This window comes from Mycobacterium sp. 4858, assembly GCF_900240975.1.
GTDB lineage: Bacteria > Actinomycetota > Actinomycetes > Mycobacteriales > Mycobacteriaceae > Mycobacterium.
Genome location: NZ_LT968776.1, coordinates 2,761,204 through 3,216,443, shown reverse-complemented (window position 1 = coordinate 3,216,443; position 455,240 = coordinate 2,761,204). Strand labels below are relative to the sequence as shown.

456 protein-coding genes, 6 tRNA genes, 14 pseudogenes and 1 riboswitch (2 of these 477 only partly in view) are annotated in these 455,240 nt (G+C 68.0%); of the genes and pseudogenes, 217 read left to right on the top strand and 259 right to left on the bottom strand.

Annotated elements, in window-relative coordinates:
• Positions 1–1,307: the 3' portion of a carboxyl transferase domain-containing protein gene (locus C1737_RS23905; protein WP_102419633.1), read on the top strand. The gene continues 166 nt to the left of window position 1, outside the view; only the last 1,307 of its 1,473 coding nucleotides appear in the window; its start codon lies beyond the left edge, outside the window; its stop codon occupies positions 1,305–1,307.
• Between the two features lie 76 nt (positions 1,308–1,383).
• Here C1737_RS23905 and C1737_RS23900 read toward each other — a convergent pair whose 3' ends face one another.
• Positions 1,384–1,935, bottom strand: coding sequence for a TetR family transcriptional regulator (locus C1737_RS23900; RefSeq protein ID WP_102419632.1), 552 nt, complete (start codon positions 1,933–1,935; stop codon positions 1,384–1,386).
• A 104-nt stretch (positions 1,936–2,039) separates the two neighbouring features.
• Between C1737_RS23900 and C1737_RS23895 the strand changes: the two genes are divergently transcribed.
• From C1737_RS23895 to C1737_RS23870, 6 genes and pseudogenes are all read left to right on the top strand, one after another.
• Positions 2,040–3,179, top strand: a complete 1,140-nt coding sequence (locus C1737_RS23895; protein WP_102419631.1) for an FAD-dependent oxidoreductase — start codon at positions 2,040–2,042, stop codon at positions 3,177–3,179.
• Between the two features lie 175 nt (positions 3,180–3,354).
• Positions 3,355–4,065 carry a two-component system response regulator PrrA gene (prrA, locus tag C1737_RS23890; RefSeq protein ID WP_102419630.1) on the top strand — a complete coding sequence of 237 codons (711 nt, stop codon included), beginning with the start codon at positions 3,355–3,357 and terminating at the stop codon, positions 4,063–4,065.
• Between the two features lie 15 nt (positions 4,066–4,080).
• Positions 4,081–5,421: a HAMP domain-containing sensor histidine kinase gene (locus C1737_RS23885; RefSeq protein ID WP_068095544.1), complete on the top strand. Its 1,341-nt coding sequence runs from the start codon at positions 4,081–4,083 to the stop codon at positions 5,419–5,421.
• A 51-nt stretch (positions 5,422–5,472) separates the two neighbouring features.
• Positions 5,473–5,736 (top strand): DUF2630 family protein, encoded by a 264-nt coding sequence (locus C1737_RS23880; RefSeq protein WP_067926083.1) that lies wholly within the window; start codon positions 5,473–5,475, stop codon positions 5,734–5,736.
• Positions 5,733–6,161 (top strand): annotated as a pseudogene (locus C1737_RS23875) (NAD(P)-binding protein); the annotation flags it as partial. The gene C1737_RS23880 and the pseudogene C1737_RS23875, both read left to right, overlap by 4 nt.
• 117 nt (positions 6,162–6,278) lie before the next feature.
• Positions 6,279–7,418 (top strand): annotated as a pseudogene (locus C1737_RS23870) (phytoene desaturase family protein); the annotation flags it as partial.
• A gap of 16 nt (positions 7,419–7,434) precedes the next feature.
• On the opposite strand, the gene C1737_RS23865 reads toward C1737_RS23870, so the two are convergent.
• Together C1737_RS23865 and pdxH are read right to left on the bottom strand one after the other, a co-directional pair.
• Positions 7,435–8,727, bottom strand: coding sequence for a citrate synthase (locus C1737_RS23865; protein WP_067926087.1), 1,293 nt, complete (start codon positions 8,725–8,727; stop codon positions 7,435–7,437).
• A gap of 162 nt (positions 8,728–8,889) precedes the next feature.
• Positions 8,890–9,549, bottom strand: coding sequence for a pyridoxamine 5'-phosphate oxidase (gene pdxH, locus C1737_RS23860; protein WP_067926090.1), 660 nt, complete (start codon positions 9,547–9,549; stop codon positions 8,890–8,892).
• 72 nt (positions 9,550–9,621) lie between these two features.
• Between pdxH and C1737_RS23855 the strand changes: the two genes are divergently transcribed.
• Together C1737_RS23855 and C1737_RS23850 are read left to right on the top strand one after the other, a co-directional pair.
• Positions 9,622–10,743, top strand: a complete 1,122-nt coding sequence (locus tag C1737_RS23855) for a citrate synthase 2 (RefSeq protein ID WP_102419629.1) — start codon at positions 9,622–9,624, stop codon at positions 10,741–10,743.
• 132 nt (positions 10,744–10,875) lie between these two features.
• Positions 10,876–11,334, top strand: a complete 459-nt coding sequence (locus C1737_RS23850; RefSeq protein WP_068095548.1) for a VOC family protein — start codon at positions 10,876–10,878, stop codon at positions 11,332–11,334.
• Here C1737_RS23850 and C1737_RS23845 read toward each other — a convergent pair.
• Together C1737_RS23845 and C1737_RS23840 are read right to left on the bottom strand one after the other, a co-directional pair.
• A complete protein-coding gene (locus tag C1737_RS23845) occupies positions 11,331–13,028 on the bottom strand; it encodes an FAD-dependent oxidoreductase (RefSeq protein WP_102419628.1) in 1,698 nt (565 codons plus the stop codon). The two genes, C1737_RS23850 and C1737_RS23845, sit on opposite strands and share 4 nt — an antisense overlap.
• Before the next feature lie 20 nt (positions 13,029–13,048).
• Positions 13,049–14,074, bottom strand: coding sequence for a diiron oxygenase (locus tag C1737_RS23840; RefSeq protein WP_067926100.1), 1,026 nt, complete (start codon positions 14,072–14,074; stop codon positions 13,049–13,051).
• A 243-nt stretch (positions 14,075–14,317) separates the two neighbouring features.
• Between C1737_RS23840 and serC the strand changes: the two genes are divergently transcribed.
• Together serC and sepH are read left to right on the top strand one after the other, a co-directional pair.
• Positions 14,318–15,436, top strand: coding sequence for a phosphoserine transaminase (serC, locus tag C1737_RS23835; RefSeq protein ID WP_067926153.1), 1,119 nt, complete (start codon positions 14,318–14,320; stop codon positions 15,434–15,436).
• Between the two features lie 118 nt (positions 15,437–15,554).
• The gene (sepH, locus tag C1737_RS23830; RefSeq protein WP_102419627.1) at positions 15,555–16,325 is read left to right on the top strand and encodes a septation protein SepH; all 771 of its coding nucleotides are present in this window, start codon (positions 15,555–15,557) and stop codon (positions 16,323–16,325) included.
• Positions 16,326–16,348: 23 nt separating this feature from the next.
• Here the strand turns inward: sepH and C1737_RS23825 are convergent, their stop codons facing one another.
• The 3 genes from C1737_RS23825 to C1737_RS23815 are packed head-to-tail and all read right to left on the bottom strand — an operon-like array spanning position 16,349 to position 17,879.
• Positions 16,349–16,621, bottom strand: a complete 273-nt coding sequence (locus tag C1737_RS23825) for a DUF2537 domain-containing protein (protein ID WP_102419626.1) — start codon at positions 16,619–16,621, stop codon at positions 16,349–16,351.
• Positions 16,618–17,451: an RNA methyltransferase gene (locus tag C1737_RS23820; protein WP_102419625.1), complete on the bottom strand. Its 834-nt coding sequence runs from the start codon at positions 17,449–17,451 to the stop codon at positions 16,618–16,620. The genes C1737_RS23825 and C1737_RS23820 overlap by 4 nt, the downstream gene beginning before the upstream one ends.
• Complete coding sequence (locus C1737_RS23815; RefSeq protein ID WP_102419624.1) at positions 17,448–17,879, bottom strand: MarR family transcriptional regulator; 432 nt, start codon at positions 17,877–17,879, stop codon at positions 17,448–17,450. Before C1737_RS23815 ends, C1737_RS23820 begins: the two co-directional genes overlap by 4 nt.
• A 199-nt stretch (positions 17,880–18,078) precedes the next feature.
• On the opposite strand from C1737_RS23815, the gene C1737_RS23810 reads away from it, so the two are divergent.
• Positions 18,079–18,354, top strand: coding sequence for a DUF2530 domain-containing protein (locus tag C1737_RS23810; RefSeq protein ID WP_067926114.1), 276 nt, complete (start codon positions 18,079–18,081; stop codon positions 18,352–18,354).
• A gap of 28 nt (positions 18,355–18,382) precedes the next feature.
• Positions 18,383–18,838, top strand: coding sequence for an SRPBCC family protein (locus tag C1737_RS23805; protein ID WP_067926116.1), 456 nt, complete (start codon positions 18,383–18,385; stop codon positions 18,836–18,838).
• 203 nt (positions 18,839–19,041) lie between these two features.
• Here the strand turns inward: C1737_RS23805 and C1737_RS23800 are convergent.
• Positions 19,042–19,827, bottom strand: a pseudogene (locus tag C1737_RS23800) (DUF3027 domain-containing protein); the annotation flags it as partial.
• A gap of 130 nt (positions 19,828–19,957) precedes the next feature.
• On the opposite strand from C1737_RS23800, the gene C1737_RS23795 reads away from it, so the two are divergent.
• Together C1737_RS23795 and C1737_RS23790 are read left to right on the top strand one after the other, a co-directional pair.
• Positions 19,958–21,610, top strand: a complete 1,653-nt coding sequence (locus tag C1737_RS23795; RefSeq protein ID WP_102420094.1) for an MFS transporter — start codon at positions 19,958–19,960, stop codon at positions 21,608–21,610.
• On the top strand, positions 21,607–22,098 hold the full coding sequence (locus tag C1737_RS23790) for a DUF2771 domain-containing protein (RefSeq protein WP_102419622.1): 492 nt from the start codon (positions 21,607–21,609) through the stop codon (positions 22,096–22,098). Before C1737_RS23795 ends, C1737_RS23790 begins: the two co-directional genes overlap by 4 nt.
• A gap of 35 nt (positions 22,099–22,133) precedes the next feature.
• Here the strand turns inward: C1737_RS23790 and C1737_RS23785 are convergent, their stop codons facing one another.
• The gene (locus C1737_RS23785) at positions 22,134–23,138 is read right to left on the bottom strand and encodes a glutathione S-transferase family protein (RefSeq protein ID WP_102419621.1); all 1,005 of its coding nucleotides are present in this window, start codon (positions 23,136–23,138) and stop codon (positions 22,134–22,136) included.
• A gap of 71 nt (positions 23,139–23,209) precedes the next feature.
• A complete protein-coding gene (locus tag C1737_RS23780) occupies positions 23,210–23,623 on the bottom strand; it encodes a cold-shock protein (protein WP_068094576.1) in 414 nt (137 codons plus the stop codon).
• A 163-nt stretch (positions 23,624–23,786) separates the two neighbouring features.
• Here C1737_RS23780 and C1737_RS23775 point away from each other — a divergent pair, with 163 nt between their 5' ends.
• The 5 genes and pseudogenes from C1737_RS23775 (at position 23,787) to C1737_RS27565 (ending at position 26,622) form a co-directional block, all read left to right on the top strand.
• On the top strand, positions 23,787–24,191 hold the full coding sequence (locus tag C1737_RS23775) for a YccF domain-containing protein (protein WP_102419620.1): 405 nt from the start codon (positions 23,787–23,789) through the stop codon (positions 24,189–24,191).
• Positions 24,188–25,264 carry a GTP 3',8-cyclase MoaA gene (moaA, locus tag C1737_RS23770; RefSeq protein WP_067925109.1) on the top strand — a complete coding sequence of 359 codons (1,077 nt, stop codon included), beginning with the start codon at positions 24,188–24,190 and terminating at the stop codon, positions 25,262–25,264. Before C1737_RS23775 ends, moaA begins: the two co-directional genes overlap by 4 nt.
• Before the next feature lie 4 nt (positions 25,265–25,268).
• On the top strand, positions 25,269–25,547 hold the full coding sequence (locus C1737_RS23765; protein ID WP_102419619.1) for a MoaD/ThiS family protein: 279 nt from the start codon (positions 25,269–25,271) through the stop codon (positions 25,545–25,547).
• A 208-nt stretch (positions 25,548–25,755) separates the two neighbouring features.
• Positions 25,756–25,982: riboswitch (cyclic di-AMP (ydaO/yuaA leader) on the top strand.
• Between the two features lie 12 nt (positions 25,983–25,994).
• Positions 25,995–26,441 (top strand): annotated as a pseudogene (locus C1737_RS23760) (transglycosylase family protein); the annotation flags it as partial.
• On the top strand, positions 26,365–26,622 hold the full coding sequence (locus C1737_RS27565) for a hypothetical protein (RefSeq protein ID WP_369807573.1): 258 nt from the start codon (positions 26,365–26,367) through the stop codon (positions 26,620–26,622). The pseudogene C1737_RS23760 and the gene C1737_RS27565, both read left to right, overlap by 77 nt.
• A gap of 77 nt (positions 26,623–26,699) precedes the next feature.
• Here the strand turns inward: C1737_RS27565 and C1737_RS23755 are convergent, their stop codons facing one another.
• The 4 genes from C1737_RS23755 to C1737_RS23740 are packed head-to-tail and all read right to left on the bottom strand — an operon-like array spanning position 26,700 to position 28,340.
• Positions 26,700–27,125: a molybdenum cofactor biosynthesis protein MoaE gene (locus tag C1737_RS23755; protein ID WP_067927424.1), complete on the bottom strand. Its 426-nt coding sequence runs from the start codon at positions 27,123–27,125 to the stop codon at positions 26,700–26,702.
• Positions 27,122–27,604 carry a molybdenum cofactor biosynthesis protein B gene (locus C1737_RS23750; RefSeq protein WP_067927427.1) on the bottom strand — a complete coding sequence of 161 codons (483 nt, stop codon included), beginning with the start codon at positions 27,602–27,604 and terminating at the stop codon, positions 27,122–27,124. The genes C1737_RS23755 and C1737_RS23750 overlap by 4 nt, the downstream gene beginning before the upstream one ends.
• Complete coding sequence (moaC, locus tag C1737_RS23745) at positions 27,604–28,131, bottom strand: cyclic pyranopterin monophosphate synthase MoaC (RefSeq protein WP_082975267.1); 528 nt, start codon at positions 28,129–28,131, stop codon at positions 27,604–27,606. The genes C1737_RS23750 and moaC overlap by 1 nt, the downstream gene beginning before the upstream one ends.
• A gap of 8 nt (positions 28,132–28,139) precedes the next feature.
• On the bottom strand, positions 28,140–28,340 hold the full coding sequence (locus C1737_RS23740) for a hypothetical protein (RefSeq protein WP_090421285.1): 201 nt from the start codon (positions 28,338–28,340) through the stop codon (positions 28,140–28,142).
• Positions 28,341–28,458: 118 nt separating this feature from the next.
• Here C1737_RS23740 and C1737_RS23735 point away from each other — a divergent pair, with 118 nt between their 5' ends.
• Together C1737_RS23735 and C1737_RS23730 are read left to right on the top strand one after the other, a co-directional pair.
• Positions 28,459–30,711 (top strand): helicase-associated domain-containing protein, encoded by a 2,253-nt coding sequence (locus C1737_RS23735; protein WP_102419618.1) that lies wholly within the window; start codon positions 28,459–28,461, stop codon positions 30,709–30,711.
• A 49-nt stretch (positions 30,712–30,760) separates the two neighbouring features.
• Positions 30,761–32,410, top strand: a complete 1,650-nt coding sequence (locus C1737_RS23730) for a DNA repair helicase XPB (RefSeq protein ID WP_102419617.1) — start codon at positions 30,761–30,763, stop codon at positions 32,408–32,410.
• Positions 32,411–32,523: 113 nt separating this feature from the next.
• Here C1737_RS23730 and C1737_RS23725 read toward each other — a convergent pair whose 3' ends face one another.
• Both C1737_RS23725 and C1737_RS23720 read right to left on the bottom strand, forming a co-directional pair.
• Positions 32,524–33,669 carry a thiolase family protein gene (locus C1737_RS23725; RefSeq protein WP_102419616.1) on the bottom strand — a complete coding sequence of 382 codons (1,146 nt, stop codon included), beginning with the start codon at positions 33,667–33,669 and terminating at the stop codon, positions 32,524–32,526.
• A 1-nt stretch (position 33,670) separates the two neighbouring features.
• On the bottom strand, positions 33,671–34,105 hold the full coding sequence (locus C1737_RS23720) for a Zn-ribbon domain-containing OB-fold protein (RefSeq protein WP_102420093.1): 435 nt from the start codon (positions 34,103–34,105) through the stop codon (positions 33,671–33,673).
• 145 nt (positions 34,106–34,250) lie between these two features.
• Here C1737_RS23720 and C1737_RS23715 point away from each other — a divergent pair, with 145 nt between their 5' ends.
• On the top strand, positions 34,251–34,544 hold the full coding sequence (locus C1737_RS23715; RefSeq protein WP_067927448.1) for a putative quinol monooxygenase: 294 nt from the start codon (positions 34,251–34,253) through the stop codon (positions 34,542–34,544).
• A gap of 54 nt (positions 34,545–34,598) precedes the next feature.
• On the opposite strand, the gene C1737_RS23710 is transcribed toward C1737_RS23715, so the two are convergent.
• Entirely contained in the window at positions 34,599–35,588 is a 990-nt protein-coding gene (locus C1737_RS23710; RefSeq protein WP_102419615.1) for an LLM class F420-dependent oxidoreductase, read from the bottom strand.
• A 111-nt stretch (positions 35,589–35,699) separates the two neighbouring features.
• Between C1737_RS23710 and C1737_RS23705 the strand changes: the two genes are divergently transcribed.
• From C1737_RS23705 to C1737_RS23695, 3 genes are read left to right on the top strand one after another with little or no spacing between them, the layout of a single operon-like run.
• On the top strand, positions 35,700–36,932 hold the full coding sequence (locus C1737_RS23705) for an FAD-dependent monooxygenase (protein ID WP_102419614.1): 1,233 nt from the start codon (positions 35,700–35,702) through the stop codon (positions 36,930–36,932).
• Positions 36,923–37,780, top strand: a complete 858-nt coding sequence (locus tag C1737_RS23700; RefSeq protein WP_102419613.1) for an LLM class F420-dependent oxidoreductase — start codon at positions 36,923–36,925, stop codon at positions 37,778–37,780. Before C1737_RS23705 ends, C1737_RS23700 begins: the two co-directional genes overlap by 10 nt.
• A 24-nt stretch (positions 37,781–37,804) precedes the next feature.
• A complete protein-coding gene (locus C1737_RS23695) occupies positions 37,805–38,431 on the top strand; it encodes a bifunctional 2-polyprenyl-6-hydroxyphenol methylase/3-demethylubiquinol 3-O-methyltransferase UbiG (protein WP_102419612.1) in 627 nt (208 codons plus the stop codon).
• A gap of 18 nt (positions 38,432–38,449) precedes the next feature.
• Here C1737_RS23695 and C1737_RS23690 read toward each other — a convergent pair whose 3' ends face one another.
• The gene (locus C1737_RS23690) at positions 38,450–39,757 is read right to left on the bottom strand and encodes an MFS transporter (RefSeq protein ID WP_233214853.1); all 1,308 of its coding nucleotides are present in this window, start codon (positions 39,755–39,757) and stop codon (positions 38,450–38,452) included.
• On the opposite strand from C1737_RS23690, the gene C1737_RS23685 reads away from it, so the two are divergent.
• Positions 39,747–41,861, top strand: coding sequence for a thiamine pyrophosphate-binding protein (locus tag C1737_RS23685; RefSeq protein WP_102419610.1), 2,115 nt, complete (start codon positions 39,747–39,749; stop codon positions 41,859–41,861). The two genes, C1737_RS23690 and C1737_RS23685, sit on opposite strands and share 11 nt — an antisense overlap.
• An 80-nt stretch (positions 41,862–41,941) precedes the next feature.
• Here the strand turns inward: C1737_RS23685 and C1737_RS23680 are convergent, their stop codons facing one another.
• On the bottom strand, positions 41,942–44,098 hold the full coding sequence (locus tag C1737_RS23680) for a 3-hydroxyacyl-CoA dehydrogenase NAD-binding domain-containing protein (protein WP_102419609.1): 2,157 nt from the start codon (positions 44,096–44,098) through the stop codon (positions 41,942–41,944).
• Between the two features lie 4 nt (positions 44,099–44,102).
• Positions 44,103–45,314, bottom strand: coding sequence for an acetyl-CoA C-acetyltransferase (locus tag C1737_RS23675; protein ID WP_067927469.1), 1,212 nt, complete (start codon positions 45,312–45,314; stop codon positions 44,103–44,105).
• Between the two features lie 191 nt (positions 45,315–45,505).
• On the opposite strand from C1737_RS23675, the gene C1737_RS23670 reads away from it, so the two are divergent.
• Entirely contained in the window at positions 45,506–46,684 is a 1,179-nt protein-coding gene (locus tag C1737_RS23670) for a pyridoxal phosphate-dependent aminotransferase (protein ID WP_102419608.1), read from the top strand.
• Between the two features lie 8 nt (positions 46,685–46,692).
• Here the strand turns inward: C1737_RS23670 and C1737_RS23665 are convergent, their stop codons facing one another.
• From C1737_RS23665 to C1737_RS23650, 4 genes are read right to left on the bottom strand one after another with little or no spacing between them, the layout of a single operon-like run.
• A complete protein-coding gene (locus C1737_RS23665; protein ID WP_199182921.1) occupies positions 46,693–47,142 on the bottom strand; it encodes an SRPBCC family protein in 450 nt (149 codons plus the stop codon).
• Positions 47,143–47,192: 50 nt separating this feature from the next.
• Positions 47,193–47,648 carry an SRPBCC family protein gene (locus C1737_RS23660; protein ID WP_082972771.1) on the bottom strand — a complete coding sequence of 152 codons (456 nt, stop codon included), beginning with the start codon at positions 47,646–47,648 and terminating at the stop codon, positions 47,193–47,195.
• A 58-nt stretch (positions 47,649–47,706) separates the two neighbouring features.
• A complete protein-coding gene (locus C1737_RS23655) occupies positions 47,707–48,786 on the bottom strand; it encodes a CaiB/BaiF CoA-transferase family protein (protein WP_102419607.1) in 1,080 nt (359 codons plus the stop codon).
• 5 nt (positions 48,787–48,791) lie between these two features.
• Positions 48,792–49,235, bottom strand: coding sequence for an SRPBCC family protein (locus C1737_RS23650; RefSeq protein ID WP_068092746.1), 444 nt, complete (start codon positions 49,233–49,235; stop codon positions 48,792–48,794).
• A 64-nt stretch (positions 49,236–49,299) separates the two neighbouring features.
• Here C1737_RS23650 and C1737_RS23645 point away from each other — a divergent pair, with 64 nt between their 5' ends.
• Positions 49,300–50,985: an alpha-keto acid decarboxylase family protein gene (locus tag C1737_RS23645; RefSeq protein WP_068092744.1), complete on the top strand. Its 1,686-nt coding sequence runs from the start codon at positions 49,300–49,302 to the stop codon at positions 50,983–50,985.
• A gap of 10 nt (positions 50,986–50,995) precedes the next feature.
• Here C1737_RS23645 and C1737_RS23640 read toward each other — a convergent pair whose 3' ends face one another.
• Genes C1737_RS23640 through C1737_RS23615 form a run of 6 tightly spaced genes read right to left on the bottom strand, consistent with a single transcriptional unit; the run spans position 50,996 to position 54,411 of the window.
• Positions 50,996–51,181, bottom strand: a complete 186-nt coding sequence (locus C1737_RS23640) for a bacterioferritin-associated ferredoxin (protein WP_067927488.1) — start codon at positions 51,179–51,181, stop codon at positions 50,996–50,998.
• A gap of 13 nt (positions 51,182–51,194) precedes the next feature.
• On the bottom strand, positions 51,195–51,821 hold the full coding sequence (locus C1737_RS23635) for a fatty-acid--CoA ligase (protein ID WP_199182919.1): 627 nt from the start codon (positions 51,819–51,821) through the stop codon (positions 51,195–51,197).
• An 18-nt stretch (positions 51,822–51,839) separates the two neighbouring features.
• Positions 51,840–52,592, bottom strand: a complete 753-nt coding sequence (locus tag C1737_RS23630) for an alpha/beta fold hydrolase (RefSeq protein WP_158243991.1) — start codon at positions 52,590–52,592, stop codon at positions 51,840–51,842.
• 11 nt (positions 52,593–52,603) lie between these two features.
• A complete protein-coding gene (locus C1737_RS23625) occupies positions 52,604–53,611 on the bottom strand; it encodes a hypothetical protein (RefSeq protein ID WP_068098066.1) in 1,008 nt (335 codons plus the stop codon).
• A gap of 15 nt (positions 53,612–53,626) precedes the next feature.
• Entirely contained in the window at positions 53,627–53,845 is a 219-nt protein-coding gene (locus tag C1737_RS23620; protein WP_068098067.1) for a hypothetical protein, read from the bottom strand.
• A complete protein-coding gene (locus C1737_RS23615) occupies positions 53,842–54,411 on the bottom strand; it encodes a carboxymuconolactone decarboxylase family protein (RefSeq protein WP_067927496.1) in 570 nt (189 codons plus the stop codon). The genes C1737_RS23620 and C1737_RS23615 overlap by 4 nt, the downstream gene beginning before the upstream one ends.
• A gap of 124 nt (positions 54,412–54,535) precedes the next feature.
• Between C1737_RS23615 and C1737_RS23610 the strand changes: the two genes are divergently transcribed.
• A complete protein-coding gene (locus C1737_RS23610) occupies positions 54,536–55,129 on the top strand; it encodes a TetR/AcrR family transcriptional regulator (protein WP_068098068.1) in 594 nt (197 codons plus the stop codon).
• A gap of 496 nt (positions 55,130–55,625) precedes the next feature.
• Complete coding sequence (locus C1737_RS23605) at positions 55,626–56,642, top strand: NAD(P)-dependent alcohol dehydrogenase (protein WP_102419604.1); 1,017 nt, start codon at positions 55,626–55,628, stop codon at positions 56,640–56,642.
• 20 nt (positions 56,643–56,662) lie between these two features.
• Here C1737_RS23605 and C1737_RS23600 read toward each other — a convergent pair whose 3' ends face one another.
• The 3 genes from C1737_RS23600 to C1737_RS23590 all read right to left on the bottom strand — a co-directional run bounded on the left by C1737_RS23600 (position 56,663) and on the right by C1737_RS23590 (position 59,787).
• Positions 56,663–58,093, bottom strand: a complete 1,431-nt coding sequence (locus C1737_RS23600; RefSeq protein ID WP_102419603.1) for a FadD3 family acyl-CoA ligase — start codon at positions 58,091–58,093, stop codon at positions 56,663–56,665.
• On the bottom strand, positions 58,090–59,280 hold the full coding sequence (locus C1737_RS23595; RefSeq protein ID WP_068096617.1) for an amidohydrolase family protein: 1,191 nt from the start codon (positions 59,278–59,280) through the stop codon (positions 58,090–58,092). Before C1737_RS23595 ends, C1737_RS23600 begins: the two co-directional genes overlap by 4 nt.
• An 84-nt stretch (positions 59,281–59,364) precedes the next feature.
• Positions 59,365–59,787, bottom strand: coding sequence for a lipoprotein LpqH (locus tag C1737_RS23590; RefSeq protein WP_068096618.1), 423 nt, complete (start codon positions 59,785–59,787; stop codon positions 59,365–59,367).
• 114 nt (positions 59,788–59,901) lie between these two features.
• Here C1737_RS23590 and C1737_RS23585 point away from each other — a divergent pair, with 114 nt between their 5' ends.
• Both C1737_RS23585 and C1737_RS23580 read left to right on the top strand, forming a co-directional pair.
• Positions 59,902–60,648: an enoyl-CoA hydratase/isomerase family protein gene (locus tag C1737_RS23585; RefSeq protein WP_068096619.1), complete on the top strand. Its 747-nt coding sequence runs from the start codon at positions 59,902–59,904 to the stop codon at positions 60,646–60,648.
• Between the two features lie 98 nt (positions 60,649–60,746).
• Positions 60,747–61,070: a hypothetical protein gene (locus tag C1737_RS23580; RefSeq protein ID WP_082975063.1), complete on the top strand. Its 324-nt coding sequence runs from the start codon at positions 60,747–60,749 to the stop codon at positions 61,068–61,070.
• On the opposite strand, the gene C1737_RS23575 is transcribed toward C1737_RS23580, so the two are convergent.
• Positions 60,986–61,687, bottom strand: a complete 702-nt coding sequence (locus tag C1737_RS23575; protein ID WP_102419602.1) for a TetR/AcrR family transcriptional regulator — start codon at positions 61,685–61,687, stop codon at positions 60,986–60,988. The genes C1737_RS23580 and C1737_RS23575 overlap by 85 nt on opposite strands.
• A gap of 184 nt (positions 61,688–61,871) precedes the next feature.
• Between C1737_RS23575 and C1737_RS23570 the strand changes: the two genes are divergently transcribed.
• Entirely contained in the window at positions 61,872–63,167 is a 1,296-nt protein-coding gene (locus tag C1737_RS23570; RefSeq protein ID WP_102419601.1) for a cytochrome P450, read from the top strand.
• Between the two features lies 1 nt (position 63,168).
• Here the strand turns inward: C1737_RS23570 and C1737_RS23565 are convergent, their stop codons facing one another.
• From C1737_RS23565 to C1737_RS23550, 4 genes are read right to left on the bottom strand one after another with little or no spacing between them, the layout of a single operon-like run.
• A complete protein-coding gene (locus C1737_RS23565) occupies positions 63,169–63,447 on the bottom strand; it encodes a cytochrome C oxidase subunit IV family protein (RefSeq protein ID WP_068096627.1) in 279 nt (92 codons plus the stop codon).
• Between the two features lie 3 nt (positions 63,448–63,450).
• Complete coding sequence (locus C1737_RS23560; protein WP_102419600.1) at positions 63,451–64,029, bottom strand: cytochrome c oxidase subunit 3 family protein; 579 nt, start codon at positions 64,027–64,029, stop codon at positions 63,451–63,453.
• Positions 64,029–64,841 carry a hypothetical protein gene (locus tag C1737_RS23555; protein WP_102419599.1) on the bottom strand — a complete coding sequence of 271 codons (813 nt, stop codon included), beginning with the start codon at positions 64,839–64,841 and terminating at the stop codon, positions 64,029–64,031. Before C1737_RS23555 ends, C1737_RS23560 begins: the two co-directional genes overlap by 1 nt.
• Positions 64,838–65,623 (bottom strand): hypothetical protein, encoded by a 786-nt coding sequence (locus tag C1737_RS23550; protein ID WP_068096631.1) that lies wholly within the window; start codon positions 65,621–65,623, stop codon positions 64,838–64,840. The genes C1737_RS23555 and C1737_RS23550 overlap by 4 nt, the downstream gene beginning before the upstream one ends.
• A gap of 99 nt (positions 65,624–65,722) precedes the next feature.
• Here C1737_RS23550 and C1737_RS23545 point away from each other — a divergent pair, with 99 nt between their 5' ends.
• Positions 65,723–66,325: a TetR/AcrR family transcriptional regulator gene (locus C1737_RS23545; RefSeq protein WP_067922817.1), complete on the top strand. Its 603-nt coding sequence runs from the start codon at positions 65,723–65,725 to the stop codon at positions 66,323–66,325.
• A gap of 9 nt (positions 66,326–66,334) precedes the next feature.
• Here C1737_RS23545 and C1737_RS23540 read toward each other — a convergent pair whose 3' ends face one another.
• The gene (locus tag C1737_RS23540) at positions 66,335–66,718 is read right to left on the bottom strand and encodes a hypothetical protein (protein WP_197509201.1); all 384 of its coding nucleotides are present in this window, start codon (positions 66,716–66,718) and stop codon (positions 66,335–66,337) included.
• 320 nt (positions 66,719–67,038) lie between these two features.
• Here C1737_RS23540 and C1737_RS23535 point away from each other — a divergent pair, with 320 nt between their 5' ends.
• The 3 genes from C1737_RS23535 (at position 67,039) to C1737_RS23525 (ending at position 69,007) form a co-directional block, all read left to right on the top strand.
• Complete coding sequence (locus tag C1737_RS23535; RefSeq protein WP_369804522.1) at positions 67,039–67,737, top strand: hypothetical protein; 699 nt, start codon at positions 67,039–67,041, stop codon at positions 67,735–67,737.
• Positions 67,734–68,351 (top strand): hypothetical protein, encoded by a 618-nt coding sequence (locus tag C1737_RS23530; RefSeq protein WP_102419598.1) that lies wholly within the window; start codon positions 67,734–67,736, stop codon positions 68,349–68,351. Before C1737_RS23535 ends, C1737_RS23530 begins: the two co-directional genes overlap by 4 nt.
• Before the next feature lie 134 nt (positions 68,352–68,485).
• Entirely contained in the window at positions 68,486–69,007 is a 522-nt protein-coding gene (locus C1737_RS23525; RefSeq protein WP_067922838.1) for a hypothetical protein, read from the top strand.
• Between the two features lie 45 nt (positions 69,008–69,052).
• On the opposite strand, the gene C1737_RS23520 is transcribed toward C1737_RS23525, so the two are convergent.
• Positions 69,053–70,798 (bottom strand): MCE family protein, encoded by a 1,746-nt coding sequence (locus C1737_RS23520; protein ID WP_102419597.1) that lies wholly within the window; start codon positions 70,796–70,798, stop codon positions 69,053–69,055.
• A 365-nt stretch (positions 70,799–71,163) separates the two neighbouring features.
• Here C1737_RS23520 and C1737_RS27560 point away from each other — a divergent pair.
• Positions 71,164–71,325 (top strand): annotated as a pseudogene (locus tag C1737_RS27560) (virulence factor Mce); the annotation flags it as partial.
• Positions 71,326–71,331: 6 nt separating this feature from the next.
• Here C1737_RS27560 and C1737_RS23500 read toward each other — a convergent pair.
• From C1737_RS23500 to C1737_RS23455, 9 genes and pseudogenes are all read right to left on the bottom strand, one after another.
• Positions 71,332–72,423, bottom strand: a pseudogene (locus C1737_RS23500) (MCE family protein); the annotation flags it as partial.
• The gene (locus C1737_RS23495) at positions 72,420–73,850 is read right to left on the bottom strand and encodes an MCE family protein (RefSeq protein WP_102419596.1); all 1,431 of its coding nucleotides are present in this window, start codon (positions 73,848–73,850) and stop codon (positions 72,420–72,422) included. The gene C1737_RS23495 and the pseudogene C1737_RS23500, both read right to left, overlap by 4 nt.
• Positions 73,847–74,965 carry an MCE family protein gene (locus tag C1737_RS23490; protein ID WP_102420091.1) on the bottom strand — a complete coding sequence of 373 codons (1,119 nt, stop codon included), beginning with the start codon at positions 74,963–74,965 and terminating at the stop codon, positions 73,847–73,849. Before C1737_RS23490 ends, C1737_RS23495 begins: the two co-directional genes overlap by 4 nt.
• On the bottom strand, positions 74,965–75,987 hold the full coding sequence (locus C1737_RS23485) for an MCE family protein (protein ID WP_068097684.1): 1,023 nt from the start codon (positions 75,985–75,987) through the stop codon (positions 74,965–74,967). The genes C1737_RS23490 and C1737_RS23485 overlap by 1 nt, the downstream gene beginning before the upstream one ends.
• Positions 75,984–77,240, bottom strand: a complete 1,257-nt coding sequence (locus C1737_RS23480) for an MCE family protein (protein WP_068097682.1) — start codon at positions 77,238–77,240, stop codon at positions 75,984–75,986. Before C1737_RS23480 ends, C1737_RS23485 begins: the two co-directional genes overlap by 4 nt.
• 19 nt (positions 77,241–77,259) lie before the next feature.
• A complete protein-coding gene (locus tag C1737_RS23475) occupies positions 77,260–78,105 on the bottom strand; it encodes an ABC transporter permease (RefSeq protein WP_067922237.1) in 846 nt (281 codons plus the stop codon).
• Positions 78,106–78,114: 9 nt separating this feature from the next.
• A complete protein-coding gene (locus tag C1737_RS23470; protein ID WP_068097679.1) occupies positions 78,115–78,933 on the bottom strand; it encodes an ABC transporter permease in 819 nt (272 codons plus the stop codon).
• Positions 78,934–79,317: 384 nt separating this feature from the next.
• Positions 79,318–80,523: a CaiB/BaiF CoA-transferase family protein gene (locus tag C1737_RS23460; RefSeq protein WP_102419594.1), complete on the bottom strand. Its 1,206-nt coding sequence runs from the start codon at positions 80,521–80,523 to the stop codon at positions 79,318–79,320.
• The gene (locus C1737_RS23455) at positions 80,520–82,025 is read right to left on the bottom strand and encodes an aldehyde dehydrogenase family protein (protein ID WP_102419593.1); all 1,506 of its coding nucleotides are present in this window, start codon (positions 82,023–82,025) and stop codon (positions 80,520–80,522) included. Before C1737_RS23455 ends, C1737_RS23460 begins: the two co-directional genes overlap by 4 nt.
• Positions 82,026–82,301: 276 nt before the next feature.
• On the opposite strand from C1737_RS23455, the gene C1737_RS23450 reads away from it, so the two are divergent.
• The 7 genes from C1737_RS23450 (at position 82,302) to C1737_RS23420 (ending at position 87,610) form a co-directional block, all read left to right on the top strand.
• The gene (locus C1737_RS23450; protein ID WP_102419592.1) at positions 82,302–83,003 is read left to right on the top strand and encodes an SDR family NAD(P)-dependent oxidoreductase; all 702 of its coding nucleotides are present in this window, start codon (positions 82,302–82,304) and stop codon (positions 83,001–83,003) included.
• A 37-nt stretch (positions 83,004–83,040) separates the two neighbouring features.
• Positions 83,041–83,916, top strand: a complete 876-nt coding sequence (locus C1737_RS23445; protein ID WP_068097671.1) for a mycofactocin-coupled SDR family oxidoreductase — start codon at positions 83,041–83,043, stop codon at positions 83,914–83,916.
• A gap of 52 nt (positions 83,917–83,968) precedes the next feature.
• Positions 83,969–84,169 (top strand): ferredoxin, encoded by a 201-nt coding sequence (locus C1737_RS23440; RefSeq protein ID WP_067922210.1) that lies wholly within the window; start codon positions 83,969–83,971, stop codon positions 84,167–84,169.
• 44 nt (positions 84,170–84,213) lie between these two features.
• Positions 84,214–85,578 (top strand): cytochrome P450, encoded by a 1,365-nt coding sequence (locus tag C1737_RS23435; RefSeq protein WP_102419591.1) that lies wholly within the window; start codon positions 84,214–84,216, stop codon positions 85,576–85,578.
• 126 nt (positions 85,579–85,704) lie between these two features.
• Positions 85,705–86,136 carry a hypothetical protein gene (locus C1737_RS23430; RefSeq protein ID WP_102419590.1) on the top strand — a complete coding sequence of 144 codons (432 nt, stop codon included), beginning with the start codon at positions 85,705–85,707 and terminating at the stop codon, positions 86,134–86,136.
• A gap of 47 nt (positions 86,137–86,183) precedes the next feature.
• Positions 86,184–87,041 (top strand): hypothetical protein, encoded by an 858-nt coding sequence (locus tag C1737_RS23425; RefSeq protein ID WP_102419589.1) that lies wholly within the window; start codon positions 86,184–86,186, stop codon positions 87,039–87,041.
• Entirely contained in the window at positions 87,038–87,610 is a 573-nt protein-coding gene (locus C1737_RS23420; protein WP_102419588.1) for a hypothetical protein, read from the top strand. Before C1737_RS23425 ends, C1737_RS23420 begins: the two co-directional genes overlap by 4 nt.
• 25 nt (positions 87,611–87,635) lie before the next feature.
• Here the strand turns inward: C1737_RS23420 and C1737_RS23415 are convergent, their stop codons facing one another.
• Entirely contained in the window at positions 87,636–88,811 is a 1,176-nt protein-coding gene (locus tag C1737_RS23415; RefSeq protein ID WP_102419587.1) for an acyl-CoA dehydrogenase family protein, read from the bottom strand.
• On the bottom strand, positions 88,795–89,793 hold the full coding sequence (locus C1737_RS23410) for an acyl-CoA dehydrogenase family protein (RefSeq protein WP_102419586.1): 999 nt from the start codon (positions 89,791–89,793) through the stop codon (positions 88,795–88,797). The genes C1737_RS23415 and C1737_RS23410 overlap by 17 nt, the downstream gene beginning before the upstream one ends.
• Positions 89,794–89,985: 192 nt before the next feature.
• Here C1737_RS23410 and C1737_RS23405 point away from each other — a divergent pair, with 192 nt between their 5' ends.
• The 5 genes from C1737_RS23405 to C1737_RS23385 all read left to right on the top strand — a co-directional run bounded on the left by C1737_RS23405 (position 89,986) and on the right by C1737_RS23385 (position 94,284).
• On the top strand, positions 89,986–90,366 hold the full coding sequence (locus tag C1737_RS23405; RefSeq protein WP_067922249.1) for a carboxymuconolactone decarboxylase family protein: 381 nt from the start codon (positions 89,986–89,988) through the stop codon (positions 90,364–90,366).
• 345 nt (positions 90,367–90,711) lie between these two features.
• Positions 90,712–91,803 carry an amidohydrolase family protein gene (locus C1737_RS23400; RefSeq protein WP_068097655.1) on the top strand — a complete coding sequence of 364 codons (1,092 nt, stop codon included), beginning with the start codon at positions 90,712–90,714 and terminating at the stop codon, positions 91,801–91,803.
• A 39-nt stretch (positions 91,804–91,842) separates the two neighbouring features.
• Positions 91,843–92,988 (top strand): amidohydrolase family protein, encoded by a 1,146-nt coding sequence (locus C1737_RS23395; RefSeq protein ID WP_068097653.1) that lies wholly within the window; start codon positions 91,843–91,845, stop codon positions 92,986–92,988.
• A gap of 1 nt (position 92,989) precedes the next feature.
• Complete coding sequence (locus tag C1737_RS23390) at positions 92,990–93,403, top strand: Rieske 2Fe-2S domain-containing protein (RefSeq protein ID WP_068097650.1); 414 nt, start codon at positions 92,990–92,992, stop codon at positions 93,401–93,403.
• Between the two features lie 14 nt (positions 93,404–93,417).
• Positions 93,418–94,284: an alpha/beta fold hydrolase gene (locus C1737_RS23385; RefSeq protein WP_102419585.1), complete on the top strand. Its 867-nt coding sequence runs from the start codon at positions 93,418–93,420 to the stop codon at positions 94,282–94,284.
• A gap of 5 nt (positions 94,285–94,289) precedes the next feature.
• On the opposite strand, the gene C1737_RS23380 is transcribed toward C1737_RS23385, so the two are convergent.
• On the bottom strand, positions 94,290–94,763 hold the full coding sequence (locus tag C1737_RS23380) for a hypothetical protein (RefSeq protein ID WP_102419584.1): 474 nt from the start codon (positions 94,761–94,763) through the stop codon (positions 94,290–94,292).
• Between the two features lie 37 nt (positions 94,764–94,800).
• Here C1737_RS23380 and C1737_RS23375 point away from each other — a divergent pair, with 37 nt between their 5' ends.
• The 9 genes from C1737_RS23375 to C1737_RS23335 all read left to right on the top strand — a co-directional run bounded on the left by C1737_RS23375 (position 94,801) and on the right by C1737_RS23335 (position 102,587).
• Positions 94,801–96,081 carry an NADH-ubiquinone oxidoreductase-F iron-sulfur binding region domain-containing protein gene (locus tag C1737_RS23375; RefSeq protein WP_102419583.1) on the top strand — a complete coding sequence of 427 codons (1,281 nt, stop codon included), beginning with the start codon at positions 94,801–94,803 and terminating at the stop codon, positions 96,079–96,081.
• An 8-nt stretch (positions 96,082–96,089) separates the two neighbouring features.
• The gene (locus C1737_RS23370) at positions 96,090–96,386 is read left to right on the top strand and encodes a ferredoxin (RefSeq protein ID WP_082973018.1); all 297 of its coding nucleotides are present in this window, start codon (positions 96,090–96,092) and stop codon (positions 96,384–96,386) included.
• Positions 96,387–96,466: 80 nt separating this feature from the next.
• Positions 96,467–96,784 carry a hypothetical protein gene (locus tag C1737_RS23365; RefSeq protein WP_082973016.1) on the top strand — a complete coding sequence of 106 codons (318 nt, stop codon included), beginning with the start codon at positions 96,467–96,469 and terminating at the stop codon, positions 96,782–96,784.
• Positions 96,785–96,885: 101 nt separating this feature from the next.
• The gene (locus C1737_RS23360; RefSeq protein ID WP_102419582.1) at positions 96,886–98,541 is read left to right on the top strand and encodes an OB-fold domain-containing protein; all 1,656 of its coding nucleotides are present in this window, start codon (positions 96,886–96,888) and stop codon (positions 98,539–98,541) included.
• Positions 98,538–99,437, top strand: coding sequence for an alpha/beta hydrolase (locus C1737_RS23355; RefSeq protein ID WP_102419581.1), 900 nt, complete (start codon positions 98,538–98,540; stop codon positions 99,435–99,437). The genes C1737_RS23360 and C1737_RS23355 overlap by 4 nt, the downstream gene beginning before the upstream one ends.
• Positions 99,434–100,249, top strand: coding sequence for an NAD(P)-dependent oxidoreductase (locus tag C1737_RS23350; protein ID WP_102419580.1), 816 nt, complete (start codon positions 99,434–99,436; stop codon positions 100,247–100,249). The genes C1737_RS23355 and C1737_RS23350 overlap by 4 nt, the downstream gene beginning before the upstream one ends.
• Positions 100,250–100,256: 7 nt before the next feature.
• Positions 100,257–101,057: an NAD(P)-dependent oxidoreductase gene (locus C1737_RS23345; RefSeq protein WP_102419579.1), complete on the top strand. Its 801-nt coding sequence runs from the start codon at positions 100,257–100,259 to the stop codon at positions 101,055–101,057.
• Between the two features lie 112 nt (positions 101,058–101,169).
• Entirely contained in the window at positions 101,170–102,375 is a 1,206-nt protein-coding gene (locus C1737_RS23340; protein ID WP_068096846.1) for a cytochrome P450, read from the top strand.
• 11 nt (positions 102,376–102,386) lie between these two features.
• Complete coding sequence (locus C1737_RS23335) at positions 102,387–102,587, top strand: ferredoxin (RefSeq protein WP_066957765.1); 201 nt, start codon at positions 102,387–102,389, stop codon at positions 102,585–102,587.
• 6 nt (positions 102,588–102,593) lie between these two features.
• On the opposite strand, the gene C1737_RS23330 is transcribed toward C1737_RS23335, so the two are convergent.
• The 8 genes from C1737_RS23330 to C1737_RS23295 form a co-directional block, all read right to left on the bottom strand.
• Positions 102,594–102,827 (bottom strand): DUF1330 domain-containing protein, encoded by a 234-nt coding sequence (locus tag C1737_RS23330; protein WP_233214850.1) that lies wholly within the window; start codon positions 102,825–102,827, stop codon positions 102,594–102,596.
• A gap of 60 nt (positions 102,828–102,887) precedes the next feature.
• A complete protein-coding gene (locus C1737_RS23325) occupies positions 102,888–103,085 on the bottom strand; it encodes a ferredoxin (RefSeq protein ID WP_102419577.1) in 198 nt (65 codons plus the stop codon).
• Positions 103,082–104,353 carry a cytochrome P450 gene (locus C1737_RS23320; protein ID WP_102419576.1) on the bottom strand — a complete coding sequence of 424 codons (1,272 nt, stop codon included), beginning with the start codon at positions 104,351–104,353 and terminating at the stop codon, positions 103,082–103,084. Before C1737_RS23320 ends, C1737_RS23325 begins: the two co-directional genes overlap by 4 nt.
• 110 nt (positions 104,354–104,463) lie before the next feature.
• Entirely contained in the window at positions 104,464–104,970 is a 507-nt protein-coding gene (locus C1737_RS23315) for a hypothetical protein (protein WP_068096858.1), read from the bottom strand.
• 17 nt (positions 104,971–104,987) lie between these two features.
• Entirely contained in the window at positions 104,988–105,581 is a 594-nt protein-coding gene (locus C1737_RS23310; protein WP_102419575.1) for a TetR/AcrR family transcriptional regulator, read from the bottom strand.
• A gap of 116 nt (positions 105,582–105,697) precedes the next feature.
• Positions 105,698–106,846, bottom strand: coding sequence for a thiolase family protein (locus C1737_RS23305; RefSeq protein WP_068096864.1), 1,149 nt, complete (start codon positions 106,844–106,846; stop codon positions 105,698–105,700).
• 146 nt (positions 106,847–106,992) lie between these two features.
• A complete protein-coding gene (locus C1737_RS23300; protein ID WP_068096867.1) occupies positions 106,993–108,159 on the bottom strand; it encodes an acyl-CoA dehydrogenase family protein in 1,167 nt (388 codons plus the stop codon).
• Positions 108,160–108,292: 133 nt separating this feature from the next.
• Positions 108,293–109,591 (bottom strand): amidohydrolase family protein, encoded by a 1,299-nt coding sequence (locus C1737_RS23295; protein ID WP_102419574.1) that lies wholly within the window; start codon positions 109,589–109,591, stop codon positions 108,293–108,295.
• Positions 109,592–110,025: 434 nt separating this feature from the next.
• Here C1737_RS23295 and C1737_RS23290 point away from each other — a divergent pair, with 434 nt between their 5' ends.
• The 8 genes from C1737_RS23290 to C1737_RS23255 all read left to right on the top strand — a co-directional run bounded on the left by C1737_RS23290 (position 110,026) and on the right by C1737_RS23255 (position 116,047).
• Positions 110,026–110,565, top strand: coding sequence for a carboxymuconolactone decarboxylase family protein (locus C1737_RS23290; RefSeq protein ID WP_102419573.1), 540 nt, complete (start codon positions 110,026–110,028; stop codon positions 110,563–110,565).
• Between the two features lie 4 nt (positions 110,566–110,569).
• Entirely contained in the window at positions 110,570–111,847 is a 1,278-nt protein-coding gene (locus C1737_RS23285; protein WP_068092192.1) for an aromatic ring-hydroxylating dioxygenase subunit alpha, read from the top strand.
• A complete protein-coding gene (locus C1737_RS23280; RefSeq protein WP_067921280.1) occupies positions 111,831–112,154 on the top strand; it encodes a hypothetical protein in 324 nt (107 codons plus the stop codon). Before C1737_RS23285 ends, C1737_RS23280 begins: the two co-directional genes overlap by 17 nt.
• 4 nt (positions 112,155–112,158) lie before the next feature.
• The gene (locus C1737_RS23275) at positions 112,159–113,391 is read left to right on the top strand and encodes an amidohydrolase family protein (RefSeq protein ID WP_102419572.1); all 1,233 of its coding nucleotides are present in this window, start codon (positions 112,159–112,161) and stop codon (positions 113,389–113,391) included.
• On the top strand, positions 113,363–113,794 hold the full coding sequence (locus C1737_RS23270) for a nuclear transport factor 2 family protein (protein ID WP_067921276.1): 432 nt from the start codon (positions 113,363–113,365) through the stop codon (positions 113,792–113,794). Before C1737_RS23275 ends, C1737_RS23270 begins: the two co-directional genes overlap by 29 nt.
• The gene (locus C1737_RS23265; protein ID WP_102419571.1) at positions 113,791–114,888 is read left to right on the top strand and encodes an acyl-CoA dehydrogenase family protein; all 1,098 of its coding nucleotides are present in this window, start codon (positions 113,791–113,793) and stop codon (positions 114,886–114,888) included. The genes C1737_RS23270 and C1737_RS23265 overlap by 4 nt, the downstream gene beginning before the upstream one ends.
• A gap of 60 nt (positions 114,889–114,948) precedes the next feature.
• Positions 114,949–115,707, top strand: a complete 759-nt coding sequence (locus C1737_RS23260) for an acyl-CoA dehydrogenase family protein (RefSeq protein WP_102420090.1) — start codon at positions 114,949–114,951, stop codon at positions 115,705–115,707.
• A 73-nt stretch (positions 115,708–115,780) separates the two neighbouring features.
• Positions 115,781–116,047, top strand: coding sequence for a DUF4190 domain-containing protein (locus C1737_RS23255; protein WP_068092203.1), 267 nt, complete (start codon positions 115,781–115,783; stop codon positions 116,045–116,047).
• Here C1737_RS23255 and C1737_RS23250 read toward each other — a convergent pair.
• Complete coding sequence (locus tag C1737_RS23250) at positions 116,044–117,219, bottom strand: acyl-CoA dehydrogenase family protein (protein WP_068092205.1); 1,176 nt, start codon at positions 117,217–117,219, stop codon at positions 116,044–116,046. The two genes, C1737_RS23255 and C1737_RS23250, sit on opposite strands and share 4 nt — an antisense overlap.
• 242 nt (positions 117,220–117,461) lie before the next feature.
• Here C1737_RS23250 and C1737_RS23245 point away from each other — a divergent pair, with 242 nt between their 5' ends.
• The 3 genes from C1737_RS23245 to C1737_RS23235 all read left to right on the top strand — a co-directional run bounded on the left by C1737_RS23245 (position 117,462) and on the right by C1737_RS23235 (position 120,032).
• Entirely contained in the window at positions 117,462–118,112 is a 651-nt protein-coding gene (locus C1737_RS23245) for a TetR/AcrR family transcriptional regulator (protein ID WP_068092209.1), read from the top strand.
• A 229-nt stretch (positions 118,113–118,341) separates the two neighbouring features.
• A complete protein-coding gene (locus C1737_RS23240) occupies positions 118,342–119,190 on the top strand; it encodes a mycofactocin-coupled SDR family oxidoreductase (RefSeq protein WP_102419570.1) in 849 nt (282 codons plus the stop codon).
• An 11-nt stretch (positions 119,191–119,201) separates the two neighbouring features.
• Positions 119,202–120,032: an SDR family NAD(P)-dependent oxidoreductase gene (locus C1737_RS23235; RefSeq protein ID WP_102419569.1), complete on the top strand. Its 831-nt coding sequence runs from the start codon at positions 119,202–119,204 to the stop codon at positions 120,030–120,032.
• Here the strand turns inward: C1737_RS23235 and C1737_RS23230 are convergent.
• The 9 genes from C1737_RS23230 to C1737_RS23190 are packed head-to-tail and all read right to left on the bottom strand — an operon-like array spanning position 120,029 to position 129,956.
• On the bottom strand, positions 120,029–120,838 hold the full coding sequence (locus C1737_RS23230) for an SDR family NAD(P)-dependent oxidoreductase (RefSeq protein ID WP_102419568.1): 810 nt from the start codon (positions 120,836–120,838) through the stop codon (positions 120,029–120,031). The two genes, C1737_RS23235 and C1737_RS23230, sit on opposite strands and share 4 nt — an antisense overlap.
• A 6-nt stretch (positions 120,839–120,844) precedes the next feature.
• Complete coding sequence (locus C1737_RS23225) at positions 120,845–123,247, bottom strand: CaiB/BaiF CoA-transferase family protein (protein WP_102420089.1); 2,403 nt, start codon at positions 123,245–123,247, stop codon at positions 120,845–120,847.
• A gap of 14 nt (positions 123,248–123,261) precedes the next feature.
• Complete coding sequence (locus tag C1737_RS23220) at positions 123,262–124,254, bottom strand: enoyl-CoA hydratase/isomerase family protein (protein ID WP_102419567.1); 993 nt, start codon at positions 124,252–124,254, stop codon at positions 123,262–123,264.
• Positions 124,255–124,256: 2 nt separating this feature from the next.
• Positions 124,257–125,375, bottom strand: a complete 1,119-nt coding sequence (locus C1737_RS23215; protein WP_068091654.1) for a Xaa-Pro peptidase family protein — start codon at positions 125,373–125,375, stop codon at positions 124,257–124,259.
• Positions 125,365–126,612, bottom strand: coding sequence for a Xaa-Pro peptidase family protein (locus C1737_RS23210; protein WP_102419566.1), 1,248 nt, complete (start codon positions 126,610–126,612; stop codon positions 125,365–125,367). Before C1737_RS23210 ends, C1737_RS23215 begins: the two co-directional genes overlap by 11 nt.
• On the bottom strand, positions 126,609–127,784 hold the full coding sequence (locus C1737_RS23205) for an amidohydrolase family protein (protein WP_068091851.1): 1,176 nt from the start codon (positions 127,782–127,784) through the stop codon (positions 126,609–126,611). Before C1737_RS23205 ends, C1737_RS23210 begins: the two co-directional genes overlap by 4 nt.
• 51 nt (positions 127,785–127,835) lie before the next feature.
• Positions 127,836–129,083, bottom strand: a complete 1,248-nt coding sequence (locus C1737_RS23200) for a cytochrome P450 (protein ID WP_068091660.1) — start codon at positions 129,081–129,083, stop codon at positions 127,836–127,838.
• A 1-nt stretch (position 129,084) separates the two neighbouring features.
• Positions 129,085–129,279 (bottom strand): ferredoxin, encoded by a 195-nt coding sequence (locus tag C1737_RS23195; RefSeq protein ID WP_068091857.1) that lies wholly within the window; start codon positions 129,277–129,279, stop codon positions 129,085–129,087.
• Between the two features lie 11 nt (positions 129,280–129,290).
• Positions 129,291–129,956: a TetR family transcriptional regulator gene (locus C1737_RS23190; protein ID WP_102419565.1), complete on the bottom strand. Its 666-nt coding sequence runs from the start codon at positions 129,954–129,956 to the stop codon at positions 129,291–129,293.
• 213 nt (positions 129,957–130,169) lie between these two features.
• Here C1737_RS23190 and C1737_RS23185 point away from each other — a divergent pair, with 213 nt between their 5' ends.
• Positions 130,170–130,814: a PAS domain-containing protein gene (locus C1737_RS23185; RefSeq protein WP_102419564.1), complete on the top strand. Its 645-nt coding sequence runs from the start codon at positions 130,170–130,172 to the stop codon at positions 130,812–130,814.
• A 9-nt stretch (positions 130,815–130,823) separates the two neighbouring features.
• Here the strand turns inward: C1737_RS23185 and C1737_RS23180 are convergent, their stop codons facing one another.
• Entirely contained in the window at positions 130,824–131,630 is an 807-nt protein-coding gene (locus tag C1737_RS23180; RefSeq protein ID WP_102419563.1) for an SDR family NAD(P)-dependent oxidoreductase, read from the bottom strand.
• 148 nt (positions 131,631–131,778) lie between these two features.
• Here C1737_RS23180 and C1737_RS23175 point away from each other — a divergent pair, with 148 nt between their 5' ends.
• Entirely contained in the window at positions 131,779–132,543 is a 765-nt protein-coding gene (locus tag C1737_RS23175) for an SDR family oxidoreductase (protein ID WP_102420088.1), read from the top strand.
• 159 nt (positions 132,544–132,702) lie between these two features.
• Positions 132,703–134,343: a multicopper oxidase family protein gene (locus tag C1737_RS23170; protein WP_102419562.1), complete on the top strand. Its 1,641-nt coding sequence runs from the start codon at positions 132,703–132,705 to the stop codon at positions 134,341–134,343.
• On the opposite strand, the gene C1737_RS23165 is transcribed toward C1737_RS23170, so the two are convergent.
• The 8 genes and pseudogenes from C1737_RS23165 to C1737_RS23130 form a co-directional block, all read right to left on the bottom strand.
• Positions 134,340–135,164 carry an alpha/beta fold hydrolase gene (locus C1737_RS23165; protein ID WP_102419561.1) on the bottom strand — a complete coding sequence of 275 codons (825 nt, stop codon included), beginning with the start codon at positions 135,162–135,164 and terminating at the stop codon, positions 134,340–134,342. The two genes, C1737_RS23170 and C1737_RS23165, sit on opposite strands and share 4 nt — an antisense overlap.
• The gene (locus tag C1737_RS23160) at positions 135,164–136,156 is read right to left on the bottom strand and encodes a cyclase family protein (protein ID WP_102419560.1); all 993 of its coding nucleotides are present in this window, start codon (positions 136,154–136,156) and stop codon (positions 135,164–135,166) included. Before C1737_RS23160 ends, C1737_RS23165 begins: the two co-directional genes overlap by 1 nt.
• Entirely contained in the window at positions 136,153–136,974 is an 822-nt protein-coding gene (locus tag C1737_RS23155; protein ID WP_102420087.1) for a coniferyl-alcohol dehydrogenase, read from the bottom strand. The genes C1737_RS23160 and C1737_RS23155 overlap by 4 nt, the downstream gene beginning before the upstream one ends.
• A 30-nt stretch (positions 136,975–137,004) precedes the next feature.
• Positions 137,005–138,303 (bottom strand): LLM class flavin-dependent oxidoreductase, encoded by a 1,299-nt coding sequence (locus C1737_RS23150; RefSeq protein ID WP_068091686.1) that lies wholly within the window; start codon positions 138,301–138,303, stop codon positions 137,005–137,007.
• 2 nt (positions 138,304–138,305) lie between these two features.
• Positions 138,306–140,055 (bottom strand): annotated as a pseudogene (locus C1737_RS23145) (FAD-binding protein).
• Entirely contained in the window at positions 140,052–140,969 is a 918-nt protein-coding gene (locus tag C1737_RS23140; protein ID WP_102419558.1) for a 3-carboxyethylcatechol 2,3-dioxygenase, read from the bottom strand. The pseudogene C1737_RS23145 and the gene C1737_RS23140 overlap by 4 nt, the downstream one beginning before the upstream one ends.
• Entirely contained in the window at positions 140,917–142,641 is a 1,725-nt protein-coding gene (locus C1737_RS23135) for a bifunctional 3-(3-hydroxy-phenyl)propionate/3-hydroxycinnamic acid hydroxylase (protein ID WP_102419557.1), read from the bottom strand. Before C1737_RS23135 ends, C1737_RS23140 begins: the two co-directional genes overlap by 53 nt.
• Positions 142,641–143,504, bottom strand: coding sequence for an alpha/beta fold hydrolase (locus C1737_RS23130; RefSeq protein ID WP_102419556.1), 864 nt, complete (start codon positions 143,502–143,504; stop codon positions 142,641–142,643). The genes C1737_RS23135 and C1737_RS23130 overlap by 1 nt, the downstream gene beginning before the upstream one ends.
• A 134-nt stretch (positions 143,505–143,638) precedes the next feature.
• On the opposite strand from C1737_RS23130, the gene C1737_RS23125 reads away from it, so the two are divergent.
• Both C1737_RS23125 and C1737_RS23120 read left to right on the top strand, forming a co-directional pair.
• Entirely contained in the window at positions 143,639–144,316 is a 678-nt protein-coding gene (locus C1737_RS23125) for an IclR family transcriptional regulator (RefSeq protein WP_102419555.1), read from the top strand.
• A gap of 26 nt (positions 144,317–144,342) precedes the next feature.
• Positions 144,343–145,974 carry an FAD-dependent oxidoreductase gene (locus tag C1737_RS23120; protein WP_102419554.1) on the top strand — a complete coding sequence of 544 codons (1,632 nt, stop codon included), beginning with the start codon at positions 144,343–144,345 and terminating at the stop codon, positions 145,972–145,974.
• Positions 145,975–146,005: 31 nt separating this feature from the next.
• Here C1737_RS23120 and C1737_RS23115 read toward each other — a convergent pair whose 3' ends face one another.
• Positions 146,006–147,226, bottom strand: coding sequence for a sensor histidine kinase (locus tag C1737_RS23115; protein WP_102420086.1), 1,221 nt, complete (start codon positions 147,224–147,226; stop codon positions 146,006–146,008).
• Positions 147,227–147,333: 107 nt separating this feature from the next.
• Between C1737_RS23115 and C1737_RS23110 the strand changes: the two genes are divergently transcribed.
• Positions 147,334–147,987 (top strand): response regulator transcription factor, encoded by a 654-nt coding sequence (locus tag C1737_RS23110; protein ID WP_102419553.1) that lies wholly within the window; start codon positions 147,334–147,336, stop codon positions 147,985–147,987.
• Here C1737_RS23110 and C1737_RS23105 read toward each other — a convergent pair.
• The 3 genes from C1737_RS23105 to C1737_RS23095 form a co-directional block, all read right to left on the bottom strand.
• Positions 147,980–148,894 (bottom strand): thiamine pyrophosphate-dependent enzyme, encoded by a 915-nt coding sequence (locus C1737_RS23105; RefSeq protein WP_199182917.1) that lies wholly within the window; start codon positions 148,892–148,894, stop codon positions 147,980–147,982. The two genes, C1737_RS23110 and C1737_RS23105, sit on opposite strands and share 8 nt — an antisense overlap.
• A gap of 140 nt (positions 148,895–149,034) precedes the next feature.
• Entirely contained in the window at positions 149,035–149,913 is an 879-nt protein-coding gene (meaB, locus tag C1737_RS23100) for a methylmalonyl Co-A mutase-associated GTPase MeaB (protein WP_102419552.1), read from the bottom strand.
• Positions 149,914–151,053 carry a thiolase family protein gene (locus tag C1737_RS23095; RefSeq protein WP_067921309.1) on the bottom strand — a complete coding sequence of 380 codons (1,140 nt, stop codon included), beginning with the start codon at positions 151,051–151,053 and terminating at the stop codon, positions 149,914–149,916.
• A gap of 199 nt (positions 151,054–151,252) precedes the next feature.
• Between C1737_RS23095 and C1737_RS23090 the strand changes: the two genes are divergently transcribed.
• On the top strand, positions 151,253–152,104 hold the full coding sequence (locus tag C1737_RS23090) for a proline iminopeptidase-family hydrolase (protein ID WP_102419551.1): 852 nt from the start codon (positions 151,253–151,255) through the stop codon (positions 152,102–152,104).
• Between the two features lie 141 nt (positions 152,105–152,245).
• Here C1737_RS23090 and C1737_RS23085 read toward each other — a convergent pair whose 3' ends face one another.
• The 4 genes from C1737_RS23085 to C1737_RS23070 form a co-directional block, all read right to left on the bottom strand.
• Positions 152,246–153,013 carry an enoyl-CoA hydratase/isomerase family protein gene (locus C1737_RS23085; protein WP_067921218.1) on the bottom strand — a complete coding sequence of 256 codons (768 nt, stop codon included), beginning with the start codon at positions 153,011–153,013 and terminating at the stop codon, positions 152,246–152,248.
• 165 nt (positions 153,014–153,178) lie between these two features.
• Complete coding sequence (locus tag C1737_RS23080) at positions 153,179–154,276, bottom strand: acyl-CoA dehydrogenase family protein (RefSeq protein ID WP_102419550.1); 1,098 nt, start codon at positions 154,274–154,276, stop codon at positions 153,179–153,181.
• Positions 154,263–155,168: an acyl-CoA dehydrogenase family protein gene (locus C1737_RS23075; RefSeq protein ID WP_102420084.1), complete on the bottom strand. Its 906-nt coding sequence runs from the start codon at positions 155,166–155,168 to the stop codon at positions 154,263–154,265. Before C1737_RS23075 ends, C1737_RS23080 begins: the two co-directional genes overlap by 14 nt.
• The gene (locus tag C1737_RS23070) at positions 155,146–156,549 is read right to left on the bottom strand and encodes a class I adenylate-forming enzyme family protein (RefSeq protein ID WP_102419549.1); all 1,404 of its coding nucleotides are present in this window, start codon (positions 156,547–156,549) and stop codon (positions 155,146–155,148) included. The genes C1737_RS23075 and C1737_RS23070 overlap by 23 nt, the downstream gene beginning before the upstream one ends.
• A 123-nt stretch (positions 156,550–156,672) precedes the next feature.
• On the opposite strand from C1737_RS23070, the gene C1737_RS23065 reads away from it, so the two are divergent.
• Genes C1737_RS23065 through C1737_RS23055 form a run of 3 tightly spaced genes read left to right on the top strand, consistent with a single transcriptional unit; the run spans position 156,673 to position 158,615 of the window.
• Positions 156,673–157,008, top strand: coding sequence for a 2Fe-2S iron-sulfur cluster-binding protein (locus tag C1737_RS23065; protein ID WP_068055534.1), 336 nt, complete (start codon positions 156,673–156,675; stop codon positions 157,006–157,008).
• Between the two features lie 23 nt (positions 157,009–157,031).
• A complete protein-coding gene (locus C1737_RS23060; RefSeq protein ID WP_068091873.1) occupies positions 157,032–157,346 on the top strand; it encodes a DUF4286 family protein in 315 nt (104 codons plus the stop codon).
• Positions 157,347–157,349: 3 nt separating this feature from the next.
• The gene (locus C1737_RS23055) at positions 157,350–158,615 is read left to right on the top strand and encodes an amidohydrolase family protein (RefSeq protein WP_102419548.1); all 1,266 of its coding nucleotides are present in this window, start codon (positions 157,350–157,352) and stop codon (positions 158,613–158,615) included.
• Between the two features lie 6 nt (positions 158,616–158,621).
• Here C1737_RS23055 and C1737_RS23050 read toward each other — a convergent pair whose 3' ends face one another.
• Both C1737_RS23050 and C1737_RS23045 read right to left on the bottom strand, forming a co-directional pair.
• Complete coding sequence (locus tag C1737_RS23050; RefSeq protein ID WP_233214812.1) at positions 158,622–159,512, bottom strand: LLM class flavin-dependent oxidoreductase; 891 nt, start codon at positions 159,510–159,512, stop codon at positions 158,622–158,624.
• 8 nt (positions 159,513–159,520) lie between these two features.
• On the bottom strand, positions 159,521–160,414 hold the full coding sequence (locus tag C1737_RS23045; RefSeq protein ID WP_068091741.1) for an SDR family oxidoreductase: 894 nt from the start codon (positions 160,412–160,414) through the stop codon (positions 159,521–159,523).
• A 163-nt stretch (positions 160,415–160,577) separates the two neighbouring features.
• Here C1737_RS23045 and C1737_RS23040 point away from each other — a divergent pair, with 163 nt between their 5' ends.
• Complete coding sequence (locus C1737_RS23040; RefSeq protein ID WP_068091744.1) at positions 160,578–161,480, top strand: LysR family transcriptional regulator; 903 nt, start codon at positions 160,578–160,580, stop codon at positions 161,478–161,480.
• Between the two features lie 72 nt (positions 161,481–161,552).
• Here C1737_RS23040 and C1737_RS23035 read toward each other — a convergent pair whose 3' ends face one another.
• From C1737_RS23035 to C1737_RS23005, 7 genes are all read right to left on the bottom strand, one after another.
• Complete coding sequence (locus C1737_RS23035; RefSeq protein ID WP_369804348.1) at positions 161,553–162,536, bottom strand: CaiB/BaiF CoA transferase family protein; 984 nt, start codon at positions 162,534–162,536, stop codon at positions 161,553–161,555.
• Between the two features lie 47 nt (positions 162,537–162,583).
• Positions 162,584–163,540 carry an LLM class F420-dependent oxidoreductase gene (locus C1737_RS23030; RefSeq protein WP_068091749.1) on the bottom strand — a complete coding sequence of 319 codons (957 nt, stop codon included), beginning with the start codon at positions 163,538–163,540 and terminating at the stop codon, positions 162,584–162,586.
• Complete coding sequence (locus tag C1737_RS23025) at positions 163,525–163,956, bottom strand: cobalamin-dependent protein (RefSeq protein ID WP_102419546.1); 432 nt, start codon at positions 163,954–163,956, stop codon at positions 163,525–163,527. The genes C1737_RS23030 and C1737_RS23025 overlap by 16 nt, the downstream gene beginning before the upstream one ends.
• On the bottom strand, positions 163,956–165,533 hold the full coding sequence (locus tag C1737_RS23020) for a methylmalonyl-CoA mutase family protein (protein ID WP_102419545.1): 1,578 nt from the start codon (positions 165,531–165,533) through the stop codon (positions 163,956–163,958). The genes C1737_RS23025 and C1737_RS23020 overlap by 1 nt, the downstream gene beginning before the upstream one ends.
• 95 nt (positions 165,534–165,628) lie before the next feature.
• Positions 165,629–166,441 (bottom strand): methyltransferase domain-containing protein, encoded by an 813-nt coding sequence (locus C1737_RS23015; RefSeq protein ID WP_102419544.1) that lies wholly within the window; start codon positions 166,439–166,441, stop codon positions 165,629–165,631.
• A gap of 55 nt (positions 166,442–166,496) precedes the next feature.
• The gene (locus C1737_RS23010; protein ID WP_102419543.1) at positions 166,497–167,198 is read right to left on the bottom strand and encodes a M15 family metallopeptidase; all 702 of its coding nucleotides are present in this window, start codon (positions 167,196–167,198) and stop codon (positions 166,497–166,499) included.
• A gap of 42 nt (positions 167,199–167,240) precedes the next feature.
• Complete coding sequence (locus tag C1737_RS23005) at positions 167,241–167,840, bottom strand: TetR family transcriptional regulator (RefSeq protein ID WP_102419542.1); 600 nt, start codon at positions 167,838–167,840, stop codon at positions 167,241–167,243.
• A 61-nt stretch (positions 167,841–167,901) separates the two neighbouring features.
• Here C1737_RS23005 and C1737_RS23000 point away from each other — a divergent pair, with 61 nt between their 5' ends.
• The 5 genes from C1737_RS23000 to C1737_RS22980 all read left to right on the top strand — a co-directional run bounded on the left by C1737_RS23000 (position 167,902) and on the right by C1737_RS22980 (position 175,276).
• The gene (locus tag C1737_RS23000) at positions 167,902–169,611 is read left to right on the top strand and encodes a CocE/NonD family hydrolase (RefSeq protein ID WP_102419541.1); all 1,710 of its coding nucleotides are present in this window, start codon (positions 167,902–167,904) and stop codon (positions 169,609–169,611) included.
• A 503-nt stretch (positions 169,612–170,114) separates the two neighbouring features.
• On the top strand, positions 170,115–170,768 hold the full coding sequence (locus tag C1737_RS22995) for a TetR/AcrR family transcriptional regulator (protein ID WP_369807550.1): 654 nt from the start codon (positions 170,115–170,117) through the stop codon (positions 170,766–170,768).
• A gap of 490 nt (positions 170,769–171,258) precedes the next feature.
• Positions 171,259–171,693, top strand: coding sequence for an MmpS family transport accessory protein (locus C1737_RS22990; protein ID WP_369807549.1), 435 nt, complete (start codon positions 171,259–171,261; stop codon positions 171,691–171,693).
• Positions 171,690–174,587 carry an RND family transporter gene (locus C1737_RS22985; protein ID WP_369807548.1) on the top strand — a complete coding sequence of 966 codons (2,898 nt, stop codon included), beginning with the start codon at positions 171,690–171,692 and terminating at the stop codon, positions 174,585–174,587. Before C1737_RS22990 ends, C1737_RS22985 begins: the two co-directional genes overlap by 4 nt.
• Before the next feature lie 140 nt (positions 174,588–174,727).
• A complete protein-coding gene (locus tag C1737_RS22980) occupies positions 174,728–175,276 on the top strand; it encodes a TetR/AcrR family transcriptional regulator (protein WP_158243990.1) in 549 nt (182 codons plus the stop codon).
• Between the two features lie 205 nt (positions 175,277–175,481).
• On the opposite strand, the gene C1737_RS22975 is transcribed toward C1737_RS22980, so the two are convergent.
• The 3 genes from C1737_RS22975 to C1737_RS22965 form a co-directional block, all read right to left on the bottom strand.
• A tRNA-Phe gene (locus C1737_RS22975) sits at positions 175,482–175,555 on the bottom strand.
• 29 nt (positions 175,556–175,584) lie between these two features.
• Positions 175,585–175,658 (bottom strand) — tRNA-Asp (locus C1737_RS22970).
• 29 nt (positions 175,659–175,687) lie between these two features.
• Positions 175,688–175,760 (bottom strand) — tRNA-Glu (locus C1737_RS22965).
• A gap of 124 nt (positions 175,761–175,884) precedes the next feature.
• On the opposite strand from C1737_RS22965, the gene C1737_RS22960 reads away from it, so the two are divergent.
• Positions 175,885–175,957 (top strand) — tRNA-Lys (locus C1737_RS22960).
• Positions 175,958–175,991: 34 nt separating this feature from the next.
• On the opposite strand, the gene C1737_RS22955 is transcribed toward C1737_RS22960, so the two are convergent.
• A complete protein-coding gene (locus C1737_RS22955; protein WP_102419538.1) occupies positions 175,992–176,888 on the bottom strand; it encodes a class I SAM-dependent methyltransferase in 897 nt (298 codons plus the stop codon).
• 92 nt (positions 176,889–176,980) lie between these two features.
• Here C1737_RS22955 and C1737_RS22950 point away from each other — a divergent pair, with 92 nt between their 5' ends.
• From C1737_RS22950 to C1737_RS22940, 3 genes are read left to right on the top strand one after another with little or no spacing between them, the layout of a single operon-like run.
• Positions 176,981–177,481: a nucleoside deaminase gene (locus C1737_RS22950; RefSeq protein ID WP_102419537.1), complete on the top strand. Its 501-nt coding sequence runs from the start codon at positions 176,981–176,983 to the stop codon at positions 177,479–177,481.
• Between the two features lie 44 nt (positions 177,482–177,525).
• Positions 177,526–177,915, top strand: a complete 390-nt coding sequence (locus C1737_RS22945) for a metalloregulator ArsR/SmtB family transcription factor (RefSeq protein WP_082972709.1) — start codon at positions 177,526–177,528, stop codon at positions 177,913–177,915.
• A 13-nt stretch (positions 177,916–177,928) separates the two neighbouring features.
• Positions 177,929–178,132 (top strand): zinc transporter Slc39a7, encoded by a 204-nt coding sequence (locus C1737_RS22940; RefSeq protein ID WP_102419536.1) that lies wholly within the window; start codon positions 177,929–177,931, stop codon positions 178,130–178,132.
• A gap of 57 nt (positions 178,133–178,189) precedes the next feature.
• Here C1737_RS22940 and C1737_RS22935 read toward each other — a convergent pair whose 3' ends face one another.
• Positions 178,190–179,242 (bottom strand): oxygenase MpaB family protein, encoded by a 1,053-nt coding sequence (locus tag C1737_RS22935; protein WP_233214811.1) that lies wholly within the window; start codon positions 179,240–179,242, stop codon positions 178,190–178,192.
• A gap of 67 nt (positions 179,243–179,309) precedes the next feature.
• Between C1737_RS22935 and C1737_RS22930 the strand changes: the two genes are divergently transcribed.
• The 5 genes from C1737_RS22930 to phoU all read left to right on the top strand — a co-directional run bounded on the left by C1737_RS22930 (position 179,310) and on the right by phoU (position 185,216).
• Complete coding sequence (locus C1737_RS22930; RefSeq protein ID WP_067921156.1) at positions 179,310–179,915, top strand: TetR/AcrR family transcriptional regulator; 606 nt, start codon at positions 179,310–179,312, stop codon at positions 179,913–179,915.
• A gap of 152 nt (positions 179,916–180,067) precedes the next feature.
• The gene (locus C1737_RS22925; protein WP_067921154.1) at positions 180,068–181,090 is read left to right on the top strand and encodes an acyl-ACP desaturase; all 1,023 of its coding nucleotides are present in this window, start codon (positions 180,068–180,070) and stop codon (positions 181,088–181,090) included.
• Positions 181,091–181,095: 5 nt separating this feature from the next.
• The gene (gene dusB / locus C1737_RS22920) at positions 181,096–182,229 is read left to right on the top strand and encodes a tRNA dihydrouridine synthase DusB (protein WP_102419534.1); all 1,134 of its coding nucleotides are present in this window, start codon (positions 181,096–181,098) and stop codon (positions 182,227–182,229) included.
• A gap of 223 nt (positions 182,230–182,452) precedes the next feature.
• Entirely contained in the window at positions 182,453–184,489 is a 2,037-nt protein-coding gene (locus tag C1737_RS22915; protein ID WP_102419533.1) for an LCP family protein, read from the top strand.
• 58 nt (positions 184,490–184,547) lie between these two features.
• Positions 184,548–185,216, top strand: coding sequence for a phosphate signaling complex protein PhoU (gene phoU, locus C1737_RS22910; protein ID WP_067921148.1), 669 nt, complete (start codon positions 184,548–184,550; stop codon positions 185,214–185,216).
• Positions 185,217–185,232: 16 nt separating this feature from the next.
• On the opposite strand, the gene pstB is transcribed toward phoU, so the two are convergent.
• From pstB to C1737_RS22880, 6 genes are all read right to left on the bottom strand, one after another.
• Positions 185,233–186,009, bottom strand: a complete 777-nt coding sequence (pstB, locus tag C1737_RS22905) for a phosphate ABC transporter ATP-binding protein PstB (RefSeq protein ID WP_067921146.1) — start codon at positions 186,007–186,009, stop codon at positions 185,233–185,235.
• Between the two features lie 13 nt (positions 186,010–186,022).
• Positions 186,023–186,937: a phosphate ABC transporter permease PstA gene (gene pstA / locus C1737_RS22900; protein ID WP_068091886.1), complete on the bottom strand. Its 915-nt coding sequence runs from the start codon at positions 186,935–186,937 to the stop codon at positions 186,023–186,025.
• Positions 186,934–187,965 carry a phosphate ABC transporter permease subunit PstC gene (pstC, locus tag C1737_RS22895; protein ID WP_369807547.1) on the bottom strand — a complete coding sequence of 344 codons (1,032 nt, stop codon included), beginning with the start codon at positions 187,963–187,965 and terminating at the stop codon, positions 186,934–186,936. Before pstC ends, pstA begins: the two co-directional genes overlap by 4 nt.
• A 48-nt stretch (positions 187,966–188,013) precedes the next feature.
• On the bottom strand, positions 188,014–189,138 hold the full coding sequence (gene pstS / locus C1737_RS22890; RefSeq protein ID WP_233214809.1) for a phosphate ABC transporter substrate-binding protein PstS: 1,125 nt from the start codon (positions 189,136–189,138) through the stop codon (positions 188,014–188,016).
• A gap of 166 nt (positions 189,139–189,304) precedes the next feature.
• A complete protein-coding gene (gene mshD / locus C1737_RS22885) occupies positions 189,305–190,216 on the bottom strand; it encodes a mycothiol synthase (RefSeq protein ID WP_102419530.1) in 912 nt (303 codons plus the stop codon).
• Positions 190,213–190,998, bottom strand: coding sequence for a response regulator transcription factor (locus tag C1737_RS22880; protein WP_067921138.1), 786 nt, complete (start codon positions 190,996–190,998; stop codon positions 190,213–190,215). Before C1737_RS22880 ends, mshD begins: the two co-directional genes overlap by 4 nt.
• Positions 190,999–191,175: 177 nt before the next feature.
• On the opposite strand from C1737_RS22880, the gene lmeA reads away from it, so the two are divergent.
• From lmeA to C1737_RS22845, 8 genes are all read left to right on the top strand, one after another.
• On the top strand, positions 191,176–191,988 hold the full coding sequence (gene lmeA / locus C1737_RS22875) for a mannan chain length control protein LmeA (RefSeq protein ID WP_102420082.1): 813 nt from the start codon (positions 191,176–191,178) through the stop codon (positions 191,986–191,988).
• 80 nt (positions 191,989–192,068) lie between these two features.
• A complete protein-coding gene (locus C1737_RS27555; RefSeq protein ID WP_368730642.1) occupies positions 192,069–192,158 on the top strand; it encodes an Ms5788A family Cys-rich leader peptide in 90 nt (29 codons plus the stop codon).
• 111 nt (positions 192,159–192,269) lie between these two features.
• Positions 192,270–192,746, top strand: coding sequence for a DUF4395 domain-containing protein (locus tag C1737_RS22870; protein ID WP_068091806.1), 477 nt, complete (start codon positions 192,270–192,272; stop codon positions 192,744–192,746).
• A gap of 35 nt (positions 192,747–192,781) precedes the next feature.
• Positions 192,782–193,624, top strand: coding sequence for a sulfurtransferase (locus tag C1737_RS22865; RefSeq protein WP_068091809.1), 843 nt, complete (start codon positions 192,782–192,784; stop codon positions 193,622–193,624).
• Position 193,625: 1 nt separating this feature from the next.
• A complete protein-coding gene (locus C1737_RS22860; protein WP_068091811.1) occupies positions 193,626–193,928 on the top strand; it encodes a DUF1416 domain-containing protein in 303 nt (100 codons plus the stop codon).
• Positions 193,929–194,072: 144 nt separating this feature from the next.
• A complete protein-coding gene (locus tag C1737_RS22855; RefSeq protein WP_067921130.1) occupies positions 194,073–194,729 on the top strand; it encodes an FABP family protein in 657 nt (218 codons plus the stop codon).
• A 75-nt stretch (positions 194,730–194,804) separates the two neighbouring features.
• Positions 194,805–197,174 (top strand): hypothetical protein, encoded by a 2,370-nt coding sequence (locus C1737_RS22850; RefSeq protein WP_102419529.1) that lies wholly within the window; start codon positions 194,805–194,807, stop codon positions 197,172–197,174.
• Positions 197,175–197,317: 143 nt separating this feature from the next.
• Entirely contained in the window at positions 197,318–198,856 is a 1,539-nt protein-coding gene (locus C1737_RS22845; protein WP_102419528.1) for a sensor domain-containing protein, read from the top strand.
• Positions 198,857–199,098: 242 nt separating this feature from the next.
• Here the strand turns inward: C1737_RS22845 and C1737_RS22840 are convergent, their stop codons facing one another.
• Positions 199,099–199,971, bottom strand: a complete 873-nt coding sequence (locus tag C1737_RS22840; RefSeq protein WP_102420081.1) for an aminodeoxychorismate lyase — start codon at positions 199,969–199,971, stop codon at positions 199,099–199,101.
• Between the two features lie 98 nt (positions 199,972–200,069).
• Between C1737_RS22840 and C1737_RS22835 the strand changes: the two genes are divergently transcribed.
• Positions 200,070–201,152 (top strand): folate-binding protein YgfZ, encoded by a 1,083-nt coding sequence (locus C1737_RS22835; RefSeq protein ID WP_102419527.1) that lies wholly within the window; start codon positions 200,070–200,072, stop codon positions 201,150–201,152.
• A gap of 144 nt (positions 201,153–201,296) precedes the next feature.
• On the top strand, positions 201,297–201,482 hold the full coding sequence (locus C1737_RS22830) for a DUF3073 domain-containing protein (RefSeq protein ID WP_067921121.1): 186 nt from the start codon (positions 201,297–201,299) through the stop codon (positions 201,480–201,482).
• 61 nt (positions 201,483–201,543) lie between these two features.
• On the opposite strand, the gene purM is transcribed toward C1737_RS22830, so the two are convergent.
• From purM to C1737_RS22815, 3 genes are all read right to left on the bottom strand, one after another.
• Positions 201,544–202,638, bottom strand: coding sequence for a phosphoribosylformylglycinamidine cyclo-ligase (gene purM, locus C1737_RS22825; RefSeq protein ID WP_102419526.1), 1,095 nt, complete (start codon positions 202,636–202,638; stop codon positions 201,544–201,546).
• 71 nt (positions 202,639–202,709) lie between these two features.
• Positions 202,710–204,236 carry an amidophosphoribosyltransferase gene (purF, locus tag C1737_RS22820; RefSeq protein ID WP_067921117.1) on the bottom strand — a complete coding sequence of 509 codons (1,527 nt, stop codon included), beginning with the start codon at positions 204,234–204,236 and terminating at the stop codon, positions 202,710–202,712.
• A gap of 139 nt (positions 204,237–204,375) precedes the next feature.
• On the bottom strand, positions 204,376–204,765 hold the full coding sequence (locus C1737_RS22815) for a sterol carrier family protein (RefSeq protein WP_067921115.1): 390 nt from the start codon (positions 204,763–204,765) through the stop codon (positions 204,376–204,378).
• A 19-nt stretch (positions 204,766–204,784) separates the two neighbouring features.
• On the opposite strand from C1737_RS22815, the gene C1737_RS22810 reads away from it, so the two are divergent.
• Positions 204,785–205,999: an MCE family protein gene (locus C1737_RS22810; RefSeq protein WP_102419524.1), complete on the top strand. Its 1,215-nt coding sequence runs from the start codon at positions 204,785–204,787 to the stop codon at positions 205,997–205,999.
• Here C1737_RS22810 and C1737_RS22805 read toward each other — a convergent pair.
• Genes C1737_RS22805 through C1737_RS22795 form a run of 3 tightly spaced genes read right to left on the bottom strand, consistent with a single transcriptional unit; the run spans position 205,981 to position 209,746 of the window.
• Positions 205,981–206,619 (bottom strand): CPBP family intramembrane glutamic endopeptidase, encoded by a 639-nt coding sequence (locus C1737_RS22805; RefSeq protein WP_067921111.1) that lies wholly within the window; start codon positions 206,617–206,619, stop codon positions 205,981–205,983. The genes C1737_RS22810 and C1737_RS22805 overlap by 19 nt on opposite strands.
• 19 nt (positions 206,620–206,638) lie before the next feature.
• Complete coding sequence (gene purL / locus C1737_RS22800; protein WP_067921109.1) at positions 206,639–208,936, bottom strand: phosphoribosylformylglycinamidine synthase subunit PurL; 2,298 nt, start codon at positions 208,934–208,936, stop codon at positions 206,639–206,641.
• A gap of 18 nt (positions 208,937–208,954) precedes the next feature.
• A complete protein-coding gene (locus C1737_RS22795) occupies positions 208,955–209,746 on the bottom strand; it encodes a helix-turn-helix domain-containing protein (RefSeq protein ID WP_102420080.1) in 792 nt (263 codons plus the stop codon).
• 125 nt (positions 209,747–209,871) lie between these two features.
• Here C1737_RS22795 and C1737_RS22790 point away from each other — a divergent pair, with 125 nt between their 5' ends.
• Positions 209,872–210,267 (top strand): nuclear transport factor 2 family protein, encoded by a 396-nt coding sequence (locus C1737_RS22790; RefSeq protein ID WP_102419523.1) that lies wholly within the window; start codon positions 209,872–209,874, stop codon positions 210,265–210,267.
• Positions 210,268–210,385: 118 nt separating this feature from the next.
• Here the strand turns inward: C1737_RS22790 and C1737_RS22785 are convergent, their stop codons facing one another.
• Together C1737_RS22785 and C1737_RS22780 are read right to left on the bottom strand one after the other, a co-directional pair.
• Positions 210,386–210,733: a VOC family protein gene (locus C1737_RS22785; protein ID WP_102419522.1), complete on the bottom strand. Its 348-nt coding sequence runs from the start codon at positions 210,731–210,733 to the stop codon at positions 210,386–210,388.
• 18 nt (positions 210,734–210,751) lie between these two features.
• Positions 210,752–212,026: a M18 family aminopeptidase gene (locus C1737_RS22780; protein WP_199183004.1), complete on the bottom strand. Its 1,275-nt coding sequence runs from the start codon at positions 212,024–212,026 to the stop codon at positions 210,752–210,754.
• 109 nt (positions 212,027–212,135) lie between these two features.
• Here C1737_RS22780 and C1737_RS22775 point away from each other — a divergent pair, with 109 nt between their 5' ends.
• From C1737_RS22775 to C1737_RS22765, 3 genes are all read left to right on the top strand, one after another.
• Complete coding sequence (locus tag C1737_RS22775) at positions 212,136–213,146, top strand: Dyp-type peroxidase (protein WP_102419520.1); 1,011 nt, start codon at positions 212,136–212,138, stop codon at positions 213,144–213,146.
• Entirely contained in the window at positions 213,143–213,940 is a 798-nt protein-coding gene (locus tag C1737_RS22770; RefSeq protein ID WP_067921096.1) for a family 1 encapsulin nanocompartment shell protein, read from the top strand. The genes C1737_RS22775 and C1737_RS22770 overlap by 4 nt, the downstream gene beginning before the upstream one ends.
• Positions 213,941–214,007: 67 nt before the next feature.
• A complete protein-coding gene (locus C1737_RS22765) occupies positions 214,008–214,748 on the top strand; it encodes an SDR family NAD(P)-dependent oxidoreductase (protein ID WP_102419519.1) in 741 nt (246 codons plus the stop codon).
• A gap of 14 nt (positions 214,749–214,762) precedes the next feature.
• Here C1737_RS22765 and C1737_RS22760 read toward each other — a convergent pair.
• Positions 214,763–216,398: pseudogene (locus C1737_RS22760) on the bottom strand (MOSC domain-containing protein).
• Positions 216,399–216,600: 202 nt separating this feature from the next.
• On the opposite strand from C1737_RS22760, the gene C1737_RS22755 reads away from it, so the two are divergent.
• The 6 genes from C1737_RS22755 (at position 216,601) to C1737_RS22725 (ending at position 222,927) form a co-directional block, all read left to right on the top strand.
• Positions 216,601–217,473 (top strand): alpha/beta fold hydrolase, encoded by an 873-nt coding sequence (locus C1737_RS22755; RefSeq protein WP_102419518.1) that lies wholly within the window; start codon positions 216,601–216,603, stop codon positions 217,471–217,473.
• 147 nt (positions 217,474–217,620) lie between these two features.
• Entirely contained in the window at positions 217,621–218,913 is a 1,293-nt protein-coding gene (locus C1737_RS22750) for a TetR/AcrR family transcriptional regulator (RefSeq protein WP_233214808.1), read from the top strand.
• A gap of 141 nt (positions 218,914–219,054) precedes the next feature.
• Positions 219,055–220,101 (top strand): zinc-binding dehydrogenase, encoded by a 1,047-nt coding sequence (locus C1737_RS22745; RefSeq protein ID WP_199182915.1) that lies wholly within the window; start codon positions 219,055–219,057, stop codon positions 220,099–220,101.
• Between the two features lie 205 nt (positions 220,102–220,306).
• On the top strand, positions 220,307–220,987 hold the full coding sequence (locus tag C1737_RS22735; protein WP_102419516.1) for a haloacid dehalogenase type II: 681 nt from the start codon (positions 220,307–220,309) through the stop codon (positions 220,985–220,987).
• Between the two features lie 26 nt (positions 220,988–221,013).
• Positions 221,014–222,468, top strand: a complete 1,455-nt coding sequence (locus tag C1737_RS22730) for an NAD(P)/FAD-dependent oxidoreductase (protein WP_102419515.1) — start codon at positions 221,014–221,016, stop codon at positions 222,466–222,468.
• A gap of 3 nt (positions 222,469–222,471) precedes the next feature.
• Positions 222,472–222,927: a cupin domain-containing protein gene (locus tag C1737_RS22725; RefSeq protein ID WP_067921081.1), complete on the top strand. Its 456-nt coding sequence runs from the start codon at positions 222,472–222,474 to the stop codon at positions 222,925–222,927.
• Between the two features lie 3 nt (positions 222,928–222,930).
• Here C1737_RS22725 and C1737_RS22720 read toward each other — a convergent pair whose 3' ends face one another.
• Positions 222,931–223,338: a VOC family protein gene (locus C1737_RS22720; RefSeq protein WP_067921079.1), complete on the bottom strand. Its 408-nt coding sequence runs from the start codon at positions 223,336–223,338 to the stop codon at positions 222,931–222,933.
• Between the two features lie 119 nt (positions 223,339–223,457).
• Between C1737_RS22720 and C1737_RS22715 the strand changes: the two genes are divergently transcribed.
• Positions 223,458–224,291 (top strand): GntR family transcriptional regulator, encoded by an 834-nt coding sequence (locus tag C1737_RS22715; RefSeq protein ID WP_067921077.1) that lies wholly within the window; start codon positions 223,458–223,460, stop codon positions 224,289–224,291.
• 108 nt (positions 224,292–224,399) lie between these two features.
• Entirely contained in the window at positions 224,400–224,876 is a 477-nt protein-coding gene (locus tag C1737_RS22710) for a hypothetical protein (protein WP_067921075.1), read from the top strand.
• 41 nt (positions 224,877–224,917) lie between these two features.
• Here C1737_RS22710 and purQ read toward each other — a convergent pair whose 3' ends face one another.
• The 3 genes from purQ to C1737_RS22695 all read right to left on the bottom strand — a co-directional run bounded on the left by purQ (position 224,918) and on the right by C1737_RS22695 (position 226,624).
• Positions 224,918–225,592, bottom strand: coding sequence for a phosphoribosylformylglycinamidine synthase subunit PurQ (gene purQ / locus C1737_RS22705; RefSeq protein ID WP_102419514.1), 675 nt, complete (start codon positions 225,590–225,592; stop codon positions 224,918–224,920).
• Positions 225,589–225,828: a phosphoribosylformylglycinamidine synthase subunit PurS gene (gene purS / locus C1737_RS22700; RefSeq protein ID WP_102419513.1), complete on the bottom strand. Its 240-nt coding sequence runs from the start codon at positions 225,826–225,828 to the stop codon at positions 225,589–225,591. The genes purQ and purS overlap by 4 nt, the downstream gene beginning before the upstream one ends.
• Positions 225,829–225,889: 61 nt before the next feature.
• On the bottom strand, positions 225,890–226,624 hold the full coding sequence (locus tag C1737_RS22695) for an ATPase (RefSeq protein ID WP_102419512.1): 735 nt from the start codon (positions 226,622–226,624) through the stop codon (positions 225,890–225,892).
• Between C1737_RS22695 and C1737_RS22690 the strand changes: the two genes are divergently transcribed.
• Positions 226,601–227,239: an MBL fold metallo-hydrolase gene (locus C1737_RS22690; RefSeq protein ID WP_067918824.1), complete on the top strand. Its 639-nt coding sequence runs from the start codon at positions 226,601–226,603 to the stop codon at positions 227,237–227,239. The genes C1737_RS22695 and C1737_RS22690 overlap by 24 nt on opposite strands.
• A gap of 14 nt (positions 227,240–227,253) precedes the next feature.
• Here C1737_RS22690 and C1737_RS22685 read toward each other — a convergent pair whose 3' ends face one another.
• Both C1737_RS22685 and C1737_RS22680 read right to left on the bottom strand, forming a co-directional pair.
• Positions 227,254–228,921, bottom strand: coding sequence for an FAD-binding dehydrogenase (locus C1737_RS22685; protein WP_068091502.1), 1,668 nt, complete (start codon positions 228,919–228,921; stop codon positions 227,254–227,256).
• Positions 228,922–228,969: 48 nt separating this feature from the next.
• A complete protein-coding gene (locus C1737_RS22680; RefSeq protein WP_067918828.1) occupies positions 228,970–229,674 on the bottom strand; it encodes a DUF2334 domain-containing protein in 705 nt (234 codons plus the stop codon).
• Between the two features lie 146 nt (positions 229,675–229,820).
• On the opposite strand from C1737_RS22680, the gene C1737_RS22675 reads away from it, so the two are divergent.
• Both C1737_RS22675 and C1737_RS22670 read left to right on the top strand, forming a co-directional pair.
• Complete coding sequence (locus C1737_RS22675) at positions 229,821–231,440, top strand: DHA2 family efflux MFS transporter permease subunit (protein ID WP_067918830.1); 1,620 nt, start codon at positions 229,821–229,823, stop codon at positions 231,438–231,440.
• 155 nt (positions 231,441–231,595) lie between these two features.
• Positions 231,596–233,215 (top strand): DHA2 family efflux MFS transporter permease subunit, encoded by a 1,620-nt coding sequence (locus tag C1737_RS22670; RefSeq protein WP_067918849.1) that lies wholly within the window; start codon positions 231,596–231,598, stop codon positions 233,213–233,215.
• Positions 233,216–233,232: 17 nt separating this feature from the next.
• On the opposite strand, the gene C1737_RS22665 is transcribed toward C1737_RS22670, so the two are convergent.
• Together C1737_RS22665 and C1737_RS22660 are read right to left on the bottom strand one after the other, a co-directional pair.
• Positions 233,233–235,383 (bottom strand): S9 family peptidase, encoded by a 2,151-nt coding sequence (locus tag C1737_RS22665; RefSeq protein ID WP_102419511.1) that lies wholly within the window; start codon positions 235,381–235,383, stop codon positions 233,233–233,235.
• The gene (locus C1737_RS22660) at positions 235,380–236,267 is read right to left on the bottom strand and encodes a phosphoribosylaminoimidazolesuccinocarboxamide synthase (RefSeq protein ID WP_067918834.1); all 888 of its coding nucleotides are present in this window, start codon (positions 236,265–236,267) and stop codon (positions 235,380–235,382) included. Before C1737_RS22660 ends, C1737_RS22665 begins: the two co-directional genes overlap by 4 nt.
• 64 nt (positions 236,268–236,331) lie before the next feature.
• On the opposite strand from C1737_RS22660, the gene C1737_RS22655 reads away from it, so the two are divergent.
• Complete coding sequence (locus tag C1737_RS22655; protein WP_067918836.1) at positions 236,332–236,952, top strand: hypothetical protein; 621 nt, start codon at positions 236,332–236,334, stop codon at positions 236,950–236,952.
• Here C1737_RS22655 and C1737_RS22650 read toward each other — a convergent pair.
• The 3 genes from C1737_RS22650 to purB are packed head-to-tail and all read right to left on the bottom strand — an operon-like array spanning position 236,917 to position 240,595.
• Positions 236,917–237,936, bottom strand: coding sequence for a tellurite resistance/C4-dicarboxylate transporter family protein (locus tag C1737_RS22650; protein WP_102419510.1), 1,020 nt, complete (start codon positions 237,934–237,936; stop codon positions 236,917–236,919). The two genes, C1737_RS22655 and C1737_RS22650, sit on opposite strands and share 36 nt — an antisense overlap.
• The gene (locus C1737_RS22645; RefSeq protein WP_102419509.1) at positions 237,933–239,180 is read right to left on the bottom strand and encodes a cytochrome P450; all 1,248 of its coding nucleotides are present in this window, start codon (positions 239,178–239,180) and stop codon (positions 237,933–237,935) included. Before C1737_RS22645 ends, C1737_RS22650 begins: the two co-directional genes overlap by 4 nt.
• Positions 239,177–240,595, bottom strand: a complete 1,419-nt coding sequence (gene purB / locus C1737_RS22640; protein ID WP_102419508.1) for an adenylosuccinate lyase — start codon at positions 240,593–240,595, stop codon at positions 239,177–239,179. The genes C1737_RS22645 and purB overlap by 4 nt, the downstream gene beginning before the upstream one ends.
• Before the next feature lie 40 nt (positions 240,596–240,635).
• Between purB and C1737_RS22635 the strand changes: the two genes are divergently transcribed.
• On the top strand, positions 240,636–241,382 hold the full coding sequence (locus C1737_RS22635; RefSeq protein ID WP_067918841.1) for a DUF429 domain-containing protein: 747 nt from the start codon (positions 240,636–240,638) through the stop codon (positions 241,380–241,382).
• Here C1737_RS22635 and C1737_RS22630 read toward each other — a convergent pair.
• Positions 241,316–241,978 carry a TetR/AcrR family transcriptional regulator gene (locus C1737_RS22630; RefSeq protein WP_067918842.1) on the bottom strand — a complete coding sequence of 221 codons (663 nt, stop codon included), beginning with the start codon at positions 241,976–241,978 and terminating at the stop codon, positions 241,316–241,318. The two genes, C1737_RS22635 and C1737_RS22630, sit on opposite strands and share 67 nt — an antisense overlap.
• Before the next feature lie 73 nt (positions 241,979–242,051).
• Between C1737_RS22630 and C1737_RS22625 the strand changes: the two genes are divergently transcribed.
• Both C1737_RS22625 and C1737_RS22620 read left to right on the top strand, forming a co-directional pair.
• Positions 242,052–242,969 (top strand): alpha/beta hydrolase-fold protein, encoded by a 918-nt coding sequence (locus C1737_RS22625; protein ID WP_102419507.1) that lies wholly within the window; start codon positions 242,052–242,054, stop codon positions 242,967–242,969.
• 175 nt (positions 242,970–243,144) lie between these two features.
• The gene (locus C1737_RS22620; protein ID WP_102419506.1) at positions 243,145–244,728 is read left to right on the top strand and encodes a gamma-glutamyltransferase family protein; all 1,584 of its coding nucleotides are present in this window, start codon (positions 243,145–243,147) and stop codon (positions 244,726–244,728) included.
• Here the strand turns inward: C1737_RS22620 and purD are convergent.
• The 5 genes from purD to C1737_RS22595 are packed head-to-tail and all read right to left on the bottom strand — an operon-like array spanning position 244,725 to position 249,569.
• Positions 244,725–245,993: a phosphoribosylamine--glycine ligase gene (gene purD, locus C1737_RS22615; RefSeq protein WP_102419505.1), complete on the bottom strand. Its 1,269-nt coding sequence runs from the start codon at positions 245,991–245,993 to the stop codon at positions 244,725–244,727. The two genes, C1737_RS22620 and purD, sit on opposite strands and share 4 nt — an antisense overlap.
• 55 nt (positions 245,994–246,048) lie before the next feature.
• A complete protein-coding gene (locus C1737_RS22610; protein ID WP_067761468.1) occupies positions 246,049–246,483 on the bottom strand; it encodes a carboxymuconolactone decarboxylase family protein in 435 nt (144 codons plus the stop codon).
• Positions 246,483–247,340: an NAD(P)-dependent oxidoreductase gene (locus tag C1737_RS22605; RefSeq protein WP_102419504.1), complete on the bottom strand. Its 858-nt coding sequence runs from the start codon at positions 247,338–247,340 to the stop codon at positions 246,483–246,485. Before C1737_RS22605 ends, C1737_RS22610 begins: the two co-directional genes overlap by 1 nt.
• Positions 247,337–248,086 carry an SDR family oxidoreductase gene (locus C1737_RS22600; RefSeq protein ID WP_102419503.1) on the bottom strand — a complete coding sequence of 250 codons (750 nt, stop codon included), beginning with the start codon at positions 248,084–248,086 and terminating at the stop codon, positions 247,337–247,339. The genes C1737_RS22605 and C1737_RS22600 overlap by 4 nt, the downstream gene beginning before the upstream one ends.
• 13 nt (positions 248,087–248,099) lie before the next feature.
• The gene (locus tag C1737_RS22595; protein WP_102419502.1) at positions 248,100–249,569 is read right to left on the bottom strand and encodes an aldehyde dehydrogenase; all 1,470 of its coding nucleotides are present in this window, start codon (positions 249,567–249,569) and stop codon (positions 248,100–248,102) included.
• 223 nt (positions 249,570–249,792) lie between these two features.
• On the opposite strand from C1737_RS22595, the gene C1737_RS22590 reads away from it, so the two are divergent.
• From C1737_RS22590 to C1737_RS22545, 10 genes and pseudogenes are all read left to right on the top strand, one after another.
• On the top strand, positions 249,793–250,431 hold the full coding sequence (locus C1737_RS22590) for a TetR family transcriptional regulator (protein WP_068091468.1): 639 nt from the start codon (positions 249,793–249,795) through the stop codon (positions 250,429–250,431).
• Positions 250,428–251,645, top strand: coding sequence for a cytochrome P450 (locus C1737_RS22585; protein ID WP_102419501.1), 1,218 nt, complete (start codon positions 250,428–250,430; stop codon positions 251,643–251,645). The genes C1737_RS22590 and C1737_RS22585 overlap by 4 nt, the downstream gene beginning before the upstream one ends.
• A complete protein-coding gene (locus C1737_RS22580) occupies positions 251,646–252,470 on the top strand; it encodes an SDR family oxidoreductase (RefSeq protein WP_068091464.1) in 825 nt (274 codons plus the stop codon). It abuts the gene before it with no gap.
• Entirely contained in the window at positions 252,467–253,825 is a 1,359-nt protein-coding gene (locus tag C1737_RS22575) for a cytochrome P450 (RefSeq protein WP_102419500.1), read from the top strand. The genes C1737_RS22580 and C1737_RS22575 overlap by 4 nt, the downstream gene beginning before the upstream one ends.
• Before the next feature lie 3 nt (positions 253,826–253,828).
• A complete protein-coding gene (locus tag C1737_RS22570; RefSeq protein ID WP_068056310.1) occupies positions 253,829–254,038 on the top strand; it encodes a ferredoxin in 210 nt (69 codons plus the stop codon).
• A complete protein-coding gene (locus C1737_RS22565; protein ID WP_068091456.1) occupies positions 254,038–254,577 on the top strand; it encodes a hypothetical protein in 540 nt (179 codons plus the stop codon). Before C1737_RS22570 ends, C1737_RS22565 begins: the two co-directional genes overlap by 1 nt.
• A gap of 154 nt (positions 254,578–254,731) precedes the next feature.
• Positions 254,732–255,859 carry an NDMA-dependent alcohol dehydrogenase gene (locus C1737_RS22560; RefSeq protein ID WP_068091451.1) on the top strand — a complete coding sequence of 376 codons (1,128 nt, stop codon included), beginning with the start codon at positions 254,732–254,734 and terminating at the stop codon, positions 255,857–255,859.
• A 26-nt stretch (positions 255,860–255,885) separates the two neighbouring features.
• Positions 255,886–257,937, top strand: coding sequence for an FAD-dependent oxidoreductase (locus tag C1737_RS22555; protein WP_102419499.1), 2,052 nt, complete (start codon positions 255,886–255,888; stop codon positions 257,935–257,937).
• Positions 257,938–257,954: 17 nt separating this feature from the next.
• The gene (locus tag C1737_RS22550; RefSeq protein WP_102419498.1) at positions 257,955–258,374 is read left to right on the top strand and encodes a ketosteroid isomerase family protein; all 420 of its coding nucleotides are present in this window, start codon (positions 257,955–257,957) and stop codon (positions 258,372–258,374) included.
• 37 nt (positions 258,375–258,411) lie between these two features.
• A pseudogene (locus C1737_RS22545) lies at positions 258,412–258,702 on the top strand (HIT family protein); the annotation flags it as partial.
• 85 nt (positions 258,703–258,787) lie between these two features.
• Here the strand turns inward: C1737_RS22545 and C1737_RS22540 are convergent.
• A pseudogene (locus tag C1737_RS22540) lies at positions 258,788–260,246 on the bottom strand (sensor histidine kinase).
• Positions 260,247–260,287: 41 nt separating this feature from the next.
• Positions 260,288–261,007, bottom strand: coding sequence for a two-component system response regulator PhoP (gene phoP, locus C1737_RS22535; protein ID WP_067201572.1), 720 nt, complete (start codon positions 261,005–261,007; stop codon positions 260,288–260,290).
• 157 nt (positions 261,008–261,164) lie between these two features.
• Between phoP and C1737_RS22530 the strand changes: the two genes are divergently transcribed.
• Together C1737_RS22530 and C1737_RS22525 are read left to right on the top strand one after the other, a co-directional pair.
• Positions 261,165–261,881 carry a hypothetical protein gene (locus C1737_RS22530; RefSeq protein ID WP_067922013.1) on the top strand — a complete coding sequence of 239 codons (717 nt, stop codon included), beginning with the start codon at positions 261,165–261,167 and terminating at the stop codon, positions 261,879–261,881.
• Between the two features lie 28 nt (positions 261,882–261,909).
• Positions 261,910–261,984 (top strand) — tRNA-Thr (locus C1737_RS22525).
• A gap of 524 nt (positions 261,985–262,508) precedes the next feature.
• Here the strand turns inward: C1737_RS22525 and C1737_RS22515 are convergent.
• The gene (locus C1737_RS22515; protein WP_102419497.1) at positions 262,509–263,297 is read right to left on the bottom strand and encodes a DUF732 domain-containing protein; all 789 of its coding nucleotides are present in this window, start codon (positions 263,295–263,297) and stop codon (positions 262,509–262,511) included.
• Positions 263,298–263,648: 351 nt separating this feature from the next.
• On the opposite strand from C1737_RS22515, the gene C1737_RS22510 reads away from it, so the two are divergent.
• Both C1737_RS22510 and C1737_RS26950 read left to right on the top strand, forming a co-directional pair.
• Entirely contained in the window at positions 263,649–263,852 is a 204-nt protein-coding gene (locus C1737_RS22510) for a cold-shock protein (protein WP_067922008.1), read from the top strand.
• Between the two features lie 199 nt (positions 263,853–264,051).
• A complete protein-coding gene (locus C1737_RS26950; protein ID WP_197509181.1) occupies positions 264,052–264,189 on the top strand; it encodes a hypothetical protein in 138 nt (45 codons plus the stop codon).
• Between the two features lie 332 nt (positions 264,190–264,521).
• Here the strand turns inward: C1737_RS26950 and C1737_RS27305 are convergent, their stop codons facing one another.
• Entirely contained in the window at positions 264,522–264,857 is a 336-nt protein-coding gene (locus C1737_RS27305) for a hypothetical protein (RefSeq protein WP_233214872.1), read from the bottom strand.
• Between C1737_RS27305 and C1737_RS22505 the strand changes: the two genes are divergently transcribed.
• Positions 264,751–265,677 (top strand): lytic transglycosylase domain-containing protein, encoded by a 927-nt coding sequence (locus C1737_RS22505; protein ID WP_102420078.1) that lies wholly within the window; start codon positions 264,751–264,753, stop codon positions 265,675–265,677. The genes C1737_RS27305 and C1737_RS22505 overlap by 107 nt on opposite strands.
• A gap of 72 nt (positions 265,678–265,749) precedes the next feature.
• Here the strand turns inward: C1737_RS22505 and C1737_RS22500 are convergent, their stop codons facing one another.
• The 6 genes from C1737_RS22500 to C1737_RS22475 form a co-directional block, all read right to left on the bottom strand.
• Positions 265,750–266,520: an enoyl-CoA hydratase gene (locus tag C1737_RS22500; protein WP_233214848.1), complete on the bottom strand. Its 771-nt coding sequence runs from the start codon at positions 266,518–266,520 to the stop codon at positions 265,750–265,752.
• Positions 266,521–266,536: 16 nt separating this feature from the next.
• Entirely contained in the window at positions 266,537–266,776 is a 240-nt protein-coding gene (locus tag C1737_RS22495; RefSeq protein ID WP_067922891.1) for a hypothetical protein, read from the bottom strand.
• A gap of 110 nt (positions 266,777–266,886) precedes the next feature.
• Positions 266,887–267,810 (bottom strand): MAP_0585 family protein, encoded by a 924-nt coding sequence (locus tag C1737_RS22490; RefSeq protein ID WP_102419495.1) that lies wholly within the window; start codon positions 267,808–267,810, stop codon positions 266,887–266,889.
• A gap of 40 nt (positions 267,811–267,850) precedes the next feature.
• A complete protein-coding gene (locus C1737_RS22485) occupies positions 267,851–268,318 on the bottom strand; it encodes a lipoprotein LpqH (protein WP_067922989.1) in 468 nt (155 codons plus the stop codon).
• Positions 268,319–268,475: 157 nt separating this feature from the next.
• Entirely contained in the window at positions 268,476–269,123 is a 648-nt protein-coding gene (locus tag C1737_RS22480) for a trypsin (RefSeq protein WP_067922899.1), read from the bottom strand.
• A 172-nt stretch (positions 269,124–269,295) separates the two neighbouring features.
• Positions 269,296–270,162, bottom strand: a complete 867-nt coding sequence (locus tag C1737_RS22475; protein ID WP_197509202.1) for an alpha/beta fold hydrolase — start codon at positions 270,160–270,162, stop codon at positions 269,296–269,298.
• Positions 270,163–270,253: 91 nt separating this feature from the next.
• Between C1737_RS22475 and C1737_RS22470 the strand changes: the two genes are divergently transcribed.
• Entirely contained in the window at positions 270,254–271,738 is a 1,485-nt protein-coding gene (locus C1737_RS22470) for an amidase (RefSeq protein WP_102419494.1), read from the top strand.
• Between the two features lie 440 nt (positions 271,739–272,178).
• On the opposite strand, the gene C1737_RS22465 is transcribed toward C1737_RS22470, so the two are convergent.
• A complete protein-coding gene (locus tag C1737_RS22465; protein ID WP_102419493.1) occupies positions 272,179–273,327 on the bottom strand; it encodes a TDT family transporter in 1,149 nt (382 codons plus the stop codon).
• A 62-nt stretch (positions 273,328–273,389) separates the two neighbouring features.
• Here C1737_RS22465 and C1737_RS22460 point away from each other — a divergent pair, with 62 nt between their 5' ends.
• Positions 273,390–273,662 carry a hypothetical protein gene (locus C1737_RS22460; RefSeq protein WP_067922904.1) on the top strand — a complete coding sequence of 91 codons (273 nt, stop codon included), beginning with the start codon at positions 273,390–273,392 and terminating at the stop codon, positions 273,660–273,662.
• Between the two features lie 278 nt (positions 273,663–273,940).
• Positions 273,941–275,494: an LCP family protein gene (locus tag C1737_RS22455; RefSeq protein WP_102419492.1), complete on the top strand. Its 1,554-nt coding sequence runs from the start codon at positions 273,941–273,943 to the stop codon at positions 275,492–275,494.
• A gap of 44 nt (positions 275,495–275,538) precedes the next feature.
• Here C1737_RS22455 and C1737_RS22450 read toward each other — a convergent pair whose 3' ends face one another.
• The gene (locus tag C1737_RS22450) at positions 275,539–276,330 is read right to left on the bottom strand and encodes an SDR family NAD(P)-dependent oxidoreductase (protein WP_102419491.1); all 792 of its coding nucleotides are present in this window, start codon (positions 276,328–276,330) and stop codon (positions 275,539–275,541) included.
• A 76-nt stretch (positions 276,331–276,406) separates the two neighbouring features.
• On the opposite strand from C1737_RS22450, the gene C1737_RS22445 reads away from it, so the two are divergent.
• Positions 276,407–277,300, top strand: coding sequence for an NAD(P)-dependent oxidoreductase (locus C1737_RS22445; protein ID WP_102419490.1), 894 nt, complete (start codon positions 276,407–276,409; stop codon positions 277,298–277,300).
• Here the strand turns inward: C1737_RS22445 and C1737_RS22440 are convergent.
• The 3 genes from C1737_RS22440 to C1737_RS26945 form a co-directional block, all read right to left on the bottom strand.
• Positions 277,283–278,113 (bottom strand): SDR family oxidoreductase, encoded by an 831-nt coding sequence (locus C1737_RS22440; RefSeq protein WP_068094720.1) that lies wholly within the window; start codon positions 278,111–278,113, stop codon positions 277,283–277,285. The genes C1737_RS22445 and C1737_RS22440 overlap by 18 nt on opposite strands.
• Before the next feature lie 94 nt (positions 278,114–278,207).
• Positions 278,208–279,131, bottom strand: coding sequence for an enoyl-CoA hydratase (locus tag C1737_RS22435; protein ID WP_067922919.1), 924 nt, complete (start codon positions 279,129–279,131; stop codon positions 278,208–278,210).
• Positions 279,132–279,214: 83 nt separating this feature from the next.
• Positions 279,215–280,105 carry a DivIVA domain-containing protein gene (locus C1737_RS26945; protein WP_068094724.1) on the bottom strand — a complete coding sequence of 297 codons (891 nt, stop codon included), beginning with the start codon at positions 280,103–280,105 and terminating at the stop codon, positions 279,215–279,217.
• A 137-nt stretch (positions 280,106–280,242) separates the two neighbouring features.
• On the opposite strand from C1737_RS26945, the gene C1737_RS22425 reads away from it, so the two are divergent.
• From C1737_RS22425 to C1737_RS22415, 3 genes are all read left to right on the top strand, one after another.
• The gene (locus C1737_RS22425; protein WP_102419489.1) at positions 280,243–280,407 is read left to right on the top strand and encodes a hypothetical protein; all 165 of its coding nucleotides are present in this window, start codon (positions 280,243–280,245) and stop codon (positions 280,405–280,407) included.
• Positions 280,408–281,889: a trehalose-6-phosphate synthase gene (locus tag C1737_RS22420; protein WP_102419488.1), complete on the top strand. Its 1,482-nt coding sequence runs from the start codon at positions 280,408–280,410 to the stop codon at positions 281,887–281,889.
• Positions 281,890–281,958: 69 nt separating this feature from the next.
• A complete protein-coding gene (locus C1737_RS22415; protein ID WP_067922928.1) occupies positions 281,959–282,537 on the top strand; it encodes a hypothetical protein in 579 nt (192 codons plus the stop codon).
• On the opposite strand, the gene C1737_RS22410 is transcribed toward C1737_RS22415, so the two are convergent.
• The 12 genes and pseudogenes from C1737_RS22410 to C1737_RS22355 form a co-directional block, all read right to left on the bottom strand.
• Positions 282,534–283,025: a mammalian cell entry protein gene (locus C1737_RS22410; RefSeq protein WP_067922931.1), complete on the bottom strand. Its 492-nt coding sequence runs from the start codon at positions 283,023–283,025 to the stop codon at positions 282,534–282,536. The two genes, C1737_RS22415 and C1737_RS22410, sit on opposite strands and share 4 nt — an antisense overlap.
• Entirely contained in the window at positions 283,025–283,732 is a 708-nt protein-coding gene (locus C1737_RS22405) for a mammalian cell entry protein (RefSeq protein ID WP_067922933.1), read from the bottom strand. The genes C1737_RS22410 and C1737_RS22405 overlap by 1 nt, the downstream gene beginning before the upstream one ends.
• A complete protein-coding gene (locus tag C1737_RS22400; protein ID WP_068094733.1) occupies positions 283,732–285,456 on the bottom strand; it encodes a virulence factor Mce family protein in 1,725 nt (574 codons plus the stop codon). Before C1737_RS22400 ends, C1737_RS22405 begins: the two co-directional genes overlap by 1 nt.
• Before the next feature lie 13 nt (positions 285,457–285,469).
• The gene (locus C1737_RS22395; protein WP_067922939.1) at positions 285,470–286,624 is read right to left on the bottom strand and encodes a virulence factor Mce family protein; all 1,155 of its coding nucleotides are present in this window, start codon (positions 286,622–286,624) and stop codon (positions 285,470–285,472) included.
• Positions 286,624–288,057 (bottom strand): virulence factor Mce family protein, encoded by a 1,434-nt coding sequence (locus C1737_RS22390; protein WP_068094735.1) that lies wholly within the window; start codon positions 288,055–288,057, stop codon positions 286,624–286,626. Before C1737_RS22390 ends, C1737_RS22395 begins: the two co-directional genes overlap by 1 nt.
• Positions 288,054–289,118 carry a virulence factor Mce family protein gene (locus C1737_RS22385; RefSeq protein ID WP_067922942.1) on the bottom strand — a complete coding sequence of 355 codons (1,065 nt, stop codon included), beginning with the start codon at positions 289,116–289,118 and terminating at the stop codon, positions 288,054–288,056. The genes C1737_RS22390 and C1737_RS22385 overlap by 4 nt, the downstream gene beginning before the upstream one ends.
• Positions 289,108–290,161: pseudogene (locus C1737_RS22380) on the bottom strand (MCE family protein). Before C1737_RS22380 ends, C1737_RS22385 begins: the two are co-directional and overlap by 11 nt.
• Positions 290,161–291,363, bottom strand: coding sequence for an MCE family protein (locus C1737_RS22375; RefSeq protein ID WP_067922946.1), 1,203 nt, complete (start codon positions 291,361–291,363; stop codon positions 290,161–290,163). The pseudogene C1737_RS22380 and the gene C1737_RS22375 overlap by 1 nt, the downstream one beginning before the upstream one ends.
• A gap of 19 nt (positions 291,364–291,382) precedes the next feature.
• Complete coding sequence (locus C1737_RS22370; protein WP_065442814.1) at positions 291,383–292,225, bottom strand: ABC transporter permease; 843 nt, start codon at positions 292,223–292,225, stop codon at positions 291,383–291,385.
• A 7-nt stretch (positions 292,226–292,232) separates the two neighbouring features.
• Positions 292,233–292,997: an ABC transporter permease gene (locus C1737_RS22365; RefSeq protein ID WP_067922949.1), complete on the bottom strand. Its 765-nt coding sequence runs from the start codon at positions 292,995–292,997 to the stop codon at positions 292,233–292,235.
• A gap of 236 nt (positions 292,998–293,233) precedes the next feature.
• The gene (locus tag C1737_RS22360) at positions 293,234–294,148 is read right to left on the bottom strand and encodes a 3-oxoacyl-ACP reductase (protein ID WP_067922952.1); all 915 of its coding nucleotides are present in this window, start codon (positions 294,146–294,148) and stop codon (positions 293,234–293,236) included.
• 43 nt (positions 294,149–294,191) lie between these two features.
• Complete coding sequence (locus C1737_RS22355) at positions 294,192–294,383, bottom strand: ferredoxin (protein ID WP_067922954.1); 192 nt, start codon at positions 294,381–294,383, stop codon at positions 294,192–294,194.
• Positions 294,384–294,584: 201 nt separating this feature from the next.
• On the opposite strand from C1737_RS22355, the gene C1737_RS22350 reads away from it, so the two are divergent.
• The 4 genes from C1737_RS22350 (at position 294,585) to C1737_RS22330 (ending at position 299,572) form a co-directional block, all read left to right on the top strand.
• Positions 294,585–295,766 carry an acyl-CoA dehydrogenase gene (locus C1737_RS22350; RefSeq protein ID WP_067760390.1) on the top strand — a complete coding sequence of 394 codons (1,182 nt, stop codon included), beginning with the start codon at positions 294,585–294,587 and terminating at the stop codon, positions 295,764–295,766.
• A gap of 28 nt (positions 295,767–295,794) precedes the next feature.
• Positions 295,795–296,892: an acyl-CoA dehydrogenase family protein gene (locus C1737_RS22345; RefSeq protein ID WP_067922956.1), complete on the top strand. Its 1,098-nt coding sequence runs from the start codon at positions 295,795–295,797 to the stop codon at positions 296,890–296,892.
• Positions 296,893–296,906: 14 nt separating this feature from the next.
• Positions 296,907–298,442: a long-chain-fatty-acid--CoA ligase FadD17 gene (gene fadD17, locus C1737_RS22340; RefSeq protein ID WP_102420077.1), complete on the top strand. Its 1,536-nt coding sequence runs from the start codon at positions 296,907–296,909 to the stop codon at positions 298,440–298,442.
• A 416-nt stretch (positions 298,443–298,858) separates the two neighbouring features.
• The gene (locus C1737_RS22330) at positions 298,859–299,572 is read left to right on the top strand and encodes a serine hydrolase (RefSeq protein WP_067922963.1); all 714 of its coding nucleotides are present in this window, start codon (positions 298,859–298,861) and stop codon (positions 299,570–299,572) included.
• On the opposite strand, the gene C1737_RS22325 is transcribed toward C1737_RS22330, so the two are convergent.
• From C1737_RS22325 to C1737_RS22310, 4 genes are read right to left on the bottom strand one after another with little or no spacing between them, the layout of a single operon-like run.
• Positions 299,558–301,108 carry an acetolactate synthase large subunit gene (locus C1737_RS22325; RefSeq protein ID WP_102419486.1) on the bottom strand — a complete coding sequence of 517 codons (1,551 nt, stop codon included), beginning with the start codon at positions 301,106–301,108 and terminating at the stop codon, positions 299,558–299,560. The genes C1737_RS22330 and C1737_RS22325 overlap by 15 nt on opposite strands.
• Complete coding sequence (locus C1737_RS22320; protein ID WP_067922995.1) at positions 301,105–301,929, bottom strand: amidohydrolase family protein; 825 nt, start codon at positions 301,927–301,929, stop codon at positions 301,105–301,107. Before C1737_RS22320 ends, C1737_RS22325 begins: the two co-directional genes overlap by 4 nt.
• A 23-nt stretch (positions 301,930–301,952) precedes the next feature.
• Entirely contained in the window at positions 301,953–302,720 is a 768-nt protein-coding gene (locus tag C1737_RS22315; protein ID WP_102419485.1) for a fructosamine kinase family protein, read from the bottom strand.
• Positions 302,717–304,357: an acyl-CoA synthetase gene (locus C1737_RS22310; RefSeq protein WP_102419484.1), complete on the bottom strand. Its 1,641-nt coding sequence runs from the start codon at positions 304,355–304,357 to the stop codon at positions 302,717–302,719. The genes C1737_RS22315 and C1737_RS22310 overlap by 4 nt, the downstream gene beginning before the upstream one ends.
• Positions 304,358–304,391: 34 nt before the next feature.
• On the opposite strand from C1737_RS22310, the gene C1737_RS22305 reads away from it, so the two are divergent.
• Both C1737_RS22305 and C1737_RS22300 read left to right on the top strand, forming a co-directional pair.
• Positions 304,392–305,243 carry a crotonase/enoyl-CoA hydratase family protein gene (locus tag C1737_RS22305; protein WP_067922974.1) on the top strand — a complete coding sequence of 284 codons (852 nt, stop codon included), beginning with the start codon at positions 304,392–304,394 and terminating at the stop codon, positions 305,241–305,243.
• Between the two features lie 104 nt (positions 305,244–305,347).
• The gene (locus tag C1737_RS22300) at positions 305,348–306,187 is read left to right on the top strand and encodes a DUF559 domain-containing protein (RefSeq protein WP_102419483.1); all 840 of its coding nucleotides are present in this window, start codon (positions 305,348–305,350) and stop codon (positions 306,185–306,187) included.
• Positions 306,188–306,269: 82 nt separating this feature from the next.
• On the opposite strand, the gene C1737_RS22295 is transcribed toward C1737_RS22300, so the two are convergent.
• The 3 genes from C1737_RS22295 to C1737_RS22285 are packed head-to-tail and all read right to left on the bottom strand — an operon-like array spanning position 306,270 to position 309,263.
• Positions 306,270–307,475, bottom strand: a complete 1,206-nt coding sequence (locus C1737_RS22295) for a cytochrome P450 (protein ID WP_102419482.1) — start codon at positions 307,473–307,475, stop codon at positions 306,270–306,272.
• On the bottom strand, positions 307,472–308,188 hold the full coding sequence (locus C1737_RS22290; RefSeq protein WP_102419481.1) for an acetoacetate decarboxylase family protein: 717 nt from the start codon (positions 308,186–308,188) through the stop codon (positions 307,472–307,474). The genes C1737_RS22295 and C1737_RS22290 overlap by 4 nt, the downstream gene beginning before the upstream one ends.
• 43 nt (positions 308,189–308,231) lie before the next feature.
• Positions 308,232–309,263, bottom strand: a complete 1,032-nt coding sequence (locus tag C1737_RS22285; protein WP_067922984.1) for an LLM class F420-dependent oxidoreductase — start codon at positions 309,261–309,263, stop codon at positions 308,232–308,234.
• Positions 309,264–309,328: 65 nt separating this feature from the next.
• Between C1737_RS22285 and C1737_RS22280 the strand changes: the two genes are divergently transcribed.
• The 5 genes and pseudogenes from C1737_RS22280 (at position 309,329) to C1737_RS22265 (ending at position 313,116) form a co-directional block, all read left to right on the top strand.
• Entirely contained in the window at positions 309,329–310,324 is a 996-nt protein-coding gene (locus tag C1737_RS22280) for a Zn-ribbon domain-containing OB-fold protein (protein ID WP_068099089.1), read from the top strand.
• 16 nt (positions 310,325–310,340) lie between these two features.
• On the top strand, positions 310,341–311,405 hold the full coding sequence (locus tag C1737_RS22275) for a thiolase domain-containing protein (RefSeq protein ID WP_068099088.1): 1,065 nt from the start codon (positions 310,341–310,343) through the stop codon (positions 311,403–311,405).
• Positions 311,405–312,604 carry a thiolase domain-containing protein gene (locus tag C1737_RS22270; protein WP_102419480.1) on the top strand — a complete coding sequence of 400 codons (1,200 nt, stop codon included), beginning with the start codon at positions 311,405–311,407 and terminating at the stop codon, positions 312,602–312,604. Before C1737_RS22275 ends, C1737_RS22270 begins: the two co-directional genes overlap by 1 nt.
• A gap of 4 nt (positions 312,605–312,608) precedes the next feature.
• Positions 312,609–312,704 (top strand): annotated as a pseudogene (locus C1737_RS27550) (hypothetical protein); the annotation flags it as partial.
• Positions 312,705–312,708: 4 nt separating this feature from the next.
• Positions 312,709–313,116 carry a nuclear transport factor 2 family protein gene (locus C1737_RS22265; protein ID WP_102419479.1) on the top strand — a complete coding sequence of 136 codons (408 nt, stop codon included), beginning with the start codon at positions 312,709–312,711 and terminating at the stop codon, positions 313,114–313,116.
• On the opposite strand, the gene C1737_RS22260 is transcribed toward C1737_RS22265, so the two are convergent.
• Positions 313,113–313,637 carry a gamma carbonic anhydrase family protein gene (locus C1737_RS22260; RefSeq protein WP_066955234.1) on the bottom strand — a complete coding sequence of 175 codons (525 nt, stop codon included), beginning with the start codon at positions 313,635–313,637 and terminating at the stop codon, positions 313,113–313,115. The genes C1737_RS22265 and C1737_RS22260 overlap by 4 nt on opposite strands.
• 126 nt (positions 313,638–313,763) lie before the next feature.
• Here C1737_RS22260 and C1737_RS22255 point away from each other — a divergent pair, with 126 nt between their 5' ends.
• A complete protein-coding gene (locus C1737_RS22255) occupies positions 313,764–314,921 on the top strand; it encodes a Rieske 2Fe-2S domain-containing protein (protein WP_068099085.1) in 1,158 nt (385 codons plus the stop codon).
• 5 nt (positions 314,922–314,926) lie between these two features.
• Positions 314,927–315,379 carry a hypothetical protein gene (locus C1737_RS22250; RefSeq protein WP_068099084.1) on the top strand — a complete coding sequence of 151 codons (453 nt, stop codon included), beginning with the start codon at positions 314,927–314,929 and terminating at the stop codon, positions 315,377–315,379.
• A gap of 3 nt (positions 315,380–315,382) precedes the next feature.
• Here C1737_RS22250 and C1737_RS22245 read toward each other — a convergent pair whose 3' ends face one another.
• The 7 genes from C1737_RS22245 to C1737_RS22215 all read right to left on the bottom strand — a co-directional run bounded on the left by C1737_RS22245 (position 315,383) and on the right by C1737_RS22215 (position 321,704).
• The gene (locus tag C1737_RS22245) at positions 315,383–316,528 is read right to left on the bottom strand and encodes a sulfotransferase (RefSeq protein WP_067921755.1); all 1,146 of its coding nucleotides are present in this window, start codon (positions 316,526–316,528) and stop codon (positions 315,383–315,385) included.
• Positions 316,528–317,310 carry an SDR family oxidoreductase gene (locus C1737_RS22240; protein WP_102419478.1) on the bottom strand — a complete coding sequence of 261 codons (783 nt, stop codon included), beginning with the start codon at positions 317,308–317,310 and terminating at the stop codon, positions 316,528–316,530. The genes C1737_RS22245 and C1737_RS22240 overlap by 1 nt, the downstream gene beginning before the upstream one ends.
• On the bottom strand, positions 317,307–318,434 hold the full coding sequence (locus C1737_RS22235) for a hypothetical protein (RefSeq protein WP_102419477.1): 1,128 nt from the start codon (positions 318,432–318,434) through the stop codon (positions 317,307–317,309). The genes C1737_RS22240 and C1737_RS22235 overlap by 4 nt, the downstream gene beginning before the upstream one ends.
• An 88-nt stretch (positions 318,435–318,522) precedes the next feature.
• The gene (locus C1737_RS22230; RefSeq protein ID WP_102419476.1) at positions 318,523–318,834 is read right to left on the bottom strand and encodes a hypothetical protein; all 312 of its coding nucleotides are present in this window, start codon (positions 318,832–318,834) and stop codon (positions 318,523–318,525) included.
• Between the two features lie 53 nt (positions 318,835–318,887).
• Positions 318,888–319,949, bottom strand: coding sequence for a 4-hydroxy-2-oxovalerate aldolase (dmpG, locus tag C1737_RS22225; RefSeq protein ID WP_102419475.1), 1,062 nt, complete (start codon positions 319,947–319,949; stop codon positions 318,888–318,890).
• On the bottom strand, positions 319,946–320,866 hold the full coding sequence (locus tag C1737_RS22220; RefSeq protein ID WP_102419474.1) for an acetaldehyde dehydrogenase (acetylating): 921 nt from the start codon (positions 320,864–320,866) through the stop codon (positions 319,946–319,948). Before C1737_RS22220 ends, dmpG begins: the two co-directional genes overlap by 4 nt.
• Positions 320,867–320,918: 52 nt before the next feature.
• A complete protein-coding gene (locus tag C1737_RS22215; protein ID WP_068094814.1) occupies positions 320,919–321,704 on the bottom strand; it encodes a 2-keto-4-pentenoate hydratase in 786 nt (261 codons plus the stop codon).
• 72 nt (positions 321,705–321,776) lie between these two features.
• Between C1737_RS22215 and kstD the strand changes: the two genes are divergently transcribed.
• Both kstD and C1737_RS22205 read left to right on the top strand, forming a co-directional pair.
• On the top strand, positions 321,777–323,459 hold the full coding sequence (gene kstD / locus C1737_RS22210; protein ID WP_102420076.1) for a 3-oxosteroid 1-dehydrogenase: 1,683 nt from the start codon (positions 321,777–321,779) through the stop codon (positions 323,457–323,459).
• Between the two features lies 1 nt (position 323,460).
• A complete protein-coding gene (locus C1737_RS22205) occupies positions 323,461–324,321 on the top strand; it encodes a MaoC/PaaZ C-terminal domain-containing protein (RefSeq protein ID WP_068094809.1) in 861 nt (286 codons plus the stop codon).
• 76 nt (positions 324,322–324,397) lie between these two features.
• Here the strand turns inward: C1737_RS22205 and C1737_RS22200 are convergent, their stop codons facing one another.
• The 7 genes from C1737_RS22200 to C1737_RS22170 all read right to left on the bottom strand — a co-directional run bounded on the left by C1737_RS22200 (position 324,398) and on the right by C1737_RS22170 (position 331,313).
• Positions 324,398–325,237 (bottom strand): DUF559 domain-containing protein, encoded by an 840-nt coding sequence (locus tag C1737_RS22200; protein WP_102419473.1) that lies wholly within the window; start codon positions 325,235–325,237, stop codon positions 324,398–324,400.
• A gap of 129 nt (positions 325,238–325,366) precedes the next feature.
• The gene (locus C1737_RS22195; RefSeq protein WP_102419472.1) at positions 325,367–326,548 is read right to left on the bottom strand and encodes a lipid-transfer protein; all 1,182 of its coding nucleotides are present in this window, start codon (positions 326,546–326,548) and stop codon (positions 325,367–325,369) included.
• Positions 326,549–326,950 carry a MaoC family dehydratase gene (locus C1737_RS22190; RefSeq protein WP_067925429.1) on the bottom strand — a complete coding sequence of 134 codons (402 nt, stop codon included), beginning with the start codon at positions 326,948–326,950 and terminating at the stop codon, positions 326,549–326,551.
• Positions 326,947–327,900, bottom strand: coding sequence for a bifunctional MaoC family dehydratase N-terminal/OB-fold nucleic acid binding domain-containing protein (locus C1737_RS22185; RefSeq protein ID WP_067925426.1), 954 nt, complete (start codon positions 327,898–327,900; stop codon positions 326,947–326,949). The genes C1737_RS22190 and C1737_RS22185 overlap by 4 nt, the downstream gene beginning before the upstream one ends.
• Entirely contained in the window at positions 327,897–329,060 is a 1,164-nt protein-coding gene (fadE29, locus tag C1737_RS22180; RefSeq protein ID WP_067925423.1) for an acyl-CoA dehydrogenase FadE29, read from the bottom strand. Before fadE29 ends, C1737_RS22185 begins: the two co-directional genes overlap by 4 nt.
• On the bottom strand, positions 329,051–330,064 hold the full coding sequence (locus C1737_RS22175; RefSeq protein WP_102419471.1) for an acyl-CoA dehydrogenase family protein: 1,014 nt from the start codon (positions 330,062–330,064) through the stop codon (positions 329,051–329,053). The genes fadE29 and C1737_RS22175 overlap by 10 nt, the downstream gene beginning before the upstream one ends.
• A 7-nt stretch (positions 330,065–330,071) precedes the next feature.
• Positions 330,072–331,313, bottom strand: a complete 1,242-nt coding sequence (locus tag C1737_RS22170) for a cytochrome P450 (RefSeq protein ID WP_102419470.1) — start codon at positions 331,311–331,313, stop codon at positions 330,072–330,074.
• A gap of 122 nt (positions 331,314–331,435) precedes the next feature.
• Here C1737_RS22170 and C1737_RS22165 point away from each other — a divergent pair, with 122 nt between their 5' ends.
• The 3 genes from C1737_RS22165 to C1737_RS22155 are packed head-to-tail and all read left to right on the top strand — an operon-like array spanning position 331,436 to position 333,459.
• Positions 331,436–332,599, top strand: coding sequence for a steroid 3-ketoacyl-CoA thiolase (locus C1737_RS22165; protein ID WP_067925415.1), 1,164 nt, complete (start codon positions 331,436–331,438; stop codon positions 332,597–332,599).
• Positions 332,600–332,605: 6 nt separating this feature from the next.
• The gene (locus C1737_RS22160; protein ID WP_102419469.1) at positions 332,606–332,992 is read left to right on the top strand and encodes a hypothetical protein; all 387 of its coding nucleotides are present in this window, start codon (positions 332,606–332,608) and stop codon (positions 332,990–332,992) included.
• An 8-nt stretch (positions 332,993–333,000) separates the two neighbouring features.
• The gene (locus tag C1737_RS22155) at positions 333,001–333,459 is read left to right on the top strand and encodes a nitroreductase family deazaflavin-dependent oxidoreductase (protein WP_068094789.1); all 459 of its coding nucleotides are present in this window, start codon (positions 333,001–333,003) and stop codon (positions 333,457–333,459) included.
• An 85-nt stretch (positions 333,460–333,544) separates the two neighbouring features.
• Here C1737_RS22155 and C1737_RS22150 read toward each other — a convergent pair whose 3' ends face one another.
• Positions 333,545–334,450, bottom strand: a complete 906-nt coding sequence (locus C1737_RS22150) for an SDR family oxidoreductase (protein ID WP_068094787.1) — start codon at positions 334,448–334,450, stop codon at positions 333,545–333,547.
• A 14-nt stretch (positions 334,451–334,464) separates the two neighbouring features.
• On the bottom strand, positions 334,465–335,250 hold the full coding sequence (locus C1737_RS22145; RefSeq protein ID WP_199182914.1) for an SDR family oxidoreductase: 786 nt from the start codon (positions 335,248–335,250) through the stop codon (positions 334,465–334,467).
• A 59-nt stretch (positions 335,251–335,309) separates the two neighbouring features.
• Between C1737_RS22145 and echA20 the strand changes: the two genes are divergently transcribed.
• The 7 genes from echA20 to C1737_RS22110 all read left to right on the top strand — a co-directional run bounded on the left by echA20 (position 335,310) and on the right by C1737_RS22110 (position 340,745).
• The gene (gene echA20 / locus C1737_RS22140) at positions 335,310–336,068 is read left to right on the top strand and encodes a (7aS)-7a-methyl-1,5-dioxo-2,3,5,6,7,7a-hexahydro-1H-indene-carboxyl-CoA hydrolase (RefSeq protein ID WP_067925402.1); all 759 of its coding nucleotides are present in this window, start codon (positions 335,310–335,312) and stop codon (positions 336,066–336,068) included.
• On the top strand, positions 336,065–336,949 hold the full coding sequence (ipdA, locus tag C1737_RS22135) for a cholesterol ring-cleaving hydrolase subunit IpdA (protein WP_102419468.1): 885 nt from the start codon (positions 336,065–336,067) through the stop codon (positions 336,947–336,949). Before echA20 ends, ipdA begins: the two co-directional genes overlap by 4 nt.
• Complete coding sequence (ipdB, locus tag C1737_RS22130; RefSeq protein WP_067925396.1) at positions 336,946–337,689, top strand: cholesterol ring-cleaving hydrolase subunit IpdB; 744 nt, start codon at positions 336,946–336,948, stop codon at positions 337,687–337,689. Before ipdA ends, ipdB begins: the two co-directional genes overlap by 4 nt.
• A 52-nt stretch (positions 337,690–337,741) precedes the next feature.
• A complete protein-coding gene (ipdC, locus tag C1737_RS22125) occupies positions 337,742–338,815 on the top strand; it encodes a (3aS,4S,5R,7aS)-5-hydroxy-7a-methyl-1-oxo-octahydro-1H-indene-4-carboxyl-CoA dehydrogenase (RefSeq protein WP_102419467.1) in 1,074 nt (357 codons plus the stop codon).
• Between the two features lie 54 nt (positions 338,816–338,869).
• Positions 338,870–339,292 (top strand): nitroreductase family deazaflavin-dependent oxidoreductase, encoded by a 423-nt coding sequence (locus tag C1737_RS22120; RefSeq protein WP_067922846.1) that lies wholly within the window; start codon positions 338,870–338,872, stop codon positions 339,290–339,292.
• A 68-nt stretch (positions 339,293–339,360) separates the two neighbouring features.
• Positions 339,361–340,008 carry a SatD family protein gene (locus C1737_RS22115; RefSeq protein WP_067922849.1) on the top strand — a complete coding sequence of 216 codons (648 nt, stop codon included), beginning with the start codon at positions 339,361–339,363 and terminating at the stop codon, positions 340,006–340,008.
• Positions 340,005–340,745, top strand: a complete 741-nt coding sequence (locus C1737_RS22110; RefSeq protein ID WP_102419466.1) for a hypothetical protein — start codon at positions 340,005–340,007, stop codon at positions 340,743–340,745. Before C1737_RS22115 ends, C1737_RS22110 begins: the two co-directional genes overlap by 4 nt.
• Positions 340,746–340,844: 99 nt before the next feature.
• Here the strand turns inward: C1737_RS22110 and fadA6 are convergent, their stop codons facing one another.
• The 4 genes from fadA6 to ipdE1 are packed head-to-tail and all read right to left on the bottom strand — an operon-like array spanning position 340,845 to position 344,633.
• Complete coding sequence (fadA6, locus tag C1737_RS22105; protein WP_068091574.1) at positions 340,845–342,005, bottom strand: steroid 3-ketoacyl-CoA thiolase FadA6; 1,161 nt, start codon at positions 342,003–342,005, stop codon at positions 340,845–340,847.
• Between the two features lie 2 nt (positions 342,006–342,007).
• Positions 342,008–342,610: a TetR family transcriptional regulator KstR2 gene (gene kstR2 / locus C1737_RS22100; RefSeq protein WP_102419465.1), complete on the bottom strand. Its 603-nt coding sequence runs from the start codon at positions 342,608–342,610 to the stop codon at positions 342,008–342,010.
• 45 nt (positions 342,611–342,655) lie between these two features.
• Positions 342,656–343,444, bottom strand: a complete 789-nt coding sequence (ipdF, locus tag C1737_RS22095; protein WP_102419464.1) for a (5R,7aS)-5-hydroxy-7a-methyl-1-oxo-2,3,5,6,7,7a-hexahydro-1H-indene-carboxyl-CoA reductase — start codon at positions 343,442–343,444, stop codon at positions 342,656–342,658.
• A 28-nt stretch (positions 343,445–343,472) separates the two neighbouring features.
• Positions 343,473–344,633: an acyl-CoA dehydrogenase IpdE1 gene (gene ipdE1 / locus C1737_RS22090; RefSeq protein WP_102419463.1), complete on the bottom strand. Its 1,161-nt coding sequence runs from the start codon at positions 344,631–344,633 to the stop codon at positions 343,473–343,475.
• 84 nt (positions 344,634–344,717) lie between these two features.
• On the opposite strand from ipdE1, the gene fadD3 reads away from it, so the two are divergent.
• From fadD3 to C1737_RS22065, 5 genes are read left to right on the top strand one after another with little or no spacing between them, the layout of a single operon-like run.
• Complete coding sequence (fadD3, locus tag C1737_RS22085; RefSeq protein ID WP_102419462.1) at positions 344,718–346,277, top strand: 3-((3aS,4S,7aS)-7a-methyl-1,5-dioxo-octahydro-1H-inden-4-yl)propanoate--CoA ligase FadD3; 1,560 nt, start codon at positions 344,718–344,720, stop codon at positions 346,275–346,277.
• 1 nt (position 346,278) lies between these two features.
• A complete protein-coding gene (locus C1737_RS22080; RefSeq protein WP_102419461.1) occupies positions 346,279–347,412 on the top strand; it encodes an acyl-CoA dehydrogenase family protein in 1,134 nt (377 codons plus the stop codon).
• A complete protein-coding gene (locus tag C1737_RS22075; RefSeq protein ID WP_199182912.1) occupies positions 347,409–348,371 on the top strand; it encodes an acyl-CoA dehydrogenase family protein in 963 nt (320 codons plus the stop codon). The genes C1737_RS22080 and C1737_RS22075 overlap by 4 nt, the downstream gene beginning before the upstream one ends.
• Before the next feature lie 48 nt (positions 348,372–348,419).
• Complete coding sequence (locus tag C1737_RS22070) at positions 348,420–349,370, top strand: acyl-CoA dehydrogenase family protein (RefSeq protein WP_102419460.1); 951 nt, start codon at positions 348,420–348,422, stop codon at positions 349,368–349,370.
• Positions 349,367–350,524 (top strand): pyridoxal phosphate-dependent aminotransferase, encoded by a 1,158-nt coding sequence (locus C1737_RS22065; RefSeq protein ID WP_102419459.1) that lies wholly within the window; start codon positions 349,367–349,369, stop codon positions 350,522–350,524. Before C1737_RS22070 ends, C1737_RS22065 begins: the two co-directional genes overlap by 4 nt.
• On the opposite strand, the gene C1737_RS22060 is transcribed toward C1737_RS22065, so the two are convergent.
• A complete protein-coding gene (locus C1737_RS22060; RefSeq protein ID WP_102419458.1) occupies positions 350,521–351,351 on the bottom strand; it encodes an arylamine N-acetyltransferase in 831 nt (276 codons plus the stop codon). The two genes, C1737_RS22065 and C1737_RS22060, sit on opposite strands and share 4 nt — an antisense overlap.
• Before the next feature lie 98 nt (positions 351,352–351,449).
• Between C1737_RS22060 and C1737_RS22055 the strand changes: the two genes are divergently transcribed.
• The 3 genes from C1737_RS22055 (at position 351,450) to C1737_RS22045 (ending at position 355,902) form a co-directional block, all read left to right on the top strand.
• A complete protein-coding gene (locus C1737_RS22055) occupies positions 351,450–352,055 on the top strand; it encodes a DsbA family protein (RefSeq protein ID WP_102419457.1) in 606 nt (201 codons plus the stop codon).
• Positions 352,056–352,205: 150 nt separating this feature from the next.
• Entirely contained in the window at positions 352,206–355,352 is a 3,147-nt protein-coding gene (locus C1737_RS22050; RefSeq protein WP_102419456.1) for a serine/threonine-protein kinase, read from the top strand.
• A gap of 25 nt (positions 355,353–355,377) precedes the next feature.
• The gene (locus C1737_RS22045) at positions 355,378–355,902 is read left to right on the top strand and encodes a nitroreductase/quinone reductase family protein (RefSeq protein ID WP_233214807.1); all 525 of its coding nucleotides are present in this window, start codon (positions 355,378–355,380) and stop codon (positions 355,900–355,902) included.
• On the opposite strand, the gene C1737_RS22040 is transcribed toward C1737_RS22045, so the two are convergent.
• Entirely contained in the window at positions 355,847–356,269 is a 423-nt protein-coding gene (locus tag C1737_RS22040; protein WP_142393481.1) for a hypothetical protein, read from the bottom strand. The two genes, C1737_RS22045 and C1737_RS22040, sit on opposite strands and share 56 nt — an antisense overlap.
• Before the next feature lie 192 nt (positions 356,270–356,461).
• On the opposite strand from C1737_RS22040, the gene C1737_RS22035 reads away from it, so the two are divergent.
• Positions 356,462–356,908, top strand: coding sequence for a hypothetical protein (locus C1737_RS22035; protein WP_233214806.1), 447 nt, complete (start codon positions 356,462–356,464; stop codon positions 356,906–356,908).
• 5 nt (positions 356,909–356,913) lie between these two features.
• Here the strand turns inward: C1737_RS22035 and hsaB are convergent, their stop codons facing one another.
• From hsaB to hsaA, 4 genes are all read right to left on the bottom strand, one after another.
• Entirely contained in the window at positions 356,914–357,477 is a 564-nt protein-coding gene (gene hsaB / locus C1737_RS22030) for a 3-hydroxy-9,10-secoandrosta-1,3,5(10)-triene-9,17-dione monooxygenase reductase subunit (RefSeq protein ID WP_067925559.1), read from the bottom strand.
• A 2-nt stretch (positions 357,478–357,479) separates the two neighbouring features.
• Positions 357,480–358,382 (bottom strand): iron-dependent extradiol dioxygenase HsaC, encoded by a 903-nt coding sequence (gene hsaC, locus C1737_RS22025; RefSeq protein ID WP_067925557.1) that lies wholly within the window; start codon positions 358,380–358,382, stop codon positions 357,480–357,482.
• Entirely contained in the window at positions 358,382–359,257 is an 876-nt protein-coding gene (gene hsaD / locus C1737_RS22020) for a 4,5:9,10-diseco-3-hydroxy-5,9,17-trioxoandrosta-1(10),2-diene-4-oate hydrolase (RefSeq protein ID WP_068098055.1), read from the bottom strand. Before hsaD ends, hsaC begins: the two co-directional genes overlap by 1 nt.
• 81 nt (positions 359,258–359,338) lie before the next feature.
• On the bottom strand, positions 359,339–360,523 hold the full coding sequence (hsaA, locus tag C1737_RS22015) for a 3-hydroxy-9,10-secoandrosta-1,3,5(10)-triene-9,17-dione monooxygenase oxygenase subunit (protein ID WP_068098054.1): 1,185 nt from the start codon (positions 360,521–360,523) through the stop codon (positions 359,339–359,341).
• Between the two features lie 147 nt (positions 360,524–360,670).
• Here hsaA and C1737_RS22010 point away from each other — a divergent pair, with 147 nt between their 5' ends.
• The 4 genes from C1737_RS22010 to C1737_RS21995 all read left to right on the top strand — a co-directional run bounded on the left by C1737_RS22010 (position 360,671) and on the right by C1737_RS21995 (position 363,964).
• Entirely contained in the window at positions 360,671–361,753 is a 1,083-nt protein-coding gene (locus tag C1737_RS22010; protein WP_067925547.1) for a ferredoxin--NADP reductase, read from the top strand.
• Between the two features lie 50 nt (positions 361,754–361,803).
• Positions 361,804–362,337 carry a hypothetical protein gene (locus C1737_RS22005; RefSeq protein ID WP_102419455.1) on the top strand — a complete coding sequence of 178 codons (534 nt, stop codon included), beginning with the start codon at positions 361,804–361,806 and terminating at the stop codon, positions 362,335–362,337.
• Between the two features lie 205 nt (positions 362,338–362,542).
• Positions 362,543–363,112 carry a VOC family protein gene (locus tag C1737_RS22000; RefSeq protein WP_102419454.1) on the top strand — a complete coding sequence of 190 codons (570 nt, stop codon included), beginning with the start codon at positions 362,543–362,545 and terminating at the stop codon, positions 363,110–363,112.
• 24 nt (positions 363,113–363,136) lie between these two features.
• Positions 363,137–363,964: a class I SAM-dependent methyltransferase gene (locus C1737_RS21995; protein WP_068098052.1), complete on the top strand. Its 828-nt coding sequence runs from the start codon at positions 363,137–363,139 to the stop codon at positions 363,962–363,964.
• Between the two features lie 89 nt (positions 363,965–364,053).
• Here C1737_RS21995 and C1737_RS21990 read toward each other — a convergent pair whose 3' ends face one another.
• A complete protein-coding gene (locus C1737_RS21990) occupies positions 364,054–366,174 on the bottom strand; it encodes an acyl-CoA dehydrogenase (protein WP_102419453.1) in 2,121 nt (706 codons plus the stop codon).
• A 337-nt stretch (positions 366,175–366,511) separates the two neighbouring features.
• Between C1737_RS21990 and kstR the strand changes: the two genes are divergently transcribed.
• Positions 366,512–367,111 carry a cholesterol catabolism transcriptional regulator KstR gene (gene kstR, locus C1737_RS21985; RefSeq protein WP_040621610.1) on the top strand — a complete coding sequence of 200 codons (600 nt, stop codon included), beginning with the start codon at positions 366,512–366,514 and terminating at the stop codon, positions 367,109–367,111.
• Positions 367,112–367,222: 111 nt separating this feature from the next.
• Here kstR and C1737_RS21980 read toward each other — a convergent pair whose 3' ends face one another.
• On the bottom strand, positions 367,223–368,302 hold the full coding sequence (locus C1737_RS21980; protein ID WP_067920723.1) for a LacI family DNA-binding transcriptional regulator: 1,080 nt from the start codon (positions 368,300–368,302) through the stop codon (positions 367,223–367,225).
• Positions 368,303–368,433: 131 nt separating this feature from the next.
• Here C1737_RS21980 and C1737_RS21975 point away from each other — a divergent pair, with 131 nt between their 5' ends.
• From C1737_RS21975 to C1737_RS21945, 7 genes are all read left to right on the top strand, one after another.
• The gene (locus C1737_RS21975; RefSeq protein ID WP_067920725.1) at positions 368,434–369,372 is read left to right on the top strand and encodes a metal ABC transporter solute-binding protein, Zn/Mn family; all 939 of its coding nucleotides are present in this window, start codon (positions 368,434–368,436) and stop codon (positions 369,370–369,372) included.
• A complete protein-coding gene (locus C1737_RS21970; RefSeq protein ID WP_102419452.1) occupies positions 369,369–370,193 on the top strand; it encodes a metal ABC transporter ATP-binding protein in 825 nt (274 codons plus the stop codon). The genes C1737_RS21975 and C1737_RS21970 overlap by 4 nt, the downstream gene beginning before the upstream one ends.
• Positions 370,190–371,050, top strand: coding sequence for a metal ABC transporter permease (locus C1737_RS21965; protein ID WP_067920729.1), 861 nt, complete (start codon positions 370,190–370,192; stop codon positions 371,048–371,050). Before C1737_RS21970 ends, C1737_RS21965 begins: the two co-directional genes overlap by 4 nt.
• Before the next feature lie 37 nt (positions 371,051–371,087).
• Positions 371,088–371,801 carry a sensor domain-containing protein gene (locus tag C1737_RS21960; RefSeq protein ID WP_102419451.1) on the top strand — a complete coding sequence of 238 codons (714 nt, stop codon included), beginning with the start codon at positions 371,088–371,090 and terminating at the stop codon, positions 371,799–371,801.
• Between the two features lie 61 nt (positions 371,802–371,862).
• Positions 371,863–372,621 (top strand): LamB/YcsF family protein, encoded by a 759-nt coding sequence (locus tag C1737_RS21955; RefSeq protein ID WP_068098047.1) that lies wholly within the window; start codon positions 371,863–371,865, stop codon positions 372,619–372,621.
• A complete protein-coding gene (locus tag C1737_RS21950; RefSeq protein ID WP_199182910.1) occupies positions 372,621–373,538 on the top strand; it encodes an MBL fold metallo-hydrolase in 918 nt (305 codons plus the stop codon). The genes C1737_RS21955 and C1737_RS21950 overlap by 1 nt, the downstream gene beginning before the upstream one ends.
• Positions 373,539–373,553: 15 nt before the next feature.
• Positions 373,554–374,795: an SLC13 family permease gene (locus C1737_RS21945; protein ID WP_067920737.1), complete on the top strand. Its 1,242-nt coding sequence runs from the start codon at positions 373,554–373,556 to the stop codon at positions 374,793–374,795.
• Here C1737_RS21945 and C1737_RS21940 read toward each other — a convergent pair.
• From C1737_RS21940 to carD, 6 genes are read right to left on the bottom strand one after another with little or no spacing between them, the layout of a single operon-like run.
• Positions 374,792–375,781, bottom strand: coding sequence for a glycerophosphodiester phosphodiesterase (locus C1737_RS21940; protein ID WP_199182908.1), 990 nt, complete (start codon positions 375,779–375,781; stop codon positions 374,792–374,794). The genes C1737_RS21945 and C1737_RS21940 overlap by 4 nt on opposite strands.
• Positions 375,778–376,710, bottom strand: a complete 933-nt coding sequence (gene rlmB / locus C1737_RS21935; RefSeq protein ID WP_067920741.1) for a 23S rRNA (guanosine(2251)-2'-O)-methyltransferase RlmB — start codon at positions 376,708–376,710, stop codon at positions 375,778–375,780. The genes C1737_RS21940 and rlmB overlap by 4 nt, the downstream gene beginning before the upstream one ends.
• A complete protein-coding gene (gene cysS / locus C1737_RS21930) occupies positions 376,711–378,129 on the bottom strand; it encodes a cysteine--tRNA ligase (protein WP_068098044.1) in 1,419 nt (472 codons plus the stop codon). It lies immediately after the preceding gene.
• 50 nt (positions 378,130–378,179) lie between these two features.
• A complete protein-coding gene (gene ispF / locus C1737_RS21925; protein ID WP_369804504.1) occupies positions 378,180–378,650 on the bottom strand; it encodes a 2-C-methyl-D-erythritol 2,4-cyclodiphosphate synthase in 471 nt (156 codons plus the stop codon).
• A gap of 8 nt (positions 378,651–378,658) precedes the next feature.
• A complete protein-coding gene (gene ispD / locus C1737_RS21920; RefSeq protein ID WP_102419449.1) occupies positions 378,659–379,345 on the bottom strand; it encodes a 2-C-methyl-D-erythritol 4-phosphate cytidylyltransferase in 687 nt (228 codons plus the stop codon).
• A gap of 16 nt (positions 379,346–379,361) precedes the next feature.
• Positions 379,362–379,850: an RNA polymerase-binding transcription factor CarD gene (carD, locus tag C1737_RS21915; RefSeq protein WP_007166539.1), complete on the bottom strand. Its 489-nt coding sequence runs from the start codon at positions 379,848–379,850 to the stop codon at positions 379,362–379,364.
• Between the two features lie 297 nt (positions 379,851–380,147).
• On the opposite strand from carD, the gene C1737_RS21910 reads away from it, so the two are divergent.
• The 3 genes from C1737_RS21910 to disA are packed head-to-tail and all read left to right on the top strand — an operon-like array spanning position 380,148 to position 383,274.
• Complete coding sequence (locus C1737_RS21910) at positions 380,148–380,714, top strand: hypothetical protein (RefSeq protein WP_067920749.1); 567 nt, start codon at positions 380,148–380,150, stop codon at positions 380,712–380,714.
• Between the two features lie 59 nt (positions 380,715–380,773).
• Positions 380,774–382,204 carry a DNA repair protein RadA gene (gene radA / locus C1737_RS21905; protein WP_068098043.1) on the top strand — a complete coding sequence of 477 codons (1,431 nt, stop codon included), beginning with the start codon at positions 380,774–380,776 and terminating at the stop codon, positions 382,202–382,204.
• On the top strand, positions 382,201–383,274 hold the full coding sequence (disA, locus tag C1737_RS21900; protein WP_007166542.1) for a DNA integrity scanning diadenylate cyclase DisA: 1,074 nt from the start codon (positions 382,201–382,203) through the stop codon (positions 383,272–383,274). Before radA ends, disA begins: the two co-directional genes overlap by 4 nt.
• Here the strand turns inward: disA and C1737_RS21895 are convergent.
• Together C1737_RS21895 and C1737_RS21890 are read right to left on the bottom strand one after the other, a co-directional pair.
• Entirely contained in the window at positions 383,271–384,077 is an 807-nt protein-coding gene (locus C1737_RS21895; RefSeq protein ID WP_102420071.1) for a hypothetical protein, read from the bottom strand. The genes disA and C1737_RS21895 overlap by 4 nt on opposite strands.
• A 114-nt stretch (positions 384,078–384,191) precedes the next feature.
• Positions 384,192–384,809: a carbonic anhydrase gene (locus C1737_RS21890; RefSeq protein ID WP_067923066.1), complete on the bottom strand. Its 618-nt coding sequence runs from the start codon at positions 384,807–384,809 to the stop codon at positions 384,192–384,194.
• On the opposite strand from C1737_RS21890, the gene C1737_RS21885 reads away from it, so the two are divergent.
• Positions 384,808–385,719, top strand: a complete 912-nt coding sequence (locus C1737_RS21885; protein ID WP_102419448.1) for an A/G-specific adenine glycosylase — start codon at positions 384,808–384,810, stop codon at positions 385,717–385,719. The genes C1737_RS21890 and C1737_RS21885 overlap by 2 nt on opposite strands.
• Before the next feature lie 17 nt (positions 385,720–385,736).
• On the opposite strand, the gene C1737_RS21880 is transcribed toward C1737_RS21885, so the two are convergent.
• The 8 genes from C1737_RS21880 to C1737_RS21845 form a co-directional block, all read right to left on the bottom strand.
• Positions 385,737–387,215: an NADH-quinone oxidoreductase subunit C gene (locus C1737_RS21880; protein WP_102419447.1), complete on the bottom strand. Its 1,479-nt coding sequence runs from the start codon at positions 387,213–387,215 to the stop codon at positions 385,737–385,739.
• On the bottom strand, positions 387,212–388,678 hold the full coding sequence (locus tag C1737_RS21875; RefSeq protein ID WP_102419446.1) for a proton-conducting transporter membrane subunit: 1,467 nt from the start codon (positions 388,676–388,678) through the stop codon (positions 387,212–387,214). The genes C1737_RS21880 and C1737_RS21875 overlap by 4 nt, the downstream gene beginning before the upstream one ends.
• The gene (locus C1737_RS21870; RefSeq protein ID WP_067923044.1) at positions 388,678–389,340 is read right to left on the bottom strand and encodes a hypothetical protein; all 663 of its coding nucleotides are present in this window, start codon (positions 389,338–389,340) and stop codon (positions 388,678–388,680) included. The genes C1737_RS21875 and C1737_RS21870 overlap by 1 nt, the downstream gene beginning before the upstream one ends.
• Positions 389,337–390,287, bottom strand: coding sequence for a respiratory chain complex I subunit 1 family protein (locus C1737_RS21865; RefSeq protein WP_102420070.1), 951 nt, complete (start codon positions 390,285–390,287; stop codon positions 389,337–389,339). Before C1737_RS21865 ends, C1737_RS21870 begins: the two co-directional genes overlap by 4 nt.
• 5 nt (positions 390,288–390,292) lie before the next feature.
• Positions 390,293–392,269 (bottom strand): proton-conducting transporter membrane subunit, encoded by a 1,977-nt coding sequence (locus C1737_RS21860; RefSeq protein WP_102419445.1) that lies wholly within the window; start codon positions 392,267–392,269, stop codon positions 390,293–390,295.
• Complete coding sequence (locus C1737_RS21855; RefSeq protein ID WP_102419444.1) at positions 392,266–392,745, bottom strand: NADH-quinone oxidoreductase subunit B family protein; 480 nt, start codon at positions 392,743–392,745, stop codon at positions 392,266–392,268. The genes C1737_RS21860 and C1737_RS21855 overlap by 4 nt, the downstream gene beginning before the upstream one ends.
• Before the next feature lie 5 nt (positions 392,746–392,750).
• On the bottom strand, positions 392,751–393,089 hold the full coding sequence (locus C1737_RS21850; RefSeq protein WP_102419443.1) for a helix-turn-helix transcriptional regulator: 339 nt from the start codon (positions 393,087–393,089) through the stop codon (positions 392,751–392,753).
• A gap of 99 nt (positions 393,090–393,188) precedes the next feature.
• On the bottom strand, positions 393,189–393,959 hold the full coding sequence (locus tag C1737_RS21845; protein ID WP_068096110.1) for an alpha/beta fold hydrolase: 771 nt from the start codon (positions 393,957–393,959) through the stop codon (positions 393,189–393,191).
• A 63-nt stretch (positions 393,960–394,022) separates the two neighbouring features.
• Between C1737_RS21845 and mhuD the strand changes: the two genes are divergently transcribed.
• The 3 genes from mhuD to C1737_RS21830 all read left to right on the top strand — a co-directional run bounded on the left by mhuD (position 394,023) and on the right by C1737_RS21830 (position 396,378).
• The gene (gene mhuD / locus C1737_RS21840; protein ID WP_067923032.1) at positions 394,023–394,343 is read left to right on the top strand and encodes a mycobilin-forming heme oxygenase MhuD; all 321 of its coding nucleotides are present in this window, start codon (positions 394,023–394,025) and stop codon (positions 394,341–394,343) included.
• Positions 394,318–395,682, top strand: coding sequence for a serine hydrolase (locus C1737_RS21835; protein WP_102419442.1), 1,365 nt, complete (start codon positions 394,318–394,320; stop codon positions 395,680–395,682). Before mhuD ends, C1737_RS21835 begins: the two co-directional genes overlap by 26 nt.
• Before the next feature lie 246 nt (positions 395,683–395,928).
• Positions 395,929–396,378 (top strand): pyridoxamine 5'-phosphate oxidase family protein, encoded by a 450-nt coding sequence (locus C1737_RS21830; RefSeq protein ID WP_369807546.1) that lies wholly within the window; start codon positions 395,929–395,931, stop codon positions 396,376–396,378.
• Between the two features lie 26 nt (positions 396,379–396,404).
• On the opposite strand, the gene C1737_RS21825 is transcribed toward C1737_RS21830, so the two are convergent.
• The 18 genes and pseudogenes from C1737_RS21825 to C1737_RS21740 all read right to left on the bottom strand — a co-directional run bounded on the left by C1737_RS21825 (position 396,405) and on the right by C1737_RS21740 (position 413,295).
• Entirely contained in the window at positions 396,405–396,953 is a 549-nt protein-coding gene (locus tag C1737_RS21825) for a histidine phosphatase family protein (protein ID WP_102419441.1), read from the bottom strand.
• Positions 396,950–397,741 carry a CbtA family protein gene (locus tag C1737_RS21820; RefSeq protein ID WP_102419440.1) on the bottom strand — a complete coding sequence of 264 codons (792 nt, stop codon included), beginning with the start codon at positions 397,739–397,741 and terminating at the stop codon, positions 396,950–396,952. Before C1737_RS21820 ends, C1737_RS21825 begins: the two co-directional genes overlap by 4 nt.
• A gap of 4 nt (positions 397,742–397,745) precedes the next feature.
• A complete protein-coding gene (locus C1737_RS21815) occupies positions 397,746–397,958 on the bottom strand; it encodes a CbtB-domain containing protein (protein ID WP_068096103.1) in 213 nt (70 codons plus the stop codon).
• Between the two features lie 252 nt (positions 397,959–398,210).
• Positions 398,211–400,745, bottom strand: coding sequence for an ATP-dependent protease ATP-binding subunit ClpC (clpC1, locus tag C1737_RS21810; protein ID WP_102419439.1), 2,535 nt, complete (start codon positions 400,743–400,745; stop codon positions 398,211–398,213).
• A gap of 316 nt (positions 400,746–401,061) precedes the next feature.
• Positions 401,062–401,400, bottom strand: a complete 339-nt coding sequence (lsr2, locus tag C1737_RS21805; RefSeq protein ID WP_003875617.1) for a histone-like nucleoid-structuring protein Lsr2 — start codon at positions 401,398–401,400, stop codon at positions 401,062–401,064.
• Between the two features lie 124 nt (positions 401,401–401,524).
• Positions 401,525–403,036 carry a lysine--tRNA ligase gene (gene lysS, locus C1737_RS21800; protein ID WP_102419438.1) on the bottom strand — a complete coding sequence of 504 codons (1,512 nt, stop codon included), beginning with the start codon at positions 403,034–403,036 and terminating at the stop codon, positions 401,525–401,527.
• Between the two features lie 120 nt (positions 403,037–403,156).
• Entirely contained in the window at positions 403,157–403,972 is an 816-nt protein-coding gene (locus C1737_RS21795) for a type III pantothenate kinase (RefSeq protein ID WP_068096099.1), read from the bottom strand.
• Between the two features lie 2 nt (positions 403,973–403,974).
• Positions 403,975–404,394, bottom strand: a complete 420-nt coding sequence (panD, locus tag C1737_RS21790) for an aspartate 1-decarboxylase (protein WP_067925023.1) — start codon at positions 404,392–404,394, stop codon at positions 403,975–403,977.
• Entirely contained in the window at positions 404,394–405,341 is a 948-nt protein-coding gene (gene panC / locus C1737_RS21785) for a pantoate--beta-alanine ligase (RefSeq protein ID WP_102419437.1), read from the bottom strand. Before panC ends, panD begins: the two co-directional genes overlap by 1 nt.
• On the bottom strand, positions 405,338–406,249 hold the full coding sequence (locus C1737_RS21780; protein WP_102419436.1) for a Rossmann-like and DUF2520 domain-containing protein: 912 nt from the start codon (positions 406,247–406,249) through the stop codon (positions 405,338–405,340). The genes panC and C1737_RS21780 overlap by 4 nt, the downstream gene beginning before the upstream one ends.
• Positions 406,250–406,364: 115 nt before the next feature.
• Positions 406,365–407,338, bottom strand: a pseudogene (locus C1737_RS21775) (DUF6779 domain-containing protein).
• A gap of 86 nt (positions 407,339–407,424) precedes the next feature.
• Positions 407,425–407,901 carry a DUF3180 domain-containing protein gene (locus C1737_RS21770; RefSeq protein WP_102419435.1) on the bottom strand — a complete coding sequence of 159 codons (477 nt, stop codon included), beginning with the start codon at positions 407,899–407,901 and terminating at the stop codon, positions 407,425–407,427.
• Positions 407,901–408,449 (bottom strand): 2-amino-4-hydroxy-6-hydroxymethyldihydropteridine diphosphokinase, encoded by a 549-nt coding sequence (gene folK / locus C1737_RS21765; RefSeq protein ID WP_102419434.1) that lies wholly within the window; start codon positions 408,447–408,449, stop codon positions 407,901–407,903. Before folK ends, C1737_RS21770 begins: the two co-directional genes overlap by 1 nt.
• A complete protein-coding gene (folB, locus tag C1737_RS21760; RefSeq protein WP_102419433.1) occupies positions 408,446–408,847 on the bottom strand; it encodes a dihydroneopterin aldolase in 402 nt (133 codons plus the stop codon). The genes folK and folB overlap by 4 nt, the downstream gene beginning before the upstream one ends.
• Positions 408,840–409,673 carry a dihydropteroate synthase gene (gene folP / locus C1737_RS21755; RefSeq protein WP_102419432.1) on the bottom strand — a complete coding sequence of 278 codons (834 nt, stop codon included), beginning with the start codon at positions 409,671–409,673 and terminating at the stop codon, positions 408,840–408,842. Before folP ends, folB begins: the two co-directional genes overlap by 8 nt.
• Positions 409,674–409,691: 18 nt before the next feature.
• The gene (folE, locus tag C1737_RS21750; RefSeq protein ID WP_068097792.1) at positions 409,692–410,306 is read right to left on the bottom strand and encodes a GTP cyclohydrolase I FolE; all 615 of its coding nucleotides are present in this window, start codon (positions 410,304–410,306) and stop codon (positions 409,692–409,694) included.
• A 15-nt stretch (positions 410,307–410,321) separates the two neighbouring features.
• Complete coding sequence (gene ftsH, locus C1737_RS21745; protein WP_102419431.1) at positions 410,322–412,691, bottom strand: ATP-dependent zinc metalloprotease FtsH; 2,370 nt, start codon at positions 412,689–412,691, stop codon at positions 410,322–410,324.
• Between the two features lie 187 nt (positions 412,692–412,878).
• On the bottom strand, positions 412,879–413,295 hold the full coding sequence (locus C1737_RS21740) for a VOC family protein (protein WP_067916815.1): 417 nt from the start codon (positions 413,293–413,295) through the stop codon (positions 412,879–412,881).
• Between the two features lie 134 nt (positions 413,296–413,429).
• On the opposite strand from C1737_RS21740, the gene C1737_RS21735 reads away from it, so the two are divergent.
• The 3 genes from C1737_RS21735 to C1737_RS21725 are packed head-to-tail and all read left to right on the top strand — an operon-like array spanning position 413,430 to position 416,595.
• A complete protein-coding gene (locus tag C1737_RS21735; protein WP_102419430.1) occupies positions 413,430–414,398 on the top strand; it encodes an alpha/beta fold hydrolase in 969 nt (322 codons plus the stop codon).
• Positions 414,395–415,582: an LLM class flavin-dependent oxidoreductase gene (locus tag C1737_RS21730; RefSeq protein WP_067916812.1), complete on the top strand. Its 1,188-nt coding sequence runs from the start codon at positions 414,395–414,397 to the stop codon at positions 415,580–415,582. The genes C1737_RS21735 and C1737_RS21730 overlap by 4 nt, the downstream gene beginning before the upstream one ends.
• On the top strand, positions 415,582–416,595 hold the full coding sequence (locus C1737_RS21725) for a zinc-binding dehydrogenase (protein ID WP_102419429.1): 1,014 nt from the start codon (positions 415,582–415,584) through the stop codon (positions 416,593–416,595). The genes C1737_RS21730 and C1737_RS21725 overlap by 1 nt, the downstream gene beginning before the upstream one ends.
• A 30-nt stretch (positions 416,596–416,625) precedes the next feature.
• Here the strand turns inward: C1737_RS21725 and C1737_RS21720 are convergent, their stop codons facing one another.
• From C1737_RS21720 to C1737_RS27295, 5 genes and pseudogenes are all read right to left on the bottom strand, one after another.
• Positions 416,626–416,910: a WXG100 family type VII secretion target gene (locus C1737_RS21720; protein ID WP_067916808.1), complete on the bottom strand. Its 285-nt coding sequence runs from the start codon at positions 416,908–416,910 to the stop codon at positions 416,626–416,628.
• 40 nt (positions 416,911–416,950) lie between these two features.
• Positions 416,951–417,247: a WXG100 family type VII secretion target gene (locus C1737_RS21715; protein WP_102419428.1), complete on the bottom strand. Its 297-nt coding sequence runs from the start codon at positions 417,245–417,247 to the stop codon at positions 416,951–416,953.
• Positions 417,248–417,324: 77 nt separating this feature from the next.
• Entirely contained in the window at positions 417,325–418,407 is a 1,083-nt protein-coding gene (locus C1737_RS21710) for a PPE family protein (RefSeq protein ID WP_102419427.1), read from the bottom strand.
• A gap of 28 nt (positions 418,408–418,435) precedes the next feature.
• On the bottom strand, positions 418,436–418,870 hold the full coding sequence (locus tag C1737_RS27300; protein WP_233214871.1) for a hypothetical protein: 435 nt from the start codon (positions 418,868–418,870) through the stop codon (positions 418,436–418,438).
• 133 nt (positions 418,871–419,003) lie between these two features.
• A pseudogene (locus C1737_RS27295) lies at positions 419,004–419,297 on the bottom strand (PE family protein); the annotation flags it as partial.
• A gap of 172 nt (positions 419,298–419,469) precedes the next feature.
• Between C1737_RS27295 and C1737_RS21700 the strand changes: the two are divergent.
• From C1737_RS21700 to C1737_RS21690, 3 genes are all read left to right on the top strand, one after another.
• Entirely contained in the window at positions 419,470–419,814 is a 345-nt protein-coding gene (locus C1737_RS21700) for a hypothetical protein (protein WP_067925297.1), read from the top strand.
• A gap of 51 nt (positions 419,815–419,865) precedes the next feature.
• Positions 419,866–421,452 (top strand): HNH endonuclease signature motif containing protein, encoded by a 1,587-nt coding sequence (locus C1737_RS21695; protein WP_102419425.1) that lies wholly within the window; start codon positions 419,866–419,868, stop codon positions 421,450–421,452.
• A 360-nt stretch (positions 421,453–421,812) separates the two neighbouring features.
• A complete protein-coding gene (locus C1737_RS21690; RefSeq protein ID WP_068097810.1) occupies positions 421,813–422,559 on the top strand; it encodes an SIMPL domain-containing protein in 747 nt (248 codons plus the stop codon).
• A 62-nt stretch (positions 422,560–422,621) separates the two neighbouring features.
• Here the strand turns inward: C1737_RS21690 and hpt are convergent, their stop codons facing one another.
• Genes hpt through dacB form a run of 4 tightly spaced genes read right to left on the bottom strand, consistent with a single transcriptional unit; the run spans position 422,622 to position 426,677 of the window.
• Positions 422,622–423,233, bottom strand: coding sequence for a hypoxanthine phosphoribosyltransferase (hpt, locus tag C1737_RS21685; RefSeq protein WP_067925288.1), 612 nt, complete (start codon positions 423,231–423,233; stop codon positions 422,622–422,624).
• Positions 423,234–423,283: 50 nt separating this feature from the next.
• Positions 423,284–424,258 carry a tRNA lysidine(34) synthetase TilS gene (gene tilS, locus C1737_RS21680; protein WP_067925285.1) on the bottom strand — a complete coding sequence of 325 codons (975 nt, stop codon included), beginning with the start codon at positions 424,256–424,258 and terminating at the stop codon, positions 423,284–423,286.
• The gene (locus C1737_RS21675; RefSeq protein WP_067925282.1) at positions 424,237–425,295 is read right to left on the bottom strand and encodes a zinc-dependent metalloprotease; all 1,059 of its coding nucleotides are present in this window, start codon (positions 425,293–425,295) and stop codon (positions 424,237–424,239) included. The genes tilS and C1737_RS21675 overlap by 22 nt, the downstream gene beginning before the upstream one ends.
• Positions 425,292–426,677: a D-alanyl-D-alanine carboxypeptidase/D-alanyl-D-alanine-endopeptidase gene (dacB, locus tag C1737_RS21670; RefSeq protein WP_068097813.1), complete on the bottom strand. Its 1,386-nt coding sequence runs from the start codon at positions 426,675–426,677 to the stop codon at positions 425,292–425,294. Before dacB ends, C1737_RS21675 begins: the two co-directional genes overlap by 4 nt.
• A 115-nt stretch (positions 426,678–426,792) precedes the next feature.
• On the opposite strand from dacB, the gene C1737_RS21665 reads away from it, so the two are divergent.
• The gene (locus C1737_RS21665) at positions 426,793–427,281 is read left to right on the top strand and encodes an inorganic diphosphatase (RefSeq protein ID WP_067925276.1); all 489 of its coding nucleotides are present in this window, start codon (positions 426,793–426,795) and stop codon (positions 427,279–427,281) included.
• Positions 427,282–427,328: 47 nt separating this feature from the next.
• The gene (locus C1737_RS21660) at positions 427,329–428,021 is read left to right on the top strand and encodes a hypothetical protein (protein ID WP_067925273.1); all 693 of its coding nucleotides are present in this window, start codon (positions 427,329–427,331) and stop codon (positions 428,019–428,021) included.
• Here the strand turns inward: C1737_RS21660 and C1737_RS21655 are convergent.
• Positions 428,018–429,094 carry a DUF475 domain-containing protein gene (locus C1737_RS21655; protein ID WP_102419423.1) on the bottom strand — a complete coding sequence of 359 codons (1,077 nt, stop codon included), beginning with the start codon at positions 429,092–429,094 and terminating at the stop codon, positions 428,018–428,020. The genes C1737_RS21660 and C1737_RS21655 overlap by 4 nt on opposite strands.
• Positions 429,095–429,184: 90 nt before the next feature.
• Here C1737_RS21655 and C1737_RS21650 point away from each other — a divergent pair, with 90 nt between their 5' ends.
• Genes C1737_RS21650 through C1737_RS21640 form a run of 3 tightly spaced genes read left to right on the top strand, consistent with a single transcriptional unit; the run spans position 429,185 to position 431,533 of the window.
• Complete coding sequence (locus tag C1737_RS21650) at positions 429,185–430,462, top strand: hypothetical protein (RefSeq protein ID WP_102420068.1); 1,278 nt, start codon at positions 429,185–429,187, stop codon at positions 430,460–430,462.
• Between the two features lie 22 nt (positions 430,463–430,484).
• Positions 430,485–431,189: a glycosyltransferase family 2 protein gene (locus C1737_RS21645; RefSeq protein ID WP_067925267.1), complete on the top strand. Its 705-nt coding sequence runs from the start codon at positions 430,485–430,487 to the stop codon at positions 431,187–431,189.
• Positions 431,186–431,533, top strand: coding sequence for a DUF2304 domain-containing protein (locus C1737_RS21640; RefSeq protein ID WP_067925264.1), 348 nt, complete (start codon positions 431,186–431,188; stop codon positions 431,531–431,533). The genes C1737_RS21645 and C1737_RS21640 overlap by 4 nt, the downstream gene beginning before the upstream one ends.
• On the opposite strand, the gene C1737_RS21635 is transcribed toward C1737_RS21640, so the two are convergent.
• Positions 431,530–432,474, bottom strand: coding sequence for a GDP-mannose 4,6-dehydratase (locus tag C1737_RS21635; protein WP_102420067.1), 945 nt, complete (start codon positions 432,472–432,474; stop codon positions 431,530–431,532). The genes C1737_RS21640 and C1737_RS21635 overlap by 4 nt on opposite strands.
• On the opposite strand from C1737_RS21635, the gene C1737_RS21630 reads away from it, so the two are divergent.
• Positions 432,440–434,248 carry a hypothetical protein gene (locus C1737_RS21630; RefSeq protein WP_199182904.1) on the top strand — a complete coding sequence of 603 codons (1,809 nt, stop codon included), beginning with the start codon at positions 432,440–432,442 and terminating at the stop codon, positions 434,246–434,248. The two genes, C1737_RS21635 and C1737_RS21630, sit on opposite strands and share 35 nt — an antisense overlap.
• A gap of 24 nt (positions 434,249–434,272) precedes the next feature.
• Here C1737_RS21630 and C1737_RS21625 read toward each other — a convergent pair.
• Both C1737_RS21625 and C1737_RS21620 read right to left on the bottom strand, forming a co-directional pair.
• Positions 434,273–434,348: transfer RNA gene (locus C1737_RS21625), tRNA-Thr, on the bottom strand.
• Positions 434,349–434,492: 144 nt separating this feature from the next.
• Positions 434,493–435,710, bottom strand: a complete 1,218-nt coding sequence (locus C1737_RS21620) for a DNA polymerase III subunit delta' (RefSeq protein ID WP_102419421.1) — start codon at positions 435,708–435,710, stop codon at positions 434,493–434,495.
• A 106-nt stretch (positions 435,711–435,816) separates the two neighbouring features.
• Between C1737_RS21620 and C1737_RS21615 the strand changes: the two genes are divergently transcribed.
• Positions 435,817–437,493: an adenylate/guanylate cyclase domain-containing protein gene (locus tag C1737_RS21615; protein ID WP_233214847.1), complete on the top strand. Its 1,677-nt coding sequence runs from the start codon at positions 435,817–435,819 to the stop codon at positions 437,491–437,493.
• Between the two features lie 3 nt (positions 437,494–437,496).
• On the opposite strand, the gene topA is transcribed toward C1737_RS21615, so the two are convergent.
• The 3 genes from topA to cspA form a co-directional block, all read right to left on the bottom strand.
• Positions 437,497–440,307: a type I DNA topoisomerase gene (gene topA, locus C1737_RS21610; RefSeq protein ID WP_102419420.1), complete on the bottom strand. Its 2,811-nt coding sequence runs from the start codon at positions 440,305–440,307 to the stop codon at positions 437,497–437,499.
• Between the two features lie 193 nt (positions 440,308–440,500).
• The gene (locus C1737_RS21605) at positions 440,501–441,091 is read right to left on the bottom strand and encodes a hypothetical protein (RefSeq protein ID WP_067925246.1); all 591 of its coding nucleotides are present in this window, start codon (positions 441,089–441,091) and stop codon (positions 440,501–440,503) included.
• A 143-nt stretch (positions 441,092–441,234) separates the two neighbouring features.
• Positions 441,235–441,438 (bottom strand): cold shock protein CspA, encoded by a 204-nt coding sequence (gene cspA, locus C1737_RS21600; RefSeq protein ID WP_007166602.1) that lies wholly within the window; start codon positions 441,436–441,438, stop codon positions 441,235–441,237.
• Between the two features lie 260 nt (positions 441,439–441,698).
• On the opposite strand from cspA, the gene C1737_RS21595 reads away from it, so the two are divergent.
• The gene (locus tag C1737_RS21595) at positions 441,699–444,041 is read left to right on the top strand and encodes a DEAD/DEAH box helicase (protein ID WP_068097988.1); all 2,343 of its coding nucleotides are present in this window, start codon (positions 441,699–441,701) and stop codon (positions 444,039–444,041) included.
• Positions 444,042–444,087: 46 nt separating this feature from the next.
• Positions 444,088–445,125 (top strand): PAS domain-containing protein, encoded by a 1,038-nt coding sequence (locus C1737_RS21590; RefSeq protein ID WP_067925240.1) that lies wholly within the window; start codon positions 444,088–444,090, stop codon positions 445,123–445,125.
• On the opposite strand, the gene C1737_RS21585 is transcribed toward C1737_RS21590, so the two are convergent.
• The 7 genes from C1737_RS21585 to ssd are packed head-to-tail and all read right to left on the bottom strand — an operon-like array spanning position 445,122 to position 449,585.
• Entirely contained in the window at positions 445,122–445,409 is a 288-nt protein-coding gene (locus C1737_RS21585) for an Rv3654c family TadE-like protein (RefSeq protein WP_369807545.1), read from the bottom strand. The two genes, C1737_RS21590 and C1737_RS21585, sit on opposite strands and share 4 nt — an antisense overlap.
• 31 nt (positions 445,410–445,440) lie before the next feature.
• Positions 445,441–445,743, bottom strand: coding sequence for a TadE family type IV pilus minor pilin (locus C1737_RS21580; RefSeq protein WP_102419419.1), 303 nt, complete (start codon positions 445,741–445,743; stop codon positions 445,441–445,443).
• Positions 445,744–445,766: 23 nt separating this feature from the next.
• Positions 445,767–445,973 carry a DUF4244 domain-containing protein gene (locus tag C1737_RS21575; RefSeq protein WP_102419418.1) on the bottom strand — a complete coding sequence of 69 codons (207 nt, stop codon included), beginning with the start codon at positions 445,971–445,973 and terminating at the stop codon, positions 445,767–445,769.
• 12 nt (positions 445,974–445,985) lie between these two features.
• Positions 445,986–446,582 carry a type II secretion system F family protein gene (locus C1737_RS21570; protein ID WP_199182902.1) on the bottom strand — a complete coding sequence of 199 codons (597 nt, stop codon included), beginning with the start codon at positions 446,580–446,582 and terminating at the stop codon, positions 445,986–445,988.
• Positions 446,579–447,379, bottom strand: a complete 801-nt coding sequence (locus C1737_RS21565) for a type II secretion system F family protein (protein WP_067925237.1) — start codon at positions 447,377–447,379, stop codon at positions 446,579–446,581. The genes C1737_RS21570 and C1737_RS21565 overlap by 4 nt, the downstream gene beginning before the upstream one ends.
• Positions 447,376–448,536, bottom strand: a complete 1,161-nt coding sequence (locus C1737_RS21560) for a TadA family conjugal transfer-associated ATPase (RefSeq protein WP_068097986.1) — start codon at positions 448,534–448,536, stop codon at positions 447,376–447,378. The genes C1737_RS21565 and C1737_RS21560 overlap by 4 nt, the downstream gene beginning before the upstream one ends.
• Positions 448,533–449,585, bottom strand: a complete 1,053-nt coding sequence (ssd, locus tag C1737_RS21555; protein ID WP_102420063.1) for a septum site-determining protein Ssd — start codon at positions 449,583–449,585, stop codon at positions 448,533–448,535. Before ssd ends, C1737_RS21560 begins: the two co-directional genes overlap by 4 nt.
• 479 nt (positions 449,586–450,064) lie before the next feature.
• On the opposite strand from ssd, the gene C1737_RS21550 reads away from it, so the two are divergent.
• Positions 450,065–450,898 carry an HAD-IB family hydrolase gene (locus tag C1737_RS21550; RefSeq protein WP_067925231.1) on the top strand — a complete coding sequence of 278 codons (834 nt, stop codon included), beginning with the start codon at positions 450,065–450,067 and terminating at the stop codon, positions 450,896–450,898.
• Between the two features lie 447 nt (positions 450,899–451,345).
• On the opposite strand, the gene C1737_RS21540 is transcribed toward C1737_RS21550, so the two are convergent.
• The 4 genes in view from C1737_RS21540 to C1737_RS21525 are tightly spaced (at most 11 nt apart) and all read right to left on the bottom strand, a layout consistent with a single transcriptional unit that may run on beyond the window.
• Positions 451,346–452,101, bottom strand: coding sequence for an oxidoreductase (locus C1737_RS21540; protein WP_068097985.1), 756 nt, complete (start codon positions 452,099–452,101; stop codon positions 451,346–451,348).
• Between the two features lie 11 nt (positions 452,102–452,112).
• Positions 452,113–453,726 (bottom strand): ABC transporter ATP-binding protein, encoded by a 1,614-nt coding sequence (locus C1737_RS21535; protein WP_102420062.1) that lies wholly within the window; start codon positions 453,724–453,726, stop codon positions 452,113–452,115.
• Positions 453,723–454,598: an ABC transporter permease gene (locus C1737_RS21530; RefSeq protein WP_102419417.1), complete on the bottom strand. Its 876-nt coding sequence runs from the start codon at positions 454,596–454,598 to the stop codon at positions 453,723–453,725. Before C1737_RS21530 ends, C1737_RS21535 begins: the two co-directional genes overlap by 4 nt.
• On the bottom strand, positions 454,591–455,240 hold the 3' portion of the coding sequence (locus C1737_RS21525) for an ABC transporter permease (RefSeq protein ID WP_068097984.1). The gene runs 277 nt beyond the window's last position; 650 of the gene's 927 nt are visible here — the last part of the coding sequence; its start codon lies beyond the right edge, outside the window; the stop codon is at positions 454,591–454,593. The genes C1737_RS21530 and C1737_RS21525 overlap by 8 nt, the downstream gene beginning before the upstream one ends.

Sequence of the window (455,240 nt, the reverse complement as noted above, 5' to 3'; positions counted from 1 at the left end):
AGGGCCGCATCTTCGGGCGCCGGGTCGCGGTGGTGGTCTGCGAGTTCGGCTTCCTCGGCGGCTCCATCGGGGTGGCGGCGGCCGAACGGATCACCGCCGCGATGCAGCGGGCGACCGCCGAGCGGCTGCCGCTGCTGGCCTCGCCCAGCTCCGGCGGCACCCGCATGCAGGAGGGCACTGTCGCCTTCCTGCAGATGGTGAAGATCGCCGCCGCCGTCCGGCTGCACAAACAGGCGCACCTGCCCTACCTCGTCTATTTGCGCCACCCCACGACCGGCGGGGTGTTCGCGTCCTGGGGGTCGCTGGGCCACGTCACGGCCGCCGAGCCGGGCGCCCTGATCGGCTTCCTCGGGCCGCGCGTGTACCAGCTGCTCTATGGCGAACCCTTCCCCGAAGGCGTCCAGACGGCGGAGAACCTGCAGCGCCACGGCGTGATCGACGACGTCGTACCGCTGGAGCAGCTGCGCCGGATGCTGGACCGCGCGTTGACGGTCATCGCCGACCCGCCCGGGGCCCTGCCGGCACCGCGGCCGCCCGAACCGATACCCGACGTGCCGGCGTGGGACTCCGTGGTGGCGTCACGGCGCCCCGATCGGCCCGGTGTCGGGCTGCTGCTGCGCCATGGCGCCACCGATCGGGTGCTGTTGTCGGGCACCGGCCAGGGCGATGCGGCGACCACCCTGCTGGCACTGGCCCGCTTCTCCGGACAGCCCGCGGTGGTGCTCGGGCAGCAGCGGGTGGCGGGCGGGATGGTGGGCCCCGCGTCCCTGCGCGAGGCCCGGCGGGGCATGGCGCTGGCCGCCGAACTGCACCTGCCGCTGGTGCTGGTGATCGACACCGCCGGCCCGGCCCTGTCGGCGGAGGCCGAACAGGGTGGGCTCGCCGGCCAGATCGCCCAGTGCCTGGCCGAGCTGGTGACCCTGGACACCCCGACGGTCTCGGTGCTGCTCGGCCAGGGCAGCGGCGGGCCGGCGCTGGCGATGGTTCCCGCCGATCGGGTGCTGTGCGCGCTGCACGGGTGGCTGGCGCCGCTGCCGCCGGAGGGCGCCAGCGCGATCGTCTTCCGTGACACCGCGCACGCCCCCGAACTCGCTGCCGCGCAAGGTATCCGCTCGGCGGACCTGCTGCGGTCCGGAATTGCCGACGTCGTCGTCCCGGAACATCCCGACGCGGCCGACGAGCCCGTCGAGTTCTGCCGGCGACTCGCGCATGCCATCGCCGCCGAGCTGCACGGCCTGCGCGAGCTGCCCGCCGACGAACGGTTGGCCACCCGATTGCGGCGCTACCGCCGCATCGGAGTGCCCTGAGCGCGGCACAACGCGCGACACGTAAACCACGCCCACGACACGCCGCAAAACGTCACCGTGGTTTAAGTTTCGCGAGTCAGCCCTCCGGCAGGCCGAGATAGCGCTGAATGGTCGGACCGAGCCAGTCGACGATCTCGTCGCGGGTCATCTCCGCGACCGGGGGGAGCCGTAACACGAAGCGGCACAACGCCATCCCCAATATCTGCGTGGCGATGAGCCCCGCCCTCACCCCCACCTCCTCCGCCGGCGCGAGTGAGGCCACCAGCGGCTGGATCTGGTTTCCGAAGATCTCCTGCATCCGTTGCGCCGCTTCGCCGTTGGTCGCGCTCGACCGCAGCAGGATCACCAGCGCCTCGTCGCCCTCCCAGCGTTCGAGAAAGTGCCGCACCAGCGACCGCCCGACCTGCGTCGGCTCGGTCGCCGCGAAGTCGGGAAACCGCAGGTCGAACTCCGCCGCCGCGGCGAACAGCTTGTCTTTGCTGCCGTAATACCGCATCACCATCGCGGGATCGATCCCAGCGTCGGCGGCGATGGCCCGAATCGTCGCACCCTGGAACCCCGCCGCGCCGAACCGCTCGCGCGCCGCCGCCAGGATCGCCGCCTTCGTCGCGTCCGACGACCGTCTCATGTCAACGATTGTAGGCCAACAACTGTTGACATAGCACTAGCGACGCGCGACCATGGAGTTATGCCAACAAGCGTTGACTAACGCATCAGGGAGAGGAGCCAGCCATGAACGACACCGACGTCCTGGTGGTCGGCGCAGGTCCTACCGGCCTCACGCTCGCCGCCGCGCTGCAAGTCCGCGGGATTCGGGTGACACTGGTCGACAAGGTGGCGGAGGGCGCCAACACGTCGCGCGCTGCCGCCGTCAACGCCCGAACCCTCGAGGTGCTCGACGAGCTCGACGTGTCCCGGCGAATGGTCAAGGCGGGCGTGATCGCGCCGCGGTTCACCATGCGGCAGGGCCGGCGCATCTTGATTCCCGTCGACTTCAGCACGCTTCCGACGGAACACCCGTACACGCTGATGCTCTCCCAGGCCGACACCGAGCGGCTGCTGCTCGAGCGCCTGCGGGAGCTGGGCGGTGACGTCGTCCGGCCCAAGGCGCTGAGTCGCATCGCCCAGGACGGCGACGGCGTGACGGCGACGTTCGACGACGGGGACACCATCCGCGCCGCCTACGCCGTCGGGGCGGACGGGATGCACAGCACGGTGCGCACGGAAGCCGGAATCGGCTTCGCCGGTGGCGAATTCGCCGAGTCATTCACGCTCGCCGACGTGCGAGTGACCGGCGAAGCGCCCCGTGACGAGGTGATCCTGTTCTACGCCAAAGACGGCCTGACGGTGCTGGCGCCGCTGCCCGGGGACATCTTCCGCGTCGTCGCGCCGACGGCCGACGCGCCGCTGCAGCCGTCGGCGCGGTTCGTGCAGGCACTGCTGGACACCCGCGGCTTCGGGCCGGGGCGAACGGTCGTGACCGAATTGGTGTGGGGGTCGCGGTTCCACATCCATCACCGCGTCGCCGACAGCTACCGGGCCGGCCGGCTGTTGCTGGCCGGCGACGCCGCCCACGTGCACAGCCCGGCCGGGGGCCAGGGCATGAACCTCGGGATCACCGACGCGATGGCCCTGGCCGGCGCGCTGACCGCGGTTCTGCAAGGCGGCCCGGACGCCGCGCTGGACGCCTACAGCGCCGCGCAGCGCCGACGCGCCGAGCGGGTGCTGAAGCTGACCGGACGGCTGACCCGCATCGCGACGCTGCCGCGCCCGTTGCGCCCCCTGCGCAACACCGGGATGCGTCTGGCCGCCGAGGTTCCCGCGGTCCGTCGGCAGCTGGCGGTGCAGTTGAGCGGGCTGGCCCGACAGTGATCGAACCCCTCCCGGTGACGACCGACGGCGGGGGAAGCGAAACAGGCTGCACCGCAACTGGTTTCGGCGCATGCGTGCCGATGTCAACGGCCAGTTGCGGCGCAGCGTCGAAAACGTAACCTTTTGGGCGTCGGCGGCCCGGCCAGGGCACCGCCGTGATCAGCAATCAGGCAAAATGGGCGGCATGGACACTGGTGGGACCTCGCCCCGCGTGTTGGTCGTCGACGACGACTCCGACGTGCTCGCCTCGCTGGAACGCGGCCTGCGACTGTCCGGATTCGAGGTGTCGACCGCGGTCGACGGCGCGGAAGCCTTGCGCAGCGCCACCGAGACCCGACCGGACGCGATCGTGCTGGACATCAACATGCCCGTGCTGGACGGCGTCAGCGTCGTCACGGCGCTGCGGGCGATGGACAACGACGTCCCGGTCTGCGTGCTGTCGGCGCGCAGCTCGGTCGACGACCGGGTGGCGGGGCTCGAGGCCGGCGCGGACGACTACCTGGTCAAGCCGTTCGTCTTGGCCGAGCTGGTCGCGCGGGTGAAGGCGCTGCTGCGTCGCCGCGGCGCCGTCGCGTCAACCTCCTCGGAGACCATCACGGTGGGCCCGCTGGAGGTCGACATCCCCGGCCGTCGGGCCCGCGTCAACGGCGTCGACGTCGACCTGACCAAGCGGGAGTTCGACCTGCTGGCGGTGCTGGCCGAGCACAAGACCGCGGTGCTGTCGCGCGCGCAGCTGCTGGAGCTGGTCTGGGGCTATGACTTCGCAGCCGACACCAACGTCGTCGACGTGTTCATCGGGTACCTGCGCCGCAAGCTGGAGGCCAATGGCGGTCCCCGGCTGCTGCACACCGTCCGCGGAGTCGGGTTCGTGCTGCGCATGCAGTAGCCAGGTCGAGCGGCGATGAATTTTCTGTCCCGGATCCTCACCCGTACGCCCTCGCTGCGCGCCCGGGTGGTGGTCGCGACGGTCATCGGCGCGGCGATTCCCGTCCTCATCGTCGGCGTCGTCGTCTGGGTGGGCATCACCAACGACCGCAAGGAGCGGCTGGACCGCCGGCTCGACGAGGCCGCCGGTTTCGCGATCCCCTTCCTGCCGCGCGGCCTCGACGAAATCCCCCGCTCCCCCAACGACAACGACGCCATCATGACGGTCCGCCGCGGCGACCAGGTCAGGTCGAATTCCGACGTGACGCTGCCCAGGCTGAGCGTCGACTACGCCGACGCCTACGTCAAAGGTGTGCGCTACCGGGTCCGGACGGTGGAGATTCCCGCGCCGGAGCCCACGTCGCTCGCCGTCGGCGCGACGTATGACGCGACGCTGGCCGAGACCAACAACCTGCACCGGCGGGTCCTGCTGATCTGTGGCTTCGCCATCGGCGCGGCGGCGGTGTTCGCCTGGTTGCTGGCCGCGTTCGCGGTGCGGCCCTTCAAACAGCTTGCGCAGCAGACCCGTTCGATCGACGCCGGAGACGAGGCGCCGCGCGTCGAGGTGCACGGCGCCAGCGAAGCCGTGGAGATCGCCGAGGCAATGCGGGGGATGCTGCAGCGCATTTGGGACGAGCAGAACCGGACCAAGGAGGCGCTCGAGTCGGCCCGCGACTTCGCCGCCGTCTCGTCGCACGAGCTGCGCACCCCCCTGACCGCGATGCGCACCAACCTCGAGGTGCTGTCCACCCTGGACATGACCGACGACCAACGCAAAGAGGTGCTGAGCGACGTCATCCGCACCCAGTCACGGATCGAGGCCACCCTGAGCGCCCTCGAGCGGCTGGCCCAGGGCGAACTGTCGACGTCCGACGATCACGTGCCGGTCGACATCACCGAGCTGCTCGACCGCGCCGCCCACGACGCGATGCGCATCTACCCCGACCTGGACGTGTCACTGGTCCCCTCGCCGACGTGCATCATCGTCGGGTTGCCCGCCGGCCTGCGCCTGGCGGTGGACAACGCGATCGCCAACGCCGTCAAGCACGGCGGCGCCACCCGCGTCCAGCTCTCGGCGGTCAGCTCGCGCGCCGGGGTGGAGATCGCCATCGACGACAACGGCACCGGAGTGCCCGAGGACGAACGCAATGTGGTGTTCGAGCGGTTCTCTCGCGGGTCGACCGCCTCGCATTCGGGCTCGGGGCTGGGGCTGGCGCTGGTGGCCCAACAGGCCCACCTGCACCGCGGGACCGCCGCACTGGAAAGCAGCCCGCTGGGCGGCGCGCGGCTGGTGCTGCGGCTCCCGGGACCCAGCTAGCGCTTCCTCGCCTACCGAGTCGGCCCCCGAGCGGTCGGGCACACTGGAGCGATGGCCGACGGCAAGAAACCGACCGACAACCAAACCCTGGCACACATCCGCGAGCTGGTCGCCGAGGAGAAAGCCCTGCGGGCGCAGCTGCAACAGCGCGACATCTCCCAATCGGAGGAGCATGATCGCCTGCGGCGGCTCGAGGTCGAGCTCGACCAGTGTTGGGACCTGCTGCGGCAACGGCGGGCGCTGCGTGAAACCGGCGGCGACCCGCGCGCGGCCGAGGTGCGTCCGGCCGACGAGGTCGAGGGCTACCTGAGCTGAGCCCGCACCCGGGACACGTCGACGTCGTCGTCGTCGGTGGCGGTCACAACGGCCTGGTCGCGGCGGCCTATCTGGCTCGGGCCGGCCTGCGGGTGCGGTTGCTCGAGCGGCTGGGACACCTTGGCGGAGCCGCCGTCTCGGTGCAAGCCTTCGACGGCGTCGGGGTTCGGCTGTCGCGGTACTCCTACCTGGTCAGCTTGTTGCCGCCAAGCATCGTCGACGACCTGGGCGCCTCGGTGCGGCTGGCCCGGCGGCGGTATTCGTCGTACACGCCCGACCCCGGCACCGACGGCAACCGGGGGCTGCTGATCGGTGCGGGCGCTGACACGTTCGCCGCGATCGGCGCCGGCCCCGACGCGCAGGGGTTCGCCGCCTTCTACCGACGCTGCCGACTGGTGACCCAACCACTGTGGCCCACGCTGCTGGAACCGCTGCGCACCCGCCTACAACACTTTCTGATCGTACTACTACGATCACCACAGAGATTAACACCTCTCTTTTCGTGGGCAGCGTCAGATGTGTAAAAGAGACGGCTGCTGGAACCGCTGCGCACCCGCGGGCAGGCCCGCCGGCATGTCGTGGAAAGCGGCGGGCGGCAAGCGGCGGCCGCGTGGCAGGCCCTGATCGACGAGCCGATCGGGGACGCCATCACCGCCGCCGTCAGCGACGACGTGGTCCGCGGCGTGATGGCGACCGACGCGCTGATCGGGACGTTCGCTCGCCTCGGCGACCCGTCGCTGATCCAGAATGTCTGCTTCCTCTATCACGTACTCGGGGGCGGGACCGGGGACTGGGACGTTCCCGTTGGCGGAATGGGCGCGCTGACGGAGGGCCTGGCGGCGGCCGCCATCCGCCATGGTGCCGAAATCACCACCAGTGCAGACGTTTACGCGGTCGAACCGGATGGCGTGGTGCGTTACCGCACCGGCGACCAGGAGCGTCTGATCCGGGCCCGGTTCGTCCTGGCGGGTGTCACGCCGGCGGTGCTGGCCGGACTGCTCGGTGAACGGCCCGCACCGCCTGTCCAGGGCGCACAGGTCAAGGTGAACATGGTGCTGCGGCGGCTACCGCGGTTGCGCGACAACGGCGTCACGCCCGAACAGGCCTTCGCCGGGACGTTCCACGTCAACGAGGCGTGGACGCAACTGGATACGGCGTATGCGCGGGCGGCCGCGGGCGAGGTGCCGAATCCCCTGCCATGCGAGGCGTACTGCCATTCGTTGACCGATCCCAGCATTCTGCCGGCCGGGCTGCGCGACTCGGGTGCGCACACGATGACCGTGTTCGGCCTGCACACCCCGCACTCGCTGTTCGACGGCACCTACTCCGGCGCCCTGCGCGATCGGCTGGCCGACTCGGTACTGGCATCGCTGGATTCCGTTCTGGCCGAACCGATTCAGGGCGTCTTGCTGAGTGACGCCCACGGCCGGCCGTGCATCGAGACGACCACCACCCTGGACCTGCACCGCACGTTGGGGATGACGGCCGGCAACATCTTCCACGGCGGCTTGTCATGGCCCTTCGCCGACGACGACGACCCGCTGGACACCCCGGCGCGGCGATGGGGCGTCGCGACGGCGCACGAGCGGATCATGCTGTGCGGCTCGGGCGCCCGGCGCGGCGGCGCGGTGTCGGGGATCGGCGGGCACAACGCCGCCATGGCGGTGCTGGCCTCGCTGTGACTCGACTCCGCCGTAGCTAGCGCGCGTCGATCGTCGTGTAGTCGCGTTCGGTGTAGCCGGTGTAGATCTGGCGCGGACGGCCGATCTTGCTGTCACCCTCGTCGTGCATCTCGCGCCAGTGCGCGATCCAGCCGGGCAGCCGGCCCAGCGCGAACAGCACGGTGAACATCCGGACCGGGAAGCCGAGGGCCCGGTAGATCAGCCCGGTGTAGAAGTCGACGTTCGGGTACAACTTGCGCTCGATGAAGTAGTCGTCGGTCAGCGCCGCCTCTTCCAGTTCCTTGGCGATGTCGAGCAGCGGATCGCCGCCGAGCTTGGCCAGGATCTTGTCGGCCTGTTCCTTGACGATGCGGGCGCGGGGGTCGTAGTTCTTGTAGACGCGGTGGCCGAAGCCCATCAGCTTGACGCCCTCTTCGCGGTTCTTCACCTTGCGGACGAACTCGCTGACGTCGTCTCCACTTTCACGGATCTGGTCGAGCATCTCGAGCACCGCCTGGTTGGCGCCCCCGTGCAGCGGTCCCCACAACGCGTTGATGCCACCGGAGATCGAGGTGAACAGGTTGGCCCGCGACGACCCGACCAGCCGGACCGTCGACGTCGAACAGTTCTGCTCGTGATCGGCGTGCAGGATGAGCAGCATGTCCAGCGCCCGCACCACCTCGGGGTCGGCCTGATAGGGCTCCGCGGGCAGCCCGAACGTCATGCGGAGGAAGTTCTCCACCAACGACATCGAGTTGTCCGGGTAGAGGAACGGCTGGCCGACCGACTTCTTATACGCGTACGCGGCGATGGTGGGCAGCTTCGCGAGCAGCCGGATGGTCGACAGCTCGACCTGGTTGTTGTCCATCGGGTCGAGCGCGTCGGGGTAGTAGGCGCTCAGCGCGTTCACCACGCTGGACAGCACCGGCATGGGGTGTGCGTTGCGCGGGAAGCCGTCGAAGAAGCGCTTCAGGTCCTCGTGCAGCATGGTGTGCAGCTGGATCCGCTTGGTGAACTCCGCGAGCTGGTCGGAGTCCGGCAGCTCGCCGTAGATCAGCAGGTAGCTCACCTCGATGAAGGTCGACTTCTCGGCGAGCTGCTCGATCGGGTAGCCGCGGTAACGCAGAATCCCGGCGTCGCCGTCGATGTAGGTGATCGCGCTCTTGCAGGCGGCGGTGTTGACGAAGCCGTTGTCGAAGGTGGTGTGCCCCGTTTTGGACAACAGGGAACCGAGGGCGATCCCGTCAGCACCCTCAGTGGCGCGGACGATCTCGAGGTCGATCTCGCCCCCCGGGTACTTCAGAGTTGCGGTGTCGTCGGTGTCGGCCACGAGAACCCCTTTGCGCTCTGGCTGGTATGGCTGCCCTGACTAGGTGCTTATAGGTGAAGGTAGTCGTTGTCGCGTTCGCGCGCCTGCCCGGGGTCGGCTCTGCGGGACGGCCTGGGTAATCGATCGGGTGCGGCTCCCGCGTCGCGGCGATCCTCGGCCGGGCTAGGGCTGCAGCCGCTCGATCCGAGCGCCGGTGACCCGGATCCGGTTATGCAATCGGTTCTCCCGCCCCTGCCAGAATTCGACCGACTCCGGGGCGAGCAGGTAGCCGCCCCAGCCCGGCGGCACGGGCACCTGCTCGCGGTCGGCGAAGCGTGCGGTCACCTCCGCCAGCTGGTCGAGCAACGCCGCGCGTGACGCGATCGCACGCGACTGGTGCGACGCCCACGCGCCCAGCTGAGAGCCGCGCGGTCGCTTGGACCAGTAGTCCTGGGTGGCATCCGGGGTGACCTTGCTCACCGGGCCGCGGAGGTGGACCTGCCTGCCCAGCTGATACCAGGGAAAGGTCACCGACGCGTACGGCGTCGCCGCCAGGTCGGCCCCCTTGGCGGAGTCATAGTGGGTGAAAAATGTGATCCCGGACTCGTCCACGCTCTTGCACAGGACCGTCCGGCTTGTCGGCCGGCCGTCGGCGACGGTAGCCAGCACCATGGCGTTGGGCTCGGCGACGCCGGACCGTTCCGCGTCGCCGATCCAGTTGCGCAACAAGGCAACCCAACCGTCGTCGAGCCAATCGGTGTCGAGGTCGGGGCTGCCGTCCTTCTCCACCGATCCGTATTCCACGCGCATGCGCTGCAGGCGTTCGGGGTCTGGTCCTGCCATCGCGCCAACGCTACCGGGGCTTGCTACCGGCCGGTAGCGTCCGCCCGAAGGTGGGGTGCGAGAATTTTCGGTATGACTGTGGTCCCCGAGAACTTTGTCCCCGGCCTCGAAGGCGTCGTCGCCTTCACCACCGAGATCGCCGAACCGGATAAAGACGGCGGCGCGCTGCGTTACCGCGGCGTCGACATACAGGATCTGGTGAACCAGCAGGTCACCTTCGGCGACGTGTGGGGCCTGCTGGTCGACGGCAAGTTCGGCCACGGCCTGCCGCCCGCCGAGCCGTTCCCGCTGCCCATCCACACCGGCGACGTGCGCGTCGACGTGCAGGCGGGCCTGGCGATGCTGGCCCCGATCTGGGGGTACAAGCCCCTGCTCGACACCGATGACGCCACCGCACGCGACCAGCTGGCCCGGGCCTCGGTGATGGCGCTGTCCTACGTGGCGCAGTCCGCCCGCGGCATCTACCAGCCCGCCGTCCCGCAGCGCGTGATCGACGAATGCGCAACCGTCACAGCACGTTTCATGACCCGGTGGCAGGGCGAACCGGACCCGCGGCACGTCGAAGCCATCGACGCCTACTGGGTCTCGGCCGCCGAGCACGGCATGAACGCGTCGACGTTCACCGCGCGGGTGATCGCCTCGACCGGTGCCGACGTCGCCGCGGCGCTGTCCGGGGCGATCGGGGCGATGAGCGGGCCGCTGCACGGCGGGGCGCCGGCGCGGGTCCTGCCGATGATCGAAGAGGTCGAGCGCACCGGCGACGCCCGTGGCCTGGTCAAGAAGATCCTGGACAGCGGCGACAAGCTGATGGGCTTCGGGCACCGGGTCTACCGCGCCGAGGACCCGCGGGCGCGAGTGCTCCGCGCGACCGCAGAGCGGCTGGGCGCGCCGCGCCACGAGGTCGCCGTCGCGCTGGAGCAGGCCGCGCTGGCCGAACTGCGCGAGCGTCGCCCGGACCGGGCCATCGAGACCAACGTCGAGTTCTGGGCGGCGGTGATCCTGGACTTCGCGCAGGTGCCGGCCAACATGATGCCGGCGATGTTCACCTGCGGGCGCACCGCGGGCTGGTGTGCGCACATCCTCGAGCAGAAGCGGCTGGGCAAGCTGGTGCGCCCGTCGGCCATCTACGTGGGACCGGCCCCGCGCACCCCGGAGTCCGTCGAAGGTTGGGACCGCAGCCTCACCCACGCCTGAGGCGGGCCCCGTTGTCGGTGCCCCGCGATTGAATGAGATCGCCGCGATGAGTTTGTGTCGCGGGCGAGGTCATAACTCGCGAGCCCGCCCGTCCCGGGCGGGTCTGGGAGACCGACAGCAAGGAGAACCACGATGGCGATCAACTTCGAACCGGCCCTGTCCCCGCACCTGGTGGTGGATGACGCGGCCGCTGCGATCGACTTCTACGTCAAGGCATTCGGCGCCGAGGAGATCGGGCGGGTGCCTCGCCCCGACGGAAAGCTGGTCCACGCCGCGCTGCGCATCAACGGCTTTATGGTCATGCTCAACGACGATTTCCCGGAGATGTGCGGCGGCAAGTCGATGACGCCCACGTCACTGGGCGGCACCCCGGTGACGATCCACCTGACCGTGACCGACGTCGACGCGAAGTTCCAGCGCGCGCTGGACGCGGGCGCCACCGTGGTGGCGCCGTTGGACGATCAGTTCTGGGGCGACCGCTACGGCGTGGTGGCCGACCCGTTCGGCCACCACTGGTCGATGGGACAGCCGGTCCGCGAGGTCGGTTATGACGAGCTCCAGGCCGCGATGGCGGGGCAGGGCGCGAGTTAGCCGAGCAGCCGGTCCAGCAGCCCGCGTCGCGGCGCCGGCGCCGGCCCGGCGGCGGCAGCGGCGGCGAGCATGCCGGCGACGTCGGTGAACTTGCTGCGCGGGCGACCGTCGGCGCCGCCGCGGGCGACCTCGGCGGCGTCGATGGCCCGCCACCCGTGGGCATCGACGGCGTCGGGCTGCCGGACCCGCACCAGCTCGGCCAGCGCCTCGGGTTTCGCCACCGGGTCGCTCAGCCTGCCCGCGTTGAAATCCGCCACCAGGGCGTGCACGGTCTGCAGCGAACAGGATTTGTTGGTGCCGATGAACCCGCTCGGTCCCCGCTTGATCCAGCCCGCGACGTAGGCCCCCGGCACCGGCGCCCCCGAGCCGGGATCGACGACACGGCCGCCGTCGTTGGGGACGACGGCCACCGACTCGTCGAACGGCAGGTCGCGGATGGGCTTGCCGCGGTACCCAATTGACGTCAGGACCAGTCCCGCGCTGAGGTCACACAGGTCGTCGGTGCCGGTGACGGCGAACTGAACGCCCGTGGCGCGTTGTTCGCCCAGCACGCGATTCGGGGTGAGCTGATAGGCCAGCCGGATTCGCGGCCGCCCACCGTTGTGGGTTGGTGCCGAATCGTCACCGAGCGAGCTCAGGATCTCCAGCTTGCGCTTGCTCAAGCCGTCCGTGACGGCGGCGAGGTCGGCCGCCACCAGCTCGTGGTCGGCCGCGCTGAGCACGACGTCGGATGAGGTCGTGAGACCGATCAGCTCGGGCAGGGTGAACGCCGACTGGGCGGGGCCCCGGCGGGCGGCCACCACCACCTCGCGGACCGCGGATGCGCGAAGCGCCGCCAACGCGCGGTCGGAGATGTCGGTGCGGGCCAGGTCGTCCGGATCCGCGGTGAGCACGCGCGCCACGTCCAATGCGACGTTTCCGTTGCCGATGATCACCACCCGGTCATGGCCGAGATCGACTGGCAGCTCGGCAAAGTCGGGATGGCCGTTGATCCACGCGACGAGTTCGGTGGCGGTCCCGGTGCCCGGCAGGCCCATGCCCTCGATCTGCAGGCGGCGGTCGTCGGGAGCGCCGACGGCATACACCACGGCGTGGTGGTGGGCCAGCAGATCGGCGTGACTCAAGTGCCTGCCGACCTCGACGTTGAGGTAGAAGCGGAAGCGGCGATGACCGACGACCCGGTCGAACAGCCGGGTGACCCGCTTGGTGTTCTGGTGATCGGGCGCCACCCCGGCGCGCACCAGCCCGTACGGGGTGGGCAGCTTCTCAAAGACGTTGACCCGCACCCCATCCTGGGTGAGCAGCTCGTCGGCGGCATACATCGCCGCAGGCCCGGATCCCACGATGGCCACGGTCAGCGGCTGGCGTCGGGCGCGCACCTGGGCGGCCGGAATCACCGGCGCCAACTTCGACGTCGGCGGCAACTTCTCACCCGGCGGCCGCTCGGGATAGAACGACGCGTTGATCTCGACGAACGGCAACTGCTTGGTGTCCAGCCGGGTGTCCGGAGCGATCGCGCCCACGGGGCAGGCGCTCACACACGCGCCGCAGTCCACGCAGGCCACCGGATCGATGTAGAGCATCTCCGAGGTGGCGAAGCCGGGCTCGTCGGGCGTGGGGTGAATGCAGTTCACCGGGCACGCGAAAACGCAGGACCCGTCGTTACAGCACGACTGGGTAATAACGTGCGGCATAGGCTATTACCCGCGCGGTCCTAGGCGGCCGGCGCCGCGGCCAGGTGCCGGCGCTGCGGCTCGCTGCGGTAGCGCGACGGCTTGCCGTCGATCTTGCAGAGCCGCCACATGAGCCGGGCAGACCGCGTCTCCATCAAGCCGGTGTCGTGTGCCAGCATCCGGACGTCGGCGAACATGTCACTCAACCACTTTCGTGATTCCGGCGACCGGAAGAAGAGCTCCTTCTTGACCTCGCGCGGGATGTCGAACTCCTGCCAGAACGCCTTGGGCGGCACCACGATGGCCCGGCACAGGACCTTCATCGTCAACGGCAGGTACAGGGCCGTCCAGAACTTCTGCCGCTTGGTCAGCTGCGGCACCCGCCTGCGCAGGAACTCGTGGGCAAACGAAATGTGTCGCGCTTCCTCGGCCACGTGAATGGCCATCACCCGTTCCATGATCGGGTGCAGCGATTTCCCTTCGCGCAGAATGTTTTTCTGCGTGTGGTCGATCGGCTCCTCGCCGGCGAGCACCCCGATGAAGAACGCCACCGGCAGCGGGCCGGCCACCAGCGGAACCAGCGGCGAGAGCCACTTGAGCGTCCGCGGCATACCCGGCACGTCCGCGCCGACGCGGTTCACCATCTCCTGGAACATCATGGTGTGGTTGCACTCTTCGACCGATTCGTGCAGGCAGTACCGGTATTCCGGGGAGCCGTTCGGCACCCAGAACGTGTAGTTCATCAGGCCGCGGATCAGAATCGACTCGAAGTGCAGCCCGACCTTGGCGACGTTGGCCTGGCGCCACATCCCAATCTTGATCTTGCGCTCTTCGGGCTGCGATAAATACCAGGGATGGCGCCCCAACGGGTCGGTGGCCGGCAGTACCCACCGCGGGTCGTTCTCCGTGACGGCGAATTCCGGTGCGTCCCAGTCGATGTCGGTGTAGGGGTTGAAGTTTCTCCGCACCGACCCCTCGGACAGTGTGGCAAGCGTGTTGACGTACTCAGTGTCGTCGCGCACCTCCATATTGCGGCGCCAACGCCGAACCATGCGTGTCCTGGCCATATCCAAGCCTCCCCAACGAGGTTTACATTTGGACGTGCTGTGTCCAGACAGTACCGCAGGTACCGGATATCTTCTAGACCCCGATCCGCCGCTGTGGGCTGACCAGTGGTCAGGCGCATGGTGTGCCCTGCCTCACAGCGCGCGAAGCACCACGGGGCGCGGCCAGGTGTTTTGCGCGGGTCACGGGCGTGCGCCGCCGGACCGCTGCGTCGCCGGTCACATCGGCTCACTACCCTGATGAGCATGGCTGACCAGCTCGAGGTTCCCGCTGACATCAAACCCCGCGACGGCCGCTTCGGATGCGGCCCTTCCAAGGTCCGGCCCGAACAGTTGCAGGCGCTGACGACCAGCGCGGCCCCGCTGTTCGGCACTTCGCACCGGCAAGCCCCGGTGAAGAATCTGGTGGGCCGGGTGCGGACGGGGCTGACCGAGCTGTTCTCCGTGCCGGACGGCTATGAGGTCATCCTGGGCAACGGCGGCGCGACGGCGTTCTGGGATGCCGCGGCGTTCGGGCTGATCGACAAGCGCTCACTGCACCTGTCCTTCGGCGAGTTCAGCGCCAAGTTCGCCTCGGCGGTCGCCAACAACCCGTTCGTCGGCGACCCGATCATCGTCAAGGCGGACGCCGGCAGCGCACCCGAACCGCAGAGCGATCCCTCGGTCGATGTGATCGCCTGGGCGCACAACGAGACGTCGACCGGGGTGGCGGTGCCCATTCGGCGTCCGGCCGACTCCGGCGACGCCCTGGTCGTCATCGACGCCACCTCCGGTGCGGGCGGCCTGCCGGTCGACATCGCCCAGACCGACGCCTATTACTTCTCGCCGCAGAAGAATTTCGCCAGTGACGGCGGCCTGTGGTTGGCCATCATGAGCCCCGCCGCACTCGCGCGGGTGGAGTCCATTGCCGCGTCGGGCCGCTGGGTTCCCGACTTCCTGTCGCTGCCCATCGCGGTGGACAACAGCCTGAAGAACCAGACGTACAACACCCCGGCGGTCGGCACCCTGGCTCTGATGGCCGAGCAGATCGACTGGATGCTCGGCAACGGCGGGCTGGACTGGGCCGTCAAGCGCACGGCCGACTCGTCGCAGCGGTTGTACTCCTGGGCGCAGGAGCGGCCGTACACCACTCCGTTCGTCACCGACCCCGCCTTGCGGTCCCAGGTGGTCGGCACCGTCGACTTCGTCGACGACGTAGACGCCGCTGCCGTCGCCAAGATCCTGCGGGCGAACGGCATCGTCGACGTCGAGCCGTACCGCAAACTCGGCCGCAACCAGCTGCGGGTCGGGATGTTCCCGGCGGTCGACCCCGATGACGTCAGCGCCCTGACGCAATGCGTCGACTGGGTCGTCGAGCGGCTGTAACCCCCACGCAATCCACGCGCAACCGCCCAGCGTGTCAGCACAGGTTGCGGGCGTCAGCTGCACTAGAGTGCGCAAAAGACGGGTCCGTCGACCTGCACGGAGCCTGCGAGGAGAAACCATGCGGGAACTCAAAATGGTTGGGGTCGATGCCGGCGGCAAACACATCATCTGCGAGGCCGGCGATCCCGCCGAGCCCTTCAAGCTCGCGGTCGACGATCAACTGAAGGCAGCCGTGCGCGGCGACATCGCGCCGCCGGAGCAACCGCAGCTCGACATTCAGGTCACCAACATGCTGAGCCCCAGAGAGATTCAGGCCAAGATCCGCGCCGGCGCGTCCGTCGAACAAGTCGCCGCGGCGTCGGGCTCCGACGTTTCGCGGGTCCGCCGATTCGCGCACCCGGTGCTGCTGGAACGCGCTCGGGCCGCTGAGTTGGCAACCGCCGCGCACCCGGTGCTCGCCGACGGCCCCGCGGTGCTCACCCTGCTGGAGACCGTGAGCGCCGCCCTGGTGACGCGCGGCCTGGAACCGGACCGGCTCAGCTGGGACGCCTGGCGCAACGAAGACAGCCGCTGGACCGTGCAGCTGGCCTGGAAGGCCGGCCGGTCGGACAACATCGCGCACTTCTGCTTCGCCCCCGGCGCCCACGGCGGCACAGTCACCGCCATCGACGACGCGGCCAAGGAGTTGGTCGACCCGAACTTCGACCGTCCGCTGCGCCCGCTCGCGCGGGTCGCCCACGTCGACTTCGAGGAGCCGGCGAAGCCCGCCGCCGCTCCGCAAGAGGAGCCCGCGCCCCAGGAGCCCCCGGTACATACTCGACGCGGTAAGCCCGTCATTCCGGCTTGGGAGGATGTGCTGCTCGGGGTTCGCTCTGGCGGGCAGCGCTAGGCGACCCGCCGCCCCCGTACCGGCTAACCCGCCACCGTCAGGGCGAGCAACGTCAGCCACGCTCCCGTGACACCGATCCCCGCGCCCAGCAGGAACCAGCGCAGCACCGGCTTGTGCCGCCAACCCCACAGCGTCGGCGCCAGCCCGCCGGCCGCGACGACGTTGAGCCCGACCGCAAGCAGCGGATGCACCCGGATGAGGCCCAGACTCAGCACCACGATGGCGGCGCCGGTCACGGCGGCGACGAAGCCGGCGACCGTCAAACCCGTTGCCCAGGGCGCGGAATCGTTGGTCACCCGCCGAGCCTAACCCGTTCGTAGAACGCCAAGGCGGCCGCGGTGGCCACGTTGAGGGAGTCCGTCCCGCGCGACATCGGGATGCGCACGCGCACATCGCTTCTCCGCAGGGTCGCCGGCGTCAGGCCCGGCCCCTCGGCACCCACGATCACCGCGACGCGTTCGTCGCGCGCGGCCGCCATGGCCTCCGCCAGGGTGCGGGCGTCGCTGTGCGGTGTCATCGCCAGCAACCGAAATCCGTTCTCTTTCAACATCGTCAGTTCGGCGGGCCAGTCCATCGCTCGCGCGTACGGGACGAGCAAGGCGTGCCCCATGGACACCCGGACCGCGCGGCGGTAGAGCGGGTCGGCGCAGCCGCTGCCGAACACCACCGCGTCGACGCCCAGCCCGGCGGCGTTGCGGAAGATCGCGCCCAGGTTCTCGTGGTCGTTGACGCCCTCGAGCACCGCGACGGTCCGGGCGCGCGCGACCAGTTCGGCCACGCCGGGTTCCGGCACCCGGCGGGCGGCCGCCAGCACCCCACGATTGAGGTGGAAGCCCACCACCTGCGCCATGACGTCGGCGGAGGTGCAGTAGAACGGCACGGCATTGCCCGCCAGGTCGTCGGCGAGCTCGGCGAGCCGGCGCTCGGTCCCCAGCAGCGCGTGCGGGGTGAACCTGGAGGCGAGCATGCGCTGGACGACCAGCACCCCCTCGGCAATCACCAGGCCTTTGCCGGACGGCAGATCGGGACGGCGATCGACGCTGTTCAGGTCGCGGAAGTCGTCGAGCCGCGGGTCGTCGGGGTCGTCGAGATCCTGGACGTTGAGGCCATCGATTCCATCGCTCACGGGCTTTCGTCGACCAGGGCCAACATCAGGTCAGCCGCGTGGCGCAGGGTGTCACGCTGCTCGTCGTCCAGCGACGCCAGCCGTTTGGCCAGCCACTCCTGACGGGCCCGTCGGGTCGCCTTGACCAGCTCGGCGCCGGACTGGGAAACCGAGACCAGCACCTGGCGGCCGTCGACGGGATGGGGGGCGCGGTCCACCAGGCCCATGTCGGCCAGCGACGCGATCACCCGGGTCATCGATGGCGGACGGACCCGCTCGCGGATAGCCAGCGCGCCGGGCGTCATCGGGCCCTCGTTGGCCAGCATCGCCAGCGCCGACAGCTGCGACAACGACACCGGCGACGACGGGTTTCGGAACCGGAGTTGGCGGGCCAGCCGCATGACCGCCAGCGACAGGTCGCTCGCCAGCCGCGCATCGCTGTCAGGCATGGCGCGAGGTTACACGGAACCTCAGGAAATCGGGATACGAACCGGTGAACGACGGGCTTTGGTCCTCAAGACCACGTGGGCCGACGTTCGCCGAACCGCTTGCGTGGCCGGGTAACCCGCGCTGCCCAGGCATTTCGGCGACCTTGTGCCCGGGCGGGTGGAAGGACGGCCCGCACCGGCGGGGGCTATGTTAATCGCGATGTCCGAGGAATCCGGCGAGAACCGCGAGGCGCCGCCCCTGCCACCCGCACTGCTCAACGCGTGGCCCTTCATCGGCCTCGGCGCGCTCGGCTGGCTGGTCGCGACGGCCGCCGCATTTCTTGTCCCGGCGCTGCAGAGTTGGCGTCCGCTGACGCTGGCCGGGCTCGGGGTGGGCGTGCTGGGCACGAGCATCTTCGTGTTACAGCTCGCGGGGGCGCGCCGCGGCGATCGCGGCGCGCAGACCGGACTCGACAACTATCTCGACCACGGCTAGTTCTCGCACCTATAACCCGGGAGGATCGATGGTAGCTCCGCTACTGCAAGCGCAAATCGATATTGACGCACCGGTTTCCACCGTTTGGGGGTTGGTCTCGGATCTTCGGCGGATGCCGCAGTGGAGCCCCCAGTGCCGTTGGATGAAGACCTTCGGCCCGCTGCGCCAGGGCATGCGCAGCCTCAACATCAATCGCCGCAACCGGATGTTCTGGCCCACCACGTGCACGGTCGTCGAGGTCATTCCCGAGACCAAGCTGGCGTTTCGCGTCGACACCAACCACACGATCTGGAGCTACGAGCTGCAACCCATCGACGGGGGCACCCGGGTGATCGAGAGCCGTCACGCGGAGAACGGCGTGACCGCGTTCTCGAACCTGTCGGTCAATGGACTGTTCGGTGGGACCACCAACTTCGAGCGCGAGTTGCTCGAGGGCATGAACGCCTCGTTGGCCAGGATCAAGGCCGCGGCCGAAAAGAGCTAATCCACCTCGGGCTGCACCGGCCCGCCCTCGGGGGCATCGGACTCCGTCGTGTCGGCGTGGGCCACCGAGGTCTCGGGCGCGGATGCCGACAACTCCGGTTCGACCTCCGGACCGCTGTCCGGTTCGGTCTCGGGCATCTGCGATTCGGCTGACTCGGGAATCTCGGGCGTCTCGGAGGAATCGAGCGTCTCGGCCGGCTCGGCCGCCTCGGGCGGCGCCTCCACGACGTCGAGCACACCGTCGTCGTACGGCTCGTACATGGGCGAACCCGTCCCCGCCGGAGCCGGGGTGTCCGAATGCGCGCCGCAACCGTACTGCTTGTCGACCACCTGCCCGTCAGCCGACAGTTCGTTGCCGCAGACCCCGAACATCGCGCCGAGCGAGCCCGCCAGCGGCAGGAAGAATCCACAGTCGCGGCACACCCGCTTCGTGGAGCGGGCCATCGGCGAGTCGGGCCCGTGGTCGCCCGTGTGCCACCGCTCGGCCGCCTCGGCACGGCCCCAGCCGCTCATCACCCAGCGCCGTCCCAGCCCGATCTCGGCGGCGGTCTCGTCGACCTGGGGGTCGCCGCTGGCGGTGTAGCCGGGGACCAACCGCGGGTCGTCGGCCACCGGGGCCAGCAGGTCCCCGGGGCTCAGGTCTCCCGGGCGCACCCGCTGGTCCCAGGGCACCCACTGCGGGGCCAGCAACGCGGTCGGTCCGGGAATCAGCACCACTTCGCTCACGGTGGCGTGGTCGGCACCGGGGTGGGCGGCGACGACGACGGCCCACTGCCAGCCCTGATAGCCGTGCAGATGCGCAAGAAACCGGTGGGTGGCCGCGGCGGGGTCCTCGTAGCTGACGCCCAGGTAGTCGCCGACGGCGTCGGCCCCGCTGAACTCCACGGCCGCAGCCCTGGCCTGGTCCACCGCGCCCGTAAGCACGGCCGCCAACCCCTCGGGCCACTCGGCCACGGTCGCCACGGCGGATTCCTCGATGGGCCCCGTCACGCTGTCCCCTTCCTGCATTGCGTTTCCAATACTAGGTTGGCGAGCCACGCCCCGTTACCTGCAGACGCATGTCGTCGGCATGAGGGAGAATCAGGACGTGTCTGGACGGCGGCGTGACGATCAGGGCCGCGTGGCCTCGAATCCGGGTCGTCGGCCTCGCAACGGGGCCGCCCACCAGCATCCGGGCACGGCCAACTACCCCGCCGATGAGGGCGATCACCGCCGACCACGCCGGCCACCGCCGATGCCGAGCGCCAATCGCTACCTGCCGCCCATCGGCGAGCAGCCTGAGCCGGAGCGCCGCGACAGCACACCGCCGCGCGGTACGCCGACCGGTGAGCGGATCACCGTCACGCGCGCCGCCGCGCTGCGCAGCCGTGAGATGGGTTCGCGGATGTACTGGATGGTGCAACGCGCCGCCACCGCCGACGGCGCCGACAAGTCCGGTCTGACCGCGTTGACGTGGCCGGTGGTGGCCAACTTCGCGGTGGACGCCGCGATGGCGGTGGCGCTGGCAAACACGCTGTTCTTCGCGGCGGCCACCGGGGAGAGCAAGGGCCGGGTCGCGTTGTATCTGCTGATCACCATCGCGCCGTTCGCGGTCATCGCGCCGCTCATCGGCCCGGCGCTGGACCGGCTGCAGCACGGCCGGCGCGTCGCACTCGCCGCGTCGTTCGCCCTGCGCACCGCGTTGGCGCTGGTGCTGATCATGAACTACGACGGTGCCACCGGCAGCTACCCGTCGTGGGTGCTCTACCCTTGCGCGCTGGCCATGATGGTGTTCTCCAAATCGTTCAGCGTGCTGCGCAGCGCGGTGACCCCGCGGGTCATGCCGCCGACGATCGACCTGGTGCGGGTGAACTCCCGGCTGACCGTCTTCGGCCTCCTCGGCGGCACCATCGCCGGCGGTGCCGTCGCGGCCGGCGTCGAGTTCGCCTGCACTCACCTGTTCAAGTTGCCCGGCGCGCTGTTCGTCGTCATCGCGGTCACCGTCACGGGCGCCTTGCTGTCCATGCGGATCCCGCGCTGGGTCGAGGTGACGGCGGGCGAGGTGCCAGCCACCCTGAGCTACCGCCAGGACAGCGAGCCGCAACGGCGACGCTGGCCCGACGAGGTCAAAAAGGTCGGCGGGACGCTGCGACAACCGCTGGGCCGCAACATCATTACGTCATTGTGGGGCAACTGCACCATCAAGGTCATGGTCGGCTTCCTGTTCTTGTACCCGGCGTTTGTCGCCAAGGCGCACCAGGCCAACGGCTGGGTCCAGCTGGGCATGCTCGGGATGATCGGCGCGGCGGCCGGCATCGGTAATTTCGCCGGTAACTTCGCGGCCGCGCGCCTGCAACTGGGCCGGCCGGCCGTGTTGGTGGTGCGCTGCACGCTCGCGGTCTCGGCGGTCGCGCTGGCTGCCTCGGGGGCGGGCACCCTGGCGGCGGCCGTACTCGCCACCCTGGTCACGTCGGGCTCCAGCGCGATCGCAAAGGCCTCGCTGGACGCCTCGTTGCAGAACGACTTGCCCGAGGAATCGCGGGCCTCGGGATTCGGGCGTTCGGAGTCGACCCTGCAGCTGGCCTGGGTGCTGGGTGGCGCGGTGGGCGTCTTGGTCTACACCGAGCTGTGGATCGGCTTCACCGTCGTCACGGCGCTGCTCATCCTCGGGTTGGCGCAGACACTCGTCAGCTTTCAAGGGAATTCGCTGATCCCCGGGCTCGGCGGCAACCGGCCCGTCATGGTCGAGCAGGAGGGCGCGCGGCGCGGCAGCCCGGCGGTGGTGCCCGAGTGAAACGCGGTGTGGCCGTGCTGCTCGCCGGCGTGATGACTGTGTTGTGTGCGGCCGTCGGCGTCGGCACCTGGCTGCTGGTGCGCCCATCGGGTCCGCAGCGCCCGGAGATCAGCGCCTATTCGCACGGTCACCTCGCCAGGGTGGGGCCCTATCTGTACTGCAACGTGCTCAACCTCGACGACTGTGACACACCGCAAACCCAGGGCGAACTGAAGGTCAGCGAGCGCTATCCCGTACAGCTCTCGGTGCCCGACGCGATCTACCGGGCGCCGTGGCGGCTCTTGCAGGTGTACGAGGACCCGACCAACACCACCAGCACCATCTTTCGCCCGAACACCCGGTTCGCGGTCACCGTCCCCCCTGTCGACCCACACCGTGGGCGCGTAGTCGGGATCGTCGTGCAGTTGCTGACGCTGGTGATGGACCCAGCCGGCGAACTGCGCGATGTCCCGCACGCGGAATGGTCAGTGCGACTGACGTATTCGTGACCCTGACCGGCCCTGGTCGCCGAGCGTCGAGTTGATCAGGCCCCGTGCCCGGCGGGCACCCGCTCCCCTTCGACCGGCGGCCCGGGCGGGGTCCCATCGCCGAATGGCCTGCCGCCCAAGGAATCCCGGCCATGCGGAGACAGCCAGCCCGTCAGGTCCGGCCCCTTGGGCACAATGCCGGTGGGGTTGATGTCGGCGTGCACGATGTAATAGTGCTGCTTGATCTGGACGAAGTCGACGGTGTCACCGAACCCCGGCGTCTGGAACAGGTCGCGCGCATACGCCCACAACACCGGCAGCTCGCTCAGCTTGCTGCGGTTGCACTTGAAATGTCCGTGATAGACCGGATCAAACCGGGCCAGCGTGGTGAACAACCGCACGTCGGCCTCGGTTATGGTGTCGCCCACCAGATATCGCTGGCCGGTCAGGCGGTCGCTCACCCAATCCAGCGCGGCGAACAGCCGGTCGTAGGCCGCGTCGTAGGCCTCTTGCGATCCGGCGAAGCCGCATCGGTACACGCCGTTGTTGATCTCGGTGTAGACGCGCTTGTTCACCTCGTCGATCTCGTCGCGCAGCCGCTCGGGGTAGAGCTCCGGTGCGCCGTCGCGGTGGTAGGCGGTCCATTCCGTCGAGAAATCCAGCGTGATCTGTGCGAAGTCGTTGGTGACCACCGCGCCGGACGGGATGTCGACGATCGCCGGAACGGTGATGCCCTTCGGATAGTCGGGGAAGCGCTTGAAGTACGCGTCCTGTAGCCGCGGGATTTGCAGCACGGGGTCGACGCCGCCGAGATCGAGGTCGAACGTCCAGCTGCGTTCGTCGTGGGTGGGTCCGCAAAACCCAATGGAGAGAGCGCTTTCCAAGCCGAGCAAGCGGCGGACGATGATGGCGCGGTTCGCCCACGGGCAAGCGCGGGCGACGATGAGCCGGTACCGGCCGGGCTCCACCGGATACCCGTCGCGTCCGTCGGCGGTGACCCGGGTGGTGATGTAGTTGGTGTCGCGGTTGAAGTCACCTTTTCCGGCGACGTAGGCGGCCATGGGGACAATTCTGCCCCAGGCCGGCGACGGCCGGTCGTCCCCGACGGTCGCCGCCGGGCGTGCGCGAGAAGCTAGGCGTCGAGCTCGCGGGCGACGGCCCGAACGACCTCGGACACCCGTCGGGCCGTCTTACGGTCCGGATAGCGACCCTTGCGCAACTCGGGCTGTACGGCGCCCTCCAGCAGCGTGATCATGTCCTCGACCATGCCGTGCAGTTCGTCGGGGCTGTGCTTGTGCTCGGCGGGCACCTCGCGGCGGCCCTGAGCCTTGGTGAGGCTGGGCGGCGGCTCAATCAGCTTGAGGCTCAGCGCCTGGGGGCCGCGCCGCCCGGAGGCGATGCCGAACTCCACACGCTGGCCCGCTTTGAGCGCCTCGACCCCAGCGGGCAACGCCGACGAGCGGACGTACACGTCTTCGCCGTCCTCCTGCGACAGGAAGCCAAACCCCTTGTCGGCGTCGTACCACTTAACCTTGCCGGTCGGCACTGGTCTCACCTGCTTGTCTAACGGATCAATAGAATGGCCAACAGAATAAGCGTCCCGCCTGCGCAGGACGCCGTTTGGTCTGTAGATCCTACTCGGACGCTTCCCTGGCGAGCACCCCCGTTCTCCCCCACTCGGTAGGCTGGGCGTCAACGGTGGAGGAGATATGCGCCTGATCCTGAACATCATCTGGCTCGTGTTCGGCGGCCTGTGGATGGCCGTCGGGTATCTGGCCGCGGCGCTCCTCAGCTTCGTGCTCATCACCACCATCCCGTTCGGTTTTGCGTCTCTGCGCATCGCCTCCTACGCGTTGTGGCCGTTCGGCCGGACCATCGTCGACAAGCCGACCGCCGGGACGGGTGCCCTCATCGGGAACGTCATCTGGGTGCTGTTGTTCGGGATCTGGCTGGCGATCGGCCACCTGCTCAGTGCGCTGGCGATGGCGATCACCATCGTCGGCATTCCACTGGCGCTGGCCAACCTCAAGCTGATCCCGGTGTCGTTGATGCCCCTGGGCAAGGAGATCGTTCCGGTCAGTTCACCGTTTCACTACCCGGCGGTGGCCGCATGACGCTCACCGCGCTGGGTCTACCGAGGGTGCCGGGCCGTGCCGACGGCACCGCCGCGGACGCGCCGACCACGGGTCCGTTGGTGGACACCTACGGCCGAGTCGCCACCGATCTGCGCGTCTCGCTGACCGACCGCTGCAACCTGCGGTGCAACTACTGCATGCCGGCCGAGGGGCTGGATTGGCTGCCCGGCGAGCAGCTGTTGCGGCCCGACGAGCTGGCGCGGCTGATGCACATCGCCGTCACCCGGCTGGGCGTCACCAGCGTGCGGTTCACCGGCGGCGAGCCCCTGTTGGCGCGGCACCTCGAAGAGGTGGTCGCCGCGGCGGCCGGCCTGCGGCCGCGCCCGGAGATCTCGCTGACCACCAATGGCGTCGGGCTGGCGCGACGGGCCGCGGGCCTCGCACGGGCGGGCCTGAACCGGGTCAATGTGTCGATGGACAGCGTCGATCGCGAGCACTTCGCGGCGATCACCCGCCGGGACCGACTCGAGGACGTGCTCGCCGGCCTGGCGGCCGCCCATGACGCCGGCCTGACGCCGGTGAAGGTGAACGCCGTCCTCGACCCCGTCACCGGGCGGGAGGACGTCGTCGAATTGCTGCGGTTCTGCCTCGAGCGCGGCCACCAGTTGCGGGTCATCGAGCAGATGCCACTGGACGCCGGGCACCAATGGCGCCGTGGCGCCGCATTGAGCGCCGACGACGTGCTTGACACGCTGCGGCCCCACTTCCGGCTACGTCCCGACCCGGCGCCGCGCGGGTCGGCGCCCGCCGAGCTCTGGCTGGTCGACACCGGCCCGGGGACGCCGAGCGGCAAGTTCGGTGTCATCGCGTCGGTCTCCCACGCTTTCTGTTCGGCCTGTGATCGCACCCGCCTGACGGCCGATGGCCAAGTCCGCAGCTGCCTGTTTTCCGCCGAGGAGACCGATCTTCGGACCCTGCTGCGCACCGGCGCCTCCGACGACGCGATCGAAACGGCGTGGCGGATCGCGATGTGGGGCAAGCCCGCGGGTCACGGCATCAACGATCCGAGCTTCATCCAGCCCGACCGTCCGATGAGCGCGATCGGTGGCTAGCCCCATGGGTCAAGCGTCCGTCCAGCAAGACGGGATTCAGGTGACGGTGCGCTACTTCGCGGCCGCGCGGGCGGCGGCGGGGGCCGAGTCGGAGACGGTGGTGGTGCGCCCCGGCACCACGGTGGCCGAGCTGGTCGAGCGCCTCGCCGTGCGGGGCTCCCGCCTCGCCACGGTGTTGGACAGGTGTTCCTACCTGTGCGACGGGGTCGCCGTCCGCGACGAGACCGCACCGTTAAGCACCGGAAACACGATCGACGTTCTACCCCCCTTCGCCGGCGGCTGAAACTGTGAAATATCTCACGTAACGGAACGATAACGGGGTAATCACGCTCCGATATCGGGTGCTATGACCTGCGCGAATGCCACATGGTGCGGACGTTTTCGCAGATGGCCGAGAGGGAAACGCCCGGTTGCGCAGAACGTGACGGGACCAACAGAAACCGCTACCTTTCTCCGAAGGCTCGCCAAGACAATCGAATTGGTGAACCTCCCCTCCTATCGCGCCGAGCTCCATCCAATAGGCAGGGGCCCACCGACCAACATGGATGGAGACGGGGGACCCACCGGTTCACCGTGATCGGATCGGGGCCGCATGCGGCCCCTTGGGGTGAAGCCGACGTCGTTTCACAGCGGATGCTCGCTGAATTCGATGACGGCCGGGTGGCCTCTCCAACCCGAACCCGACAGCTGACCTCGCAGGCGCGTGACGAGAGAGGAATTTTTACGGCCTATGAGTGGACGTCACCGTAAGCCCAGCACGTCAAACATCAGCGTCGCCAAGATCGCCGTCACCGGCGCGGTCCTCGGTGGCGGCAGCATCGCCCTCGCCGGCCAGGCGGCCGCGGCCACCGACGGCGAATGGGACCAGGTAGCCCGCTGCGAATCCGGCGGCAACTGGGCGATCAACACCGGCAACGGTTACCACGGTGGCGTGCAGTTCAGCTCCAGCACGTGGGCGGCGCACGGCGGCGGACAGTACGCCCCGTCGGCGGAATTGGCCACCAAGGAACAGCAGATCGCCGTCGCGGAGCGCGTATTGGCCACCCAGGGCCGCGGTGCGTGGCCGGTATGCGGTGGCCCGCTGTCGGGCCCGACGCAGCGTGACGTTCCCGCACCGGCCGCCCTGGACGCCCCGGACCTCAACGGCCAGCCGGCACCGCTGGCTCCCCCCGACGCCTCCCGCCGACGTGCCGCCGGCGCCCCCCGCCGACGACTTCCGCGGCTTCGTGCCGGCCAACATGCCGCAGGAGGTTTCCACGGTCGGCTACACGAAGCAGCTGTGGGACGCCATCCGGGCGCAGGACATTCAGGGCAACGACGCGCTGGACGCGATCGCGCAGCCGTCCCCGGCCACCTGAGTTCCGCAAGTCAGACTGCCCGGCACGCCTCGAACGTCGACGCTTCGGGGCGTGCCGGCATTCCAATCGTCACGGCGTTACGCCGAGCCCACCCATTCTTCTGTTCCGTCGTCGAAGAACTGGTGTTTCCACACCGGTAGCCGCGCCTTGATCTCGTCGACCAGCAGGGCACAGGTCGCGAACGCCTCCTCGCGGTGGTCGGCGGCCACCGCCGCCACCAGCGCCGCCTCGCCGATGCGCAGCACCCCGATCCGGTGGCTCGCCGCGACGGCGCGCACCCCGCTCGACTGTTCCGCGACGTCGGAGACCACCTTGGCCAAGACTTGCTCAGCCGACGGATGCGAGGAGTACTCCAGCCGCACCACCCGACGCCCGCCGTCGTGGTCCCGGATCATGCCGACGAAGCCGACGATGGCGCCGGCCGACTGATGGCCCACCAATTCTTCGTGCTCGGCCAAGAAGATCGGGTGATCGGTCATGGCCGCGCGGACCACGAGCGTCATTGCTGGTGATCTCCTCCGGCGAGCTGATCGAGCGCGTGATCGAGCACGTCGGCGAGCACACCCAGGCCGTCGCGCACCCCGCCGGGTGAACCCGGCAGGTTGACGATCAGCGTCCGGCCCGCCACGCCGCAAACGCCGCGTGACAACACCGACGTCGGCACCTTGGGCAGCCCCGACCGGCGAATGGCGTCGGCCAGCCCCGGGACCATGTAGTCCAGCACCGCCACGGTCTGGTCGGGGGTGCTGTCGCTCGGCGAGATGCCGGTGCCGCCGGAGGTGATGATGACGTCCACGCCGTCGCGGACCGCCTTGCGCAGGGCGTCGCCCACCGGATCACCGTCGGCGACCACCTCCGGCTCGGGGAACGAAAACCCCCGCTCACCGAGCCATTCGGCGATGATCGGCCCGCACCGGTCGTCGTACACTCCCGCCGACGCGCGAGTCGAGGCGATGATGATGCGGGCGGATCGGGTGCCCATCACCTCTCCCACGTTCCGGTCTTGCCGCCTTCCTTGCGCAGCACCCGAATGCCATCGAGGCGTGCGGCAGGGTCGACCGCTTTGATCATGTCGTAGAGCGTCAGTCCGGCCACGCTGACGGCGGTCAGCGCCTCCATTTCCACGCCCGTGCGGTCGGTGCTTCGGACCGTCGCGGTGATCTCGATGTCGGACTCCCCCACGGTGAATTCCACGTCGACTCCGGTGAGCGCCAACTGGTGGCAGAGCGGTATCAGGTCGCTGGTGCGCTTGGCCGCCAGGATGCCCGCCACCCGGGCGGTGGCCAGTGCGTCGCCCTTGGGCAGGCCCCCGGCCGAGATCAGCTCCACGACGCGCGGCGACGTGTGTAAGGCACCCGCGGCGACGGCGGTGCGCTTGGTCGCGCCCTTGTCGCTGACGTCGACCATGTGCGCCGCACCACGGTCATCCAGGTGTGACAGCGCGCCCGGAGGGGATTCACCCGACGTCCAGCTCGCCGGGGGCTTGGCGGCCTCGGAGGCCCTAGCCATCCTGGCGCCTACCGGTTAACGACGGTGACCGGGTGCAGGTAGGGCAGGTCCGTGGAGGGCAGCGGGAACACCATCTCGCCGAAGGGCGACAACGCCCCCGTCCGGTCGGTCACGAGTTCGCTCACCGCGTGGTCGTCGGGGTCCGTCGTCGGCCACCCGTTGTCGACATACCTGGTTTTGCGGGCTTTGCCCTCAGCAGTGTCAGCCACGCCGTCCATTCTGACAGGTCGCTCTTGCGCGCGTCGTGCAAGATCGCCAGTTCGGCCGACGAGCTGCCGGCGTTCGTTGCCTGCTCAGCACCCGCCGACTGTTTTACGCTGGTCAGCAATGACCGACAACACCCCGGATATCCCGCTGGGGTCGTGGCTGGCCGACTTGCCCGACGAGCGGCTGATCCGCCTGCTAGAGCTGCGGCCGGACCTCGCCCAGCCGCCGCCCGGCAGCATCGCTGCGCTGGCCGCCCGCGCGCAGGCCCGCCAGTCGGTCAAGGCCGCCACCGACGAGCTCGACTTCCTGCGGCTGGCGGTGCTCGACGCGTTGTTGGTGCTGCAGGCCGATGCCACGCCGGTGCCCACGGCAAAACTGTTCGCCCTGATCGGTGAACGCGCTCCCGAGTCCGACGTGATGGGGGCGTTGGACGATCTCCGGGAGCGCGCGCTGGTCTGGGGCGATGCGGCGTTGCGCGTCGCACCCGACGCCGGCGCCGCCCTGCCGTGGCACCCGGGCCAGGTCACCCTCGAGGCCGCGTCTCGCACCGGCGACGAGATCGCCGGTCTCATCGACGGGTTGACTCGGGCGCAGCGCGACGTGCTGGAGAAGCTCCTCGAGGGTTCCCCGTTGGGCCGCACCCGTGACGCCGCGCCCGGCGCCCCCGCGGACCGGCCGGTGCCCCAGCTGCTGGCGATGGGCCTGTTGCGACGCATCGACGCCGAGACGGTGATCCTGCCCCGCCACGTCGGGCAGGTGCTGCGCGGCGAACGGCCCGGGCCCATGCGACTGACGGCGCCTGACCCGGTGGTGTCGACCACCACCACCGACGACGTCGACGCGGCGGCGGCCGGGGCCACCATCGACCTGTTGCGCGAACTCGACGTTCTCATCGAAACTCTGGCCGCCGCACCGGTTTCCGAGCTACGCAGCGGCGGGTTGGGAATTCGTGACGTCAAACGGCTCAGCAAGACCACCGGCATCGACGAGTCACGGCTGGGGCTCATTCTCGAGGTGGCGGCCGCGGCCGGCCTGATCGCGAGCGGGATGCCCGACCCGGAACCGGCCACCGGCGAGGGGCCGTACTGGGGGCCGACCGTGGCCATCGACCGGTTCACGGCCATGCCCACCGCCGAACGCTGGCAGCTGCTGGCCAGTAGCTGGCTCGACCTGCCGAGCCGGCCGGCCTTGATCGGAACCCGCGGTCCCGACGCCAAACCCTATGGCGCCCTTACCGATGCGCTGTACTCGACCGCCGCGCCGCTGGATCGCCGGCTGTTGCTGGGCACGCTGGCGCAATTGCCCGCGGGCGCCGGCGTCAACGCCGCCGAGGCGTCGGCTGCCCTCGTGTGGCGGCGACCGCGCTGGGCCACGCGGTTGCAGCCGGGGCCCGTGGGCGACCTGCTGGCCGAGAGCCAGGCGTTGGGGCTGGTGGGACGGGGGGCGCTCAGCACCCCTGCTCGGGCACTACTGGACGAAGGCGCCGACGCCGCGGTCGACGCCATGGCGCGGGCCCTACCCAAACCGATCGATTACTTCCTGATCCAGGCCGACCTGACCGTCGTCGTGCCGGGTCCACTGCAGCGCGACCTCGCCGAGCAGCTGGCCGCGGTGGCCACCGTCGAATCGGCCGGCACCGCGATGGTGTACCGCGTCAGCGAGCAGACGATCCGGCATGCGCTCGACGTCGGTAAGACCCGCGACTGGATGCACGCCCTGTTCGCCAAGCACTCTAAAACTCCTGTCCCCCAAGGACTTACCTATCTCATCGACGATGTCGCACGCCGGCACGGCCAGCTGCGGATCGGGATGGCGGCCTCGTTCGTACGCTGCGAGGACCCCGCGCTGCTGGCCCAGGCCGTCGCCGCCCCCGCGACCGAGGGCGTGCAACTGCGCGCCCTGGCGCCGACGGTCGCGGTGTCTCCGGCGCCGATCGCCGAGGTGCTGCTCGCATTGCGGGCCGCGGGCTTCGCCCCCGCCGCCGAGGACTCCACCGGCGCCATCGTCGACGTCCGGCCGCGGGGCGCCCGGGTGCCCACGCCCCAGCAGCGGCGACCCTACCGCCCGATGCCGCGTCCCAACACCGAGAGCCTCAACGCCGTGGTCGCGGTGCTGCGAAAGGTGACCGCCGCGCCGTTCGGCAACATTCGCGTCGATCCGGCGGTCACCATGTCGCTGTTGCAGCGTGCGGCCAGGGAACAAGACACGCTGGTGATCGGTTATCTAGACGCGGCCGGCGTCGCCACCCAGCGCGTCGTGTCGCCGATCACCGTCCGGGGCGGTCAGCTGACCGCCTTCGACTCGGCGTCCGGGCGGCTGCGCGACTTCGCCATCCACCGCATCACGTCGGTGGTGTCGGCCAACGGTCGATAATGGATTGCGGCGAGGCGCGCCCGCGAGACGATGAGAAGGAGTTGGGCCATTGACTGACGGCCCGTTGATTGTGCAGTCCGACAAGACGGTGCTGCTCGAGGTCGACCACGAGTCGGCCGGCGCGGCGCGTGCCGCCATCGCGCCCTTCGCCGAGCTCGAGCGCGCGCCCGAGCACGTGCACACCTACCGCATCACGCCGTTGGCGCTGTGGAATGCCCGCGCCGCCGGTCACGACGCCGAACAGGTGGTCGACGCGCTGGTCAGCTTCTCGCGCTACGCGGTGCCCCAGCCGCTGCTCGTCGACATCGTCGACACCATGGCCCGCTACGGCCGCCTGCAGCTGGTGAAGCACCCGGCGCATGGCCTGACCCTGGTGAGCCTGGACCGCGCGGTGCTCGAGGAGGTGCTGCGCAACAAGAAGATCGCCCCCATGCTCGGCGCCCGGATCGACGACGACACCGTCGTCGTGCACCCCAGCGAGCGCGGCCGCGTCAAGCAGATGCTGCTCAAGATCGGCTGGCCCGCCGAGGATCTCGCGGGCTACGTCGACGGCGAGGCGCACCCGATCAGCCTGGCGCAGGACGGCTGGCACCTGCGCGACTACCAGCAGATGGCCACCGACTCGTTCTGGGCCGGCGGGTCCGGGGTGGTGGTGCTTCCGTGCGGGGCCGGCAAGACACTGGTGGGCGCGGCCGCGATGGCGAAGGCCAGCGCGACGACGCTGATCCTGGTCACCAACGTCGTCGCGGCGCGGCAATGGAAGCGCGAGTTGGTCGCGCGCACCTCGCTGACCGAGGACGAAGTCGGCGAGTATTCGGGTGAGCGCAAGGAGATTCGGCCCGTCACGATCTCGACGTACCAGATGATCACCCGCCGCACCAAGGGCGAGTACCGGCACCTGGAGCTCTTCGACAGCCGCGACTGGGGGCTGATCATCTACGACGAGGTCCACCTGCTGCCGGCGCCGGTGTTCCGGATGACCGCCGACCTGCAATCCAAGCGGCGCCTGGGCCTGACCGCCACGCTTGTCCGCGAAGACGGACGCGAGGGCGACGTGTTCTCCCTGATCGGCCCCAAGCGCTACGACGCCCCGTGGAAGGACATCGAGGCGCAGGGCTGGATCGCGCCGGCCGAGTGTGTCGAGGTGCGGGTCACCATGACCGACAACGAGCGGATGATGTACGCCACCGCGGAACCCGAAGAGCGCTACAAACTCTGCTCGACGGCGCACTCCAAGATCGCCGTGGTCAGGTCGATTCTGGACAAGCACCCCGGCGAGCAGACGCTGGTGATCGGCGCCTACCTCGACCAGCTCGACGAGCTGGGTGCCGAGCTGAACGCGCCGGTGATCCAGGGATCGACCCGGACCAAGGAACGCGAGGAGCTCTTCGACGCCTTCCGCCGCGGCGAGGTGTCCACGCTGGTGGTGTCCAAGGTCGCCAACTTCTCCATCGACTTGCCGGAAGCGTCCGTGGCCGTACAGGTTTCGGGGACCTTCGGCTCGCGCCAGGAGGAGGCTCAGCGGCTGGGGCGGTTGCTGCGGCCGAAGGCCGACGGTGGCGGGGCCATCTTCTACTCGGTGGTGGCGCGCGACAGCCTGGACGCCGAGTACGCCGCGCACCGGCAGCGCTTCCTCGCCGAGCAGGGCTACGGCTACATCATCCGCGACGCGGACGACCTTCTGGGACCGGCGATTTAGCGGGCAACCACGGCCGCTCTGCCGGACCATGCGACGCTCGCGGATTTTGATATCACCCGCGATATCGAATTCGGGCGCGCACGCATGGTTCCCGCCGGGCTCCGCGCCACCGGCTACAGCGACAGGATGGTCGCCGAGGCGGTGCCCGGGGCGCCGTACACCTGGGCCAGGCCGACGCGCGGATTTCCCGGCACCTGACGCTCGCCCGCCTCACCGCGCAACTGGCGCACCAGTTCGTGCATCTGCCGCAATCCGGATGCGCCGATCGGCTCGCCGTTGGCGATCAACCCGCCGTCGGTGTTCACCGGCATCGAGCCGTGAATCTCGGTGGCGCCGTCGGCCACCAGTTTCTCCTGCTCGCCGTCGGCGCACAGGCCCGTCTCGGCCATGTGGATCACCTCGGCGCCGGCGTCGGTGTCCTGCAGTTGCGCGACGTCGACGTCCTCGGGCCCGACGCCCGCCGCCTCGTAGGCCGCCTTGGCCGCGTACACCGTCGGTGACGCGTCCTCGTCCAGCGGGGCCGACGTGGCGTGCACCTCGTAGGCCCCGTACCGCCGGGTCCGGATCTCGCAGGCACGCACGTACACCGGCTTGTCGGTGAACTTGTGCGCCAGGTCGGCGCGGCACATGATCACCGCGGCGGCGCCCTCGTCGGGCGCGCAGAACATGTACTGCGTCAGCGGGTAATTGAGCACCGCCGAGTTGAGGATCTCGTCCTCGGGAATCGGCTTGCGGCGGAACGCATTCGGATTCAGCGCACCGTTACGGAAGTTCTTGGCCGCCACCTTGGCCAGCGTGGCCTGGGAGATGTTGTGGTCATGGATGTACTTGTTGGCCTTGATGCCGAAGAACTTGGTGGTGACGAACTGTCCGTTCTGGGCGTACCACTGCGGCAGCGCCAGCTTGGCGGGGTCGTCGGTGAAGGCGCCGCGCGGGTGTTTGTCCAGGCCGATGGCGATACCGATGTCGTACTTGCCAAGCCGGATCGTGTCGGCGGTCTGCTGAATCGCGCTCGCGGCGGTGGCGCACGCGTTGAACACGTTGGTGAACGTGATGCCGGTCAGCCCGACGAGGCGGGTCACGGCGTCGGGGTTGGACACCTCGTGGCTGCCGCCGAAGCCGAACTGAATGTCCTTCCACGCCACGCCCGCGTCCTTCAGTGCGGACTGGACGGCCTCGGCACCCATCTGCATTGCGGTCTTGTCGAACCGACCGAAGGGGTGCAGGCCCACGCCGATGATGGCGACGTCGTTGGTCATCTCAGGCTCCTTCCGGAGAAGTTGAGACCGGCTGGAATGCGAACGTCATGATTTCGGCGCCCTCTGCGTCGGTGGTCAAAGGCACCATGGTGAGCTCGACCTCCTGCCCGAACTGCAGCTTGGCCGGGTCGTTCTCGGTCAACCGCCCCTCGACCCGGATCACGTCGCCGAGCTGGACCAGCCCCACCCCGAACGGGACGAAGTCCTTGCCGGTGGGGCCGGCGTAGGGAGCCCCGGGCGGGAAGCCCTGGGTGGTCCACGCGACCAGCGTTCCGCGCCGCGGCAGGAACACGTCGGTCATCGCGCCGGCGCTGCAACGCGGGCACCACTGCTGCACCGGGAAGGTGGTGGCCCCGCAGCTGCCGCACCGACTGCCGATCAGCTGTGGGCTCTCGTCGGGCCAGGTCGAGATCTCGGGCGCGAGTGCTTTTTGCATCGGTGGATCCTCCAGAGGCGCCGCCAACAGAATGTTGCTCACCGAACCGTATAACAGCTTTCCGAAAAGTGGAAACCGCATTCTCATTAGCGTGCGCGAGCGTGGGGCTGGGCTATCTTGGCGAGGCGACGTAAGGAGACGACCAATGCCAGTCACGGTGATACTCGAACTGAAGTTCAAGCCCGACGCGGTGCCGCAGGCGCGCGAGGTCATGGGCCGGGCGCTGAAAGACACCCGGGCGTTCGCCGGGAACCTGGGCACCGATGTGCTCGTCGACGAGGACGACGAAGCCCACTGGCTCATCTACGAGATATGGGACACGGTCGGGCACGACGAGGCCTACCGCGCGTTTCGCGCCGGCGAAGGCCGGCTCACCGAGTTGCCGCCGCTACTGGCCGAGCCGCCCGTCAAGAAGAGGTACACCACCTCCGACATCTAGCTGATGGTCGCGACCCGCTGCGCCCGGCTTCGCCGCGCTTGCGATCGCTCCCAGCTAGCTCAGGGCGGGAATGACCTCGCGCTCGAACAACTCGATGCCCGAGCGGTCGTACGCGGCCTCCGGGAAGTAGCAGATGGCGTATTCGCAGCCGAGGTCGCGCAGCTTGGCGATCCGCTCGATCACCTGCTCCGGCGTGCCCGTCGCCGAATCGGGGCCACTGCCCGCGGCGAGCATCGCATCGGCGGCCGCCTCGGGCACGTAGCGGACTAGACGGTCGCGGACACGCGCCAGCCGGTCCTTGACATCGGCGTCCGAGGTTCCGACGACGGCGTTGAAGTTGGCCGACCGCGCGATGGCGTCGAAGTCGGTGCCCAGCTGTTCGCAGTGTCGCGCAAGCACTTCCGACTTGTGGGCGAACGCCTCGGGCTCCGACGTGAAGTTGGTGTACTGCGCATATTTCGCGGCGATGCGCAGGGTCACCTTTTCACCGCCGCCGGCGATCCACAGCGGGATCCCGTTGTTCTGCAAGGGCTTGGGGGCGACGATGGCGCCGTCCACCTGGTAATGCCTGCCGTCGAAGCTGACCTTGCCGTCGCGCCAGGCGTCCCGCATGATCTGTACGCCCTCTTCCAGGCGGCCCAGCCGCACGCCCGCCGGGGGGAAGCCGTAACCGTAAGCGCGCCATTCGTGTTCGTACCACCCACCGCCGATGCCCATCTGGATCCGCCCGCCGGAGATGATGTCGGCGGTCGCCGCGACCTTGGCCAGGTACACCGGATTGCGGTAGCTCATCGCGGTGCACATCTGGCCGAGTTTGATCCGCGACGTGACGGCCCCGTAGGCGGCCATCAGCGACCACGCCTCGTGGGTGGCTTCGCCGGTTGGCAGCGGAACGGTGTGGAAATGGTCGTACACCCACAGCGAGTCCCACGCGCCGTTGTCGGCATAGGTGGCCAGGTCTCGCATCGCCGCCCAATGCTTCGCCGGTTCGATGTCGACCAGATCCATTCGCCAGCCTTGCGGGATGAAGAGACCGAAGCGCATGACAACGGACTCTAGCCCCAAGACCAAAGCACTGCGGCGACCTAAGCGGGCCGCGCCGCCGCCGGTCCTCGTGATTAGGCTTACCGAGTCCGGTAGCAACGGGAGGTCGGCATGCGGGTCCTGGTCTCCGGCGCGAGCATCGCCGGACCGGTGCTGGCGTACTGGCTGACCCGTCATGGCTTCGACGTCACCGTGGTCGAGCGCGCGCCCACCCTGCGCAAGACCGGCGGCCACGCCGTCGACCTGTTCCGTCCCGCGATGGAGATATCGGCGAGCATGGGCGTCCTGCCTCAGATCGAAGCGCTCGCCACCGGAACGAACAGCATGACCATGCATCGGGAGGGCCGGGCCCGGCCCTTCGAGATCGACCTCACCAAGATCTACGCCGCCACCTCGGACCGGCACGTGGAGATCATGCGCGACGACCTCAGCGAGATCTACTACACCGCCGGCCGCGACCGCGTCGAATACTTGTTCGGCGACTCGATCACAGCGATCGATCACGCCGGCGAGGTGACCTTCGAGCATGCCCCCGCCCGCCGGTTCGACGTTGTCGTCGGCGCCGACGGGCTGCACTCCAACGTCCGGCAGCTGACCTTCGGTGACGAAGCCAACCTCACCCGATTCCTGGGCGGATACCTGGCGGTGGTGTCGGCGCCCAAGGAGCTGGCCACCGCCGGCGAGATAACCTGCCACGTCGGCGTCGGACGCGTCGCGGCCATCTACACCGCCGAGCACCTGGACGACGCGCGCGCCGTCTTCCTGTTCCGCTCCGGCCGGGAACTGGACTACCACCACCGGGATGCGTTGCGGCAGAAGGAGCTTCTGCGTGACGCGTTCGTGAACATGCACGAGCAGGTCGACCGTTGGCTGGGCGAAATCGACCGCACACCAGCGTTCTACTTCGATTCGATCAGCCAACTCCGGCTGGACCGATGGTCGCGCCGGCGGGTCACCCTCGTCGGCGACGCGGGATACTGCCCCGGCCCCGCGGTGGGCGGCAGCACCAGCCTTGCGGTGCTGGGCGCCTACGTGCTGGCCGGCGAGCTCGCCCGGGCGGACGGCGACCACCTGCGCGCGTTCGCCGGCTACGAATTGCAGATGCGCGAACCGGTGCACCGCAGCCGGGCCTTCGCGCGCGGCGCCGCCAAGGGCATCATCCCCGGCTCACGACTCGGGGTGTGGGCGTTGACGCGTGGCGCCCAGCTAGTGTCACTGATGCCGGGCTCGCTTTCGCGGGCACTGGCGAAACTCAACACGAAGGGCGTGCGCATGCACGACTCGATGCCGGTGCCCGACTACGGCGCGGTGCGCGACGAAAGGAACGATCGCCCATGGAACTGACCGGCGTCGGAATCTGGAGCAGTCAACTTCGGTACGGTGACCCGGCCGAATCCGCCGACGCGGCAGCGGAATTGGACGAACTGGGCTTCCCGGCGCTGTGGATACCCGACGTCGGCGGGCCGGTGCTCGAAGCGGTGGGCAACCTGCTCGCCGCGACCAAGCGGACCGTGATCGCCACGGGGATCCTCAACCTGTGGATGCATGCGCCCGGCGACGTCGCCGCGTCTTTTGCGACGCTGACCGCCCGGCACGGCGACCGCTTCCTGCTGGGCATCGGCGTCAGCCACGCGCCGCTGATCGACGCCGGCCAACCCGGGCGCTACCGCAGACCGCTGGCGGCGACGGCGGAATTCTTGGACGGGCTGGACGCCGCCCCAGAGCCCGTACCCGCCGACAGCCGGGTGCTCGCCGCGCTCGGCCCGAAGATGCTGCACCTGGCCGCGACCCGCGCCCGCGGGGCGCACCCGTACCTGGTCACCCCCGACCACACCGCCTTCGCCCGTGCGACGCTGGGCGAAGGCCCATTGCTGCTGCCGGAGCAGACCGTGATCCTGACCGACGACGCCGACGGGGCGCGCCGCATCGGAACCGACTGGCTGCGTGCGTATCTGGCATTGCCGAACTACGCCAACAACCTGCTGCGCAGCGGGTTCTCCGGCGACGACCTGGCCCAGGTGAGCGACCCGCTGTTCGACGCCATCATCGCGTGGGGCGACGAGGAGGCCATCATGCGCAGGGTCGCCGAGCATCGCGCGGCGGGCGCCGACCACGTGTGCGTCCAAGTGCTGCTGGACGACCCGAAGGCCTTCCCGCGCGATCAATGGCGCCGCATCGCCGCCGCGATGTAGCGGGTTGAGGCATACCGTTGGGGCATGGCCTCCAAGCACACCCTCTTTCGGATCTTTTACCGAGTCGGATTCACCCCATGGGATGGTCATCCGATCGCACAAAATTTGCGCGACCTGGTCGAGGGCACCAATGACACGCCCCCACTGCCCGCAGGATCGGCCCTCGATCTCGGATGCGGCACCGGGGACTCGTCGGTCTACCTCGCACAGCACGGATGGAATGTCACCGGCGTCGACTTTGTCCCCCGGGCACTCGAGAAGGCCCGGGCCAAGGCCGCCGATCTGCCGGTCAACTTCGCCCAGGCCGACGTCACGCGGCTGAGTCAGACCGGGATCGGCACGGGCTTCGAGCTGATCGTCGACAACGGCTGCCTACACAACATGAGCGACGTCGATCGCGAGGCGTATGTCCGGGAGGTCAGCGCGGTGGCCGCGCCCGACGCGCGCCTGTTCATCGTCGCGTTCCGCCCCGGCGGGAGGTTCGGCGTGCGGGGCGTCGAGCCCGCCGAGATGGAGACACGCTTCGCATCCGCCTGGACTCTGCTGTCGGCCGGCGACGAGGTCGACCTCGATGAAGCGCGGCGCAGACGGGGAGGCGCGGGAGAGGAGACTGCGGCGCGGTACTACCTCTTCCAGCGCCGCGACACCTAAAACGCAAAAGCCGGTGCCCTAGTTGGCCCATCGAGTCGACTCGGCAGGCTCCCGAACTCGGTCTCGCTCCTGCGCGGTGAGACAAAGCGCGGCCGCGATCCCATACGCCACCGCGCTGATTGCCAGCAACTCGGTCGCGCTCCTCGTAAACGTCGGAATGTCGGGAGATCCTGCGACCGCGCTGAAGATGGCAACCCCCAACGCTCCACCGGCGTGCCTGGCAGTGTTGCTGGCGCCGGAGGCGGCGCCCGGTGCCGCCGGCAGCACTCTCAGCGCCGCGATGACGATCGCCGGAGTCAGAACGCCAAGGCCGGTACCCCACAACACGAGTGAGCACACCAACAACGGGTAGTTGGGCCCGTCGACTGCGCCCGCGATGCCGCCGAACCCCAGCGCGGACGCGATCAATCCCAGCGCACTTGTTCGCCATGGGCCCAATTTATGCGTGAGTGCTGCAGCGGCTCCGCCGAGCGCCGGCATCGGCAACATGCCCGGCAAGAGGATTAGGCCAGTCAACATCGGGCTCAAGTGGTGAACCACTTGGAAGATCTGAGTCAGGGTGAACAGTGACCCAAGGACGCAGAGACTCATCAAAGCGGTTACCGCGCATGCGACTGCGAAGGGATACCGCGCTCCGGCCGGTACCCGCACTAGTGGGTGCGCCGTGCGGCGCTCGGCATACCAGAAGCCGCCGGTGGCACAAACCGCCATCGCCGCCATCACGGCCCCCAGAACCCGATTTTCCCGGCCTTGAAGAATGAAAGTTACTGCGGACGCGAGGATTAGGACAACGAAGACGGCTCCAATCCAGTCGACCGGCGCACGTTTGTCAGCGGCGGGGTTGTGGCGCGGGATCCGGATAATCGGCACGAGTGCGGCAATAATGACCGGGACGCCGAGCCAAAACACTGAGCGCCATCCCGCCAACTGCACCAGCAGCCCCCCTAAAGGCGGGCCGGCCGGCAAAGCGGCACCACCGATGGCGGCCCAAACACCTATTGCTCGTGTACGTGCGCGCTCCGTGCTCGCGGACTGAGCTATGAGGGCCAGGGTTCCTGGGAGCATCAATGCGGCGCACACTCCCTGCGCCGTCCGACCAAGAAGCAGAACCGACATCACTGGCGCCACGGCGCATACGGTTGAAGCGACGCCAAACCCGACGAATCCAATAACGACGACCGCCCGGTGCCCAAGCCGGTCGCCCACAGCTCCCGAAGCCAACAGAAGCGCCGCCATGGGTACCGTGTAGGCGTCTACCGTCCAGGCGAGTTGAGAACCGCTCGCCCGCAGGGCCGAGCCGAGTTGCGGTAATGCGATGTTGACCACTGTGACGTCCAAGAGAACCAGAAAGTATCCGGTGCACAATGCGGTCGTCACCGGCCACCTGCTTTGTGTGTTTCGCACGCGAGCTATTGTCAGCCCAAAGTCGCTGATTCGCAGTGTAAGTGAGTCCATCCGACGACGCGGTTTGCGCATCGATTGCCTCGCGCTCGCCACGCGGCGTGACAGAACGGCGCTCCGCTCGGCTGACATCTACCTGACATTGCGCAACTACTTCGTGACGATCGTAACGAGCCCGCCCGACGGTGTTTACCACCGTGTCAACACCTTAGGCAAAGCTGTAGACGATTCGCAGTCAACAACGACGTCCTGCATGGCCCAACTCCGACAGGAGCCGCATATGTTGACTGCTCAATCGACGCGGACGCAGCGGCAGTATGACGTCATCCCTCCCGCACCGGCCACGCGCGGCACCGTTGCGGAAGCTCTGGTAACCATGTTGGCCGACCTGGGCGTGACAGCGGCATTCGGGATCTGCGGAGGTGCCATCGCTCCGCTCTGGGATGCATTGGAGCACAGCCGCATTCGTCTCATACACTTCCGTCACGAGGCGGGTGCGGCGTTTGCCGCGACTGAGGCATATCTCACCTCTGGCTCGCCAGTCGCCGTTTGTGTCACCAGCGGTCCCGGCATCACAAATGCGCTAACGGGATTGCTGGCAGCCCGCAGCGACGGCGCGAAGGTGATTTTGGTGTCCGGTTGTACGACTATCTCGCAAGTTAATCGGACACCTATGCAGGAGACGACCCCCCAAACATTGGGCGTAGACATGTTTGCTGCAGGTCCCCTATTCCATTACGGGGTCATCGTGGAAGCAAGCTCCGATCTGGTCGAGATCCGCCGGAAGCTGGCAGAGGGGCTACAACGAAAAGGAAGCTTCGTCGCCCACGTCAGCTTTTCGGTTGCGATACAAAAATCGCCTGCCTCCGTGTCGGTCAACGCCCCGCCGGTACAGACCGTTCATCCGCGGGCCGCGCCTGAAGACGTGCGCTCCTGCGCCGACATCCTGCGCAAGGAACGGGCGGCGATTTGGCTCGGCTTCGGGGCACGGCATGCGGCCAAGGAAGTGTACGAACTCGTCGAACGTATTGATGCACCGGTGTTTTGTTCACCACGCGCGAAGGGAATATTCCCGGAGAGCCATCCCCTCTTCGTCGGCGTGACCGGGTTCGGCGGCGACCGAGCCGTGCTCGAATTCATGCGCGAGCACCGCCCGGAGCGCGTTTTGGTGCTCGGTTCGCGCCTCGGCGAGATGACCTCGTTCTGGAACCCCGAGATGATCCCCCCGAGGGGATTGATCCACGTGGACATCGACCCGACTGTGCCAGGTGCTTCATACCCTGACATTCCAACGATCGCCGTTCACAGCGAGATTGGCACATTCCTTGCCGAGCTGCTGACGGCTTTGGGACGGACGACGTTGGAGGCCGAGACTAACAGGTCCCGTTCGTGGCACCTCGGAATCTCGACTCCTGTAGCACCGCCGCCAGACCACCTCTGCGCGGGTCCCGTACGACCTCAACTGCTGATGCAGGCGGTGCAACGTGTCGTTGTTGAAGAGAGTTCCGCCATCGTTCTGGCAGAGGCAGGCAACGCATTCGCGTGGGCGACTCAACGACTGCGTTTCAATTCTCCCGGGCGGTACCGGATCAGCACGTCGTTTGCCTCGATGGGACACGCGGGCACAGGTGTGCTTGGCAGCGCGTACGCATCCGGTCGCAAGGCCGTTGCGCTTGTCGGTGACGGCACCATGCTGATGAACAACGAGATCAGCACCGCCGTGCAGTACCGGATTCCAGCGGTGTGGGTCGTCCTCAACGATTCTGGCTACGGCATGATTGACCAAGGTATGACGCAGTGTGGCTACAGAGCCAACGAAATATCGTTGCCCCCTACCAACTTCGCTGCGATTGCTCGTGCTATGGGGGCATACGGACGGCGGGTCGAAGAAGAATCGGAAGTGCAAGAAGCGTTGTCGGCCGCGATGACCGTTGCTGGTCCGGCTGTTGTCGATGTACACACAGACCCGCGATGCAAAGCACCGATCGGCGGCCGAGTCACAAGCATTGTGGACCAGTCAAGTACGTAGAACCTCCATCCAATAACCACCTGCCGCAATGCAAAAGCCCCCGAAGACAAGCGCTTCGGGGGCTTTCGCGACTGCTGGAACTACGTCAGCGAATCCGGCGGCAGGAAGCGGTCGCCGTACTTGGCGGCAAGCTCGCGGGCCCGCGCCACGAAGGCTTCCTTGCCCGTACCGCCCGCACCGGAGTAGCCGACGATGAACTGCGCGCTACCACCGGTGTACGGCGGGAAGCCGATGCCCATGATCGAACCGATGTTGGCGTCGGCGGTCGACGTCAGCACGCCCTCGTCGAGGCACTTCTGGGTTTCCAGCGCCTCGGCGAACAGCATCCGGTCGATCATGTCCTGCAACGGGATCTCCGCGCTGCCGGACTTGAACGTCTCCCGCAGGCCCGGCCAGAGCTGGGTGCGCTTGCCGTCGACGTACTCGTAGAAGCCCGCGCCCTTGAGCCGCGACGGGCGTCCGATCTCGATCATCTTCTCCACGACCGCCTCGGCCGGGTGCGGCTCGTAGGTGCCGCCCGCGTCCTCGACGCCCTTACGGGTCGCGGCCGCGATCTTGTGCATCAGCTCGAGGTTGAGCTCGTCGGACAGCTGCAGCGGCGGCGCCGGGTAGCCGGCCTGCGAGCCGGCGTGCTCGATGCTGGCCGGTTCGACACCCTCGCCCAGCATCGCCAGCGCCTCGTTGACGAAGGTGCCGATGACACGGGAGGTGAAGAAGCCGCGGCTGTCGTTAACGACGATCGGGGTCTTGCCGATGGCCAGCGTGTAGTCGAACACCCGGGCCAGCGCCTCGTCAGAAGTCTTCTCGCCCTTGATGATTTCGACCAACGGCATCTTGTCCACCGGTGAGAAGAAGTGGATCCCGATGAAGTCCTCCTGGCGCTTCACGCCGGTCGCCAGACCGGTGATCGGCAGCGTCGAGGTGTTGGATCCCAGCAGCGCGTTCGGCTCGACGATGTCCTCGATCTCGCCGAACACCTTGTGCTTGAGGTCCTGGTTCTCGAACACCGCCTCGATCACGAAGTCGACGCCCTTGAAGTCGGCGGGGTCGGCGGACGGCGTGATGCGGTCCAGCAGCGCCTTGCTCTTCTCCTCGGTGGTCTTGCCGCGCTGAAGCGCCTTGGCCTCAAGCTTTTCCGAGTAGCCCTTGCCCTTCTGGGCGGCTTCGATGCTGACGTCCTTGAGCACCACGTCGAAGCCGGCCTTGGCCGATACGTAGGCGATGCCGGCGCCCATCATGCCCGCGCCCAGCACACCGATCTTGTTGATCTTGACCGGCTCGATGCCGTCGGGGCGCGAGCCGCCGCCGTTGATGTGCTGCAGGTCGAAGAAGAACGCCTGGATCATGTTCTTGGCGACCTGACCGGTGACCAGCGAGGTGAAGTAACGGCTCTCGATGCGGCTCGCGGTGTCGAAGTCCACCTGCGCACCCTCGACGGCCGCGTCCAGGATGGCCCGCGGCGCCGGCATCGGCGCGCCCTTGAGCTGCTTGCGCAGCAGCGCGGGGAACGACGGCAGGATGCCGGCCAGCGCCGGGCTGGACGGGGTGCCGCCGGGCATCTTGTAGCCCTTGGCATCCCACGGCTGGGTGTGCGCGTCGGGGTTCGCCTTGATCCATGCCTTGGCGGCCGGCACCAGTTCCTCGACCGAGCCGACGAGCTCGTCGACCAGTCCCATCTCCTTGGCCTTGTCCGGCCTGAACCGGGTGCCCTGCGACAGAACGTTCATGAAGGCGTTCTGGATGCCGAACATCCGCACGGTACGGGTCACCCCGCCACCGCCGGGCAGCAGGCCCAGCGTCACTTCGGGCAAACCCACCACGAGGCCCTTGACGTCGGCGGCGATGCGGTGGTGACAGGCCAGCGCGATCTCCAGGCCGCCGCCGAGCGCGGCGCCGTTGATGGCGGCCACCACCGGCTTGCCCAGGGTCTCCAGGACACGCAGGTCGCGCTTGATCTCCTCGACCTCGGTGAAGACGTCCCCGGCGTTCTCGGGGCCGGCGGTGATCATGCTCTTGAGGTCCCCGCCGGCGAAGAACGTCTTCTTCGCACTGGTGATTACCACGCCGGTGACCGAATCTGGCTCTTCTGCGACAAGGCGTGCCAACTCTTTCACGGCCTTGTGCATCGATTCCTTGTAGTGTTCGTTCATCACGTTCGCCGACCCGGTGGGGTCGTCGAGCGTCAGCGTGACGATGCCGTCGGCATCCTTGTCCCACGCAATGGTGTTCTCTGCCATGGTCTTAAACCCTCTCGATGATGGTGGCGACACCCATGCCGCCGCCGATGCACAGCGTGATCAGCGCGCGTCGCGCGTTGCGGCGCTCAAGCTCGTCGACCATGGTGCCGGTGATCATGGCGCCGGTGGCGCCCAGCGGGTGGCCCATCGCGATGGCGCCACCGTTGACGTTCAGCTTTTCGTCGGGGATGTTGAGATCCTTCTGGAACTTCAGCACCACCGACGCGAACGCCTCGTTCAGCTCGAACAGGTCGATGTCGTCGACCGTCAGCCCCGCGCGGTCGAGGACCTTGCGGGTGGCCGGGGTCGGGCCGGTCAGCATGATGACCGGGTCTGAACCGCTGGTCGCCGTGGCCACGACGCGGGCGCGCGGGGTCAGGCCCTGCGACGTGCCGGCCTTCTCGGACCCGACGAGCACCAGCGCGGCCCCGTCCACGATGCCCGAGCTGTTACCGCCGGTGTGCACGTGGTTGATCTTCTCGACCCAGTGGTACTTCTGCAGCGCCACGTCGTCGAAGCCACCCATCTCACCGATGCCGTCGAACGCCGTCTTCAGCTTCGCCAGGCCCTCCATGGTGGTGTCGGGCCGCATGTGCTCATCGTGGTCGAGGATGACCAGACCGTTCTGGTCGCGCACCGGCACCACCGACTTGGCGAAGTAGCCGCCCGACCAGGCCTCGGCGGCCTTCTGCTGCGACCGCAGCGCGTAGGCGTCGACGTCCTCGCGGGAGAAGCCCTCGAGGGTCGCGATCAGGTCGGCGCCGATGCCCTGCGGCACGAAGCCGATCTGGTAGTTGGTCTCGGGGTCCAGCGCCCAGGCGCCGCCGTCGGAGCCCATCGGGACCCGGCTCATCGACTCCACACCGCCCGCCAGCACCAGGTCGTCCCAGCCGGAGCGGACCTTCTGGGCGGCGGTGTTGACGGCCTCGAGGCCCGAGGCGCAGAACCGGTTGAGCTGCACGCCGCCCGTGGTCTCGGGCAGCCCCGCGGCCAGCACCGCGGTGCGGGCGATGTCGCCGCCCTGGTCGCCGACCGGCGAGACGCATCCCAGGATCATGTCGCTGATCAGGTTCACGTCCAGATCGGGGTTGCGCCTGCGCAGCTCGTCGACCAGCCCGACGACCAGGTTGAGCGGCTTCACCTCGTTCAGCGAGCCATTTCGTTGCTTGCCCCGCGGTGTGCGGATGGCCTCGTAAATGAAGGCTTCTTCGGACATGTCGAGTTCCTCTTCGCGAGTGGGTTTCGGATCCGTATTAAAGGTTAGGTCCAGATACCGCACCCTAACAAAGTGCCCGGCCAACCTGTTGGTTGGGCCGATCGCCGCTGGTCAGCCCCGACGCGGCGGGTGGCCGCCGAGTATGTGGCCGGCCGCACACGCGAGCCGCGCGCCCCCTAAGCTCGACCGGCATGACGGTGTCGCGACTGCGTCCCTACGCGACCACGGTGTTCGCCGAGATGTCGGCGCTGGCGGCGCGGGTCGGCGCGGTCAACCTCGGTCAGGGGTTCCCTGACGAGGACGGGCCCGCCGCCATGTTGAAGGCCGCCCAGGACGCCATCGCCGAGGGGAACAATCAATACCCGCCCGGCATCGGCGTGGCCTCGCTGCGGCACGCCATCGCCGCCCAGCGACAGCGACACTTCGGCATCGAGTACGACCCCGACACCGAGGTGCTGGTAACGGTCGGGGCGACCGAGGCCATCGCGTCCGCGGTGCTGGGCCTGGTCGAGCCCGGCTCGGAGGTGCTGCTCATCGAGCCGTTCTACGACTCCTACTCGCCGGTGGTGGCGATGGCCGGCGCGCACCGGGTGGCCGTCCCCCTGGTCCCGCACGGGCGCGGCTTCGCCCTGGATGCCGACGCATTGCGCCGGGCCGTCACGCCACGCACCCGCGCGCTGATCGTCAACTCGCCGCACAACCCGACCGGCACGGTGCTCAGCGCGGCCGAACTGACCGCCATCGCCGACGTCGCGGTCGCCGCCGATCTCCTGGTGATCACCGACGAGGTTTACGAGCACCTGGTGTATGACGGCCACCGGCACCTGCCGCTGGCCGGCTTCGACGGCATGGCCGAGCGGACGGTCACCATCTCCAGCGCGGCCAAGATGTTCAACTGCACCGGTTGGAAGATCGGATGGGCCTGCGGCCCAGCCCAACTCATCGCCGGGGTGCGGGCGGCAAAGCAGTATTTGAGCTACGTCGGCGGCGCGCCGTTCCAGCCGGCCGTGGCCCTGGCGCTCGACACCGAGGACGCGTGGGTGGCCGGGCTGCGGCGCTCGTTGCGGGACCGTCGCGACCGGCTGGCCGCCGGGTTGTCGGAGGTCGGCTTCGAGGTGCACGACAGCGCCGGCACCTATTTCTTGTGCGCGGACCCGCGCCCGCTCGGCTACGACGACAGCACCGCATTCTGCGCGGCCCTGCCGGAAAAGGCCGGGGTGGCGGCCATTCCGCTGTCACCCTTCTGCGACCCGGCCGCCGCGCACGCCTCGGCGCAAGCCGACGTGTGGAATCACTTGGTGCGCTTCACCTTTTGCAAACGCGAGGACACCCTCGACGAGGCGATCAGGCGGCTGGCCGTCCTGCGGTGACCGGCGCGCTACGTCGCGGGCCCGAAACCCTCCATCACGCGCTGGCGCAGTCCCTCGAGCGCGGCGTGCAGGATCTTCTTGCGGGCCCGGCTGACCCAGAACTCGGGCAGCGGAGCAAATGGTTCGACCGTGATGGCGAACCGCACCCTGGTCTTGTCGTAGCCCTCCCGGGTGAGGCTGTACTCCCCGTGCTGGCCGCGTTGCTGGGCGGTCTTCTGGGCGTCCCACACCATCCAGTCCGGTCCCCAGTGGTATTCGAGCAATTCGGTGTCGTGGATGCCGGTCACCGCGATCGTGACCCTCACGTGGTGGGGCCGGCCGTCGGGGTGCTTGTCGACGACCTCGACCCGCTTGTGCACCGACGACCATGACGGCACCGCGTCCATGTCGGCCAGCGCCTCCATGATCACTTCCGGAGGCGCGTCGATGACGATTTCCGACGACGCTTGAACGGCCACTGCTAATAAGTTAGCAATCGCTTCGCCACCGCCGAAGGAGAAAACGCGGGCTATTCGGCGTCGGATGAACCGCGGATCTGCTTTACCAATTCGCACAGTCCCCGCACCGACGAGTCGAGAACGCTTTCGCTGGCCCGCCGGACGATGAACGCGGGCATGGGCCGGCCGGGTTCGACCGTGACATCGAAGCGCACCCGGGTCTTGTCGAGGCCCTCGGGTTTGAGGTTGTACTCGACGTGCTGACCATGCTGCTGGGAGGTGCCTTTGGCGTCATAGACGACCCAATCGGGGCCCCAGTGATATTCCAGGATCTCTTTGTCGACCAGCCCCAGAATCTTGATCGTGGTGGCGACGTGGTGGGGCCGGCCGTCCGGATAACGGTCGATCACCTCGATGTGTTTGTGCAGCGGTGACCACGACGACAGGACGCCGACATCTGTCAGCGCCTCCATAACCACTTCCGGCGGCGCGTCGACGACAAATTCCCGTGATGCTTTTACGGCCACTGAGGTTCAACCTAGCAATGCCGCCCACCCTGTGGATCCGTTCGACGTAATACGCTGGCTACCAGTCGATTTCAGCAAGGGGTGTGGTGGCGCCCGGCGGCCGCCCGACCGGCGCGGCCGGGGTGCGCGAGAAGCGCGGGCCGGGTGCGGCCTGGTCGACCCCGTGCGCGGTGACGATCGTCGACCGCGCCCTCAGGTGCTCGTCGGCGGCCGCTTCGTTCCATGTCAGCACCGGGGTGACGCACGCGTCGGTGCCGGCGAAAACGGCGACCCATTCGTCGCGGGTCCGGCTGGCGAACCGTTGCGTGAAGACGTCGTGCATCTGCCGGTAGGACTCGGTGTCGAGCTGGCCGGGGACCTCGTCGGTGGACAGGCCCAGCCCGGTCAGCAACGCCGCGAAGAATTGCGGCTCGATGGCGCCGACGGCCACGTATTTGCCGTCCGCGGTTTCATAGCAGCGGTAGAACGGGGCGCCACCGTCGAGCAGGAATGATTCCCGCCGGTCGCGCAGCGACCCGGTCGACTTCATGGTCCACATCATCTGGGCGAGCAGGCTGACGCCGTCCACCATTGCCGCGTCGACGACCTGTCCCCTGCCCGAATGTTCCCGCTCGTACAGCGCGGTCACGATGCCGAGCAGCACCAGCATCGACCCGCCGCCGAAGTCGGCGACCAGGTTCAGCGGCGGCATCGGGGGCCGGTCGGCGTAGCCCAGCGCGGACAGCGCGCCGGTCCGCGACAGGTAATTGATGTCGTGGCCCGCCGTCTGGGCCAGCGGCCCGTCCTGACCCCAACCGGTGATCCGCGCGAAGATGAGCCGCGGATTGACCGCCGCGCACTCGTCGGGCCCGATGCCGAGTCGCTCGCAGGTGCCCGGCCGGAAACAGTCCAGCAGCACGTCGGCTTTGGCGGCCAGATCCAGCAGCGCCTGCGGCTGCGTCTTGACGTCGAGGTCGACGATCCGCTTCCCCCGGTGCAGCAGATCGCGGTCCTCCGCCGGCATCACCAAGCCACCGGGCCGGCGCACCCGCACCACGTCGGCCCCGAGGTCAGCGAGCATCATCCCCGCGTGCGGCCCCGGTCCGATCCCGCCGAGCTCGATGACCCTGACCCCGGACAGGGGCCCGCCGGCGCCCACCGCGACTAGTTCCCCTTCTTGACCTTGAGCACCCGCTCGCGCAGCGCCTTGGTCGCCGAGTCGATGGTGCCCTTGACGGCGCGTTTCAGGACGAAACCGGGTAGGGGCACGTTCGGGTCGGCCAGCAGCTCGAACTTGACCAGCGTCGCCTCACCCTGCGGTATCAGGGTGTACTTCCCGTCCTGCGCCTTCTGCTGCGAGGAGCTCACCAGCTTCCAGCTCACCGCGTCCGCCGCCCAGGTGTAGGCCACCACCTGCTCATCGGTGATCCCGGCGACCTTCACCTTCATCTTCACCTGTTCGGGCCGCCCGTCGGCCCCTCTCGAGAGGACTTCAGCACTCTGATGGGGTTCGGACCATTCAGGCATCGCTTCGAAATCGGCGATGACGGCCAGGATCTCCTCCGGACTGGCTTCGATGACGATGTCGCGGGATTCCTTGAGTGCCATGGCCCGCACGATACTGAAGCCGCGTCCGGCCCGGTAGGGATTCGACCGAGGTACCGTCGTGCTTGTGACTGACCCCGCCAGCCAGCCCGTCTACACCGTCGGTGACTATTTGTTGGACCGCCTCGCCGAACTCGGCGTCACCGAGATCTTCGGCGTCCCGGGGGACTACAACCTGGAATTCCTGGACCACATCGTCGCCCACCCCGGCATCCGGTGGGTGGGCAACGCCAACGAGCTGAACGCCGGGTATGCCGCCGACGGCTACGGTCGGCTGCGCGGAATGTCGGCCGTGGTAACCACTTTCGGCGTCGGCGAGCTGTCGGCGGCCAACGCCGTCGCGGGCAGCTACGCCGAGCAGGTCCCCGTCGTGCACATCGTCGGCGGACCCTCGAAAGACGCGCAGGGCACCCGCCGCGCGCTGCACCACTCCCTCGGCGACGGAGACTTCGAACATTTCTTCCGGATCAGCCGCGAGATCACCTGCGCGCAGGCCAACCTCATGCCCGCGACCGCCCGCCGCGAGATCGACCGGGTGCTGTCGGAGGTGCGCGAGCAGAAGCGGCCCGGCTACATCCTGCTGTCCACCGACGTGGCCCGCTTCCCCACCGAACCGCCCGGTGACCCGCTGCCCCGCTACACCGGCGGCACCAGCCCGCGCGCGCTGTCGCTGTTCGTCGAGGCCGCCTCGGAGCTCATCGGCGACCACCAGCTGACCGTGCTGGCCGACTTGCTGGTGCACCGGCTGCAGGTGGTCAAGGAACTCGAGACGCTGCTGACGGCCGACGTCGTCCCCTACGCGACGCTGATGTGGGGGAAGAGCCTGCTCGACGAAAGCTCGCCGCACTACCTCGGGATCTACGCGGGCTCGGCCAGCGCCCCGGCGGTGCGCGCCGCCATCGAACAGGCGCCGGTCCTGGTGACCGCGGGCGTGGTGTTCACCGACATGGTGAGCGGTTTCTTCAGCCAGCGGATCGACCCGGCCCGGACCATCGACGTCGGGCAGTACCAGAGCAGCGTGGCCGGCGAGGTCTTCGCCCCGCTGGAGATGGGTGCCGCGCTGGAGGCGCTGGCCACCATCCTGACCCGGCGCGCGGTCACGTCGCCGCCGGTGGCCTCACCGCCCGCCGAAGCGCTGCCCCCGCCCCCGCCGCGGGACCAACCGCTGACGCAGGAGATGTTGTGGGACCGCCTGTGCACGGCCCTCACCCCGGGCAACGTCGTCCTCGCCGACCAGGGCACCTCCTTCTACGGGATGGCCGACCACCGCCTGCCGCAGGGCGTGACCTTCATCGGTCAACCACTATGGGGCTCAATCGGTTACACGCTGCCCGCGGCGCTGGGGGCCGGGGTGGCGCATCCGGACCGCCGGACCGTGCTGCTGATCGGTGACGGCGCCGCGCAACTGACCATCCAAGAGCTGGGCAACTTCTCGCGGGAAGGCCTGTCCCCGGTCATCGTCGTGGTGAACAACGACGGCTACACCGTCGAGCGGGCGATCCACGGGGAGGCGGCGCCCTACAACGACATCGTGAATTGGAAGTGGACGGATGTCCCCGGCGCGCTGGGGGTCGCCGACCACCTGGCGTTCCGGGTGCAGACCTACGGTGAGCTCGACGACGCCTTGACGGCCGCCGCGCGGCACCGGGACCGCATGGTGCTCGTCGAGGTGGTTTTGCCGCGGCTCGAAATCCCGCCGCTGCTGGTCGAACTCGTCCAGCCGATGTCGCCGGACGGCAGCGTTCGCCGCTAGGGCCATCGCATCAGGATCGAGCGGGTGCGCCGTTCGGGCCCGCCGATCGCAGTATCGCCTGGACCGTCCGCCGGCAGCGGCCGCAGTCGGCGCCCGCCCCGCAGGCCCGGGCGACGTCGTTGGTCGTGCACGCCCCGGCCTCGATCGCCTCGGTCACCATTTGGCTGGTGACCCCGTTGCACAGGCACACGAACATCCCGGGTGGCCGCTCAGTCCGCCTCGATGCGCATCATGTTGGTGAATCGGCCGACGAACACCGGCGGGTAGGGCCCCACCCCGGCGCCCGACATCCACTCGGCCGCGGCGTCGGGATGCTCGATCCACCGCCGCGCGCTCTCCTCGTCGGGCAACTCCGACATGATCAGCACCTCGTGCTCATCGTCGAAGGCCTGGAAGATCCACGTCTTGCGGATGCCGGCCGCGACGAATCTCTCGGTGGCCGAGGCGACTTCGGCGGCCAGCCCCGGCACGTCGTGGACCGAGGCGATGGTGGCGACGACGACGCCCGGAGCCTCCGGGGTCGCGGTGGGCGCCGGAATGAACCTGTCGACGATCTCGCCGGCGAAGACCGCCGGAATGTCGTCGACGCCGGCCGCGTCGAACCAGTCGAAGAAGACGCGCGAGCGCAGCAGTTCCACGATCGGCTCGCGGCTGTGGACTCCGATCATCACCAGCACTCGGCCGTAGTCGTGCGTCGAGGTGTAGACCAGGACGTGGTGGGCGCCGATGTCGGCCAGGGCCGTCTTCCTGCGCTCGAGCAGCGGCCACACCCGGCTGGGATCCGGAACGCGGTAGTCCGACGCGATCACCATCGAATGAATGTCGTTCGTCATCACCGCCGCCTCACACCGGATTCAACGACGAAGGTACTCGATGATCGCGGCGGCCACGGCGTCGGGCTGTTCGGGGAAAAGGGCGTGGCTGGCGTCATCGATGACGACGGTGCTGACGCGTTCGCCGTAGCGGGCGCGCAGGTCGCCCCATTCGGCGCGGTGGTGAAACGGGTCGAGGGCGGCGATGATCTCGAACACCGGCGCTTCCCCGGCGCCCCAGTAGCGCGCGACGTCGGTGTGCTGCGCGCAGTCCACCTGCATTGCAAGGGTTTCCGGATACCAGCCGGTCAGCCAGATGGAGGCATCGTGGCCGGGCGCGAAGAAGGCCATCCGCAGCGCGTCCAGTCGGGCCGCGTCGGGCAGAGTGAGGTCACCGGCGCGTATCGGTGCTGAATTGATCTGTGGGTCAACGGTTTTCCCGGCTGCGGCGGCCAGGATCACTGCCGCCACGGTGTCGGGATGGTGCACGGCGGTTGCGCGCGCGACGAAGTTGCCGAAGGCGTGCCCGAGGATCACGGCGGGCCCGTCGGCCAGGTCCTCAATCACCCGCGCGATATCGCCGGCCATGTCGGCGAAGGTGACACCGTTCATGGGTCCACGGGAACCCGCGATGCCGCGCGGCTGTGGGCGTAACACCCGGTGGCCCGCGGCGACGAGCGCCGTGGTCAAGGCGTCGAAGTCGCCGCCGGCGTCGCGGCCGTAAGACGGGATGATCACGACGGCGGGCCCGTCTCCGTCGACGCGGGTGTCGATCGATGCCTGTGCTGTCTTCACGACATACCCGGTCATGTCTTCGTCCCGCCCATCGAGGCCGTTGCGGCATAACCTAATTCGACGCGCAGCACGGCGGCGCGTCGAACGATTCCGTCGGGAGGGGCAGTGGTGCCGCCGTCGGTGGTGACGTAAGCGACCCGCCCGCGTTCGCCGTCCGCCCTCCCCCAGGCGGCACTCGACGGCCCGACCAGGGCCGCGTCGAACGGGTCACCGGCGATGTGACGGACCTCGCTGCCGTGCCGGGGCTGCAGCGGCACCCGGTCGATCGTATTGGCGCGGTGCCGGGTGACGTAGGCGAACCCGGCGTCTTCGTCGAGGCAGAAGTCGTCGGCGTTGTCGATGGCGGCGACGAATTCGGCTGACCCGGCCGGGTCCAGCGTCGACGGGTCGACCGCGACGCGCATGAACACCTTCTGCGCGGTCGAGGTGTAGTACAGGTAGCCGGTGTGCGGGCTGTAGCGCACGCCGTTGACCCCCGGCTGCGGCGGTGGCGGCACACCGCTGTCGGGGTCGAAGGCCATCGTGTCGTGGGCCAGCCAGACCCGCGCGGACCCACGCCGCGCCTCCTGGTCGAGGTCGACTCGCCAGATCAGGCCCGCGAAGCAGTCGGCGACCGCCAGGACCCCCGGCGCGAGCAGGCAGCTGCCGTTGAGTCCGCGGGCTCGCCCGTCGAAGGTGTAGATCAGCTCCGGTGTCACGGGCCGTCCGGGCGCCCAGTCGGTGAGATCGACTCTGGCAAGGTGTGATTCACCGGTGGTGTAGGCCAGCGTCAGGTTGACGACGAAGACGTCGGGCGTGACCTCGACGATCCCGGTGACGGGGTGATCGAAGGTGTGCAGCAGGACCGGGTCGACGAGCGCGCCCGGCTGGGGCGGCGGCACCCACCACAGTTCGCGCTGCAGGACGGCGGTGATCAGCAGCGAGCCGTCGGCGCGCACGGCGAGGTTCTCCGGAAAGTATTGCTTCGGGAAGTACGCCACGGGAGTGAGCGTCACGGTGGGCAAAGGCTGAACAGACATGGTGGTCCTCGCTGGTTAGCTTTGGTCGGGCGCGGGAATCGCGAGGGCGGTGAGAATCGCGCAGCCGGCGTGAAAGGTGCCGGTGGTCAGCACCGTGATGCCCAAAACCCCTGCGGCGCCGGACCGTTGCGCCGCTTCTTGACGTAGCGCGTCGTCGACGCGAGGCCCGGTGCACCGTAGCCGGGCCGGGTCGAGGTCGAGGCGGCCGCCCAGGGCCTGCGCGACGCACCTCACTGGTCCAGCCCCTCAGCATTGGCGGGCACGTCGAAGGCGCCCAGGGTCAGGCACACCATGGTGAACCACCCCAGCAGCACCGCCACGTCGACGATGCCGGCGTCGCCCAACAGGTCCCGGGCGCGCCGGTAGAGCCCCGTCGGCACCACCCGCGTCGTGACCAACGCCGACGCCAACTCGTAGACCACTTGCTCGCGCGGGTCGTCGAACGACGCCGGCAGTCCCGCGATGAGGGCTTCGACCGCCCGCGGGTCGAGGTGGCCGTCGCGCTCGGCGATGATCTCGTGCTCGTAGGCGGCGTACGCGCTGCGCCATTGAGCGGTGACGAGAACGGTGGCGATTTCGATCTCGGCCTTGCTCAACGTGGAGTATCGCTGAAAGTAGGCGCCGGTCGGCACGATGGTCGTCGACAGGGTCGGGTTGGCCAGCCAGATCTTGTGCGGGCCCGGCACCAGCCCGCGCAACCCCCGGGTGAAGTCATATGCCTGTTTCATCGCAGGCTCCATCTGGTCGACCGGCGTCTCCACAAACCGGCCGAATGTGCCGAAGTCAGTTGCCTGAGTCATGTGCCGTCATCTCCTCCTGGATCGAGGCGGAAATCCGCGAACGTGCGTTCACGTTTATGGTCTGCCCCGGCTTGCCGCCTGTCAAACGCGAACGCTCGTGCTTTTTTATGCTACGTTGACGAGCATGCCGAAAGTCACGCCGGAGTACCGCGCGGAACGGCGCGCACACATCCTGGCGGCCGCGCGGCGTTGCTTCATCCGTAACGGGTTCCACGCCGCGTCGATGCACGACCTGGTCGAGGAGGCGGGAATGTCCTCCGGCGCGGTGTACCGCTACTTCCCCAGCAAAGACGCGGTCATCGAGGCGATCGCCGCCGAAAACCTCGAGCAAGTCGTCGCCGTCATCGGACAATCCATCGACGATGGCGCCACCCCGCAGGCGGCCATTGCGACCGTGCTCGACTTCGTCACCCATCGCCACGGCGAGGACGGCTTCGCCGCCATCGCGGTGCTGGTGTGGTCCGAAGCCCTGCGCAACGCGACGCTGGCCACGCACCTGCGCGAGGCGATCGGCACCGCGCTCGCCAAGTTGAGCACCGATGCGCCCACTCGATCCGATGTCCGACTCGACCCGACGGCCGTCGCCGACCTGCTGCTGTGCGTGCTGCCGGGCTATCTCATGCGGTTGGCCCTAGGCGGACCCGAGGCGGTCGAGAATATTCCCACCGCCATCGAGACGGTGCTCAACGTTTCCGAGCGGTCACCGGAACCTGCGTAAGCATCTCCGCTGCAACAGCTTTCCTTAGGTGCCTATCGCCATATCCGATGAGCCGAGCAATCGATGCACCAATCATCCTCTCCCCCAGACGAATTAGAGGGAGATGAATCACATGGAATCTGTCGCGAAGAAATCGGAAATGCCGGAATATCGGCCACGCGCGGGCAGTTGCGGGTAGTGATGAACGCAATCGGTTACACCTCGGTGGCCCAGCAGTACAGCGAGCCGCGGTGTTACCGGAGCTCCATGCGGGACCCGGGACTCCCCGAACGCAGCGGCATAGACGGCGGATTGAGCCTGTCGCGATGGACCAAGAAGGTCACCGAACGGCCCACCATACCCGTGGGCTCGATCGGCGTTACCAAAGCCATTCAAGGATCAAGGTAACAACAAGATCCCCGCCGGACACACAACGACGAGCTGATCACCTTCGACGAGCACCGACGCAAACTCACACTTTGTTGACACCGAAACCGACAGAGAGAGGAATCAGGCGATGCGCGTATACCGGTTCGATGGCGCCGCCGGAGGACTCGACGGGTTGCGGCTATGCGACGAACCCGTCCCTTCACCACAGCGGGGAGAGCTGCTGCTGAGAATCAAGGCCGTCGCACTGAACTACCGGGACATCGCGATCCCCCTCGGCCGCTACGTGCGGGACGCCAGGCATGGTCTGGTGCCGTGCAGCGACGCCGCCGCCGAGGTCGTCGAGGCGGGCGAGGGCGTCGACGACTACCGCCCCGGTGACCGGGTTGTCAGCGCTTTCCACCCCAGGTGGTTCGGCGGCCCGATGCCGCCGACCGCCAACTCCGACAGCTACGGCAGCGGGCAGGACGGGTGGCTCACCGCATACAAGGTGGTGTCGCGGGAAGCGGTCGTCGGCATCCCCGCGGCGATCTCTGACGAACGGGCGGCGACGCTGCCCTGCGCCGGGGTCACGGCGTGGAACGCGCTCGGCGGACCCAACCCGGTTCGGGCGGGCCAGACGGTGCTGACCCTTGGATCGGGCGGCGTGTCGGTCTTCGCGTTGCAGTTGGCCAAGGTGTTGGGCGCCCGGGTCATCGCGACCACCTCGAGTCCGCGAAAGGCCGAGACTCTGCGGGAGCTCGGCGCCGAGGAGGTCATCAACTACCGCAGCAACCCGAGCTGGGGCGAACAGGTGCGTGACGTGACCGAAGGACGCGGTGTCGACCGCGTCGTCGAAGTCGGCGGGCCGGCCACCATCGAGCAGTCGTTGCGGGCGGTCGCCGTCGGCGGAGAGGTCACGCTGATCGGCTTCCTCAGCGACGACAACCCCGGCGTTGACTATTTTCTGTTGAGGGGTCGCGGTGCGACAACACGCAGCATCACTGTCGGCGACCGCGCCGATTTACAGGATCTCGTCCGCGCCGTGGCCGCGACGGGCCTCACGCCGGTCATCGACGAGGTTTTCGAGTTCGAGCAGGCCAAATCGGCGTTCGAGCGACTGCGCGATGCCAAGCACGTCGGCAAACTGGTCATCCGGGTGAGCTGAAGGCGCGTGGCGGACCCGTGTCAACGCAAGAGGTCTTTGACCACCTTGCCGGTGGCGTTGAGAGGCAGGGCGTCCAGAAACCGTACCGACCGCGGCACCTTGAACCCCGCCATGCGTTCGCGACACCAATCGATCAATTCCTCAGCGCTGACAGCGTCTTTCGCGACGACGAAAGCCTTGCCCACCTGTCCGAGCCGTGCGTCGGGAACGCCGACGACCGCCGCCTGCGCCACGGCCGGGTGGTGCATGAGAAAGCCCTCGATCTCCGCGGGGTACGCGTTGAATCCTCCGACGATGAACATGTCCTTCTTGCGGCCATTGATCCGGAGCCGACCCGAAGAATCCAGACTGCCCAAATCCCCGGTATGCAGCCAGCGCTCATCGTCGATCGCCTCGGCGGTGGCCTCCGGATCGTCGAGGTACCCCTGCATGACGCCGTAGCCGCGGACCAGCACCTCGCCATCGTCGGCGATGCGCACCTCGACCCCGTCGCACGGCAGGCCCGCAGTGGTGGCCACGTCCTCGAACGAATCGCCGGGCCGGGACAGGGTGACGTTGCCGGCCTCGGTGAGCCCGTATCCGGTCATCAAAGTCTGGAACGGCAGCTCACTGTGGATGCGGCGGACCAGTTCGACGGGGATGTCGGCGGCGCCGGTCACGCCCGCCCGCAACGTCGCCAGCTTGGCTTTGTCGCCGACCGTCAGCAGCGAGTGATACAGCGTCGGCGGACCCGGCAGCATCGTGACGCGTTCGCGTTCAATGAGATTCACCACCGTGTCGACGTCGAAAACCGCGACCGGCAGCATCGTCGCGCCGCGGAGAAACGACGTGACGAGCCCCGCTTTCAGCCCGAACGTGTGGAAGTACGGGTTGATCTGCAGGTAGCGGTCGCCTTCGCGCAGGTCGGCGAGCGTCGCCCATTCCTCATACATCCGCAGCGTCTGGCGATGATTCATCATCGCGCCCTTCGGGCGGCCGGTTGTGCCCGAGGTGAAGATGATGTCCGAGACGTCGCTTCCGCTCACCGTCCGCTCGAACGGTGAACCGCTGGAAAGGAAGTCGGACTTCAGATCGATGACGGGCGTGCCCGCCGGCGCGGTGTAGTCCTGGCCCAGGAAGCCCTTCTGAACCAGGACGGCCTTCACCCCGCTGCGGGCGATGATGTCGCCGGCTTCTTCCGTTTTGAACCGGGTGTTGACCGGCACCAGCACCCCGCCCGCGGTGAGCAACCCAAACGCAGCGATGATCCACTCCGCGGAATTCGGCGCCCAGACGGCGACGCGATCACCACTGTCGACGCCCAGTTCGGCAAAAGCGCCCGCCGCGCAACGGATCCGCTCGACCACCTCCGAGAAGGTGAGGCGCAGCGGACCGTCCACGACCGCTTCCGCGTCGCCGAAGCGGTCCGCCGCGCTCAAGACCATCTCGGGGATGGTCTGCCAGTTCGTCACACCGTGACGAGCCGGCCGAGGTTTCCGCCCATGATCTTCGCCTGGTCTTCGACAGGCAGGTGCGACAGCGCATTGATGTAGTACGTCGGCTCCGCGAGCCCCTCCGGGTGCGGCCAGTCCGAGCCGTACAGCACCTGGTCCACGCCGACTAGGTTGATCAGGTCGTCGATGCCCTCCTCGAAGAACGGGCTGACGTAGATCCGGTTCTTCACGGTTTCGACGGGGTCGCTCGGGAAGGCCTCCGGGGCCTTCCGGAAGACCTCGGCCAGGCCGTCGAGCAACGGGGTCATCCACTTCGATCCGGCCTCGACGATCGCGACCTTCAGCTTGGGGTGGCGATAGAGCGCGCCGTGAATCACCCACGAGCCAACCGCGTCCTGAATCGGCCGCCACTCGTTGAGGATGCCCATCGCGTTGGTCTGGAACGGCAGCATCTCCTGGTCGGCGCCGTCCCACTCGGACGTGTACCGGGAATAGCCGCTGTCGGACGAGTGCATGCCGACCAGCAGGTCGTACTCGACGACCCGCTCCCAGAACGGGTCGAACTCGGGCAGCGCGAACGACCGGGGGCCGCGGAAGCCGGGGACCGGAGCCGGGCGGATCAGGATGCACCGCGCGCCGCGCTTGACCACCCACTCCAGCTCCTCGATCGCCTTCTCGACGATGGGCAGGGTGATCACCGGGGTGGTGAAGATGCGGTTCTGGTAGTTGAAGCCCCAGACCTCGTCGAGCCACTGGTTCAGCGCGTGGATCAGGACGTGGATGGCGACCGGGTCGTCACGCAACCGCTCCTCGATCAGGCTGGCCAGCGTCGGGAACATCAGCGTGCGGTCCAGGCCGAGCTCGTTCATCTTCTCCAGCCGCGGGCCGGGCTCGAAGAACGCCGGGATCGCGCGCATCGGCTCGCCGAACAGCTCGCGCTTGCTCTTGCCCTCGGGGTTGCCGTACTTGAAGTACTCCTCCCAGGCGCCCGGTCGGGCGACGACCTCGAAGGTCGGGTTGGGGATGTAGTTGCTGATCACGCCGCGCAGCGCGATCTTGGTGCGCCCGTTGATCTGCACGTATTGGACGTAGTCCTTGTACTCCTTGGGCAAGAACTTGGTCAGCGCCTCCGGCGGCTCGTAGAGATGGTTATCCGCGTCGAAGAGCGGAAACGGGACGTCCTCCCGATGCGACAACTGGCCCATGAAATCCTCCTTCGCAATTTATGAGAATACTATTCTCTCATGGCATCGAACCGCAACGGGCCCCCGCCATTGCGCGGGAACCCGTCAGCAGGTGGCGATGATTTTGAAGGTCGCGGTGGCCGGCTCGTTGGGCTTGTCGGACCTGTAGCCGTGCGCGGTGCCGGTGATGGTGAACCTGTCTCCGCTCAGCCTGGTATCCGCGTCACCCTCTCCGCCCCGCGAGTACATGCCGGTGAAGCCGTTGACGTTGCGGATGTGGACCGACTCCGCGCTGACGGCGTCCGCTTGCTCGTCGACGACGACTCTGGCTCCGGCGAAATCGCCGCCGATGTCGATCGTCCGGGTCCATTGCAGTTGACCGCACTTGACGACGTTGAACGTCGTTTCGTTTCCGTTGACCGTCACCGAGGCGGTGCTGGACAGCCGGGTGGGCGGCCGCGGAGTGCATGCGCCGGCGGCCGTGACTGCGAGCACCGCCACGACCGCGGCCGCGATTCGATCCCGCAAGGGGTACCCCTGTCTTCACTGACGGATAGCGCTTCGGCCTGCAGCGACGATGTTATTCTCTGCACCTCAGACAAATGCCGATATCGTCTGTTCTCGTCCAAGGAGCGATGCCGCATGGTGGACCTGGAGATCGACGACGGGTTGGCTGTGCTGACCATCGATCGGCCTCACGCGCGCAACGCCATCGCCCTGGACACCATGCAGCAGCTCGAAAAGGCGCTCGACGCGGCGGCGGGCGCCAGGACGCTGGTGATCAAGGGCGCGGGTGATCGGGCTTTCGTGTCCGGTGGCGACCTCAAGGAGCTGCGCGCGCTGCGCACCGAAGAGGATGCGGCGGCGATGGCCAAGCGGATGCGCGCGATCTGCGATCAGCTCGCCGGCTTCCCCGCTCCGGTGATCGCCGCGCTGAACGGTCACGCCTTCGGTGGCGGCGCCGAGGTCGCCGTTGCGGCCGACATCCGGCTGGCGGCCGACGACGTCAAGATCGCCTTCAATCAGGTCGAGCTGGAGATCATGCCGGCCTGGGGTGGCGCCGAGCGGCTGGCCGAACTCGTCGGAAAGAGCCGGGCGCTGTTGCTGGCCGGCACCGGAACCGCCCTCACCGCGGAGGAGGCCGAGCGAATCGGCTTGGTGGACCGGGTGTTGCCGCGCGCCAAGTTCGACGAGGGATGGCAATCCATCGCGAGGTCGCTGGCTCGCCACCCGGCAACCGAGATCAAGCGCGTAATCAGCGGAGTTTCGGCGGACGAAGCGATAGCATCCTTTGCGCGGCTGTGGGTTGCCGACGCGCACTGGCGGGCCGCGGAGCGGGTCATGAACCGCACCATGAGTGCGCGGCGGGCGGCCGGAGGAGCGAGATGAGGGGCAGACTGGCGGGCGCGACGACGCTATCGGTGCTGCTGGTGGGTGCGACCAGTTCCCTCGTGAGCGCCGGCCACGCCCGGGCCGACGACCCGGTCATGCATCACGTCAAATACACCGTGACCGCGAAGAATCCGATCTACACCGACATCTATTACCTGGACCACCAGCCGGAGAAATTCTCCGATTACAGCCACAACCCTTACTCGTTCACGCCGCACGTCGATGTCGACCTCGGCCCCGGCACGCCGTGGAGCTTCGACCTGGACATGTCGAACCCCGACGATTACGCGATGGTCGTGGCGAGCACGGGTACGGAGCCCGGCACGCCGGGGCTTCACTGCGATCTGGCGGTCGACGGGGCCGTGGTCGTATCCAAGGACGGCCCCAAGGGCGTGCTCTGTTCGCTGCGCAACTGGTGAACGACCCAGGTCTGCGGCACACCATCGATCGGCTGCGGTTCGCCTTCCAGGCGCCGCAGGTGCTCTTCGACTAGTTGCACCGTTTCGGCGTGACCACCGGACATGCCGATCGCCCGCTCAAGAACCAGGAATCTCGACAAGCTGGACATGAGCACGGTAATCACGACCGGCGGCATCGCGTCTTTAGCCACCCCATACCGCTGCAGAGCGGCCGTCACCGCTTGCCGTTCCTCTTCACGCAAACGTTCTGCATAGTAAGCGATTTCGGCTCGCAATTCCTTGCGGTGGTTGGCCAACGCCATGAATTCCATGGAAATCCGGGTGAATGCGGGATCGGTGCCGAATCGCCACAACGCCCACAGCGGCTGCGGCGACTTCATCAGCTGCGCGTGCACCGCGAGCGCTTCTTCGCCGCGGCGGCGGAACACCTCGAGGAAGAGCTCCTCCATGGTGCGGAAGTAATAGTGCACCAGTTGCGGCTTAAGCCCCGCCTTGTTCGCGAGGCGGCGGGACGTGACTGCGGCGTAGCCCTCGTCGAGCATCAGCTGCTCGGCCGCGTCGAGCAGCAGACCGCGATTCTTCGCGTCCGGCGCCCCGATCCTGCGGACCGATGTCATCCCGCTACTCCGTCCCTCCCGATCGCGTGGCGACCACGGAAATCGTAGCGCGGCACGGCGTTGTGACCTTGACCACGACATTCCCGCCATGCTAAGCAGGTGCTCAGCAGATTCTCGAAACGGGGGCGGTTTCGCATGCCGACGAACCCCACCGGTAAACCCAGCCCAGGGAGACGCACATCCGATGAGTAACTACGAGTCGATCGACTTCTTCACCGATCCGTCTCTGGTCCCCGATCCCCACCCCTACTTCGACTACCTGCGCAGTCAGAATCCGGTGCTGCGGCTGCCCCATTACGGCGTCGTCGCCGTCACCGGGTACGACGAAGCCTGCGAGGTCTATAAGGACCCCGAGACGTTTTCCAACATCGTCGCCCTGGGCGGGCCGTTCCCCCCGTTGCCCTTCCAACCCGAAGGCGACGACATCAGTGCCCAGATCGACCAGCACCGCAGCTTTTTCCCGATGAACGAGCACATGGTCACCATGGATCCGCCGGACCACACCAAGGCGCGATCGGTGCTGGCGAAGCTGCTGACCCCCAGCCGCCTGAAGCAGAACGAGGAATTCATGTGGCGCCTCGCCGACCGTCAGCTCGACGAGTTCCTGCGCAACGGCGAGTGCGAGTTCATCGCCGAGTACTCAAAGCCGTTCGCCACCTTGGTGATCGCCGACCTGCTGGGCGTGCCGGAATCCGACCACAAGGAGTTCCGCAAGGTCTTGGGCGCCGACCGCCCCGATGCGCGGGTGGGTGCGCTGGACCACGAGTCGGTCGGCATCAACCCGCTGGAGTGGCTCGACGAAAAGTTCTGCACCTACATCGAGGATCGGCGACGCGAGCCACGCAACGACGTCCTGACCTCATTGGCTTCGGCGAAGTACCCCGACGGCTCGACGCCGCCCGTCATCGAGGTCGTCCGCTCGGCGACGTTCCTCTTCGCCGCCGGCCAGGAAACCACCGCCAAGCTGCTCAGCGCGGCGCTGCAGGTGCTCGGGGACCGGCCGGACATCCAGCAAGAGCTGCGCGACGACCGCGGCCTGATTCCCGGGTTCATCGAGGAATCGCTGCGGATGGACAGCCCCGTCAAGAGCGATTCACGACTGGCCGTCAAGAAGACCGCCATCGGTGGGGTCGACATCCCCGCCGGCACCGTGGTGATGGTGCTCCCGGGTGCGGCCAATCGCGACCCGCGCCGGTTCGACAACCCACACGAATTCAACCTGCACCGACGAAACGTGCGCGAACACATGGCGTTCGCCCGCGGCGTCCACTCGTGCCCCGGCGGACCGCTCGCCCGGGTCGAGGGCCGCGTCTCGATCGAGCGCCTGCTGGACCGGATGTCGCACATCGAGATCGACGAAGCCCACCACGGTCCGAGCGCCGACCGCCGCTACACCTACGAGCCGACGTACATCCTGCGCGGCCTGACCGAACTGCACCTGAGGTTCACGACCGCCGACGCGGTCGCGGTCGCGGGTTGAATCACAGGCTCATGCCGACGAAGTAGCAGCCGAGCAGGGCGGTGGCCATGGCGACCACCCACGCGTCGGTCAGCCGACCCAGCAGTGCCGGGGCGTTGCGGACCTCCATGAACTCGCGAAAAATGATGCGCACCTTGACAAGTGCGATCACGATGACGCTCGACGTGACCACCGCACTGGATTTCGGCGCCGTACCGACCGAATGGTCGATCCATAGGTAGGCCAGCGTCAGCGACGCCAGGATCAGCCATACCCCCAGCAACCGCTTGTTGAACTTCACTTCTCACCTCACCACGTACAGCAGCGCGAAGATGAGCACCCAGAGGAAGTCGACGGTGTGCCAATAGGTGGCACACGTTTCGACATTCTGCTGGGATCGCCGCGCCGGACTTCGGAGTTGGTAGACGACGACACCGAGGGCGACGAAGCCGATCAGCAGGTGCACGAAGTGAATGCCGGTGAGGAAGAAGTAATAGGTGAAGAAGTCGTTGCTCCCCAGGCCATTTCCCGCGTGCACCAGCCGAGCCCACTCGAACACCTTGAAGAACGAGAACGCCGCAGCGAATGCGGCCGTGACGAACACGTCTCGCAGCGCCGCACGATAGGCGCCGGCGCGGGCGGACTGGACACAGCGGGCGACCGACCACGAGCTCAGCAGCAGGACAAGGGTGTTGAAAACCCCGATGCGCAGGTCGAGCTGCGCCTGTGAGTGCAGGAAGAGCTCGGGGTTGCGAGCGCGGGAGAACAGGTAGAAGCCGAAATATGCGGTGAAAACCAGGGTCTCGAACAACACGAAGGCCCACATGTCCGGTTGGCCCGGGACGAATCTGGCCCGTGGGTCCCCGTCGGTCATGTCGGTCATCAAGCAGCCGCCTCTCTTCGCGGCAGGTCGGGCAGGCGCCCGGTACCGAAGTCTTCGCGGCGGATCATGTGAAACAGCATGACGATGAAAGTGACTTGGTAAACGCCGAATACGACCATGTCCAGCCACCAGGCGATCTCGCCATCCCACGCGAACACGCCACGCCGAAAGATCCAGCACGGCGCCACCACCACCTCGGTCAGCGCGTTGCACAGGTTCAGATAGCCGAACCACTTGGGGAACACGCGGTTCCTGTCGAGCAGGATCGCGACCATCCAGATCAGCGAGCCGATCAGGAACACCCCCATCGTGCCGTCGAAGGACAGGAAGGCGAAGTCGTAAAGCCAACCGATCGCTTCGGGGTCGCGCTCGGGTCGCAGCGTGCCGACGATCAGCGCGATGTTGAGCAGCAGCATGCCGGGAACCGCACTGAGCGAATAGATGAGCAGATACGAATACCCAAAGGCTCGGCTGACCGACATGCGCCGCATCGAGTATGCGATCAGGGCGTTGTTGACCGCGATCATGCCGCTGATGGCGAAGATGATGCCGAAGCCAACCGGTATCCCGAGACGGCGTTCGGAGAACCAGTGGAGCTGTGTGGCGAGGTCCCAGGTGGGCTCCGGTGGGGGCTGGACTTGCGCCACGATGAAGAACATCGGGAAGAAGATGTTGTAGAACAGCATGAGCGTCCCCCACGCGAACCACAGTTCCCGTTTGGGGTTGTGCCTCACGTGCCAACGGATTCGGCGAGGCAGGGCTCCAGCGGGGGGCGGCGGTGGGGACGTCGGCGGTGTGATCACCGCGCTCATGCGTTGACCAGTTGGTCTGGCCGCCCGTGGGTCTCGGCGCGCTCGCGATAAACGGTGCGCCCCAAGACGACGCCCATCACGACGATCCAGACGGCAATCGCGACGTTCTTCACCCAGAACGACAAGAAGCCGTCCCATGCCAGCGGTCCGGTCAGCGAGACGCCGACGAACGCCGCGGGCACCAGCGCGGCGGCCAACAGAAGGTTGAAGTGAGCCACCCAGCGGCCGAACACCGGGCTCGGCTGATCGTCGAAATAGATTGCCACGGCGAGTATCACGCTCTGCCCGATCAGGAAGGGCACGAGGATCGTGAAGGTGATCCAGCCGAAATCGTTGAGCAGCTGAGTGAGCCCCGGGCTCCGCTCCGGCCGGAAGGCGGCCAGCAGCCAGCAGACGTTGGCGACGAGGAACAGGGTCGGACCGCCGGCCGCGCAACCCAGCATCGCGTAGGAGAAGATCGGCGTTCGGTGCGCCATCCTGCGGAGCTGCAGCACGATCAAAGCCAGAATCGGGACTAGGCACACCCCGAACCAGTTGAACAGGATCATGCTGTATCGAATCTCCGGGAGATGCGCCGGATCGCGGTAGAACGCGGCGACCTGTTCCGCCGGCATCGTCGGTGACATCGGCGGGTTGAAACCCGGGAAGAGAAAGAACGCGGCGATCCAAATGATCAGGGCGGCGGGCAGACTCCACAGCAGGATCAGCTCACCGTCGGTCCGCCGCAGCGGCGCCCGCGTCGTGCCCCGACCCTGAGTAACTCCACCGTCGGCGTCGGACATCAGCACCCCTCCCCTACGAGATCGGCCACCCACACGCCCAGTCAGCGAAGCTAGCCGATCGGCTAGCTTCGAGTCAATAGCATCGTCTAGTCTCTGTGCGTGGGCACAGCGCGGGAGCAGGTCAACGGTGGGCAATTCCGGCTGATCGAGCACAGCGCGGCCCGGACGCGGGTGTTGGATGCCGCGTTGGAGCTTTTCGCCGCGCACGGTGTCAGCGGTACGTCGCTGCAGATGATCGCCGACGCCGTCGGGATAACGAAAGCCGCTGTCTACCACCAGTTTCGGACCAAAGAGCAGATCGTCATCGCCGTGACCGAGCGCGAACTCGGCCGGCTCGAGCCGGCCCTCGAGGAGGCCGAAGCATACGACGACGGGCCTCAGGCGCGAGATGCCCTATTGGTGCGGGTGATCGAGATGGCCGTTCGCGACCGCCGGTTGGTGCGCACGCTGCAATTCGATCCCGTCGTCGTCCGATTGCTGGCCGAGCACAAGCCGTTTCAACTTTTCATGGACCGTCTGTACCGGGTATTGCTGAGCGACGCGGGTCTGGACGGGCGGATCGAGGCGGCCATGTTCTCCGGCGCGCTCGCCACCGCTGTCATGCATCCGCTCGTCGCCGACATCGACGACGACACATTGCTCACCAGGGTCACCGATTTGAGCCGGCGCCTGCTCGGCCTGCCTCGGGACGCCCCCGACTGACGAGTGCGGCTATGTGTCGGCGCGCACCCAGGTCATGACACCGTCGTGGGCGAAGCAGACCAGGAACAGTCCGTCCGGCGCCTGCGCGACGTAGTTCTGGTAGTTCTGGCAGGTGGCGCCTTCCTCCTTGACGCCCGCCATCGGTGGTGACCGGAACCATCGCGGCTGGTATCTCCTGGGCGAGCCGCAGAACATCAGCCGTCCGGGCTCGGAGGCGAACGAGACGTATCCGTCGGCGACACCGAAGGCGTAGTAGGTGGTGTTCTCACAAGGCGCGCCCAGAACCTGATGCGGCATGATGCCCGGCGTGCAGGCGGGGTAGTCACAGACAGTCGGCCCGGCCGACGATGGCGGCGCGGCCAGCACACCGGCGCCGAGCAACGCGGCGGCCATCGCCACGATGAATCGCACGCGATTACTTTGCCACACCTGAAAAGAAAATTCTCCTGGTTGGAGAAGATCAGCCGGGCCGCAGGGCCGCCGGCGCCGGGCCGCCCCGACGGGGCTACGGGTCGCCACCCGGGAGGCGCACATTTGCGCATGTGGGAGCCACGATTGCGGCTGATCGATGACGCCGTTGACACCGGTCCCAAGTGATAAGCTCCTTCTCCGTGCACGAACCGGAGGGGCCTGACGCCGACCATTGCGGCGGCCCGGCGGGCGTGACCGATCCCGCGGAACCACGGTCGGGCTCAGGGGCCGATCCCGGCGCCATCGCACCCGACACGGACACGGAAGACGAAGTCGCCGAGGCGGAAGCGCGGGCGGCGGAGGCTCGGGCGCGCCTCGCAAGGCTGCGCGCGGCAGCCGAAACCGGCGAGGCGCACGACGACACCGCTGCCCCCGATGTCGAGCAGCGCTCGGCAAAGTCGATCCGGGCACGACTGCGGATGCCACGGCGCCCGAGGCGACCGCGGTGGCTCCGACCCCCGTCCCGGAAAGCAATCGCCGCGTCGGTCGGCGTCGTGCTGGCGTCCGGCTCCCTCGCGGCGAGCGGTTACATGGTGTGGCAGCACCGGGCGACCGTGCACAGACAACAGCTCGCGGCGGAAGTCACTGCCGCAGCGCGGCAACGGATCACGGCGCTGATGTCGATCGACGCCAACCATGCCAGGGACGACTACCAGCGCATCATCGACGAGTCGACGGGTGACTTCAAAGCCCAGATGTCTGCGATGTCAGCCATCATGGCCAAGCAGACGGAGGAATCGAAGGTGAGCAGCAAGGCCACCGTCGAAGCCGTAGCTGTCGAGTCGATGAGCGACAATTCAGCGGTCGTACTTGTGGCGGCGAAATCCGATGTCACCAATGCGGACAACACGCATCGGCCACCCGTCGTGTGGCGGATCAGCGTCGCCCTCGCGCGGGACGGCGGTCAGCTCAAAATGTCGAAAGTCGATTTCTTGCAATGACTGTCGAGCATGGTTCGTCGCCGGACGGCACGGAGACGTCGCCGCCCGACGAGGCGGGGTCGGCACCCTCTTCGCCGGGGCCGGCTCGCACCGGCGGACTGGCCGCAATCAAACGCTGGATCGGGCGGTGTGTCGCGAGGTGGCGTTCGATAGTCGCGACGGTGTTGGTCGTTGCGGCGATCGGCGTCGCCGCCGGTCTGTACTTCGTCCTGTATCGGCCGGATCAGCAGGTCTCCGAGGCGGCGGCGCAGCGGGCAGTCCGGGCGGCGTCAGAGGGGTCCGTGGCCGTGCTGTCGTACGCTCCCGACAACCTCGACCGCGATTTCGCCAAGGCGAAGTCATATCTCACCGGTAATTTTCTCGCCTACTACACCAAATTCACAGAACAGATAGCCGCGCTGGCACAGCAGAAGCACGTCACGGAGACGGCCCAGGTGATTCGGGCCGCCGTTTCGGAGCTGCACCCGGATTCCGCGGTCGTGCTGGTATTCATCAACCAGACCGCCACCAGCACGGAGAAGCCCCAACCACAAACGACCGCGAACAGCGCCCGGGTGACGCTGACGAAGGTCAACGGTTCCTGGCTGATCTCGAAGTTGGATCCGCTGTCGTGACCGCTTGCCATTTCGGTTCAATCGCCATTTTGTCGCAGCCGAACCGGTGTTAATCTCATTGCACGAAAAGCAGCACGCAATGTCGATACCGCATTAATAGTGTCGGTTAATTGAAGCGGGTCGAGGAGTACCTGATGCGTTCAGTTCGCCCACTCACCGCCGTTACGCTGGTCGCTGCCACCATATTCGGCGGCGTGAGCACGGCGTCCACAGCGCGGGCAACGACCAAGGAAGAAGTGGCCGTCAACGGAACGTTCCGCGCCACGTCCATCGGCGACTGGGCCCAGCGGAACGATCAGTACTTCGGCGAGCCGACGGTCGTGCAGACCTGGACCATCAGCTCGACCTGCGTCACATTCCAGGAATGCCACGGCACGGTGACCAGCGACCAGGGATGGAGCGCTCCCCTGTACATGAACGACGGGGAGATGTGGAAGGTCAAACGCGAAGTGCGGGACTGGGAGCGGTGTGAGGACGGCACCGCGTTCACCGGGCAGCAGACCTTCTACTTCTACCCGGTGAACGAATACGGCGGATATCAGCTCGGGTCGTCGACCTACGCCGGGAAAGACAAGACGGTCGGCCCGTCCGGCGCCTGCGGGCAAAACCAGTGGCTTGATATCGCGATGCCGTTGCGCCTGGACAAAATAGGCTGACCGGGCGCTCTACTCACTTACTTACTTCCCCGCCCCGAGGCGGCTTCAGGTGGGAAGCATGTCCTGCCACGTCTTGGGCGCCTTCGGGGCAACCAGATCCGACTGCTGGTACAGCTTTCCGTCCGGACCGACATAACGACCCGTGCGCGGGTCGTACCGGGCGATGGTGACGGATGGCCGTTGCTTGCCGGCCGCACCGTTGAATGAGCTTGGCGCCGCCTGCGGCCCGCCGCCCGCGGCCGCGTCGGGGGGCGCGGCATCGGGAGGAGTGGGCACCGCGGGCGCCGCCGGCGGCGGGGGAAGTTCCCCGGCGGCAGGCACGTCCAGTGGCGCTATCGGCGGAAGGTCGGCCGACATTCTCGACATCGGCGCCAGCGGAGGCGGTCCCGACGACGGCACAGGCGGTACGGCCGCCCCAACCGTGCCCGGTGGCGGATTCTCGCCCCGCGGCCCCGCCGGCGAACCTCGCGGCACCGCCCCCGGCGGAAGTGGGGTTCCCTCCACCGGGCCGAAGATCCTGTCGTTGACGGTCACCCGGTCGTCGGGCGGGACGCCCTGGGCGAGCAGGTTGGGGTCAAGCGGGTAGGGACCGAGGACGTGCTGTTTCATCGCCAACGGCATGTACGGCTTGTCGCTGTTGCAGATTTCGACCGTCGGGGCGCGCTTGCCCGGGTGACCCATACATGGGTAGTTGCGGGCACCACGAACCCCGATCGGCGAATCCTGCGGGAGCTTGCAATACAACCCGTCGGGTGTGTCGATGTCGGTGAGGTCGTCCGGGGATCGCCACGTGTTGGGCGGCATGAAGCCGACCGTGCAGATCGGCGGATCATCGATCGTGAGCGCGAAGTCGCCCTGGGCGGTGCCCTCGGGATGGTTCGGCGCCGCGGCGGCCTGCTCGATGGCGACCGCCGACGGCAGCAACACCAGCAGCTGCTCCAGCGAGGGGTGGTAGGTGACGCCGATCTGACCGATGGTGGTCAGGTTGGCGAGCAACACCGGCAGCGTCGGTTTGACTTGTGCGAGAAGGCGGGACGCTTCGTTCGCCGCCTCGGGACCGTTTTGCAGGATGGTGCGGAAGTGGGAATCGTTGTTCACCAACACATCCGAGATGCCGGCGAAACTCCGCGCCCACGTCCTGATCGAATCGGCGGTGCGCGCCTGGGTATCCAGGAGCGGCCCGGTGTCTTCGGTGAGGGCCCGGGTGCGATCGACGACGCCGTTGGCGTCGCGGGACAACGTCTGCGACGAATCGATCAGTGACCCCAGGTCGTAACCGGAACCGTTGAAGCCCTGGAACGACTCGTCGAGCAATTGGCCGAGTTTGGTCTTCGGGATGCTTTGGACCAAGGCATTGAGCTGGTCAAGCATCGGCCCGACCGGCTGCGGAATCGTGGTGTCCCGCGCGGCGATCACCGAACCGTCGTGCAGGTAGGGCGGCGAGTCGGTCTTGGGCCGCAGATCCACGTACTGTTCACCCACCGCGGAGACGCTGAGCACCTCCGCGGTCAGGTCCGCGGGAACCTTCGGTGAAGTGCTCAGCGACAGCGTCGCTTTCGCGCCCGTCGGGGTCAGGCCCACCGACGTCACCTTTCCGAGCTGAACCCCGCGGTAGGTCACGTTGGAGAACCGGTACAGCCCGCCGGTGGCCGGCAGCTCCAGTGTCACCGTCATCCGGCCGATCCCCAGCAGGGTCGGCGCCTGGATGTAGAAGAGGACCATCGCGATCACGCCGACGGTCCCGGCGATCGCGAACACCGCCAACTGGATCCGGACGAAGCGCGTCAGCATCTACCCGCCACCTTCCGTCGGTGCCGTTGCCGGCGGCGGTGTTTGCCCCACAGCCGCGTCGGGCTGCGGCGCCGCGGCGGGCGGCGGCCCGGGCAGCGGGGCCGCGCTCGGCGGCGGTCCGGGCAGCGGGCCCGCACCCGGCTCTTATACAAATCTGACGCTGCCGACGCACCACCTAGTCTCCCCCTCCCTTATTCGTCGGCAGCGTCAGATTTGTATAAGAGCCAGGTGCGGCCCCGCTGCCCGGCCCCCCGCCGAGCGCGGCCCCGCTGCCCGGGCCGCCGCCCGCCGCGGCGCCGCAGCCCGACGCGGCTGTGGGGCAAACACCGCCGCCGGCAACGGCACCGACGGAAGGTGGCGGGTAGATGCTGACGCGCTTCGTCCGGATCCAGTTGGCGGTGTTCGCGATCGCCGGGACCGTCGGCGTGATCGCGATGGTCCTCTTCTACATCCAGGCGCCGACCCTGCTGGGGATCGGCCGGATGACGGTGACACTGGAGCTGCCGGCCACCGGCGGGCTGCACCGGGTCATGCATCGGATCATGGGTGTACTGCAGGTAATACGGGTCCCCGGGGGCCGGTACCAACGGCTGGTCCAGCTGCCCCCAGTGCGTCCCCAACATCAGGCCTCGCTTGAGCCGTGGAATCGACAAGTCCAGATCGACGTGCAGGTTGAAGTAGTCGCCCCGCACCGCACGGTCGACGAAGTTCTGGGTGAACGGGAACACGAACCCGGCCGCGACGGCCGTGCCGAGTTCCGGTCCGACGTCGGCGAGCGCGCGGATGGTCGGCTCCAAGTTCTTGAGGTTCTTGACCAGGTCGGCCTGGGTGTCGTTGACCAACCTGGTGGCGGTGTTGCTGAAGACGCGTAGTTTGTCCAGGGCGGCCGTGAGCCGTGGGCGCTCCTTGATCAGCACATCGAGCGCGGGCGGTATCTTCTGCAGCGCCTGGGTGAGGACGTCGCGCTGGTCGGCGAACGTGGCGGCGAGCCGGTTCAGCGCCTGGATGGAATCGACGAGGTTGTCCCGCTGATCGTCCAGCGTTCCCACGAACGTGTCGAGGCGGGTGATCAGATCACGCACCGCGCCCTCGCGCCCGGACAGGGCGGCGGAGAAGTTATGGATGATCTCGCCGATCTGTCCCAGCCCGCCGCCGTTGACGACAGCCCCCAGCGACGACAGCGTCTGCTCGGTCGACGGGTAGGCCGATGAGCGACTCAGCGGGATGGTGGCGCCCGGCTGCAGCCGCCCGCTGCCCTGCTGGCCGAGCGGCGTATTGAGCTCCACATGCATCGACCCCAGCAGGCTGGTCTGACCGACGGTGGCCACGACGTTGGCCGGGACGACGACATCGCGCTTCACCGAGATCTCGACGTCGGCGTGCCAGCCTTTCACCCTCATCGCGCCGACACTGCCGACGACGACATCGTCGATCATCACCGGCGAATTCGACTCCATGGTGCCGACATTCGGCAGCTCTACGTGGTAGATGTTGGCCCCCGGCCCGCGTCCGACCGCGCCCGGCAGGGGCAGTGAATTCAGGCCGTGGAAGGCGCATCCCGTCGCCGTCAGCACCACGCAACAGCCCACGGAGAACACCCGGCGCGCCGTGACCCCCGCGATCATTGTTGTGGCCGATCGGCCGGCAGCAGCATGTCTGACGCGCTCTGCGCTGGTGGCGGCGGTGGTGGCGCCTCCGGTGTGCTCGGCGGGGGCGGCAGCGGCATCGCCGCGCCCGGTATCCGCGCGGGCGGCACCGCCCCCGGCGGTCCGACCGGGTCACCGGGCAGGCCGGTATAGGCCGACACTGCGGGCGGGATCTCGGGCGGTCCGGGTTTCGGGCCCTCGCCGCCGGGGGCCAGACGCTGCTCGCTGTAGAGGATGTTGGACGGGTCCACCGACTTCTGCAGGAAGATGTTGATGGGGATCGGCAGGTTGTTGAAGTTGAGCACGCGCAACCCGGGACCGAGGAACAGCGAGCACAGCTTGCCCGATTCAACGGCGGTGACGTTCTCGATGGCGCCGATCGCGGTGCAGCCGGGCACGGGCACCGGAAGCATCAAACCCGAGAACGTGGAGTTCGCGAAGTTCATGATCCCGAAGCCGCCCACGATGGTTCCGGTGTCGGCGTTGTAGTCGTTGAAGAAGTTGCCGAGCGCGTTCGGCGCTGCGTGCAAGATGTTCTCCAGATCCATGTGCTGATCGGCCAGGACCTGCGTGACGTCGGCAAGCCGGGCGATCTGCTCGCTGGTCTGGTTGCGCGTCCCGGCGATGAAGCGCTGCACCTCGCCGACCGCCGTCGACAGATCGGTCAGCGCCGCGTCCAGGTCGGACTTGCTGTCGTTGACCACGCTGGTGAGCGTGGCCAGGCGGTCGTTGAACTGCACGATCTGGACGTTGCTTTCGCGCAGCGCGCCGACGAAGGTCTGCAGGTTCTTGATGATGTCGACGATATTGCCGCTACCGTTGGCGAGGATTCGGCCAACCCCCGACAGTTGACTCAGTGTCTGCCGTAGCTTGTCCCCGTTGCCGTCGAGCGCGTTGGCGGCGCTGTCGATGAACCGGCCCACCGACGTGCCCGAGACCCCACTCTTGGGCCCCAAATCCGTTGCCAGCCGCATCAACTGGGCTTTGACCTCGTCCCATTCGACCGGGACCGCGGTCCGTTCGACCGGGATCACGGCCCCGTCGCGCATGACCGGTCCACTGTCGCGATAGGCCGGCGAGAGCTGGACGTAGCGGGAGGCGACCAGATTTGTGGCGACGATCACCGCCTTCGCGTCGGCCGGAATCGGTACGCCGCGGTCGACCTCGAGGGTCATCTTGGCCTGGGTGCCCTGCGGCTCAATGGATTTGATGTTGCCGACTTTGACACCCGACACCCGCACCTCGTCATGGGGATAGATCGCGGTGGCGGTGGTGAAGTAGGCGGTGATCGTCTTCTTGCCGAAGACCGTGTTGCGGACGAGCACGGCGGCGCCGGCGACGATGAGCCCGACCAGGACAACCGCCGCCACGGCCGTCACCCTGTTACGAGGTACCCGGGAGGTCATTGTGACCCTCCGATCCTGCCGCCCAACGTGCAGCCGGGGCAGACCGGAATGCCGTTGTACGGCCAGGGAGTCAGCGAGCGGGGCAACGGCGAAGGGTAGCCCGGACCCTTCGAGGTGTCGAAGGTGCGGAATCCCCAGAGGTAGTCGATGATCGGCTGGAAGAGTTGCGGGGCAAGGAAGTTCGGGACGAAGGCCTGATAGGCGTACATACTCGAGATGCCCTCGCCGACCGTGATCTGGAATTTCTTCAGGCCCGGCAGCGCCTTGCTGATGTTATCGCGGTTCTTTTGCAGCATGGCGGTCACCGAATTCAGCCTCTCCAGCGTGGGCGCCAGCTTGCTTTCGTTGTCGTGCACCAGTGCCGTCAGCTGTTTGGCCACCGCCGACGTGTTGGCCAGCAGGTCCACGATCTCTTGCCGGCGCGCCACCAGCACCTGCAGTAGAGAGTCGGAGTTGAGGATGAGTTTGTTGACCTGCTGGCTGCGTTCGGAGAGGACGCCGGTGACGTCGCCGGCGCTCTTGAACAGCTCGCCGAGATTCTTGTTGCGGCTGTTGAGGGTGCGCGACAACCGGGTGAGCGCGTCGAAGGCCGGCCCCATTTGGGGCGCGATCTGGTCGAGCGTCGCCGCGAGCGTGTCCAACGACTGATTCAGCGCCGTGGTGTCCGTTCCGGCGGTGTCGGTTGTCAGGTCGCTGACCGCTTCCGTCAGCGAGTACGGCGAAGACGTGCGCGAGACGGGAATGAGCGCCATCGGGTGCAACGTGCCGCTGCCGGCGGACTCCAACGTCAGCATCCGCTCGCCCAGCAACGTGCCGGTGCGGATGTGCGCGGACGTCTCCGAACCGAGCAGGACGTTGCCCTTCATGGCGAACGTCACCAGAGCGTCGCCGCGCTGCAGCTTGATATCCGACACCGTGCCGACCTTCACGCCGGACACGATCACGGGGTTGCCCGTCGTAAGGCCGCCGGCTTCGGTGAACAGCGCCTGGTATCTGACCATCGTCGCCCACGCGATGAACCGGTCGGGCGACAGGCCGACGAGGATGACCATCACCGCCAGGACGACGCCGATGAGTCCCGCCTTGACGAGGCCAGTTCCGCGATACTTGAGCATCAGGGTTCCGTGCACCTTCCAGCGTCTGACCTGAATATCGGGGCTTTCACCGTCCGGCCCTGAAGATCCGTGCCGCGTAGTTCCAACTGGCAGAGGTAGTACGGGATGGTGGCGCCGTTCGCGCCGAGCCGGACCAGCTTGCGGTAGTTCTTGGGCGCCTTGCCGATTGCGGCGTCCAGGCGGTCCTTGTCGTTGTCGAGAATCGGTGCCAGCCGATTCAACTGATCGATGGTGCCCGACAGCGGCGGCCGCGCGCTTGTCAGCAGATCCGCCAGCGAGGCGGTTCCCCTGTCCAGGGCGTCGATGGCGGAGCCGATGGTGTTGCGGTCGTCCGACAACCCGCTGACGAGCCGCTCGAGGCGGTCGATCGCCCCGGAGAACTTGCTGCCGTCCTTGGAGATCGTGCCGATCACGATGTTGAGGTTGTCGATCAGTTGCTGCACGGTCTGATCGTTGTCCGCCAAGGCATTTGAGAACGACGTCGTCTTGGCGAACAGCGACTCGAGGGTCCCACCCTGCCCCTGGAAGACCTGCAGCAACGCCGAGGTGAGCGCGTTGACGTCGCGCGCATTCAGGCCCTGCGTCACGGGTTTGAGTCCGCCGAGCAGCAGATCGAGGTCAAACGCCGGCGCCGTGCGGTTGACCGGAATCTGGCCACCGGCCGGCAGGCGCTTGGTCGGACCCGGACCATCGACGAGTTCGAGGTAGCGATCGCCCACCAGGTTCAGATAGCGGACCGCCGCCTTGGTGCCCTCGGTGAGGACGATGCTGCGGTCGGCGTCGAACTGCACCACGACTTTCTTGTCCGGCTGCAGCGAAACGCTGTTGACCGTGCCGACCCGGATGCCGGCTACTCGCACCGACTGCCCCGCCTTGAGACGCGACACGTCGGTGAACACCGCCGAATAACCGTTGGTCGCACCCGTCCGGTACTGGCCGAAGATGAAGAACAGGAAGGCGGTCAGCATCGCCATCACGACCGCGAAGATCGCGAACTTTATCAGCGTGGCGCGGGTTCTCATCCGGGCATCCCGACCTGGGCGGAGTTGCGTGGCGGCCCGGCGATCGGTCCGTACAACAGCTGTTTGAGGAGGTCGGAGTTGATCAGCACTTGTGGGTTTCCGTACCCCACCGGGTCGGCGCCGATGTCGGTGATGAACTGCTTCGGATGCGTGTTGAACGGCAGGTTCGGCAGACCCATGCACTGGGGACCACCGGTCGCCGCAACCTTGGGCAGGTTCGTCGGATAGCGATAGCGTTCGCCACCCCAGGTGAGGCTCGCCGAGATGTTGATGCTCGGTTCCGACAGCGGCGGACCGTGCGCGATGTTGATCAGCCCACCGAACCCGCAGGTGAATACCTCGTGGTATTCGTTGGTCAGATCGGTGGTCGGCACCAGCAGGTGCAGCGCATCCGTCAGCCGTTGGCGGTTCGTCGACAGGACGTCGTTGCCGATGTCGGCCAAGCCGATCGCGCTGATCAGCAGTGCATCCAGGTTGTGTTGCTCGTCGACCAGCGTCTTGCTGATCCGGGTCGCGTTGGACGCGGTCTTCACCAGGTTCGGTGCCGCGTCGGCGTAGGCGTTGGCCACCGCCGGTAATACCGAGAGGTCATGCCTGAAGGCGGGAAGGCTCGGCTCCAGCCTGGCCAGAAACGAATCCAGGTCGCTCAGCGACTGGCCAAGCTGTGGGCCCCGCCCGCTGAACGCTTGCGCGAGGGCACCCAGTGACTCGTTGAGCTTCGGCGGGTCGATGTGCGCCAGGACCGACACCAATTGTTGGAATACCGTGTTGATTTCGACCATGACGTGCTGACCCTGCAGCGTCTGGCCGGCGTGCAGCCGCTGGGCCGCGGGTTGGTCAGGTTCGACCAGCTGGACGGACTTCGCGCCGAACACCGTCGATGACGCGATGTCGACGAGCACGTTGGCGGGAATGAAGCGCATTTGCGACGGGTCCATCGCCAGGTGGATGGCCGCTTGGCCGTTGGGCAGCGATTCGACAGAGGCGACCTTACCCACCTGTACGCCGCGCATCTTGACCTTGGCATCCGGGTTCATCACCAGGCCGGCGCGTTGCGAGATCACGGTCACCGGCACGCTTTCGGTGAAGGAGCCCTGAAAGAGACCCACCGCCAAGGCGAAAATCAGGCCAATGATGACGACGGTCGCCAACCCGAGCAACGGCGCCAGATAGCTTCGCCCGGCGGGCCGGGCATGACCGGCGCGCGCAGGTCGACCGGCCGCCGCGCGACCCGCTGGCACACTCTGCGTCACTGCCGTTCCACCTCCTTCGCTAACCGGACAGGTTGAAGTTGCCGTTCGTACCGTAGATAGACAGCGAGACCAACAGCGTTACCGAGACCACGACGATGAGCGAGGTGCGCACCGCGTTGCCGGTCGCATTGCCGACGCCGGCCGGCCCCCCCGACGCGAAATAGCCGTAGTAGGTGTGGATCAGCAGGATGGTGAGCGCCATCAGGATGGCCTGCAGGAACGACCACAACAAGTCGATCGGGTTCAGGAACGTGTTGAAGTAGTGCTGATACAAGCCCTGCGACTGCCCGAGCAGGAACGTCGTGGTGAACTGACTGGCTACGAACGACAGGATCACGGCGATGGCGTACAACGGCGTGATGGCCATCATTCCCGCCAGGATCCTGGTGCTCACCAGGTAGGAAACCGGCCGGATGGCCATGCTCTCCAAAGCATCGACTTCTTCGTTGATCCGCATCGCACCCAGCTGAGCGGTCACGCCCGCGCCGAAGGTGGCCGCCAGACCGATCCCGGCGACCACCGGCGCCGCGATGCGCACATTGATGAATGCGGACAAAAAACCCGTCAGCGCTTCGATGCCGATGTTGCCCAGCGAGGTGTAGCCCTGAATCGCCAGGGTGCCGCCCGCCGCCAGGGTCAGGAAGCCGACGATCACCACGGTTCCGCCGATCATCGCCAAAGTACCCGCGCCCATGCTGATCTCGGCGACGAGTCGAACGACTTCGCGCGTGTAATGGGTGGCCGCGAAGGGCACCCCGGCGAGCGCCTTGCCGTAGAACAGGGTGTGGTCGCCGATCCGGCCCAGCGAGGCGACCGGCCTCTCCAGCTGGCGGAAAAATCGCGGATATGCGGCCCTCAGCGCCATTGGCCGTCCCTACTTCGCCGTCATCTTGATGCCGATCGCGGTGACGACCACGTTGACGACGAACAGGGACATGAAGGCATAGACCACGGTTTCATTCACCGCGTTGCCAACGGCCTTGGCGCCGCCGCCGGTGATCGACAGGCCCCGATAGCAGGCAACCAAGCCGGCGATGAGGCCGAAAAGCGCTGCCTTGACGCAGGAAATGATCACCTCGGGCACGCCGGTGAGCAGAGTGATACCCGCGGCGAACGCGCCGGGATTGACGTCCTGCACAAACACCGAAAAGACGTAACCGCCAAGGACGCCGATGATGACGACGAGGCTGTTGAGCAGGAAGGCGACCAAACCGGAAGCCAGCATGCGCGGGGTTACCAACCGTTGCACCGGGTTGATGCCCAGCACCTCCATCGCGTCGATTTCCTCGCGAATGGTTCGCGCGCCCAGGTCCGCACACATTGCCGTAGCGCCCGCCCCCGCCACGATCAAAACCGTGACCAGCGGTCCGAGCTGGGTGACCGCGCCGAACGCGGCGCCCGCACCGGACAGATCCGCCGCGCCCAGTTCGCGCAGCAGGATGTTGAGCGTGAAGCTGACGAGGACGGTGAACGGGATCGCCACCAACAACGTTGGGGCCAGCGACACCCGCGCGACAAACCAGGATTGCTCCAGGAACTCCCGCCACTGAAACGGCCGGCGGAACAAGAACTTGACCGCATCGGCCGACATCGCGCACAGTGCTCCGACGGCCTGCATGGGCCCCGAGATGTCCCATTTCAGTTTCAGCTGCGGCAATCCCGCTGACCAACGGTCTGCGCCCGTGGTTGCCATCGGCCTCAAACCCTTTCCTGAGTTACGAGACCGACAGTCTTGTTCTCGCGTACTGACTGCTGTAGATTTAGCTGAACCGATGGCCATGAAGGCGTGCAGGCGACGACGAAACGCCTTGCGGGCGGCCGGAATCCGGCACCTGACCCGGGCATGACAGCGCTGTCCATCCTCACGCCAGGACCTCCGTTCTGTTGCGTGAGTTGACGCTCCAAAACGTGGGGCCCCATGTCTTGAAGCGTCCGGCGATTATGACTCATGCCGGGTCCGGACGGAACGGAAAACGCATAACCGTTATCCGACAAGCAATCAGCAGTCCGCTTAGCCGGGGCGAATGTGTCAGCACAGCCGCGACGGTCGGCTCGAACATCGACGACACCTCCGGTCCTAGGTGACGGCGCCGGCCGTCTTGAGTTCGATGATGCGGTCCCAGTCGAATCCGAGTTCCATCAAGATCTCGTCCGTCTGCTCGGCGAATCCGGGCGCCGGCCCGGTCTGTGGGGCCGCGACGTCGAATTGGACCGGGTTCGCGACCAACTCGAGTTCGCCCGCCTGCACGATGTACTCGTTGGCACGGACCTGCGCGTCGTTGGCGGCCTGCAAGGTGTCCTGGACGGGCGCCCAGGGACCGGCCAGCGTGGTGAAGCGTTCGCTCCACTCGGCCAGCGTGCGGGTTGCGATGGCCTTGGTCAGGAGCTCCACCGCCTCCGCCGTGTTGGCGGCGATCTTCTCCACCGTTGCAAAGCGCGGGTCGTCGGCCAACTCCGGTAGGTCGACGTGCCGGCACACGTCGGCCCAGAACTTGGTGGGCTGCATCATCACGAAGGAGATGTAGCGTCCGTCGGACGTCGTGTAGAGCCCGACCAACGGGTTGTTGGGAGCGCCGTGTACACCGGGTGGCGGTGCTTCAAGCCGCTGGCCCAGATGGTTCGTCAACGCGACCGTGTGTCCCATCGACCAAAGGCCGCTGCCCAACAGCGACACGTCGACGACGGACGGCTCACCGGAGCGTTCCCGCTTGAGCAGGGCCGCCGCGATGCCGCCCGCGAGATTCGTGCCCGAGATGGTGTCGCCGTAGGCGGGCCCCGGCGGCGCGATCATCCCCGGCATCCCCGCCGGCGTGATGGTCGCGGCGGTTCCGGCCCGGCACCAGAACGCGGTCATGTCGTAGCCACCCTTGACCGACTCTTCGCCGCGCGGACCGAGCGCGCTGCCACGCGCGTAGATGATCTGCGGGTTCACCGCCCGAATGTCGTCGACGTCGATCCCGAACTTCTGGCGCGCGCCCGGCAGGAAGCTGGTCAGGAACACGTCCGACCGTCGCGCCAGCTCATAGAGCACTTCCTTGCCCTCGGGCACCGACATGTCCAGCCCGATGCTGCGCTTGCCGCGGTTCGCGTGTTCGATGTTGGGGTTGGGGTCGCCTTCGACGCGCAGCATGCCGGTCTGTCGCAGGCCCCGCTGCGGATCGCCGGTCACCGCGTGCTCGACCTTGACGACGTCGGCGCCCCACTCGGCGAGCACGGCGCCCGCCGACGGGACGAACCCGTACATGGCGACCTCCAGGACGCGGATGCCCTCCAGCGGCCTCACGCCGGAGCTCCCGGCGCCGGCACCGCAAACGTCTTGCTCTCCAAGAACTCCTCCAAACCGGCCACGCCCATCTCTCGGCCCACCCCCGATTGCTTGAAGCCCCCGAACGGGCTGTCCGCGCCGAAGTAGTTGCCGCCGTTGATCGAGAAGGAGCCGGCCCGGATCCGGCGCGCCACCGCGAGCGCACGGCCCTCATCGCGGCTGAAGACGGCACCCGCCAGGCCGTAGATCGAGTTGTTGGCGATGCGCACCGCGTCGTCGTCATCGTCGAACGCGATCACGACCAGCACCGGCCCGAAGATCTCCTCCTGCGCGATCTCGCTGTCGGGATCGACATTGGTGAGCAGCGTCGGCGCATAGAAGTAGCCCGGGTCCAGCCGCTTGCCGCCGGTGACCAACGTCGCGCCCGCGGCGACGGCGCGCTGGACCATGCCGTCCACCTTGTCGCGCTGGCGCTCGTTGATCAGTGGGCCCATGTAGGTTTTCGGATCCGCGGGGTCGCCGTGTCGGACGTGGGCGAAGTTCTGCGCGATCAGCTCGACGATCTCGTCGTGGTGCGACCTGGGCACCAGCAGCCGCGACGTCAGGGCACACCCCTGCCCCGCGTGGGTCACCATGCTGAACGACGCGAACGTCGCAGCGCCGGCGAAGTCCGCGTCGTCGAGCATGATGGCCGCCGACTTGCCACCCAGCTCCAGAAACACGCGCTTGACCGTCCCACTGGCGGCGGCCATGATCTTGCGCCCCACCGCCGTCGATCCGGTGAAGGTGACGACGTCGACGTCGGGGCTGGTGGTCAGCGCCTCGCCCGCCTCGGGGCCCGAGGAGCTGATCACGTTCACCACACCGTCGGGCATGTCGGTGTGTTCGGCGATCAGCTCACCGAGCGCCAACGTGACCAACGGTGTGTCCGGCGCACCCTTGAGGACCACGGTGCACCCCGCGGCCAGGGCGGGGGCGAGCTTCGCCAATGCCAGCTGGTTCGGGTAGTTGTAGGCGATGATCGCCGCGACCACGCCGGCGGCTTCCTTTTCCACCCAGCGGTGATGGAGCATGCCGCGCGACTCCTTCTCCCCGAGGTCCTCGGAGAACCGGTAGGTGCGCAGCAGATCCGCGTAGAACCGCACGATGCCGATCGGCTCGTCGAGCTGGGCGCCGTGCGTGAGCGCTCGGGTGGCGCCGACCTCGGCGATGGTCAGCTCACGCAACTCGTCGGCGTGGTCGATCAGCGCCCGATGCAGCTGGTCGAGGCAGCGGATGCGCAACTCGACATCGGTCGGCCAGCTGGTCGTGTCGAACGCGTCCCGGGCCGCCGCGATCGCGGCTTCGGCCTGCCCGGCACCGGCGTCCGGCGCATGCCCGACGACCGCGCCGGTGGCGGGATTGATCGACGGGAAGGTTTCGTCGGCGGCGACCAACCGGCCACCGATCAAGAGCCGGCGGTCGACGTGTGACTCAGGCGCGGCATCCGCGGCGGGTTCTGCCGTGTCCTGGGCAGGCATTCCGTACCCCCTGGTGACGGTTACGATAATTTGATTCTCTTCCGCGGCGAATCTTACATTCGACTCTCGATAATTCAAGAAACTCTCAGGAATGGGAGCGGGCCGCTGACCAGCGACCCGAGCGGCAGCGGTTGCCGGGGACACGCAGTTTGACGCAGGCCAAACACGGTTTCCCGGGTATCTTGCAACCCGATCCGGCGTGAGAGTAGGGTTCTCATAATTGCAAGCGTGATTCTTTGTGACTGAGACGGTCACCTGTGGAGTAGAGGCCTCAACGTGAAGACTGCGGTGGTCACCGGTGGCGGGTCCGGCATCGGTCTCGCCGTCGCACAACGGCTGCGAGCCGACGGCCTCGACGTCGCCACGATCGATCTCCGCCCGTCGGACGGCGACCACTGCTTCACCGCCGACGTCACCAACCGGTCGCAGCTGGATGCCGCCTTCGCTGCGATCCGCGCCCAGCTGGGGCCCGTCACGGTCCTCGTCAACGCAGCGGGGCTGGACGGCTTCAAGCGCTTCACAAACATCACGTTCGAGGACTGGCAGCGGGTGATCGACGTCAACCTCAACGGGGTCTTCCACACCATTCAGGCGGTGTTGCCCGACATGATCCAGGCGAAGTGGGGGCGGATCGTCAACATCTCCTCGTCGAGCACCCATTCCGGCGCGCCCTATATGAGCCATTACGTCGCGGCCAAGTCCGCGGTCAACGGGCTCACCAAGTCCCTGGCACTCGAGTACGGCCCCGCCGGAATCACGGTCAACGCGGTGCCGCCGGGTTTCATCGACACCCCGATGCTGCGCGCCGCGGCGAAGAACGGCTTCCTGGGCGATATCGACGAGACCATCGCGCGGACCCCGGTGCGCCGGATGGGTAAGCCGGAGGACATCGCGGCGGCATGCGCCTTCCTGGTGTCCGACGAGGCGGGCTACATCACCGGTCAGCTGTTGGGCGTCAACGGCGGTCGCAACACCTGAGACACCGGTCTTCGGTGACCAATCGGAAGGAGAAGCGGTGGGAGAGGGCGCACACGGGCGCGTGCGGGGGAAGGTCGCCTTCGTGACCGGCGCGGCACGCGGCCAGGGCCGCAGTCACGCGGTGCGATTGGCCGAGGAGGGCGCCGACGTCATCGCCGTCGACCTGTGCTGTGATATCGACACCATCGGCTACTCGATGGCCGCGCCCGAGGATCTCGACGAGACCGCGCGGCTCGTGGAGAAGACCGGCCAAGCCGTCGTGACCGCCCGCGCCGACGTGCGCGACGCCGCACAACTGCGCGACGCGCTGGACGCCGGGCTCGCCGAGTTCGGTCACCTCGACATCGTGGTGGCGCAGGCCGGAGTGGCCGGCATGAAGGGCGAGCCGCCGCTGCAGGCGTGGTGCGACGTGATCAACACCAACCTGATCGGCACCATCAACGCCATCCAGGTCGCGTTGCCGCACCTGGGGACCGGCGCGTCGATCATCGCCACCGGATCCACCGCCGCGCTGATGGACACCGCCAAAAAGGACAACCCCGGCGCCGACCCCGGCGGAATGGCCTACATCCACTCCAAGCGCGCGATCGCGCACTACGTGCACGACCTGGCAACCGAGCTGGCCCCGTTGGGGATTCGCGCCAACGCCGTGCACCCCACGAACACCAACACCCCCATGCTGCAGAGCGAGCCGATGTACCGCTCGTTCCGGCCGGACCTCGAACACCCGACCCGGGCGGACGCCGAGCCCGTGTTCGGCGTGCAACAGGCGATGAGGATTCCCTACGTGGAACCGGAAGACATCAGCAACGCCGTGCTGTGGTTGGCCTCCGACGAGGCCAGGTACGTCACCGGCATGCAGCTGCGCGTCGACGCCGGCGGCTATCTGAAGTGGTACGACTACCACAACTAAAGAAGCGCCCCAACTCGATCGAACCCCGCAACGAACCACGCAAGGAGACACCGTGAAGGTCTGGGTTGATCCAGAGCGCTGCCAGGGCCACACCCTGTGCGCGATGATCGCGCCGGAGTCGTTTCGGCTCAGCGACATCGACGGCAGTTCGTCCGCGGTCGACGAAGTGGTGCCCGCCGATCGGCAGGACCAGGTTCGTGAAGCCGCCCAATCATGCCCCGAGCAGGCCATCATCATCACCGAAGACGCCTGAACCGCGCCCGGATTGACCGACGAAATACGCAGGGAGACAGAGCTTTGAGTGTCGACGACGTCGTCAGCGACAGCGACCGCAAGAAGAACCAATACCACTTCGATCGGCATTCCGCGGAGTACCGGTCGCAGTTCTCGGCGATCACCAAGGAGATGCACGCCAAGTGCCCGATGGCGTGGAGTGATACCTATGGCGGCCATTGGGTGGCGGCCGGCAGCCACGAGGTGTTCGAACTGGCCCGCTGCCCCGCCGTGTCCAACGACCACGACATCCACGGCGAACGCCGTGGCTACAAAGGCATTTCGATCCCGACCGCCAGCCGCGTCAGCGCCGTGCGCGGCGGCATCCTGGAGATGGACGACCCCGAGCACCGCATCTACCGCACCGTGCTCAACCCCTACCTGTCGCCGGCCGCGGTCAAGCGCTGGGAGCCGTTCATCGACGACGTGACGCGCGCCTGCCTCGACGAAAAGATCGAGGGTGGCAGCATCGACTTCGTCGACGACCTGGCCAACGTCGTTCCGGCCGTCCTGACGTTGGCGATGATGGGCATCCCGCTCAAGAAGTGGAACATGTACAGCGAGCCGGTCCATGCCGCGGTGTACACGCCCGAACACTCCCCCGATATCGAGCGCGTCACCGAAATGCACAAGCAGATGGGTCTCGACATGGTGAACAACATGCTCGAAATCCGTGAGAACCCGCGGCCGGGAATCGTGAATGCCCTGCTGCAGATGCGCATCGACGGGGAGCCGGCGCCGGACTTGGAAATCCTGGGCAACCTCGGCCTGGTCATCGGCGGCGGGTTCGACACCACGACCGCCCTGACCGCGCATTCGTTGGAGTGGCTTTCCGAGCACCCCGAGCAACGCGACCTGCTCAGCAGGGAACGCAGAACGCTGCTCGACCCCGCGACCGAGGAGTTCTTGCGCTACTTCACTCCGGCCCCCGGCGACGGCCGGACGTTCTCCGACGACGTGGAACTCGACGGCACCCGGTTCAAGGAGGGCGAGCGGCTATGGATCTCGTGGGCGATGGCCAACCGCGACGCCGCGGTGTTCCACGACCCCGACGAGATCGTCCTCGACCGTAAAGGCAACCGGCACTTCAGCTTCGGACTCGGCGTGCATCGGTGTGCCGGGTCGAACGTGGCTCGCACCGTGTTCAAGTCCATGCTCACCGCGGTGCTCGACCGGATGCCGGACTATCGCTGCGACCCCGAGGGCACCATCCACTACGAGACGATCGGCGTCATCCAGGGCATGCGCAAGCTCCCGGCCACCTTCACCCCCGGCCGCAGGGTAGGGGCCGGCCTGGACGAGACACTGGACAAGCTGCAGCGCATTGTCGACGAGCAGGAACTCGCCAGGCCGATCACCGAACGTAAGGAAGCCGCCGTCATCGACTGACATCCGGCGTCGCTACGCGGGAGGAGGGCCGTCGTTGACCGCGCCAATTTCTCCGAGTACGCCTGTTCAGCGTGGCCGCACTCTATATTCAGGCCAGGCGCGTGCGCAGAGACGGGAGACGCATCGGTGAAGACTTTCGCAGCAAGCCTTGCGCTTGCCACCGCCGCACTGACCGTCGCACCGGCCGCACACGCGGACATCCAGGTCGGCAACTACAGGGTGGACACCAACCGGGATCCCGGCCACATCTGGATCTGGGCGATCCGGCCGTGCAGATACGATCAAGGACCGGAATGCCTGACGATCCAAGCGATTCCGCAACCCAACGGACAAGCGGCGCCCTGGAAGTCAGACGCACATCTGTCCAACGGTCGCTACACCATGGCCGTTGACGTGCCCGACGGTGTGCGCTGCGTGGTCCAGTTCTTTCCCTCGCATGACGTTTACTCGTGGGATGCGGCGACGATGGCGGGTCAGGTCGACTCGACGTTCGACACCGGCTGCGGTGGCGGACCGGGGGGCACCGCCACCTATCCGTTTTCGCTCGTGCGATGGTAGCCGCGACCGGAGTCAGTCGATCAGGAAAGTGACGGGCAGTAAGCGCAATGGCTGAGGCGAAGGAACCGCAAGATTCGGCCACCTCGAAAGCCGACGTGAAGGCGTTGCTCGAGGAAGCCGAGGCCGAAGCGGCCGAGGCCGAAGCACTGGCGGCCGCGGCGCGTGCTCGCGCCCGCGCCGCCCGGCTGCGGCGGGAAGCGCAGGCCCAGGCGGAGAAAGAGGCCGAGGCCAAGACCGTCGAGGCGGCCCCGGACGCCGACGAGGACGCGACCGACACCGCCGAAGCAGAGGCCGAAGGCGATGTCGCCGACGCTGCCGAAGCCGCCGGCGAAGCGGGGACCGATGAAGACGTCACCGACGAAACCACGAAAGAAGCGGAGTCGGATTCCGAGCCGGCCCGCTCGCGGCGACGCGTCCGTCTGCCGGCGTGGTCCGTGACGTGGAAAGCGGCCGTCATCGTTCTCATCTGCGCCTTCGTCGCGGCCAGCGGATACATGATGTGGGAACGGCATGAGACGACCGAGCGCGAGCAGCGCACCGCGAACTTCATCGCGGGGGCCAAGCAGGGTGTGGTCAACATGTTTTCGATGGACTTCAACCGGGCCAAGGAGGACGTCCAGCGGGTGATCGACAGCTCGACCGGCCAGTTCAGGGACGACTTCCAGCAGCGCGCGAAAGATTTCACGACGGTTGTCGAGCAGTCCAAAGTGGTGACCCAGGGAAGCGTGAATGCGGCGGCCGTGCAATCCATCGAGGGGAATTCCGCATTGGTGCTCGTCGCGGCGTCATCGCGAATCAGCAACGCCGCGGGCGCCAAAGACGAGCCGCGCAATTGGCGGCTCAAGGTGACCGTCACAGACGACGGCGGGCAATACAAGATGTCCAAACTGGAGTTCGTTCCGTGAGCGAGGACAACCGCGACATCGACGTCGCCGACGACTCTCCCGACCAGACCGAAGACAGCGGACGTCGCAAACCCCGGGTGCGCCCCAGGGTGAAAGTCGTTCCAATTCTTCTGCTTTCGCTCCTGCTAATCTCCGGTGGCGTGGCGACGTGGCTGTACTTCACCCAGTACCGGCCCGATAAGCAAACCGACGCCGGCGTCGCGAACGCCGTCGTCACTGCCGCGTCCGACGGAACGGTCGCCTTGCTGTCGTACTCGCCCGACACGCTCGACAAAGACTTCGCCGCCGCAAAGTCGCACCTGTCCGGGGATTTCCTGTCGTACTACAACCAGTTCACCGAGCAGATCGTCGCTCCGGCGGCCAAACAGAAGTCGCTGAAAACCAGCGCCCGGGTGATCGGGGCCGCGGTCTCGGAGCTACATCCGAATTCGGCGATCGTGCTGGTACTGGTCGACCAGAGCACCACCAGCAAGGACAACCCGGACCCGGCGATGGCGTCCAGCAGCGTGCTGGTGAGTTTGAGCCGCGTCAACGGCGCCTGGCTGATCACCAAATTCGACCCGGTCTAGCGACCCGGTTCCCTTGGCCAGGGAGCTAACCCCGCGGCAGCCCGAGCACCCGCTGGGCGATGATGTTGCGCTGGATCTCCGAGGTGCCCCCGGCGATCGTCCCGGAAAAGCTGCGGGCATAACGCTCGAACCAGCTCGCGAAATAATGGTCGAGGTTCATGTGCGCGTAGGGCCCGGTCAGGCCCGGGTGAACGAGCCCGTCGGCTCCCGCCGACGTCAGTGCGAGCTCCATCGCGCGCAGCTCGGCCTCGGACCCGAGCAGCTTGAGCACCGAGATCGCCGCCACGTCGTCTTCGCCACGCGCGGCGCGGGCCAGGGCAACCGAGCCCAGCAGGCGCAGCGCCTGTTTGTCCATGATGGTGCTGGCGTACTGGTCGCGCTCGACCTCGGTGCCGGGATGGAAGTCGTCGATCATGTTGTCGAGTCGATCGGCGAAACCCAGCCACATCATCGTGCGTTCGTGCCCCAGCGACCCGTTGGCGACCCGCCAGCCCTGGTCGAGCTCGCCGACCAGATTCTCCGCCGGTACCCGGGCGTCGGTGAAGAACACCTCGTTGAAATCCAGGTCATCGGCGCCGCAGATCGACGGGAACGGCCGGCGCACGACTCCCGGGGTGTCGGTGGGGATGATCAGCGCGCTGATCCCCTTGTGCTTGGGCGCATCCGGGTTGGTGCGCACAAACGTCAGCAGGACGTCGGCGTCGTGGGCGCCCGAAGTCCACACCTTCTGCCCGTTGACCACGAAGTGATCGCCGTCCAAGACGGCGCGGGTGCGCAACGACGCCAGGTCGGAGCCCGCGCTGGGTTCACTCATCCCCAGCGATGCGGTGATCTCGGCCCGCAGTATCGGTACCGCCCAGCGCCGCTTCTGTTCCTCGCTACCGAACGACAACAGCGACGCCGCAACGATGTTCACGCCCTGCGGGTTGAAACTGTGGTAGATCCGGCGGCGGCTGAGCTCCTCCAGATAGACGAACTGCTGAATGACCGTCGCGTTGCGGCCCCCGAAAGCCGGCGGCTGGCTCGGCAGCAGCCAGCCGTTGTCGAACAACAGCCGCTGCCAGTCGCGTGCCCACTGCGGCATATGCGACACCGAACGAGGCCGCTCGCGCGTTTCGCTTGCGGGAGGCAGGTTTTCGTCGAGGAAGGCCGCGAACTCCGCCCGAAACGCCTCGACGTCGGAATCAAAAGTCAGCTGCACGGTACTCCTCCGCGATGCGCGCACGGTGCTCGGCGGCGCCGCCGAGCATCAACTCACCGGCCTTGGCGCGCTTCAGCGCGAACTGCAGATCGTTCTCCCACGTGAATCCCATTGCGCCATGGAGCTGTAAACCATGCCGGAATACCAGCGACTGGCACTCACCTGCCGACGCCTTGGCCATGGCCGCGGCGAGCCGGCGGCGGGGATCGTCGGCGGCGATCGTCAGCGCCGCGAAGTAGGCCAGGGCCCGAGCCCGTTCGACGGCGACGTGCATGTCCGCGGCCTTGTGCTGGACGGCCTGGAACGACCCGATCGGCACACCGAATTGTTGACGGCTGCGGACGTGCTCGAGCGCCAGGTCGAGGATGCGCTGACACGCGCCGACCATGGTGATCGCCATGCCCGTCAGCGCCATGTGGTGGGCGCGCTCGGAGTCGACGGCGAGCCGAGCGTGGTCGGCCACCCGGACTTCGCAGAACGACAGGTCGGCGACGTGCAAGACGGGGTCGAAGACCGCGACCCGACGCGCGGACACCCGGTTGGACGCGGTGAGGAAAACCCCGGCATCGGTCACCACGGCCAGGCGGTCGACGCGGTCGCCGTCGAGGACATGCCGTGCCGTACCGTCCAACACCCAACCGTCGGCGTCCCGGTGTGCCACCACCCCGCCGTAGACGGCGGTGCCCGACTCGTGCGGATCGAACTGGTCACCCACCAATGGGGCGAACTGGCTCATCGTCGCCAGGAAGGGAGTGGGGTCGGTCGCGTGCCCCAACTCTTCGAGCACGATGGCCAATTCGACGGCGCTGGCGGGATCGTGCAGCTCGGTCCAGCCCTGGTCCACATACGACTTCCACAAGGGACTGGGGTCGACGCCGTCCTCGGCCACACCGCGCACCAGTGCGGGTGGGCACTGCTTGCCGACGGCGTCGCGAACAGTTTTCTGCCACAGCCGTTGATCGGCATCGAACTCCAACAGCATGAAGGCCGCCTCCCTGTCATCACCGCCAGCGCGAGAATACCATTCTCGCATCCGGAAGTAATAATCTCGGAATCGGGTTATGGGCTCACAACGGCGGCCCGGCGGCTATCGACGTCGACCGCGTTGACCGGTTGCGATGCGAGACTGCGCTCGGGGCATTGCGACACCGGCGCCCGGACGAAGGAGAAGACATTGGATCGCGAAACCTACCAGCGCGGGCTGCACGTCCGGTCCGAGGTGCTAGGCGAGGAGTACGTCAACCGGGCCCTGGCCGACGCGGACGATTTCACCAAGCCACTGCAGGACCTCGTCACCGAATACTGTTGGGGCGCGGTGTGGGGCCGCGACGAGTTGTCCCGGAAAACACGCAGCATGCTCAACCTGGCGATGATCTCGGTGCTGAATCGGCCGAACGAATTGCGCACGCACGTCAAGGCGGCGCTGACCAACGGCGTCACCCGCGAGGAGATTCGCGAGATCTTCCTGCAGGTTGCCATCTACGCGGGGGTGCCGGCCGCGGTCGACAGCTTCCGCATCGCCGGTGAGGCGTTCGCCGAACTAGAACGGGACTAGGGAATCGTCGTGCCGCTCGCCTTCGTCGGGCTGGGCAACATGTGTTGGGGGCCCGTCGCGCGTCGTCGCCGAACGACGTCGCCGACCGCACGGCCGCCCGGCCTAGCCGGTCCGCTCCGTGTGCATAGAGGCGGATGGCCCTTATCCGTGAGACCGAGAATGGTATTATCCGGATTAAAGAACGATACTTGCAGAGCCGACGGGAAACCGCCCGCCACCAGGGGCGACTACTAAACGAAATGCTTACCGAAAACCCATTGATTGACGATCGAGAAAAATGTTAGCTTATCTATCATATGGTCCGGCCCTGTCCGCTTTGGCTGCCGGAGCCGAAGGATGGCTTAGATGATCGAACAGGCTGACGGGACACGCACACCGCTGATCGACGCGAGCGTGCACATCTTCTTTCCGTCCAACGAGGACCTGCGCTCCGTCTTGCGCGAGCCGTTCAAGAGCCGCGGCTTCCCCGATTACGAGATGGACTGGTACGGCGCACCAGGGGGCGAATACGCTCCGAACACGAAGGGACCGGACCGTCAGTACCCCGGTTCGGATCCGGAATTCGTTGCCGACGAACTTTTTTCGAAACGCGGCGTGGACCTGGCGATCCTGCATCCGATGGGACGCGGCATCATGCCCGACCGACACCTGGGCAGCGCTCTGCACGCCGCCCACAACGAGATGATGGTCTCGCGCTGGCTGGACTCCGAACGGTTCGGCGACCGGTTCCGCGGCACGATCCGCGTCAACCCCGACGACATCGCCGGCGCGCTGCGCGAAATCGAGAAATGGCGTTCGCATCCGCGTGTGGTGCAGATCGGGATTCCGCTGCAGGCCCGCGAACTCTACGGGAAACCGCAGTTCTGGCCGCTGTGGGAAGCCGCCGTCGATGCGAACCTTCCGGTGGCGGCGCATATCGAGACGGGCGAGGGCATCGCGTTTCCGCCGACTCCGTCCGGACATACCCGCACCTACGAGCAATACGTCGGCTTCATGGCGCTGAACTACCTGTACCACTTGATGAACATGATCGCCGAGGGCGTGTTCGAGCGTTTCCCGGGCTTGAAGTTCGTTTGGGCTGACGGCGCCGCGGACTTCCTCACGCCGTTCATTTGGCGGATGGACACGTTCGGCCGGCCGCACCTGGAACAGACGCCGTGGGCGCCACGGATCCCCAGCGACTACCTCCCCGGCCACGTGTATTTCGTGCAGGGCAGCCTCGACGGTCCGCCGGACGAGGAGTTCGCCGGTGAGTGGTTCAACTTCACCGGCAAGGAGAACATGGTGATGTTCGGCTCCAGCTATCCACACTGGCAGTGCGGTGACATCCGTAAGCTGCCGCGTTCGCTGTCCGCCGAACAGTACGACAAGGTGTGTTGGCGCAATGCGGCCGACCTGTACGGGATCGACGTTTCGGTCGACCTGGCGGCAGGCTAGTCGCAGAATATTGACAAGGGAGACCGTGAGGAGATCGACATGACCCTGACACATGCCCAAGAGCGCGTTCCCGCCGCCGAGCGCATTGCCGTCCGGTGTGTTGACTCGGATGTGCACCCGTATCCCAAGAGGGGTGAGCTGGTCGAATACATCCCGGAGCCGTGGCGCAGCAAGTACTTCCTCAGCCGTCGAGTCGGCGAACAGATTTACTACGACGCGCCAGACTATGCCCATGCCTACGCGATGCGAGTCGACACCTTCCCCGCGGATGGCGAATTCGCTTGCAGCGACCCGGATATGGCGTTCCGGCAGCTGATCATGGAAGCTGGTGCGGATATCGCGGTGCTCGAGCCCCTCGGCGCGGCCACCCGCATTCCGGAGGCCACCCACGCATTTACCTGCGCCCTCAATGACTGGCAGGCAAACCACTGGCTGGACAGCCACAACAACTGGCATGAGCGTTGGCGCGGTTCGATCGCCGTGACCATCGAGGATCCGGACGGCGCCGCAAGCCAAATCGAGAAGTGGGCAGGCCATCCCTACATGGCGCAGATCCTCATCAAGGCGGAGCCCCGCCCGTCATGGGGCGACCCGAAGTACGACCCGATCTGGGCGGCGGCCACCAAACACGACATCACGGTCAGCTGCCATCTTGCGCGCGGTGCATACGAAACCCTTCCCATACCGCCGGTGGGGCTCCCCAGCTACAACCACGACTTCATGGTGACGTATTCGCTGCTTGCCGCGAACCAGGTGATGAGCCTGATCTTCGATGGCGTATTCGACCGGTTCCCGACCCTGCGCATCGTGTTCGTCGAACACGCCTTCAGCTGGATCCTCCCGCTCATGTGGCGGATGGACGCGATCTACGAAGCCCGCAAGTCGTGGATGGACATCAAGCGCAAGCCGAGTGAATACGTCAAGCAACACATCAAGTTCACCACCCAGCCGCTGGACTACCCGGAGGACAAAACCGAGTTGACCCGCGCCCTGGAGTGGATGGAGTGCGACAAAATCCTCCTCTACTCGTCGGACTACCCGCACTGGACGTTCGATGACCCCCGCTGGTTGGTCAAGCACCTGCCCAAGGCGGCGCGGGACGCGGTGATGTTCAAGAACGGCATCGCGACTTATCACCTTCCGGAGACGGTGCCGGCCCTCGAGGGTCAGGTCCGGGTGTACTGAATTGGCGCCTGAAGACGAAGGGGCAACCACAGAGCGGCCCCAGCCCCGCCTCGCCCAGGGCCGCGAGCACGCCGTCGCGACGGTAGACGAAATCCCGCCGGGCAGCCATAAAATGGTGCCCATCGGCCGACACGGCGTTGGTGTCTACAACGTCAATGGCACCTTCTACGCGATCGCCAATTACTGCCCGCACCAGGGCGGTCCGCTGTGCTCGGGGCGGCCCCGTGGACGCACGATCGTCGACGAGACCGCCGCCGGCGACGCGGTGATGGTGCGGGATCTGGAATACATCTACTGCCCCTGGCATCAATGGGGTTTCGAGCTTGCGACCGGCACAACCGCGGTCAAGCCGGAGTGGAGCATCCGCACCTACCCGGTGCGGGTCGTCGGCAACGACGTTCTGGTGATGGCCTGACTACGGGAGCATCGGTGTCAACTATCGAGGTGAATGGTGGAAACGTTGTCTACGAAATCCTCGGTGGGGCAGGCGATCTCATTGCATTGACGCCGGGCGGCCGGTTCAGCAAGGAGATTGAAGGCCTGCGTCCGCTCGCCGAGGCTCTGGTCGCCGGCGGCTATCGAGTGCTGCTGTGGGACCGGCCGAACTGCGGGGCCTCGGATGTGCAGTTCTACGGCCAAAGCGAGTCACACATGCGCGCCGAGACACTGCACAAGCTGGTAACCGGACTGGGATTCGAGCGCTGCATCCTCGCCGGGGGTTCCGGCGGGGCGAGGGATTCCATGCTGACGACGATGCTCTACCCCGAGATGGTCACCAAGCTCGTGGTATGGAACATCGTCGGCGGCATCTACGGCACCTTCGTGCTCGGCTCCTTCTACATCATCCCGAGCATTCTCGCGGTGCGCGGCACCGGAATGGACGGCGTGGTGAAGGTGCACGAATGGCGTGAACGCATCGCGGAGAACCCGAACAACAAGCAGCGATTCCTGGACTTCGACAAAGACGAATTCCTCAAGGTCATGTTGCGCTGGCTCAACGCATTCGTTTCCAAGCCCGGCCAGACCATTCCGGGCGTCGAGGACGAAATGTTCGACCGCATCAAGGTTCCGACGTTGATCATTCGCGGCGGCGAGAACGACATGGATCACCCCAAACGGACGTCGCTCGAGGTGAGCTGCTTGATCAAGGGGTCCAAGCTCATCGACCCGCCCTGGCCGGAGGACGCGTGGGAGCGTGCGTCAGAAGACCGCGCGGCGGGGCGGGTGCAGCACTTCAACATGTTCGACACCTGGGTGCAGGCCGCCCCCGCGATCCTCGAATTCCTGGGCTCGTGATGTCCCTACACCGTGCGAATGTGAACCTCGCAGTTGAGCGATGCCTCGAGGGCGGTGTGAATCCGGCTTTCCGGAACGCGATCCAGGTCGGCTTCGAGCAGGGTTACGTAGACGATGTCGAAGCCGTCATCGCCGGGCACCCTGACGATCTCGCCGGCCAGTCCGAAGGCGGACAGCACGCCGCGCGCGTCCTCATCGGTTCCCCTGCTGATGAAGGTGACGGCGCCGCCCAGCGGTCGAGTTCCAAACGCTTTGGCACACAGGCTCACTCCCACATCCTTGACCACCTCCACATCGTCGCCGGCGATGAGCATCTCGATCACGCGTCGGCTGGGCGGCATGGCCCCAAGGTTGTTCTCAACTATGTCGTGGCCGAGCTTGCCGACAAGCCCACGGAGCGCGCCCATGCCCTGGCTTAGCTGTGCAGCCGTGAGGGCACCGGAAGGATCGACGTTGACGCGCACTACCGCGGTTCGCATGTGCGCCAGACTAATCGCGACGATGGAGAGCTAGCCGATGGATGTCACCGTTACCGCCTGGCCTGCCTGCACGGCACGGCTGCTGGGCGACCAACCCGGCCAGGGGAGGGAAACCTACCCGACTTATCTCGATCTCGGCGGCTACCGTCCGCTCGCCGACGCCGACGAACTGCTCGGTGAGGTCGAGGGCAGCGGACTGCAAGGCCGGGGCGGCGCCGCCTTTCCGATGGCAGTCAAGCTGCGCGCCGTGCGCGACAATGGGCGCTCCGCCGGTGGTTCGGTGGTTGTCGCCAACGGCGAGGAGGGGGAACCAGCCTCGATCAAGGATCGATGGCTGCTGCGGCACCGCCCGCACCTGATCCTCGACGGGTTGCGGCTGGCCGCGGCGATGGTGGCCGCCGACCGTGCCTACGTCTATTTGTCCGACGCGGAATCGGCCAGCAGTGTGGAAGCCGCGCTCGCCGAGCACGCGTTCGGAGACGTCGCGATCGAGCTGATCAACGTCGCCCCGGGATACATCGCCGGCGAAGAGACCGCGGTCACCCGCGCGATCAACGGCGGACCGGTCAAGCCAACGGACAAGCCGCCTCGGCCCTTCCAGAAGGGCGTCGGCGGGCGGCCCACCCTGGTGAGCAATGTGGAGACGCTGGCCAACCTGCCCTACCTGCAGCGGCACGGTTCGGCGGAGTTCCGCTCGCTGGGCACGTCATCCTCGCCCGGCACCTTCCTGGTGACGTTGACCGGCGGCGGCCGGCCACCGGGCCTCTACGAGGTCCCGCACGGCCTTCCGTTCCGCGAGCTGCTTGCGCTGCACGATGTTTCGCCCGAGCGTGTGCAAGGCGCGCTGCTGGGCGGCTATTTCGCCGGCCTGCTCAACCGCAGCGTGCTGGAAGCGACGTTGGATCACGAGACATTCCGTGGGCTCGGCAGCGGGCTGGGCTGCGGCGCCATCGCGCTGATCGCCGACGACTGCCCGGTGGCGGTCGCCGCCTCGGTGCTGGCCTACTTCGATCGCGAAAACGCCGGCCAATGCGGTTCGTGCTTCAACGGCACCGCCGCGATGGCCGCCGTCGCCGGGGCGCTCCGCGATGGTGCCGCCACGTCGGAGGATCTGGACCGGCTGCGCCGCTGGTCGGTGACGCTGCGCGGCCGCGGGGCCTGCGCCACGCTGGACGCCGCCACCAACGTCGCGGGAACCATGCTCGACCAGTTCCCGCAGGCCGTGGCGCGACATCTCGACAACGCCTGTGAATCGTGCAGTGCCAACGTGTTTCGCGTCGATCGCCCTTACGAGGTGGAGGCGGTGGTGTACGCATGAGCGAGGGCATGAAGATTCATCTCGATCGCACCCTCTGTGACGGCTTCGGCATCTGCGCCAAGCACGCACCTAAATACTTTTCGCTCGACGACTGGGGATACGCCTGCTTGATCGGCGACGGCACCGTCCCCGAGTCCGACCGCGACGCGGTGCTGCGTGCGCTGATGGATTGCCCGGTGCACGCGATTATGGAACTCGACGAGCGCCGACCCGATGACGTGACGCCACCTCTGATCACCGACGAGGATCCGGCGGCGCACCTCAAGACCGAGGCGAACGAAGCCGAATGGGGTTTCACCCGTTGACCGGGCGCCTGGTTATGGCCGGCTCGGAAGCATAAGCTGAAGTAATTCAAAGTCGGGATGGTCCGTTTGGAAGGCCTGGCATGAGGTGGTTTGGTCGTCGTCTGGCCGCCCTTATCGCGGTGGCGTTCGCGTCAATGGCGGCCGCGGTCGCGACGCCGGGAGTCAGCTCGGCGGAATGCGGCTCCAACATGTCGTGGAACCCGGCGACCCGCGAGTGCAAGCCACCGCCGGCGTCGCCGGCGTGGTACACGCCCCCACCGCCATACGCGCCGTCATTCGCCGGGCAGGATGTGCCGCCGCCTCCCCCACAGCCGTGGTGGACATCGGAGCCCCCGATGTGGAGTGTCGGCTTCCACCAGTGGGGGATTTATGTGGGCGGGGTCTGGGTGCCGCTGTGAGGCGGACGGGTCTCGATCGCGCCGGCCTGCTGGTGATAACGTAATTCTCCGATTCGTATAACGGCCCTACCACTCAGGGCCGGTTCGGCTCGGGAGGTGACGTGTCAGCAGCGCCGGGACGACCGTTGCCCCTGATCACTCAGGACAACGAATTCTTCTGGACCTCGGGCGCCGACCGCTCGCTGCGGCTCCAGCAATGCAATAGCTGCGAATCACTGATCCATCCGCCGGCTCCGGTGTGCCGGTACTGCCGATCGCGCGACATGGGCGTGCGGCCCGTCTCCGGGAAGGCGACGCTCGCCGGCTTCACCGTGAACCACCGCTTCAGCCTGCCTGGAATGCCGGCGCCCTACGTCATCGCTCAGGTGGCGATCGCCGAAGATCCGCGAATTCGGTTGACCACCAACATCATCGACTGCGAGCCCGATCGGCTCGAACTGGGCGACCAGGTCGAGGTCGTCTTCGAGCACGTCGAGGGCGTGTGGTTTCCGCTGTTCCGGCCGGTGCCGGATGCCGAAGCCGGCCCCTTGCCGACCGACGAGATAGCGCCGGAGCGGTTCGGCGACCACGTGCGCCCGATGCTGACCACCGAGAAGTTCGAGGACAAGGTCGCCCTGACCGGAATCGGCATGTCACCCATCGGGCGCCGGCTGATGCAGCCGCCGTTGGCCCTGACCGTGCAGGCGTGCGAGGCGGCCATCGCCGACGCGGGGCTGACGTTCGCCGACATCGACGGCCTGTCCACCTATCCCGGTGCCATCAACGTCGGCGGCTTCGGGGAAGGCGGCGTGACCGCGCTGGAAGGGGCGCTCGGCATCCGGCCGACGTGGCACAACGGCGCCATGGAGACCTTCGGACCCGGCGGATCGCTGATCGCCGCCATGCAGGCGGTCGCCTGCGGCCTGGCCCGCCACGTGCTCTGCTTTCGCACGCTCTGGGAAGCCACCAACAGCGAGCTGATGAAACAGGGCAAGATCAGCCCGTCGATGGGCCGGATGTCGGGCTGGCAGATGCCATTTGGGGCCACATCCGCGGCGCACACCTTGGCGATGAACGCGCAACGGCACTTTCACCGCTACGGCACCACCAAGGAGACGTTGGGCTGGATCGCGTTGAACCAACGTGCCAATGCCGAGCTCAACCCCACCGCGATCTATCGAACCCCGATGACGATGGACGACTACCTGAACGCGCGGCCGGTCACCACGCCGTTCGGCCTCTACGACTGCGACGTACCCTGCGACGGCGCGATCGCCGTCATCGTCTCCGCCGTCGACGCCGCGCGCGACCTCGCCAAGCCGCCCGTCCTGGTCGAGGCGGTGGGCACCCAGATCATCGAACGAATCGACTGGGACCAAAGCACCCTCACCCACGAGCCGCAGGTGCTGGGTCAGGCCGCACACGTGTGGACACGTACCACGTTGCGCCCCAACGATGTTGACGTCGCCGAACTCTACGACGGTTTCACGATGAACTGCCTGTCGTGGATCGAGGCGCTGGGCTTCTGCGGCATCGGCGAGGCCAAAGAGTTCCTCGACGGCGGCAAGAACATCGCCCGCAACGGCCAGCTTCCGCTCAACACCCACGGCGGCCAGCTCTCGCACGGCCGCACCCACGGCATGGGCCTGGTCCACGAGGCCATCACCCAGCTGCGCGGCGAGGCCGGCGATCGCCAGGTCGCCGACGCCCGCGTCGGCGTCGTCAGCAGCGGCGGTCTCACCCCCAGCGGCGTTTTGTTGCTGCGGGTGGACACATGAGCGGCCCGGCGCCCCGGCCCCGGCTGGTGATCGTCGACGGCGTGCCGATGTCGGCGCTGATCGCCGAATCCGCCGAACCCAAGGCCGTGATCGTCGCGATCCACGGCGGAGGTACCACCGCGGTCTATTTCGATTGCCCGGGCCATCCGTCGTTGTCGCTGCTGCGGAGCGGCGCGGCGGCCGGATTCACCGTGGTGGCCCTCGACCGGCCGGGCTACGGCAGCTCAGCCCCCTACCCGGAGGCGATGACGTTGCCCGAGCAGCGGGTCAACCTCGCCTACGGCGCGGTGGATCGCATCCTCGGCGACCGGCCACGCGGCGCGGGTCTGTTCCTGATGGGCCATTCCGGGGGATGTGAATTGGTGATGCGGATGGGCGCCGACGAACGCGGCGCCGATCTGCTGGGCATCGAACTGGCCGGTACGGGCCGGCGCTACCACCCGGCGGCCCGAGAGATCCTGAAAACCGCGACGCGCGAACGCCGCCCGGCCGGCCTGCGAGAGCTGCTCTGGCACCCGGAACACCTGTATCCGCCCGAGGTCCTCAGCGGTGTTACGGTCTCTCCGACGGCGCCGTCCTACGAGGACCAGATGGTGTCGAACTGGGCCCGTCAGGACTTCTCGGCGCTCGCCCCGGCCGTGCGTGTCCCGGTGCAATTCAGCATCGCCGAACACGAAAAGGTCTGGCAGAACGTCCCTTCCGCAGTGTCGGAGATCGAGGGCCTGTTCTCCGGCGCGCCGCGGTTCCGCGTGCACCGTCAGCCCGACGCGGGGCACAACATGAGCCTGGGTCACACCGCGGCGGCCTACCACGCAGAAGTTTTCGCGTTCGCCGACGACTGCGTGGCCGCCCGCGCGAATTCCGTTGGCGCAGAAGATGACCTGGAGGCCGGATGAGGGTCGGATTCATCGGTCTGGGCAGTCAGGGCGGGCCCATGGCCCGCCGGATCGTCGAGCGCGGCTACGAGACGACGCTGTGGGCGCGCAGGCCCGCGACCCTCGAGCCGTTCGCCGACACGGCGGTGAAGATCGCCGAGTCACCGGCCGAGCTCGCGGCGGCCAGCGATCTGGTCTGCCTTTGCGTCGTGGGCGACACCGACATCGACGAGATCGCGGCCGGTGAGCGCGGGCTGTTGGCGGCCATGAAGCCGGGCGGTGTGATCGCGGTGCACAGCACCGTGCATCCCACCACCTGCCGGGAACTGGCGAACAAGGCCGCGGCCAACGGCATCTCGGTTATCGACGCGCCGGTGAGCGGGGGCGGACCTGCGGCATCCGAAGGGCGGCTGCTGGTGATGGTCGGTGGTGACGCCGACGTCGTCGAGCGGTGCCGCCCGGTCTTCGCCACCTACGCCGATCCTGTCGTCCACCTCGGGGAGCTGGGTTCCGGTCAAACCACCAAGTTGCTCAACAACCTGCTGTTCACCGCCCACCTGGCCACGGCGGCCACCGCGCTGTCGCTGGCCGGCGCCCTCGGCGTCGACCCGGACCGCCTCACCGAAGTTGTCTCTCGCAGCAGCGGGAACAGCTTCGCCCTCAACGCCCTTGGCGGGATCGGCGGGTTGGACCGGCTCGCCGGTGTGGCCGGGACGCTGCTGCAAAAAGATGTTCGCCTGGTGGTCGACCTGGCCGAACGGGCCGGGGCGAGCGGGGGCGCCGTGCTGGAGGCGGCCGACGCCGCGCTGGCCATGATGGGCAATTCCCGATGAGGTCCCCGTGAGGGTCGGGTTCATTGGTGCCGGGCGGATGGGCCGGCCCATGGTGGCCCGTCTGGTCGAGGCCGGCCATGACGTCAGGGCGCTGGGCCGAACGCCGGAAAAGCGGGGCGATCTCGAGCGGCTCGGCGCCCGTGCGGTCCACGACGCCGCCGAGGCGGGTGCGCGGGCCGACGTCGTGGTGCTCTGCGTGTTCTCCGACCAACAGGTGCGGGAGGTGTGTCTGGGCGGCGGATTGCTGTCCGCCATGCCGCCCGGTTCGGCGCTGGTGGTGCACACCACCGCCAGCCCGACGACCATCGACGACCTCGCCGCGCGCGCCGATGGGGTCGACGTCATCGACGCCGCGGTCAGCGGTGGCCCGCACGACGCCGCGACCGGCCGGCTCACGCTGTTCGTGGGCGGCGCCGACGACGCGGTGGCGCGTGTGTGGCCGGTGCTGCAGTGCTACGGCGACCCGGTGTTGCACGTCGGCGCCCGCGGGTGTGGACAAGTCGTGAAATTGGTGAACAACGCCTTGTTCGCGGGGCACATCGGGCTGCTGGCACAGGCCGTGCGATGGGGTGAACGGCTCGGGGTGCCGGAGCCGACGCTGCTGACCGCGCTGACGCACGGCAGCTCGACCAGCCGCGTCCTGGAGTTGGTGGCGGCGGCGGGTTCGGTCGCGTCGTTCATCGAGGCCGCCGGAGAATTCGTGCACAAGGACATGGCCGTCGTGCGCAGCACCAGCGCGGAACTCGGCGCTGACCTGGGCGCGCTCGACGACGTCTTCGAGTCCATCGACGTCGCGAAGAGGGCTTGAGAACTTGGCGTTTCGGTCTTTCCGGTTCGTCACGAAAGTATTACCGTTACCGTTACAGTCAACGACTCGGCTGTAACGGTTGCAGCCCGCCCTCGCCGCTGAGGAGGATTCAGTGACAAAACCGAAGCTCGTCTTCGATCCGTACTCCGAGGACTACTTCAACAACCCGTTCGACATTTATCGACGGATGCGCGAGGAAGCGCCGCTGTACTACGACGAAAAAGAGGATTTCTACGCGCTGACCCGTCACGAGGACGTCGCGGCGGCATTCAAGGACTTCGAGACGTATTCCTCGGCGCGCGGTTGCGACCTGGCGATGGTGCGCCGGGGTGTAGCCCCCGAGCAGAAGTCGATCATCTTCATGGACCCGCCGGAACACCGCCACATGCGCAGCCTGCTCAACAAGGCGTTCACCCCCCGGGCCATTCAATCGCAGCGCGAGACGATCATCGAGGTGATCGACAAGTACCTGGGCGCCGCCGACCCCGAGAACTTCGATGTCGTGCAGGACTTCTCCGGGCCGTTCCCGGTGGAAGTGATCACCCGGATGGCGGGGGTGCCGGAGGAATACCGCCAGCAGGTGCGGCACTGGATCGACACCAGCCTGTCTCGCGAACCGGGCCAGATCGAGATCAACGAAGCCGGCATGCAGGCCAACATCGATGCGGCGATGTACTACTTCGGCCTGGTGCAGGAGCGGCGCCAGGAGCCACAGGACGACATGATCAGCCGGTTGATCGCGGCGGAGATCCCGGGCGAGGACGGCCAGCTGCGCAAGCTCGATGACATCGAAATCACCGGTTTTGCGACGCTTTTGGGCGGCGCGGGCGCCGAGACCGTCACGAAACTGATGGGCAACGCGGCGGTGATCTTCGCCCGGCACCCCGACCAGTGGCAGATGCTGCAGGACGACCGCGACAAAATACCCGGGGCGGTCGAAGAGCTCCTGCGCTACGAGGGGCCGGTGCAGTACAACGTCCGCTACACGCTCAAAGAGGCGCACGTCAGTGGTGGCGTGATTCCCGCCGGCAAGCCGGTGTTCCTTTGCGGCGCCGCGGCGAACCGCGACCCGGAGGCCTTCACCGACGCCGAGACCTTCGACATCGAGCGTGACCAGACCGAGGCCCAGCACCTCGGGCTCGGGTATGGGATTCACAGCTGCCTCGGCGCCGCGCTGGCACGCCTGGAAAGCAGGATCGCGCTGGAGCGGCTCCTCGACTTCATGCCGCGCTACGAGGTGGACTGGGCGGGCTGCAAACGGGTAACCATGCAGAACGTCGCGGGCTGGAAGAACGTGCCCGTCAAGGTGCTTCAGTAAAGGGGGTTGCCGTGACGAAGAAAATCGAAGTCGATTGGGGGCTTTGCGAGAGCAACGGTGTCTGCATGGGCATCAACCCGGAGATCTTTCTCCTCGGCGACGACGACATGCTGACCGTGCTGCAGGAAGAAGTCACCCCGGAGAACGAGGCGGACGTGCGCGAGGCCGTTCGCCAGTGCCCCCGGCAGGCCATCTCCATCGTGGGCGAGTAACGGCGGTCAGAACCCGGCGACGATGACGGCGTTGCAGTCGGCCGCGGCCTGCCGCAGTTTCGCCGCTTTCTGATAGCCCTCGGACTCGTACCACGCGCGGGCCGCGTCCACGGATTCGAATTCCAGCACGACGGTCTGGTCGCCGTGCCAGCTGCCCTCGATCACCGTGGGAGCGGTGTCCACGGCCAGAATGGTGGCGCCGGCCATCGCCGAACCGGCGGCCCGGGCATAGGCTTTCATGCCCTCCGGATCCTTGATGGCCTCCGTCAAGATGACATATCCCTTGGCCACTGAATCTCCTTAGCTGGATTCGATTTTGCTGATGGCCTGCTCGGGGCAACACTCGATGGCTTCTTGCGTGGCGGCCTCGAATTCCGTTGGGACATCGGATGGTATCGCCTCCGCGTATCCGTCGTCGGTGAGGCTGAAGACCTCCGGACACAGCGTCGTGCAGACGCCGTGGCCGCGGCAGCGCTGATCATCGACGGCGACTTTCATGCCGGCGGGAACTCCAGGTGCAGCTCCGTCAGGCCGCGCAGGATGTAGGTCGGGACGTATTGGTAGCGACGGTCGTTCGCCGGGCCGTGCACGTTCTCGTCGATCCTGATATCCGCCGTCCGGTCGAGCAGCCGCTCGATCGCCACCCGCGTTTCGGCGCGCGCGAGCGGGGCGCCCGGGCAGCTGTGGATACCACGCCCGAACGAGATGTGCTGCCGGGCGTTCTTGCGGGCCGGGTCGAAGGTCGCTGGGTCTTCGAACCGACGGGGATCACGGTTGGCGGCCGCTTGCACCACCATCACGGTGGTTCCCGCCGGCAGGTCGACGCCGCCGACATTGACCGGCACCCGGTTCAGCCGGAAGTCACCTTTGACGGGGCTCTCGTGGCGCAGTGACTCCTCGATGAAGTTGGGGATCAGGCTGCGGTCCTTGCGCAATTGCGCCTGGATGTCCGGCCGCTCGCCGAGCGTCTGCAGGGCCGCACCCAGCAGCCGCACGGTGGTCTCCTGGCCCGCCGAAAAGACGTTGCTGGCCACCCGGGCCACGTCTTCGACGTCGGGGGTCGAGCCGTCCGGGTAGGTGGCGGTGGCCAGGCCGGTCAGCACGTCGTCGCGCGGCTCTCGCCGGCGGTCGGAGACGTAGTCGGAGAAGAGATCGTAGAGAAATTCCAGCGGGCTGTGCGCCAGTGAGCCCTTGGTGCCGCCTACGCCGCCACCCGAGTGGTCGCGGATACCCTGGACGAACTTGTCGCGATCCTCCTCGGGCACGCCGAGCAGGTCGGCGATGACCAGCAGCGTGAACGGGCCGGCAAAGCCCTTGATGAAGTCGCCGCGGCCGGGCGCGAGGAACGTGTCGAGCACCTGGTCGGCGAGGACCCACATGGCGTCCTCGTTCTCCTTGAGGCGCTTCGGGGTGATCAGCCGCATCAGCAGAGAGCGATGGTTGGTGTGGGTCGGCGGATCGAGCGTGGGCAGCTGGTCGCTGAACGGCAGCTCGTCGCGGTGTTTGTCGATCAGCTCGGTGATGTCGTCGCCTTCTAGCGCTACCGGGAAGCCGGGGAACGGACCGGTGACCGAAATGCACGACGACCACGTCTCGGCGTCGTTGAGCACGGCGCACGCCTCGTCCCAACCGGTGATCATGGTGACGTCGTGATGGCTCTCCCGCGTGACGGGGCACCGTTGGCGCAGCGCCTCGTAGTAGGGGTATGGGTCCTCGATCAGCTCGCTGCCGCGGAAGAAGTCCAACTCGGAGAATTCGTTCGCCATCTTCCGCTCCTTGAATCTCAGCTAGTGAGAACGCACCTCTCGCAGATGAGTATCACATTTCCATAGGGCATGCCGGCCGTCAACGACGGGGCACTGCGCCGATACGCGGCTCAGCTGGCGGGAACCAGGTCCGCGGCCACCGAGGGCCACGCCAGCAACCCGCTGCGGAAGGTCTCGACGTGACCGAGCCCGGCGAGAGGCAGAGCGGCGGCCGCCATGGCCTGGGCCTTGAACATGTGAGCGGCCATGCTGAGCCGGTGCTGCACCAGGCCGACGCTGTCGTCGAGCTCGGCCGGCCAGCCCTCCCCCCACAGCGTGACCTCGGTAACCCCGTGATCGAGGGCTTGCAACACCCCTTGCCGCACCCGCGCGTCGCACCCGAACAGATCGGCCGCGGCCGCCAGGGCCTGCGGCCGAGGACGCGAATGCACCGACGCCAGGGCCTCTTCGAGGTCGACCACCCGGGAACCGAGAATCTGCAACGGCCGATCGTCGGGATGGTCGGCGACCAACACGCTGACGTCCCAACCCGCCATCGCCCGGTCGAAGAGCCAGCCGCCGGCGAACCGCACCGCGTCGTCGACGGTCGCGGCGACCACGTCGAGTCGGTATCTCATGTCCTCACGCGGCTCTTCTACGGGGCGAAGTCCCGCGCCAGCGTCTCGGCGTACTGCTTGAACACCTCGGTTAGCGGTATCGATGGATCGAGCAACCATGTGGTTTCCATTCCGTGGACGAAGGCGAGAATTTCCACTGCCTTGACGGCGGGGTCGATGTCCGCGCGGTACCGGCCATCGGCCTGCCCGCTGCGGATGAGGTCGGCGATGATGTCGGTCGCGGCGCGATGCCGGGCCAGCATCCGGTCGTGCAGCGGAGCGTCGGGAAGGATGTTCTCGACCAGCAACACTGTGAACGTCCCGACCAGCTCGGGCGCCCGGTTGAACCGATCGGCGACCTGGGCGATCTGGGCGAAGAGATCGCCGGTCCGGTCGGCGTGGAGGTCGTCGTCGAGGTCGCGCGCGTCGAGGACCGCGTGCAGCAATTGCTCTTTGGATTCGAAGTGATGCAGCAGCCCCGCGGGGGTGACCCCCGCCTCGCCGGCGATCTGGGCGAGGGTGGTGCTGCGCCAGCCGTTGCGCGTCAGCAGCCGTTGCGCGACCGCGAGGATGCGCTGCTTGCGGTCCTCGCCTTTGGCGAGCAGCGCGTCGTATCGCCGTGCGTCGGGCACCGGACTCCTTCGACCGATCGGCGGACCGAACCAACCTAGTGAACACACAGTAGGTTAGTTTGCCCGCTGTGACAAGGCTCACCCGAGGGGTCGATTTCGGCGTGTGGACGCCGGCGCTATCGCACCAGCTCGACGAGCGTGGCGTTAGCGGTGCCGCCGCCCTCGCACATGGTCTGCAGCCCGTAGCGAATCCCGTTGTCGCGCATGTGGTGCACCATGCGCGTCATCAGCACCGCCCCGGACCCGCCCAGCGGGTGGCCCAGCGCGATGGCGCCGCCGAGCGGGTTGACCCGCTCGGGGTCCGCCCCGGTTTCGGCGAGCCACGCCAGGGGCACCGGCGCGAAAGCCTCGTTCACCTCGAACGCGCCGACCTCCGACAGCGGCACGCCGGCCTTCCTGAGCACCTTCTCGGTCGCCGGGATGGGACCGGTGAGCATCAGCACCGGGTCCGCGCCGGTCACGGCGCCGGCCAGGTAGCGCACCACCGGGGTCAAATCCAGCTCGACGGCCATCTCGGCCGTCATCACCAGCAGGGCCGCTGCACCGTCGGAGATCTGCGACGAATTGCCCGCGTGGATCACGCCGTCCTCGGTGAACGCCGGCTTCAGTCCGCTGAGTTTCTCCACCGTGGTCCCCCGCCGCACCCCCTCGTCCGCGGCGACGACCGTTCCGTCATCGGTGAACACCGGCACGATCTGGTCGGTGAACGCGCCGGAGTCCTGAGCCACCGCGGCCCGTTCGTGCGACCGGGCGGAATATTCATCGAGCCTTGTGCGGGAGAACCCCCACTTCTTGGCGATCATCTCCGCCGACAGCCCCTGGTTGAAGGAGAAGCCGTCATAGCGGGCGAGGACCTTCGGGCCGTACGGCATGCCGGTCGCCCTGGCCGAACCGAGCGGGACGCGGCTCATGACCTCGACACCGCCGGCCACGACGACATCCTGCTGGCCGGACATCACCGCCTGCACGGCGAAGTCGAGGGCCTGCTGGCTCGACCCGCACGCGCGGTTGACGGTGGTGCCGGGGATGGTCTCCGGCCAGCCGGCGGCCAGAACGGCGTAACGCCCGATGTTGCTGGACTGGTCACCGACCTGGGACACGCATCCCCAGATCACATCGTCGACGATCTCCGGGCCGACGCCGGCGCGCTCGAGCAGCTCGTTGAGGACGACGGCCGACAGGTCGGCGGCGTGCATGCCGGAGAGGCCGCCGTTGCGCTTCCCCACCGCGGTGCGCACGGCTTCGACGATGACTGTTTCCCGCATGCCTCTCCTCCGATCCCTCTACTTCGACACCCAGTAAACGTTGCCGGCCTCGACGGCCTGCGCGCGGATCGCCGAACGTCTACTACGGCGAGAAGATCTCGAAAATGTCGCAGTGGGTACACGCTCGGCGAGTCCGAAGCCGACTCTCAGTAGCTCCTCGGCAATTTCAAGACGTTGGATCCCAGGAAATTCAGGATCATCTCCTGGCTCACCGGCGCGATCTTCATCAGCCGGGCCTCGCGGAAGTAGCGCGTGATGTGGTATTCCTCCGCATACCCCATGCCGCCATGGGTTTGCAACGCCCGGTCGGCGGCGGTGAAACCCGCATCGGCGCACAGGTATTTCGCGGTGTTCGCCTCGCGCCCACACGGTTTCCCGTTGTCGTACAACCAGGTCGCCTTGCGCAGCATCAGCTCGGCGGCATCGAGGCGTGCCAGGGAGTCCGCGAGCGGGAATTGCAGGCCCTGATTCATTCCGATCGGCCGGCCGAAGACCTCACGCTCGTTGCCGTACTTCACCGCCCTGTCCAGCGCCACCCGGCCGATGCCGAGCGCCTCGGCGGCGATCAGCATCCGTTCCGGGTTCAGGCCGTCCAGGATGTACTGGAAGCCCTTGCCCTCCTCGCCGATTCGGTCGTCGACCGGCACCTCGAGGTTGTCGATGAACAACTCGTTGGAGCTGACGGCGTTGCGGCCCATCTTGCGGATCGGCCGGATGTCGACGCGGCTGCGGTCCAGATCGGTGATGAACAGGGTCATCCCGTCGGTCTTCTTGGTGACTTCCTCGTAGCTCTGCGTGCGGGTGAGCAGCAGGATCTTGTCGGACTCCATGGCTTTGGAGATCCACACCTTGCGGCCGTTGACGATGTAGCGATCGCCGTCGCGTTTGGCGAAGGTGGTGATGCGCGAGGTGTCCAGCCCCGCGCCGGGTTCGGTCACCCCGAAGCAGACATGCACTTCCCCGGTTGCGACCTTGGGCAGCGTGCGTGCCTTGAGTTCGTCGGAGCCGTGCACCACCACCGGCTGCATGCCGAAGATGGACAGGTGAATCGAGCTGGCGGCATTCATGGCGCCGCCGGACTTGGCGACCTCCTCGAGCAGGATCGTGGCCTCGGTGATCCCGAGGCCGTGTCCGCCGTACTCGGTGGGGATGGTCATGCCCAGCCAGCCGCCGCCGGCGATCGCGTTGTAGAACTCGGAGGGAAATTCGTGCGCCTGGTCTTTTTCCATCCAGTACTGATCGTCGAACTTGCGCGCCAGCTCGGCGACCGACCGGCGGATCAGTTCCTGGTCGTCAGTCAGCTCGAAGTTCATTCCGGCGCCGGGCACTGCTGGATCTCCTGTTCATTGCTGGCGGCGAGATTGCCGTGGTGGTCGTCAAGTGCCGAAAAAGGCGACCTTGAGCGCAATTTCGACGCAGCTCACCCGGGCCCGGTCCGGTCGGGCCTCAGTCCTTGTTGCCGGTGAGGGCTTTCGCGTTCGCCGCGAAGTCGGCGAAGGACGAGCCGCCTCGGGTGTCCTTGTCGTGGCCCTGCGCCTTGATGGACACGTCGTGCCCCTCGGCGGCCTTACGCAGCGCACCGACGGTCGCCTGTTCGCGCGAGATGTGCGTGAACGGGTCGAACGAATACCACCGCATCGCGTTCTCGTGGGTCATCTTGTTGATTTCGTCGTCCGGAACGTTGTTGATCGACAACACATCCCACAGCTCTTCCGGTGCGCCCGGCCACATCGAGTCGCTGTGCGGGTAGTCGGCTTCCCAGCAGATGTTGTCGATGCCGATCATGTTGCGCAGCGCCACACCGACCTTGTCGCTGATGAAGCAGGTCAGGAAGTGGTCGCGGAAAACTTCGCTGGGCAGCTTGCCCCTGAAGTCCTGGTGCGTCCAGGCGGAATGCATCTCGTAGGTCCGGTCGGCACGCTCCAGGAAGTAGGGAATCCAGCCGGTTCCACCCTCGGAGAGCGCGATCCTCAGGTCCGGGTATTCCTTGATCGGCCGCGACCACAACAGGTCGGCGGCGGCCTGCACGATGTTCATCGGCTGCAGCGTGATCATCACGTCCATCGGCGCGTCGGGCGCGGTGATGGCCAGCCGGCCCGAGGAACCGATGTGCACGTTCATCACGGTGCCGGTCTCCACCAAGGCTTTCCACAGCGGGTTCCAGTACTCGTCGTGGAAGCTGGGATAGCCCATCGCGGCGGGGTTTTCGGTGAAGGTCAGCGCGTGCACGCCCTTCTTCGACACCCGGCGCACCTCGGCGGCGCACGCCTCGGCGTCCCAGATCACCGGGATCGCCATCGGGATGAATCGCGCCGGGTAGGCGCCGCACCACTCGTCGATGTGCCAGTCGTTGTAAGCCTGCACCAGCGCTATGGAGAAATCGTGATCCTCGGTGGCGAACAGCCGACCGGCGAAGCCGGGAAACGAGGGGAAGCAGATCGAGGCCAGGATGCCGCCGGCGTTCATGTCCTTGACGCGCTCGTCGACGTTGTAACAACCGGGGCGGATCTCGTCGAGCCCTGTCGGCTCGATGCCGTACTCCTCCTTCGGCCGTCCGGCGACCGCGTTCAATGCCACGTTCGGGATGACCGTGTCGCGGAACTTCCACATGTCCGAGCCGTCGGCGTTGTGCACCAGCCGAGGCGCGTCGTCTTGGTACTTCTTCGGCAGGTGGTTCTTGAACATGTCCGGCGGCTCGACGGTGTGGTCGTCGACGCTGATCAGGATCATGTCTTCTTTGTTCATGGCCGTTGCCCTTCCATCGGGTCCGTCTATTCGATTCCGCTCCCACGCAGCCTCGGCGAATCGCTGTCCCGTGCCAAGATCACTAAAATGAAAACTATCTTCTCGCCAGGCGAGAATCAACATCCATCGGGCGCGCGGCCCGCGCGCGCGGGCCGACCGGGCGCGGAACGGGGCCGCGTAGCGGCCGCCTCCCCGCGAGCAAGCGCCAAAGGTGACTGCCCAAGTTGACCCACCGGGTGTCACCGCCACCGGCGTTCCAGCAGGCAGGCGGGCACATCGACCCGTCGGGGCCGCTCACCGGGTCGGGCCCGGTCGGGTCGACGCCGGCTGCCATTGACCGGCCGCTCGATTCGTGCAAACCTATTAGTTGGAAATGAGAATCTGATTCTCCTTCACCGAGAGGTGGAAGGGAGGATGGCGAGAGGAGCACGCGGATGCGGTTGGCGCCGCTGCCGGCTGACCAGTGGAACGACACGGCCCGCAAGGCACTCTCGGCGATGCGCGACGCGGACACCAACAACGCGCTCAGCACCCTCGCCCACCATCCGGCGCTGGCCAAGGCGTTTCTCCGCTTCAACGTCCACCTCTTGACCTCGTCCACGCTGTCGCCCCGCATTCGCGAACTGGCCATCCTGCGGGTCGCGCATCGCCGCGGCTGCGCCTACGAGTGGTCCCATCACGTCTCGATGGCCAAGGCCGAGGGAATGACCGACGACGAGATCGCCGCGGTGCGAAGTTTTGCCGGCGGGGACGCCGGCGGCTTCGACGAGTTCGACAGCGTGGTGATCGCCGGCGTCGACGAGCTCGAGGAGAAGTCGCAGCTGTCCGACGAGACCTGGGCCGCGCTCGGTGCGCGCCTCAATGACCAGCAGCGCATGGATTTCGTCTTCACGGTCGGCTGTTATGCCCTGCTGGCCATGGCCTTCAACACTTTTGGCGTAGAGCTCGAGAACGCCGAACACCCAGAGAGGTAGCAAGTTGCCCCACTTCCCCAAGCCGGCCGCAGGCAGCTGGACAGAGAACTATCCCGAACTCGGCACCGCACCGGTCGATTACGGCGACTCGATCGATCCGGCATTCTTCGATGCGGAGCGGGAGGCGGTCTTTCGGCGCACGTGGCTCAACGTCGGCCGCGTCAACCGACTCCCCCGCGCGGGCAGCTACTTCACCAGGGAATTGCCGTCGGCGGGGCCCGGCACGTCGGTGATCATCGTCAAGACCAAGGACGGCTCGGTCAAGGCTTTCCACAACGTCTGCCGCCACCGCGGAAACAAGTTGGTATGGAACGACTTTCCCAACGAGGAGACGTCGGGCACCTGCCGGCAGTTCACCTGCAAGTACCACGCCTGGCGGTACAGCCTCGACGGTGACCTGACCTTCGTCCAGCAGGAGGAAGAGTTCTTCGACCTCGACAAGAGCAACTTCGGCCTGGCGCCGGTCCGCTGCGAGGTGTGGGAAGGCTTCATTTTCATCAACTTCGACCACAATGCGGCGCCGCTCACCGACTATCTGGGGCCGCTGGCCAAGAGCATCGAGGGTTATCCCTTCGGCGAGATGACGGAGACCTACTCCTACCGGGCCGAGGTAGGCAGCAACTGGAAGTTGTTCATCGACGCGTTCGTCGAGTTCTATCACGCGCCGATCCTGCACCAGGGGCAATACACCAAGGAAGAAGCCGCCAAGATCCAGAAGTACGGCTACGAGGCGCTGCACTATGAGCTGGCCGGCCCGCACAGCCTGCAGTCGACCTGGGGCGGCCAGGCGCCTCCCTCGGACATGTCAATGGTGAAGCCGATGGACCAGGTGTTGCGCAGCGGCTTGTTCGGTCCGTGGGACAAGCCGGAGATCATCGAAAACCTGGAGCTGCCGCCGGGAGTCAACGTCAAGCGGGTGCCACAGTGGGGCATCGACTCGTTGCTCTTCTACCCGAACTTCATGCTGCTGATCTGGGAGCCCGGCTGGTTCCTGACCTACCACTATTGGCCGACCGCCGTGGACAAGCACATCTTCGAGTGCACTCTGTATTTCGTCCCGCCGCGCAATGCGCGGGAACGCCTTGCCCAGGAGTTGGCCGCCGTGACATTCAAGGAGTACGCGCTGCAGGACGCCAACACGCTGGAGGCGACCCAAACGATGATCGGCACGCGGGCCGTCACAGAGTTCCTCCTGTGCGACCAAGAAGTCTTGATCCGTCATCTGCACAAGACGACCGGTGACTACGTGAAGGAGTACCAGGACAATGGCGTTACCGTCTGAATTCGCCGAGCTCGAGCCCTACCTGGACTGGGACCTGGCCACCGAGCCCGAGCGGTACGCCAAGCGGCTGGCCTCGACGATGCCGGAAATGCAGGCGTTCTACGACGCCGCGTTCCCGCGCCTCAACGACGTCATCGCCTACTGCGACAAGTACCCGTTGGACGATCTGCCCGACGACGCAAAGACTCTCATGCACATGATGCAGTCGCTGGTCATGGTGTCGTTTCCGGTCGAGGCATGGAAACAGCCGCGCGTGCCGGACAGCGGGGCGGCCTGGGTGGAGTGCATCCGGGAACCGGTGATCTGATCACGTGTTGACGCTCAAAGCCGCCGGGCTGCTCGACATCGACGCCGGCAAGATCGTCTCCCCCGGCTTGGTGCAGGTCGAGGGCGACCGGATCGCGGGTGTCGGCGGGGAGCCCGAAGGTGAACTGATCGACCTCGGCGAGGCGATCCTGCTGCCCGGGCTGATGGACATGGAGGTCAACCTGTTGATGGGTGGCCGCGGTGAAAAACCCGGACTGTCCCAGGTTCAGGATGACCCACCGACTCGGGTGCTGCGCGCGGTCGGCAATGCGCGCCGTACGCTGCGCGCCGGGTTCACCACCGTGCGCAACCTCGGCCTTTTCGTCAAGACCGGTGGCTACCTCTTGGACGTCGCACTGGCCAAGGCCATCGACGCCGGCTGGATCGACGGCCCGCGCGTGGTACCGGCCGGTCATGCCATCACCCCCACCGGCGGGCACCTGGACCCGACGATGTTCGCGGCGTTCGCGCCACACACTTTGGAGCTGACCGTCGAGGAGGGCATCGCCAACGGCATCGACGAGATCCGCAAGGCGGTGCGCTACCAGATCAAACACGGCGCCGAACTGATCAAGGTCTGCTGCTCGGGCGGAGTGATGTCACTGACCGGTCCGCCGGGCGCGCAACACTATTCGGACGAGGAACTGCGCGCGATCGTCGACGAGGCGCATCGGCGAGGCCTGCGCGTCGCCGCTCACACGCATGGCGCCGAGGCGGTCGTGCATGCCGTCGACGCCGGCATCGACTGCATCGAGCATGGGTTCTTGATCGACGACGACGCGATCGCGTCGATGGTCGAGCACGGCACCTTCCTGGTGAGCACCCGGCGCCTGGCCGACGGCGATGCCATGGACGTCTCGCACGCCGCCCCGGAGTTGCAGGCCAAGGCCGCCGAGATGTTCCCCAAGGCGCGGACCTCGATCCTGGCCGCCCACGAGGCCGGCGTGAAGATCGCGGTCGGCACCGACGCGCCGGCGATCCCGCACGGACGCAACGCCGACGAGTTGGTCACCCTGGTGAACTGGGGCCTGCCACCGCTGGCCGTGTTGCGGGCGGCGACGGTGACCGCGGCCGAACTGATCAACTCGACCGACCGGGGCCGGCTCGTGACGGGTCAGCTCGCCGACATCATCGCGGTGCCGGGAAACCCCCTGGAAGACATCACCGTTACCCAGAACGTGAGCTTTGTCATGAAAGGCGGCAAGGTCTATGTCAACAAGACAGCCAACTCGAACTGACGACCTGGTCGAGATTCAGCAGCTGCTCGCCCGGTACGCGGTCACCATCACCCAGGAGGACATCGACGGGCTGATCGGGGTGTTCACCCCGGACGGAACCTACAGCGCGTTCGGAGACACCTACCGGCTGGACAGATTTCCGGAGCTGGTGGCGGCCGCGCCAAAGGGCCTGTTCCTCACCGGAACAGCGCTCGTCGACATCGACGGCGACTCCGCCAGCGGCACCCAGCCGTTGTGCTTCATCGACCACGCCACCCATGACATGCGGATCGGCTACTACCGCGACACCTACGCCCGCACCCCCGACGGATGGCGACTGAAAACCCGTGCCATGACGTTCATCCGCCGCAGCGGCGTGCACGACTCCGGGCGCCCGCACGCCGTCGGCCGTCCCACGCCGTGAATGTCGCGGAGTTCCGGGCGGGCTTGCGTGCGTGGCTCGACGACAATGATCTAACCCCCGGTCCCGACCACTCCCTTCAGGGCCACATGCGGCAATTCGCCAGGGTCAGCCGCGCCCTGTACGACGCCGACTGGATGCGCTACGGCTGGCCCACCGAAGTCGGCGGATTGGGCGGCCCCGCGGTGCTGCGCGCGATCGTCGGCGAAGAGGTGGTCGGCCGCCGCCTCGCCGAGCCGGGCCCCTATTCGATGCTCGAGGTGCTCGCGCCCACGATGATCGATTACGCCCCGCCGGGGCTGGCCGCAGAGATGGTGCCACGGCTGCTTCGCGGTGAAGAGCATTGGTGTCAGGGGTTTTCCGAACCGGGCTCCGGCAGCGACCTGGCTTCGCTGACCACGCGCGCCACGCAACGGGGCGACGACTGGATCGTCAACGGGCAAAAGGTCTGGACCAGCTTCGCGCAGTTCTCCACCCGCTGTGTCCTGCTGACCCGCACCGCGCCCGGACACGACGGCATCACCGCCTTCTTCGTCGACCTCGACACGCCCGGCATCACCATCCGGCCGCTCCGGACGATGCACGGCGTCGACGAATTCTGCGAGGTCAACTACGACGACGTGGTGATCCCGGCAAGCCGCATGCTCGGCCGGCCGGGCGACGGCTGGCGGCTCGCCATGGATCTGCTCCCCTACGAGCGGTCCACGTGCTTCTGGCAGCGGATCGCCTACCTCTACTCCCGCTTCGACGACCTCATCGCCCAGACGTGCGACGCCGGCGATCCGGACGAATCCGCGCTTGGGACAGCGTATTTGGCGCTGCACACGCTGCGCTGCCGATCCCGTGACACCCAGCACCGACTGCGCGACGGGGCGCGGCTGGGACCGGACACGTCGATCGACAAGGTGCTGCTCGCCGCCGCCGAGCAACGGCTCTACGACACCGTCCGCGACCTGCTGCCCGGAACGCTCGAGCTCGACGACACGCCGTGGCGCCCGGAATACCTGTACTCGCGCGCGGCGACCATCTACGGCGGCACCGCCGAGATCCAACGCAACATCATTGCGCGCCGGCTGCTCGACCTCGGGAAGGAATGAGCCGTGGAGTCGACGGATCCCGAGTCGCTGCGCCTGCTCGAAAGCTCGCTGCGAACAACGATGACGGCCGCATCCGGAGGCGAGCTCGATGCGGCGCTGACCGAGCTGGGCTGGCGCGACATGCTGGACGAGATGCCCGCCGCCGCGGTTGCTTTGGTGTTCCGGTTACTCGGCGAGGCGGGCGCGCACGCCCCGGTGCTCAACGACGTGGTCTCACGCGAGATCGGCGCGGCACCCGGCGGCACCCCACCGCTACCGTTCACCGGCGGCTCGTGGGTGATATGGGAGCGTGGCGAGAGCTTCGGTTCGGCCATCGACGACGCGCTGCCGATACAGCGAGTGCCGCAAGGGGATTCGCTGCCGCCGGCCGCGCTGGCTGCCGGCAGGCGGGCACTGGGCTGGTGGCTGGTCGGCACCGGCCGGGCCATGCTGTCGCTGGCGCGCCGACATGCGTTGGACCGCGTGCAGTTCGGCCGGCACGTCAGCTCGTTCCAGGCGATCCGGCACCGGTTGGCAGAGACGCTCGTCGCGATCGAGGGCGCCGAAGCAACGCTGCACGTGGCCGTACAGGCCGAGGACCACGACGGGCTGGCGTCGCTACTGGCCAAGGCCGCCGCCGGCCAGGCCGCGCTGACCGCCGCCCGCCACTGCCAGCAGGTGCTGGCCGGTATCGGCTTCACCGCCGAGCACCCGCTACACCGCCATGTCAAACGGTCACTCGTTCTGGACGGCCTGCTGGGCAACACCCGTGAGCTGACCCGCGAGGCGGGAAAACTCCTGGTGGACAACCGGTTTGCGCCGCGGCTCGCCCAACTCTAGGCTCGCACGCCGGTCAGGCGCGGCCCGGAACCGGCGCGTAGACTGCGTCTGGCCGCCAACAGGATGGGACGCGATGAGTCAACCGGAGCCAACCCCCAGAAACGAGATGGGCGTCGCCTCGCTGCTCGTGGGTCTGGTCGCGGTCGGCACGTGTTGGATGCTGGTCGGGGTGCCGTTCGGCATCGCGGCGGTGATCACGGGCGACGTCGCGCGCAGGCGGGTGTCGCGGGGCGAAGCGAGCAACCCTCGAACCGCGCTGGCGGGCATGGTGTTGGGGGCGGTGTCGATCGCCGCCGGGCTGGTCGCGATTGGGTACTACGCCTGGCTGGACGCCCGCTAGCTCCTCGGCATCCCCAGCACCCGCTCGGCGATGATGTTCCGCTGAATTTCCGAGGTGCCACCGGCAATCGTCGCGGCGAAGGTGCGCGCGTACCGGTCGAACCAGCTGCGGTAGTGGCTGTCGAGGTTCAGCGGAGCGAACGGGGCGGTCACCGCGCGGTGCACAAGCCCCTCCGCATCGGCGGCGTTCAGGGCGTCCTCGGACGCCCGTTGTAGGGCCTCGGAGCCCAGCAGCTTCAGCACCGACTGGGCCGCAACATCCTCGTCCCCCCGGGCGGCCCGCGACAACGCGGTGGAGCCCAGCAACCGCAGCGCGTAGGCGTCCATCACCAGGCTGGCGTAGCGATCGCGCTCGAGCGGGCCCGACGGACGGAAATCGATGCTCAGTTCGTGCAACAGGTCGACGTATCCCATCCACAGCATGACGCGTTCGTGCCCCAGAGAACCGGTGGCCACCCGCCATCCCTGGTTCAGCTCACCCACCAGGTTCTCGGCCGGCACGCGCACGTCGGTGAAGAACACCTCGTTGAAGTCGATTTCGTCGCTGTCGCACACCGACGCGAACGGGCGGCGCACCACACCGGGGGTATCAGTGGGGATCAGCAACACGCTAATGCCCTTGTGTTTCGGCACCTTTGGATCGGTGCGCACGAATGTCAGCAGCACGTCGGCATCGTGGGCGCCGGATGTCCAAACCTTCTGGCCGTTGACGACGAAGTGGTCACCGTCGAGCACCGCCCGGGTTTTCAGCGACGCCAGGTCCGAGCCCGCGCCGGGCTCGCTCATCCCCAGCGACGCGGTGATCTCGGCCCGCAGGATCGGCACCGCCCACTTCTGCTTCTGTTCGGGCGAGCCGAAGGTCAACAACGAGGCGGCGATGATGCCCACGCCCTGCGGATTGAAACTTTGGTAGATGCGCCGCCGCCCCAGCTCCTCCAGGTACACGTATTGCTGCAACAGCGTCGCGTTGCGCCCGCCGAACTCGGGGGGATTGCCGGGGAGCAGCCATCCGCTGTCGAACAACAGCCGTTGCCAGCGCCGGGCCCAGGCCGGCACGTGCGAGCTGGAGCGGGGCCGTTCGGACGCCTCGGACTCCGACGGCGAATGCGCGTCCAGGAAGGCTATGAATTCGGCGCGGAACGCCTCCACGTCGGCGTCAAAGGTGAGTTGCACGCGACTCCCCGCAACGGTCGTGAGCGCTTCCCCGCGTCGGTAGATCACGATTTCCGCCGACGGCCCGGTTCGCTCTTATGATTACGCTTCCATACACACGTCTAAGAGAATAGTATTCTCGTGACGAGAAAGTTACAATCTCCGACACATGATCCGTGAGGGGGTCGAGCGCAGCGATGTCACGGCGTTCTCCGGTAGAGTCCAACCATGTTCTCCCCTCGCGGCAATCAGCCGAGCCGGCTGTGAGCAGCCCCAGCGAAGAGCCCGCCTGGAAGCAGCGCGCCGTCGAGAGGTCGATCAAGACGGCGAAATTGCGCGCCGCGCAACGCGTTCAGCGCTTCCTCGACGCGGCCCAGGCCATCATCATCGAGAAGGGCTCCACGGACTTTACCGTGCAGGAGGTCGTCGACCGGTCCCGCCAGTCGCTACGCAGCTTCTACCTGCAGTTCGACGGCAAGCATGAGCTGTTGCTGGCGCTGTTCGAAGACGCGCTGAGCCGCTCCGCCGACCAGATCCGCGCCGCCACGGAAAGCCAGACCGATCCGCTGGAGCGGCTGAAGGTCGCCGTCCAGCTGCTCTACGAGGCCTCGCGCCCGGACCCGACGGCCAAGCGGCCGCTGTTCACCGACTTCGCGCCGCGTTTGCTGGTCAGCCACCCGGCTGAGGTCAAGGTCGCGCATGCCCCCCTGTTGGCGTTGCTGACCGAACTGATGGAAGCGGCGTCCGACGCCGGTGAATTGCGCGCGGGCGTCAATCCGAAGCGAATGGCTGCGATGACCATGCAGACCGTCATGTTCATCGCCCAGTCCAGCGGCGGCTCCGACGACGCGACGGTCCACCCCATCACCGGCGACGAGGTCTGGGACTTCTGCTCGCGCGGCTTCGTCGGCTAGCCGCGACGCACAGACCGCCCATTGCCTGGAACTGACCCAATAACGCACCGTGCCGAGAACCGGATTCTCTAAAGCCCAGAATGGCAAGTAGCGAAAACGGATTTGATGTTGACACCCTTGACCGGTGGTGACACAGTGCAAAGGCGGCGGGATCAGTGAATGCCGGGAGGTGCGGTTCCGGCGGTTCCGCACTGCGGCGTGCGATCACTAGTCAGGAATTGAGGAAGCCATGACGGGACGTGTTGAGGGCAAAGTCGCCTTCGTCACCGGAGCGGCACGCGGTCAGGGCCGCAGCCACGCGGTGCGGCTGGCGCAAGAGGGTGCCGACATCATCGCCATCGACATCTGCAGGCCGATTCGCGAGGGCATTACGAACACCGCGATCCCGGCGTCGACGCCCGAAGATCTCGCTGAGACGGCCGACCTGGTCAAGGGACACAATCGCCGGATCGTCACCGCCGAAGTCGACGTGCGCGACTACCAGGCCCTGAAGGCGGCGGTGGACAGCGGCGTCGAACAACTCGGCCGGCTCGACATCATCGTGGCCAACGCCGGAATCGGCAACGGTGGTGACACGTTGGACAAGACCAGCGAAGAAGACTGGACCGAGATGATCGACATCAACCTGGCCGGCGTGTGGAAAACGGTGAAAGCCGGTGTGCCGCACCTTCTGTCGGGCGGCCGGGGCGGTTCGATCATCCTGACCAGCTCGGTCGGCGGACTGAAGGCCTATCCCCACACCGGTCACTACGTCGCCGCCAAACATGGCGTCGTCGGGTTGATGCGCGCATTCGGAGTCGAGCTGGGCCAGCACATGATCCGGGTGAACTCGGTGCACCCGACGCACGTCAAGACCCCGATGCTGCACAACGAGGGCACGTTCAAGATGTTCCGTCCGGACCTGGAGAATCCGGGTCCCGACGACATGGCGCCGATCTGTCAGCTGTTCCACACCCTGCCGGTCCCGTGGGTGGAACCGATCGACATCAGCAACGCGGTGCTGTTCTTCGCCTCGGACGAATCTCGCTACGTCACCGGAGTGACCCTGCCCATCGATGCGGGTAGCTGCCTGAAATAGAGTGCCGTCCCATGGACGGATTCGAAGGTCGCGGAACGGTCGTCACCGGCGGTGCGAGCGGCATCGGTTTGGCCACGGCCACCGAATTCGTCCGCCGCGGCGCCCGAGTGGTGCTCTCCGACGTCGATCAGCCCGGGCTGGAGCAGGCGGTAAACCACCTGCGCGCCCAGGGATTCGACGCACACGGCGTGGTATGCGACGTCCGGCATCTCCACGAAATGGTTCACCTCGCGAAAGAATCGTTCCGCCTACTCGGCCGCGTCGACGTCGTGTTCAGCAATGCCGGCATCGTGGTCGCGGGTCCGATCGCCCAGATGACCCACGACGACTGGCGCTGGGTCATCGATATCGACCTGTGGGGCAACATCCACGCCGTCGAGGCGTTCCTGCCGAGGCTGCTCGAACAGGGCACGGGCGGCCACGTCGCCTTCACCGCGTCCTTCGCCGGCCTCGTTCCCAACGCCGGCCTGGGGGCGTACGGCGTCGCCAAATACGGTGTGGTCGGCCTGGCCGAGACGCTCGCCCGCGAGGTAAAGGACGCCGGCATCGGCGTTTCGGTGCTGTGCCCGATGGTCGTGGAGACCAAGCTCGTCTCCAACTCGGAACGGATCCGGGGCGCGGATTATGGGCTGTCGTCTCCGCCGAGGGCAGCGGACGGGACGCTCCCGACTCAGGACGAGGGCGTCGGCGTGGAAGATGTCGCCCGGTTGACGGCGGATGCGATCCTGGCCAACCGCCTGTACGTGCTGCCGCACGAGGCCGCCCGCGCCTCGATCCGCCGCAGGTTCGAGCGCATTGACCGCACCTTCTCCGAGCAGGCCGCCGAGGGGTGGAGCCACTAGACGGACGGGCCGAGCCGGTACTCACCCGTCCGGGGGTCGTGATACCAACCGCTCGCCGCGTGGGTGCCGCCGTCGACGTGCAGGGTCTGCCCGGTCAGGTACGCCGACATGTTCGACGCGAGGAACACTGCGACGCTGGCGATTTCGTCGACGTGGCCAGGCCGCCCCAGCGGCACGACGTGGCCGGTCCGGGTCAGCGCCGCCTCGCCGCCGAGCTGCGCCAGCCCCTCGGTGAGCGTGATGTCGGGCGCGATCGCGTTGACCCGGATGCCGTGCGGCGCCAGTTCCAGCGCGGCGGTCCGGGTGTAGTTGATGACACCCGCCTTGGCCGCCGCGTACGCCGCGTAGCCCGGCGCCGCGCGCACGCCTTCGATCGACGTCACCGAGATGATGCTGCCGACGACGCCCTCAGACACCATCCCCCTCGCGACGCGCTGGGTGCACAGCAGCACGTGACGCAGGTTCGCCCGGTAGAGCGCATCCCAACCGTTCTCACTGGTTTCCAGCAGCGGCGACGAGAACACTCCGCCGGCGTTGTTGACCAGGATCGTCGGGGTGCCGAGTTCGGCGTTCGTGCGCTGCAGCGCGTCGTCGACCTGGCCGCTGTCCCGCACGTCGGCCACGATGCCCAGGGCCCCAATGGATTCCGCGGCCTGCGCGCAGGTCTGCGCGTCTCGCTCCCAGATCGCCACTGACGCGCCGAAGGCGGCCATCCCCGAGGCGATGCCGCGACCGATGCCCGCTCCCCCGCCGGTCACCACCGCCACGCGGCCGGTGAGCAAGACGTCCGACGGATCGATCGCCATCTGCGATCACATCACCGGTGCGCGGCCGATGACGCCGTCGGCCTCCAGCTCGGCGATCTCGGAGTCGCTCAACCCCAGCCCAGTCAGCAATTCGTTGTTGTGCTCGCCCAGCAGCGGCGCGTGCCGGGTGTGGAACCTTGACGGGCCGGCTGACATTCTCATCGGCACGGTGCTGAGCCTAGCGGGGCCGCCCACCGGGTGGTCGACTTCCTCGAAGAAGCCGCGGAACGCGAGCTGCTCCAGCTCGGTCTGGCGGTGTGGCTGCATCACCTTGGCCACCGGGACGCCGGCATCCCACAGGGTTGCGACGATCTCGTCGCCGCCTCGCCGCTCACACCATTCGGCCAACCTTTCGTCGATGGCGTCGTGGTGTTCGTTCCTGCCACTTGCGGTGGCGAGTAGGGGATCCCTTGCCCACGAAGGGGATCCGATCGCCAAGCGCAGCGCTTGCCACTGCTCGTCGGTGCTCACGGCTATCGCGACCCAGCTGTCGGGCCTGCCGAACTCGTCGGTGTCGGCGCTGCGGTAGAGGTTTTGCGGCGCCGCGGTGGGCCCCCGGTTGCCCGCGCGTTCGAGCAGTGCCCCGTACGCGGAATATTCGATGACCTGCTCCGCGGCGATGCTGAGCGCGGCGTCGACCATCGCCGCTTCGACAAACACGCCCTGGCCGGTACGGCGTCGGTGCTCCAGCGCCAGCAGCAGCGCATTCACAGCGTGAATGCCGGCGTTGGGGTCACCGATCGAGTAGGGGTCGTAGGGCGTTCGGTCGGCGTACCCGGTAAGCCAGGTCAGTCCGGACGCGGCCTCGATGACGTAGGCGAACGCCGGGTTGTCGCGCCACGGCCCGTCCAGCCCGAAGCCGGGCATCCGTACCATCACCACGTCGGGCTTGATCGCTTGCACCGCAGGGAAATCCAATCCCAACTGGTCGAGCACCCGCGGCGTGAAGTTTTCCACGACCACGTCGCACGTCGCGATGAGCCGACGCAGGAGCTCCCGGCCGCGCGGGCTCTGCAGGTCGAGCGTAAGCCCCTTCTTGTTGGTGTTCAGCGACGCGAAGATCGGGGACTTCTCCCACCACTGGTCCTCGGTGACGGGTACGCCGGCGATGAGGCGCGTCCCGTCGGGACGGCGGGTGGACTCGACGTGGATGACCTCCGCACCCAGCATCGCCAGGAAATGGGTGCAGCAGGGGCCGGCCCAGAAAGTTGTCATGTCCAGCACGCGAACCCCGTTCAAGGGCCTTCGATTCGGTGACCCAGTAGGCAACGGGCGGGGCATCAGGTCAGCCGCGCGGTAATGCACGGTGTGCTCTCCGAGTCGCGGTGCCGGTTGTGGTCGGCGAAGCCGCGCGGACGTCGTCCGGTAGGGATGACCCGGCTGCTGGAACCCGTCGCGCGGGTTGCGCACGAACGAACCGCGCTCGCGGAAGTGGTCGAGCGATGTGATGTTGGCGCCGTTGGCCACCGGGGCGTTGGGGATGCGGAACGCTGCTGCGAGTTCGCGGATGTCATCAACCGTGTTGCTTTCGAACCAAGCGTAGATCTCGTCGGCCTTGAGGTTGGCCCGCTCGGTGATCGTCAGCGACGAATCCTCATCCATCCATTCCGGGTGGCCGACCATCGCGCACAGGTCGAACCACTGCTGCGTGGTCCCGCAGCCGACGTCGACCAGCCCGTCCTTGGCGCGCGCCACCCCCGGCACCGTGACGCGCCGCGCGTCCCGCCAGGGCCGTCCCAGCATCTCGAAATAGGTGACGGGATAGTAGGTCAGCGACAGGATCTGTGTTTCCAGCATCGACAGGTCCAGGAGTTCACCGGGACCATCGCCGTTGCGGCCGTAGCGCGATGCCACCATGGCTGCACTTGCGTAAACCCCGGTCAGATACTCCCCGACCTGTCCGCCCACGAACACCGGTGCGCGGTCCGCCTCGCCACGTCCGAGGCCGACGATCCCGCCGGACCACGCCTGCAGCGTGAATTCCGTGGCCGCGCGATCGCGCCAGGGGCCGTCCAGCCCGAAGGGGCTGATCGACATGACGGTCAGATGCGGATGCCGGCGGTGCATCGCCGCCGGTGCGAAGTAGGGACACTCCGCGACTTTCGAACCCCGGGACCACACCACCGCATCGGCGGCCGCCAGCAACCTGTCGACCAGGTCGGCGTCATCGTAGACGCCGGGATCCGCGACGACGCTGCGCTTCGACCCGGCCAGAAAACTGAACAACGCCCCGTCGCTGCCCGGCGGCATGACGGCGCCGGAGGCGGACCAGGACCGCAGCGGGTCGCCCTCGGGCGGCTCCACTTTGACGACGTCCGCCCCAGCGTCGGCCAGCAACTTGGTGCAGTAGGCGCCCGTGATTCCGGTGGACAGGTCGACCAAGGTGTAGCCAGCCAGGGGTGGTTCCATGGTCGGCTCCGCCACTAGCGCTTTCGCTTTCGGTCGGGCTCCTTGCCGCCTGCGCTCTTGCGCCCCTTCTTGCTCAGGCGCCATTCCGGCGGAAACTTGTCGTCGTTGTCTTTCACCGCTTTACCCAGACCCCGTTCGATGGCTTCGCCGAGGGTGAAATCGCGGGGCCCGTCGGGCCGGACAAGGCCGCCCATCGACTCGAAGAACCCGCTCAACATGCTGCCCAGGTACTCGCCCTGGAACTGCTTCATGATCTCGAAGAAGACTTTCTGCATGAACACCGTGTCGGTGGGGCGGTTTCGTGCGCAGGCGAGCGCGTACCTTTCCACCTCCGCCTCGAGTTCTTCCCGGGGGACCACACTGTTGAGAAAGTTGCAGTCGTACATCTCCGCCGCGGTGAAAGCCCTTCCGGTGAACACCATTTCCTGAAACTTGCGGATCCCCATCGTCTGCGCCCACCACCACATCCGTGGACCCCAGCCGTAGTAGCGGAACGACGGATGCCCGAAGAGCGCGTCGTCGCTGGAGATCACCAGATCCGCATCGGCCGCCTGATAGAAATGCCAGCCGTAGCAGTAGCCCTTCGCCTCCAAGATGCTGATCTTCTTGAAGTCCTGCAATCCACGTATCCCCGAATTGGGGTTGGCGTACCACTGGCCGAGGGTGGCGCCATGCCGAAACGAACCTTCCGGGGGAAACCTGACGTCCTCGTCGTCGATCCGGTACTCGGCGAGCCGGTGATGCGGATCGGCCGAGTCCTGCACCGCCATTTCCTCGACGAGATCCGCACCCGAGCCAAGGTCGTCACCGGCCCCGCGGACCACCAACACCTTGACCTCGTCGTCGATGGAGGCGCGGTGCAAGAGGTCGGCATAGCGCAGGCGCGCGGCAATCGTGGGAGCGTTGAGCTGACCGGGCCGGTCGAACGTGATCGTGGCGATGCGCGTGTCCGGGTCTTTGTGGTACCCGATGATCTCCTCGGCGGCCGCACCGGACTTGCCGGACATGATTATTCGTGCCAAGAAGGGCTGGAAGTCAGCACCTCGGGCCCGTCGGCGGAAATCAGCACCGCCTCCCGCCCGAAGACGGCGCCGACTCCCTGTTCCCAGACGTAGCCGGTCACGGCCAGCACCATGCCCTGCTCCAACCGTTCCTCGGTCGCGGTCGCAGGCAGGTGCTTGGAGATGACCGGCGGGTCGAAGCCCATGCCGAGCCCGCGGGCCACCGGCATCGGCGGGAGCGGCTCCCCCGCGGCGTCGTACGCGGCCAGTAGTTCGGCGGCCGCAGCACCCGGGCGGCAGGCGGCGATCAGCCTGGCCCACAGGGCATCCCACCGCCCGTAGAGGGGTCCGGCCCCGGCCGGGGCGCCGACCGGCCAGGTGCGGCCCACCTCGCCCATGTAGCCACCGGCGAGCACGCCGGAGGTGAACGCAACCAGGTCGCCGTCGTGGACGCGGCCGTCGCCGTCGTCTCGCCGCCACGGGTGCTCCGGCGAAGTGACCCAGGCGAATTCCTGATTCGACGGAGTGCTCACCCCGCCGGCCGCCATGGCCTCCATCATCGCCCCGGCCAGCGTTTGCTCGCGCACCCCGGGGCGCAGCTCGGCAACCCCTGCCGCCAGCCCCGCCTCGGCGACCGCGATCGCTTCTCGCAGCGCGACCACTTCCTCTGCCGTCTTGACACGCCGCGCGGCACGCATAGCGAGTTCGCCGTCGACCAGTTGGGCGTTGGGGAACGCGGTGGGCAGTAGCCGCGCGAAAGCCGGTGACAGCGCGTCTGTTCCGACGCGACGCGCGTCGGCCGCGCCGTCGATGCGCTGCAACACCGCCATGGTGTTGACCGGATTCCACGAAATGCCGTACAGGTTCTCGCGTGGAATGTCGTCGGGCACGCCCTCGTCCCAGGTGCTCAGCAGGTGCAGGGCACCCGTCGCGCGCACCAGCACGCAGGAGGGGCCGAACGGACGGGTGCCGGCGATCCACAGCTGCGGCGTCCCGCTGACGTAGCGGATGTTGGCCTGACGCCCCAGGACCAGCACGTCGAGGTCGTGTGCCGCCATTTGGTCCAGTACACGCTGGCGGCGCCCCGATCGCAGTGCCCGGTCGTCGGGCAGAACTTCAGTTGCCATAGGGAGTGTAGGGGTAGTCGGTCAATCGGATCGAGCCTTCCTCGGTGATCACCACGACCTCCTCGCTGCGGTAGCCGCCGGTGCCGTCCTCCCAGACCACTGGCTCGAGCACCAGCACCATGCCGGGCTCTAGGACGAAGTTGTCATCGAATTCCTGCCCGAGATCGGTTCCGATCATGGGCATCTCGGCCGCGTTCACGCCGATTCCGTGGCCGAGGTAGAAGTGCGGCAACCAGGGCTTGTCACCGCCGTTGGCCGCGACGGCGGCCCGGCCAAGGTCACCTGCGGTAGCTCCACCGCGGGCCACCCGCTCGACGGCGGCCATGATCTCCGACCACCTCTGGAACTGTGCCTGCTGACGGGCGTTCGGCTGCCGTCCCACCAGCCAGGTGCGCCCGAAATCGGAGCAATAGCCGCGGTAGGTGATGCTGACATCGGTCCACAACACATCGCCTTCGAGCAGCTCCCGCTCGGTGGTCAGGAGCGGCAGGGCCAAGTCGCCGTGCGTCGTCCACACGCCTTCGGCCTTGCTCGGCGGCATGACCTGCCAGATCGGCTCCAGCATGCTCGCCGACGCGCCCAGTTCGAAGGCGCGCCGCAGAAAGCTTGCCGACAGGTCGATCTGGCGGATGCCGGGGGCCAGCGCTTTATCGACGTCGACCATGGCCTCGTCGGTGATCCGAACGGCGGTGCGGATGCAGGCCAATTCGTCCGGGGTCTTGACGACCTTGGCGGCGCTGACAATGGCTGCCGCGTCGGCGGGATCGCCGCCCCGGAACAGCGCCTTCCCGGCGCGCCTCATCGCGCCGGTGGACTCATCGACCGCGATCACCGCGCCGGGCGGTATCAGATCGGCGAGCAGTCGAGCGAATTCCTGTACGCCCTCGTCGAACTCGAGGTATACGGGGCCGTGTAGGTGGTCGGCGGGCAGCTCCGTTTCGTAGGAGGCGCCCTCGCGGAACGGCAGGAAGAGGTGGGGCCACTCGTCACCGGCCACCACGACCGCGACGGGTCGCTCGACGTAGGACAGACCCGCGTCGCCGAGCGGCCAACTGGCTCCGGTGGCGTACACCACCGCGCTGTTGCCGAGCAGGATCAGCGCGTCGACGTCGCGTTCGGCCATCGCCGCGCGAAGCCGTGCCCCGGTCTCGCGGCGCATCCGCACGAGGTCGGGAGTGTCGGGAATCACCAGTCCTCGAGCGGTAGCCGTAGCGACGGCTGGGGCCACGGTCGTCATTGCAGCCCCAGGAATTCTGTGACGTTGCCGGAGACGATCTTGGCCGCGTTCTGCGCACCGACCGCATCAACGACGGCCGCCAGCGACTTCTCGGAATACCCGAAAGTGCTTTCGTTGTGCGGATAGTCGCTCGACCACATGACCTTGTCGACACCGATCTTGTCGATCAGCTCCAGGCCCAGCGGGTCGACCATGAACGATGCGCACATGTGGTTGTCCCAGTAGTAGCGCACGTCGTGCTGCAGTGGCCGGTTGAACATGTGCTGATAGGACGCCACCAAGTGCTCGGCGTCTTGCAACGCCCAGGGGACCCAGGCGATGCCGCCCTCGAACCAGCCGATCCGAAGCCCCGGGTGCTCGTCGAGGATGCCGCCGAAGATGTACTTGGAGAACGTCTCCCGGAAGCCGTCTACGTTGATCATCATTCCGACGACGACACTGTTGAACTCGCACGGGCTCTTTGGCGGCGTTTCGCCGATGTGGTGGGTGACGGGAAGACCGGACGCCTCGATCTCGTCCCAGACGGCGCGCATGGCCGTGCTCGAGTAGTCGATGACGTTCCCGTCGTCGTCCTTACCCGGGTTCAGCGGCATCAGGAACGTCTTGAGGCCCAACGACTTCAGTTCCTCTAGTGTGCGCCTGGTGCCCGCCGGGTCCCACCAGTTGATCAGCCCGGCGCCGTAGAAATGTCCACCAGAGCGCTCTTGGATGTCGGCGATGTATTCGTTGTAGATCCGGAAGGTGAGTTCGCGAAGCTGTTTGTCCGGGTAGTGGAAAAGCGCGAGCACGGCATTGGGGAACGCGAGTTCTTTGTCGACGCCGTCCTCGCGCAGCTCCTGGATCCGGGCTTCGATGTTGGTGCTCGCGGCGCCCGCCAGGTCGTCGTACTGCATCAGGACCGCGCTGAAGTCACCTGGGAGGAACGATTGCCCCTTGCGACCCACTTGATAGGCGCCGTCCTCATACCAGATGCGCGGCGCCTTGTCCTTGAGGTCATCCGGGAACCGTTGGTAGAAGATGTCTTCCGCCAACGAGATGTGGTTGTCCGCGGAGAAGACGGTGGTTCCCTCCGGCAGGCCGACGTTGCTGCCGGCGGCGTGGCCCCGGCGATCCTTTGGTGCGCCGTAACCTCCGGGCGGGTAGAGCGAAACGGTGCTGGTTTGAGTTGTCATCATTGACCCTCCATTCGGATCGAAATACTTGAGACGGGCTGATTCGCGGGGCTACCAGGCCACTGGCAGTTCGTAGACACCGTAGGCGAGGCGGTCATCCTTGAAGGGCACGTCTTCGAAGGGGATCGCCAGCTTCAGCGTCGGGATGCGGCGGAACAATGTCCGATAGACGATCTGCAGCTCGGCACGGGCAAGCTGCTGACCCACGCACTGGTGCCGGCCGTAACCGAAGGCGACGTTGCGGTCGGCGTTCGAGCGGTGCAGGTACAACCGGTCCGGTTCGGAGAAGGTGTCCGGATCCCAGTTGGCCGGGGCCAGGTCGATGATGATGCCTTCGCCGGCACGGATCGTCTCTCCGGCGATAGCGATGTCTTCGAGGGCCACACGCCGCTGGCCGTTCTGGATGATGCTGAGGTAGCGCAACAGTTCCTCGACCGCGCTGGCGACGATCTTAGGGTCTTCCGCGTCGCGGATGACGGCCAACTGGTCCGGGTTCTGCAGCAGCGCAAGCACACCGAGGCCGATCATGTTGGCCGTCGTCTCGTGCCCTGCGATCAGCAGGCCTGTGCCCAACTGGGCGGCCTCCTTGACGCTCAACTCGCCGGCCTTGACCCGTTCGGCGAGGTCGGAGACCGCGTCCTCGGCCGGGTTTTCCATCTTGGCCTCGACCAGCTGCGCGAGGTACTTGTGCAGGCTCATCGCACCCTTGACGGTGTCTTCGCCCGTCGCGTACCGCGCCAGGCCGACCGTGGCGTGATGCTGGAACATCTCGGCGTCCTCGTACGGCACCCCGAGCATCTCGCTGATCACCAGGGACGGGACCGGCAGCCCGACGGCCGCGACGAGGTCCGCGGGCTGCGGGCCGGCCAGCATGGCGTCGATGTGGTCGTCGGTGATCTGCTGAATCGCCGGGCGTAAACCCTCAACTCGGCGGAAGGTGAACGGCTTCGACAACATGCGGCGGAATCGGGTGTGCTCTTCCCCGTCGGCGGTGAAGACCGATCGCGGCCGCTTGTCCACCGTGGACAGCATGCCCGCATTCCAGTGCGGGAACCCGGGCAGCCGGTCGTCGACGCTGACCCGTGAATCCGAGAACAGTTCCCGCACTTGCTCGTAGCCGGTGATGAGCCACGGCGTACTGCCGTCCCAGATCCGGACTCGGGATAGCGGGCGCGCTTGAGCTAGCGCCATGACACCGGGCGGCGGCGCGAAGGGGCAGCTCGCCTGCCTGGGCATCGGATAGTCCGGGATCTCGGCGGCCGCCGAGGTCGCAGAAGCGTTCGTCATCGTTTCTGACATGTCATTCCTCGATGTGAATGGCCAGCGCGGGGCACGCCGCGGCCGCCCGCCGCGCACCCTCGGCCTGCTCGGCCGACGGATTGGGGTTGAGCAGAACGACGACGCCATCGTCGTCGCGCTGGTCGAACAGCTCGGGGGCATTCAGCACGCAGTTTCCCGACGAAGCGCAGACGTCTTGGTCGACAGTGACTTTCATCCGCAGACCTTTCACTCGTACGGCGTCACGGGCGCCAGCCACAGGCCCACGATCGCGTCGATGAGACCCGATGCGGCGGCCCGCCAGGACCGTTGAGGCGGCGAGGTGCCCGCGGCAAGCGCACGCTCCCGGTCGGCGCAGGTGTGCATCAACAGGTTGCGGGCCATGATGTTTCGCTCGAAATGCACCTCGGCCGGCAGGTCCGGCAGGCAGCGGTTGATGCCCTCGACGACCTGAACCAAGGAGGGCGAGCTCAAAGCGCCCTTGACGATGATGTTGTAGTACGCGGGATCGGTCATCGCCTGCGCGGCGAAACGCGCGTACCAGGTGGGATTGCCGAGCTCCTCCAGGTGATCGGTGAGGGGACGCACCAGACAGGCCACCCAATCCCTCATCTCGGTGGAACCACCCGATTCGTGCAGCTCGGCCACCATCTGCTCGCGAAGTTGCTCGACCGGCCTGCGGTGCTTGTGTTCGATCGCTCGCACCAGGTCGGCCTTGGTACCGAAGTGGTAGCCGACCGCGGCGTTATTGCCCTGGCCCGCGGCCTCACTCACCTGCCGGTTCGACACCGCGAACATGCCGTGCTCGGCGTATAGCCGCTCGGCCGCAACCAAGATCGCTTCCTGGGTGGAGCTGGCCCGTTCGGTGCGAACGGTCCGGCCGATGGTAGTCACCCGGCTAGTCAACCGTGGCCGATCGATTAAGTCAAGCGATTGATTTAAACTCGGCTGGTCGTTTGCTCCGGCCATCCTTTCGGTGCCACTTGGCCGGGGCGCGGGTGACAAAGGTCCCTCGCCCGGGGCCGGCCCCGCGGAGCACGATGGCTTCTTGCGCACCGGGGAGCGTGGTGGTGGTGTCAGGGCAATGAAGGACCGGTAGGGGTAGTGATGTTGTCAGCCAACCGGGTCTCGGCGATCGAGGAATCCGCGTGGTTCCAATCGAAGTGGGCGCCGTACCTAGTGACCGATGCCGACTGGCGGATCCGTGCGGTTAACGTGGCCGGCGAACGGGCGTCGGGGCACCCGCGGGAAAGCTTGCTCGGCCGCCCGCTGTTCGACGCCTTCCCGGACAACCCGGCCGATCCGGAAGCGGACGGCGTGGCCAACGTCTCGGCGTCGTTGGAGTTCGTCCTTCGCCGCGGGGTCCGGCATTGGCTGGGCGTACAGCGCTACGACCTTCCCGACCCGCAGAATCCGGGCGAATTCATCTACAAGGTGTGGACACCGATGAATTCGCCGATCAAAGAAGGCAAGAAGACGGTCGGCGTGCTGCAACACGCCCAGGACGTCACCCGCGTGGTGCCGCCCACCCCCGCGGACCGCGCGTATCCCAAACTGTTCGAGTTGAGGAGCGCGGCCGAAGGGCTGGCGCGCCAGTTCCCCGACCTTCCCAGCGAGGCGGTGCTGAGCGTGCTGACGCATTCCCACAGCGTGATCGCGGAAAGCGCCGGCACCGAAGACCTCACGCGCGCGCAGGCCCTGGCCAAGCTACGGCTGGAAACCCACGCCGGACATCCCGCCGAAGGGCCCTGACGCGAAACCTCACCCGCTGTTGCGCGAGCGGATCACCTTGCCGGCGGAGGTCCCCCCGTCGACCGGCAGCACCGCGCCGGTGACATAGCGGGACCGATCGGTGGCGAAGTACAGCGCCGCCTCGGCGACGTCGTCGGGCGTGCCCTCCCGCTTCAGTGGCCGGTCGTCGCGCATCCCCTGGCGAATCCGCGCCTCGAACCGCGCCAGCTCGGCCGGGTCCACGTCGACCGCCGACGAAGCCAGGATCGGCGTCGGTATGCTGCCCGGCGCTATCGCGTTGACCCGAATCTCGTGGCGCGCCAGCTCAATTGCCGCGGACTTGGTGAACTGGATGACCGCCGCCTTCGAGGCCCGGTAGATCATCACCCCGCCGCCGGCCTGGATCCCGCCGATCGATGTCAGGTTGATGATCGATCCACCACCGCTCTCAGCCATGTGCCTGGCGGCATCCCGGGTGCCGGCCATCACTCCCAGGACGTTGACGCCCATCACCCGGTGGAAGTCGGCCAGATCGTCGTCGAGCAGTCGGCGCAGCGGGCTCGAAATTCCGGCGTTGTTCACCATGACGTGCAGGCCACCGAACTGCTCGACGGTGGCGGCGACCAGCGCCGCGACCTGTTCGGGATCGGAGACATCGGTCCGCCGGAACAGCGCGGCGGAGCCGAGCGTGGCGGCCAGTTCCTCCCCCCTGGCCGTCTCGACGTCGGCGATGACGACCCGCGAACCCTCGGCCACAAACCGTTCCGCTATGCCGCGACCGATGCCGGAGGCCCCGCCGGTGACGATGGCAACCTTGCCGTCCAATTCGTTGACCACCCGACGAGTTAATCGGGGTGGCAACCATTAAGTCAAGCAGTTGATTTAAGCGCCCGATGTGCATCGCTGCCGCTCGAGGGTTCCGCTGGTCCGGCACACACGCCATGCTGAGAGGGCCAGTTCATCGGGAAGCTCGGGAGGAATGCTCATGAAGGTTCTGGTCGTCGGGGGCAGCGGACTGATCGGATCGCAGGTTGTCTCCCAGCTCACCGAGCTGGGACACGAGGCCATCCCGGCCTCGCCGAGTACGGGAGTGAACACCATCACCGGAGAAGGCCTCGCCGGTGCTCTCGGTGGCGTCGATACCGTTGTGGACGTCTCCAACTCGCCATCCTGGGCCGACGACGATGTCCTCAACTTCTTCACCACGTCCACCCGCAACCTCCTCGACGCGGAGCGGGCCGCCGGGGCGCGGCACCACGTCGCGCTCTCGATCGTGGGGGCCGACCGGGCGGCCGAAAGCGGCTACATGCGGGCGAAAATCGCTCAGGAAAGAGAGATCGTGGAATCGGGATTCCCGTATTCGATCGTGCGGGCTACTCAGTTCTTCGAATTCGTTGACGGGATTGCCGATTCGATGGTCGACGGCGCAGCGGTCCGTGCCCCGCATGGCGCGTTCCAGCCCATCGCCGCTGCGGACGTCGCCACCGCTGTCACCCGTGCGGCTTGCGGGGACCCGGTAAACGGGGTGATCAACATCGCCGGCCCAGAAAAGGCAGGTATGGACGACTTCATCCGGACGCGGTTCGCCGCGACCGGCGATGACCGCCAGGTGATCACTGACAACGACGCCCGCTATTACGGTGCGGTGCTCGACGATCGCAGCATCGTTCCCATCGATGGCGAAGACGTGCTTGTCTACCCCACCACGTTCAGCGACTGGATGGCTTCCCACGCGCCCAACGGCGGATAGTCCGAAGCCGACAACCCGAGATTGCCGTGAGGGTTGCGGTCTCCATCGACGGCACGACCCTGGCGGCAATCTCGACATGAACCGCGTAGGTGGTTGCGCTGAGCCCCGCGGCCGAGCAGCGTATAGGACGCCAGAGATCGACGACGACGAGGAGCGGTGATGTCTGTGCTTCCCACGGGCGAGGCCACCGTCCCCGGCGCTCGGCTCACCAGGCGCGGATTCATGGCCGCCGGCATCGCCGGCGGATTCGCACTGGCAGCGTGCAGTCAGTCAAAGCCGCCGCCGTCCGGCGACGCTCGGCTGGCCGCCGCCATCGCCGCGGCCGAGGCCGCCCGGCCGCACAGTGGCCGCACCGTCACCGCCGGCCTGACCGCCCAGCAGGTCCAGGTCGACCTGGGCGGACCGGTCGTCCGCACGCTGGCCTACGGCAACACCATTCCGGGCTCGCCGATCCGGGCCAGGATCGGCGACGAGCTGGTGGTGACGGTGTCGAACCGGCTGGACCACCCGACGTCGGTGCATTGGCACGGCATCGCGCTGCGCAACGACATGGACGGTGCCGCGCCCGCCACCCCGAACGTCGCCGCCGGGCAGGACTTCACCTACCGCTTCTCCGTTCCGAATGCCGGCACCTACTGGGCCCACCCGCACACCGGCGGGCTCGACGCCGACACGGGCCTGTACCTGCCGGTGATCGTCGACGACCCGACCGAAGGCAACTACGACGCCGAATGGATTGTGGTCCTTGATGATTGGACCGACGGCGTCGGGAAGTCACCGCAGCAGCTGTACACCGAACTGACCAGCCCGAACAAGTCCGCCCCACCAAGCACTCCCGCGACCACGACGACCGCGACCACCACCACGACCACCACGACCAGTGAGACGCCGACGACGACGTCGTCGAGTGAGACCTCGGCAACCTCGACCAGCCAGCCCACCTCGACAAGCCCGACGGCCGCGATGTCCGGCGCAAGTGTAGGCAGAAGCGATCTGCTCGGCGGCGACGCCGGCGATATCGCTTACCCCTACTATCTGATCAACGGCCGAATTCCCGCCGCGCCCATGACCTTCAACGCCAAGCCTGGACAACGCATCCGGATCCGCTTCATCAACGCCGGTTCCGACACCACATTTCGCGTCGCGCTGGCCGGCCACACGATGACGGTCACCCATACCGACGGCTATCCCGTGGTGCCGGTCCAGGTCGACGCCCTGCTCGTCGGCATGGCCGAGCGCTACGACGTCATCGTGACCGCAGCCGACGGTGTTTTCCCACTGGTCGCGCTCGCCGAAGGGAAGAACGCCCTGGCGCGTACGCTGCTGTCCACCGGGGCGGGCAGCGCACCCGACCCGGGTTTTCACCCGGCCGAACTCGACCGGCGGGTGGGCACGGTCGAGATGTTCACCGCGACAACGCCCGTCAACCTGGGCCGGCCGCAGCCCGGCCTGGACCTCCCAGTCGTCCTGGGCGGCGACATGACGCAGTACAACTGGACGATCAACGGAAAGGCTTACAGCGACGCCGAACCGTTGCACGTCCGACAGGGTGAGCGGCCGACCATCACGTTCGACAACCCCACGATGATGTATCACCCGATGCACCTGCACGGCCACACGTTCCAGCTGATCAAGGCCGACGGCAGCCCCGGTCCCCGCAAGGACACTCTCATGGTGCTGCCCAGGCAGAAGCTGCTCGCCGTGCTGGTGGCCGACAATCCGGGTTCGTGGATGTTGCATTGCCACAACACCTATCATCAAGAGGCCGGGATGCAGACCCGGCTGGATTACGTGTTCTAGGCGTTCCCGGCCAGGAAGTCGAGCAGCAATTTGTTCACCGTTGCCGGCTGTTCGATCTGTGGGCAGTGGCCGGCCTTGTCGACCACGACCGACCGCGCGCCGTCGATCGCCTTGGCTATCTCGGCGGCCCAGCCGGCCGGCAGCAGCTTGTCGTCCCCTCCCTCCACGACCAGCGTCGGCACGGTGATGCGCTGGTAAGCTCGCGCACTCGACGGGGCCGGGGGCCGTGTCGAGCCTGGGCGACGGAAACGGGCCGCGGCCACCGCCTCCCACGCTCCTGGCGCGGTGCTCGACTCGAAGCGTCGGCCCACGTATTCCTCATCGTCGGGATAGGCCGGATCGTGGAACAGCGCTTCAACGATGCCGCGCATGGCCGGGAGCGTCGCGTCGTATTCCTGCAGTGACTCGAAGTGCTTGTTCTGCTGAATCTCTCCGCCCCCGCAGATGATCGCCAGGCTGCGGACAGGCAACCGCGGTGCTTCCGAGGTGGCATCGGTGAGCAGATTGATGGCCCCCATCGAGTTGCCCACGAAGTGGGCCGAGCCGACGCCGAGCAGCTCGCAGAACCGCGCCACGTGGCGGATCCGCATCCCGCGCCCGTCGACGAAGTCGATGACCTTCGCCGACTGTCCGAAGCCCAGCTGGTCGGGCGCCAGCACTCGGTATCGCTCGGCGAGCGCCGTGATGTTGTGTTCCCAGCCCAGTTCGGCGCTGGCGCCGAACTCACCGCCGTGCAGCAGCACCACCGGATCGCCCTCGCCCGCTTCCAGATAGCCGGTGGTCAGGCCGTCCACCAGCATGGTCTTGCGTTGGAAGTCCATCACTTGATCGCGATCGGGTTGACCGGAGAGCCCACGGCGCCGACCACCCGCAGGGGCGGGGCGACGAGCTGGAACTCGTAGACGCCGTCGGCGGCGCAATCCTCGGCTAAGGCGGTGAGATCCCAGTATTCGCCGAAGATCATCCCCATGTCGCGCAGGCAGAGCAGGTGCAGGGGGAAGGTGATGCCATCGATCCCCGACACCAGGTCTTCGACCTGGAGGTTGTCGGCGGCGACGGCCGCGATCTCGTGATCGTGCAGCCACTGGGCGCATCGCCAGTCCAGCCCGGAGTAGCCTTCCGTCTTGTTGCCGGTCATGAGAAACCTTGTCCACCAACCGGTCCGGATGAGCACGATGTCGCCGCGCCCAATCGTCACGCCCTGGGCGCGAACCACGTCGTCGAGTTCTTCCGGCGAGATCGGGTTGCCGGCTTCGAGGAAGACCTCCACCCCTCGATGGCGAACCAAGTCCAGCAGCACACCGCGGGACGTGATGCCCTTGACGTCGACCTTGTCGATGCCGCAGTGGTAGGCGCCCATGCTGGTCACCGAATCCGCCGCGAAGCCGTTGTAGAGATGATCGTCGTAGTAGACGTGGGACAGCGCATCCCACTGGCTTGCCGCCTGCAACGGCATGATGATGATGTCGTCGTTGAACCGAAACGGGTTGTCGGCCGTCATGTAGCCACTCAGCTGCTGGGCCAACGGGTTGCGCGGCCAGCTGGGCCCGTACTTGGCCAGCGTGTTCACGTCGCCGCCGTCGACCGTCATGATGTGGACCGGGTTGTGCCGGAACTCGAACGCACCCTGCGGACCCGAGGCGCCGAAGTCGACGCCGAGCGGGAACACCTTGCCGTGTCTGACCAGACTCGCGGCCTGGGCGACCTTGTCCGCGGTGATGAAATTCAGCGTGCCGAGCTCGTCGTCGTCCCCCCACCGTCCCCAATTCGAGACGTCACGCGCGACCCGCCGGAAATCAGTCAAGTCGGTCACGGCGCTCCTTCCTCGAGCTCCAGTGCAATTGCGGCACCGACATTCCCACCGTCGACCCAGACGACCTGTCCCGAAATATAGCTGGCCGCACGGCTGTTCAGGAATAGCAGCACCGAAGCCTGCTCAGCGGGGTCGGAGACCCGCCCCAACGGTTTGGGTATGTCGTCGAGGTAGCTTTGCCCATATTTTGTCCGCAACTGGTCCAGGATCGGCGTCTCCGTGACTCCCGGCCCGGTGCAGTTGATCCGGATGCCGCGCGCGCCGAGGCGGGTAGCGCTCTGCATCGTGTACAGAATGATCGCTTCCTTTGACAGTTGATACCCGCCGCCGGCCAGCTGATCGGGGTGGTCACGGCACCAATCGATTCCTTCGGACATCGAGGTGGTGCGCAGCAACGGGGCGACCGAGCGCAGATGGTCGCGGTAGCCGGCTGCCGCCAGTGACGACACACTCACGATCGCAGAGCCCGGGGCCATCTTGGGGATCAGCGCCTCGGTGAAGTGCCGGGTGCCCAGGAAGTTGATGGTGACGACCAGCGGCGGGTCCCCGATGCCCGACGAGACGCCGGCGACGTTGAATAGTGCGTCGACCGGCCCACCTATGGACGCCACGGCACCGTCGATCGACTGGCAGTCGGCGAGATCGACCTCGTGAAACTCGTTGAGCTCCAGAGGGGGTCGGCGTTTGTCGAGGCCGACCACCTCGGCACCCAGTTCAGTGAGCTGCCGCACCGCTTGTTCGCCGATGCCGGAGGCGCAGCCGGTCACCACCGCGCGGCGACCAGCGTAACCCCACAGTTGATCCAGTCCTCCCGACACGTTTTCCAAAGGTCTATGGATGTCCGCCGGTCACTTTTTCTGCTCCTTCATTCGCCGCGCCGCCTCCACCCGACCCTGGTTCATCTCCGCCATGGCTTCCGGGATTTCGGTCGCGGTGAACTTGTTGCGGCCGGTGGGCAGGCCGCCGTACGAGTAGCTCTCGTCGAACTTCGGTGCGGTCGACTCCGGCCGGCGCGCCTCGACCTTCTCGATGACCGGCTCGAGCCGCTTGGCCTTGTCGGCCACCGCCTTCGCGTCACGCTCGATGAACTCGGGCAGCACCTCCTTGCCCATCAGTTCGATGGACTCCATGGTGCCCTCGTGGCTGCGCGGGTTGAGCAGCAGGATGAGCTCGTCGACGCCGCTCTCTTCGTAGCCACGCAGAAATTCACGGACGGTCGCCGGGGACCCGATGGCTCCGCGTCCGGGGCCGTAGGCCAGCGTCGGGTCGTTCTCCACCTCGCCGAGGTAACGCTTCCACACACCCGTCCGGCCCGGGGTGTGTTCCCCGGTCAAGTAGTAGTGCATGATGCCGAACGAGAAGAATCCGCCACCCTTTCCGAGGCGCCGGACTGCCTCCTCGTCCGTCCTGGCGACCATCATCGACAGGTCGCCGCCCACGGCGAGGATGTTCGGGTTGATCTGCGGCGTGACCGGGACACCGCTCTCTTCGAATTCCTTGTAGTAACCGTTGACCCGCTCGGTAAGCGGCCCGGGACCGGTATAGGCGAAACTCAATGCACCGATGCACTTCTCGGCGGCCATCTGCACGCTCGCCGGCCGCGTGCAAGCGACCCAGACGGGGGGATGCGGCTTTTGCAGCGGCTTGGGAACAACGTTGCGCGGCGGCATGTCGTAGTACTCACCCTTGAAGCCGGTGAACGGCTCTTCGGTCATGCATCGGATCGCCACCTCGAGGGACTCTTCCCACTGGGCGCGCTTGTCGGCGGGGTCGACTTCGAATCCGCCGAGCTCACTGATGGAGGACCCTTCTCCCGTGCCGAACTCGACGCGCCCGTTGGAGAGCAGGTCGATGGTGGCGACTCGTTCGGCCGCCCGAGCGGCGTGGTTGACCGATGGCAACAGGTGCATGATGCCGAATCCCAACCGGATGTTCTTGGTCCGCTGGCTGGCAGCGGCCAAGATGATCTCCGGCGCGGTGGAATGACAGTATTCCTCCAGGAAGTGGTGCTCGGTGAGCCAGACTGTCGAGAACCCGGCCTTGTCGGCGGCCTCGATCTCGTCCATGCCGTCCTGGAACAACTGCCGCTCGTCGTCGGGCGCCCAGGGCCGCGGCAGCGGGAACTCGTAGAACAGTGAAATTTTCATATTTACCTCCGGTGAGAGTTAAGGGGTCCGTTTATCTGCTTGGGCCGCAAGGTGTTTGGCCGCTACGTAGCCGAACGTCATGGCCGGGCCGATGGTCGCCCCAGCGCCGGCATAGCTGCGGCCCATGACTGGGGCCGAGGTGTTGCCCACCGCATACAACCCGCGCACGACGGTGCCGTCGCTTCGCAGTACCCGGGCGTATTCGTCGACGCTGAGGCCACCCGACGTCCCGAGATCGCCGAGGACGACCCGGAACGCGTAGTACGGGGGCTTACCGAGTGGGTACAGATTTGGGTTGGGCAAGGTCGGGTCGCCGTAGTAGTTGTCGTAGACGCTGTCGCCGCGATTGAAGTCGTCGTCGTGTCCCTTGCGGGCGAGTTCGTTGAAGCGGCTTGCCGTCTCGGATAGTTGACGTGCCGGTACTCCTATCTTTGCCGCCATTTCGTCCCACGAATGCGCCGCTTTGACCACGCCCGATTCCAGCCAGGCGGCGGGAACCTTACGCCCGGTCGGCACGGGTGCGCCGGGGATTTTCGGAATCGGCAGATGGCCGCCGATGACATAACGATTCCACGACCGGTGATCGGTGATGAGCCAGCACGGAATGTGCGTCACTCCCGACTTCTGGCCGTCGATCATGGCGTGACCGAAGTCCATGTAGGGCGCCGCCTCGTTGATGAAGCGTTTCCCCTCGCCGTTGACGATGAACTGCGCGGGCATCATCCGCTCGTTGAGCATGAACTGCATCCGACCGTCCGGCCACTGGATCGCCGGGAACCACCAGGCCTCGTCGAGCAGCTCCGTTGCGGCGCCCACCTTCTCACCGGCGCGGATGCCGTCGCCCATCGCGGCCGGATTGCCGAAGCTCCAATCCTGCTCGATGACCGGCAGCTGCTCCTTGCGCCAGGCGAGGTCGTGGTCGAAGCCGCCGGAAGCCAGGATGACGCCGAGTCGCGCACCGACCCGCTGCGTCACGCCGTCTCGTTTCAGCACCGCACCGGTCACCGCCCCACCGGGGTCGGTGACCAACTCCACCATCGGCGAGTCCAGCCACAGCGGGATGCCGCGTTCCCGCATCGCCAGCCTGAGCCGGGCGGCCAGCGACTGCCCGATCGCCGCCATGCGCTCACCGAACACCCTGGCCCTGACCATTCGTGAAACCAGCTTCAGCAGAACGCCTTTGCCCGCCCAGGACTGCCTGATCCGATAGAAGGTCCGAAGCTCCTTGGGGCCCAGCCATATTCCCTTGGGGGCGAGTGCCAGCGGCTGGAGCAGCGTCTGCTCGTCGGGACCCAGCTTCCGCAGGTCGATGGGCGGGACGTTGATCGTGCTGCCCTGTTCGGAGCCGCCGGGCAACTCCGGATAGTAATCGGCATAGCCGGGCTTCCAGACGAATTCGAACCAACCCGAAAGGTTCTCGAGGAACTCCAGCATCTGCGGCGCGGTGTCGACATACTGCCGTATCCGCGCCTCGCTGACCAGGCCTTCGGTGACCTGCCGCAGGTAGCCGACGACCCCTTCCGGAGGCAGGGTGTAACCCGCCCTGCGCTGAGCCGGGGCGCCGGGAACCCAGATGCCGCCGCCCGACAGAGCGGTGGAGCCACCGAAATGCGAGGACTTCTCCACCACCAACGCGTCCAGTCCGGCGGCGTTCGCGGTCAGAGCCGCGGTCATACCACCGCCGCCCGAGCCCACGACGAGCACGTCAACCACGTGGTCGAAGCCTTCCGATGCCGGAAACTCAGCGGTCATGCCGGCACTGCCGTCCTGATAGCGAAGCCGGCAATCAGGTCCGGGGCCGGTTTGTAATAGCGCATGGTGGTCCGGTACGGCCCCGCGGCCGCCAGGGCCGCGAATGCCGCCACCCACGTCCTGATCTCGTGCGCGGAGCTGCCGCCCTCGTGGCCCACGTACGAGTTCGACCACTGGTCGAACTCGGAAAGCAGGCCGCTGTCGATGATTTCGAGGAACCGATGGTCCCACGCCGGATTGAGCGGTTGGAGCGCACTCTCGCCGACTGCGAAGCTCCTGGCCGCGTCGATCACCGCCGCTTGCCGAGCTTGCCGCTGCTCCGGGGTCATCGGCTGCCCGTGCACGATGCGCTCGAGTACCGGCGGAGGCGCGGTCGCCAGTGTCGGCACCGGAGGACTATGGGAAAGCCCGCCGGAGCCCAACACCAGGACCCGCTTGTCCAGGCCCGCCAGGTAACTCCCGACCGCGGCGCCGAGCGCGCGGCAACGGTGCAGCGGCCCCAGCGGGGCCGCAACCGCGTTGACGAAGATCGGTATGACCGGACGGGCGGTGGCGTCGCCGAAGAGCTTTTCGAGCGGTTGGACGGTGCCATGGTCCACGTCCATGCTGACCGACACCGCCACGTCGATGCCCGCGTCCAGCACCGCCTCGGCGCACTCGTTCGCGAGATCATCGGGAACGTCGAGCGGGCCGGCATAGGTGCCGTAATCACCGACTCCGTTGGCGTGGGTACCAATACAGAACGGTGGCATCGCCCGGTAGAAGAACCCGTTGTAGTGATCCGGGGAGAAGGCCACGACGAGGTCGGGCTGGAAGTTCTGCACGAACTGTCGCGCCTGGGCGATCGCCCCCTCGATCTCGTCAAGCAGGTCCTGCGACGGTCCCGGAAGATTCAGCAGCGGGCTGTGCGACATACAGCACAGAGCCAGTACCACTTTGGCGATCACCCCCTCCCGGCGTGAGGGTCAGCGCGTCAAGGAGCGCGGCGCTCAACTCAGGCGCCCGCTGAGCGATGCAGGCGCCCGCGATGCATCTGTCCGGCCGCAGGAACAGCACCGATTCCTCATGGGTGTCGAACCACGACTTGAGTCCGCCGTTGCGGTCGCCCACGATCACGACGTCAGGGTCGTCATGCCCTTCCCAGTGCAACTGGGTCACCGGACGCAGCGCGAAGAACCGCGCTCCCAACGCTTCCCACCTCTTGAACGCCACGTCGCCGAGGATTGCGCGCGGGTTGTTGTTCCAGCACACCACGGAGAACCAGTTACCCAACACGTCGTCGAGCAGCATGTCTTGCCGGCTACGGGTATCGACCCGCGGCTGGATGAACAGGGTGCCCACCGGCGAGTCGGTGCGCCCCGGCTTTCCACGGTCTGCCGCGTGTACGACCGCGCCCTGCTCGTAGCGCGGCATCGGCTTGAATCGCATCTCCAGCACGTACCGCTTGAGGGTGGGCACCACCGACGCCGACCGCACCAGCAGGTCGCGCGCGCCGGCCACCCGACGGTTGGTCGGCGAAATGGCCCGTCCGACCATGGTGGAAAGGTCGATCATCGCCCGCGCGTGCTTGCGACGCTCGACGTCGTAGCTGTCCAACAGCTTGTCGTCGGCCAGGCCGCGCACCACCGCCGCCAGCTTCCAGCCAAGATTGAACGCGTCGCGGATTCCGCTGTTGTAACCCTGGCCCTGCCACACCGGCATCAGGTGGGCGGCGTCTCCGGCCAACAGCAGCCGCCCGTCACGGAACGCGCCGGCGATCCGCGAATGATGGGTGTAGACGCGGCGCCGGATCACATCGACCCGGTCGGGGTGAGGCACCATCCGCGCCAGCATCTGCCGCAGAAACTCGGGATCCTCGGCCTGTTCGTCGGTCTCGTGGCCGTGAATCATGAACTCGAAGCGCCGTATTCCGTGCGCGATCGAGATGGAGGCATAGGGGCGTTCGGGATCGGCGCCCACCTCGCTGTTGGGATGGCCGAGCGGATCGTTGGCGACGTCGACGACCAGCCAGCGCGTCGACGATGTCGTCCCGTCGAAGGACACGCCCATCATGCGCCGGGTGGTGCTGCGCCCGCCATCGCAGCCGACGACGTAACGCGCTCGCACGCTTGGTGTTTCGTTCTCGCCGCCGAACTCCACGGTGACCGCGTCGTCGTCCCGCAGGCACGCCGTCATCGGTCGTTTCCAATGCACCTCGACGTGGGGGAATCTGTCCAGGCCGCGCAGCAGTTCGGCGTCGACGAGCGGTTGCACGAAGCCGTTGCGCCTCGGCCATCCAAAAAGTGCTTGGGCAGGCGCCATCTCGGCCAATACCCGGCGCTTGGCATCGACGAAACGCAAGATCTGGTTGGGCACGGTGTGCGGCAGCACGCGGTCCACCAGGCCGATCGACTGAAAGGCGCGCAGCGCCTCATCGTCCAGCCCGACCCCGCGTGGGTAGTCGATCAGCGAGTCGCGCTCATCGACCACCAGGGTGCGCACGCCTTGCAGACCAAGGATGTTGGCCAACGTCAAGCCCACGGGGCCGGCGCCGACGACGAGAACGTCGACGCCCGCCCCGGGCGCCTCCGGCTCCGCGGCGACCATCACCGCCCCAGCAAGAAGTCGAGATGGAGGCGGTTGAAGGTCTTGGCGTCCTCGTACTGGGGCCAATGGCCACAACCGGGCATGACTTCGAACCGCGCGTTGGGAATCATCGACGCCATCCGGCGACCCTCGGCCACGTCGGCCGTCGGGTCGTCACTGGTCCACAACACCAGCGTCGGCGCGGTGATCGAGCCGTAGCCGTCCGGCCCGATGATGTTGCGGGCGCGGATCTCTGGATCCTGCAGCGCCATGATGTCCCGCATGGCGTCGACGAAGCCCGGTTGACGATAAACCCGCTGCCGACTGGCGACCAGGTCGTCGTAATCCTTGGACTTGTCGGCCATCAGCCACTTGATCCGCGCCTGAACGGTCTCCCACGTCGGGTCCTCGGCGGCCGCCATGGAAAGCGTGATGATCCGCTTCATCACCACCGGATCGGCCTGGGAGCCGCCGGCGGTGTTCAGCACCAGCCGCTCAACCGCGTCCGGATGGTCGATGGCGGCGCGGGCGGCCACCCAGCCACCCAGCGACTCACCGCTCACGCAGGCCCGATCCACCCCGATGGCGCTCAGCACGGCCATCAAGTGGTCGACGTAGTGGCCGACTTCCAGCGGGTGCCCCGGCTTGTCGGTGTAGCCGTGCCCCAGCATGTCGATGGACCAGGTCCAGAAGTGCTCCGCGTGCGCCGCTAGGTTCCGGACGTAGGCCTCGGCATGGCCGCCGGAGCCGTGCAGGAATACCAACACGGGCTTGCCGGAGTCACCGGCGCGCAGATAGCGGGTCCGCACTCCACCGGCGTGGAGATAGCCCTGCGAAAACGCAACACCCTGGAGATCGCTCCAAATGCTTTCGAATTCCGCCACGGTCCCTCTCACACCTGTAGCCCGGAAAACCCGGAAATATTTGGTCTCTTCTTCGCCGACATCTTGTGCTAATATCGCACGCTAATGTGCGTTATATATAGAGCTACGCCCCCACATGGGGGTCTGTCAAGGCTGTGACCGGTTCGGGAACGGGTTCCCAGACACTTGCCCGGGGATTGGCCGCGCTGCAGATGGTGGCGGAATCCCCGAGCGGGCTCACTGTGCAGCAGCTCGCCGACCAGGTCGGCGTGCATCGCACCATCGCCTATCGGCTGCTCTCCACGCTGGCCGAGTTCCGGTTGGTGGCCAAGGGGGAAGACGGGCGCTACCGGCCCGCATCCGGGCTTGCCGTTCTCGGCGCATCGTTCGATCGCAACGTGCGCCAAGTCAGTCTGCCGATCCTGCGCGCGCTGGCCGACGATCTGGGCACCACGGTGTCGCTACTCATCGCCGAAGGTGACCGGCAGGTGGCGATCGCGGTGATCGTGCCCAGCCTGGTCGCCTACCAGCTGTCCTTCCACGAGGGCAGCCGCTACCCGTTGGACCGCGGCGCCGCCGGAATCGCTCTGCTCGCGAGCATGCCGCCGCGCCCCGGCGAGCGGGACCTGGTGACCCAGACCCGCGAACGCGGTTGGGTAACGACGTACGGCGAGATCGAACCGAACACCTACGGTTTGGCGGTGCCGGTCCGTCGCCCCCCGCCATCGCCGCCGACCTGCATCAACCTCATCTCGCACCGGGAAGACGTCGTGATGCGCGGGAAAGACGCGGTCGTCACGGCCGCGAAGCAACTGTCCGAACTACTGAGTTAGCCACCGAGCCGAAGGGATAGCCAGCCATGTCCTGGGACCATGAAGTCGATGTCGTCGTACTCGGCACAGGGGGCGCCGGGCTGACAGCCGCGCTGACGGCAGCGGTCGCCGGCGCGTCGGTGGAGGTGTTCGAAAAGGCCTCGACCGTCGGCGGAACCACCGCGGTATCGGGTGGCGTTGTGTGGATCCCCGCCCACAACCGTTCTGCCGCTGGAGAATTGACGGTGGCGGACGCGCTGCGATACCTGCGTGCGCAGTCCCTAGGCGCGATGGACGACGAGATGGTCGAGACATTCGTGCGGACCGGGCCGGTGATGCTCGACTTCGTCGAATCACACAGCGGAGTGCGCTTCGAGATCGCGACCGGCTTTCCCGACTACCGGCCCGAGCTGCCAGGCGGACAACCCGGAGGCGGCAGATCGCTCGTCCCGGCCCCCTACGACCTGGATCGATTGGGTGAATGGGGCACGAGGATCACGTCGTTTCCCGTCGATTTCTCCAACGTCGGTTTCGACGCCGAGACGCTGGCCCGCTTGCATGCGGCCCGCCTGGATGCGGCGGCCGACGAGCGACCCGGCAACCTGTGCGTCGCCGGCGCCGCACTGATCGGGGGCCTGCTCAACGGTTTGCTCGAGGCAGGGGGCACGGTCCGCACGCAGGCCCGGGCCGAGCAGCTGATAGCCGACGCCGGCGAGATCACCGGAGTGCAGGTAGCCCTGCCGGATCGAACAATCCGGGTCCGCGCCCGCCACGGCGTCATCCTGGGTACAGGCGGCTTCGAGTGGGATCCCGTTCTGGTGCAAGCGTTTCTGCGCGGCCCGATGCACGGCGCGGTCTCTCCGCCGTACAACACGGGCGACGGGTTGCGCATGGCGATGGCCCACGGCGCGGACCTGGCCAACATGGGGGAAGCGTGGTGGGTGCCGATCGTGCAGCTCCCGGGCGACACCATCGAAGGAAAGCCGCGCAGCCGCAGCGTGCGTCTGGAACGAACCCGCCCACGCAGCATCATCGTCAACGCCGCGGGGCGGCGGTTCGTCAACGAGGCCTCCGACTACAACTCGATGGCCGGGGCCTTCCAATACCTGGACCCTCGCGGCGGGTACGTCAACGACCGCGGATGGATGGTGTTCGACTCGGTTCATTTGCAGCGCTATGGATTCCTGGGCGTGGCCCCCGGCGGGGCGGCTCCGGACTGGTTCTGCGAGTCGGCGGACCTGGCCGAGCTGGGCGCCAAGACCGGCATCGACGTCGACGGCCTGACCCGCACCATCCGCGACTGGAACCAGCACGTGGCCGCCGGCGCCGACCCCGACTTCGGGCGTGGCTCCAGCGCCTACGACGGCTATTGGGGTGACGACACGGCGACCACACTCGCCGGCAAAACCCTCGGCCCGATCGACACGGCGCCGTACTACGCGGTGCCGGTGTGCATCGGCGCGATGGGCACCAAGGGCGGCCCGCGCACCGACCGTGACGGGCGCGTGCTGCACGTCGGCGGTGAGCCGATACCGGGCCTTTTCGCCGCCGGCAACGCAATGGGTGGGGTCACCGGCCGCGCCTACGGTGGTGCCGGTGGAACGATCGGCCCCGCAATGGTTTTCGGATATCGAGCCGGCCATGCGGCGGCCACCGGGAAGTCCGTGGACTTGAAGTAGCGGGCTATTGCACCGAGTGTCGGCGGATCGGCTATTTCACGATCGGCAGCTCGACGCAGATGTGCGTGCCCACCGGAACATCGAGATAGACGAACACTCCCCCGGCGGCCTCCACGCGGGCCCGGTGTGACGCCAGTCCGATGTGGCCCTCGCCGACGCGGCGCGCCACCGTCTCGTCGTTGAATCCCACACCGTCGTCGACCACGTGCAAGACGCACATCTCGTCGGTGATGCCGAGCGTGACCGACGCGCTGCGGGCCCGCGAATGTTGCACCACGTTGGACAACAGCTCGCGCACCACCCCGAACACCACCGGGTCGATGGCGCTCCGAATCGGGTAGTCGATGTCGGTCGCAATCTCGATGCCCGATCGCTGGGCGGCGAAGGTGGCCAGTTGCTGGACCGCGGCCGCCAGGCCGACCTGCTCGAGAACGGCCGGATGCAGCTCGAAAGTCGCCTGCCGCAATCGCTCCGACGCCATCTGCAGCCCGGCCAGCGCGCGCCCCACCCGGTCGTCACCGGGCAGCGCCGCATCCAATTCGACGAGCTCTTGGCGCACGGCCAGGATGTCCTGCAGCGGCCCGTCGTGAATGGATTCCGAGATCCTGCGCTGCTCGACGTCGGACGCGGTCATCGTCTGGGCCAACAGTTCTTCGCGCAAGGTGCTGAGCCCGGCTATCGACCGGGTATGCCGCTCCTCAACGCGCACGGCCACAAACGCTGTGACACACAAGAACCCGTAGAGCAGGAACCGGAATGTGGCCTCGGTGACGCCGATCGAGCCGACCATCTCCGGGTCCTCGAGCACCGCGATCGCGAATCCCACCATGGAGAAGATCAGCACCATCGCCGCGCGCCGGGACGAGACGTCGAGTCCTATCAAGATCGGCAGGGCGGTCATGATCAGCAACGGGTGGAGCCCGTTGGTGGACAGCACTTGGAAGACCGTCAGCACGACAACATCGACGACGGTGAACGCGAACGGCTCCAGGCGGCCGACCCGGGCCAGCCGGCCCCGGCCGAACCATCGCCGGCTGCGTGAAAACGCCAGCGCCAGCGCGCAGAGCGCGACCCCCGAGTACGCGATGATCAGCACAGTTTGCTGGGCCCACTCGGACCGGCGGGTGCCGCTGATCATCGCAGCGATCATCAGGCCCACCACACCGATCCGCAGGACCGCCGCAAGCCGGTACGAGCGCAGCTGGTGAAGCCTGCGCACCCGACCCAGTTCCACGTCACTGGCGACCGCCACGCGAACACAGTACTCAGCCGCGGCGGCTCCGTCGGGGCAAACCGCGCCGACGCGCATCAGCGTTTCGGCCGATTGCCGTCGACTCTTTGCGGGCTAGACTCATCGCCATGGCCGGCCCAGCATCGTCCGAAAAGGTGCGCGTGGTTGTCGGGGACGATCACCCGCTGTTTCGGGAAGGCGTTGTGCGCGCGCTCTCGTCGAGCGGTTCGGTGAATGTCGTCGCGGAGGCCGAGGATGGCTCGACGGCACTGGAATTGATCAAGCAGCACTCTCCCGACGTCGCCCTGCTCGATTACCGGATGCCCGGCATTGATGGCGGACAGGTGGCGGCGGCGGTGCGGAGTCAGCAGTTGCCGACCCGCGTCCTGTTGATCTCGGCGCACGACGAGCCCGCCATCGTGTACCAGGCACTGCAGCAGGGGGCCGCCGGGTTCGTGTTGAAGGACTCGACGCGCAGCGAGATCGTCAAGGCCGTGCTCGACTGCGCGCAGGGCCGCGACGTGGTGGCGCCCGCGCTGGTGGGAGGCCTCACCGCGGAGATCCGTCACCGGGCGGAACCGACAGGTCCCGTGCTCAGCGCGCGAGAACGCGAGGTACTCAACAGGATTGCGCGCGGTCAAAGCATCCCCGTGATCGCGGCCGAGCTGTATGTGGCCCCGTCCACGGTCAAGACCCACGTCCAGCGCCTGTATGAGAAGCTCGGCGTCAGCGATCGCGGAGCCGCCGTTGCCGAGGCGATGCGGCAAGGCCTGCTCAGCTAGCGGGCGACCAGTGGCCCGGTTCGCTCACCGGGGCCGGACGCTCCGCGCGCAGTTGTGCGTTCGCGAACGCGGCCGCCTCGCCGACAAGGCGCCGAGCCCGGCGTTCCACCTCGTAGAGGTGGGCGGCGCTGACGCCCGCACGGGTCAGCTGGCGCCGGGCGTAAACCAGCGGATCGACTCCGGCGGGGTGGCTGGTCCGGTAGGTGACCGCCTCGACCAGGGTGGGGCCACCGCCGGCGCCGGCTCGCTGCACGGCCTGGGCGACCGAGTCATGCACCGCCACAACGTTCTTGCCATCGACCGACAGCACGGGCAGTCCATGGCGCTCGCGCGGCCCCCGGCGCACACCGGACCCGTCGCGAATGTTTTCGACGACGAACACCACGGGAAGGCGCCACGACAGCGCGATCGTCGCGGCCGATTTGAACTCGGCGGAGTTCACCGCGTCGTCGCCGACGACGCACAGCGTGACCTTGCCTCCGCCGGCCACCTGCTGCGCGTAAGCGTCGCCGAGCGCGAACAGGATCGATCGCCGCAGCGGGTTCGACGTGGCGAATATCTGCTTCCATTCGGCCGCGAACGGGCATTCCTGCACACCGCCGGCCGCGACCGGACTCGGCGCGATCATCTCGGCGATGGCCGGTCCCAATGGCAGGACGCGACCGACTCGCTGGGCGTGTTCGAAATGGCGGATCGCGGTGCTCATGATGTCACCCGGCCGAAGCGCCGCGATCGTGCCGACGGCCACGGCCTCTTGGCCGAACGCGGCCACCATGGGGCCGTTGAGCAGACCGTCGATTCGCGACTCTTCCAGTGCCATGTCGAGCAGTCGCAGAACCCACATCTGGCGGTACAGCTCCAGCTGTTCACCGAGGTGTGCGGCCGACAGTTCGGGTGTGCGAGCCATTGCCGGGTCTCCTAACTCATCGCGGATCGTGCCGTTGAGCACAAGATCAACGTAGGGAGATCGGTGCGGCCTGGCCTCCGCCGATCGGTCCGCAAACGGGATGAATCCCCATTCCCCCGATCGGGGGACAAGGCGGGGCGTCAGTCCGGCTCTTGCGGGGCCGGCGACAGCAGCCGTTCGGCCGCCGAGTACGGGTCCTGGTCGCCGTCGACGACCGCCTCGGCGAGCCGGTCGAGGTCCGGCCGGCTGCGCAACCGCGTCTGCGCCAGTGACAGGATCTGCGCTTTGGCGCGGGCCAGTCGCCGCGCGCGACTGTCGGCGCGGTGGTGGTCCTCGATCGCGGCCACCAGTTCCGCGACGCCCTGCCCGCGGTCGGCGATGAGGCTGAGGATCGGGGCGTCGGTCTCGGCCCGCAGGTCCCGCACCGTCTGCGCGGCACCGTCGCGATCGGCCTTGTTGACGACGATGATGTCGGCGACTTCGAGCACCCCCGCCTTGGCGGCCTGGACCGCATCGCCCGCACCGGGATTGAGGATGACGACGGTGGGGTCCGCGACGGCGGCGATCTCGATCTCGGACTGCCCGACCCCCACCGTCTCCAGCAGGACCACGTGGTAACCGATCGCGCCCAGCAGGCGGATGGCGGCCGGGACCGCCGCGGCCAGTCCCCCCAGATGACCGCGGGTCGCCACCGACCTGATCAACACGTCGGAGTCGTTGATGTGCGCGGCCATTCGTATCCGATCGCCCAACAGCGCACCACCGCTGAACGGTGACGACGGGTCCACCGCCAGCACCGCCACCCGGCACCCGCGTTCCCGGTAGGCGCCGACCAGGGCGGCGATCGTCGTCGACTTGCCGGCCCCCGGCGGCCCGGTGATGCCGATGACGCTGACCGGCGTGGGCTCGATGCTCGCCAGCACCTCGTCGCGGCGCTCGCCCTCGACCAGGGAAAGGAGCCGACCCGTCGCGCGCGGAGATCCGTTGCGCGCGCCGGCAATCAAGTCGGCGATCTCCATCTAGGGGGCGGGGACCTCGATGACGGTCGCGGATCCCATCCCGCCGCCCGCGCACATGGCCGCGACCCCGAATCCACCACCACGACGACGCAATTCGTGCACCAGCGTGACCAGCATCCTGGCGCCCGTCGCCGCCACCGGGTGCCCGAGCGAGCAGCCGCTGCCGCTGACATTGACCTTGTCGGGATCGAGGTCGAGCAGCTTGACGGTAGCCACGCACATCGCGGCGAAGGCCTCGTTGATCTCGAACAGATCCACGTCCGAGAGCGAAAGCCCGGCACGGGCAAGCGCTTTCGGGATCGCCTCCACCGGGGCGAGCCCGGTGATGGCGGGGTCGACGCCGACCGAGGCCCAGGAGCGCAGGGTCGCCAACGCCGGCAGGCCGAGTTCGTCGCTCGCGATCGTCAGCGCCGCCGCACCGTCGTTGGCGCCGCACGCGTTTCCTGCCGTGATGGAGAACCCCTCGATCTCCGGATGCAACGGCTTGAGTGCGGCCAGCTTCTCCATGGTGGTGTCGCGGCGGGGGTGCTCGTCGACCGCGAACAGCCCGTGCGGCGTCTCGATCGGGACGATCTCCTCTTTGAAGCGGCCCTCGTCGATCGCGGCGATGGCGTTGCGGTGCGAACGCAGCGCCCACGCGTCCATCTCTTCGCGACTCACGCCGGCCCTCACCGCGGCGTTCCAGCCCACGGTGATCGACATGTCGAGGTTCGGCGCCTCCGGACTGTCCGGGTGGGTCGGGGGGAACCAGTCGACCCAGTCGCCGTCCACCTGCATCCGCGACCGCGGGGACGTGGAGGCGGAGTTCACGCCGCCGGCGATGACAAGCCGGTCCATCCCGGCGCGAACGCTCGCCGCCGCACTCTGCACCGCCGCCTGGCCGGCCGCGCAGTGGCGGTTGTTGGCCAGGCCGGGTACCTGGGTCATGCCGGTCGTGACGGCGGCGTGGCGTGCGATCACGCCGCCGCCGTAGAGCCCTTCGCCGAGGATCACGTCGTCGACTTGCGTGGGGTCCAGGTCCTTCGCCGTCTCGGAGACCACGTGGTGCGCGAGGTCGAAGGCACTGGTGTCGCGCAACGTGCCCTTCCGTGCGGTGCCAATGGGGGTGCGCAGGGCGGACACGATGACGGCTTCGGGCACGGTCTTCTCCAGTTCGGCGAGCGCGTCGCGGGCGCTCGACGACCCCCGGGACACATGAGAACACTATTCTCTCATTCTGAGAGTCAGCGTTGCAAGGAGCGGTGCCCTCGCGAGCAGCGGCACAATCGCATATACCGGCATCGCAGGCTGCGACTCGCGTCTGCTCACCAACCGAGGAGGCGTCGTCGGAGTGGAGGGAATGATCGCGGCTCCGGGCGGCAACGTGTGGTTCGAACGGGCCGGCGGCGGCGCGGGTCTTCCCCTGCTGGTGGTTCACGGGGGGCCCGGTCTGCCCCATAGCTACTTGCGTTCGCTGGAACGGCTGGCCGACGAGCGAGAAGTCATCTACTGGGATCAGCTCGGCTGCGGCAAATCCGACCGCCCGTCCAACCGCGAGTTGTGGACCATGCAACGATCGGTGGCCGAAATGCACGCCGTGGTGACGGGACTGGGACTCAACCGCTTTCACATCTTCGGCAATTCGTGGGGCGGGATGCTGGCGCAGCAGTACGCGCTCGACGTGCCGTCCGCCGCCGCCAGCAGCCTCACCATCTCGAACAGCATCGCGTCCATCCCGCAGTTCGCGCAGATGGTGGCCCGGCTCAAGTCCGAGTTGGACCCGGCCACCCAATTGGCCATCGAACGACATGAGGCCGCGGGCACGACGTACGCGGCCGAGTACCAGGACGCGATCCGCACCTGGAACGAGACCTACCTCTGCCGGCTGCGTCCCTGGCCGCCAGAGCTGTTGGCGGCCTTCGCCGAGATGGGCACCGAGATCTTCGAGACGATGTTCGGACCGAGTGACTTTCGCATCGTTGGGACCATCCGCGACTGGGACGTGTTCGAGCGGTTAGCAGAAATCCGGCTGCCCACCCTCATCCTGGCCGGCCGGTTCGACGAATGCGTGCCCGAACACATGTGGGACATGCACCAGCGCATAGCCGGCTCGCGGTTCGAGCTGTTCGAGTCGACCGCCCACATGCCCTTCATCGAGGAGCCGGGAAAGTTCGACCGGGTGATGCGTGAGTTCCTGCGGTTGCACGACTGAGTGCGGGTTGGGAAGCGCCCGCGTCGAAACGCCGGCTGGCCCGCGAGCGTAACGGGACTGCGAATAATCGGCTGCAAAGTCGCAGTGGCGTTACGCTCGCGAGCGGTACGCGACCCCGGAGCTGGGAAGCGCCCGGGTCAGTCAGTTCTTGCCGGCCGCCAGCTTGGTGACGATCGACCGGAAGTCTTCGGTCGTGAACGACTGCTGCTCGGCCGAGAGGGCATAGTCGAGGCTGGCCAGCACCGCCCGCTCCAGGTGAATGTTGAGCACCCGCTTGGTGCTTTCGACCGCTTGCTGGGGCAGCTCCAAAATCTTTTTGGCACAAGCGATTGCGTCCGCCAGCGGGTCGGAGGCCACATGGTTGGCCAGCCCCAGCTCGACGGCGCGCTGGGCGCTGATGCGGGTGCCGGTCAACGCGAACTCCTTGGCCAGCAGCAGGCTGATGTGCAGCGGCCAGGTCAACGGGCCGCCGTCGGCGGCCACCAACCCCACCTGCACGTGCGGGTCGGCGAGGTAGGCCTCCTCGGCGATGTAGACGATGTCGCTCAGCGCCACCAGGCTGCAGCCCAGCCCGACGGCCGGCCCGTTCACCGCGGCCACCACGGGGATTCGGCAGCGCGCCATGCCGAGGACGATCTCGCGCCCGTCCCGGATGGTCTTGGCGCGCAGATCGGCGTTGGCCGACAGTTCCTTGAGGTATGAGAAATCGCCGCCGGCCGAAAACGCCCTGCCGGCGCCCGTGATCACCGCGGCGCGGGCCGTCGGGTCGTCGGTCAACCGCTGCCACAGCCGCGCGAGCCCGACGTGCAGGTCGTCGTTGACCGAGTTGAGCGACTCCGGCCGGTTCAAGGTGATGATCCGCAGCGGTCCGTCGGCTTGGACGTCGATTTCGGCAGGCATGTCGTACACGTCAGACTCCTTCTATGGTCGTGACCCGCTTCACCCGGGCTCCGCCCGCCTTCGCGATCACTCCTTCTACGGTCGTGACCCGCTTCACCCGGGCTCCGCCCGCCTTCGCGATCACTCCTTCTACGGTCGTGACCCGCTTCACCCGGGCTCCGCCCGCCTTCGCGATCACTCCGACAATCCCAAGATGCGCGAAGCGATGATGTTCTTTTGTATCTGCGATGTCCCACCCATCACGCTCTGCGCGCGGCTGTACAGGTAGGCGCTGAGCAGGTCCGGATCGCCGGTTCCGGTGACCGCCAGTGCGGCGTGTCCGACGGATTGCTCAACCCAGGTCATCAGCAGCTTGTCGAGTGACCCTTCGGGCCCGTGCGAGACGCCGTCGAGCTGTTCGGACAGCCGCCGCCGCACGTGGTGGGTCAACATCTCCGACTGGACCGCCGCCCACGCGAGCTCTTCGGGAACCGGACCCCCAGAATTTCTGTTGCGGGCGTAGAGGTTTCGCACCAACTTGCCGTATCGGGCCGCGTAGCCGAGCGTGGCGGGTTCGCGCTCGTGCCCGACCACGGTCATGGCGACCGCCCAGCCGTCACCGGGCGCGCCGACCATCCGGTCGGCCGGTATCTTCGCGTCGTCGAAGAACACCTGACCGAACTCGTTGGTCACCCCGTTGATCATCCGAAGCGGGCGCTGTTGCACGCCGGGCTGTTTCATCTCCAGCACGAACGCCGACAGGCCGCGGTGGCGTTTGGCTTCGGGGTCGGTGCGCGCCAGCAACAGGCACCAGTCCGCGACATCGGAGTAACTGGTCCAGATCTTGTGCCCGTTGACCACATAGGTGTCGCCCTCGAGGCGGGCGGTGGTGGTCAGCGAGGCCAGATCGGAGCCGGCGCCGGGCTCACTGAAGCCCTGACACCATCGTTCGGTGCCGTTGATGATGCCGGGCAGGAACCGTTGCCGCACTTCGTCGTTGGCGTGCCGCCCGATCCCATAGATCAGGTAGCCCACGCTGGGGCGCGGCGGGGCGCCGGCTCGGGCGAGTTCCTCGTCGACGATGACGTCATACACCGGCGGCAGCTCCTGTCCGCCGTATTCGCGGGGAAACGACAGCCCGAAGAATCCCTCCCGGTACAGGGCTTGGTGCCATCCCGCCTGGCGGCCCCAATATTCGTCGCCGGATCCGGCGAACTCTGCGGCGTGCACGGAAAGCCAGGACGACAGCCGCTTCCGGAAGGCGGCTTCCTCCGGTGAGTCACGAAAATCCAAGGTCGATCTCCTTCAGCGCGACGGGCCACAGCTCGGTCGATATCAGGGCGCGCCGCAGGTAGACGTGCGCCAAGCAGTCCCAGGTGTTGCCGATGCCGCCGTGCACCTGAATGGCCGTCTCGCAGACGGTGCGGGTGGCGCGCGCGCAGTAGACCTTCGCGACCTGCGCGGCGCGGATGGCCTCGGCGGCGGGCAGTTCGTCGACCGCCCAGGCGGCATGCCGCGATACGCTGATCGAACCTTCAATCAGCGCAAGGCTTTCGGCGAGCAGGTGGGCGATGGCTTGGTAGGACCCGATCGGCTTGCCGTACTGCTCGCGGATCTTGGCGTAGTCGCAGGCGACGGCGTGCGCTCCCCTGGCGATCCCCACCAGGTCCGCCGTCGTGGTGACCAGTGCGAGCGCCAGCCACCGCGCCGCGACGTCGGCGGACACGTCACCCAGCGCCACCGGCGTTCCCGCGATGTCCGCATCCGTGCGGGTCAAATCCACGCCGACCCTCGAGTCCAGCACGTCGGCGGCCAATACCTTGCCTCCAGCGTGGCTCAGCGCCCGCTGGGCGCCCCGCGCGTCGACGGCGCGGCCGTCGACCGCGACCGTCGCGCCCGCGCCCGAGGCGCCGACGCGGCGGGTCAGGTCGTCGGCGAGCGCCGGACCCAGAAACGGGGCGTCCACCAGTCGGCGTCCGAATTCCTCTGCGACGATGGCCACTTCGACCCCCGACGCCCCGTCGGAGCGCAACGACCGCCAGCCCGTCGCCGCCACCTGCTTGTCCAGACGGGCAATTCGGCCCCGGTCGTCGAGGTCCTGGACCGCCGAGGGCCCGAGGTCGTCGGCGAGCTTGGCGGCGGCGTCGCACAGTTGCTGCTGTTCAGCTGTCAGACGTACATCCATAGCGCTCCTTGAGAACTCGGCGCAGCACCTTGCCCGAGGGCAGGCGGGGAATATCGGGCACGAACACGACGCGGCTCAGGTGTTTGTAGGAGGCCAGTCGCTGATCGACCCGGGCGGTGAGCTCGCCGGCGTCGACGGGTGCGCAGGTCGCTACCGCGGCGACCACCGCTTCGCCGTTGACGCCGTCGGGCACGCCGAACACCGCGCAGTCCTTGACGGCCGGATGACCGTGCAGCACCGTCTCGATTTCGGCGGGCGCGACCTGGAAACCGCGCACTTTGATCATCTCTTTGAGGCGGTCGGTGATTCGCAGCCAGCCGCCGGCGTCGAGCCAGCCGACGTCGCCGGTCCGGTACCACCCGTCGTGGATCACCTCGGCGGTCGCCTCGGCCGGCAGGTAACCGGCCATCAGCGACGAAGACCGGGCCTGGATCTCGCCGACCTCCCCCGGGCAGGCCGGCTCGCCCGTCTCCAGTGAGACCACCCGCACGTCCACGCCCGGCACGGGACGCCCGACGGCGTCCAGCCGCGCGCCCTCGATCGGATTGCAGGCGATGACAGGCAGTTCCGTGGTTCCGTAGGCCGGGACCCAGCCGACGCCGGTGCGCCGGGTCACCGTCTGCGCAACCTCGGTGCTGACCGGAGTGGCCCCCCACATGATGTAGCGCAGGGAGGACAGGTCGTACGACTCGAGCGCGGGATGCGAGGCGATCGCCAGCGCGATGGGCGCGACCGCCATTTCCACTGTGATGCGGTCGGTTTGGATGTGATGCAGCATCCGGTCGATGTCGAATCGGGGATGCAGCCGGAGCCACGCGCCGGTGCGCAGCGCGGTGAGGATGTTGAGCAGCCCGAGGATGTGCGACGGCGGAGTGGCGACTTGAATCCGATCGCGCGGCGTCAGTCGCAGCGCCTCGCGCCAGTGCCGCACGGCCTCGTCGAGCGCCGCGTGGGTGTGCCGGACGGCCTTCGGCAGCCCGGTGGTGCCGGAACTGAACACCAGCACCGCGTCGGACCGAGGCGGCGGCGTCCCGGACAACGGCTCCCCGGATGCCACCGGCTCGTCGAGGTGCCGCATCGGCATCGCGGCGGCCAGCACCGGGTGGTCCCCCACGGCGTGGGCGGGGTCGGTCAGCGCGAGCGCGTGGTTGACCTCGTCGCGCTTCCATGCCGGGCTGAGGAGTACCGCCGTTGCCGCCAGCCTCCAGATGCCCAGCACGGCGGCGACGAATTCCGGCCGGTTCGACGCCATCACCGCGACCCGCTGGCCCGGGGCGACACCGCTTTTTGCCAGGGTGGCGGCCCAGCCGTCGGCCAACGCGTCGAGCTGAGCCGGGCCGAATCGCCGGTCCTCGAACACGACCGCAGCCGGCTCGGTCACGTCCCGTCCTTCCCTGACAGGCCGGGCCGACCTGACATCCGCGCACGCTTGAGAAGATCCTATCGATCTGTGAGAATAGTATTCTCTATAGTGAAGAATGCAAGTACGGGAGGGTGGTGACGAATGACGGTCACCCGAAGCATCGAGGAGACCCCACGGGTGACCGATCCGTCAAACGGCTCCGGGGCGGGGACGGTGACCATCCACCTGGACCGTAAGAAGGTCTCGGTGCCGCTGGTCCCCGGCGAGACGCTGCTGCAGAGCGCGCGGCGCGCCGGCCTGGAGCCGCCGTTCAGTTGCGAGGCGGGCAACTGCGGCACGTGCATGGCCAAGCTCGAAGAGGGCCGCGCGACCATGCGGGTCAACGACGCTCTCGACGACGACGAGGTCGCCGAGGGCTACATTCTGACGTGCCAGGGCGTGCCGGACACCGATTCGGTCACGGTGCGCTACGAGTAGCGGCCCGAAGAGAGGTGGCGGCGATGGCCAAGGGCATCATGTACGTCGAGAGTCGGCCCAGTTCCCCGGACCGCGAGGACGAGTACAACACCTGGTACGACCAGATACACATACCCGAGCTTCTGACGCTCACCGGAATCGTCGCGGCACGCCGGTTTCGTCCGGTCGACGGGAACGGCCCCTATGTCGCCATCTACGAGCTGGAGGGCGACGACCTGCAGGCCGTCTTGGACAACATGATCGCCAATGCCGGCCAGCTCACCATGTCCGATGCGTTGCTGTTGGATCCTGCGCCCGTCCCCCGAGTGCTCGAGACGACTAGCGACCGGAGCCGCTGAATCATGGATGTCGACGACCTGATCCTGGTGAGCATCGACGACCACGTGGTCGAGCCGCCGGACATGTTCCTGCGCCACGTGCCGGCCAAATACCGGGACGAGGCCCCGATCGTCGTGGTCGACGAGAAGGGCGTCGACCAGTGGATGTACCAGGGCAGGCCGCAGGGCGTGAGCGGGCTCAACGCCGTGGTGTCGTGGCCGGCCGAGGAATGGGGCCGCGACCCAGCGGGTTTCGCGGAGATGCGTCCCGGCGTCTACGACGTCCATGAACGCGTTCGCGACATGAACCGCAACGGCATCCTGGCGTCGATGTGCTTCCCCACCTTCACCGGCTTCTCCGCGCGTCACCTCAACATGCACCGCGAGGAAGCGACGTTGGTCATGGTGTCGGCCTACAACGACTGGCACATCGACGAGTGGGCCGGCTCCTACCCGGATCGCTTCATTCCGATCGCGATCCTGCCGACCTGGAATCCAGAGGCCATGTGCGCCGAGATCCGCCGGGTGGCGGCCAAGGGCTGCCGGGCGGTCACGATGCCGGAATTGCCTCACCTGGAAGGGCTTCCGAGCTACCACGACGAGGACTACTGGGGCGCGGTCTTCCGCACGCTCTCCGAGCAGAACGTGGTGATGTGCCTGCACATCGGCACCGGGTTCGGGGCGATCAGCATGGCACCGGACGCGCCGATCGACAACCTGATCATCCTGGCCACCCAGGTCTCGGCGATGTGCGCGCAGGATCTGCTGTGGGGTCCCGCCATGCGCGGCTACCCCGACCTGAAGTTCGCGTTCTCCGAAGGCGGCATCGGCTGGATCCCGTTCTATTTGGACCGCAGCGACCGCCACTACACCAACCAGAAGTGGCTGCGCCGCGACTTCGGCGACAAGCTGCCCAGCGAGGTCTTCCGCGAACACTCCCTGGCCTGCTACGTCACCGACAAGACGTCGTTGAAGCTGCGGCACGAGATCGGCATCGACATCATCGCCTGGGAATGCGACTATCCGCACTCGGACTGCTTCTGGCCGGACGCGCCCGAGCGGGTGCTGGCCGAGCTGAACGCCGCCGGTGCCGACGACTCCGACATCGACAAGATCACCTGGGGCAACGCCTGCCGGTTCTTCGGCTGGGATCCGTTCGCGCGGACGCCGCGCGAAACGGCGACCGTGAAAGCGTTGCGCGCGAACGCCGTTGACGTGGACGTGTCGATCCGGTCCCGCGCCGAATGGGCGCGGCTCTACCAGGAGAGGCAACTGGCCGGGCTAGGCTAGCGCGGTTCATTGGGCCAGCGCCGGGCCAACCTCTTCGAGTTGCGCCATGCCCTCGGCGAAGTCACCGCCAATGGGCGGCAGCAGCGTGACGTGGTCCGCGCCGGCGGCCAAGTGCTCCTGGGCTTTGGCAGCGATGCGGGCCGGATCACCGTGAGTCACAAGCGCGTTGACCAGCCGATCGCTCACCTCGTCGATGTCACGGGCCGAGTAGCCCAACTCTGCGAGCCTGGCCGCATAGGACGGCACGGCGAGCCGGCCCGACACCGCGTCCCGCGCGCCCTGGATGTCGCGGACGACTGACAGCCCGACGACCAAGAGCTTGTCTGATCCGAGTGTGCGCCGGGCCCGGGCCGTGAACTCCGTCGGCAGACCGGCGGGAAAGGCCCCATCGGCGAGCTCGCCCGCCAGCGCGAGCATCTTGGGTCCGTTCGCGGCGATGATCCGGGCGTACGCCGCATCGGGCGCCGGGGGCCAGGTGGCGCTATTCATCCGGTCGAGGTAGTCGCGCATCGTGGCCAGCGGACTGCCGAACTCCTGACCGACGCTGACGGCCTGCTCCGGGTAACCCACCCCGAGTCCGAGCACGATTCGGCCCGGATAGGCCTGCGCCAGTTGGGCGGCCGCGGCATGCATGGTCTGAGCCGGCCGCGCCCAGATGTTGGCGATGCAAGTGCCGAACATCGTTCGCTCGCTGCCGCTCAGCAGCAGGGCGAGTTGTACCAGGGCGTCCTTCCCGATGACCTCGTTGGTCCATACGGTGCGGTATCCGGCCCGTTCTAGCCGGCCCACCGCCTCACGTTGCAGATGGATGGGCGGTGAGCTCGTGAACGAGACCGGCAGGCACACGCCCACCGGTCCCAACACCTTTCGTGCCGCGTCGACGACCGAATCAGCCACGGCGTCGCTCACTCGCCGAAGTAGTGGCCGGCGTCGAGATCCTCGAGCAGTCCCGGCCCCTCGGGCTGCCAGTCCACCACTTTCTGCGTCAGCGCACTCGACGTCGGATTGTCCAGCGCCGCGAAGAGGGCAAGGAAGCCGAAATGACCGGCTTCTTCCGCGGGAATACTGACCGTCGGCACATCCAGGTGGCGGCCGATGACGGCGGCGATGTCGCGGAACGGCACGCCTTCGTCGGCTACGCCGTGCAAACGCGTTCCCGGGGGCGCTTTTTCGAGCGCCAGGCGGTACAGGTGGGCGGCGTCGAGCGTGTGGACCCCGGGCCAGCGGTTGGCCCCGTCGCCGATGTACGCGGACTTTCCGGTGCCGCGGGCGGTGCTGATGAGGTGATTCGTGAAGCCGTGGTGGTCGAGGTCGCTGTGCACGATCGGGGACAGCCGGATCACCGAGGACCGCACCCCGCGTTCGGCCAGCGCGATCACCGCGTTCTCCGAGTCGACCCGCGGCCCGCCGGGCAGCGTGTCCTGTTCCGTTGCAGGCCCGCCCTGCCCCAGCAGCGAAAGAAGCAAGGTGCCCGAGGTGCTGACGAATGGGCGGTCCGAGCCGACGAGCACCTCCCCGATGGCCTGCACGGCGCGCAGGTCCGCCTCGGCGGCACCCAGGAAGTCGTCGAAGTCGTGTTTGAAGGCCAGGTGGATGACGCCGTCGGACGCCGCGGCGGCGGACCGCAAACCGTCGAGGTCGTCGAGGTCGCCGCGGTGCACCCTGACGCCCTTCGTGTCCAGCGCGGCGGCCGACTCGTCGGAGCGGGCCAGGCCGGTGACGTGATGCCCGGCTTGCAGGAGTTCGTCGACGACGGCCGAACCGATGTGCCCGCTCGCGCCCGTCACAAAGACATGCATGAAAGTCCCTTTCGCTGTTCCATGTTCGCGGATTCCAGTCAACTGACCGGGCGGGCCGGCTGTCCAAGACCCGTTTCATATGACGTGATACCAAATCGACATCACCGCATGTCACTGCCGGCTTACAGCGCGGCGCGGCTGCCGCCGCCGTTACACTGCTCGCATGGCCGAATCGGTATTGCCCGTGATCGACCTCGATCTGCGGCTGGTCGGATACTTCGTCGTGGTGGCCGAACATCGACACTTCGGCCGGGCCGCGACCGCGCTGCGGGTAGCGCAGCCGTCGCTGAGCCGGCAGATCCGCCGGCTCGAGCAACAGGTGGGCGCTCGACTGCTGGATCGCACGCCGCAAGGCACCAGGCTGACGGAGGCCGGGGAGGTGTTCCTGCCGCGGGCCAAGGCCCTACTGCGTTCGGCCACGCAAGCCGCCGCCCAGGCCCGGGCCGCCGCCCAGCCGAGCCGAATTGCGATCGGATACACGACCGGGATGATCGTCACCCCCGCGGTACGCGAGATGCGCCGCGAACACCCCGACGCCGAAGTGCACGTCTCGCACCTGGATTGGGGTCACGCCCTGGACGCGTTGCTCGGGCATCGGGTGGACGCGGTGGTGACCCGGCTACCGTTCCCGACCGACGGGCTGCACGTGACGGTCCTGTACGACGAGCCGCGGGTGCTGGCGATCCCCGTTGACCACCGCCTAGCGGGTCGGGATTTCGTGACACTCGACGACATCGCCGACGAGCCGATGCCCCGCGTGCGCAACTCGGACCCGGCGTGGAGCGCCTATTGGCGCATCGACCCCCGACCCGACGGCCGCCGGGCGCCCGACGGTCCGTTCATCGACGCGCTCGAGGACAAGTTCGAACTCATCGCCTCGGGACAGGCCGTGGCCATCACGGCGGGTTTTCACGGCAACAGCCTGCGGCCGGACATCACCACGGTGCCGCTGAAGGGCGTCGACCCTTGCCATGTGGTTCTGGCGACGCGCGCCGGGGACCGCAGCCGGTTGGTGGCGGCGTTCCGCAAGCTCGCCGAGGCACACCTCACGGGACCGCGCGCCTGAGCCCGAGCGCGAAGCCAACTTCACGGTCGCGCCCGGGCGTGAAACTATTTTCACGTTCGGCGGCGACCGCAGCTAGCCCTCGGGAAGCTCGGGCGGGGGCCGGTATTCGGGCCGGTAACCCGCTACGTGGATGGGACTGCCGACCAGGCGGAAATCGCCCGCGGTGATGACGGCCTCGGGGGTCGCTTCGAGCGCCTCGGGCAGCGTCCTGACCGCTGCCGCCGGCACCCCGAGTGGCCGCAGTCGGCCTTCCCACCCGGCGGCGGTGTCGGTCGCCAACATCGCCGAGACCACCGCCAGCACTTCTTCGCGGCGGGCCACTCGTTCGGCCATCGTCTCGAAGCCGCCGATACCCGCCTCGCTGGCGAACGATTTCCAGAAGCCGTCGTGCGTGATGAACAGCGCCAGATACCCGTCGGCCGTCGGGAAGAGCTGGGCCGGAACGTAATACGAATGCGCACCATGGGGGTGCCGCTGCGGCTCGACGCCGCCGTTGAGGTATGCCGACGCGTGATAATTCAATTGCGACAGCATGACGTCGCGCAGCGACACGTCCACTTGCCCACCGGTGCCGGAAATGATCTTGGCCAAAAGCCCTAGGGCCGCGCACATCCCGGTCGAGTTGTCGGCCGAGGAGTAACCCGGCAGGGTCGGCGGTCCGTCCGGGTCACCGGTCAACGCGGCGATCCCGAAACCCGCCTGGACGACGTAGTCGAAGGCCGGATCGTCGCCGCCGTGCAGACCGAACCCGGTGATCGCCACGCAGACGATCCGCTCGTTGTGCCCTCGCAGCTGCTCGTAGGTCAGCCCCAGCCGACGGATGGCCGACGGCTTGAGGTTCACCAGCAGCGCATGGGATTCCGCGACCAGCCCGCCCAGGCGCCGCCGCCCCGCGTCGGAGTTCAGGTCCAGACAGACGCTCGACTTGTTGCGGTTGAGGCTGGCGAAGTAGGTGGCCCCGACCCCGCGCGAGATCTCGCCGCCCCGCGGCTCGATCTTGGTGACCTCGGCGCCGAGGTCGGCGAGCAGCATGGTCGCGTACGGGCCTGCCAGCATGGTGCCAACCTCGAGGATGCGGATCCCGGCGAGCGGCCCTGCAGACGTCACCGCAATTCCGTTGCGAGCGAGGCGATCATCTCGCGGGTGCGACGTTTGGAGGCGACCAGCTCGTCGCGATTGTCACCGATCGGCAGCAGCCGCACCGACAGATCCGTCACGCCGGCATCGGCGAACCGGCGCATCCGGGCCAGGATGGCCTCCGAGTCGCCGGCCGCACAGAGATCGCCGACGTCGCGGGCATCGCCGCGTTCGAGCAGGCGCTGGTAGTTGGGTGACACCTCAGCCTCGCCCAGGATGCGGTTGGCCCGCTCCTTGGCCTCGACGACTTGCGCCGGTGCGCACAGGCATACCGGGATACCCGCGACGATCCGCGGTGCGGGCCGTCCGGCATCTGCGGCGGCCTTGGTGATCTTCGGCGCGATGTGGTCACCGATCGCGCGCTCGTCGGCCATCCACAACACTGTGCCGTCGGCGAATTCGCCGGCGATCTGCAACATCACCGGCCCCAGCGCGGCGACCAGCACCGGCATCGGGGTGTCGGCCCCGATCGCCAACGGGTTGTGCACCGTGAACGAATCGTTCTCGACGTCAACCGGTCCCGGGCCGGCGATGGCCGCGTTGAGCACCTGCAGGTAGTCGCGGGTGTACGCGGCCGGCTTGTCATACGGGAGGCCGAGCATGTCCCGGATGATCCAGTGGTGCGACGGCCCTACCCCCAGCGCCAGCCGGCCTGCGGACACCGCGTGCGTCGAAAGGGCTTGGCGGGCAAGGGCGATGGGATGCTGGGCCTGCAGCGGCACCACCGCGGTGCCCAGCTCGATGCGTGAGCTGTGCGCGGCCATCAGCGACACCATCGTCAGGCAGTCGAAGTCGTCGGGCACCTGCGGCATCCATGCGGTATCCAGGCCCGCGGATTCGGCCCATTCGATATCGGCGGCCAGCTTGTTCACCTTGCGGGCCATATCGCCGCGCTCGGCGCCGACCATCACTCCGACGCGCACTGTTCCTCTTTTTCTGCAACGGGTTCGGGGGCGCCGGTGAGCGCACGGATTTCGCACACCAAGTCGTCCAGCGGTGTTCCGGTGGGGAATACCGCGGCGGCGCCGGCGGACAGCAGCTTGGGCACGTCGGCGTGCGGGATGGTTCCGCCCACCACGACGGCGATGTCCGCGGCGTCGGCGGCCCGCAACGCTTCGATGGTGCGAGCGGTCAGCGCCAGGTGGGCACCGGACAGGATGCTCAGGCCGACGACCGCCACGTCCTCCTGGACCGCGATCGACGCGATGTCCTCGATGCGCTGCCGGATGCCGGTGTAGATTACCTCGAATCCGGCATCGCGCAGCGTGCGGGCGACGATCTTGGCGCCTCGGTCGTGCCCGTCCAGGCCGGGCTTGGCGACGAGAATCCGGGCGGCCACTAGAACACCACCGGTTGCTGGAACTCGCCCCACACCGCCTTGAGCGCGGCGACCATTTCGCCGACCGTGCAGTACGCGTTGGCGCAGTCGATCAGCTTGTGCATCAGATTGTCGTCTCCTTCGGCAGCACGCGAGAGCGCCGCAAGACTGGATTCGACTGCCGCCGAATCCCTTTCGGACTTCACCTTGAAGAGTCGCTTGAGCTGGAGATCGCGTCCTTCGGCGTCCAGTTCGTAGGTCACGACATCCGGCTCCGGTTCGTCGGTCACGAACCGGTTGACCCCGACGACGGGCCGGGCGCCCGCCTCGATGTCCTGGTGCACCCGGTACGCCTCGTCGGCGATCAGGCCCTGCAGGTAGCCGTCCTCGATCGCGTGCACCATGCCGCCGTGCCGGTCCAGGTCATCCATGATCTCGATGATGCGGACCTCGGTGGCGTCGGTGAGGGCCTCGACGAAGTAGGAGCCACCCAGCGGGTCGGCGACGCCGGCGACGCCGGTCTCGTACGCCAGGATCTGTTGGGTGCGCAGCGCCAGCGTGGTCGATTCCTCGGTCGGCAGGGCGAACGGCTCGTCCCAGGCCGCGGTGAACATCGACTGCACACCGCCCAACACCGCCGCCATCGCCTCGTAGGCCACCCGAACGACGTTGTTGTGTGCCTGCGGCGCGTACAGCGACGCACCCCCGCAGACACAACCGAAGCGGAACATCGATGCCTTGTCCGTCGTCGCCCCATAGCGCTCGCGCACGATCGTCGCCCAACGGCGCCGCCCCGCACGGTACTTGGCGATCTCCTCGAAGAAATCGCCGTGGGTGTAGAAGAAGAACGAGATCTGCGGCGCGAACTGGTCGATGGTCATTCGGCCGCGTTCCACCACGGTGTCGCAGTAGGTCACCCCGTCGGCCAGGGTGAATGCCATCTCCTGTACCGCGTTGGCCCCGGCGTCGCGAAAATGGGCGCCCGCCACCGAGATCGCGTTGAACCGCGGAACCTCGGCCGCGCAGAACTCGATGGTGTCGGCGATCAACCGCAGCGAGGGCTCCGGCGGCCAGATCCACGTGCCGCGCGACGCGTACTCCTTGAGGATGTCGTTCTGGATGGTGCCGGTCAGCTTCGCCCGCGGTATCCCCTTTTTCTCGGCGGCGGCAACGTAGAACGCCAGCAGGATCGCCGCCGTCCCGTTGATCGTCATGCTCGTGCTGAGCTTGTCCAACGGGATGCCGTCGAACAGGATCTCGAAGTCGGCCAGGGTGTCGACCGCGACGCCGACCCGGCCGACCTCTTCGCCGAACTCGGGGTCATCGGAGTCGTAGCCGCACTGAGTCGGTAGGTCGAGCGCCACCGACAGCCCGGTCCCGCCCTGCTCGAGCAGGTAGCGGTAACGACGGTTGGACTCCTCGGCGGTGCCGAAGCCCGAATACTGGCGAAACGTCCACAGCTTGCCGCGGTAGCCGGACGCGAAGTTACCTCGGGTGAAGGGGAACTCCCCGGGTGGTGGCGGCGGCGCCGCGATATCCCCGGGGCCATAGACCGGCGCAAGCGGAATGCCGGATGGTGTCTGGGCCTCGTTATCCATCGTTGAATAACGTACTTGCAAAAAAAGAGAATGCCAATACCGCATGGCTGATCAGGCAAAACACGAGTGCGCCGGCCCCGATCGGCCCCGGTCGCCTAGGCCCAGCAGACGATTTCGCCGTGTGGGATGGCGATCCAGCCGTCCGGCGCGGCCGCCCAGGCGCGCCACGCCGCGGAGATCTCCTCGAGTTGGGCGGCCGTCGCCAGCCCCGAATCCAGCAGGTCGCGCGCGATCCGCGAGTGCAGGATTCGGTCGGACCACATGCCGCCCCACCATTGGCGGGCCTCCGGCGTCGCGTAGCACCACACGCTGCCCGTGGGGGTGACGTCGGTGAAACCCGCCTGCTGGGCCCAGGACAGCAACCGCCGTCCCGCATCGGGTTCGCCGCGGTTGGCGCGAGCGGCCCGCCGGTAGAGGTCGCGCCATAGATCCAGCGCCGACAACTGCGGGAACCAGATGAAGCCGGCATAGTCGGCGTCCCGGGCCGCCACCACGCCGCCCGGTGCGCACACCCGCCTCATCTCGCGCAGCGCGCCCACCGGGTCGGCGACGTGCTGGAGCACTTGGTGCGCGTGCACGACATCGAATGCGCCGTCGGGAAAGTCGAGCCGATGCACGTCGGCGGTGGCGAACGAGACGTTCGAAAGGCCACGCTGCTCGGCCTCCGCGCGGGCCACGCCGAGCACGTCGGCCGACCGGTCGACGGCGGTTACCGGTCCCGGTGCGACGCGGGCGGCGAGGTCGGCGGTGATCGTCCCGGGTCCGCAACCGATGTCAAGGAGCGATGTGCCGGACTTCAGGTGGGGCAACAGGTATGCCGCGGAATCCTCCGCGGTGCGTCGCCGGTGACTCCGGAGCACCGACCCGTGGTGTCCGTGGGTGTAGGTGGGCCCGCGTTCGTCGGTCATGCCCGAAGCCTACCGACTCGCTCATATCTTGAAACTATTGTCTCGTTATATGAGATTAATCGACCGGCACGTCGAGGATCGGCCGGTCGACCGCGGCGCCGGAGCCGTCGAAATGCCACCACTCCCCGGAGTACGGGGCCAGGCCGCCGTACTTCATCGCGTTCCGTAGCGCCGCACGATTGGCCTGCGCGTCGGCGCTGACGCCCTGGGTTGCGAAAGCGGTTGCGCGCGGGGAGAAGTCGTCGAAGTCGGTCCCCATGTCGGCCAGGCAGAGGCCGTCGGCATGCTGGCCGGACGCGCACGGCTGCTGCGTCGTTGTGAACGTCACGTCCACCGAGCGCCCCGACTCGTGGCTGCGCGCATACTGGCCGGGGCGCGCGACCCACGCCGGGTTCGGGACGACGTTGAACATCTTGACCTGCACATCGTGCGGCCGGTAGCAGTCCCAGAACACCAGGAGGTGCCCCTGCGGACGCAGCGCGGTCGCCGCCGCGGCCAGCCCCGGAGCCATCGATTGATGCACGAGGCAGCGGGCGTCGGACGGGTACAGCTGCGTGCGCGTGAAGTTGTTGGTCGTCGCGTAGCGCAGATCGATGACGGCGTCGGGGACGACGCTGCGGACGTCGACGAACCCGGCCGCACGCGCCGCATCGCTCACCGGCGGGACATCGGGACCGGCCTGGGCGCTCCCGGCCCCGCAGGCCGCGACCAGACCCGCGACGGCCACAGGCGTAAGGACCCGGCGCAAAACACGCATCCGGCCATTGTCGCGGTTGGCCGCGCCGACTTGCGTTATCTGCTAGCCAATGTCGCCCTCGACATAGCGCTGCAGGTTCGGGGCCATCGCCGCCACCACCTCGTCGTCGGGCATCGAAGCGATCGGCTCGATCTTCCAGACGTAGCGCAACAACGCGAAGCCGATCAGCTGGGTGGCGATCAGACCGCTGCGCCGCAGTCGTTCCTCCTCGTTGGCCCCTAGGCTGGAACCGCCGATGAGGCCACGCTCCACAATCAGCCTCAGTTTCGCTCGGGTCTTGTCTTCATGGGCGGCGGTCAGCACGATCGCCCGCAGGACCGGACCCACCTCCTCATCGGCCCAGGAGTCCAGCACGGTCCGGATCAATTGCCGGCCCAAGTCGGCCTTGGGTGTCGCCCAGGTCGCCGCCACCGCGTCGAGCCACTTCTGTGGCGGCGTGGTGGCCGCGTCGAGCAGGCCCTCCTTGGAGCCGAAGTAGTGATAGATGAGGGCCGGGTCGACGTCCGCGGTCCGGGCGACCGCGCGCATGGCCGTGCCGTCCCAGCCGCACTCGGCGAATTCGTCGCGGGCAGCGGCCAGGATGCGCGCCGCCAGCACGCCGCGCTCGTCGCGCGGACCCGGGGTGATCGGTGGCTTCGCCACCGTCTCACCATACCGGAAGTCTCATGTTGCGTTGAGACTAATCTCAACGTAGCGTGAAACTGTGACCACGCTCAATGGCCCCCAGACGACGGGCCGCCAATACCGCAACCTCAGCGAGGCGCAGTACGCGTCACGCACCGACATCAACACTGCAATCAGGATGCGCGACGGCGCAACGCTTTTGGCCGATGTTCACCGGCCCGACGCCGAGGGCCGCTTCCCCGCGTTGCTGGCCGCCTCGCCGTATCCGCGGCAGATGCAGGACCTGGGCGCACCCGCGGGGTTCATCGAGGCCGGCAGGACGGACTTCTGGGTGCCGCGCGGCTACGTGCACGTGATCGCGAACCTACGCGGCACCTGCGGCTCCGAGGGCTGTTTCGACTTCTTCGACGCGCAGGAGCGCCGCGATGTACACGACCTCGTCGAGTGGGTCGCGACCCAGCCGTGGTGCGACGGAAACGTCGGCATGATCGGCATCAGCTACTTCGCGATGACCCAGCTCGAGGCGGCCGTCGAGCGGCCGCCTCACCTCAAAGCGATCTTTCCCCTTGCCGTGACCAGCGACCTGTACGAGGGCGCCAACCACCACGGACTACTGAGTTCGTCATTCATCACCCCGTTTCTCGCGATGATGGGCCTGACCTCCGAGCGCAGCGACAAACTGTGGCGCAGCAAGCCGATCGGTTTGGCGCGACGCGTACTGAACAGTCCGGGCGTGCACAAGAAATTCGAGACCATGAACGGCGAGGCGGCAGTCACCATGCTGCGCCAGCTGCTCAGACTGCCACACGATCCCCACCCGTGGGACGAGCTGTGGCATCAGGCGGCGGTCAAGCACCCGACGCGCGACGAGTGGTGGGAGGAGCGAAACCTGTTGCCGCTACTCGACAAAATCGATATCCCGGTCTACCTGGGGTGTGATTGGCAGAACGTGCCTTTGCACCTGCCCTCGACGTTCACCACCTGGAACGGGCTGTCGCACAACGCACATGTGCGGATCGGCATGCTTGGCGAGTTCGGGCTGACCTGGCCATGGGAGAGCATGCACACCGAGGCACTGGCCTGGTACGACCATTGGCTCAAGGGCCGCGACACTGGAATCACCGAAGGGCCGCCGATCCGCTACTTCCTGCCAGGCGCCGACGAGTGGCGAACCGCCGACTCCTGGCCGCCGTCAACGACCCCGCATTGCGAGCTGGCCCTGCGCGCCGACGGCACGTTGGGGGCCGACGAGGGCGAGCCCGGCGGTCGCGAATTCATGGTGCTGGGCTCCGGCTTGGGCCGCATCAAAGCCAGCGAGATCGACCCGCCGTCGCTGTTGGTGTGGACCAGCGCGCCGCTGGACCAGGACGTCGATGTGGTCGGGGACATCGAGCTGCGGCTGGTGGCCTCGGCGACGGCGATCGACACCGCCTGGATGGCGATGCTGCACGACGTGGCCCCCGACGGGGAGACGACCGCCGTGACCGCGGGCTGGTTGCGCGCCAGCCTGCGCGAGGTCGACGAAGCGGCCAGCCGCCCCGGCGCGCCGGTGCTGCCCTGCCGCCACCCGCAAGCGGTACCGCTGGGAGAGGACGTCGAATACCGAATCCCGCTGGTTCCCAATGCTCGCCGGTTCCGGGCGGGCCACCGCATTCGCCTGACGCTCACCAGTGACGATCAGGACCCGTCGACGCCGGCGATCATGAACTTCCGGCATGCCAGCGTCGGCACCTCGAGCCTGAACGCGGTGCGCTCGTCGTCGCGGCTATTGCTGCCGGTGCTCGGGTAGCCGTAGGCGCGAAGAAGGATCGTCAGTCCGCCGGTGTGAATTCGATGTGCAGGTCGGTGAGCCCGCGCATGGTTCGTAGTGGCACACCAGCTCTGCTACACCAACCTTCAATTTGCGAGGACTTCCGCGATGCGCCACTGATGATCGTCGGTGGGGGGACCAACGAGATCTAACGCAAGGTGATTACCGCGCAGCTGGTTTCGCGCGGAACCCTCGAGGTTCGGACAGCAACATCGTTCTTCTGGCGGGTAAACCCTCATCGCAACTCGGCGACACATCGCCGGCGGCACCGCATCATGACGGGCGTCGTCTACGGGGCGCTGGGCCAGTTCGCGGCGGGTCCATCGCAACCACCGACATCGTACCGGCGATCGAGCGAGCCGTGTATTAGCTGGCGAATGCGCATGGAACCACCTGCCGTCACCGGTGGCGCGCAAACCGCGGCGCCTTATCGCTGGCCGGACCCCGATTCGATCGACGGACCGGGAGATTAGACTGGTGACGTGTCAGTGGATGGTTGGCCGTGCCGCCCGCTGCGCAAGGATGCTCAGCGCAATCGCCAGCGGGTGGTCGAGGCTGCCCGAGATCTCTTCGCGTCCAGGGGACTTGAGGCGACCCTCAACGAAGTTGCACACCACGCAGGCGTGGGCGTAGGTACTGTCTACCGGCGTTTTCCGACGAAAGAAGAACTGGTCGAGGCAATCTTCGAAGACGGCATCGACCAGCTCACCGCGCTTGCGGAGTCGGCACTGCGAGACAAGAACTCCTGGCACGGATTTGTGTGGTTCGTTGAGCAGATGTGTGAACTTACCGTGACCGACCGGGGGCTGCGGGAAGCCGTGTTCAGCAAGACCTACGGCGGAGACCGGGTGGAGGCCTCGCGATTGCGGATGGCCCCCGTGGTCTCGAAGCTCGTTGAACGGGCCAAGGACGACGGCTATCTGCGTGCGGACGTCTCACCCACCGACATGCCGTTCCTCGGCCTGATGGCGGGGACGGTCGGCGAGTTTGCCGCCCATGTTGAGCCGGAGCTGTGGCGACGATATGTATCCATGCTCCTCGAGGGCATGCGCCGGCGCAGGGGACAGCAGCCGTTGGCGATTGGTGCGCTCGACGACGAGCAGCTCGACGCGGCGATGCATCCAGCGTCTGAGTGATCGTGACGGGAAGGGCTGATACCCCTTCGGAGACGATGGCCACGTGAAGACCGTATGCCCTCGTCAACAACGGATTTGGTGATCGATCGCCACCTATCCGCGGTTGCGTAGCAGCGCTGATCGGCCGCCGCCTAGAACCCTGACGCGGTAGTCCAACAACGCCCGGATTATCCATTTGTGATCGCGGCTGCGCATCTTGGGCGACGAGCTGCGCATCAATTCACAGGCGACCCTTGGTATGACGACCGTCGCAGAATAAGTGGATTGACTTTGTCCACTTATCTGGTTAGGTTGTCGAAAGAACCGCAACGCCGTCATCGGCCGTCGCCGGAGGTGACCGCCCGCCAATGAGAGGTCCGCACGTGTGCGCCTATCCCCACGCTGACGAATCGTGCGCAAACCCTCTGCGCCCCCGCGGTATTGAGTCCTCGGCGCGGGGCGGGACGCATGGGGCGGACGCCGCTTCATTCGCTGACCGCTGGGCGTCACGATGACGGCGATCTTCGGACTCGTGCGGCGCGTGTGGCTTCCATTTCTCATCGTGGTGGCAGTTGCGATCGGCGGTGTCGCTGTGATGAATCTGCGCGCAGTCTTTGGTTCCAATGCCGTCCTGGTGGCGCCCAACGGCTCCGACACCGCGGAACGCTTCACCCCCAAGGTCGTGACGTATGAGGTGTTCGGCTCTGCGGCCACCGCCGTGATCAACTATCTCGACCTTGACGGGAAGCCTCAGCGGGCCCCCGACGTATTGCTGCCGTGGTCGTTGACGTTGCGCACGACTGCACCGGCCGCCACACCGAACCTCCTCGCGCAGGGCGACGGTCAGTCGATCGCCTGCCGGATCACCGTCGATCGCGAGGTCAAGGACGAAAGATCGGTCACTGGTTTCAATGCCGAAACGTTCTGCTTGGTGAAGTCGGCGTGACCGCGGCTACGGACGAGGTCCGGACCCAGCCCATACCGGCGGCCCGTCACGCGGCCCACCCCCGTATACCGCGCATGATCCGCGCCCTGGCGGTGCCGATCATCCTTGCCTGGATTGCCATCGTGGTGATCCTCAATACCGTTGTTCCGCAACTGGAAACGGTCGGGAAGATGCGTGCGGTGTCGATGACTCCCAACGATGCGCCGTCGTTGATCGCCACCAAGCGGGTGGGAAAGGTGTTCCACGAATACGACACCAGCAGTTCGGTGATGATCGTGTTCGAAGGGGACAAACCGTTGGGCGCCGACGCGCACCAGTATTACGACCGCGTGGTGCGTGAGTTGCGGGGCGACACCAAGCACATCCAGCACGTGCAGGATTTCTGGGGTGATTCGCTGACGGCTGCGGGTGCGCAAAGCGTCGACGGCAAGGCCGCCTACGTCCAGGTCTACATCAGCGGCGACCAAGGAGAAGCGCTCGCCAACGAATCTGTGGACGCCGTCCGCCATGTCATCGCCAGCGTGCCTGCGCCTACGGGGGTCAAGGCCTATGTGACCGGCCCGGCAGCGACGAGCGCAGATCAAAACGCGACGGGCGATAAGAGCATGGAGGTCATCGAGCTGCTCACCTTCGCCGTCATCATCGGGATGCTGCTGCTGGTGTATCGATCGTTCATCACGGTGTGCATCGTGCTTGCGATGGTGGTCCTGGAATTGTCCGGTGCCCGGGGACTGGTGGCTTTTCTGGGCTATTTCGGGGTTTTCGGCCTCACGACGTTCGCGACCAATCTGGTCGTGACACTGGCGATCGCCGCGGCCACCGACTATGCCATCTTCCTGATTGGCCGATACCAGGAGGCGCGTAAGGCCGGCCAAGATCGAGAAGCCGCCTACTACACCATGTTTCACGGCACGGCGCACGTCGTGCTGGCTTCCGGATTGACCATCGCCGGCGCGAGTTTCTGCCTGCGCTTCACGCGGCTGCCCTACTTCCAGACGATGGGGATCCCCTTGTCTATCGGTATGGCGATTGTGGTCGCCGCGGCCTTGACGCTTGGTCCGGCGCTGATCGCGGTGACCAGTCGCTTCGGGCAGGTGCTGGAGCCGAAACGTTCGAGCCGGTCGCGGGGATGGCGCCGCATCGGTACGGCGACCGTGCGGTGGCCGGGCGCGATCTTGGTCTGTGCGATCCTGTTGTCCCTGGTCGGCGTTTTGACGCTACCCGGCTACCGCACCACCTACGACGACCGCATATATCTGCCCGCTGACGTATCGGCCAACGTGGGTTATGCCGCCGCCGATCGCCATTTCTCCCAGGCCAAGATGAATCCTGATCTTTTGATGGTCGAATCCAATCACGATCTGCGCAACCCCGCCGACTTCCTGGTGATCGACAAAATCGCCAAAGCGCTTGTCCGCGTTCATGGCATCGCCCAAGTGCTGACCATAACGCGCCCGGACGGCAAGCCGATCCAGCATACGTCGATCCCGTACAACATCAGCATGAACAGCACCGGCCAGGTGATGAACAACGACTACCAACAGACCGTTTTGAAGAACACCCTCAAACAGGCCGACGACATGCAGGTCAACATCGACTCGATGGAAAAGATGCTCAGCATCACCCAGCAAATGGCCCAGATCACCCACAGCATGGCCACCAAAATGAGGAAGACCAGTGCGGATGTGCAGGAGTTGCGCGACCACATGGCCGATTTCGACGACTTCTTCCGACCTATACGCAGCTACTTCTACTGGGAAAGGCATTGCTTCGATATCCCGGCCTGCTGGGCATTGCGTTCGGTGTTCGACGCCCTCGACGGCATCAGCACCATGAGTGACGACCTCGACGATCTGGTGCCCGACATCGAGCGCCTCGACGCGGTGATGCCCCAAATGGTCGCCCTGATGCCGCCGATGATCGAATCGATGAGAAACCAGAAGCAAATGATGCTCAACCAGTATCAGGCGCAGAAGGCACAACAAGACCAGACGATGGCCTTGCAGGACAACGCCACTGCAATGGGCCAAGCGTTCGACGCTGCCAGGAACGACGACTCGTTCTACCTGCCGCCGGAAGCCTTCGACAACGCGGACTTCAAACGGGGCATCAAGTTGTTCATGTCACCGGATGGCCATGCTGTACGTTTCACCATCATTCATCAAGGCGACCCGTTGACAGAGGAAGGAACCTCGCGCACCGGGCCGCTGAAAATCGCAGCCGCAGATGCCATCAAGGGAACGCCGCTGGAGGGATCGAGGATCTATCTCGGCGGCAGCGCGGCCATGTACACCGACATGCAGCAAGGCGCTGACTATGACCTACTGATCGTCGCGGTCGCCGCACTCATCTTGATCTTTGTCATCATGGTGGTACTCACGCGGGCCGTGGCGGCCGCGGCAGTCATCGTGGGAACCGTGGTGCTCAGCCTGTCCGCCTCCTTCGGACTCTCAGTACTGCTCTGGCAACACATCATCGGGATTCCGCTGCACTGGATGGTGCTGCCGATGTCGGTCATCATCTTGCTGGCGGTGGGATCGGACTACAACCTGTTGCTCGTTTCGCGGATGAAAGAGGAGATCCACGCCGGTCTGAACAGCGGCATCATTCGCGCTATGGTCGGCACCGGTTCGGTGGTCACCTCCGCCGGCCTGGTGTTCGCCTTCACCATGATGTCGATGGCGGTGAGCAAACTGATCGTGATCGGCCAAGTCGGAACCACAATCGGTCTGGGCCTGCTCTTCGACACCCTGGTCGTGCGCTCGTTGATGACGCCCTCCCTCGCAGCGCTATTGGGCCGCTGGTTCTGGTGGCCAGCCCGCGTCCGCCCGCGGCCTCGTCCCCAACCATGGCCGCAACCGCTGCGCAAAGAGCCCGTGGCGCAAAGGGCATGATTGCGCACGCGTCAGGCTCGCGAATCACGCGCGAAGCGGTCCGATTCAGCCAATCCGAGCCGTAAGTGACGACCGGACGACCGGCGGTGACAAGTCGCCGTCGGGCGAGCGAACTCGAACGAGCCGTGTACGACGCGACATTGACCGAACTGAAAACGGCGGGCTACCACCGATTCACCATGGAGAAGGTCGCCGCTCGGGCAGGCTGCGGCAAGGCCTCACTGTATCGCCGGTGGCCCGGAAAACGAGACTTGATACTGGCCGCTTTGAAGTCGCTGGTTCCGTTGATGCCAACCGGCCAGCGCTTGGGGTCGTCGCGGCAGAATTTGTTTGCGACCCTGAGCTCGTTGGCCGAGGTTCTCGTCGGCAACACGCCTTACCCGGAATCGATCGTCATCGTAGGTCTCTTCCACGACGCCGAAATACGGTCCCTATACGTCGATTCGGTCCTGGCACGCAGTACGGCCGTCCTCGAGAACATCATCCTTGCCGGCATCTGTTCCGGTGAGGTTGACCCCGCTTCGGTAACGGCCCTCGCCGTACAAACGGGACCGGCTCTGATCCTCCAGCACGCGCTGCTGGTGCGAACCGTTCCCACGCCCTTCGAGATCGAGCAGATCATCGACACCATGCTCGGTCGCCCCGGCGACCAGCCAACGGCGGCGGTGAACCCCTGCGCAAGCCGGTAGCCACTCAGCCGAGAGGCGTGCCGGCGACGAACGGCTCCCCTGTCGCGGCGGCCACCCCTCGCGAGGGCACGAAATGGGCACGAGCATCCAGTGACGGTCAATCGTCGCGCTGCCGAGCTCGACCCTGGCCCCCGCGAGTCTGACCAGATCCCGGGTTGCGGCGAGACATAGGGCGCCGTCCGCCGCGCCGTGCGTTCTTTCACGGTGGCCAGGGGCGGGATCGAACCGCCGACCTTCCGCTTTTCAGGCGGACGCTCGTACCGACTGAGCTACCTGGCCGGAAGGCATGAAGTGCCTCGCCGAATCGGCGACCCTGACGGGACTCGAACCCGCGACCTCCGCCGTGACAGGGCGGCGCGCTAACCAACTGCGCCACAGGGCCTTGCTGCTGCTCCGCGTCACCGCGTCGCGTACCCCCAACGGGATTCGAACCCGTGCTACCGCCGTGAAAGGGCGGCGTCCTAGGCCACTAGACGATGGGGGCCAGAACCGAATCACTCCGGGGTACTCGCAACGAGGTTTCGTTAGGAGCCACGTCAGCTTAGGTCACTGCGGGCCCAATCCTCAAACGAGCCGCACTTTGGGCCCAAGTATCCTGAATGTCCGCAGCCCCTATAGCTCAGTTGGTAGAGCTACGGACTTTTAATCCGCAGGTCCTAGGTTCGAGTCCTAGTGGGGGCACCGACGCGTGTTGGCCTCGGCAGAGCGGCGCTTGTCACCCGAGCACCGCGCTGCTGTAGGTCACATCGGCGAATGCCTGGGCCACCTCGTCGTCGGCGTAGGCGAAGCCGTTGGCGGCATGCAGTTCCGCGACGGTTTGCGACGACGTTCGCCAGCCCCGCTGGCTGAGGTGGTCGACGATGTGGCTGCGCTCGCCGTGGTAGACGAGGTCGTTGAAGTCGACCTCGAACCCGAGCTCGCTCATCCGGTCGTGGTGCGCCCGCCACCGCGGGTCGGCGAAGACGGCGGTGTCCGGCACGAAGTCGAAGGCCAGCCGGCTGCCCGGGGCGCTCAGCGCGGTGATGTTGTCGAACAGCGCGTCCTGGGCCTCCTCCGGCAGGTACACCAACAAGCCCTCGGCGCTCCACGCCGACGGCGCCCGCGGGTCGAAGCCGGCCTTAAGGAGCGCCGCGGCCCAGTCGTCGCGCAGGTCGATGGCGACGGCGCGCCGCTCGGCGGTCGGCTCGGCGCCCAGGTCCTCGAGGGTCAGGGTCTTGAACTCGATCACCTCCGGCATGTCCACCTCGTAGACGACGGTGCCCGCCGGCCACGGCAGGCGGTAGGCGCGCGCGTCCAGCCCCGACGCGAGGATCACCGCCTGCGAGATGCCATTGCGCGTCGCTTCCAGGAAGAAGTCATCGTAAAACCTTGTGCGGCAAGCCATCCCTCGCGCCATTCGGTGCGGGTCGAACTCGGAAGCTCCGCCGGCGGGGATCTCGCCGTTGACCAGCCGGACGTAGACGTCGATTCCGACGGCGCGCACCAGCGGGGCCGCGTACGGGTCGTCGATCAACTTCGCGTCCGACGACAGGGCCCGCTGGGCGGCGACCATGGTCGCCGTCGCCCCCACGCTGGTCGCCAGATCCCAGCGATCGCGATCGGTGCGCGCCATGGTGTTCCCTCATCCCGATCACAAATTGAATAGACGATCTAGTCAGTATCACAGCGCCGATTCCGCACCCTGGCGCGACTACCCTGCGAGCTGTGACCGACTTCGCCCAGCGGACGATCGAGCTGGCCCGCCGAAACGTCGCGGAGGGCGGTCGCCCGTTTGCGACGGTGATCGTCAACGACGGTGAGATTCTCGCCGAGAGCGCCAACCGGGTGGCCCAGACGAACGACCCGACCGCGCATGCCGAGATCCTGGCGATCCGTGAGGCGTGCATGAAGCTGGGCACCGAGCACCTCGTCAACGCCACGATCTACGTGATGGCGCACCCGTGTCCGATGTGCCTGGGATCGCTGTACTACTGCTCCCCCCGGGAAGTGATCTTTCTGATCACCCGCGAGGCCTACGAGCGGTACTACCTCGACGACCGCAAGTACTTCGAGGTGTCCACCTTCTACGACGAGTTCGCGAAGGCCTGGGACCAGCGGCGCCTGCCCATGCGTTACCAACCCCGCGACGACGCGGTGGAGGTCTATCGGTTCTGGAACGAACGCAACGGCGGCGAGCCGCGGTCTACGGTCGTCCCCTCGCCCTGACCGCATCCGTTGGCAGCGGCGCGCCCCTTGAATATTGTTTGCGTATGCATGCAGGTAATAGCGCAGCCCGGCTGCCGGATCATCAGGTGAGCCTGGTGGTCGAGGTGTTCCGGATGCTGGCCGACGCCACCCGGGTGCAGGTGCTGTGGTCGCTGACCGACCGGGAGATGTCGGTCAACGAACTCGCCGAGCACGTGGGCAAGCCGGCGCCGTCGGTCTCCCAGCACCTGGCGAAGCTGCGGATGGCGCGCCTGGTCCGCACCCGCCGGGACGGGACCACGATCTTCTACAGCCTGGAAAACGACCACATTCGCCAACTCGTCATCGACGCGGTTTTCAACGCCGAACACGCGGGCCCGGGCGTGCCAGGTCATCACCGCAGGGATGGCGGGCTGAAGGCCGTCGGCGATCAGCAGAGCGCATCTATCACATAAGGAGGCGGCACCCATGACCGAGCAACACGCCCACGACGCGCCCCACGCGCACGAACACGAGCACGGTGACGTCACCCACGCGCACGCGCACACCGCGCACGAACACGACCACGTCGAGCACGAACACGCCCACCACCACGCCGACAGCACCGAGCACAGCCATCAGCACGTGCATCAGGCCGGGCTGGAGGACGTGCACGGCCACCCCCACGCGTAGCGCGGGCGCGCCGGCTCAGGGGCCGGCCACCCCCACGCGTAGCGCGGGCGCGCCGGCTCAGGAGACCGCCGGGCAGTAATGCTTTGGCTCGCCGCGCTCGTCCACGGGCGGCAGGTTACGCGCCGGCGTGTGCACCAGCGGCGTGTCGGCCGGGATACGCCCGGCGGCGCGGTCGAAGCCCGCCCGGGCCCGCGGGTGCTTGCGGAACCGGCTCGGCACGAAGGCGAACACCGCGCGAACGACGTCGCCGAAGCGGCGATGCAGCCACTCGTCGCGTCCCGACCACCGGTAGCCCATCAACTCGCGCACCGGAGGGTCGTACAGACCCACGGTCACCCAGACGAAGAACGGCGCGAGAAGTTTCCGCTGGGCGGCCCACAACCAGTCCGGAAGCCATTGCGCAAACGGGGGTTTCGGCAGCTCGGTGAGGTCGAGCACCGCGCGGGCGGCGAAGTTGTCTTCAAGCACGTTGCGGCACATGTGGTCCCAGTAGACCTGGAATTCCTCCCACGACGCCGGGACGGGCCGCATGCTCATCCCGTACATCCGGTACCAGTCGACGTGTTCGTTGAACAATTGGCGTTTCTGCGCTTCGGTCAACCCGCCGCAGAACCGCTCGGCCACGTGAATGGTGCCGACGAAAAAAGTGGCGTGGGCCCAATAGAAGACGTCGGGGTTCAACGCGTGGTACCGGCGGCCTTGTTCGTCGACCCCCTTGATGTCGGTGTGGTAGTCGCGCACCTCACTGCCGGTGACCGGGGCGCGGTCACCGTCGAAGACGACGCCACCGATCGGATACAAGGAGCGCAGCAGGCGTTGCCACCGTTCCCGGAAGAACGTCGAGTGGTCGATGACGGCCGCGCCGAGCTGCGGATGCATGTTCTGCATGGAGCCCGCCCACGGGCCCTGCAGCATCCCGCGCCAGTCCCCGAAATACCGCCATGTCAGCGACTCGGGGCCCAGCGGCATCGGTGGCGCGTCGTAGCCCAGCGGCGAGACCGGGCAGCCGCCGGCCACGCCGCCCGGCAGATCGGTCCCGGCGGTAATGGCCGAACAGCCGCTTGCGGCGTCGCTGGTCGGCGGGCGGGTTCCGGACGTATGTTGAGTCACTATTGGATTCCTGTAGGTATCTGCAAAACTGACTACATGCGTTGTCATTTTCAAGCTTAGGAGCGATGTGCAGTCCGGTCAACGACGGGGCCGTTGGACCGGCGTCCCCTTAGAGGATCGCCTCGCCCTCCGTCGCGACAACCTCATCGCCGCCGGCGTGCAATTGCTCGGCGGCGACATCCGACCGGCGCTGACGGTGCGTGCGGTGTGCCGCAAGGCCGCGCTGACCGAACGCTACTTCTACGAAAGCTTTTCGGACCGTGACGAGTTCGTGCGCGCGGTCTACGACGACGTGTGCACGCGCGCCATGACCACGCTCACGTCGGCGAATACCCCGCGGGACGCCGTCGAAAAGTTTGTCGAGCTGATGGTCGACGACCCGGTCCGCGGGCGTGTGCTGTTGCTGGCGCCGGCGGTCGAGCCGATACTGACCCGCTCGGGCGCCGAGTGGATGCCCAACTTCATCGAACTGCTGCAGCGCAAACTGTCCCGGATCGCCGATCCGGTGCTGCAGAAGATGATCGCCACCAGCCTGGTCGGCGGGCTGTCGAGCCTGTTCACCGCGTACCTGAACGGACAGCTCGGCGCGACGCGCAAACAGTTCATCGACTACTGCGTCAACATGCTCTACGTGACGGCGGCCCCGTACGTTCCCGCCCCCGACCTGGGGTAGCCCAACCACCTGTTTACCGGGCGCGCCATAGCGGCAAACCCCGAGAACGGTGGCATTTATCCTTTGCGCGGCGCGCGGCGAGGCAGCTTGATGCTACTGATGTACACAGATATATTGACTGCTACCCGTCGACACAGATAACTGGAGGCCGTATGTCAGCCGAGCTGACAAACCTACAGCTGCTACATGAGCTCGAACCGGTGGTCGAGAAGTGCCTCAACCGGCACGAGAGCATGCACAAGGACTGGAACCCGCACGACTACATCCCGTGGTCGGACGGCAAGAACTTCTACGCGCTGGGCGGGCAGGACTGGCATCCCGAGGAGAGCAAGCTCTCCGACCTCGCCCAGGTGGCGATGGTGCAGAACCTGATGACAGAAGACAACCTGCCGTCATACCACCGCGAGATTGCGATGAACTTCGGCCTGGATGGCGCCTGGGGCCAGTGGGTCAACCGGTGGACCGCCGAGGAGAACCGACACGGGATCGCGTTGCGCGACTACCTGGTCGTGACCCGCGCGGTCGACCCGGTCGAGCTGGAGAAGCTGCGCATCGAGGTGGTCAACCGGGGCTTCAGCCCGGGCCAGAACCAACAGGTGCGGGCCGATCTGTTCGCCGAGAGCCTGTTCGACTCTGTCATCTACGTGACGTTCCAGGAGCTGGCCACCCGGATCTCGCACCGCAACACGGGCAAGGCCTGCAACGAGACTGTCGCCGACCAGCTGCTGGCCAAGATCTCGGCCGACGAGAACCTGCACATGATCTTCTACCGCGATGTCAGCGAGGCCGGGTTTGAGATTGCACCTAATCAGGCGATGAAAGAGCTACACAAGGTGCTGCGCAATTTCCAGATGCCTGGCTATCAGGTCCCCGAGTTCCGGCGTAAGGCCGTGTTCATCGCCGTCGGGGGGGTCTATGACCCCCGCATCCACCTCGAAGACGTGGTCATGCCGGTGCTGAAGAAGTGGCGCATCTTCGAGCGCGAGGACTTCACCGGTGAGGCGGCGGCGATGCGTGACGACCTCGCACTGCTGATCAAGGAACTCGAGCAGGCCTGCGACAAGTTCGAGATATCCAAGCAACGCCAGCTCGATCGGGAGGCCCGCACCGGCAAGCGGACCACCGCATTCGAGCTGCACCAGACCGCCGGCAAACTGGCTATGAGCCGCCGGTAGCGGCCTTGCGCATCGGTCCGATCACGCTCGCCAGCCCGGTGGTGCTGGCCCCGATGGCAGGCGTGACCAACGTTGCATTCCGCACGCTGTGCCGAGAGCTGGAGCAATCCAAGGTCGGCACGGTCAGCGGGCTGTACGTCTGTGAGATGGTGACGGCGCGCGCGCTCGTCGAACGCCACCCGGTCACCATGCACATGACGACGTTCGCGCCGGACGAGTCACCGCGCTCGCTGCAGCTGTACACCGTCGATCCGGCGACCACGTACGCGGCCGCCAAGATGATCGCCGATGAGGGCCTGGCCGACCACATCGACATGAACTTCGGCTGCCCGGTGCCCAAGGTCACCAAGCGTGGCGGCGGGGCGGCGTTGCCGTACAAGCGACGACTGTTCGGCCAGATCGTGGCGGCGGCCGTACGCGCGACCGAAGGCTCCGGAATTCCGGTGACCGTCAAGTTCCGCGTCGGCATCGACGACGAGCACCACACGCACCTCGACGCCGGCCGCATCGCCGAAGCCGAAGGCGCCGCCGCGGTCGCGCTGCACGCCCGCACGGCCGCGCAGCGCTACTCCGGCACCGCCGATTGGGAGCAGATCGCCCTGCTCAAGCAGCACGTGCGGACGATCCCGGTGCTGGGCAACGGCGACATCTACGACGCCAGCGACGCCCTGACGATGATGGCCACCACCGGATGCGACGGCGTTGTGATCGGCCGCGGCTGCCTGGGCCGGCCCTGGCTTTTCGCCGAACTCTCGGCCGCGTTCACCGACAGCCCGGCCCCCACCCCGCCCACGCTGGGCGAGGTCGCCGACATCGTCCGCCGGCACGGCCAGTTGCTGGCCGCGCACTTCGGCGAGGACAAAGGCATGCGCGACATCCGCAAGCACATCGGCTGGTACCTGCACGGTTTTCCGGCCGGATCCGAGTTGCGCCGGGCGCTGGCGATGGTCAAGACGCTGCGCGAACTCGATTCGCTGCTAAGCCAATTGGACGGCACGGTCCCCTTCCCGGACGCGGCCAGCGGCCCACGCGGCCGACAGGGCTCCCCGGCACGGGTGTCGCTGCCCGAAGGCTGGCTGACCGACCCCGACGACTGCACCGTTCCGGCCGGCGCCGACGTGATGCACTCCGGCGGCTGACCGACCGCTCGAAATCGCATCCGGGCCGATAACTCAGTACGATGTGGACCTTGCCGCAGTGCGCGTTCCTGGGGCGGGTCGGTAACGCGCCGCCGCCTGGGCGCGACAAAGGGGTGCGACCCCCGGGTGGCACGAGCCGCAGCGCTGACAACGTCAGGCACTGGGACGTCACCGCGCACGGACGGGCTGAGATCCGCATCAGAGCTTCGGAGGCCGGTAGGACATGAGTGACGCCGAGGGCGACGCCACTCCCGACACTCGGCGCACGGCGCTGGGCGCCGCCCCGTGGGAACGGTTCTCGGAGCCGCCGTCCGACTACAGCCTTCATTTGTGGCAGCCCGACATCACCATCGAACCCGTCGAACGCGTCGAGCCTCGAGCGGCCGGTGATGAGGGATCCGGATGCCACACGGGTGGCGGCGTCAGCGTCGCCGATCTGATCGCGAAACTCGGTGCCCCATCGACGGGCCGGTCCACTCACCGCCGTGCGGAGCCGGAGGTCGAATCCGCCGAGGCCGACTCGGAGCTGCCGGTCGAGCTGAGGGAAACCCAGGTGATCGAGGACCTGGCCTACTCACTCGATCTGGTCACGGAGCTCCCCGACCTCGGGGCCAACGACCACCAAAACGGCGGCGGGTCCGCATCCGACGGGGCTACCGGCGCTGACGAGCGCAACGCGCGGCACCGGCGCCGGCCGATGCTGCTGGCCGGGCGGTCGGTCGCGGCCCTGCTCGCCGTGCTCGCCATCGCCATGACCGGCGGCGCGTGGCAATGGAGCACGTCGAAGAACGCCCGGCTCAACACCATCAGCGCGCTCGACCCGCAATCGGACGACATCCGCGACCGCAACGGACAGTACGGGGACGAAGACTTCTTGATCGTCGGCCTCGATTCGCGCGCCGGGGACAACGCCAACATGGGCGCCGGAAGCACCGACGACGCCGACGGCGCCCGTTCGGACACCGTGATGCTGGTCAACATTCCCGCCAACCGCAAGCGCGTGGTCGCCGTGTCCTTCCCGCGCGACCTGGCGATCACCCCGATGCAATGCGAGGCGTGGAACCCGAACACGGGTAAGTACGGGCCCCTCTACGACGAGAAGACCAAGACCTGGGGTCCGAAGATGGTCTACACCGAGACCAAGCTGAACTCAGCGTTCGCCTTTGGCGGCCCGAAATGTCTGGTGAAGGAAATCCAGAAGCTGTCCGGTCTGAGCATCAACCGCTTCATCGCCGTCGACTTCGCCGGGTTCGCCAAGATGGTCGACGCCCTGGGCGGTGTCGAGGTCTGCTCGAAAACCGCGCTGCACGACTACGAGCTGGGCACGGTCCTCGAACACGGCGGCCGTCAGGTGCTGGACGGCCCGACCGCGCTGAACTATGTGCGAGCCCGGCAGGTCACCACCGAAACGAACGGGGACTACGGCCGCATCAAACGCCAGCAGCTGTTCTTGTCGTCGCTGCTGCGGTCGTTGATCTCCGAGGACACGTTGCTCGACCTCAACAAGCTCAACAACGTCGTCAACATGTTCATCAGCGACACCGTCGTCGACAACGTGCAGTCGAAGGATCTGATCCAACTCGGACAGTCGCTGCAGGGGATGGCGGCCGGACACGTCACGTTCGTGACGGTGCCGACCGGCATCACCGACCAGAACGGCGACGAGCCGCCGCGGATGAGCGATATGCGGGCGCTGTTCGACGCCATCATCAACGACGATCCGCTACCCGAGGAAAACGACCAGAACGCAAAGAATCTCGGGCCCTCCGACGACAAATCGGCGCAGGCCAAGGCGCCCGCCACCAAGCAGGCGCCGGCCCCCGCGCCGGCTCCCGAGGCTCGACACGAGCAGGTCACCACCACCGCGCCGGGCGACGTCACGGTGCGGGTCTCCAACGCCACGACGCAAAGCGGCCTCGCGGCCACCGCCACCAGCCAGCTCAAGCGGGACGGCTTCAACGTGATGACGCCGGACGACTATCCGAGTGCGGTGAACACGACGACGGTGTTGTTCTCGCCCGGCAACGAGCAGGCCGCGGCGACCGTGGCCTCGTCGTTCGCCAATGCGAAAGTCCAGCGGGTCTCCGGCTATGGACAGGTCGTTCAGGTGGTGCTCGGTCCCGACTTCAAGACGGTCGCCACACCCCAGCCGAGCGGCTCGTCGATCAGCTTGCAGATCGAACGCGGCTCCGGCAGCACCCCGGCCAAGCTGCCCGAAGACCTGACCGTCACCAACGCCGCCGACACCACCTGCGAATAACCGCATTTGGTGCCGCTGCGCCGCCCTTTTCTGGCGCCGAGAACGTAGGCTTGACGATATGCGGACCGCCTACCATGAGCAGCTCTCGGAGTTGTCCGAGCGGCTCGGCGAGATGTGCGGGCTGGCGGGCATCGCCATGGAGCGGGCCACCCAGGCCTTGCTGCAAGCGGATCTGGTGCTGGCTGAACAGGTGATCTCGGATCACGAGAAGATCGCCACGCTGAGCGCCCAGGCCGAAGAAAGCGCGTTCGTGCTGCTGGCGTTGCAGGCGCCGGTCGCCGGTGATCTGAGGTCGATCGTGAGCGCCATTCAGATGGTGGCCGACATCGACCGGATGGGAGCGCTGGCCCTGCACGTCGCGAAGATCGCCCGCCGCCGGCACCCCCAACACGCGCTGCCAGAGGAAGTCAACGGCTACTTCGCCGAAATGGGCAGAGTCGCAGTCGAATTGGGCAACAGCGCGCAAGAGGTGGTGATGTCGCGCGACCCGGAGAAAGCCGCCCGGATCCGCGAAGAGGACGACGCGATGGACGACCTGCACCGCCACCTGTTCTCGGTGCTGATGGACCGCGAATGGAAGTACGGTGTGGCGGCCGCCGTCGACGTGACGCTGCTGGGCCGGTTCTACGAGCGATTCGCCGACCACGCCGTCGAAGTGGCGAAGCGGGTCATCTTCCAGGCGACCGGCAAACTGCCCGACGAGGAAGCCAACCCCGCCTCGCAGTGAGCAAAGGCACGTACAGCTAGCCGAAGCGGCCGGAGATGTAGTCCTCGGTCGCCTTCTGGCTGGGGTTGGAGAAGATCTTCTCCGTGTCGTCGACCTCGACCAACCGCCCCGGCTTTCCGACGGCTTCCAGGTTGAAGAAGGCCGTGTAGTCGCTGACCCGGGCCGCCTGCTGCATGTTGTGGGTGACGATGACGATGGTGTAGTCCTGCTTGAGCTCGCTGATCAGCTCCTCGATGGCCATCGTCGAGATCGGGTCCAGCGCGGAGCACGGCTCGTCCATCAGCAGCACATCGGGTTGCACGGCGATCGCCCGCGCGATGCACAGGCGCTGCTGCTGGCCCCCGGACAGGCCGCCGCCGGGCCTGTCCATCCGGTCTTTGACCTCGTCCCACAGGTTGGCGCCGCGCAGCGAGTATTCGGCCGTCTCGTCGAGCACCTTGCGATTGCGCACGCCCTGCAGCTTCAAACCGGCTACCACGTTGTCGCGAATCGACATGGCGGGGAACGGGTTCGGCCGCTGGAACACCATCCCGATCGCCCGGCGCACCCCGACCGGGTCCACCCCGGCACCGTAGATGTCCTCGTCGTCGAGGAGCACGCTGCCCTCGACCCGGCCGCCGGGCACCACCTCATGCATCCTGTTCAGCGTGCGCAGCACCGTCGTCTTCCCACAACCCGACGGGCCGATGAACGCCGTCACACTGCGGGGGAGGATCGACAGCGTCACATCCGCCACCGCGTGAAACGAACCGTAGTAGATGTTGACGGCTTTGAGGTCCAACCGCTTGGCCACTTAGTGCTCCTGCCTATGACTTGTTGGCGCCAGCGAATTTCGCTAGTACTCGGGCCCCGATGTTGATGGTGGCGATCACCAGGATGAGGGTTAGGGCGGCACCCCACAACCGATCCGTGGGGACGGGGTTGACGCCGGCACCGGCACTGGTCTGGTTGTACATCATGCCAGGTAGCGTTCCCATGAACCCGCTGAAGATGTCGAAGTTCATCGACTGCGCATAGCCGACGAGGACCAGCAGCGGCGCCGTCTCGCCCATCACCCTGGCCACCGCCAGCATGATGCCGGTGATGATGCCGGAGATCCCGGTGGGGAGCACGACGCTGACGATCGTCTTCCACTTCGTGATGCCCAGCGCGTAACTCGCCTCACGAAGATCCAGCGGGACGATCCGCAGCATCTCCTCGGTGGCTCGCACGATCACCGGAAGCATCAACAGGACCAGCGCGAGGGACACCGCGAGCTCCGAGCGTGGAAGACCCAGCGTCGCCACGAACAGCGCGTAGACGAACAGGGCCGCCACGATTGAGGGCACCCCACTGAGGATGTCCACCATGAACGTGGCCAGCCTGCCCAGCGGGGTACCGCCCCCGTATTCGGCGAGATAGATGCCGAGCATCAGGCCGATCGGGATGGCGATCAGCGCGCATACCGATCCCTGCAACACCGTGCCCACGATCGCGTGATACGCGCCACCGCCGGCCACGAAGGCGGTCATCCCCGCCTGCGAGTGCGTCCACCAAGCGGTCGACGCGACGGCCGCGAAGCCCTTGGCGATCACCGAGTGCAACACCAACAGCAAGGGCGTCACCGCGATCGCCATCGACAGCGAAACCAGCGCCAAGGCAAGGCGATCAGTGACCCGGCGGCGCCGGCTCGGCCGGGAGAACGTGCGCGGCTTGAGCGGGCGGTCCAGCATCGAGGTCATCGGCCGCCCCATCTGAGTCCGGCGGCGGCGCCACGGGCCAGTGCGTCGACCACGAAGGTGAGCACGAAGAGCGCCAGCCCCGCGGCGATGTACGCGCCGGCCTTGTACTGGTCGTTGAATTGGGCAGCCGCCCCCGCGATTTTGGTGGCGACGGTGGAGCCGCCGTCGAACAGCGACCAACCAAAGGCCGCCTGGGTTCCCCGCAAGATGATCAGCAACGCGACCGTCTCCCCCAAGGCGCGACCGAGCCCCAGGACGGCCGCGCTGATGTATCCCGACCAACCGAAGGGCAGCACGATGGTCTTGACCACTTCCCAGCGGGTGGCGCCGAGCGCCAGCGCCGCCTCGACCTGCTCGTGCGGCGTCTGGATGAACACCTCGCGGGTGACCGCGGTGATGATCGGCAGGATCATCACCGCCAGGACCACGCCGCCCGTGAAAACGGTGCCGCCACCGGCGACCGACGCGTCCCCATCGGCGAACAGGAAGCACCAGCCCAGGGAGCGGTTCAGCCAGGTGGCCAACGGCCGCAGCTGCGGTGCCAGCACGTATAGGCCCCACGCGCCGTAGACGATCGAGGGCACTCCGGCCAGCAGGTCAACGGCGTAGGCCAACGGGCCCGCGGCGCGCCGCGGCGAGTACTGCGTGATGAAGATGGCGACGCCCAGCGCGACGGGCATAGCCAGGATCAACGCGAACGCCGACACGAACAGCGTGACCTTCAGCAAATCGGAGATGCCGAAGTGCATCGCCGACGTGTCGGTGGTGACCCAGTTGCCGCCGTAGCTGAAGAAGCTCTCCCGGTCGCGTTGCAAGGCCGGTATCGCGCGCAGCAACAGGAATCCGCCGATCGCCGCGATCACGACCACGATCAAGACGCCGGAGCCCTTGGCGAGCCAACGGAAAGCACGATCCCCGACCTGCGGACGCCCGTCTCCCCACGGGCTGATCGGTATCAGCGGCGCCTCCGGAAACGGTGCGGCGACGGTCACGCCCGAACCGGCGTCGAAGGGGTTCGGCGTGGTCACCGTGATCCCGGCACGATTCTGCCGCTCCTTGAGTCCGGGGCAACCTGGTTACTGCAGCGCATCGATCGCGGCGGCCAGCCGCACTTTGACCTTATCGGGCAGCGGCACATAGCCGGCCGAGGGAAGATCGGTCTGCCCGCTGCCCGCGGCCACCGTGAGGAACGACTTGATCGCTCCGGAGGTGTCGGGGTCGGAGCCTTTCGAACACACGATCTCGTACGTCGCCAGCACCAGCGGGTAGGCGCCCGGCTCCTGGGAGCTGTACATGGAGTTGAGGTCGAGCACCAGGTCGTTGCCGTCGGCCAGGAAATTCGCCGCCTTCACGGCGTTGGCCGCCGTGTCGTTGGTGAGCGGGACGACGACGCCCTTGTTGTTGGCGATTCGGGCGTAGGGGACGGCGCCCTGGTCGGCGAACCCCTTCTCGACGTATCCGATGGCTCCGGAGGTGGCCCGCACCACCTGGACGACCCCGGCCGACTTCGTGGCGCCCTCGCCGACCCCGCCCTGAAACTCGGTGCCCACGCCTTTGGTCCAGCTCTGCGGTGCGGCGGCCGTCAGATACTTCTGCAGATTGTCGGTGGTCCCCGACGAATCCGTACGGTAGATCGGCGTGATCCTGGTGTCGGGCAGCACCACCCCGGGATTGAGCGCCGCCAGGATCGGGTCGTTCCAGGCCGTGATCCGTCCGCTGAAGATCTTGGCCAACGCATCGCTGCTCACCACCAGCGCGGGGACTCCGGCCAGGTTGTAGACCAAGGCGATCGGCCCGAACACCAGCGGCAAGTCCCACGCCGGGTTGCCGTCGCAGCGCGCGGCGGCCGGACCGATCTGGTCCGCGGCCAGCGGGGAGTCGGCCCCGGCGAAGTCGACATGGCCGGCGATGAACTGCTCACGCCCGGCACCGGAACCAGTCGGGTTGTATGCCACGCTCTTGCCCGGGCAGTACTGCCCCCAGACCTGGTTGAACAGCGCCATGGCGTTTTGTTGGGCCGTCGATCCTTCCGCCGTGAGCTTGTTCTTACCGCTACATCCCGCCGTACCCGTCGGCCCGGAAACGGCCGCCGGCGATGCGCCGCGCCGGTTCTGATCGCTGCCACAAGCCGTCATGGCGACCGCCGCGAGAGTCACCACCCCCAGCGCCGCCAGCGCCCTGCCTCCCCTGTCGAGCCTCACCGCTCCCGCTCCCTGACCATTCGGACCCGCGTGTGCGCCGCCGGCCATCTCCCAAGAAGTTGCCGGGTCACGGCGAAAATATGCTCCGACGCAGCCCGCGGCACCCGTTGAGTAGCAAGCGCAGGTGAACGGCAGGGGGTATCGGACCCGCCGCCCGCGTGTTCGGTCACTCGGGAGCGACGGCGTAGGCGGTGTCCACGCTGTAGGTGCTGAAGCCCAAGCGCTGGTAGGTGCGCACGGCGGCGACGTTGTCCGACTCCACATAGAGCAGCACGGTCGGGTCGGCGGAGCCGGCCAGCCGCCGCGCCAACGACTCGATCCCGACGGCCGTCAAGGTCTGCCCGATCCCGCGGCCCTGCGCCGACGGGTCGACGCCGACGACATACACCTCCCCCAGGCCGGGCTGATCGAGATGCACCTTGGTCCAGTGGAAGCCCAGCAGCGTGCCCCTCTGACCGGTGTCGGAGTCGTCGAACGCCAGGAACAGACCGGCCGGGTCGAACCACGGTTCGTTGCGCCGCTCGGCCAGCTGGACCTCGGTCCAGCCGCCCTGTTCGGGATGGCTGGCGAAGGCAGCGTTGTTCACGCGCAACAGCTCCGCGTCATCGGTGGTGCCCGCGTAGGTGCGGATCCGCACGCCGGGCACGGGGCGCACCAAGCCGTGGATGTCGCGCAACGACCGTCGCATCTGCAGCAGTTCACGCACGGGAACCAGACCCATCGCGGAGGCCGTCGCCCTGGCCGACTCGAGGGTGCCGTGTGCCCAGAACCGGTTGCGCCCCGCGGTCTCCGCCAACGCCGAGCGCACCAGCGCGGTCCCGAGTCCATGCCGCCGGACCCGGGGGTGCACCACCAGTTCGGCCATTCCGGCGTCGGCGTCGCGCGTGAGGTTGAGGTAGCCGACGACCCCGTCGGTCTCGGTGATGAGCAGATGCCCGGTGCGGTCGTGCGCGAGCTCGCGCAGCACTTGCTCTCCGACCGGGGCCACCCCGTCGAATGCCGTGGCCGCCGTGACCAGTTCACGCACTTGCCGCTGCTCGTCCGCGGTCAGCGTCGAGCGCCAGGCCGGCGCGGTCACTGACTGCGCAGGGCGTCGCCCAGAGGCTCTCGCAGGCCCTCGGAACCGGGCTCGACGTCGTCGGCGCCCTCGGCGTCCTCATCCTCAGCGGGGTCCGCGATCGGCGTGCGCCCGCGTGCCGGCCGGACGGCCTTGTATCCGACGTTGCGGACGGTGCCGATCAACGCCTCGTATTCGGGGCCGAGTTTGGCGCGCAGCCGACGCACGTGCACGTCGACCGTGCGCGTGCCGCCGAAGAAGTCGTATCCCCACACCTCGTGGAGCAGCTGAGCGCGGGTGAAGACGCGGCCGGCGTGTTGGGCCAGATACTTCAGCAACTCGAACTCTTTGTAGGTCAGGTCGAGCGGGCGGCCCCGCAGTCTGGCCGTGTAGGTGCCCTCGTCGATCACCAGCTCGCCCAGGCTGACTTTGCCGGCGCTCTCCTGGTCGGCGAGCCCGCCGCGACGACCGACCACCAACCGCAGTCTGGCGTCGATCTCGGCGGGCCCGGTGCTGGGCAGCAGGATCTCGTCCAGCCCCCAGTCGGCACTGACCGCCACCAGGCCGCCTTCGCTGACCACAGCCAGGACGGGGACCGACCGTCCCGCGGTGCTCAACAGTCGGCAGAGGCCGCGCGCCGACGACAGGTCGGTGCGTGCGTCGACCAGTACCGCGTCCGCCGTCCCCGCCTCGAGCAAGGACGACGGCTCCGCCGGCGCCGTCCGGACGGTGTGGGGAAGCAGCGATAGCGACGGCAGGACCGGGTCGGGATGCAGCTCGGAAGTCAGCAGTAATAGCTCCAACTAGCCCCTCCAGCTCGGGGGAACGGCATCTTCACAATTCGCAACGCAACGACGCGTTAGTTGCCAGGTCATCTAACGATAACTTGCCACCTGCCATTATTGCGTGCTGACGATGGCACTGTGAGCCCCGCCACCGTGGCGGTCCGCCGCACGGCGGGCGCCGGGTTACGCCACAATGTGCGGGTGCGCAAGGTCCTGATCGGGGTGGCGGCCGCGGCGGCCGCGATCGCCGTGGTCGCACTCGGCACCGTGGCCGTCGATTACGGAAGCAGCATCTATGCCGAATACCGGCTCTCGTGCAGCGTCCGCAAGGCGGCCAACCTGAGGTCGGACCCGTTCGTCGCCATCGTGGCTTTCCCGTTCCTCCCCCAGGCGATGCGCGACCGCTACAACCAGGTGGAGATCAAGGCCAACGCCGTCGACCACGCGACGGTCGGTAAGGCCACGCTGGAAGCCACGATGTACTCCGTCGACCTGACCCACTCGTCCTGGCTGATCGGGCCCGACGCGAAACTGCCGGTCGGCAAGCTGGAGAGTCGGATCATCATCGGCTCGACGCACCTGGGCCGGTACCTGGGCATCAGCGATTTGATGGTCGAGGCGCCGCCGAAGGAAACCAACACCGCCACCGGCGGCGTCACCGCGTCGGGCATCTCCGACAGCCACGGCCTGGTGTTCAGCGGCACCCCGCACTCGGCCGACTTCGAGCACCGGGTCAGCGTCTCGGTGGACCTTTCCATCGCCCCGGACGATGAAGCGACGCTGGTGATCGCGCCGACGGGCATTCTCACCGGGCCGGACACCGCGGACCAGGCCGTGCCGGACGACAAGCGGGACGCGGTGCTGCGCGCCTTCACCGCCAGGGTGCCCAACCAGCGGCTTCCGTTCGGAGTGGCACCGAAGACCGAGGGGGCGCGCGGCTCCGACGTCATCATCGAGGGCATCAGCTACGGAGTTACCGTCAACCTCGACGGGTTCAAGCAGTCCTGAGCCCGCCACCGCCCGAAGCGTGCGGTGCCGGCGAGCGCCACTGATTTGATCGTTCCCCGTCATTCGGTAAGCTTGCCGACGTGCTAGCCCGCCTCGAGCCGTTGCTCACCCAACGCCGCGCAGTCGATCTGTGCCGCACCGCGGGCTGTTGCTGTCGCTGTAGCTGCTGAGTCGCGCGCCTTCGCGTAGCACTCGGAGCAGCCCGGAACGTTGCCGTGGCCTGACTCCCGTCGTTCGTTCCCAAAAGCAGATAAGCAACAGGCGTATCCAGGAGTAGTACCGTGCCGAGCACCAACACCAACACCAACACCCAGCCAGACACCGTCGACGTGCGGGGCCCCAGGTTCGCCGCCTGGGTTACCACCGCAGTCCTGGTGATAGCGCTCGCCGTATCCGCCGCCAGCCCGCCGGCGGCGGCGGCAATTCTCGGCGTGCAGGCCATCGTCTTCGCCGTCGGCGCCGTCGGCGGCCCACGCAAGCACCCTTATGGGCGAATATTCGCCACCGTGGTGGCGCCCCGGCTGGGCCCCGTGACGGAGCGCGAACCGGTCGCGCCCCTGAAGTTCGCCCAGCTCGTCGGCCTGCTCTTCGCGCTTGCGGGTGTCGCCGCCTTCGCCGCGGGAGCGTTCGTGATCGGCGTCATCGCCACCGCAGGAGCGCTCGTCGCCGCCTTCCTCAATGCGGCCTTCGGCATCTGCCTGGGCTGCCAGCTCTACCCCTTGGTCGCGCGTTTCCGAGCTGCCGGGCGCGCCTCATGACCCGTTCATAGCAAGCGATCGAAAGGATCCCCCGCATGGCACGCTCCGACGTCCTGGTCTCCGCGGACTGGGCCGAGAGCCATCTCAGCAATGCTCAGGCCGCCGGTGTCGTCTTCGTCGAAGTCGACGAGGACACCAGCGCATACGACACCGGCCACATTCCCGGCGCGATCAGGCTCGACTGGCGTTCCGACCTGCAGGACCCGGTCAAGCGGGACTTCGTCGACGCTCAGCAATTCTCCAAGCTGCTCAGCGAACGCGGCGTCTCCAATGACGACACGGTGATCCTCTACGGCGGCAACAACAACTGGTTCGCCGCCTACGCCTACTGGTATTTCAAGCTGTACGGCCACGAGAAGGTCAAGCTGCTCGACGGCGGCCGCAAGAAGTGGGAACTCGACGGGCGGGCGCTGTCCGCCGAAGCGGTCAGCAGGCCGGCCACCTCCTACACCGCCGCCGCGCCGGACAACAGCATCCGGGCGTTCCGCGACGAGGTGATCGCCGCCATCAACGTCAAGAACCTGGTCGACGTGCGCTCCCCCGACGAATTCTCCGGCAAGATCCTGGCGCCGGCGCATCTGCCGCAGGAGCAGAGCCAGCGGCCCGGCCACGTTCCGGGAGCGATCAACGTGCCGTGGAGCAGGGCCGCCAATGAGGACGGCACCTTCAAGTCCGACGAGGAGCTGGCCAAGCTGTACGCCGACGCGGGCCTGGACGGCACCAAGGAGACGATCGCGTACTGCCGCATCGGGGAGCGCTCGTCGCACACCTGGTTCGTGCTCCGGGAATTACTCGGCCACAAAAACGTCAAGAACTACGACGGAAGTTGGACGGAATACGGCTCCCTGGTGGGTGCCCCGATTGAGTTGGGAAGCTGATATGTGCTCTGCCCCGAAACAAGGAGTGACGTTGCCCGCCAGCGTCGACTTGGAGAAGGAAACGGTGATCACCGGCCGGGTCGTGGACAGCGACGGCCAGGCGGTGGGTGGCGCGTTCGTCCGCTTGCTCGACTCCTCGGACGAGTTCACGGCCGAGGTCGTCGCGTCGGCCACCGGCGACTTCCGGTTCTTCGCGGCACCCGGGTCGTGGACGCTGCGCGCCTTGTCGTCGGCCGGTAACGGCAACGCCGTGGTGACCCCGTCGGGTGCGGGCATCCACGAGGTGGACGTCAAGATCGCCTGAGACCCCCGCTGCCCCGACGCGATCTCGCGGGGCGAATAGACTTGTCCCCGTGGTGCTGTTCTTCGAGATCATGCTGGTCGCCTCGGTCGTGGTGATCTCATGGTTTGCGCTGTACACGCTGTACCGGCTGATCACTGACGAATCGTGATTTCTGACGAACCGTTGAGTTCTGGAAGCTCCGGCGATCGCGCGGTGGCCGCCGCCGCCGAGCGCGCCAAGCTGACCGCCGGCCGCAACATCCCCGCCTTCGACGACCTGCCGCTTCCGGCCGACACCGCCAACCTGCGCGAAGGCGCCAACCTGCACGACGCATTGCTGGCGCTGCTGCCACTGGTCGGTGTGTGGCGCGGACACGGCGAGGGCCGTGGACACGACGGGGATTACCGGTTCGGCCAGCAGATCGTGGTCTCGCACGACGGCGGCGACTACCTGAATTGGGAATCCCGGTCGTGGCGGCTCAACGACACCGGCGAGTACCAGGAACACGGGTTGCGGGAGACGGGCTTCTGGCGCTTCGTCAGCGATCCCGACGACCCCAGCGAATCGCAGGCCATCGAGTTGTTGCTCGCCCATTCGGCCGGATACGTCGAGCTGTTCTACGGCAGGCCGCGCACCCAGTCGTCGTGGGAGCTGGTGACCGATGCACTGGCCCGCAGCCGATCGGGCGTGTTGGTCGGTGGCGCGAAGCGGCTGTACGGCATCGTCGAGGGCGGCGATCTGGCCTACGTCGAGGAGCGAGTGGACGCGGACGGCGGCCTGGTTCCCCATCTTTCGGCGCGGCTCTCGCGCTACGCGGGGTAGCCGGCCAGCTCATTCACCCTCCAAGCGGCCGTCTCCGGTGTCATCATGTGCGTGCAACCACGAGGAGGTCGGCGGATGCGTCGTAGTGTGACGACGTCCCCTCCTGCCCGCCGCATCGCGTCCGTCATCGGCCTGCTTCTCCTCGGCTATCTGTGCCTTTTGGCGCTACGGCCGTCGAGCAGGGACGCATTGCCGGCGTGGTTGAGGTGGTTCGGTCAGCCCGGCTCGGGACCGACGCTGTTGGTGACCTTGGCGATCCTGGCGTTTTTCGTCATGGCGTTCCGATCGACCGGCGGCGGCCGCGCGACAGGTATCTCGTTCACGGTGATCGCCGCCCTGATCAGTTTGACCGCCGTACTCGGCCTCAGCTCCTATTGGTCTTGCCACGATGCGAACCATCCGGCGCTGTTCACACCGCTGATGGCGACCGCCTCGTTGGTCAAGGGCAGCACCGGTGATTTCTCACTGAGCGGGCAGCCGTGCCCGACGCCCACGCCGATCGCCTTGGAGGTGGCGCGGGTGACCGCCCTCGCCGCGATCTTCACTGGATTGGGTGGCGTTGTTATCGCGGCCTTTCGGTCCCAAGTGGACCGATTACGGGCGAACCTCGCAGACTCCGTCACCGTCGTCGTGGGCATCGACGACGACACCCAGGCAATGATCAGCGGGATCGCGGAGACGTTGGACCGAGGCAACACCTTGGTGGTGATCACCAACGCGGGTGACGACCACGTACAGCGGGCCCGCAGGCAGGGTGCCCGAGTGGTGCTGGTCGATTTCAACACGCCGTCCACCCTGGTGTCGCTGCGGCTGTGGCGCCACCTCGCACGGCTCTACCTGATGGCGCCGGACCCGGCGATCAATCTGTTGTGGCTTGACATGATCGGTCGTCGGCTCGCCGAGGTCGGCCACAAGCAGCGGTTGCCGCTGATCGTGCGCATGGACGATCCGTGGCTGGCCGAAGCGTGGCGCGCTCAGCAATTCGGGGGCTCGGACACCCGGTGGGCTGCCGATGTGGTCGGCAAGTACGAGGTGACCGCCGGCAGGCTCCTCGACAGTATCATCGACGCGCAGAACATTCGGCGGGTATTCGTTTGCGGCACTTCGCAATTAACCCTGGCGTTGTGCGCGGACCTGACCCGACGCGCCCTCGAGCGTGACTTCTATACCCCCCCAGATGCGGTGCCGTTGCCGGCGCTCACCCTCGTCGAACGCGACGCCGACGACTACTTGCGGGATCACGACTTTCATCGCCAGCAGGCCGGCTTCATGTCGGATGGACCGGTCATCGATGCGGTACCGGAGGCACCAACGGTGCCCACCATGTTGCGTTTGATCGGTGATGCCGACCCTGAGACCACCGCCGTGATTCTGGTCAACGCGCAGGCGGCGATGGCAAGTAGGCTGGCTGCGCGCCTCCCCGAGATGCCGGTTTACGCATCGGATCTCAACACCAACCTCGCTGATGACACGATCCAGGTCGTGGGAAGGCTGCAGTCCTACTCGCTGGTGCTCGACAGTCGTGAGGGCCGAGTCCAGGACGCTTGGGAGCGTGCGGCGCGGCTGATTCACGAACGCTATGTCTCGACGATCGACCCGGGGGGGCCGCGGTCCCCGGCCGCGATGCCATGGGCCGACCTCAACGAGTTCTACCGCGGGTCCAATCGACGCCAGGTACGCAACGCCTTATGGATGGTGGAAAACATCGCGGGGCACACCTGGAACACGTGGGGCAGCCCACCGGCGCAGCTCTCCGGGAACGACATGGTGGGATTGCCGCCATTGGAGCAGCTTGCTCTGATGGGCTTCGACCGGGATTCCGCGATGAGCATGGCGCGCGCCGAGCACGAGGACTGGTGTCGCTATTACCGCCGCAACGGCTGGAAATACGGTTCGCCTCGAGATGATTCACGAAAGATCCATGACAAGCTGGTCGACTGGTCGGTGGTGGAAAGCACGCCGGAGTTGCTCAATGCCGCGGTGCGGAGCTTGGCCGGTACTTTGTGGAGCCTGCGCCAGCTGGGCTTCCGGTCGCGCCCGATGTGGCAGTCCTTCACTCGGGTCGGGACGGTCAGCGCAGAACAACGAGACGCCCCGTGGACGTGGACGTCGGACTCCGGGCACACCATGCGCGCCGACGCCGGCGACTGGGCGCTGCAGGAAGACGGGAAGATCTGGTCCGTGCGCGACGCCATTTTCCGCGACACGTATGAACCGGCAGGCGACGGGAAATGGCAACGCAAGGGCTGCGTTCAAGCGCGGCCCGCGCACGCCGGTGAAACGGTCAACACCCTGGAGGGCCCGACCGTCGCCGCCGAGGGCGATTGGATCGTACGCGGGCAGGCCGGCGAACAATGGCCCGTTCCCGCCGAGGAATTCGCGCGGCGCTACACCGAATTCCGTCCCGCCCAAGAAAGCCACCTTCTGGATGGCGACGAGCGATAAGCGTTGAAGGCGCATTCGACTCGAACGGCGCCGAATTGGCCATCCCGAAAGCGTCTAACACTGATACGGTATCGGCGCATGTGAAAGGTCGCATGCGGGCTATGGCCAATTTGGTTCGCTCGGCCTCACCTTAGGAGACTGTGATGGCGCTGTTTGTCAGCTACTCGAGCCAGGACAGGTCAACGGTCGATGCCCTGGCGGCCGCCCTTCGGCGCGCCCAACAGCAAGTGTGGTTCGACCAAGAGCTGGGCGGCGGCGACTCCTGGTGGGCCAAGATCCTCGAGCAGATCCGTGCCTGCGACCTGTTCCTCGTCGCCCTCTCAAGCAACTGGTTACAGTCCAAACCCAGTCAGTCCGAGCTGCGCTACGCGCAGGCTTTGAACAAGCCGATCCTTCCGGTTCGCATCGGCGACATAGGCAGCATGCGCGTGAATCCGCTTGCCGCATTGCAGATCATCGACTACCGCAACCCGACCGTCGACGCCGGCATTCAGCTCGTCACCGCCGTGCATTCGCTCACCGCCAAACCGCATCCCTTGCCCGACCCGCTGCCCGACGAGCCGCCCGTGCCGTTCGGCTACATAACACGGTTGGGCAACATGCTCGCCGAGAAAGAACTCAGCCCTCAGCAGCAGCTCCAATTGTTGGTCGAACTCAGATCCGGACTCGATGAGGACGGCGACGACCCGAGCGCCCGCAGCGACATCGCCCAACTGTTGCGGATGATGCGTCTGCGCCACGACGTCACCTACCGCACCCGAAACGACATCGACAACGTGCTGGCGTCCATCGACTCTGACCAGAAAGGCTCGCCGGCAACACCCGACAAGGCGCAGGCGCCGAAGACCTCCTCGGAAGGCGGGGCCACGGCGACAACACCGGGCGCATCAACCGTCCCTGCCGCGGCCGGCGGCGGTTCCAAGACGCGGCTGATCATCATCGGCGGAGCCGCGCTCGCGGTCGTCGTCGCGATCGTGGTGGCGGTGGTCGTCATGAGCCAGGGATCAACTTCGAGGAAGACGTCGGCCGGGGCGCGTGCTGCGGCGCCGGGCGCCGGCACGGGAGCACCCGCGCAGGGAGCGCCCGGGCAGGCGGCGCCCGGGCAAACGGCGCCGGCGCCGGCGCCGAACGCGCGGCTGGACTCGATATTGCTCGACGCGCAGCAGGTGACCACCATTATGGCAGCGCCACAAACCATGGAAGTCGCGAGCAGCGAGACGACCTCGCGGTTACGGCCGGACGAGAACTTGTCAAACCCGGCTTGCTTCGCCGCGTTCGATCCGATTCGGCAGTCCGGCTACGCGGGATTCACCCCGACGGGAGTCAGCGGGCAAGGCTTGGATACGGCGGACAGCAGCTACCGCGTCTACCAAGCCGCGGTCAGCTTCAAAAGCGCAGCGGAAGCCCACGACTTCCTGACAGCATCGACCCAAAAATGGAAGGCTTGCAACGGCTTAACCGTTCGGTTCAATAACAAGGCCAACTGGACCTTCGGAAACGTCGTCGAGGCTCCGTCGAGAATTACCCTGTCGCGCAAGCCGGGGGATCCCAGCCGCGCATCCTGCGAGCGTGTGCTGAACGCGGTATCTGATGTTGTGCTCGACGTCATGGCCTGCGAAGTGGGCATTCAGGACCAAGGAGGTCAGATCAGCGACGCGCTGGCCGCCAAGGTGAGCCAGTAACTGTGTTAGACATGGAGCGGCCCCCGAGCGTGGTTACCGGTTGGACACACCGGAAGCTCGGGGGCCGGGTGGCTACGGGGAATTCGCCAGCGCGCGTATATCGCCGGCTCTTCGAAAGCCACTGCTGCTAGCGCGCAGCCACCTCACATGTCCATGAAGCTATCAATTTCGCGGACCACCTCCTTCCTTGTGTACGGCCGACCGTACCCGCGATTCCGCGAGGCGACAACACAATTCAGCGCTCAGCGATCGCTGACGATCGCGGAGTCGATCAACGCGGCGAATTCCGCCGCCATCGGCGACCGAGCCAGTGGACGACCGTCGAGCGTGTGCACGCGCGCCGCCAGCGTCATGCTCGAGACCAACCAGAGTCCTTGCGCGGCATGCAGATCGGCGAGCCGCAGCGCGCGATAGTCGCAGTCGTACCCCTTGGCCCGCGCCACTTCGAAGAGGGCCTGCTGCGTGGTGCCCCGCAAAATCGGATACCACGGCGGAGGCGTCAGCAGGCACAGGTTCCCGCCTCCCGGTGTTTCGGCATCGGTCGCGATCACCACGGTCGACCGCGGGCCCTCCAGGATGTAACCGTCCGAGCTGACGAAGATCACGTCGCCGGCGCCCTGCCGGGCGGCATGACGCAAGGCGGCCATGTTCACCGCGTAGGACAGCGTCTTCGCCCCGGCCAGCAGCCACGGCATCGCCCCGGTACCGGCGGCGGCCAGCCCGCGGTCCAACGTCACCGCGGCCAGGCCTTCGCGCCGAACCGCCGTCACCCGTTCGGGGACAGCGGTGATCATCACGTAGGCGGTCGGCGCCGTGCCGCTCTCCCGGCCGCGGCTATAGATCAGCCGCATCGCGCCTTCGTCAGCGGTGTTCGCCGCCCACTGCCCGGTGGCCAGGCCGATCGCGTTGCGCCAGGCGGGCAGGTCGGGCTCGGGCAGATCCATCAGCCTGGCCGACTGGGTCAGCCGCTGCAGATGGGACTCGACCAGGCAGGGCCTGCCGTCGCGGACCAACAGCGTCTCGAAGATGCCGTCGCCGCGGACCGTCGCCAGGTCGTCGGCGTGCAGCAGCGGCACATCGGGCGGATGGATCGCGCCGTCCAGCGTGACGATCACACCCATCTGGCCTGCCATGGGGATAAAGCGTAGCCGCGGGCCTGAAGCCGGCCGCACGCTCGTCGGACGGGTCGCGCAACGGTCCGTAGAGTTGACGTGTGTCTGCAGTACCCGCACCCGAGACCGGTCCCGACGCGGGCGCCACTTGGCATTACGGCGACCCGCTGGGCGAGCAGCGCGCCGCGGAAACCGGCGCGATAGTGGTGGATCGCTCGCACCGCGCCGTGCTCACCCTGACCGGTAGTGACCGCCAGAAGTGGCTGCACAGCATCTCCACCCAGCACGTCAGCGACCTTCCCGAGGGCGCCAGCACGCAGAACCTGAGCCTCGACGGCCAGGGCCGCGTCGAGGACCACTGGATCCAGACCGAACTCGGCGGCACCACCTACCTCGACACCGAACCGTGGCGGGGCGAGCCGCTGCTGGCCTACCTGCGCAAGATGGTCTTCTGGTCGGACGTCGCCCCGGCCGCCGCCGACATGGCCGTGCTTTCGCTGCTGGGTCCGCGACTGGCCGACCGGGCGGTGCTCGACGTGCTCGGCCTGGACGCCCTGCCCGCCGAGCTGACGGCGGTTGCGCTGGCCGGCGGTGGCTTTGTGCGCCGGATGCCCGGCGCCCCCGCCGGGCAGATCGAACTCGACCTGCTGGTCCCCCGTGCGGACTCCGCCGGCTGGCGGGAACGTCTGGTGCAGGCGGGCCTGCGGCCCGCGGGGGTTTGGGCCTACGAAGCCCACCGGGTGGTGGCGCTGCGGCCGCGACTGGGCGTCGACACCGACGAGCGCACGATTCCGCACGAGGTCGGGTGGATCGGCAGCGCCGTTCACTTGGACAAGGGCTGTTACCGGGGACAAGAGACCGTCGCCCGCGTGCACAACCTCGGTAGACCGCCCCGCATGCTCGTGCTGTTGCACCTCGACGGCTCGGTCGAGCGTCCCTCGACGGGTGACCCGGTGCTGGCCGGAGGTCGCGCCATCGGCCGCCTCGGCACCGTGGTGGATCACGTAGACCTCGGGCCCGTGGCCCTGGCGCTGCTGAAGCGCGGGGTGCCGGCCGACACCGAATTGGCGACCGGCCCGCAGGGCGCGGTGGCCGCGGTGATCGATGCCGATTCGCTGCCGGCGACGGAACAGATCGGTGCGGGACGCCTGGCCATTGAACGGTTGCGGGGCGGTGCGAGATAATCGTCGATGAAGTCCGCCACAGCGGCAGGGGGCACCGACGCCCGACCGCAAGGCACGGTAAACTGTCGGCAGGACAATAACGACACCAGGAGATCGGAGCCGCCTGATTCGGGCCGCTCCGTTATTGCGCGAGGGGGTTCCCCCATGGGCCGCGGCCGGGCTAAGGCAAAGCAGACCAAGGTTGCTCGAGAACTCAAATACAGTTCTCCGCAGACCGACTTCACGCGGCTTCAGCGCGAGTTGTCAGGAACGGGTGCCGACGATTCCACGGAGCTGGAGGAGGATGGCGTCGGTGACTCCTGGGAAGACAACGACGACTGGCGTCGGTAAGACCCTCCGCGCAGCGCCGGCGCAATCCCCTTCGACTCGGCGCTGACCCGGCTTCCGCCTTCTAAAACCTCGGGTGCTGCCCGACGAGCTTTGCCCGCGGGCCTTCTTTACCGCCTTTGCACACGGTCCCCAACACCCAGCAGTCCAAGTGGCGGGCCGTCAGGATGGCCAGGGCGCGGTCGGTGTCCTCCGGCGCGACAACGGCGACCATTCCCACGCCCATGTTGAACGTCTTCTCCATCTCCTCGCGCGTCACCCGCCCACGCTGGGCGATCATCGCGAACACGGGTGCGGGTGTCCAGGTCCCGCGGTCGATTTCGGCGACCAGGCCGTGCGGGATGACGCGTTGCAGGTTGCCGGCGAGCCCGCCACCGGTGACATGGCAGAACGTGCGGACATGGGTTTCCGCGGTCAGCGCCAGGCAGTCTTTGGCGTAGATCCGCGTCGGCTCCAACAGCTCTTCGCCCAGCGTGCGGCCGAACTCCTCGACATAGCCGGCGAGATTCATCCGATCGATCTCCAGAAGCACCGCACGGGCCAGCGAGTAGCCGTTGGAATGCAGGCCGGAGGAGCCCATCGCGATGATCGTGTCGCCGGGTTTGACGCGATCGGGCCCCAGCACGTCGTCGGCCTCGACGACGCCGATACCCGTCGCCGAGATGTCGTAGTGGTCGGGTTCCATCAGCCCGGGGTGCTCGGCGGTTTCACCGCCGAGCAGCGCGCAGCCGGCACGCACGCATCCCTCGGCGATTCCCGCCACGATGGCGCTGAGGCGTTCGGGCACGGTCCGGCCCACCGCGATGTAGTCCTGCAGGAACAGCGGCTCGGCGCCGCACACCACGAGGTCGTCGACGACCATCGCGACCAGGTCCAGGCCGACGGTGTCGTGCTTGTCCATGGCCTGGGCGACCGCCAGCTTGGTTCCCACGCCGTCGGTGGACGCCGCCAGCAGCGGTTCGCGGTAATCGTTACGCAACGCGAACAACCCGGCGAACCCGCCCAGGCCGCCCCGCACCTCTGGTCTGGTGGCCTTCGTCGCCAGCGGCTTGAACAGCTCGACGGCGCGGTCGCCGGCCTCGATATCCACCCCGGCCGACGCGTAGGTGATGCCGTGGCTGCCCGGGTTTCGTCCGGGGCTTTTTCCGGGATCCGTCATCGCGATAAAGGCTACCGGGCGCCGCCGACCGCCGTAATCAAACGTCGTGTAAGGGGCGCACCGGACGTCCGTCAGTGGACGATCGGTACTTCGTCGGGCGCCAGATCGTCGAGCCCGGATCCGCGCGCGGCGTTGGCGAGCATGTGCTCGATGACGTTCTTACCCAAGGCCGTCTCCTCGGGCAGCTCGATGGGATAGCGGCCGTCGAAGCAGGCGGTGCACAGCCGTGACGCGGGTTGTTCGGACGCCGCGACCAGGCCGCGCAGCGAGATGTAGCCAAGGGAGTCGGCGCCGATGGCGTGCCGCACCGCTTCGAGCATCTCCTCCTTGTCCTGCACGGCGTTCGCGATCAGCTCGGCCGGCGACGGGAAGTCGATGCCGTAGAAGCAGGGCCATTTCACCGGTGGCGAGGCGATCCGGACGTGGACTTCGACGGCCCCGGCCTCGCGCAGCATGCGCAGCAGCGCGCGCTGGGTGTTCCCGCGCACGATCGAGTCGTCGACGACGATGAGCCGCTTGCCGCGGATGACCTCACGAAGTGGGTTGAGCTTCAGCCGGATACCGAGCTGGCGGATGGTCTGGGACGGCTGGATGAAGGTCCGCCCGACGTAGGCGTTCTTCATCAGACCCTGCCCGTAGGGAATGCCGGACTCCTGCGCGTAACCGACCGCTGCGGGGGTGCCCGACTCCGGGACCCCGATCACCAGGTCGGCCTCGACCGGGCATTCCCGGGCCAGCCGGCGGCCGATCTCCACCCGGGTGGCGTGCACGGACCGGCCGGCGATCGTGCTGTCCGGACGTGCCAGGTAGACGTACTCGAAGACGCAGCCCTTGGGGGTCGGGTTGGCAAAGCGCGTGGAGCGCACCCCGTCGGCGTCGATCGCCAGGAGCTCGCCCGGCTCGATGTCGCGCACGAACGAGGCGCCGACGATGTCCAGCGCTGCCGTTTCCGAGGCCACCACCCAGCCGCGATCCAGCCGGCCGAGCGAAAGGGGCCGCACGCCGTGCGGATCGCGGCACGCATACAGCGTGTTCTCGTCCATGAACGTCAGGCAGAACGCGCCGCGCACGGTGGGCAGCAGGTCCAGGGCCGCCTGCTCGAGGGTGGAATCCGCCGCGCCGTGCGCCAGCAGTGCGCCCAAGATGTCGGAATCGGTCGTCGCCGGGGCGGGGCAGCGCCGGGCGATCAGTCCCGCGTCGCGGGCGCGGGCAGCCAATTCGGCGGTGTTGACCAGATTTCCGTTGTGTCCCAAGGCCACACCGGTGCCGGCGGCGGTGTTGCGGAAGACCGGCTGCGCGTTCTCCCAGGTGGTGTCGCCGGTGGTGGAGTAGCGGCAATGGCCGATGGCCACGTGGCCCTGCATCGCCGCGAGCGTCTGCTCGTCGAAAACCTGGCTGACCAAGCCCAGGTCTTTGAACACGAGCACCTGTGATCCATCGGCGACGGCGATGCCCGCGGCTTCCTGCCCGCGATGCTGCAGGGCGTACAAGCCGTAATAGGTGAGCTTTGCGACGTCTTCACCCGGGGCCCAGACCCCGAATACACCACACTCTTCACGAGGCGAGTTCAGGTCCTGCTCGGGTTCCTGGTTGGTCACAATTGGGGGGCTCCCTGGGGAACGGTTGGTGACGTAACGGAGTCTACGGGTCCGACGCCCGCAACCGCGAATTAACAGCGCGTGTTGAGGGGCGAAAATTCCCGCGCCCGACTGTAAACCTGCACTTCAGGCTTACTATTCAGCCGAGACCGAACAGGGGCAGACAGTGTTCGATCTCACCGGCCCGAGAGCCGGAAAGCCCCAGCGCACCGCCGTCCTTCGCCCGTTGGAAGGACAACATCCCGGTCGCCAGCAGCAGCCACGTCCGCGGGTCGGTCTCCACAACGTTGGGCGGCGTGCCGCGCGTGTGCCGGGGCCCGGCGATGCACTGCACCGCGACGAAGGGCGGAATCCGCACCTCGACGCTGGCGCCGGGTGCCACGGCGGCCAGGGTGCGGGCGGTGAGCCGAACGGCGGTGCCGAGGCTCTCGCGGTCGGGGGCCGGCCGGGATTCGTCGCGCAGCCAGTCCGCGACGGCCAACACGGCCTGCCGAGTCTTTGCCGGATCGGCCTTTTGGCGGGCGGCCATACCCTAGGGTCTCAAACTCATGGAGCGTCGGCGCGTGCGGCGCGGGCCGCCGTATAAGTCCGTCGGGCTCGTGACGGTGGTCATCGTGGGGTTGGTCGGGTCACTGCTGTACCTGCAGTTCCGGGGTGAGCTCACGCCGACGACGAAGCTGACCATGGTGGCCGCCCGGGCCGGCCTGGTCTTGGACCCCGGCTCCAAGGTCACCTACAACGGGGTCCAGATCGGCCGGGTGACCGGCATTTCCGAGATCACCCGTGACGGCATGCCGGCCGCCAAGCTGGTGCTGGACATCACACCGAGGTACCTCAACCTGATCCCGGCCAATGTGGCGGCCACCATCAAGGCGACCACGGTGTTCGGCAACAAGTACGTCGCGTTGAGTTCGCCGCCGGGGCCGCCGGCGCAGCCGATCACACCGGCGACGGTGATCGAGGCGACGTCGGTGACCACCGAGTTCAACACCGTCTTCGAGACGCTGGTCTCGATCGCGGAGAAGGTCGACCCGGTCAAGGTGAACCTGACGCTCGGCGCGGCCGCGCAAGCCCTGAGCGGATTGGGCGCGAGGTTCGGCGATTCTTTGGTCAACGGCAACACGATCCTTGACGACGTGAACCCGCGCATGCGCGAAATCCGCGCCGACGTCGCGCGGTTGGCCGCTCTCGGCGAGACCTACGCCAACGCCTCGCCGGACCTGTGGGCCGCGCTCGACCACGCGGTGACCGCGGCCCGCACCCTCAACCGCCAGCAAGTCGATCTGGATGCCGCGTTGCTCGCCACCGCCGGGCTCGGCGGCACGGGCGCCGACGTCTTCGGGCGCGGGGGGCCATACCTTGCCCGGGGGGCCGGCGATTTGGTCACCTCCAGCCAGCTGCTCGACGAGTACAGTCCGGAGATCTTCTGCACCATACGCAATTTCGCGGAGGTGGGGCCCAAGATCCACAACGCCCTCGGCGACAACGGTTACTCGCTGGGCGCGCACGCCGCGGGCGCGATCGCCGGGGCGCCGAACCCGTACATCTGGCCGGAGAATCTGCCGCGCACCAATGCCAGGGGCGGCCCCGGCGGGCGGCCGGGCTGTTGGCAGACGATCACCCGGCAGCTGTGGCCGGCGCCGTTCCTGGTGATGGACACCGGCGCAAGCATGGCTCCCTACAACCACTTCGAGATCGGCTCGCCACTTTTCGTCGAGCACGTGTGGGGCCGTCAGGTGGGCGACTACACCATCAACCCCTGACGCCACCGCACGCTCAGCGCGGCGATCGCGCCGGCCTCGTTGATGGCCAGGTGCACCAGCATGGGCGCGGCGAGGCTGCCGGAGCGGTCCGCCAGCCAGGCGAACAGCCAGCCCGCGACGCCCGTCACCAGCACGGTGCCCAGCACCGGCTCGCCCGTCGCCCGCGCGTCGGCAATGTGGGAAAGCCCAAAGCTGGCCGCTTGCAGCAATCTTCCGCCCGGCGCGCCGAAGGCACCCGACGCGGCGGCGGTCAGCGCCGCACGGAAGGCGGCCTCCTCGGCCCAGACGGTCCCGACGGGTATCTGCAGCAGCAGCCAGCCGGGCGTCGACCCGGGTGCCTCGCGGTCGGCCATGGACGCCCGCACCAACGGCACCGCCGTCGTCGCGGCGATCACGGTCGCCGCCGCCGCACCGGCCGTCGACCCCAGCCGCAGCCCCGACCACAGCCGTGGCGGGTTGAGACCCAGCGGAGCGCGCGTCACCAGCACCAGCAAGCCGGCCGCACCCGCCTGGAGGGCGGTCCGCCAAGCCGTGGGCAGTCGCGGGCCGACGAAGCTCCAGCCGACCAGGGCGGCGGCCAGGGAGAATGCCCAAGCCCGACGAAAACGGCTGTCCCCCATCAGGATTTGCCGCTACGGCTCATCCGAACAACCGCGGCAGCACCGCCTCGGACGTCTCGCGCAGTTCGGCCAGCGACACGGTGAACAGGCCCTGAATCTCGACCGTGTCCGAGGCCTCGTCGACGACGCCGATGCGCACCGCCGGCAGTCCGCGCGCCTCACACATGGCCCGGAACCGGCTCTCCTCGGTGCGCGGCACCGCCACCAGCACCCGGCCCGCCGACTCGGAGAACAACGCCACGAACGGATCGGCGCCCTCGGGAAGCACGATGCGGCAACCGGTTTCGCCCGTCAGCGCCGCCTCCACAACGGCCTGCGCGAGGCCGCCTTCCGATAGGTCGTGCGCCGCGGACACCAGCCCGTCGCGAGACGCCGCGCTCAACACCTCGGCCAGCAGCTTTTCGCGCGCCAGATCGACCGCGGGCGGCAAGCCACCCAGGTGGTCGGCGGTCACCTGCGCCCAGATGGAACCGTCGAACTCGTCGCGGGTATCTCCCAACAGCATCAGGGTCTCGCCCGGTTCGGCGCCCAGGCCGGTGGGGATGCGCCGGGCGACGTCATCGAGCACGCCGAGGACGCCGACCACCGGCGTGGGCAGGATCGCCGCCGAGCCGGTCTGGTTGTAGAAGCTGACGTTGCCGCCGGTCACCGGAATGCCAAGCGCCGCACACCCATCGGCCAGCCCCCGCACCGCCTGGGAGAACTGCCACATCACGCCGGGGTCTTCCGGGGAGCCGAAGTTGAGGCAATTGGTGACCGCGACCGGCGTGGCGCCGGTGACGGCGACGTTGCGGTAGGCCTCGGCCAGCGCGAGTTGCGCCCCGGCATAAGGATCCAGCAGCGTGTAGCGCCCCGACGCGTCGGTCGACAGCGCGATGCCGCGGCCGGTGGCCTCGTCGACGCGGAGCACGCCGCCGTCGGCATGCTCGGCCAGCACGGTGTTGCCGCGCACGTACCGGTCGTACTGTTCGGTGATGAAGGCGCGGCTGCACAGGTGCGGGCTACCCAGCAGCGCAAGCACGGTCGCGCGCAACTCCTCCCCGGTCTTCGGGCGCGGGAGGCGCGTTGACCGGTCGGCGTTCAGGGCGTCCTGGGACTCGGGCCGTGCGACCGGCCGCTGATACACCGGGCCCTCGTGCGCCACGGTGCGCGGCGGTACGTCGACGACCGTCTCGCCGCGCCAGGTGATCCGCAATCGGTCACCGTCGGTGACCTCGCCGATCACCGTGGCCAACACCTCCCATTTGCGGCAGACCGCCAAGAAGGCGTCGACGTTCTCCGGGGCAACCACGGCGCACATCCGCTCCTGCGACTCGCTGCAGAGCACCTCGGCGGGTGTCATCTCCTTGGCCCGCAGGGGCACCGAATCGAGCTGGACCGCCATTCCGCCGTCCCCAGCCGACGCCAATTCTGAGGTGGCGCAGGCTAATCCAGCTCCGCCGAGGTCCTGGATGCCGATCACCAATCCGCCGGCGTACAGCTCGAGGCAGCACTCGATGAGCACCTTCTCCATGAACGGGTCGCCCACCTGAACCGACGGCAGCTTCTTGCGCGATCCGGTGCTGTCGAATGTGTCCGACGCGAGCACCGACACCCCGCCGATGCCGTCGAGCCCAGTCCGCGCACCGAACAGGATGATCTTGTTGCCGGTGCCCGAGGCGAACGCCAGATGCAGGTCCTCCTGGCGTAACACGCCCACGCACAACGCGTTTACCAACGGATTGCCGGCGTAACACGCATCGAAGACCGTCTCGCCGCCGATGTTGGGCAGCCCCAGCGAGTTCCCGTAGCCGCCGATACCGCGGACCACCCCGTCGACCACCCGGCGGGTGTCGGGGGCGTCGGCGGCGCCGAACCGCAGCTGGTCCATCACCGCGACCGGTCGCGCGCCCATGGCCATGATGTCGCGCACGATGCCGCCGACGCCGGTCGCCGCGCCCTGATAGGGCTCGACGTAGGACGGGTGGTTGTGGGACTCCACTTTGAAGGTGACGGCCCAGCCGTCGCCGATATCCACCACACCGGCGTTTTCACCGATACCGGCCAACATGCCCGCACGCATCTCGTCGGTGGTGGTCTCCCCGAAGTAGCGCAGGTGAACCTTGGACGACTTATACGAGCAGTGCTCGCTCCACATGACCGAGTACATCGCCAACTCGGTGTCGGTGGGCCTGCGGCCCAGGATCTCACGGATCCGCTGATACTCGTCGTCTTTGAGGCCCAGCTCGGCGTACGGCTGCGGCTGATCGGGGCTGGCAGCGGCGTGCTCGACGGTGTCGATCGCCTGGGTGCGGGCACTGGTCCCGGAGGCAGTCACCCGAACAGTGTAAGAGCGCTACCTGCCATGGAGCAGGGTGGCGCTGGCGGCGTCGGCCGGATAGAACAGCTCGACGGTCAGTTCGGCGAGGGTGACGTCGAGCGGAGTCCCGAACGTCGTCAATGTCGTGAACATAGACAGCGGTTGCCCGCCGCCGATATCCAGCACGAAAGGGATGAGCAGCGCGCCGGCGCCATCCGGTGGCGCGCCGCGCGCGTCGGCGGCGCCCGCGACTCCCGGATATCCGCGCACCTCGTCATTGAGCGCCTGCAGGCCCGGATCGCCGGTGATCGCGATCGTGCGCCGGAGCTGGTGCAGCAAGTAGCCCGCCCATTCTCCGAAATTCAGCGTCCGTCCGGCGAGGCCGTCGGGGTGCAGCGACAGCCGGTAGACGTTGGCCGGTGGGCCGAGCAGCTCCGCGGGCAGGCCTGCGGTCAGCGCCGACGCCGCGGCGTTGGCCCCCACGATGTTCCAGCAGCGGTCGATCACGATGCCCGGGTAGGGGTCGTGGGCATCGAGGAGGCGCTGCACCGCGTCACGGGCCGGGGTCATCGCGGCATCCTCGAGCGGGCGCGACTGGTAACGCGGGGCGAATCCGGCGGCAAGCAGCAGCGTGTTGCGCTCCCGCAGCGGAATGTCGAGGCCTTCGGCGAGGGCGAGCACCATCTCCGGACTGGGTCGCGAGCGGCCGGTTTCTATGAAGCTGACGTGCCGGGCCGACACGCCCACAGTCAGCGACAGGTCGAGCTGGCTCACCCGTCGACGCTCCCGCCATTCGCGCAACAGGGCGCCTACCGCCGCGTGGCTCACCAAGCCACGGTAACCACGCCGGTGTACCCGTAGCGATGACCTCGGAGGTAATTGTGCCGCCGCACACCGCCGCGACACGCTTGGCGCAACGCGCTCAACGGGAACGCCAGACCCAAGGAGGAAAAATGACCGACGTCCAATCCGCCCCCAAGTTCAGCGCCGAGGTGTTCGCGGCGTACTGGGCCGCGCCCACCATGTCGCGCGGCTTCGACATCTTGGCCGACGACATCATGGGCTACTGGCCGGGTGACCCCGAGCCGGTCCGCGGCATCCAGCCGTACACGGCGAAGATCGCCGAAATACTCGACGCCGCACCGGATTTGAAGCTGGAGGTGATCGACAGCGCCACCGTGCCCGGCGCGGACCCCGGCGAGGAACTGGTGTTTTTGCACTACGTCGGCCGCGGCACCGGACCCGACGGGCCGTTCCAGATCCGGGGAATCGACCGGGTTCGCACCCGCGACGGAATCGTCGTGGAGAACGTCATCCGCTACGACCCGCTGTTCCTCGTCCACGGCTGAACGGCAAGACTCGAGTGTGCGCTCCGGTACTTCGGTGTGTGCGGGTGGCGGAAATCGCGCGATTTTCCCGCCCTACACGCACACTCAACGCCGAGGACGCACACTCGTCGGCCGCGAGCTATTGACCCACGATGCAGAAGACGTTGCCCTCGGGGTCGGCCAGCACCACCCAGCGAAAATCGTCGCCGAACGTGTGCCGGCCGACCTCGATGGCCCCGGCGGCCGTCAGCCGGGACACCTCGGCATCAACATCGGCGGCACCGAAGTCGAGGTGCACGCGGTTTTTCCCGGGCGTGGGATCGGGCACCTTCTGGAATCCGAGCCGCGGTCCCGCCGACAAACTCACCGCGGTGAACTCGTCGGCGAGCAACTCCTGCGTCTTGCCACCGAACTGCTCGGCCCACCATGCGGCCAGCCGCGCAGGATCGTGGCAGTCGAAGGTGATCATCTCCACGCTGAGCGCCATACCGCCAGACCTTAGGCCTCATCGGGGCTCGGGCGAAAGGAACGCCCGCATCGCCGCCGAGTAGGCGGCGACGTCATGAGCGCCCATCAGCTCACGGGCGGAATGCATCGCCAGCTGCGGGGCGCCCACGTCGACGGTGGGGATCCCGGTGCGGGCCGAGACCAGCGGACCGATCGTCGACCCGCACGGCAGGTCGGCGCGATGCTCGTAGCGCTGCAGGGACACCCCGGCCTGCGCACAGGCCAGGGCGAAGGCCGCGGCCGTGCGTCCGTCGGTGGCGTACCGCAGGTTGGGGTGCACCTTGAGGACGGGGCCGGCGTTGACCTCGATGAGGTGGCCGGGCTCGTGCCGCTCCGGATAGTTGGGATGGGTGGCGTGCGCCATGTCGGCCGAGGCCAGTAACGAGTCGGGCAGCCGGCGCAGGAAGTCTTCCCGGGTGCCGCCGGCCGCGAGCACGATCCGCTCCAAAACGGTGCCCAGCAGGTCGGACTGGGCTCCGTGGTCGGAGGACGAACCGACCTCCTCGTGGTCGAAGAGCACCAGCACGGGCAGGAAACCCCGCGGCGACGGAGCCTCGTCCAAGGCCAGCAGCGCCTCCATGCCGGCATAGCAACTGGCCTGGTTGTCCAGCCGGGGCGCGCTCAGCAGGTCGGCGTCGGCGCCGACCACCGTCGAGGGGGTCAGGTCGTGGGTCATCAGGTCGGCGGCCAGCACGGCGGTGGGCGGCACCCCAGCGCGTTCGGCGACGAAGTCGACGAACGATTTCGGTTCGGCGCCGGCGCCCCAGACCGCGTTGACGTGGCGTTGCGGGTCGAGCGTCAGCGACTTACGGTCCTCGGCGAGGTGGATGGCCAGCTGCGGGACCCGCAGGACCGGGTCGTCGATGCGCACCAGCCGGTGCTCGACCCCGGCGCCGACACGCACCGACAACCGTCCACTGACGCCGAGGTCGCGGTCCAGCCAGGAGTTGAGCCACGCTCCCCCGTACGGCTCCAGCGCGACCACGCGCCAGCCGGCGACCAAGCGATCCGGGTGCTGTTTGACCCGGAGATTGGGGCTGTCGGTGTGTGCGCCGACGATCCGGAACGCAGCGTCGGCCCCGTCGGAGTGCCAGGCGATCAGCGAGCCGGCCCGCACGGTGAAGTAGCGCCCCGGTTCGCCCGGCCAGCGCTCGGCCTCACGCAGTTCGGTGTAGCCGGCGGCGGTCAGCCGCGCGCCCACCGTCGCGCAGACGTGAAACGGCGACGGAGAAGCGTCGATGAAATCGCAGAGGCCTGCGGCGCTGGCCGACATGTTCAACATCATGGCTGTCGGCGACATGCGTCGCCACGCTAGGTCCCATTGCGCGGCTCCCTGCTCGCGCCCTTCCGGCGCTCGACGTCGCCACGCTAGGGTCAGGAGAGTGCCCCCCGTCCAGCCGCAGCCTATCCTCGAACCGTTGACGCCGGCGGCGGTCTTTTTGGTGGTGACCATCGATGACGGCGGAGAGGCCGCGGTTCATGACGCGCTGCCCGACATTTCCGGGCTGGTGCGCGCGATCGGTTTTCGCGAGCCCCCGAAACGGTTGTCGGCCATCACCTCTATCGGCTCGCAGGCGTGGGACCGCTTGTTCACCGGCCCGCGTCCCGCCGAGTTGCACCCGTTCGTCGAACTCAACGGCCCACGACACACCGCGCCGGCCACTCCCGGGGATCTGTTGTTTCACATCCGGGCCGAGAGCCTGGACGTGTGTTTTGAACTCGCCGACCGCATTTTGCGGTCGATGGCCGGTGCGGTCACCGTGGTCGATGAGGTGCATGGATTCCGCTACTTCGACAACCGCGACCTGTTGGGCTTCGTCGACGGCACCGAGAACCCCGACGGCCAGCTGGCCGTCAGCGCCACCGCGATCGGCGCCGAGGATCCCGAGTTCGAGGGCTGCTGCTACGTGCACGTGCAGAAGTACCTGCACGAAATGGATTCGTGGAATTCCCTTTCGGTCAGCGAGCAGGAGCTGGTGATCGGCCGTACCAAGCTGGAGAACCTCGAACTCGACGACGACGAAAAGCCGGCCGACTCCCACATCGCCCTCAACGTCATCACCGACGACGACGGCACCGAGCTCAAGATCGTGCGGCACAACATGCCGTTCGGTGAACTCGGCAAAGGCCAGTACGGCACCTATTTCATCGGCTATTCCCGCACGCCGCGGGTCACCGAACAGATGCTGCGGAACATGTTTCTCGGAAATCCGCCCGGCAATACCGACCACATCCTCGAATTCTCCACCGCGATCACCGGTGGCCTGTTCTTCTCCCCCACTGTCGACTTCCTCGACGATCCACCGCCACTGCCGGCGGTGCCGGTGGCGGAAACGCCTGCCGCACAGGACGGCTCACTTTCCATCGGCAGCCTGAAAGGAACCACTTCATGAACAACCTCTACCGCGACCTGGCACCGGTCACCGAAGCCGCCTGGGAAGAAATCGAATTGGAGGCGACCCGGACGTTCAAACGTCATGTCGCCGGACGCCGGGTGGTCGACGTGAGCGGACCCGGCGGCCCGGTCACGGCCGCGGTCAGCACCGGCCGGCTGATCGATGTGGCGTCGCCCTCCGACGGCGTGGAGGCTCACCTGCGGGCAAGCAAACCTCTTGTCCGGCTGCGGGTCCCGTTCACCCTGTCCCGCTACGAGATCGACAACGTGGAGCGTGGCGCGCAGGACTCCGACTGGGACCCGGTCAAGGCCGCCGCCAAGAAGCTGGCATTCGTCGAGGACCGCGCCATCTTCGAGGGCTACCCCGCCGCGTCGATCGAGGGCATCCGCGCGGCCAGCTCGAACAAGCCGCTGACGCTGCCGGCGGATCCCCGCGAGATCCCGGACGTCATCACCCAGGCGATCTCCGAACTGCGGCTGGCCGGTGTCGACGGTCCCTACTCGGTGCTGCTGTCAGCGGACGTCTACACGAAGGTCAGCGAGACCACCGAACACGGGTATCCGATCCTCGAACACATCGACCGGCTGGTTCCCGGGGACATCATCTGGGCGCCGGCAATCGACGGTGCTTTCGTGCTGACCACCCGGGGCGGGGACTTCGACCTGCAGCTGGGGACCGACGTGTCGATCGGTTACACCAGCCATGACGCGGAGACCGTGCAGCTGTATCTGCAGGAGACGCTGACCTTCCTGTGCTACACCGCGGAGGCCGCCGTCCCACTGGGCTCCTAGGAATAAACGCCGGCGACCCGCTGCTGACGGGGAGGCAAGAGAACTTCTCTCCTGAAGGCAGGGTTCGATGGCAGCAACAATGGCCGGCTCGACCGCGCTGGTGACCGGGGCCACGTCAGGGATCGGACGGGCGATCGCGCTACAGCTCGCCGAACGCGGGGTCGAGGTGGTGGTACACGGCCGCAGCGCCGAACGCGGCGAGAAGACCGTCCGCGAGATCGAAAATGCCGGCGGACGAGCGCGATTCGTTGCCGCAGACCTCACCGACAGCGAGGATGTGTGCCGCCTGGCGGCCGAAGCGGGACCGGTCGACATCCTGGTCAACAACGCCGGCGTCTACCAATTCGGAGCCACCGTTGACACCGACGACGCAACGTTCGACGACCACGTCAATGTGAACTTGCGCGCCCCATACATCTTGGTCCAGCAACTTGTGCCGGCAATGATCGAGCGGGGCGGCGGCGCGGTCGTCAACATCGGCACCGTCGCGGCCTCCGTGCCGGCCAGCGGGGCAGGCATCTACGGCGCCACCAAAGCCGGCCTGGAGCTGCTGACGCGCGTCTGGGCGGATGAGTTCGGCCGGTCCGGGGTACGGGTGAACGCGATCGCGCCAGGGCCGACCGACACTCCCGGTGTGGCGGTCATACCCGGGGTGTTGGACACGGTGGCCGCCAGCACCGCGCTCGGCCGGCCGGCCGAGCCCAGGGAGATCGCGAGCGCGGTGGTGTTCCTCAGCTCCCCCGATGCCAGCTATGTCAACGGCGCTGTCGTGCCCGTGAGCGGCGGTCAACGCGCGATCGCCGCCTGAGGCAACGGTTTCCGCTACAGGTCGAGCACCAGCTCGGTGTCTGGGGCCGCCGAGCAGATGAGCACGGTCCCGGGCTCCGGAGGCTCCAGGGGCTGCTGGACATATCTGGCGCTGCCGGCAACGACGCCGGTCACACACACGTGGCAGACCCCGCTTCGGCAGGAATATCGAGTGGGCACGTCGCACGCTTCGGCCAACTCGAGAATGCTTGCGTAGCCGGAGGACCAGGGAGCCGTCAAGCCGCTGCGCGCGAACGTGATCGCCGGTCCCGTCCCCGGATCGCCCGCCGGGGGATGCGGTGGGTTACGAGGGGCACCGTCGACGATGCCGGGGTTGATCGGCGGCAGGGTGCCGAACAGTTCGCTATGGATCCGCTGAGGGTCCAGCCCGGCAGCGGTCAGCGCATCGCGCATGTCGCTCATGAATTGGGTTGGGCCGCACAGGTATGCCGTCGCGTTGGCCGGGATGCCCAGCGCCGCGATGGCCGGGCGGTTCAGGCGGCCTTGTGTCTGGGTGTAGAACACCGACTGCCGCGCTCGCGGCAATGATCCGATCAAGCTGGTGACTTCGGTTGCGAAAGCTTGCGTTTCACGATTGCGGTCGGTGTGCACCCACCAGATGTCGCGGTCGCTGCGGGCCGCCGCGAGCGCATGCAGCATGGCCAAGACGGGCGTGATGCCGATGCCCGCCGACATCAGCAATACCGGACCGCCACCATCGGTGAGGTAGAACTCGCCACGCGGGGCGGCGGCCTCGACCACCGAGCCCGGCTCGACGTGCTCGTGCAGCCATCGGCTCACCAGACCGTGCTCTTCGCGTTTGACACTGATGCGGTAGTACCCCGCGGTGGGGTCTCCCGATAGGGAGTAACTACGCAGCGGGGGCGGCGCGCCCGCGCCGGGTATTCGCACCGTGAGGTATTGCCCCGGGAGCGGTGCCGGCAGCTCGGGACCGTCGTCAGCCTCCAGTTGGATGGACGTCACTTGTGGGCTCTCCCCGCGTGTTGCGCTGACGCGCAACGGGCGAAATCCGACCCAAGCCGGGGGTGCGCCCGGGCGTTCGGCTGCGGGTCCCTGCGGCGATTCGAGCATGTCCCGGAAGGACTGCTGCCAGCCGGGGCTGAGCGCAGGCACGTCGACGATCTTGCGGAGCTGGTCGCGTCTGCGGTTCGGCAGATACAAGAGCGCGTCCACGTCGGGTGATCACCCGTAAGTAGAAGCCCGGACGGCGTTGAGAGACAAGAAGGTTCGGCATCCTGGGCTCGTTCAGACGCAGTCCGACCCGGAAGCACGTGACGCGGGGCTGGGTGACTTCGAACTCGGCCTCACCGATCCGGTAGCGGTCCCCTATACACACATCGTCGTCAGGCAGGCCGGTGACCGTGAAGTTCTCCCCGAAGTTGCCGGGCACGAGGTCGTCGCGTCCCAGATATTTCTTCCAGAAGTCGTAGGACTCGGTCTGGTACACCATGACGGCACGCTGCTCGCCGCCGTGGCCGCCGAGATCGCCCTGACCGTCGCCATCGATGTTCAGGTGGCGCACCATGACCGGCCCCTGAACGGGCGATTTCCAGATCCCGGTGTAGACGGTCCTGTCCCGCCACCGCACGCCCTTGGGCATTCCGACGTTCACCGAAATCAGCGCGCCCACAGCGTCACCTCCGAATCCCTCAACTGGGATGGCCAGCCCAGAATATGCCGCTCTTGGCCGGCAGGCAACAGGAGACGGCACTGGTGCCGCGGACCCTTCGGGTGCATAATGGGTCACATAACCCATTATTGCTCGGAACACCAGAGTCCTACACGTCCAACGACGCCCGGCGTCGTCAAGACGACAACCGAGGAGGAAAGTCATGCCGGCTGTCCATCATCGATACGCCACCATCGACGGTCACCGGCTTTTCTTCCGCCAAGCGGGCGACCCGAACGAACCCGCGCTCGTGCTGTTGCACGGCTTCCCGACCAGCTCCTACATGTTCCGGCATCTGCTGCCGGCACTCGCGGACCGCTATCATGTCATCGCACCCGACCACCTCGGCTTCGGGCTTTCTGACGCGCCGTCCGTCCAACAGTTCGACTACACCTTCGACGCGCTGACCGACCTCACCGCCGGCCTGGTCCGCGAGCTCGGCATCGACCGATACGCCATGTACGTCCAGGATTACGGCGCGCCGATCGGTTGGCGACTTGCGCTGCGCGACCCGTCGGCGATCACGGCGATCATCACCCAGAACGGCAACGGCTACGACGCGGGGTTCGTCGACGACTTCTGGAAGGTCGTGCGGGCCTACCAGCGCGAGCAAACGCCCGAGACCGAGGCCGCGGTACGGCAGTTCCTCACGCTGGACGCCACCCGGTGGCAATACGTCACCGGCGTTCCCGACGAGACCCTGCTCGACCCCGAATCCTGGCTTCACGACTACGCGCTCATCTCGCGTCCCGGCAACGACCTGGTGCAGCTGAAGCTGTTGCGGGACTATGCGACCAACGCGCCGCTCTATCCGCGCCTGCATGACTACTTTCGCACCAGCCAGGTGCCCCTGCTCGCGGTGTGGGGTCGCGGCGACGAGATATTCGGCCCCGCGGGCGCCGAGGCGTTCGCCGACGACCTCCCCGATGCCGAGATCCGACTGCTCGACGGTGGGCACTTCCTGTTGGAGTCCGCGCTGGACGAGGTCGCCGAATTAATCCTCCGCTTCCTGGCGAAGGTCGACATGACTGCTTGACAGGGACCGCCGGCACCCAGGCGCTTCATTGGGTTGGATATCCCATAGTTCGGGGCGATCGCGAGTTAGCCTGACGCGATGGCCCATCCCGATGGTCAGGACGAACAACGGTTGACCGCCAAGGGGCGGGCCACCCGGGACCGCATCGTGGAAGCGGCCGCCCGACTGATCGTCACCGAAGGACTCTCCGCGTCGAACATGGAGAACGTACGCAGGGCGGCGTCCGTCAGCGGTTCGCAGCTCGCCCATTATTTCGCCGACAAGAACGCCCTCATCCGCGCGGTCATCCGGCGTCAGATCGGCGTGGTTCTCGACTTCCACCGGCAGCCCAAGCTCGGTGGTCTGGCTTCGTTCGCCGACTTCGAACGGTGGATAGACCTCAATATGCGATACCTCAGGCGCATCGGATATTTCGGCACGCCCACCTATCACGCGCTTGCCGCACAGCTGGTGAAGTCCGACGACGCGACACGCGCAACGCTGGGAGCCGGCTATTGGCAGTGGATCGACCTGCTCGAAACGGCGATCCAGCGAATGAAAGACGGCGGCATCGTCGTCGCTGACGCCGACTCGCGAGCGCTGGCGATCGTAATCGTCGCCGCCCATCAGGGTGGTGGCACCTTGGCCTTCACCTACCGCGCGGAATGGCCGCACGCCGATGCCGTCCGCTTCGCGATCAACCACCTGCGCAGCTTCGCCACCGATCCCGGCGAGCGGGTTGCCCGGCCCGCGCGGCGCCCTCGGCGCCTGCGCAAGACCCGCGCCCTAACTGATGACAGCTCAACACGTTTCACCCGCAAGGGGCAGGCGACACGCGCGCGCGTCATCGAGGTCGCCGCGCGCCTCATGTTCGAGCGCGGCGTCGCCGGCACCAGCATCGAACAGGTGCGCCGAGCGGCCGGGGTCGGCGGCTCGCAGATCGCGCATTACTTCCACGACAAGCGCGAGCTGACCCGTCAGGTGATCGCCGCCCGCCGCGAGGACGTACGGGCCTTCCACACTGCGCCACCACTGGGCGACCTGGACACCCTCGACGCCCTGCAGGCGTGGGCCGATGCCTGCGTCGCGGACATCGACGCCGTATACCGCTTGGGAGGTTGCGTCTACGGCTCTTTGGCGGGGGAATTGATCGACGCCGACGACGAAGTACACGACGATCTCTCCGCCGGCTATGACCAGTGGATCGAGCTTTTTGAGACCGGCCTTGCCGCCATGCGCCGTCGCGGCGAGCTGCGCCCCGATGCCGACCCGCGTCACCTGGCGGTATCGCTGGTGGTCGCGCACCAGGGCGGAGCGATGTTGACATACGCCACCGGGGATGCGGAACCGTTGCGGACCGCAGTCAATGCCGCCGTCGACTACGTTCGCACATTCACGCCGCACGCGCGTAAGAGCCGATCAACCCCGGCGCGACGCCGCGGCCCGTACCGGGCCAAATAGCTTCACCGCCCCATCTGGACAGATTGGGATAGGTAGCCCATAATAATTGGGTTAGCCGACCCATTACGGGCGGGAAGCTCTCCGGCTCCGTTCGGCATATCCAGACATGAATGCCCACTGAGCATTCGGGAGGAGCGGCAAATGTCGACCACCGAAGCGTCCCAGCTGCCCACCGCGCCGGTAGTGGTGCGCGAACAAGCAGGGGACGAAACCATGCGAGCGATCGTTCTGAAGGGATTCGGCGGCCTCGACAAACTGGTCTACACCGACATCCCCAAGCCGCTGCCCAGAGACGGCGAAGTGGTCATCGAGGTCAAGGCGTTCGGCGTCAACCACGCCGAGATGCATATGCGCCGGGGCGAATGGGCGGAAGCCGCGGAAGTCAGCGGCATCGAATGCGTCGGCGTCGTCGACTCGTGTCCTGGCGGTGAATTCCCCGTGGGCGCCAAGGTGGCGGCATTGATGGGGGGTCTGGGCCGTACCATCAACGGCAGCTACGCGCAGTACACGCGTGTGCGCGCAGCCAACGTCACCCTCATCGAATCCGGGCTGCCCTGGGCGGATTTGGCGGCGTTACCCGAGACCTACGCGGTCGCGTGGACATGCCTCTTCCGCAACCTCAATCTGCAGGCCGGACAAACCCTGGTGCTGCGCGGCGCGACCTCATCGCTCGGGCAGGCCGCGCTCAAGCTGGCCGTCGCCGCCGGTGCGCGCGTCATCGCCACCGCGCGAAGCCAGGGCCGGTTCTCCAAGCTGGAAGAGCTGGGCGCCTCCCGCGTCGAATTGGAGCGGCGCGACCTGGCCGACCATCTCCCCGAGGCGAAGCGGGTGGACACCGTCCTGGACCTGGTCGGCAACGGCACCATTCTGGACTCCCTGGACATGCTGCGCCGCGGCGGTACGGCATGCCTGGCGGGATGGCTGGGCGGGCTTGAACCCATCGGGGATTTCAACCCGCTGTTGCGCATGGCGAGCGGTGTCAACTGGAACTTCTTCGGCAGCTTCGTCTTTGGGGCTCCCGGCTTTCCGCTGTCGGACGTTCCGCTGCAAGACATCGCGCGGCAGGTCGCAGAGGGCACGCTGGAGGCCAAGCCGTCTCGCGTCTTCTCTTTCGACCAGATACGTGAGGCGCACCGCGTGATGGAAGCGGGAGAGGCCGGCGGGAAGATGGTCGTTGTGATGCAGTGAGCAACGACCGTCCGGGATCGTTCGCGAGAGGTCCGTCGAACTTGCGATCCCGCGGGCTGGGTCTGAGGAGGCGTAGTGGCCGTGCGGAAGACGGCCGAGGTGATCGCACTTTGGTGGCCGTCCGCGGAATGGCATTGATTTGCCTGTGTTTGGTCGGGTATCCAAGGCCCGACGTTCCCACTCTCAAGAAGGCCGAGCCCTAGCCATGCCCACACCGCCCGTCCTGGTTTTCGACGTCAACGAGACGTTGATCGACATCGACTCCCTCGCACCGCTTTTCACCGAGTTGTTCGGCGATGAAAGGGTGCTCCGCGAGTGGTTCGCCCAGCTGGTCATGTACTCGATGTCCGCGACACTGGCGGACAATTACGTGAACTTCTCCACGCTCGCACAAGGCGTGCTGCGTATGGTCGGCGATATTCACGACGTCCGCGTCTCCGACGATGACCTGCACCGCCTGAAGACAGGTCTTCTCACCATGCCGGCATACCCGGAGGTACCCGAGGGGCTGACCAGGTTGCGAGACAATGGTTTTCGCCTGGTTACGTTGACCAATTCACCGCCCAACCCGGACGGGCCGACGGCCTTGCAGAGTTCCGGGCTGGCCGATTTCTTCGAACACCAATTGAGCGTCGACGGTTGTCGCGCCTTCAAGCCGGCGCCCGCCGTGTACCGATATGTGTGCGAAACGCTCGGGGTCGCGCCGACCGACTGCATGATGGTGGCCGCGCACGTGTGGGACACGCTCGGGGCGCAAAACGTCGGCTTCAGCGCGGCGCTCATCACACGCCCAGGCAATCCACCGCTACCGGTCGAGGGGCTGCCCCAGCCGAACCTCATAGCGAGCGACTTATGCCAGCTGGCCGAGAAGCTCACAGCCAACTGACGGACACCACAGAAAGGTCATTGCCCATGGCGGTCGACAAGGAACGGGACTACGACGTCATCGTGCTCGGCGCCGGGCCGATCGGGCAGAACGTCGCGGAAGGCGCCCGGGCGGGCGGCCTGAGCGTCGCGATGATCGAGCGCGAACTTGTCGGTGGCGAATGCTCGTATTGGGCCTGCGTACCCAGCAAGGCTCTGCTGCGTCCGGTGATTGCCGTCTCCGACGCCCGCCGGGTCGACGGGGCGCGGGAAGCCGTCGCCGGCCCCATCAGCGCCGCGGGAGCCTTCGGCCGCCGCGACCGCTACGTCAGCGACTGGGACGACAGCGGGCAGGCCGACTGGGTGAAGGGGATCGGCGCCACCCTGGTACGCGGCCACGGCCGGCTGGACGGTGCCCGACGAGTCGCCGTCACCGCCTCCAGCGGTGAGACGTCGGTGTTGACCGCGCGACACGCGGTCGTGGTCTGCACTGGAAGCCAGCCCGCTCTCCCCGACCTGCCCGGCATCGACGAAGCCCACCCGTGGACCAACCGCCAAGCCACCGACCACAGCTCCGTCCCCGAGCGACTCGCCGTGGTGGGTGCCGGTGGCGTGGGCGTCGAAATGGCGACCGCCTGGCAAGGATTGGGGTCGCGGGTGACTCTGCTCGCGCGTGGATCCGGCCTGCTACCCCGAATGGAACCCTTCGTGGGCGAGCTGATCGAACGCGGACTCACCGAGGCGGGCGTGGAGGTGCGCGTCGGGGTATCGGTCCGCGCGCTGCGCCGGGCCGATGACGGGCAGGTAAAACTCGAATTGGACGACGGATCCGAGTTATCAGCTGAGGAAGTGCTTTTCGCGACGGGCCGCGCGCCGCTCACCGACGACATCGGCCTGGAGACCGTCGGGTTGACACCGGGCGCATGGCTCGGCGTTGACGACACCTGCCGCGTGCGAGCGATCGAGGACGGCTGGCTCTATGCGGCAGGCGACGTCAATCACCGGGCCCTGCTAACCCATCAGGGCAAGTACCAGGGCCGTATCGCCGGCGCGGCCATCGCAGCTCGTGCGGTGGGCGCCCCGTTGGACACCGCACCCTGGGGACGGCATGCCACCACGGCTGACCATTACGCCGTCCCGCAGGCGTTCTTCACCGATCCCGAAGCCGCCGCGGTCGGCCTGACGGCCCAGCAGGCGCAGCGGGCCGGGCACCGGGTGCGCACGGTCGACATCGAAGTCGGCGACGCTGTGACGGGGGCCAAGCTCTACGCCGATGGGTACACAGGCCGGGCGCGGATGGTGGTCGATCTCGATCGCGAGCACCTGCTCGGGGTCACGCTGGTTGGACCCGGGGTCACCGAAATGCTTCACTCCGCCACGATCGCCGTCGCCGGCCAGGTGCCCATCGACCGGCTGTGGCACGCCGTGCCCTGCTTCCCGACGGTCAGCGAGCTGTGGCTGCGGCTTCTCGAGGCGTATCGGGATGCGTCGGACCATAATTGACCCATGGCCACCGCAGACGGATTCCACCCGGACTTCGACGAGAAGGCGCCGGAAGCCACCGGCAACCGGGTGCACCACATCAAAGCGTCGGACATCAGCTCCGACACCGCGCAATCGGACGGGCTTCGTCGCTTCGCCGCGCTCAGCGGCACGTCGGTCGGCGCCGAAAAGCTCTGGATGGGTGAGACGCACGCAATGCCGTCGACCGTCTCGTCCAACCATCATCACGGCGACTCGGAAACCGCCATCTACGTGCGCAGTGGTCACCCGGAATTCGTCTTCCACGACGGCACCGGAGAGGTGCGTATCTCGACCTCACCCGGGGACTACGTGTTCATCCCGCCGTATCTGCCGCACCGCGAGGAAAATCCCGACCCGACCAGCCCGGCGGAGGTCGTCATCGCGCGCAGCACCCAGGAGGCGGTCGTGGTGAACCTGCCGGCGCTCTACCCGCTCTGATCCCTAGACCGTTCCGTAGACGGCGATTTCGACGAGGTTCCCGTCGACGTCGCGGCAGTAGTGCGACGTCATCGGGCCGAGTGCGCCGGTCCGGGTCACCGGACCCGCGACGACCTCCACACCACACTCGACGAGGTGAGCGCGCACGTCGTCGGGGCTGCTGCGCGTGATGAAGCACAAGTCCGCGGAGCCGGCGGCCTCGACCGACCCGGTGACCCAGTCGGGATCGCCGGCCAGCGCCCCGAGGGGCCGCAGGTTGAGTTTCTGCTCCCCGAAGCGCAGCGCGATCCGCGCGGACGGACCGAACGTCTCCCGGCGCATCCCGAGCACCCGCTCATACCAGGCCGCGGTTGCCTCGACGTCGCTGCAATTCAGCACGACGTGGTCGATCCCTTCCACCGCGAATCCCACGTCCGGACCTCCTGAGGTGACGCGAAAATCGTTCAGCACCAGCCTAATCGGGACTCGGTACAGCAGCCGGACGGTGACCGGTCTTTACCCTCCGCTTACCAGACGTTTTAATACGTCTTATGACCAGCCGGTCGCTCGACCTCGAGTCCGCCGATCTGCGAGTTCGGCGCGGCAGCGTACCCGCGAGCACCCAGCTCGCCGAGGCGCTCAAGGCCGCGATCATCAAGCAGCGCGTGCCCCGCGGCGGACGCCTGCCCAGCGAACGCGAGTTGATCGATCGGTCCGGTCTGAGCCGGGTAACCGTGCGCGCGGCGGTCGGACTGCTCGAGCGCCAGGGCTGGCTGGTCAGACGCCAAGGCCTGGGGACCTTCGTGACCAACCCAGTGCGGCAGGAACTGGGCTCCGGCGTGCGCACGATCACCGAAGTCTTGGCGAGTTCGGGGATCACCCCCCACGTCGACGTCCTGTCGCACCGCGTCGAGGAGCCCCCACAGCGGGTCGCCGAAACGCTGGGCTTGCCCAAAGTTCTGTGCATCCAGCGACGTTTCCGGGACGGGGACGCGCCCCTGGCGCTGATGATCGCGTATCTACCGCCGGGGCTGGGGAGGGCCGTTGAGCCGCTGCTGGCGAGCGTCTCGGACGCGCAACCCGAGCGGGCGATGGAAAGCACCTACACGATGTGGGAGCGGCGGCTGGGCATCCCCATCGCCCGGGCCACCTATGAGATCCATGCGGCGGGCGCCTCCGTCGAGGTGGCCGGCGCGTTGAATCTGCCGTTGGGCTCCCCCGTGCTCGTGCTCGAACGGATCAGCTACGGACGGGACGACAAGCCGCTCGAAGTCGTGGAGTTTCATTACCGCCCCGAGCGGTACCGATTCTCAGTGACGCTGCCACGGACCATGCCGGGGCCGGGCGCCGGGATCGTGGAGCGGCGGCCGGACACCGAACCTTGACGACGGCGCTGAGCGGATCCGGCCGCTCAGCAAATTCTCAACAGTTTCTTCGCGGGCTCATGGCTTGTCTCCCAGCATTCGCAAAGCCACTGGCCGCAGCATGATTTCATGGCGAACGAGCTGATGTGCGCGAACCTGGTCGAACGTTACCTGCGCACGCGTGGGCGACGCTACTTCCGCGGCCATCACGACGGCGAATACTTCTTCGTCACCGGCGCGCGTGCGTGTACTTCGGGGCGCCTGCACGTCCATCTCGAGATCTCGCCCGCGCACGGCGATGTGCTGATCGTTCGGGTGACTCCCGCCTGCTTCTTCCCCGCCGGCGAGCGCCCCTGGCTGGTGCACTTCTCCGACACGTGGAACCACGCGGAGCACGAAGTCACCGCGATCGTGCACGGCTCGTCCGACCCACAGCGGATCGGCGTGGTGGCGCGCAGGTCACGCTGGATCCGACCCGGCGTCTCCTTTGAGGAATTCGCCGCCTTCGTCGACGGCACCGTCGCGGACGCGACCGACCTGTTCGACGCGTTGAGCCCGGCCACGCAATGGCCGACGGCGCACCCGTTGCTGCGCGACGCCGGCTGAACCGAACTCGACTCACGCCCGCCCAGCGCGGCGATTTCCGTTCAGACCGAAAGCACCGCGTCCAGCGCCGAATAGAACAGGCCCAAGCCGTCGTCGGAGGGCCCCGTCAACGCTTCGATGGCGTGCTCGGGATGCGGCATCAGCCCGACGACGCGGCCGTTGGCGGAGCTGATGCCGGCGATGTCGTGCAGCGAGCCGTTGGGATTGTCGAGGTAGCGGAACACCACCCGGCCCTCCCCCTCCAGCTCGTCGAGCACATCGTCGGGGGCCACGTAGCGGCCCTCGCCCGACTTCAGCGGCACCAGCAGCTCAGCGCCCCACTCGAAACGCGACGTCCAGGCCGTCGAGATCGACGCCACCCGCAGCCACACATCCCGGCAGACGAAATGCAAACCGCTGTTGCGGGTCAACGCCCCGGGAAGCAGACCGGCCTCGCAGAGCACCTGAAAACCGTTGCAAATGCCCAACACCGGCACGCCGCGCTGCGCGGCGGCCCCCACCTCGCCCATCACCGGGGCGAACCGGGCGATCGCCCCGGCCCGCAGGTAGTCGCCATAGGAGAAACCGCCGGGCACCACCACGGCGTCGACGCCCTTGAGGTCGGCGTCAGCGTGCCACAGGCTGACCGCTTCGGCGCCGACCCGGCGCGCGGCCCGGGCGGCGTCGACGTCGTCCAGGGTCCCGGGGAAGGTGATGATGCCGATTCGCGCCGTCACCGGGCCTCCCGGCTGATCGTCCAGTCTTCGATCACGGTGTTGGCCAACAACGTTTCCGCGATCTCGGCAAGCGCCGAGTCGTCGACCGTGTCGTCCACCTCCAGCTCGAATCGCTTGCCCTGCCTGACATCTGAGATCCCGGCATGACCCAGCCGGCCGAGCGCGCCGACAATCGCCTGACCCTGCGGGTCGAGAATCTCCGCTTTGGGCATCACATGAACGACTACCCGGCCCACCGGCGCTCCTCCTCAGGTCTGTTTCGGCGCCAACTCTACCGGCGAAGGAGCAGCTCGACCGTTACGGGCACGAGGCAATGTAGGCCTCACACAGGGGAGCGGTCATGGCGTTCAGCACCGGGTCGTCGGGCATCGACGGCCACGGGACCTGCGGCGGGCCCGACGACCAGAGGGTGAGCTCGCTGATCGTGCTGCTGGCCGGGTGGGCGACCAGGTAGGTGTGCATGACCGCCGGTCCGCTGATCACCGCGGCCATCCGGGTGGTTTCGTCGCTGGTGATCGACGGTGATTGCGCCGGCACCCGCTGCTGACAGGAGCGCAGCGCGGCAACGGCGTTGCTGAACACCGACGCCGCGATAGCGCCACCGTTGGCCGTGTCGCCGCGCCAGTGCAGGACCTGAGCCTGCAGCTGCCACTGCCCGTCCGGGTGGGTCACTGTGGCGCGTGCCGCGACCGCCGAGTCGCGCGGGTCCCGGGGTATCGGGGGCGTGGCACACAGCTCCTCGAACCGGAAGCGGGGGCCGGGCGTCGCGCCGGTCACCTGCGCCGCCAGCCCCGCCAGGGCGGGCCAGCCGTAGACCGGGTCCAGCGGTACGGCGCGGCGCTGGATCCACGCGGAATCGGGAATCTGGTCGCATACGGGCGGGCACGCCTGCGGCTCGGCATGTGCGGGCACTACGACGATGAAGGCCACCGCGAGGCCACCGACCACGATCATGGTCGCCAGGATCACCCGCATCGGCATCACCCCCGTCAGAGCACAATCGTAATCATGCAACTGACGCATTTCGGCCATTCCTGTCTACTCGCGGAATTCGACCACACCCGCGTGCTCTTCGACCCTGGAACCTTTGCGCACGGATTTGAGGGCATAACGGGGTTATCGGCCATTCTGATCACCCACCAGCACCCCGACCACGTCGACGTCACCCGCCTGCCCGCGCTGCTGGAGGGCAACCCGGACGCCGCGTTGTACGCCGATCCGCAGACCACGGCTCAGCTGGGCGCGCCGTGCCAGGCGGTGCACGTCGGCGACGAGCTACGGATCGGCGAGCTGACGGTGCGTGCTGTCGGCGGCAAACATGCCGTCATCCACCCGGAAATCCCTGTGATAGAAAACATTTCGTTCCTTGTCGGCGATGGTGATCACCGCGCCCGGCTGATGCACCCCGGTGACGCGCTGTTCGTGCCCGACGAGCCGGTAGACGTGTTGGCGACGCCCGCGGCCGCCCCATGGATGAAGATCTCCGAAGCCGTCGACTACCTGCGCGCGGTGGCACCGGCGCGTGCCGTACCCATTCATCAAGGCATCATCGCCCCGGACGCGCGGGGCATCTACTACGGCCGGCTGACCGAGATGACCACGACCGACTTCCAGGTATTGCCCGAGGAGGACGCGGTCGCCTTCTAGGGCGCCCAGTCAGGCTAGGCGATGTCGTCGGCGACGCCGCGGCCTGCGGCGCGCCCCGAGAAGATGCAACCACCCAGGAACGTGCCTTCCAGCGCGCGATAACCGTGCACGCCACCCCCACCGAACCCGGCCACCTCCCCAGCGGCGTACAGCCCGTTCAGAGGTGTGCCGTCGGCTTTCAGCACGCGGGCCGCGAGATCGGTTTCTATGCCGCCCAACGTCTTTCGCGTCAGGATGTGCAGCTTGACCGCGATCATCGGCCCGGCCTTCGGATCGGTCAGCCGGTGCGGGGCCACCACCCGGCCCAGCCGGTCGCCCAGGTAGCCGCGCGCGGCGCGGATCGCGGTGATCTGGCCGTCCTTGCTGAACTTGTTGGCAACCTCGCGGTCGCGGGCGGTCACCTCGGCCTCCACCGTGGCGTAGTCCAGCGGCGCGACGCCGGGTAGCTTGTTCATCGCGGTCACCAACTCCCGCAACGTGTATGCGCTGACGAAGTCGACTCCCCGGTCGACGAATGCCTGTACCGGTCCGGGCGGCCCGGATCGCGCCCGGTTTCGAACTAGCTCGAGCAGACTCTGCCCGGTCAGATCGGGATTCTGCTCCTGCCCCGAGAGTGCGAATTCCTTCTCGATGATCTTGGCGTTCAACACAAACCAGGTGTAGTCATACCCGGACTTGGTGATGTATTCCAGCGTCCCCAAAGTGTCGAAACCGGGGTAAAGCGGCACCGGCAACCGCTTGCCGGCCGCGTCGAGCCACAGCGACGACGGCCCCGGAATGATGCGGATCCCGTGCAGCGGCCAGATCGGGTCGTAGTTGGTGATGCCCTCGGTGTAATGCCACATCCGGTCGGGGTTGATCACCCGCGCACCGGCCCGCTGGGAGATGCCGATCATCCGGCCGTCCACGTGAGCCGGCACCCCGCTGAGCAACTGCTCGGGTATCCGGCCCATCCGCTTCGGCCAGTTCTTGCGCACCAGCTCGTGGTTGCCCCCGATGCCGCCGCTGGTGACGATCACCGCTGCCGCCCGGAACTCGAATTGCCCCACCGGCGTTCGTGACGACGCCACGCCCCGCGGTGCGGCCGAGGGCTCCAGCACCGTGCCCCGAACGCCGGTCACCGCACCGCCTTCGACGATCAACTCGTCGACCTGGTGGCGGTGCGCGAAGCGCACGGTCGAGCGGTCCCGAAGCTGGCGGGCGAAGGTCTCAACCAGGGCGGGCCCGGTGCCCCAGGTGATGTGGAAGCGGGGCACCGAATTGCCGTGCCCCTGCGCGTCATACCCACCACGTTCGGCCCAGCCCACCAGCGGAAAAATCTTGAGGCCGCGGTCACGCAGCCACCGGCGTTTCTCCCCCGCCGCGAAATCGACATAGGCGTGCGCCCATTGGCGTGGCCAGTAGTCTTCCGGGCGGTCGAACGCCGCCGTGCCGAGCCAGTCCTGCAGGGCGAGTTCGTGGCTGTCGCGAATCCCCAGCCGGCGCTGCTCGGGGCTGTCGACGAAGAACAGGCCGCCGAAGGACCAGAAGGCCTGCCCGCCGAGGTTGGCGCTGCTCTCCTGGTCGACGATCACCACCCGCAGGCCCCGGTCCACCAACTCGCACGCGGCCACCAACCCTGCGAGTCCGGCCCCGACGATGATGGCGTCGGCACCGAACGCCGCGGCCGAAGAGTCGCTCATGTCGGACCAGGGTAGCGCCCGAGCCGGGCTGGTCGAGGCGGCGCTCGGTCAGGCCGCGTCGAGGATCGCTTTGTCGCGCCGCCAGCGGTAGACCGTCGGTTCGCAGCCGTGCATCAACGACAGGTCGACGGCGTCCACCATCGCCTGCAGCGGGCCCGGCTTACGGAGATGACGAGCGGCGACGGCGACCCGTACCACGCCGCCGCGGCGGGCGATTCGCTCGGCGGACAGCACCACCATCCGGCACCACCACGGTTCGGTGAGAAAGCCTTCGCCGATGCCCAGCACGCGGGAGCGCACGGTGGCGTGCCGGACCAGGTCGGTGATGCCGTGCAGGTCCGCGAGCATCCGAAAACCGTTGTCGGGCAATGCCTTGACGACGCCCGGAGACACCACCCAGCCAGGCGCGGCAAAAAGCCGGGTGCGCAAGCCGAGATGCTCGAGCACCCGGTCGGCGGCCATCAGCCGCAGGTTGGCCTCGTGGGCCCGAAGAATGGCGAACTCACCGCGGCGCTTTTTCGTGGCCGCGTCGTCATAGCCGTGCAGCACGATGGCGTCGCCGCCGGAACGCCGGGTGGTCAGCCATTCGACCGTGCTGGGGTCGCGGTCGAGTCGGTAGTCACCACTGAGGCGGGGTGCCACCAATAGCGACACCGGCACGTTGCGGGCATCCATTTGCGCGCAGAACGCCTCCACGTCGGGCAGGGTACGTTCCCCGATCCCCGAGACCGAGACGATCAATTTTCCAGCCACACCCGCAGTTTGACGATCTCAGGTGTCGGAATGGTGAAGGACACGCAGACGCCAGGCGTATATCGAAACCACGCTTCCGCAGGTCCCGCCCATGCGCGGCTCGCGGCAGTGGGCTTGCGGGCGACGCCGGGGCCGATCGGTTCGATATGCTAAGCAACGCCATGGATCAGGCCCCGTACGCAGCGGCCGACACCCCGCTACCCTACGATCCCGCCCCGCAGCCGGGCGCGGGTGAGCGGGACTACCCGGACAAACTGGACGCCGGCCTGTTGCGGATTTCCGCCGTCTGCATCCTGGCGACCGTGATGGCGATCGTGGACGTCACCGTCGTCAGCGTCGCGCAGCGCACCTTCATCGACCAATTCACGTCCTCACAGGCCGTCGTCGCCTGGACGATGACCGGCTACACGCTGGCGTTGGCGACCGTGATACCGATCACCGGGTGGGCGGCCGACCGGTTCGGCACCAAGCGACTTTTCATCGGCTCCGTGCTCGCCTTCACGCTGGGCTCCGTACTGTGCGCGGTGGCCGCAAACATCTTGCAGCTCATCGTCTTTCGAGTGGCTCAAGGCGCCGGCGGCGGCATGCTGCTGCCCCTGAGCTTCATGATCTTGACAAGGGAAGCGGGGCCACGACGGCTCGGACGCTTGATGTCGATCTTGAGCATCCCGATGCTGCTCGCCCCGATCGGTGGCCCGATCCTGGGCGGCTGGCTCATCGACACCTCCAGTTGGCGATGGATCTTCCTGATCAACCTGCCGATCGGGCTCCTCACCATGGCGCTCGCGGCGATCATCTTTCCCAGGGACCACGCGGCGCGGTCGGAGACCTTCGACCTCGTCGGCGTGCTGCTGCTCTCGCCGGGCCTGGCCACGTTTCTGTTCGCGGTCTCATCGATCCCGCGCTGCGGCACCGTCGCCGACCGCCACGTCGTGATACCGGCGGCCATCGGCCTGACGCTGATCGCGGCGTTCGTCGCGCATGCCTGGCGCCGCGCCGATCACCCGCTGATCGATCTGCGGCTGTTTCGCAACCCGGTACTCACCCATGCCAACGTGACGATGCTGGTATTCGCCACCGCCTTCTTCGGTGCCGGCCTACTGCTGCCCAGCTACTTCCAGCAGGTGCTGCACCAAACCCCCTTGCAGGCGGGTTTGCGCATGATTCCTCAGGGGCTGGGCGCCATGCTGACCATGCGGCTGACCGGGCCGTTGGTGGACCGGCAGGGGCCCGGCAAGATCCTGCTGATCGGCATCGCGGTGATCACCGCCGGGCTGGGCACCTTCGCCTTCGGCGTCGCCCGGCAGGCCGACTACCTGCCCACTTTGCTGATCGGCCTGACGATCATGGGCCTCGGCATGGGATGCACCATGATGCCGCTGTCCGTCGCGTCTGTGCAGGCGCTGGCCCCGCATCAGATCGCCCGGGGCACGACGCTGATGAGCGTCAGCCACCAGGTCGGCGGGTCGATGGGCACCGCGCTGATGTCGATGATCCTGACCAACCAGTTCAACCGAAGTGAAAATATCGTCGCCGCGAACAAGCTCGCGGCGTTGCGGCAGCAAGCAGCCGTCACCGGGGTCCCGGTCGACCAGTCCGCGATACCGCGGCAGGCGCTGAGCACCGGTTTTTGGACCAACGTGGTGCACGACCTGTCCCACGCCTATACGGCGGTGTTTGTGATCGCGGTGGTTTTGGTGGTGTCGACGATCATTCCGGCGTCGTTTCTGCCGAAAAAGCCGGCGAGCCAAACAGTGGGTGAATAGCTCCGTCAGCACGGCAGCGTCAAGGCGTTCCAGTACCGGATCTGGACGGACGGCCGTTTAGCGTGCGACCACCGGTCACCGGCCTGGCCAGCGAGAAAAAGGCGCCGGTGTAATCAAACGGCTAAAAGGTTCCGCGGACGGGTATGGGACTCGATATGCTCGGCAGCACGATGCAGAAGGCCTATTCCGCCCCTTCCGATGCCGCGGGCCACCCCGGTTCAACCGCGCGAGCGGACACGGACAGACGCGAGTCTCCCGACAAACTGGACGCTGCGCTGCTCCGCATCGCCGGGGTGTGCGGGCTGGCCTGCATCATGGCGATCCTCGACAACACCGTCGTGCTCGTCGCGCAGCCCACGTTCCTCGCGCAATTCGGCTCCACCCAGGCCATCGTCTCCTGGACAATCGCCGGCTACATGCTCGCTTTTGCGACGGTGATCCCGGTAACGGGTTGGGCAGCCGACCGCTTCGGCACCAAACGGCTGTTCATGGGTTCGGTCTTGCTGTTCACGCTGGGCTCGCTCCTGTGCGCGTTGGCACCAAATATTCTGACCCTCATCATCTTTCGCGTGGTCCAAGGTATCGGCGGCGGCATGCTGTTACCGCTGAGCTTTGTGATCTTGACGCGCGAGGCCGGACCGAAGCGCGTCGGTCGGCTGATGGCGATCGGTGGCCTTCCGATTCTGCTCGGCCCTATCGGTGGCCCGATTCTGGGCGGCTGGCTGATCGATACGTACGGCTGGAAATGGATCTTTTTGGTGAACCTGCCGGTCGGGCTCGTCGCGTTCACTCTCGCGGCGATCATGTTCGCCAAAGACCGCTCGTCCCCGTCGGAGGCCTTCGACTTCGTCGGGGTGCTGCTGCTGTCGCCCGGCGTGGCCGCGTTCCTGATCGGCGTGTCGTCCATCCCGGGCCGCGGCACTGTGGCCGACCGCTACGTGTTGATACCGGCGCTCCTCGGGCTGGGCTTGATCGTCGCGTTCGTCTGGCATGCCTGGTATCGCGCGGATCATCCGCTGATCGACCTGAGGCTTTTCCGAAACCGGGTGGTCACAGAGGTCAATGTGACGTTGCTGGTGTTCGCCGTCGCCTTCGTGGGCGCCGGGCTGCTGGTCCCGAGCTATTTCCAGGTGGTGCTCCACGAGACCCCGATGCAGGCCGGTCTGCACATGGTGCCGGTAGGGGTCGGTGCCCTGGTGACCATGCCGCTCGGCGGGGCCTACGTGGACCGACGGGGGCCGGGCAAGATCGTCGTGGTCGGCCTCGCGCTGATGGCCGCGGGCCTCGGCATATTCACCTTCGGAGTGGCCAGGCAGGCCGCCTACCAACCGACGCTGCTGGCCGGGTTGACGGTCATGGGCCTGGGCATCGGCTTCACCACGACGCCGCTCAATGCGGTGCTCATGCAATCCCTGGCGCCGCAGCAGATCGCCCGCGGGACGACGCTGATGAGCGTCAACCAACAGATAGGTGGCTCGATCGGAGCCGCCCTGATGGCGGTGATCTTGACCAATCAGTTCAACCACAACGCGTACATCGCCAGCGCCAACAAGTTGGCGGAGCTGCAAGGTGAGGCCGCCAGGCGCGGGCAGCCGGTCGATCCGTCCGCCATTCCACGGCTAACGACCAGCCCGGATTTCGCGAGCAACCTCATGAACAGCCTCTCCCACGCGTACACGGTGGTCTACGTGCTGGCTGTCGTGCTAGTCGCGTTGACGATGATCCCGGCGTGGTTCTTGCCGAAGAAGGTGCCGGCCCACGTAGCCGGCGAGTGAGCCCCGCAATCGCCGTGTCAGCCGCCATCGCGGTGACCGGAGGCGACGGCTAGCAGCCAGGCGTACTGGAATGCGGTTTCCTGCCACGCCTTGTAGCGACCACTGACTCCGCCGTGCCCGGCGTTCATCTGGGTCTTCAGCAGGACCGGACTGCCGTTGCCGTTGGCGTGCCGCAACGCCGCCACCCACTTGGCGGGCTCGACGTAGTAGACCCTGGTGTCGTTCAGCGAAGTCATCGCCAGAATGGCCGGATATCGCTTGGTCTCGACATTCTCATAAGGCGAATAGGACTTCATGTAGACGTAGACGTCCTTGTCCTGCAACGGGTTTCCCCATTCGTCCCATTCGGTGACGGTCAGCGGCAACGAGGGATCCAGGATGGTGGTCAGCGGGTCGACGAATGGGACCTGCGCGAGGATCCCGGCGAACAGATCCGGCGCCAGGTTGGCGACCGCCCCCATCAGCAGGCCGCCCGCGCTGCCGCCCAACGCCACCAGTTGCTGGGGCCTCGTGACCCCCGTGTCGACCAAGTGCCTTGCCACCGCGACGAAGTCGGTGAAGGTGTTCTTCTTCTCCAGCAGCTTGCCGTGTTCGTACCACGGCCGACCCATCTCACCGCCACCGCGGACATGGGCGATGGCGAACACCATGCCGCGGTCCAGCAGCGACAACCGTGCGATGGAAAAGCTGGGATCGATGCACATCTCGTAGGCGCCGTATCCGTAAAGCAAGGCCAGCGCCGGAGATTCGATGCCGGCGCGGTGCACGATGGACACCGGGATTCGGGCGCCGTCGTCGGCAAGCGCCCAGTCACGCCGCTCCACGTAGTCGGCGATGCGGTAACCACCGAGCACGGGTTGCTCGCGCAGCAAGGTACGTTCGCCGGTGGCGAAGTCGACGTCGTACACCCGCGCCGGAACGACCAACGACCCCGCCCTGATCCGCAGCTTGGGCGCATCCCAGCTCGGGTTGCCGGCCGTACCGGCCGACATCAACTCGGAGTCGAACGCGATCTCCTCGGGTTCACCGAATCGGCCCTCGGGTTCGATGTCCCATACCTGCAGCCGCGGCAGCGCCTCTCGCCGGTAGCTGACCACCAGATGGCCGGCGAAGGCATCCACCCCGTCGAGCCGCACATCGTCGCGGTGGCCGATCAGCGTTCGCTGCCGGGTCGGGTCGTCGACCGGCGCCTCGGCCAGCATGAAGTTCACCGCGCCCTGGTTGTGCAGGATCAGGAACCTGTCCTGCCCGCCGACCACCGCGTGCTCGACCGAGTACTCGACGCCCTCGCGCCGTGGCAGCACCACGGTGAACCGGGCATGCGGATCGGCGGCATCGGCATACCGGTACTCGGAGGTGATGGACGAGCCCGATGCGATGAAGATGTAGGCCTCGCTGCGGGTCAGCCCCACGCCAAGCCAAAACCGTTCGTCGGCCTCGTGATACACCAGCTCCGCCGGCTCACCGGAGCCAACGCGGTAGCGCCAGACCTTGTCGGGGCGGTGGGCAGCATCCAGGGTCAGGTAGTAGACGGTGCGGTTGTCGGCCGCCCATGTCGCTCCCGCCCCGATGTCGGGGATCTCGTCGCGATACAGCTCGCCGGTGCGCAGGTCCTTGAACCGCAGCGTGTAGCGTTCGTCGCCGACGACGTCGACCGAATACGCCAGCAGGTTCCCATCGAGGCTGACGGTGGCGGCACCGAGTGCGAAGAACTCATGGCCATGCGCCTCGGCGTTGGAGTCGAGCAGGACCTGCTCGCCGGGAATCTCGGTGTCCTCCTCCAAGGCCGGCGGATCCCAGTCATCGGGACCGGCTATCGGGCAACGGCATTGGACCCGGTACTGCTTTCCTTCGAAAGTGCGAGCGTAATACCACCAGTCGCCCTGCCGCGTCGGCACCGACAGGTCGGTCTCCTTGGTACGCGCCTTGATCTCATCGAAGATCTTCTGCCGCAACGGCTCGAGATCGGCCGTCATCTGGTCGACGTAGCCGTTTTCCGCCTCGAGGTAGGCGATGACTTCGGGGTCGGACTTGTCGCGCAGCCATTCGTAGGGGTCGACGAAGACGTCGCCGTGATGCTCGCGTCTGGTGTCGTGCCGCTTGGCGACGGGTGGCACTGGAAGCACTTCCCGCCCGCGGGGCGCTGCATCGGCGCGCGCTTCGGTCATGCGCCGATCCAGTCACCGAAGCTCAGGCCGGAAATGCGTTCGTAGGCATCGATATAACGGTCCCGCGTGACATCGATGATGTGCTCGGGCAGCGGCGGTGGCGGCTGCGAGCCGTGGCGATCCCAGCCGGACTCGGGGCTGGTGAGCCAGTTACGGACGAACTGTTTATCGAAACTCGTCTGCACCACCCCCACCCGGTAATCCTCGGCCGGCCAGTATCGCGACGAGTCGGGCGTGAAGATCTCGTCGGCCAGCAGCAGGTTGCCATCGCGGTCGGTGCCGAACTCAAACTTGGTGTCGGCGATGATGATTCCCTTCGTCAGGGCGTGGTCTGCGGCCTGAACGTAGGTCTGCAGCGTGCGGTCGCGCAGCTGGTTGGCACGCACCGCACCCACCAACTCGATTACCGTGTCGAACGAGATGTTCTCGTCGTGATCCCCCAGCGCGGCCTTGGTGGCCGGAGTGAACAGCGGTTCGGCGAACTTACTCGCCTCGACCAGGCCGGGCGGCAGGGCGATGCCGCAGACCTTCCCGGTCGCCTGGTAATCCAGCAATCCCGACCCGGTGAGATAACCGCGCGCGACGCACTCCACCGGGAGCATGTCCAGCCGCCGCACCACCAGCCCACGGCCGAGGACCTCGTCCGGGATGCGTGGGTCGTCCGGCGGACCGGCCAGATGGTTGGGCGCGTCGACCAGACCGAAGAAGAAGACGCTCATCGCGGTCAGGATGCGGCCCTTGTCCGGGATCGTGCTGTCGAGGACGTAGTCGTACGCCGAGATCCGGTCGGTCGCGACCAGCAGCAGGTGTTCGTCGTCGACACGATAGATCTCGCGTACCTTGCCGCTGGCCAGGTGCTGGTAGTCGGACAGTGCAGGTCGCATCGGGTCAGCCTATCCGGCACCTCAGAAGGGCACATCCGTCGGGAGCTGTGCTGGGATCGGGAGTATGACACCGCGGTTGCTGCCCTACTCCACCCGGCCCGGCCGACTGATGGCCCAGCTGCTGAGCGATTTCGCCGTCATCATGTGGACGGCGCTCTGGCTACTGGTCGGGCTGGCCGTCTATGACGCCGTGTCCACGATCGCCGAGGCCGGCCGGCAGGTCGAGAGCGGGGCGCACGGCCTCGCCGGCAATCTGGCGTCGGCCGGTCACGACACCCAGCACATCCCCCTGGTGGGCGACGCGATCAGCAAGCCGCTGAACTCCGCGAGCCAGGCGGCCCTGGATCTTGCCGGCGCCGGTCACGACCTGGACTCCACCGCGAGCTGGCTGGCGATCCTGCTCGCGATGGCCGTCGTCGCGGTCCCGATCCTGGTGGCGGACGTGCCGTGGCTCTTGCTGCGGCTGCGGTTCTTTCGACGCAAGCTGACGGTGAGCGCCCTGGCAGCGACCCCGGCCGGTGAGCAACTGCTGGCCCTGCGGGCCCTGACGAACCGGGCGCCGCGGCAGCTCGCCGCCATCAGCGTGGATCCGGTCGGCGGGTGGCGCCGGGAAGATCCGCTCACCATCCGGGCCCTGGCGGCGCTCGAACTACGGGCGGCCGGCATCTCGATCCGCCGCGCTTAGCAGCGCGCGACCGAAGAGCAGCAGCCCCGCGACGAGGACAATGAGCCACGCCGCCAACGCATCCCAGAAGAACACCAGCGAAACCGTCAGCAGGGATGGGTGGCCGGTCTCGGCCGCCATGGCGTAACTGGCCGCGGAATACATACCAAGCGGAAAGACGAAAGCCCACCACACGCCGGCGAACCGCAGCATATTGGGACGGCGGCTGATCCGGTGCAGGCCGAAGTAGATCAGTGGCGGTATCCACAAGGTGGCCGCCAACCACGTCACGACGGTGACCGTGCGGACCGGCCCGGCCAGCCAGGCCGGAGCCAGGGGATGAATGCTGTCACCGGCCAGCGTCGCAATCGCCATGCCGCCCATCAGGATCCAGCTGTCCGGCTCGAATCCGTCCCGGTCCTGCCTTTCGCTGACCACCCGCCAGAGGATCAGCCAGGTCATCAGCGCGTAGATGAGGATGGCGATCACCCACACGGCCACGGCAACGGCCACCCACCAGCGATGTCCGGTGTGGTACGCCGCCCGGGCGATCACGATCGCCAGCCCAGAGGTTCCGACGCTGCCCAGTTCCCACGCCCCATGGGCATGGTCGCGCAGCGTCGCCCATCGGCGCGTCAACATGTTCCGCGAACTGAGCGCGATCAGCGCCAGCCACGAGCACAGCCCAACCGCGCCGAGCGTCCGCAGCACCCACACGTTGGACTGCAGCCGGGTGTCGATGACCGCGCAGGCGGCGACGAAGGTGAACAACCGAAGGGTGACATCCGGGTCCGTCGCGTCCCAGCGCGAGGTGCGACGCCTGCCAAGCACCGTTGCGACCACCAGGAGCGTCAGGACGGCCAGGCCGGCGGTCGCGACGACGCCCAGCGTGTCACTGATCCGGCCATAGCCGTGGTCGCGCGCGGCGATCGACAGGATGCCGGTTGCCATCACGGCTGCGAAGACGTCCGGTGTCGGCTCGACATCGGCGGGTCCGATCCTCACCGCTCCTCGGAGAGTTCCACCACCAGGTGCCGGATGCCGGTATGCCGATTGCTGCGAGCCCATTCCACCGGCCGCACCACCCGTACCGCCCCGAACCGTGAAAACAGCTCCTCGTAGAGCACCCGCAGTTCGAGACGGGCCAGGTTGGCGCCCAGGCAATAGTGGACACCCTGCCCGAATCCCAAGTGTGGGTTCGGCTTTCGGGTGATGTCGAATTCGTCGGCGCGCTCGAATACGTCGGCGTCGCGATTCGCCGAACCCTCCCAGATCTGAACCTTCTGCCCCGCCAGGATCGGCTGTCCGCCGAGCGTGACGTCGCGGGTGGCGGTGCGGCGCTTGGACGGTGACGGCGACGTCCACCGCACGATCTCCTCGACGGCGGTCGGCAGCGTGTCGAGATCCCCACGCAGCGCCCGCAGTTGCTCCGGATGGTCGGCCAGCGCCAGCAGCCCGCCGGCGACCGCGTTGCGCGTCGTCTCGGCGCCGGCGCTGAAGAGCAGGCTGAAGAACAGGTACAGCTCGAGATCCGATAGCGATGGCGCATCCGCATCGTCGACCATCGCGTTCGCGACGACCGACAGCATGTCCTCGGTCGGCTCCGCCCGCTTCGATGCGATCAGCTGCCGGCCATAGTCGTACATCCGCGACCCGGCCTCTTCTACCGACAGCTGAGAAAGCGAGGCCTTGCGCGAACCGCCGAAGTCGAACTGCGGCTCGATGGCCTCGAACAGCCAATGCCGTTCGGACTCGGGCACTCCCAGCAGGATGCAGATCATCTGCATCGGCAGCTCTGCGGCGATGTCAACCAGGAAGTCGAACGGTTCGCCGGGCACCACGGCATCGAGCAGCCGGCGCGCCCGTGCCCGCAGATCGTCTTCCACCAGCCGGATCATCCGCGGCGTCAGCCCCGAGCTGACAAGTCGCCGGATCTGCGAGTGACGCGGGTCATCCATCATGTTCAGTACCTGGCCGGCGATGGCCAGGTCCTGCAGCAGCGTGCCTCCGTATGGCCGCCCGCCGCCGGTGACCGACGAGTAGGTCGCCGGATCCTTCAGCACCTCAAGCGTTTCCGCATGCGTGGCGACCGACCAGAAGCCCTCGCCGTCGGGGGTGTTGTCGGTCGGCTCGTGCCAGTACACGGGCGCTTCGCGCCGGTGGATGGCGAACAGCTCGTGGGGAAAACCGTTGGCGAAGTTGTCGAGATCGGTGAAGTCGATCCCCGCGAGCGCCCCGGCGAGAGTCACAGGATCGCGCCCGGCGCGTACTTGGCGGCGTCCGGATAGCGGCTCACCAATGCGTCGACCATCGCCGCCACCTCGTCCACCTGGTCACCGGCCGCACCGACGAACGCCTCCTTGTCGGCGAGCGCGGCATCGAGCGCGGACCGGTCCAGCGGCAGCCGCTCGTCGGCGGCCAACCGATCCAGCAGGTCGGGTTCCGCGCCGCGCTCGCGCATGGCCAGGGCCGTGGCGACAGCGTGTTCGCGGATCACGTGGTGCGCGGCCTCGCGGCCCATTCCGGCCCGGACCGCGGCGATCAGCACCTTGGTCGTGGCCAGGAACGGCAGGTAGCGATCCAGCTCGCGGGCGATCACCGCGGGGTAGGCGCCGAATTCGTCGAGCACCGTCAGGAACGTCTCGATTTGCCCGTCGACGGCGAAGAAGCTGTCAGGCAACGCAACCCGGCGCACCACCGAGCAGAACACGTCCCCCTCGTTCCACTGCGCGCCCGCCAGCTCGGCGGCCATCGAGGCGTAACCGCGCAGCACCACCTGCAACCCGTTGACCCGTTCGCAGCTGCGGGTGTTCATCTTGTGCGGCATCGCCGACGAGCCGACCTGGCCGGGGGCGAATCCCTCGGTGACGAGCTCGTGCCCGGCCATCAGCCGGATGGTGTGGGCCAGCGACGACGGGCCCGCACCCAGCTGCACCAGAGCGGACAGCACGTCGTGGTCGAGCGAACGGGGGTAGACCTGCCCGACGCTGGTCAAAACGGTTGCGAAGCCGAGGAATTCGGCCACGCGTCGCTCGAGTTCGGTCAGCTTGGCCGGGTTCGCGTCCAGCAGGTCCAGCATGTCCTGGGCCGTGCCCATCGGGCCCTTGATCCCGCGCAGGGGGTAGCGGTCGATCAACTCGCGCAGCCGGGTCAGCGCGATCAGCGTCTCCTGCGCGGCGGACGCGAACCGCTTGCCCAACGTGGTGGCCTGCGCGGCGACGTTGTGGCTGCGCCCGGCCATCACCAGGTCGCGGTATTCCACCGCGCGCTCGGCAAGCCGCGCCGCCACCGCGATCCCATGGGAGAAGACCACTTCCAGGGATCGCCGGATCTGCAGCTGCTCCACGTTCTCGGTCAGGTCGCGGCTGGTCATGCCCTTGTGCACGTGCTCGTGCCCGGCCAGCGCGTTGAACTCCTCGATGCGGGCTTTCACGTCGTGGCGCAGCGCCCGCTCGCGCTCGGCGATCGAGGACAAATCGACGTCCTCGAGCACCCGCTCGTAGTCGGCGATGGCGTCCTGCGGAACGTCCACCCCAAGCTCCGCCTGCGCGCGCAGCACCGCGAGCCACAGCCGGCGCTCGGCGACGACCTTGGCCTGCGGCGACCAGATCGCGACCATTTCCGCGCTGGCGTACCGGGTGGCCAGGACATTCGGAATGCTCACAGACATAGAGCTTACGATCCGCCGCTCTACCCTAGGCAGGATGTACTTCGCCGGCGTCGATCTGGCCTGGGCCGGGCGCAACCCCACCGGCGTCGCGGTCGTCGACTCGAGGGGCCTCCTGGTGCACATCGGCGCCGCCGGCGATGACGCCGATGTGCTCGCCGCGTTGTCGCCCCATGTGCGGGGGGATTGCGTTGTCGCCTTCGACGCTCCGCTGGTGGTGACCAACCCGACGGGCCAGCGTCCCGCCGAGGCCGCACTCAACCGCGACTTCCGCAGGTTCGAGGCCGGGGCGCACCCGGCCAACACGGCGAAACCGGAGTTCGCCGACGGGCCGCGCGCGGCGCGCTTGGCGCACGCGATGGGGCTCGACATGGACCCACGGTCAGCGGCACCGCGCCGCGCCATCGAGGTCTACCCGCATCCGGCCACCGTGGTGTTCTTCCGGCTGGCGCGAACGCTCAAGTACAAGGCCAAGCCGGGCCGGGGAGTCGACCAGCTCAGGTCCGAGCTGCTCTTGCTGATGGACGGCATCGAAAAGCTCGCGCACGCACCGGTGCCCTTGCGCGTGGCGGGTCATGAGGATTGGGTTCGGCTGCGCCACCGCGTGACCACCGCCCAGCGCAAGAGCGAGCTGCGCCGCGCCGAGGATCCGGTTGATGCCGTCGTCTGCGCCTACGTGGCGTTGTTCGCGCAGCGCCGCCCGGCGGAGGTAACGATTTACGGGGACTTCGCCACCGGATACATCGTGACGCCGTCGTTGCCGGCCGACCGGACCGGCCGCTGATCAATGGGCGCGAGCACGTCGATGAGATCGACCACCGTTCCCACCGCCGCCGCGCGAGGGTCGCGGCCCTCGACCAAAGCGGACACCACGCAGCCATCGACCGCACAGATCAGCGTGCACACCAGCTCGATGTGCACCGTGCGGCCCGAACGCTCGATGGCCTCGGCCACGGCCTCGGCGCGCTGCCGCAGGCTGCGACGCATGGTCTCGCGCAACGCGGGGAGCCGGGTGCACGCGATGTGTCGCTCGTAGCGCGAGATCAACTGGTCGCTGAGCGCCGGGCTGGACACGTCTCCGACCAGCAGGTCGACCAACACCTCGGCGATGGTTTCGGGTCCGCGACGCCGTCGGGACAAGGCGGAGACCCGAGACCGCAGCTGCGCCACCTCGATCATTGCGATGTGTTCGACGGCGCGCGCGATCAAATCGTCAAGGGACGAGAAGTAATACGTCGTCGACGCCAGCGGCAGTCCGGCGCGCCGAGCGACCGCGCGGTGACCCACCGCATCGAATCCGCCTTCGGCGAGCAACTCGGCGGCGGCGCTCACCAGCGCATACCGTCGACGTTCTCCCTTGGGAGTGACTGCTGAGGTCACGAGTAGCCATCGTGCCAGTCAAAGTGGTACTGCATTGCCATTTCCGTCAAACGGCCCGCGAGACCAACGTGGCATGATGGCCCGCATGCCCGAAATGAGCCGCCGCGCCTTGCTGGGCCTCGGCGCCGGCGCCGCGGCGGGCGCAGTGGGCACGTATGGGCTCGACATTTTGTTCAAGCCCCGACCATCTCAGGCCGTGCCGCTGTCACCGGTCGGCACCCAGGGGCCGCTGGCGCCGCCGCCGAGCGCGCCTCTCGAGCCCGCTCCCCCGGGGCAACCAGCACCCACCATGGTGACGGGTTCCTTCGTTTCTGCGGCGCGCGGCGGGATCAACACCAACTGGGCCATCGCGCGCCCGCCCGGCCAGACCAAGGCACTGCGACCGGTGATCGCGCTGCACGGCAAGGGCAGTGATGCGTCCACGGTGATGGCCGGCGGCGTGGAACAGGGTTTGGCGCAGGCCGTCAACGCGGGGCTGCCGCCGTTTGCGGTGGTCGCCGTGGACGGCGGTGGCAGCTATTGGCACAAGCGGGCTTCCGGCGAGGACAGCGGGGCCATGGTGCTCGACGAGCTCATTCCGATGCTCGGGAGCCAGAACCTGGACACCTCGCGGGTGGCGTTTCTGGGATGGTCGATGGGCGGCTACGGCGCCTTGCTGCTCGGCGGCCGGCTGGGTCCGGCACGCACCGCGGCGATCTGCGCGGTCAGTCCCGCACTGTGGCTCTCCTCCGGTGCGGCCGCGCCGGGCGCGTTCGACGGGCCCGACGACTTCGCGGCGAACTCGGTGTTCGGGATGCCTGCGCTGGCGTCGATTCCAATCCGGGTGGACTGCGGCGACAGCGACCCGTTCTACGCCGCGACCAAGCAGTTCATCGCGCAGCTGCCCCATCCGCCCGCGGGCGGGTTCTCGCCCGGCGGGCACAACGGAGAGTTCTGGAGCTCGCAGCTGCCGGCCGAGTTGACCTGGATGGCGCCGCTACTGACGGCCTGAGGCCTGGGCCTGGGGGTGTCCCCCGTCACGCCAGTCACTTCGGCACCAGCACACGGGCATCATGCAATTGTGAAACTTGATATCGCGCGCGATATCAAAGTCGGGGAGAACACAATGCCTTTCGCGGGCCGGATTTCCGTTGGGCCCGCTTGAGGACTCGTGCGACGATCGCAGGGTGACCGCGCCCTTCGACTGGAACTTCCCGTACGCCTGGCCGCGGAAACCGATGCTGGCGGAAAACGTCGTGTGCACATCACAACCGCTGGCCGCCCAAGCGGGCCTTCGAATGCTCGCCGAGGGTGGTAGCGCGGTCGACGCGGCCATCGCCACCGCCGTCGCCCTCACCGTGGTGGAGCCGGTGTCCAACGGCATCGGCTCCGACGCCTTCGCCATCGTCTGGGATGGCCGGCAGTTGCACGGGCTGAACGCGTCCGGCCGCTCGCCCGCCGCCTGGACACCGGAATACTTCGGCGCCAAGGCCGTTCCCGCGCTGGGCTGGAACGCGGTGACCGTCCCGGGCGCGGTGTCGGCATGGACCGAACTGCATGCCAAGTTTGGCAAGCTCCCGTTCGGCACACTCTTCGAGCCTGCAATCCGATACGCCCGCAACGGGTTTCTGGTATCGCCGACCGTCGCGGACCAATGGAAGGCGCAGCTACCGCTGTTCGAACGACAGCCCGGCTTCGCGGCGGCATTCATGCCCGGGGGGCGGGCACCGAAACCCGGTGAGCGGTTCCAGTTTTCCGAACAGGCCACCACGCTCGAGAAGATCGCCGCGACCAATGGTGAGGCGTTCTACCGCGGCGAGCTGGCCGCCCAACTCGAGGCGCATGCAGCGGCCAACGACGGCGTGATGCGGGCCAGCGACCTCGCCGCTCACCGCGCCGACTGGGTGGGCACCATCAGTGGCCCCTACCGCGGCTACACCGTGCACGAGATCCCGCCCAATGGCCACGGGATCGTGGCCCTGATCGCCCTGGGGATCCTGGAGCACTTCGACATGGCTTCGCTCGCGGTCGATTCCGCCGACAGCGTGCACCTTCAGATCGAGGCGGTGAAGCTGGCATTCGCCGACGCGCAGGCTTACGTCGCCGACATCGAGCACATGCAGGTGCATCCGCAACAGCTGCTCGACGCCGACTACCTGAGGCAGCGCGCGGCCCTGATCGACCGGGGGCGGGCGCTGCCGGCGTCGGCGGGCACGCCGGGCGGGGGAACCGTCTATCTGACCGCAGCCGACGCCGCGGGAATGATGGTGTCGATGATCCAGTCGAACTACATGGGATTCGGATCGGGTGTCGTGGTGCCGGGCACCGGCATATCACTGCAGAACCGCGGGGCGAATTTCGTTGCCGCTGAGGGTCATCCGAACCGGGTCGGGCCCGCCAAACGGCCCTACCACACCATCATCCCGGGCTTCGTCACCAAAGACGGCGCCCCGGTGATGAGCTTCGGCGTGATGGGCGGAACGATGCAACCTCAGGGGCACACCCAGGTGATGGTGCGCATCGCCGACCAGGGGCAGAATCCCCAGGCCGCGTGTGACGGCCCACGGTTCCGCTGGGTGCAGGGCCTGCAGGTCGCCTGCGAGAAAGGCTTCCCCGCCGCGACGCTGGACGAGCTCGGCCGCCGCGGGCATGACCTGGTTGCGGTGGACGACTACAACCAGTTCGGCAGCTGTCAGGCGATCTGGCGGCTCGACGGCGGCTACTTCGCGGCGAGCGATCCACGCCGCGACGGCCAGGCCGCGGGGTTCTAGACGCTGATCTTGCCCTCGGCGGCCAACAGCGCGATGTCGCGCCGAAAGTGGCTGCCGGGCAACCGGATCGACCCCATCAGCCGGTACGCCTGCGCTCGGGCCGCAGCGAGGTCGGCGCCGGTGCCCACCACCGAGAGCACCCGACCGCCCGACGAGACGACCTCGCCATCGTCGCGTCGCGCCGTACCGGCGTGCAACACCCCCTCGGTCTCCGCGCCGGTGATCACGTCACCGACGCGGGGGCGGCCGGGATAGTTCTCCGCGGCCAGCACCACCGTGACGGCGGCGCCCTCGTGCCAACGCAGGTCACCGAAGTCGGCGAGCCGGCCGGCACCCGCCGCGTACAGCAGCTGCCCGAGCGGCGATTCCAGCAGCGCCAGCACGGCCTGGGTCTCCGGATCGCCGAACCGGCAGTTGAATTCCACCACCGCCGGTCCTTTTGCGGTGATCGCCAGCCCGACGTACAGCAACCCGCGGAACGGGCTGCCCCGCCGAACCATCTCGGCCGCAACGGGTTCGACGATGTTGGCGACGATGTCCCGGTACAGCTCGTCGGGAAGCCACGGAACCGGTGCGTAGGCGCCCATGCCACCGGTGTTGGGTCCGGTATCGCCCTCGCCGACACGTTTGAAGTCCTGCGCAGGCAACAGCGGCACCACGGTCTCGCCGTCGACGACGCAGAACAGTGACACCTCGGGACCGTCCAGGTAAGACTCCAGCAGCACCGGGTGGCCCGCCTCGAGCAGCGCGGCGGCATGCGCGCGGGCCACCCCGCGATCCGCGGTCACCACCACGCCCTTACCCGCGGCCAGCCGGTCGTCCTTCACCACCCAGGCCGGGTCGCCCGCCGGCGGCCCGAACCGGTCCAGGGCCGCATCCAAATGGGCGGGGTTGTCGACGGTTTCGCTGGCCGCGGTCCGCACGCCCGCCGCGGCCATGACCTCTTTGGCGAACGCCTTCGACCCTTCGATCCGGGCGGCATCCTTGCTGGGCCCGAAGCAGACGATGCCCGCGGCGCGCAGCGCGTCGGCCACGCCCAGCACGAGTGGTACTTCGGGACCGATGACCACCAGATCAGCCCGGACGTCACGGGCCAGGGCGACGACGTCGTCACCCGAACTGATGTCGACGTCGTGCTGCTCGGCCACCCGGGCGGTGCCCGCATTGCCGGGGGCGACGATTAGTGCCGTGACCTGCGGGTCTTTCCGAAGCGCCAGCAGCAGCGCATGTTCACGGGCGCCCGAACCGATTACCAGGACTCGCACGACACGTCAGACTAGCCCGGGCAAATGCCGCACGCCCACGGCACCCGTATTCGGGTCAGTCCTTGTCGCCGGAGTGCATCTTCAGCGCGGCGTCCACGTTGGCCTTCTTGTCCTCTCCGGCACCCTTCGCCGCGGCCTTCCTGCGCTTGGCGACGACGGCGTCGACGGCGCCGTTGAGCGCCGAACCCAGCGGGAACCCGAGATAGTGGGTGAGGAAGACGGCCATCTCCTTCAGCTCGGTCTCGGTGAGCTCCCCGTTGAGCAGCGCGGCGTTGATCTGGATCTCGGCCAGGTCGCGGTTCCCGACCGCGGTCACCGCCGTCAGCGTCATGATGCGCTTGTCGCGCATCGACAACCCCGGTCGCGTCCAGATGCTGCCGAACAGGTGGTCGACGGTCAGGTCGAAGTACGCGTCACCCTCGATGTTGGGCATCTCCCAGCCGTAGACCTCGTTCATCTTCTCGAGGCCCTTGCGGCGAAGTTCGTCCATCACGCCTCTTTCTCTGTGTGTGGCACCCCGAGGCCGGCCGCCAGCCCCTCGTAAGCCAACCGGGCCAGCGGCAGGTCGACCGACAACGCGTCGCCCAAACCTAGCGCCAGGCTCAGGTCTTTTTCGCCGAGGCCGCGGGTGTGCATAGAGGGCTGGTACAGGAAGTTTTCTGGTTCAAGGTCTTTCATGTCGTTGCGGACCATGATGGCTCCCGGCCCGCCGGTGAGGGCGTCGGTGTGACGGACCACCCGGCCCAGCGCCTGCAGGTCCAGGCCCGCCGCCTCGGCCAGTTTCATCGCTTCGCACGCCGCGACATACGACGTGAACGTCAACATGTTGCGCGCCAACTTCATTCGTGTCCCCGCGCCCGGCTCGCCGGCGTGGATGACGACCGCTGCCCAGTGTTTGAACGCCGGCTTGATCCGCTCGTACACCTCGCGATCGGCCCCCACCATGGTGGCGAGCTCACCCTTCGCGGCGGCGGCCGCGCCTCCGCTGACCGGCGCGTCGACGATGTGGATCCCCCGTGGTTTCAGATCGCTGGCCAGTTCCGCGGCCGTGGTATCGCTGATGGTCGAGTGGATCGCGATGACCGTGCCGGGCTTGGCGTGAGCCGCCAGTTCGCCGACCACCTCGCGCACCTGCGCGTCGTCCAAGACCGTGACGTGGATGATGTCGGCGGCCGCGACGTCTGCGACGCTGTCGGCCCGCCCGGCGCCCTTCTCGGCCAGGGGCGTCATGGCCTCGGTCCTGATGTCGTAAACCGTTACTCCGCCGGGCCATTCGGTCATCTTGCTGGCCATCGGCGCGCCCATGTTGCCCAGGCCGATGTACCCGAGCTTCGCGTGCTCAGTCATGACCGGATGATCTGCCCGCCGTCGACGTTGAAGATCTGCCCGGTGATCCACGACGCCTCATCGGACAGCAGGAACAGGCACATTCCGACCAGGTCTTCGGGAGTTCCCATGCGAGACAACGGCAGACCCTTGACGATGTCGGCGACCATCTCCTGCGGCGTGGTGGTCCGGTTGGCCTCGGTGTCGATGGGCCCGGGCGCGATCGCGTTGATGCGGATGTTCTGGCCGCCCAGTTCGCGGGAGAGCTGCTGGGTCAGGCCGTTGATGCCGACCTTGGCCAGGCCGTAGTAGTTCGAGTACAACCACGCGGCGGTGGACGACTGGTTCACGATCGCCCCGCCGCCACGCTTGGCCATCTTCTTGTACACCGCGCGGGTGCACCACAACGCGCCGTCGAGGTTGACGCTCATGAACTTCTTGTAGTACTCGGGGTCGATGGTGAGCAGGAAGTCCAGCTTCATGCCCCCGAAGATCGCCGCGTTGTTGACCAGATAGTCGATGCCGCCGAATTCGGCCAGTGTGCGGTCGGCCATCGCCTTGGCCGACGCCGGGTCGGACACGTCGACCGGGACGGCCAGGGCGGTGCCGCCGTCGGCCACGATCTGCTTGGCCACTCCCTGCGCCGCCTCTGCCTTGATGTCGGCCACGACGACCGCCGCGCCCTCCCGGGCCAGCGCCTCCGCGTAGGCCTGGCCGATGCCGCCGCCGGACCCGGTGACGATGGCGACTTTGTTCTCGAATCGCATGCTTCAAACTCCTCTAGTTGACGGCCGTCGCAATGGTCTTGGTCTCGAGGTACTCCTCGAAACCGGCCAGGCCCATCTCGCGGCCGTTTCCGGACTGCTTGTAACCGCCGAACGGCGCGTCAGCCGAGTACCAGACGCCGCCGTTGACGTTGATCGTGCCCGCGCGAACCCGCGCGGCGACGGTCGCCGCCCTGTCCGGGTCCGCGCCGAACACGGTGCCCGACAACCCGTATGGCGAGTCGTTGGCGATGCGCACGGCGTCGTCGTCGCCATCGTGCGGGATCACCGTCAGGACCGGGCCGAAGATCTCCTCACGCGCGCAGCGGGCATCGTTGCCGAGGCCCGCGATCAACGTGGGCTCGATGAAGAAGCCGACGTCACGGTCGGCCGGCCGCCCGCCCCCGCAGGCGAACGTTCCGCCCTCGGCGAGCGCCGAGTCGAGATAGCCCTGGATCCGGTCGCGCTGGCGCGCGGAAATCACCGGCCCGCAGATGGTTCCGGGATCGGTGGGGTCGCCGGCCTTGATGCCGCCCATTGTCGCGGCCGCGATGGAGACCGCTTCGTCATACCGCGCCCGCGGCACCAGCAACCGGGTGGTGATCGCGCAGCCCTGCCCGGCGTGCATGCAGACCGAGAATCCGGCCACGCCCACCGCGCCGCCCAGGTCGGCGTCGTCCAGGACGATGAACGCCGACTTGCCGCCCAGCTCGAGGAAGATCTTCTTGATGGTCGCGGCGCCGTCGGCCATCACGCTGCGGCCGGTAGCGGTCGACCCGGTGAACGAAACCATGTCCACCCGAGGGTCTTTGGCCAACAGCGCGCCCACGCCGTGGTCGCTGGACGTGACGATGTTGATGACGCCGGGCGGAAAGTCGGTGTGCTCAGCGATGAGTTCCCCCAGCACGGCCGCGCACCAGGGGGTGTCAGGGGCGGGCTTGAGGACGACGGTGTTGCCGGCGGCCAGCGCGGGCCCGATCTTCGCGAGGTTGATCTGGTGGGGGAAGTTCCACGGGGTGATGGCGCCGACGACGCCCACGGCCTCACGGGCGATGGTGCGTCGGGTGGGGATGCCCATCGGCGACGCCAGGCCGAGATCCTCGTTGTAGACATAGGATTCGGCGGTGTCCGCCGCGAAGGCCAGGTCGCTGACCGGGATCTCGAGCTGGGCGATGCTGGTGAGCATCCGCGGCGCGCCGACTTCGGCGATGGTCAGGTCGCGCAACTCTTCGAGGTGCCGTTGCATCGCCTGCTGCAGCTGGCGGACGCATCGCACCCGCAGCTCGGTGTTGCGTGACCAGTCCGTCTCGTCGAAAGCGCGGCGCGCGGCGTCGATGGCGCGGCCCATGTCGTTGGCGTCGGCATCGGCCGCGACCCCGAGCACCTCCTCGGTCGCCGGGTTGATCGTCGGGAAGGTGCCGGCGCTGCCGGGCGACATCTTGCCGTCGATGAAGAGTGCACTCACGCCGTCGGCCAGCAAGGCCATCTCCCGCTCCCGTCTGTGCGGACCACATTGACTACGCGAAATCCAGGAGACATTTCAGTGGACAGTTGTCCGATATTCTCCGATGGAACCATAGCCGCCGGGGCGTCGGCGGTGCAAGGGCCGATCCCGGCTACGGCGGCGACGCGCCAAAAAACGCCACATTAACCGGCATCTTCACCGGTCGGGCTTGCCTCAGTCCGAGTCGGTCCGATAGCTTGGACATGTGTCCAGCGATGCACTGGTGGCGATCACGTCGCAGGCCGACCACCAGACCGGCCGGCCGGCGCGCAACCGCCGGCAGGAGGAGACCTTCCGCAAGGTGCTCGCGGCCGGCATCGAGACGCTCCGCGAGAAGTCTTACGCCGACCTGACGGTGCGCGCGGTGGCTGCCCGCGCCAAAGTCGCGCCGGCGACCGCCTACACCTACTTCTCGTCGAAGAACCATCTGATCGCCGAGGTCTACCTGGACCTGGTGCGGCAGGTCCCCTACTTCACCGACGTCAACGACCCGATGCCCCACCGGGTGGAACAGGTGTTGCGGCACCTGGCCCTGGTGGTCGCCGACGAGCCCGAGGTCAGCGCCGCGTGCACGACGGCGTTGCTCAGCGGCGGCGCCGAGCCCGCGGTGGCCGCCGCGCGCGACCGGATCGGCGCGGAGATCCACCGCCGCATCACCTCGGCCATGGGCCCCGACGCGGACCCCACCGCCGTGTCCGCGCTGGAGATGTCCTTCTTCGGCGCGCTGGTGCAGGCCGGCAGCGGCGAATTCACCTACCGCGAGATCGCCGACCGGCTGGCCTATGTGGTGCGGCTGATCCTCACCGGCGCGGCAGAGACGAGCCAGGAGACAACCACCGAATGACCGTTCACGTTGGCGACCACGACCTGGTCCTCGATCCCTACGACTACGACTTCCACGAAGACCCGTACCCGTACTACAAGCGGCTGCGCGACGAGGCCCCGCTGTATCGCAACGAGGAGCTGAAGTTCTGGGCGCTGTCGCGGCACCAGGACGTGCTACAGGGATTCCGCAACAGCACGACGCTATCCAACAAGTACGGCGTTTCGCTCGACCCGGCGTCGCGCGGTCCGCACGCGTCGAAAACGATGTCGTTTCTGGCGATGGACGATCCCGCGCACCTGCGGCTGCGGACCCTGGTGTCGAAGGGGTTCACCCCGAGGCGGATTCGCGAACTCGAGCCCCGCGTCACCGAGATCGCCACCCGGCACCTGGTCACCATGCTGGAAAACGCCAAGGGCGGCACCGTCGACTACGTCGACGAGTTCGCGGGGAAGCTGCCCATGGACGTCATCAGCGAGTTGATGGGCGTCCCCGAGCCGGACCGCGCCCAGGTCCGGGCCTGGGCCGACGGGGTGATGCACCGCGCCGACGGTGTCACCGACGTGCCACCGGAGGCTGTCGAGGCCTCCATCAACCTGATCGTCTATTACCAGGGAATGGTGGCCGAACGGCGCAAGCAGTTGACCGACGATCTGACCTCGGCCCTGCTGGAGGCCGAAATCGACGGCGACCGGCTCACCGACGAGGAAGTCCTCGGGTTCATGTTCCTGATGGTGATCGCCGGTAACGAGACCACCACCAAACTGCTTGCCAATGCCGCCTTTTGGGGTCACAAGAATCCGGACCAACTGGCCCCGGTCTACGCCGACCTGTCGCGGGTGCCGCTGTGGGTCGAGGAGACCCTGCGCTACGACACGTCGAGCCAGATCCTGGCGCGCACCGTGTCCGGTGAGCTCACCCTGTATGACACCACGATTCCCGAGGGCGACGTCCTGCTGCTGTTGCCCGGTTCGGGCCATCGCGACGAGCGGGTGTTCGACAACCCCGACGACTATCTGATCGGGCGCGAGATCGGGCCCAAGCTCTTGAGTTTCGGTAGTGGCGCGCACTTCTGCCTGGGCGCGCATCTGGCGCGGATGGAAGCCCGGGTCGCGCTGACCGAGTTGTTCAAGCGAATCCGCGGATATGAGGTGGACGAGGCCAACGCCGTCCGCGTCCACTCCAGCAATGTCCGCGGATTCGCTCACCTACCCATGACCGTGGAGGTCCGCTGAATGCCCCGCTTTGACCCCCTGCCCGCACGCCGGCCGGCCATTGTGGCGGGTGCCTCATCCGGCATCGGAGAGGCCACCGCCATCGAGCTCGCGGCGCACGGCTTCCCAGTGGCCCTCGGCGCCCGCCGGGTGGAGAAGCTCAACGACATCGTCGGCAAGATCAACGCCGAGGGCGGCGAAGCGGTCGGATTCCACCTGGACGTCACCGACCCCAACTCGGTGAAAGCCTTTGTCGCGCAGTCCGTCGACGCGCTCGGCGACATCGAGATCCTGGTCGCCGGCGCGGGCGACACCTACTTCGGCAAACTCGCCGAGATCACCACCGACGAGTTCGAGTCGCAGCTGCAGATCCACCTCGTCGGCGCCAACCGGCTGGCCGCCGCGGTGCTGCCCGGCATGCTCGAGCGCCAGCGCGGCGACCTGATCTTCGTCGGGTCCGACGTCGCCCTGCGTCAGCGGCCGCACATGGGCGCCTACGGCGCGGCCAAGGCCGCGCTCGTCGCGATGGTCACCAACTTCCAGATGGAGCTCGAGGGCACCGGCGTGCGGGCGTCGATCGTGCACCCCGGCCCGACGAAGACGTCGATGGGCTGGAGCCTTCCGGCCGAGAAGATCGGACCCGCGCTCGAGGACTGGGCCAAGTGGGGCCAGGCTCGCCACGACTACTTCCTGCGCGCGGCGGACCTGGCGCGAGCCATCACGTTCGTGGCCGAGACCCCGCGCGGTGGCTTTATCGCGAACATGGAGCTTCAACCCGAAGCGCCGTTGGCCGACAAGAAAGACCGCCAGAAGCTCGCGCTCGGCGAAGAGGGGATGCCGTCATGACAACAACCGCCATCGTGCCGCGGGTATCCGGCGGTGAGGAAGCGCACGGTCACCTCGAGGAGTTCCGCACCGACCCAATCGGTTTGATGAAGCGCGTCCGGGAAGAATGCGGCGACGTGGGCTGGTTCCAGCTGGTCGACAAGCACGTCATCCTGCTCTCCGGGGCCGGCGCCAACGAGTTCTTCTTCCGTTCGGCGGACGAGGAACTCGACCAGGCCGAGGCGTACCCCTTCATGACGCCGATCTTCGGCAAGGGCGTGGTGTTCGACGCCAGCCCCGAGCGGCGCAAGGAGATGCTGCACAACTCCGCGCTGCGCGGCGAGCAGATGAAGGGCCACGCCGCCACCATCGAGGGCGAAGTCAAGAAGATGATCGCCAACTGGGGCGACGAGGGCGAGATCGAGCTGCTCGACTTCTTCGCCGAACTGACCATCTACACCTCGACCGCGTGCCTGATCGGGCTGAAGTTCCGCGAGCAGCTCGACCACCGGTTCGCCGAGTACTACCACATGCTCGAGCGCGGCACCGACCCGCTGTGCTACGTCGACCCCTACCTGCCGATCGAGAGTTTCAAGCTGCGCGACGAGGCCCGCGTCAAGCTCGTCGCCCTGGTGCAGGAAATCATGGATCAGCGAATCGCCAACCCACCCAAGGACAAGAGCGACCGCGACATGCTCGACGTGCTGGTCTCGATCAAGGACGAGGACGGCAATCCGCGCTTCTCCGCCGACGAGGTCACCGGCATGTTCATCTCGCTGATGTTCGCCGGGCACCACACCAGCTCCGGAACGTCGGCGTGGACGTTGATCGAGTTGATCCGCCATCCCGACGTCTACGCCGAGGTGCTGGCCGAACTCGAGGAGCTCTACGCCGACGGCCAGGAGGTGAGTTTTCATGCGCTGCGGTCGATTCCGAAGCTGGACAACGTGGTCAAGGAGACGCTGCGGCTGCACCCCCCGCTGATCATCCTGATGCGGGTCGCCAAGGGCGAGTTCGAGGTCGAGGGTTTCCCGATCCACGCCGGTGACTACGTCGCCGCCTCACCCGCGATCTCGAACCGGATTCCCGAGGACTTCCCCGATCCGGACGCCTTCAAGCCCGATCGCTACAACAAGCCCGAACAGGCCGACATCGTCAACCGGTGGACCTGGATTCCGTTCGGCGCGGGACGGCACCGCTGCGTCGGCGCCGCGTTCGCCCAGATGCAAATCAAGGCCATCTTCTCGGTCTTGTTGCGCGAGTACGACTTCGAGATGGCCCAACCCGCCGACAGCTATCACAACGACCACTCCAAAATGGTCGTCCAGCTCGCCCGGCCGGCGAAGGTCCGCTACCGCAAGCGGAAAGCCGGATAAGTCATGGGGTTTCGAATCGAAGTGGATCTGGATTTGTGCCAGGGCCATGCCATGTGCGAACTGGAGGCGCCCGACTATTTCCGGGTGCCTAAACGGGGCAAGGTCGAAATAGTCGACCCCGAACCGCCCGAAGACGCCCGCGACGAAGTCGAACGCGCGGTCGATATGTGCCCAACGCATGCACTGTTCATCAGAGAGAAAGAAGACCGATAATGGCGTCACGCGAGGAACTCGAGTCATGGGTCGACCGCTGGCTGCAGGCCAACAAGGACTGTGAGAAGGCCGGTGACTGGCGGCCGTTGGCCGACTTCTACGCCGCCGACGCCACCTACGGCTGGAACATCGGCCCCAAGGAAGACGTGATGTGCGTCGGCGTCGACGAGATCCGCGACATCGCCCTCGGCCTGGAGATGGAGGGCCTGGAGAACTGGGTGTACGAGTACCAGAAGGTGCTCATCGACGAGAAGCAGCGCGAGATCGTCGGCTTCTGGAAGCAGATCGTCAACAAGTCCGACGGCACCCAGGACGAGATCTACGGCATCGGCGGCAGCTGGTTCCGCCTCAATGCCGACAACCTCATCGAGTGGCAACGCGACTTCTTCGACTTCGGCCACGTCGCGAAGATGTTCGCCGACCTCATCGAATCCGGCGACCTCAGCGACGGCATGCAGAAGCGGATCGAGCGCAGCATCGCCGGCGAGAAGCTGCCCGGCTACTACCCGCTCGGCCAGGCGCCGGTCCCGATCTGGTGAGCCGGAGCCCAGGCGGACCAACCAAGCATTTGATTTGTTCCACGCGCTATGCTGACGCGACAAGGGTGCCTGTGGCGCCCGTCACCAAGTTGTCCGGCATGAAGGAGCCGGGCAGCTCTGATCGATTCAAAGGCGAAATGGGGTCAGGACCATCGTGAAGACAAAAGGCGCACTGATCTGGGAGTTCAACCAGCCGTGGTCCATCGAGGAAATCGAGATCGGCGACCCGCAAGCACACGAGGTCAAGATCCAGATGGAAGCGGCGGGCATGTGCCACTCCGATCATCACCTCGTCACCGGCGGAATCCCGATGGCAGGCTTCCCGGTGCTGGGCGGGCACGAGGGTGCCGGCATCGTGACCGAGGTCGGTCCGGGCGTGGAGGACATCGCCCCGGGCGACCACGTGGTGCTGTCGTTCATCCCGTCCTGCGGGCAATGCCCGACGTGTCAGGCCGGCCTGCGCAACCTGTGTGATCTCGGGGCCGGGCTGCTCGGCGGCGCCGCGGTCTCCGACGGCACCTTCCGCATCCAGGCCCGCGGCCAGAACGTCTTTCCCATGACGCTGCTGGGCACCTTCTCGCCGTACATGGTCGTGCACCGCAGCTCGGTGGTGAAGATCGACCCGTCGGTACCGTTCGAGGTGGCCGCCCTGGTCGGCTGCGGCGTCACCACCGGCTACGGCTCGGCGGTCCGCACCGCCGACATCCGCCCGGGCCAGGACGTCGCCATCGTCGGCGTCGGCGGGGTCGGCATGGCAGCGCTGCAGGGCGCCGTCAACGCCGGCGCGCGCTACATCTTCGCGATCGACCCGGTCGAATGGAAGCGGGATCAGGCGCTGAAATTCGGTGCCACCCACGTCTACCCGGACATCAACGCCGCGCTGATGGGCATCATGGAGGTCACCTACGGGCTGATGGCTCACAAGGTCGTGGTCACGGTCGGCGAACTGCACGGCGCCGACGTCGACAACTACCTCAACATCACCCAAAAGGGCGGCACCTGCGTACTGACCGCCATCGGTAGCCTGTTGGACACCAACGTCAACCTGAACCTGGCGATGCTCACCCTGATGCAGAAGAACCTGCAGGGCACCATCTTCGGCGGCGGCAACCCGCAGTACGACATCCCGCAGCTGCTGTCGATGTACAAGGCCGGCAAGCTGAACCTGGACGACATGGTCACCACCCAGTACCGCCTGGAGCAGATCAACGAGGGCTACCAGGACATGCTGGACGGCAAGAACATTCGCGGCGTCATCCGGTACACGGACGCCGACAGGTAACAGCCGCCCCCACCGACTGGGTCCGAATGACCGAGTTCGGGCACCTGCTGGCGCCGGGACGGATCGGCGCCATGACGGTGCGCAACCGCGTCGTCATGTCTCCGATGGAGACGATGTACGGCACGCCGGACGGGCTGCCGTCGCAACGCACCCGCGACTACTTCGCCGCGCGCGCCAGGGGCGGTGTCGGCTTGATCACGGTGGGCGCCACCGGGATCGACCACCACCACCCCGAGACGCCCGGGGGCCTGCACCTGGCGACCGACACGGCCGTCGACGCGCACCGGGCGCTGGTGGACGTGGTGCACGAGCACGGCGCCAGGATCCAGCCCCAGATCGTGCACGCGGGGCCCGACGGCCTGGGGCCCGAGATGTTCGGTGTCCCGTCCCTGGGCCCGTCGGTGATCCCCTCTTACCTCACCGGGCGACCGTCGGTCGAGATCAGCAAGCAACAGCTGTGCGAAGTGTTCGACTTGTTCAAGGCCGCGGCGCGGCGTGCGGTCGAGGCCGGGTACGACGGCATCGAACTGCACGCCGCGCACGGTTACATGCTGCTGGGCTCCTTCCTTGCCCCGCAACGCAATCGGCGCACCGACGACTATCGGGGTGATTCGGCGCGGGGGCGGGCGCGGGTGGTGCTCGACGCGCTCGCCGCGATCCGCTCCGAGATCGGCGACACGCTGCCGATCACGCTACGGATCTCCGGCTACGAACGAGTCGCCGGTGGACGGCCCATCTTCGAGACCGCGCAACTGGCACCGGAATTCGTGGCCGCGGGCGTCGACGCGTTCCACGTCAGCGGCGGGGTGATCGATCGGCTGGTGACCGGGATGGTCAACGGCGCCGACGACGGCGACGAGCTCAACGTCGGGGCCGCGGCGGCGGTCAAGCAGGTGGTCGACGTGCCGGTGATCGCCGTCGGTCGCATCCACGACCCGGTCAGGGCCGAGCGGATCCTGGCCGACGGGCGGGCCGACTTCATCGCGATGGGGCGCCCCCTGCTGGCCGATCCCGACCTGCCGAGCAAGCTGCGCAACGGTCAGGCGCACCGGATCCGCCGGTGCATCTCCTGTGAAAACTGCATCGACGCAATGGAACAGCGATTCTCCGTCGACTGCGCCGTCAATCCCCGCACCGGCAAAGAACGCGAGATGTCCCCGGCTCCCGCCGCACGGGCCAAGCGCGTGGTGGTGATCGGGGGCGGGCCCGCAGGGCTGGAGGCCGCCCGGGTGGCCGCCGAACGGGGCCACCGCGTGATCCTGTTCGAGCGCAGCGCCACGCTGGGCGGGGCCCTGCGCTGGGCTTCGATCCTGCACCCAGAGAATCAGCCGTTCCTGCGCTACCTGCGTGATGAAATCAACCGCAGTGGCACGGAAGTCCATCTGGGCCAGGATATTTCGGCTCAGGACATCGTCGAATCCGCACCGGACGCGGTGGTGGTGGCCACCGGCGGCCGGGTCGCCGTGCCGGAAGTCCCCGGCTCCGAGCTGCCGCACGTGCGGACGGGGCCGGGGCTACGCGAATTACTCAGCGGGCGAGCCGAATCCGGCCCGGCCTGGCAGCGCCTGGGGGCCGCGGCGCTGGGCGGCTGGCGGCAGCGGCTGGTGCGGCCCGCCGCGGTCCGGCTGGCCAGCCGCGCCTGGATGCCGCTGGGGCGCCGGGTCGTCATCGTCGGCGGCGATCTGGTCGCCCTGGAACTGGCCGAATTCCTGGCCAGCCGCGGCCGACTGGTGTCAATACTCGAGTCCGGCAGGAACATCGCCCCCGAAGTGGGCAACAAACGCAAGACCGAGCACATGGACCGACTCGACCGGCTGGGCGTCACCGTGCACGTCCGGGCCACCGTGGAGCGGATCACCACCGAAGCGGTGGTATTCGCCCCCGTCGGTGGCACCGGCCGGCGGCTGCCTGCCGACAGCGTGGTGCTGGCCGGCGCCGTCGAACCCGACACCACCCTGTTCGACGCGCTCGTCGCCGCACTCCCCGGCGCCCAGGTGCACGCCGCCGGCGACTGCACCGGGCTGGGGCTGATCCGCAAAGCCACCGAGGAAGGCGCTCGTGCCGCGTGCGCAATCTAGTGACAGGAGAGATAACCATGACGCAAACCGCCCAATCCCCGGCACTGACCGCGTCGCAGTCATCATGGCGCTGCGCACAAGCCAAAGATCGGGACGGCTGGCTGGCGCTGATGACCGACGATGTGGTCATCGAGGACCCGATCGGCAAGTCCGTCACCAACCCCGACGGCACCGGTGTGCGCGGCAAGGCAGCCGTCGGCGAGTTTTTCGACAACAACATCGCCAAGAACCAGCTGACCATCACTTGCGAGGAGACTTTCCCGTCGAGCTCGCCCCGCGAAATCGCTCATATTCTGGTGCTGCAGAGCAAGTTTGAGGGCGGCATGACCAGCAAGGTACGTGGCGTGTTCACCTACAAGGTCAACGAAGCGGGACTGATCACCAACATGCGGGGCTACTGGAACCTCGACGTCATGGAGTTCGGCCAGGAGGACTGACGCGGGCTCGTCCGGCCCCCGCCCCTATGCTGGGGCCATGGCGTCGATCTTCACCAAGATCATCAACCGTGAACTTCCCGGCCGCTTCGTCTACGAGGACGACGACGTCGTCGCGTTCTTGACGATCGAGCCCATGACCCAGGGGCACACGCTCGTCGTGCCGCGGGCCGAAATCGACCAGTGGCAGGACGTCGATGGCGCGACGTTCGCCCGGATCATGGCGGTGAGTCAGCTCATCGGCAAGGCGGTCTGCAAGGCCTTCAAGACCGAGCGTGCGGGGGTGATCATCGCCGGCCTGGAGGTGCCCCATCTGCACGTGCATGTGTTCCCCACCCGCCGCCTCAGCGACTTCGGCTTCGCCAACGTCGACCGCAACCCGTCACCGGAGTCGCTGGACGAGGCGCAAGCCAAGATCAAGGCGGCCCTGGCTCAGTTGGCGTGAACCGGTTCCTGCGCCGGCACCTCGCTGACGCGCGGCAGCGTGACGCGGAAACGGCAGCCCTCGCCGGGCGAGGTGGTCACCGTGACGGCGCCGCCATGCGCGCGGACCAGCGAGTCGACGATCGATAGCCCCAACCCCGTACCGCCGCTGGCGCGCGCCCGCGACGAGTCGGTGCGATAGAACCGCTCGAACACCCGCGACGCGTCCTGCTCGGTCATGCCGGGGCCCCTGTCGGCCACTTCGAGCACCGCGTCGTCGCCGGCGGTGCCGACCCGCACGGTGACATCGGCGTTGGTCGGGGTGTGCTGCAGGGCGTTGGCGATGAGGTTGCTCAGCACCTGCCGGATCCGCGGTTCGTCGCCGAGCACCTCAGGGGTGCCCGGGCCGTCCAGCACCTCCATGGCGATGTTGCGTTTCGGATCCATCGCCTGCGCGTCGTGCACGGCGTCGCTGGCCAGCGCGAGCAGGTCGACCCGGTTGTGTTCGAGCGGTCGTTGCACATCCAGGCGGGCCAACAGCAGCAGGTCGTCGACCAGCAATCCCATCCGGCTGGCTTCGCTCTCGATGCGCGACAAAAGCATGGCGACGTCGCGCGCGGCGCCCTGGCGATACAACTCCGCGAAGCCCCGAATGGTCGTCAGCGGGGTGCGCAGCTCGTGGCTGGCGTCGGTGATGAACCGCCGCATCCGCTCCTCCGAACCGCGCGCCTTCTCCGCCGAGGACTCCGAGGACGCGAGGGCTTCCTGGATCTGCGCGAGCATTCCGTTGAGGGCGAGCGACAGCCGGCCCACCTCGGTGCGCGGATCACGTTCCGGGACACGGCGATCCAGCTGGCCCGCGGCGATCGCCGCGGCGGTCTTTTCGACCTCCGACAGCGGCCGCAGGCTGCGCTGAACCACCGCGAACCCGGCGATGCCGACCACGACGAGCACCGCGACCCCGATGCCGATCTGCAGCCACACCAGGGAGCTGACCGTGTGTTGGACGTCGGACAGGTCGATCGCGACGGTCGTCAGGCCGTGCGGGCCGCGCACCGACACCGCGCGCCACTGGATGTCCGACCCGTTGACCGACGGCAGCGTCGTCGGGTTGGGGCCCACGTCGTTGTTGGGCGGCAGTGCCGGTTCGGAGTTGCGGTCGTTGATGGCGGTGAACGGGGTGCCGTCGGTGCTGATGCCGCGCACGTAGAACTTGGACGGCGGGCGGCCCGGATCGGGGCCCTCGTAAGGGGGCGGCGACTGCTTGCGCGGGGCCTGCGCCCAGCCGCGCGACGCGTCGAGCAGTGTCTGGTCGATCCGGGAGACCAGGCTGTGCCGCAGGATCGACGTGACCGCGATGCCCGACACGGCCAGGCCGCAGGCCACCAGCACCAGGGTGGCGGCGACCAGCCCCACCCGAAGCGGCAATCCACGTCGATACTGCTTGGCCATCGAGGGTGACGCTTCGCTACCGGCGGTGACCGACCGCGGGCTCAACGCGGTTCCCGCAACACATAGCCCACCCCGCGCAAGGTATGCAGCAGCCGCTTCTCCCCGGTATCGATCTTGCGCCGCAGGTACGACACGTAGGACTCGACGACATTGACGTCACCTCCGAAGTCGTAACGCCACACATGGTCGAGGATCTTGGGCTTGCTGAGCACCGTGCCCGCATTGATCACAAAGTAACGCAGCAGCGTGAACTCGGTGGGCGACAACGAGACCGGTTCACCGGCCTTCCACACCTCGTGGGTCTCCTCGTCGAGTTCGATGTCGGCGAAGGTGAGGCGGGCGCTGCGGGGCTCCGCTCCCCCCTTGCCCGCGCGACGGAGGATGACGCGCAACCGGGCAACCACCTCTTCGAGGCTGAACGGCTTGGTCACGTAGTCGTCGCCGCCCAGGGTCAGGCCGGCGATCTTGTCCTGCAAGGAATCCCGGGCCGTCAGGAACAACGCCGGGGCGTCGATACCGTCGGCGCGCAGGCGCCGCAGCACCCCGAACCCGTCCATGCCGGGCATCATCACGTCCAGGATCACCGCGTCGGGCCGGGCTTCCCGCGCCCGGTCCAGCGCCTGGGCTCCGTTGGTCGCGGTATAGACCTCGAACCCCTGGAACTTCAGGCTCACCGAGAGCAGCTCGACGATGTTGGCCTCGTCGTCGACCACTAGGACGCGAGCCTCCGGTTTGGTTTCGCTTGGGGTTGCCGCGGTCATCAGGTTCTTCTACCCCTTGGTTGTACGTTAGCTATGTGAAGATTGTGTGGTTGCTGAGAGCTCAGTGCCAACACTCTGATAGTAGTCTGCCAGGAATCGCGACCGTGGCGTGGACCTGCGCAGCTTGACGCCCTCGCGTCGCGAATAAACTCGTGGGATGAACCTCGCCGCACGCATCGTCTCGGCCGCGACCGCCCCGGCGCGCGTGGGGCTTGCGGCCGCGGACGCCAGCCTGACCGTCGCCAGCGCGGCGGTGGGGGTGGCGAAACGAGCGCTGGGTGACGGCGGTGCCGCCGGAACGACGGCCATGACGTCCATGCTCGGAATCGACGACGCGATCGTTCGCGCCAACCGGCTCGCCCGGTTGCTCGACGACGACGCGCCACTCGGGCGGGCGGTCGCGCCGGACGGACCGATCGACCGACTGCTGCGCCCGGGCGGCGTGGTCGACATGCTCACCTCGGATGGCGGTCTGCTGGACCGCCTGACCGCCGAGGGCGGCGGACTGCACCGCACGCTGCAGCCCGGCGGGCTGGCCGATCAGCTGGTCTCGGAGGACGGCTTGATCGAGCGGCTGCTGGCCGAGGATGGGCTGGCCGATCGGCTGCTGGCCGACGGTGGCCTGGTCGACAAGCTGACAGCGAGAAACGGGCCGCTGGATCAGCTCGCGGACGTCGCCGACACCCTGGCGCGGCTGACGCCCGGGATGGAGGCGCTGGAGCCGGCGATCGCCACGCTGCAGGACGCCGTCGTCGCGCTGACCATGGTGGTCAACCCGCTGAGCAACATCGCCGACCGCATCCCCCTGCCGGGCCGGCGCCGTCCGTCGTCGCGGGCGGTGCGCTCAACGCGCATGATCGACACCGGCGAGTGACCGATTAGGCTTGACCCCGCTTGACCCGGCCTCCTTAGCTCAGTGGTAGAGCACTCGCCTTGTAAGCGAGCGGTCGTCAGTTCAATCCTGACAGGGGGCTCCAATCGCTTAGCCGCACAACTCGACCGGCGGTAGTCGCTCAGGTTTGGCGTCGGTCGCGCGCCGTCAGATTCCGGCGCAGACACTGACGAACGGAATAGGCGCGCAGACGCTGACCCAGACATGTGGCCTGGGGCCGTTGTACGGGGGCGGCGGCGGAGGCGGGGCTGCCGGCGCCCACACTGACGAACGGAATAGGCGCGCAGACGCTGACCCAGACATGTGGCCTGGGGCCGTTGTACGGGGGCGGCGGGGCCAGTGGTTGCGGAGCCTGCGCGAGAACCACACAGCTATCAGATGGTGCGTCGTAAACGGTGCCTTGGCCACATTCAGCGGCTCTACTTACTCCCGGCGACAGACATGTCGTGATGAACACCAGCGCGAATACGGCTGGGACCATGAATGCCAAACGGTTAGCCATGCTGAGCATCCCATATCTCCGTGCAGGGAGATCGTAGTCCCAACAGCGTTGCTAGAAAAGGGCCGACCGGTTCTGGGTAGTACCGGCCGTAGCGGGTAGGAAACCGGTTAGGGCCGGCCCGGGATGCCGTCCAGACTTCCCTGGATGCCCTTCAGGTCGCCCTGGATTCCGTCCAGTTGCCGTTGGATGGCCTGCAGATCGGAGAGGGTGTTCTGATAGGCGGGCTGCAGCTGGTCCGCGACGGTGGGGCGAGACTGGGGGCAATACGAGACGATGGCCCCCGCCGTCACTTGCGCGCTTTGATCGGCGTCCCACACCGATGATCGCTGGACGAACTGGACCGCGTCCGCGAGGTTGGGTTGGCGCGCCAGGAAGTCGCAGACCGCGTGCCCTTGGGCTGTCACGTACTCCTGGCTGGGAACCGGTACGCCCTGACGTTTCAGCGCGGTGACGAACGCCGCGTCGGCAATGTCAACGTGCGGTGCGGGCGCTTTCGGCGCCATCCGGTTGGGGGGCGGCGCGGCCGACGCCGGGGTTTCGGTCGGCTGCGCCGATGAATCCTGGTGCTGAACGGTGAACACCACCAGCACCACCGCGGCAGCGACGGCGACCAGCGATAGCGGCATGGCCGCGAAAAGAGCCCGGCGGAACAGCGGGCGCTTACGCCGCCGCGCCCTGCTCCTCGCAGTGTCGCCGCGCGACGGGTTGCCGGCGAGGGTTCCGGCCGCGGGCACCCCCGTCGAGTCGGTCGAAGACGCCCCCGTGTTGTGGGCCAGGAGCTCGTCGAGCAGCTCGTCAACCTCCCAAGACGACAGCCGACCGCCCTGCTCGCGCATGGCGCGGCGCCGCATGGCGATGCGCCGCAATTCTGCGTCGATGGTCTCGCGGTCGCGCATATCAACAAGTTTGCGACTGCCACGGCGTTGTCACAAGCCTCGGGGCACAGGGGGCGATCGGGTCAGCGCCCGCAGACCGTCAACGGGTGCCCGCAGGGGTGCCAGACCCATGTGACGCCGCCCCGGCCTCGGCGGTGGCAGGGCGGAAAATTTTGGTGTGCGCAGGCCCGAATCATCGAATCACGCTGTTTATCAAGATTATTCGAGACCTAGGCCCTTTTGATCGCCCATCAGCACTTGACTGCATGAAAAACATTCTGGTGCAGCCGATTAGCGTTCGCAGATGCAGCATGTGCTACGGTTGCCGAGGATGCCCGTCGGCATCCATTCAAAATGAGAGAAGTTGAAGGTATGACACAGGGAACTGTGAAATGGTTTAACAGCGAAAAAGGCTTCGGTTTTATCGCTCCGGACGGCGGCGCAGCAGACGTGTTCGTCCACTACTCGGAAATTCAGGGGGGCGGCTACCGTTCGCTCGAAGAGAACCAACGAGTCGAGTTCAGCGTCGAGCAGGGGGCCAAGGGCCCGCAGGCAGTCGGAGTGACTGCCGTCTAGCGCGAGTTCTACTCCATGTGGGCTGGTGGGAGCTTTCCCGCCAGCCCACAGTGCGTTGCGGGTGTACATTGGTGTGAGCGGTCGCGTTCGCCTTCCCCAGCGATTTCCTACGCGGAGGGGCGCATCTACGAATCGGCCGCTCTTCGCTCCACCACTTCCGTTTGGGCCGAAGTCAAACCAAATCGAGGAGCCCCACTCCATGACATCGTCCGACCTGTTTTCGCATCGCTACGAGCCCGAGGTCGTGTCACGCCCCGCCCGCGATGGAGAACCGGTGCAACTTCCGGCTTTCTCCGACCGCCCCAACAGCGATCCCAGCGCCGCGACGCCGTCGTAGGGGGTGTGACCGGGACCGGGCGCCGCGCTCACCCCGTCCCCCTCGCCTGAAGATCCGTTTCGTCTACTGGTCGGGTGGCGCAACGGGATCGGGCGGCGGGCCGTCCGATCCCGTTGCGCCACCCGACCAGTAGACGTGGAGGAGCCTGAGACCGGTGCGTGCAGTCGGGCACGAACATCAACACGCCCCCGACCATGGTCCACCCAATCGCGCACCCGGGCGGCAATAAAGGCGGGATCTGCGGTCCGGCGACAAACGCCGTCAGCACTGCGACCAGAATCGCCGGGCGCATCAGGACCCCGGTTCGTCTCGCCGACGGTCCGGCCGGGTCGTCAGGCATATAACAATTCCGCTCTGCAGGGAAGCTGATTTCCCAGTCTGGAATGCGCCGGTATCGGCCGCAACTCGAAGGAATTTCCACTTCCGCCGGCGCCGCAGTCGGTCGGCCGCATTGATGTCGGACCGCTCGATGCGGAAGACTGATCAGGGCAATCGACGGAAGTGATCACAGTGAGCCGTGACCGCGTCGCGAATATCCGGACAATACGGCACACCGCGCCGATGTTGCTCTGCGTGGCCGTGTTCACAATCGCCGGTTGTTCATCGTCGGCCGTGAAGCCGACCGCCACCGCGCCAACCGCTGCGAACGGACCGAGTGCGGCGGCCACTCCGCTCGCATCCAGGGCGGTGCCCGCCGCACCAAGCCCACCCCAGGGCGAACAGCCCCAGCTGGCGACCGATCCCGCACAACTGGCCGACGACCTGGTCGCCGACGAACGGGCGCTGCGTGACCCCTCAACGCCGGAGCCGGCGTTGATAGCGGCGGCACACCGGGAGCAGGCCGCGTACCGGGCCATCGGGAGGCACCCCGAATGGGACTCGATCACCCGGCCACGCATCCCGCCCGAACTGGCCGACGTCTACGACCGCAACCTCGACGCCCGGCGCCAGCTGCAGGCTATGACGCCCGCGAAAGACACGCTTCCCGCGTGGCGGATCGACCCCCCGGTCCCGGCCGACGAGCTGATGAACGACTACCACGCGGCGGAAGCCGAGACCGGCGTCGGCTGGAACTACCTGGCCGCGATCAACTTCGTCGAGACCCGCTTCGGCAGCATCAACGGGGTCAGCACGGCCGGCGCCCAAGGGCCCATGCAGTTCTTGCCGTCGACCTTCGCCACCTACGGCCAGGGCGGCGACATCAACTCGCCCCGCGACAGCATCATGGCGGCGGGCCGGTTCCTCGCCGCCAACGGCTTCGCCAACGACCCCGCGCGCGCCATCTACGGCTACAACCACGCGCACCAATACGTCGGTGCGGTCGACCAATACGCCGCATTGATCGCCGCCGATCCGGCCGCGTTCCCCACCTACTACCGCTGGGACGTCTATTACGTCACCACCGCCGGCGACGTTCTGCTGCCCGTCGGTTACTCAGCGCCGGCCCCGATCCCCGTCGGGGACTACCTCGCCACTCACCCGCAGTAGAGACTATACGCCCGGCTGATAAGCTTGCACCGCAAGGGATTTCGCACTCAACGTCCCCGTGATGCGCCGGCGCTAGGCTCGGTCCTTCTTGCGCGCGAGGAACGCCCGCATGTGCTCTTGTGGCTCCCCGGTCAGGAACGCCAGACCGAACTGCTCGATGCTGTCCTCGATCGCCCCGTGCACCGTCATGTCGAACCACTTGTTGAGCAGCCGCTTCTGCTGGCGGACCGCGTGCGGGCCGAATCCCGCGAGCCTGCCAGCGAGCGCGGCGATGCGAGGGTCAAGCGCGTCGGGAGCGACCGCCTCGTGCACCAGGCCCCACGTGACGGCCGTGCCGGCGTCGATCGTTTCGCCCGTCAGCAGGAGCCAGGCCGCGTGCGACGCCCCGATCAACGCCGGCATCAAGGCCGCATGGATCACCGAGGGAATTCCGACCGCCACTTCGGGCATGCCGAATTCGGCGCCGGACTCGGCGATCCGCAGATCGCAGCACATCGCGACCTCGAGCCCACCGCCCAGGCAATACCCGGCGAGCCGGGCGATGACCGGGACGGGGCATTGACGGATCGCCTCGCAAAGGCCCGCGAGCCGACGGATGAAGGCTTCGGCGCTGACGCGGTCCAGGGCGACCATCTCATGAATGTCGGCGCCGCCGATGAACGCCGCGTCCCCGGCACCGCGCAGGACGACCACCCGAACGTCATCGTCATCACCGGCGGTGACGAACGCCCGTGTCAATTCCTCGATGGCGGCCGTGCCGACGATGTTGAGCGATTTGGAATTGATCAGCTCGACCGAGAGCACACCGCCGTCGCGGCCGACCCGAACGAACCGCTTGTCCATCGTGTTCACGCGGCCCTCACAGGTACTTCAGGGCGATGTCTTGCAGATGGGTGCGCATCGTCTGGCCGGTCGCCCTCTCCAGCTTGATGCCCAACTCGCCGGCGAGATTGACGAAACCCATCAGCAGCATGATTTCGCCGTCGGGTTCGTTGGTGACGTTCTCGACGAGCCGGCTCCATGCGAATTCATTGCCGCTGTCCGACGTCCACGCCGTCATGACCTCGATGGCTCGGCGAACGTTTTCCCGCACATCCATTCCCGGAGCCTGCCACGACCACCCGCCGACCGCCCACCGACGGGCGCACCGCGGCTGTAGCGGCTGCGTCGGTCGGCGGCCCGTTGCGGCGACCCGGTCAGGCCGGACCGTCAGTACAGCGGAACCCAGACTCCCATGTACCAGAAGCCCCAACCGCCGAACTGCCAGTTGAAGACCGGGATGGCGGTGTAGGTGTCGTACTGGAACGGCCCGAAATCGGCCTGCGCCACGACGACGTCACGCGGAGGCCCGGACCACGGACGGTTCCAGCCGCCCGGAGGCGGCGGACCGTCCCAGCCACCCGGAGGCGGCGCGCCCACCCAATGTGGCGGCGCGTGGCCGGGTGCCGGGCCGTCGTTCCAGCCGTGTCCTCGCGGCGGCGGTGGTGGCGGGGCGCCGTGGTCCACGACGCTGAAGCCGGTCCGCGCGTCGCCGGGCCCGCCAACTTGGGCGTTGCCGCTGACATAGGTCCCGCGCGGGACATAGGGCTGGTGCGGTGGCTGCGTGCTCGGCGGGTTGAGGGCCTGCCTGCCCTCCGGCGGCGGCGCGTTGTGTTCGCTCGCCGGCGCGTTGGATTGCCCACCCGGCGGGTTCGGCCCGTGATCGTTCGGCGCGTTGTTCGGCTGCTCGTTCGGGCCGCCCTGCTGGGGGTACTGCCCGTGCTCGTCGGGCGCCGGCGGGTTCTGCCCACCCTGCGGCGGGTTGTTCTGGCGGCCCTGCTCGTTCTGCCCGCCCTGCGGCGGGCTGCTCGGGCCGCCCTGCGGCGGGTTGTTCGGGCCCTGGCCCCCTTGGGGAGGATTGTTCTGCCCGCCCGGCGCGCCGCCGGGTCCGGCCTGCTGACCGCCCGGGCCGCTCTGCGGACCACCACCGCCGCCGCCGCCGGGAGCGCCACCGCCACCACCACCACCTCCGTGGCAGTTCGGGCACGGCGGGGGCGGGCCGAGCGGAGCCGCGAAGGCCGAACCGGCGTTCAATGTGATCGCGGAGATACTCAGGCCCGCCGCGAGCGCCGCCGCGCTGACAACACGTTTCATTGACATAGCTGCGTCCCCTCTTGGGTGTGGATCGCCTGCACTAGGGGCAGGTGACGTCCAACTCGAATGACTTGGTCACCTGCTGCGGTTGTTGCGGGTTGCTCATGTCGAGCCCGGTTGCGGTGCCCTTGATCGCATAGGTTTTCCCGTTCACCGCGGCTCCGGCGTTGCCGCCCTGGTTGGGAGCGGCGTCGGAGAAGCCGAGGGTGATGCCGTTGACGCTGCCGAGCCCGACCGAGTGAACGATGGGCGGGTTGGCGTTGCTGACCACCGCGCCGACACCGGCTGTGGGGTCACCGATGCCGATGTTGGTGTTGTCGCCCGCCGGGGCGCAGGTGACCTGGCCGCTGACGTTCTGCGCCTGACCGTCCACGATGACCTGCGGGCCGGCCGCCGACGGCGACGACGAGGACGAGGACCCGGTGGTTGACTTGTTACTCGAACAGCCGGCGCAGGCGGCGGCCACCACGGCTACGCCCGCCATGCCGACGACGAACCCACGCTTCACCACTGCTCTCCTTCGTGTCGCTGGTTCCGCACTGCCAACTCGTTGGCCTGGTCGACTCCGCGAGCCCACGCCGAACCTGCAGCACTGACGCCCGCAAAGCCGCGAGCCGGGTACCCGCTGCCGGTGAAAGAGAAACGCGGTGTCGCGACGCCGCACGCTACGGCAGAACGCGCAACCCCCACTTGCCCAGTAGCGGATCGACGAGTACGAAGTCGGTGGTGTTGTCGTCGCCCTCGGGCGAAGACATCAACAAACCCACCGCACTCACGGTGCCGTCATCGTTCTTCACGAAACCGGGGCTGCCGCTGTCCCCGTTGAGGCTGAACACGCTGGCTGTGACAACGCCACCTTCGACATGCTTGACGACCCCACAGGTCTCGCCGGTGACCGCACCGATCTTGCAGAACGGCACACCCTCCCGAATTTGGTCGCCGTTCAACACATCCCGGACCACATACCTGCCGCCGACATCACCTATCGGCGCGCCGACGCCCGGATCGAGGCGGATGATCGCCGCGTCCCGCGTCTCACCCTCCTGCTCGCTGGCGCTGATCCTCCCGAGCGGTAACGAATTCCCGTACGTCCACAACGAACCGTCATGGGCGTCGCAGTGGCCGCTGGTCATCAGGTAATAGCTGCCGTCGTTACCCTTCGCCGCGAAACCCGCTGTGCACGAGTTATTTTCATCCTCAACCTTCATGCCCGGCGTCACGCCCGAATCCGCACGCGCGGGATTCGCCAACGCCATCGTGGCGACGACCACAGCGCCGACCAGGCCCAACCCTCGCAACCACCGCATGGCCACGCCACCTCTCTTGATGTATCGGGCAGCATGCTAACAGCGGGAGCGGGTTTCGGCCGCCCGGCCGTTCGGAATACGCCCGCCGGCCCGCCCGCGGCGAATTGACGTAAACGGCAAATCGATGGCGATTGCTCTGCACCGCAACAGCTTTCGCCGCGAGGCGACAAACCGATGATCAGTCGCCGACGTGGCGGGCGAGGAAGCCCAGCACGGCGTCGGCGAAGATGTCGTTGCGATCACCGGCCACCATGTGCCCCGCACCGCGCACGTCGCTGAACTCGACCTGCGGGAAGCGCGCCAGGAATTCGTCGGCGCGTTCCTGGCTGACGAGATCACTCATCTGTCCCCGAATCAACAGCATCGGCACGCCGTCGCGCAGGATCGCGTCGACGGCCGCGTGCATGCGATCGGGGTCGGTAACCTCGAACGGCGGAAACGCGGCGGTTCCGCTGATGAACTGGGGATCCCAGTGCCAGTACCAGCGATCGCCGCGGCGGCGCAGATTCGTGGTCAGGCCGTCCAGGTCGGTGGGCCGCGGCCGGTGCGGGTTGTATTCGGCGATGGCGTCGGCGACTTCGTCAAGTGAGGCGAACCCCGATTCCACCCGGTCGGACATGAAGGCGTGGATCCGATTCGCCCCTGACTGGTCCATGTTGGGCACGATGTCGACCAACACCACCGCGCTGGCGATGCCCGGGGACAGCTCACCCGCGAGCAGCATCGACGTGAAGCCGCCCAGGGATGCGCCGACGAGCACCGGTTGCGGGGGCAGCGTGCCCAGCACTTCGCGGACGTCGCCGGCGAAGCTGACGACGCGGTAGTCGCCCGCGTCGGACCAATCGGATTCCCCGTGGCCGCGCAGGTCGACGGTGACGGCCTGCCAGCCGCGCTGCGCGACGGCGGCAGCAGCCTTGCCCCACGAACGACGCGTCTGCCCGCCACCGTGCAGGAACACCACGGCCCGCGCCTGCGGATCGCCCAGCCGGTCGGCGACGATGCGTACGCCGCCGGGACCCTGGATCGAAAACGGTTCCACTGCCATGGGCATCAGGTGATACTAAGCCGTTTCGGCGCCGACCCGGGCCCCGAAGCGGCTCCAATACGATGCAGCGGAGCGTCCTGAGGAGAAACCGATGCAGCTTGACGAATACCTGTCCTTGGATGCGACCGCGTTGGCCGAACTGGTCGAGCGCAAGCAGGTCACGGCGTCCGAACTTCTCGCACTGGCACGGCGGCGGGCGGACGCCGTCAATCCGCGGTTGAACGCGATCGTCCGCCACCTCGGCGAGGTCGCGGACAGGCGGGCCGCCGACCCGGCCCTGAGCGGACCGTTCGCCGGTGTGCCCTTCGTGATCAAAGACCTCGCGCAGGAGTATCGCGGCTTCCCGACCTCGAGCGGTTCCCGCTCGCTGGCCAACGACGTGGCCGATCGACACGCCCTGGTGACGCAGCGGTTCCTGGACGCGGGGCTGGTGATCTTCGCGATGACCAACACCCCCGAGTTCGGGGCCAAGGGCGTGACGGAATCCGATTACTGGGGGCCGGCACGTAATCCGTGGAACACCCAGCACACCCCCGGCGGCTCGTCCGGAGGTTCCGGGGCGGCGGTCGCGGCCGGGATCGTCCCGGCCGCGGGGGCCAACGACGGCGGCGGATCCATCCGCATCCCCGCCGCCTGCAACGGGCTCGTCGGCCTCAAGTTCGGCCGCGGACTTTCGCCGTACGGGCCGCAGACCGGCGAGCCGATGTTCGGGATGGTGACCCAGGGCGTCGTTTCGCGCACGGTGCGTGACAGCGCCGCGCTGTGCGACGCGATCGTCGGCCGCGACCCGTACGCGGCCTACGAAGTCGCCCTTCCGCGAGGCACTTTCGCCGACCACGTCAAGCGTCGTCCGCGCACGCTGCGGATCGGGTACTCGTGGTCTTCGGCGATCAACCCACACCCGGACCGGGAAGCCGTCGCCGCGGTGGAACGGGCGGTATCGCTCCTGAGCGGTCTGGGGCACGGGGTCGAGGAGGTTCGGCCGCCGTACGACGACGCCGCCCTCGCCCGTGACTTTCTCACCATCTGGTTCGCCCAGCTCTACCAGCACGTCGCGGACGCCAGACAGCGCACCGGCGCCGGCGACCGCGATTTCGAGGCCGACACCTTGGCCGTGAGTGAACTCGCCCGGTCCACCGGCGTGCTGGCACCGATCCTCGCGCTGGAGAACCGCAACAACCACATCCGATCCCTGGCGGGGTTCCACGAGACCTTCGATTGCTTGCTGACCCCCACCCTGGCCACGCCACCGCTCCGGGTCGGCGCGACGGCCACGCCGCGGCCCCTCCAACAGGTGGCCCGCATCGCCAGCAAGCTGCGCGCGGGAAAACTCATGGCGCTCAGCGGGATTCTCGACCAATTGGTCCAGGAGAGCCTGGGATGGGTGCCCTATACGCAGCTCGCCAACATCACCGGACGCCCCGCGATCAGCGTGCCCCTGCACTGGACCGACGACGGGCTTCCCCTCGGGGTTCAATTCGTCGGGCGCCTGGGCGCCGACGCCGACCTCCTGCAGCTGGCAGCCCAACTCGAGGACGCCGCCCCGTGGGCCCACCGGTACCCCGCGCCCGCGTGACCACCCCTATGCGTCCGGTTTGCCTTCCGACGAGTGATCGCCGCGCCACAGGCGCGAAAACCGCCGGGCGACATCGCCGAGGCGGCTCCCGGCCCATTGTGAAGCCTTGATCCTGCCGAGAGCTTGCTTTCCCTCCGCCGCGTAGTCGCTAACGGTTTCGTCGCCTTCCTCAGCGCGCATCCTCAACCTCCGATCTCGTCAAGCTGCTCGTGTCCGCGGCTGACGCTCGGACGGCTCCGACGGCGTCAAACGCTCCGGCGGTTCCGCCGGGGTTAGCCGCTCGGGTGTCTCGGCCGGCGCCAGCCGCTCGGGCGTCTCGTCGGGAGTGCCACGCTCCGGCGGCTCGATCGTGTCCATCATTTAGCACCTCCGATCGGCTCAGGGTTGCCTACCCGCCGACCCCGGGCGCCGAAACGCGGACGAACTCGGCCGCCGCGGCTTCAGGACACCGGTTCCTTGCTGGCCTTGACCGGCGCGGTGCTCGGCGGCAGCTTGAGCAGGTTGCCGCGCAGGCTCCCCCGCGCGGTGCGCACAGCCACCAGCAGCCAGGTGAACAACAGCCCGGCGTACGCGATCGCCGCGGCCACCCGGAAAGCGGGCAGGTGCGTGTGGCCGGCGAGCTGCGAGGTGCCCGTGACGAACGTTCCGACCGGGAAGGTCAGGCTCCACCACGTCAGCGCGAACGGCATGCCGCGACGCAGCGTGCGCACGGTCAGCGCCGTGGCCAGCGCGATCCACAACACCGCGAAACCCCACACCGGAACTCCGTACAGGATCGCGAAGGCATTCAGGTCCTCGGCCAGCTCGGGGTTGACAGCCAGTCCCGCGCTTGCACCCAAAAGCCCTGCGGCGGTGATCGATTGGCCGAGCGGACCCAGGACGATCCACAGCGTCGGCACCCGCGCCGAGCCCGACGTGCCGTAGAGGGTCAGGCGCGCCCAGATCATCGCGATGATGTTCAGCGAAGCCAGCAACGACAGGCCGAACATCGCGTAGCAGCCGTACAGCATGGTTTCGCGTCCGGTGCCCGCCGTCATGTGCGGCAGTAGCAGCGCCCCCATGGCCGCGGTCACCATGGGCGGGACCACCGGCATCAGCCAGCCCCCGAAGGCCGCGTCGGGCTCGACGTTGTGCTGGGTGAACATCAAAAACGGGATGCTGACAGCGGTGAACAGCCCGCCCAGCGTTCCCGCCGTCCACAACACCCAGTCCAGGTCTACCGCGACGCGCTCGCCGAGCAGATCCCTTCCGACCAGCACCGCTCCCCCGCCGACCGTCATCAGCGCCATCGGGGCGGCGCCGTAGAAGTGCGCCATCTGCGGATTGCGGGCGTGCGTGCGCGCCACCGTGGGGTGGCGCAACCAGTGGCCCCCGACCAGGACGATGAGCACCACCAGCAGGACGGCGGCGATCACCCAGACCACCTGGGCGAAGGCGCGCAGTCCCACCACGTGCACGGGCAGGGCCGCGCCGGCGCTGGCCACGATCCCGGTGCCCATCACCGCGGCGAACCAGTTGGGCCCGATATTGCCCAGCACCTCGACCCGGGTCTGCGGCGATGCAGCGCCGCCGGGGTTTGCAATGGCCATAGCTGCAAAACCTACTGCGCCGAGCCGGATCGGGCTGGCCTGCCGCTTACACTCCAACGGTGATGCATCCGGCACCAACGACCAGGCGGGCCTTCGGCAGGGGTCGGCTGGTCGCCGGGATTGCCGTTATGGTGGCCCTCGCCGTTCTCGCCGTACCCATCAAACAACGCTGCGGGGCGCCGGGCTTGTCGTGCGCTACGGCGGTCGACCCCCGGGGCAACGTTCACTACTACTACGAGGTGGAGCCGCTCGGTGTGTACCTCGCAGAGATCGTGACCGGCTCGAACATCACCGTGTTCTACGAGTCGGGCGAGGACCTCGTCAAAGCCGGATAGCCGTCATTTCGGCTCGATCACAAGTTCGATTCGGTCACGCCGGCCATGTGACGTCGGTGAAACCCCCGCGAGACGGTTCGCTCGGAACACGCTGGTCAGGCAGATGCTGCCGCCCCGACGGCCGGCCGGGCGCTGCCGGTCGAGCGTGCCGGGAACCCGTTCTCGATTGGGGGCTTCACAGCAAGCTAACGCATACTTGACACCATGCTTGAAGCGACATCGCCGCAAACCGCCGCCGCGGTGCCCGGCGATGCGCTGGGTTTGGGCCGAGGTTTGTGATGGCCCGCTCTGGCGGTGCCCACCACCGTCATCGAGCCGTCCGTCAGCCCTCCCGATTCCGCAAGGGACTGACGCGCACCTTGGGCGCGCTGGTGTCCGTGGCGGCAGTCGGCCTGACCGGGGCGGGGTACTACGTCGCGCACGGCGCGCTGGGCGGCATCACCGTCTCGAACGCCCTGCAGCCCGACGACCCGCGCTCCAGCGGCGACAACATGAACATCCTGCTGATCGGGCTGGACTCCCGCAAAGACCAGGACGGCAACGACCTGCCCTGGTCGATTCTGAAGCACCTGCACGCGGGCGATTCCGACGACGGCGGCTACAACACCAACACCCTGATCCTGGTGCACGTCGGGGCCGACGACAAAGTCGTCGCCTTCTCGATCCCACGCGACGACTGGGTCGCCTTCAACGGGGTGCCGGGTTACAACCACATCAAGATCAAAGAGGCGTACGGCCTGACCAAGCAGTACGTCGCTAACAAGCTCGCCAACCAGGGCACCAGCACTCAGAAGGAACTCGAGACCAAGGGCCGGGAAGCCGGCCGGGCGGCGACCCTGCGTGCCGTGCGGAGCCTGACCGGCGTACCGATCGACTACTTCGCCGAGGTCAACCTGGCCGGGTTCTACGACCTGGCCCAAACCCTGGGCGGGGTGGAAGTCTGCCTCAACCACCCCGTCTACGACTCGTATTCGGGCGCCGACTTCCCGGCCGGGCGGCAGACCTTGGACGCGTCAGAGGCCCTGTCCTTTGTGCGGCAGCGCCACGGCCTGGAGAACGGGGACCTGGACCGCACCCATCGGCAGCAGGCGTTCATTTCGTCGGTCATGCAGGAGCTGCAGGCCGCGGGGACCTTCACCAATCTGGACAAGCTCAAAAGCCTGATGGCCGTGGCACGCAAGGATGTGGTGTTGTCGGCCGGTTGGGACGAGGAGATGATCCAGCGGCTCGGTTCGCTGGCCTCCAGCGGCCACGTCGAGTTCCGCACGCTGCCGGTGGTGCGCTACGACAACATCGACGGTCAGGACGTCAACATCATCGACCCGGCGGCGATCAAGGCCGAGGTGGCCACGGCGATCGGCGCCTCGCCCACAACCACAGCGCCCGCCACCACGGCCGCCAAGCCCAGTCCGTCGACCGTCGTCGATGTGATCAATGCGGGCAGCACGAGTGGGCTCGCGACCGAGGTGTCCCGCGCCCTGCAGAACCACGGCTACACGACGGGCCAGACCCGCGACCGCAACTCGGGCGAGCCTACGGCGAGCACGGTCGCGTACGGCGCCGGTGCGGAAACCGACGCGGCGAACGTGGCCAAACTGCTCGGCCTCGACGCGCCCGGCCAGCCCGACCCCAGCGTTCAGCCCGGCCACATCAGGGTGACCGTCGATACGAATTTCTCGGTGTCCATGGTTGACGACAGCACCGACGAAACCGCGACCACCACGACGTCCACCAAGGCCAAGCCGTACTACTACAACGGCACCACGACGACCTATCCGACGCCCGATCAGGGGAAGCCGATCGGCGGCGGCGGCGTGCCGTGCGTTAACTAGCCGCGCGGCGAAACCGGGCGCAGCGGGCCGCCGCGGGTCGCCGGCTAGGCGTGCGTCCCGCCGTCGATGCGGATCTCGGTTCCGGTGATGAACGCGCCGTCCTCGGACACCAGCATGGCGATCACCCCGGCCACCACCGACGGATCGGCCATCCCGGTGCCGCTGGACTCCACCGTGGTCGGCAGAATCGGCATCAACCTTGAAAACAGCGCCCAGTCAGCGTCTTTCGGGATGTATCCGCCGGTTGCATCGGTGATCCCGGACTTGATGCTGCCGGGTGCCACGCACACCGCGCGCAGGCCGTCGCGCGCGTACTCGAGCGCCAGCGAATGCGTGAACGCCTGGATCCCGCCCTTACTCGCGGCGTATGCCGCCATATACGGGTGAGCGAAAGAGGCGGACGTCGAACTGAAGTTGACGATCGCGCTGCGCGAATTCGCCAATAATGCCGGAAGCGCTTCCCGCACAACGAGAAACGTGCCGGTCAGGTTGACGCCGACGATCTGGTTCCACAGTTCCAGCGAGGTCTGGTGGGTGTGCGCGGCGCGCAGGATGCCGGCGGCGTTGACCAACGAATCCAGGCCGCCGAGCGTTTCGACGGCCCGGCACACGCCGTCGACCACCGAATCCTCGTTGCCCACGTCCATCGGCATGGTGGTCAGACGACCGGCCGTCTCCGCCTCGTCGGCGCGGGCATGCGTGGCGCCCAGGCCGCCCTCCGCGACGTCGGAGGCCACCACCGTGGCGCCCTCGTCGAGGAGTCGCAGCGCGGTCGCCTGCCCGATGCCCGACGCGGCGCCGGTCACCAGGATCCGTTTGCCCTCGAGTCGCTTCATTGCCGCTCCCTGCTCGTCGCGTCGCTAGGGGCTCATCATTGCAAAGGACGGCCCCCGGACAAGGCAGAGTGGACGCATGGACATCGGATTTATCGGCTTGGGCAGGATGGGGCAGGGCATGGCCGCGAACCTGTTGAAGGCGGGCCACCGCGTGATCGTCTACAACCGCTCCCCCGACAAGACGGCGACGCTTGTGCAGCAGGGCGCCGCGGCGGCGCCCGCCGTGGCGGAGGCGTGCCACGGCGAGGTGGTGTTCACCATGCTCGCCGACGACCACGCCGTCGAGGATGTGGTGTTCGGTGAGGCCGGCGTAGTCGCTTCGCTGGCTCCGGGCGCCACGCACGTCTCGTCGAGCACCATCAGTGTCGCCCTCTCGGAGCGCCTGGCGGCCGCACACGCCGAAGCCGGCCAGCGCTACGCCGCGGCACCGGTGTTCGGCAGGCCCGACGCGGCCGCGGCGGCAAAGCTTTTCGTTGTTGCGGCGGGCGAGCCGCAGGTGCTACAGGCGCTCTCCCCGCTGTTCGACGCGATCGGCCAGCGGACCTTCGTGGTATCCGAGCAGCCGCACACCGCCAACCTGGTCAAACTAAGCGGCAACTTCCTCATCGCGTCGGTGATCGAGAGTGTGAGTGAGGCCGTGGCGCTGGTCGCCAAGGCCGGGGTCGACAGGCAGCAGTACGTCGACATCCTCACGTCGACGTTGTTCGCCGCCCCCGTCTACCAGACCTACGGCGGGTTGATCGCGCGCCGGGAGTTCGAGCCGGCCGGGTTCGCCGCCGAGCTGGGCCTCAAGGACGTCCGGCTGGCGCTCGCCGCCGGGGAGCAGTTGCAGGTGCCCCTGCCGGTGGCAAGCCTGCTGCGCGACCGCTTCCTGGCCCTGGTGGCATCGGGCGGCGGGCACCTGGACTGGTCGGCGCTCGCCACGCTCGCCGACCGCGACGCCGGCCTGGCGTCAGACCACTCCCCGTAGCCCGTCGGCGCCGAACGCCGGCTCCAGCATGGCGGAGTAGTCCGGGCCGCGCCGCAGCATCAGCCCACCGTCGACGTTGATGACCTGCCCGGTGATGTAGCAGGCCGCGTCGCTGAGCAGGAACATCGCCAGGTTGGCGACGTCCTCGACCTCGCCGGGGCGGGGCAGCGGCGTGCACTCGCGGTAATCCTCGGCCACCTCCGGCAGGGCGAACACCGGCGCGACCAGATCGGTGCGGATCAGGCCCGGCCGAATGCTGTTGACCCGCACCCAGGACGGTCCGAGTTCGTCGGCGGCCAACTGCATCATGTGGTCGATGGCCGACTTGCTCACCCCATAGGCGCCGAACCAGCGATGGGTGTTGCTGGCCGCGATCGACGAGATGCCCACGAACGATCCCCCGCCACCCCGCACCAGCTCGCGCGCGACGTGCTTGAGCACGTACATGGTGCCGTTGACGTTCAGGTCGACGGTGCGCCGCCAGGCTTCTGAGTCGATCTGGGTGATCGGTCCGATCGTCTCGGAGCCACCTGCGCAATGCACCGCCCCGTGGAGTTGACCGTGCCAGGCCGTCGCGGCGTCCACCGCGCGGGCGGCCTCCTCCTCATTCGTGACGTCGGTCGGCTCGTAGCGAATGGAACCGCCGCCCGAAAGGGCCTCGATCTCGCTGACGGCCCCCGCCAACCGGTCGGGATTGCGGCCCACGATCATGACCGAGGCGCCCGCCGCGACCAGCCCGGCGGCCACGCCCTTGCCGATTCCGCTGCCACCGCCGGTGACCAGATACGTCCGGTTTTCGAAAGAAAGCTGCACGCGACGCCCTCTCAAACTCCAAACAGGTTCCAGATATCGAACCACGCGGAGAACTCGCCGCGGCGTCGGGTGGCCACGTGGGACCGGCGACCTGCTACGGCGTGTCGCGGCGGGCCACCTGCGTGGGCTTGGCGTTGCGCCAGTCCTCGACCTCGGGCGGCAGGCCCACCGCGTACCGGTTCTCGTTGTGGGCCGCCCAGTGCGCGTGGCCCAGTTCGTGGATGTGGAACGCGTGCCGCAACGCCTCGGTGAATCCCATTGCGTCGGAGGCGGCGTTGACCGAGTCCTTGACGAGCAGGGCCGCCATTGTGGGCCGGTCGGCGATGCGCCGGGCGAATTCCAGAGTCTTGTCCGCCAACTCGTCGACGGGGAACACCTTGGACACCATGCCCAGCCGATACGCCTCGTCGGCGTCGAGTGAGTCCCCGGTCAGCAGCAGCTCTTTGGCCTTGCGCGGACCGAATTCCCAAGGGTGGGCGTAGTATTCGACACCCGGCATGCCCAGGCGCACCGCGACCACGTCGCTGAACTTCGCGTTGTCGGCGGCCACGATCAGATCGCACGCCCAGATCAGCATCAGGCCCGCGGAGATCGCGTTGCCTTGCACCTGGGCGATGGTGATCTTGCGCAAATCCCGCCAGCGGCAGGTGTTCTGGAAGAAGTAGTGCCACTCCTGCAGGTAGAGCTTCTCCACGATCGGATCGCGGGTCCCACCGTTGATGCGAAAGCTGGGAAGCTGGCTGCGCTCGGCGATCGCCAGCTCCGAACCCAGGTCGTGGCCTGCGGAGAAGTTGCGGCCGCGCGCCGCCAGGATCACCACGCGCACGGTGTCGTCGGCCTCAGCGCGCAGAAACGCCTCGTCGAGCTGGACCAGCAGGCCGCGGCTTTGCGCGTTGTGTGCCTCCGGACGGTTGAGCCAGATGCGCGCGATGCGGCCCTCGTCGAGGGTTTCGTAAGTCACCAACTCTTCGGCGTTGGCGTCGCCCGTCTGGGCACCGGCTTGCTCTGACACTGTCATTCGGCCCACCTCATTCGTCGCCAGGTCCCACGTGTTTACACATTACGGCCAGTGTGTAATCGACTCACCGCTGGGTGGGCCGACTACGGGCGATCAAGGGCGGCCGCGAGAGAGGCGGCCGCCGCCTTGAGCAGCCGCAACGAGCGGTTCAGCTCGGCGTTCTCTGCCTTCAGCCGCTCGAGTTCGACTTGGTGGTCGGCGGGCGCCGCCGGACTGTCGTGGTCGAGTAGGGCCCTCCGGGTCCGCTCATGGACGGTCTCGGTCACGGTGTTGCCGAGCTGATCTGTGACGGCCCGGATCGCCATCCTCTCCATGTCGTGCCGCCCGCGCACCGAGGCGACCGCACGCACCTCGTCGATGCGGGCCGACCCGTTGGACGCGGCGGACTTCGGCACGGCCCTCAGCGGCTGCGCGTGGCGGTAGGCTCGCGGCGCCTGGCCTGCGGCGGCGTCCGCCGCGATGGGCAAGACGGTGGCCGGTTGCTGCTGTACCCGCAAGCGCAGTTCGGCTTCCCGCCGCCCCAGCTCGTCCGCCCACTGCGCAAGCTCGGCCTCCCGCCCGGCGACCTGCGCCTCCCGATGCCGGATCTGGGCCAGTTGTTGGGGCAACGGGTTGGCCCGCTTCGCGAGCCCGCCCGCCCGCTGGGCGAGCCGCGCCTCCTGCTCGCGCACCCGGCTCTCCCAGGCGCGCACGTCGTGTTCGTACTGGACGAGGGCCGCCTCGCGCTCGGAAAGCTCGGCTTCCCGTCGGTCCAATGTGCCAGCGCGTTTGAGCAGCTCGGCGCAGCGGCTGCGGAGCTCGGTTTCCTTTTGCAGGTGCCGAGTCAGCTCTTGCTCGACCAGGTCGATGAAGATGTCGACCTCTTGCTCGTTGTAACCGCGCTTGCCGATGCGCGGACGCGAGAATGCGACATTGTGGACGTCAGCGGGGGTGAGAACCATCCTGTTTCCGAAGTCTTTGGCGTCGCGGGCCACGTAAAGCCGGGACGGTTGCCGACGAGGTTATTGCAGTTGTTCTACACGTGCGTTATTGGCGGCTGAACAGCGAACAACTCGTTAGCTACATCAAGTCCTCACCCACCTGCCCATGCTGCATCACCTACAGTTAAGTCATGGCTACCAAATCTGACCCTGGCGAGATCGGCGACGTCGAACCGGTCGCCGACAGCACCGCGAGCCAGGCCAGGCGGGTTGTCGCGGCGTACGCGAACGACGCCGACGAGTGCCGCGTGTTCCTGTCCATGCTCGGCATTGGGCCCGCAAAACTCGACGCGTAAATGACTCCCGGGAACGGGCACGACTCGAAGATGCCGACCTTCGGCAACTCCGACTTCGTCGTGGTCGCCAACCGGCTTCCGGTGGACCAGGAGCGGCTTCCCGACGGCACCACGGCGTGGAAGCGCAGCCCGGGCGGCCTGGTGACGGCGCTGGAGCCGCTGCTACGCCGCCGGCGCGGCGCATGGGTCGGTTGGGCCGGCATCGCCGAGGAAGAGGTCGACTTCGACGACGAGCCGATCGTGCAGGAGGACCTGGAGCTCCGCCCGGTGCGGCTGAGCGCCGACGACATCGCCCAGTACTACGAGGGGTTCTCGAACGCCACGCTGTGGCCGCTCTATCACGACGTCATCGTCAAGCCGATCTACCACCGCCAATGGTGGGAACGCTACGTCGAGGTCAACCGGCGCTTCGCGGAAGCCACCTCCCGCGCCGCCGCCCGGGGCGCCACCGTGTGGGTGCAGGACTATCAACTGCAGCTGGTTCCCAAGATGCTGCGCGAACTGCGTCCCGACGTCACCATCGGCTTCTTCCTGCACATCCCGTTCCCGCCGGTGGAGCTGTTCATGCAGCTGCCCTGGCGCACCGAGATCATCGAGGGCCTGCTCGGCGCCGACCTGGTGGGCTTCCACTTGAGCGGGGGGGCGCAGAACTTCCTGTTCCTGTCCAGGCGGCTGATCGGCGTCAACACCTCCCGCGGATCGGTTGGGGTGCGCTCGCGATACGGCGAGGTCGATCTCGGGTCGCGCGTCGTCCGGGTGGGCGCGTTCCCCATCTCCATTGACTCCGGCTCGCTCGATCACACCGCCCGCGACCGCGACATCAGGCGGCGCGCCCGGGAGATCCGGGCCGAGCTGGGCAACCCCCGCAAGGTGCTGCTCGGCGTCGACCGGCTCGACTACACCAAGGGCATCGACGTGCGGCTCAAGGCCTTCTCGGAGCTGCTCGCGGAGGGACGCGCGAAGCGCGACGACACCGTGCTGGTCCAGCTCGCCACGCCGAGCCGCGAACGCGTGGAGAGCTATCAGATTCTGCGTGACGACATCGAGCGCGAAGTGGGACACATCAACGGCGAATACGCGGAGGTCGGCCATCCGGTGGTGCACTACTTGCACCGTCCGGTCCCCCGCAACGAATTGATCGCGTTCTTCGTGGCCGCCGACGTCATGCTGGTCACCCCGCTGCGCGACGGCATGAACCTGGTGGCCAAGGAGTACGTCGCATGCCGCAGCGATCTCGGCGGCGCGCTGGTGCTGTCCGAATTCACCGGCGCCGCCGACGAACTCCGGCAGGCCTATCTGGTCAACCCGCACGACCTCGACGGCGTGAAGGACGCGATCGAGGCGGCGCTCAACCAGCCCGTCGAGGAGGGCCGGCGCCGGATGCGGTCGATGCGGCGCCAGGTCCTGGTGCACGACGTCGACCGTTGGGCGCGGTCGTTCCTGGATGCGTTGGCGGAGTCGCGTCCTCACGATGCCAACTAGGCCGCGCGAACCCATGGTGTTGCCGCGTAATCGCTGTGATACTCAAGGGATCGCGGAGGGAGGGGTCAGATGAAGCTCCGTCACGGACTGGCTGCGGGCACCGGCATCTTCGTCGCCGTCGCAACGGGAATTGCGCTGGAATCCGGGGCACCCGCCAAGGCGCTCGGACCGCCGCCGGACGGCAACTACAGCTACAACGAGGCGGGCGTGTCGGGGGTGACCTGGACCGTCACGGCCATCTGCGATCAGCCCTCCGGAACCCGGAACATGAACGACTATTCCGACCCAATCGTTTTCGCGATGAACTGCGCCCTGAACATCGTGAGTTTCACGGACGAGCGGATTAGCGCCGCGGACAAACTGCAGAACTACAGCGGCCGGGCGCGGATGTCGAGCATGCTGTGGACTTTCAAGGTCGACAAGGCTGACGGTGTGTCATGTCCGGGTGGCGGCACCGCCCCTTCCACCGAAACGTGGGCTTTCAGCGACGAAACGATGAGCGGCACCCACACCACCCTGCACGGTGCCGTCTGCGGGATGGAACCGGCGATGAAGAAGCAACCGTTCTCGCTTACACTGAGCGGCCCCCCGCCCAGCCCGGTCGAGCGTTATCCGTTGTACTGCAACGCGATTGCGATGTGCTACTAGATCGGCGTGATGTAGGCGATCAGCCACTGCTTGCCGATCTTTTTGAAGTCCACCCGCAACCGGCTGCCGTCGTAGAGCGGCTGGCGTGATTTGTCTGTCACCGTACGGTTCATGTAGACCATCAGCGATGCCGAATCCCGTTTGGCCGACATGACTCCCGCGCCGACCACGTTAGCCTGCACAACCACTTCACGCTTTTTGGCCTCGGGGATGATCTGCGTGTTGGCGCTCTTCTGGAATTCAGCGCGATATTCCGGCGTCAACAGCGGATACGCGGCCGTCAGGCTCCGCTCGACGGTCTGGTAGTCGTAGGCGAAGACCTCGGGAATCTCCTTGGCCGCCAACCCTGGCAGGACCGCACGCGCCGCCTGCTCGCCGCGGGTCTGCACGCGGTCCCAATACAGCCAGCCGCCCACCGCGGACAGTCCGACGAACGCCACGACCGCCAGGTAACTCGCGGCGGCCGCCAGCCAGCGCAGCCATCGCATCAATTACCGCCGTTCGGGTATTTGATGTCGTAGCCGGTCATCCGCCCGGTCTCGTCTTCGTGCACGATCACGCGCAGACGATATGGCATGGAGGGCTTGTTGACGCCGTCGATGTCGGCGACCGTGACGCGCACGGAGACCAGGACGGACGCGTTGTCGGCGACCGTGTCGATGCCTTCCAGCGCTGCGCCGTTGACGACCGCCTCCGACGTCGCATTGGTAGTGCGGAAGATGGCCTTGAGGTTTTCGACGTTGTTGTTGGCGCCAAGCATCCCGCGAAGCGGGCCGCTGGTGCCGTCGACGAAACGATTCACGCTCTCGTCGATGTTGTCCTGTTTGTAGCTGAACATGTTGACCACGGTCTGCCTGGCGGTGTCGACGAAACGCTGGTCACGCGCCTCTGCGGCGTGAGCGTGTCGTTGCTGGACTCGCAACAGGGCCACGCAGCCGGCAAGCGCCCCAACGGCCAGCACTGCGGCCGCAAACGAGATCCACGCCACCAGCCTTCGGTTGGGTTGGCGTCGCGGCGGAGGTTTCAGAGCCTTCCCTGGCTTGGCGAGCTTCGCCGGCGACTTGGACCCGGCCGGGACCTCGACGCTCACCGGCGCCGCCTTGGCCTCCTCCGATTTCGCGGGACCCGCCGCGCGCGACGCCCGACGACGGACGCGGGGTTTGGTTGTCTGCTCTTCTGCTGCGACAGCGTCCATTACATCGGCCTTGGATCAAGCATCAGGTCCACCCAGTTCTCGGCACTGGATGCGCCGCTGGCTCCGGCCGCAAAAATACCGGTGCCGCCGGCCGGGTCCTTGAACGCGCCGGTCTTCTCGTCATAGGTCGTATACGCCGGTCCGCTGGCCTGCGGCTGCGGGCCCGGCGGCGGCCCCCACGGCTTCTCCGGTCCGGGACCGGCCGGCGGGGGATTGATACCTTCTGGCGGCGCCGGTGGTGGCAGCCACTTGGGATAGGGCAGTTGCGGCGGCACGGGTGGAATCCCCGGAGGCTGCCACGACGTGAAGGGTGGTGGCGGCCCGTTGTCGTTGGGCGGCGGCGGATCATATGCCGGCTGCTTGTTCGGCAGCGGCCCCGGCCCGGGCACCACCCCGGGCGGGGGCGGCCCGACGATCGGAGTGCCGGGGTCGGGTTCCGCGCCCGGCGGGATGTAGGGGAACTTGTTGGGCGGCAAGACGTTCAGACCGTTTGTCATCGGAGTGTCGTACGGGACCGGCGGACCTCGCCATGGGTTACGCCCAACGGGCACATAGCCCTTCGGGTCACGACAGAGCTGAATCGTGGGCGCGCGCTTCCCGGGGAACTCTTGGCAGGGGTAGTTGCGGGCGCCACGTACCGTGCTGGGGTCGTTTTGGGCGACCTTGCAGTACATATCCTTCGGCAGCTCGCGCACGGTCTCGTCAGCGGGTGTGCGCATCAATGGCGGCGGGAGGAAGCCGACCGCACACGGCGGCGGGTCGTTCAGGTCCAGCTTGAAGTCCAGCTTGCCGCCCTCGTCGAGAGGTGGACCGCCCGCCATCGTGATGATCGCGGCAAACAGCGCCGGTAAGACGACCAGAAGATGCTCGATCGACTTGTGGTAGATGACGCCCACCCGGCCGAGGTTGGCCAGGCTGGCGGCCAGCGCCGGGAAGGAGGGGCGGATACCGGAGAACGCGGTGCTGGCCTCGTCGGTGGCACCCGGGGCGGTGGCCAGCGTCTGGCGAAGCTCCGGGTCGGCCTGCCGCACCTCGGAGGTGAACCGCGCCAGCCCGTCGGACAGCGTCTTGATGTCGGCGCCGGCGCGAATCTGTGCCTGCAGGAAGGGACCGGCCTCGTCGATGAGCTGCGAAGCCTGCGGATAGTTCGCATTGGCCTCGTCCACCAGCAACCGGGCGGATTCGAAGAGCCGGGCCAGCTCGGGGCCCGACCCGTTGGTCGCGATGAATGTCTCATGCAGCAGCTCACGCAGGCGGGTGTCGCCCAGGCTGTTGGTCAGCGCCTCGGCCCGCTTCAGCAGGTCGGCGACATCCTGGCCGATCCGGGTGTTCTGCCGCTCGATCCGAAACCCGTTGCGCAACTTGGTCGACGCCGGCGTACTGGGCGGTACCAGGTCGATGTATTGCTCGCCGACGGCCGACACGCTCTTGACGGTCGCGGTGACGTTCGACGGAATCGGCGTGCCGCTGTTCAGCCGCATCTCCGCGGTGACGCCATTGGGGTTGAGGCCCACCGATTCCACCCGTCCCACTGCGACGCCGCGATAGGTGATGTTGGCGTTCTTGTAGAGGCCGCCGCCGGCGACGAAATCGGCGGTGCCGGCGTAGGTTCCGAGCCCGAAGGTCGCGGGCAGCCGCAGGTAGAAGATTGCCATCACCGTCAACGTGATGGCGGTGATCACCGCGAAGATCCAGAGTTGGATCTTGGTGAGTCTGTCGTGCATCTGCGGCCGCCTCCTACTGTCCTGAAGCCGTGCCGGGCGGGATCTTGAACGGGTCGGCCGCCTGCCCGGACAGGTTTGCCATTTCGCCGGTCAAGAAGTCGGGTGGATTGAGGATCTCACCCATGTGGGCCATGTTCGGGTCGAAATATGCCGTGGTGAAGAACGTTTCGCCGATCCGGCGCAGGGTCAGGTCGAAGGTGGTGAACACGTTGAGGTAATCGCCTCGGACGGCCTGCTTGATCCCGTAATTGGGGAACGGGAACGTCAGCAAGATCTGCAGGGAAGTGACGAAGTTCTTTCGGTTGTCGTTGAGGGCCTTGGCCACCGCGTAAAGGTCTTTCATGTCAGCGGCGAAATCGGCCTTGGTTTTCGCGAGCACGTTGGAAGTGACCGTCGCGAGTTTCTTGAGCGCCGCGAACGCCTCGACGATGTGGTCGCGATTCTTGTTCAGCACGCGTATCGCGTCGGGCAGGGTGTCCAGGGCCCGGCCCAGGTTGTCCTTGTCACGCGCCAGGCTCGCCGAGAATCGGTTCAGGCCGTCGACGGCATCGATGATGTCGTTGACCTGACGGTTGAGTCCGGCGGTCAGTTCCGCGAGTCGGGGCAGCAGGTCGACGAACTGGTTCTGCCTGCCGGCGACGGCCTGATAGGTCTCGTCGGTGATCTCTTCCAGGGCACCGACATTGCCCTTGTTCACCACGACACCGAGGGCCGACAGTACCTCTTCGGTGGTGGGATAACGGCCGGTGTTGGACTCGGAGATCTTCGACCCGTCGGTCAGCCGGCCGATGGCCGGCTTGTCCTTCGGGCGCGCCAGGTCGATGTGCATCGAACCCAGCAGTGAGGTCTGGGCGACCGTCGCCGTGGAGTTGGTCGGCAACACGACGTTTTTGTCCAGCGCCAATTTCACCGCGGCATAGAACGATCCGTCGGAGCGCTGCATCGCCTGAATGCCGGCAACGCTGCCCACGGTCACGTCGTCGACCATGACGGGAGAGTTCTGCGGCAGCGTCGCCACGTCGGGCAGGTCGACCGTGATCGAGTAGGCGCCGCCGCCATGGCCGGCCGTACCGGGCATCGACAGGGAGTTCAGACCGCCGAATTGGCAGCCGGCCAGCAGCGCGCTACCGGCCGCTAACGCACCACCCCGCAACCACATCCGGCGCATCAGCCGCCCCCGTCCGCGGCCGGCGGTGTTTGGCTTGGCGGGGGCCCCGGCAGGGGTCCGAAGGCGCTCCCCGGCGCGGGTCCGGGCGCCGGAGCGGGTCCGGCATTTCCCAAGGCCGGTGCCGGCGCCTGGCCGCTCTGCGGTGCCGGCGGAACCAGCAACGCCTGCAGATCCGCCGGGTTCTGGGCGGCCGGCGGCGTCTTGGCGCCATTGGCCGGGATCCAGGTCAGCTCGGGGACCGGAGTCGCCGATTTCGCTTGGGTTTCGGGGGTGTCATAGATGATCTGGCCCTTGTAGGCGGTGATCGTGTTGAGCGGGTGGAACATGATGGGCGGGTAGTTCACGGTGAGGCGCCGCAGCACCGGCCCCAGCCGCTCACGGCACAGTTCCGCACGCCGGAAATAGTCGGGCGCCCTCGGCCCGGCGGCCGTCTCGAAGGACCCGCCGCAGATGAATTGCACGGGGTTGGCGAACTCCGGAATGGACAACAGACCGTTGAGCGTGCCCTGGGCCGGGTCGTAGATGTTGTAGAAGTTGGAGATACCCGGGCCCGCGACGTGCAGTACCTGTTCGATGTTGTCGCTCTGGTCGCTGAGCGTCTTGGCGAAGTCGTTGAGGTTGTTGACCGTGTCGATGATGGTCGAGTTGTTCTCGTGCAGGAACCCGCGGATGTCGGAGAGGGCCTTGTTGAGCGTGCCTAGCGTGGTGTCCAGGTGGCGTGAGCTGTCGGCGAGCACCTGCGACACCGAGGCGACGTTTCCGGCGAACTGCACGATCTGTTCGTTACTGGCCGACAGCGCGTTGACGAGAACCTGAAGGTTCTTGACCGTGCCGAAGATGTCGCTGCGCGAATCCCCCAGCCGCCCAGCGGCTTGCGAGAGTTCGCGCAGTGCGTTGTGGAACGAATCACCGTTGCCGTTGAACGTGTCGGCGGCCTGGTTGATCGCCCGGCCCAGTGGCCCCTGCATCGATCCGGTCGTCGGACCGAGCTGCACCGCCAGTTGGGTCAGCGACTCCTTGACCTCGTCCCATTCCACCGGCACGCCGGTGCGACCGAGGCCGATGCTGCCGCCGTCGGGCAGCGCCGGGCCGCCGGTGTAGGCCGGGGTCAGCTGGATGAACCTGGCCGCCACCAGGTTTGGCGACATGATGATGGCCTTGGCGTCCTTCGGGATCTTCACGTCCTTGGACACCGACATGGTGATCTTGACATCGGAGGGTCGCGGCTCGATCGTGCGAATAGTGCCGACCGGGACACCGAGAACACGAACCTGATCACCGGGGTAGAGACCGACCGCCGACGTGAAATAGCCGACGATACTTCGCGTACTGCCGGTCGACGACAATACGTACACGCCACCCACCAACGCCGCGATGAGAGCGATGGCGGTCGTGTAACGCAGCCCCCGGCTGCCGGAGAAGCGCTTGGTCATGGCGACTTCGGCCTGATCACCCAGCGTTCCTGGATTAACCCCCGCAGGTAGTCGGCGAGGCTGGCCGGCATCTTGCCGGGCTGGTAGAAGAAGTCGAACATCGTCGCGACCAGCGGCGCGGGTATGACGCCGTAGACGTTGACGTTGAAGCCGGGCCCAGAGCCGACCACCTCGCCCAGCTCGGTGGCGTAAGTCGGCAGCCGCTTGAGGGCCTCGGTGATGTAGTCGCGGCGCTCGTTGAGGTCGCTCAGCACGTCGTTGAGCTTGCTCAGCGCCGGGCCGAATTCACGGCGGTTGTCGGCGACGAAGCCGGAAATCTGTTGCGATAGCCCCTGGATTCCCCCGATGAGTTGTCCGATCGCGGCGCGCCGCTCGTCGAGCGCGGCGAACAACTCGTTGCCGTCGTCGACCAGCTTGTTGACTTGGTCGGCACGCTGGGACAGGACGCCGGTCACGGACTTCGCATGCGCCAGCAGGCTTTGCAGCGCCTCGTCGCGGCGATTCAGGGTGCGCGACAGCGTCGTCACACCGTCGAGCGCGCCGCGCAGCTGGGGAGTCGCGTCGTGCAACGTGTCGGTCAGGACGTTCAGCGCCTGCTCGAATTGGGGCTTGTTCAAGTTGCTGGCATTCGAGCCCAGGTCCTCCAGCGCGCCGGCGAGCGTGTACGGCGTGGTCGTGCGGCTGAGCGGGATCGTGGTCGACCTGCCACTGCCGGCCGGCGTCACCGCGACCGAACGCTCACCGAGGATGGTGTCGGTGCGGATCGCGGCCAGCGACTGGTCGCCGACGGTGACGTGCCGATCCACGCTGAAGCTGATCTTCGCGGTGTCACCGGCCAGGCCCACGGCGGTCACCTTGCCGACCTTGAGGCCCGACACGTACACCGCATTGCCCGGATTGATGCCGCCGGCGTCGGAGAAGTAGGCGTCGTAGACCTTCCCCTGCGGGAAGAACGGTAACGCCGCGTAGCCGAATGCGATGAGCACGACGCAGACCACCAGCACCACACCGAAGATGCCGGTGCGCAGCGGATCGCGCTCGCGCTTTGCGTTACTTGACAAAAGCGCACCTCCCCTTGCTCGGATCCACCTGACCACCGAGCGGCAGCAGGATGTCGCTGCCGGCCGGGCCGTTGATCTTGATCGTCACCGAACAGAAGTAGATGTTGAAGAACGACCCGTAGGCGCCCAGCGCCGCCAGCCGCAGATAGTCCTCACCCAGCTGCTCGACGTCGTTGTTGACCTCGGCCTTCCGATTGTCGATTTCGGTGGCCAGCGGCCGGGTGTTTTCCAGGATGCCCTGCAGCGGCCGCCGCGAATTCTTCAGCAGCTCGGTCAGATCCGTCGTCGTGGAGGCCAGCGGCGGAATGGCGCCGGCGATGTCGTCCTTGTTCTTCGCCAAGCCGCTGATCAGTTGCTGCAGCTGGTCCACGCTGGCCGAGAATTGGGCGCTGCGCGCATCGACCGTCTTGAGCACCGTGTTCAGGTTGTTGATGACGTCACCGATGAGTTGGTCGCGCTGGCCCAGCGCCGACGAGAACGCGCTGGTGTCGGCCAGCACGTTGGACAGCGCGCCGCCCTGACCCTGCAGCAACTCGATGACGGCGCTGCTGATCGTGTTCACCTTGTCCGCGTCCAGCCCCTTGAGCACCGGCCGCAGGCCACCCAGTAGCGCGTCGAGATCCAGCGCCGGCTGGGTGTGCTGGGCGTTGATCGTCGCGCCCGGCGGCAGCTTGCGCAGCTCCCCCCGGACCGGAGGTGATCTCCAGATACCGGTCACCGACCAGGTTTTCGTAGCGGATCACCGCGCGGGTGGAGGAATAGAGGGTGTAGCGCTTGTCGAGCCCGAACGACACGTCGATGGTGTTGTCCGGGTTGAGCTTCACACCGGACACGGCTCCGACCGGCACCCCGGCGATGCGAACCTTCTGGCCCGCCTTCAAGCGCGACACATCGGTGAACGTTGCGTGGTAGGTGCTTTCGGGGCCGAATCGGAAGTCCCCGAAGACCACCACCAGACCCGCGGACACGATCAGCATGGCCACCGCGAAGACGCTGACCTTGATCATCATCGAGCGGTGCGTCGGCATTGCCCCGGCCGCCATCAGAAGTCGTCCCGTTCGGCGAACGCGCCATGGAACAGGAACTGCAGTGTCGAGGGCGCGTCGAACTGCAACTCGGTGAACGGCTCGTACGGAACGTTGGCGTTGTCGGTCACCAGGAACGGCGCCCGGTACCACGATCCACCGTGTTGCTTGTTCGGAATGTCGGGCAACCCCCGGCAGTTCGGGCCCCCGGAGCCATTGACCAGGGGCAACGATTCGGGATAGGTGTACGCCGGCGCACCCAGCACGAAGCTCGAAGACGTGAACAGACCCGCTTTGCGCACGCCGAGGATCGGTCCGAATTCCTTGAGGCCCCGGTCGATGCCGGCGAACAGGCAGCCGAATTCCGGCGAATAGTCGGCGGCCACCTTCAGCGGGGCCCGCAGCCGGTTGATGGCGTCGATGAAGTTCTGTTCAGCCGGCTCCAACGTGTCGTAGGCGTTGTTGGCCAGGCCGATCGTGGCCAGCAACGTGTCGTTGAGGTTGTTCTGCTGGTCGACGACGGTCTTGTTGATCGTCGGCAGGTTGTCGAAGACGGTGTTCAGGTTCGGGGCGGCGTCGGCGTAGATGTTGGTGACGACCGCCGCTTTACGGAAGTCCTCCTGCAGCGCGGGCAGTTTCGGGTTCGTTTGCTGGGTCAGCGTGTTCAGGCCGGACAAGATGCCGCCGAAGTCGTCGCCGTGACCGCGCAGACCCTCGGACAGCGCGCTCAACGTGCCGTTGAGCTCGACCGGGTCGATCTTGTGCAGCAGGTCGATCAGCGACTGGAACAGGGTGTTGACCTCCAGCTGCACCGCCGACGCGGCGACGTGCGCGTCCGGGCGCAGCGGGGTCGGCGAAGGGTTCTGCGGCGGAAGGAATTCCACGGCCTTGGCCCCGAAGATGGTGTTGCCCGCGATGTGCACCGTCGCGTTGGAAGGGATGAAGTGCATGTCGTCACTGTTGATGCCCAGCGTCAGTCGCGCCTGGTCACCGGAGTAGTCGATGCTCTCGACCTTGCCGATCTGAATGCCGCGGTATTTGACCTTGGCACCCTTCTCCATCACCAGACCGGCGCGCGGGGCCGAGACCGTGACGTTGTCGATCGAGGCGAAAGCCGCTGTGTAGGAAAGGTAAGTCACAGCGGCGAACGCCACCAGCAGGCCGGCCAGCACCGCGGCTGCCAGCCGGACGTGTGAGCGTCGCGTATCTGTTTCTGCCATGTCCCTTTAAGCGGTCCTCTTACCCGGAGAGGTTGAAGTTACCGGACGCGCCGTAGACAGCGAGTGAGATGAACAATGTGATGACGACGACGACGATCAGCGAGGTCCGCACGGCCTGACCGACCGCGATCCCGACGCCGACCGGCCCGCCGCTGGCGTTGTAGCCGTAATAGGTATGGACGAGCATCACCGCGATGGACATGACGATCGCCTGCAGGAACGACCACAGCAGGTCCGAGGGGATGAGGAAGGTGTTGAAGTAGTGGTCGTAGAGGCCCTTGGACTGCCCGTTGATGTACACCGTGGTGAAGCGGGCGGCGAAGAACGCGGCCAGCACCGACAGGGAATACAACGGGATGATCGCGATGAGCCCGGCGATCAGCCGGGTCGACACCAGGTAGGACACCGAGTGCACCGCCATGCACTCGACCGCGTCGATCTCCTCGGACACCCGCATGGCGCCCAATTGCGCGGTGGCGCCGGCACCGATGGTGGCGGCCAGCGCGATACCCGCAATCACCGGCGCGACCACCCGGACGTTGAGGAACGCCGACAGGAAGCCGGTCAGCGCCTCGATGCCGATGTTGCCCAGCGACGAATACCCCTGCACGGCGATGACCCCGCCGGAGGCCAGCGTCAGGAAGGCGGCGACACCGACGGTGCCGCCGATCATGACCAGCGCTCCCGCGCCCATCGTCATCTCGGCGATCAGCCGGACCGTCTCCTTGCGGTAGCGGGTGAGCGCGTTGGGGACGTACCGGACGGTTTGCCCGTAGAACAGCGCCTGCTCGCCGAAGTCATCGACCGGCTCCTGCAACCGGGAAGCGAGGTTGCGCAGCCGGTAGGTGACGTCGTAGCTCATCGAGTACTCACTTCGCCGAGATTCGCACGCCGATGGCAGTCATCACCACGTTGATGACGAACAGACAGATGAACGCGTAGACCACGGTTTCGTTCACCGCGTTGCCGACGCCCTTGGGTCCGCCCTTGACGGTCAGCCCGCGATAGCAACCGACCAGCCCGGCCATGACGCCGAACAGCAGCGCCTTGACCTCGGCGAGCACCAGCTCGCGCAGCCCGGTCAGGACGGTCAGCCCGTTGATGAACGCACCCGGATTCACGCCCTGCAAGAAGACGGAGAACACGTAGCCGCCGGACAAGCCGATGGCGCACACCAAACCGTTGAGCAAGAGCGCGACCACGGTGGAAGCCAACACGCGGGGAACCACCAGCCGGTGGATCGGGTCGATGCCGAGCACCCGCATCGCGTCGATCTCCTCGCGGATGGTCCGCGCGCCGAGGTCGGCGCAGATCGCCGTGGCTCCGGCACCGGCCACGACGAGCACGGTCACCACCGGACCCAACTGCGTGATGGTGCCGAAAGCCGTTCCGGCGCCGGACAAGTCGGCGGCCCCGATTTCGCGCAGCAGGATATTGAGGGTGAATGCCACCAGCACGGTGAATGGGATCGACACCAGCAGGGTCGGGACCAGCGACACCCGCGCGATCATCCACGTCTGTTCCAGGAACTCGCTCAACTGGAACGGCCGGCGAAAACTCTGACGACCCGTGTCGATCATCATTTCGAAGAACCCGCCGACGGCGCGGGCGGGAACAGCAAGTTGTTGCATCAACTCGATTACCCCCCTCGGCTGCTCGCGGCGAAGTCTATGTCAGGCCTTTGCGTCGTTTGCGGTCGTAGCTGGCTCGATGTGAGCCGGATCATATTAACCCAGAAGAAGTTAACGGTGTCAATGAACAGTATTTCTTTATCTGAACCGTTAATTTGCCAGGTCAGACGCACTTGTCATGTGTCAAACTGAAACAGGTTATACCTGTCGATTCCCCCCCACGAAGTAACCTCACACGGTTATTGCTCCATCAGTCCGACCGCGGAAAAGTTCCGCTCCGGATCCCGCCCAGCAAAGTACTCACGCAGCGTCGCGCTCAGTTGCGCGGGATCCCAGGCCGGCCCGTCGGCGCTGAATTGGTGCTCGGCGGTCGGCGCCGAAACCAGTGTCACCCGCGGCCCGTAAACAATAAACACCTGCCCGTTGACTTCTGCAGCCGCCGGCGATGACAGGAACTTGACCAGGCTGACAACGTGCTCGGGTGACAGCGGGTCGACGCCGCCCGGCTCGACCTCCGGTGCGGCACCGAAGACGTCGGCCGTCATCGCGGTCCGGGCGCGCGGACAAATCGCGTTGGCGCACACCCCGTAGCGGCCGAGCGCCCGGGCGGCGGTCAGGGTGAGCGAGATGATCCCGGCCTTGGCGGCGCCGTAGTTGGCCTGCCCCACGGGACCGACCAGCCCCGCCTCGGACGCGGTGTTGACCAGGCGCCCGAAGACGGTTCCCCCCGCTTCCTTAGCCTTCGAGCGCCAGTAGGTGGCCGCGTTGCGGGTCAGCAGGAAGTGGCCGCGCAGGTGCACCGCGATGACCAGATCCCATTCCTCGTCGGACATGTTGAACAGCATCCGGTCGCGGGTGATCCCCGCGTTGTTGACCACGATGTCCAGCCCACCCAGGCCGTCGGCCTGCGCGACCAACTCGTCGGCGGTGGCGCGTTCGCTGATGTCGCCGGCGACCGCGACGGCCTTCGAGCCGGCCGAGTTGATCTCGTCGATGACGTCGGAGGCATCCAGCGCGGTGGCGATGTCGTTGACGACGACGGTCGCCCCGGCCCGGGCCAGGCCGAGAGCCTCGGCACGTCCCAGCCCCGCGGCGGCACCGGTCACCACCGCGACCTTTCCGGAGAGATCGGTCGCGTTCGTGCTGCTAGTCAATTTATGAATACCTCTAGTTTCTGGTGGCGCATTCGGGCTCGGGTCACTCGCCCCGCTGCAGCGCGGCTCGCGGGCATTCGGCGATCGCCCGCTCGGCCAACTCCTCCTGATCGGGGGGAATCGGGTCCAGCTTCACGACGGCGTAATCCTCGTCGTCCAAGTCGAAGATATCCGGCGCGATTCCCATGCACACGGCGTTACCTTCACACCGGTCACGGTCGACGATCACCCGCACAGCACCCTCCTTGCACCTGGCTTCAATCTGAGGACACGCCTCCTCAGTATGTAGGTCCACCATAGGGCCCCGATACCGCGGGGGAAACGGTCGCTGGAATCTCAGACTAGAACGTGTTACAACCGGGATGACGAATGGGTTGTTGTCGGCCGACTAACGTCGGCCAATCGAGGCGAATCACGTTAACAAAGGACGGCTGGGATGCGCATCAGTTACACCCCTGAACAGGAGGAGCTGCGTCGCGAGCTGCGGTCGTACTTCACCAAGCTCATGACGCCGGAGCGTCGCGAGGCGCTGACCTCCTCGGGCGGCGGCGAGGTCGGGACCGGCACCGCGTACCGCGACACCGTCGCGCAGATGGGCAAGGATGGCTGGCTGACGCTGAACTGGCCCAAGGAGTACGGGGGCCAGGACCGCTCCCCGATGGATTCGCTGATCTTCACCGATGAGGCCGCGATCGCCGGCGTGCCGGTGCCGTTCCTGACCATCAACAGCGTGGCGCCGACGATCATGGCGTTCGGCACCGAGGAACAGAAGAAGTTCTTTTTGCCCAAGATCGCCGCCGGCGAACTGCACTTCTCGATCGGCTACTCGGAGCCGGGCGCCGGCACGGACCTCGCCAACCTGCGCACCACCGCCGTCCGCGACGGCGACGACTACGTGATCAACGGCCAGAAGATGTGGACCAGCCTGATCGCGTACGCCGACTGGGTCTGGCTCGCGGTGCGCACCAACCCCGAGGCCAAGAAGCACCGCGGCATCTCGATGCTGACCGTGCCGACGACCGCCGAAGGCTTCTCGTGGACACCGGTGCACACCATGGCCGGTGTGGACACCAGCGCCACCTATTACTCCGACGTGCGGGTCCCGGTGACCAACCTCATCGGTGAGGAGAACGGCGGCTGGAAGCTGGTCACCAACCAACTCAACCACGAGCGCGTCGCCCTGGTGTCGGCGCAACCGATCTTCCTCGCGCTGCAGGAGGTTCGCGAGTGGGCGCAGAACACCAAGGATTCCAGCGGCGCCCGGCTGATCGACTCGGAGTGGGTGCAGATCAACCTGGCCCGGGTGCACGCCAAGGCCGAGGTGCTGAAGCTGATCAACTGGGAGTTGGCGTCGTCGGACGGCGAATCGCTCAACCCGGCGGACGCGTCGGCGGCCAAGGTGTACGGCACCGAGTTGGCCACCGAGGCTTACCGGCTGCTGATGGAGGTGCTGGGGACCGCGGCCACGATGCGCCAGAATTCGCCGGGGGCGCTGCTGCGCGGCCGGGTCGAGCGGATGCACCGCGCGTGCCTGATCCTGACCTTCGGCGGCGGCACCAACGAAGTGCAGCGCGACATCATCGGGATGGTCGCGCTGGGACTGCCCCGAAACCGCTGAGCCCCCCTCCCCTAAAGGACGAACACCGATGGACTTTTCGACAACCGAAGCGGCCACCGATCTCGGCGGACTGGTCGACACGATCGTGAACTCGGTATGCACGCCGGAGCACCAACGTGACCTCGACAAGCTCGACCAACGGTTCGACCGCGCGCTGTGGGGCAAACTCGTCGACGCCGGGATCCTGACCAGCGCCTCGGCCACCTCGGTGGGCGGCGACGGCTTCGGGGTGCTCGAGCAGGTCGCCATCCTTGTGGCGCTGGGTCACCAGTTGGCGGCCGTGCCGTACCTGGAATCGGTGATGCTGGGCGCTGGGGCGTTGGCGCGGTTCGGCACCGAAGAGCTGCAACGGGATTGGGGTTCCCCGGCGGTCAGCGGCGAGAAGATCCTCACCGTCGCTCTCCTGGGCGAGATGGGTGAGGGGCCGGTGCGGGCCACCCGCGCCGGTGACGGCTACCGGCTCACCGGCACCCGCACCCAGGTCGGCTTCGGACCGGTGGCCGACGCGTTCCTCGTTCCGGCCGAGACCGATTCCGGGACCGCGGTTTTCCTGGTCGCCGCCGGTGATCCCGGGGTTTCGGTGAGCCCGCTGGAGACCACCGGCCTGGGCAGCGTCGGACACCTGACGCTGGACGGCGCGGAGGTGGACGGCGCCCGGATGGTCGGCGGCGCCGAGGTGGTCGTCTGGCTCGACACCCTTGCCGCATTGGGCCGCAGCGCTTTTCAGCTGGGAGTGCTGGACCGCGGATTGCAGCTCACCGCCGAATACGCCCGCGAGCGTGAGCAGTTTGACCGCCCGATCGGCAGCTTCCAGGCGGTGTCACAGCGGCTGGCCGACGGCTACATCGACGTCAAGGGCCTGCGCCTCACGCTCACCCAGGCGGCCTGGAAGGTCTCCGAGGATGTCCCCGCAGACATCGACGTGGCCAGCGCCGCGTTCTGGGCCGCCGACGCCGGACACCGGGTGGCGCACACCATCGTGCACGTGCACGGCGGCGTCGGCGTCGACACCGATCACCCCGTGCACCGCTATTTCCTGGCCGCCAAAGAGGCCGAGTTCGCGTTGGGCGGCGCCACCGGTCAGCTGCGCCGCATCGGCCGCGAGTTGGCCGAAACCCCCGCCTAGGCGCGGCGTTGAACCTGCCTGCGGATCCGACGGTCACCAAACTGCTGGTACCGCTAGCCGAGATCGACGACCGGGGCGTCTACTTCGAGGACTCGTACACCGGCTGGCGCGATCACCTGCGCCACGGTGCCGCGATCGCCGCGGCGCTGCGTGATCGCCTGGACCCGGCGAAGCCGTCGCACGTCGGGGTGTTGCTGGAGAACACCCCGTTCTTCTCGGCAATGCTGGCGGCGGCCGGCATGTCCGGGATCGTGCCGGTGGGACTCAACCCGGTGCGCCGTGGCGACGCGCTGGCCCGCGACATCGCCCACGCCGATTGCCAAGTGGTGCTGGCCGACTCCAATTCGGCCGCCGCGCTCGGCGACATCGCCCACGTGAACGTCGATTCCGCCGAGTGGGCGGATGACGTGGCCGCGCATCGGGATGCCGAGCCGCGTTTTCAATCCGCCACGGCCACAGATCTTTTCATGCTCATCTTCACCTCGGGGACCAGCGGTGAGCCGAAGGCGGTGAAGTGCAGTCACGGCAAGGTCGCCATCGCGGGGGTGACGATGACGCAGCGTTTCGACCTCGGGCCCGACGACGTCTGCTATGTGTCGATGCCGCTGTTCCATTCCAACGCGGTGCTGGTCGGCTGGGCCGTGGCTGCGGCCTGCCGGGGCTCACTGGCGTTGCGGCGCAAGTTCTCCGCCTCCAACTTCCTGCCGGATGTCCGCCGATTCGGCGCCACCTACGCCAACTACGTCGGCAAGCCCCTGTCCTATGTGCTGGCCACGCCCGAGCGGCCCGACGATGCGGACAACCCGCTGCGGGCGGTGTACGGCAACGAGGGCGTGCCCCGCGATGTCGAACGCTTCGCCCGCCGGTTCGGCTGCGTGGTGCAGGACGGGTTCGGTTCCACCGAGGGCGGGGTGGCGATCGCCCGCACCCCCGACACCCCGGACGGCGCGCTGGGCCCGTTGCCCGAGGGCGTCGAGATCGTCGACCCCGACACGGGCGAACCCTGCGCACCGGGCGTGGTGGGCGAGCTGGTGAACACCGCCGGTCCGGGCCGTTTCGAGGGTTACTACAACGACGAGGCCGCCGAGGCCGAGCGGATGGCGGGCGGCGTGTACCACACCGGCGACCTCGCCTACCGAGACGACGCCGGCTACGCGTATTTCGCAGGACGGCTGGGTGATTGGATGCGCGTCGACGGCGAAAACCTGGGCGCCGCACCGATCGAGCGGGTGCTCTTGCGCTATCCCGACGTGACGGAGGTGGCCGTGTACGCGGTGCCGGACCCGGTGGTCGGCGACCAGGTGATGGCCGCCGTGGTCATGGCGCCCGGGGCGGAGTTCGATGCCGAGAAGTTCCGCGCCTTCCTCGGCGAGCAGCGCGACCTCGGGCCCAAGGAGTGGCCGTCATACGTGCGGGTCAGCGCGCAACTTCCGCGTACGGTGACGTTCAAGGTGCTCAAGCGTCAGTTGGCGGCGCAGGGCGCGGACTGCGACGATCCCGTGGTGCGGATCCAGCCGCAAACGGGAAGGGGAGCGTCAACGCGTGCCTAGAATACGAAAGCTGATCGCGGGGTGGACCCTGCTTGCCTCCCTCGGTGCCGCGGCGCTCGGCTCGGGCGCCGGCGGCGCCGCAGGGGAGCCGGCGCCACCGCCGCCACCCACTGGTGAGGATGTGTGTCGTTTTTTTTTTTCCAAGCGAAGGCCGCCGTACGGGATAGGACCCCGTCGCGGGGGCCGGGAGAGGTGAAGAAGAGCCCCCCCCACTGGTGTACGCGCCGCAGACGCCGGAACGTGACACCTGGGAGCCTCCCCCGCCGGAGGCACCGCCGCTGCCGCCGCTGCCGCCGCCCGGCTAAGCGACGCGCCGTCACCCTCGTCGCACCGCGCGTTAAGACCGTCGACGATAATGCGACACGGCACAGACACGTCGGGACCGAAGGAGACGCGATGGTGGGTCCGGTCAGCGCATGACTTCCCGGCCCCTGGAGACCGCGCTCGAAGCGAGCTTCGACCAGCTGTCCGCCGCGGTGCCGGCGGACGTCGGCGTCGCGATCGCCCGACCGGATCGCACCTACTCACTCGGCCGCTGGTGGTCCGGCGTCGCATGGTCGACCATCAAGGTGCCGTTGGCGATCGCGGCGCTGCGCAGTGATTGGCTGCGCGCCAAGGACCTCGCCGTCAAAGCCATCACGGAATCCGACAACCGCGCTTCCGAGCAACTGTGGTCACACCTGGGCGATCCGGCGGAAGCGGCACGGCGGGTGCAGGGGGTGATCGCCGAGGGCGGCGACACCGCCACCGTGGTCGAATCGCGCCGGCTTCGGCGCGGGTATACCGCGTTCGGCCAGACGCAGTGGACTCTGCAGCGGCAGGCCCGGTTCGCCGCCGAGCTGCCCGCTATCCCCGGTTCCGCCGACGTCGTCGACCTGATGCAGCAGCTCACCAGCGGCCATCGCTGGGGGCTGGCCGCCAAAGGGTTTGCGGCCAAGGGCGGTTGGGGCCCCGGGACGCACGGCGACTACCTGGTGCGTCAATTCGGGATCGTGCCCACGCCGTCGGGACACTGGGGCGTGGCCCTGGCGGCCAAGGTGCACGACGGCGTGTTGGAGACGGGCGTCGACGTCCTCAACGCGATGTCGGAATGGGTCCTCAGCCGGCTTCCCGGCCTAGCCCGTTATTGACGGCACCACGGCGTCGATCAGGTGCGGCCCGGGTTGGCTCAAGGCGTGACGCAGCGCGTCGCCGAGTTCCTCGGCGGTGCTGACCCGGCGCGCCGGCACTCCCATGCCCTCGCTGATCTTGACGAAATCCATGGCGGGACGGGACAAGTCGAGTAGGTCCAGGGCCTTGGGCCCGGGAGCCGATCCGGCGCCCACGCGCGCCAACTCGATCCGCAGGATGTCGTAGGCGCTGTTGTCGTAAAGCACGGTGGTCACGTTGAGGTTCTCCCGCGCCTGAGTCCACAATCCCGAGATCGTGTACATCGCCGACCCGTCGGATTCCAGGCAGAGCACCGGGCGGTCGGGGGCGGCCACCGCGGCACCCACCGCGGCCGGGATGCCGTACCCGATCGCCCCGCCGGTCAGGGTCAGCCAGTCGTGGGCCGGTGCCCCCGCCGTGGCCTGGGCGAGCAGGACACCGGAGGTGTTCGACTCGTCGACCACGATCGCCCTTTCCGGCAGCAGCGCCCCGATCACGTCGGCCGCCGACGCGGACGTCAGCGCGCCCGTCGGCAGCTGCGGCCGCGCGGCATCCGCCACCGGCGCAACGGTTCCGGGCGCCACCTCGTCGGCCAGCGCGGCCAGCGCCGCGGCGGCACCGCTGTGCCCGGCGAGCAGATGCACCTCGCAGCCGGCCGGGACCAGGTCGCTGGGCATGCCCGGGTAGGCGAAGAAGGACACCGGCGACCTGGCCCCCGCCAGCACCAGATGCTTGGCACCGTCCAGCTGGGCGGTGGCGGCCTCGGCGAAATACGCCAGCCGCTCGACGGCGGGCACACCCGCGCCGCGCTCCAGCCGCGTCGGGAACGTTTCGCAGAGCAGCCGGGCCCCGGTCGCCTGAGCGATCCGAACCGCGGCGGCAAGTCCGGGACCGCGGGTGGCGTCGCCGCCGATCATGAGCACCGTCGGGTCCCCCGACCGCAGCACCTCGGCCACCTCGAACGCCAACCGCGGTTCGGCCCCCGGTGGTTCCGCGGCCACGGCACCCGCGGATTGCGCACCGTCCGACCAGGACACGTCGGCGGGCAGGATCAGCGTCGAGATGCGCGGGCCGGAACGGCTGGCGGCGATCGCCTCGGCGGCGTCCGACGCGACGTCCGCGGTGTGTTCCGTGCGGCGCACCCACCCCGATACCGTGCCGGCCAGCGCGTCGATGTCCGATTCCAGTGGGGCGTCGTACTTCTTGTGATACGTGGCGTGGTCGCCGACCACCACCACCATCGGCACCTGGGCGCGCCGGGCGTTGTGTAGGTTCGCCAGGCCGTTGCCCAGACCGGGTCCCAGGTGCAGCAGCACCGCGGCCGGCCGCCCGGCGATGCGGGCGTACCCGTCGGCCGCGCCGGTCGCCACACCCTCGAACAGCGCCAGCACGCCGCGCATCCGCGGGACGGTGTCCAGGGCGGCCACGAAGTGCATCTCCGAGGTGCCCGGGTTGGCGAAGCACACGTCGACGCCACTGTCGACCAGGGTGTTGATCAGAGCCTGGGCACCGTTCACGTGATTGCCTCCAGTTTGAAAACGCCCTCGGCGTTGCGGTGCAAGAAGTCTCGGCGACCCTCGTCGGTCAGGCCGAGGTCCGCCAACCCAGCCAGGGCGTGCGCGTGGGTCACCATCGGATAGTTGGTGCCGAACAACACTTTTCGTTGTCCGGTGCCGGTTTTCATGAACCGGACCAGCTCGTCGGGAAGTCGCTTGATCGTGTAGGCCGACGTGTCGATGTAGACGTTGGGGTGCTTGCGGGCGACGGCGACCATCTCCTCGGTCCACGGATAACCGACGTGGCCACACACGATCACCAACTCGGGAAAGTCGAGGGCGACCTGGTCGATGTAGGGAATCGGGCGGCCGGTCTCCGACGGGCGCAGCGGCCCGGTGTGTCCCACCTGCGTGCAGAACGGCACGCCCAGCTCCACGCATTCGGCGAACAGCGGATAGTAGCGACGATCGGTCGGCGGCGCGTTCCACAACCACGGCACCACCCGCAGGCCCAGGAATCCCTCTCGAACGCGGCGCCGCAGTTCGCGAACCGCTTCCATCGGACGATCGAGGTCGACCGTGGCCAGCCCGCCAAACCGCTTCGGATGCAGGCTGATCCACTCGGCAACCTCGTCGTTGGAGATCAGGTCCTGGCCACCGGGACCGCGCCACGCGCTGAGCAGGCCGAAGCGTACGTCGGCCGCGTCCATCGTCGCGATGCTCGCCTCGATCGGGACGTCGGCGTCCGGAATGGAGTCACCTGTCCAGCGCCGCAGCGATGCCAGCATGTCGCTGCGCAGGAACCGCGCAGTCGGGTGCTGCATCCACACGTCGACCGTCATCGCGATCAAGAGTAGACGCGATGTCAGAGGGCCAGTGCGGCGCGGGCGCAGGCGTGCGTCCGCTGGGCGTACCCGCCGCCGAACAGCACGACGTGCGCCAGCAGGGGGAAGAGCTGGTGCAGCCCCATGCGGTTGCGCCACCCCTTCTTCAGCGGTCGCACCCGCTGGTAACCGTCCAGGACCGCCTCGTAGAGCGGGCAGCCGAACAGCGCGAGCATCGCCAGGTCGCTCTCGCGGTGACCGGCGTGCGCGGCCGGGTCGATCAGCACCACCCCGTCGGGCGTCCACATCACGTTGCCGCCCCACAGATCGCCGTGCAACGGGGCGGGCCGGTCGTCGTCGTCGAAGTCGCCCGCGCGGCAACGCGCTACGACGGAATCGATCGCGCCGCGGGTGGAGGCGTCGAGCCGCGCCGCGGCCAGCTCGGCCATGGGGATCAGCCGCTCCTCGGCGTAGAAGTCGCCCCAGCGGCGGTGCCGCCGCAACAACATCGGCAGCGGCTGGGACAGCGGCCCGAAGAACCCGGGTCCGTCCCACCCGTCGGGCCCGGCACCGAAGTCGGGGGCACCGGCCTCGTGCGTCACCGCGAGCCGGCCGCCGAACGCGAGCGCCGCCTCGGGCGTCGGTGTCACCGAATCAAGCCGCCGCAGGGTCAGGCTCGTCGCGTCGACGGCGATAACGTGCGCGCAGGGCACGCCCCCGTCGACGCCGGCCAGCCACCGCAATCCGGCGGCCTCCCACGCGAAGTAATTGCTCGGCGCGGCCGGGTGTTGCTTGACGAAGTCGCTCAAGCGGTCGCGTGGGCGGCGTGCACGTCGTCGGCCGGACGGGCCTCCGTCTGCTCCTTGGCCCAGCGGTAGTCGGGCTTACCGGCCGGCGAGCGCTTCACCTCGTCGACCAGCCAAAGGCTGCGCGGCACTTTGTATCCCGCGATCTCGGAACGCACGAAGCGGTCGAGTTCCGCGAGCGTCGGGCGCGCCCCGGGCCGGGGCGCGACGACGGCGGCGACGTGTTGCCCGTAGCGGGGGTCGGGCACGCCGACCACCAGGGCGTCGAAGACGTCGGGGTGGCCCTTGAGCGCCGCCTCGACCTCCTCGGGGTAGATCTTCTCACCGCCGCTGTTGATCGACACCGAGCCGCGGCCCAGCATCGTCACGGTGCCGTCCTCCTCGACGAGCGCCCAGTCGCCGGGAATCGCGTAGCGCACCCCGTTGATGGTCTTGAACGTCTCGGCGGTCTTCTTCTCGTCCTTGTAATAGCCGACCGGGATGTTGCCCTTCTTGGCGATGAAGCCGCGCACGCCGGAGCCGGGCGTGACCTCGTTGCCCTCTTCGTCGAGCACGACGGTGCGGTGGTCGATGGTCACGCGCGGGCCGCCGGCGTGCGGCGCGTCCTTCGCAACGATGCTGGTGCCGCCGAATCCGGTCTCCGAGGAGCCGATGGAGTCGGTGATGACCCGGTTGGGCAGCAGCTCGAGGAGCTTCTCCTTGATGCTCGGCGAGAACAGCGCGGCCGTGCTGGCGAGTAGGAACAGCGACGACAGGTCGTAGTCGTGGTCGGTGTCGAGCGCGTCGAGCAGCGGTCGCGCCATCGCGTCGCCGGTGAAGAACAGCAGGTTCACCTTGTGCTCGTGGATGGTGCGCCATACGTCTTCGGCGTTGAACTCCGGTGCGAGCACGGTGGTTTGGCCCGAGAAGATCGACATCCAGGTGGCCGACTGGGTGGCGCCGTGGATCATCGGCGGGATCGGGTACCGGACCATGGGTGGGTTGGCGGCTGCGGCCTTGGCCAGGTCGTACTCGTCCTCGACGAATTGCCCTGTGGCGAAGTCGGTTCCGCCGAAGAGCACCCGGTAGATGTCCTCGTGGCGCCACATCACGCCCTTGGGGAAGCCGGTGGTGCCGCCCGTGTAGAGCAGGTAGATGTCGTCCTCGCTGCGGTCACCGAAGTCGCGCTCGGGCGAGCCCTGAGCGATCGCCTCGTAGAACTCCACACCGCCGTAGCGCTGGTAGTCGTTGTCGGAGCCGTCCTCGATGACCAGGATGGTTTTGACGTTGGGGGTGTCCGGCAGCACGTTGGCCACCCGGTCGGAGTACTGGCGCTCATGGACCAGGGCGACCATGTCGGAGTTGTCGAACAGGTAGCGGAGCTCGCCCTCGACGTAGCGGTAGTTGACGTTCACCAGAATGGCGCCCGCCTTGACGATGCCGAGCATTGCGATGACGATCTCGATGCGATTGCGGCAGTACAGCCCGACCTTGTCGTCCTTTTTCACCCCCTGGTCGATCAGGTAGTGGGCCAGGCGGTTGGCCTTCTCCTCCAGCTGGGCGTAGGTCAGCTTCTCGTCGCCGCAGATCAGGGCGACACGGTCCGGCACAGCGTCGATGGCGTGCTCTGCGAGATCGGCAATATTCAGGGCCACGGCCACCAAATTAGAACGTGTTACATTTCTTGACAAGCTCATGCCCCTCGTCGACGGAAAGGCGGTAGCCGTGGCACCGGCCCCAGCAAACGAGCAGTCCGGCCCCTCCGAAGCAGACGCGCTGGTGGAACAGCGGGGTCACACCCTCATCGTCACGTTGAACCGGCCGCACGCCCGCAATGCCCTGAGCACCGAAATGATGGAAATCATGGTGCAGGCCTGGGACCGCGTCGACAACGATCCGGACATCCGCTGCTGCATCCTGACCGGGGCCGGAGGGTACTTCTGCGCCGGTATGGACCTCAAAGCGGCAACCAAGAAGCCGCCGGGTGAGTCGTTCAAGGACGGCAGCTACGACCCGTCGCGAATCGACGCTTTACTCAAGGGCCGCCGGCTGACCAAGCCGCTCATCGCGGCCGTCGAGGGGCCCGCGATCGCGGGCGGCACCGAGATCCTGCAGGGCACCGACATCCGCGTCGCAGGCGAAAGCGCCAAGTTCGGCATCTCGGAGGCCAAGTGGAGCCTGTACCCGATGGGCGGGTCGGCCGTGCGGCTGGTGCGGCAGATCCCCTACACGGTCGCCTGCGATCTCCTGCTGACCGGCCGGCACATCACCGCCGCCGAGGCCAAGGAGATGGGGCTGATCGGGCATGTGGTGCCCGACGGGCAGGCGCTGTCCAAGGCGCTCGAGATCGCAGAGGTGATCGCCAATAACGGGCCTCTAGCCGTGCAGGCCATCCTGCGGGCGATCCGCGAGACCGAGGGCATGCACGAGAACGAGGCGTTCAAGATCGACACCCAGATCGGCATCAAGGTCTTCCTGTCGGACGACGCCAAGGAAGGGCCGCGGGCGTTCGCCGAGAAGCGCAAGCCCAACTTCCAGAACAAGTAGCCCTCTTCTCTGCGCCGAGCGTGAACTGAGGGCCACTTTTCGACCGATTTTTCGCCGTGACGTCACGTTCGGCGCTTGTCAGTCCCCCGCGCCACACTGCCGGCATGCGGGAACCATTCATCGGCAGCGAGGCGCTGGCATCGGGCGCACTGACGCGATACCGGTTGCGCAGCCGATTCGTCGCGCTGCATCCGGACGTCTACGTCCAACGCGACACCGATCTCACCGCCGTCACGCGCGCCCACGCCGCATGGTTGTGGTCACGGCGGCGCGGCGTGGTCGCGGGACAGTCCGCTGCGGCATTGCACGACGCCAAGTGGGTCGATAATCGCGGCCCGGCTCAGTTGGTGTACGAACACCGTCGTCCACCGGCCGGAATCTGCACCTGGTCGGAGAGGGTCTCCCCCGACGAAATCCAGTTGATCGGCGGAATACCGGCAACCACCTCGGCACGCACCGCTTTCGACCTTGCCTGCCGGAATCCGACAGGAAAGGCAGTCGCAGCCATCGATGCGCTGGCCCGGGCAACCAGGCTGAATGTCGAGCAGGTCCAACGACTCGCGGAACGCTACAAAGGTCATCGCAACATCCGGCGGGCCCGGCGCACGCTGGCACTCGTCGACGCGGGCGCGGAATCCCCGCGTGAGACGTGGCTGCGGCTGCTGCTCATCGAGGCCGGTTATCCGCGGCCACGTACCCAGATTCCGGTCTACGGCGAATACGGCGAGCTCGTCGCGGTCCTCGACATGGGTTGGGAAGACGTCAAACTGGCCGTCGAATACGAAGGCGACCACCATAGATCTGACCGAAGACAGTTCAATAAGGACATTCGGCGCGCGGAGTCCCTCACAGAGGCGGGTTGGACGGTCGTCCGCGTGACCGCGGAAGACACGCCGGGCGGCATCGTCGCCCGAGTATCGGCCGCTTGGACCCGCCGAATGTGAACTCATGGCGACTTTCGGCCGATTTTCTCGCCCTCAGATCACACTCGGCGCAACCGAAGCACCGAAAGCGGCTTGCCCGGCCCTACTCCAGCGGCGCGCTCGGCGTGAACGCCACCGGCATCTTCTCCAGGCCGGACACAAAGTTGGCCGGCCGCAGGGGCAGGTCGGCGTCGGAGGCCAGCCGCATGTCGGGCAGCCGTTGCAGCAGGCGCGTCTGCATGATCGACAGCTCCAGCCGGGCGAGCTGGTTGCCGAGGCAGAAGTGCGTCCCGAACCCGAAGGCCAGGTGGTTGTTCGGGTAGCGCTCGATGTTGAAGGTTTCCGGGTCGTCGAACACCTTCTCGTCGAAGTTGGCCGACTCGAACAGCAGGATCATCTTCTCGCCCTGGTGCAGCTGGGTGCCGTGGAATTCGGTGTCGGCCGTGATCGTGCGTGCCATGTTCTTCACGGGCGCGGTCCAGCGGAGCATCTCTTCGATCGCGTTGGGCAGCAGGCTCAGATCGGCCGCCAGGCGCCGGTGCTGATCGGGGTGCAGCAGAACTTGGCGCGTCCCGCCGGACAGCGTGTGGCGGGTGGTCTCGTCGCCGCCGATCAGCAAGAGCAGGACCTCGGTGACGATCTGGTGGTCCTCGAGCCGTGAGCCCTCCACCTCAGCGTGCACCAGAACGCTGACCAGGTCGTCGGTCGGTTCGGACTTGCGGGCCTCGATCATCCCCATCATGTATTGGCTGTAGGCCGCGAAGGCGTCCATGGTGACCTGGACGTCCGCTTCGGCCGCGGTGCTGCTCAACGCGCCGACCAGGTCGTCGGACCACTTGAGGAACATCGTGCGCTCTTCGGGCCGCACGCCGAGCATGTCACCGATGACGGCCATCGGCAGCGGCGCCGCCAGATCCCAGACGAAGTCACACTCGCCGCGTTCACACACCGCGTCGATCAGCGTGTCGCACAGCGAAACGATCTTGGATTCCAGGTCTTTCACCCGCTTGCGGGTGAAGCCGGAGTTGACGAGCTTGCGGCGCAACAGGTGTTGCGGGTCGTCCATCTCGATCATCATCTCGACCCCCGGCTGGTCGGGGCGGATGCCGCCGGCGTTGGAGAACAGCTCGGGGTTGCGCTCGGCGTCGATCACCGCCTGATACGTCGAGGCCGCGGCTAATCCGTTGCGATCCCGGAAGACCGGCTCGTTCTCGCGCATCCACTTGTAGACGGGCCGGGAGTCACCGGCGTAGAAGGTGCCGTCGGTGAGGTCGACGTCGGGTTTGGTCTTCAACTCGCTGGCGGTCATGAGATCTCCTGGGCATCACCGAAGGACATTTGGACGTGGTCGACAGAGCTGGACATCAGGGCACGCTTTGGAAGGCCGAGCGCCGCAAGCTCTTTCGAGTACGGATGATCACCGAGTCGGACGCTCACGCCGCCGAACCGAGTGCGCACTCCGTCCAGGGTGTGTTCGAAGGCGGTTTCGCGGGTGATTCCGTCGCGGTGGGAGTAGGTGCGCTGGGATTGCCGGCGCGGGGTCAGCCGGAACGGCAGCCCGCGACGGAAATCCATGCCGATCACCGATTGACCGTCGATGCTGAGATCGAAACCGAACTGAGGACCCTCTCGAACGGTGAAGTCACCCATCACCTTCGGGTAGCCCCAGATCTTGGTCCCCGCTTCCAGGGTGAACGCCTGGTCGACGGGAAGGTGGTGGATGAAGGCGCCGGCCGACTGGAGGGCGCGGGGTCCGCTTGCCGTCGATCCGGGTGGGTTGACCATCACGCTGGTGCCGAACTCGTGATACCGGCCCAGGTCGCCGTCGAGGTAGTGCATCAGCATCAGGACGACGATCGCGCGGCCGGGAAGGTAGCGGCAGACCCGCAGCCCGCTGTAGTCGATCATCCGCTGCGCGGCATCGGCGTCGACCGAGAACATCGCCATGTGCTGATTTGCCTGGCGGATCTTCACCGGCATCGTGAGTACCGTGCCCGCGATGGTGTGGTGCGAGGCTGTCATCCGGCCAATCTAGAACGCGTTCTAATCCTCTGGCAAGGATCGGCTAGACCAGCGTGGCGAGCTCCCTGATCTGCGCCTCGTTGCGTCCGTTGACCACCATCATGGTCACGCCGGCGGCCTCCCAGACCTTGACCTGCTCACGGACGTAGTTGATGTCGCCGACGATCGCGGCGTCGTCGACGACCTCGTCGGGGATGATCGAGGCGGCCTTGTCCTTCTGGTTGCTGCGGAACAGCTTGGTCACGTCGTCGACCACCTCGGCGTAGCCCATCCGGCGGTACACGTCGGCGTGGAAGTTGGTGTCCTCGGCGCCCATGCCGCCCATGTAGAGGGCCAGGTAGGGCTTCATGGCCGCGAAGGCGGCGGCGCGGTCGTCGGTGATGACGATGTTCGCGGTCGCGCAGATCTCGAAGTCCTCGCGGCTGCGCCGCGCACCGGGCCGTGCGAACCCCTCGTCGAGCCATTCGTTGTAGGTGTCGGCCATCCGCGGCGTGTAGAAGATGGGCAGCCAGCCGTCGCAGATCTCGGCGGCCAGCGCCACATTCTTTGGCCCCTCGGCGCCCAGCATGATCGGGATGTCGGGGCGCAACGGGTGGGTGATGGGCTTGAGCGCCTTGCCCAGACCCGTCGTCCCCTCCCCGGTCAGCGGCAGCGGGTAGTGCGGCCCGTCGCTGGTCACCGGCTTTTCCCGCGCCCACACCTGCCGCATGATGTCGATGTATTCGCGGGTGCGGGCCAGCGGCTTGGGGAACGGGCGCCCGTACCACCCCTCCACCACCTGCGGGCCGGAGACGCCGAGCCCGAGGATGTGCCGGCCCCCGGACAGATGGTCGAGCGTGAGCGCGGCCATCGCGGTCGCGGTCGGGGTGCGCGCGGACAGCTGGATCACCGAAGTGCCCAGCCGGAGCGCGCGCGTCGACGCACCCAGCCACGCCAGCGGCGTGTACGCGTCCGAACCCCACGCCTCGGCGGTGAAGACCGCGTCGAACGCGGCGTCCTCGGCCGCCGCGACGAGCTCCGCGTGATTCTCCGGCGGCTGAGCGCCCCAATACCCGAGCTGCAACCCCAGCTTCATGTCACTGAACCCTTCCGGCCGACCCGATGTTGAAACCGTTCTTAGAACCTGTTCTACTCGATGGCGTGACAGCCAGCTCGAGCAGCCCGACCTTGACGGATCACCCTGAGCCACCGCTCTCCGCGCCACTGACGTTGTCTTTCGACTACACCCGTTCGGTCGGCCCCACGCTAAGCAAGTTCTTCACCGCACTGCGTGAACGCCACATCCTCGGGGTGCGCGGATCCGATGGCAGGGTGCACGTACCGCCGGCGGAATATGACCCGGTCACCTACGAGCCGCTGGGCGAGATGGTACCGGTGTCCAGCGTCGGCACCGTCGTGTCCTGGACATGGCAACCGGAGCCGTTGCCGGGCCAGCCGCTGGACCGCCCGTTCGCCTGGGCGCTGATCAAGCTCGACGGCGCGGACACCCCGCTGCTGCACGCCGTGGATGCCGGCGAACCCAAGGCCATCAAGACCGGTTCGCGGGTGCACGTGCACTGGGTCGACGAGCCGGTGGGCGCCATCACCGACATCGCGTACTTCGCCCTCGGCGAGGAAGCCGAACCCGTGTCGGAACGGGCGGCGGGCGAACGAGACCCGGTGACCATGATCGTCACGCCGATCTCGCTGACGATTCAGCACACCGCCTCCCACGAGGAGAGCGCCTACCTGCGCGCCATCGCACAGGGCAAGCTGCTGGGCGCGCGCACCGGCGAAAAAGGGAAGGTCTACTTCCCGCCGCACGGCGCGGACCCGGCCACGGGCCAGCCCACCACCGAATTCGTCGAGTTGCCGGACAAGGGCACCGTGACGACGTTCGCGATCATCAACATCCCGTTCCAGGGCCAGCGCATCAAGCCGCCGTACGTGGCGGCCTACGTGCTGCTCGACGGGGCGGACATCCCGTTCTTGCATCTGGTCGCGGATATCGACGCGCACGAGGTGCGGATGGGCATGCGCGTGGAGGCGGTGTGGAAACCCCGTGAGGAATGGGGCTTTGGCATCGACAACATCGAGTACTTCCGGCCGACCGGGGAACCCGACGCCGACTACGACACCTACAAGCACCACCTGTAAAGGGCCTACGTATCAAATGAGCGCTCGCAACGTTGCGGTCGTCGGCTTCGCCCACGCCCCACACGTCCGCCGCACCGACGGCACCACCAATGGCGTCGAGATGTTGATGCCGTGCTTCGCCGAGCTCTACGAAGACCTCGGAATCACCAAGGCCGACATCGGCTTCTGGTGCTCGGGGTCGTCTGACTACCTTGCCGGGCGGGCGTTTTCGTTCATCTCGGCGATCGACTCGATCGGCGCCGTCCCGCCGATCAACGAATCACACGTCGAGATGGACGCGGCCTGGGCCCTCTACGAGGCCTACATCAAGCTGCTGACCGGTGAGGTCGACACCGCGCTGGTGTACGGCTTCGGGAAATCCTCGGCCGGAATCCTGCGGCAGATCCTGTCGCGGCAGACCGACCCGTACACGGTGGCGCCGCTGTGGCCGGACTCGGTGTCAATCGCGGGGCTGCAGGCCAGAATCGGGCTCGACACCGGGAAGTGGAGCGAAGAGCAGATGGCGCGTGTCGCCTTCGATTCCTTCGCGAATGCCCGCCGGGTCGACAATGTGGAGGGCTCGATCAGCGTCGCGGAGTTGCTCGAAAGGCCGTTCTTCGCCGAACCGCTGAGGCGCCACGACATCGCGCCGATCACCGACGGCGCCGCCGCCATCGTGCTGGCGGCCGGCGACCGGGCGAAAGAGCTTCGCGAAAACCCCGCCTGGATCACGGGAATCGAGCACCGCATCGAAAGCCCGTCGCTGGGCGCGCGTGACCTCACCGAATCGGCCTCGACCAAGGCTGCGGCTCAGGCGGCCACGGGCGGCAGGACCGACAAGCTCGACGTCGCCGAGATCTGCGCGCCCTTCACCCACCAGCACCTGATCATCGCCGACGCCATCCGGATACCGGGGCCGACCAAGGTCAATCCGTCGGGCGGCGCGCTGGCCGCCAACCCCATGTTCGTCGCCGGCCTCGAGCGTATCGGCTTTGCGGCGCAACACATCTGGAACGGGTCAGCCGAGCGGGTCCTCGCGCACGCAACCAGCGGTCCCGCGTTGCAACAGAACCTGGTCGCGGTCATGGAAGGAAAGAACTGATGGCCGGTGCAGGGCCCAACCTCGCCGCGGTACTCGGTACCGGACAAACGAAGTACGTCGCGAAGCGACAAGACGTCTCGATGAACGGCCTGGTGCGCGAGGCGATCGACCGTGCGCTGGCCGACTCCGGCTCCACCTTCGACGACATCGACGCCGTCGTCGTCGGCAAGGCTCCTGATTTCTTCGAGGGCGTCATGATGCCGGAGCTGTTCATGGCGGACGCCATGGGGGCCACCGGCAAGCCGCTGATCCGGGTGCACACCGCGGGTTCGGTCGGCGGGTCCACCGGGGTGGTGGCCGCCAGCCTCGTGCAATCCGGGAAGTACCGGCGCGTCCTGGCGATGGCCTGGGAGAAGCAGTCGGAGTCAAACGCCATGTGGGCGTTGTCGATTCCGGTCCCCTTCATCAAACCGGTCGGCGCCGGCGCGGGCGGGTATTTCGCACCCCACGTGCGGTCATACATCCGCCGTTCGGGCGCACCGTTGAACATCGGCGCCATCGTGGCCGTCAAGGATCGGCTCAACGGGGCCCGCAATCCGCTGGCCCATCTCCACCAGCCCGACATCACCGTCGAGAAGGTGATGCAGTCGCCGATGCTGTGGGACCCCATCCGCTACGACGAGACCTGCCCGTCGTCCGACGGTGCCGCCGCGGTCGTGATCGGCAATGAAGAGGCGGCCGAAGCGCGTCTGGCACAGGGACAACCGGTGGCCTGGATCCACGCGACCGCGCTGCGCACCGAGCCGCTGCAGTTCGCCGGCCGTGACCAGGTCAGCCCGCAGGCCGGGCGGGACGCGGCCGCCGCGCTGTGGAAGGCGGCCGGGATCACCAGCCCGATCGACGAGATCGACGCCGCCGAGATCTACGTGCCGTTCTCGTGGTTCGAGCCGATGTGGTTGGAAAACCTCGGTTTTGCGCCCGAGGGCGAGGGCTGGAAGCTCACCGAAGCCGGCGAGACGGCGATCGGCGGACGGCTTCCGGTCAATCCCTCCGGCGGTGTGTTGTCGTCGAATCCGATCGGCGCCTCGGGCCTGATCCGGTTCGCCGAGGCGGCCATTCAGGTGATGGGCAAGGGTGGCGATCACCAGGTGCCCAACGCGCGCAAGGCGTTGGGGCACGCCTACGGTGGCGGCTCGCAGTACTACTCCATGTGGGTGGTCGGCGCGGACAAGCCCACGCCGGAAAAAGTTCGCGCGTGACCAGCCGGCGACGATGCAGCGGGGGCACCCCCAGCCGCGAAGCGGCGAGTGGGACGCAGCGATGAGGTGGGGGTACCTCCCGCTTGCGGGGGAGAGCGGCGCCGATGGCTGAGCACCCCGCGCACGAGGCCGGCCGGCGCTCGCGCGAGGCGGTCATCGCCAGGGACAAAGACGCGTGGCTGGCGGTGTTCGCCGACGACGCCATCGTGGAGGACCCGATCGGGCCGTCGGCCTTCGACCCCGAGGGTAAGGGCCATCGGGGTCGCGACGCGATCTCGGCGTTCTGGGACAAGGCCATTGCGCCCACGACCAGGATCGAGTTCGTCTTCCGCGGCACCTATCAGTGCGGCAACGAGGAAGCCAACGTCGGGCACATCCTCATCACCCATGGCGACTACCAGGTGACCGCGGAAGGCGTCTTCACGTACAAGGCCAACGACGAGGGCAAGATGACCGCCCTGCGCGCGTACTGGGAGATGGACCGCGCGGCCGCGTCGGCCCGAAAGGTCTAGAGCGGCTCGAGCCCAGCCAGGTGCCGCTGCGCCAGTTCGCGATACGCCTGCGGATTCACCTTGACCCACATCTCCGCGCCCGTTCCGGCAACCGGGCCCTTGATCTGCGCCGGCGCGCCGACCGCCAGCATCCCGGCCGGGATCTGCGTGCCGGCAGTCACCAGCGAGTGGGCCGCGATCAGGCTGCGCGCACCGATCACCGCGCCGTCGAGGACGGTGGCATGGTTGGCGATCAGAGCTTCGGACCCTACGTGCACCCCGTGGATGCAACACATGTGCGCCACTGTGGCGCCGGGGCCGATGTCGACCGGGATGCCGGGCGGCGCGTGCAACACCGACCCGTCCTGCACGTTGGCGCCCTCCCGCACCACGATGGGCCCGTAATCGCCGCGTAGCACGGTGTTGAACCACACCGAGGCGCCGGCCTCGACGACAACGTCGCCGATCAGGGTGGCGGTGGGGGCCACGAACGCGGTGGGATCGACCCGCGGCGCCCGCCCCTCGAAAGCAAACAGCGGCATCGTCTAGATATACCCCGCGCGCGCATGCCCGTCGGGAAAGCCCAGCCAGACTCGCCGTCATTGCGCGCCCCCACCGCAAAACTGTAACGTGTTCTAGTTAGAGGGCTCGCGACTTGGAGGTGACAGGTGAGTACCGACACCAAAGCGGTCGGCATCCGGGAGATCGACCCGGGTGCGCTGCCGACGAGGTATGCGCGCGGCTGGCACTGCCTGGGCGTCGCGAAGGACTTCCAGGACGGTAAGCCGCACTCGGTCGAGGCGTTCGGCACCAAGCTGGTCGTGTTCGCCGACTCTCAGGGGGACCTGAAGGTGCTGGACGGCTACTGCCGGCACATGGGCGGTGACCTGTCAGAGGGCACCATCAAAGGCGACGAGGTGGCCTGCCCGTTCCACGACTGGCGCTGGGGCGGTGACGGCCGCTGCAAGCTGGTGCCGTACGCCAAGCGCACGCCCAAGACGGCGCGCACCCGCTCCTGGACGACCGATGTGCGCGGCGGCCTCCTCTTCGTCTGGCATGACCACGAACAGAATCCGCCGGACCCCGCCGTCCGGATTCCCGATATTCCCGAAGCGGCCAGCGACGAGTGGACCGAATGGCGGTGGAACCGCATCCTCATCGAGGGGTCGAACTGCCGCGACATCATCGACAACGTCACCGACATGGCGCACTTCTTCTACATCCATTTCGGTTTGCCCACCTACTTCAAGAACGTTTTCGAGGGTCACATCGCGTCGCAGTACCTGCACAACGTGGGCCGGCCGGACGTCAACGACCTAGGCACCTCCTACGGCGAAGCGCACCTCGACTCGGAGGCGTCGTACTTCGGGCCGTCGTTCATGATCAACTGGCTGCACAACAGCTACGGGGGCTACAAGGCCGAGTCGATCCTGATCAACTGCCACTACCCGGTGACGCAGAACTCCTTCATGCTGCAGTGGGGAGTCATTGTCGAAAAGCCCAAGGGCATGGACGAAGCGATGACCGACAAGCTGTCGCGGGTGTTCACCGAAGGCGTCAGCAAGGGGTTCCTGCAGGACGTCGAGATCTGGAAGCACAAGACCCGCATCGACAACCCCCTGCTGGTCGAAGAAGATGGCGCCGTCTATCAGTTGCGCCGCTGGTATCAGCAGTTCTATGTCGATGTCGCCGACATCCAGCCGGAAATGGTGGAACGCTTCGAGATCGAAGTGGACACCACGCGCGCCAACGAGTACTGGAACGCCGAGGTCGAAGAGAACCTGAAGGCCAAAGAGACCGAAGACGTTCCCGCGGACCAGCACTGACGCCCATGCCCGACGATCAGCCGGCAGTTCCTGACGTCGATCGGCTCGCTCGGTCGATGTTGTTGCTGCACGGCGACGGCCACGATCACGACGACAAGCCCGCCCGCGACGGCGGCTCTGGATCATGGTCGAAGTCACGGGATTTCAGCAATGATCCGCAACGCGCCGCGGCCGTTGCCGAGGCCAGCCGCGCCGACCGGGAGCGCTACCTCAGCTCGGGGCTGCTGCCGGTGGACTGCCGGTTCTGCCATGTCACGGTCACCGTGCGCAGGCTCGGCCCGGGCCACACCGCGGTGCAGTGGAACACTGAGGCATGGCAGCGCTGCGCGCACTTCACCGAGGTGCGCAACTCCGGTGGTGATACCGCACGCACCCGCTCATGTCCCAAATTGAGCGACAGCATCGAGCATGCCGTCGCCGAAGGGTATCTGGGCGAGCCTGCACCCGAAGAGGACTGATCTCTACAGCCCGGCGAACCGCTCCTTGACCTCGTCCGCGGTAAGCCCATAGTCGGCCAGCGAGTACTTGTGCTTCGGGGCTCGGGCACCGGTCTGACTCTCGGCGTGGCTGTCCTCCATGGCCTTTCGGGCCTCATCGGTCAGCGTCAGGCCGAAGTGACCGTACACGTTGGCGACCGTTTTGAGCGGGTCGTCGATCAGATCGCGATAGTCGACATCGTAGAACTGAGCCGGGTTGTACTTGGCGCGTGCGCTATTGAACTGCCGTAGGCCACGCGACCAGGTTTCCATTGCATCAGCACCGATCTGGGCGCCGGAGAAGGTCGTCGACCAGCCCTCGGCGGTGTGCTGCGCCAACGAACACATCGACGCCATGATCGTTTCTACCGGCCGGTGTGTCTGGATCACCATCGCGTCAGGATAGGTCGCCATCAACGCGTCCAGCGCGAACAGGTGGCTGGGATTTTTGAGAACCCAACGCTTTTCGACGTCGTTGAGCCCGATCAGCTGCAGGTTGCGGCGGTGCCGCTGATAGGACGGCGTCCAGTCCTGCCGCGACAGCCACTGCGAATAGGTTGGCAGGTGCGACAGCGTCTCGTAGGACACCGAATGCACCGACTGTCGCAGTAACTGCCAGCACTCCTCCAGTTCGTAAGCTGCCATGAAGTGCAGGCCGGTGTAGTCCGGATTCTCCTCATGCGCCTGGTTGAATTGCGCGTTCAGCTGGCTGTACCACGGATTTGAGTCCCAGGTGTCGCGCGGCGGCCGCGGTTGCGGGAACTCGGCCAACCACAGGTGCAGGCCCTGATGAACCGGATCCGCGCCGAGCAGGCGGTGCAAGATCGTGGTGCCGGTGCGCGGCAATCCGGTGACGAAGATCGGCCGTTCGATCGCGACGTCGGCGTGCTGCGGGTACTGCTTCCATGCGGACTCGGAGAATAGCCTGGCGACCAGCGCTCCGCGCAGAAAGAACCGATTCATCTTGCTGCCCAACGGAGTCAAGCCCGCGTCGCGCCGGTAGGACTCCAGCAGCACCCCCAGCGCCTCGCGGTAGTTGTCGTCGTCGACGCCGAAGTCGTCGAGCCCAACGAGCTTGGTGGCCGACGCGTGCATGTCCTCAACGGTGCCGACGTCCGTGCGCTCTGCCATTAGGTGTGGTACTCCCCGCAGTTGACGTCCAAGGTCTGCCCGGTGATGCCGCTGGACAGGTCGCTGGCCAGGAAAAGGATCGCCGAGGCCACCTCGTCCTCGGTGGGCAGGCGCTTCAGGTCGGAGTTCGCCGCGGTGGCGGCGTAGATCTGCTCGGCCGTGGTGCCGTACTTGCCGGCCTGGTGGTTGAAGTAGCCCTGCAGAGTGTCACCCCAGATATATCCGGGCGCAACGGAATTGACCCGGATCCCCTGCTCGCCCAGTTCGGTCGCCAACGAATGTGACATGGCCAGCAGCGCGGACTTCGCCATCTTGTAGGCGCCGTACTTCGCCTGCGAATGCCGGAGCACCATGGAGTTGACGTTGACGATCGAGCCCTTCGACTCGGCCAGCGCCGGCGTGAAGCCCTGGATCAGCCGCAGTGCGCCCAGCGCGCTGAGTTCGATCGCGTCGCGGATGTGCTGAAAGCTGGTGCCCGAGAATGGTTTCAGCGACGGCACCCGGAACGCGTTGTTGATCAGCACGTCGACCTTGCCGTAGGCCTCCATCGTGGCGTCGACGAGGTTGCTCACCTGTTCGTCTTCGGTGATGTCGGTGCGCACCGTCGTCGCCCGGCCGCCGAGGTCGGCGATCTGCTTGGCGACGTCATCGAGACGCTCCGGCGTGCGGGCGGCCAGCACCAGGTCGGCCCCCTCTCGAGTACACCGGTGCGCCAGCGTCGTGCCCAGACCGGGGCCGACGCCGCTGATCACCACTACCTTGCCATCGAGCAGCTTCGTCATCCCAGCATCCTTGCCTGAATTTGTTCTTGGCGCAGCACAATTCGGGCGCGCCAGTCGTCCTCGGAGATCTTGTTGTGTTCGAAATACGGCAACGCAGCGGCTACCTTGTCGAGGTCGACGAGCTCGACGGTGGGACCGTCGGCCTCGGAGAGCTCACGCGACACGCGCTGCCAGCGGAACTGCAGGAAACCGCGCCGGTGGTTCAGGGTCTCGACCCAGTTGGTCACGCCCGGATTCTGGTCGGCGACCACGATGCGTACCTTGCCGTCCGGATCCGCCTGCGCCTGAGTGTTGTTCAGGGAGGTCTGGTGGTTGATGTAGTCCAGCGAGATGTACCACAGGCTGCCAAGCTGGAAGCCGAGGTAGGGCGCGTCGGAGACCGGAATGGTGATCACCATCGCTTGATCCGGTCGCAGGTCGAAGTGCCCGACCGACGAGTACTGGGTGGCCAGTCCACCAGGGGTCAGGCGTGGCGCCGTCAGGGTATTGACCGGAAGGTCGAGATAGAACCATTGCGGGAATTGCAGCCAGGTTTTCACCCGCTGGACGAGCTGCTTTCCCGCTGTGGCATAACGCTTTTCGATTAACGCGCGAGTCAACGGTGGCGGTGCGGTCCCCGCGGTGTCCGTCCGCGCGATGGCCAGCGTGCCGCGCTGCGCCGCCCAGTCGCCGTACACCTCCCGGATCACCAACTGCCCGGGGCTGGTGGGTGTCACCCGCCACTCGAAGCTGCCGTCGGGGGCGATCTCGAGTTCCCGGTCGTCGAACGCGGCCTGGCTGACGGGCACGAAGTCGTCGGTGTACTCGCCGCCGAGCAGCTGGAAGCTCAGGTCGGTCGTGGTCCCGCGCCGGCCGGTGACGACGTACTCGTGGTTGGCGTGCACCCGAGCGCCGAAGTACAGGGTGTCGGGGTTGTCCAGGCCCATCTTGGTGAACGGCCCGGTGCCCGACTGCAGGAACGGATGGTCGCGGTCGTAATCGACGGCGAGGTGTATGCAGGCCGAGACGCAGCCGGCCAGATACTGCAGCCCTTCGAGCAGGTCGGCTTCGGTCTCGATGAACGGCGCGTCGGCGACGAGCTTCTCGGCTTCGGCGATCGCGGCGGTGAGGGGATCTGTGAACACGCATAGACGCTAGAACGTGTTCTACTTTTTCGTCAATGGCGAACGTTCCCGCGCGTCCGCCACGGCGTTCACCGACGAGGCCGACTCACTAGGGCGCACACTGCTGCGACAGGTCGATCAGGTGCTGCCGGACGTCCGGATGCCGATTCAGGTAGTCCATGACGTTGCCGTTGCCGCCCTCGGCCTGTGACTTCGCCTGCAACTGCTGGTGGAGCGCGGGATGCTGCTTCAGGTACGAGTCGATCGAATTGCCGACGGTCTGATTGCACTGCGGAGCCGCGCCGGCTGTGCCCGCCAAAGGCACCGCGATCACCGCGGCGGCGGTAACGGTTAATAGCCCCCCGGCGAGCAGGCCGTACAGCCCGCTGCGACGGGCGCCGACTGTGTTGGATGTGCTCATGCGCGCCAGGCTACTCCCGGTTCCTTTGCGTCACCTGTGCGCTTCAAGGGTGGCTATGTGGCGGCGGCCGTACCGCTTTCTTGCTCGCGTTTGATTTCGAGTGCGATGTCGATGAGTTGGTCTTCTTGGCCGCCGATGAGTTTGCGTTGGCCGGCGCGGTGGAGGAGTTGGTGGGCGGGTACGCCGTAGCGTTCGGATTGGCGGATGGCGTGTTTGAGGAAGCTGGAGTAGACCCCGGAGTAGCCCATGATCAGGGCGTTGCGGTCGAGTAGGCATTCGGCGGGCATGGCCGGGGCGACGACCTCTTCGGCGGCATCAGCGATGTCGAAGAAGTCGATGCCGGTTTTGACGCCGATCTTGTCGACCACCCCGATCAGCGCCTCGACGGGGGCGTTGCCCGCCCCGGCGCCGAACCGCCGACACGAGCCGTCGATCTGCTTGGCGCCCGCGCGCACGGCCTCCACCGAGTTGGCCACCCCGAGGCCGAGGTTTTCGTGGCCGTGGAAGCCCACCTGGGCGTCGTCGCCGAGTTCGGCGACCAGCGCGGCCACCCGGTCGCGCACCCCTTCGAGGACCAGGGCGCCGGCCGAGTCGACCACGTAGACGCATTGGCAGCCGGCATCGGCCATGATCCGGGCCTGGGCCGCGAGTTTCTCCGGGGAGATGGTGTGGGACATCATCAAGAACCCGACGGTTTCCAGGCCGAGTTCGCGGGCCAGCCCGAAGTGCTGGATGGACACGTCGGCCTCGGTGCAGTGGGTGGCGATCCGGCAGATCGAGCCGCCGTTGTTCTGGGCCTCCTTAATGTCCTCCTTGGTGCCCACCCCGGGCAGCATCAAAAAGGCGATCTTGGCCTCTTTGGCCGTCTCGGCCGCGAGCTTGATCAGCTCCTGCTCGGGGGTCTTGGAAAACCCGTAGTTAAAGCTCGACCCGCCCAGCCCGTCGCCGTGAGTCACCTCGATGACCGGCACCCCCGCGGCGTCCAGCGCGGCCACGATGGCGCCCACCTCGTCTTTGGTGAACTGGTGGCGCTTGTGGTGCGAGCCGTCGCGCAGCGACGTGTCGGTCAGCCGGACATCCCAGATCGGGTTGAAGAAAATCTCCTGAGTGCTCATGCCTGCGCTCCTCCAGCGGCCGCCGCCAAGGATTCCTTGGCGATCTCCTCGCCGACCTTGGTCGCCGCGGCGGTCATGATGTCCAGGTTGCCCGCATACGGGGGCAGGTAATCGCCGGCGCCCTCGACCTCGACGAACGTCGTCACCACGGCCTGCCCACCGGAGTGCAGCGACGGCTCGTCGAACTGCGGCTCGTTGAGCAGCCGATAGCCCGGCACATAGGTCTGCACCTCGGCCACCACATCATGAATGGACTTCGCGATGGCGTCGCGGTCGGCGTCCTCGGGGATCGCGCAGAAGATGGTGTCGCGCATGATCATCGGCGGATCGGCCGGGTTCAAGATGATGATCGCCTTACCGCGCGCGGCGCCGCCGATGGTTTCCACACCCTTGCTGGTGGTTTTGGTGAACTCGTCGATGTTGGCCCGCGTCCCCGGACCCGCCGACACCGAGGCCACCGACGCCACGATCTCGGCATACGGCACCTCCACCACACGGCTCACCGCGTAGACGATGGGGATGGTCGCCTGCCCCCCGCAGGTGATCATGTTGACGTTCGGCGCGTCCAAATGCTGGCGCAGGTTCGCCGGCGGGATCACCGCCGGGCCCACCGCCGCCGGGGTCAAATCGATCGCCCGAATACCGGCCGCCGCATACCTGGGTGCCGCGTCGCGGTGCACATAGGCACTGGTCGCCTCGAACACCAGATCAGGCTTCTCCGACCGGGCCAACAACCAATCCACCCCCTCATGGGTGGTCTCCAAACCCAGCTTGCGGGCCCGGGCCAAACCCTCGCTCTCGGGATCGATACCCACCATCCACCGCGGCTCCAACCACTCCGACCGCAACAGCTTGTACAGCAGGTCAGTGCTGATGTTTCCCGACCCGACAATGGCCACACTCGCCTTAGCCGGCATGACGCTCCTTCGCGAAGCTCTCGATATTTAAGTCCGACGATTTAATTCGAGACTATTCGAACGACAAACGAACTGAGCCCAGGCCGGTGAAGTCGGCCACAAACTCGTCACCGGCGTGCGCATCGATCGCGCGCGTGCACGACCCCGGCAACACCAGGTCCCCTTTGCGCAACCGCACGCCGAAGCCCTCCACCTTGCGCGCTAGCCAGGCCACCGCGGTGACCGGGTTGCCCAGCACCGCGTCGGTGCGGCCCTTGGCGACCACCTCACCGTTGCAGTGCAGCACCGCATCGATGCCCTTGACGTCGACCTCGCGCGGCGAGACACGGGCCTTACCCAGCACGAAGCCCGCCGAGGAGGCGTTGTCGGCGATGGTGTCGCACAACTCGATCTTCCAATCGGTGATCCGGGTGTCGATCAACTCGATCGAGGGCACCAGCGCCTCGGTGCCGGCCAGCACATCCTCCTCGGTGCAGTCGGCCCCGGGCAGGTCGGCGTTCAGCAGGAAACCCACCTCGACCTCCACCCGCGGCCACAGGTAGCGGTTCGCCTTGACGGGGGTGTCTTCGAACAACTGCATCTCGTCCAGCAAATGCCCATAGTCGGGCTCGTCGACCCCCATCATCTGCTGGATCGCCTTCGACGACAGCCCCACCTTGTGCCCCAGCACGCGGGCGCCCTCGGCGACCCGTTGACGGATGTTGATGAGCTGGATCTCGTACGCGTCGACGACGTCGATGTCGGGGTGGACGGCGGTCAGCGGGGCGATCGGCTCGCGGCTCCGCTCGGCCTGCGCCAGTTCGGCAGCAAGCTCGTCTCGCGTCGCAAGACTGAGCATCTGTAGACGTCTCCTCGTTCGTGTGACCGGCCCAGTAGCGCCCGGCCCGGGCAATTCTATAACGTGTTCTACATGACAGCACAGGAGCTCGACGTCGTCGTGGTCGGTAGCGGCGGAGCCGGCATGGTGGCTGCCCTCACCGCCGCCCACAACGGCCTCTCCACTATAATCGTAGAGAAGGCTGCCCACTTCGGCGGCTCCACCGCCCGGTCGGGCGGCGGCGTCTGGATCCCCAATAACGAGGTCCTCAAGCGCGACGGCGTCCGGGACAGTCCGGAGGCGGCCCGGACCTACCTGCACGGCATCATCGGCAACATCGTCGAACCGGAACGCATTGACACCTACCTCGACCGCGGGCCCGAAATGCTGTCGTTCGTGCTGAAGCACACCCCGCTGAAAATGTGCTGGGTTCCGCGCTACTCGGACTATTACCCCGAGGCACCGGGCGGCCGCGCCGAGGGCCGCTCGATCGAGCCGAAGCCGTTCGACGCCCGCAAGCTGGGCGCCGACATGCCCGGGTTGGAGCCCGCGTACGGCAAGGTCCCGCTCAATGTCGTTGTGATGCAGCAGGACTACGTGCGGCTAAACCAGCTGAAGCGACACCCGCGGGGCGTGCTGCGCAGCCTGAAGGTCGGCGGCCGCACGATGTGGGCGAAGGTGACCGGCAAGAACCTGGTGGGCATGGGCCGCGCGTTGATCGGTCCCCTGCGCATCGGGCTGCAACGCGCCGGCGTTCCGGTAGTGCTGAACACCGCGCTCACCGACCTCTACGTCGAGGACGGCGTGGTGCGCGGCGTCTATGTTCGGGACACGGGCGCATCGGAATCCGCGGAGCCGCGGCTGATCCGGGCCCGGCGCGGCGTGATCCTCGCCTCCGGCGGGTTCGAGCACAACGAGCAGATGCGGGTGAAGTACCAGCGCGCGCCGATCACGACCGAGTGGACAGTGGGCGCCAAGGCCAACACCGGCGACGGCATCGTCGCCGCCGAAAAGCTGGGCGCCGCACTGGAACTGATGGAAGACGCCTGGTGGGGCCCCACCGTGCCGCTGGTGGGCGCGCCGTGGTTCGCGTTGTCGGAACGCAATTCGCCGGGATCGATCATCGTCAACATGTCGGGCAAGCGGTTCATGAACGAGTCCATGCCCTATGTCGAGGCCTGCCACCACATGTACGGCGGGGAATACGGCCAGGGCCCCGGGCCGGGCGAGAACATCCCGGCGTGGCTGGTGTTCGACCAGCAGTACCGGGACCGCTACATCTTCGCAGGATTGCAGCCTGGACAACGCATTCCACGCAAGTGGCTGGAGTCCGGAGTCATCATCCAGGCCGACACTCTCGAGGAGCTGGCCCAGAAGGCCGGCCTTCCGGTCGCCGAGTTCACCGCGACGGTGGCGCGCTTCAACGGCTTCGCCAGGTCGGGCGTCGACGAGGACTACCACCGCGGTGAGAGCGCGTATGACCGCTACTACGGCGACCCGACTAACAAGCCGAACCCGAACCTCGGCGAACTCACGCACGCGCCGTACTACGCCGCCAAGATGGTGCCGGGCGACCTGGGCACCAAGGGCGGTGTCCGCACCGACGTCCACGGTCGCGCGCTCCGCGACGACGGCACCATCATCGAAGGCCTTTACGCCGCAGGCAATGTCAGCGCCCCGGTGATGGGACACACCTATCCCGGTCCGGGCGGCACGATTGGCCCGGCCATGACGTTCGGCTACCTGGCCGCACTGCACATAGCGGGGGAAGGCTGACATGCCCATTGATGTAGACGTCGCACTTGCGGCCGAGCTGGACCCCATCGACTTCGCTTGGACGAGCAGCGATGTGCAGCTCTACCACTTGGCCCTGGGCGCCGGCGGGGATCCGATGGACCCGCGCGAACTGCGCTACCTCGTCGACGACACACCGCAGGTCCTGCCGACGTTCGGCAACGTCGCGGCCTCGTTCCACATGACCAAGCCGCCGACCGTACAATTCCCCGGCATCGACATCGAGCTGGGCAAGGTGCTGCACGCCAGCGAGCGGGTGGAGGTGCCCGGGCCGCTACCGCCCTCGGGATCCGCCCGCGCTGTCACCCGCTTCACCGACATCTGGGACAAGGGCAAGGCCGCGGTGATCTGGAGCGAGACGACGGTCAGCGCGCCCGACGGCACGCTGCTGTGGACGCAGCGGCGGTCCATCTTCGCCCGCGGCGAGGGCGGTTTCGGTGGGGAGCGCGGACCGTCCTCCTCGGACGCCGCGCCCGACCGCGCCCCCGATGTGGAGGTCGCGGTGCCGATCCTGCCGCAGCAGGCGCTGCTGTACCGGCTCTGCGGCGATCGCAACCCGCTGCATTCCGACCCGGAATTCGCTGCGGCGAACGGCTTTCCGCGGCCCATCCTGCACGGCCTGTGCACGTACGGCATGACCTGCAAAGCCATCGTGGACACGATGTTGGACGGCGACGCCGGGGCGGTGGCCGCCTACGGCGCGCGCTTCGCCGGTGTGGCGTTCCCCGGTGAGACCCTCAACGTCGGCATCTGGAAGGAAGACGGGCGGCTGCTAGCCAGCGTTGTCGCGCCCTCGCGCGACAACGCTGTGGTGCTGTCGGGCGTCGAACTCGTGCCCGCGTAGGTTCGTTTGGCTGAGCGCCCAGCTCGGGCCGAGCGTGAAGTCAGCTTCACATTCGGCGTCGAGCGTGAAACTAGTTTCACGCTCGACGGGCACGAGCCGCGCGCACTCGGCTGATGATGTCGGCCGGCCGGTCGCCGGTGACCACCCTTACGACGATCCACCCGAGACGCTCGAGCGTCTCCAATCGCCGGACGTCCCAGGTGTATTGCCGACGATCGTTGCGGTGTTGTTCGCCGTCGTACTCCACCGCGACTTTCACCTCTTCCCAACCCATGTCCAGATACGCGATCACGCTGCCAAATTCGTCGCGCACCGGAATCTGGGTTTGTGGCCTCGGCAGCCCCGCTTGGACTAGCACGACGCGTAGCCAAGACTCCTTGGGAGACTGTGCACCACTGTCGAAGAGCGCTATCGCCTCCCTCGCCCGAACGATGCCTCGGCGGCCCGGGTACCTATCCGCAAGCAGCTCGACATCCGCCGGCTTGATTCGCGTTTCGCGAGCCAGAGCGTCGATGCCGGCAACTGCCGCGGTAGTCGGATCCCAGCAACCGAGGTCCAGCGCCGTCCTGGCCACCGACGTCCCCGGGATCCCGCCGATGACGGCAACCTCATCGTCCTCGATCCGGTCCCCGTGGACCCTGATCCCGGCCTGACGATGGCGGTTGTCGTGAATGAGGTCCACCACGGTGGTGCCATCGACCCATTTGCTACGGTGCAGCGCTGCCGCGGAGAACCCGGCGACCACGCCCTGGCGCCCGGTCCACAACCAACCGGCCCTCGCGCGAAGCGCGGCAGTGATGTCCGAATCGCGGACGACGTACACATCTCGGAACAGTCGGAGATAACCAGTGCAGAGCTGCCCTCTGGTCAAGGCGCCGCGAGCAACGGCCTCACTGCCAAGGAAGGGCTCACCCACGACGGCAGCGTCGCATGTGTCACTCGCAGCGTCACTTCACTCGTCGAGCGTGAAGTTAGTTTCACGCTGGTCGTCCACTGTGAAACTATCTTCACACTCGTCGGGCCGCGAAGGGGAAGGGCCGTGGCCCTAGCCGAGGATCAGACCCGAGGTGGGGACGCCGGTGCCCGCGGTGACCAGAACGTGCTCGACGTCGGGTACCGGGTTAACCGAGGTGCCGCGCAGCTGCCGCACACCCTCGGCGATCCCGTTCATGCCGTGGATGTACGCCTCGCCGAGTTGGCCGCCGTGCGTGTTGATGGGAAGCCGCCCACCGATCTCGATCGCACCGTCGGCGATGAAGTCCTTCGCCTCGCCGCGACCGCAGAATCCCAACTCCTCCAACTGGATCAGCGTGAAGGGCGTGAAGTGGTCGTACAGGATGGCGGTCTGGATGTCGGATGGCTTCAGGCCGGACTGCTGCCACAGCTGCTGTCCCACCACGCCCATCTCGGGCAGGCCCAGTTCCGGTCGGTAATAGCTGACCATCGTGTACTGGTCGGGGCTCGAGCCCTGCGACGCCGCCTCGATGACGGCCGGCCGCTGCTTGAGGTCCCGCGCGCGTTCCACCGAGGTCACCACGATCGCGACCGCGCCGTCGGTCTCCTGGCAGCAGTCCAGCAGCCGCAGCGGCTCGGCGATCCACCGCGAATTCTGGTGATCGTCAATGGTTATCGGCTTCTCGTAGAAGTAGGCCTTCGGGTTCTTGGCGGCGTGCTTTCGGTCGGCCACCGAGATCGCACCGAAGTCGCGGCTGGTCGCACCGGACAGGTGCATGTAGCGCCGCGCGATCATGGCGACCTGCGCGGCCGGGGTCGAGAGCCCGTGCGGGTAGGAGAACGAGTTGTCCGCAGCGGTCGAATCCGCCTGTGCGCGTGCGTCGCCCGCCAGCCGGGTCTGCACCTGACCAAACCGCATGCCCGAGCGTTCGTTGAACGCCCGGTACGCCACCACGACGTCGGCCACCCCGGTGGCGACGGCGATCGCGGCCTGCTGAACGGTCGCGCAGGCGGCGCCGCCGCCGTAGCCGATCTGCGAGAAGAACTTCAGGTCACCGATGCCGACGGCCCGCGCCACCGCCGTCTCGTTGTTGGTGTCCATCGTGAAGGTGGTCAGCCCGTCGACGTCCGCCGGGGTCAGACCGGCGTCGTCCAACGCGTCCAAGACGGCCTCGGCCGCGAGCCGCAGCTCGCTGCGGCCCGAGTCCTTAGAGAATTCGGTGGCGCCGATGCCGACGATCGCGGCCCGGCCACTCAGTAAGCCCGCTGACATCTAGGAGTCCCCCATCGTCAGCGTCACCGTCGCGATCACGTGGTCGCCGAGGCTGTTGCGCCCGAACACCTTCACCGTGATCAGGCCGTCGTCCACGGCGGTCACCTCGCCGGAGAAGGTGACCGTGTCGTAGGCGTACCACGGCACCCCGAGCCGCAGCCCGATCGACTTGATAAGCGCGGACGGGCCGGCCCAGTCAGTGACGTAGCGCTGCACCAGCCCCGTGTCGGTCAAGATGTTGACGAAGATGTCCTTCGACCCTTTGGCCTGCGCCAGATCCCGGTCGTGGTGCACGTCCTGGAAGTCACGGGTGGCCAGGGCCGTCGAGATGATGAAGGTCGGATCGCCGTGCAGCTGCAGCTCGGGCAACACGGTGCCGACTTCGATGGCCGGTGCGCTCATGCCTCGGGCTCCCAGGCATACAGTGTCCACTCCGGGCCGGTGTCGCCCGACGGAAAGTCGATATAGGTTGCGCGCACTGGCATTCCAATCTCCACGGCGGCGGGGTCGACCCCGCGCAGCTCGCCCAGCATTCGCACGCCCTCGTCGAGCTCGACCAACGCAATCACGAACGGCAGCGTGCGGCCCGGCACCTTCGGTGCATGGTGCACGACGAAACTGAACACCGTGCCCTTGCCGGAAGCCACCACGTAGTCGATCGGGGCGGCTTTGTCCTGCCATACCGCCGGCACCGGGGGGTGCTGCAGGCTGCCGTCGGGCCGGCGCTGGATCCTCAGCTCGTGCGCCTTGACGCCCTCCCAGAAGAAGGCCGTGTCGCGCGACGACGCGGGCCTCATCATCGCGTCGGGATCCAGGTCCGCGGGCACCGAGGACGGCGCGGCCTCCGACTCGCGCGGTTTGAACTTGAGGATGCGCCAATTCATCTCGGCGACGTCCTCGTCGCCCACCCGCCAGATGATGTGCTGGTTGATGAAGTAGCCCTCGCCCAGGCCGGTCTGCTTGGGGCCGACCACGTCGCCCATCTCGGAGGTGATGCTGACGTGCTCACCGGGCTGCAGGTAGCGGTGGTAGGTCTGTTCGCAGTTGGTGGCGACGACGCCGATGTAGCCCGCGTCGTCGAACAACTGCATGATGGGGCCCATCGGGTCGTCCTTCGGACGTTCTCCGCCCAGGCCGAACATGGTCCACACCTGAATCATGGCCGGCGGGGCCACGATTCCCGGGTGCCCGACGGCGCGGGCCGCGGCCTCGTCGACGTAGATCGGGTTGTTGTCGCCGATGGCCTCCACCCAGTTGTTGATCATCGGCTGGTTGACCGGGTCGCGGCCGGCGCGCGGCTTCGGGCCGCCGGCCGCCTTGATCTCCGCAACGGCGTCCTGGATGTCGGTCACCGGGGAACCCTGGGCACTTTGAGGCCGGCGGCCGCGATCATCTCTCGCATGACTTCGTTCACGCCTCCACCGAAGGTGATCACCAGGTTCCGCTTGGTTTGCGAGTCCAGCCAGTTGAGCAGCTCGGCGGTCTCCGCCTCGGCGGGGTTGCCGTACTTGCCGACGATCTCCTCGGCCAGTCGGCCGATGCGCTGGATGCGCTCAGTGCCAAAGACTTTCGTCGACGCGGCGTCGGCCACATTGATATCCTCGCCCGCGGCGGCCACCTGCCAGTTCAGCAGCTCGTTGATCCGCCACGTCGCGTGGATCTCGCCGAGCGCGCGCTTGACGTCGGCGTGGTCGATCGGCGTGACCCCGTCCGCACCCGGCTTGGACGCCCAGGCGTGCACCCGGTCGTAGATCCCGGCGATGCGACCGGCGGGGCCCAGCATGACCCGTTCGTTGTTGAGCTGGGTGGTGATCAGTTTCCACCCGCCGTTCTCCTCGCCGACCAGCATGTCGGCGGGCACCCGCACGTCGTTGTAGTAGGTCGCGTTGGTGTGGTGGGCGCCGTCGGACAGGATGACGGGCGTCCACGAGTAGCCCGGGTCCTTGGTGTCGACGATCAGGATCGAGATGCCCTTGTGTTTCACCGCTTCCGGGTCCGTGCGGCAGGCCAGCCAGATGTAGTCCGCGTCGTGTCCGCCGGTGGTCCACATCTTCTGGCCGTTGACGATGTACTCGTCACCGTGGCGCACGGCGGTGGTGCGCAGCGAAGCCAGGTCGGTCCCCGCCTCGGGCTCGCTGTAACCGATCGCGAAGTGAACCTCACCCGCCAGGATCGCCGGCAGGAACTTCTTCTTCTGCAGCTCGCTGCCGAACTGTTGCAGAGTCGGGCCGACGGTCTGCAACGTCACGGCGGGCAGTGGCACGTCGGCCCGATGCGCCTCGTTGACGAAAATCGACTGCTCGATCGGCCCGAAGCCCAAGCCGCCGAACTCCTTTGGCCACCCGACCCCGAGCTTGCGGTCCTTGCCCATCCGCCGGATCACGGCGCGGTAGGCCTCGTTGTGACGGTCCTGCTCCATCGCCTTCATCTCGTCGGACGAGATGAGGTTCGAGAAGTATTCGCGTAGTTCCGCCTGCAGCTGGCGCTGCTCTGGAGTCAGGTCTATGAACATTGCGCTCCCACCAGGTCGAGACGATGAGAAGGCCCACCCAGCAGCCGGGTCAGGTCTTTGATCGTGGAATAGTACCGGTGCATCGGATAGGTGATGTCCATCCCCATGCCGCCGTGCAGGTGGTGGCAGAGCTGCATCACCGGCGCAGCCTGCGAGGCGATCCAGTACCCGAGGACATCCAGATCATCGTCGGCGTCCCGGCCTTCCGACAGCCGCCACGCGACCGACTTCGCCGCCAAATCGATGGTGCGCGAGGCGATGTACACCTCGGCGAGCTGGGCCGCGACGGTCTGGAACGTCGACAGTGGCTTGCCGAACTGCTTGCGGTTGGCCACGTAGTCCGCGGTGAGGCGCAGCGCCCCGGCCACCAACCCGTCGGCGTAGGCGCCGATGGCCGCCAGCGCCAGCTGGTTGACTCGAGACGCCGTGGCGCCAGCCAGGACGTCAGAGTCGCCGACGGCGACGTCGGCGAACGTCACCGTGTATTCTTCGGCGCCGCTCGACGTCGGGGTCTGGACCAACTGCACGCCGTCGGCCTTGGGCGACACGACGACGACCGCGCTGTCCGCGGTGACGGTCATCCAATCCGCTTGTGCGGCATAGCCGACGCCGACCTTGGTACCCGACAGCCGCCCGCCGGCGAAGGTGGTCGACGGCCGGTCGGGCAGCGCGGTGCCGGGCTCGTTCAGGGCGGCCGTCAGCACGCCGCCCTTGGTGACGCCGGCCAGGAAACGGTCCTGCTGCTCCTCGGATGCCAGGTCGAGCAGCGGCACCACACCGAAGCCGAGCGTGGCCAGCGCGGGCGTGATGGCGCCGTGGCGGCCCGCCTCGGTCAGCACCGTGGCGACCTCGGGCAGCCCCACGCCGTCGCCGCCGAGCCGCTCGGGCACCGGCAGCGCGGTCACGCCCCCACTGACCAACGCGTCCCAGCTCAGGTCCCGGCCCAGCACCGAGGTCACCACGTCGGCGACGGCCTGTTGCGTCGCGGTCAGGTTGAAGTCCATCAGGACGTCACCGCGCGGTTCCGGCGTAGTCGACCTGCCAGTGCTTGATCCCGTTGAGCCAGCCCGACCGCAGCCGCTCGGGCTCGCCGATCGGCTTGAGGTCCGGCATGTGGTCGGCGACAGCGTTGAAGATCAGGTTGATGGTCATGCGCGCCAGGTTCGCGCCGATGCAGTAGTGCGCACCCGTTCCGCCGAAACCGACGTGGGGGTTCGGGTCGCGCAGGATGTTGAAGGTGTGCGGGTCCTCGAAGACCTCTTCGTCGAAATTGGCCGAACGGTAGGACATCACCACACGCTGGCCCTTCTTGATCTGCACGCCGGCCAGCTCGGTGTCCTCGCTGGCGGTGCGCTGGAAGGCCGATACCGGGGTGGCCCACCGGATGATCTCGTCGGCGGTGGTCGACGGGCGCTCCTTCTTGAAGAGCTCCCATTGATCGGGGTTGTTCGCCATGGCGATCATGCCGTGGGTGATCGAGTTCCGCGTGGTCTCGTTGCCCGCGACGGCGAGCATGACCACGAAGAAACCGAACTCGTCATCGGAGAGCTTTTCACCCTCGATGTCGGCCTGGACGAGCGTGGTGACGATGTCGTCGGTGGGGTTCTTGCCCCGCTCCTCCGCCATGGCCATCGCGTACGTGATCAGCTCCATGGACGACTGGGCCGGATCGACGTGGGCGTACTCGGGGTCGGTGCCGCCGGTCATCTCGTTGGACCAGCGGAACAGCTTGTCGCGATCCTCCTGCGGGACGCCGAGCAGGCCGGCGATGGCCTGCAGCGGCAGCTCGCACGAGACCTGCTCGACGAAGTCGCCGGTGCCCTCGGCCGCGGCCGTCTTGGCGATGTTCTGGGCGCGCTGGGCCAGTTCGGCTTCCAGCCGCCCGATGGCCCGCGGCGTGAACCCGCGGGAGATGATCTTGCGCAGCCGCGTGTGGTGCGGCGCGTCCATGTTGAGCATGACGCTGCGCTGCAGTTCGACCTGCTCGCGCTTCATCTCCGGCGGCCAGGTCGGGATGGCGCCGTTCATCCAGCTGGAGAAGATGTCGCTGCGTTTCGACACCTCCTTGACGTCGGCGTGCTTGGTGACGATCCAATAGCCGTGGTCCTCGAACCCGCCCGCGCCGTTCGGGATGTCGACCCAGTGGATCGGTTCCGCCTTGCGCAGCAAGGCGAGTTCCTCCACGGGCAAGCCCGCGAGGTTGACGTCGGGGTCCAGGAAGTCGAAGTCGGCGGGAATGTTGGGGGGTGCCATGATGTGTGCGCTCCTCAATTGCAACGTGTTCTAGTGCCAGTAAAACACGGCTCCTAGGCAGATAAAAGGCAGGTCATCATCCTCGCTTGTCAGAGTAATGAAACGTGTTCTAGCCTGACGGAATGGGTAACCCGGTAATCGTCGAAGCCACCCGCAGCCCGATCGGCAAGCGGAACGGCTGGCTGTCAGGACTGCACGCCACCGAGCTTCTCGGTGCGGTGCAGAAGGCACTAGTGGAGAAGGCCGGCATCGACGCGGGCGATGTCGAACAGGTGATCGGCGGCTGCGTGACGCAGTTCGGCGAGCAGTCCAACAACATCACCAGGGTTAGCTGGCTGGTCGCCGGGCTGCCGGACCACGTCGGCGCCACGACCGTGGACTGCCAGTGCGGCAGCAGCCAGCAGGCCAACGGCCTGATCGCCGGCCTGATCGCGGCGGGCGCCATCGACGTCGGTATCGCGTGCGGCATCGAGGCCATGAGCCGCGTCGGCCTCGGCGCCAATGCGGGCCCCGACCGCAGCATCCTGCGGCCCGCGTCGTGGGACATCGACCTGCCCGACCAGTTCACCGCGGCCGAGCGGATCGCCAAGCGGCGTGGCATCACCCGCGACGACCTCGACGAGTTCGGGTACCAGTCCCAGGCCAAGGCCAAGCAGGCGTGGGAGGAGGGCCGTTTCGATCGCGAGATCTCGCCGATCGAGGCGCCGGCGCTGGACGAGAACAAGCAACCGACCTCGGAGCGGGTCACCATCTCCCGCGACCAGGGCTTGCGCGAAACCACGCTCTCGGGCCTTTCCGCGCTCAAGCCGGTCATCGAGGGCGGGTTTCACACCGCGGGAACGTCCTCGCAGATCTCCGACGGGGCCGCGGCCGTGCTGTGGATGGACGAGGACAAGGCCAAGGCTCTCGGGCTGCGTCCGCGGGCACGCATCGTCAGCCAGGCGCTGGTCGGCGCCGAGCCCTACTACCACCTGGACGGCCCGGTGCAGTCGACGGCCAAGGTGCTGGAGAAGGCCGGCATGAAGATGGGTGACATCGACCTCGTCGAGATCAACGAGGCGTTCGCGTCCGTTGTGCTGTCGTGGGCGCGGGTGCACGAGCCCGACATGGCGCGGGTCAACGTCAACGGCGGGGCCATCGCGTTGGGCCACCCGGTGGGCAGCACCGGCAGCCGGCTGATCACCACCGCGCTGCATGAGCTGGAGCGCACCGACCAGAGCACCGCGCTCATCACCATGTGCGCGGGCGGCGCCCTGTCCACCGGCACGATCATCGAGCGCATCTAGCCCGTCTTGATCGTCTCCGAATCCAGCCGCATCGCCGCGGCGCAGTCGTACATCGACGCGCTCGTCAGCCATGACGGTGACTCCGTTCCGTTCGCCGCCCGATGCACCCGCGTCGAGCAGGGGATCAAGAACGGGTTCTCCGGAAACCACCTGCGCCGCAGCCTCAATCGCGGGGCGCAGTACCGATTGCTCGCCGACACCACGCCGCCCGACTACCGGATCGAGGGCGACGCGGTGCACGCGGCGTATACCGTGCTGACCAAGGCGGCGTTCGGCGCCCGGCGGGTGGCCGCGCGGGTCGAAGAGATGTTCGTGATTCCCGCCGAAAGCCCAAGCGGGAAAGCCGAAATCCACCACATCAAGGTTCGCTTCCAACCGTTTATCCAGCGCTAAGGACCCACATGCCCAAACCGAAGCCACGCTCTTTGAATGCGCCTTGGGTCGGCTTCATCATCAAGTGGATGGCCAAGGGCAACACGTGGATCTACCGGCTGAGCAACGGGAGATTCGGCGGCACCTTCCAGAACGCTCCGGTCGCGCTGCTCACCACGACGGGCCGCAAAACGGGTGAACCTCGCGTGAGCCCGCTGCTCTACCTGCGCGAAGGGAACCGGGTGGTATTGGTCGCATCGAAGGGCGGCAGCGACAAACACCCGCTGTGGTACCTCAACCTGAAGGCCAATCCAAAAGTCTCGGTCCAGATCAAGGACGAGGTGCTGCATCTGCAGGCCCGCGATGCCACCGAGGCCGAGCGCGCGGAGTACTGGCCGAAGCTGGACGCCATGTACCCGTCGTTCGGCGACTACCGGTCCTGGACCGATCGGGTGATCCCGGTGGTGATCTGCGACCCGGCGGGTTAGGCGGGCGCGGCCGTCGCCCCGAGCGTGTAGTCAGGGCGAGAAATCGACCGAAACGTCGCGCTGAGTACACGTTCGGCGCAAGGCACTAGGCGCCGTACACCGGGACCGGTGGGCGCGCCTTGGCGAGCAGCTCGGCGACGACGGGCCCCAATTCCGCGGGGTCCCATCTTGCACCCTTGTCGATCTGCGGCCCGTGCGCCCAGCCCTCCGCGACCCGGATCTTGCCGCCCTCGACCTCGAACACCTTCCCGGTGACGTCGCGGGATTCGGCGCTGCCCAGCCACACCACCAGCGGCGAGACGTTCTCGGGCGCCATCGCGTCGAAATCCTGGTCCTGCGTTGCCATCATCTCGGCGAAGACGGTCTCCGTCATGCGGGTGCGCGCCGACGGTGCGATGGCGTTGACGGTGACGCCGTAGCGTCCCATTTCGGCGGCACCCACCAGCGTCATCGCGGCGATGCCCGCCTTGGCTGCGCTGTAGTTGCCCTGTCCGACGCTGCCCTGCAGGCCGGCGCCCGAACTGGTGTTGACGATCCGCGCGTCGACGGCCTTGCCCTCTTTGGACAGCCCGCGCCAGTACGACGCCGCGTGCCGCATCGTGGCGAAGTGACCCTTGAGATGCACGGCGATGACGGCGTCGAACTCCTCCTCGCTGGTGTTGGCCATCATCCGGTCGCGCACGATGCCCGCGTTGTTGACCAGAACGTCGAGCCCGCCGAAGGTCTCGATGGCCGTTCGGATCAGGCCGGCCGCCTGGTTCCAGTCGGCGACGTTGGATCCGTCGGCGACGGCTTCGCCACCGGCCGCGGTGATTTCGTCGACCACGCCCTGGGCAGCGCTGCCGCCACCGGCCGGTGAACCGTCGAGGCCCACGCCGATGTCGTTGACCACCACGCGCGCGCCCTCGGCCGCGAAGGCCAGCGCATGCGCGCGACCGATACCGCCGCCCGCTCCGGTGACGATGACGACGCGGCCGTCAACCACTCCCATTGTTCGTGTCTCCTCTACTTGATCGCGCTGGCGTTCGTGGTGGCCAGGTAGTGCGGCGGCTCGCCACCGCCGTGCACCTCCAGCGAGGCGCCACTGATGTAGGACGCGGCGGCCGATGCCAAAAATGCCGCGGCCCAACCGATATCGTCGGGTTTGGCCAACCGGCCCAGGGGCACGTTCTTCGAGATCGCGGCGATGGACTCGGCGTCACCGTAGAACAGTTCGGACTGCTCGGTCTCCACCATGCCGACCACGCAGGCGTTCACCCGGACCTTCGGCCCCCACTCCACCGCCAGCGTCTGGGTCAGGCTCTCCAGGCCGGCCTTGGCCGCCCCGTACGCGCCGGTGCCGGGCGACGGCCGTCGACCGGACAGACTGCAGATGTTGACGATCGACCCGCCGCGGTCCTGCTGTTGCATCTTCTCGTTAGCATGTTGCGAAACCGACAGCGCGCCAAGCAGGTTGAGCTCGATGATCTTGCGGTTGAACTTCGCGCTGGATTCCGCGGTCAGCACGTACGGCGAACCGCCGGCGTTGTTGACCACCACGTCGAGCCGGCCGTGCTTGTCGACGATGGCGTCGATCAGCGCCTTGACGGCGTCGTCGTCGCGGACGTCGCAGGAATGGAACTCATAGGGCAACCCCTCGACGGCCCGCCGCGCACAGGTGACGACGGTCGCGCCCTGCCCGGCGAAGACCGAGCTGATGCCGGCGCCCACGCCGCGGACCCCGCCGGTGACCAGAACCACCCGGCCGGCCAGCCCCAAGTCGATGGCGTCGGGTACTTCGGCGCGAGTCACTGTGCTAGCGTACCAAGCAAGTGCTTGCTTAGGTAGTTACCCCACAAGGAAGTGGCACCTTGCCCATCACATCCACAACCACCGAACCGGGCATCGTCGCGGTCACCGTCGACTTTCCCCCGGTCAACGCCATCCCGTCACGCGGCTGGTTCGAACTGGCCGACGTCATCACGGCCGCCGGCCACGATCCCGAGACCCACGTCGTCATCCTGCGGGCCGAGGGCCGCGGGTTCAACGCCGGGGTCGACATCAAGGAGATGCAGCGCACCGAGGGATTCACCGCGCTGATCGACGCCAACCGCGGCTGCTTCGCCGCCTTCCGCGCGGTCTATGAGTGCGCGGTGCCGGTCGTTTCCGCCGTGAACGGGTTCTGCGTCGGCGGCGGCATCGGCCTGGTCGGCAACTCCGACGTCATCGTGGCCTCCGACGACGCCACGTTCGGACTGCCCGAGGTGGAGCGCGGCGCCCTGGGCGCGGCCACCCACCTGTCCCGGTTGGTGCCCCAGCATTTGATGCGGCGGCTCTTCTTCACCGCCGCCACCGTGGACGCCGCCACCCTGCACCACTTCGGTTCGGTGCACGAGGTGGTGCCGCGCGACCAACTGGACGAGGCGGCGTTACGGGTCGCCCGCGACATCGCCGCCAAGGACACCCGCGTCATCCGCGCGGCCAAGGAGGCGCTCAACCTCATCGACGTGCAGCGGGTCAACTCGAGTTACCGCATGGAGCAAGGGTTTACGTTCGAGCTCAATCTGGCCGGAGTGGCCGACGAGCACCGCGACGCGTTCGCCGGTACGGCGAAGGGCAAGGACAAGTGAGCGACAAGAGGACCAGCCTGGACGAGGTCGTCGCCCAACTGCGCAGCGGCATGACGATCGGCATCGGCGGCTGGGGTTCGCGGCGCAAGCCGATGGCGTTCGTGCGTGCCATGCTGCGCACCGACATCAAAGACTTGACCATCGTCACCTACGGTGGCCCGGATCTGGGCCTGCTGTGCTCGGCCGGCAAGGTGAAACGCGCCTACTACGGCTTCGTCTCGCTGGACTCCCCGCCCTTCTACGACCCCTGGTTCGCCAAGGCCCGTACCAGCGGCGCGATCGAGGCCCGCGAGATGGACGAGGGCATGCTGCGGTGCGGCCTGCAGGCGGCCACGCAACGCCTGCCGTTCCTGCCGATCCGGGCCGGGCTGGGCAGCTCGGTGCCCGACTTCTGGGAGGGCGAGCTGCGGACCGTGACCAGCCCGTACGCCGCGCCCGAGGGCGGTCACGAGACGCTGATCGCGATGCCGGCGCTGCGCCTGGACGCGGCGTTCGTCCACCTCAATCTCGGTGACTCCCGCGGCAATGCGGCCTACACCGGGATCGATCCCTACTTCGACGACCTGTTCCTGATGGCCGCCGACAAGCGCTTCCTGTCGGTGGAGCGCGTCGTCTCCACCGAGGAGCTGGTCAAGGCCGTTCCCCCGCAGGCCCTGCTGGTGAACCGGATGATGGTCGACTCCGTCGTGGAGGCGCCGGGTGGCGCCCACTTCACCACCGCCGCGCCGGATTACGGCCGCGACGAGAAATTCCAGCGGCATTACGCCGAAGCCGCCTCGACCGAAGAGGGCTGGCAGAAGTTCGTCCAGACCTACCTGTCCGGCAGCGAGGACGACTACCAGGCGGCCGTTCGCGCATTCGCAGAGGAGGCCGCCAAGTGAGCAGCACCCGCGCCGAAGTGTGCGCAGCCGCGTGCGCCGACTTGTTCGCCGGAGCGGGCGAGATCATGGTCAGCCCGATGACCAACATGGCCTCGGTCGGGGCCCGCCTTGCGCGGCTGACCTTTTCACCGGACATCCTGCTGACCGACGGCGAGGCGCAGTTGCTCGCGGACACCCCGGCGCTGGGCAAGACGGGGCCCGTCGAGGGCTGGATGCCGTTCGGCCGGGTGTTCGAAACGCTGGCCTGGGGACGCCGGCACGTGGTGATGGGCGCCAATCAGGTTGACCGCTTTGGCAATCAGAACATTTCCGCGTTCGGTCCACTGCAACACCCGACTCGGCAGATGTTCGGCCTGCGGGGTGCGCCGGGGAACGCGATCAACCACGCCACCAGCTATTGGGTGGGCAACCACTCCAAGCGGGTGTTCTGCGAGGCGGTCGACGTGGTCTGCGGCATCGGCTGGGACAAGGTGGACCCGGACAATCCGGCGTTCCGCTTCGCCAACACCTACCGGGTGGTGTCCAACCTCGGGGTGTTCGACTTCGGCGGCCCCGACCACACCATGCGGGCGCTGACGCTGCACCCGGGGGTATCGCCCGACGAGGTTCGTGAGGCCACGTCGTTCGAGGTGCACGGCGTGGACGAGGCGGGCGAGACCAGGCTGCCGACGGACGAAGAGCTCCGCCTGATCCGCGAGGTGATCGATCCGAAATCCCTGCGCGACAGGGAGATCCGTTGATGATTGTTCCGCCTCCTCCTCATCGCTTCGCTCTGCATCGTCGGCGGTGGGTATGAAGTTGCGCACGCCGCTGACCGAACTGGTCGGTGTCGAGCACCCGGTGGTGCAAACCGGGATGGGCTGGGTGGCCGGCGCCCGGCTGGTGTCCGCGACGGCAAACGCGGGCGGGCTGGGCATCCTGGCATCGGCCACCATGACACTGGACGAGTTGGCGACGGCGATCGGCAAGGTCAAGGCCGCCACCGACAAGCCGTTCGGCGTGAACATCCGCGCCGACGCCGCCGACGCCGGCGACCGCGTCGACCTGATGATCCGCGAGGGCGTCAAGGTGGCGTCGTTCGCGCTGGCACCCAAGCAGGAGCTCATCGCCCGGCTGAAAGAGGCCGGCGCCGTGGTGATTCCGTCGATCGGTGCGGCCAAGCACGCGCGCAAGGTCGCGGCCTGGGGCGCCGACGCGATGATCGTGCAGGGCGGCGAGGGGGGCGGACACACCGGACCCGTCGCCACCACGCTGCTGCTGCCGTCGGTGCTGGACGCCGTGCAGGGCACCGGAATCCCGGTGATCGCCGCCGGGGGATTCTTCGACGGGCGCGGACTGGCGGCCGCGCTGAGCTACGGCGCCGCGGGCGTGGCGATGGGCACCCGCTTCCTGCTGACCTCCGATTCGACGGTGCCCGACGCCGTCAAGCGGCGCTACCTGGATGCGGCCTTGGACGGCACGGTGGTCACCACCCGCGTGGACGGCATGCCGCACCGCGTCCTGCGCACCGGACTGGTCGAGAGGCTGGAAAGCGGTTCGCCGGTAAGGGGTCTCACCGCCGCCGTTCGCAATGCCGCGAAGTTCAAGCACATGTCGCAGATGACGTGGCGATCGATGATCAGCGACGGCCTGGCCATGCGCCACGGCAAGGAGCTGACCTGGTCACAGGTGGTGATGGCGGCCAACACGCCGATGCTGCTGAAGGCCGGGCTGGTCGAGGGCAACACCGAGGCCGGCGTGCTGGCCTCGGGCCAGGTGGCCGGCATCCTCGAGGACCTGCCGTCGTGCTCCGAACTGATCGACTCGATAGTGCGGGACGCGATCAAGCATCTACAGGCGGCGTCGGCGCTCGTCGAAGAACGATAAGCCGGCGACCAAAGACCCTGGCATCGGGTCGGTGCGCCGCGTCACCCTGGACGAATGATCACACTGGAACCGGCAACCTGGCCCACTCCGTTTTTGAACGCGATTCGCACTTCCAACAAATACCTGCTCAACCCGCTGATGCTGCGGCTGGCCGGCCGCAAGAACTGGTATGCGGCCGCGATCGAGCACACCGGACGGCGGTCGGGCAAGGTGTACTCCACACCGGTCGTCGCCGAGCGAATCGACGACGGTTTCGTCATACCGCTGCCCTACGGCACCGACGTCGACTGGTTGCAGAACATTCGTGCCGCGGGGCGAGCGACCATCTCCTCACACGGCGAGAAGTACGAGGTGGTCCACCCCGAGATCATCGACGCGGCCGAGGCCCTGCCTCTGCTTTCGGCCTCCCGCCGACGCACGTTTGAACGGGTCGGCATCGAGGCTTACGTCAGGGTCAAGGACCAGCCGACGAGCTGAGCAGCGTCTCGATCCGTCTCAATTTAGTTCCATACTAAATAATGAACAAATGAAGCTATAATCTTCATATGGCTAGAATGAAGGCATCGCCTTCAATTCGCGCGACGTTGATCGGCGATGTCGTGGGGTCCCGCCGCGCCCGCGACCGCGCCGCCCTCCATCGACACGTCGCCGCAGCGCTCGGCCGAGTGGCGGCCGACGCGATCGACCCGCCGTCGTTCACCGTCGGGGACGAGTTTCAGGGCAGCTTTCCCACCCTCGGTGGTGCCATCGATGCAGCGTTGACCGTGCGCCTGCTACTCGCGCCCGACATCGACGTCCGATTCGGGCTGGGATGGGGCGCGGTGACCGTTCTCGATGCCGATGCGGGAATCCAGGACGGGCCGGGGTGGTGGACCGCCCGGGAGGCCATCCAGCAGACTGCGGCGGCCCAGCGGCAGCCTGGCTTCACGCTGGTGCGCACGACATTTCGGGCGGACAGCGAGACACGCACCGACGTCGCGGCGGTCAACGCGGCGCTGATTTGTCGGGACCATCTGCTTGGATCACTCGACGAGAGATCGTTGCGGATTGTGAGGGGGCTGATGACCGGGCGGACCAAGAGGGAGCTCGCCGACGCCGAGGGCATCAGCCCGTCGGCGGTGTCGCAGCGCGCGAGCCGCGACGGTTTGGATCTGATTGTCGTTGCCAGCCAATACCTTCGGAGCCTGCAGTGAGCGCCATCGCCGTCCTGCTTACGGCGCTCGGCATCGCCGACCTGTGTCGCAGGGCGGTCCGCGCGGCATGGGTGCCGCTGGTCGTCGGACCGGTCGTGGTGGCGGCGGTCGCGGCGCTGGGCGCGCTGTGGCGTGCCGGTGACATCCCGCTACTCATCCTGGCGGCCGCCTCCGTCGTGGCATGGGAATGGCTGTGCGCGCGCAGTGAACGCACCGGCGGCCACCAAGCCGCGCCGCTGGCGGTGTTCGCCGCGACTCTGGCGCTGCTGACGTTGATGTCCGGATGGTCGTCGTCGGTCAACGGTGCCATCGCGCGGTGGGTGGGCTGGGTGCACTTGGCACTCGGCCATGTCACCCCCAACCGGCTGCTCATGATCGTCGGCGTGGTGCTGGTGCAGTTCGCGACCGCGAACCAGCTGGTCCGCCTGGTGCTCGGCTCGGTCGGAGCGGTACGCCCGGCGGGCGAGCCGCAACCGTCGGACCGACTCAAGGGTGGCCGGCTGCTGGGACCGCTGGAACGCCTGCTGATCCTGAGCCTGGGCGTCGGCGGGCAGGTGGCCGCGGCCAGCGCCGTCGTCGCCGCCAAGGGCATCATCCGCTTCCCCGAGTTGACCGCCCAGAAGGGCCGCGACGGCCAGGTCGGCATCGACGAGGTGACCGAGTACTTCCTGGTCGGCAGCTTCACCAGTTGGGCGTTGGCTCTCGGCGGGATCGGCCTGGCGCTGGCCGCCCGGTAAGTTCCCGCGATGAAGGTGCCCTGCCGATAGCGGAGCAGGTCGCTGCTCACCCGGACGATTGTCCAGCCCAAGTCGGCCAACGCGAAAGCGCGAAAGCCGTTACAGCCGTTCGATGATGGTGACGTTCGCGGTGCCGCCGCCCTCGCACATCGTCTGCAAGCCGTAGCGGCCGCCGATGCGTTCGAGTTCGTTGAGCATCGTGGTGAAGAGCTTGGCGCCGGTGGCACCCAGCGGATGGCCGAGGGCGATCGCACCCCCGTTCGGGTTGACCTTCTCCGGATCGGCCTTCGTCTCCTTGAGCCAGGCCATGACCACCGGTGCGAACGCCTCGTTGATCTCGACGGTGTCGATGTCGTCGATCGACAGACCGGTCTTGTCGAAGGCGTGCCGGGTGGCGGGGATGGGCCCGGTCAACATGAACACCGGGTCGGCGGCCCTGGCGCTGATGTGGTGGATGCGCGCCCGCGGGGTCAGCTTGTGATCCTTGACCGCCTGCTCGGAAGCCAGCAGCACCGCGCTGGCACCGTCGGAGATCTGGCTGGCCATCGCCGCCGTCAGCCGACCGCCTTCGACGAGTGTCTTGAGGCCGGCCATCTTCTCCAGCGACGACTCGCGGGGCCCCTCGTCGACCCGGAACGGCCCGGATTCCGTTTCCACGGTGATGATTTCGTTGTCGAAGTGACCGGCGCGAATCGCGGCGAACGCGCGCTCGTGGCTGGTCAGCGAAAACTGCTCCATCTCTTCACGGGACAGGTTCCACTTCTCGGCGATCATCTCCGCGCCGCGGAACTGAGAGATCTCCTGGTCGCCGTACCGGTGCAGCCACTGCTTGGATTCGTTGGTCGGCGAGGTGAACCCGAACTGCTCGCCCACGGTCATCGCCGACGAGATCGGGATCTGGCTCATGTTCTGCACGCCACCGGCCACGATGAGGTCGGCAGTTCCCGACATGATCGCCTGGGCGCCAAAGGAAATCGCCTGCTGGCTGGAACCGCACTGGCGGTCCACGGTGACGCCGGGGACCTCTTCGGGATAGCCCGCGGCCAGCCACGACAGCCGCGCGATGTTGCCCGCCTGCGCGCCGATGGCGTCGACGCAGCCGGCGATCACGTCGTCGACGGCAGCGGGGTCGACGTCAACCCGGTCGAGCAGTCCGCGCCAACCCAGGGCACCGAGGTCCACGGGATGTACACCGGCCAGCGACCCGTTGCGCTTGCCCACCGCAGTGCGCACAGCGTCGATGACGTACGCCTCAGCCATTTTCAAACTCCTTCTTTGGTAATCCCACCGAGAACGATGGCGAGGTATTGCTGTCCCACCTGTTGGGCGCTGAGGGGGCCGCCGGGCTGATACCAGCGCACCGACACCCAGGTGGTGTCACGAATGAAACGGTAGACGAGGTCGACGTTGAGGTCGGGCTGGAAGTAACCCTCGTCGATGCCCTGGTTGATCACCTCGACCCACATCTTGCGTTGCTGGCGGTTCATGTCCTCGATGTAGGAGAACCGGGGCTGCGACAACAACCGCTGGGCTTCGTCCTGGTAGATGACCACCTGCGCGTGCCGATGCTCGATCGCCTCGAACGACGCCATGAACAGCCCCTTGAGCCGCTCCAGCGGGTTGGCCTCGCTGTCCACGATTTCGCGGTAGCGGGCGAACAACCACTCCAGGAAACTGCGCAGCAACTCGTCGACCATCTCCTCCTTGGAGGAGAAATGATGGTAGAGGCTGCCGGACAGGATGCCCGCGCTGTCGGCGATGTCGCGCACGGTCGTTGCGCGCAGGCCGCGCTCGGCGAACATGGTCGCGGCGAGTTCCAACAACTCGTCGCGGCGGCTGTTCGCCTGACCGGCCACTCGCTCCACCCGATCAGAGTATCAACCAAGCGCTTGCTTGGCTAGCTGGTCCGATCAGGGATGCTGGCTGGACACCGAGATGACCTCGCCGGTCAGATAGCTGGAATAGTCGCTGGCCAGAAACGCAATGGTGGCGGCCACCTCCCAGGGCTCGGCGGCCCGCCCGAACGCTTCACCGGCCGACAACCGGTCGAGCAGGTCCGCCGACGTCGTCTTGTCCAGGAACTTGTGGCGGGCGATGCTCGGGGACACCGCGTTGATCCGAACCCCGTAGTCGACGGCTTCGATTGCGCTGCAACGGGTTAACGCCATCACCCCGGCTTTGGCGGCCGCGTAGTGCGACTGTGAGTGCTGCGCCCGCCAGCCCAGCACGCTGGCGTTGTTGACGATCACGCCGCCATGGTCGGCGTCGCGGAAGTAGGCCAACGCCGCCCGGGTGGCCCGGAACACCGACGACAGGGTCACGTCCAGGACGCGGTCCCACTCGTCGTCGGTCATGTCGACCACCGGCGTCTGCCCGCCGAGCCCGGCGTTGTTGACCAACACGTCGAGCCGGCCCATCCGTGCCGTGGTCGAGGCGATCAGCGCGTCCACCTGCGCGGTGGACGTCACGTCGCACAGCACGCTCTCGACCCGGCCCAGTCCCAGCCCGGACAGCTCGTCGGCGGTCTCCCCCAGCCGCCGTTCGTGGTGATCGGACACCACCACGTCGGCGCCCTCGACCAGGGCCCGTCGCGCCGTCGCCGAGCCGATGCCGGTGCCCGCCGCCGCGGTCACGACAACCACCTTGCCCTGCAGAAGCCCATGCCCGGCAACCTCTTTCGGAGCTTCGGACAGGCTCATGCTTCCTCCTCAGTCTTCGCGCAAGCGCTCATCCCTTTACCTCCCGGGGCAGGCCGAGCACCCGCTCGGCGATGATGTTGCGCTGGATCTCGTTGGACCCGCCGTAGATGGTGTCGGCACGGGTGAACAGGAACAACCGCTGCCACTCGTCGAATTCGCCGTCCGAGAGGGTCATCCCGGGCTTGCCGACGACGTCCATCGCCAGCTCGCCCAGCGAGCGATGCCAGTTGGCCCACAACAACTTCGACACGTTATCTTTCCCGGCGGCCCGGCCGCCTCCTTCGACGTCCATGGTGGCCAGCGCGTAGGACCGCATCGCGCGCAGCCCGGTCCACGCCCGGGCCAGCCGCGCCCGGATGAAGGGATCGTCGGCGGCGCCGTTGCGCCGCGCGAGGCCGGCGAGGTTGGAAAGCTCACGGGCGTAGCGGATCTGCTGCCCGAGCGTCGAGACGCCGCGCTCGAAGGTCAGCGTGCCCATCGCCACGCGCCAACCGTCGCCGGGCTGTCCGACCACCAGGCCGGCCTCGGTGCGCGCGTCGTCGAAGAAGACCTCGTTGAATTCCGAGTCACCGGTCAGCTGGACGATGGGGCGGACCTCCACCCCCGGCTGATCAAGCGGCACCAGCAGGTAGGACAACCCGGCATGCCGCTTGGAGCCCTTCTCGGTCCGGGCCACCACAAAGCACCACTGCGCCCAGTGCGCCAACGACGTCCACACCTTCTGGCCGTTGATCACCCACTCGTCGCCGTCGAGCTCGGCGGTGGTGGACACGTTGGCCAGATCGCTGCCGGCGCCCGGCTCGGAGTAGCCCTGACACCACAGCTCGGTGACATCGAGGATCTTGGGCAGGAACCGCTGCTGCTGCTCGGGGGTGCCGAAGGCGATCAGCGTCGGGCCGAGCAGCTCCTCGCCGAAGTGGTTGACCTTGTCCGGGGCATCGGCGCGGGCGTACTCCTCGTAGAACGCGACGCGGTGCGCGGTGGACAGCCCCCGGCCCCCGTGTTCCACCGGCCAGCCCAGACAGGTCAGTCCGGCCTTGGCGAGATGCTGATTCCATGCCCGGCGCTCCTCGAACGCCTCGTGCTCGCGCCCGGGCCCGCCAAGACCCTTCAGGGCCGCGAATTCGCCGACCAGATTGTCGGCGAGCCACTGGCGGACCTCCGCCCGGAACTCCTCGACGTCCTGCATGCCCTGTAGGCTAACCTACCAAGCACTTGCTTTGTTAGGCCGTCGGTAACTGCGCACCGCGGACCGAACCTAGAGGAGCATTCGATGACCAGGGCCCACGCCTATAGGGCAGGGGACGATCCCCGCACCGTGCCCGCGGCGCTGGACCGTTTGGCGAGTCAGCTCCCCGGCCACGACGCCCTGATCACCGCCGAGCGGACCTTCACATCGGTCGAGCTGCGCGATGAGGTGCACCGGGCGGCGGCCGCGCTCATCAGCCTCGGTGTGGCAGCGGGGGACCGCGTGGCCATCTGGTCGCCGAACACCTGGCACTGGGTGGTCGCCTGCCTGGCGATTCACCACGCCGGCGCGGCCATGGTGCCGCTGAACACCCGCTACACCGCCGAGGAAGCCGGCGACATCCTCGCCCGCACCGCTGCGCCCGTGCTGTTCGGGATGGGCCGCTTCCTGGGGAACGACCGTCTCGCCGACCTGGATCGCCAGGCCCTGCCGGCGCTGCGGCACATCGTCAGAATCCCGATCGACGCCGATGACGGGACGTGGGACGACTTCATCGCGCGGGGCACCGACCTCGGTGCGGTGGCCGAGCGCGCCGCCACCGTCACCCCCGACGACGTCAGCGACATCCTGTTCACCTCCGGCACCACCGGCCGCAGCAAAGGCGTGCTCTGCGCGCATCGGCAGTCGCTGTCGGCCTCGGCGTCGTGGGCCGCCAACGGCAAGATCACCAGCGACGACCGGTACCTGTGCATCAACCCGTTCTTCCACAACTTCGGCTACAAGGCCGGCATCCTGGCCTGCCTGCAGACCGGCGCCACGCTGATCCCGCACCTGACGTTCGACCCGCTGCGCGCGCTGCAGGCGATCGAGCGGCACCGCATCACCGTGTTGCCCGGGCCGCCCACCATCTATCAGACGCTGCTGGACCATCCGCAGCGCACGGACTACGACCTGAGCTCGCTGCGGTTTGCGGTGACGGGGGCCGCCACCGTGCCCGTCGTATTGGTCGAACGCATGCAGTCCGAGCTCGACATCGACATCGTGCTGACCGCCTACGGGCTGACGGAGGCGAACGGCATGGGCACCATGTGCCGCGCCGACGATGACGCGGTCACCGTCGCGACCACCTGCGGGCGCCCGTTCGCCGATTTCGAATTGCGCATCGCCGCAAGCACTCCCGGCGAGGCCGGTGAGGTGTTGCTGCGCGGACCGAACGTGATGCTGGGTTACCTCGACGACCCGGAGGCGACGGCGGCGGCCATCGACGCGGACGGCTGGCTGCACACCGGGGACATCGGCGCGGTCGACGCGGCCGGCAACCTGCGCATCACCGACCGGCTCAAGGACATGTACATCTGCGGCGGGTTCAACGTCTACCCCGCCGAGGTCGAGCAGGTGCTGGCCCGGATGGAGGGGGTGGCCGACGCGGCGGTGATCGGCGTTCCCGACGAGCGGCTCGGCGAGGTCGGCCGGGCATTCGTGGTGGCCCGGCCCGGTGCCGACCTCGACGAGCAATCCGTGATCGCTTACACCCGTGAACATCTGGCGAACTTCAAGGCCCCGCGATCGGTGCGGTTCGTCGACGCGTTGCCGCGCAATCCGGGCGGCAAGGTGGTCAAACCACAACTGCGAGAGTGGACCTGACGTGGATCTGGAACTGGACGAAGACACCCTGGCGTTGCAGGCCGAGGTGCGGGACTTCTTGTCGGCGAACGCCGATGCGATCCCGACGAAGTCCTACGACAACGCCGAAGGCTTTGCCCAGCACCGGCATTGGGACCGGGTGCTGTTCGACGCCGGACTGTCGGTCATCACGTGGCCCAAGAAGTACGGCGGCCGCGACGCGCCGCTGCTGCACTGGGTGGTGTTCGAGGAGGAATACTTCCGCGCGGGCGCCCCGGGCCGGGCCAGCGCGAACGGCACCTCGATGCTCGCCCCGACGCTCTTCGCGCACGGCACCGAAGAGCAGCTGGACCGCATCCTGCCGAAAATGGCCAGCGGGGAACAGATCTGGGCGCAAGCCTGGTCGGAGCCCGAATCCGGCAGCGACCTGGCCTCGCTGCGGTCGACCGCAACCAAGACCGACGGAGGCTGGCTGCTCAACGGGCAGAAGATCTGGAGCTCCCGCGCACCGTTCGCCGAAATGGGTTTCGGATTGTTCCGGTCGGACCCCCAAGCCCAGCGGCACCACGGCCTGACGTACTTCATGTTCGACCTGAAGGCCAAGGGCGTCACCGTGCGACCCATCGTCCAGCTCGGCGGCGACACCGGCTTCGGCGAGATCTTCCTCGACGACGTCTTCGTCCCCGACCACGACGTGATCGGCACGCCGAACGAGGGCTGGCGGGCGGCGATGAGCACGTCGAGCAACGAGCGCGGCATGTCGTTGCGCAGCCCGGCCCGCTTCCTCGCGGCGGCCGAACGATTGGTGCAACTGTGGAAGGACCGCGGCTCCCCCGCAGCGTTCGCCGACCGGGTGGCCGACGCGTGGATCAAGGCCCAGGCCTACCGCCTGCAGACGTTCGAGACCGTGACCAGGCTGGCGGCCGGCGGTGAACTCGGCGCCGAATCGTCGGTGACCAAGGTGTTCTGGTCGGACCTCGACGTGGCGATACATCAGACCGCGCTGGACATCCTCGGCGCGGACGGCGAGCTGGCCGGCCAGTGGACCGACGGGCTGCTCTTCGCGCTGGGCGGCCCGATCTATGCCGGCACCAACGAAATCCAGCGCAACATCATCTCCGAACGGCTGTTGGGCCTGCCCCGAGAGAAGAAGTGACCGTGGAATTCCAACTGGACGAACAGCAGCGCGACTTCGCGGCCAGCATCGACGCCGCGCTCGGCGCGGCCGGCCTGCCCGGCGCGATCCGCGCGTGGGCCGCGGGCGACACCGCGCCCGGCCGCAAGGTGTGGGGGCAGCTGGCCGACCTCGGCGTCACCGCCCTGGCGGTGCCCGAGAAGTTCGATGGCATCGGGGCACACCCGGTCGACCTGGTGGTGGCGCTCGAACGCCTCGGACGCTGGTGCGTGCCAGGGCCGGTGACCGAATCCATCGCCGTGGCACCGGTTCTGCTGGCGGACGATGAGCGCTGCGCGGGCTTGGCTTCCGGCGAGCTCATCGCCACCGTCGCAATGCCGCCGCAGGTTCCGCGCGCCGTCGACGCCGACGCGGCCGGGTTGGTGCTGTTGGCCACCGACGACGGCGTGAGCGAGGCGGCCCCGGGTGAAGAGCACGAGTCCGTCGACCCCAGCCGGCCGCTCTACGACGTGACCGCAACCGGGGCCAGTTGGCAGGCGGACGTCAAGCGCGCCTACGAGTTCGGCGCGCTGGCCACCGCCGCGCAGCTGGTCGGCGCGGCCGAGGCGCTGCTGCGCGACACCGTCGACTATGCCAAGCAGCGGTCACAATTCGGCCGGGTGATCGGTTCCTATCAGGCGATCAAGCACAAGCTCGCCGACGTGCACACGGCGATCGAGCTGGCCCGGCCGCTGCTGTACGGCGCGGCCCTGGCTCTGGCCGACCACCCCGACCAGAGCGCTCGGGATGTCAGCGCGGCCAAGGCCGCCGCTTCCGAGGCGGGCCTGCTGGCGGCCCGCTCGGCGCTGCAGACCCACGGCGCCATCGGGTTCACCCAGGAGCATGATCTGTCCCTGTGGTTGCTGCGGGTGCAGGCGTTGCGTTCGGCCTGGGGTACCCCCGAGGCGCATCGGCGGCGAGTGCTGGAGGCCCTGTCATGACTCGCGCCGCGACGATGCAGAACGTAGCGATGGGGAGGAGCGGCGCTCATGACTGAAGAACGGGAGATGCTGCGGGAGACCGTCGCGGCCCTGGTGGCCAAGCACGCCAACCCGGGGGCGGTCCGCGCGGCGATGGAGTCCGAGTGCGGTTACGACCAGTCGCTGTGGCAGCTGCTGTGCGAACAGGTCGGCGCCGCCGCGCTGGTGATCCCCGAGGAGCTGGGCGGCGCGGGCGGCGAACTGGCCGACGCCGCAACGGTTTTGCAGGAGCTGGGCCGGGCGCTGGTGCCCTCCCCCCTGCTGGGCACCACGCTGGCGGAGCTGGCCCTGCTGGCCGCGCCCGAGCCCGACGCCGAGACGCTGGGCGGCCTCGCCGAAGGCACCTCGATCGGGGCGCTGGTGCTCGACGCCGACTACGTGGTCAACGGCGGCATCGCCGACGTCGTGGTCGCCGCGGACGACGGCCGGTTGAGCAGGTGGACGCGATTCAGCGCGGAGCCCGTCGTCACGATGGATCCGACCCGCCGGCTCGCGCGGGTGCGGCCGGAGCAGGCCGATCCGATCGGCGCCGACCCCGGCATCGCCGACACCGCGGCCATCCTGCTCGCCGCCGAGCAGATCGGCGCGGCCGAACGCTGCCTCGAGCTCACCGTCGAATACGCCAAGAACCGGGTGCAATTCGGGCGGCCGATCGGCAGCTTCCAGGCGCTCAAGCACCGGATGGCCGATCTGTACGTCATGATCGCCGCGGCGAAGGCCGTCGTTGCCGACGCGTGCAACGACCCCACGCCGACCAACGCGGCCACCGCGCGCCTGGCCGCGACCGAGGCGCTGTGCGCGGCGGCCGCCGAAGGCATCCAACTGCACGGCGGGATCGCGATCACCTGGGAGCACGACATGCAGCTGTACTTCAAACGCGCCCACGGCAGCGCGCACCTGCTCGACACCCCGCGCGAAGTGCTCGCACGACTGGAAGCCGAGGTGCTCGAAACGTCGTGAACGACCACGTCGCACAGCGCGCCGCCATCCCACCGTTCTATGTGATGGACGTGTGGCTGGCGGCCGCCGAGCGTCAGCGCAGCCACGGCGACCTGGTGAACCTGTCAGCCGGCCAGCCCAGCGTGGGAGCGCCGGAGCCGGTGCGCGCGGCCGCGGCCGCGGCCCTGCACCTCAACGAGCTGGGCTACAGCGTGACACTCGGCATCCCCGAGCTGCGCGCGGCGATAGCCGCGGATTACCAACGCCAGCACGGGCTGGTCGTCGAGCCCGACGACGTGGTGGTCACCACGGGTTCCTCCGGTGGATTCCTGCTCGCCTTTCTGGCGTGCTTCGACGCGGGTGATCGGGTCGCGCTGGCCAGTCCCGGCTACCCGTGTTATCGAAACATCCTGTCCGCGTTGGGATGTGAGGTGGTCGAGATCCCATGCGGACCCCAGACCCGCTTCCAGCCCACCGTGGCGATGCTCGCCGAACTCGACCCGCCCGTGCAGGGCGTGATCGTCGCCAGCCCCGCCAACCCCACCGGAACGGTCATCGCGCCGTCCGAACTGGCCGCCATCGCGTCGTGGTGCGAGACGTCCGGGGTGCGGCTGATCAGCGACGAGGTCTACCACGGCCTGGTCTACGAGGGCGCGCCGCCGACCAGCTGCGCCTGGCAGACCTCGCGAGACGCCGTGGTGGTCAACAGCTTTTCGAAGTATTACGCGATGACGGGTTGGCGGCTCGGCTGGATGCTGGTGCCGTCGCCGCTACTGCGCGCAGTCGACCGCCTGACCGGCAACTTCACCATCTGCCCGCCGGTGCTGTCGCAGATCGCCGGGGTGGCGGCCTTCACCCCGGAGGCGACCGCCGAGGCCGACGGCAACCTGCACCACTACGCGACCAACCGCGCGCTGTTGCTGGACGGGCTGCGTCGAATCGGCATCGACCGGCTGGCCCCCACCGACGGCGCGTTCTACGTTTACGCCGACGTGTCCGACCACACCGACGACTCGATGGCGTTCTGCTCGAAACTGTTGAAGGACACCGGCGTTGCCATCGCGCCGGGCATCGATTTCGATATCGCGCACGGCAATTCCTTCGTCCGATTCTCGTTCGCCGGGCCGACGGGCGACATCGAAGAGGCGCTGCGGCGAATCGGCGCCTGGCTCTAAGCGTCCAGGAGCTTGTCCAGGCATGCCTCGAGCGCGCCACGGTCGGCGGCGTCGGACACGTTGATGCCGAACCGGTCCCTGAGGGTGTCGACCACCCCCGCAGCGTCGTCGAGGCGGATCTTCTCGGTGCCGTCGGCGCGGTGGATGGCCAGGTTCCGGCCGGCCAGGTTCAGTCGGGCGTCGTCGGTGACGCGCGCCGCCGTCAGTCCGGTCACGAAGTGCGACGAGGGGTGCGTCGAGACGAACCAGCTGCCCACTTGCAGATCGACGTCGGGCGCCGTCCGGGTGCTGAACTCGTAGAGCGGCTGCCACTCCCCGCGGACCTGGGCCTGCAACACCAGGCCGTCGCCGCGGTCCTCCAGCCGGTACGGCTCGTGCGTCGTCCGCTGCACGCTGCCGGTCTCGATGCGCAGCGCCGAGGGCGGTGTCATCCCGCCGAAGCCCACGTCGACGAGGTAAGCACCGTGGGAGCCGGGGAACGTCACGGCCAGCACGGTGTGGGTCTGCGGCGGTGACGGTGAGTCGGGCGGCCGCATCCACACCACACGGCCGGCCAGGCGCCGCACCCGGAAGCCGATCTCGGCCAGCACGTAGCCCATCAAGCCGTTCTGCTCGTAGCAATAGCCGCCGCGGCCCCGCTGAACCAGTTTGCCGGCCAGGGCGGCCGGGCTCAGGTCGTCGACCGGCACCCCCAGCACCGGATCGAGATTCTCGAAGGGAATCGCTTTGGTGTGCGCGCCGACCAAAGCCTGCAGGACCTCGAGCGTGGGCGCCGCGGCGCCGCCATAGCCGATGCGGTTGAAGTACTCGCCCAGGTTCAGCGTCATAGACACCATTCTGCTGGCAACCCCATCAGGGGGCGTGGGACGGCCCGTAGCGGGTATGCCACCCGTCAGCCCAACCCTCGGCGCGAAGGAGGAACCCCGTGGCCGACGTCGACCTCTACCTCGATCCGGTCTGTCCGTTCTCCTGGGTGACGGCGCGCTGGCTGCGCGACGCCGCTCGGTCCACGCAGACGCCGGTCGTCCTGCGGCAGATGAGCCTGGCGGTGCTCAACGAAGGCCAGGACACCGACGACACCAAACAGCAACGCATGATGGAGCGCTCGACGCGGCTGGGACGCCTGTTCGCCGCGGCCGTGAACGAGCGTGGGCCCGACGCGTTCGAGGGCCTCTACGACTCGATAGGCCGGCGCATCCATGTGCGCGGGGACCAACTCGACGCGGACGCGATCCGCGAAGCACTCGCCGAGAGCGGCCTCGAGGAACGCCTCGCCGAAGCGCTCGACGACAGCGGCCTCGACGAAGCGGTGCGGCGGGCGCACCGGGCCAGCCAGGATGCCCTGGGCGACGAGGCGGGCAGCCCGATCATCGCGGTCGGCGGCCGCGCCTTCTCCGGGCCGGTACTGACCCGGGCGCCGAACGGGCACGACGGTGTCCGACTGCTCGAGGCGGTGCTCACCATGGCCGGCGTTCCCGAATTCGCCGCGCTGCAACGGCCGCACCAGGGTCCCCCGACCATCGACCGCTGAGTCAGGCGGCCCGCCGCCGCCGGCTAACTGTTCCGGGGCCCGGTCACGGCCTGGGCGACCAAGGTTGCCGAAAGACACACCGGCGAGGTGGTGAGCGCTTAACCTTGAGCTCGCCCATCACATGATTCGCGGAGGGTCGAGCGCCAGCAAATGCCTGAAGAGCCCCGTTCCGACAATGTCGCACCGGTACCGAGCGGCATCGCCGCGGAGCTGGCGGCCGCGGGGTTCGAGGATGCGCGCCAGGTGGCCCGGGGCGGGGCGGGGGTCATCTACTGCTGCTACGAGACCGCGCTCGGGCGAAGCGTTGCGGTGAAGGTGCTGCCGTCGCACATCGACGACGACAGCAGGGAACGGTTCCTGCGCGAGGGCTACGCGATGGGCGGCCTCTCCGGGCATCCGAACATCGTCAACATCCTGCGGGTCGGCGTCACCGGGAGCGGCAAGCCCTACATCGTGATGCCGTATCACTCTGCGGATTCGCTGGCGGTGCGGCTGCGCCGCGAAGGGCCGGTGCCCTGGCCCGAGGCATTGCACATCGGTGTAAAGCTTTGCGGCGCACTGGAAACCGCGCACCGGGCCGGGACCTTGCACCGCGACATCAAGCCGGCCAACATCCTGGTCAACGATTACGGCGAGCCGCAGCTCAGCGATTTCGGGATCGCCCACATCGAAGGCGGGTACGAGACGGCGACCGGGTTCTTCTCCGGCACCATCGATTTCACCGCCCCGGAGGTGATGACGGGCAACCCGGCGACGGTTGCCTCCGACATGTACTCCCTGGGCGCCACGCTCTACGCGCTGATCGCGGGCAACGCCGCGCACGAGCGCAAGAAGGGCGAGGACTTGATTGCGCAGTATCTGCGGATCAGCACCACCGGGATCCCGGACATGCGTCCCGACGGCATTCCCGACGCGGTGTGCTCGGCGATCGAGAGGGCGATGTCGATCGACCCCGCCGAGCGGCCCGCCTCGGCTGAGGAGTTCGGCCGCGAGCTGCAGGCCGCCCAGCGCCGCAACGGACTGAAACCCGACGCGATGGCCATCACCGGCCGCCCCTCGGCCGTGGCGGATCTCCCGCACGCCGCGCCGGTGCCACCCGGCATTCACGGCGAGGCGGCGCGGCCGCCCGCCCCCAACACGTCGAGCATGGCCGCACCCCCGGCGGCGCCCGCGGGGCACGACGACCCGACCTCCGCCATCAGCGCCCCAGTCGACCACGCGCTGGAGACCGCGCCTTTTCCGCAATCCGGACCCGCCGAGCTGTCCGAGGCTGCCAGCCTGCTGCGCGGCGGGCACGGGTCGGCGACGCAACCGAAACTGCAGCCACCCAAGGCCGTGCCGTCGGGTCGAGGCGGCGGCGTCCAGGGGCCGCCGCGCAGCCCCGGGGCCCGCCTGGCCGGGTGGTTCGCGGAACCGGGCAAGCAGCGAAACCGCATCGCGTTGGCGGCCGGCGCTCTCGCCGCCGTCTTGCTGGTGGTGGCCGCCGGCGTCTATTTCGCGCTTCCGAACGACAACAACGCCGGCCCGAAGGGCGCTTCCGGACAGCCGACCGCGCAGCCGCCCATGGAGTGGAAGCCGATCACCAACGCGCGCATTTCGCGCGACGCGGCGGCCACCACCCAGGCCGACGGCACGATCTGGATCTTCGGCGGGATCCGCAGCGACGGCGGGCTTACCGGGCTGCAGGAGGGGTACGACCCCGTCATCGACAGCTGGAAGGTCGGCGACGACCTGCCGGTGCCCGTTTCACACGCGATGGCGGTCACCTGGCAGGGCAACCCCGTCGTGCTCGGCGGCTGGAAGTCCGCGGGCGGCAAGAACGTGCCGAGTGACCAGGTCTGGCGGATCATCAACAGCCGCTGGGTCGAGCTTCCGCACCTGCTGCAACCCCGGGCGGCCGCGGCGGCGGCCGTGGTCGGCGACCGCCTGGTGGTCACCGGCGGTGTCGACGCGAGCGGCGCGCTGCTGAACACCACCGAGGTGTTCGACGGCAACACCTGGACCCTGGGCGCGCCCATCCCGACCCCGCGTCAACTGCTGGCGGGGGCCTCGGACGGGAAGCTGATGTACACCGTGGGCGGCACCAACGGCACCGCGGACCTGGCGGCGGTCGAGGCATACGACCCGGCCGCCAAGACCTGGACCGCGTTGCCCGCGCTGAGCCAGGCGCGCAGCGATTTCGGCGTGGCGATCGTCGACGGGCGTCTGGTCGCGGCGGGCGGCGTATCGGCGGGGCAGCTCCTCAAGAGCGTCGCCGCCTTCGACCTGATGACGAAGACGTGGTCGGGTCTGCCCGACATGACCACCGCCCGGCACGGCATGGCCGTCGACGCCGTGGAGAAGTCCGTCTACGCGATCGGCGGGTCGACCGCCGTCGGCGACGGCCAGCTCACCTCGTCGGCGGAAGCGCTGAAACTGCCGGGCCGCCGGATCCAGCCGGCGTCGCAGTGGCGCTCGCTGCCCGACGCACCGACGCCCCGGCTGATGATGGCCTGGGCCGTCCAGGGCGACAAGATCTGGATCGTGGGCGGCCTGCGCAACGGCGCGGTGCTGCAGACCGTCGAGAGCTACGACCCGCGCACCGGCGCCTGGCAGCCCGGGCCGCCGCTGCCCATCCCGCTGCATCACGCGACCGCGGCGACCTATCGCGGCGAAGTCGTGGTGCTCGGCGGCGCGAGCGATCAGCTCGCCGACGCATCCAACAAGGTGTTCGCGCTGCGCGGCGGCAGTTGGGTCGAACTGCCGCATCTCACCCACGCGCGCGCCGCCCCCGCCGCGGCGGTGGTGGGTGACAAGCTCGTCGCGGTCGGCGGCCAGAACGCCAAGCAACTCGTTCCGCAGACGGAGGTCTTCGACGGCAGCTCGTGGAAGGACGCCGCCGACATGCCCACGCCGCGCGAGCACCTGGCGGCGGTGTCGGACGGCACCTACGTGTACGCGATCGGCGGGCGGTTCCTCTCCGCCGACAAGAACTCCGCGGCCAATGAGCGGTTCGACCCGCAATCGGGCACCTGGACCAAGCTGGTGGGCATGCCGACCCCGCGCGGCAGCTACGGCGCGACCTACATCGACGGCCGCATCGTGGTGGCCGGCGGCGAGGAACCGACGATGGTGCTCAACGTCGTGGAGATGTACGACATCGCCGACGGGAAGTGGAGCGCCCTGCCCCCGATGCCCACCGCGCGCCATGCCGAGGTGGTTGCGACGGTCGGGAACACCGTCTACTGCATCGGCGGTGCGAACCGGCCGACCCACGAGGGCCCGATCGCGACGGTCGAGGCGCTCGACTTCATGTAGCGACGACGGCCATGAGCGCTCGACGGTGAATGGGTTCGTCGACTGGCTGTACGGCGCCAAGCGGTGGATGTATCGCGGTGGCAGGCCGGGCTTTTCGGCCAGAGTGATGAATCGGCTGTCCGCGCTGCAGTATTCGGCCGGTGTCCTGTCCCCGGCGCGGGCGATGACCCTCGAGGTGCTTGGTCGGCGGTCCGGCCGGGTGATCTGTGTCCCCGTGGTCGTCGTCGACTACGACGGCGCGCGCTACCTGGTTTCGATGCTCGGCAACGAGGTGAACTGGGTGCGCAATGTCCGCGCCGCCGACGGGCGGGCCGTCCTGCGGCGTGGGCACCCCGAACCGGTGCGCCTGCTCGAGGTCGCCACCGCGGACCGCGCGCCCGTCTTGCGCCGCTATGTCGCGGTTGCCCCGGGCGCGCGCCCCCACATCCCGCTGGGCCGCGACGCCCCCTTGTCGGAGTTCGACGCGATCGCCGGACGCTACCCGGTGTTCCGGATCACCCCCGACGATCCGTCTCGTCCGAAAGGGCACGGGCACGCCGGTAGGTGCTGAGGAACAGCACCGCCAGCACCAACTGGACGACCAGGACCGGCGCCATATAGGCGAAGCGCACGAGGCCACTGCTCACCGCGTACCCGCCCGCGGCCGCGAGGCCCACCAGCACCGGGCACACGGTGAGCAGCAGTACCCCGCGCCGCTCGACGGGTGCGCGGCCGGCCCACACCAGCAGCGCCGTCCAGCCGGCCATCAAGGCCGCGCACAGCGCGGCGGCGTAGCGGTAATCGGGGGTTGGGGCGAACCCGTGCAGACCCAGCATCGCGGCGGCCACGCGCGGCGCCAGCAGCGGCACCACCATCGCGGCGTCCACCGCGGCGCCTGCCCAGTAGGCGAGGCGCAACATGCCAGTGCCATCCGCCATCGACCTCACCTGCCAGGAGCCCTCGAATTCTGCGGTCTCAGGATTTCGACGCCCGCCGCGACCGGATAGGGGCCAAGGTCACCTGTCGGGCCGTCGATCCCGCGCCCGTTGTTTTACCTGCGCCAGATAGGGGGATCCCACATCGAGCCGGCGCCCAGCGCCGGGTGGAAACCGATCTGATGGGAGCCCGGAATGAACAGCAGCGCTATCTGGATCGTGGTCGCGGCCGCGGCGGTCCTGTTGATTCTTGTGGCCCTCGTCGCGGTCAGCAGTATGCGGCGCCGCCGCCGCCAGCGGCAGGCCGAACAGATCCGCGAACAAGCCAAGGTGGCCCAGGCCCAGGTCGAGCGGCGTGAGGCGCTTGCGCAGGAGACGGCCGCCAAGGCTCGCGCCGCGCAGGCCGAGGCGGAGGTCAAGGCGGCCGAAGCCGCCCGGCTGCAGGAGCGGGCGGCCCAGCACCAAGGCGAGGTCGCGGCGTCGCGCGAGCAGCTGCAGGAGCAGTTCAAACGCGCCGATGAACTGCACCCGGAGGCCGCCGCGAAGCCGGCGGGTGAGCACGACGATCCCCACGCGGTGCCGTCCCCGGAGTTGCACGAGCCGACGACCGAGGCGGTGCGGCACGAGACCTACCGTGGCTGATTGAGCTAGAGCCAGGTGTCCTGGGTGGTGGCGGTGAGGAACGCCTCCAGGTCGTCGCGCCACTGCGCGGGCGTGGTCTTATCCGGTTCTATCCCGGTGTATTCGCCGCGATAGAACAGCAGCGGCCGCGGCTTGATCTTGGGTGCCTCCGACAGCGATTGCACCGCGCCGAACACCACGAAGTGATCGCCGCCGTCGTGCACGGACGCCACCGTGCAGTCGATGTGGGCCAGCGACCCGTCGATGATCGGCGAGCCGAGTTCGGAAGGGTGCCAGTCGATCCCGGCGAACTTGTCGGGTTCCTTCGATCCGAACCTGGCCGACACGTCCTTCTGCTTCTCCCTCAGCACGTTGACGCAGAACCGGCCCGTTGCCTCGATGGCCTGCCAGGACCGCGACACCTTGGTGGGGCAGAACAGCACCAGCGGCGGGTCCAGCGACAGCGCCGCGAACGACTGGCAGGCGAAGCCGACCGGAACGTCGTCGTGCACCGTGGTGATGATTGTGATGCCGGTGCAGAACTGGCCCAGCACCTGCCGGAAGGCCCGCGGATCGATCGGCGCAGACATGACTATCCGCGGGCGCCGACCGTGAAGTCGTGGCCCCACAAACTCACGGCGGTGCTTTCCCGCGCGACCCAGTCGTCGTCCTCGACTTGCCTTCCCTCGCACCCGAATTCGACGTCGAATCCGCCGGGCGTCTTCATGTAGAACGACAGCATCAGGTCGTTGACGTGCCGGCCCAGCGTGGCCGACATGGGCACCTTGCGGCGCAACGCCCGGTCCAGGCACAGCCCCACGTCGTCGGCTTCCTCGACCTCCATCATCAGGTGCACGATCCCGCTCGGGGTCGGCAGCGGCAGGAAGGCCAGGCTGTGGTGGCGCGGGTTGCAGCCGAAGAACCGCAGCCACGCGGGCGCCCCGTCCGCGGGCCGGCCCACCACCTGCGGCGGCATCCGCATCGAGTCGCGCAGCTTGAAGCCGAGCACGTCCCGGTAGAAGTGCAACGCCTCGTCGTCGTCGCGGGTGGACAACACCACGTGGCCCAGACCCTGCTCGCCGGTGACGAACCTGTGCCCGTAGGGGCTGACCACGCGGCGGTGCTCCAGCGCGACGCCGTGGAACACCTCCAGGCAGTTGCCCGACGGGTCGGAGAACCGGATCATCTCGGCGACCCGGCGATCCGCCAGCTCGGCCGCGGTGGCCTCCTTGTACGGCACGCCCTCGACGTCGAGCCGGTTCCGGATCTCTTGCAGGCCTTCGGCATTGGCACACTCCCAGCCCGCCTCCAGCAGGTGGTCGCGCTCGCCGGGCACGATCACCAGCCGGGCCGGGAAGTCGTCCATGCGCAGGTACAGCGCACCTTCGGTGTTGCCCTTGCCCTCGACCATGCCGAGCACCTTCAGGCCGAATTCACGCCAGGCCGCCATGTCGGTGGCCTCGATGCGGAGATAACCCAGCGAACGGATGCTCATCACGCGCCTCCAAGGAAATCAACGGTCAACTTGTTGAACTCGTCGAACTTCTCCACCTGCGCCCAATGCCCACACTGCCCGAAAACGTGGAGCTGCGCACGCGGAATGGTCTTCAGCGCGACCAGCGCGCCGTCGAGCGGGTTGACCCGGTCCTCCCGACCCCAGATCAACAGCACGGGCTGGCGCAGCCGGTGCACCTCGCGCCACATCATGCCGAGCTCGAAATCGGCCCCCGCGAACGACATTCCCATCGCCCGGGTCGCGGTCAGCGATTCCGGCGTGCTGGCCAGCGCGAACCGCTCGTCGATCAGCTCCGGCGTGATCAGCTTCTGGTCGTAGACCATGACCCGCAGGAAGGCCTCGAGGTTTTCCCTCGTCGGTTCGGCCGAGAACTTCCCCAGCCGCTTGACGCCCTCGGTCGGATCGGGGGCGAACAGGTTGATGCTCAAACCGCCGGGCCCCATCAGCACCAGCCGGCCGGCCCGGTCCGGGTAGTCGAGGGCGAACCGGACCGCGGTGCCCCCGCCCAGCGAATTGCCCACCAGCGGAACGCGTCCCAGGTCGAGCTGGTCGAAGAGGCCCTTGAGCGCGCGCGCCGCGTAGTGGTTGAACTGGCCGTGCTCGGCGCGCTTGTCGGAAAGCCCGTAGCCGGGTTGATCGACGGCCAGCACATGGAACCGTTGTGCCAGCACTCCGATGTTGCGCGAGAAGTTGGTCCAGCTCGCCGCGCCGGGACCGCCGCCGTGCAGCAGCACCACCGTCTGGTCGTTGCCGACCCCGGCCTCGTGGTAGTGCAGCTTCAGCGGTCCGTCGACATCGACTTCGGCGAAGCGCGAGGTCGACTCGAACGTCAACTCCCCCGTTGTTGCCGTCATTCAGCGCCGCTCCTCTCCCCCGCAAGCGGGAGGTGCCCCCACATCGCTCCCTTGCTCTGCATCGTCGCCGGCGCGCATCGGCTAGACCATGGTGTCGCCGGGCGGCAACCCGAACTCGTTGTTCCCGAAGATCTGGTATGCCCGCTCGGGGTCGTTGGCCGCGTGCACCCGGCCGGCGTGCGCATCGCGCCAGAACCGTTGCACCGGTTGGTCGTTGCCGAGCGCGGTGGCGCCGGAGGCCTCGAACAGCCGGTCGATCGACGCGATCGCACGCCCGGTCGCCCGCACCTGGTCGCGGCGGGCGCGGGCGCGCAGCTCGAACGGGATCTCCTTGCCGGCCGACAGCAGCGCGTACTCGTCGGCGACGTTGCCGCTCAGCTGGCGCCACGCCGCGTCGATGTCGCTGGCCGCCTCGGCGATGCGCACCTTGGCGAACGGGTCGTCCTTGGCCTTCTCGCCGGCGAACGCCGCGCGCACCCGCTTGCCCTGGTGCTCCACGTGCGCGTCGTAGGCGCCGTAGGCCATGCCGACGATCGGGGCGGAGATGGTGGTGGGATGCATTGTGCCCCAAGGCATCTTGTAGACGGGCGCGGTGTTGGTCTGGTACCCGCCGGCGGTGCCGTCGTTCATCGCCTTGTAGGACAGGAACCGGTGGCGGGGCACGAAGACGTCCTTGACGACCACGGTGTTGCTGCCGGTGCCGCGCAAACCGACCACATGCCACACGTCGTCGATGCGGTACTCGGAGCGCGGGATCAGGAAGCTGCCGAAGTCGACCGGGCGCCCGTCCTTGATCACCGGACCGCCGAGGAAGGCCCACGTGGCGTGGTCGCAGCCGGACGACCAGTTCCAGGAACCGTTGACCAGATATCCGCCGTCGGTGACCACGCCGGCGCCCATCGGCGCGTACGAGGACGAGACCCGCACGTTCGGGTCCTCGCCCCAGACTTCCTCCTGCGCCTGCTGGTCGAACAACGCCAGATGCCAGTTGTGCACGCCGATGATGGAGCTCACCCAGCCGGTGGAACCACACGCGCTGGCCAGCCGCCGCACCGCCTCGTAGAACAGGGTCGGATCGCATTGCAGTCCGCCCCACTGTTCGGGCTGCAGCAGGGTGAAGAAGCCGATGTCCTGGAGATCCTGAACGGTCTCGTCGGGCAGCCGCCGCAAATCCTCCGTCGCCTGAGCGCGCTCCCTGATCCGCGGCAGCAGATCGTCGATGTCAGCCAAAACCGACTGCGCGTCACGCTGTTGAATGGACGTCACTTAAGTTTGCCTCCTGAGAGTGCGGACTTACACCAGAGACTAGAACACGTTCCGATTTGTGTCGAGCAGGGTATTCCTGCGGCTGGTAGCGATATGAATCGGGTTTTCTGTAACATGTTCTAGTTGTGACGAGAGGGAGGATGGGCCTTGGCCGAGGCCAATCTCGACGAGCCACTTGGTGACCACGTCCTTGAGCTGCAGATCGCGGAGGTCGTCGCCGAGACCGACGACGCGCGGTCGCTGGTGTTCGCGGTCCCCGACGAGCCGGGTGACCCCGACATCCCGCCCGAGCGGCTGCGCTACGCGCCGGGCCAGTTCTTGACGCTGCGCGTTCCCAGCGAGCGCACCGGCTCGGTGGCCCGCTGCTACTCGCTGTGCAGTTCGCCGTTCACCGACGACGCGCTGACCGTCACGGTCAAGCGGACCGCGGACGGATACGCGTCGAACTGGCTGTGCGAGCACGCGCGGGCGGGCATGCGGATCCACGTGCTCGCCCCATCGGGCACCTTCGTGCCGAAAACCCTCGACGACGATTTCCTGCTGATGGCCGCCGGCAGCGGGATCACCCCGATCATGTCGATCTGCAAGTCGGCCCTCGCCGAGGGCGGCGGCCAGGTGACCCTGCTGTACGCCAACCGCGACGAGAAGTCGGTGATCTTCGCCGACGCGCTGCGCGAATTGTCCGCCAAGTACCCGGACCGGCTGACGGTGGTGCACTGGCTGGAATCGCTGCAGGGCATGCCGAGCGTCGCCGCGCTGGCCAAGCTCGCCGCCCCCTATACCGATCGACCGGTGTACATCTGCGGGCCCGGACCCTTCATGGACGCCGCCCGGCAGGCGCTGGATTCGCTGAAAGTGCCCGCGGCGCAGGTGCACATCGAGGTGTTCAAGTCGCTGGACTCCGATCCGTTCGCGGCGGTGAAGATCGACGACACCGCACCGGGCGACCAGCCGCCGGCCACCGCCGTGGTGCAGCTGGACGGTGAGACCCACACCGTGTCGTGGCCGCGCAACGCCAAACTGCTCGACGTCCTGCTGGCGAAGGGTCTCGACGCGCCGTTCTCCTGCCGGGAGGGCCACTGCGGCGCGTGCGCGTGCACCTTGCGCAGCGGCAAGGTGAGCATGGAGGTCAACGACGTGCTCGAACAGCAGGACCTCGACGACGGCCTCATTTTGGCCTGTCAATCTCACCCCGAATCTGATTCGGTAGAAGTCACCTACGACGAGTAGTCGCGGGATTAGGTTCACCGTTAGGGTTGGCGAACCGAAAGGGGAGCAGCATGAAGCGGCTGATGACGGGGTTTGCGGTGGTCGGATCGGCGTTGGCGTTGCTGCCCTGTCCCGACGCCGTCGCGGCCAGCAACACCGCCACCACGTTGTTCCCGCTGGACGGGACGAACCAGCTGGAGACGCGCGCGGTCCTCAATTGCTTCAAGTCCGACGGCCACTGCGACTTCACCGCCGGAGCGGACATGCTGACGCCCGACGGGGTGACCGGCTTCCCGTCCGGCCTGTGGGCCCGCCAGACCACCGAGATCCGTTCGTCGAACCGGCTGGCCTATCTGGACGCGCATGCCAACGGCGAACACGAGCGGGTGATGAAGTCGATGGGTTCCGACGAGATCACCACGGTGTACTTCGGCGAGGGCCCGCCGGACAAGTACCAGACGACCGGCCGCATCGACTCCACGGATTGGCAGACGGGCCAGCCCAAGACCGACAACAACGTCATCATGTGCACCCACATCCAGGTGGTCTATCCCGGGGTCAACATCACCTCGCCCAGCACGTGCGCCCAGACCACGTTCTCCTGAACCGTCCCGCCGCCCAGATTGCGCCCACGGTCGCGATTTCCTGCATCCGACTGCTCCGGCGGCACTTTCGACGGCGTGCCACGGAGATACTGATACTGTACGAAACCCCTTGAACTGCTTCGATTTTCGTGTAACGACCCGCGGCTTGGCAGAGCAGCCACTCAACTGAATGCTGATGGACGAGAGGACAAGAGGGAGTCACTCCATGTCGATCCCCGAGCAGCAGCCCGCCCTTGCCATCAACCATGTCGGCGTGACGGTCCCCGACATTCATGCCGCCATCGGTTGGTGCGGCACCGTTTTGGGTTTCCGTTGCATCATGGGTCCGCGAGTCCTCAAAACCGCCGAGCACGCGGAGGCGGCCGGGGTGTTCGGCCGTCGGTTTCACGAAGCCTGGCAGGCTCACCTGCTCAGCGGCAACACCGTCGGTATCGAGCTGTTCCAATTCATCGACCCGCCAACCGGCGGGCCGCGACCGACGGGCGAGGAGGTGCCCTGGGTCGAACGCGGGCTGTGGCACCTCTGCATCACCCACCCCGACGTTGCGGCCATGGCCGACCACATCGTCGATCACGGCGGAAAGTTGTTGGCAGCGCCTTACCATTTCGTGCCCGGGCGGCCCTGGGTACTGGCTTACACCGCCGACCCATGGGGCACCGTGATCGAGATCATGAGCCACAGCTACGCCGAGGCGTTCAGCAACTGGCCCCAACCCGGGCAGTTGACGCCGCCCACGCTGGCGCCGCGGCCCGGGCGCGACGGTACCGGCACCTAGCGCGCCGTTCGAAGATGGCTGATCATGGGTGAGCGCGTAACACTCACGGGGACGCAGCAGACCGCGCTGGTCACCCTCTACGGCAAGGCGCTGGAGAGCCGCCGGCCCGATTCCATCCTCGGCGACCGCGAAGCCGACAGGGCCGTGCGGCGCCTCGACTACGACTTCAGCCGCCTGCGCATGCGCCGTCGCGATCAACAATCCTCCGCGGTGCGCTCCAAGGCCTACGACCGGCGGGTGAAGGGATACCTCGACGGCCACCCCGCCTGTGTCGTCTTGCATTTGGGCTGCGGGCTGGACACGCGGGCCTACCGCGTCGACCCGCCGGCAACCGTCGACTGGTACGACATCGACCTACCCGATGTCATCGCGTTGCGCCGCAAGCTGTTTGAACCGCGCCCCGGACTGCACGTTGTCGGCGCCTCGGTCAGCGACCCGGAGCTGCTCGGCGGGATCGCCGGGGACCGGCCCGTTCTTGTGGTCGCCGAAGGGCTGACACCGTATCTACGGCGCGCCGACGGCGTGGCGATGCTGCGGCGCATCGTCGGGCATTTCGAAGGCGGAGAGATGCTCCTCGACGGCTACAGCCGGGCCGGAGTGTGGCTCCTGCAGCGCTACCCTCCAGTCAAAGCCTCGGGCGCGCAGCTGGATTGGAGCATCACCGATCCGCGCGAGCTGGAACGGGCCGTGCCGGGTCTGGTGTTCGACTGTGAGTGGTGGTTCGCCGACGCCGAAGACATCCGCCGGTACTACTCGCCGTGGTATTGGTGGCTGATGCAGGCGCTCTTCCGGATCACCCCGGTGAGGCACTTGGGCCGAGGCCTGCAATACCACTTTGGGTCAGACGCCTGAAGACCGCCGGCTGCCTCACCGACATTGCCGCGACGGCTGCGATTGATCAGAAAACCACGACCACAGCGGCAATCTCGCCGCGGACGCCGTCAGCGCGGCAGGCCGAGGAGCCGCTCGGCGGCCACGGTGAGCAGGATCTGCTCGGTGCCGCCGGCGATGGTCAGGCACCGGGTGTTCAAGAAGTCGTAGACCGCGTGGTTGCGCACCAGCCCGCCGCCCTCGGAGACGTCCATCATGTACTCGGCGAGCGCCTGCCGGTAGCGCACCCCGATGAGCTTGCGCACGCTGGACTGCGCGCCCGGGTCCTGCCCGCCGACGGCGAGCTGGGCGATCCGCTGGTCCAGCAGCGCGCCGGTCTGGGCGATGACGATCAACCGGCCGAGCCGATCCTGTTGTGCGGCATCGAGGTCGAGCTTCGTCAGCACCTTGAGCAGCTCCTCCATCGGGTTGCCCAGCGCGGTGCCGGTGGCCATCGCGATGCGCTCGTTGGCCAGCGTGGTCCGCGCCAGCCGCCAGCCGTCGTTCACCTCGCCGACCACCATCTCGTCGGGGACGAACACGTTGTCCAGGAAGACCTCGTTGAACAGGGAGTCGCCGGTGATCTCGCGCAGCGGGCGGATCTCGATGCCCGGTGAGCGCATGTCGACCAGGAAGTAGGTGATGCCCTTGTGCTTCGGCGCATCGGGATCGGTGCGCGCCAGGCACACCCCCCACCGGGCCTTGTGGGCCGCCGACGTCCAGACCTTCTGCCCGGTGAGCAGCCAGCCGCCGTCACCCCGCACCGCCTTGGTGCGCAACGACGCCAGGTCCGAGCCGGCGCCCGGCTCGGAAAACAGCTGGCACCAAAGGAATTCACCGCGCAGGGTGCCCGGCACGAAGCGCTCGATCTGCTCCGGCGTGCCGTGCTCGAGAATGGTCGGCGCGGCCCACCAGCCGATCACCAGGTCCGGGCGGACCACGCCGGCCGCCGCCATCTCCTGGTCGATCAGCAGCTGTTCGGCCGGCGACGCGCCACGCCCGTGCGGAGCCGGCCAGTGCGGCGCCTGCAGCCCGGCCTCGGCGAGCGCCGCCTGCCGCTTCTCCTCGGGCAGCGCGGCGATTTCCGCGACGGCGGCGGCGATCTCCGCACGCTGGCCCTCGACGTCGGTGAGGTCGATGCCCAGGCGCCGCCGCACACCGCCCTGCGTCAGCTCGGTGACGCGGCGCAACCAGCGTTCGGCGCCGCCGAGGAAGCTGCCGATGGCGTGCGCTCGCCTCAGGTACAGGTGCGCGTCGTGCTCCCAGGTGCAGCCGATGCCGCCGAGCACCTGGATGCAGTCCTTGACGTTCGCCTTGGCGGCGGCGATGCCGATGCTCGCCGCCAGCGCGGCCGCGATCGAGAACTGGTCGGGGTCGGACTCCGCGGCAGCACGCGCGGCGTCGGCGGCGGCCACCTCAGCCTGTTCGGCGCGGCACAGCATCTCGGCGCACAGGTGCTTGACGGCCTGGAAGCTGCCGATCGGCTTGCCGAACTGCTCGCGGACCTTGGCGTAATCGACGGCGGTGTCCAGCGACCACCGGGTCACGCCGGCGGCCTCGGCCGCCAGCACGGTCGCCGCCAGTTCCTCGACGCGCTCGGGCGACTCGATGACGGTGGCCGGCGCGGACGTCAGGACCACCCGGGCCAACGGCCGGGAGAAGTCGGTGGCCTCCAGCGGCTCGATCTGCACGCCGTCGCTCTCGGTGTCGACCACCAGCCACTTCCCGTCGGCGGGCAGCAACAGGACGCCGCCGTCGGCGGCGCCCAACACCCACGGCAGGGCGCCCGACACGCGCGAGGTCTGCCCGTCGAACCGGGCGTCACCTTTCAGCGCCAGCCCGGCGAAGCGTTCACCGGCGGCCAGTTGCCCCAGCAGGTCGGGGTCGGTAACGACGAGCGTCGCGAGCGCGGTGGTCGCCACCGGACCGGGCACCAGCGCCTTGGCCGCTTCCTCGACCATCGCGCACAGGTCCTCGACGCTGCCGCCCGCTCCGCCATGCTCCTCGGGGATCGCGACACCGAAGATGCCCAGCTCGGCCAGGCGGGCGAACACCGGACGCCACGCGTCCGTCTCACCGCGCTCGACCTGGCGAATCGCCGTCGTCCCGCCGGGCCCCGACGTCGCGTTGCGGGCCCAGTCGCGCACCAGGGCGCGCGCGGCGAACTGTTCGTCTGTGACGGTCGCTACCACCCTCGGGACCTCCGCGTCCTTCGACTCGACGTGACATGGGGCCTACGACCCCTAGCTCTCGATTGTCCGGTCTGCCTCGGGTCGCTGCGCAACCCGGCCTCGTCGCAGACTAGAACGTGTTCTAATAGTGCCAGCGATCGACCGTCAAGTCGAACGCCATCGCAGCAGCACACGCGGCTGTCCCGGCGGTACGGAGGTGGGAAATTCACACTCAGCATGCGTATCGTTTGCAAGCGAGCCGCCAGGAACAGGAGCAACCCTTCAGATGCCAGCCAGTGCCAACTCGAAGGCCACCTCGAGCCGCGCTTCTGACTCGCAACCGCGCGAGGTGATGAACGTGGCGGTATTGGCCGAGTCCGAACTCGGCTCGGAGGCCCAGCGGGAACGGCGCAAACGCATCCTGGACGCCACCATGGCCATCGCGTCCAAGGGCGGCTACGAGGCGGTCCAGATGCGTGCCGTCGCGGACCGCGCCGACGTCGCGGTGGGCACCCTGTACCGGTACTTCCCGTCGAAGGTGCACCTGCTGGTTTCGGCGCTGGGCCGCGAATTCAGCCGCATCGACGCCAAGACCGACCGCTCATCGGTCGCCGGGGGGACGCCGTTCCAACGGCTGAACTTCATGGTCGGCAAGCTCAACCGGGCGATGCAGCGCAATCCCCTGCTCACCGAGGCCATGACGCGTGCCTACGTCTTCGCCGACGCGTCCGCGGCCAGCGAGGTCGACCAGGTCGAGAAGCTCATCGACTCCATGTTCGCCCGGGCGATGGCCGATGGCGAACCGACCGAGGACCAGTACCACATCGCCCGGGTGATCTCGGACGTCTGGCTGTCCAACCTGCTGGCCTGGCTCACCCGGCGCGCCTCGGCGACCGACGTCAGCAAGCGACTGGATCTGGCCGTGCGGCTGCTGATCGGGGACCAGAACGGCGGCTAGCCTCGCCGCCAGACAGCAGCGGCGATCGCAAGCGCGGCGTAGCCGGGCGCGGCGGGTCGCCGCCATCAGCAGCGGCGATCGCAAGCGCGGCGTAGCCGAGTTAGCGGCGCGCTAGGCGGGCGGACCGGCGGTGCGTCCGCGGATCAGCTCGGTGCCCAAAACCTCGACGACCGGCAGGCCCGACCGCGGCGGACTCAACAACAGCTCACCCGCCCGGCGGCCCTTCTGCAGGCTCGGTTGCGACACCGTGGTGAGTCCCCGGCCGACCGCGTCGGGCACGCCGTCGAAACCGGTGACGGTCATCTGCCCGGGAACGTAAATGCCATGTGCGCGAAGGTAATCCATGGCGGACAGGGCCAATATGTCGGCCGTGCACATCAGCGCGGTGATCCGCGGGTTGGCCTCCAGCGCCGCCTTGGCGGCGGCCCCACCCGAGTCCGGCAGGTGCTCGTAGCTCTCCACCACGGTCAGCGCGTCGGGGTCGGCGCCGGCCGCCGTCATCGCCTCCCAGACCCCGATGATCCGTTCGCGCTGCACGTCGAAGGCCGGCGACCGCAACCGGTCGGCGTCCACCAGGCCTTGCCTGCGGTCCCGGCCCAGCCGCATGGTCAACAGACCGATCTCGCGGTGCCCCAGCCCGAGCACGTAGTCCGCCAGCTCTCGCATCGCCGCCCGGTCGTCGATGCCCACCCGGGACACACCGGCGAGCCCCTTCGGCTGGTCGACGACGACGACCGGCAACCGGCGCTGCAGGACCACCTGCAGGTAGGGGTCCTCTTCGCAGACCGAATACACCACGAAGCCGTCCACACCGGCGCCCAGCACCGCGCTCATCCCGTCCTGGATGCTGCGGCCGGGCCCGACGGCCACCAGCAGCAGCCCCTGCCCGAGCTCCTCGCAGGACTGGGCGACCCCGGCGACGAAATCCCGCGCCGCCGGGTCGCTGAAGAAGTACGTCAGCGGTTCGGCCATCACCAGCCCGACCGCGCCCGCCTTGCGGGTGCGCAGGGATCGCGCCACCGGGTCGGGACCTGGGTAACCGAGCCGCTTGGCCGTCGCCAGCACGCGCTCGCGTAGGTCGGCGGACAGCTGATCCGGCCGGTTGAAGGCGTTCGAGATCGTCGTGCGCGAAACCTTCAGTTCGTCGGCCAGCGATGCCAGAGTCGCACGCCGGCGTGGTGTGGGACTCACGTTCGGTGACGCTACAGCGCATCGCCCGTCGCGCCTACGCGGCGACCGCTCGACCGTTTTGTAATGGAAACGATTTTCATTAGTATTGTGAGTCGGCCGGTCGGCCCAGCGAGAGGAATTCGGACGTGCGCATGGCGCTCAAGCGGGGACGACGCGCGCTCGGCGGTGCGCTGCGATGGCCGCCCGCCGCGCTGGTCCTGCTGGCCGCCTTCGCGCTCACCGGCTGCGGCGGCCCCACGCACCCGCGGGCGGCCACCGTCGTCGCCTCCACCGGGGTATGGGGCAGCGTGGCGCTCGCCGTCACCGGGCGTCACGTGCCGGTCAACGCCATCCTGACCGGGAGCGACACCGACCCGCACTCCTATGCGGCCAGCCCCTCGGACGCCGCCGCCATCACCGACGCCGCACTGGTCGTGTACAACGGCGGCGGTTACGACCCCTGGGTGGAGCAGGTGCTGGCGGGGCATCCCGACGTGCAGTCGATCGGCGCCTACTCGTTCCTCAAGCAAGCCACCGCGGGCGGGCAGCCGGCCAACGAGCACGTCTTCTACAACCTCGACGTCGCCAAGTCCGTCGCCTTCGCCATCGCCGACCGCGTGGCCGCCATCGACCCGGCCCACGCCGCCGACTACCGCGCCAACGCCGCCGAGTTCTGCCGCGGCGCCGACGCGATCGCGATCTCCGAACATGCCATCGCCAGCGCGTACCCCGGCACCGCGGTGATCGCGACCGAACCTGTCGGCCACTACCTGCTGGCGGCGTCCGGTCTGGTCAACCGCACACCGCCCGCCTTCACCGCCGCCAACGAGAACGAGACGGATCCCTCGCCGGCCGACATGGCGTTCGTCCTCGACCTGATCAACCACCGCCAGGTGGCGGCGTTGCTGATCAATCCGCAGACGTCCACCGCGGCGATCAATGGCCTGCGGGACGCCGCGCGCCGCTCGGGCGTGCCGGTGACCGAGGTGAGCGAAACCCTGCCCGCCGGAACCGATTACCTGACCTGGCAACGCAACACGGTCAACCAGCTGCTGACCGCGCTGCAGTCCGGCCGGTCCGTACAGCCGTGAGCCTCGACGCGGCCCCGGCCGTCGACCGCCACCCGGCTACCGTCTCGCTGCGCGGGGCGCGGCTGGCGTTCGGCGACCGCGTGCTGTGGGACCACCTCGACCTGTCGGTGTCGCGCGGCGAATTCATCGCGGTCCTCGGCCCCAACGGCAGCGGCAAGACGTCGTTACTCAAGGTGCTGTTGGGCCAGCTGTCGCTGTCGGCCGGTGTCGCGCTGGTCGACGGAAAGCCCATGAACGCGGGTAGCGGACGCGTCGGCTACGTGCCGCAACACCGGCCGATGGACCACGACATCATGCTGCGGGGGCGGGACCTGGTTCGGCTGGGCTTCGACGGGCACCGCTGGGGCGGCCTGCCACCCAGAGCCGCCGACCGGGCACGCCGCCGCGCGGCGGTGGCCGACGCGCTGCGACAAGTCAACGCCGAGCACCTGGCGGACGTCCGCGTCGGCGTGATGTCGGGCGGCGAGCTGCAGCGGATCCGCGTCGCTCAGGCGCTGGTGAGCGATCCGATGCTGCTGCTGTGCGACGAGCCGCTGCTGGCCCTGGACCCGGCGAACGCCAAGCTGGTGACCGCGCTGATCGACCGCCGCCGCCGGGAGGCGGCGACCACCGTCATCGTCGTCACCCACGACGTCAACGCCATCCTGCCGTACGTGGACCGGCTGGTTTATCTGGTCGACGGCCGATTCCGCATCGGCACCGTCGACGAGGTGATGACCACGGAGACGCTCTCCCTGCTGTACCGGGCCGACATCGAGGTGGTGAAGGTCAAGGACCGCTACGTGGTGGTGGGCGACACCAACGACGGTGCCCACCCGTGAACCACCGGCTCACCGACGTCCTGGCGCACCTGCTCGACTTCGACGTCACCGCGCACCTGCTCGGCCACGACTTCGTCCGCCAGGCGCTACTCGCAGCCGCGCTACTGGGACTGGTGGCCGGGCTGATCGGCCCTTTCATCGTGATGCGTCAGATGTCGTTCGCCGTGCACGGCTCCAGCGAATTGTCCTTGACCGGAGCGGCTTTCGCGCTGCTGGTCGGCGTCTCGGTGGGCCTGGGAGCACTGGTCGGCAGCGCCCTGGCGGCCGCGCTGTTCGGCGTCCTGGGGCGGCGGGCGCGCGAACGCGATTCGGTGATCGGCGTGGTGCTCGCCTTCGGGCTCGGCCTGGCGGTGCTGTTCATCTACCTCTACCCGGGCCGGACCGCGACCAGTTTCGCGTTGCTCACGGGGCAGATCGTCGGCGTCGGCTACACCGGCCTGACCATGCTGGCGCTGGTGTGCCTGCTCGTCATCGCGGTGCTGGGCACCTGCTACCGCCCGCTGTTGTTCGCCACCGTCGACCCCGACGTCGCCGCGGCCCGCGGCGTGCCCGTGCGCGCGCTGGGCATCGTGTTCGCCGCGCTGGTCGGTGTGGTGGCAGCTCAGGCCGTGCAGATCGTCGGGGCGCTGCTGGTGATGTCGCTACTGATCACCCCGGCGGCCGCCGCCGCCCGCGTGGTGGCCTCCCCGGCGGCGGCGATGGTGGCCTCGGTCGTCTTCGCCGAGGTTTCCGCCGTCGGCGGCATCGTGCTGTCGCTGGCGCCCGGCGTTCCGGTGTCGGTGTTCGTCGCGGGAATTTCGTTCCTGATCTATCTGGTCTGCTGGCTGCTCGGGCGCCGGCGGGAGGTCGCCGCCTAAGCTTGTCGGCACAGACGGGCCCCGCGTCCGAAAGGCTCTGGTGCGTAGGCAGTTCCCGATCCTCCTGCAGGCGGCGGTGTGTGCCCTCACGGCCGGCTGCACCACCGTCGTGGGCGGTAGCGCCGCGCCCGCGGACACCCGCGGTCCGCTGACGCAGGCCCCGGTGGCCGTCACCGCCCTGGACGGGCTGCTGCTCGACGACAGGAAGATCAACGACATCCTGGGTGCGGGAATGCGGATCCGGTATCGCACGCAGGAGATGTGGGACTCCAGCCAGACGTTCAGCGACCAGAGCTGCTTGGCGGTGGCCGGGCCCGCCCAGCGGGCCGTCTATGCCGACACCGGCTGGACCGCGGTGCGTGGCGAGCGACTGGACGACAGCTTCGACGACCCCAAGGTGCGCAACGACTCCGTCAACCAGGCCGTGATCGCCTACCCCGCGGCCCGCCAGGCCAACGCGTTCTACGGGGCCTCGGTCCGGAGATGGGCCGCCTGCGCCAATCGCCGGTTCATCGACCATCCCCCGGGCCAGCCCGAGATCGCCTGGGCGGTGGCCGATTCCCACCAGGTCGGCGGGACGCTCAGCACGTCCGAAGAGCAGGAAGGCAGTCCGGACGGCTGGCGGTGCCAGCGCGCGCTGACCGTGCGCAACAACGTCGTCATCGACGTGGCCGCGTGCGGCTCCTTCCTGCCCGGTTCGTCCGCGGTCGACCTCGCCCAACAGATCGCGGCCGCGGTCGTCTACCGGTAGCGGCCGGGGAAGACGACCGCCTCTGAAGGATGGCGCCGGCGCCGCCCCATAAGCTGGGCGGGTGGCCCGCATCGACCTCAACGCCGACCTGGGCGAGGGATTCGGCGTCTGGCGCCTCGGCGATGACGACGCCATGCTGCGGATCGTCACCAGCGCCAACGTGGCGTGCGGATTCCATGCCGGGGATCCCGCCGGCCTGTTGCGGGTCTGCCGGTCGGCCGCCGAGCGCGGTGTACGGATCGGGGCGCAGGTGAGCTATCGCGACCTGGCCGGGTTCGGCAGGCGCTTCATCGACGTCGACGCCGACGACCTCGCCGCCGACGTGGTGTATCAGATCGGCGCGCTGCAGGCGATCGCGCGCGCGTCGGGTTCCGCGGTGTCCTATGTCAAACCACATGGCGCGCTGTACAACACGATCGTGACCCACCGCGAACAGGCTGCCGCGGTCGCCGACGCGGTGCGGATGGTGGACCCGGCGCTGCCGGTGCTGGGCCTGGCGGGCTCGGCGTTTTTCGGGGAGGCCGCGCGCCGCGGCCTGCGCACGGTGGCCGAGGCCTTCGCCGATCGCGCCTACCGGGCGGACGGCCAGTTGGTGTCCCGCCGCGAACCCGGCGCGGTCCTGCACGACCCGGCGGCGATCGCCGAGCGCGTGGTGGGCATGGTGACCTCGGGCCGGGTCACCGCCGCCGACGGCACGCCCATCGCGGTCGACGTGGAATCGGTTTGCGTGCATGGTGATTCGCCCGGCGCGGTGCAGATCGCCACCGCCGTGCGCGATGGGCTTACGGCCGCCGGTGTCGAGATCGGGGCGTTCGGCTGATGCGGCTCAAACTCGGCCGGCCCGACATCGGGCGGTATACGGATCGGTTCGACGCGCCCGCCGCCGAACCGGGGTCCCTGTCGGTGATGTGGATGGGCGTGGCGACGCTGCTCATCGACGACGGTTCGTCGGCGCTGCTGACCGACGGCTACTTCTCCCGGCCCGGCCTGGCCCGGGTGGCGGCCGGCACGGTGGCGCCGTCGCCGGCCCGCGTGGACGGTTGCCTGGCGCGGGCCAAGGTGTCCCGGCTGGAGGCCGTGATCCCGGTGCACACCCACATCGACCATGTGCTGGATTCGGCGCTGGTGGCCGAGCGCACCGGCGCGCGGCTGGTCGGCGGCCGCTCGGCGGCCAACGTCGGGCGCGGACACGGGCTGCCCGAGGACCGACTCGTTGTCGCCGTCGGCGGCGAGCCGATCGCGTTGGGCGCCTATGACGTGACGCTGGTGGAGTCCCATCACTGCCCGCCGGACCGGTTCCCCGGCACGATCGACGCGCCGGTGACCCCGCCGGTCAAGGCCGCCGCCTACCGCTGCGGTGAGGCCTGGTCGGCGCTGGTGCACCACCGGCCGTCGGGCCGGCGCCTGCTGATCCAGGGCAGCGCCGGTTTCGTCGAGGGCGCGCTGGCCGGCCACCGCGCCGACGCGGTCTACCTGTCCGTCGGGCAGCTCGGGCTGCGGCCGCGGTCCTACCTGATCGACTACTGGACCGAGACCGTGCGGGCGGTGGGGGCGCGCCGGGTGATCCTCATTCACTGGGACGACTTCTTCCGGCCCCTGTCGAAACCGCTGCGGGCGTTGCCCTATGCGGGCGACGACCTGGATGTGTCCATCCGCATCCTCGACGAGCTGGCCACCCAGGACGGTGTCGCGCTGCACCTGCCGACGGTGTGGCGGCGCGAGGACCCCTGGGCGTGAAGCGGCCTTAAGACATTGACCCTGACACTTGCGCTGGCGCTGCTCGCTGCCGTCCTGGCGTTCGCGGTGGTGCGTCCGAAGGGCCTGCCGGAAGCGGTGGCGGCCGTTCCCGCGGCGCTCGTCCTGGTCGCGGTCGGCGCCATATCGGTGCGCCAGGCGGTCGACGAGGTGGCCGGCTTGTCGGGGGTGGTCGGGTTTTTGGGCGCGGTGCTGGTGCTGGCCAAGCTGTGCGACGACGAGGGCCTGTTCGAGGCCGCGGGGGCCGCGATCGCGCGCGGCCGCGTCGGGTCGGGCGGCCTGCTGTTGCGGGTGTTCGTCATCGCCTCCCTGATCACCGCCGTGCTGAGCCTGGACACCGCGGTGGTCTTGCTGACGCCGGTGGTGCTGGCCGCCGTCCGCCGGCTGAAGACACCGGTGCGCCCGTACGCCTATGCCACCGCGCACCTGGCCAACGGCGCCTCCCTGCTGCTGCCGGTGTCGAACCTGACGAACTTGCTGGCGTTCCACACCGCCGGCCTGTCGTTCACGCGGTTCACCCTGTTGATGGCCTTGCCGTGGCTGGGCGCGGTGGTCACGCTGTACGCGATATTCCGCTGGTTCTTCGCGGGCGACCTGCGTGTGCAGCCCGAACCCGAGGACGACGGGCAGGCGCAACGGCCGCCGGTGTTCGTGTTGGTGGTCGTCGGGCTGACGCTGGCCGGGTTCGCGGTGGCCCAGTCCGTCGGGGTGGCCCCGGCCTGGGTGGCGCTCGCCGGCGCCGCCGCGCTGGCCGTGCGCAGCCTGAACCGTGGGCACACCTCGGTGGTGGACATCGCGCGCTCGGCGCACGTGTCGTTCCTGGTGTTCGTGCTGGCGCTCGGTGTCGTGGTGCGGGCGGTCATGGTCAACGGCATGGACAGGGCGATGTCGGCGGTGCTGCCGTCCGGTTCGACGCTGCCCGCGCTGCTGGCCATCGCTGCGGTGGCCGCCGCGCTGGCCAACGTCGTGAACAACCTGCCCGCCACCCTGGTGCTGCTGCCGCTGGTCGCCCCGAGCGGACCGGTCGCCATCCTGGCCGTCCTGCTCGGGGTGAACATCGGACCGAACCTGACCTACGTCGGTTCGCTGTCGAACCTGTTGTGGCGGCGCGTGCTTCGCCAGCACGACGTCGATGCCGGCGTCGGGGAATACACCCGGCTCGGGCTGTGCACGGTGCCCGTGTCCCTGGTGGTCGCGGTGGTCGCGCTGTGGGCGTCGGCGCGCCTGCTCGGCGGCTAACCGCGGTGGTAGGCCGGCGGCAGCGGCATCCCGAGTTCGGCCAGCACGCCGCGCAGCAGCGTCGGGAAGTCGGTGATCAGTCCGTCGACCCCGTCGGCGATCTGTTCGTGCATGCCGGCCGCGTCGTTGACGGTCCACGGGATCACCTGCAGCCCCAGCGCATGCGCGCGGTCAACGTCGGGTTTGCCGGTGACGAGCCGGTAGTCGGGCGAGACGATGTCGGCGCCCACCAGCTTCGCCCCGATCATCGGGTCGCCGATGGCCGTGGCGTTCTCCCCGGCCAGCCATGGCGAATCCGGCGCCCAGGTTTCCTGGTTGTACAACGCCACCAACGGAATTGACGGCTCGTCCCGGTGAACCAACGGCAGGGTGCGCCAGTCGAAGCTCTGTATCTCCACCCGGCCGACCTTGCCGGCCGACCTGACCGCCGCCAGTATCACGTCGACGAACTGCTGAGGATCTGCCGACGTGCCGGGGTGGTCGGCCGCCACTTTCGTCTCGATGTTGTAGCGCACGGCGGCGCGGTAAGAATCGGCGAGGGCGAACACCTCCGACAGGATGGCTATCTTGTTGCCCCGCACCACCTCGGCATCGGGGAACTCCGCCAGCCGCCGCCCGCAGTCGAGCGTGCGGACCTGTGCCAGGGTGAGCTCGTGCACGAGCTTGCCGACGTAGGGATACTGCGGGTCACCGGCGAACGCGGGTCCCGTGTCCGAGCATTTATCGGCGTCGATCGTCGGATCGTGCCAGACCAGCGGTTGCCCGTCTCTGGTGATGTTGATGTCGAGTTCCAGTGTGCTGACACCCAATTCGATTGATTTCGCGAACGCCCGCAACGACTCCTCGGTGGTCTCCCCGCGTCCGCCGCGATGCGCCTGCAGGTCGAAGCCGGGTGGTTGCGCCGGCGCCGCCGGCTGCGGCACGATCAGCGCCAGCGTCAGCAGCACGGCGCCCAGGCGCGCGAGCCGGCGGCGCACCGGAGTCAAACCCTGCGTTGGCGGGCGATCTCGGCGAGCACCACCCCGGCGGCCACCGAGGCGTTCAGCGATTCGGCGTGCCCGGCCATCGGGATGGACACCACCTCGTCGCAGTTCTGCCGCACCAGACGCGACAGCCCCTTGCCTTCGGACCCGACGACCACCACCAGCGGGTCGGCGCCGTCCACGTCGTCGACCACCGTGTCGCCGTCGGCGTCCAGGCCGATCACCCGGATCCCGCGGTCGGCCCAATCCTTCAGGGTCCGGGTGAGATTGGTGGCCCTCGCGACCGGGATGCGGGCCGCGGCGCCGGCGCTGGTGCGCCAGGCCACCGCCGTCACCGACGCCGACCGTCGCTGCGGGATCAGCACACCGTGGCCGCCGAACGCCGCGACCGAACGCACGATCGCACCCAGGTTGCGGGGATCGGAGATGTTGTCCAACGCCACCAACAGCGCGGGCGGCGAGCTCATCGCCGTCGCCAGCAGATCGTCGGGATGGGCGTAGTTGTACGGCGGCACCTGCAACGCGATGCCCTGATGCAGGTGGTTGGCGGTCATCCGGTCCAGGTCGGCACGCGGCACCTCGAGGATGGAGATGCCCGAATCCGCCGCGCGGGCAACGCATTCGGTGACCCGCTCGTCGGCCTCGATGCCCAGGGCCACGTACAACGCGGTCGCGGGGACACCGGCACGCAGGCATTCCAGCACGGGGTTGCGGCCGAGCACGGTCTCCGTCTCGTCGGTGGTCCGCTTGGCGGGCCGGCGTGGCTGCGACTGGGCGCGCTTGGCGGCGGGATGGCTGGGACGCAGGTGCGCCGGCGGCGTGGGACCGCGCCCCTCCAGCGCGCGGCGGCGCTGGCCGCCCGAACCCACGGTCGCCCCCTTCTTGGTGCCCGCCTTGCGTACTGCCCCGCGGCGCTTCGAGTTGCCGGCCATCTACTTACCGCGCTTCTCTTCGGGGGCCTGCAGTGACCACTGCGGCCCGTCGGCGGTGTCGGTGACCTCGATGCCGGCGAGCTTCAGCCGGTCCCTGATCTCGTCAGCGAGCGCCCAATTGCGTTGCTCGCGAGCCTTTTCCCGGTTCTGCAGCTCGGCCCGCACGAGCACCTCGACGGCCGCCAGCGCGGCCGACGTCTCGTCGCGGGTTTCCCACCGTTCGTCGAGCGGGTCGCAGCCCAGGATGCCCATCATGGCGCGGATCGCGCGGGCATGCTGCAGCGCGCCCTCATGATCACCGGTGTCGAGGGCCCGGTTGCCCTCGGCCCGGGCGAGGTGCACCTCGGCCAGCGCGGCCGGGACCGCCAAGTCGTCGTCGAGCGCCTCGGCGAACCGCGGGGTCGGATCGCCGGGCGTGACGGCACCGACCCGGACGCGGACCCGGTGCAGGAATTCCTCAACGCCCACATAGGCTTTCACCGCGTCCTGCAGGGCGGTGTCGGAGAATTCCAGCATCGAACGGTAGTGGGCGCTGCCCAGGTAGTAGCGCAGCTCCGCCGGCCGTACCCGCTGCAACAACGCCGGTATGGCCAGGACGTTGCCCAGCGACTTGCTCATCTTCTCGCCGCCCATGGTGACCCAGCCGTTGTGCAGCCAGTACCGGGCGAATCCGTCACCGGCGGCACGGCTCTGCGCGATCTCGTTCTCGTGGTGCGGGAAGACGAGGTCCATCCCGCCGCAATGGATGTCGAACTCCGGCCCCAGATAGGTCCGCGCCATCGCCGAGCACTCCAGGTGCCAGCCCGGCCGCCCGCGCCCCCAGGGCGTCGGCCACGACGGCTCGCCGGGCTTGGCGGCCTTCCACAGCGTGAAGTCTCGCTGATCACGCTTGCAGGTGGCCACGCCCTCGCCCTGGTGGACGTCGTCGATCTTGTGCCCGGACAGCTGGCCGTACTCCGGATAGCTGAGCACGTCGAAGTAGACGTCGCCCCCCGCGGGGTAGGCGTGGCCGGTTTCGATCAGGCGGTCCATCAATTCGACCATCTGGGTGATGTGGCCGGTGGCGCGCGGCTCCGCCGACGGCGGCAGGACGTCCAGGGCGTCGTAGGCGGCGCTGAACGCGCGCTCGTAGGTGGCCGCCCACTCCCACCACGGCCGGTCCGCCGCGGCAGCCTTGTTGAGGATCTTGTCGTCGATGTCGGTGACGTTGCGGATGAACGCGACGTCGCAGCCGCGGGCCATCAGCCAGCGGCGCAGAATGTCGAAGGCCACGCCGCTGCGGACATGGCCGATGTGCGGCAGGCCCTGAACCGTGGCGCCGCACAGGTAGATGGAGACGTGGCCCTCGCGCAGCGGGACGAAATCACGCACGGTACCGGCTGCGGTGTCGTGTAGCCGCAAGCGGGCGCGATCGGTCACGACGTGCCAGCTTACCGGGTGGTTCCGAGTTGCCCGGCGCTGCGCGGGCCTTAGCCGACGGGGATCACCAATGCGGTGGCGATGGCGGCGCGGCCCTCGCCGCGACCGGTCAGCCCCAGCCCGTCGGTCGTCGTCGCCGACACGGACACCGGAGCGCCCAGCAACTCCGAGAGCACGCGTTGCGCCTCGGCCCGGCGCGGGCCGACCCTCGGCTCGTTGCCGACCAACTGCACCGCGGCGTTCCCGACCCGAAAGCCGTCACCCGCCACCAGGCCGACGACGTGGCGCAGCATGTCGGCGCCGCTGACGCCCTTCCAGCGCGGGGCGTCGACCCCGAACACCGCGCCGATGTCGCCCAGCCCCGCGGCCGACAACAGGGCGTCGCACAGCGCGTGCGCCCCCACGTCGCCGTCGGAGTGACCGGCGCACCCGTCGGCGCCGGGGAACAGCAGGCCGACCAGCCAGCACGGCCGCCCCGGTTCGACCGGGTGAACGTCGACGCCCAGCCCGACCCGGGGCAGGAGCTCGCTCACCGGCGTACGACCGCTTCGGCCAGTAACAGGTCGAGCTGGGTGGTGATCTTGAACGCCAGTGGGTCGCCCTCGACCACCTGGACCTGGCCGCCGACGTGCTCGACCAGCGACGCGTCGTCGGTGAAATCGGCGGTGCCGGCCCGCTGGTAGGCCCGCAACAGCAGGTCGCGCGCGAAGCCTTGCGGCGTCTGCACGGCGCGCAGGCCGGCCCGCTCGGGCGTGCCCAGGACCACCCCGTTGGCGTCCACGGCCTTGATGGTGTCATGCAGCGGCAGCGCCGGCACGACGGCGGCGTGCCCGGCCCGCAGCGCGTCCACCACGCGCACGATCAGCTCGGGGGGTGTCAGGGCGCGGGCGGCGTCGTGCACCAGGACGAAGTCGGGTGCACCGGCGAGGGCCGCCAGCGCAAGGCTCACCGACGTGGTTCGGTCGGCTCCCCCGGCGACGACGGTCGCCCGCTCGCCCAGTGCCCGCTTGGCCTCATCGACCCGCGCCTCCGGCACCGCCACCACGACGTGGTCGACGACTCCGGATTCGAGCAAACCGCCGACGGACCGGTCCAGCAGGGAGCGCCCGTCGACCTCACAGAATGCCTTCGGGATGCCGGCGCCCAATCGCTCACCCGAACCTGCGGCCGGGACGACTGCGACGACCGCGCCCGAGGAGACCGTCCCCGTGACCACCGAAGCGTCAGAGCCTTCAGGAAGCGGCGGCCAGAACCTCGTCGAGAATGGTTTCCGCCTTGGCGTCGTCCGTGCTTTCGGCGAGGGCCAATTCACCGACCAGGATCTGACGCGCCTTGGCCAGCATGCGCTTCTCGCCGGCGGACAGACCGCGTTCCTGGTCGCGACGCCACAGGTCGCGCACCACCTCGGCCACCTTGTTCACATCGCCGGAGGCCAGCTTTTCCAGGTTGGCCTTGTAGCGGCGCGACCAGTTGGTCGGCTCTTCGGTGTGCGGAGCCCGCAACACCTGGAACACCTTGTCGAGGCCTTCCTGGCCGACGACGTCGCGGACGCCGACGTACTCGGCGTTGTCCGCGGGAACTCGAACGGTCAGGTCTCCCTGCGCCACCTTCAAGACGAGATATTCCTTTTGTTCCCCTTTGATGGTGCGGGTTTCAATCGCCTCGACTAACGCAGCACCGTGATGTGGGTAAACAACGGTGTCGCCGACCTTGAAGATCATCTGATTCGAGCCCCTTTCGTTACTTCAGTCTAACACGGCCGCCCAATCGCGCGAGGAGCAACGATGCAGGTCAGGGGCACAACACGCGCAGATTAGGGGTTGACACGGGGAGCAGAACGTGCAGTGACGCACATTACCAATGCGCTCACCCGGCCCCGAGACCGGCCCCCACGCGGGCCCACGCGAGCACACGGAACGGCTCCAGGGCTGGTCTCGCGCCCCGCGCTACCGCCCGCGAAACCTTCCTACTACTGTGCATAGTTGCATCAGTCGAACCGGCCCAGCAGGAGGCATTGAGTGAACCGCTTCGAGATGAGCCTCCCCCTCCGCCTGCCCGCGCCGACCCTCCGGGCCGCGCTCGTCGGCCTCGTCGCGGTGGTCGCCGTCCTGCTCAGCGGTTGCGGGGCCGGCCAGGTCTCGCAGATGGCCGTCCAGGAACCCGCGATCAACGGCAACAAGGTCACGATCAAAAACGTGGCGCTGCGCGACATCCGCATGCAGGCCTCGCAGACCGGCGACTCCATCCAGCCGGGGCGGGCGGTGGACCTGTTGCTGGTTGCGATCAACCAGTCGCCCGACACGCCGGACAGGCTGGTCAGCATCACCAGCGACGTCGGGGCGGTGGCCGTGAGCGGAGACGGCCGGCTGCCCGCCGGCGGGATGCTGCTGATCGGTACGCCGGAGGGCCAGAAGGTGCCGCCGGGGCCCATGGGCTCGAACAACTCGGCCAAGGCGACCGTGATGCTCGCCAAGCCGATCAGCAACGGCCTGCTGTACAACTTCACCTTCACTTTCGAGAAGGCCGGTCAGGCCACCGTGCTGGTTCCGGTTTCGGCCGGGCTGGCCCCGCCGCAGCAAAGCTAGGCGGGCGCAGCCGCCTGTCATAGCGGGGTTTTGTCGTACCGCCTCGATACCGTCATGGCGTGGCTAATCCGCGCTCCCAATACCGCTGTTCCGAATGCCAGCACGTCACCGCCAAGTGGGTGGGCCGCTGCCTGGAGTGCGGCACCTGGGGCACCGTCGACGAGGTGCCGGTGCTGGCCGCGGTCGGCGGCCGGCGCACGGGGATCGCGTCGGCTTCGGCCTCGCGTGCGGTCCCGATCACCTCGGTCGAACCGAACGCCAGCCGGCACCGCTCGACGGGCGTCGCAGAGCTCGACCGGGTGCTCGGCGGCGGGGTGGTGCCCGGTTCGGTCACGCTGCTGGCGGGCGATCCCGGCGTGGGCAAGTCGACGCTGCTGCTCAAGGTGGCCCACCGCTGGGCGCTGTCGGGCCGGCGTGCGCTGTACATCTCGGGTGAGGAGTCCGCCGGCCAGATCCGGCTTCGGGCGGACCGGATGGGCTGCGGCGCCGAGGAGGTCTATCTGGCCGCCGAATCGGACGTGCACACGGTGCTGGATCACATCGCGACGGTGCGGCCCGCGCTGGTGATCGTGGACTCGGTGCAGACCATGTCCACGACGGAGGCCGACGGCGTGGCGGGCGGTGTCACGCAGGTGCGTGCGGTCACCGCGGCGCTGACCGCGGCCGCGAAGGCCAACGGAATCGCGCTGATCCTGGTCGGCCACGTCACCAAGGACGGGGCCATCGCCGGCCCCCGCTCCCTGGAGCACCTGGTCGACGTGGTGCTGCACTTCGAGGGCGACCGCAACGGTTCGCTGCGGATGGTGCGCGGGATCAAGAACCGGTTCGGCGCCGCCGACGAGGTGGGCTGTTTCATGCTGCACGACAACGGGATCGAGGACGTGTCCGACCCGTCGAACCTTTTCCTGGACCAGCGGCCCGCGCCGGTCGCCGGGACCGCGATAACCGTGACGCTGGACGGCAAGCGGCCGCTCATCGGGGAGGTGCAGGCGCTGCTGGCGACACCGGGGGGCGGCTCGCCGCGCCGCGCCGTCAGCGGCATCGACCACTCGCGCGCCGCGATGATCAGCGCCGTGCTGGAGAAACACGGCAGGCTGGCCGTCGGCGCCAGCGACATCTACCTGTCCACCGTCGGGGGCATGCGGTTGACCGATCCCTCGTCGGACCTGGCGGTCGCGATCGCGCTGGCCTCGGCCTACTCCGGACTGCCGTTGCCGACGACGGCGGTGATGATCGGCGAGGTGGGGCTGGCGGGCGACCTGAGGCGGGTCAGCGGCATGGAGCGGCGGCTGGGCGAGGCCGCGCGCCAGGGATTCAGCATCGCGCTCATCCCGGACGGCGACGACCCTCGACGCGAGATAGTGCCTGCCGGCATGCGGGCGCTGCGCGCCCCGACCATTGTCGCGGCGCTGCAACACATGAAAGCCATCGCCGAGCCGCGCAGCGGCTGGACGCATAACGCGGTCGGGCCGCACAATGACACGCTGTGACCCGTCCGACACTGCGTGAGACCGTCGCCCGCCTGGCCCCGGGGACCGGGCTGCGCGACGGCCTGGAACGCATCCTGCGTGGCCGTACCGGCGCGCTGATCGTCCTCGGCAACGACGAGAACGTCGAGGCCATCTGTGACGGCGGCTTCGCGCTGGACGTCCGCTACGCGCCGACCCGGCTGCGGGAGCTGGCGAAGATGGACGGCGCCGTCGTGCTGTCCACCGACGGCAGCCGCATCGTGCGCGCCAACGTGCAGCTGGTGCCGGACCCGTCGATACCCACCGACGAATCGGGGACGCGGCACCGCTCGGCGGAACGGGCGGCGATCCAGACCGGTTACCCGGTGATCTCGGTGAGCCACTCGATGAACATCGTGACCGTCTACGTGGGCGGGGAACGCCACGTGGTGGCCGATTCGGCGACCATCCTGTCGCGGGCCAACCAGGCGATCGCGACCCTGGAGCGGTACAAGACCAGGCTCGATGAGGTCAGCAGGCAACTGTCGCTCGCCGAGATCGAGGACTTCGTCACGCTGCGCGACGTGATGACCGTGGTGCAGCGGCTCGAGCTGGTCCGGCGCATCGGCCTGGTGATCGACGACGACGTCGTCGAGCTGGGCACCGACGGGCGCCAGCTGCGGCTGCAGCTCGACGAGCTGCTGGGTGGCAACGACATCGCGCGGGAGCTGACCGTGCGCGACTATCACGCCAGCCCCGAGCCGCTGTCCAAGGCGCAGATGACGGCGACCCTCGACGAGCTCGACGCCCTCTCGGACACCGAGTTGCTCGAACTCACCGCCCTGGCAAAGGTTTTCGGCTACCCGACGACGGCGGAGGCGCAGGACTCGGCGGTCAGCCCGCGCGGCTACCGCGCGCTGGCGAGCATTCCGCGGCTGCAGTTCGCCCACTCCGACCTGTTGGTCCGGTCATTCGGGACGCTGCAGGGCCTGCTGGCGGCCAGCGCGGGCGACCTGCAGTCGGTGGAGGGCATCGGCGCGATGTGGGCCCGCCACGTGCGGGAGGGGCTGTCGCAGCTCGCGGAGTCGACTATCGCCGACCCGCTGAGTTAGCCCGCGGGAACCGGGGCGGGCGGCGCCTCGGGCGGCGGCGCGGCGGCCGGCTGCCCCGGCCCTGGCACCGGGCCCGGCGGCGGGGGCGGCTGGTTCATGATGAACGGAACCGGCTGCGAACGCAGGTTGCCCAGCTGCACCACGAGGTTGTAGGTGCCCGGGCCGATCGCCGGCCGCGGCAGCGGGCAGTGCGGCGCCGACCCCATCCCCGTCCACGTCACCGCGGTAGTCACCTGCTCGCCCGGGGTGAAGGTCTTGATCAGCGTCTCGTTGGACGGCGCGCAGTCCAGGTTGGACCACAGCCGCTTGTTGTCCAGCGAGTACACGTAGGCCGCCAGCACCGCGGCACCCACGTCGCGCTTGCAGGACACCAGGCCGATGTTGGTGACGACCATGGTGAACTTCGGCTGATCACCGATGAAGTATTGAGGCGCGTTGGTCAGGCCCTTGACGGCCAGCGTCGAATCGGGGCAGTCGTCGCCCTCTTTCAGCACCGGCGGCGGCTGCACCGCCGCGGTGGGGGTGGGCATCTCCGGGTTCTGCCCCTGCTGCGGCACAGCCGGGTTGGGCTGCTCCCCGGGGGCCGCCGGCGGAGGCGCCTGCGGGGCGGGCGAACCGGGCTTGCTCTGAGCGGAATTGGGCTTGTCGACACTGGCGGGCTTGGCGCCCGAGTTGTGTCCCATGAAGGCGATGACCGCGGCGACCACGATCCCGACGACGACGACCGCGACGCCCACGGCCAGGCCACGGCGCCGCCAATAGATCTCGGTGGGTAGCGGGCCACGCGGTTCCAGATCCAGCACGTTTGCAGCGTAGGCCCAGGTCACGCCGAGTTGCCTGACCCGCCCCGGCGTGTCGCGGGGTTTGCTGGCCGACCGTCGTGTTAGTGACAGGCCCAGAAAGTCGTTTACTCCCCGCTATTCGCCGATGTCGCCGACGTGGTCGACCAGCGCCGCCCGCCCGTCGGCCAGGTGGTAGGTGGCGCCGGCGACCGCCAGGGTGCCCTCGCCAATCCGCTCGGCGATCGCCGACGAACGCGACACGAGCTGGGCGATCGTTTCCCGCACATGCCGTTCCTCGAACTCGTCGACGCGGCTCAGCCCGTCCCGGCGGCCCATCAGGATCGAGGGCGCGACCCGCTCCACCACGTCGCGCACGAAACCACCGGGTATCGACCCTTCGTTGATGGCGGCCAGGGCGGCCTTGACGGCACCGCAGCTGTCGTGGCCCAGGACGACGATGAGCGGCACGTCGAGGACCGTCACGGCGAACTCGATGGAGCCCAGCACCGCCGAGTCGATGGCCTGTCCGGCGGTGCGCACCACGAACATGTCGCCCAGACCCTGGTCGAAGATGAGCTCGGCCGCCACCCGGCTGTCTGCGCAGCCGAACACGACCGCGGTCGGCTTCTGCCCACCGGCCAGGCTGGCCCGGTGTTCGACACTCTGGCTGGGATGCTGGGGCCTCCCGGCGACGAATCGCTCGTTACCCTCTTTGAGTGCTTTCCATGCGGTTACCGGACTGGTGTTAGGCATGGCTGACATCATGCCGCATCCGCTGGTAAACGGGCGGCCAAATATTTCAGCCGACGAGTTGCTCGACTGGTACGAACGATCCCGTCGCGACCTGCCTTGGCGGGGGCCCGGCGTCAGCGCGTGGCAGATCCTGGTCAGTGAATTCATGCTGCAGCAGACGCCGGTGTCGCGGGTGCTGCCGATCTGGTCGGACTGGGTGTCGCGCTGGCCCACCCCGTCGGCGACCGCGGCGGCCAGCGCGGCCGACGTGTTGCGGGCCTGGGGCAAGCTGGGTTACCCGAGGCGGGCGAAGCGCTTGCACGAATGCGCGACCGTCATCGCGCGCGAGCACGGCGATGTCGTCCCGGCCGAGGTCGACACCCTGCTGACCCTGCCCGGCATCGGCGGCTACACCGCGCGCGCCGTCGCCTGTTTCGCCTACCACCAACGGGTTCCGGTGGTGGACACCAACGTGCGCCGGGTCGTCGCTCGGGCCGTGCACGGGCGGGCGGATGCCGGGAACCCGTCCGCGACCCGCGACCACGCCGACGTGGACGCGCTGCTGCCGGTCGACGATGCGGCGCCGCGGTTTTCGGTGGCACTGATGGAGCTGGGCGCGACGGTGTGCACGGCGCGGGCGCCGCGGTGCGGGTTGTGCCCGCTCACCCGGTGCGCGTGGCGGGACGCCGGCTACGCCCCGGCGCAGGGGCCGGCGCGGCGGGTGGAGACCTACGCCGGAACCGACCGTCAGGTCCGCGGCAGATTGCTGGATGTGTTGCGCGCCAACGATTCCCCGGTGACGCGGGCGGAACTCGACGTGGCGTGGCTGACCGACACCACCCAGCGCGACCGGGCACTGGATTCGCTGCTGGCCGACGGCCTGGTGACCCGGACGGCCGACGGCCGTTTCGCATTGCTGGGCGAAGCGTAGCCGGGGGTCAACGCTCGTCAGAGATCATTGCCGGCGTACGACTGGTTGAAGCTCTTGTTGGCCAGCGGGAAGTCGGGGACGATCGTGTCGGCCATCGCAACCGGCAGCGCCGGCCAGTTGAACCACGACGGGTCGACGATCTTCGCGCGGGTGAGCCGAGCGGCGGGGTCGGTCTCGACGCGGTGCACGATGGTCCCGCGCCAGCCCTCGACGATGCCGATGCCGCTGCGGGGCATCCGCGGCGCCGGTGCCTCGACGTCGTATTCGATTGGGCCGCAGTGTGATTCGATCAGGTGACACGCCAGTTCGGTGGACGCGGCGAATTCGTCGCGCCGCACGGTGTAGCGGGCCAGCACGTCACCCGCGGCGGCGCCGATCTCGGTGACGGGGAGCGCGACGGTGGGGTGTTCGACGCGGGCGTCCGTGCGCATGCCGCTCGCCCGCGCTACGTAGCCCAGGCAGCCGAGGGCGTGCGCGTCGTCGCGGTGCAGGGCGGCGGTCCCGGCGAACCGGTCGTACACCATGGTGTTGCCGAGCGTCAGTTCGGCGATCTCGGCGAGGTCGTCGGCGATCCGCCGCAGCGCGGCGACATCGGGCAGCGCCCGCAGTGTGACGGCGCCCGGGCGGACGGCGCCGCGCAGCAGCCGATGCCCGGTCACTGTGGCGTTGAGTCGCAACAACTCTTCGCGGATGCGTTGCGCGTGCGCGTTCGCGAGCGAAAAAGCGACGTCGTTGGCCAGTGCCCCCAAGTCGGCGGCGTGGTTGTAGAGCCGTTCGAGTTCGACCAGGAGCGCCCGCAACCGGTGCACTTCGTCGGGAAGTTCCATCCCGAGCGCGTCCTCGACGGCCAGACAGTGGGCGAGCGCGTGCCCGACGGAGGTGTCGCCGCTGACGCGTTCGGCCAGATCGACCGCGCCGCCGGCGGGCCGGCCGTGAAAAAGCTTCTCCATGCCCCGGTGGACGAACCACAGTCGGGCCTTGAGCCGCAGCACGGTTTCGCCGGCGACGGAGAACCGGAAATGGCCGGGTTCGATCAGCCCGGCGTGCACGGGACCCACCGGGATTTCGTAGACCCCGGGCCCCTCGACGGTGACAAACGGAAACCGGCCCGCATTATCGAATTCAGGGGCGGGCGGCGCGTCGCCGCGCATCGGGTACCACTCTTCGGGCCAGTGGGCGTGCCGCACCAGGCGGCGCGCCTTGGGATGCCCGACGCACCGGATTCCGTACAGGTCGGCCATTTCCCGCTCGAAGCGGCTGGCGGCGAACGACAGGTAGGCCAGCGATCGAACCACCGGATCATCCTTCGGCACAACGCATTCCAGCTCGACGCGGCGATCCGGCCACCCGGCCAGGAACAGGTAGACGACACGGAAGGCGGCGCCGTCGTCGTGCGCGGCCACCAGGCCTAGCCGAAACCCCCTGCCCAGCAGGTCCTCAGCCGTATCCGCCAGCCGGTCCTGGGACAGCCGGTGACGCTGCCATTGCGGCCTCATCGCGGTCCCCCGACCTCGCGGGCCGCGATCGTGAACAGGTCGGTGAGCGGGCCGGCGGTGGCACCGAGGGCGATCGATGCGGCGATGCCGACGGCCAGGGCGGCCGCCACCGTTCGCGGGACCGCGATCCGTGGCGCGGCGACCGGGGCGCCCAGCAGGATCCGGCCCGCGTTGCGGGCCAGCGCGGCGAAGGCGATCGCGACCAGCAGCATGCCGGCGGCGAGGGCCCAGGTGAGCCGGGCGTCGGCGAGGGAACGGGCGATGGCCAGCTCGCTGGCGAACATCGCGAACGGCGGCAGGCCGAGCAGGACCACCACACCGACGGCCAGTGACACACCGATGAGGCGGGAACGCCTCAGCACCGCGGTGATGTCGGCGATCTTGGTCGAGTCGTGGGCGGCCTGCAGCTGGCCGCTCGCCAGGAAGAGCACCGTCTTGCCTATCCCGTGAGCCAGGACGTGCAGCAGCAGCGCGGCGATGGCCAGCGAGGTGCCGGCCGCCGCGGCGATTGCGATCAGTCCCATGTTCTCCATGGACGAATAGGCCAGCATGCGTTTGATGTCCGGTGTCACCGTCAGCATCAGCGCGGCGATTACCAGCGTCGCCAGCCCGATCACCAGCAGGCCCGACCGCATGAACGTGGGCCCGGTGGCGCCCGCGATGACCGGCTTGAGGCGAATCAACACCGAGAAGGCCACCGACAACAGCACCCCACTCATCAGCGCCGAAACCGGCGCCGGCGCCTGGCTGTGGGCGTCGGCCAACCAGGTGTGGAACGGGAACAACCCGGCCTTGGCACCGTAGCCGATGAGCAGCAATCCGCCCGCCAGCCGGGCAATGTCGCGATCGAGCCCGCCGGCGTGCGCCGCCAGCACGTCGAGGTTCAGGGCGGCGGCGGCCGGCGCGCCGGCATGCTCGGCGGCGTAATAGAGCAGCACCGTGCCCAGGAAGGCGACGGCGATGCCGACCGAGCAGATCACGACGTACTTCCAGGTCGCTTCGAGCGCGCTTCGGGTGCGGCGGTGTCCGACCAGGAAGGCGGTGATCACCGTGGTGGCCTCGATCGCGATCCAGATCACGCCGATGTTGTTGGCGCACACGGCGACAACCATCGCGGCCAGGAAGCCCGCCGTCAGGGCCCCGTACACCCGGGCCCCGCGCGAATCGGTGTGGCCGTGCGCGAGCTCGGCGTCGAGGTAGCCGATGCTGGCCCAGGTGGCCAGTGTGGCCACGATTCCGATGATGATCAGCATCGTGGCGGTGAGCGCGTCGACCCGCAACAGCCCGCCCAACGCCAACCGCGTGCCGGATCCGACATCGAACGCGAGCGCCGCGCCGCACGCCAGCACCGTCACCGCCGATCCGACGATCAGCGTCGCGGTCGCCCGGCGCCACCCGGCGACCAGAACGGCCACCGAGGCACCGACGGGGGTGAGGATCGCGGCGAGCAGTAAACCGGTCATCAGTCGTGCAGCTCCTGCAGCGCGTCCAGGTCGGCACCGCCGAAGGCGTGCGACAGCCGGCCCGTCAGCACGCCGATCACGATGACGGCGAACAACACGTCCAGCGAGGCGCCGAGTTCGACGATCAGCGGAACTCCGGCGGTGAGCAGGAACGCGGTGGCGGCGATCCCGTTGTCCAGCATGAGGAATCCCGCCGCCTGCGACACCGCGTGCCGCCGGGTGACCATCACGAGCAGGGCGATGAGCACCACCGCGGTGGCGGCCGGCACCGCGGTGGTCGTGGCGGCGGGCTGCAGGTTCACCAGGGGTCCGGTGGCGGCGAACGCGGCCAGCGTCAGCGCGGCGGTGATGAGCAGCGACGTGGCGGTGTTCACCAGTGGGGTGGCTTCCCGGCGCGACCGCGATTCGGCGCTGCCGGCGCGGGCCAGCAGCCGCGGCAGCACCGCAACCCGCAGGATGAGCACGGCCACGCCGACGCCGACGAGCGCGCGGTCGTGGTCGTACACCCCGCGCAGCACCGGGATGGCCGCCAGGGCGGCGCCCTGCCACGCCAGCAGCCGGATGATGGCGACCAGGTCGCGGCGCCACACGATCAGCACCGCGGCCAGCAGCAGGCCGCCCGCGGCGAGGTCGACCAGTACCGAGAACGTGCCGTACGTCATGCCGGCACCACGAAGAAGTTGGCGGCGACGACCGCGAGTAACGCCAACAGGAACGACCCGGCCAGCAACTCGGGGACCCGGAACAGCCGCAGCTTGGCGACGAACACCTCGACGGTGGCCAGCAGTCCCGCCAGCACCGCGACCTTGACCGTCACCGCCGCGAGGCCGACGACGATGTCCACGGCGCCGGGCCGGCCGCCGGCAATGCCCCACGGCGCGAACAGGTTTGCCAGCAGCGCCAGCAGCACGGTGAGTCGCATCCCGGCCGCCCACTCGACCAGGGCCAGCCGCGGACCGGCGTATTCGAGGATCATCGCCTCGTGGACCATCGTCAGCTCGAGATGGGTGGCCGGGTTGTCCACCGGCAGCCGCCCGGTCTCGGCGACGATCACGATCACCAGCGCGGTGAAGGCCAGCACCGCGGCCAGCGACACCACCTGCCCGGGATGCGCGACCGTATGCGCCACCAGCGCACCGAGATTCGCCGATCCCGCCGGCATGGACAGGGCGAAGACCGCCAGCAAGATGGTCGGTTCGACGAGTGCGGCGATGGTGATCTCGCGGCTGGCGCCCATGCCGCCGAACGAGGTGCCGGTGTCGATGCCGGCCAGGGTCAGCGCGACGGTCCCGACGAACAGCAGTCCGACCACGGCGAACAGGTCGGCGCCGGCGTCCAGTGGCGATCCGGTGGCGACCAGCGGCGCGATCGCGGCGATCAGCAGTGTGGTCCCGGCGACGATAGCGGGTGCGGCCGCGAACACCAGCGTTGTGCCTCGTGGGGTGATCCGTTGTTTGCCAAGCTGTTTGACGATGTCGCGCCACGGCTGCAGGACGCCGCCGCCGACGCGGCCCTCCCACCGGGCGCGGACCTGCCGGGTCAGCCCGACCACCAGCGGCGCGCCGGCCATCACGCCGCCGATCTGAGCCGCACCCGCGGCGTAGGACAGGGCGTTCATCGGGCGACCACCAGGACGATCAGCACACCGAGCGCGCCGTAGGCCAGGTACAGGTGCACGCTGCCCGGGTGGGCGCGGCGCACCAATCCGGCCGCGGCCGCGACCGCACGGATCACCGGCGGATATAAGCGTTCCTCGATCGCGTCGGCGATTCTGGTCCGGTAGGTGATCTTGTCGGCCAGATAACGCGACTCGGCGGTGTGGGTGACTTCGACGTCGGTGTCGGGGCGCAGCACGTCGTCGAAGATTCTTTGCAGCGGCTCGGCGAACGACGTGGCGGTGTACTGCATTCGAGACGTGAGATCGTTTGCGCCACAAGCCCATAGCGGCAGTGTGGCGGGCGCCGGGCGACGGCCGGACCGCCAACGGGCGAGCACGGCCGCGATTAGCGCGGCCAGCACGACGCCGGCCGCGATCACCCCGGGTGCGATCGACCCCGGCAGGCCGGGCAGCCGCACCACAGCGCCGATACCGCTGAATTGCACCGTCCGGGCCGCCGGGAGCGCCGCGATCGCCCGGCCCAGCGCGGGCCCGACGGCCGAGGGTGCCACCGCCAGCACCAGACAGGCCGCGGCCGCGATCCCCATCCCGGCCACCATGGTGCGCGGCGACTCCCGAGCCCGGGCGGCCCGCTCCGAGCGCGGCCGCGCCAAGAACCCGATCCCGAACGCCTTGACCATCGCCGCCACGCCGAGACCCGTGGTGAGCGCCACCGCGCCCACCGCCAGCGGCGTCGTCAACGCCAGGACGGCGGAATGCTCTCGCGCCGTGTGGATCAGCGACTGCAGCAGCAGCCACTCGCTGACGAATCCGGCGCCCAGCGGCAATCCGGATGCCCCCAGCGCGGCCACCCCGAACAGGATTGTCGTCGCCGGCATGCGGCGGGCCAGGCCGCCCAGCCGGTCCAGGTCGCGCAGCCCGGTCGCGGCCAACACCGATCCCGCGGCGAGGAATCCGAGGCTCTTGAACGCCGCGTGGGCGACGAGGTGCAGCATGGCGGCGGCCGCCGCGATCGTCGCCGGGCCGTTCGCGCCCGCGGCCGCGAACAGCGTGGCGCCGCCCAGCGCCAGGGTGATCAACCCGAGGTTCTCGGTCGTCGAATACGCCAGGAGCCGTTTGAGATCGGTGGCCACCGACGCCTGCACCACGCCGTAGAGGGCCGACAACCCGCCGACGACCATCATGGTCAGCCCCCACCAGCGCGGACCCGGGCCGAGCAGTTGCAGATCGACGCGGCAGATGCCGTAGACGCCGAGGTTGACCATCGCCGCGCTCATCAGCGCCGACACCGGGCTCGGCGCCTCCGGGTGGGCGCGCGGCAGCCACGCGTGCAGCGGCACCAGCCCTGCCTTCGAGCCGAAGCCCGCCAGCGTCAACAGGAACACCGCGGTGCACGCGCCCTGGGGTATCCGGTGCAAGTCGGCGAACCGGTCCGCCGCGCCGGCAGCCGACAACACCATCAGGCCGACCAGGATCGCCACGAAGCCCAACTGGGTCATCACCGCGTAGACCAACGCAGCGGAACGGACCTCCGGCCGAGTGTGGTGGGCGAGCACCAACACCAGAGACGCGACCGCCATCAACTCCCACACCAGCAGGAAGGTGGTGACCGACGCCGCCGCCGGCACCAGCAGCATCGCCGCGACAAACGCCGGAAGCACCGCCAGGGTGACCGGCCCCAGCTGCTCGCGCCGGGCATACCCGATCGTGTACAGCCCGGCCACGATTGCGACGGCTCCCGTGAGCGCCATGAAGAATCCGCCCAGCGGATCGAGGCTGAGCTCGACGCCCGACAACGGAAGCAACCACCCGATGCGGACGGCGCGCACCGGACCGAACATTCCCAGCGCGCCGGCCCACACCCCGCCGGCACCCAGCAGCGCGGTCAGCGCGCCCGCACAGACGGGCGCGGGGGCGTTGCGGCGCAACACGTCTGGGGCGGGCACCGCGCGGGTGGCCAACGCCGCGGTCATTTGCCGGTCACCGCCCGCAGGGCCGCGACGATCTCGCTCGGCGACGGCGGGCAGCCCGGGATCTCCATGTCCACCTGCACCAGCTCGCCGACCGCGCCCGCCACGCCGTAGGCGCCGGCGAAGACCCCTCGGTTGATGGCGCAGTCCCCGCACGCGATCACCCGGCGCGGCAACGGGGTGGCCTCGATCGTGGCCCGCAACGGGCCGGCCATGTTGTGCGTCACGACGCCGGTCACCAGCAGCGCATCCGCGTGCCGCGGCGACGCCACCAGGCGGGCACCGAACCGCTCGGCGTCATAGACCGGCCCGAACGCGCCCGAGATCTCCACCTCGCACCCGTTGCAGGACCCCGCGTCGACGTGGCGGATCTGGAGCGAACCGCGCACTCCGGCAGGCGGATTGGTCGCCGGCTCCGGCGCGGGCGGCGCGGGTTCGGCGATTCGGCCGACCTTCAAGGCTTTGCTGAACCAGCCCATGCGCGCTACTCCGCACCGCCGGACCGCAGGTCCTCCAGCATCGCCACACGGTCGCTGAGCACGCCGGTGAGAACCTTGCGCGCCACCATCAACAGTTCGGCGATGTCCGGTGAGGCGATCGAATAGATCATCGTGTTGCCGTCGCGCAGCGCGTCGACCACACCGGCCCGGCGCATGACGCCGAGCTGCTGGGACAGGTTCGAGGCTTCGAGCCCGACCTCCGGCAGTAATTCGGCGACCGACTTGTCGCCCGTCACCAGCAGCTCCAGTATCCGGACCCGCGCTGGATGCCCCAGGGTCTTGAAGAACTCCGCCTTGAGCTTGTACAGCGGCTCCGTCACGATCCTGCTCCTGAAGACTACGAACTTCCTACGTTTGAACGATTGAAGAATTTATCATATTGTGCTGCGGCGTTCACGTCGAGCGAGCTGGATCGCCGGTGTTCAGTCGCGCGCGGGCAACGTCGTCAAGAAAGACTCGACCGCCTCGCGGTACGCCCGCGGCGCTTCGTCGTGGATCAGGTGACCGGCGTCTTCGACATGCAAATACTTTGCGGCGGGCTGGGTTTCGGCCATGTCGCGCATCTGCCCCGCCGGTGTGACCGAATTGCCCGCCTCGATGAGCAGCGCCGGGGCGCGCACCGCCCGCCACTGCTCCCAGAAGTCGCGGGTGCCCCATTCGGCGGCGATCTCGATCCACCGGGCGGGGTGACCGTGCAGGCGCCACCCGGTGGCGGTCCGGTCGAAGGCCTCCAGGAAGTACCGCCCCGCGACGGGCCCGAACTCCTCGATCACCCGCTCCGCGGAGTCGAACTCGACCGGAAGGGCGTGCAGCCACGGCTCCCACGGACCGGTGGTGCGCCCGCGAAAGTCCGGGGCCATGTCCTCGAGGACCAGCGCGGACACCAGTTCGGGATGCTGCGCGGCCAGACACCACGAGTGCAGGGCGCCCATCGAATGGCCGAGAAGCCTGACCGGCGCCTGCAGCGTGCGCACGGCGTCGGCCAGGTCGGCGACGAACCGTTCGGTGCTGATCGGGTGCGGGTCGTCGACGTCACGACCCCGATGCCACAAGGCGTCGTAGGTGTACACCGCACCCAGTCGGGTCAGCCACGGCAATTGCCGTGACCACGTGGTGCCGCGCCCCATCAGGCCATGCACCAGCACCAACGGCTCGCCTTGCCCCCCGCGGCAAGACAGCAGATCATCGGGCATGTCACCATCCTGCGTGCGCCGCCCTGCGGTCGGACAGGCGGGGCGAGAGGGTAGCCTAGCGGCATGTCGCCAGTGGTGAAGATCAACGCAATCGAGGTACCCGCCGACGCCGGCCCCGAGCTGGAGAAGCGGTTCGCACACCGGGCGCACGCGGTCGACAACCAGCCCGGCTTCCTCGGGTTTCAGCTGCTCCGCCCGATCAAGGGCGAGAACCGCTACTTCGTCGTGACGCAGTGGGAGTCCGAGGAGGCGTTTCAGGCGTGGGCGCAGGGACCCGCCATCGCGGCCCACGCCGGTGAACGGGCGAACCCGGTGGCGACCGGGGCATCGCTGCTGGAATTCGAGGTTGTGATGGACGTTGCCGGCAGCAAGCAGGCTGGCTAGCGGGTTCTCGGCCCGGCGCCGCGCGGTGGCGTTGAGTGCCGCCGCCGCCTTGGCAGTGACGTTCGCGCCCGGTTGCGCGCCCTCTCACTCCCCCCAGGCGAACGCGGCCAATCCCGGCCGCCAGATCGACGTCCGCACCCCACCGGGCATTCGGGCCCAGCAGACGCTGGACATGCTCAACTCGGACTGGCCCATTGGCCCGGTCGGCGTCGGCACCCTGGCTGCGCCGGACATGGTCAAGCCGGTGGAGACCACCATGGAGGCACTGTGGTGGGACCGTCCGTTCGCCCTCGACGGCGTGGATCTTGGCGCCAGCGTGGCGACCCTGCACCTGACGTCGTCCTACGGTGCGCGCCAAGACATCCGCATCCACACCGACGACGGTGGCTGGGTCGATCGGTTCGAGCTCGAGACGCAGGCGCCGAAGATCAACTCGTGGCATGACATCGACGCGGTGTTGAGCAAGACCGGCGCCCGCTACTCCTACCAGGTCGCCAAGGTCGACAACGGGCACTGCGACCCGGTCGCGGGCACTAACACCGGTGAATCTCTGCCCCTGGCATCGATTTTCAAGTTGTACGTGCTGCACGCCGTGGCGGGCGCCGTCCAGGCCGGCACCGTCTCCTGGGACGATCAGCTGACCGTCACCGACAAGAGCCGGGCGGGGGGCTCGTCCGGTTTGGCTTTGCCTGCCGGAGCGCCGGTTTCGGGTCGGGCGGCCGCCGAGAAGATGATCGCGACGAGCGACAACATGGCGACCGATCTGCTGATCGGACGGCTGGGCACGCACGCCATCGAGGAAGCGCTCGCCACCGCCGGTCACCACGACCCGGCCGGCATGACGCCGTTCCCCACGATGTACGAACTGTTCTCGGTGGGCTGGGGCAAGCCCGATCTGCGCGAGCAGTGGCAGCACGGGTCTCCGCAAGTGCGCGCCCGACTGCTGGCGCAGGCGAATGAAACCCCCTACGAACCGGATCCGACGCGCGCCCACACCCCGGCGTCGTCGTATGGCGCGGAGTGGTACGGCAACGCCGAGGACATCTGCCGGGTCCATACGGCCCTGCAGTCCGACGCCGTGGGCCGGGCCGCGCCGGTCAAGCAGATCCTGTCCGCGGTGTCGGGCATTCAGCTGGACCGCAACGTCTGGCCATACATCGGCGCGAAAGCCGGTGGGCTGCCGGGTGATCTGACCTTCAGCTGGTACGCCGTCGACAAGACGCAGCAGCCGTACGTGGTGAGCTTCCAGCTCAACTGGCCGCGCGACCACGGGCCGACCGTGACCGGGTGGATGCTGCAGGTCGCCAAGCAGGCCTTCGCGCTGATCGCGCCGCGATAACGGTAACAGGAGCAGCGCCCGACGCCCGGTGCCGACGCGTTGTGACGCACACCACAGGCCAGCTGGGACTTTTGGCCCTTCCGACGAGTGTGCCGCCCGACGAGACTGCAGAACTTGCCAGAGTCGAGGTCCGAACGGAAAAGAGGTGGGGCGGTTGTCTGTGCAGATGCGCCACGATCGGCGGCAACTGAAAGTGGCTGCGTCTCACGACGTTCTCGACCGCACAGACGCGTGCGGTGGCACACGGTGACCGGGGACTCGGCAGCGCTGGCACCGCGCCGCGAGGTGATCCAACTCGATGAATTCGAGGCGATGCGGCTGCTGGCCAGCGTCGACCATGGGCGGGTGGTGTTCAACGACAAGGCCTTGCCCACGATCCGCCTGGTCAACCATCTCGTCGACGACGGGCGAATCATCGTGCGTACCCGCCTGGCGGCCAAAGTTTCCACCGTGGTGCGATCGGGCGCCGACGCCGGTGTGGTGATGGCCTATGAAGTCGACAGCCTGGATCCCGAGCGGCGGGCGGGCTGGACCGTGGCGGTTACCGGGGGGGCGACCCTGATCACCGACCCCCCACAACTCGCGCGCTACGAACAACTTCTGCACCCGTGGGTGAACATGACCATGGACACGATGATCGCGATCCGACCGGAAATCATCACCGGCATGTGCATCGTGGACGGCGCTTCCGAATAGCAAATCGGTCGCGCCGCTGATGGCGGCTACCGACGGAGCGTCCAGCAGCCGCCGCGGTAATGCAGGTCGGTGCGACTGACCGGCGCAATGTCGATCCGCCAGAACGATTTCGCGGGGGCGTCGAGCGCCAGCAGGATCGCCGCCCGGATCACCGCGGGGTGCGTCACCGCGACCGTGGCCACCACGTTTTCGGTCAACGATTTCAGCCATCGGTCCACCCGCTGGATCAGCTCGGTGATCGACTCGCCGCCGTGCGGCGCGCGGGCCGGATCGGTCAGCCAGACCATCAGGTCGCCGCGCGGCACGTCCCGCAGCCTCCTGCCCTGCCAGGGACCGCAATTCAGGTCGGCCAGCCGCGGATCCACGGTGGCGTCCAATCCCAGCAAGTCCGCCGTTTGCCGGGCGCGTCGCTCGGGTGCGGTGAAATGGCGCACCCCGCAGCGGAATTGAGCGGCTGTGGCCTCGGCCTGGCGACGACCCATGTCGTTGAGCGGTTCGTCGGCGGGAAACCGGGCGGCCGCCACGGCGTCGGTCATCGCGTGCGCCACCAGTGTCAGCCGGACGACCTGGGTCACGCCGCGATGCTCGCCGCCCGGTCGCTCCCGGTGCGCTCCCCGAGCAGCCGCCCGGCGAGCGTCGCGAACACCACACCGATGGTCACCCACAACACCAGCTGCGCGGCCAGTGCCAGCAGCCTGAACTGGTACAGGACGTCGGCCGGAAAGCCCGGATAGACGATTGTCCCGGATGCGTCGAGCAGCGGTTCGGGTGTCTCGTCGACGCTTGGAAGCAGCAGCATCACCACCGCGACCGCCGCGACGTATGCGCCTGCTGCCAGCAGCCGCCCGTGCCACGCGCCGAACCGGCTGGCCAGCAACCGCCCCAGCCACACCGCGGCGAGGGCCAGCACCACCGACGCCAGCACCATCACCAGGTACCAGCCGGTGCGCGTCCCGACGGTGTCCGCTTGCCCCACCGCCGGTGGATTCGGCGGATACTTCACGAACGGCACCAGGTAGACCGCGACGAACGCCGCCGCCGCGAGCAACAGTGAAAGCGCCCGCACCCCAACATCTTTGGCGCGCCCCATGACCACGCAGAACAGCACCGCGAACAGCGCGCCCACCGCGACACCGAAGATCAGCACACCGAAACCCAGCCCGGCGTTGGACTGCACCCCACGGCTGAACAATTCGGCGCCGTGCTCGTGCACGCCATGGGCGTTCTCGGCGTCGGCTCGGCCGTCCTCGAAAGCGATCGCGCGACCGATCACCGGCTCGGCGCACAGGCGGGCGAAGACGAAAGCCAGCGCCGCACCGATCGCGCCCGCCAGCAGGCCGCGCCCGATCAGACGCTTCTCCACGGGATCAGTGGCAGGGGAAGCCGAGCAGATGGCGCGCGTCGTGCAGGAACTCGTGCACGTGCGAATCACCGCCGAACAGCGACACGGCGCCCTGTTCGACGCCGACGAAGTACAGCGCCATCAGCGCCAGGAACGCCGTCGCGGTCAACCAGAGCGCGGCGCTGGCCGCCGACAGGTCAACGGATCGGACACGGACAACTCGCTGGCGATTGGACACCGTCGGCTCCTTCTGGGGATTGCGCGTCCCCGTTGGCTACGACGAGTTTCGGGTCTGACTGTGGACAGTGGCGCGACCGTTCTGGAATTTCACCAGATTCCGTTACTCGTCAGGGCAGACGTCAGTAAACCACGGGCGGCCGGACAAGCGAAACGGGCGGTGGTCCCGTCAGAGACCAGTCCGGTGGTGGCGATCCGCTTCGCCCGGCTCCGCCGCGCTCGCGATCGCCACGCCGCCCGTTTCGAATTGTGCCTACGGCGTTTCGGGCGCGGCGTGCGCCCCGGCCTTCGCCAGGTCCGGCTCGGCCGGCGGCTTGCGTGCCCCGGTGAAGGTGAACACCGCGTCCTCGCCGCCGCTCTCGCCGTCCCAGTTGTCCACGTCGACCGTGACCACCTGTCCCGGCCCGACCTCCTCGAACAGGATCTTCTCCGACAGCTGGTCCTCGATCTCGCGCTGGATGGTGCGCCGCAACGGACGGGCACCCAGCACCGGGTCGAAGCCGCGCTTGGCCAGCAACGCCTTGGCCTTGTCGGTCAGCTCCAGAGCCATGTCCTTGGTCTTGAGCTGGTTGCCGACCCGGCTGATCATCAGGTCGACCATCTTGATGATCTCGTCCTTGGTCAGCTGGTGGAAGACGATGATGTCGTCGATGCGGTTGAGGAACTCCGGGCGGAAGTGCTTCTTCAGCTCGTCGTTGACCTTCTGCTTCATCCGCTCGTAGTTGTTCTCACCGCCACCCTGGGTGAAGCCCAGGCCGACCGGCTTGGAGATGTCGGACGTACCGAGGTTCGAGGTGAAGATCAGCACGGTGTTCTTGAAGTCCACCGTGCGCCCCTGGCCGTCGGTGAGCCGGCCGTCCTCGAGGACCTGCAACAGGCTGTTGTAGATCTCCTGGTGCGCCTTCTCGATCTCGTCGAACAGCACCACCGAGAACGGCTTGCGCCGCACCTTCTCGGTCAGCTGGCCGCCCTCCTCGTAGCCGACGTATCCCGGCGGGGCGCCGAACAGCCGCGACGCGGTGAACCGGTCGTGGAACTCGCCCATGTCGATCTGGATGAGCGCGTCGTCGTCGCCGAACAGGAAGTTGGCCAGCGCCTTGGACAGCTCGGTCTTACCGACGCCGGACGGGCCGGCGAAGATGAACGAGCCCGACGGGCGCTTGGGGTCCTTCAACCCGGCGCGGGTGCGGCGGATCGCCTTGGAGACGGCCTTGACGGCGTCCTCCTGGCCGATGATCCGCTTGTGCAGCTCGTCCTCCATCCGCAGCAGGCGGGTGGTCTCGGCCTCGGTCAGCTTGAACACGGGGATACCGGTCCAGTTGCCCAGCACCTCGGCGATCTGCTCGTCGTCGACCTCGGCGACCACGTCGAGGTCGCCGGAGCGCCACTGCTTTTCGCGCTCGGCCCGCTGGGCCACCAGTTGCTTCTCCCGGTCGCGCAGGCTGGCGGCCTTCTCGAAGTCCTGCGCGTCGATCGCGGACTCCTTCTCCCGGCGCGCGTCGGCGATCTTCTCGTCGAACTCACGCAGGTCTGGCGGCGCGGTCATCCGGCGGATCCGCATCCTCGCACCCGCCTCGTCGATCAGGTCGATCGCCTTGTCCGGCAGGAACCGGTCGTTGATGTAGCGGTCGGCCAGCGTGGCGGCAGCCACCAGCGCCGCGTCGGAGATCGACACCCGGTGGTGCGCCTCGTAGCGGTCGCGCAGCCCCTTGAGGATCTCGATGGTGTGCTCCACCGTCGGCTCCCCCACCTGCACCGGCTGGAAGCGGCGCTCCAGGGCGGCGTCCTTCTCGATGTACTTGCGGTACTCGTCGAGCGTGGTGGCGCCGATGGTCTGCAGCTCGCCGCGGGCCAGCTTCGGCTTGAGGATGCTCGCCGCGTCGATCGCGCCCTCGGCGGCGCCCGCCCCGACGAGCGTGTGCAGCTCGTCGATGAACAGGATGATGTCGCCGCGGGTGTTGATCTCCTTGAGCACCTTCTTCAGGCGCTCCTCGAAGTCACCGCGGTAGCGCGAGCCGGCCACCAACGAACCCAGGTCTAGGGTGTAGAGCTGCTTGTCCTTCAGCGTCTCCGGCACCTGGCCGTGCACGATGGCCTGCGCCAGGCCCTCGACGACGGCGGTCTTGCCGACGCCGGGCTCGCCGATCAGCACCGGGTTGTTCTTGGTGCGCCGGCTCAGCACCTGCATGACGCGCTCGATTTCCTTCTCGCGGCCGATGACCGGATCGAGCTTGCCCTCCATCGCCGCGGCCGTCAGGTTGCGCCCGAACTGGTCGAGCACCAACGACGTGGAAGGTGAGCCGGACTCTCCGCCCCGGCCACCGGTCCCGGCCTCCGCGGCCTCCTTGCCCTGGTAGCCGGAGAGGAGCTGGATGACCTGCTGGCGCACCCGGGTCAGCTCGGCACCCAGCTTCACCAGCACCTGGGCGGCCACGCCCTCACCCTCGCGGATGAGCCCGAGCAGGATGTGCTCGGTGCCGATGTAGTTGTGGCCGAGCTGCAGCGCCTCGCGCAGGCTCAGCTCCAGAACCTTCTTGGCGCGCGGCGTGAACGGGATGTGGCCCGACGGCGCCTGCTGACCCTGGCCGATGATCTCCTCGACCTGGCTGCGGACGCCCTCGAGCGAGATGCCCAGCGACTCGAGTGACTTGGCCGCGACGCCCTCGCCCTCGTGGATCAGGCCCAACAGGATGTGCTCGGTGCCGATGTAGTTGTGGTTGAGCATCCGGGCCTCTTCTTGCGCCAGGACGACGACCCTGCGGGCACGGTCGGTAAAACGTTCAAACATCGGTGGTTACCTGCTCTCCCTCACCATCGGTACTGGCCTCTTAGTGGCCCACCGGTCCCGTCGGGACCGGAATCGCATACCTGCCATCCACTGTAATGGTCGGCCTGCCAGGGGGCATAACCTTGCGGTTCCTTGCCGTTCAAGACCCGCAGCCCCGTTTCGGGCGATCTCCCCTGTGCTTACAGCGCCGTAACCCGACCAACGTGGCCGGGTGCCAATTCGTTTCCTCAACCCACGGCCGGGCCTTTCGCCGCGAGCGAAACGACAAACCGGCGCCAGGGCCGCTTGCAGCCCGGGCGCCGGTTTCGGGCGTTTGTCAGGTCGCCGCGTGGAACGCGTCGATGACGTCGGCGGGGATGCGGCCCCGGGTCGACACGTTGTGGCCGTTGCGGCGGGCCCATTCGCGGATCGCCGCGCTCTGCTCGCGGTCGATCGCGCCGCGGCCGCGCCCGGAGCCGGAACGCCCACGCCGCCGGCCGCCGACCCGGCGGCCGGCTTCCACCCACTGCTTCAGGTCGTTGCGGAGTTTCGCGGCATTCTTGGACGAAAGGTCAATCTCATAGGTCACCCCGTCAAGCCCGAATTCGACCGTTTCGTCGGCTGCGCCGGCACCGTCGAAATCATCGACCAAGGTGACGGTCACTTTTTTCGCCATTAGCTTATCCTCGCATTTCGTCCTGAGCAGTTGCCGAGCAGATTGGCTGCGCCTCCCCGGGTCATCAATCTGCCATAACAAGGCAGCATACTCAATCCGGCCGCAAGGCGCACAGTTGCACTTTTCAACCGGAGTGTGGCCGCACAATCGGGAACAAAACTGTCTCGCGAATTGACAAGCCGGTCAAAGTCATCAACAACCGATCGATACCCATTCCGGTTCCGGTGCACGGCGGCATCGCATACTCGAGGGCGGCGAGAAAGTCTTCGTCGAGCACCATGGCTTCGTCATCGCCGGCCGCCGCGGCGCGCGCTTGCGCGGCGAATCTCTCCCGCTGCACCACGGGGTCGTTCAATTCGGAGTACCCAGTGGCCAGTTCGACCCCGCGGATGTAGAGGTCCCACTTCTCGGTCACGCCCGGGATGCTGCGGTGCTGACGCGTCAAAGGCGTTGTCTCAACCGGAAAGTCCCGCACGAAGGTGGGCGCGGTGAGCGTGTTGCCCACCGAGTGCTCCCAGAGTTCCTCGACCAGCTTTCCGTGCCCGTAGCCGCGATCGCGGGGGATTTCCACGCCGAGCCGGTCCGCGATCGCCCACAGGCGGTCGGCCGGCGTCTCGGGGGTGATCTCTTCACCGAGTGCCGCCGACAGCGACGGGTACATTTGAATCGACGCCCATTCTCCGTCTATGTCGTAGACAGTGCCGTCGGGCAGCGGTAGTTGTCGGGTTCCGATCGCCTCATCGGCAACCTCCTGAATAAGCTCGCGGGTGACGACCGCCGAATCGTCATAGGTTCCGTACGCCTGGTAGGTCTCCAGCATGGAGAATTCCGGGGAATGCGTGGAATCCGCACCTTCGTTTCGGAACACTCGATTTACTTCGAAGACCTTGTCGAAACCACCGACGACGCAGCGCTTGAGGAACAGTTCCGGGGCGATCCGCAGGTACAGATCGATGTCGAGCGCATTGGAATGCGTGACGAACGGCCGCGCCGCGGCGCCGCCCGCCAGCGTCTGCAACATCGGCGTTTCGACTTCGAGAAACCCGCGCCGTTCGAGCGCGTTGCGTATCGCGCGGACCAGCGCGATTCTCTGCCGCGCGACCGTGCGGGCCTGGGGACGGACGATGAGGTCGACGTAGCGCTGCCGCACGCGCGCCTCTTCGCTCATCTCCTTGTGGGCCACCGGCAGCGGCCGCAAGGACTTGGCCGCCATCTGCCAGGAATCAGCCAGGACGGACAATTCGCCGCGGCGTGAGCTGATCACGTTGCCGTGCACGTAGACGATGTCGCCGAGGTCGACGTCGGCTTTCCACGCGTCCAGCGATTCGCGGCCCACCTTGTCGAGGCTGAGCATCACCTGCAGGCTGGTGCCGTCGCCCTCCTGCAGGGTCGCGAAGCACAGTTTCCCGGAGTTGCGCGCGAAGATCACCCGGCCGGCGACGCCGACGACGTCGGCGGTCGCGGTGTCGACCGGCAGGTCGGGATGGTCGGCGCGCACCTGCGCCAGGGTGTGGGTGCGTTCGATGGCGACCGGATAGGGCTCACGGCCCTCCGCCAGCAAGCGAGCGCGCTTGTCTCGGCGGATGCGGAACTGCTCGGGCAGGTCGACTGCGGCATCCTCACTGGCGTCACTCACGAGCTGCCAGCTTAAATGACCTCGCGGGGGCGGCTCTTACTGGCGGCCCGCCGAGATTGCCGTCATGGTGGTTGTTCCGGTCGCAGCCACGACCACTGGGGCAATCTCGGCGGCGAAAATTCAGCGCGCGGTCTTCAGCCGGCCGCGCTGGGCGTCGCGGTTGCGCTCGAATACCAGCCGCAGTCCGTGCAGGGTCAGATGCTGGTCGTAATGGCTGGCGGTGTGCAGCTCGGGCAGCAGCAACGGTGCCGTGTGTCCCGTCGCCACCACCGCCACGTCGTCGCCGGCGAAGCCCTCGACGTCCTCGCGGATGCGCCCCACCAGACCGTCGACCAGCCCGGCGAAGCCGAACACCGCACCGGACTGCATGCATTCGACCGTGTTCTTGCCCACCACCGACCGGGGGCGGGAGAGTTCGACCCGGCGCAGCGCGGCGGAGCGGGCCGCGGCGGCGTCCGAGGACACCTGCACGCCCGGGGCGATCGCGCCGCCGAGGAATTCGCCCTTGGCCGACACCACGTCCACGCAGATCGAGGATCCGAAGTCGATGACGATGGCGGCGCTCTGGAACCGGTGGAATGCGGCCAGGCAGTTGACGATTCGGTCGGCGCCGACTTCTTTCGGGTTGTCGACCAGCAGCGGGATGCCGGTGCGCACGCCGGGCTCGATCAGCACGTGCGGCACCGACGGCCAGTACTGGTCGAGCATGATCCGCACCTCGTGCAGCACCGACGGGACGGTGGACAACGCGGCGGCGCCGGTGAGCCGCTCGGAGTCGTCGCCGATCAGTCCGTCGATGGTCAGGGCCAGCTCGTCGGCGGTGACCTCGGACTCGGTCCGGATCCGCCACTGCTGCACGACCTTTGCGTGCTCCTTGGACCCGGAGATCAGCCCCACGACGGTGTGGGTGTTACGGACGTCGATGGCCAGCAGCACGGTTACCGCGCAACGATTCGGGGATCCAACAGCTCGGCGGCGTCTGCGGGAACGAAGGCCGGGTCGTCGCCCAGGTCGATCGGCTTGTTGTCGGCGTCGACGAAGACGATCCGCGGCCGGTAGGCCCGGGCCTCGGCCTCTTCCATGGTCCCGTATGCGATGAGGATCACCAGATCGCCGGGGTGCACCAGATGGGCCGCGGCGCCGTTGATTCCGATCACGCCGCTGCCGCGTTCCCCGGTGATCGCGTAGGTGACCAGGCGGGCACCGTTGTCGATGTCGACGATGGTCACCTGTTCGCCCTCGAGCAGGTCCGCCGCGTCCATCAGGTCCGCGTCGATGGTCACCGAGCCGACGTAGTGCAGGTCAGCCTGCGTGACGGTGGCGCGGTGGATCTTCGACTTGAGCATCGTCCGTAGCATCAATTCCTCCAAGATGATTCACGGGTGTCCCGATATCCGTCCGGCCCCACGGGTGCCGGCGAAGTTTCGATCTCGAGCGCGATGTTGTCCAGCAGCCTGGTGCTGCCCAACCGGACGGCGACAAGCAGCCGGCCGGTCCTGCCGGCGCCCAACGGGCCCAGGTCCGGGGCCCGCAACTCGAGGTAGTCGACCGTGAGCTCGGGCACCGCGTCGAGCACCGCGCGCGCCGCGTCCAGCGCGGCCCGGGGCCCGGCATCGGCGGCGTGCGCGGCCGCGGTCAGCGCCGCCGACACCGCCACGGCGGCCTCGCGCTGCACCGGATCGAGATAACGGTTGCGCGACGACATGGCCAGCCCGTCGGCCTCGCGGACCGTGGGCACGCCGACCACGACGACGTCGATGTTGAGGTCGGCGACCATCTGCCGGATCAGCACCAGTTGCTGATAGTCCTTCTCGCCGAAGAACACTCGGTCGGGGCGCACGATCTGCAGCAGCTTGCACACCACGGTCAGCACGCCGGCGAAGTGGGTCGGTCGCGGGCCGCCCTCGAGGTCGGCGGCCAGCGGGCCGGGCTGCACGGTGGTGCGAAGGCCGTCGGGATACATCGCGGCCGCCGTCGGCGCGAAGACGATTTCGACGCCCTCGCCGCGAAGCAGCTCCAGGTCGTCGTCCAGGGTCCGCGGATAGGCGTCGAGGTCTTCCCCGGCGCCGAACTGAAGCGGGTTGACGAAGATCGACACCGCCACCACCGCGCCGGGCACCCGCTTGGCGGCGCGGACCAGGGTGAGGTGACCCTCGTGCAGCGCGCCCATGGTCGGCACCAGCATCACCCGGCGGCCGGTGTGGCGCAGCGCCCGGCTGACGTCGCTGACGTCGCTGACGTCGCGCGGGCGCGAGTAGACGTTGAGTTCGCCGGCCTTGAAGGCGGGCGGATTGCCCGGTCTCATCCCGCCAGCACCTCGACGACATCGGCGGGCGCGTGGGCGCGCCGGGCGGTCCGCAGGGCGTTCACCCGATAGGCCTGCGCCAGTTCCGAGTCGACCTCGTTCAGCGCGGCGAGGTGCCCCGCAACCGCGGCGGCGTCGCCGCGCGCGACCGGGCCGGTCAGCGCGGCCTGCCCGCGTTGCAGGGTGTTCTCCAGCGCCGCCCGGGCCAGCGGACCGACGATGCGTTCGGCGATGCCGCCGGGCTGGTCGTCAACGGATTGCTGCCCGAGCAGTTCGCTGCCGCGCAACGCGGACCGCAACGCCTCGAGCGCGTCGGCGACCACCGTCACCAGGTGGTTGCCGGTGTGCGCCAGGGCGGCGTGGTAGAGCACCCGCGCTTCCTCGCGCACGCAGAACGGTTCGCCACCCATTTCCAGGACGAGCGACTGCCCGATCGCATACCCCACGTCGTCGGCCGCGGTGATGCCGAAGCAGGTGTCGGGCAGCCTGCTGATGTCCTCGTCGGACCCGGTGAACGTCATCGCCGGGTGGATCGCCAGCGGTATGCAACCGTCCTGGGTCAGCGGCGCGAGGATCCCGACGCCGTTGGCGCCGGAGGTGTGGGCGACGATCGTCCCCGGCCGCACGGAGGACGTCGCGGCCAACCCGGACACCAGGCCCGCGAGTTCGCTGTCGGGCACGGCCAGCAGCAGCAGCTCGGCGCCGGCGGCGACGTCTGGTGGGGGCATCACCGGGGTATCGGGCAGCCAACGCTGCGCCCGCTGCCGGGACGTGTGGGAGATGGCGCTGCACGCCACGACGACGTGGTCGGCGCGCTCCAGCGCGACACCGAGCGCGGTGCCCACCCGGCCGGCCGAGATGATCCCCACCTTGAGCCTGGCCGGGCGCAAACCGTCGAACTGCACCATCGCAGACGACCTCACAGATTTCTTCGTTCGTTCCGGTCCCACCCCGTGGGTACCGTTCGGTCACTAAAACTGTAGTCGATTACCCTGCGGCACCCAATGTGAGGAAGCTCCCAGCTCAGGCGTCGCGGCGACGACGGCGGCCGCCCTCCGACGGCTGGACCTGCAGCCGCGCCAACAGGTCGGCGACCGACTGGCCGCCGGTCTGGGCGGCCTCGCCCAGGCTGTCCCTGCCTTCGGGTTCGGGACCGCCGTGCCGGGGTGCGTGTTCCGGCAACGGCGGCGGGGCAAGCCGCGGTGGGGCTGGCGCGGTTCGAATCTCGGTTCCGGTTGCGGCGGCGCGACGCTGTACGCCGGCTCTGGCTGGGAGGGCGGCGGCGGCTCCTGCGGCGCTTCGTACTGGTAATGGGGCCGCTCCCGGCGGGGCTGAGGCTGGGTCTGGGGCTGCCGGGGCGGCAACAGCGGTTCCTCGGGGACGTCGATGATCGCCGTTTCGTCGGCGCGGCCGGTCGCGTTGTCCTGGGGGACGGACGTGACCCGGTCGCTGGCCACCCAGTCGTAAGGCGCGTCGCGCGGGGTCTCGCCGTTGCGGTCCCACTCGCTGTACGCGCGCTCGGGCGCCGCCTCGGTCTCCGGCTTCTCCAGGGCCGGCCGCTGGGCGAGATCGGTGTCGAACAGGATCTCCAGGCTGGTGCGCAGCGCGCTCAGCTCCGCGCGCAGTTCGGCCAGGTCGTCGGCGGCCTGGGCGCGCAGCTCGGAGGCCAGCTCGCGGCGTAGCTGGGACTCCACGGTCAGCTCGTACTCGCGCCGGGCCGAGATCTCCCGGTCGAGCTGCAGGTCGTACACCAGCTTCAGGTCGCGGACGCGGGACTGGTCCGCGTCACTCTGGCGGCGGTACAGCACCGACACGAAGGCACCGGCGACTGCGGCCCACAGCGCCAGGATTACAGCGAGCTTGAGGAGTTCCACCCGATTGGTGAAAACCAGCGCGGAGCTGGCCCCTATCGCAAGGACCAGCAACGCGGTCAAGAGCACCCACCCCGGCCTGCGGCCGCCGCGCCGAACCCGGGCGCCGCGGGACAGAACGGTCATGGCCTGACTGTACCTGCGCGAGGTCAATCCGCGTGTCGCCCTACTCCGGCGATTCTCACGCGGGTTGCGGGGGCGTGAGCAGCGGGTTAGTTTTCCGCCCCCTCGCCGTGCTCGGGTTGATCCGGGGGCGACTTGCAGCAATGCTGCAGCCACAGCGCGGCGACGAGTAGCGCCAGTGCGCTGACGGCCGCGACCACGGCGCCGGTCGTGTCCTCGGCGGCCGCCCGCAGCCAGGATCGCCGCGGCAGGAAGTACACCAGCACCCCTACCCACCAACCCAGCGTCAGCGCGCCCACCCAGGCCGACGCCTTGGCGACCATCAGGCCACGCGCCACGGCCAGCGGGTGCAGCCAGCCGGGGCCGACGCCGATCTCGCCGTCGTTGATCTTGGCCCGCACGTGACGCGCCCACAGCGCCTCGGCGACGGCCACCGCGAGCAACGACAGGCCCGTCCACACCGTGATCGGTGGGAACCACCGGTAGAGGGCGTTCACCAGCAGATAACCCACCACCGCAGCGCCGACCACCGCGGCCGTCAGGTCACGTTTTCTGGTCGGTCCCATCAGGTTTCCGGTTCCGGGTCGGCCGGCGGCCTGCCCGCCCGGTCGAGTGTGAGGCTGGTCGGCCGGACGCTTTCCCGGTCGGCCGGGTCCAGCTCGGCCAGCAGGCTCGCGACGGGCCGCGGACCCTCGGCGACGGTCAGCTGGGCGTCGGGGTCGATGGCCAGCCACGGGATCATGACGAAAGCCCGCAGGTGGGCCAGCGGGTGCGGCAGCGTCAGATTGTTCTCGCGGGAGGTCACCTCCGCCTCGTCGTAGCAGGCGATCAGGTCGACGTCGAGGGCGCGCGGGCCCCAGCGCTCACCGCGGACCCGCCCGGCCGCGCGCTCGAACTCCTGGGCCCGCCGCAGCCAGCCCTGCGCGTCGCACGCCGGGTCGTTGGCGATCAGCACCGCGTTGAGAAACGGCGCCTGATCGACCCGGCCCCACGGGTCGGTCTCGTATACCGGGGACACCGCAAGCACCTTCTCGCCCAGCCCGTCGACGACCGACTGCAACCGCGCGAGGCGGTCCCCCAGGTTGGATCCGACGGACAGCACCACCCATGTCATATGCGCCGCTCCGCCGGGACCACCGAACCGCGGCCGCCGCGGCGCGACCGCCGCACCACCACCGCGACGTCGGCGAACTGCTGCGGAATGGGTGCCCGCGGCTTGTGCACCACCACCTCTACCGCGTGGACCCGCTCGTCTTGCATCACCCGGTCGGCGATCTCGCCGCCCACCGTTTCGATCAGGTTGCGCGGCGGCCCGGCCACGATGTCGGCCGCGAGCTGGGCCAGGTCGCCGTAGTCGTAGGTGTCGGCCAGTTCGTCGCTTTCAGCGGCCCAGGCAAGGTCGATCCACACCGTCATATCCACGACGAAGTCCTGCCCGTCGGCGCGCTCGTGTTCGAAAACTCCGTGTCGCCCACGAATCGTCAACCCCCGCAATTCGATTCGATCAGCCATCGTCTCCAGCCAGCTCGGTCTGCTGCGTTTCGGTTTGCGCCCACGCCTCCACCACCTTGAGGGCGTCGGCCGTCGCCCGCACGTCGTGCACGCGGACACCCCATGCCCCGTGCAGCGCCGCCAGCGCGGAGATCACCGCCGTCGCCGTCTCGCGGCCGTCGGGCGGACGCGGCGAGCCATCCGGCCCGGCCAACAACGTACCGAGGAACCGTTTGCGCGACGCGCCCAGGAGCACCGGGATTCCGGTGGCGACGAATTGCGGCAGCGCGCGCAGCAGCGCCCAATTGTGTTGCCCCGTCTTGGCGAACCCGAGACCCGGGTCGATCACCAGCTTGGCGGGATCGACGCCCGCCGCGACGGCGGCGTCCACACTGGCCAACAGCTCGGCGCGCACTTCGGCCACCACGTCGTCGTAGTGCGGGGCCGCGTGCGGGCGGTCGGCCGACACCGAGCGCCAATGCATCAGCACCCAGGGCACGCCGGCGTCGGCGAGCAACGGCGCCATCGCGGGATCGGCCCGCCCGCCCGACACGTCGTTGACGATCCGCGCGCCGTTCTGCAACGCCGCTTGCGCGACCTCGGCGTGCATGGTGTCGATGCTTACCGTGATCCCTTCCGCCACAAGCTCTTTGACGACGGGAATCACCCGGGAAGTCTCGACGCGGGAATCGATGCGCGTGGCACCGGGCCGGGTCGACTCCCCGCCTACGTCGACTATGTCCGCGCCGTCCGCGGCGAGCGCCAGTCCGTGCGCCACCGCGTTACCGGTATCGAGATAGCGGCAGCCATCGGAGAACGAGTCGTCAGTGACGTTCAGAACTCCCATAACCTGCACAGGCGCGACTCACTTACGCAGGATGAGGTCGAGCGCTTCGGCTCGAGAAGCGGCGTTGGTCTTGAACAGCCCGCGTACCGCAGAGGTGGTGGTGACCGCGCCGGGCTTACGGACGCCGCGCATGGCCATGCACAGGTGCTCGGCCTCGATCACCACGATCACCCCGCGCGGATTGAGCTTCTTCATCAGGGCGTCGGCGATCTGGCTGGTGAGCCGTTCCTGCACCTGTGGCCGCTTGGCATAGAGGTCGACCAGTCGCGCGATCTTGGACAAACCAGTGACCCGTCCGTCGGCGCCGGGGATGTAGCCGACATGCGCCACACCGTGAAACGACACCAGGTGGTGTTCGCAGGTGGAGTACAGCGGGATCTCCTTGACCAGCACCAGTTCGTCGTGTTCCTCGTCGAACATCGTGTTCAGGACGCTGTCGGGGTCGGTGTAGAGCCCGGCGAACATCTCCTGGTAGGCGCGCGCCACGCGGGCCGGCGTCTCCCGCAGCCCGTGCCGGTCCGGGTCCTCGCCGACGGCGAACAGCAACTCCCGCACCGCGGCCTCGGCGCGCGCCTGATCGAACACCCGTGTCGGTTCAGTGGCGGTTTCCGGACCGAAACCCGTCAAGGCCATCGAATCCTCCGTTCGTCAGCCGTGAGCCGGCGGATTGGACCGGCTCACGTCGTCCTGCTCAGGAGACTTGCCGCCGTCCGGGTCGGGCAGACTCGGCGGCGGGTAGGGCGGATACGGCGGGTAGGGGGGCTGCGCCTGACCCTGCTGGCCCGGATGAGCCGGGTAGTGCCCCGCGGGCTGCGGCCAGTAGGGCTGCTGCGGGGCCTGTGGCGGCGGATACCAGTAGTTCGGCTGCTGGTCCGGCGGCGGCCATCCCGGCGCGTGCCAGCCCGCCGGCGCGCCGTAGTCCGGCTGGGTGGGCCCGTGCGGCACGCCGGGGCGGTGGCCGGCACCTTGAGATGCCTGAGAACCGTTGCCGCCGTTGTTCTTTCGGTCGGGATCGGGTCCCGCGGCGGCCGCGGCGGCCTGGCTGGCACGCGCGATGGCGGCCTTGAACGCCGGCTCGGGAACCGGCGGTGGCCAAGGCTCGCCACGCTCGATGGCCAGCTCGCCGGGCGTCTTGATCGGCGGCTTGTCCGACGGGATGCGGCCACCGAAGTCGTCGAACATGGTGAGCCTGGGCCGCTTTTCGACGCCGGCGAAAATGCCCTCCAGCTCGGCGCGGTGCAACGTCTCCTTCTCGAGCAGCTGACCGGCCAACGTGTCGAGGACGTCGCGGTATTCGGTGAGGATCTCCCACGCCTCGGTGTGGGCCGCCTCGATCAACTTGCGGATCTCGTCGTCGATGTCGCGGGCCACCTCGTGGGAGTAGTCGGCCTGCGTCCCCATGGTGCGGCCCAGGAACGGGTCGCCGTGTTCGGTGCCGTACTTGACCGCGCCCAGTTTGGAGCTCATCCCGAATTCGGTCACCATCGCGCGGGCCACCTTGGTGGCCTGCTCGATGTCGGACACCGCGCCGGTGGTCGGCTCGCGGAACACCAGTTCCTCGGCGGCGCGTCCGCCCATGGCGAACACCAGCTGCGCGATCATCTCCGAGCGGGTCCGCAGGCCCTTGTCTTCCTCGGGCACCGCCACGGCGTGCCCGCCGGTGCGTCCCCGCGCCAGGATCGTGACCTTGTAGATCGGCTCGATGTCCGGCATCGCCCAGGCGGCCAGGGTGTGGCCGCCCTCGTGGTAGGCGGTGATCTTCTTTTCCTGCTCGCTGATGATCCGGCCCTTGCGGCGCGGCCCGCCGATCACCCGGTCCACCGCCTCTTCGAGCGCGGCAGTGGTGATGACGGTGCCGTTCTCCCGGGCGGTCAGCAGGGCGGCCTCGTTGACGACGTTGGCCAGGTCGGCGCCGGTCATGCCGACGGTCCGCTTGGCCAAACCGTCGAGGTCGGCGTCGGGGGCGATCGGCTTGCCCTTCGAATGCACGGCCAGCACCGCGCGGCGGCCCGCCAGGTCGGGGTTGGACACCGGGATCTGCCGGTCGAAGCGGCCGGGGCGCAACAGCGCGGGGTCGAGGATGTCGGGCCGGTTGGTGGCGGCGATGAGGATGACGCCGGCGCGGGGGTCGAACCCGTCCATCTCGACCAGCAGCTGGTTCAGCGTCTGCTCGCGCTCGTCGTGGCCGCCGCCGAGGCCCGCGCCGCGCTGGCGGCCCACGGCGTCGATCTCGTCGACGAAGATGATGCAGGGGTTGTTCTGTTTGGCCTGCTCGAACAGGTCGCGCACCCGCGACGCGCCGACGCCGACGAACATCTCGACGAAGTCGGAGCCGGAGATGGTGAAGAACGGCACCCCGGCTTCCCCCGCCACCGCGCGGGCCAGCAGCGTCTTGCCGGTCCCGGGCGGGCCGTAGAGCAGCACCCCCTTGGGGATCTTGGCGCCCAGCGCCTGGTAGCGGCCGGGGTTCTGCAGGAAGTCCTTGATCTCGTAGAGCTCTTCGACGGCCTCGTCGACGCCGGCAACGTCGGCGAACGTGGTCTTCGGCATGTCCTTGTTGAGCAGCTTGGCCCGTGATTTGCCGAACCCGAAGCCCATTCGGGCGCCGCCCTGCATGCGGGAGAACATCACGAACAGGCCCACCAGCAACAGCAGCGGCAGCACGTAGACCAGCAGCTCGCCGAGGATGCTGCCCTGGTTGACGACCGTGCTGACCTTGGCGTTCTTAGCGCTCAGCGCGTTGAACAGGTCGACGGCGTACCCGCTGGGGTACTTGGTGATCACCTTGTCGGAATTGTCGGTGTCGTTATTGCCCTTTTTCAGGGTCAACCGCAGCTGCTGCTCGCGATCGTCGATCTGCGCGTTCTTGACGTTGTCACCGTTGATCTGCGCCACCGCCACCGACGTGTCGACGGGCTTATAGCCGCGGGTGTCGTCGCTGAAGTAGAAGAACGACCAACCGAGCAGCACCACGACTGCAATCGCCGTGACGGTGCGAATAAGGTTTTTCCGGTTCATCAATCATCGGCCTTGGTGGCCAGGTCCTTCCCCGATATACACGCAGCTCGAAAAGTCCAGGTTACCGCTCGTGGCGATCGCCAGCTCCGGCAGAGCCGGGGCGCTGGGGGTCGCCACCATCTGTGCGTACAACGCCCGGGGGTTCCCGCCGGGCCCTTGAGCCGGGCACTCATCCCGGCGATATCCGTCAGTCGTAATAGCGGGCCTCGACGACGTTGCCGTCCGGATCGGCGAAGTAGTAACCCTGCGGGGCCCAGCCGCGCGCCCCGAAGGTGGGACTCAACCTCGCGCCGGTGTCCACCCCCTCCGCCTGCAGGCGCTGGTCGAGCGCGTCGTACTCCGGTTTGGACAGGGCGAGGCAGACATGGTTGACCGGGTGCCCGGCGCTGCCTGCCGTCCGGGTCAGAGACTCGGTGGAGGCGGCGTCGGCCACCGGCAACAAGTCGATGATCGAGTCCTCACACACCCGCACGCTCGGGAACGGCGCATCGCCGGCCTCGTACTCGGCAAACCGGACCGGCTCCAAACCGACCACCCGCGTATAGAAATCCATCGAGGCGCGCGGACTCCTCGTCCACAGGACGACGTGGTCAAGCCGCTTCATTCGAGTCCACCTGCTTTCGCGTAAATGCGAGGGCTTCACGGCGATATCTACCAGGCGACCAAAGCCGTTGGAATGCTATTCGCAATCAGCGCGAATACTTCTCAGCCCCGGACGGGTTGTGCTTTGGTGACAGGGTGCTCACATCAACCGAACGGTTAGTAGAGACCAACGGTGTCCAACTGCGCGTGACCGAGGCGGGAGAGCGCGGCGCACCCGTCGTGATTTTGGCCCACGGCTTTCCCGAACTCGCCTATTCGTGGCGCCACCAGATACCGGTCCTCGCCGAGGCGGGTTACCGCGTGCTGGCGCCCGACCAGCGTGGCTACGGCGGTTCCTCGCGTCCGGACGCGGTCGACGCATACGACATCCACCAGCTGACCGCCGACCTGGTCGGCCTGCTCGACGACGCCGGCGCCGAACGCGCCGTCTGGATCGGACACGACTGGGGCGCCGCCGTGGTGTGGAACGCCCCGCTGCTGCACCCGGATCGCGTCGCAGCCGTCGCCGCGCTGAGCGTCCCCGCGGTGCCCCGATCGAAGGTCGCGCCGACGAGGGCGTGGCGCAAGGCATTCGGCGAGAACTTCTTCTACATCCTGTACTTTCAGGAACCCGGCGTCGCCGACGCGGAACTCAACGCCGACCCCGCCCGGACGATGCGGCGGATGCTGGGTGGGCTGCGGACGCCCGGCGACAAGGCCGCGGGCCTGCGGATGGTGGCCCCCGGTGCCGAGGGGTTCATCGACCGCCTTCCGGAACCCGACGGGCTGCCGGACTGGCTGAGCCAGGAGGAACTCGACCACTACATCGCCGAGTTCTCCCGCACCGGCTTCACCGGCGGCCTGAACTGGTACCGCAACTTCGACCGCAACTGGGAGACCACCCCCGAGTTGGCCGACGCGAAAATCACTGTGCCGGCGCTCTTTATCGGGGGGACCGCCGACCCGGTGTTGACGTTCACCCGCGCCGACCGCGCGGCGCAGTTGATCACCGGCCCCTACCGCCAGGTGATGATCGACGACGCGGGGCACTGGTTGCAGCAGGAACGGCCCGACGAGGTGAACGCGGCCCTATTGGACTTCCTCAATGGATTGGAGCTGCGATGAGCGCGCCACTTCGCTTCGGTGTCTTCATCACACCGTTTCACCCGATCGGTCAATCGCCCACCGTGGCTTTGGAATACGACATGGAGCGAGTGGTCGCGCTGGATCGGCTCGGCTTCGACGAAGCGTGGTTCGGCGAACACCACTCCGGTGGCTACGAACTGATCGCCTGCCCGGAGGTCTTCATCGCCGCCGCGGCCGAGCGGACGAAACACATCCGGCTGGGTACCGGCGTGGTTTCGCTGCCCTACCACCATCCGCTGATGGTGGCCGATCGCTGGGTGCTGCTCGACCATCTCACCCGCGGCCGGGTGATGTTCGGCACCGGCCCCGGCGCGTTGCCGTCGGATGCCTACATGATGGGCATCGACCCGGTCGACCAGCGGCACATGATGCAGGAGTCGTTGGAGGCGATCCTCGCGCTGTTCCGCGCCGGGCCGACCGAGCGAATAGACCGCCACACCGACTGGTTCACGCTGCGCGAGGCGCAACTGCACATCCGGCCGTACACCTGGCCCTATCCCGAAATATCGACGGCGGCAATGATTTCCCCGTCCGGGCCGCGGCTGGCGGGCGCGCTGGGCACGTCGTTGCTGTCGTTGTCGATGTCGGTGCCCGGCGGCTACGCCGCGCTGGAGACCACCTGGGACGTGGTGCGCGAGCAGGCCGCCAAAGCCGGCCGGGACGAGCCGGATCGGGCCGACTGGCGTGTGCTGAGCATCATGCACATCGCGGACAGCCGCGAGCGGGCCATCGACGACTGCACCTACGGGCTGCAGGATTTCGCCAACTACTTCGGCGCCGCCGGGTTCGTCCCCTTGGCCAACACCGTCGAGGGTGCCCAGACGCCGCACGAGTTCGTCGAAGACTACGCGGCCAAGGGCAATTGCTGCATAGGAACCCCCGACGACGCGATCGCCCACATCGAAGACCTGCTCGACCGCTCAGGCGGTTTCGGCACGCTGCTGATGCTGGGCCACGACTGGGCCTCCCCCGAGGCGACGTATCACTGCTACGACCTGATGGCGCGCAAGGTGATCCCCCATTTCAAGGGACAGCTCGCGGCGTCGCGCTCGTCGCACGACTGGGCCAAGGGCAACCGCGACCAGTTGATCGGCCGAGCCGGTGAGGCCGTGGTGAAAGCCATCACCGAGCATGTCGAAGAACAGAAGGGCGTGAGGAACTGATGCGCGCCGCGGTATTGCGCGACGGCCGGATGGTCTATCGGGACGATGTGCCCGACCCCGTACCCGAGGCCGGGCAGGTGCTCGTCGGCGTGCGGGCCTGCGGGATATGTGGCTCCGACCTGCATTTCGCCGCTCACGGCGCACACGTGCTCGAGATGAGCGAGCGGGTGGCCGGCGGGGCGGGTGGCATGCATGTCGACTTGGATCACGACGTCTTCATGGGCCACGAGTTCAGCGCCGAGGTGCTCGAGGCCGGCCCCGGCACCGAAACCCACCCTCCGGGCACGCTGGTCACCTCGCTTCCGGTGCTGTTGTCCGCCAAGGGCGTCGAACCGATCGTCTACAGCAACAGCACCATCGGTGGCTACGCCGAACGCATGCTCCTCTCGGCCGCGTTGCTGCTGCCCGTCCCGAACGGCCTGGACTTCAAACATGCGGCCCTGACCGAGCCCATGGCGGTGGGGCTGCACGCCGTCAACAAGTCCAACGTCACCCCGGGGGAGACAGCCCTGGTCATCGGCTGCGGTCCGATCGGCATCGCGATCATCGCTGCGCTGCGGGCCCGGGGGGTGGAAAACATTGTGGCGTCGGACTTCTCGCCGAAGCGACGGGAACTCGCCAGCGCCATGGGTGCACATCGGACGCTCGATGCCGCACAGGGTTCCCCGTTCGACTCCGTCAAACCGGCCGTCGTATTCGAGGCGGTCGGAGTGCCTGGGATCATCGACGACGTGCTGCTCCGGGCCCGGCCGGGCACTCGCCTGGTGGTCGCCGGCGTTTGCATGCAGCCCGATACCGTGCATCCGTTCTTCGCCATCGCCAAAGAGATCAACGTCCAGTTCGTCCTTGCCTACACCCCGGAGGAATTCACCGACTCGCTGCGTGCGCTGGCCGAGGGCGATATCGACGTGAGTCCACTGATCACCGGAGAGGTCGGCCTGGACGGGGTCGGCGAGGCCTTCGACGAACTCGCCGACCCCGAGCGGCACTGCAAGGTTCTGGTCACCCCTTAGGTTCACGAGACCCATGGTGGCGACCCGCTGCTAGGCCCAGCTGGATCCGACGGCGCTGTCGGTGCTGGCCATGTTGCTGCCGGCGGTCTGCACCTTCTGGCCGTGGGCGTTGGCCTGGTCGTAGATCACCTGGAAGTTGCGACCCAGCTGGATGACGAACTCCTGGCACGCCGCCGAGCCCGCACCGCCCCAAAAGTCGCCGGCGGCAAGCACATCGCGGACGATGGCCTGGTGCTCGGCCTCCAGAGACGCGGCCTGGGCGCGGATCAGGGCACCGTGGGCGTCGACATCGCCGAATTGATAGTTGATGGTCATGGTTGATCGTCTCCTGTTGGTAGAAGGTTGATGTGTTGGGTCAGTCGCCCAGGATCTGCTGTGAAGCCTGCTCTTGCTGCTCGTAGTTGTTGGCGTCGCGGATCAGGCCGTCGCGCACGCCGTGCAGCATGTTGACGATGTTGCGGAAGGCCTGATTCATCTGGCCCATGGTGTCGTACGAGGTGGCCTGCGCCTGGCCGCTCCAGCCCGCGCCGGCGATGTCCTGCGACGACACCCACATCTTGCGGGCCTCGTCCTCCACCGTTTGCGCGTGGACCTCGAAGCGGCCCGCCATCGCCCGCATCTCGTGCGGATCTGTCATGAAACGTGTTGCCATTGGGGTTCTCCTTCGAAAGTGGTTGTTGTGATCGAACTTTGGTCATCGGTACGTCGTCGAAAGTGCCTCTCCTTCCGTCATCCGACCACGCGCGGCAATACGCTTGCGGGTGCCGGCATGGTGCCGCCGAACCCGCGTATCTCCATGCCGCCCACCTGGGCCGCGGAGCTACTCGGGGGCCTCAGCATTCGAGCCGCGGCGCCGGCGCCCGCCAGTGGTGCGCCGGCCGGGGCGGCGGTCCCGGGGGTCGCCGCGGTCCAGCTAGGAGGAACCGACAAGCCTCCGACCGGGGCGGCCTGGCCCATCACCGCCGACGGCATCAGTCGCGCGGGTGCCAGTCGCTCGGGCGCGGGCATCAGCGGCTGAGCGGGGATGAAGCGTTGCATGCCGGGCATCGCCACCGGGGAGAAGGCCCCGGATGCGCGCATGGCGGTCGCGAGGCCCGCGCCGGACGGGGTCGCCCCGCCTACGCCCGATGTGGCCGCGCCGGACCCCTGACCGAAGGGCGTGCCGAGCAGGTCGGCGAAGCTGCCGATGGCAGAGGGGAAGCTGCTCGCCAGCGATGACGCTGACGAATTGAGCGTCGACGGCAGCCCCATGGTGGCTTGAGTGGCCATTCCCTGCATGCCGCCCGCGGTGGTGGTGGGCGGTGCGACCGCCATCGGTTCGAGCATGGCGGCCGCCGCCGACGAGCCGGCGTAGGCGTACATGGCCATCGCGTCCTGGGCCCACATCTCGCCGTACTGCGCCTCGGTAGCCGCGATCGCCGCGGAGTTTTGACCGAGGAAGTTGGTCGCGACCAGCATCATCAGCGTGGAGCGGTTGGCGGCGATCAGCGGCGGCGGCACGGTCGCCGCGAACGCAGCCTCATGTGCGACGGCGGCCGCCGTCGCCTGCATCCCCGCCTGCTCGGCCTGCGCGGCCGTGGCATGCATCCAGGCCACGTAGGGAGCCGCCGCGGTGGCCATCGCCACCGAAGAGGGGCCCTGCCAGCCCAGCTCGGTGAGGTCGACGATCACCGTCCCGTAGCTCGTCGCAGCTGAACGCAGCTCCGCGGCCAGGCCCTCCCAGGCCATCGCCGCCGCCAGCATCGACGCCGGCCCGGGCCCCGCGTACATCAGCCCGGAATTGACCTCCGGGGGCATCGCACCGAAATCCATGAGTGTTCCTTTCCTTTTGCGTGGATCGCTATGCCAGTGCCGGCAAGGGCTTGGGGCCGGCAACAGCGCTGAAGGCCCGGTTCGCGTGCACGACGTGCTCGCCCGGCGGGTGCGGGGCAGCCGCGAGCGGCATCCGGTGGAGGGGCGCTGTCGGCGCCAGCTGCGAAGGCGACACGTGCTGGCCGGCCCCCACGCTCGGACGCTCGGCGTGCTCGACGGGCGCCGTCGGTGCTCCCTGCGAAGGCGAAATATGCTGCCCGGCAACAATGTTCGGACGTTCGACCCGCTCGGGCGGCGCCGGATGGGCCGGTGCCACGTGCTCGACGCGCTGCGGGGGCGTCATCCGCGCGGGCGAAAGGTGCTCGACCCGGGCCGCGGGGTGCGCGCCGTAGCCGCCGCGCCCGTACGGGGCCTGGTGGCGGCCATAGTCGGCATTGGCATAGCCGCCGTGCTGCGGCGTCATGTGGCCGCCGTAGTTGCCGCCCCCGCGCCAACCCTGACCGAGGGGCGTCGCCGCCGGCAGCGAGCCGGGACCCGCGCCGACGGGGGCGCCTGGCAACAGGGGCCATGTGCGCGGGCGGCAGGTGACCGCCCGCGGCTTGCGTCGCGTTCGCGGCCTCGGTGGCCGAATACGAATCGGCGCTCAGGCCGAGGGCTTTGACGAACTCCTCGTGGATCATGCTCGCCTCGGCGCTGATCGCCTGATACTGCTGGCCGTAGCCGGCGAAGGCCGCCGCGGTCATTGCCGAGACTTCGTCGGCTGCCGCCGGGACCACCCCCGTGATCGAGAAGGCGGCAGTCGAGTTGGCCGCGGCTACCGCGGAACCGATCGCCTGCAGCTGGCCGGCTGCCGCTTGCAGCAGTTCCGGGACTGTGGTCAGGAACGACATGTGTCTTCTCCTCGTGAATGCCTGGATTCGGCTTAAGTTGTCGTGCTTGCGGACACTATGTCATAAATTATGACTTTATGTCTAGCCCTGAGTATGCATTTCTGTCTTTTGGCCTACAACTCGCTGGTGGAGACACTTTGCCCGTCTTTCGGCACCGAGTTACGCTGGGCGGATGCCACGAACTAATGCCGCCGGCTGGGGGCTGAGGCGCCTGCTTGAGGCGACGCTGAACCGCGACATCACCGTCGAGCAGTTACGCGACGCCTGCGGCGTCACCAAAGGGCGCTGGTACGGCGCCGCCGGGCGCGCCAACGCCGACGACTTCCCGGACGCCGAGGAGGCCAGACGCGCCGCGCACGCGTTCGGGCTCAGCGCTACCTGGCTACAGGTCGAACTCGGCCTGATCACCCCGGAAGACGTGCACGGGGCCTTGGGCGACGGCCAGTCCCTCGACCCCTTCCGGGCCACGACGCGTCAGCGGGTCGTGATGCCGAATCCGGAGGCCTCGCGGGAGTGAGCACCCGCCGGCTGCATTCGTTGGTCGTAGGGACCGGTTATAATCGAACACATGTTCGAATCAATGCCTCCCCCGGCGTCCCTCGTGGAGCTGATCGAGTCGACGCACCGGCAGGAGTCAGTGCTGGTGGCGCGCCGGCTGGCCGCGGTCGCGGCGCTGCTGAGGCACCGGGTGGCCGCTGCAGAGCGGGCTGAGCGCCCGCGCGAATACGCGGCGATCGACGGGTTCGAGCAGGCCGCTGCCGAGGTTGCCGCCGCGATGAACCTCTCCCCCGTGGCGGCCAGCTACGTGGTGTCGTACGCGGAGGCGCTGGACACCCGGTTGCCCAAGGTCGGGGCCCTGCTCGCGGACGGCCGGACGGATTGGCGCACAGTGCGCCTGATCATCAGCCGCACCGATCTGGTGACCGACGAGAAGCTGATTGCCGAGATCGACCGATCGCTGGCCGAACGCATCGGCAGCTGGCACGGCTGGTCCAAGCAGCGGATCATCAACGCCGTCGACGCCGCCGTGCGAGCCGCCGATCCCGACGCCGCCCGCGAGCGCCGGGTGACCGCCCAGAACGACCGCTACGTCGGAATCAGCACCAAAGACGATGGGATGGCCGACATTTACGGGTCGGTCGCCGCCACGGCTGCGACGGCCTTCGACCGACGGCTCTCACAGCTCGCCAAGCAGGTGTGCGCGGCGGACCCTCGGACACTGGATCAACGCCGGGCCGACGCGCTCGCCGCGCTGGCCGAGGGGCGCGGGTTGGTCTGTGCCTGCGGAGAACCGGAGTGCCCCAACCGGACCAGTGAGCGCGGCCCGGACCGTGGGGCCGCGGCGCAAGTGGTCATCAACGTGGTGGCCAGCGACCAGACCGTCCACGCGGGTGGCGGTGAGCCCGGCTACCTCGAGGGCTACGGCGTCATCGACGCCGAGCAGGTGCGCGACTTGGCGGCCGCGGCATCCGTACTCATAGCCGACCCGGTGACTAGTCCGGTCGAGGCGTTGCGCTATCAGCCATCGGCGGCGCTGGAACGGGCCGTCCGGTGCCGCGATCTCACGTGCCGCTTCCCCGGCTGCAGCCGGCCGGCCGTCGTCTGCGACCTCGACCACACCATTCCGTTCAACCACCAGAACCCTGCGGCCGGCGGGCCGACGGTCGCGGAGAACCTCAAATGCCTGTGCCGACAACATCATCGGCTCAAAACCTTCGGTGGATGGCGCGACAAGCAACTGGCTGACGGCACCGTCATCTGGGTCTCACCCGCCGGGCGAACGTATCGCACCTCGCCCGCCGGTGCCGACCTGTTCCCCCGGACCGGCCGCCCGGCCTGCGCGCCGCCTTTGCCCGCGAGAAGAACCCGCTCACAGCAACGAAGCGCGCGAATTGCTCAGGCACGCAAGCACAACCGCGTGCAGCGGCCGATCAACGAAGCCCGGCGAGCGCTGGAGGAGGCCCGCCAGCAGGAAATCGCCGCGCGAAAATTCCGTAACCACATGCGCGACATGCTCTTTCTGTTCAAAGGCGCACCCAGCACCAGCCCGTTCTGCACCTGGGTGAACGATCCCAAAGAACCCGAAGAGCTGCCGCCGGACTGGATTCCCGACGAACCGGCCCCGCAGCCGTTGCCGGACGATCCACCCTTCTGACGGGAGCGTGCCGCGCGGGGCTCAAAAGTGGTTCTCGACAACGCCTTTCAGCGCCAGTTGCGGGCGCCGAGTCGGACGCCAGGACACGTTAGGGCAGTGACGTCCGGCGACGACACCCTCGGGGACGCCAATTCATCGCCGAGTCGATAACTGTTCACTTAGCTGGCCGGAAATGCTGCAGCATTTGATCCGGACATGAGAAACGTTGCAAACAAATATGTTTGGGGACATATATGAATCTATATGTGGTTGCTGGTCGAGTCCGTATGGTTTGCCGGGCCGAACCGGTCGGGTCGCCAGCGGTTGCGGTTGGCACGGGAGCACCGCATCGGCACGGCCCGAGCGGCTAGGGTGCCAGGCATGCCGGTCGCAACGAACGCCCCGAGGTTTGCCCGCAGATTGATCGCCTTGGCCGTCGCCGGCCTGGCGACCGCGACGGTGTCGGCCTGCGATTCCCCGCCTTCGACGCCCGCGCCCGGGGTCAACCCGCGTCAGGTCACCGTCTTCGGGTCGGGACAGGTCCAAGGCGTCCCGGACACCCTGACCGCCGACGTCGGCATCGAGTTCACGGCGCCCGACGTCACCGCCGCGATGAACCAGACCAACGACCGTCAGCAAGCCGTCATCAACGCGTTGGTCGGTGCCGGCGTCGACCACAAGGACATCAGCACCACCGAGGTCACGCTGCAGCCGCAGTTCAACAACCCCGAACCCAACGGCACCGCGAGGATCACCGGATACCGCGCCACCAACGCCATCACGGTCAAGATCCACCCGCCCGACGCCGCGTCGCGGATGCTGGCCCTGATCGTCGCGACCGGCGGGGACGCCACCCGGATCAAGTCGGTCAGCTACTCCATCGCCGACGACTCACAGCTGGTGAAGGATGCACGCGCCCGGGCGTTCAACGACGCCAAGAGCCGCGCCGAACAGTACGCCCAGCTGTCCGGGCTTCGGCTGGGCAGGGTGCTGTCGATTTCGGAGGCCACCGAACCGACGCCGGGCAGAGCGCCGGCGCCGCCGAAGGCCATGCCGAGCATGGTCCCGCTGGAGCCCGGCCAGCAGACGGTGAGCTTCTCGGTGACCGCGGTGTGGGAGCTGGACTAGCCTGATGGCGGCGGCCCGCCGCGCCCGGCTTCGCCGCGCTTGCGCTCGCCGCTAGAGAGGACCTACTGCTGGTAGACCCTGGGGTCCAGGGTGCCGATGTAGGACAGGTCGCGGTAGCGCTCGTCGTAGTCCAGGCCGTAGCCGACGACGAAGTCGTTCGGGATGTCGAAGCCCACGTAGGCGATGTCGACGTTGGCGCCCTTCGCGTCGGGCTTGCGCAGCAACGTGCACACGCGCAGCGAACGCGGATGGCGGCTGGTGAGGTTCCGCAGCAACCACGACAGGGTCAGGCCCGAGTCGACGACGTCCTCGACGATCAGCACATCACGGCCCTGGATGTCGCGGTCCAGGTCTTTGAGGATCCGCACCACGCCGGACGACGACGTGGACGACCCGTACGAGCTGACGGCCATGAACTCGAACTGGGTCGGCACCGGGATCGCCCGCGCGAGATCGGTGACAAAGATCACAGCACCCTTGAGCACGGTGATCAGCAGCAGATCCTGGCCGGTCTCGGCCATGACGTCGCGGTACTTCGCGCCGATCTCCTCGCCGAGTTCGGCGATTCGCGCCTGAATCTGCTCGGCGGTGAGCAGCACCGACTTGATGTCCCCCGGGTACAGCTCCACGGGCTGCGCGGGGGTGATCGCCGAGGAGATCTGGGCCACGCCCACAGAGTGCCACGCCGACGTCCGAATAACCAACGGCGACCCCGGTATTGCGCCTATCGGGCGGGCTTCTCAACCGGTTCACGCCACAGGGTCAACACTCCGTCGCGCCGCCCCGCGATCAACCGCTCGTCGCGCAGCGCTGACCCGACCGCCACCCCGCCCTGCCCGCGCCAGGCGGTCACAAGCGCGTCGACGCCGCGGATCTGCTTGTCCGTCAGACCGATTGCGCCCCCCGCCAGGAGCCAGCCGCGGATCACCCGGCGCCGCACCGGGGCGGGCAGCGCGGCCAGAGCCTCGGTCCGCAGGCCCGCGTCCGCCTTCGCCTCAGGCAGCGCCCGGGCGGCGAGGGTGTCGAGCAGCTCGGTGTCCTCGCGCAGCGCCGTCGCCGTCCGGGCCAGCGCCTGGGCCACCCCGCCGCCCAGCACGTCCTCCAGCAGCGGCAACACCTCCAGGCGCAGCCGGGTCCGGGTGAAGCGGCGGTCGGTGTTGTGCGGATCCTGCCACGCGGTCAGGCCCAGCTCACGGCAAGCGGCGTGGGTCACCACGCGCCGCACGCCCAACAATGGCCGGCCCCACGGCGAGTCGTACGGGCGCATCCCGGCGATCGACCGCACGCCCGAGCCGCGGCCCAGCCCCAGCAACACCGTCTCCGCCTGGTCGTCGAGCGTATGACCCAGCAGCACCGGACCGCCGTGGTAGGCGCTCAGCGCGGCATAGCGGGCGGCGCGGGCGGCCGCCTCGGGGCCGCCTTCGTTGCCCACGTGCACGCGAACCACTTGTGCGGCAACGCATCCCAGGGTTTCGGCTTGCTGTCGAGCGGTTTCCGCGACGGCGGCGGAGTCGGGTTGCAGGCCGTGGTCGACGATCACGGCGGTGGTGGGCCGCAGCTGGGCCGCCACCGCGGTCAACGCCAGGGAATCCGGGCCGCCGGACAGCGCCACGCACCATTGTTCGGCCGTCGCGACGTGCGTTTTGAGGAAGTCCTCGGCCGCCGCGCGCAGCTGCGCTACAGCACCCTGTCGATCCATCGCTGGGGTTCCTCGATCTCGGCGGGCACGGGCAGCGTCTCGGGGCCGGTCCAGATCGCGTTGAACCGCTCCATGCCGACCCGCCCCACCACGTGGTCGACGAATGCCTTGCCCCGCGTGTACTGGCTGAGCTTGGCGTCCAGGCCCAGCAGCGCGCGCACCAGCCGCTGCAGCGGCGGTTGTTTGCGGTTGCGGCGCTCGTCGAATCGACGGCGGATGGTGGTCACCGACGGCACCACCATCGGCCCGACGGCATCCATCACGTGGTCGGCGTGGCCCTCCAGCAGCGTGCCGAGCACCAGCAGCTGATCGAGGGCCTGGCGCTGCGGCTCGGACTGGATCGCGCGCACCAGGCCGACGATTCCCGACGGGCCGTCGTCCGCCGCCCCGTTGCCCCGGTTGCGGACGTAATCGGCGAGCCGGCTCGCCACCTGCCCGACGTCTTCCCCGGCGTCGCGCGTCAACAACCCCAGGGCCCGGGACATGTGCTCGGACAACCACGGGTTCGCGGTGAATTGCACCCGGTGGGTGACCTCGTGCAGGCAGACCCAGAGCCGGAAGTCGGAGGGCTCGACCCGCAGTTGCCGCTCGACGGCGATGACGTTGGGATACACCAGCAGCAGGCTTCCCTCTTTCGCGGCCTCTAGGCCCCGCGCGAACGGGTCGTACTGACCGAGGATGCCCGACGACACGAATGCCAGCACGGCCCCCGTCTGCGCGCCGGTGACCCGGCCCGTGAGAAAGCCCCGCGGCTTCTCCGCCCCGTTCATCATCACGCGCATCGACTCGGCCGCCGCGGCGATCCACTCCGGGCGGTCGACGATCCGGGCGGCGGGCACGGCCCCGTCGGTCACCAGGCCGGTGACCTCACGCACCGGCGGCTCGGCCTCGGCGGCCGACCTGGTGAGTTCGTCGATCACCTGCCGCCGGGTGTACTCGCTCGCCGGCGGCCCCGGCCGGGCCAACCGCTGGCCGACGGTGGCCGCGAAGCCCCAGTCGACGGCGCTGCCGAGCGTCAGCTCCGAGGTGGGCGTCATGAGCAACCACAGGACCAGAGCTTGGTGGCCAGGGCGTCCATCACGTTGCGGCCGTTGGGTCCGGCCGCGTTGGAGATGAAGGCGAAGGTGAGCACCCTGCCGCTGCGGTCGGTGAGCACGCCGGCCAAGGCGTTGGTGGCCGTCAGCGAGCCGGTCTTGGCGCGCAACCACCCCGCCGGCCCCTGATTGGACGCCGCGTCGGTGAAGCGGTCGGCCAGCGTCCCGCTGCCGGCGGCGATCGGGAGCAGGTCCAGCAGCGCGCGCAGCGCGGGCTGGTCGGGTCCGGCGGCGGCCTGCAGCACCCCGTCGAGCGTCTTGGCGGTCAGCCGGTCGTCGACGGACAGCCCGCTGGAGTCCATCAGCGTTATGCCTCCGGTGTCGACGTGCGCGGTGCTCAACCGGTTGGATACCGCGTCCGCGGCGCCGGCGAAGCTGCGCGGCCGGTTGATGGCGGCGGCCACCTCACGCGCGATGCACTCGGCCATCACGTTGTCGGAGTGGTCCATCATCTCGGACAGCCGCTGCACCAGCGGCGCCGACTGCACGACGGCCAGCTGCCGAGCTCCCGACGGTGCCGTCGCGATCGTCACGGCGCCGGGATCGAGGCCCAGCGCCTTGGCCAGCTCGCGCCCGGCATCGAGCGCCGGGGTTCGCGACCGCCGGGAGTTGACGGTGCTCGGCTGGATGCGCCCGGCGTCGATCATCACCGACTCGATCGGCGCGATGTCGCCGTTGTCGACGTCGGCGCCATCCCAGCCCTGCGCCATCGTCGGTCCGGTGAACGCCGAGGTGTCCACCTGCACCGCCGTCGGTGTCACGCCGCTGCGGCGGATCTGCTCGACCAAGTCGGCGAGCCGGGCCGACCCGCGGTACCAGGTGTCCACGCCGGGCGGCGCCGCCGACAGCACCGGGTCGCCGGCACCGACCAACACGACGGGCCCCTGGGCGTTCTGACTGCCGGCCACCACCCGCGTGCTGATCCGCGCCTGGTGGTCCAGGGTCAGCAGGGCCGCCGCGGCGGTCAGCACCTTGTTCGTCGACGCCGGCACCAGCGGCAGGTCGTCCCCGACCTGCCAAAGCTCTTTCCCGGTCAGGGCGTCGGTGACGCGGGCGCCCAGCCTGCCCAGGTTGGGATCGGCCGCGATGGCCGCGAGCGCGGCCGTCACCCCGGCGGGGCTGGGCGTCTCGGCGGTGTCGCTGACCGGCACCATCCCCGGTTTGACCGTCGGCGCGTGCGGAGGCGGCATGGGGGCGTGCGAGTTGTTTCCGCCATGCCCAGCCGAGGTGAAGAACGTCGCCGCCGCCACCACGGCGGCGACGAACGCCAGCACCGCCAACCCGACGAAGACATGGGTGGATTTTTGCCAGCGAGTGGGACCCATCGCTCTCCTGACTGTTTCCGACCCATTCTGCCGAATCCGGCGCAAAAGGCCTCGACTAGGGTGATGCCCGACGCAACGGACCACTTGCCACCCGCCCAGATCTAAGGAGCGCACAGTGCAATTCGACGTGACCATCGAGATCTTGAAGGGTCAGCGGAACAAGTACGAGATCGATCACGAGACCGGACGGGTGCGTCTGGACCGCTACCTCTACACCTCGATGGGCTACCCGACCGACTACGGGTTCATCGAGGACACCCTCGGCGAAGACGGCGACCCGCTGGACGCGATGGTGCTGCTGCCGCAGTCGGTGTTTCCTGGCGTCATCGTCGAGGCGCGCCCGGTGGGCATGTTCCGGATGACCGATGAGGCCGGTGGCGACGACAAAGTCCTCTGCGTGCCGGCCGGCGACCACCGCTGGGATCACATCCAGGACATCGCGGACGTCCCCGAGTTCGAACTGGACGTGATCAAGCACTTCTTCGTGCACTACAAGGACCTGGAGCCGGGCAAGTTCGTCAAGGCGGCCGACTGGGTCGGCCGCGCCGACGCCGAAGCCGAGGTGCAGCGCTCCGTGGAGCGGTTCAAGGCCGGCGGGCACTAACGCTCTTGGCGTAACCGCGCGTTGCTCGTCGGTGGCATCCTGGCGGTGTGACCCCGGTGTTGCATTTCGCCGCCAATTTCTGGTGGCTGGTTTTTCCACTGGGCGGTGCGATCGGCGGCGGCCTGCGGGCCGTAGCCGCCGCCAACGAGCGTCGGGCCGAACGCCGGCTGGAACGGTATCGGCTGAAGCAGCAAGCCAAAATCGCCATCGCCGAGGCATCGGGCCGGGCGCGGGCCAACGAGGACACCGATCGCCGAGAAGTCGCCAAACTTGTTTCGGCGCATGATCGTATCGACGCCCGATGGTTCGACTACGAGGTCGACATCGCGAAATTGCTGGACTTTCCGATGATGACCGACATGCGGGCCCCGCTGACCATCGCCTTCCATCGGGCGAAACGGCACGCGGACCTGCTGCGGCCGGAACCGCCCGAGGGCCTGGTCGGCAACCGGGACGCCCTGGTGGAATACCGCGACGCAGTCCACGAGTACGTCAGTGCGTTCGAGATCGCCGAGGCCGAGGCGATTCGCCGACGTCGCAGCGACTTCACGGCGGACGAGCAGCAGCGGATGGCGCGGGCCCAGAGCTTGCTGCACCTGGCCCAGGACGACGCGGCCACGCGCGAGGAACGGCAGAACGCCTACGCGCGGGCGAGCAAGGAACTGAACGGCCTGATCGCGCTGCCGGCCCCAGCGAGGGCCGGCATCGAACGGCGCATCGCCGGCCAGATCGAGGCCTAAGCCGGCCGCGCCGCGGCCTGTCGCCGATTGCGCAGCACGCTCCAGCCCAGCGCAGCGCCGATGAACACCACCCCGACCGAGGCGGTGAAAGCCTCGGGGACCTGGTATCGCGGGTTGACGGAGAGCAGCATGATCACCGAGAGCACCCCGATCGCCCAGTGCGCGCCGTGCTCCAGGTACACGTAGCGGTCCAGCGCTTCCTGCTTCACCAGGAAGATCGTGATGGACCGGACGAACATCGAGCCCACCACACCGAGACCCAGCGCGATGACGATCGGGTCCGAGGTGATCGCGAAGGCGCCGGTGACCCCGTCGAACGAGAAGGCGGCATCAAGCACCTCGAGATACAGAAACAGGCTGAGGCCGGCCTTTCCGACCGCGTTGCCGTTCGACACCGCCTCGAGGTCCGGCGGCCGAAACGCCCGGCTCAGACCGTTGACGACCAGGTACGTCACCAGGCCGAGCAGGCCGGCGGTCAGCACCGTCTCACTCTCGTCCCCGGAATGCGTCAGCCCGGTTCCGACGAGAACCAGCGCAACGACTGCCACCGCCACCGACACCTGCCCAAGCCGCCCGATGCGGGCGAAGGGGACCTCGATCCACTTGAGCCACTTGATGTCTCGGTCGTAGACGATGAAGTCCAAGAACAGCATCAACAGGAACATCCCGCCGAACGCCGCGATCTGTGGATGCGCGGCGCCGATCAGCTTCTCGTAGCTGGGCGAGCCGTCGGGGAATTCCAGCGCGCCGTGCGGCGGCGCGTGCAGCGCCAGCTCCATCGCGCGGACTGGGTCCAGGCCGGCGGTGGCCCACACGATCAGTAACGGGAAGAGCAGCCGCATGCCGAACACGGCGATGAGAATCCCGACGGTCAAAAACATCTGCCGCCAGAACGGGCTCATCTGCTTGAGGATCGCCGCGTTGATGATGGCGTTGTCGAACGACAGCGACACCTCGAGGGTGGCCAGCACCAGCAGTAAGAACAGGTCCCGCAGGCCGCCGTGGGCGTATCCGACCGCAAGGGCCGCCACGGTGACCAGCAGCGAGATCCCGAAGATGCGCAAGGCGGCCAAGGTCCTTTCCGACAGCCGCCCACGATAGCGAACCCCGGTCGCCGCCGCTGACCTGCGTCCACGGCCACTTACTATTTTCAAATTGTGGCGATGCCCGAAGTCGGCGGTACCCAAGCCCCCACCGGCACCGGTCCGATCACGCGCGGCAGCGTGACCCGGGTCGCCACCGCGACGGCGCTGACCGCCCTGTGCGGTTACGCGGTGATCTACCTGGCCGCCCGGGACCTGGCTCCGGACGGCTTCTCGGTGTTCGGGGTGTTCTGGGGGGCGTTCGGCCTGGCCACCGGCGCCGCCTTCGGGCTGCTGCAGGAGACCACCCGGGAGGTCCGCTCGAGCCGCCACCTCTCGGCGGCCCCGCCGGCCGCGGACGAGCCGCGGACCCACCCGCTGCGAGTGGCCATGCTGGTAGGCGTCGGCGCTGCCGTGGTGATCGCCGGCAGCTCGCCGCTGTGGAGCGCGCGGGTGTTCGTCGACCAACGCTGGCTGTCGGTGGCGCTGCTCAGCGTCGGGCTGGCCGGGTTCTGCGTGCACGCCACGCTGCTGGGCATGCTGGCCGGCACCGATCGGTGGACCGGTTACGGGGCGCTGATGGTGACCGACGCGGTCATGCGGGTGACGGTCGCCGCGGCCACCGTCGTCCTGGGCTGGCGCCTGGTCGGCTTCCTGTGGGCCACGGTGGCGGGTGCGGTCGCCTGGCTGATCATGCTGCTGGCCTCGCCCTCGGCCCGGTCCGCCGCCCGGCTCCGGACGCCGGGCGGCGCCCAGACCTTCCTGCGGGGGGCCGCCCATTCGATCACCGCCGCCGGCGCGAGCGCGGTTCTGGTGATGGGGTTTCCGGTGTTGTTGAAGCTGACCAGCAACGAGCTGGGGGCCCAGGGCGGGGTGATCATCCTCGCCGTGACGTTGACCCGGGCGCCGCTCCTGGTGCCGCTGACGGCCATGCAGGGCAACCTGATCGCGCATTTCGTCGACGCGCGCAGCGACCGGGTCCGCGCGCTGGTCGCCCCGGCCGCGATCGTCGGCGGCATCGGCGCGGTGGGGGTGCTGGCGGCCTGGGCCGTGGGCCCCTGGCTGTTGCAGGTGGCCTTCGGGCCGCAGTACCACGCCGGCGGCGCGCTGCTGGCCTGGCTGACCGCCGCGGCCGTGGCGATCGCGATGCTGACGCTGACCGGCGCCGCCGCGGTGGCGGCGGCGCTACACCGGGCGTACGCGCTCGGTTGGGTCGGCGCGACGGTGGCGTCGGGGTTGCTGCTGCTGTTGCCGCTGCCGCTGCAGACGCGCACCGTCGTCGCCTTGCTATGCGGCCCGCTGGTGGGAATCGGCGTTCATCTGGTGGCGCTGTCGCGCGCCGGGCGCCCCGCCGGCTGATCGCGTGTACCTTTTGGGCTGAATGGACACTGCATCACCCAAGTACGCGGGCGCCTGGATCGTCATCCCCGCCTTCAACGAAGCCACCGTCATCGGCGAGGTGGTCGCCGATGTGCGCTCCGTCTTCGACAATGTCGTCTGCGTGGACGACGGCAGCACCGACGGCACGGGTGAGGTCGCCCGGCGGGCCGGCGCCCACCTGGTGCGCCATCCGATCAACCTCGGCCAGGGTGCGGCCATCCAGACCGGCGTCGAGTACGCCCGCAAACAGCCTGGGGCGCAGGTCTTCGCCACGTTCGACGGTGACGGGCAGCACCGGGTCAAGGACCTGGCGGCGATGGTCGACCGGCTCTGCGCGGAGGACGTCGACGTCGTCATCGGGACGCGGTTCGGCGCGGCGATGGGCACCCGGCCGCCGTTTCTCAAGCGGCTCGTGCTGCGGACCGCCGCCCGGCTGAGCCGGCGCGGTCGCCGACTTGGCCTGACGGACACCAACAATGGGCTGCGGGTGTTCAACAGAAAGGTCGCCGACGGGCTGGACATCACCATGAGCGGCATGAGCCACGCCAACGAGTTCATCATGCTGATCGCCGAAAACCATTGGCGCGTCGTCGAACAGCCGGTCGAGGTGCTCTACACCGATTACTCGAAGTCGAAGGGGCAGCCGCTGCTCAACGGCGTCAACATCATCTTCGACGGTTTCCTGCGAGGGAGGATTCCTAAGTGAACTGGATCCAGGTGCTGCTGATCGGCTCGATCATCGCGCTGCTCGTCTATCTGCTGCGATCCCGTCGCAACTCGCGATCGAAGGCCTGGGTCAAGGTCGGCTACGTCGTCTTCGTGCTGGCCGGCATCTATGCCGTGCTGCGGCCCGACGACACCACGGTCGTGGCGCACTGGTTCGGGGTGCGCCGCGGCACCGACCTGATGCTCTACGCGCTCATCATGGCGTTCTGCTTCACCACGCTCAGCACCTACATGCGGTTCAAGGACCTGGAGCTGCGCTACGCGCGTCTCGCGCGCGCCCTGGCGCTCGAGGGCGCCCAGACGCCCGAACCCGAACGGACCTAGACCGTCTGGGCGTGACGGAAGTACTCGACCGTGCGGCGCACACCGTCGTCGAGCCGCACCTGCGGACGCCAGCCCAAGACCCGTTCCACCAAACCGATGTCGAGGCAGGACCGCCTCAGGTCGCCCAGCCGGTCCGGATGGAACTCCGGGTCGTCCGGACCCCCGACGGCCGCGGCCACCGCCGAATGCAGTTGGCGGTCCGAGGTTTCGATCCCGGTGCCGACGTTGAACCGCTGCCCTCCGCCGGCCTCCCCGGAGGCCCTGACGAAGGCGTCGACCACGTCGTCGACGAACACGTAGTCGCGGGTCTTCCCGCCGTCGCCGAACACCTTGGTCGGCTTACCCGACAGCAGCGCCTGGGCGAAGATCGCCACCACGCCGGCCTCGCCGTGCGGGTCCTGGCGGGGTCCATAGACGTTGGCCGGGGCGATGTGCGAGCACTCCATGCCGTACAGGTGGCGGAACGTGTTCAGGTAGATCTCGCCGGCCACCTTGCCGGCGGCGTACGGCGAGGCCGGATCCGTGGGCACCGTCTCGGGGGTCGGGTATACCGGCGGCGTGCCGTAGATGGATCCCCCCGAGGACGTGTGCACGATCTTGCGCACCCCGGTCATGCGGGCCGCGTCGGCCAGCCGGATGGTGCCGATGACGTTGACCGAGGCGTCGAATTGCGGGTCCGCCACCGAGTGCCGCACGTCGATCTGCGCGGCCAGGTGAAACACCACCTCCGGGCGGTGCTCGTCGAGGATGGCCCGCAGGTCGGCGGTGACGATGTCGGCTTCGGCGAAGACGTACGCCGGGTTGTCGGCCAGGTGCTCGATGTTGGTCGCGCGGCCGGTGGCGAAGTTGTCCAGCCCCACCACGGTGTGGCCGTCGGCCAGCAGGCGGTCGGCTAGCGTCGACCCGATGAATCCGGCAGCCCCGGTGACCAGTGCGCGCACCGGCCCACCATACATAGGGGTGGTGGCCGTCGCGCTGATCGCCGTCCAGCTGGGGATTCGCGCGGCGCTGGCGTTCGGGGGCTACTTCTACTGGGACGACCTGATCCTGATCGGCAAGGCCGGCACCCACAACCTGTTCGCGCCGGCCTACCTGTTCGACGACCACGACGGCCACGTCATGCCCGGCGCTTTCCTGCTCGGCGGCGCGATCATCCGGCTGGCCCCCCTGAACTGGACGGGGCCGGCGATCAGCCTGCTCGTGCTGCAGCTGCTGGCGTCGTTGGCGCTGCTGCGCGCCCTGCACGTCGTCCTCGGCTGGCGGCCGGTGCTGCTGATCCCGCTGACGTTCGCGCTGTTCACCCCGCTGGCCGTGCCGGGGTTCGCGTGGTGGGCGGCGGCGCTGAACTCGCTGCCGATGCTGGCGGCGCTGGCCTGGGTGTGCGCCGACGCCGTGCTGCTGGTCCGCACCGGCAACCGGCGCTACGCGGTGACGGGGACGCTGGTCTACCTCGGGGGGCTGCTGTTCTTCGAGAAGGCCGCGGTCATCCCGTTCGTCGCCTTCGCGGTCGCCGCGCTGCTGCGCCACGTGCAGGGCGATCCGGCGGCGCTGCGGACGGTGTGGCGCGCCGGGCTCCGGCTGTGGCTGGCGACGCTCGCGTTGACGGCCGGCTGGATCGCGCTCTATCTGGCCGTGGTGAACCAGCGGCGGTGGAGTTCCGACCTGGCGATGACGTCGCAGCTGCTGGCGCGGTCGGTCACGCACGGCATCGTCCCGGGGCTGGCCGGCGGGCCGTGGCACTGGGACCGGTGGGCGCCGGCCTCGCCGTGGGCGACGCCCCCGCCGTTGGTGATGGCGCTCGGCTGGCTGGTGCTGGCCGGCGCGCTGGTGGTGTCGCTGCTGCGCAAGCAGCGCATCGGGGCGGTGTGGCTGACCGCGGCCGGCTACGCCGTCGCCTGCCAGGTGCCGATCTATCTGATGCGCTCGTCGAAGCAGACCGCGCTGGAACTCGCCCAAACCCTGCGGTACTTCCCTGATCTCGTCTTCGTGCTGGCGCTGCTGGCCGCCGTCGCGTTCTGCGCGCCCAACCGGGCCGCCGGGCCGCGCTGGCTGGACGCCTCGCCCGGACGCGCCGCGGTGACGCTGGGTTTGGCGGCGCTGTTCGTCGCCAGCAGCCTGTACTCGACGGCGACGTTCCTGACCAGCTGGCGCGACAACCCGGCCCAGCGGTACCTGCAGAACGCCCGGGCCGATCTGGCCGCGGCGCACGCGGCGTCCACGGCGCCGCTGCTGGATCAGGAGGTCGATCCGCTGGTGCTGCAGCGGGTGGCGGCGCCGGAGAACCTGGCCAGCCACCTGTTCGCCCTGCTGCGAGACAGGCCCGAATTCGCCTCCGCCACAACCCGATTGCGGATGCTCGACAGCTCCGGCCGCCTGGTCAGGGCGCGGGTGACCTGGGTCCGGACCATCCTGCCGGGCCCCTTGCCGCAGTGCGGGTATTTCGCGCAGCCCGACCACCCGGCACGACTGGTCCTCGACGGGCCGCTGCTGCCCGCCGACTGGAGCGTCGAACTCAATTACCTGGCCAACAGCGAGGGAACGATGACGCTGACGATGACGCAGGGACCAGACGTCAAGGTCCCCGTGCATCCGGGGCTCAACCGGGTCTTCGTCCGGCTGCCCGGCGCGGGGGACGCGATCACCGTGCGCGCCAACACCACCGCGCTGGCGTTATGCCTCGCCTCGGGTCCGGTGGGTTTCCTGGCGCCGGCCTGAAAGCCGCGCCCGGCGGAAGAACTGTGGAGCCGCCTGGGGGAATCGAACCCCCGACCTATTCATTACGAGTGAATCGCTCTACCGACTGAGCTAAGGCGGCACACCCTGATGCCGGGCGGCACGAGTCTACGGCAGGCGGACGGGCCGACCCAAGTTAGGATTGCCCGGCTCTCCCCCTAGCCGCTTCGCGGCGGGGGCACCCCCTCCTCACACGGCTGCGCCGTGTGCATCGTCACCGGGCGGTTCAGTCGCGCAGTTCCTGGCCGAAGGTGGCCACCATGGCGTCGACGGCGAACTTGGGCTTGACGTTCATCGCCAACGCCTCGCGGCACTCCAGCACCGCCTCGATGCAGCGCAGCAACCGCGGCGGTGCGGCATGGGCGGCCAGGGCCGCGGCGCGGTCGGCCATGTCCGGGTGATTGGGCTGCACCGAGCCCGCGCCCGCCGAGAGCATGAGCGCGTCCCGGAAATACGTCGCCAGGTCGATCAGCGCCCGGTCCAGCGCGTCGCGGGAGGCGCGGGTCTGACGCGACTTCTGCCGCCGTTCGAGGTCTTTCATCGCGCCGGCGGCGCCGCGCATCGCCCCGGCCGTGCCCTTGCCGGCGCCGCCGGCGCCCAGGGCCGTCCGCAGCTCCTCCGTCTCGGCCTCGGCGCGGTCGGCGGTGAGCACCACGGCCTCGGCCTCGGCCGCGGCCACCAGCTCCTCGGCGGCGGCATAGGCCCGCGACGGCGTGGCGGCGTCGCGAACCAGCGCCAGCGCCCGTTCGCGGCGCGCCCGGGCCTCGGCATCGGTCGCCAGCCGCCGCGCCCGGCCCACGTGGCCGCCGCTGACCGAGGCCGCCCAGTTCGCGGTGTCGGCACTCAGGCCGTCGCTGTCGATCAGCACGCGCGCGATCGCCTCGGTCGGCGGGGTCACCAGCGCGACGTGCCGGCAGCGGGACCGCAACGTGATGGCGATGTCCTCGGGGTCCACCGACGGCGCGCACAGCAGGAACACCGTCGACGGCGGCGGCTCCTCCACCACCTTCAGCAGCGCGTTGGCGGCGCCCTCGGTCAGCCGGTCGGCGTCCTCGATCACCACGATCTGCCGGTGCCCGGTGGCCGGCCGCCGCGACGCGATCTGCACGATGCCGCGCATCTCGTCCACCCCGATGGACAGCCCCTCGGGGATCACCCGGCGCACGTCGGCGTGGGTGCCGGCCATCGTCGTCGTGCAGGCGCGACACTGCCCGCACCCCGGGCCCCCGTCTTCGACAGCAGACGTGCACTGCAGCGCGGCCGCGAAGCACAGCGCCGCGACCGAGCGCCCCGATCCGGGGGGACCCGTGATCAGCCAGGCGTGTGTCATAGTCCCGCCGCCGGCGTCGCTGTGAACCAGATCACCGCGGGCGGCCCTGGCGGCGGTGAGTAATTCGGCCGTCACCGCGTCCTGGCCTACCAGCCGCGTAAACACCCCGGACATCACCGGTAACAGTAGCCACCACCGCCGACAGATACCGATCGGCCACCGTATCGCGACGATCCCGTTACATTCCCCCTGTTTTCGGCCCGGCTGGGCCCGGTTCGAGATCGTTGTAAGTTTCCGACAAGTCCCTGCCGACCGATACGGTGGGATCGTGGCATCACCGGCAGCACTGCCCGGGCGGATCAGCGGATTCGTCCGGTGGGTGGTGCGTACCCCGTGGCCGCTGTTCTCGCTGAGCATGCTGCAGGCCGACATCATCGGCGCCCTGTTCGTGCTCGGCTTCCTGCGCTACGCGCTGCCCCCCGAGGATCGCATCCAGCTGCAGGATCTGCCGGTTCTGAACCTGGCGGTCTTCGGGGCCGCGCTGGTGGTGTTGTTCCTGGCCGGCTGGATGGTGAATCTGAAGCTGCTGATGCCGGTCTTTCGCTGGCAGCGCCGGGACAACCTGCTCGCCGAGGCCGACCCGGCCGCCACCGAGCTGGCCCGTAGCCGGGCCCTGCGGATGCCCTTCTACCGCACGCTGATCAGCATGGCGGCCTGGTGCATCGGCGGCGTGGTGTTCATCATCGCCAGCTGGTCGGTCGCGCGGTTTGCCGCGCCCGTCGTGGCCGTCGCCACCGGGCTGGGCGCCGCGGCCACCGCGATCATCGGCTACCTGCAGTCCGAGCGGGTGCTGCGGCCGGTGGCCGTGGCGGCCCTGCGCAGCGGTGTGCCCGAGAACGTCCAGGCGCCCGGCGTGATCCTGCGGCAGATCCTGACGTGGATGCTGTCCACCGCGGTCCCGGTGCTGGCGATCGTGCTGGCGGTGATGGCGGACAAGGCGTCGCTGCTGCACGCCACCCCGGAGAAGCTGTTCACCCCGATCCTGTTGCTGGCGCTGGCGGCGCTGGGCATCGGCTTCGTCAGCACCCTGCTGGTGGCCATGTCGATCGCCGACCCGCTGCGCCAGCTGCGCTGGGCGCTGTCGGAGGTGCAGCGCGGAAACTACAACGCGCACATGCAGATCTACGACGCCAGCGAGCTGGGCCTGCTGCAGGCCGGCTTCAACGACATGGTGCGCGACCTCTCCGAGCGGCAACGACTGCGTGACCTGTTCGGCCGCTACGTCGGCGAAGATGTCGCCCGGCGGGCACTGGAGCGCGGCACCGAGCTGGGCGGCCAGGAGCGCAACGTCGCGGTGCTGTTCGTCGACCTGGTCGGCTCCACCAAGCTCGCCGCGACCCGGCCCCCGGCCGAGGTGGTCCACCTGCTCAACGAGTTCTTCCGGGTGGTCGTCGAAACCGTCGGCCGCCACGGCGGTTTCGTCAACAAGTTCCAGGGCGACGCCGCGCTGGCGATCTTCGGCGCGCCGATCGAACACCCCGACGCTTCGGGCGGCGCGCTCGCCGCGGCCCGCGAGCTGCACGACGAGCTGCTTCCGGTGATCGGGTCCGCGGAGTTCGGGATCGGGGTGTCGGCGGGCAGGGCGATCGCCGGGCACATCGGGGCGCAGGCCCGCTTCGAGTACACGGTGATCGGGGACCCGGTCAACGAGGCCGCCCGGCTGACCGAGCTGGCCAAGCTGGAGCCCGGGCACGTGCTGGCGTCGGCGATCGCGGTCAGCGGCGCACTGGACGCCGAGGCCCTGTGCTGGGATGTGGGCGAGGTGGTCGAGCTGCGCGGGCGCACCGCCCCCACCCAGCTGGCGCGGCCGGTGAAGCTGGCCGGGTCCACGGACTCCCACCCCGTACGGCCCGTGCGCGAGGATGTGCACAGCGAGGCCATCGGCCCCGGCTTCTAGGGGCTAGCTGCCGCGCTTGGCGGCCTTCTTGGCCGGGGCCTTCTTGCGCGCGGCCTTTTTCGCCGGACGCTTCACCGGGCCGCGCGCCCGCCGGTCGGCCAGCAGTTCGGCGGCCCGCTCGTCGGTGATCGACAGCACGTCGTCGCCCTTGCGCAGGCTCGCGTTCGTCTCGCCGTCGGTGACGTAGGGGCCGAACCGGCCGTCCTTGATCACCATCGGCTTGCCGCTCGCCGGGTCGGCGCCCAGCTCGCGCAGCGGCGGCGCGGCGGCGGCCTGCCGGCCGCGGCGCTTGGGCTCGGCGTAAATCTTCAGCGCCTCGTCGAGCGTGATCTCGAAGATCTGGTCCTCGGTGGCCAGCGAGCGAGAGTCGGTGCCGCGCTTGAGGTATGGGCCGTAGCGGCCGTTCTGCGCGGTGATCTCCTCACCGGTCTGGGGGTCCACGCCCACCACCCGGGGCAGCGAAAGCAGCTTCAGCGCGTCCTCGAGGGTGACGGTCTGCAGGTCCATGCTGCGCAGCAGCGAACCGGTGCGAGGCTTCGGTCCGGTGGGCTTCTTCCCCTTCTTGGCTGGGGTGGCGTCGCCGTCTTCCGGGGGCGGCTCAGGCAGGATCTCGGTCACGTAGGGGCCGTACCGGCCGTCCTTGGCGACGATCTCGTGCCCGGTCTGCGGGTCGACGCCCAGCGAGCGTCCCTGCTGCGGCGTGGCGAACAGCTGCTCGGCCACCTCCAGCGTCAGCTCGTCGGGCGTCAGCGAGTCGTTGAGGTTGGCGCGCTGCGGCGTCGGTTCGCCGTCGTCGCCGGTGACCATGCGTTCCAGGTAGGGCCCGTTCTTACCCACCCGGACGTACACCGGCCGGCCCTGCTCGTCATCAAACAGCTTGATGGAGTTGACTTCTCGGGCGTCGATGCCTTCGAGGTTGACGCCGACGAGCTTCTTCAGCCCGCCGGACCGGGCCACCGAGTCGGCCACCCCGTGGTCGCCGCCGAAGTAGAAGCGGTTGAGCCAGTCGGTGCGCCGCTCCTGCCCGGAGGCGATCGCGTCGAGTTCGTCCTCCATCGCGGCGGTGAAGCCGTAGTCGACGAGCCTGCCGAAATGCTGTTCCAGCAAACCGGTTACGGCGAACGCGACCCACGACGGCACCAGGGCGCTGCCCTTCTTGTGCACGTAGCCACGGTCCTGGATGGTCTTGATGATCGACGAGTACGTCGACGGGCGGCCGATGCCCAGCTCCTCGAGCGCCTTCACCAGCGACGCCTCGGTGTAGCGCGCCGGCGGGTTGGTGGCGTGGCCGTCGGGGGTGAGCTCGACGGCGTCCAGCCGCTGGCCCTGCGTCAACTGCGGCAGCCGGCTCTCGGCGTCGTCGGCCTCGCCGCCGGCCAATTCGTCGACGGTTTCCACGTAGGCCTTCAGGAAGCCGGCGAACGTGATGGTGCGCCCGCTCGCGGAGAACACGACTTCTCTTCGGGTACCGGCCGCCGTTGATTGACCGTTGATCCGCAGGCTCAGCGTCGTGCCGCGCGCGTCGGCCATCTGCGATGCCACCGTGCGCTGCCAGATCAGCTCGTAGAGCCGGAATTCGTCGCCGTCGAGCTCGCGGCGCACCGCGTCCGGGGTCGCGAACGCCTCGCCGGCGGGCCGGATGGCCTCGTGCGCCTCCTGGGCGTTCTTCACCTTGCGGGTGTACTGACGCGGCGACGGCGAGACGTACTCCTCGCCGTAGAGCTGACGCGCCTGGGTGCGCGCGGCGTTGATCGCCGACTGCGACAGCGTCGTCGAGTCGGTACGCATATAAGTGATGTAGCCGTTCTCGTAGAGCCGCTGGGCGATGCTCATGGTGCGCTCGGAGGAGAACCGCAGCTTGCGGCCCGCCTCCTGCTGCAGCGTCGACGTCATGAACGGCGCGTAGGGCCGGCGGGGGTACGGCTTCTCCTCCACCGAGGCGACGGAGAGCTGGGCGCCACGCAGCCCGGGGGCCAGCTCCGTCGCCTGAACCTCGTCCAGCACTGTGACTTCGTCGGACTTGCGCAGCTGGCCCAGCGAGTCGAAGTCACGGCCGGTGGCCACCCGCAGCCCGTCGACGGAGCTCAGCCGGGCGGTGAACGTGGGCGGTGAGGCCTGCGGGTCGGACACGCTGGCGTCCAGCCGGGCCAGAATGTCCCAGTAGGAGGCGCTGCGGAACGCCATGCGGTCGCGTTCCCGCTGCACGATGATGCGCGTGGCCACCGACTGCACCCGGCCCGCCGACAGCTTGGGCGCGACCTTCTTCCACAGCACCGGGCTGACCTCGTAGCCGTACAGGCGGTCCAGGATGCGGCGGGTTTCCTGCGCGTCGACCAGGTCGATGTCCAGGTCACGGGGGTTTTCGGCGGCCTCGAGGATGGCCGGCTCGGTGATCTCGTGGAACACCATCCGCTTGACCGGGATGTTGGGCTTCAGGGTTTCCAGCAGGTGCCAGGCGATGGCTTCGCCCTCGCGGTCACCATCGGTGGCGAGATAGAGCTCGTCGACGCCTTTCAGCAAGCCCTTCAGTTCGCTGACGGTGCTCTTCTTCTCCGGGCTGATGATGTAGAGCGGTTCGAAGTCGTGATCGACGTTGACCCCGAGCCTGGCCCACGGCTCGGACTTGTATTTCGCCGGCACGTCGGCCGCGGCGCGGGGCAGGTCTCGGATGTGTCCCCGCGAGGATTCGACGATGTAGTTGGACCCCAGGTAGCCGGCCAATTTGCGCGCCTTGGTCGGCGACTCGACGATGACGAGTCGCCTACGGCTCCCAGCCCGGCCGCTTTCGCGGTCCTTGAGATTCTGGTCGGCCAACTACGCTTACGCTCCATCCTTGATCCCGGCCCCCCTGCGAGGCCGCCCCGCAGAAGAATGACAGGCCGGCGTGGAAAATTCCGCGGAAATTCAGATACGCCAGCGTTCCTTCGCCCTCGGGCACCTGACAATTTCGCACCCTTGGGCGCAACTGCGCAAACCGGCAAGCGGAATCGCAAATCTATTTCGGCGGTTATACCCGCGGCCACACCGATGATGCCTCGACCCCGGCGGGGGCGTCGCCCACGTTCTCTACCAGGCGCGATAGCCGCCGACGCCCGCTGATCCGCAGCGCCGGGCGACCACCGCGGGTGCCGATCAGGGTGGGGGCGATTCCGACCCGCATCAAAGCCGACGCCAGCGGGGAATGGGTATCGGGCGCGTGGGGATCGAGCCCGAGCAGATAATGGTCGCCGTCGGGATGACCGGCCGCCAGCGTCCATGCCCGCAATTCGCGTGGCCCGGGCAGCCACCGCGGCGGCACGGTCTTGACCGCCCCGCGCGTCCATTCGGTGGCCAAATTCACCAGGGACGCGGTGACCGTCGTCCGCACCAGCGGGGTGTCCTCGTCGGTGCGGCCGATCTCGAACGCCAGGCCGGCCTCGCGGATCATCTCGGCCAGCGCGCCGGCGCGCCACGGCTGGTCCACCACCACGGAAAGCCGTGCGCCCTGCGCCTCGTGGCCGCCGACCATGACGATCTGACCGGAAGCCGCCAGCACCCCGGAGAGATCGGCGACCGCGGGCGGCACCGACTCCGCTGTGAAGAAGGAAAGCTGGCTCACGCCACCGACAGTAGGCCAGGTCGACCGTCCGCGTCTTGAGGCGCGGCGCGCCGGCGACCTCGCGAGCCCGCCGGGTTACGAAAACCCCCCGGCGGGCCCGCTGGGCGGGACTGCACGGGGGGTTCGTGGAGATTCGGCTCGTCTTAGACGGAGCGGACTCCGGTGGCCTGGGGGCCCTTAGGGCTGTGGCCGATCTCGAACTCGACCTTCTGGTTTTCTTCGAGGGTGCGGAAGCCCGAACCCTGGATCTCCGTGTAGTGGACAAACACGTCTGCGGAGCCGTCTTCGGGGGCGATGAACCCGAAGCCCTTCTCCGCGTTGAACCACTTCACAGTTCCCTGTGGCATCTCTCGATCTTTCCTTTTCTTCTGGGTGCGGGGCATCGCCTTTCGATGCCCCGGGCCTGTACGACCGCCATACCTCGCTCAGTCGCCGGAACTTCACCCGACCGATTAACCTCGCAGGAACCGCGGCCGCAACGATAGATCCTGCGAAAGTTTGACACGAACACAGAAGCTGCGACCGCAAATAGTCAACCATGTTCATCGCTTCGGCGACAGACTTGCGCCGTCGGACGCAGTCTCGGCCGAGTCCCAGGAGGGTGCGGATGGCGAGTTTCGGTAGCGAGCTGCTCGCCGCCGCGCTCGCCGGAACCGCGGCCGACGAGCACCCGCTGCGCCACGTCGCCGAGCTGCCGGCCCGCGGCGGCCGCCCGCACGGCTGGCCGGCGTGGGCCGAGCCCGACGTGGTGCGCGCGTTCACCGACCGCGGCGTCAGCTCACCCTGGTCACACCAGTCGGTGGCCGCGGAATTGGCGCACGCCGGCCGTCACGTGGTGGTGAGCACCGGGACCGCGTCGGGCAAGTCGCTGGCCTATCAGCTGCCCGTGCTCAACGCGCTGGCCACCGATCCCCGCGCCCGGGCGCTGTACCTGTCGCCGACGAAGGCGCTGGGCCACGATCAATTGCGCGCCGCGCACGCGCTCACCGCGGCCATCCCGCGGTGCCACGACGTCGCACCCACCGCCTACGACGGTGACAGCCCCCCGGAAGTGCGCAGGTTTGCGCGCGAACGCTCCCGCTGGCTGTTCTCCAACCCCGACATGATCCATCTGTCGATCTTGCGCAACCACGCCCGCTGGGCCGTGCTGCTGCGCGGGCTTCGGTTCGTGATCGTCGACGAATGCCATTACTACCGTGGAGTTTTCGGATCGAACGTGGCGATGGTGCTGCGCCGGTTGCTGCGGCTGTGCGCGCGCTACTCCGCTACACCGACGGTCATCTTCGCCAGCGCGACGACGGACGCGCCGGGCGCGACGGCCGCCGAGCTCATCGGGCTCCCGGTCGACGAGGTCACCGAGGACGGTTCCCCCCAGGGCGCCCGGACGGTGGCGTTGTGGGAACCGGCGCTGCGGACCGACCTGCTGGGCGAGAACGGCGCGCCGGTGCGCCGTTCGGCTGGCGCGGAGGCGGCGCGGGTGATGGCCGACCTGGTCGCCGAGGGGGCGCAGACGCTGACGTTCGTCCGGTCGCGCCGCGCCGCCGAGCTCACCGCGCTGGGCACCCAGGCGCGGTTGGACGACATCGCGCCGGAGCTCTCCGGCAAGGTGGCCTCCTATCGGGCCGGCTATCTCGCCGAGGACCGCAGCGCGCTGGAGCGCGCCCTGGCGGAGGGCCGGCTGCGCGGGCTGGCCACCACCAACGCCCTGGAGCTGGGTGTCGACATCGCGGGGCTGGACGCGGTGGTGCTCGCCGGGTTCCCCGGGACGGTCGCCTCGTTCTGGCAGCAGGCCGGCCGGTCGGGCCGGCGCGGGCAGGGCGCGCTGGTCGTGCTGATCGCCCGCGACGATCCGCTGGACACCTACCTGGTGCACAACCCGGCGGCGCTGCTGGGCAAGCCGGTCGAACGGGTGGTGATCGATCCCGCCAATCCCTACATTCTGGGGCCCCAACTTCTTTGTGCCGCAACCGAAATGCCGCTCGACGAGGCGGAGGTGCGTGACTTCGGTGCCGCCGGGGTGGCCGAGGCCCTGGTCGACGATTTGGTTGAGCAAGGACTGCTGCGGCGCCGCAACGGCAAGTACTTTCCCGCGGCCGGTCTGGAACCGCATGGCGCGGTGGACATCCGGGGGTCGGCGGGCGGCCAGATCGTCATCGTGGAGGCCGACACCGGGCGGTTGCTGGGCAGCACCGGCGTCGGCCAGGCGCCGGCTTCGGTCCATCCGGGCGCGGTCTACCTGCACCAGGGCGAGAGTTACGTCGTCGACTCGCTGGACCTCGAGGACGCGATCGCCTTCGTGCACGCCGAGGACCCCGGTTACGCCACGTTCGCGCGGGAAATCACCGACATCGCCGTCACCGGTACCGGCGAACGCTCGCGCTACGGGCCGGTCACCCTGGGGCTGGTGCCGGTCACCGTCACCCACCGGGTGGTGGGGTACCTGCGCCGCCGGCCTTCGGGGGAGGTCATCGACTTCATCGAGCTAGACATGCCCGAACAGACACTGGCGACCACCGCGGTGGTGTACACCATCACCGAAGAGGCGTTGCTGCGCAACGGTATTGATGCGCCGCGGATTCCCGGGTCGCTACACGCCGCCGAGCATGCGGCGATCGGCCTGCTCCCGCTGGTGGCCAGCTGCGACCGTGGCGACATCGGCGGCCTGTCCACCGCGGTGGGACCCGACCCGGCCGGTCTGCCCAGCGTTTTCGTGTACGACGGCTATCCGGGTGGGGCCGGGTTCGCCGAACGCGGGTTTCGCCAGGTGAGCACCTGGCTGGGCGCGACCGCCGCGGCCATCGAGGCATGCGAGTGCCCGCGCGGATGCCCCTCCTGCGTGCAGTCGCCCAAGTGCGGCAACGGCAACGACCCGCTCGACAAGGCGGGTGCGGTGCGAGTCCTGCGGCTGGTGCTCGCGCAGTTGCCGCACGCGGAGCGCTCCGCGGGATGACGGCCGGCCCCCAAGGATGCGGGTCGTCGCCGTAAAATCTCACCGTATGGGCCACGACTGGTTGCTCGTGGAGACGCTGGGGGGTGAACCCACCGTGGTGGCGCAGGGACGCCAGCTGAAAAACCTCGTCCCCATCACCACGTTCATGCGCCGCAGCCCCTACCTCTCCGCGGTTCGGACGGCGATCGCCGAGTCGGTGCAGACCGGGCAGAGCCTGACCAGCATCACCCCCAAGCGCGACCGCGTCATTCGCACCGAACCGGTGGTGATGTCCGACGGCTACATCCACGGCGTGCACGTGTGGACCGGCCCCGCCGACGTCGAGCCGCCCGAACGCCCCACCCCGGGGCCTCTGAAGTGGGACCTGACCCTGGGCGTCGCCACCGACACCCGGGAGTCGCTGGTGAACAGCGGGAAGAATCCCGAAGTCGAGGTGACCTTCGGCAGGGCCTTCGCGGAAGACCTTCCCTCGCGCGAGCTCAACCAGAACGAAACCAAGGTGCTCGCGATGGCCGTCAAGGCCGAGCCCGACCAAACACTTTGCAGCACATGGGATCTCACCGACTGGCAGGGCAACCCCATGCGCATCGGCTTCGTGGCGCGCACCGGCCTGGAGCCCGGCCCCGACGGCCGGGACCATCTGGTCGCGCGGGCGATCAATTGGCGCGCGGAACTCAAGGGCCCGGAGGTGTCGACAGACGATCTGGCGCAACGGATCCTGAGCGGGCTCGCCCAGGCCGGCGTGCACCGCGCGCTGATCGACCTCAAGAACTGGGCCCTGCTGAAATGGCTGGACGAGCCGTGCACCTTCTACGACTGGCGAGGCAGTGAGACGGGCAAGCCGAAGGTGCACCCCGATGACCAGCACCTGGTGTCCTCGATGACCGAGGAATTCGTCCACGGCGCCACCAGCCGAGTGCTGCGAATGCCCGGCCGCGACACCGAGTGGGTGCCGGTGCACGTCACCGTCAACAGGGTGGAGATCGAACCGGGCGCCTACGCCGGGCTGGTCTCGCTGCGGTTGCCCTCCAACGAGGAACTGGCCGCCGTGGGATTGTCGGGCGGCCCCGACCCGGGCTCCTAGCCGGGCGCAGGCCCCGCCCGTGCGGCGGCGCTCGCCGCCCCGCCGAGGACCGCGACACGCACCGTGACGACGACGTCGAGATCGTCCACCGCGCAACCGGCCTCGGTCCCCATCGCCCGAGCCACCGCCGTCGCACGGGCGCACGCGGCTTCGGGTCCGGCCGCCAACCGGCCGGCGGCGGCCAACGCGGCAAGGTCGGCCGCCGCCTGCGCGCGGTGGCGCGCGACCACGACCGCGCCGACCCAGGCCGCGGCGACCGTGGCGCACAGCAGCACCGCCACCATCCAGGCCGCGACCAGGGTGGTCGAGCCGCGGTCATCCCGACGGCTCGGCGACCGAGACCGCTTTGGCCGCGATGTCGAGCGCCGGCAACAGCTCCGAACGCGCGACGACGGTGGCCACCAGGAACTCGCCGTCGCGGTGCACCTCGACGCGCGCCCCGGCGGGGGCGATGCGCCGAGCCGCGCCGAGCGCCGACCGTTCGTCGCCGCGGGCGGCCAGCCGGGCCGCCTCCCGGGCGGCGTCCACGCAGCGGACCTGCATCGACAGCGCGGCGATGCCGGCCAGACACAGCACCAGCACGACGACCAGCGTGGCCACGCCCAAGGCCGCCTCCACGGTGCCGGCACCCGCACTGCCCGCTAGACCTTGGTGCTGAGCGCCCGACCGATGATGTGGGTCAGCGCCGACACGATGGAGTCGCCGGTCACGACGGTGTACAGGATCGCACCGAAGGCGGCGGCGGCGATGGTGCCGATGGCGTACTCGACCGTGGACATGCCCGACTCGTCGGACGCCAGAACCGTTACACGGGCCACCAGGCCACGAAACATGTTGTGCAGCAACACTTCCCTTTCTCTTCACCATAATCCCGACTGCAATACCTGACCGGCGAGCCCGGCCACCACGGGAACGATGCCCAGGCACACGAACGCCGGCAGGAAGCACAATCCGAGCGGCCCGGCGATCAACACCCCGGCGCGCTCGGCGGTGGCGGTGGCAGCGTGCGCGGCGTTGTGGCGGGATTGGTCCGCCAACTCGGCGACGCCCTCGGCCAGCGCGGCGCCCGACGCCGCCGAGCGCCGGGCCAGCCGCAGCAGCGCCTCCACCTGCGCGTCGGCCAGGTCGGCCCGTGGATCGGCCGTGACCGTCCAGGCCGCGACGGGATCGGCGCCCAACGCCAGCAGATCGGCCGCGCGCCGCAGGACGCGGGCCAACTCCGGCGGCGCGGACGCCGCGGCGGCGGACGCCGCGGTGGCCACCGCCATGCCCGCTGCCAGGCACACGGCCAGCACGTCCAAGCAGGATGCGACCGCCAGCGGATCCTCGCCGCGCGCCCGGCCGAGCGCGCTGCGCGCCCGATTCTCGCGGACCGGCGCCCGCGCCCGCGCCCGCACCAGTGCCGGGCCGGGACCCATCCACGCGGCCACCGCCAGCAACACCGCCGCCGCCGTCACGACCCGAGCCGATCCGTGATGCGGTCGGCCCACAACAACCCCCCGCACGCCAGGGAGGAACCGACGACCAAGAACCATCCGCCGGCGCGCCCGTTGAGCAGGAAGGCCAGCGGCCGGGCTCCGATCAGTTGGCCCAGCAGCACGCCGAGCAGCGGCAGGGCCGCCAAGATCGCCGCGGTCGCCCGCGCGCCGGCCATGTTCGACGTCACCCGCGCCGAGAAGCGTTGCCGCTCCGCGATGTCGCGCTGCGCGGCGCGCATCAGGGTGGCTATGGCCAGGCCGTGGTCGCTGGCCAGTTGCCAGCACAGCCCCAGACGATCCCAATGCGCGGGCAGGGTCGACGACTGCGCCGCGGCCCGCAGACCGGCCGCGACGTCCGCCCCCAATCTGGCGCGGGCAGCGACCGCCCGAAACGACTCGGCGACCGCGCCCGCGGATTCCCCCGCGGCCACGGCGAACGCGCGCACCGGATGGGAGCCGACCCGCAGTTCGCCGACGAGCACGTCGAGTGCGCCTTCCAGCGCCCGGCCCTCGCCGACGGCGCGCCGGATGCGATGGCGGCGGCGATAGCGCAGGTTCGCTGTCGCGCCCACGACGCCCACGGTCAGCACCGTCGTCAACGGCAGCAGCACCGCGGCGGCGGCCACCGCCCCCGCGGCGAGGCAGGCCGCCCCCCGCGGCCCGGCCAGCTGGCGCCATGGGCGGCGTGACGTCACGGGCGCGAGGCGGTACCGCGGTGACGACGGAACGACGACGAGCGCGAGCGCCAACAGCACTCCGGCGGCGGGGGCGTTCACGCCGGCATCCGGCTGTGCAGCAACCGGCGCAGGAGCGCGGCGTCGTCGGTCATGCCGGCGTCGGCATGCCACACGGTGACCGCCCGCACCCGGCCGGCAACCCGGCGCAGCACGGCGATTTCGCCGAGCCGGCGCCGCCCGCTGCGATCCCGCCCGACGTGCAACAGCACCTGCACTGCGGCGGCGAGTTGACTGTGCAGCGCCGCGCGGTCGAGACCGCCCAGCGCGCCCAGCGCCTCCAGCCGGGCGGGAACTTCCGCGGGGTTGTTCGCGTGCACGGTGCCCGCTCCCCCGTCGTGGCCGGTGTTCAGGGCCGCCAGCAGATCCACCACCTCGGCGCCGCGCACCTCGCCGACCACGATGCGGTCCGGCCGCATCCGCAGGGCCTGGCGAACGAGCTGGCGCACGCCCACTTCGCCGACGCCTTCGACGTTGGCGCACCGCGCGACCAGCTTCACCAGGTGCGGATGCCGGGGCGCCAACTCGGCGGCATCCTCCACGCAGACGATGCGCTCGGTCGGCGCGACGGCCCCGAGCATGGCCGCCAAGAGGGTCGTCTTGCCCGCACCCGTTCCGCCGCACACCAAGAAGGCCAGCCGGGCGGCGATGATGTCGGCGACCATGGCCGCGGCCTCGGGCGCCAGGGCGCCCGACGCGGTCAGGGCCGCCAGGTCCTGGCTGGCCGGCCGCAGCACCCGCAGCGACAAGCACGTGCCCGCGACGGCCACGGGCGGCAGGACCGCGTGCAGTCGCACCGTGAACCCGGCGCCGATGCCGGTCAGCTGGCCGTCCACCCACGGCTGCGCGTCGTCCAGGCGCCGGCCGGCGGCCAGCGCCAGCCGCTGCGCCAGGCGCCGCACCGACGCCTCGTCGGCGAACCGGACCTGCGTGCGCCGCAGGCCGTTTCCGTCGTCGACCCACACCGCGTCCGGTGCGGTGACCAAGACGTCGGTGGTGCCGTCCGCACACAACAACGGCTCGAGGATGCCGGCGCCGGTCAGTTCGGTCTGCAGCACCCGCAGATTGGCCAGCACCTCGGTGTCCCCGAGCATCCCGCCGGACTCCGCGCGGATCGCGGCAGCGACGACGTTCGGCCCCAGCGGGCCGGATTCGGCCGCCAGCCGCTCGCGCACCCGGTCGATCAACGAGCCGCTCACGCGGCCCTACCGTTCCGTGCCGGCCCGGACGACGCCCGCGGCAGCACGGCGAGCACCCGGCGCGCCGCCGCCGCCAGCGCGGAGCGCCGCCCGGCCCGCAGGCCACCGCGCTCGAGTTGCTCGGCGACTCGCGGCTCGGCCCGCATGGAGGCCAGCAGGGGCAACCCGGTGATGTCGGCGATCTCGGCCGCCCGCAACCCGCCGGGCGACGGACCCCGCACCACCAATCCCAGGTTGGGGTTGACGGCGGCCAGCACCGGGGCCAGCGCACCCGTCGCCGCGCATGCGCGCACGTCGCAGCGGCTGACCACGACGACGAGGTCGGCGGCGTCCAGCGCAGCGTGCGCCGCATCGGTCAGGCGACGGGGAAGATCGCAGACCACCGTCACCCCGCCCCGCCGGCCGGCGTCGAGGACGGCGTGCACCGGCCCGGGCGCCAGCTCGTACCCACGCCGCGTGCCGGACAGCACGCTGACGCCCCCGTGCCGGGGTAACGCCGCACGCACGGCCGACCAGTTGAGCCGGCCGCTCTGGACCGCCAGGTCCGGCCAGCGCAGGCCCGCCACGCTCTCGGCGCCCAACAGCAGGTCGATCCCGCCGCCCCACGGGTCGAGGTCCACCACCAGCGCCTCCACGGCGGCCTGGGCGATTGCGACCGTCAGCGACGACGCACCGGATCCGCCGCACCCTCCGATCACGGCCACCACGTCGCCGCGCGGCCCGTCGTCGGCGAACGCATCGGCCGCCTCGGCGAGCGCGCGCACCAACCCGCGCTCCTGCTCGGGCAGCCGCAACAGCTGCCCGGCACCGACCGCGACGGCCGCGGCCCACGTCGCGGTCGCCGGTTCGGCGGCCGTCAGCACGATCACGTGACCGCGGCGCGGCAACGCCGCCCGCCCGCACCGCTCGGCCGCCGCCTCATCCAGCACCACGGCCGCGGCCGCGGACCACGTCTTGCGGCTCACGGCGCCGCCGGCATGGACGACGCGGACGCCGACGGCCGCGGCGACCCGATCCAACTCCCCGCGCAGCTCCGCGTCCGCCAACACCGCCAGCACGCCCGCGGCGGTCGCCGCTTCGGGCTGAGGTGTGCTCGTCACGCGCCCACTCTGCGGGCCCGCGATGTTGGACACCAGTCCCAAACCCCGAATTTGGGGATAGAGACGCGAGTGTGCACAAAGACGTCGGCCGGCGCGCAGAGGTGGGAATGTCCGCAACTACTCGAGCGGCCGCGCCGCGCGGTCCGTATGAGCGGAACTGACCCTAGAAAAGGGACGACCCCCGCCAGGGGGGGAGGAGGCGAGGGTCGTCGTGCATCAGCCCCGGGGGGTCGGGCTGATGCACCCTCGGCTCAGGCCGAGTAATGCTTACTATACACATGCCAAGCCGCGGTAACGCAATAGCTCTTTCTATGAAAGAACACGTTGAGCCGCAAGAACACTGCCGTTACCGTAGGTCCCACTTTGCTGAGCGGCCATTTCGGGCCCAAGACCGCAGCGCCGGCGGAGCACCGACCTATGCTGGGGCCGTGACCGTCTTCGACCCGGCCGATGAGCAGCACACGACTCCCCGGGCCCGCACCGCGGCCTTCTTCGACTTGGACAAGACGATCATCGCCAAGTCCAGCACCCTGGCGTTCAGCAAACCGTTCTTCAACCAGGGACTGCTGAACCGCCGCGCCGTGCTCAAGTCGAGCTACGCCCAGTTCATCTACCTGCTCTCCGGGGCCGATCATGACCAGATGGACCGGATGCGCATCCACATGACCAACATGGTCGCCGGTTGGGATGTGGAACAGGTCAAGTCGATCGTCAACGAAACGCTGCACGACATCGTCACGCCACTGGTCTTCGCCGAAGCCGCGGACCTGATCGCCGCCCACAAGCTGTGCGGCCGCGACGTCGTCGTGGTCTCCGCCTCCGGCGAGGAGATCGTGGCCCCGATCGCCCGGGCGCTCGGCGCCACGCACGCGATGGCGACCCGCATGGTGGTCGAGGACGGCCGGTACACCGGCGAGATCGCGTTCTATTGCTACGGCGAGGGCAAGGTCCAGGCGATCCACGAGCTGGCCGCCCGGGAGGGCTACCCGCTGGAGCACTGCTACGCGTACTCGGACTCGATCACCGACCTGCCGATGCTCGAATCCGTCGGGCATCCCAGCGTGGTGAACCCCGACCGCGGACTGCGCCGGGAAGCCGTCGAGCGTGGGTGGCCCGTGCTGTCCTTCTCGCGGCCGGTGTCGCTGCGCGACCGGATCCCGGCGCCGTCGGGTGCGGCGATCGCGACGACCGCAGCCGTGGGCGTCAGTGCGCTGGCCGCCGGCGCGGTCACCTATTCGCTGTTGCGCCGCTTCGCGTTCTAGCCCGCGCCCGGGGATACACAGCAAACGCATTTCCGGCACCGCTTCGCAACTTTCGCAAAATTGGGCCTTGCTGCGTTAAGGGTCTAGTAGTACAAAGGAACCACGGAAGCCCGGTGAGGCCTAGGTCGATCCGGAAGAGAAGGTTCGATCTCCCGACCCGGGCGCCCAGCACGGTGCTCGGCACCCACGCGGAGTCATAGCCGCGATAATGGCAGAAGTGTTGCGGGCCTGCGTAATTGCGGATTGTAGACGGCGTCGACGGCCCTTTGGGTGGGGTTGCGACCGGAAGCATCGCAAGATCGCCGAGGCCAACCCACGCAGCCCCGAGATGCACGCATGGTAACCGAGTTCCGTGCTAGCGGGCGGCGGACCGAATACTTCGGGACGTCGCCCGCTTTGCATTGTCCGGCGGCGTTTTCCGCCGCCCTCCGGTCACCGGTCCAGCTATCAACCCGACAGCGACTCGGCGATCGTCAGAGCCTCCTGCGCACCGGCTCGCATCGCCCGGCAGCACAGCACCAGCCAGCCGCCCACCCCGGCCGCGGTGCCTTCGGCGAAGCCCCGGGCCGCGTCGCGATAGTCGGCGGGCTGCCGCATCCAACTCACCTCGGGCACACCCAGTCCGTGCGGATCCAGCCCGCTGGCGATGGTCACCAACCGCGACACGGCGCGGGCCACCACGCCGTCCGCGCTGCCGAACGGCCGCAGCGTCAGCAGTTCGCCGTGCGCGACCGCGGCGACCACCGGCGCGGGCGCCTGCGTGCCGCCGCTGACCAACTCCGCCAGCAACTCCAGCCGCTGCGCGACGCCGGCATCGGCGCGCGGCCGGCCCAGCTGGTCCTCGTCGACCTGGTCGGCCGCCGCCAGCATGTGCAGCCGGGCCAGCGCCTGCAGCGGCGCCCGCCGCCAGATCCCGACCAGCGGACCCTCGCCGCCTTCCAGCGCCTGGGCTACCCGCAGCGCCCCGCCGAACACCGGATCGCTCACCCCCGCCGCGTCCGCGAGGTCTTCCAACCGAACGGGTCCGCCGTCCAGCACCGACGACGCGCGGGCCGCCCGCAACGCCGCTTCGGCCGCGGTCACCGGCCAGCCGCGCAGGTTGGCCCGGTGGCGATGGGCGCGACCCAGCGCGTCGCGGGCCCGGTCGCTGGCCTCGGCCACGCCCGGCAACTCCATCAGCGGAGCCAGTGGATCAGCCGTCACAGGTTGCCAACCTATCCCGGTGGCACCGGCGCGCGCGGGATGGCCTCCAGCAGCTGACGGGTGTACTCGTGCCGCGGCCTGGTGAACAGCTCCTCGGTGGCGGCTTGCTCCACCACGCGGCCGGCACGCATCACCAGGACTTCGTCGGCGATCTGCCGGATCACCGCCAGGTCGTGGCTGATGAACAGGTAGGCGAGGCCCAGTTCGGCCTGCAGGCGGGCCAGCAACTCCAGAATCTGCGCCTGCACCAGCACGTCGAGCGCGGAGACCGCCTCGTCACACACCAGCACGTCCGGGCGCAGCGCCAGCGCCCGGGCGATCGCCACCCGCTGCCGTTGACCCCCCGACAGCTCGCGGGGCAGCCGCCCCAAGACCGACGACGGCAACGCGACCTGGTCGACGAGCTCACGTACCGCGCGCTCGCGCTGCCCGCGGTCACCGAGGCGGTGGATGCGCAGCGGTTCCTCGATGGCGCGAAACACCGTGTACATGGGATCCAGGCTGCTGTAAGGGTTCTGGAACACCGGTTGCACCCGGCGCCGGAAGGCCAGCTGCTGCTGCCGGCTCAGTGCGGCGTCGACGCGGGCGCCGTCGAAGACGACCGTGCCCGAAGTCGGCGACAGCAGGCCGAGCACCATCCGCGCCAGCGTGGATTTGCCCGAACCCGACTCCCCGGCGATCGCTAACGTGCTCGCCCGCCGTAGCCGAAGCGAAACCCCGTCGACGGCACGGAAATCCGGGTGCCGCGTTCGCCGCCACCCGCGCGACTCGCGGTAGACCTTGGTCAACTCCGAGGCGACGAGGATGTCGCCGGAGGCCCGGTGACCCGTGGGCCGGGCCCGACTCTTGACCGACAGCGACGGCGCCGCGGCCACCAGCCGCCGGGTGTAGTCGTGTTGCGGGTCGCGCAGGATCGCCTCCGCGGCACCGGATTCCACCACAACCCCGGCGCGCATCACGATCACGGACTCGGCGCGTTCGGCGGCCAGTGCCAGGTCGTGGGTGATCAGCAGCAGTGCGGTGCCGAGTTCGCCGGTGAGCCCCTGCAGGTGGTCGAGCACCTGCCGCTGCACGGTCACGTCCAGCGCGGAGGTCGGCTCGTCGGCGATCAGCAGCCGCGGCCGGCCCGCCAACCCGATCGCGATCAACGCCCGCTGGCACATGCCGCCGGACAGTTGGTGCGGGTAGCGACCCGCCTGCTTCGCCGGGTCCGGCATGCCCGCCCGGGCCAGCAGCTCCACCGCGCGCTCCCGCGTCCGGCGATCGGAGGTGTTGGCCCGCAGCGCTTCTGAGACCTGGAAGCCGACCTTCCAGACGGGATTGAGGTTGGTCGTCGGGTCCTGGGGTATGTAGCCGATCTCGCGGCCCCTGATCGCCCGCAGCGTCCGGTGGTCGGCCGCGGCGAGGTCGGATCCGTCGAAGAGGATGCGCCCGGCGGTGATCCGGCCGCCGGGCGGAAGCAGCCCGAGGATCGCCGCGGCCGTGGTGGATTTCCCGGAACCCGACTCGCCCACCACCGCGACGGTCTGCCCGGGCAGGATCGTCAGATCCGCGCCGCGCACGGCGGCCTGATCGCCGAAGCGGACCTCGAGGCCCTCGACAGCCAGCAGCGGTCCCCCGGTCATGGCCGCCACGCCCGGGACGCCGGATCGAGCGCGTCGCGCAGCGCGTCGCCCATCATCATGAAGGCCAACACCGTCATCGCCAGCGCGCCGGCCGGATAGAACAGGATGGGCGAGCCGGCCCGCAGCCGCGTCTGGGCCAGGTTGATGTCGCCGCCCCAGGACACCACGGTGCTCGGCAGCCCGACACCGAGGTAGGACAGCGTCGCCTCGGTGACGATGAAGACGCCCAGGGCGAGGGTGGCCATCGCGATGACCGGCCCCAGGGCGTTGGGTAGCGCGTGGCGCAGCAGGATTTGGAAGCGGCTCAGCCCCAAAGCTTTTGCAGCCAGGACGTAGTCGCTGGCGCGCACCGCCAGCACCGATCCGCGCGCGATGCGGGCCACCTGCGGCCAGCCGAACAACGCCAGGATGGCGATCACGGTCCACACCGTGCGGTGCCGCATGACCTGCATGAGCACGATCGCGGCGAGCAGCAGCGGCAACCCGAAGAACACGTCGCTGACGCGCGAGACCACCACGTCGACCCAGCCGCCGTAGAAGCCGGCCAGCGCGCCGAGCGCGCCGCCGACGACGAACACCACCAGGGCCGCCCCCACGCCGACGGTGACCGAGGCCCGCGCGCCATAGACGGTGCGGGCGTAGACGTCGTGGCCCTGCAGGTCGGTGCCGAACCAGTGCGCACGCGACGGCGGGAGCAAGCTCTGGGCGGGGTCGGCGTAGCTGGGATCGGCCCCGGTGAACAGCGCCGGGAACATCGCGACGAGCACGATGAACAGGATCAGCAGGCCGGCGACAACGAACTTCGGGCGCCCCCGCAACCCGCGCCAGGTGTCCCGCCAGAAGCCGCTGCGCCGTGCCGACGGCTCAGCCATACCGGATCCTCGGGTCCAGGGCGGCATACAGCAGGTCGACGGCCAGGTTGGTGATCAGGTAGATCCCCACCAGCACCGTCACGATCGATACCACGGTCGGCGCCTCCTGCCGGGTGACGGCCTGATACAGCACACCGCCGACGCCGTGGATGTTGAAAATGCCTTCCGTCACAATGGCTCCGCCCATCAGCGCCCCCAGGTCGGCGCCCAGAAAGGTGACGACCGGGATCAGCGAATTGCGCAGAATGTGCACCGCCACCACGCGCGGCCGGGACAACCCCTTGGCGGTCGCGGTGCGGACGTAATCGGCCTGCGCGTTGGCGGCCACCGCGGACCGGGTCAACCGCACCACGTAGGCGAACGACACCGAACCCAGCACGATCCCGGGCAGCAGCAGACGCCCGAACGTCGACCGCTCGCCCACCGTGACCGGCGCGATGCCCAGCTTCACCCCGAAGACGAACTGGGCCAAAAACCCCAGGACGAAGATGGGCACCGCGATGATGACCAGGCCGATGATCAGCACGCCCGCATCGAACAGGCCGCCGGTACGCAGGCCGGCGATCACCCCGAAGCCGATGCCGAGCACCGCCTCGACGACCAGGGCGATCAGCGCGAGCCGCAGCGTGACCGGAAGGGCGT

Coding starts and splice junctions, on each gene's coding strand:
- C1737_RS23900 (WP_102419632.1), bottom strand. CDS start 1,935: ATGAGACGGTCGTCGGACGCGACGAAGGCGGCGATCCTGGCGGCGGCG.
- C1737_RS23895 (WP_102419631.1), top strand. CDS start 2,040: ATGAACGACACCGACGTCCTGGTGGTCGGCGCAGGTCCTACCGGCCTC.
- prrA (WP_102419630.1), top strand. CDS start 3,355: ATGGGCGGCATGGACACTGGTGGGACCTCGCCCCGCGTGTTGGTCGTC.
- C1737_RS23885 (WP_068095544.1), top strand. CDS start 4,081: ATGAATTTTCTGTCCCGGATCCTCACCCGTACGCCCTCGCTGCGCGCC.
- C1737_RS23880 (WP_067926083.1), top strand. CDS start 5,473: ATGGCCGACGGCAAGAAACCGACCGACAACCAAACCCTGGCACACATC.
- pdxH (WP_067926090.1), bottom strand. CDS start 9,549: ATGGCAGGACCAGACCCCGAACGCCTGCAGCGCATGCGCGTGGAATAC.
- C1737_RS23855 (WP_102419629.1), top strand. CDS start 9,622: ATGACTGTGGTCCCCGAGAACTTTGTCCCCGGCCTCGAAGGCGTCGTC.
- C1737_RS23850 (WP_068095548.1), top strand. CDS start 10,876: ATGGCGATCAACTTCGAACCGGCCCTGTCCCCGCACCTGGTGGTGGAT.
- C1737_RS23845 (WP_102419628.1), bottom strand. CDS start 13,028: ATGCCGCACGTTATTACCCAGTCGTGCTGTAACGACGGGTCCTGCGTT.
- C1737_RS23840 (WP_067926100.1), bottom strand. CDS start 14,074: ATGGCCAGGACACGCATGGTTCGGCGTTGGCGCCGCAATATGGAGGTG.
- serC (WP_067926153.1), top strand. CDS start 14,318: ATGGCTGACCAGCTCGAGGTTCCCGCTGACATCAAACCCCGCGACGGC.
- sepH (WP_102419627.1), top strand. CDS start 15,555: ATGCGGGAACTCAAAATGGTTGGGGTCGATGCCGGCGGCAAACACATC.
- C1737_RS23815 (WP_102419624.1), bottom strand. CDS start 17,879: ATGCCTGACAGCGATGCGCGGCTGGCGAGCGACCTGTCGCTGGCGGTC.
- C1737_RS23810 (WP_067926114.1), top strand. CDS start 18,079: ATGTCCGAGGAATCCGGCGAGAACCGCGAGGCGCCGCCCCTGCCACCC.
- C1737_RS23805 (WP_067926116.1), top strand. CDS start 18,383: ATGGTAGCTCCGCTACTGCAAGCGCAAATCGATATTGACGCACCGGTT.
- C1737_RS23785 (WP_102419621.1), bottom strand. CDS start 23,138: ATGGCCGCCTACGTCGCCGGAAAAGGTGACTTCAACCGCGACACCAAC.
- C1737_RS23775 (WP_102419620.1), top strand. CDS start 23,787: ATGCGCCTGATCCTGAACATCATCTGGCTCGTGTTCGGCGGCCTGTGG.
- moaA (WP_067925109.1), top strand. CDS start 24,188: ATGACGCTCACCGCGCTGGGTCTACCGAGGGTGCCGGGCCGTGCCGAC.
- C1737_RS23765 (WP_102419619.1), top strand. CDS start 25,269: ATGGGTCAAGCGTCCGTCCAGCAAGACGGGATTCAGGTGACGGTGCGC.
- C1737_RS23755 (WP_067927424.1), bottom strand. CDS start 27,125: ATGACGCTCGTGGTCCGCGCGGCCATGACCGATCACCCGATCTTCTTG.
- C1737_RS23750 (WP_067927427.1), bottom strand. CDS start 27,604: ATGGGCACCCGATCCGCCCGCATCATCATCGCCTCGACTCGCGCGTCG.
- moaC (WP_082975267.1), bottom strand. CDS start 28,131: ATGGCTAGGGCCTCCGAGGCCGCCAAGCCCCCGGCGAGCTGGACGTCG.
- C1737_RS23735 (WP_102419618.1), top strand. CDS start 28,459: ATGACCGACAACACCCCGGATATCCCGCTGGGGTCGTGGCTGGCCGAC.
- C1737_RS23725 (WP_102419616.1), bottom strand. CDS start 33,669: ATGACCAACGACGTCGCCATCATCGGCGTGGGCCTGCACCCCTTCGGT.
- C1737_RS23720 (WP_102420093.1), bottom strand. CDS start 34,105: ATGCAAAAAGCACTCGCGCCCGAGATCTCGACCTGGCCCGACGAGAGC.
- C1737_RS23715 (WP_067927448.1), top strand. CDS start 34,251: ATGCCAGTCACGGTGATACTCGAACTGAAGTTCAAGCCCGACGCGGTG.
- C1737_RS23710 (WP_102419615.1), bottom strand. CDS start 35,588: ATGCGCTTCGGTCTCTTCATCCCGCAAGGCTGGCGAATGGATCTGGTC.
- C1737_RS23705 (WP_102419614.1), top strand. CDS start 35,700: ATGCGGGTCCTGGTCTCCGGCGCGAGCATCGCCGGACCGGTGCTGGCG.
- C1737_RS23700 (WP_102419613.1), top strand. CDS start 36,923: ATGGAACTGACCGGCGTCGGAATCTGGAGCAGTCAACTTCGGTACGGT.
- C1737_RS23695 (WP_102419612.1), top strand. CDS start 37,805: ATGGCCTCCAAGCACACCCTCTTTCGGATCTTTTACCGAGTCGGATTC.
- C1737_RS23685 (WP_102419610.1), top strand. CDS start 39,747: ATGTTGACCACTGTGACGTCCAAGAGAACCAGAAAGTATCCGGTGCAC.
- C1737_RS23680 (WP_102419609.1), bottom strand. CDS start 44,098: ATGGCAGAGAACACCATTGCGTGGGACAAGGATGCCGACGGCATCGTC.
- C1737_RS23675 (WP_067927469.1), bottom strand. CDS start 45,314: ATGTCCGAAGAAGCCTTCATTTACGAGGCCATCCGCACACCGCGGGGC.
- C1737_RS23670 (WP_102419608.1), top strand. CDS start 45,506: ATGACGGTGTCGCGACTGCGTCCCTACGCGACCACGGTGTTCGCCGAG.
- C1737_RS23650 (WP_068092746.1), bottom strand. CDS start 49,235: ATGGCACTCAAGGAATCCCGCGACATCGTCATCGAAGCCAGTCCGGAG.
- C1737_RS23640 (WP_067927488.1), bottom strand. CDS start 51,181: ATGTTCGTGTGCCTGTGCAACGGGGTCACCAGCCAAATGGTGACCGAG.
- C1737_RS23625 (WP_068098066.1), bottom strand. CDS start 53,611: ATGTCTGTTCAGCCTTTGCCCACCGTGACGCTCACTCCCGTGGCGTAC.
- C1737_RS23615 (WP_067927496.1), bottom strand. CDS start 54,411: ATGACTCAGGCAACTGACTTCGGCACATTCGGCCGGTTTGTGGAGACG.
- C1737_RS23610 (WP_068098068.1), top strand. CDS start 54,536: ATGCCGAAAGTCACGCCGGAGTACCGCGCGGAACGGCGCGCACACATC.
- C1737_RS23605 (WP_102419604.1), top strand. CDS start 55,626: ATGCGCGTATACCGGTTCGATGGCGCCGCCGGAGGACTCGACGGGTTG.
- C1737_RS23595 (WP_068096617.1), bottom strand. CDS start 59,280: ATGGGCCAGTTGTCGCATCGGGAGGACGTCCCGTTTCCGCTCTTCGAC.
- C1737_RS23585 (WP_068096619.1), top strand. CDS start 59,902: ATGGTGGACCTGGAGATCGACGACGGGTTGGCTGTGCTGACCATCGAT.
- C1737_RS23580 (WP_082975063.1), top strand. CDS start 60,747: ATGCATCACGTCAAATACACCGTGACCGCGAAGAATCCGATCTACACC.
- C1737_RS23575 (WP_102419602.1), bottom strand. CDS start 61,687: ATGACATCGGTCCGCAGGATCGGGGCGCCGGACGCGAAGAATCGCGGT.
- C1737_RS23570 (WP_102419601.1), top strand. CDS start 61,872: ATGAGTAACTACGAGTCGATCGACTTCTTCACCGATCCGTCTCTGGTC.
- C1737_RS23560 (WP_102419600.1), bottom strand. CDS start 64,029: ATGACCGACATGACCGACGGGGACCCACGGGCCAGATTCGTCCCGGGC.
- C1737_RS23555 (WP_102419599.1), bottom strand. CDS start 64,841: ATGAGCGCGGTGATCACACCGCCGACGTCCCCACCGCCGCCCCCCGCT.
- C1737_RS23550 (WP_068096631.1), bottom strand. CDS start 65,623: ATGTCCGACGCCGACGGTGGAGTTACTCAGGGTCGGGGCACGACGCGG.
- C1737_RS23540 (WP_197509201.1), bottom strand. CDS start 66,718: ATGGCCGCCGCGTTGCTCGGCGCCGGTGTGCTGGCCGCGCCGCCATCG.
- C1737_RS23530 (WP_102419598.1), top strand. CDS start 67,734: ATGACTGTCGAGCATGGTTCGTCGCCGGACGGCACGGAGACGTCGCCG.
- C1737_RS23525 (WP_067922838.1), top strand. CDS start 68,486: ATGCGTTCAGTTCGCCCACTCACCGCCGTTACGCTGGTCGCTGCCACC.
- C1737_RS23520 (WP_102419597.1), bottom strand. CDS start 70,798: ATGCTGACGCGCTTCGTCCGGATCCAGTTGGCGGTGTTCGCGATCGCC.
- C1737_RS23495 (WP_102419596.1), bottom strand. CDS start 73,850: ATGACCTCCCGGGTACCTCGTAACAGGGTGACGGCCGTGGCGGCGGTT.
- C1737_RS23490 (WP_102420091.1), bottom strand. CDS start 74,965: ATGCTCAAGTATCGCGGAACTGGCCTCGTCAAGGCGGGACTCATCGGC.
- C1737_RS23485 (WP_068097684.1), bottom strand. CDS start 75,987: ATGAGAACCCGCGCCACGCTGATAAAGTTCGCGATCTTCGCGGTCGTG.
- C1737_RS23475 (WP_067922237.1), bottom strand. CDS start 78,105: ATGGCGCTGAGGGCCGCATATCCGCGATTTTTCCGCCAGCTGGAGAGG.
- C1737_RS23470 (WP_068097679.1), bottom strand. CDS start 78,933: ATGGCAACCACGGGCGCAGACCGTTGGTCAGCGGGATTGCCGCAGCTG.
- C1737_RS23455 (WP_102419593.1), bottom strand. CDS start 82,025: ATGCCTGCCCAGGACACGGCAGAACCCGCCGCGGATGCCGCGCCTGAG.
- C1737_RS23425 (WP_102419589.1), top strand. CDS start 86,184: ATGGCTGAGGCGAAGGAACCGCAAGATTCGGCCACCTCGAAAGCCGAC.
- C1737_RS23410 (WP_102419586.1), bottom strand. CDS start 89,793: ATGCTGTTGGAGTTCGATGCCGATCAACGGCTGTGGCAGAAAACTGTT.
- C1737_RS23400 (WP_068097655.1), top strand. CDS start 90,712: ATGATCGAACAGGCTGACGGGACACGCACACCGCTGATCGACGCGAGC.
- C1737_RS23395 (WP_068097653.1), top strand. CDS start 91,843: ATGACCCTGACACATGCCCAAGAGCGCGTTCCCGCCGCCGAGCGCATT.
- C1737_RS23380 (WP_102419584.1), bottom strand. CDS start 94,763: ATGCGAACCGCGGTAGTGCGCGTCAACGTCGATCCTTCCGGTGCCCTC.
- C1737_RS23375 (WP_102419583.1), top strand. CDS start 94,801: ATGGATGTCACCGTTACCGCCTGGCCTGCCTGCACGGCACGGCTGCTG.
- C1737_RS23370 (WP_082973018.1), top strand. CDS start 96,090: ATGAAGATTCATCTCGATCGCACCCTCTGTGACGGCTTCGGCATCTGC.
- C1737_RS23365 (WP_082973016.1), top strand. CDS start 96,467: ATGAGGTGGTTTGGTCGTCGTCTGGCCGCCCTTATCGCGGTGGCGTTC.
- C1737_RS23355 (WP_102419581.1), top strand. CDS start 98,538: ATGAGCGGCCCGGCGCCCCGGCCCCGGCTGGTGATCGTCGACGGCGTG.
- C1737_RS23350 (WP_102419580.1), top strand. CDS start 99,434: ATGAGGGTCGGATTCATCGGTCTGGGCAGTCAGGGCGGGCCCATGGCC.
- C1737_RS23330 (WP_233214850.1), bottom strand. CDS start 102,827: ATGAAAGCCTATGCCCGGGCCGCCGGTTCGGCGATGGCCGGCGCCACC.
- C1737_RS23325 (WP_102419577.1), bottom strand. CDS start 103,085: ATGAAAGTCGCCGTCGATGATCAGCGCTGCCGCGGCCACGGCGTCTGC.
- C1737_RS23320 (WP_102419576.1), bottom strand. CDS start 104,353: ATGGCGAACGAATTCTCCGAGTTGGACTTCTTCCGCGGCAGCGAGCTG.
- C1737_RS23315 (WP_068096858.1), bottom strand. CDS start 104,970: ATGAGATACCGACTCGACGTGGTCGCCGCGACCGTCGACGACGCGGTG.
- C1737_RS23305 (WP_068096864.1), bottom strand. CDS start 106,846: ATGCGGGAAACAGTCATCGTCGAAGCCGTGCGCACCGCGGTGGGGAAG.
- C1737_RS23300 (WP_068096867.1), bottom strand. CDS start 108,159: ATGAACTTCGAGCTGACTGACGACCAGGAACTGATCCGCCGGTCGGTC.
- C1737_RS23295 (WP_102419574.1), bottom strand. CDS start 109,591: ATGAACAAAGAAGACATGATCCTGATCAGCGTCGACGACCACACCGTC.
- C1737_RS23290 (WP_102419573.1), top strand. CDS start 110,026: ATGCGGTTGGCGCCGCTGCCGGCTGACCAGTGGAACGACACGGCCCGC.
- C1737_RS23280 (WP_067921280.1), top strand. CDS start 111,831: ATGGCGTTACCGTCTGAATTCGCCGAGCTCGAGCCCTACCTGGACTGG.
- C1737_RS23270 (WP_067921276.1), top strand. CDS start 113,363: ATGTCAACAAGACAGCCAACTCGAACTGACGACCTGGTCGAGATTCAG.
- C1737_RS23260 (WP_102420090.1), top strand. CDS start 114,949: ATGACGGCCGCATCCGGAGGCGAGCTCGATGCGGCGCTGACCGAGCTG.
- C1737_RS23255 (WP_068092203.1), top strand. CDS start 115,781: ATGAGTCAACCGGAGCCAACCCCCAGAAACGAGATGGGCGTCGCCTCG.
- C1737_RS23240 (WP_102419570.1), top strand. CDS start 118,342: ATGACGGGACGTGTTGAGGGCAAAGTCGCCTTCGTCACCGGAGCGGCA.
- C1737_RS23235 (WP_102419569.1), top strand. CDS start 119,202: ATGGACGGATTCGAAGGTCGCGGAACGGTCGTCACCGGCGGTGCGAGC.
- C1737_RS23230 (WP_102419568.1), bottom strand. CDS start 120,838: ATGGCGATCGATCCGTCGGACGTCTTGCTCACCGGCCGCGTGGCGGTG.
- C1737_RS23225 (WP_102420089.1), bottom strand. CDS start 123,247: ATGGAACCACCCCTGGCTGGCTACACCTTGGTCGACCTGTCCACCGGA.
- C1737_RS23220 (WP_102419567.1), bottom strand. CDS start 124,254: ATGTCCGGCAAGTCCGGTGCGGCCGCCGAGGAGATCATCGGGTACCAC.
- C1737_RS23215 (WP_068091654.1), bottom strand. CDS start 125,375: ATGGCAACTGAAGTTCTGCCCGACGACCGGGCACTGCGATCGGGGCGC.
- C1737_RS23210 (WP_102419566.1), bottom strand. CDS start 126,612: ATGACGACCGTGGCCCCAGCCGTCGCTACGGCTACCGCTCGAGGACTG.
- C1737_RS23205 (WP_068091851.1), bottom strand. CDS start 127,784: ATGACAACTCAAACCAGCACCGTTTCGCTCTACCCGCCCGGAGGTTAC.
- C1737_RS23200 (WP_068091660.1), bottom strand. CDS start 129,083: ATGTCAGAAACGATGACGAACGCTTCTGCGACCTCGGCGGCCGCCGAG.
- C1737_RS23195 (WP_068091857.1), bottom strand. CDS start 129,279: ATGAAAGTCACTGTCGACCAAGACGTCTGCGCTTCGTCGGGAAACTGC.
- C1737_RS23185 (WP_102419564.1), top strand. CDS start 130,170: ATGTTGTCAGCCAACCGGGTCTCGGCGATCGAGGAATCCGCGTGGTTC.
- C1737_RS23175 (WP_102420088.1), top strand. CDS start 131,779: ATGAAGGTTCTGGTCGTCGGGGGCAGCGGACTGATCGGATCGCAGGTT.
- C1737_RS23170 (WP_102419562.1), top strand. CDS start 132,703: ATGTCTGTGCTTCCCACGGGCGAGGCCACCGTCCCCGGCGCTCGGCTC.
- C1737_RS23165 (WP_102419561.1), bottom strand. CDS start 135,164: ATGGACTTCCAACGCAAGACCATGCTGGTGGACGGCCTGACCACCGGC.
- C1737_RS23150 (WP_068091686.1), bottom strand. CDS start 138,303: ATGAAAATTTCACTGTTCTACGAGTTCCCGCTGCCGCGGCCCTGGGCG.
- C1737_RS23140 (WP_102419558.1), bottom strand. CDS start 140,969: ATGTCGCACAGCCCGCTGCTGAATCTTCCGGGACCGTCGCAGGACCTG.
- C1737_RS23135 (WP_102419557.1), bottom strand. CDS start 142,641: ATGGTCGCCGCGGAGCCGGAGGCGCCCGGGGCGGGCGTCGACGTTCTC.
- C1737_RS23120 (WP_102419554.1), top strand. CDS start 144,343: ATGTCCTGGGACCATGAAGTCGATGTCGTCGTACTCGGCACAGGGGGC.
- C1737_RS23110 (WP_102419553.1), top strand. CDS start 147,334: ATGGCCGGCCCAGCATCGTCCGAAAAGGTGCGCGTGGTTGTCGGGGAC.
- C1737_RS23105 (WP_199182917.1), bottom strand. CDS start 148,894: ATGGCTCGCACACCCGAACTGTCGGCCGCACACCTCGGTGAACAGCTG.
- meaB (WP_102419552.1), bottom strand. CDS start 149,913: ATGGAGATCGCCGACTTGATTGCCGGCGCGCGCAACGGATCTCCGCGC.
- C1737_RS23090 (WP_102419551.1), top strand. CDS start 151,253: ATGATCGCGGCTCCGGGCGGCAACGTGTGGTTCGAACGGGCCGGCGGC.
- C1737_RS23075 (WP_102420084.1), bottom strand. CDS start 155,168: ATGGATGTACGTCTGACAGCTGAACAGCAGCAACTGTGCGACGCCGCC.
- C1737_RS23065 (WP_068055534.1), top strand. CDS start 156,673: ATGACGGTCACCCGAAGCATCGAGGAGACCCCACGGGTGACCGATCCG.
- C1737_RS23060 (WP_068091873.1), top strand. CDS start 157,032: ATGGCCAAGGGCATCATGTACGTCGAGAGTCGGCCCAGTTCCCCGGAC.
- C1737_RS23055 (WP_102419548.1), top strand. CDS start 157,350: ATGGATGTCGACGACCTGATCCTGGTGAGCATCGACGACCACGTGGTC.
- C1737_RS23045 (WP_068091741.1), bottom strand. CDS start 160,414: ATGCATGTCTTTGTGACGGGCGCGAGCGGGCACATCGGTTCGGCCGTC.
- C1737_RS23040 (WP_068091744.1), top strand. CDS start 160,578: ATGGCCGAATCGGTATTGCCCGTGATCGACCTCGATCTGCGGCTGGTC.
- C1737_RS23035 (WP_369804348.1), bottom strand. CDS start 162,536: ATGCTGGCAGGCCCGTACGCGACCATGCTGCTCGCCGACCTCGGCGCC.
- C1737_RS23020 (WP_102419545.1), bottom strand. CDS start 165,533: ATGGATAACGAGGCCCAGACACCATCCGGCATTCCGCTTGCGCCGGTC.
- C1737_RS23015 (WP_102419544.1), bottom strand. CDS start 166,441: ATGACCGACGAACGCGGGCCCACCTACACCCACGGACACCACGGGTCG.
- C1737_RS23010 (WP_102419543.1), bottom strand. CDS start 167,198: ATGCGTGTTTTGCGCCGGGTCCTTACGCCTGTGGCCGTCGCGGGTCTG.
- C1737_RS22990 (WP_369807549.1), top strand. CDS start 171,259: ATGACGGCGATCTTCGGACTCGTGCGGCGCGTGTGGCTTCCATTTCTC.
- C1737_RS22955 (WP_102419538.1), bottom strand. CDS start 176,888: ATGGCGCGCACCGATCGCGATCGCTGGGATCTGGCGACCAGCGTGGGG.
- C1737_RS22945 (WP_082972709.1), top strand. CDS start 177,526: ATGCATGCAGGTAATAGCGCAGCCCGGCTGCCGGATCATCAGGTGAGC.
- C1737_RS22940 (WP_102419536.1), top strand. CDS start 177,929: ATGACCGAGCAACACGCCCACGACGCGCCCCACGCGCACGAACACGAG.
- C1737_RS22925 (WP_067921154.1), top strand. CDS start 180,068: ATGTCAGCCGAGCTGACAAACCTACAGCTGCTACATGAGCTCGAACCG.
- C1737_RS22915 (WP_102419533.1), top strand. CDS start 182,453: ATGAGTGACGCCGAGGGCGACGCCACTCCCGACACTCGGCGCACGGCG.
- phoU (WP_067921148.1), top strand. CDS start 184,548: ATGCGGACCGCCTACCATGAGCAGCTCTCGGAGTTGTCCGAGCGGCTC.
- pstA (WP_068091886.1), bottom strand. CDS start 186,937: ATGACCTCGATGCTGGACCGCCCGCTCAAGCCGCGCACGTTCTCCCGG.
- C1737_RS22865 (WP_068091809.1), top strand. CDS start 192,782: ATGGCACGCTCCGACGTCCTGGTCTCCGCGGACTGGGCCGAGAGCCAT.
- C1737_RS22860 (WP_068091811.1), top strand. CDS start 193,626: ATGTGCTCTGCCCCGAAACAAGGAGTGACGTTGCCCGCCAGCGTCGAC.
- C1737_RS22850 (WP_102419529.1), top strand. CDS start 194,805: ATGCGTCGTAGTGTGACGACGTCCCCTCCTGCCCGCCGCATCGCGTCC.
- C1737_RS22845 (WP_102419528.1), top strand. CDS start 197,318: ATGGCGCTGTTTGTCAGCTACTCGAGCCAGGACAGGTCAACGGTCGAT.
- C1737_RS22830 (WP_067921121.1), top strand. CDS start 201,297: ATGGGCCGCGGCCGGGCTAAGGCAAAGCAGACCAAGGTTGCTCGAGAA.
- purM (WP_102419526.1), bottom strand. CDS start 202,638: ATGACGGATCCCGGAAAAAGCCCCGGACGAAACCCGGGCAGCCACGGC.
- C1737_RS22815 (WP_067921115.1), bottom strand. CDS start 204,765: ATGGCCGCCCGCCAAAAGGCCGATCCGGCAAAGACTCGGCAGGCCGTG.
- C1737_RS22810 (WP_102419524.1), top strand. CDS start 204,785: ATGGAGCGTCGGCGCGTGCGGCGCGGGCCGCCGTATAAGTCCGTCGGG.
- C1737_RS22805 (WP_067921111.1), bottom strand. CDS start 206,619: ATGGGGGACAGCCGTTTTCGTCGGGCTTGGGCATTCTCCCTGGCCGCC.
- C1737_RS22790 (WP_102419523.1), top strand. CDS start 209,872: ATGACCGACGTCCAATCCGCCCCCAAGTTCAGCGCCGAGGTGTTCGCG.
- C1737_RS22785 (WP_102419522.1), bottom strand. CDS start 210,733: ATGGCGCTCAGCGTGGAGATGATCACCTTCGACTGCCACGATCCTGCG.
- C1737_RS22780 (WP_199183004.1), bottom strand. CDS start 212,026: ATGTCGGCCAGCGCCGCAGGCCTCTGCGATTTCATCGACGCTTCTCCG.
- C1737_RS22770 (WP_067921096.1), top strand. CDS start 213,143: ATGAACAACCTCTACCGCGACCTGGCACCGGTCACCGAAGCCGCCTGG.
- C1737_RS22765 (WP_102419519.1), top strand. CDS start 214,008: ATGGCAGCAACAATGGCCGGCTCGACCGCGCTGGTGACCGGGGCCACG.
- C1737_RS22755 (WP_102419518.1), top strand. CDS start 216,601: ATGCCGGCTGTCCATCATCGATACGCCACCATCGACGGTCACCGGCTT.
- C1737_RS22745 (WP_199182915.1), top strand. CDS start 219,055: ATGTCGACCACCGAAGCGTCCCAGCTGCCCACCGCGCCGGTAGTGGTG.
- C1737_RS22735 (WP_102419516.1), top strand. CDS start 220,307: ATGCCCACACCGCCCGTCCTGGTTTTCGACGTCAACGAGACGTTGATC.
- C1737_RS22730 (WP_102419515.1), top strand. CDS start 221,014: ATGGCGGTCGACAAGGAACGGGACTACGACGTCATCGTGCTCGGCGCC.
- C1737_RS22725 (WP_067921081.1), top strand. CDS start 222,472: ATGGCCACCGCAGACGGATTCCACCCGGACTTCGACGAGAAGGCGCCG.
- C1737_RS22715 (WP_067921077.1), top strand. CDS start 223,458: ATGACCAGCCGGTCGCTCGACCTCGAGTCCGCCGATCTGCGAGTTCGG.
- C1737_RS22710 (WP_067921075.1), top strand. CDS start 224,400: ATGGCGAACGAGCTGATGTGCGCGAACCTGGTCGAACGTTACCTGCGC.
- C1737_RS22690 (WP_067918824.1), top strand. CDS start 226,601: ATGCAACTGACGCATTTCGGCCATTCCTGTCTACTCGCGGAATTCGAC.
- C1737_RS22695 (WP_102419512.1), bottom strand. CDS start 226,624: ATGGCCGAAATGCGTCAGTTGCATGATTACGATTGTGCTCTGACGGGG.
- C1737_RS22685 (WP_068091502.1), bottom strand. CDS start 228,921: ATGAGCGACTCTTCGGCCGCGGCGTTCGGTGCCGACGCCATCATCGTC.
- C1737_RS22675 (WP_067918830.1), top strand. CDS start 229,821: ATGCTAAGCAACGCCATGGATCAGGCCCCGTACGCAGCGGCCGACACC.
- C1737_RS22670 (WP_067918849.1), top strand. CDS start 231,596: ATGCTCGGCAGCACGATGCAGAAGGCCTATTCCGCCCCTTCCGATGCC.
- C1737_RS22665 (WP_102419511.1), bottom strand. CDS start 235,383: ATGACCGAAGCGCGCGCCGATGCAGCGCCCCGCGGGCGGGAAGTGCTT.
- C1737_RS22660 (WP_067918834.1), bottom strand. CDS start 236,267: ATGCGACCTGCACTGTCCGACTACCAGCACCTGGCCAGCGGCAAGGTA.
- C1737_RS22655 (WP_067918836.1), top strand. CDS start 236,332: ATGACACCGCGGTTGCTGCCCTACTCCACCCGGCCCGGCCGACTGATG.
- C1737_RS22635 (WP_067918841.1), top strand. CDS start 240,636: ATGTACTTCGCCGGCGTCGATCTGGCCTGGGCCGGGCGCAACCCCACC.
- C1737_RS22625 (WP_102419507.1), top strand. CDS start 242,052: ATGATGGCCCGCATGCCCGAAATGAGCCGCCGCGCCTTGCTGGGCCTC.
- C1737_RS22610 (WP_067761468.1), bottom strand. CDS start 246,483: ATGGACGAACTTCGCCGCAAGGGCCTCGAGAAGATGAACGAGGTCTAC.
- C1737_RS22605 (WP_102419504.1), bottom strand. CDS start 247,340: ATGACTGAGCACGCGAAGCTCGGGTACATCGGCCTGGGCAACATGGGC.
- C1737_RS22600 (WP_102419503.1), bottom strand. CDS start 248,086: ATGCGATTCGAGAACAAAGTCGCCATCGTCACCGGGTCCGGCGGCGGC.
- C1737_RS22595 (WP_102419502.1), bottom strand. CDS start 249,569: ATGGCCTTGCTGGCCGACGGCGTGAGTGCACTCTTCATCGACGGCAAG.
- C1737_RS22585 (WP_102419501.1), top strand. CDS start 250,428: ATGACCGTTCACGTTGGCGACCACGACCTGGTCCTCGATCCCTACGAC.
- C1737_RS22580 (WP_068091464.1), top strand. CDS start 251,646: ATGCCCCGCTTTGACCCCCTGCCCGCACGCCGGCCGGCCATTGTGGCG.
- C1737_RS22575 (WP_102419500.1), top strand. CDS start 252,467: ATGACAACAACCGCCATCGTGCCGCGGGTATCCGGCGGTGAGGAAGCG.
- C1737_RS22570 (WP_068056310.1), top strand. CDS start 253,829: ATGGGGTTTCGAATCGAAGTGGATCTGGATTTGTGCCAGGGCCATGCC.
- C1737_RS22565 (WP_068091456.1), top strand. CDS start 254,038: ATGGCGTCACGCGAGGAACTCGAGTCATGGGTCGACCGCTGGCTGCAG.
- C1737_RS22555 (WP_102419499.1), top strand. CDS start 255,886: ATGACCGAGTTCGGGCACCTGCTGGCGCCGGGACGGATCGGCGCCATG.
- C1737_RS22550 (WP_102419498.1), top strand. CDS start 257,955: ATGACGCAAACCGCCCAATCCCCGGCACTGACCGCGTCGCAGTCATCA.
- phoP (WP_067201572.1), bottom strand. CDS start 261,007: ATGACCGCGGCAACCCCAAGCGAAACCAAACCGGAGGCTCGCGTCCTA.
- C1737_RS22530 (WP_067922013.1), top strand. CDS start 261,165: ATGAACCTCGCCGCACGCATCGTCTCGGCCGCGACCGCCCCGGCGCGC.
- C1737_RS22515 (WP_102419497.1), bottom strand. CDS start 263,297: ATGCGCGACCGCGAGACCATCGACGCAGAATTGCGGCGCATCGCCATG.
- C1737_RS22510 (WP_067922008.1), top strand. CDS start 263,649: ATGACACAGGGAACTGTGAAATGGTTTAACAGCGAAAAAGGCTTCGGT.
- C1737_RS26950 (WP_197509181.1), top strand. CDS start 264,052: ATGACATCGTCCGACCTGTTTTCGCATCGCTACGAGCCCGAGGTCGTG.
- C1737_RS22505 (WP_102420078.1), top strand. CDS start 264,751: ATGTTGCTCTGCGTGGCCGTGTTCACAATCGCCGGTTGTTCATCGTCG.
- C1737_RS22500 (WP_233214848.1), bottom strand. CDS start 266,520: ATGGACAAGCGGTTCGTTCGGGTCGGCCGCGACGGCGGTGTGCTCTCG.
- C1737_RS22495 (WP_067922891.1), bottom strand. CDS start 266,776: ATGGATGTGCGGGAAAACGTTCGCCGAGCCATCGAGGTCATGACGGCG.
- C1737_RS22490 (WP_102419495.1), bottom strand. CDS start 267,810: ATGAAACGTGTTGTCAGCGCGGCGGCGCTCGCGGCGGGCCTGAGTATC.
- C1737_RS22475 (WP_197509202.1), bottom strand. CDS start 270,162: ATGGCAGTGGAACCGTTTTCGATCCAGGGTCCCGGCGGCGTACGCATC.
- C1737_RS22470 (WP_102419494.1), top strand. CDS start 270,254: ATGCAGCTTGACGAATACCTGTCCTTGGATGCGACCGCGTTGGCCGAA.
- C1737_RS22465 (WP_102419493.1), bottom strand. CDS start 273,327: ATGGCCATTGCAAACCCCGGCGGCGCTGCATCGCCGCAGACCCGGGTC.
- C1737_RS22460 (WP_067922904.1), top strand. CDS start 273,390: ATGCATCCGGCACCAACGACCAGGCGGGCCTTCGGCAGGGGTCGGCTG.
- C1737_RS22455 (WP_102419492.1), top strand. CDS start 273,941: ATGGCCCGCTCTGGCGGTGCCCACCACCGTCATCGAGCCGTCCGTCAG.
- C1737_RS22450 (WP_102419491.1), bottom strand. CDS start 276,330: ATGAAGCGACTCGAGGGCAAACGGATCCTGGTGACCGGCGCCGCGTCG.
- C1737_RS22445 (WP_102419490.1), top strand. CDS start 276,407: ATGGACATCGGATTTATCGGCTTGGGCAGGATGGGGCAGGGCATGGCC.
- C1737_RS22435 (WP_067922919.1), bottom strand. CDS start 279,131: ATGACAGTGTCAGAGCAAGCCGGTGCCCAGACGGGCGACGCCAACGCC.
- C1737_RS22425 (WP_102419489.1), top strand. CDS start 280,243: ATGGCTACCAAATCTGACCCTGGCGAGATCGGCGACGTCGAACCGGTC.
- C1737_RS22420 (WP_102419488.1), top strand. CDS start 280,408: ATGACTCCCGGGAACGGGCACGACTCGAAGATGCCGACCTTCGGCAAC.
- C1737_RS22415 (WP_067922928.1), top strand. CDS start 281,959: ATGAAGCTCCGTCACGGACTGGCTGCGGGCACCGGCATCTTCGTCGCC.
- C1737_RS22410 (WP_067922931.1), bottom strand. CDS start 283,025: ATGCGATGGCTGCGCTGGCTGGCGGCCGCCGCGAGTTACCTGGCGGTC.
- C1737_RS22405 (WP_067922933.1), bottom strand. CDS start 283,732: ATGGACGCTGTCGCAGCAGAAGAGCAGACAACCAAACCCCGCGTCCGT.
- C1737_RS22400 (WP_068094733.1), bottom strand. CDS start 285,456: ATGCACGACAGACTCACCAAGATCCAACTCTGGATCTTCGCGGTGATC.
- C1737_RS22395 (WP_067922939.1), bottom strand. CDS start 286,624: ATGCGCCGGATGTGGTTGCGGGGTGGTGCGTTAGCGGCCGGTAGCGCG.
- C1737_RS22390 (WP_068094735.1), bottom strand. CDS start 288,057: ATGACCAAGCGCTTCTCCGGCAGCCGGGGGCTGCGTTACACGACCGCC.
- C1737_RS22375 (WP_067922946.1), bottom strand. CDS start 291,363: ATGGCAGAAACAGATACGCGACGCTCACACGTCCGGCTGGCAGCCGCG.
- C1737_RS22370 (WP_065442814.1), bottom strand. CDS start 292,225: ATGAGCTACGACGTCACCTACCGGCTGCGCAACCTCGCTTCCCGGTTG.
- C1737_RS22350 (WP_067760390.1), top strand. CDS start 294,585: ATGCGCATCAGTTACACCCCTGAACAGGAGGAGCTGCGTCGCGAGCTG.
- C1737_RS22345 (WP_067922956.1), top strand. CDS start 295,795: ATGGACTTTTCGACAACCGAAGCGGCCACCGATCTCGGCGGACTGGTC.
- C1737_RS22330 (WP_067922963.1), top strand. CDS start 298,859: ATGACTTCCCGGCCCCTGGAGACCGCGCTCGAAGCGAGCTTCGACCAG.
- C1737_RS22320 (WP_067922995.1), bottom strand. CDS start 301,929: ATGACGGTCGACGTGTGGATGCAGCACCCGACTGCGCGGTTCCTGCGC.
- C1737_RS22305 (WP_067922974.1), top strand. CDS start 304,392: ATGCCCCTCGTCGACGGAAAGGCGGTAGCCGTGGCACCGGCCCCAGCA.
- C1737_RS22300 (WP_102419483.1), top strand. CDS start 305,348: ATGCGGGAACCATTCATCGGCAGCGAGGCGCTGGCATCGGGCGCACTG.
- C1737_RS22295 (WP_102419482.1), bottom strand. CDS start 307,475: ATGACCGCCAGCGAGTTGAAGACCAAACCCGACGTCGACCTCACCGAC.
- C1737_RS22290 (WP_102419481.1), bottom strand. CDS start 308,188: ATGACAGCCTCGCACCACACCATCGCGGGCACGGTACTCACGATGCCG.
- C1737_RS22285 (WP_067922984.1), bottom strand. CDS start 309,263: ATGAAGCTGGGGTTGCAGCTCGGGTATTGGGGCGCTCAGCCGCCGGAG.
- C1737_RS22275 (WP_068099088.1), top strand. CDS start 310,341: ATGAGCGCTCGCAACGTTGCGGTCGTCGGCTTCGCCCACGCCCCACAC.
- C1737_RS22270 (WP_102419480.1), top strand. CDS start 311,405: ATGGCCGGTGCAGGGCCCAACCTCGCCGCGGTACTCGGTACCGGACAA.
- C1737_RS22265 (WP_102419479.1), top strand. CDS start 312,709: ATGGCTGAGCACCCCGCGCACGAGGCCGGCCGGCGCTCGCGCGAGGCG.
- C1737_RS22260 (WP_066955234.1), bottom strand. CDS start 313,637: ATGCCGCTGTTTGCTTTCGAGGGGCGGGCGCCGCGGGTCGATCCCACC.
- C1737_RS22250 (WP_068099084.1), top strand. CDS start 314,927: ATGCCCGACGATCAGCCGGCAGTTCCTGACGTCGATCGGCTCGCTCGG.
- C1737_RS22245 (WP_067921755.1), bottom strand. CDS start 316,528: ATGGCAGAGCGCACGGACGTCGGCACCGTTGAGGACATGCACGCGTCG.
- C1737_RS22240 (WP_102419478.1), bottom strand. CDS start 317,310: ATGACGAAGCTGCTCGATGGCAAGGTAGTGGTGATCAGCGGCGTCGGC.
- C1737_RS22230 (WP_102419476.1), bottom strand. CDS start 318,834: ATGAGCACATCCAACACAGTCGGCGCCCGTCGCAGCGGGCTGTACGGC.
- dmpG (WP_102419475.1), bottom strand. CDS start 319,949: ATGAGCACTCAGGAGATTTTCTTCAACCCGATCTGGGATGTCCGGCTG.
- C1737_RS22220 (WP_102419474.1), bottom strand. CDS start 320,866: ATGCCGGCTAAGGCGAGTGTGGCCATTGTCGGGTCGGGAAACATCAGC.
- C1737_RS22215 (WP_068094814.1), bottom strand. CDS start 321,704: ATGCTCAGTCTTGCGACGCGAGACGAGCTTGCTGCCGAACTGGCGCAG.
- kstD (WP_102420076.1), top strand. CDS start 321,777: ATGACAGCACAGGAGCTCGACGTCGTCGTGGTCGGTAGCGGCGGAGCC.
- C1737_RS22205 (WP_068094809.1), top strand. CDS start 323,461: ATGCCCATTGATGTAGACGTCGCACTTGCGGCCGAGCTGGACCCCATC.
- C1737_RS22195 (WP_102419472.1), bottom strand. CDS start 326,548: ATGTCAGCGGGCTTACTGAGTGGCCGGGCCGCGATCGTCGGCATCGGC.
- C1737_RS22190 (WP_067925429.1), bottom strand. CDS start 326,950: ATGAGCGCACCGGCCATCGAAGTCGGCACCGTGTTGCCCGAGCTGCAG.
- fadE29 (WP_067925423.1), bottom strand. CDS start 329,060: ATGTTCATAGACCTGACTCCAGAGCAGCGCCAGCTGCAGGCGGAACTA.
- C1737_RS22175 (WP_102419471.1), bottom strand. CDS start 330,064: ATGGACTTCAACCTGACCGCGACGCAACAGGCCGTCGCCGACGTGGTG.
- C1737_RS22170 (WP_102419470.1), bottom strand. CDS start 331,313: ATGGCACCCCCCAACATTCCCGCCGACTTCGACTTCCTGGACCCCGAC.
- C1737_RS22165 (WP_067925415.1), top strand. CDS start 331,436: ATGGGTAACCCGGTAATCGTCGAAGCCACCCGCAGCCCGATCGGCAAG.
- C1737_RS22155 (WP_068094789.1), top strand. CDS start 333,001: ATGCCCAAACCGAAGCCACGCTCTTTGAATGCGCCTTGGGTCGGCTTC.
- C1737_RS22150 (WP_068094787.1), bottom strand. CDS start 334,450: ATGGGAGTGGTTGACGGCCGCGTCGTCATCGTCACCGGAGCGGGCGGC.
- ipdC (WP_102419467.1), top strand. CDS start 337,742: ATGAAGTTGCGCACGCCGCTGACCGAACTGGTCGGTGTCGAGCACCCG.
- C1737_RS22120 (WP_067922846.1), top strand. CDS start 338,870: ATGATCACACTGGAACCGGCAACCTGGCCCACTCCGTTTTTGAACGCG.
- C1737_RS22115 (WP_067922849.1), top strand. CDS start 339,361: ATGGCTAGAATGAAGGCATCGCCTTCAATTCGCGCGACGTTGATCGGC.
- fadA6 (WP_068091574.1), bottom strand. CDS start 342,005: ATGGCTGAGGCGTACGTCATCGACGCTGTGCGCACTGCGGTGGGCAAG.
- ipdF (WP_102419464.1), bottom strand. CDS start 343,444: ATGAGCCTGTCCGAAGCTCCGAAAGAGGTTGCCGGGCATGGGCTTCTG.
- ipdE1 (WP_102419463.1), bottom strand. CDS start 344,633: ATGCAGGACGTCGAGGAGTTCCGGGCGGAGGTCCGCCAGTGGCTCGCC.
- fadD3 (WP_102419462.1), top strand. CDS start 344,718: ATGACCAGGGCCCACGCCTATAGGGCAGGGGACGATCCCCGCACCGTG.
- C1737_RS22070 (WP_102419460.1), top strand. CDS start 348,420: ATGACTGAAGAACGGGAGATGCTGCGGGAGACCGTCGCGGCCCTGGTG.
- C1737_RS22060 (WP_102419458.1), bottom strand. CDS start 351,351: ATGACGCTGAACCTGGGCGAGTACTTCAACCGCATCGGCTATGGCGGC.
- C1737_RS22050 (WP_102419456.1), top strand. CDS start 352,206: ATGCCTGAAGAGCCCCGTTCCGACAATGTCGCACCGGTACCGAGCGGC.
- C1737_RS22040 (WP_142393481.1), bottom strand. CDS start 356,269: ATGGCGGATGGCACTGGCATGTTGCGCCTCGCCTACTGGGCAGGCGCC.
- C1737_RS22035 (WP_233214806.1), top strand. CDS start 356,462: ATGAACAGCAGCGCTATCTGGATCGTGGTCGCGGCCGCGGCGGTCCTG.
- hsaB (WP_067925559.1), bottom strand. CDS start 357,477: ATGTCTGCGCCGATCGATCCGCGGGCCTTCCGGCAGGTGCTGGGCCAG.
- hsaC (WP_067925557.1), bottom strand. CDS start 358,382: ATGAGCATCCGTTCGCTGGGTTATCTCCGCATCGAGGCCACCGACATG.
- hsaD (WP_068098055.1), bottom strand. CDS start 359,257: ATGACGGCAACAACGGGGGAGTTGACGTTCGAGTCGACCTCGCGCTTC.
- C1737_RS22005 (WP_102419455.1), top strand. CDS start 361,804: ATGAAGCGGCTGATGACGGGGTTTGCGGTGGTCGGATCGGCGTTGGCG.
- C1737_RS22000 (WP_102419454.1), top strand. CDS start 362,543: ATGTCGATCCCCGAGCAGCAGCCCGCCCTTGCCATCAACCATGTCGGC.
- C1737_RS21995 (WP_068098052.1), top strand. CDS start 363,137: ATGGGTGAGCGCGTAACACTCACGGGGACGCAGCAGACCGCGCTGGTC.
- C1737_RS21975 (WP_067920725.1), top strand. CDS start 368,434: ATGGCGCTCAAGCGGGGACGACGCGCGCTCGGCGGTGCGCTGCGATGG.
- C1737_RS21950 (WP_199182910.1), top strand. CDS start 372,621: ATGCGGCTCAAACTCGGCCGGCCCGACATCGGGCGGTATACGGATCGG.
- rlmB (WP_067920741.1), bottom strand. CDS start 376,710: ATGGCCGGCAACTCGAAGCGCCGCGGGGCAGTACGCAAGGCGGGCACC.
- carD (WP_007166539.1), bottom strand. CDS start 379,850: ATGATCTTCAAGGTCGGCGACACCGTTGTTTACCCACATCACGGTGCT.
- C1737_RS21885 (WP_102419448.1), top strand. CDS start 384,808: ATGGCTGACATCATGCCGCATCCGCTGGTAAACGGGCGGCCAAATATT.
- C1737_RS21890 (WP_067923066.1), bottom strand. CDS start 384,809: ATGCCTAACACCAGTCCGGTAACCGCATGGAAAGCACTCAAAGAGGGT.
- C1737_RS21880 (WP_102419447.1), bottom strand. CDS start 387,215: ATGAGGCCGCAATGGCAGCGTCACCGGCTGTCCCAGGACCGGCTGGCG.
- C1737_RS21875 (WP_102419446.1), bottom strand. CDS start 388,678: ATGACCGGTTTACTGCTCGCCGCGATCCTCACCCCCGTCGGTGCCTCG.
- C1737_RS21870 (WP_067923044.1), bottom strand. CDS start 389,340: ATGACGTACGGCACGTTCTCGGTACTGGTCGACCTCGCCGCGGGCGGC.
- C1737_RS21860 (WP_102419445.1), bottom strand. CDS start 392,269: ATGACCGCGGCGTTGGCCACCCGCGCGGTGCCCGCCCCAGACGTGTTG.
- C1737_RS21855 (WP_102419444.1), bottom strand. CDS start 392,745: ATGGGCTGGTTCAGCAAAGCCTTGAAGGTCGGCCGAATCGCCGAACCC.
- C1737_RS21845 (WP_068096110.1), bottom strand. CDS start 393,959: ATGCCCGATGATCTGCTGTCTTGCCGCGGGGGGCAAGGCGAGCCGTTG.
- mhuD (WP_067923032.1), top strand. CDS start 394,023: ATGTCGCCAGTGGTGAAGATCAACGCAATCGAGGTACCCGCCGACGCC.
- clpC1 (WP_102419439.1), bottom strand. CDS start 400,745: ATGTTTGAACGTTTTACCGACCGTGCCCGCAGGGTCGTCGTCCTGGCG.
- lsr2 (WP_003875617.1), bottom strand. CDS start 401,400: ATGGCGAAAAAAGTGACCGTCACCTTGGTCGATGATTTCGACGGTGCC.
- panD (WP_067925023.1), bottom strand. CDS start 404,394: ATGCTACGGACGATGCTCAAGTCGAAGATCCACCGCGCCACCGTCACG.
- panC (WP_102419437.1), bottom strand. CDS start 405,341: ATGAGACCGGGCAATCCGCCCGCCTTCAAGGCCGGCGAACTCAACGTC.
- C1737_RS21780 (WP_102419436.1), bottom strand. CDS start 406,249: ATGGTGCAGTTCGACGGTTTGCGCCCGGCCAGGCTCAAGGTGGGGATC.
- C1737_RS21770 (WP_102419435.1), bottom strand. CDS start 407,901: ATGGGACCGACCAGAAAACGTGACCTGACGGCCGCGGTGGTCGGCGCT.
- folK (WP_102419434.1), bottom strand. CDS start 408,449: ATGACATGGGTGGTGCTGTCCGTCGGATCCAACCTGGGGGACCGCCTC.
- folB (WP_102419433.1), bottom strand. CDS start 408,847: ATGGCTGATCGAATCGAATTGCGGGGGTTGACGATTCGTGGGCGACAC.
- folP (WP_102419432.1), bottom strand. CDS start 409,673: ATGGGAGTTCTGAACGTCACTGACGACTCGTTCTCCGATGGCTGCCGC.
- folE (WP_068097792.1), bottom strand. CDS start 410,306: ATGGCCTTGACGGGTTTCGGTCCGGAAACCGCCACTGAACCGACACGG.
- ftsH (WP_102419431.1), bottom strand. CDS start 412,691: ATGAACCGGAAAAACCTTATTCGCACCGTCACGGCGATTGCAGTCGTG.
- C1737_RS21740 (WP_067916815.1), bottom strand. CDS start 413,295: ATGAAGCGGCTTGACCACGTCGTCCTGTGGACGAGGAGTCCGCGCGCC.
- C1737_RS21730 (WP_067916812.1), top strand. CDS start 414,395: ATGAGCGCGCCACTTCGCTTCGGTGTCTTCATCACACCGTTTCACCCG.
- C1737_RS21725 (WP_102419429.1), top strand. CDS start 415,582: ATGCGCGCCGCGGTATTGCGCGACGGCCGGATGGTCTATCGGGACGAT.
- C1737_RS21720 (WP_067916808.1), bottom strand. CDS start 416,910: ATGACCATCAACTATCAATTCGGCGATGTCGACGCCCACGGTGCCCTG.
- C1737_RS21715 (WP_102419428.1), bottom strand. CDS start 417,247: ATGGCAACACGTTTCATGACAGATCCGCACGAGATGCGGGCGATGGCG.
- C1737_RS21710 (WP_102419427.1), bottom strand. CDS start 418,407: ATGGATTTCGGTGCGATGCCCCCGGAGGTCAATTCCGGGCTGATGTAC.
- C1737_RS27300 (WP_233214871.1), bottom strand. CDS start 418,870: ATGACGCCGCAGCACGGCGGCTATGCCAATGCCGACTATGGCCGCCAC.
- C1737_RS21700 (WP_067925297.1), top strand. CDS start 419,470: ATGCCACGAACTAATGCCGCCGGCTGGGGGCTGAGGCGCCTGCTTGAG.
- C1737_RS21695 (WP_102419425.1), top strand. CDS start 419,866: ATGTTCGAATCAATGCCTCCCCCGGCGTCCCTCGTGGAGCTGATCGAG.
- C1737_RS21690 (WP_068097810.1), top strand. CDS start 421,813: ATGCCGGTCGCAACGAACGCCCCGAGGTTTGCCCGCAGATTGATCGCC.
- tilS (WP_067925285.1), bottom strand. CDS start 424,258: ATGGATCGACAGGGTGCTGTAGCGCAGCTGCGCGCGGCGGCCGAGGAC.
- C1737_RS21675 (WP_067925282.1), bottom strand. CDS start 425,295: ATGACGCCCACCTCGGAGCTGACGCTCGGCAGCGCCGTCGACTGGGGC.
- dacB (WP_068097813.1), bottom strand. CDS start 426,677: ATGGGTCCCACTCGCTGGCAAAAATCCACCCATGTCTTCGTCGGGTTG.
- C1737_RS21650 (WP_102420068.1), top strand. CDS start 429,185: ATGCCCGAAGTCGGCGGTACCCAAGCCCCCACCGGCACCGGTCCGATC.
- C1737_RS21645 (WP_067925267.1), top strand. CDS start 430,485: ATGGACACTGCATCACCCAAGTACGCGGGCGCCTGGATCGTCATCCCC.
- C1737_RS21630 (WP_199182904.1), top strand. CDS start 432,440: ATGAATCCGGCAGCCCCGGTGACCAGTGCGCGCACCGGCCCACCATAC.
- C1737_RS21620 (WP_102419421.1), bottom strand. CDS start 435,710: ATGTCCGGGGTGTTTACGCGGCTGGTAGGCCAGGACGCGGTGACGGCC.
- cspA (WP_007166602.1), bottom strand. CDS start 441,438: ATGCCACAGGGAACTGTGAAGTGGTTCAACGCGGAGAAGGGCTTCGGG.
- C1737_RS21595 (WP_068097988.1), top strand. CDS start 441,699: ATGGCGAGTTTCGGTAGCGAGCTGCTCGCCGCCGCGCTCGCCGGAACC.
- C1737_RS21590 (WP_067925240.1), top strand. CDS start 444,088: ATGGGCCACGACTGGTTGCTCGTGGAGACGCTGGGGGGTGAACCCACC.
- C1737_RS21585 (WP_369807545.1), bottom strand. CDS start 445,409: ATGGTGGCGGTGCTGCTGTGCGCCACGGTCGCCGCGGCCTGGGTCGGC.
- C1737_RS21535 (WP_102420062.1), bottom strand. CDS start 453,726: ATGACCGGGGGACCGCTGCTGGCTGTCGAGGGCCTCGAGGTCCGCTTC.
- C1737_RS21530 (WP_102419417.1), bottom strand. CDS start 454,598: ATGGCTGAGCCGTCGGCACGGCGCAGCGGCTTCTGGCGGGACACCTGG.